The following is a 457,969-nucleotide window of genomic DNA, read 5'->3' as shown; positions in this document are numbered from 1 at the left end:
TCCGGGCGCGGTGCCGGTTCGGGTTCCGGCGTCGGTCCGCACCGGTGCGGTGGCGGTCGCGGGCGCGGTGGCGGGGGCGTCGAGTGCTGAGCGCGAAGCGGGCGGTGTGAGCGTGTGCGTGCTGCCCATGCCGACCTCCTGCCGTGGTGGTTGTGCGGACCGCGCGACTTCTTCCTGCGCATCGGCCCGACAGGCGCGGGGAGCGCGTGTTGGGTGATGCAGCATACGTGTTGTTACTCGGAAGTAGATAGTGGCGCGCCGTGTCGATCTCGGGCGCGGGCGTGGCCGGCGAGCGGGTTCCGGGTGATTCTTCGCACGTGGTGGGCATGATCACGGTCCGGGCGGGCGCTACCGTGGGCGGAAGAAATTTTCACTTCGGGAGGGTGGGTGCATGCCTCAGGTCAGCGTGCTCGTGCGCGAGCACTGCCCCGCGTGCGAGACCGCGGTCGCCGACGCCCGCGCGATCTGCGCCGAGCTCGACGTCGCCTGCGAAGTGCGCGACGTGGACGCCGACCGGGAGCTGCGCGCCGAGTACGGCGACCGCGTGCCCGTGGTGCTGATCGACGAAGTCGAGCACGGCTTCTGGAAGGTCGAGCCGGAGCGGTTCCGCGCCGCGCTGCACGCGGCCGGGGTGTGATTCGTGCCGGTTCGTCCGTCCGGTCGCCCTCCCGCCGGGCCGCGCCCGGGAGGGGCGCGCCGGGCCGCCCGCGTGCCGCATACCACGCGTTTTGGCACGTCGGGGGGCGATCAGCGATGATGTGCGCGGAGGTTCGCACGGCCGTCCGGGTGACCCTGTGACGGTGGTCCTGTGACTTTGTTCCCGCGTTCACAAGTTCGGTACCGTGGGGCAGGCGCGTCATCGGGACACCGAACGCGGAAGGGTCGAACGCGGAAGGCCAGTGCTCGCGACCGCCCCGGTGCGGAAGTCGTCCGGCGGGAGAACCTCACCACTGCCCGTGCGGATCGCGCAGGCCGCGGTGCGCACCGGGTACGGACAGGCGAACGAGCAGCAAGAGGAGAGCCAGCGTGACGGCGCACCCAAAGTCGGGGCACGCGGAATCCGGGCAGGGCCGGGACTCGCCGGACGGTGCCGAGCGAACCGCGGCCGACGTCCCGACTGGCCGGTCCGCCGCGCCGGAGGAGTCCGAGGCGCAGCGCGCCAAGGTCATCCCGGAGGCCGCCGTCGCGAGGCTCGCCGTGTACCTGCGCGTGCTCTCCGAGATGCGCGCCCAGGAGGTCAGCACGGTCTCCAGCGAGGCGCTCGCCTCCGCGGCCGGGGTCAACTCGGCGAAGCTGCGCAAGGACCTGTCCTACATCGGCTCCTACGGCACGCGCGGCGTCGGCTACGAGATCGCGGTGCTCATCGGGCAGATCGAACGCACCCTCGGCCTGACCCGCAGCCACAGCGTCGCCGTGGTCGGCATCGGCAACCTGGGCCACGCGCTGGCGAACTACCCCGGCTTCCCCGGGCGCGGGTTCCCCGTGTCGGCCCTGTTCGACCTCGACGAGGACCTCATCGGTGTGCCGGTCGGTGGCCTCGCCGTGCAGCACGTCGACGAGATCCCCGGGGCGTGCACCGAGCGCGGCATCACCATCGGCGTGATCGCCACTCCCGCGCAGGGGGCGCAGGAGGTGTGCGACCGTCTCGTGGCCGGTGGCGTGACCTGCATTCTGAACTTCGCCCCGGTCGTTCTCCAGGTCCCGGAGAACGTCGAGGTGCGCAAGGTCGACCTGGCGGTGGAGATGCAGATCCTGTCGTTCCACATGGCGCGGCGGCAGCAGGAGGGGGCCGAGGTCGCCGCGGTCGACGGTTCCCCCGCTTCTCCGGACGGCCCCGCCCCTGCGGAGGGGGCCGAGCCGTTCGCGGCGCCCGCTGCCGCGGGCGGGAGCGGTCCGGACGCCTCCGCCAACGGCGCCGCGGCAGGCGGGGCAGCCAGCGGCGCGGCAGGCGGCCCTGTCGATGCCAGCACGGCCGGCGGCGCGAGGGCACCGGGCCGTGATCCGTTCGCGTCCGATCCGGTTTCCGGGATGGTGGTCTAGTCATGAACCTGCTCGCCGTCGGTATCTCGCACAACAGTGCGGCCGTGCGCACGCTCGAGCGGGTCGCCATCGGCGCCGACGACCTCGGCAAGGTGCTCGACGAGCTGCTGAGCTGCCCGCAGCTGGGCGAGGTGTTCGTCGTGTCCACGTGCAACCGCGTGGAGGTCTACGCCGTGGCGGAGACCTTCCACGGCGGTCTGGACGAGATCAGCTCCGTGCTCGCGCGGCACGCGGGCGCCGAGGTCGCCGAGCTCGCCGACGAGCTGTACGTGCTCTACGCGGGCGCTGCCGTGGAGCACCTGTTCAACGTCGCCTCCGGGCTGGACTCGATGGTCGTCGGCGAGGCGCAGATCCTCGGCCAGCTGCGCCAGTCCTACGCCACCGCGGACGAGCTCGGCACCGTCGGCAAGACGCTGCACGAGCTGGCCCAGCGGGCGCTGCGCGTGGGCAAGCGCGTGCACGCGGAAACCGACATCGACACCGCCGGGGCCTCGGTCGTCTCCGAAGCCCTGGCCGATGCCGACCGCGCACTGGACGGGGTCGCGGGCCGCAGCGCCCTGCTCGTCGGTGCCGGCGCGATGGGCGGACTCGCCGCGGCGGCGCTGCGTCGCGCGGGCATCGGCGACGTGGTGATCGCCAACCGCACGGCGGAGAACGGCCGGCGCCTCGCCGAGTCGCTGGAGTCGGAGGGCGTGCCGGCGCGGGTCACCGGGCTCGACGAGCTCTCCGGCGCGATCGCCGGTGCCGACCTCGTGGTCACCTGCACCGGGGCGGTGGGCGCCGTGGTCACCGAGGACGTGGCCGCCTCGGCCGTGGCCGAGCGCGCGGTGGACGCGGCGGGCGGGCCCGCCCCGCTCGTCCTCTGCGACCTCGGACTGCCGCGGGACACCGCACCGGCCGCCGCCGAGCTGCCCGGTGTCTCGGTGGTGGACCTGGAGACCCTCCGCGAGCGCCTGGCCGGGGAGGGCGGCACCGGAACCGAGCGCGCCGAGGCCGTCGTCGCCGAGGAAGTGCGCAACTACTTGGCCGAGCAGCGCTCCGCCGAGGTCACACCGACGGTGACGGCGCTGCGCAAGCGAGCCGCCGAAGTCGTCGACTCCGAGCTCGTGCGGCTGGACTCGCGGCTGCCCGAGCTGGACGAGGACGTGCGCGGCGAGATCAGCCGCACCGTCCGCCGCGTGGTGGACAAGCTCCTGCACACGCCGACGGTGCGGGTCAAGCAGCTCGCCTCGTCCCCCGGCGGCAGCGGCTACGCCGACGCGTTGCGCGAACTGTTCGAACTCGACTCGCAGACCACCGCGGCGATCGCGTCCACCAAGGCCGCAGCCAGCCCGGAGACCGAGGGCCGGACCAGCGTGTCCCGGGCCGGTCGAGCGCGGGATCTGCCCCAGCAGGACGGTGAGGACCGTTGACGAACATCCTCCGGATCGGCACCCGCAGCAGTGCGCTGGCCATGGCGCAGACCGGCTGGGTGGCCGAGGCGCTGGAGCGGGCCGGCTACACGACCCAGCTCGTCACCGTCTCCACCGCGGGCGACCAGGACTCCCGCCCGGTCTCCGAGATCGGCGTCGGGGTGTTCACCTCCGCGTTGCGCGAGGCGCTGGCCGCCGGTGAGGTGGACGTGGCGGTGCACTCCTTCAAGGACCTGCCGACCGAACCGGACCCGCGGCTGTCCCTGGCAGCCGTGCCCGAGCGCGAGGACCCGCGGGACGCGTGGATCGGGCGGGACGGTTTGGCGCTCGGCGAACTGCCCCCGGGCTCCGTCGTGGGCACCGGATCGCCGCGCCGCGCCAGTCAGCTCCGGGCCCTGGGCCTGGGACTGGAAGTGCGGGACATCCGCGGCAATGTGGACACCCGGATGCGCAAGGTGGGCGACGGCCAGGTGGACGCCGTCGTGCTCGCCCGCGCCGGGCTGGCCCGAACGGGCCGCCTCGAGGTGATCACCGAAACGCTCGATCCGCAGCGGATGCTGCCGGCGCCCGCGCAGGGGGCGTTGGCGGTGGAGTGCCGCGTTGACGATGTGGATACCGAGCACCTTCTGCAGTCCGTGCTGGACGATGCGGCCAGTCGTGCCGCCGCGTCCGCCGAGCGCGCCCTGCTGGCCGCGCTCGAAGCGGGGTGCAGTGCGCCGGTGGGCGCGCTGGCCGAGGTGGTGGAGGACTTCGACGACGACGGCCGCGAGGTGCAGCGGCTGTTCGTGCGCGGAGTGGTGGCGACCGACGACGACGTGTTGGTCCGCGCCTCCGTCACCGGAGAGACGACCGCAGCCGAGCAGCTCGGCCGAGACCTGGCCGGCGAGCTGCTCGAAGCCAGGGACGCTCAGTTGAGCGGTCCCGGGCAGTAGTTGATGGAGAGTGCCTTGATGACGCGTGCAGGCAGTACGCCCGGGCGGATCGCCTTCGTGGGGTCCGGTCCCGGGGATGCGGGATTGCTCACGGTTCGGGCCCGGGACGCGATCAGCCGCGCTTCGCTGGTGGTCACGGACCCGGACGTGCCCGCTGACATCGTGGGATACGCCGCCGAGGGCGCGGAAGTGCGCCCGGCCGTGGGGGAATCGGCGGACGTGGCCAAGGACCTGGCCAACGAAGCGCTGACCGGACGACCCGTCGTCCGGCTCGTCGCGGGGGATCCGCTGACCGCCGACGCGGTGGTCCGCGAGGTCCGCGAGACCGCCAAGACCGAAGCGCCGTTCGACGTGATCCCGGGTGTGTCCACCGGCATCGCGGTGCCCGCCTACGCGGGTGTCGCGCTCGGCGCGGTGCACACCGAGGTCGAAGTGCGCGGTGACGTGGACTGGGCGGCGCTGGCCGGGGTTCCCGGCGCGCTCGTGCTGCACACCACCGGCAGCCACCTGGCCGAGGCGTCCTCGGCGCTGATCGAGCACGGCCGCCCCGCGCAGTCGCCGGTGGCCGTGACCTCCTCGGGCACGAGCGTGCAGCAGCGCACGATCGACACGACGCTGGCGTCGATGGCCGCCGACGCGGGCGAGCTGCAGGGCCAGCTGGTGGTGACGATCGGCGAGATGGCCGGCCAGCGCAGCGGTCTGTCCTGGTGGGAGTCCCGCGCGCTGTACGGCTGGAAGGTGCTCGTGCCGCGGACCAAGGAGCAGGCCGGCGCGATGAGCGAGCGGCTGTGGACGCACGGTGCCGTCTCGCACGAGGTGCCGACGATCTCGGTGGAGCCGCCGCGCAGCCCGGCGCAGATGGAGCGCGCCGTCAAGGGGCTGGTGGACGGCCGCTACCAGTGGGTGGTGTTCACCTCGGCCAACGCGGTGCGCGCCGTGCTGGAGAAGTTCGCCGAGTTCGGTCTGGACGCGCGCGCGTTCTCCGGTGTGAAGGTCGCCTGCGTCGGCGAGGCCACCGCGGAGAAGATCCGCTCGTTCGGCATCACCCCCGAGCTGCTGCCCTCCGGCGACCAGTCCAGCGAGGGGCTGCTGCAGGACTTCCCGCCGCACGACGACGTGCTCGACCCGGTCAACCGCGTGCTGCTGCCGCGGGCGGACATCGCCACGGAGACGCTCTCGGCCGGTCTGCAGGAGCAGGGCTGGGAGGTCGACGACGTCACCGCCTACCGCACGGTGCGGGCCGCGCCGCCGCCGGCGGAGACCCGCGAGATGATCAAGACCGGTGGCTTCGACGCGGTGTGCTTCACCTCCTCGTCCACGGTGCGCAACCTGGTCGGCATCGCCGGCAAGCCGCACGCGCGCACGCTCGTGGCGTGCATCGGGCCGCACACGGCGGAAACGGCCAAGGAGTTCGGGCTGCGCGTCGACGTGCGGCCGGAGTTGGCCCAGGTGGGCGCCCTGGTGGACGCGCTGGCCGAGCACACGGCCAAGCTCCGCGCGGAGGGGGCGCTCCCGCCGCCGCGCAAGACCAAGCGCACGCGCCGCAGCTGACGGTGCGGGCCCGCGCGCGGAACCGTCCACTGCGGGCGCTCCGCGCGCGGGCGGTGCGCGCACGGTGAGTTCCGCCGCCGGCGCGGGGACACCGCACCGGCGGGCCGCCCGCCCCGCCCCGCGGCGCGTCCGCGGAGCGGCGCGGCGGCACCGGCGTCGGCTGAACGAATGGAGACGCTTGATGTATCCCGCGCATCGTCCGCGGCGGTTGCGGCGCAACGCCGCGGTGCGCCGCCTCGTGTCCGAGACCACCGTCGAACCGCGGCAGCTGGTGCTGCCGATGTTCGTCCGCGAGGGCATCGACGCGCCCGTGGAGATCCCGTCGATGCCCGGCGTGCACCAGCACACCCGGGATTCGCTGCGGCGGGCCGCCGTCGACGCGGTCGACGCCGGGGTCGGCGGGCTGATGCTGTTCGGCGTGCCCGCCGAGCGCGACGCCGAGGGCTCGGCCGCCCTCGATCCGGACGGCGTGCTCAACGCGGCCCTGCGGGACCTGCGCTCCGAGGTCGGCGAGGACACGGTGCTCATGGCCGACCTGTGCCTGGACGAGTTCACCGACCACGGGCACTGCGGGGTGCTCGACGGGAGCGGTGCCGTGGACAACGACCGCACGCTGGAGCTCTACGCCGAGATGGGCGTGGTGCAGGCGCAGTCGGGTGCGCACGTGGTCAGCCCGAGCGGGATGATGGACGGCCAGGTGGGCGTGATCCGCGAAGCGCTGGACTCCCGCGGGTTCACCGACACCTCGGTGCTGGCCTACTCGGCGAAGTTCGCCTCCGCCTTCTACGGCCCGTTCCGCGACGCGGTGGACTCGCAGCTGTCCGGCGACCGCAAGACCTACCAGCAGGACCCCGGCAACGGCCGGGAGTCGCTGCGCGAGGCCGACCTGGACCTGGCCGAGGGGGCGGACATGGTCATGGTCAAGCCGATGCTGTCCTACTTGGACGTGCTGCGCGAGGTGGCGACCGTGGCCGATGTCCCGGTGGCCAGCTACCAGGTCTCCGGCGAGTACGCGATGGTCGAGGCCGCCGCGTCCCGCGGTTGGCTCGACCGGGAGCGCACCGCGCTCGAGTCGATCACCGCAGCGCGCCGCGCGGGCGCCGACATCGTGCTCACCTACTGGGCCGCCGAAGCGGCGCGCTGGCTGCGGCGGGACGGCGATCGCGGATGAGCGAGCCGAACGGCGGGTCCGCCGCCCCGACCGCGCCGCGGTGGCTGGTGCTGGCGTGGCGGCTGTGGGTCGCGGGGGCGTGCGTGGCGGTGCTGCGGTCCGCGGTGCAGTTCGCCGACCGGCACCGCCTGCTCGAGGACCTGGGCCGCATGCGCCCCGAGCTGCACCAGTCCCAGATCGACGAGCTCGCCACCAGCACGATCGTGTTCGGGCTGCTGTGGGCCGTGCTGGCCGCGCTGGTGTACGTGCTGCTGGCCACGCGCATGCTCCGCGGGCGCAACTGGGCGCGCGTGGTGCTGACCGTCTTCGGCGCGTTCACCGCGTTCAGCGCCGCGGTGCTGGTGCTGGTGGTGCCGGTGTTCCCGGAGGAGCTGCTGCGCGAGATCGCCGGCCGCGCCGTGTCGGGCTGGGAGGTGCTGCTGGCCGCGGTGGGCGCGGTGCTGCACGCGGCCGCGATCGTGCTCATGTACCTGCCGGAGTCGAACCGCTTCTTCCGGCAGGCGGCCCGGCACCGCCGCGCCGCCGGCTGACCGCCGCCGGCGCGTGCGCCGAGCGCGGAAACGTGCGCCACGTCGCCCGCCGCGATCGGTGACCTGAGTGGACAGGGGACGTGCCGGGTTCCTACTGTTTTGCCGTGACATCTCCACAGGACCCCTGGCAGCAGGGCGGTTCTCCGCAGCAGCCGCCGGGCGGGAATCCGCAGCACCCCGGCAACCAGCCCCCGCAGCACCCCGGCGGCCCGCCGTCCGGCGGCTTCCCCCAGTACCCCGGCGGCCCGCCGTCCGGCGGTTTCCCGCAGCACCCCGGTGCGCCGCAGGGGATGCCCGACCCGTACGCCGCGCCGCCGCCACCCGGGCAGCAGGGCGGTGCCCCGCGTCCGAGCACCGTCGAGACCGCGTTCTGGATCGCGGTGGTCGTGCCGATCCTCGCCACCGTGCTGACGGTGCTCGGGTTCGTGCTCGGCCAGCCCTTCGCCGAGGAGGTCATGGCGCGCCAGATCGGCGACACGACGCCGGAGGCCCTCGAGTTCGGCCGCGCGGTCATGATCGTGACCTTCGGGCTGCAGACGTTCTTCTACCTCGTCCTCACCGGACTGTGGATCCTGTTCGGCTTCAAGATGCGCGGCGGCCGCAACTGGGCGCGCGTGACGCTGACCGTCTTCGCCGCGCTCTGGGTCGTGCAGAGCCTCATCGGGCTGCTCACCGGCGGCACGGGGATGAACCCGCAGGCAGCGGGGCTCCCCGCGGGCGTGGAGGTCCCCACGTCGATGCTGGTGCTGAGCTATGTCACGAACGGCGTCGGCCTGGCGGGGATGGGCGCGTTCCTCGTGCTCGTCTACCTCAAGCGGTCCAACTGGTACTTCCAAGCGGCGCGGTTCCGGGGGTAGGCGGTGGCGGACGCTGATCACGGCCCCGCCCGGAGCGGCCCGCCGCGCACGGTGCGCGTGGCCGTCGTGCTCTGGTGGATCATCGCGCTGCTGCTGCTCGCCCAGCTGGCCGTGATGTGGGCCGGCCACGACCAGCTGGGCCGGACGCTCGTCGACCAGGGCGCGGTCGCGCCGCAGGAGGCGGGCAGCCGGGCGGCGCGGCTGCTGTGGGTCAACACCGGCTTCGCCGTCGTGCTCGCGGTCGCCTACCTCGTGCTGGGCTCGCTGATGTACGGCAGGCGGCCGTGGGCGCGGCTGGTGCTGACCGTGTTCGCGATCGTGCACCTGGTCATGGTGCTGGGCACGGGGGCCGTGTTCGGCCCGCAGATCGTGCTCGTGCTGCTGGGCGTGCCGGCCACGGTGCTGCTGTGGGGACCCTCGGGCGCGGCGTGGGTGACCGGTGAGCACGACTGAACCGGTGCTGCACGCCGAATCCGGCAGCGGGTGGGCGCCCGTGCTGTGGGGCCCGGCCTTCGCCGCGGTGGGGCTGCTCGTCGAAGTGCTCTCCCCCGGTCCGGTGCACCTCGTGGCGTGGGCGTTCGTGGCGGCGGTGCTCGCGGTCGCCGCGGCCGTGTGGGTGCACGGCCGGCGCCGCGTGTGCTCGCTGCGGTTGACGCCGACCGAGCTGGTGCAGGGCCGGGAGCGGTTGGAGCTCGCGCGGGTGCGCGCGGTCACCGAGGTCGGGGCGCCCGTGGGGGCGCGCGTGCTCGGCGGCACGCTCACCGCGCCGCGCGGCACGCACGAGGTGCCGCTGCGGCTGGAGGACGACCGCGTGGTGCTGGCGTGGGCGCGGGACCCGGAGGCGTTGCGCGCGGCGCTGGCGCGGCTGGTCGAGTGATCGCGGGCGCGGATACGCCCGCGCGCCGGGCTGTGAGATGCTGCGGTCGTGCCCGAAGCCTCGTCGCAGCGTGCTGACGATCGCTCCGCCGGTGTGCACCGCCCCGCGCGCGCCGCTGTCGCCGGTGTCGAGCTGGTCCTCGCGGTCGCGTGCGCCCTCGCCGCGTGGTGGGCGTGGCAGCACGGCACCACCGCGGTCCCGGTGGGCGAGTCGGTCTCCGTGCCGCGCGTGCTCGGTGACCGGGTGGCATTGTCGGTCGGCGCGGCGGCCGCGGGCGGGCTGCTGCTGCTGGACGTGCCCCGGCAGCTCGCGCTGGCCTGGCGCGTGCGGAGCTGATCGGGCGGCGGGTGGACCGGGTCCGCCGCGGTGCCGGACTGCCGCGGTGTCAGACTGGGGACGTGACAGCTCCTGCGAATGAGAACAACGATCCCGCCCCCCGTTCCCGGCAGCTGTTCGCCCGCGCCGAGGCGGTCACGCCCGGCGGCGTGAACTCCCCGGTGCGCGCTTTCCGCTCGGTCGGGGGCACGCCCCGGTTCATGGTCCGCGGCGAGGGCCCGTTCCTGTGGGACGCCGACGACCACCGCTACGTCGACCTCGTGTCCTCCTGGGGGCCGATGGTCAACGGCCACGCCCACCCGGACGTGGTGCAGGCGGTGCGGGACGCCGCCGTGCACGGCCTGTCCTTCGGCACCCCGGCCGCGGGGGAGGTCGATCTCGCGCAGGAGATCATCGACCGGGTCGAGCCGGTCGAGCAGGTGCGGCTGGTCAACTCCGGCACCGAGGCCACCATGACCGCGGTGCGGCTGGCCCGGGCGCACACCGGTCGCCGCAAGATCGTCAAGTTCGCCGGGTGCTACCACGGCCACGTGGACGCGCTGCTGGCCAGCGCCGGTTCCGGGGTGGCCACGCTGGGACTGCCCAGCACCCCCGGTGTGACCGGGGCGCAGGCCACGGACACGATCGTGCTGCCGTACAACGACCTGGAGGCGGTGCGGCAGGCCTTCGCCGAGCAGGGCGGCGAGATCGCCGGTGTGATCACCGAGGCCGCCGCGGGCAACATGGGCGCGATCGCCCCGGTCGACGGCTTCAACGCCGGGCTGCGGGAGATCACCCGCGAGAACGGCTCGCTGCTCGTCATGGACGAGGTGATGACCGGCTTCCGCGTCTCCGCGGCCGGCTGGTACGGCGTGGACGGCGTCGCCGGCGACCTCTACACGTTCGGCAAGGTGATGTCCGGCGGGCTGCCCGCCGCCGCGTTCGGCGGCCGCTCCGACGTGATGGCCCACCTCGCCCCCTCCGGGCCCGTGTACCAGGCGGGCACGCTGGCGGGGAACCCGGTGGCGGTGGCCGCGGGGCTGGCGAACCTGCGCGCCGCGACGGCCGACGTCTACGCCGCGCTCGACGCCAACGCCAAGCGCGTCAGCGACCTGGTCACCGCGGCGCTGACGGCCGAGGGCGTGCCGCACCGGATCTCCTTCGCCGGCAACATGTTCAGCATCTTCTTCACCGACGACCCGGTGCACGGCTACGAGCAGGCGCAGGACCAGCAGGTGTGGCGCTACCCGCCGTTCTTCCACGAACTGCTCGCCCGCGGCGTGTACCCGCCGCCGAGCTCGTTCGAGTGCTGGTTCGTCAACGCCGCCATGAACGACGAGTCGTTCGAGGTGCTCGCCGACGCGCTGCCGCACGCGGCCCGGGCCGCGGCGGGCGCGACCGCGCCGGAGCAGGCATGAGCGCCACCCGCACCGTGGTGCACCTGCTGCGGCACGGTGAGGTGCACAACCCGGAGGGCGTGCTCTACGGCAGGCTGCCCGGCTACGCCCTGTCCGACCGCGGGCAGTGGCAGGCGAAGGTCGTGGCCGAGTTCCTCGCCGAGCGGGAGGTGGCCCACGTGGTCGCCTCGCCGCTGCTGCGCGCGCAGCAGACCGCGGCCCCGCTCGGCGAGGCGTTCCGGTTGGACGTGGCCTCCGACGAGCGGCTGCTCGAGGCCGAGAACCGCTTCGAGGGGCTGAAGGTCTCCGTCGGCGACGGGGCGCTGCGCTCCCCGCAGCACTGGCCCAAGCTGTGGAACCCGCTGCGCCCGTCGTGGGGCGAGCCGTACAAGGAGATCGCCTGGCGGATGCTCGGCGCGGTGTACCGGGCGCGCGCCGCGGCGGAGGGCGCCGAGGCCGTGTGCGTGTCGCACCAGTTGCCGGTCTGGACGCTGCGGCGGTTCCTGCAGGCCCGGCCGCTGTGGCACGACCCGCGCCGCCGGCAGTGCTCGCTGGCCTCGCTGACCAGCCTCGTCTTCGACGACGAGCAGCTGGTGGGCGTGGCCTACGCCGAGCCCTCGGGTGGTAGCGATCCCCAGGTCACCGGGGCCTGATGAGTCGAAGGGGAGTGGACATGGCACGGCTGCTGCGGCGACTGGCCGCCTTCGGGATCGCGCTCGCGCTCGTCGGCGGCTGCGCGACCCAGGGCGACGACGCGGTCGACGAGAACGGCGAGTTCACGTTCGTCTCCCCGGGAGGGCAGACGCGCCTGTTCTACTCCCCGCAGGAGCGCGGCCGGGTGTCCGGGCTCGAGGGCGAGAGCCTGATGCGGCCGGGCGAGCAGGTCTCCCTGGGCGACTTCCGCAACCAGGTCGTGGTGCTCAACATCTGGGGCTCGTGGTGCGGCCCGTGCCGCGCGGAGGCCGATGACCTGCAGCGGGTGCAGGACCGGACCCGCGAGCAGGGGGTGCGGTTCCTCGGCATCGACGTGCGCGACGAGCGCAGCGCGGCGCAGGACTTCCACGACAGCCACGACATCAGCTACCCGTCGCTGTTCGACCCGTCCGGCCGTTCGCTGCTGGCGCTGGACAACTTCCCGCGCAGCACGGTTCCGGCGACGATCGTGCTGGACCGGCAGCACCGGGTCGCGGCGATCTTCCTGACGCAGGTGCGCGACGACGAGCTGCTGCCGCACGTGCAGCGCGTGGCGCAGGAGCGGCCGCAGGCCTGACGCGAGCGGGGCACGAACGTCCCCGACTGCGCGGGACCTTGGTCCCGCGCCGCGGGCGCGCGTCCGGTGAACCCGCTTTGTCCAGGGCAAAGAGTGCGCCGAGTCACCAAGCCCGGTGGCGGGCCGCGTTTTCGCCTTGCCTACCCTCGAACGCGTGGATCCCACCGAGCTCGCGAAGACCGGCCCGCTGCTGCTCGCGGCCGTCGTGTCGGTGCTCGCCGGCGGGGTCAGCTTCGCCTCGCCCTGCGTCGTCCCGCTCGTGCCCGGTTACCTCGCGTACCTGGCCGGCCTCGTCGGAGCCGAATCCCCGCCGGTGACCAGCGCAGAAACGCGGGATGCGCGGCGCGGCCGGTGGCGGGTCGCGGGCGCGGCGCTGCTGTTCGTGCTCGGCTTCAGCGCGGTGTTCGTCTCGGCGACGTGGATGCTGCTCGGGCTCTCCGACGCGCTGCTGGCGAACGAGCTGCTGCTGCAGCGCATCGGCGGGGTCGTCACCGTGGCCATGGGTCTGGTCTTCCTCGGCCTGGTTCCCGCGCTGCAGCGGGACGTGCGGATCCACCGCGTGCCGAAGGCCGGGGTGTGGGGCGCTCCGCTGCTCGGCGCCGTGTTCGGTCTCGGGTGGACGCCGTGCCTCGGCCCGACGCTGGCCGGTGTCATGTCGCTGACCGTCGCCACGCAGCCGGACTCGCCCGCGGCCGTGCGCGGACTGGTGCTGATCCTCGCGTACTGCCTCGGCCTGGGCCTGCCGTTCGTCCTGCTGGCGCTGGGCGCGCGGTGGGCCGTGCGCAGCACCGAGTGGGTGCGCCGCAGGAGCCGCGCCATCCAGGTCACCGGCGGTGCGCTGCTGGTGGTCGTGGGCCTGGCGCTCGTCACGGGATTGTGGGGAGAACTGATCGCGATGCTCCGGAGCCCGATCAACGCGACCGAGCTGCCGATCTGATGCGCGAGCACCTGAGAACCGGCTGGGCCTTCCTGCGCAACACCTGGCGCGGGCTGACGTCGATGCGCACCGCTCTGGTGCTGCTGTTCCTGCTGGCGGTGGCCGCGCTGCCCGGGGCGCTGATCCCGCAGCGCTCGCTGAACCCGAGCGAGGTGGACCGGTACTTCCAGGACTACCCGACGCTGGCGCCGATCCTCGACAAGCTCGGCGTGTTCGAGGTCTTCAGCTCGGTGTGGTTCGCCGCGATCTACGTGCTGCTGTTCATCTCCCTGGTCGGGTGCCTGGTGCCGCGGTGCTGGGAGTACTACAAGCAGGCCCGCGGCAAGCCCGTGCGCACGCCCCGCAACCTCGGCCGCATGCCGCACTACGCCCACATCACCACCGATTCCGGTGTGGACGACGTGCTGGCGGACTCGCGGCGGCGGCTGAAGCGCTGGCGCCGCACCGAGTTCACCGAGTCCGCGGGCGCCGAGTCGCTCAGCGCCGAGCGCGGCTACCTGCGCGAGGCCGGCAACCTCGTGTTCCACTTCGCCCTGCTCGGCCTGCTCATCGCGGTCGCGGGCGGCAAGCTGTACTCCTACGAGGGCCAGGTCATCGTCCAGGCCGACGGCTCCGCCTTCTGCAATTCGGGCACGTACAACTACGACTCGTTCAACGCGGGGTTGAACGTGGACGGCACGGACCTGAGCGAGTTCTGCGTGCGCGTCAACGGCTTCCACGTGAACTACCTGCACAACGGGCAGGCGGTGGACTACCGGGTGGACATGGACTACCAGTCCGGCGAGGCGCTCGAGCGCGGCGAGTGGAAGCCGCACGAGCTGCGGGTCAACCACCCGCTGCGCACGGCCGGCGACCGCGTGTACCTCACCGGCAACGGCTACACGCCGCAGTTCACGGTCATCTTCCCGAACGGCGAGCGGCGCACGAAGACGACCCAGTGGCAGCCGGTGGACACGGTGACGATGCTCTCGCAGGGGGCGACGAAGTTCGACCCGCCGGGCATCGAGGACCCGTTCGAGCGGCGGCAGAAGCAGCTGGCGGTCACCGGGCTGTTCGCCCCCACCGCCTCGATGCAGGGCAAGGTGCTCAGCTCCGGGTTCCCCGCTCTCAACGACCCGGCCGCGGCGGTGGACATCATGCGCGGCGACCTGGGGTTGGACTCCGGCCGCGGCCAGTCGATCTTCAACGTCGACCAGAAGATGGTCGAGCAGGGCCGGCTGCAGCGCGTCGCCCGGGAGAACCTGCGGCCCGGCGAGGAGATCCGGCTCGACGACGGCACCCGCGTGCGCTTCGACGGCGTCCAGCGGTGGGTGAACCTGCAGGTCTCGCACGACCCGTTCCAGCCGTTCGCGCTGGGCTTCGCGGTGGCGATCATCTTCAGCCTGGGCGCCTCGCTGATGATCAAGCGGCGGCGCATCTGGGTGCGCGCCACGCCCCGGGCCGACGGGTCGACGCTCGTGGAACTCGGCGGGCTCGCCCGCACCGACCAGGCCGGGTACGGCGAGGAGTTCACCCGGCTGGCGCGTGATCTGCTGGGTGAGGACCGCGCGGAACCGACGGATCCGCGCGCGGCGGCGCCCGCTCCGGAAAGGAAGAACTGATGCAGGTCAATGAGATGCTGGCCGAGTTCAGCGACTGGGCCTACGCCACTTCGGTGGTCGTCTACATCCTCGCGATGCTGCTGTACTTCGCGGAGTTCTCCGCGGGGCGGCGCGCGAGCCGGGCGCAGCGGACCGAGGCCGAGCTCGTCGGTGCGGGCGGCCCGCGCACCGTGGCCCCGGGCGATGCCGGCGCCGTCGGCCGCGTGCCCGAGCAGCCGAAGCGCCCGTTCAGCGAGCGGCTCGGCGGCATGGCCGTGTCGATGACCGTGCTCGGCGCGCTCGTGCACGGGCTCTCGCTGCTCCTGCGCGGGGTTTCCGTGGGCCGCGCCCCGTGGGGCAACATGTACGAGTTCGGCTCGGCGATCACCCTGGCCGCCGTCATCGCCTGGCTGATCGTGCTGGTGCGGCAGATGCGGGCGCGCCGCGCGGACGCCCAGCCGGCGCAGCTGCGGGCGCTCGGCGGCTTCCTCATGCTGCCGGTGGTCGTGCTGCTGTTCCTGTCCGGCACGCTGCTGTACGCCCAGGCCCAGCCGCTGCAGCCGGCGCTGCAGTCGTACTGGATCGTCATCCACGTGACCGCGGCGATCATCTCGACCGGTTCGTTCATGTTCGCCGGTGTGGCCAGCATCCTGTTCCTGCTGCGCAAGCGCTACGAGAACTCCGGGGGGCTGGCGGCTTTCGCCGCGCGCCTGCCGAGCGGCGAGGCGCTGGACCGGATGGCCTACCGCGCCACCGTGATCATCTTCCCGGTGTGGACGTTCGCGATCGTGGCCGGTGCGATCTGGGCCGAGGCCGCCTGGGGCCGCTTCTGGGGCTGGGACCCGAAGGAGACCTGCTCGTTCATCGCCTGGATCGTGTACGCGGCCTACCTGCACGCCCGGGCCACGGCGGGCTGGCGCGGCAGCCGCGCGGCCTGGGTGAACATCATCGGGCTGGCCGTGATGATCTTCAACCTGTTCTTCGTGAACATCGTCATCTCCGGACTGCACTCCTACGCGGGCCTGTGATCGCCCCGCCGCGATGATCCCCCGAACGGGGGCAGCATCGCCCGCGGAGCCGAGCCCCGGTGCCTCCCACGCGCCTGACGCGCTGTGCCCTGCGCGTTCGTGCGGCCTGGTGCGGTGGTGCGGCCCATCCCCGCGTGACGGGACCGGGCGGACCCGACTACCGTGCACGATCGGGGTTGCTCCCGCGGAGACCGCTCCTCCGCGGGCTCGACGTGAACTGGGAGGGAAGGCAACGGTGACCGGACGGTACGAGGAGCCCGAGACGCGGCCGGATTCCGGCACGGCGCAGGACGACGTTCCCGCCGCGGACGTCGCGAATCCCGGTGGCGGCAACGACGGGTACGCGGAACCGGCCACCAAACCGGCCCACCCGACTCCGTCCTACGTGGACCCGAACGCGCACCGGGACGCCGCGCCGCAGCCGGACTCCGCTCCCTCCGGCGCGCAGCCCGCGGCACCGGCCCCGCAGGCGGGGAACGGTGCGCAGTCCGGCCCCTTCCCGGCGCAGCAGCCGGGCAGCGGGCCGCCGGGCAGCGGGGAGGGCTCCGGCGGCTTTCCGGTCGCACCCGCCTGGTACCAGCAGCCGCCAGCCCCGGGGCAGCCGCCAGCAGCGCCCGGGCAGCAGGCACCGGGCCAACCTGCGCCGGGCCAGCCCGTGCAACCCGGACCGCCCCCGCCGCCGGGCCAGGCCGGACCGCCCGGCCCGGTCGGGGGCTACGCCCCCGGCCAGCCGTCCGGCACCCCCGTGCCGCAGGGACAGCCCCCTGCACCGCAGGGGCAGGGCGGTGCTTCCGCCGATCCGGCGCAGGACCTGTCCTCGGCGCAGCTGCTCCGGCAGGCCAAGCGCCCGCCCCGCTCCGGGTGGCGCAAGGCCGTGTACGTGGCCAGCGGCAAGACCATCAACCTCGGGGAGAGCCCCGCCGACAAGCAGCGCCGCGAGCTCGTCAACCGGATCAACCAGCCGCTGCACGGCTGCTACAAGATCGCGATGCTGAGCCTGAAGGGCGGCGTCGGCAAGACCACGGCCACGGCGGGGCTCGGCTCCACGTTCGCCTCGCTGCGCGGCGACCGCGTCGTCGCCGTCGACGCGAACCCGGACCGGGGGACGCTGAGCCAGAAGATCCCGCAGGAGACGGCGGCCACCGTGCGGCACCTGCTGCGGGACTCCCAGCGCATCCGCAAGTACAGCGACGTGCGCGCCTACACCTCGCAGGGCCCGAGCCGCCTCGAGGTCCTCGCCAGCGAGCAGGACCCGGCCGTGTCCGAGGCGTTCAGCGAGGACGACTACCGGCGCACCGCCACCGTGCTCGAGCACTTCTACAACCTCGTGCTCACCGACTGCGGCACGGGGCTGATGCACTCGGCGATGAAGGGCGTGCTCGACCTCGCCGACTCGCTGGTCATCGTCTCGTCCAGCTCGATCGACGGGGCGCGCAGCGCCTCGGCCACCGTCGACTGGCTCGACGCGCACGGCTACGGCGACCTCGTCTCCCGCTCGATCGCGATCATCAACGGGGTGCGGCCGTCCTCCGGGAAGGTCGACGTGTCCAAGCTCGCCCAGCACTTCGAGGCGCGCTGCCGCGCCGTCATCAAGATCCCCTTCGACGCGCACCTCGAGGAGGGCGCCGAAGTGGACCTGGACCGGTTGGCGGGGCCGACGCGGCTGGCGATGCTCCAGCTGGCCGCGCTGGTGGCCGACGACTTCCCCTACGCGCCGGGGCGGCAGGCGCAGGGCTGACAGCGCCGCGGACGCGGGGCGTCCGCGGCGCTCGGTGGCGTAGCGGGCCGGCGGCCGCCGGTCACTCGCCCTCGTCGCTGTTGTTGGACTTGCGCTGCTGCTCGTCGATGCGTCGGAGGAACTCGGGGTCGTCGTCGGGGGCGAGGGGGGCCTGGCGCGGCGTGTCGTCCGACGCCTGGTCCGGCGTCGGTCCGAACGCCTTCCACACCAGCACGATGAGCGCCACCGCACCGATCGCTGCCAGGACATAGATCATCGGTCCACCTCCAACGCGTCCACTTCCGAGAGTAGCCAATCGTGGCGGGGATGTCGCTGACTCGAGCGGGTTCCGCCACCGGCAGGCCGGCGTCGCGGCCCGCGCGAAGGGGACCGGTGCTCCGGAGCCACGTCCGCCGTCGTCGGGGGCGGAGGAAGACCTCCTGCAGGACGGGCGTGGCCCCGGGCCGCGCGTCAGAAGTTCTGGCCGGCACCCGCGTCGTTGGTGAGCTCGGCGAGCAGGGTCCGCACCTCGGATTCGCGGAAGCGGCGGTGCCCGCCCGGGGTGCGGATGGAACCGATCCGGCCGGCCGTGGCCCAGCGGGTCACGGTCTTGGGGTCCACGCGGAACATCGCGGCGACCTCGCCGGGAGTCAGCAACTGCTCCTGACCGCTCTGGTTCTGCTGCGGCGTCGTCGCTTGGGTTGTCACGGTCACGAGCGACCTCCTCAATGCGGGCATTCGGGCATTCCGGTCGCATGTTGGCATCGGTGCGGCCAGGTACTCGAACCTTTGGGTCCAGGTAAAGGGAAAGTAAGGGATGAAGCGCCGGATCAGGATCATTCCGGGCGCGACGAGCCGTCGACCGCTGCCGCCGGCGCCCTGCGTATGCTGGTTGACGTGCGAGAACAGGAATCTGCGGAGCAGCCCGGCACGACCGGGCGGTCCGACCCGGTGGAGCAGCCCGACGCGGCCGAGCGGTCCGCGCCGGACAGTCGGCAGTCCGCTGAGCAGGAGTGGCCCGCGGCGCGGCTCGCCGGTGACATCGCGCTGTACACGCTCGCGCGCCTGGGCATGCTCGTGGTCGTCGCGGCCGTGCTCACCCTGCTCGGTGTGCCGTTCCTGGTGGCCGCGGCGGTGTCCGTGGTCGTGGTGATGCCGGTGTCGATGCTGGTCTTCGGCGCGCTGCGGCGGCGCGTCGCCACCGGGATCGCGGTGCGCAAGCAGGCGCGGCAGGCCCGGCGCGAGGCCCTGCGCGCGGAGCTGCGCGGCGAGGGCGGCGGTTCGGCGGGCGCCTGAGCGGCCGGCGGCTGCTCCGGGCGGGCGGCCCCGGTGGTCGTCCGCGGCGGGTCCGTGTCTCCTTTACCCGGGCCGTGCCTGTTTTACCTCTTCGGTAAACGGTCGTTGGTCCGCGGGTCCGCAGCGGGCCCGCGAGCCGCCCGCGCACCACCCTCCTGTGATGTAAATCTCCCCGATCGGTGCTCGAGGGGACGCAGGAGGGCGCCTGCTGCTGTCCCCCCGCCGCGGGGGACACTGGTGCCGCCACGAGGAGGGGGCCACCACGAGGAGGAGGTGCGTGTGCGGTCAGCAGGACGCGCGGGCGCGGCTGTCGGCGCGGTGGCGCTGGGACTCGCCGCGTGGGGACTCGCCGCGTGCTCCCCTGGGGAACCGGAGGGCCCGCAGGAGCAGCAGCCGTCCACCTCCAGCGCCCCGCCGACCTCGACGGCCCCGAGCGCTCCCCGCCACGTGCCGCCGCAGCAGCGCGTCCGGCTCTCCGACCTCACCGCCGAGGACATCTGCGGGCTCGTCTCCCCGGGCAAGCTCGCGGGGCTCGCGTTCCCGGTCGACAGGGGGACGCCGCGCAGCGCGGGGACCGGGCCGCGCGTGCCCGGCTGCGAGTTCCCCGCTCCCGACGGGCCCCGCTCGGTCCTGCTCGGGGCCCAGCCCGCCGGCTTCGCCGATCTCGGGCGCGAGGAGGTCGAACTCGACGAGCTGAGCGCGGAGACGTCCACCTCGGCGGACCCGACCTCCTCGGCGCAGGAGGAGCCGCCGCAGGCCACGCGCACCCTGCGGGCGAACAGCTGCACCGTTTACACCCCCGTCGCGGACGCGACGCTGCAGGTCACCCTGGTCCAGCCCGAGTCGGGCACCGACCAGTGCGAGCTCGCCGAGGACGTCACCACCTACCTCAGGCCCGCGCTCGTCGAGTAGTTCGCGCTGCACGACATCGCGGAAACGACCGGCCAGGCCGGCGTCCGCGCGACCGCCCTCCAACGTTCCGTCCGAATCGGACCCGAGCGTCCGCCCGGACTCCCCGCGGACCTCGTCCCGGAGCGGCTCGTTCCCCGGGTCCGCAGGTGTCCGAAGAGGACACAGCGCGGATCGGGCGGCGCGCCCGCGCTCAGCCGATGGCGAGCGCGGCGCCGGTGACCACCGACCACACGAGCATCGCGATGCCCGTGTCCCGCACCGCGGGGATCAGGGCGCGGCCCTGGGCGCCGCGGATCACCACGCGCAGCGGGAGGAACAGCAGCGGCAGCGCCACCAGGCCCAGCAGCGCCCACGTGTTGCGCACGCCGGTGAGCACGCTCAGCAGGAACGGGATCAGCGCCAGCGCTACGTAGAGCGTGCGCGTGTCCCGGTCGCCGAGCAGCACGGCCAGCGTGCGCTTGCCCGTCTCGCGGTCCGAGGGGATGTCGCGGAGGTTGTTGGACACCAGCACCGCGCTGGACAGCGCGCCCACACCGACGGCTCCGCCGATGCCGAACCCGCTGATCTCACCGGCCTGGGCGTACTGGGTGCCGAGCACGGCGATGATCCCGAAGAAGAGGAACACGGCGATCTCGCCCCAGCCCCGGTAGCCGTACGGGCGGGGCCCGCCGGTGTAGAACCACGCCCCGGCGATGCACACCGCTCCGATGAGGACCAGCCACCAGTGCCCGCTGAGCAGGCTCACGCCGATCCCCGCCAGCGCGGCCACGCCGAAGCACGTCCACGCCGCGGCCCGCACCGCCCCGGGCCGGGCCGCTTCGGAACCGACCAGCCGGAACGGCCCCACCCGGTCCGCGTCGGTGCCGCGGATCCCGTCCGAGTAGTCGTTGGCGAAGTTCACGCCGATGATGAACCCGAGCGCGACGACCAGCGCCAGCGCAGCGATCACCGGCCGGAAGCCGTCGACGCCGGCGGCGGCGCCGGTGCCCACGAGCACCGGGGCGATCGCGTTCGGAAACGTGCGGATGCGGGCGCCTTCCACCCACTGCGCGACTGTTGCCATGCCCGCCATCTTCGCGCACGGGCTCGATCACCCGGAGCGGTGCCCGTCCGGTGTGATCTGCCGCTCGAGGGCCCGGCGGTCCGGTTTGCCCGGTCCCCGCAGCGGCAGCTCCGCGCGGAACACCCAGCGCTTCGGCACCGCGGCCGGCCGCGCCCGCGTCCGCGCGGCCGCGCGCAGCCGCGCGACCAGCGGGTGCTGCTCCGCGTCGGCATCGGCCGGCAGCGGCTCGCCGCCGGCCGGCACGACCGCCGCGGCCACCGCCCGCCCCCACTCGGCATCGTCGACGCCGAACACGCACACCTCCTGCACGCCCTCCTCGGCGGCGAGCACGCGTTCCACCTCGGCGGGGGCGATGTTCACCCCGCCGGTGACGATCACGTCGTCGGCCCGGCCGAGGACGCGCAGCAGTCCGCCCTGCCACCGGCCCAGGTCGCCGGTGCGGAACCAGCCGCCGGCGAAGGCCGGGTGCTCCGGCCGGTCCCGGTAGCCGCGGGCGAGCATCGGCCCGCCCAGCCGCACCGGACCGGGCCCGGCGGGCTCGTCCGCGTCGACCGCGACCTGCGCGACGTCCAGCGGGGAGCCGCCGTAGACGCAGCCGCCGGCGGTCTCGCTCATGCCGTAGGTGGTGACCACGTGCACGCCCGCCTGCGCGGCCCGCTGGAGCAGGTGCGCCGGGGTGGCGGCCCCGCCGAGCAGCACCGCGTCGAAACCGCGCAGCGCCGCGCACCCCGCGTCGTCGTCGAGCAGGCGGCCGAGCTGCGTGGGCACGAGCGCGGTGTAGCGGGGGGCGTCGTCCGGCACCGCGCGCGCCGCGGCGGTGAACCGCTCGGTGCGGAAGCCGTCCGCGGTGTCCACCGCGTGCGGCGCGGTCCCGGCCCGGAGCGCGCGCACGAGCACCTGGATGCCGGCGATGTGCTGCGCGGGCATCGCCAGCAGCCAGTGCCCCGGGCCGCCGAGCGCCCGGTGCGTCGCGTCGGCGGAGGCGCGCAGCGCCGAGGCCGGCAGCAGCACGCCCTTCGGCGTGCCCGTGGAGCCGGAGGTGGGCACGACCAGCGCCGTCGGGTCGTCCGCGGCGTCCTCGCCGGGCCCCAGCGGTTCCCCGGCGCGCAGCGCCGCGCGCACGGTGCGGGCGTGCTCCCCGCCGTCCTGGCCGACCGGCAGCAGCGCTGGTCCCCCGCCGTGCAGCGCGCGGCGCAGGGCGGGGAGGACGCTGAGCGCCCCGACCCCCGCGGGCACGGGCAGCGGCTGCAGGGGGCGGGCGGGGGGCGTGGAGGTCATCGAGCATCCAATCGGCGGAGGCCCCGGCGTTCACGCCGGGGAGGAGCCGATCCCGAGTGGTTCCGAGTGACCAACTGGGAACGATCTCTCACGTACAAAGTTGCTACCATGCAAGGATGAGCCGGACGCGGGTGAAGCGGGCGTACAAGTACCGCTTCTATCCGACCGATGCGCAGCGGCAGGAGTTGCTGCGCACGTTCGGTTGTGTGCGCACGGTCTACAACCTCGCCCTTCAAGAGCGGACTCGCGCGTGGTTCACCGAGCAACGTCGGGTGAACTACGCGCAGACCTCGGCGATGCTGACCGAGTGGAAACGCTCCGCGGAGTTGTCCTACCTCGGCGAGGTCTCCAGCGTGCCGCTTCAGCAGACGTTGCGGCACCTGCAAGGCGCGTTCGCGTCGTTCTTCGACAAGCGTGCGCAGTACCCCCGATTCAAGTCGCGGAAGAAGTCGCGCCAGTCGGTCGAGTACACCAAGTCCGGATTCACGTGGCGCAACGGCCAGCTCACGTTGGCGAAGATGCGTGCACCGCTCGACATCGTGTGGTCCCGCCCACTGCCGGAAGGTGCCGAGCCGTCCACGGTGACCGTGTCGCGTGACGCGGCCGACCGGTGGTTCGTGTCGATCCTGGTCGAAACCAGCACCGAGCGCTACGCGCCGAACGGGCAGACCGTCGGAGTGGATGCCGGGCTGGACTCGCTGGCGACCCTGTCGACCGGCGAGAAGATCACCAACCCCCAGCACGAACGCCGGGACCGGAAACGTCTGGCGAAGGCCCAGCGGGAGCTGTCCCGCAAGGACACCGGCAGCAACAACCGGGCCAGGGCCCGGCGGAAGGTGGCCCGCGTGCACGCGCGCATCACCGACCGCAGGCGGGACCACTTGCACAAGGTCACCACTCGACTCGTCCGTGAGAACCAAACGGTCGTGATCGAAGACCTTCAGGTGCGCACCATGCTCGGCAACCACAGTCTCGCGCGCGCGATCTCCGACGCGTCGTGGTCGGAGTTCCGCACGATGCTGGAGTACAAGGCCGCGTGGTACGGCCGTGAGGTGGTCGCGATCGACCGGTGGTTCCCCTCCAGCAAGACGTGCTCCGCGTGCGGACGACGTGCTGGGAGGATGCCGTTGCACATCCGCACCTGGACCTGTGCCGGGTGCGGCGCCACGCACGACCGCGACGTGAACGCCGCGTCGAACATCAAGGCCGCCGGGCTGGCGGTGTCGGCCTGTGGAGCCGGTGCGCGTCCTCAACGGGAGCCCTCCCGGACGGGGCAATCGGTGCCGAAGCAGGAACTTTCCGGCGCGAGCCGGAAGGGAATCCCCGCCCTTCAGGGCAGGGAGTAGTCAAGCGTTCATTCTCCCGCCGCGCGGTGCGCGGTGCAGCCGCGCCGGTTGCGGACTTCCCGGTGCGGTCGTCCCCGGAGCGCGGAACCGGGACGTGATCCGCGGTCCTGCGGAGCGGTTGCTCGGGGAACCCCGCATCCGGGGGCGCCCTCCCGGTTCTCGCGCCTCGCCTGGCCGCGCCCGAGGGCGCGGCCAGGCCTCGCGGGGCGTCAACTGGCGTCGAAAGTTACCTCCTGGGTCGCGCCGCGGGTGCACGTGTAGTGGTGCCCGGGGAGTTCACCCGGACTCCTCCGGGGCTGGCAGGAGAACCCGCCGGGGGTCGTGTAGGGCTCGCCCAAGTTCGGATCAGCCAGCGCGGCGGCGTCCCGGGCCGGGCCGCAGCCGATACCGCTGGCACTGATGCCGAACGCGCCGTGGTCGCTCTGGGGCGCGAACGCGACGTCACCGCACGCGCCGGGGTGGGCGACGTCGATGACGAGACGGTCGGGGTCGCGCAGCGTGAACACGTTGAGCGGTGCCCTGTCCGGGCCGTTGATGCCCAGTCCGACCTCGGCGGCGCCTTCGAAGAAGGTGTGGTAGTTCACCTCGGCCAGCTGGGGCAGGTCCGGCAGCAGCCTTTCCGGCGGCTTCTGCGAGTTCCGCGCCACGTGCTGCATGGAGACCGCCAACGAGCGCTCACCCGCCAGGTCGACCGGGTGTCCCGAGCCGCCTCGCCTGACCTCGCCGTACTCCACGTCCGCGTCGGGCACGCCGCCGCGGTAGTCGAACACCACGCGGTCGAAGGTGGGATGCGTCCCGACGCGGATGTCGACCAGCTGCGGCTGACCGGCGTCCGGTGAGTCCGCGGTTCGCAGCTGCGGGGCGGCGTGGGCCGTTCCCGCCAATGCCGTGACCGCGGCGATGAGCACGGACGTGCTCAGGATTCGCGTTCGGAAGAACACGGGGCCTCCTCGCGGGCCGCCGGTCGGGATGGCCGACGCGGGTGAGTTCGTTCTTGCCGCCCGGTGGACGCGGAGCCGGTCGGTGGGGTTGCGGGCGGCAGATCGTCCTGATCGTCCGGATCGTCCAGCACCCCCGCCCGGGCGGCAGCCCGGTGCCGGGTCCGTTCGACTGCTGGGACGTGGCCGACGCGGTGCTGGAGCACCTCGACGCGCTCGGCCTGCACCGCGTGATCGTCGGCGGTCTCCCGCAAGGCGGGTTCGTTCGACACCGCCCCCGACGACCGCTCCCGGCTGGCCTGCACCGAGACCCCGGCCGATGAGAAGGCCGCGACCTGCGCCGAGTTCCTGTGCCGAACCCGTGCCTGGTTCGCCTGCCACGACATCACCGTTGAACGCGTGCTCACCGGCAACACCAACGCCCGGAGCGCCTCATGACCCTCCACGAGTTCACGTTCGTGCTCGATCGTGACCCCACCGACGACGAGGTGGACACCCTGTTCGACGCGACGCAGGGCGACGCAACGCCGGAACTGCGCAGGGGCGCGTCGCTGCTGCGTTTCGATCGGGAGGCCGACACCCCGGCCGCGGCACTCGTGTCCGCACGAGCACGTGCGAACGCGAGATTGCTGCTGCTGACCATCTGGTGCGGGCGCGCCAGCTGCTGTCCGCGGACGTCGACAAGAAGACCGTCACTGAACTGCTCAGCACTCGACCGGCCGCGCCCGCCGGGAGAACGGAGAAAGCCGGGCTGCGCCTGCCTCCCGGCGAACGTGGCGAGCGGTCCCCGGCCGGCCCGGAATCGCTGCGCTGCAGCGCGCAATCCAGCAGCGGGTGTGACGGCGCGCGGTGCGGGGTAGTCAGCGGAAAGCCGTCGATCTCGTTCTGCTGAAAGGAGCACCATGAGCATTTCCTACACCGCAGTGGCCACCTCGACCGGCGGCGGCCGGGACGGCCAGGTGCACACGTCGGACGGTCAGATCAAGCAGCCGGTGCGGACGCCGAAGGCGATGGGCGGCGACGGCGAGGGCACCAATCCCGAGCAGCTGTTCGCGGCGGCCTACGCCGCGTGCTTCCACGGCGCGATGCGGCTGGCGGCCAAGAACAGCGGTGCCACGGTCCCCGACGGGACGACGATCGACGCGGAGGTCGGCATCGGGCCGGACGAGACCAGCTTCGGCCTCGCCGTGACCCTGATCGGCCACTTCCCGGGGCTGGAGCAGGAGGCCGCCGACAACCTCATGCACCAGGCCCACCAGGTCTGCCCGTACTCGAAGGCGACGAGCGGCAACATCGAGGTCGCGCTCCGAGCGACCGTGTAACCCGGGATCGCCTCGCCCCGACCGCCTCACCCCCGGACCTGCCGGGCGCGCACCGGCAACGCGCCCGCGGTCCGCGGGGTCCGCGCCCGGAGGTCGCTCCGGGCGCCCGTGAAAGACGCCGAGGATCGAGGAGCAGCGACGATGCGAGCCGTGCAGGTCGCCGAAGCGGGTGCCCCGCTGGAACTGGTCGAACGCGAGGTCCCCGAGGTCCGCGGGGACCAAGTGCGGGTGCGCGTGGAGGCGTGCGGGGTCTGCCACAGCGACATGTGGGCCAAGGAGGGAGTGCTGCCCAGCACCCCTTATCCGATCGTGCCCGGGCACGAGGTCGTGGGGGTGATCGACGAGCTCGGCCCAGCGGTGACCGGACCGTGGCAGCGGGGAGAACGAGTGGGGGTCGGCTGGTTCGGCGGGTCCTGCCACCACTGCGAGTCCTGCCGGCGGGGCGACTTCATCACCTGCCCGAACGGCGTGGTCCCCGGCATCACCTTCGACGGCGGGTACGCCGAGCACGTCGTGGTCCCGGCCGATGCTCTGGCCCGCACGCCCGACGAGCTGTCCTCGGTCGAAGCCGCGCCACTGCTGTGCGCCGGGGTCACCACCTACCACGCGCTGCGGGAGAGCACCGCCCGTCCCGGGGACCGCGTCGCCGTGCTCGGCGTCGGCGGGCTGGGGCACCTGGGCATCCAGTTCGCCGCGCGGATGGGCATGGAGGTCGTCGCGATCTCCCGCGGTCCCGGCAAGGCCGACCTCGCCCGCCAGCTGGGCGCGCACCACCACATCGACAGCCAGGCCGACGATCCCGGTCAGGCCCTGGCCGATCTCGGCGGCGCGCAGGTGGTGCTGGCGACGGCGTCCAGCGGGGCGGCGGCGAGTCGAACCGTGCCCGGACTCGCGGCCCGCGGACAACTGCTGGTGCTCGGTGCGGCCGACGATCCGCTGCAGGTGACCGCTCCCGCGCTGATCATGCCGGGTGCCTCGCTCGTGGGCCACCCCTCCGGGACCTCGAAGGACTCCGAGGACACGCTCCGGTTCAGCCGGCTGACCGGGGTCCGGCCGATGATCGAGACCGCGCAGCTGGAAAAGGCGCCCGAGGCCTACGAGAGGATGATCAACAACGAGGCGCGGTTCCGGATGGTGCTCACCCCCTGACCGGTACCACCGCGGACATGCCGGCGGGCGGCGCGCACCGCCGCTGACCCGGCCCGACGAGGTCGCCGCGCTGATCGGCGACTGGCTCGCCGAACTCGGCTGGGCCGGGACGAGCGCGCACGTCGAAGTGCCGGCGGTGCTCCCGCCGCCGAACGCCGCCGCACGGCGCCCAGCGGCGGGGCCCGCGGCGCTCAGCCGATGTCGCGCTGCCGGTCGGACCAGTACGGCTCGCGGAGCTTGAACTTCTGCAGCTTGCCCGTGGCGGTGCGGACCAACCCCTCGCGGAACTCGACCGTGGTGGGCGCCTTGTACCGGGCCAACCGGGCCTTGCAGTGCTCGATCAGCTCGGCCTCCGCGGCGTGCGAGTCCGGCTCCAGCACGACGAGCGCCTTGACCGTCTCGCCCCACTTCTCGTGCGGCACCCCGATCACGGCGACCTCGGCCACCGCGGGGTGGCTGAACAGCGCGTCCTCGACCTCGACGGAGGACACGTTCTCGCCGCCGGTGATGATGACGTCCTTCTTGCGGTCGCTGATGGTGAGGTAGCCGTCGTCGTCGAGGAACCCGCCGTCGCCGGTGTGGAACCAACCGCCGGCGAGCTTCTCCTCCGTCTCCTCCGGCTGGCGCCAGTAGCTCTTGAGCACCACGTTGGACTGCGCCAGCACTTCGCCGTCGCTGGAGATGCGCATCCTCGTGCCCAGCCCGGGCGCGCCGGCGCGGACGAGCTTGCCGGCGCGCTGCTCGGCGTCGAGCTCGTCCCACTCGGAGCGGGTGCGGTTGATGGTGAGCAGGGGCGAGGTCTCGGTCAGCCCGTAGATCTGGACGAACTCCCAGCCCAGCTCGGTCTCCACGCGCGCGGCGGTGCGGGTGGGCGGGGGAGCGCCCGCGACGATGATCCGCACCCCGTCGCGGCCGGGGATCTCGCCGTCCCACTCGGCGGCCGCGGCCAGCACGGCGTTGACCACGGCCGGGGCCGCGCACATGACGGTGACCCCGTGCTCGGCGACGCGCCGCAGGATCTCCGCCCCGTCGACCTTGCGCAGCACGACGTGCTTGGCGCCGACGCCGGTCATGCCGAACGGCATGCCCCAGCCGTTGGCGTGGAACATCGGCAGCGTGTGCAGGTACACGTCGCGGTCGGTGGCGCCGGCGTGCAGGGCGAAGGTGGTGGCGTTGACCCAGATGTTGCGGTGGGTGATCTCCACGCCCTTGGGGCGGGCGGTGGTCCCGCTGGTGTAGTTGATCGTCGCCGTCGCGTTCTCGTCCGGCTGCCACGGCCGCGGCTCGACGCCGAACCGGTACATCGCGGCGTCGCCGTCGGCGCCCAGCACGATCGTGCGCTCGCACGGCACGTCGGCGAGGTGCTCGGCCAGGTCGGGGTCGACCAGCAGCACGCGGGCACCGGAGTGCTCGACGATGTAGGCGACCTCGTCGCGGGAGAGGCGGTAGTTGATCGGCACGAGGACCCTGCCGTACCCGCACACGCCGAAGAACGAGGCCAGCAGGCGCGCGCTGTTGTGCGAGACGACGGCGACGCGTTCGCCGGGTTCGACGCCGAGCGCGTCCAGCCCGGCCGCTTGGGCGCGCGCCAGCTCCTCGAGGCGCGCGTAGGTCAGGTCGCCCAGCGGCTGCGCGGGCTGGTCGGGCTCGTCGACGACGCCGACGCGGTCGCCGTAGGCGGTCGCGGCGCGGTCGAGGAAATCGCGCGCGCCGAAGGGGATGAACATGCTCGCCTCCTCGGTGGTCCTGCCCTGGTCGGTGGTTCTGCGTCGGGGGCGGTGCCGGATCGCCGGCGCGGCGCCCGCACCCCTCCGCCGGCTCGGGTCGGGCGGGTACGCTGCAGCGCCACGTGAGGTGAGGGTGCGCGGTGGGTCACACTTCCGCCACCCCCGCGCGGGGGTGGGCGCACGCGCGCACTGCGAGGAGGTGCGATCCGTGGTGGTCCAGGCGTGCGGCGGCGCGGGCGAGGACGATCAGCTCCTGCGCAACGCGGTGCGCGCGCTGCAGCGCCAGGTGGGGCTCGGGGTCGTGTTCGGCGGACGCGTCGACGGCTCCGACGCGCTGGTGCTGAGCGCGCTGCGGGGCACCGAGACCGGGGCGCTGCAGGACCTGCGGGTGCTTCCCAGCGCGGGCCTCGGCGGGCGCGTGGTGGCCTGCCGCCGGCCGAGCGCGGTGGACGACTACCCGGCCTCCAGCGGGATCAGCCACGACTACGACCGGCCGGTGGCCCGCGAGCGGTTGCGGACGATGTTCGCCGTGCCGGTCACCGCGAACCGCTCCGTGCGGATGGTGCTCTACGGCGGGATCCGCCGGGTCGAGCCGTTCGGCGACCGCACGCTGCGCGCGGCGATGCGGGTGGCGGAGTCCGTCGGCAGGGAGGTGGCGGTCCGCGAGGAGGTCGACCGGCGGGTGGCGGCGTTGTCGCAGGGCGCTGAGCTGCGGTCGCGGCAGGTTCCGCCGGACAGCGCGGACTGGGACGCGGTCCGCGCGGCGCACGCGCAGCTCCGCCAGCTCGCCGCCGAGGTCGACGACCCGGAGTTGCGGGAGCGGATCACGTCGATCACCGACGGCCTCGCGGGCCGTTCGGCGCCCGCCGGCGGCTCGGCTCCGCGGCTGTCGGAGCGCGAGCTCGACGTGCTCGCCTGCGTCAGCTTGGGCTGCACCAACGCCGAGGCGGCGCAACGGCTGCAGATCCTGCCGGAGACCGTGAAGAGCTACCTGGGCGGTGCCATGCGCAAGCTCGGGGTGCACGACCGGCACAGCGCGGCGTTGGCGGCGCGCCGCCTCGGGCTGCTGCCCTGATGGGACGAGGACTGAGGAACGGGGACGTGGGGCGGATGCGGGATGAGCACCTGCAGGGCGGGAAGCGCGCCGAGGCGGACGCCGCCGGGGAGCAGATCACCGGGGAGCAGGACGCCGGTCAGCACGGGGGCGGCGATCCCGCGTGCTGGCTCGCGCTCCTGTGCCCCGAGTGCGGAGCGGTCGCCGAGCAGGAGCCGCCCACCCGGTGCGCGCGCTGCGGGGCCGAGCTCCCGGCGGGCTGAGCTCTCGAGCGCTCAACCGTCCTCGCCCGCCGGCTCCTCCAGCACGAGCCACGGCATGTTCTCCGGTTCCCTGCGCCCGGGCAGGTGGGCGTTGAGCAGCGCGGGCAGCCAGGTCGCCACCGGCACGCCGAGCTCGCCGGACAGCTCGTCCAGCACCGCCGCCTGGTCCGCGGAGGGGCGGACGCGGATCAGCACCGGTCCCGTTCCGAGGTGGTGCACCGTCTCCTGCGCCGCCGGCGACCTCAGGCGCGCCCGCGCGGTGCGCACCAGTTCCGGGAGCTCGCCGCGCCGCTGCTCGACGGCCTCGAACACCACCGACGTCGTGGTGCGGTCTGCGTGCTGCTCGCGGTAGGTGTCCAGCCGGGCTTGCAGGGCGTCCGAGACGTGCACCGCCAGGGGCTCGTCCGGGCGGGTCCTGCCCTCGGGGGTTCGAGTGGCCATGCGCTCAGTAGTACCAGGGGAACTGCGCCCAGTCGGGGTCGCGCTTGTCCAGGAACGCGTCGCGGCCCTCCTGGGCCTCGTCGGTCATGTAGGCCAGGCGGGTGGACTCGCCGGCGAACAGCTGCTGGCCGACGAGACCGTCGTCGAGCGCGTTGAAGGCGTACTTGAGCATCCGCTGCGCCGTGGGCTCGGTCGTTTCGAACTCCATCCCGGTGTTGCTGTGGCACTCGCGCGCCATGGTATGGGTATTACCCACAAGCCCCGGTGGGGTTAGGATGGGTGGTGCACGCGAACGCACGCGTCACGGGGAGGGCAGTCATGACCACATTGGCCGGGTTCGAACCCGTCACCGAGGTCGCCGTGGACGAGCGGGGTCGCGTGGCCGTCGGCCGCGCGCTGGGCGAGAGCTCCGCGAGCCGCTTCGCCGTCTCCCGCAACGAGGAAGGGCAGATCCTGCTGACCCCGCTGGTGAGCATCCCGCAGCGGGAGAAGGTCGTCTGGGAGGACGAACAGGTCAAGGCGTCGCTGCTCCGTGGCATGCACGACGCCGCCGAGGGCAACGTGTCCCAGCGGGACGATTTCATCGACCGCAACGCGACCGACGATGACGACGAGGACGCCCAGGCGTGAGCGCACCCCCCTACCACTTGTTGTTCACCGGTGAAGCCGAGAAGGTCCTCGAGGATCTGGAGAACTCGACCTCCTACCGCGCCAAACGCAAGAAGGTGGCCAAGGCCCTGCAGAAACTGCGCGATGCGGGGCCGGGGTATCCGGCCCTGCAGTCGCACAAGTACGAGTCGATGCGGGGGCTCGACGGCGAGGACGTGTGGGAGTCGTACGTCGAGAACCGCACGCCGGGCGCGTGGCGGATCTGGTGGTACTACGGCCCGCGGGCGGACGCGATCACGATCCTCACCATCGGCCCGCACCCCGACTGACCGCCCAGCGACTGGTGGACTGCGCCGCGTCAGCCGCCCGACCCGCGGCCGGGTCTCTGGCGCGGCACGTGCTCGTGGCGGTGCTCAGCGGGCCCCGCGGCCGCGCTCAGCAGTCGGAGCGAATCGCGGTGACCCGGCTGATCCGACACCCCTCGGCAGCGCAGCGGCGCGGGAGCGGGCAATGCTGCTGGTCGATCAGTAGTACCAGGGGAACTGCGCCCAGTCGGGGTCGCGCTTGTCCAGGAACGCGTCGCGGCCCTCCTGGGCCTCGTCGGTCATGTAGGCCAGGCGGGTGGACTCGCCGGCGAACAGCTGCTGGCCGACGAGACCGTCGTCGAGCGCGTTGAAGGCGTACTTGAGCATCCGCTGCGCCGTCGGCGACTTGCCGTTGACCTCGCGGGACCACTGCAGCGCGGTGCGTTCCAGCTCCTCGTGCGCGACGACCTCGTTGACCATGCCCATCTCGTGGGCCTGCTCGGCGTCGTACGGGCGGCCGAGGAAGAAGATCTCGCGGGCGAACTTCTGCCCCACCTGCCGCGCCAGGTAGGCCGAGCCGAAACCGCCGTCGAAGCTGGCCACGTCCGCGTCGGTCTGCTTGAACCGGGCGTGCTCGGCGCTGGCCAGCGTCATGTCGCAGACCACGTGCAGGCTGTGCCCGCCGCCGGCGGCCCAGCCGGGCACCACCGCGATGACGGGCTTGGGCATGAACCGGATGAGCCGCTGCACCTCGAGGATGTGCAGCCGGCCGGCCTGCGCCGGGTCGGCCGTCTCCGCCGTCTCCCCCTCGGCGTAGCGGTAGCCGGAGCGCCCGCGGATGCGCTGGTCCCCGCCGGAGCAGAACGACCAGCCGCCGTCCTTGCCGGAAGGGCCGTTGCCGGTGAGCAGCACGCAGCCGACGTCGCTGCTCATGCGGGCGTGGTCGAGCGCGCGGAACAGCTCGTCGACCGTGTTCGGGCGGAAGGCGTTGCGCACGTCGGGCCGGTCGAAGGCGATGCGCACCGTGCCCCGGCCGGGGCCGTCCTCGGTGCAGCGGTGGTAGGTGATGTCGGTGAACTCGAACCCGGCGACGGGGTCCCACACGTCCGGGTCGAACAGCTCGGAAACGTTCGCGTTCTGCACGCCTGGGACCATAGTCGGCGCGCGGTTCCGGGGTGACCGCGGCCGCGAGCTCCCGAGTGGGCGGGCCCACCCTCGGCCAGGGGCGGTGCGCCCCGGGTGCGCGGCGGGGAGACGATGGCGGGTGCGGAGCCCACCGGCGGGCCGCCCCGGTCGGGGCTTCCACCGATTGGAGGCTAGGTGAATCCGTCCACGGCGCAGGCCGAGGTCCTGGTCGACGAGCTGGTCCGGAACGGTGCGGAGCACGTCGTCCTCGCTCCCGGCTCCCGCAACGCTCCGCTGTCCTTCGCGCTGCACCGCGCCGAGCAGGCCGGCCGGCTGCGGCTGCACGTGCGCATCGACGAGCGCAGCGGCGGGTTCCTCGCCCTGGGGCTGGCCGCGCGCACCGGCGTTCCGGTGGCCGTGGTGTGCACCTCCGGCACCGCGGCGGCGAACCTGCACCCCGCGGTCGCCGAAGCCGACCACTCCGGGGTGCCGCTGCTCGTGCTCACCGCCGACCGCCCGCCGGAGCTGCGGGCCGCGGGCGCGAACCAGGCCATCGACCAGCACGGGCTGTTCGGCACCGCGGTGCGGATGTTCGACGAGCTCGCCGTGGCCGAGCACCGCGCCGGGCAGAACGCCTACTGGCGCAGCCAGGTCTGCCGCGCGCGCGCCGCCGCGCTCGGGCCGGGCAGGCCCGGTCCGGTGCAGCTGAACCTGCCGCTGCGGGAACCGCTGGTGCCCGACGGCGAGCAGGACTGGTGCGAGCCGCTGACCGGCCGCGCCGACGGCGGGCCTTGGACGGACGTGCGCAGCGCCGAAACGGCCCCGAGCGCGCTCACGCGGATCACCGCGCGCCGCGGCGTCGTGCTCGTCGCCGAGGCCGACCTGCGCGGTGAGGCCGCCGAGCTGGGGCGGCGTCTCGGCTGGCCCGTGCTGGCCGAGACCGGTGGTGTCGGCGCGGGCGGCGACGGCGCGTTGAGCACCGGGATGTGGCTGCTGAACCTGCCGGAGTTCCTCGCCGAGCACCAGCCGGAGCAGGTGGTCTGCTTCGGGCGCCCCACCGTGTTCCGCCAGGTGCAGCGGCTGCTCGCCCAGGACGGGGTGGAGGTGCTGCTGGTGCGGTCCGGTGCGGACTGGCCAGCGCCCGCGCACAACGTCCGCCAGGTCGCCGACGCGGCCGGCCTGCCCGAGGCCGGCACGGCTGATGCGGAGTGGACCACCGCGTGGCAGCAGGCCGACCAGAAGGCCGCCGCGGCGCTGCACCACGCGCTCGACCTGGAGCGCTGGCCCAGCGGTGTGGCCGTGGCGCGGGACGTGGTGGACGCCCTGCCGCCGGAGTCGCTGCTCGTGCTCGGCTCGTCGAACCCGACGCGGGACGTCGCGCTGGCCGCGCGGCAGCGGCCGGACGTCGCGGTGCACCGCAACCGGGGCGTGGCCGGCATCGACGGCACGGTGTCCACGGCCGCGGGGGCGGCGCTCGCGCACGAGGGCCCCGCGTACGCGCTGCTGGGGGACCTGACGTTCCTGCACGACAGCAACGGCCTGCTGGCCGGGTCGGGCGAGGCGCCACCGGACCTGACGGTCGTCGTGGTCAACGACGACGGCGGCGGGATCTTCGCGCTGCTGGAGCAAGCGCGACCGGAGCACGCGGCGGCGTTCGAGCGCGTCTTCGGCACCCCGCACGGCACGGACCTGGCCGCGCTGTGCGCCGCGCACGGGGTGGAGCACGTCGTCGCCGCGGAGCGGGCCGAGCTGGTCGAGGCGTTGCAACCCCGACCGGGGCTGCGCGTGGTGGAGGTGCGCACCGAGCGCGCCGGGCTCGCCGGGGTGCACGAGCGGTTGCGCGAGGCCGTGCGCTCGGCCGTGCTGGGTTGAGCGCTCGGGCTCGGGGATCGCTCGGGCTCGGGGATCGCTCGGCCCGGAGCCAGATTGGATTCGTTCCAGAGAGGGCAATTTTCATGAAAATTGCGCTCTCTGGAATCATTCAAGAGAGGGGGTCGCAGGTCAGCGCGGGTAGTGCGGGCGTGCACGTGATACAGCGCCGGCGTGTCGTGCTCATCCTGAAGAGTGGTTGGCGGCGGGTGGTGGGGTCGACTGCGCTCGCTGCCTGCCCGCTCGAACGTCCTGGCCCGCAGCTGGCCGCTGATCCGCCCACCGGGGGAGGGGATCACGGGGGCGGGGGCCTCCGGGGCGCCTCGTGCCTGGCGCGCGTTGCACCCGGCCGTGGTGCGCAGCGGCCTGATCGGCCGGCCAGCGACGAGGACGTCGTGCGGCACGCGGCCGCGCGGTGCGGCAGCTCCCACGTCCCTCGCGCGCCGCGAAAGTTCGGGCACGTCCCGCCGCGTCGGTGCACGCCTCCGCCGTGCGGTCCCGGGCGCCCGGCTGGGACCGCGCATCGACGTCAGCGCGGCCGGTGCTTCGTCGTGACGTGCGTTGGGGAGGTCGAATTCGCCGGTTCGGGCGCCTGCGGTGAAGACGTCCCATTCGGCGGGGTGCCTCAGCCCGCTCGGTTCGAGGCTTCCGCCCCGCAAGACGCGGTCGACCCCGCCCAGCGGGGCCGGAGCGCAGCGGGGCCGGGGCGAAAAAGGGCGCCGCCCGTCTGGCGGCGCCCTTCGAAGCCGAAACCTCAGCGGTTTGGCCTGTCACCGGAGGTGACTACCAGGGACCGTTCTGAGGTCTTCGTCAACTACAGTGCCCGAGCGTGCTGTTCGCTCACAACTCGCGCGACGACGAGCACGCGGGAAGCACCGTGCTGCTGTTCGGGCGGCCCCGGATGCAGGGGTACCTCGACGTTTGCGGTGGTGACCCGGCTATGGCGCTCGAGTTGTACCGGTGGAATACCCGGATCAGCGGCGCGTTCTGGGAGACCCTGAGCCATCGGAAGTGGTGCTCCGGAACGTGCTGGCCAGCCGTCTGAGCGAACGGCACGCTGCTGCTGGCCGCACGGGCTCCTGGCTGGAGGACACGGCCCGTGAACTGGACGGGCGTGCGCGGGAGGACATCGCCAAGGCTCGGCAGCGTGTCTGCACCAAGGGCAAGCCGGAGAGCGACGGGCAGGTGCTCAGCGAACTCGGATTCGGTTTCTGGCGGTTCTTGCTGGCCAAGCGCTACACCGCCTTGTGGCCCGACCTCGCCGGCGGCTTCCCCCACGCCCCCGACCGGGCACGCACCACCATCGAACGGCCGGTCATCAACCTGCACGAATTCCGGAACCGGCTCGCTCACCACGAGAGGATCTGGAACCACCCCCTCAAAGAGCGCCACGACGAAATCACGGCGCTGCTGAGCTACATCGACGAAGCACTCGTCGGCTGGGTCGCAGCAGGCTGCCGGGTTCCGAGCGTGCTGGCTGCTTGCCCGCTCGAACGGCCTCACCCGTAGCGTGCGCTGGCCGGGACACCAGCTGGCAGGAAGTTCTCGCGTTCTGGGCCTCGCTGCATTCCGCTGCTCGCCACGAAAGGTCGGGCAAGTTCCCCTGGTCGTCGGTGCCGCGGAGCCCGGTCGGCTCCTAGCCGGGGCGTCAGCGCGTGGCCGGTGCTTCGGCGTGACGTGCGTTGGGGAGGTCGAATTCGCCGGTTCGGGCGCCTGCGGTGAAGGCGTCCCATTCGGCGGGGGTGAAGGTCAGGGCGGTGCCGCCGTCGGGTGCGCGCAGTTGCGTGCCGCCGTCGCTGGTCTGCTGGATGCGCAGGGCGCGGTTGCTGCCGGCTTCGGCGTGGCCGAGCGCTTCGGCGAGGAAGCCGGGCCAGTGCCGGGCGGCGAGGGTGAGGACCGGTCCGGTGCCCTGGCCCTTGCTGTCGCGGACGTGGACGTGCTCGGTGTCGAAGAGGACCTCGACGCAGTCCTGCGACGGGTTGCTGAACGTGCTCTTGAACCAGCCCGTGGCAGGTTCGGGGGACCGGGTGTCGGTGTTCATCGCCTCTCCATCTCCTCGCGGACCTCGTGGATGATCTCAAGCGAGTCGTCGAGGTCCAGCGCGCGGTCGGTCGCCTCGTCGAGGCTGGCGCTCAACTCCCTGACCACGTGGGGCTTGTCGATCAGGGAGCCCGTGGTGACGGTTTCCTGCCAGGCCATGTCGGGCAGCAGGCGGGATTCGAAGGAGAGGATTTTGAGCGCTCCACCGATCACGGGGTGCGCGCCGGCCGCGTAGGGCATGACGTGGATCTTGATCTGGTCGCGGCGCTCCTCGCTGAGCTTGGCCAAGCGGGCGAGCTGGTAGGCCATGACTTCGCGGTTGCCGACCTCCTGCCGCAGGGCTGTCTGTCCGATGACGACCGTGAGGTCGATCGGTTCGGGATCGTCCAGTCGCACCTGCCGGGCGAGACGCGATTCGACGCGGGGGCCGACGTCGACGGGCTTGATGTAGGGCGATCCGCCTCGAATCATCGCCCGCGCGTAGTCCGCTGTCTGCAACAGGCCGGGGACGGTCTCGGCCGCGTACTCGCGGACGGTCGAGGCGCCCGCTTCCAAGCCGATGAACCGCAGGAACTCCTCCGAGTACAGCCGGGCTTAGTCGTCCCACCACTCCCGCTGCTCGGCCCGGCTGCGCAGCGCCTCGAGCTCGCCGAGCTGCTGCTCGGACAGCTCGTAGACCTTCGCCAGCTCGGTGAGCTTCGTCGCGGTGAGCTTGCGCTTGGCGATCTCGATCGAGGACAGGTTGTTGCCGCCGACACCCGTTTCCTTGCCGACCGCGTTCAAGGTCAATCCCAGCTGCTCACGGCGCTCGCGCAGACGCAGGCCCAGCTCCAGTGCCTGCACCGTGCTCGATTCCGGCGCGTGTCCCATCAGTGCCGCTCCCACCTGTCCTGAATCAGCAGTGCACTGATCTCAGTACCACAGCCTGACATCAGCAAGTGCACACGATCAGGCTATTCCATCATGAGTACTCTCGAAATAACTTGATAGTACTCATGAAGTGATCGAAAACTAGTCGAGTAGTCGCGGTGATGGCTCAGGTCATGTCGTTCGTCTCGGCACGTCTTGGCCGTTCCTGCTGGTGCTCGTCCGAAACCAGCCGCGTGCGAGGAGCTGGAGGGAACATGCCTCATCCGTTCTCGTGGGTGCCGGCCCAGGGGGCCAGGCACGCCACGACCGATCCGCGCCCTCCGGGGGCTGCGTGCGCCTACCCGCCGAACATGGCGGTGTCCGCGTTGTGCGGAGCCGAGGTGACCACGGCGACCGGTGAGGTGCCGTGGCTGTGGGGGACGTGCCCGGACTGCGACGAGCGGGCCCGCGCGATGGTGGGCGCGCCCTCCCGCGCGGTCATCCGGGCCCACCGGACCGCGGAGGAGCGCGCATGAGCCAGCAGGCGCGGCCGCACATGGCGAAGCGGCCGGGTGAGACCGACGAGCAGCACCGGGAGCGGCTCTCCCGCTCGTGCTACCGCTGCGGCTGGTACAGCACCGATCTCGCGGAACTGGACGCGCACGAGGACGACTGCGGAGGTGGGCTGTGAGCGTGCTCTTCCTCTCCACCGCGCCGTTCTGCACCGCGCTGGCCGCGCTCGCGCTCGCGGTGTGGTGCGCGGAGCGGCGGTCGCTGCGCGCGGCCTGTGCCGGTGTGTCCACCGCGGACCAGCTCCGCGCGCGTGCGGCGGCCCTCGCGCAGCTGCGCGCGCTCCCCGCGCGGTGCAGCTCCCCCGGGCAGTGCGGTCCAGGGCAGTGCGGTCCAGGGCAGTGCGGTCCTGGGCGGGCCGGTTCACCCGAGCAGTCCGGGCCCGGTCGGCCCGGTTTCCCCGTGCGGAGCGGCCTCCCCGCGCGGCCGGGTTTCCCCGCGCGACCGGGCCTGCCCGAACATCCCCTCCTCACCGAGCAGCGCGCCCTCCGCCCGCCGGTGGTGTGGCCGGCCGCCGACCCCGACGGGTACTGACCAGCCCCGACGGGCTGCCCCGGTAGCAGCAACCCGCCGGGACCGCACGCGAAGTACGCAATCCGCAGGAATTGCTCCTGTCAGCGGAGGAGCGCGCGCCGCACCGGGACTACGGTCCGGCACGGGCACCAGTCCGAGGTGTGCGCCGGTGCGGCGCTGGGCGCGTGCGCGCCCGGGCCGCGGCGCACGCGACGAGCGTGGAGGTGAGGCGTGACCAGGAAGGTGCTTCGCACCGGCGGAACCGGAGGAGAACTGCGCACCGGCGCGACGGGCAGGGGGCTCCGCTCCGGCGTGGCCCGGAACGTCGTGCGCACCGGCGTGGCGTGCTGCGCGACCGCGCTGCTCGCCGCCCCGGCCGCTGCGACGGGGGCGCAACCGGGTTCCCCGGGGATCGGCGATCCGTACTTCCCGAACTACGGCAACGGCGGCTACGACGTCGAGCACTACGACATCGACGTGAACTACCAGCCGAAGACGGACCACCTCAGCGGCACCACGCGGATCACCGCCCGTGCCACGCAGGAGCTGTCCTCGTTCAACCTGGACTTCGCGCTGCAGCCGGAGTCGGTGGCGGTCAACGGCCAACCGGCGCAGTTCTCCCAGCAGGGCAGCGAAGTCACCGTCACGCCGGGATCCGAGGTGTCCACGGGGGACACCCTGTCCGTGGTCGTGGACTACTCGGGCGTTCCGTCCGAAGTGGAAGCCGACGGGGTGTCGCCGTGGATCCGCACGCAGGACGGCGCGATGGCCGTGGGGCAGCCGGAGATCTCCGCGTGGTGGTTCCCCGGCAACGACCACCCGCGGGACAAGGCCCGCTACGACGTCGCGGTCACCGTGCCGCAGGGGACTCAGGTGCTGTCCAACGGACTGCCCGCGGGCCACCGGTCCGGAGCCGGGAGCACGACGTGGAACTGGCACAACGCCACCGAGACGGCGACGTACCTGCAGTTCCTGGCGATCGGCAAGTACGACGTGGAGAACAAGAGCGGCGCGTTCGGGCAGCCGTTCATCACCGGCTACTCCCGCGGGCTGGGCGAGCTGCGGGAACCGGCGCGGGCGAGCATCGAGCGCACACCGGAAGTGCTGCGGTTCCTGTCCGGACTGGTCGGTGACTACCCGTTCCCCGCGCAGGGCGGTGTCGTGGCGTCCACGAAGGACATGGGCTTCGCGCTGGAGAACCAGACCCGCCCCACCTACAGCCCGCTGTTCTTCACCGACGGCCAGAACACCTCGGTCGTGGTGCACGAGCTCGCGCACCAGTGGTTCGGCGACTCGGTGTCGGTGGACACCTGGCGCGACATCTGGGTCAACGAGGGCTTCGCCAGCTACGCCGAGTGGCTCTGGTCGGAGCACCAGGGCGAGGGCACCGCGCAGGAGCTGTTCGACCACTACTACTCCCAGTACCCGGCCGACGACCCGTTCTGGCAGGTCACCCCGGGTGATCCGGGCAAGGACAACGTGTTCGCGAGCGCGGTCTACGACCGGGGCGCCATGACGCTGCAGGCGCTGCGCAACCGCATCGGCGGCGAGGCGCTGAACGCGGCCGCCCGGGAGTGGGTCAAGGACAAGGCCGACAGCACCGGCACGGTCGAGGAGTTCATCGCGCTCGCCGAGAAGCACTCCGGGCAGGACCTGGGCGGGTTCTTCGACACCTGGCTGTTCACACCCGGCAAGCCCGAGCCCACCCCGGAGAACGGCTTCCCGCAGGGGCGTGCGCGCACGAGCGCGCACGCGCCCGCCTCGGTCGCCGAGCTCGACCGGACGCACCGGCTGCTCGCGCAGCAGCACGCGCACGAGTAGCCGACCGCGGCGCCGGGTTCCGCGCGTTTCCCGAAGGAGGCGCGGAACCCGGCGCCGGGGAGCGCGGGCGGCCGGGCGAATCGCCCGGTGACCAGGAGTGGCCCGGTGACCAGGAGCGGTGCTGCCGCCGCACCTACAATCGGGGCTCGTGGCCAGCGAAACGCGGGAAGCGACGACCGGTGAGCAGCTCCGGGAGACGGCCGAGGCCCCCGAGGACTCCGGGGGCGAGGCCGCGGAGGCCGCCATGCCCCCGGCATCCGCGGAGAGCGGCGCGGGCGCCGACAGCGGGCGAGCGCGGGCGGCCGCGGGCTCCGACCGGGCCGGCGCCTCCGGGGACCCCGACCTCGGGGGAACCGGTGCTGGGCGCTCCGGCGCCGGAGGCTCCGAGGCCGGGGACGCCGAGGTGTCGGCCGAGCCCGCCCCGGCCGGTGCGGGCGGCGCGCGGCACCGGACCGGCCGCGCCCGGCGCTTCGTGGCGCGCACCGCGCTCGTGCTCGGCGCCCTGGCCGCGGTGATGGCGGGCGCGCTGCTGGGGGCGTGCGCCATCAACGACCGCACCATCGCCGAATCGCAGGGCAGCGCCGTCGCCGAGGTGGTGGACACCTCCCCGGTGCGCGCGGCGGTGCGGTTCACCACCGATGACGGCCGCGTCTACATCCCGGCCGCCGGTGTGCTCTACCCCAGCGGGCTGAAACCGGGGCAGCAGGTCTACGTGGAGTACGACACGCGCAATCCCGACCTGGTCCGCGTGGCCGACCGCACCGTGGCCGTGGCGCTGTTGCCGGTGGGCACCGCGCTGGGCGGAACGTGGCTCGTGCTGGGGACCGTCTACCTGGCGGCGCGCCGCAGGTGAGCCCCCGCACCGCGCGTATGCGCGATCGCAACCTCGAGATGAGTACTTTCCCGGAGGTGTCCGACCGCTCCGACCGGGCAGAGTAGCGCGAGCGGATCTCACGCAGGCGCCGGACCCCGCGGGCGCGCTGCGGTCGCGCATCGTGCCCGCACCGCAGGTCAGCGGTGCCACGGAACAGCGGAGGATACGACTCGACATGGAGAGCTTCTGGCCAGCGCTGGCGGTCGTCCTCGTCGGTCTCGCCGTCGCGGCGGTCGTCTGGCGTCGGCGGCAGCGCGCCCAGCACCCGCCGGTGTCCGCGGGTGCGCAGTGCGGCGAAACGGCTGCTGCGGCGGGCCACTCGGCAGCCTCGGGCGGCCCGGCCGCTTCGGGTGCCCCGGCCGCTTCGAGCGCCCCGGCAGCCTCGGGCGGCCCGGCAGTGCCCAGTGACCATGCCGCTCCGGGCGACCAGGACGCGTCCTGCGGTGCGGAGATGTCCGGTGGGTCGGACACCTCCGAGTGCGCGGGCGCGGTCGAGGTCGCTGGTGCGGTCGGGCGGCGGCGCTGCGAGCGGCACTGCGAGCAGGCGGTGCAACGCTGCCTGCGCGCGGTGGAGGCGGTGACCGCCGAATCGGCGCGGTCCGAGCTGGCGGCGCTGGTGCGCCGGATGGACGCGGAGCTGCCGACCGTGCGCGCGCTGGTCGCGCTGGCCGACGAGCTGGCCGCGGGCTCGGACGGGCGCACCGCGGTGGCGCACGTGGACGCGGGCTTGGCCGAGGCCGCCCGCGGCTTCGACGCGCTGGCCGCCGAGGTGCTCGCCCTCATCGACGAGCTGCCGCGCCTGCCGGGCCGGCAGCGGACGTCCGAGCGGACCGCGCGGCTGCGCAGCCGGTTCCCGCTGGCCCCGCCGATGTCCGCGGTCACCCGGGTCGGCGAGGCCGGTGCCGCGGGCGAACGCGGTGGTCAGCCGCTCCGAGCCGGGTGACGGCCGCGCCGCGCGGCGGCGTAGGCTGCCGGTGTGCCACGGGCCGAGCTGGACAAGGACCCGCGCGAGGTCGCCGCGATGTTCGACGACGTCGCGCGCCGCTACGACCTGACCAACACCGTGCTGTCCTTCGGGCAGGACCACGTCTGGCGGCGCGCCACGCGGCGCGCCCTGCGGCTGCAGCCCGGTGAGCGCGCGCTCGACCTCGCCGCGGGCAGCGGTGTGTCCACCGCGGAGCTGGCGCGTTCCGGGGCGTGGTGCGTGGCGGCGGACTTCTCGATGGGCATGCTCTCGGTCGGGCGCGGCCGGGGCGTGCCGATGGCCGCTGCGGACGCGCTGGCGCTGCCGTTCGCGGACGCGTCGTTCGATGCGGTGACGATCTCGTTCGGCCTGCGCAACCTGGTCTCGCCCGTGGACGGGCTGCGGGAGATGCTGCGCGTGGTGCGGCCCGGCGGGCGCCTCGTCGTCTGCGAGTTCTCCACGCCCACCTGGGCGCCGTTCCGCGCCGCGTACATGAACTACCTGATGCGCGCGCTGCCGGGGATCGCGCGCGCCGTCTCCTCGAACCCGGAGGCGTACGTCTACCTGGCCGAGTCGATCCGCGCCTGGCCGGACCAGCGGGGGCTCGCCCGCGTCCTCGCCGAGGCGGGCTGGAGCCGGGTGGCCTGGCGCGACCTCACCGGCGGGATCGTCGCCCTGCACCACGCGGTCAAACCGGGCTGAACCCTCCCCGCCCTCCTTCCGCGGCGCTGTCTGGAACCATTCCAGATAATCCAATTTTCATGAAAATTGTCTTTACCGGTTCAGTGAAAATTGGAGCCGTGCGCTGGGAAGACGCGGAGGGGCGGCGGGACTGGTGGTCACCCGTTCGGGATTCGCTGGGCTGTTCGGGCGACGAATTCCGAATCGTTCAAGCCCGTGCCGCGGACGCCGCTCGGAGGGTGAACACCCGGTGACGCGTGCCGGATGAGCGGGCTTTCGGGCTCGATCGTGCTGTTCATCCGACTTAGACTCGAATTAGTGAACTCGTTCACAAGCGGGATCACCGCGGCAGGGGGAAGCAGACCCCGTCGCGCAGTGCGAGCACCGAGTCGAGGAGAGCCATGACGAGCGCCCCCAGCCGCCGCCGCGCCCACGACGACGCCGAGGTCATCGTCGTCGGAGCCGGACCGGCCGGAGCCACCGCGGCGACCTGCCTGGCCCGCGCCGGCCTGGACGTGCTGCTGCTGGAGAAGAGCAGCTTCCCGCGCGAGAAGGTCTGCGGCGACGGCATCACGCCGCGCGGCGTGAAGCAGCTGATCGATCTGGGCATCGACACCCGGCAGGAAGCGGGGTGGCTGCACAACCGCGGCCTGCGCGTCGTCGGCGGCGGGGTGAGCCTCGAGCTGGACTGGCCGGACCTGGCCGACTTCCCGCCGTACGGGGTGGTCCGGCCGCGCGACGACTTCGACGAGCTGCTCGCCCGCACCGCGCAGCGCGCCGGGGCGCGGCTGCTCGAGCGCACCTCGGTGACCGGGGCGGTCGTCGACGAGCGCAGCGGACGCGTCACCGGCGTCGAGGCCAAGGCGGGCGCGGAGCGCCGCCCGGTCACCTACCGGGCGCCGCTGGTCGTCGGGTGCGACGGCGTGTCCGCGCGGCTGGCCCTGTCGGTGGGCCTGGAGAAGCGCGACGACCGCCCGATGGGCGTGGCCGTGCGCCGCTACTACACCAGCCCCCGGGACAAGGACGACTACCTGGAGTCGCACCTGGAGCTGTGGGACCGCTCCACGCCCGGCGAGCCCCGGCTGCTGCCGGGCTACGGGTGGCTGTTCGGCATGGGCGACGGCACGGTCAACGCCGGTCTGGGGATCCTGTCCACCTCCAGCGCCTACGGGAAGACGAACTACCGCGACCTGCTGCGCACGTGGCTGGACGGCACGCCGGAGGAGTGGGGCTTCCGCGAGGGGAACGCGCTCGGGCGCGTCGGCGGGGCGGCCCTGCCCATGGGCTTCAACCGGACGCCGCACTACCGCGACGGACTGCTCCTGGTGGGGGACGCGGGCGGCATGGTCAGCCCGTTCAACGGCGAGGGCATCGCCTACGCCATGGAGTCGGCGCGGCTGGCGGCCGACTGCGTGGTGCAGGCGATGGCGCGGACGAGCGGCGTCTCGCGGGAGCAGGCGCTGCGCCGCTACCCCTCGGCGGTGTCGGACGCGCTCGGCGGCTACTTCCGCATGGGCAACATCTTCAGCAAGTTGATTGGTCATCCGACGGTGATGCGGATGGCGACCAAGCACGGTCTACCTCGGACAACGCTGATGCGCTTCGTGCTGAAACTGCTCGCGAACCTCTACGACTCGAAGGAGGGCGACATGACCGACCGTGTGATCAGCGCCACTACTCGGCTCACCCCTAGCGCGTGACGGACGGTGTCTGGTCAGATATTCGCCGCGTTGTGCTGGAAGTCATAGAGTTAGGTTCGCCTCACAGCGGAGGCGGGTCGGACGACCGCATAGAGTGCGCATGAACGCGGCTTCCGCCACGGTCAGCTGAAGGAGGGCAGCGCGATGCTCGATGCGTACATCCCGCTGGTGCTCATGTTCGCGTTGGCGTTCGGCTTCGCGCTGTTCTCCGTGGTGGTCGCGCGCCTGGTCGGCCCGCGGCGCTACAACAGGGCGAAGCTCGACGGCTACGAGTGCGGGATCGAACCGTCCCCGGCGCCCGTGGTGGGCGGCGGCCGCGTGCCGGTCGGCTACTACCTCGTCGCGATGATGTTCATCCTCTTCGACATCGAGATGGTGTTCCTCTTCCCGTACGCCGTCTCCGCCGATGTGCTCGGGCTCTGGGGCGCGTTCGCGGTGGTGCTGTTCATCGTCACGTTCGGTTTCGCCGACGTCTACGCGTGGCGGCGAGGTGGTTTCGACTGGAACTGAACCGGAACTGACGCCGCCGGCGGCCTTCCGGCGGGCCGTGCGGTGGCAGTGGCACAGGAGTGATGCGGTCGACTCGTGGAAGGAGCGCCGGGATGGGGCTCGAACAGCAGCTGCCGAACGGCATCCTGTTGGCCAACGTCGAGAAGCTCGTCAACTGGACCCGGAAGACCTCGGTGTGGCCCGCGACGTTCGGGCTCGCCTGCTGCGCGATGGAGATGATGACCATCGGCGGCTCCCGCTACGACGTCGCGCGCTTCGGCATGGAGCGGTTCTCCGCGACGCCGCGGCAGGCCGACCTGATGATCGTCGCCGGCCGGGTGACGAACAAGATGGCCCCGGTGCTGCGGCAGATCTACGACCAGATGCCGGAGCCCCGCTGGGTGCTCGCCATGGGCGTCTGCGCCTCCACCGGCGGGATGTTCAACAACTACGCGGTCGTGCAGGGCGTGGACCACGTCGTCCCCGTGGACATGTACCTGCCGGGATGCCCGCCGCGTCCGGAGATGCTGCTGGACGCGATCCTCAAGCTGCACGCCAAGATCATGAACGAGCCGCTGAACTCGGCGCGCGCGGCGGAGAAGCTCGAGCAGGGGGAGACCACCCCGATGCTCCCGTCCTCGGAGCGCTACGCCCCGCGCAACCGCACGCAGCGCAAGCGCGCCGAGCGCCAGCAGGCCGCGCAGGTGCGCGAGATGGGCAGCGGGCAGCGCTCCGTCAGGGACGACACGGCTGACCGGAGGAGCTCCGGCGAGATCGGCGCGGGCAGGTGAGAACCGGTGACGCAGAACGAATCCGAGCAGCAGCGGACTGACGGGTCCCCCTCCGGGGCGGTGCGCCCGTCCGAGGGCGCCGCGGACCGGGGCGCCCCGGTGGCCGGCCGCGAGCGCCGCGGCATGTTCGGCGTCGGTGACGCGGGGGACACCTCCGGCTACGGCGGGCTGCGCCTGCCCGCCCACGTGCCGCCGCCGGCGCCGCGGCCCTTCGGCGGCTGGTTCGACGAGGTCGCCGACGCGCTGATCGCGGCGCTGGAGGACGACGGCGTCCCGGTCGGCGAGGCGATCCGGCAGATCACTGTGGACAGAGGGGAGATCACCTTCTACGTCGGACGCGACCGCCTGGCCGCGGTGTGCCGGAAGTTCCGCGACGACCCGGCGCTGCGCTTCGAGCTGTGCAGCTCGATGTCCGCTGTGGACTACGGCGAGGAGGTGCCCGAGCGGTTCCACTCGGTGTACCACCTGACCTCGATGACCTACCGGCGCCGGGTGCGCGTCGAGGTCGCCGTCGATGCGGAGGACCCGCACGTGCCGTCGGTGGTGGAGGTGTACCCGACCGCGGACTTCCAGGAGCGCGAGGCCTGGGACATGTTCGGCATCGTCTACGACGGGCACCCCGGCCTGACGCGCATCCTCATGCCGGACGACTGGGACGGCCACCCACAGCGCAAGGACTACCCGCTGGGCGGCATCCCCGTCGAGTACAAGGGCGCCGAGGTGCCGCCGCCCGATGAACGCCGTGCCTACACGTAGGTCGCCGCGCCCACCACGGCGCGGGCCGGTGCCGCCCCCGGTGCGGCACATCGCGGAGAGGTGCTCGAGATGACTACCGAACCACTGGCCGACAACTCCACAAGCGGCCGCGGCCGCGGTGACCCGTACGCCGACGCGCGGGAGACCACCGAAGGCCGCGTCTACACCGTGACCGGCGGCGACTGGGACGAGTTCCTCGACGAGGCCGCCGGGGACGACCGCGTCGTCATCAACCTCGGCCCGCAGCACCCGTCCACGCACGGCGTGCTGCGCATCGTGCTGGAGCTCGAGGGCGAGATCGTCACCAAGGCCCGCACGGTCATCGGATACCTGCACACGGGCATCGAGAAGAACTGCGAGGTCCGGAACTGGACCCAGGGCGTCACCTTCGTGACGCGCATGGACTACCTCGCGCCGCTGCACAACGAGGCCGCCTACTGCCTGGCCACGGAGAAGCTGCTCGGCATCGAGGCACCGAAGCGGGCCCAGACGTTCCGGGTCATGCTGCTGGAGCTCAACCGCATCTCCTCGCACCTGGTCTTCCTGGCCACCGGGGCGATGGAGCTCGGTTCGACCACGGGCATGACCTTCGGGTTCCGGGACCGCGAGGAGGTGCTGCACCTGCTCGAGTACCTCACCGGGCTGCGGATGAACCACGCCTTCATCCGGCCCGGCGGGGTGGCGCAGGACCTGCCGGAGGACTTCCGGGAGCGCGTGCTGCAGTTCATCAAGGTGATGGAAAAGCGCATGCCCGACTACGAGAAGCTCTTCAGCGGGCAGCCCATCTGGAAGCAGCGCCTGCGCGACGTCGGCTACCTGCCGCTGGACGGGTGCCTGCAGCTCGGCGTCACCGGCCCGATCCTGCGCTCGGCCGGTGTGGCGTGGGACCTGCGCAAGGTGCAGCCGTACTGCGGCTACGAGGAGTTCGACTTCGAGGTGCCCACCAGCACCGACGCCGACTGCTACGCGCGGTTCCTGCTGCGCGTGGAGGAGGTCTACCAGTCGCTGCGCATCATCCGGCAGTGCCTGGACAAGATGGAGTCCGGTCCGGTCATGGTGGACGACCCGAAGGTCGCCTGGCCGGCCCAGCTGAGCATCGGTCCCGACGGCATGGGCACCTCGCTGGAGCACGTGCGGGAGATCATGGGCCAGTCGATGGAGTCGCTGATCCACCACTTCAAGCTGGTCACCGAGGGCTTCTCCGTCCCGCCGGGGCAGGCGTACCAGGCGATCGAGTCCCCGCGCGGCGAACTCGGCTACCACCTGGTCTCCGACGGCGGCACCCGTCCGCTGCGCGTGCACGTGCGCGATCCCAGCTTCATCAACCTGCAGGCACTGCCGGCGATGGCCGAAGGCGGCCTCGTCGCGGACGTCATCGCCGCGGTGGCGTCCCTCGACCCGGTGATGGGCGGGGTGGATCGATGACCGACGGAACCGGCGAACGACCCGCGGAGGCGGCCGTGGAGGACCAGCAGCACCCGGAACCGGACACGTCCGCGTTCGGCGCGGACGTGCGCGCCGACGCGGACCGCATCATCGCGCGCTACCCGCAGTCCCGGTCGGCGCTGCTGCCGCTGCTGCACCTGGTGCAGTCGGTGCAGGGCCACGTCAGCGAGGCCGGCGTGGCCTTCTGCGCCGAGCGCCTCGGGCTGGGCACGGCCGAGGTGAGCGCCGTGGCCACCTTCTACACGATGTACAAGCGCCGCCCGTGCGGGCAGCACCTGGTCAGCGTGTGCACCAACACGCTGTGCGCCGCGCTCGGCGGCGACGAGATCTACCGGCGGGTGAGCGCGGAGCTCGGCGCCGGCCACGAGGAGACGGCCGGCGAGCCGGGCGAAGTCGGCTCGCTGACCGTGGAGCACGCCGAGTGCCTCGCCGCCTGCGACCTGGCACCGGTGCTGCAGGTCAACTACGAGTACTACGACAAGCAGACCCCCGAGTCGGCGCTGGAGCTCGTGCGGGCGCTGCAGCGCGGGGAGAAACCCGCCCCGTCCCGCGGCGCCCCGCTCTCCGACTTCCGCACCGTCGAGCGCGAGCTCGCCGGGTTCTACGCGGACCTGGAGTCCGAGGCCGCCGGCGGCACCGGCTCGGCGGAGACCCTGCGCGGCGCGGAGCTGGCGCGCGAACGGGGTTGGAGCGCACCGGCCAAGCCCGACCCGGACAGCGCGGAGGCGGCGCTGCCACCGCTACCGGAGAAGAACTGAGAGGTCGCCATGACTGAGTCGCCCGGTACGCAGACGTCCGGCACGCACCCGCTCACCCCGGTGCTGACCCGGCGGTGGTCCACGCCCGACGCGTGGCGGCTGCCCACCTACGAGCAGCTCGGCGGTTACACCGCGCTGCGCAAGGCGCTGGCCGCCGAACCCGACCGGATCACCGAGGCGGTCAAGGCAGCGGGGCTGCGCGGACGCGGAGGTGCGGGCTTCCCCTCCGGGGTGAAGTGGGGCTTCATGCCGAAGGACCCGGTGAAACCGCACTACCTGGTGATCAACGCCGACGAGGGCGAGCCGGGCACGTGCAAGGACGTGCCGCTGATGATGGCCGACCCGCACTCGCTGATCGAGGGCTGCGTCATCGCCGCCTACGCGATGCGCGCGAACACGTGCCTGATCTACGTGCGCGGCGAGGCGCTGCAGTGCCAGCGGCGGCTCGCGCACGCGGTCAACGAGGCCCGCAACGCCGGCTACCTCGGCGAGGACATCCTCGGCTCCGGGTTCGACCTGGACGTCGTGGTGCACCCCGGCGCGGGCGCCTACATCTGCGGCGAGGAGACAGCGCTGCTGGACTCGCTGGAGGGCAAGCGCGGCCAGCCGCGGCTGAAACCGCCGTTCCCCGCGCAGGCCGGGCTCTACTCGTGCCCCACCACGGTGAACAACGTGGAGACGATCTGCTCGGTGCCCGACATCGTGGGCGGCGGCGTCGACTGGTTCCGCTCCATGGGGCGGGAGAAGAGCCCCGGCCCGAAGATCTACTCGATCTCCGGCCACGTCGAGCACCCCGGGCAGTACGAGGCGCCGCTCGGCACGACCCTGCGGGAGCTGCTGGAGCTGGCCGGCGGGATGAAGGACGGCGTCCCGCTGAAGTTCTGGACGCCCGGCGGGTCGTCCACCCCGCTGCTCACCGCCGACCACCTGGACGTGCCGCTGGACTTCGAGGGCGCTGGCGAGGCCGGGTCGATGCTCGGCACGACGGCGCTGATGGTGTTCAACGAGACCGTCTCCGTGCCGTGGGCGGTGATGAAGTGGACCCAGTTCTACGAGCACGAGTCCTGCGGCAAGTGCACCCCCTGCCGCGAGGGGACGTTCTGGCTGTCCCGCGTGCTGGAGCGCATGCTCGCCGGCAACGGCACGCACGAGGACATCGACACGTTGCTCGACGTCTGCGACAACGTGTTCGGCAGGTCGTTCTGCGCGCTCGGCGACGGCGCGGTCAGCCCCATCACCAGCGGCATCCACTACTTCCGCGAGGAGTTTCTGGCCCTGTGCCGGGCCAACGAGCACCCCGGGCAGGAGCAGTCCGGCGAATCCGCACTGGTAGGAGCGGCGCGATGACGGTGGCACCCGAAACCGAGACGCACCCGGTACCCGAGGGCCATGTTCGGCTCACCATCGACGGTGTCGAGGTCGACGCCCCCGAGGGGGAACTGATCATCCGCGCCGCCGAGCGCATCGGCGCGGTGATCCCGCGGTTCTGCGACCACCCGCTGCTCGACCCGGCGGGAGCGTGCCGCCAGTGCCTGGTCGAGGTCGAGGTGAACGGCAAGCCGATGCCGAAACCCGCCGCCTCGTGCACCATTCGGGTTTCCTCGGGCATGGTGGTGCGCACGCAGCAGAGCTCGGCCGTGGCGGACAAGGCGCAGCAGGGCGTGATGGAGCTGCTGCTGATCAACCACCCGCTCGACTGCCCCATCTGCGACAAGGGCGGGGAGTGCCCGCTGCAGAACCAGGCGCTCAAGCACGGCCGCGCCGTGTCCCGGTTCCGGGACGAGAAGCGCACCTTCCCCAAGCCGATCTCGATCAACTCGCAGATCCTGCTGGACCGCGAGCGCTGCGTGCTGTGCCAGCGGTGCACCCGCTTCGCCCAGCAGATCGCCGGCGATCCGTTCATCGAGATGCTGGAACGCGGCCCGCAGCAGCAGATCGGCACCGCCGAGGGGCACCCGGGCACGTCCTACTTCTCCGGCAACACCATCCAGATCTGCCCGGTCGGTGCGCTGACCAGCGAGCAGTACCGGTTCCGCTCCCGCCCGTTCGACCTGGTGTCCACCCCGGGGCAGTGCGAGCACTGCGCCTCCGGCTGCGAGATCCGCAACGACTGGCGCCGCGGCTCGGTGATGCGCCGGCTGGCCGGCAACGACCCGGAGGTCAACGAGGAGTGGATCTGCGACAAGGGCCGGTTCGCCTTCCGCTACGCCGACGCCGACGACCGCATCAGGCGGCCGCTGGTGCGCGAGAACGGCGCGCTGCGCCAGAGCTCGTGGACCGAGGCGCTGCGGCTGGCCGCGGACGGGCTCGCGCGGGCGCGCGCCGACCGCGGTGTCGGCGTGCTCCCCGGCGGGCGGCTCACCCGCGAGGACGCCTACGCCTACGCGAAGTTCGCGCGCGCGGTGCTCGGCACGAACGACGTGGACTGCCGCGCCCGCCCGCACTCGGCGGAGGAGCTGCGCTTCCTCGAGTCCACCGTCGCGGGCGCCACGCCCGGCACCGGCGGGGTGACCTACCGGGACCTGGAGTCCGCCCCCGCGGTGGTGTCGGTGGCGTTCGAGCCGGAGGAGGAGTCGCCGATCGTCTTCCTCCGCCTGCGCAAGGCCGCGCGCGACCACGGGACCCGGATGTACCACGTCGCCCCGTGGCGCTCGCCCGGCGTGGACAAGACCACGACGATCGCGCTGGCCGGCGGTCCGCTGCGCGCGGGAGACCTCGTGCCCTGCGCACCCGGCGGTGAGGCGGCGGTGCTGGCCGATCCGCCGGCGGAGCTGGCCGAAGCGCTCGCCTCGCCGGGCTCGGTGCTGCTCGTCGGGGAGCGCGCCGCCGAAGTGCCCGGGCTGTACTCGGAGGTGCTGCGCACCGCGCACCGCACGGGAGCGCGGGTGGCCTGGGTCCCGCGGCGCGCCGGGGAGCGCGGCGCGATCGACGCCGGAGCGCTGCCCTCGCTGCTGCCCGGCGGGCACCCGGTGGGCGACGCGGCGGTCCGCGAGGAGCTGGAACGGGCCTGGGGCCTGGCTGCGGGCGCGGTGCCGTCCGCGCCGGGCCGCGATGCGGCGGCCATGCTGCGCGCCGCGGCCGAGGGGGCGTTGTCCGGCCTGCTGTGCGGGGGGTTCGAGGTCGACGACCTGCCCGATCCGCAGCTGGGCGGGCAGGCGCTGGCGAGCGCGGGGTTCGTCGTCAGCTGCGAGATCCGCCCGAGCGCGGTGACCGAGCACGCCGACGTGGTGCTGCCGGTGGCGCCGGCCGTGGAGAAGTCCGGGACGTACCTGGACTGGGAAGGCCGCGAGCGCCCGTTCAGCACGACCATCGACGGCACCGGAGCCGTCGCCGACTGCCGCGTGCTGGACACGCTCGCCGTGGAGATGGACGTCGACATCTACACCCAGACGCCGGCGGTGTCCGGCCGCGAGCTGGCCCGGCTGTCCGAGCAGCTGGGCCCGCCGGCCCGCCCGCGCGAGCCCGACGACCCGCTGGTGGCCGCGCCGCCGGCGGGACCGGGGCAGGCGCTGCTGGCGACGTGGCAGCAGCTGCTGGACAACGGTTCGATGCAGGTGGACGAACCCGCGCTGGCGGGAACGGCCCGCGAGGTGCGGGCGGTGCTCTCGCCGGGCACGGCCCGCGGCCACGGGCTCGCCGAGGGGCAGTCGGTGTCCCTGCGCACCGCGCGGGGTGCGATCACGCTGCCGGTGACCACGGCGGAGATGCCCGACGGCGTCGTCTGGGTCCCCGGCAACTCCGGGCACGCGCGGGTGCGCCGCGAGCTCGGGGGCGGGCACGGGACGCGGGTGGACCTCGTCCCCGTCGGCGCCGCGGACCCGGGGGCCGAACCGGCCGGGGCGCGCCGCAACGGGCACCACGCCGCACGCGCGGGGGCGGCGCACGACGGGACGGCGCACGACGGGGGTGGTGAGGCATGACCGAGAACGCGCGCCTGATCGCCGACGACCCGCTCTGGCTGATCCTGCTCAAGGTCGTGGCGATCTTCGCGTTCCTCGTCGTGATGACGCTGCTGACGATCTGGGGCGAGCGGCGGGTCCTCGGCAGGATGCAGCACCGCCCCGGTCCGAACCGGGCCGGCCCGTTCGGCATCCTCCAGTCGCTGGCCGACGGCATCAAGCTCGCGTTCAAGGAGGACATCCGGCCGGTCCTGGCGGACAAGTGGGTGTACTTCCTCGCGCCGGTGATGTCGGCGACCCCTGCGCTGGTGGCGTTCTCGGTGATCCCGGTCGGCGGCGAGGTGACGATCTTCGGCGAGCGCACCGCGCTGCAGCTGGCCGACCTGCCGGTGGGGCTGCTGGTGGTGCTGGCGGCCACCGCCGTCGGCGTGTACGGCATCGTGCTCGGCGGCTGGGCCTCCGGCTCGCCCTACCCGCTGCTGGGGTCGCTGCGCTCGGCGGCGCAGGTGATCTCCTACGAGATCGCCATGGGGCTGTCGCTGATCGGGGTCATCCTCTACTCGGGCACGCTGTCCACGTCCGGCATCGTCGAGGCCCAGTCCGGCGGGTGGTTCGCGTTCATCCTGCCGATCAGCTTCGTCGTCTTCGCCGTGTCGATGGTCGGCGAGACCAACCGCGCCCCGTTCGACCTGCCCGAGGCGGAGTCCGAACTGGTCGGCGGCTTCCACACGGAGTACTCGTCGCTGAAGTTCGCGCTGTTCTTCCTCGCCGAGTACATCAACATGGTCAACGTCTCCGCGCTGGCGACGACCCTGTTCCTCGGCGGGTGGCACGCCCCCTGGCCGCTGTCGGTGATCGGTGGCGGCGTGCTCAACGAGGGCTGGTGGCCCGTCCTGTGGTTCCTGGGCAAGACGCTGGTGCTGCTGTTCGTCTTCATCTGGCTGCGCGGCACGCTGCCGCGGATGCGCTACGACCAGTTCATGGACCTCGGTTGGAAGGTCCTCGTCCCGCTCAGCCTGCTGTGGATCGTGGCGCTCACGCTGATCCGCGCCGTGCGCGCCGAGGGCGTGCTGACCACGCCGCAGTTCCTCGCCGTCGGCGGTGTGGTGGTCGCGCTCGCGGTGCTCGCGGCCGTCGCGCTGCCCAGGCGCGAACCCCCGCAGCGCAGCGCGGAACCGCCGGTCGGCGACAGCGGTTTCCCCGTGCCGCCCGCGGATCTGCAGGTGCCGCCCGCGCCGCGGCGTCCGGAGCCGGGCTCGGGGCCGCCCGCGGAGCCGGTGGGCGCCGGTGAGCGGTCCGCAGCGGACGGCACCGCTGATGACAACTCGGGCAAGGAGGCGCCCTGATGGGAATGTTCGATTCGGTCAAAGGCTTCGGCGTCACCTTCTCGACCATGTTCAAGAAGGTGGTCACCGAGGAGTACCCGGAGGTCAAGAAGATCCCGGCGCCCCGCTTCCACGGGCGGCACCAGCTCAACCGGCACCCGGACGGGCTGGAGAAGTGCGTCGGCTGCGAGCTGTGCGCCTGGGCCTGCCCCGCCGACGCGATCTTCGTCGAGGGCGGGACGAACACCGAGGAGGAGCGCTACTCGCCCGGGGAGCGGTACGGCAAGGACTACCAGATCAACTACCTGCGCTGCATCGGCTGCGGCCTGTGCATCGAGGCGTGCCCGACGCGCGCGCTGACGATGACCAACGAGTACGAGACGGCCGATGACGACCGGCAGAACCTGATCTACACCAAGGAGGACATGCTCGCCCCGCTGCTGCCGGGTATGGAGTCCCCGCCGCACCCGATGCGACTGGGTTCGGACGAGCAGGACTACTACGTGCGCGGGCCGGAGATCGCGCGGGAGAGCGGGGTCCCGGAAGGCGCCACGGTCGAGTCCGGAAACGAGGAGGCCCGGTGATGGACGTCGCCGGCACGATTTCCCCGCACGCCCACGTGCTCGCCCAGGCCGGCAGCCCCATCGGCCTGGGCGAGGCGGTGGTCTTCTGGGTCGTCGGGCCGCTGGCCCTGCTCGGGGCGCTGGGCATGGTGTTCGCGCGCAACGCGGTGCACTCGGCGCTGTGGCTGGTGCTGACGATGCTCGGGCTCGGGGTGCTGTACATGGCCCAGAGCGCGCAGTTCCTGGGGTTCACCCAGATCATCGTCTACACCGGCGCGATCATGATGCTGTTCCTGTTCGTGCTCATGATGGTCGGCCGCGACGCCTCCGACTCGGTGGTGGAGGTGCTGCGCGGGCAGCGCGTCTGGGCCGGCATCGGCGGCATCGCGCTGGCCGCGCTGCTGGCCACCGGCCTGGCCCGCGCGGTGGCCGACGTCCCGGTGGCCGCGCCGCTGAACCCGTGGGACCCGGCCGGCGGCGGTGCCGGCGGTCTGGGGCGCGTGATCTTCACCGACTACCTGCTGCCGTTCGAGCTCACCTCGGCGCTGCTGATCACCGCCGCGGTGGGCGCGATGGTGCTGGCCTACGGCGGCAAGGGCAAGCGCCCGCGCACGAGCCAGAAGCACTGGGTGCAGGAGCGGCTGCGCAGCGGGCGGCCGTCGCCGCTGCCCGGCCCCGGCGTGTACGCCACGGCGAACTCGGTGGCCACGCCCGCGCTGCTGCCGGACGGTTCGGTCGCGCCGGATTCGCTGTCGGAGATCCTGCGGAGCGTCCCCACCGAGGAGCTGCTGGCCGAGCGCGAGGTGGTGGCCGGCTCCGGTGCCGAGCCGAGCCCGCACGCGCTCACCGGCGAGGAGAGCGGGCAGGCCGAGGCCGCCGCGGAGTCGCGCGCGGAGGAACCGCGGTGGCGCGGCAAGAACGGTGGTGCGCCCGCGGGCGGTGCGCAGCACGCCGGGCAGGCCGGTCCCGCCGGCGGGGACGACGCTGCAGCGCCGCGGCAGCGGGACGCGTCCGCCGACGACCCGGTGGATCCGGATTCGGGGCCCGTCTCGTCCGAGGAGGTCCGCCAGTGACGCCGACGCACTACCTGCTGCTGTCCGCGCTGCTGTTCACCATCGGTGTCGTCGGCGTGCTCGTGCGCCGCAACGCGATCGTCGTGTTCATGTGCATCGAGCTGATGCTCAACGCGGTGAACCTGTCGCTGGTGACGTTCGCGCGCATCGAGGGAACGATCCACGGCCAGGTGATGGCGTTCTTCGTGATGGTGGTCGCCGCCGCCGAGGTCGTCGTGGGTCTGGCGATCATCATGTCCATCTTCCGCACGCGTCGGTCGGCTTCGATCGATGACTCCAACCTGCTGAAGTACTGAGGGGGCGCGTGGTGACGGGAATCCGCAGTACCGGGCCGATGCTCGCCGAGCCCGCGGAGGTCCTGCAGGCGACCGGCGGTGTGCAGCAGAACGCGTGGCTGCTCGTCGCCCTGCCCGCGTTGGGCGCGCTGGTCCTGCTCCTGGCGGGACGGCGCGCCGACGGGTGGGGCCACCTGCTGGGCTGCGCCACCGTTGTCGCGTCGTTCGCGTACGGGCTCGCCCTGTTCGGGTCGGTGGCCGGGACGCCGCAGTCCGGGCAGGTGCGCGAGCTGCACCTGCTCTCGTGGATCCCGGTGGGCAGCCTGCAGGTCGACTTCGGCATGCGGCTCGACCCGCTGTCGCTGGTGTTCGTGCTGCTGATCACCGGCGTGGGCGCGCTGATCCACATCTACTCGGTCGGCTACATGGCCAGCGACCAGCAGGGCCGCACCGGGCGGGACAACGCCGAGCGCCGCCGGTTCTTCGGCTACATGAACCTGTTCGTCGCCGCGATGCTCGTGCTGGTGCTCGGCAACGGGTTCGTGACGCTCTACCTCGGCTGGGAGGGCGTCGGACTCGCCTCGTACCTGCTCATCGGGTTCTGGCAGCACCGGGCCTCGGCGGCGGGCGCGGCGACGAAGGCGTTCGTGATGAACCGCGTCGGCGACGTGGGACTGGCGCTGGCGATCTTCCTGCTGTTCGCGCACCTCGGCACCACGCAGTACACCGAGGTGTTCGCCCGCGCCGGGGAACTGCCCTCGGGCGTGCTGCTGGCGATCACGCTGCTGCTGCTGCTGGGCGCGTGCGGCAAGTCGGGCCAGGTGCCGCTGCAGGCGTGGCTGCCGGACGCGATGGCCGGTCCCACCCCGGTCTCCGCGCTGATCCACGCCGCGACGATGGTCACCGCCGGGGTGTACCTCATCGCCCGGGCGAACCCGCTGTACTCGCTCTCGCCGGGCGGGCAGCTGGCCGTGGCGCTCGTCGGTGCGGTGACGCTGCTGGTCGGCTGCGTCATCGGCTGCGCCTACGACGACATCAAGAAGGTGCTGGCCTACTCCACGGTCAGCCAGATCGGGTACATGATGCTGGCGGTCGGCCTCGGACCCGCCGGCTACGCGCTGGGCATCATGCACCTGCTCACGCACGGCTTCTTCAAGGCCGGGCTGTTCCTCGGCGCCGGTTCGATCATGCACGCCATGTCCGACGAGGTGAACATGCGCCGCTTCGGCGGGCTCTGGCGCTACCTGCCGGTCACGTTCGCCACCTTCGGCCTCGGTTACCTGGCCATCATCGGGTTCCCGTTCCTGTCCGGGTTCTACTCCAAGGACGCGATCATCGAGGCCGCGTTCGCCCAGGAGGGCTGGCGCGCCTGGGCGTTCGGCGGTGCGGCGTTGCTCGGCGCGGGGCTGACCGCGTTCTACATGACGCGGCTGGTGCTGCTGACGTTCTTCGGCGAGCGGCGCTGGGCGCGGTTGCGCACCGAGACGGACGCCGAGTACCACCCGCACGAGTCCCCGGCGGTGATGACGGTGCCGATGGTGCTGCTGGCGGTCGGTTCGGCGGGGGCGGGCCTGTTCTTCGCCTCCGGTGACCGGCTGGTCGGCTTCCTGCAGCCGGCGCTCGGGGCGTTGGAGGAGGGGCACACCGCGCTGCCGCACGCGGCGATCCCGGTGCTGACGGTGGGCGTGTCCGCGCTCGGCGTGCTCGTGGCGTGGTTGGCGGTCGGCCGCGACGAGGTGCCGGTGCGGCGTCCGCAGCGGGTCTCGCTGCTGGTGCGCGCGGCCCGCGCCGACCTCGGCGGCAACGCGCTCAACGACGTGCTGGCGGTGCGGCCGGCGTTCGCGCTCACCCGAGGTCTGGTGACAGTGGACCAGTCCGCTGTGGACGGGACGGTGCGCGGCGTGGGCGGCGTGCTCGGCGTGGGATCCAGCTACGCGCGCAGGCTGCAGACCGGGTTCGTCCGCTCGTACGCGTTGTCCATGCTCGTCGGCGGGATCGTGCTGATCGCCGCCCTGATGGCGGTGGGAGTGCCGGTATGACCTGGGCCGGAGAGCGTTTCAGATGTGAGTTGCGTACGGGCTTCCGCAGCGGAACCTCGGCGCTCCCCCGGAGTGCGGGTGCCCCTCCTCATGCAGCCCCCTGCACCGCTCCAGGAAGAGCGCTGAGAACCCGCGGCGGTGCACGTTGCTTGGGCAGTGGCGGGACAAGCGGCTGCGCCGTCGATGGAACAGGCCGTAGCGGTGTGCGGGAGCCCAGCCCGGTTTGCGCGCTTCGGGAGGAGAGCCGATGACCCTGTTGCCCGTCCTGATCCTGCTGCCGCTGGCCGGATCGGTGGTCGTCGCGCTGCTGCGGGCAGCTCCGTCGGCGGCGAAGTGGACCGCCCTGGCCGTGTCGCTGGCCGAGCTCGTCGTGGCCGCGGTCGCCTGGGGCGCCTACGACCCGGTGGGCGAGCGGCTGCAGCTGGCCGCCTCGGCGCCGTGGATCCCCGCGTTCGACGTGCGCTTCGCCTTCGCCGTGGACGGCATCGCGCTGGTGATGATCGCGGTCATCGCGCTGCTCGTGCCGCTGGTGCTGGCCTACAGCTGGGGGGAGCGGTTGCCCGCGGGGCGCACCCACGGCGGGTTCTTCGCGCTGCTGCTGGTGCAGCAGGCCGTGCTCGTTGGCGTCTTCGCGACCACCGACCTGTTCCTGTTCTACGTGCTGTTCGAGCTGATGCTCATCCCGATGTACTTCCTCATCGGCGGCTACGGCCGGGGTGAGCGCCGCCAGTACGCCGCGGTGAAGTTCTTCCTGTACTCGTTCTTCGGCGGGCTGCTCATGCTCGGCTCGGCGATCGGCGCGTACGTCTACAGCGGGCAGGTCACCGGCCGCGGGACGTTCGACTGGGAACGGCTCGTCCCGGTGCTGGCGGACGCGCCGCTGTCGGTACAGGTGTGGCTGTTCCTCGGCTTCTTCGCCGCCTTCGCCATCAAGGCGCCGCTGGTGCCGTTCCACACGTGGCTGCCGGACGCGGCGCAGGCGAGCCCGATCGGGGTGACCGTGCTCGTCGTCGGCGTGCTCGACAAGGTCGGCACGTTCGGCTTCCTGCGCTACGGGCTGCCGCTGGCCCCGGACGCGGCGCGGACCCTGGCGCCGCTGGGGCTGGTGCTGGCCGTGGTCGGCGTGCTCTACGGCTCGCTGCAGGCGTTCGGGCAGCGCGACCTGACCCGGCTGGTCGCCTACGTCTCCATCGCGCACTTCGGGTTCATCGCGCTGGGGATCTTCGCCTTCACCGCGCAGGCGCAGGTGGGCGCGGCCTCGTACATGGTCAACCACAGCATCGCCACCGGCATGCTCATCCTCGTCATCGGCATGATGATCACCCGCGGCGGGTCCACCCGGATCGCCGACTACCGCGGCATGGCGCAGGTGACCCCGGTGCTGGCGGGCATGCTGCTCGTCGGCGGGTTGAGCACGCTGTCGCTGCCCGGGACGAACTCCTTCGTCAGCGAGTTCCTCGTGCTGCTCGGCGCCTTCCGCAGCGAACCGGTGTACGCGGTGCTGGCCTCGGTGGGCATGGTGCTGGCCGCGGTGTACGTGCTGTGGTTCTACCAGCGCACGATGCAGGGTCCCCTCGGCGGTGACGCGCTGCTCGCCGCCGCGCCCGGTCCCGGCGCGGTCGGCGATCCGGAGCGCACGGCCCCGCGCGGCATCCGCGACCTGGGCGGGCGCGAACTCGCGGTGCTCGCCCCGCTGGTGGTGCTCGTGATCGGGCTGGGGCTGTACCCGAAGCCGGTGCTGGACGTGATCAACCCGTCGGTCGCGGCGACCATGCAGGAAGTCGGCGTCAGCGACCCCGCCGCCGTACAGGGAGGTAACTGACGTGGTCACGGGGCTCTTGACGGGCAACGCGGTGCTCGCGCAGCCGCAGCCGCCGCCGTCGATCGACTGGGCCGCGGTCGCCCCGCTGCTGGTGGTCTTCGGCGCGGCCTGCGTCGGCGTGCTCATCGAGTCGTTCGCGCCGCGGCGGCAGCGCTGGTCGTGGCAGGTGGTCACGACACTGGCGGCGCTCGTCGCCGGCGTGGTCGCGGTCGTCGCCCGGGCGGGCGCGCCGGGGACGGTGACCTTGGCCGACCGCCTCGCCGTGGACGGCCCGGCGCTGTTCCTGTGGGGAACGCTGCTGGTGCTGGGCCTGGCCGCGGTGCTGCTGCTCGCGGACCGCTCGGTCGAACCGGGCGGGGCGTTCGTCGCCGAGTCCGGCCTGGAGCAGGCGGAGCCGGCCGGGGTCGGCGGGCCCGGGGCGATGAGCCGCGCCGAGGCCGCGGCGGTGGACATGCGCACCGAGGTCTTCCCGCTGGCCCTGTTCTCCCTCGGCGGGATGATGGTCTTCGTCGCGGCCAACGACCTGCTGACGATGTTCGTCGCCCTGGAGGTGCTGAGCCTGCCGCTGTACCTGCTGTGCGGGCTGGCCAAGCGGCGCCGGCTGCTGTCGCAGGAAGCCTCGGTGAAGTACTTCCTGCTCGGCGCGTTCGCCTCGGCGTTCTTCCTGTACGGCCTGTCGCTGCTGTACGGCTACGCGGGCTCGGTGCACCTCTCGGCGATCGCGGAGGCCACCGCCGGCACGGACCGCTCGGACACGCTGCTGTTCGCCGGGCTGGGACTGCTCGTCGTGGGGCTGCTGTTCAAGGCCTCGGTCGGCCCGTTCCACACCTGGACGCCCGACGTGTACCAGGGCGCGCCGACCTCGGTGACCGCGTTCATGGCCGCCTGCACGAAGGTGGCCGCGTTCGGCGGGATCCTGCGCGTGCTGCACGTGGCGTTCGAGGCCTCCAGCTGGGAGTGGAACGGCGTGCTGCAGGTCGTGGCGGTGGCGTCGATGCTCATCGGCGCGGTGCTCGCGCTGACCCAGCAGGACGTCAAGCGGATGATCGCCTACTCCTCGGTGGCGCACGCGGGCTTCCTGCTCATCGGCGCGATCGCGCTGACCGGGCGGGGCCTGTCGGCCACGTTGTTCTACCTGCTCGCCTACGGGTTCACCACGATCGCCGTGTTCGGTGTGACGAGTCTGGTGCGCTCCGGACGCGGTGAGGCTGGTCACCTTTCGGACTGGAACGGTTTGGCGAAACGTTCCCCGCTGCTCGCCTGGGTGTTCACCTTCCTGCTGCTCTCGCTCGCCGGCATTCCGCTGACCAGCGGTTTCATCGGGAAGTTCGTCGTGTTCGAGGCCGCGTGGTCGGCCGGCATGGCGCCGCTGGTGGTGGTGGCCCTGGTGGCGAGCGCGGTCGCGGCCTACTTCTACCTTCAGGTGGTCGTGCGGATGCACTTGCGCGAACCCGCCGAGGACGGTCCGACGGTCAGCGTGCCGGGCGCGTTCACGACAGCGGCGATCACGCTCGGTGTCGTGGTGACCCTGCTGCTGGGCGTCTGGCCCACTCCGGTCCTGGACTGGGCGAACGTCGGTGGCTTCGTGTCGTAGAGTGCTCGCCGGCAGGCGAGGATCCGGGGAGCGAAGGCGACGGTGACGTGAGCACGCCAGCGGGTGATCCGATCAGTGAGCTGACCAGGGGTGTGGCCGATGCTCCGGGACGAGCGGTCGACGAGGCGTTGGCCGACTCCGTGCGGGAGGGCATGCTCCGCGTGGAGCAGCTCCTGCACGAGTCGGTGCGCAGCGATCTCGAGTTCGCGACCCGCACTTCGCTGCACCTGGTGGAGGCGGGCGGCAAGCGGTTCCGCCCCCTGTTCGCGTTGTTGGCCGGCCACTTCGGCGACCCGCGGGCCGAGGGCGTGATCAAGTCCGCCGCCACCGTCGAGATGGTGCACCTGGCCACGCTCTACCACGACGACGTGATGGACGAGGCCACGATGCGGCGCGGGGCGACCAGCGCCAACGCCCGCTGGGACAACTCGGTGGCCATCCTCACCGGCGACCTCCTGTTCGCCCAGGCCTCGCGGCTCATGTCCGAGCTGGGCAGCGAGGCCTCCCGGCAGATGGCGGAGACGTTCGAGTCGCTGGTCACCGGGCAGATCCGCGAGACGACCGGGCCGGGCAACGACACCGATCCGGTCGACTACTACCTGCGGGTGATCTACGAGAAGACCGGTTCGCTCATCGCGGCCGCCGGCCGGTTCGGCGCGTGGTTCTCCGGCTCCTCGGCGGAGCACGTGCGGGCGCTCGAGCGGATCGGGCAGGCCGTGGGCGCGGCGTTCCAGATCTCCGACGACATCATCGACATCGCCTCCCCGGCCGCGGAGTCCGGCAAGACGCCGGGCACCGATCTCCGCGAGGGGGTGCGGACGCTGCCGATGCTCTACGCGCTGAGCGAGCCCGACGCCGACCCGCGGTTGCAGGACCTGCTGGGGTCCCCGCTGACCGAGGACGCCGACGTCGCGGAGGCGTTGCGGTTGCTGCGCGCGTCGAACGGGCTGGAGCGGACCCGGGCGAAGCTGGACGAGTTCGCGGGCGACGCGCGCAAGGAGCTGGCGCAGCTGCCGGAGTGCGCGGCGCGGGACGCGTTGGCCGCGGTCGTCGACTACGTGGTGGACCGGACGCGGTAGTGCTCGCGGATGGGAGCCGTGCGCTGCGACGAGGCGGCCGGGCCGCGCTCGCCGGGGCGGGCCGCGGCGTTTCCGCGCGGGTGCCGCGCATGCACGACGATCCTCGGATGTCGGTGAGGAGGCAGCGGACGTGACGTCCTGGTTGTTCACCCAGGTCTGGCTGTGGAGCTTCGCGGCGTTCGTGCTCGGCGTGCTCGTGAACTTCGTGCTGTTCGTGCGGCCGCTGCAGAAACGCCTGCGCGCCCGCGAGGAGGACCTCGCCCGGCTCGAGGAGGAGCTGGCGGCCGGGCCGCTGCGCGAGGCGGAACCGCCGACTGAACCGCCGCGCGAGGCGGAGCTGCTGGACATCCTCGACGAGCGCGGCGAGGACGACGAGCGCGGTTGGCAGGCCTGGACCGCGCCGGCCGAGCGGGGCGAGCCGGCTGCGCCCGCGGAATCGAGCGATATGGCCGCGCCGGCCGAGTCGAGTGCGCCGGCCGAGCGGGGCGCGCCGGCCAAGTGGGCCGGGGAGCAGCCGGCGGACGAGAGCCGCACGCGTCCGCAGCTGCGAGCTCCGCACCCCGCGCGGAGCCCCGCCGTGCAGGACCCGGCTGCGCAGGCTCCCGGGGCCGCCGACACCCCGGCCGCGCAGGACACCGGTGCAGTGCGGAGCCCGGTAGCGCAGAACGAGGGGGCCGATCCGCACGCGCCCACCGCGGGGGCCGCTCCGGTCGAGCAGCCCGGCGCCGAGCCGGCGCGGCGCGCGCCGCACCCGTTCGAGCAGGGGGAGCACGAGGTCTCGGCCGGACCGCTCGCCCCGCGCCCGTACACCTTCGACGAGCCCGCGACCCGGCCGCCGCGGCCCGACATCCCCGGCCCGGACACCCCCGGCCCCGAGACCCCCGGTGGAGCCACGCGCGAGGTCCCGGTGGAGCCGGAACTGCCGATCCGGTTCAGCGCGACCCCTCCGGGGGCCGTGCCGTTCGAGGCGGCGGAGCAGGACGCGAGCGGGAACACCTGGTTCCAGAAGCCCGCGCTCGAGGAGCCGGCGGGCGCGGACACCGCGGCGGAGCAACCCGCGCCGCCACGGCCCGCCCAGCAGGAACCGGAGCAGCGAGAACCCGCCGAGCAAGAACCCGCCCAGCAAGAACCCGCCGAGCAGGAGCCCGGGACCCGCGCCGACGAGGGGACGTCGGAGGCGGCGGCGCGCGCCGCCGCGGCGACGGCTGCGCGCTGGCGCAGGCGGGGGGAGGTGTCCGTGCGCGGCAGCCTCACCGGGGTGGCCCCGGACGGCGCCGAGCGGCCCGAGCACGACAGCGGCGCGCCGGAGGGTGCGCGGGACGAGGGCGCTGCCCAGCCCGCAGCGGCCCCCGAGGAGCCGGAGGAGGCCGAGCGGGGCTCGGCCGCACCGGAGACCGGGAGCGCCGAGGCGGCGCCGGGGGAGTCCGACGCGGGCCTGCCGCGCCGCACCCCCGGAGCGGCGGAGCGCCCCGGGCCGGACGGGGAGATCCTCGCCGGTTCGGTGGGGCCGCTGATCAAGGGGCACGCCGCCTCGCGCCAGTACCACACGCCGGACTCGCCGCAGTACGACGGGATCGTGGCCGACGTGTGGTTCCGCACCACCGAGGACGCGGAAACGGCCGGATTCCGGAGCTGGGACGGGTAATGCGGTCGGCGTCCTTCTGAGCACGAGCTCTCGTGGCGGAACCTCCTGCGCTCCCAGCCGCCTCCGACCTCCCAGCTGCCCCGACCTCCCAGCTGCCCCCGACCTCCCGCCCCGGACAGCGGAAACTGCCCTCAGGTGTCCCAGCCGGGGCTCGGCGATCGCTCCAGCAGCCGCGAGAGCACGACGGTGGAGACGGTGCGCTCGATGAAGCGCACGGCGCGCAGCCGTTCCATCGCCTGCTCCAGGTGGTGGATGTCGGCCGCGCGGAGGTGCACGATGGCGTCCGCCTGCCCGGAGACGGTGTAGGCCGCGACGACTTCGGGCAGCGGTTCGAGGCCCTGGCGGAGGTTGCCCGCGGGGACGTTGCCGTTGCAGTGCACCTCGACGAACGCCTCGATGCCCCAGCCGAGGGCTTCGGGGTCGACGACCGCGGTGAACCCGCGCAACGTTCCTTCGTCGAGCAGTCGGTCCACCCGCCGCTTCACGGCAGGCGCGGACAGGCCCACCGCGGCCCCGATCTCCGCGTAGCTGGCGCGCGCATTCGCCACCAGGTGCGAAACGATTAGCTGATCCAGCGCATCCATGTGCAACATTCTGCCGCAGTCGGTGCAACAAACGCCGATTGAAGCTCGTCGCGAGCGTCATTAGATTTCGATTCATGACGGTACTCGCTGGCCCTGACGCGGTGACGGCGGGCACGCCCGCGGCCCGAACGCGGCGGTACGTGATGTGCCCGCCGCGGTACTTCGCGGTCGAGTACTCGATCAACCCGTGGATGGACCCGGACACCCCGGTGGACGCGGAGCTGGCCATGCGCCAGTGGGAAGCGCTGCGGGACTGCTACACCGCGCTGGGGCACGAGGTGCGCACGGCGCCGCCGGTGCCGGGCCTGGTCGACATGGTCTTCGCGGCGAACTCCGGCACCGTGGTCGGCTCGCGCGTGCTGGGCGCGCGGTTCCGCTCGCACGAGCGCGCCCCGGAGGCCGAGCACTTCCGCCGGTGGTTCCTCGAGTCCGGTTTCCGCGACGTGGTGATGCCCGAGCACGTCAACGAGGCCGAGGGGGACTTCGCGTGGACGGGGCGCCTGCTGCTGGCGGGCAGCGGTTTCCGCACCGATCCGCGGGCGCACGGAGAAGCGCAGGAAGTGCTCGGCGTGCCGGTGGTGTCGCTGCGCCTGATCGATCCGCGCTTCTACCACCTGGACACGGCGCTGTTCGTGCTCGCCCAGGGCGAGCGGGCGCGGATCGCCTACTACCCGGGGGCGTTCTCGGCCGGCTCGGTCGCGGTGCTGCGCCGGTTGTTCCCGGACGCGGTGGAGGCCTCGGCGGCCGACGCGGCCTGCCTGGGGTTGAACGGCATCTCGGACGGACGCCACGTGGTCCTGCCGCAGGAGGCCACGGGGCTGGCCGAGCAGCTCTCCCGGCGCGGGTACGAACCGCTGCTGGTGGACGTCTCCGAGCTGCGGAAGTCCGGCGGCGGGCCCAAGTGCTGCACGATGGAGCTGCACGCCGAGCACCCGGCCGACGCGTCCGCCTGAGCCGCCGCCCCCGCAGGGCGGTCGGCGGGGTGCGCCGGACCGCCCGCGGGGTCGCCCGGACGTCAGCTCTCCTTGACCGCCTGGACGCCCAGTTCGACCTCGATGGTCGGGCCGACCACGGCGATGCCCTTGGCGAGGGTGGCCTGCCAGTTCACCGCGTAGTCCTCGCGACGCAGCGTGGTCGTCGCGTGCGCGCCGACCCGCAGGTCGTTGTCGAAACCGGGACCCGGGAAGCGCCGCTGGCCGAGGTAGACGGCGTTGAGATCGACCGGGCTGGAGTGGCCGCGCAGCGTGAGCTGGCCGTGCACCGACCACTGGTTGCCGCGCAGCGGGGTGAGCCGATCGCTGGAGAAGTACAGCCGGGGGTGGTTCTCCACGTCGAAGAAGTCGGCCGACCGCAGGTGGTCGTCGCGCATGGACACGCCGGTGTCGACGCTGGCCGCGTCGATGACGACCTCCACGCGCGAGTCCTCGACCCGCGGGCCGACGATGATCCGCCCGTCGAAGCTGCTGAACATCCCGTGGATCTGGGACATGCCGATGTGCTGGGCGGTGAACCGGATCTCGGTGTGGTACGGGTCGAACTTCCACACGCCGGGTTCGGGCAGCTCCAGCGCGGGGTCCTGCTCCAGCTGCACACCGCCGAGGGTGGTGTGCTGGTTGACGCGGATCTCGCAGCGCTTGGCGAGCCGCTGGTAGCCGCCCGCGGAGATCGCGACCCGGTGCTCGCCGGGCGGCAGGGCGGTGACGAAGTACCCGTAGGTGTCGGTGGTGCACTGCGCGACCTGCTGGTTGAGCCGGTTGGCCACGGTCACCGTCACTCCGGGCAGCAGCTTCTCCTCGTCGTCGTGCACCTGCCCGCTGAGGATGCCGCTGTCCAGCGGTGTCGGCGGGAGGATGGACCCGGCGCGTTCCGCGCGACCGCTTCCGCCCGAGCGCTTCGAGCGGCGGCGCAGCAGCCTACCCAGTGCCATGCAGACCCCTTTCGTAGTGTCTTCGCGCGGACGATCGCTTCCTGCTCGCTCGCCTGGCCTTCCGGCATGATCGTCGATTACTGAAAGTGATCCGCATTCGGGTTCGTGCGGCTCGCCACAGTACCCCCGCGAGGAGGAGGTCCGAGGGAACCTGAGCCCCTCGCGGAGCGTTCTTGTTACCAGAGGTGGAAAACACGCGGGAGGGCCCGGAGGGCGGGAACCCGCCCCCGTTCGGGTACGGAACGTGAAAGGCAGGCACGGTGCACGGTCGGTTCAACGGTCTGAAGACCGCGCTGCTGCTGGGCGGCATGAGCGCGCTCGTGCTGCTCGTGGGGCGCATGTTCGGCTCGTTCGGTCTGGTCGTCGCGCTGGTCGTCGCGCTCGGCATGAACGGCTACGCCTACTTCAACTCCGCCAACCTGGCGCTGCGCGCGATGCGCGCACGGCCTGTCTCCGAGGCCGAGCAGCCGAAACTGCACCGGATCGTGCGGGAGCTGTCCACCTCGGCGCGGCAGCCGATGCCCGCGCTGTACATCAGCCCGACGCAGGCGCCGAACGCCTTCGCCACCGGCCGCAACCCGCGCAACGCGGCGGTGTGCTGCACCGCCGGCATCCTGGAGCTGCTCGACGAGCGGGAGATCCGCGCGGTGCTCGGGCACGAGCTCTCGCACGTGTACAACCGCGACATCCTCATCTCCAGCGTGGCCGGGGCGCTGGCCAGCGTGATCACCTTCCTGGCGAACTTCGGGCTGCTGTTCGGCATGTTCGGCGGCTCCCGCGAGGAGGGCGGCAACCCGTTCGGGATGCTGCTCGTCGCGCTGCTCGGCCCGATCGCCGCCGCCGTGGTGCAGATGGCCGTGAGCCGCTCGCGCGAGTACCAGGCCGACACCTCCGGCGCGGAGCTCACCGGCGACCCGCTCGGCCTGGCCTCGGCGCTGCGCAAGCTGGAGCGCGGCACCCAGCGGGCGCCGCTGCCGCCGGAGCCGAAGCTGGCCTCGCAGTCGCACCTGATGATCGCCAACCCGTTCCGGCCGGGCGAGCGGATGGCGCGGCTGTTCTCCACGCACCCGCCGATCAGCGAGCGCGTGCAGCGGCTCGAGGGCATGGCGGGGCGCGAGCTCCCGCGGATGTGATCCGCCCGCCGGGCGCCCGCGGGCACCCGGCGGGCGGTGCGCTCAGCCCTGCGCGCCGGCGTCGCGCGCGAGCGCCATGACGTACTCGCCGTAGCCCGACTTGGCCAGCAGTCGGCCGCGTTCGAGGCACTCCTCGGCGGTGATGTAGCCCATGCGCAGGGCGATCTCCTCCAGGCAGGCGATGCGCACGCCCTGGCGGTGCTCCAGCACCTGCACGAACTGGCCCGCCTCCAGCAGGGAGTCGTGCGTGCCGGTGTCCAGCCAGGCGAAACCGCGCCCCAGCCGGGCCAGGTGCGCGCGCCCGCGCCGCACGTAGGCGAGGTTGACGTCGGTGATCTCCAGCTCGCCCCGCTGCGAGGGCCGCAACCCCGCCGCGATGTCCACGACCTCGTTGTCGTAGAAGTACAACCCGGTGATCGCCGTGTTCGACCGCGGAGCGCTGGGCTTCTCCTCCAGGGAGACCAGCTTGCCGGCGGCGTCCACCTCGCCGACGCCGTAGCGCTCCGGGTCGCGCACGGCGTAGCCGAACAGCGTGCAGCCGTCCAGCTCCGCCGCGCAGCGCTGCAGCATGCCGGAGAAGCCCTGCCCGTAGAAGATGTTGTCGCCGAGCACGAGGGCCACCGAGTCGTCGCCGATGAAGTCGGCGCCGATGCGGAAGGCCTCTGCGAGTCCGTTCGGCTCGGGCTGCTCGGCGTACTGCAGGTGCAGGCCGAACTGCGAGCCGTCGCCCAGCAGGCGGCGGAACAGCGGGACGTCCTGCGGAGTCGAGATGATCATGATCTCGCGGATGCCCGCGAGCATCAGCACCGACAGCGGGTAGTACACCATCGGCTTGTCGTACACCGGGAGCAGCTGCTTGGACACCGCCTGCGTCAGCGGGTGCAGGCGCGTGCCGCTGCCCCCCGCGAGGACGATTCCCCTCACCGAATCACCCGGTCACCGGTAGTTCTCGAACTGCAGCGCCACCTCGAAGTCCGCCTCCTTGAGCAGCTGGATCACGGCCTGCAGCTCGTCCTTCTTCTTTGCGGTCACGCGCAGCTGCTCGCCCTGGATCTGCGCCTGCACCCCCTTGGGCCCCTCGTCGCGGATCTTCTTGCTGATCTTCTTGGCCACCTCCTGCGAGATGCCCTGCACGATCGAACCGGCGATGCGGTAGGTCTGCCCGGACGAGCGGGGTTCGCCGAGGTCGAGCGCCTTCAACGAGACGCCGCGCTTGACGAGCTTCTCCTTGAACACGTCGACGGCGGCGCGGCAGCGCTCCTCGGTCTCGGCCTCGACGGTGACCGCGTCCTGGCCGGCCCAGGAGATCTTCGTGCCCGTGCCGCGGAAGTCGAAGCGGTTCGCCAGCTCCTTCGCCGTCTGGTTCAGGGCGTTGTCGACTTCCTGCGTGTCGGTCTTGCTGACCACGTCGAACGACGAGGTTGATGCCACCGAAGTCACCTCCAGCTGTGTCGGGTCAACGGTTTCACGCTACCCGGGTCCCCACCCCCTTCGGAGATGGCTGAGAGCGGCGGGTAGGGTATGTCCCCGACAGCGATGAAGAGCTGCCAGCCGGGTTGCCCGAGCGGCCAAAGGGAGCTGACTGTAAATCAGCCGGCACTGCCTTCAGAGGTTCGAATCCTCTACCCGGCACCCAGCACCGACGACCCCGTGACCTGCGAAGGCAGGGCACGGGGTTTCGTCTGTCTGGTCCGGGTGTCTCCGGCGGAGCCCGGCCGTGTACGGCTGTCCTGTCCCAATACGGTCCCGCGGGACTGGCCTCGAGCCGGAGGGCGGTCATCACCCTCACTGGCTTGAAGCGCCACACGTGAGAGAGAGCCGGTGTGATCGTGGCCCCGTGCGGGATGCGCTTGTGCGAAAGGCGGTGGCCTGGCTGAGGCTGGCCCGGGGCTCGACGTGGCTCGTGCTGGCCGCGGTGGCGCTCGTAGCCAGCGGGCTCCTGCTCTCGGTGCCTGGCGAGCGGTGGCTGCCTGGGGCGCGCACGTCCTTGAGTCCTGGGGCGCTGCGGGGACGGTGACGCTGGCCGGGGTGCTGCTGCTCTTGGCTGTCGGGCTCCCGCGGATGGTGAGGCGTGCTCGCAGCGGAAACCGTGCTGCTGGTCGGCAGGCGTCGGTGCGGCCGATTCCGATGTGGGGGATCTGGCTGGGCGCGGTCGTGGTGGTGCTCGTGGGGGTGCTCGCGGCCGCGGTGCTGATGGTGATCTTCGGCAGCGGCACAGCCGAGGACAAGATCCGGCTGGAGGCCATCAAGCTGGCCGGCACCATCGCCCTGGGCACCGGTGGAGGGGCCGCGCTGTTGTTGACCGCGCGTCGGCAGCGCACCACCGAGGTCGACCTGCTGCAAAAGGGGCACGATGCCGACGAGCGGCGCATCACCGAGCTGTACACGGCTGCGGCCCAGCAGCTGGCCTCCGACAAGGCTGAGCTTCCCCCGGTGGACCGGACACTTTGGTGTGCCCCGGGTTTGGCGGAGCTGGATTTCTGGATTTCATGCCACGGCGAGCTGTCTGCGTTCGTACTCGATCGGGGTGTGCATGTCGAGTCGGCTGTGGCACCGTTGGCGGTGGTGCCAGATCTCGAGGTACTCGAAGATGGCGTTGGCCAGTTCCAGGCGAGTGCGCCAGCGTTGCCGGTCGAGCAACTCGGCCTGCATGCGGGACCAGAAGGACTCCATCATCGCGTTGTCATAGCAGTCGCCGATGCTGCCCATCGAGGGAACGAGCCCGGAATCCCTGGCACGCTGGGTGAAAGCCCAGGACGCGAACTGCACTCCCTGGTCGGAATGGATGATGCCACCGCCGGTGGGCTGACGGTTGTCGATGGCCATGCCCAGCGCGTTCGTGACGAGTGCTGAGGTGGGCGAGGAGTCGATGGACCACCCCACAACACGGCGAGAATATGCGTCGAGCACGACTGCGCAGTACACCTTGCCCTCCCGGGTGCGGTGTTCGGTGATGTCGGTCAGCCACAGCTGATCGGGCTCGGCGCGGGTGAAGTCGCGATCGACCAGGTCGGTGGCGATCTGATCCGGTTTGGGTCGGCGCCATCCTCGCCGGCCGGACACACCGGCCAGTCCGGCTCGGCGCATGAGCATTTCCACCGCCCCGTGTCCCACCTCGACGCCACGGCCCAGCCGCAGCTCAGCATGGATCCGTCGGGAACACTTCAACCGTAGGTGCCGCGGGAATGCTGATGCACTTCAGTGATGAGGTCAGTCAGCCAGGCATGCCGCACGGATCGTGCCGAGGGCCTTCGAGTAAGCCACTCGTAGTAACCCGACACGGAGATGTCGAGCACCCGGCAGGACACCTCAACGGGGATGTTTTCGGTGGCCATCACTTTGACGGCCTCGTACTTCCTTTTGGGGACACCACCTCTCGCGTGAGCTCGATCGCCCGCTGGGTCGCTCGCAGCTCCGTCTCCAGCTCCGCGATCCGGCGCTTGGCCTGCGTCAGCTCTGCCTTCTCGCTGCTGGTCAGCCCGGGTTCCAGGCCACGGTCGATGCGGTCTTGTCGCCGCCAGGTGTAGATCGTCTGGTCACTGATCCCCAGGTCATGTGCGACCTCGGCGACCGGTCGACCGGCCTCGACCAGGTCCAGGACCTTGCGCCGGAACTCCGGCGGGTATCTACGTCGTCCCATGCCACTCTCCATCCAAGATCGAGTGGCATGAAATCCAACAACTCACCTCCGGACAACCCGGGGCACACCAGTAGCGATGAAGGATGGATGCGAACGGATCATCGGTTGGCTGATCAAGCTGGCCACCTCCGGCCAGGGCTCTGCTGAGGGGTGCCCGCTTCGACGACTCAGCGCCGGTGAGGTTGCCGGGGCCCCAGATGCGCTGCATCAGAGTCTGGTCCCGGCCGGCATGCTCCTTGCGGATCAGTGAGGTGAAGGCTTGCTGCACAGCGGATTCGTGGCTGAACCAGCCAGTGTCCACCCCTCGTTGCCCGATGCCGAGTATCTCTCCGATTCGCGCCCCCGAGCGGTTGATGGCCGATAGGGTCACCACGCATGCCATATGTACCCGTACGGCCGTTAGACCCGCCCTGTCTAGGTTGACGGGTTGACAACGATCTCGACCTTCGGTTTCCTTGCCCACAGGAATCTACTTCCGCTAGTTGCTAGGACACTTGAGACGTTATCTTCTTATGGTAAGGGGCATGGGGTGGCTACGACAGCGCAGGCGGCCGCGTCTGGCAGGCACAGGTGGATCATGTCGGCGTTCCTGCTGCTGTCCATCGCGATGATCCTGATCGACACCACGGTCGTGAACGTCGCTCTACCCACGCTTGAGCGTGACCTCGGTGCCTCGGAGTCCCAGCTGCAATGGATCGTGGCGACCTTCACGTTGACGTTTGCCCTGTCGCAGGTCCTAGCTGGACGGCTGGGTGACATCTACGGTCACCGTCGGCTGGTGCTCATCGGTGTCGCGGGGTTCGTGGCTGCGTCGACGATCTGTGCGCTCGCCTCGACGGCTGGTGTGCTCCTGACGGGCCGGATCCTGCAGGGTGCGGCCGGGGCCCTGGTGGTGACGCAGAGCCTGTCGATCTTCCAGATCAGCTTCCCACCGGGTGAGCGGGCTACGATCTTCAGCTTGTTCGGCGCGGTGTCAGGAGTCTCCGCGGCGATCGGTCCGCCGTTGGGCGGACTACTGCTGGCCGCAGACCTCGGTGGGCTGACGTGGCGGCCGATTTTCCTGATCAACTTGCCGATCGGGCTGATCACCCTCGTCGGAGCCTGGATTTACGTCCGCGAGTCGCGTGCGGCCCGTCCGGCGGGCGGGCTGGATCTGGTCGGAGGACTGGTGCTGACCGCGGCGTTGCTGGCCCTGCTTTTCCCGCTGATCCAGGGCGAGGGCCTCGGCTGGCCGTGGTGGATCGCGGCACTTATGGTCGCCTCTCTGCCCCTGGGATGGTTGTTCTGGCGGACCCAGCGCGCTACCGAAGCCGCAGGTGGGTCGCCGTTGGTGCCCCCGGCTCTGTTCCGTCAGCGCGCCTTCGTTATCGGTCTGACGGTGTGCCTGGTGTTTTTCGGAGCGGCTTTCAGCTTGTACTTCGTGTTCACGCTGTACCTGCAGCAGGGGCTGGGTTATTCCGCGCTGGCGGCGGGGCTGACGACCATGGCCGCGCCACTGGCGACCATGGTCGGCGCGACGATCTCGTCGTCGCTGGTCGCCCGGTTCGGCGTGTATGTGCTGACTGTCGGTACCGCCGTGGCCGCGGTCGGCCAGCTGGTGCTACTGACCACGGCGTCCGCTGGCGCGACGGGTCCGTGGCAGCAGGCGCCCGGTCTGGTCCTGGCGGGTTTCGGCGTCGGGCTGGTTGTTGGGCCGGTGGTGGATATCGTTCTTGAACGTGTCCCGCTGCGCGATGCGGGATCGGCATCGGGTGTGCTCAACACGGCCGACCAGCTCGGAGTAGCCATGGGGATCGCCCTGGCTGGTTCGATCTTCTTCGTCCGGTCCGGTGCACTCGCCGAGTCCGGGGTTGATCAGGCGGCGGCACTGGCAGGCGGTCTCCAAGGCGCCCTCACAGTCAATGCAGCCCTACTCCTGGTCAGCAGCGTGCTGACACTCTGGCTGCCGCGCGAGCGCCGGTGGGCCGACACAGCCACAGTCGATGCTTCGGACCCAGGATCCGAGCAGGAAACTTCGACTGCCCACTAATGGTGATCCGTGCTCGTGGCAGGTCTCAGTCCGCTCTCCACATCGCTCACGGACCGGTACCCGGTCCTTGTCCGCAGCAAGGTTGGACCAGAACTCTTCACAGGGGGAATGATGAAGTTCAAGATCCTTGGATCACTCGAGGTCGCCACCGAGACGAATACCTTCCGTCCCAGCAGTCCGAAGGTATGCCAGGTTCTCGCACTGCTTCTGGGAAACCCGAACCAGGTCGTCAGCACCGACAACATCATTGAGGAGCTGTGGGGTGAGAATCCTCCGCGGAGCGTCGCCACCACGGTGCAGACCTACATCTACCAGCTGCGACGGGCGCTGGGCCAAAAGTTCCCCGATGCCGACCTAGCGCGCTGCCTGGTGACCCAATCACCGGGTTACCGGCTCGACGTCTGCATCGACGACGTCGACGCCGCTGTGTTCGAACGGCTAGTAATCGAGGGAAGGAGGTTAACCACGACGGGCGAGATCGTGGAGGCGCGAGAGCGGTTCGAGCGGGCCCTCGCGTTATGGGCAGGCAACGCGCTGGCGAACGTTCCGCAAGAGCGCCGCCTGAGTAGCCTGGCCGTACGACTCGAGGAACGCCGCATCGAAGCGATACAGCTCAAGATCTCCGCCGAGATGCAGCTGGGCATGCACGCCGAACTGATCTCTGAACTGCGCACCTGCACCGAGTACTACCCACTGAACGAATGGTTCGTTGGGCAGCTGATGTGTGCGCTCTCCCGGTCTGGCCGGCGCGCGGAGGCGCTGGAGGCGTTCCAGTGGATGCGCCAGACGCTGGACAGCGAGCTTGGTATGGAGCCGTCTGCGGAACTCAGTCGACTGCAAGTGGCGGTCCTGCGTGGCGACGAGTCGTTCGGCGGAGGCCAAACGACGCCCGCGGGAGTAGATGACAGCCCAGCGTTCGCGGGCGACGCTCGATCCCCTGAGCGTTCGGGCGTCCTCCATTAGTGATATAGGGCGATTCGAGACCGGGCCCAGAGACTTCCCTCGAGCCGGACGCGGCCGTGTACGGCCGCCGTCACTGACCGCAGGCGAGGGAGAAGCCCATGACCGATTCCGCCATAGCACCACGAGATCCGGGCCGCTCCCGCTCGGCACCGGGGGAGGGCACCGGTACGAGCTGGTGGATGTGCCGAAAATGCCGGATACCGATCTACGAAAAGCGGATGGTGCGCCACCACGGCGTGTGCCCGGAGTGCGGTCACCACCGTCGGCTCGGTGCCCGAGACCGTCTCGACCAACTGCTCGACGAGGGGACCGCGGTCGCTATCGAGCCAGAGCTCGGTAACGACGACGTTCTGGACTTCGTCGACGCCCAGCCTTACCAAGACCGACTCGACCGCGCTCGACGGTCGACAGGCTTGCACGATGCGGCTTTGGCGGCCCAGGGCTTGTTGGCCGGTGCGCCGGCTGTGGTCCTCGCTATGGATTTCGACTTCCTTGGCGGCAGCCTGGGCAGCGCAGTCGGCGAGATGATCGCCGCAACCGCCGATGTGGCGATCGAGCAGCACTGCGGTCTGATCATGGTAGCGGCCTCGGGCGGGGCGCGCATGCAAGAGGGTGCGCTGTCGCTGATGCAGATGGCTAAGGTCAGCCAATCCCTACGGTTGCTGGCTGACGCCGGCCTGCCGGCGATTTCGGTCATCACGGACCCGACTTACGGCGGCGTAGCGGCCTCATTCGCGACGCTCGGTGACGTGATCGTGGCCGAGCCCGAGGCGCGAATGGGGTTCGCCGGTCCGCGAGTCATCGAGCGGACGATCGCAGAGCAGCTCCCCGAGGGGTTCCAAACCGCGGAGTTCCTACTCGCCCACGGTCAGATCGACATGATCGTGCCGCGCGGCGAGCTCAAAGCGACCCTCGGCCGGCTCCTAGATGGACTCGGCGCCGCCACACCGCAACGGTCACTCACACACCAGCGTCCCGCTGCCGGAGACGGTGCCAAGCTCGTCACCGATCACCAGGAACTGCCCGAGGCCGATTGCTGGGAGGCGGTGCGCAACGGGCGTGATCTGGACCGGCCCACTGCACTGGATCTGATCACAGCGATCTTCGAGCAGTTCGACGAATTGCACGGCGACCGCTTGTCTGGCGACTGCCCGGCCATGGTTGGAGGCCTGGCACGCTTCGGCAACCGTCCCGTGATGGTCATCGGCCAGCAGAAGGGACGCACGGCCGAGGAACTTCGGTCCCGGAACTTCGGTATGGCAGTACCGTCGGGATACCGCAAGGCAGCCAGGTTGATGCGTCTGGCGGAGAAGGCCCGCATCCCGGTGATCACTCTCGTCGACACCGGCGGCGCCTATCCCGGCGTAGAGGCGGAAAAGGCTGGCCAAGCGGCCGCCATCGCCGACAACCTCAGACTAATGTCGGGGTTGTGTACGCCCATTATCTCCGTGATTGTCTCCGAGGGCGGGAGCGGAGGCGCGCTGGGAATTGCGGTGGCCGATCGGGTATTGGCCCTGCAGAACGCCGTGTACTCGGTGATCTCGCCGGAGGGCTGCGCGGCGATCCTGTGGCGGGACGCCAACGCCGCGCCTCAAGCGGCCCGTGCACTGGGCGTCGGTGCACAGCATCTGCTGCGCCACGGCGTGGTCGACGGAGTGGTGCTCGAACCCACCGACGGCGCCTCGCACGACCACACGAACATGGCGCAGCGGCTCGCCACAGTTCTCGACACGGAGCTGTCCCGGTTGTGTGAACGCCCGACCTCCCACCTGCTGGCCGACCGCTACGACCGCTTCCGCCAGTTCGGCCGCCCTATCCGCAACACCCTCTCCACAGGAGATGCCTGATGACGACTGACGATCAGCCCCATACTGGAGCAACACTGTCTTCCGCGCCGTCGGTGGAGGCGAACTCTGCCGCCCACAGCACCGGGCGGGACGGATCCGACGAAGCGCTCCCCCACGGTGCAACTGGGGGCTCGACGAGCGAAGTGCAAGCGATGCTCGACGCAACCCGCACAAGCGTGGTGGAACTGCTGGAGCGCTCCCGTGTCCACCCGGCGGCAGTGCGGGTCGCCGTGGGTGAGATCAGTGTCGAGATGGAGTGGACGCGTGGAGACGCATCAATATCCAGCGGGGCCGCTCCCACCCCGCTCACCACGGGATCGACGGATCCCGCGCCGACGCCCGACGCTCACACCACCGGGGCATCACTAGGGACAACGGCAGTGCCACTGGTGGCGCCGGCCGTCGGAGTGTTCTACCGCGCGCCCGAGCCGGGTGCGGCACCGTTCGTCGAGGCAGGCGACACGGTGGTGCTCGGGCAGAAGGTGGCGCTGATCGAGGTGATGAAACTGCTCATCCCGGTCGAAGCAGATCGGCACGGCACGATCGCCGAGATCGTCTGCGAGAACGCGACCGCGGTCGAGTACGGCCAGACCGTGCTGACCGTCGTCCCATTGGCGGGAGGCGAGTGAGCGATGTTTTCCACCGTCCTCGTCGCCAACCGGGGCGAGATCGCCCTACGGGTCGTGCGTGCGTGCAAGGAGTTGGGCATCCGGGTCGCGGTGGCCCACTCCACCGCTGATCGAGAAACTGCGGCGGTACGTAACGCCGACGCAGCGGTGTGCATCGGCCCAGGTCCCACGAAGCTGAGCTACCTCAACATACCGGCCATGATCGAGGCTGCCCGCGTGGTCGGCGCCGACGCGATCCATCCCGGTTACGGGTTCCTGTCGGAGAACCCGGACTTCTCCGAGGTGTGCGCTGCAGAAAACATCACCTTCGTCGGGCCTTCAGCGCCGATCATGGCCACCCTCGGAGACAAGGCGGCGTGCCGGTCGCTGATGGCGGAGGCGGGACTGCCCCTGCTGCCGGGCTCACTCGAACCGGTGGCCTCGCCGCAGGAAGCGCAGGCGGTGGCTGCCGAGGCGGGATGGCCGGTTGTGCTCAAAGCCGTCGCCGGCGGCGGTGGGCGGGGTATCCGCGTGGTCGAACGGCCGGCCGACCTCATCGCGGCCTACGAACAGACCCGCCAGACCGCCCTTTCGCTGTTCGGGGATTCCCGCGTCTACATCGAGCGATACCTGAGCGCGCCCCGCCACGTCGAGGTCCAGATCCTAGCCGACCACCACGGGACCGTGGTGGCCCTGGGCGAGAGGGACTGCTCTGTGCAGCGTCGTCACCAGAAGCTGGTGGAGGAGGCACCAGCACCAGGACTATGTCAGGAACTAACCGAGGAGCTGGTCCAGCACGCGGTCCGGGGCGCCAAGGCCGCTGGTTACGTCGGCGCCGGCACATTCGAGTTCCTTGTTGACGATCAGCAGCGCGGTCACTTCATGGAGGTCAACTGCCGCATACAGGTGGAACACCCGGTAACCGAGATGGTCACGGGAATCGACATCATCGCCGAGCAGTTGTCGGTGGCATCCGGGAATCCACTCTCCGATTCGGCACTGACGGCGCGGCCAAATGGGTGCGCGATTGAGTGCCGCATCAATGCGGAAGATCCGGCACGTGACTTCACGCCCGCACCAGGAAGGCTGGAGTCGGTCGCGATGCCCGCCGGTCCGTTCGTCCGCGTCGACACTCATGTTGACGCTGGTGCGCAGATCCCGCCCTTCTACGACTCGATGCTGGCGAAAGTGCTGGCTTGGGGGCCAAACAGGAGGACGGCGATCTCCCGCATGCGCCGCGCCTTGACCGAAGTCGACGTGGAGGGACGCGGTGTGGAGACCACCACCCAGTTCCTGAACACGGTCATGGCTCATCCCGAATTCGCCGAGGCCCGTCACGACATCGGGACGGCTGACCGCGTCATGCAGTCGTGGGAATCTGACTAAATTACCAGCGACTACGAACAAGCCCATGTGACATTCGGGACCGTTTTGCGAAAAAACCGGATGCTGGACCGGCAATCACTGCTCGCGATGATGCAGACTTGATTCCACCCGCAGCGCAGGGAATAGCCGGCGGTGCGCTGCACGAGCCGGGTCTGCTCGCCGTTCCGCCCGGCCTCGATCGGGCCTTGAGCGCATCGCCGCAGCGTGAACCCCGACATCCCGACTACGAGGAGCCCCTGTGACCGCAACTGAACCGCATCGCACCCCGCAGCCGAAGACTGTGGACTATCGGACCATCGCCGGCTGCCGGGCATGCGGAAACCGCGAGCTGCTCTCGATCCTCGACCTCGGAGTGCAGGCTCTGACCGGGGTATTCCCCAGCCACGCCGGGGAGGCCGACTTGGTCGCACCGCTGGAGCTGGTCAAGTGCTCCCCGGCGGGTTGCGGCCTAGTGCAGCTGCGCCACGACGCCGACCTTGCATTGATGTATGGCCAGCAGTACGGCTACCGGTCCGGCATCCGTCCGTTCATGGTGGAACACCTGGCATCGAAGGTCGCGACGATCAACGAGCTCGTCGAGCTCGGTCCCGACGACGTCGTGCTCGACATCGGCAGTAACGACGGAACCCTGCTGCAGGCATACGACCGCCCCGGACCGCATCTAGTTGGCTGCGATCCGTCGGCGGCGAAGTTCTCTGACTGCTACCCGGAGGGGTCCGACCTGATCGTCGACTTCTTCTCAGCCGAGGCTTACCGCTCCACGGTAGGCGACCGCAGGGCCACGGCTATCACCTCGATGGCGATGTTCTACGACCTGCCCGACCCGATCGCGTTCATGCGTGAGGTCCACGACGTCCTTGCCGACGACGGTATCTGGATGATCGAGCACAGCTACCTGCCGGCGATGCTGGAGACCAACTGCTACGACAACATCTGCCACGAGCACCTCGAGTTCTACGCCCTAGCACAGCTGGAGTACATGGCGGCGCGAGCCGGACTGAAGGTCATCTCGGCCGAGGTCACCGATGTCTACGGAGGCAGCCTCTGTTCGGTACTCGCCCGCGAGTCCAGTTCCCGCTCCGTCGACACCACGAGACTGGACCGGCTGCGGGCGGCAGAGGAAGCGGCCGCGCTGTCGACCATGGCGCCGTTCGAGCAGTTTGCCGCCCACATCCGGCGCCACCGTGACCAGTTGCGGGAGTTCCTTGACACTTCGCGGTCGGCAGGGTTGTCGACCCTCGGCTACGGCGCCTCAACCAAGGGCAACGTCGTCTTGCAGTACTGCGGCATCACGCGCGAGGACTTGTCGTGCATCGGCGAAGTCAACGCGGAGAAGGGCGGCTGCCTGACTCCTGGCACACGGATTCCGATCGTGTCGGAAGAGGAGGCCAAGGCGCAACGTCCCGATCAGCTCCTGGTGCTGCCGTGGGTCTACCGCGACGGCTTCATCGAGCGCGAGCAGGACTTCCTCGCCGCGGGCGGCAGGCTCGTGTTCCCGCTACCCGAACTCGAGATCGTCAAAGGCTGAAACCACCCCGCCTGCGGGGGCGGAACAAGCACCGACCTGACACCGGGCACGACCATAGACAGCGAAGGATTGGGCAAGATGTACTCAAATCGCCAGCTCCACGATGACTACGACGCCATCGTGATCGGCGGCGGCCCCGGCGGAAGCGCGTACGCGATGACCCTGGCGCGTCGCGGCCACTCGGTGCTGCTGCTCGAGAAGGCGCAGTTTCCCCGTTTCCACATCGGCGAGTCCATGCTGACCGGCACTGCCGACACTCTGGAGCACCTCGGCGTTCTCGACGAGATGCAAAAGCGGGACTACGTCGTCAAGCGGGGCGTCGAACTCACCGGGGAGACCGGCTGGGTTCGCCGGATCGGCTTCGACACGATCGGCGACGGCCACCGGGAGTGGACCAACCAAGTCGAGCGTGCCGATCTCGACAAGCTCCTGCTCGACACCGCCGCTGAGAGCGGTGTCGAAGTGCTGGAGGACGCACAGGTGACCGAACCGATTGTTAACGACGGACGCGTGAGCGGGGTCCGCTACCGCCGCGACGGCGAACTGTTCGAGGCGTCGGCATCGTTCGTCATCGACGCTAGCGGGCGTGCTGGGGTCCTGGCGAAAAAGTTCGGCCTGCGCAAGAGCGAAAACATGGTGCGGATGGCCGCGCTATTCAAGCACTTCACCGGCCTCGACGAGCAGTTCAATCCGGCAGAGGAAGGAGACATCCAGTTGTGCAATCACGCCGACGGCTGGGTGTGGGCCATTCCGATCCGCAAGGACACCATCAGTATCGGTGCGGTGACCCCACGGTCGCTGCTGCGGAAGGGCACGAATCCCGAGCAGCTCTACAACGACCAAGTCAACCGGATCCCCCGAGTGGTCGAGCGGCTCCAAGGTACGCAGCCCAGCCGAGAGCTGGCGGTCGAGACCGACTACTGCTACTACGCCGACCAGCTCACTGGAGCCGGTTACTTCATCATCGGCGACGCGGCGTGCTTCACCGACCCCATCTTCTCCGGAGGAGTTTTTCTCGCCCTGATCGGAGGGATTCGGGCGGCTGAGCAAACCTCGAAGATCCTGATGGGCAAGGTCGAGGAATCTGAGGGACAGCGGTACTACGAGAACTACTACAAGACCGGATTCGAGACCTACCACCGGCTGGTCCGGGCTTTCTACGACACCAACTATCTGATCAGCGACTACCTCGGACCGCTCTACGAGCAGGGAATGGAACAGAAGTGGGTGACTCGCACGCTCAATGGTGACTTCTGGAACCCCGACAACTTCATGGCCCAGCACATGCGCGCCCAGACCCAGTGGGACCTGTTCGAGTACTTCGAGCCCACTTACCGGCCGCTGTTTTTGGCCGACGACTGAAGGGATGGCAATGCGTGTACTCATGAGCGCGGTACTACAGCCGTCGCACTTCTACCCGCTGGTACCGCTGGCGTGGGCACTGCGCGGTGCCGGCCATGATGTCCGAATCGCTCACCAGCCCTGCCTCAGCCAGGCGGTGCGGGAGAGCGGGCTGAATTCGGTGGTCGTGGGGTCCGACATGCAGATCGACCCAGACAAGCGTGCCCGCGCGGCGGAGGAGCGGCGAAGACAGGCAACGTCGACCCGGCCTACAGCCGAGGAGCAGATGCGCCACACCCGCACCACACTGGGAATCTTCGCCGACGCCGCGGAGCGGATGGTCGAAGACACCCTAACGTTCGCACGGTCCTGGCAGCCCGATCTCATCGTCTACGATTGGGTAAGCTACTCGGCGCACCTGGTGGCGAGCCTGCTGGACATCCCGGCGGTGCGCCACCAGTTCCCCGGTCCCGACTACGCGGTCGGGATCCCAGGCTGGCGCGATACCGAACGGGAGCTGTTGGCCGGGCTCTACGGCCACTATGGGCTGTCCAACGTCGAACCCGACGGTCTGTTCACTATCGACCCGTGCCCACCGAGCCTGCAGTTCGCGCTCCCTGCAGGAAACCGGCACCAGCCCACCCGCTACGTGCCCTACAACGGGGCCGGACAGGTCGAGCCCTGGATGGCCCGCCAGGATCCCGACCGCCCGCGGATCCTGCTGACTCTGGGCGGCACCTACCTGTGGATGATGGGTGATCTCGACCCGCTCAGGGCGTTCACCGAAACGCTCGACGGACTCGACGTCGAGCTCGTGATCGCAGTCCCGGAACGCGGAACGGCGATCCTGGGGTCGAGTGGACCGTCGCTGCGGGTGGTGGAAAACGTGCCGCTCGAACTGATCCTGCCGACCTGTGAGGCCGTGATCAGCCACGGTGGTACCGGTACCTTCGCCACCGCGTTGGCTCACGGGGTCCCGCAGATCATCAGCCCTCCGTCGTCGATGGGCGAGCCTCCGTTTCACTCGGCCGAGTGCATCACCCGCGTCGGAGCCGGCCTCCAAGTGGACGTGCACGCTGACGACCCGCGGTCGCTCCGTGAAGCGGTCCGCTCGGTGATCGAGGACTCGCAGTACCGTGCCAGGGCCGAGCGGCTCGCCGCCGAGGTCCGGGAGCTGCCGCGGCCATCCGATCTGGTCGCCGACCTGGAGCGGTCAGCCGCCCACTCGACGGAGCCCGTCACCATAGGACCCCGACAGTGAGCACGGCGCTGGCCGCAGGGCCGGCCCCCCAACCGTCGATTCCCGGGATCTTCGGTGCCCTGCTGGCCGTTCTGGTCGCGACCCTGCTTTGCGGGTCGTTCGCCCAGCGTCTCGGCCAGCCCCGGGTCGCCGGCGAGATGCTGGCAGGCATTCTGCTCGGTCCGTCGCTGTTCGGGTGGCTCGCCCCCGGGGCCTTCGAGTGGCTGTTCCCGGCCGAGGTACAGACCGCGATCTATCTGCTAAGTCAGCTGGGCCTCGTACTGTTCATGTTCCTGGTCGGAGCCGGACTTCGCAGCGAGACCAATGGCCGGTCCACCGTCCAAGGGGCAGTGGCCGTCGGGATCGCGGGCGTGGTTATCCCATTCGCGCTCAGCTTCACCATCGCGTGGGTCGTAGCGGAAGCGATCGCGCCACCCCAGACCCCCCGCCTGCAACTCGCACTGCTGCTGGGTGCAGCGTTGTCGGTCACGGCTTTCCCAGTGCTGGCACGCATGGTCGTGGAACGGGGCATGGAGCGCAGCTCGCTGGGGGCGACCGCGATGCTGGCAGCGTCGGTCGACGACGCTGCCGCCTGGATACTGCTGGCCGTGACCGCCGCTGCGGCCGGCCGAAACAGCGGGGCCGAGATCGGCGTCAGTCTCATCGGCGGAGCCCTGTTCGTCCTCGTCATGCTGGGGGGCGTCCGGCGGGCCTTGGCCCCGCTGGCGCGCTACGCCGAGCGCCGCGGAGAGGTGACGATTGGGGTTCTCGCCGTCCTACTGATCGTCGTGCTCGCCGCGGCCTCGATCACCGACCTGCTCGGTCTGCACGTCGCCTTCGGCGCGTTCGTCGCCGGCATCGCGCTGCCCGAATCAGGACTGGTACGTGAACGGGTCCAAACCGGGCTCAGCGACATCAACGTCGGGTTGCTACTGCCGTTGTTCTTCGTACACACCGGCTTGCAGACCCGGATGCAGGAACTCACCGATCCCACGGTCCTGGTTCCGGTGGTGCTCGTCCTGCTCACCGCGTTCGCCGGGAAGTACCTCGGGTGCACGCTCACCCTGCGTGCTCAGGGACATCCCTGGCGGCGGGCGTCGGCGATCGGAGGATTGATGGACGCCCGCGGGCTGATGGTTCTGATCTTCGCCCAGATCGCGGCGGACCTCGGGTTGGTCTCGCAGGACCTGTTCACCATCCTCGTGCTGCTCGCGCTGATCACCAGTGCGGTCGCGATGCCGATCTACCGCCTGTCCCTACCAGCACGATTCGAGGTGGAGCGCGCTCGGGGGCCCGCACCGCCCGGCGCATCCGTGACATCGCTGGAACACCCGGTGACGGACCGTCCGGCCACTGTTTGCTGACCGGCCAGAGCGCCCGTTGCATCGACACTACGGAAGGCGACAGTGATGAAAGGAATCGTCCTCGCAGGCGGGAGCGGGTCACGCCTGTTCCCGATCACACTCGCGGTATCCAAGCAAATGCTGCCCGTCGGCGATAAGCCGATGGTGTACTACCCGATCTCGGTACTGATGCTCGCGGGCGTGCGCGACATCCTCCTGATCTCCTCTCCCACAGACCTGCCGCAGTTCCGCCTGTTGCTCGGTGACGGGAGCGATCTGGGGCTACGTATCAACTACGCGGTGCAAGACAACCCCAACGGGCTCGCCGAAGCCCTGACCATCGGCGCCGATCACATCGGTGACGACAACGTGGCCCTGGTCCTCGGGGACAACATTTTCCACGGTCACCGCTTCAGCGAAACCCTGATCGACGCGGGCGACCAGGTCAACGCCGGTGCGGGGTGTGTGGTCTTCGGATACCCGGTGACTGACCCCGAACGGTACGCGGTGGGCGAGGCCGGACCGAATGGAGAACTGGTGTCGCTGGAGGAGAAGCCCCAACGACCGCGGTCGAACCGGGCCATCACCGGGCTGTACTTCTTCGACAACGACGTCGTCAACGTGGCCAAGAACGTTGAGCCCTCGGCGCGGGGCGAGCTGGAGATCACTGACGTCAACCGCTGGTATCTCGAACACGGCCGGGCCCGGTTAATGGACTTGGGCCGCGGGTTCGCCTGGCTGGATACCGGCACGTCGGACTCATTGCTGCAGGCCAGCCACTACGTCAAGGCGATCGAAGAACGCCAGGGCATCCGGATCGCATGCCTCGAAGAAGTGGCGCTTCGAATGGAGTTCATCGACCACGAACAGTGTCTGGAGCTCGGTCGCCGGATCAGCTCATCTCCCTACGGCCGCTACGTGATGGACATCGCACGCGAACACGCGACGTGAACCACCGTCCCCCCGTGCGAGGTGCACGGGGGCCCAGACAGAGCGATAGCGGCCCTGGCCGAGTTTCGTCACCTACTCCTGCCGTGAGCGATTGCGGTTCTCCTGCAGCTCGGAGGTCGCGGTACGCAGGGTGCTCGTGGCGTGCGAGAAGAAATCGAAGATGGTAGCGCGCTGCTCGGGCGGGTAGCTCTGGATCAGCTCGTCCATCCGCTGCGACATCGGCCCGAACACATCCGCCTGGCTGCCGATCGCCTCGTTGGCACCGCTGTCGATGACCGTCAGCCGCACCTTTCGTCGATCGGCGGGGTCGGGTTCGCGCCGGACGAGGTCCATGCGCTCGAGGCGGTCGAGCAATTTGGTGATCGCCCCGTTGGTCAGGGCAGTGCGCCGTGCCAGCTCGCCCGGGCTGGCCGCAGCGTCAAGGTCCAGCAGGTTGAGCACGTAGAGGTCGGTCGCGTACAGACCGGCGGCCTCCGCCGTCACCTGCCCGTTCAGGACGACGGCGGTGACGAACTCGCGTAAGGCCCGCGCCTCGTGCTCGTGCAACGAGCCGTGGTTGGCCTGTGTGGCGTGGTTTGACATCACCGGCTCCTCACTTAGTATCTTACCGGAAGAAGCGTCGTCCAAGAAGAAAGATGGCTCTAGAAGTGAATGTACCATCAGGAGCCGAGTCCTCGGTCCCGTCACCCCGGCCCGGACAGGAGGCTCAAGTCTCCGTCGAGGCCGCGCACAGGATGTGCCAACAACAATTCGAAGGCATGCGGGTCGGCGATCTCGCGCTGTTCGAGGCCCACGTCCACCCGGAAGCGACCAATCGCGAGGCCAAAGACGAGCCGCTTGACTGTCGTACTGAGGGGCCGCCCGCCTTCCTCGCGACCGGGAACATGCTGCGCGGTGCCTTCGCCGACCTGTCCTGGACCGTGCATGACGTGGCCGTCGACGGTGATCTCGTCGTCGCACACACCACAATGAGCGGCCGCCAGGCGACGACGTTCCATCACTACGGTCCGGACGGCAAAGTCGAGTCGGCCTTCCCGTCGCGGGGACGTCACTTCTCGGTCACACAGACTCACTGGTGGCGTATGCGCGACGGCCTCATGATTGAGCACTGGGCCAACCGCGACGACATGGGGATGGCGCTCCAGCTCGGGTGGGTCCCGCCTACCCCGTGGTACGCCCTTCAGATACTGCTGGCACTCCGACGGGCGCGTCGCTCCGAGGCACGCCGCGGCGGTCCCGTGCCTGAAGGACTCGAGACACCCTCCCGCGCACCGCGGTCATGAGGTTCGCGACCACGGGTGCAGCAAGGCAAAACCCTGACCCCGACTTGCCAGTGTCGACGGCGGTCACAACGACACCGCACTCGTAACGGTGAGCCAACGCTCCCAAGACCCCACGAAAGGAACCTGATCATGACCACACTGGTGACCGGAGCGACCGGAACCGTCGGCGGGGCGCTGACCCGAGCTCTGCTCGCAGCAGGGGTGACGGTACGTGCGATGAGCCGCGATGCAGGCTCGGCCACGAGCCGGCTGCCCGTGGAGGTCGAGGTCCGCCAAGGCAGCTTCGACAACCCGGACTCACTGGATCACGCCCTCGACGGCGTGGACCAGATGTACCTATTCGCCGACGCCAGCACTGTCGATACCGTCATCGAGGCCGCACAGCGATCCCGACTGCGTCGCATCGTAGTCCTGACCTCGGCCAAAGACGAGCGAAACGGCAGCAACATCGTCGCCGAGGCGGTGAAGAACTCAGGGCTGGAGTGGACGGTCATCGAGCCCGGACCGTTCGCGATGAACGCTCGCGATTGGTGGGCGGAGTCGATCCGCCACGCCGGCCATGTGCAGTGGGTATACCCGGAGGCCGCGCTCAACCCCATCCACGAGGCCGACGTCGCAGACGCCGCGACCGCCGCGTTGACCACCGACGATCACATCGGTCGCGAGTACTACCTGACCGGACCGGAAAGCCTGACCCAGGCCGAGCAAGTCCGCTCTATCGGCAAGCAGCTCGGACAGGAGATCGCCTTCCACGAGGTCGCGCCGGAGGACGGTCACCGGGTCCTCACCACCAACGGTGTTCCCGACCACATCGCCAGCTGGGTGATCTGGATCCTCGGTATCGCCGCTGAACACGGCGGCCAGGATGTCAGTCGCACAGTCACCCAGGTCACCGGGCAGCCGGCACGGACGTTCGACCAGTGGGTCGATGACCACATCGACGAGTTCCGCGCCTGATCTGAGGGCGACACGAATGTTCCTTCAGCAACGGTCCAGCCGATGTCGAGGGCCCCGCCGCAGGCTCGGAGCATGCGCCCCGCGCTGACGGTGGGGCCCTCGATTCGATTTCAGGAGGATGCATGACTAGCAGGATGCTCATGGTGAGTCGGATGGACCCTGCCAGCGCCGACACGGTCGCGCAGTTGTTCGCCGAGCACGACCGCACGCCCCTGCCCGTCGAGCTGGGCTTGCAAAGTCGGACCTTGCTGCACTACCAAGGCCTGACGATGCATCTCATCCAGGCCCGGGAGGACTTCTTCCACGACCTCCGTAGGCTGCACGACGACACATCGTTCCAGCAGCTCAACCAAGCCCTGGCCCCGCACATGAGCCCGATCGTGGAGGACTGGCGGGGACCTCAGGACTCACGGGCCTGGGAGTTCTACCACCGCAGCTGGGGCTGAACCGCCATGCTCGATCTGATCGTGCCGGTCTCGGCACTGTCGAGCGCGATGGCCGCCGGAGCGCTACTCGTCGCACTGCTCGTGATCCTTCCGCTGCTGCTGCGCGAACCGATTACCCGCTACCCGGCGACCAATGCCTTCGTGTTGTCCCGCATGGACAAGCTCATGCCGGTGTGCACCGGAATCGCGGTGCTGAGCGGAACCACGCTGGCCGTGCTGCTCGACGAAAGCGCTGTGCGTGTCTTCTACGGCGCCGGTGCGGCGCTGCTTGCCGGGGTGTTCGCGGTCTCCGTGTTCGCACACGGGCGCCTCAACATCTCGATCGCCGCCATCGATCCAGACGCTCCGCCCCCAGACTGGGCACGGCTGCGGCAGCGCTGGAAGCGCTGGCACCTGTGCCGGGTTGGACTCGGACAGGCCGGGGCCCTCGCCTACGCGATCGCGCTGGGAGTGAGCGTGTGAGCACCATCGTCACAGTTCTAGGGGCGTCCGGCTTTATCGGCAGCGCGGTCACCGCGGCGCTGGCCGAATGTGGCTACCTGGTACGTGCGGTCTCCCGCGGTCACCGCGGACGACTCTCACCACATCACGATCTTGTGGAGCCAGTCGTCGCCGACGTCACCGACCGAGGCCGGATGGCCGAGATCCTGGATGGAACCGACGCGGTGATCAACCTCGTGCTCCAGGACGGCGGATGGCGAACCTCCGATACCGATCCAGATGCGAGCGAGGCGCTCAACGTTACAGCAGTCCGTCATCTGGTGAGCATCCTATCTGCGGGCACAGGCCGATCCGCTGTGGACAGACTCCCGGTGGTAGTGCACGCTGGCGCGGTCTCCCAGGTCGGATTGCCGTCCGCGACACCGATCGACGGGTCCGAACCAGACCGGCCTGTTACCGCCTATGACCGCCACAAACTGGCGGCGGAGCAGGTGCTGCTCGACGCCGCGGCCGCCGGCCGGATTCGGGCGACGGTGCTCCGCCTGCCGACCGTCTACGGGACAGGCCGGGGCGCCGATGCCACCGACAACGGTGTGATCACTGCGATGATTCGGCGGGCGCTGAACGGTCAGCCACTGACGATGTGGAATGACGGCTCAGTGCGCCGCGACGCGATCCATGTCGACGACGTCGCCGCCGCTTTCGTGACCGCCCTGGCGCAGATCGACCGACTCAGCGGGCGACACTGGCTCATCGGTTCGGGGCGCACCCGCACGTTGGGCGAGATCTTCGCACTCATAGCCGACACTGTCGGCGCCGTAACCGACAGTCCCGCTGTGCCGGTTCGCGCGGTCGATGCCCCGTCGACGGCACTGGTCACCGACTTCCACAGCCTCGACATCGATATCCGCCCCTTCGCCGCACGCACTGGTTGGGCCCCGGGCGTGCGGCTGCAGAACGGGATCACCCGGATCGTGGACCAGCTGTGGCCCCTGCATCCGCCGGGCCAGCAGCACACCCCGGCCGGCCACTGATCGCGGCGTCACCAGTGGCCCCGGCCCGGCACCCCTGTTCGACGACAGACCAGACCGACCACCAGCGGCGCCGGTAGGCGCCGACAGGAGGCACCCATGACCACCCGCGTGTGGGCCTATCTCGACGAGTATCACCAGGAGCGTGAGGATATCCTCGCCGCCGTCGACCGCGTGTTTAGCTCGGGACAGCTCGTGCTGGGCTCCAGCGTCGCCGGGTTTGAGAGCGAATTCGCCGACTTCCACGGTCTCTCGCACTGCGTTGGGGTCGATAACGGCACGAACGCGATCAAGCTAGGACTAGAGGCGCTGGGGGTCGGCCCGGGGGACGAGGTCATCACCGTGGCGAACACGGCCGCACCGACCGTCGTCGCCATCCATTCAACCGGGGCGACCCCAGTGTTCGTCGATGTCCGAGACGAGGACTTCCTCATCGACCCCGGCCTGATCGAGAACGCCATCACCCCCCGAACCCGCGCGATCGTGCCGGTACACCTCTACGGGCAGTGCGCAGACATGACCCACATCGGACGCATCGCAGCCGAGCACGGGTGTGTCGTGCTTGAAGACTGCGCCCAGGCCCACGGCGCGCGCCAAATGGGCCAGCTCGCCGGCACGTTCGGCGACGCTGCAGCGTTCTCTTTCTACCCGACCAAAGTGCTCGGGGCCTACGGTGACGGCGGCGCGACGATCACCGCGTCGCCCACGATCGACACCGCGCTGCGCCGTCTGCGATTCTACGGCATGGAAGACCGCTACTACACCGTCCGAACGCCGGCGCACAACAGCCGCCTCGACGAGGTCCAGGCAGAGATCCTCCGCGGGAAGCTGACACGCCTGGACGGTTACCTAGATGCCAGGCGGGTGGCCGCCGCCCGCTACGAACGAGCCCTTGCTGACACCACCCTGCGGCTGCCCCGCACGGTGCCCGGCAACGAGCATGTCTACTACGTCTACGTCGTACGCCACCCGGACCGAGACGCGATCCTGGCCGGTCTACGTGAACACGACATCAACCTCAACATCAGCTACCCGTGGCCCGTGCACACCATGTCAGGGTTCGCCCACCTTGGCTACTCCGAGGGATCACTGCCGGTGACCGAGAAAGTCGCGGGTGAGATCTTCTCGCTGCCGATGTACGCCAGCCTGCAACCTTCCGAACAGGACCGAGTGATCGACGCCTTGCGCCAGGTCCTGGACGAACTCTGACGTGTCCCTAGGTAGGAGGTTCGATCATGACCACCATGACCAGTCGGCCGCTCCGCGTCGAAGGAGCGGTCGAGTTCACCCCACTCGTGTTCTCCGACCACCGTGGTCATTTCGTCTCCCCGTTCCAGGGATCCATCTTCGAGCAGGCTACCGGGTTCCCAGGGCTGTTCCCGATCGCCCAGGCGAGCACGAACGTCTCCCATCGCGGTGTGCTCCGGGGACTGCACTTCACCGCAGCGCCACCCGGAATGGCCAAGTATGCCTTCTGCACGCACGGTGCGGCGCTCGACATCGTGGTTGATCTCCGTGTGGGATCGCCCACGTTCGGTTTGTGGGATTCCGTCCGACTCAACGCCCGCGACGCCCGGGCGATGTACTTCCCTGTTGGGGTAGGCCATGCCTTCGTTGCGCTTGAAGACGTTACGGTGATGACCTACATCCTGTCGACGGAGTACATCGCGAACAACGAGCGGGCGGTCTCGCCCTACGACTCCGACCTCGCGCTGCCGATTCCGGAAGACCTGCCAATCATCCTGTCAGAACGCGACCAGGTCGCCGCCGGATTTGCCGAGGCCCAGGAGGCTGGTCTCTTGCCCGACTACGAGCTGTGCCGGGCACTGGACGAGGAGCTACAGCGGGCGTTTACAGTACCCAGCTGGTCAGGCTGATCTGCGGCACCGCTCCTGAAACACGGTGCACGTCGCGAGCACGGTGGACCGGTGCTCGCGACGCGTTCTACGGCTCATCGGACCGGCGAGGATTGTTCGGAGACCGGCCGTGACGCATTCAGGTTCGCGGTTTGAGCTGCTCCAGGCCGCGAACGGCATCACCGAACAGCAGGTGCAGGACAGCCTCGCTGCTGATCGTTTGCACTGCCGGATATCCGCAGAGGCCTACCTCGGTCGGCCGTCCCGCGGAGATGAGGGTGTAGACCTCGTGTATCGGGTAGGTGTGGATGGCCTTGTCCTGGTTGGCGAAGTCGTCGGCGGCCGTGTCCGCCAGGAGATCGCCGACGACGCCCTCGTTGCGCACGCGCTTGAGCTCAACAGTCCGTGTTTCACCGGTGACGGAGTTGGCGTCATCCAATCGAACACGGCCGTCCTTTCCCGTGGTCAGCGCGGATGCGACGTGTCACTGGCCCGCTACTGGATCGCCACGGGCCGACAGATCTGTCGCTTCCCGAGCGTCTCATCCCGAGTAGGCCCACGTAGAAGCGTTCGGTCATGGAAACGAGTACAGCGCAGCGCAATCGCGTCGGAGCGTCGTCGAGTGCGACATCGAGCGCCGTTCCAGAAGCCGTCGAGCCGTGCTGCGCAGAGTCGGTGGCACGTGAACGGAGACCGCGCCCCGAACCCGCGCCCCGAACCGGAGCCACCGATCACAGATACTGAGTTGGGGATGCCATGCAAAGCCGCTTGCAGCCGAGCTCACGCCACGAACCGGCGTCGTCGAGCCGTGCCGAGCCGATTGTTGCGTCGGCGCTGGAATGGCTGACCGAGCGTGACGCCGATCAGCAGATGTCGGTGACGCGCGTACCCCTGGATGAACTCGACCGGTGGGTCACCGACCGGGCGACAGGCACGATCCATCACTCTACTGGCCGCTTCTTCTCGGTGGAGGGTCTCGACGTGGCGGTCGACGACCGCGAAGTCCACCGCTGGAGTCAGCCGATCATCCGACAGCCGGAGACCGGGATACTTGGGATTCTTGCGACAGTCCGGGACGGACGCACGCACCTGCTGATGCAGGCGAAGGTCGAGCCCGGGAATCCAGCGGGCCACGAGCTGTCTCCGACTGTGCAGGCAACCCGAAGCAACTACACCCGCGTGCACCAGGGCCGGGCCACGCCGTACCTCGAGTACTTCCTCGACCCCGCACTCGGCTCGGTGCTGGCCGACGTCCGTCAGTCCGAGCAGGGAGCTTGGTTCCTGGGCAAGCGCAACCGCAACGTCGTCGTGCAGGTGGGCGACGCTCCGGAGGCCATTGAGGGCTTCCGATGGTTCACACTGGACGAGATCGATCGGCTGCTCGCGATCGATCACACGGTCAACATGGACGCGCGAACCGTTCTAGCGTGCCTACCGCGGTCCGATGACGAGGCTTCCGGCAGGCGATCGCTGCTGAGCACCCGTGACGTGCTGAGCGCGATCACCCGGCGGCGATCCCAGATCGAAGTTACTGCCGTCCCGACGGCGGTCGAAGGCCTTCCAGGATGGCACCGGGCCCCGGACGCGATCAGCCACGAGACCGGTGCGTTCTTCCAAATCGTCGGCGTCGACGTGGCCTCTGAGGGCCGAGAGGTGGCCAACTGGTCGCAGCCGATGCTTCGAGCCTGCGGGACGGGACTGGCGGTTCTGTTCGTAGCGTGGATCGAGGGGACGCTGCACGCGTTGCTGCAGATGCGCCACGAGCCCGGGTTCATCGACACGATCGAGCTGGGACCCACAGTGCAGTGCATCCCGGACACCTACCGACACTTCCCGGTCGACGCCCGCCCGGCTCTGCTGGACACGGCGCTGGCCACCGGACCAGCCGTGTGGTTCGACGCTCTCCTCTCAGAGGAAGGCGGGCGATTCCTGGACACGTCTACCCGCTACCGGGTCATCGAGCTTTCCGAGCCGATCGATCCACCCGGGTTCCTATGGCTGTCGATCCCGCAGGTGGAGGCGCTGGTGCAGCACAGCCACTACCTCAACGTCCAGGCACGCAGCCTCGTGGCATGCGTGCGTAGTGCGCGATCCCCGATGGAGGTCCCAGCATGACCCGGCGCGTGATCGTCAGCGGTATTGGAGTTTTAGCCCCAGGGCTACCCGGTCGCGATGGGTTCTGGAACACGATCTCCGCTGGCCGCACGGCGACGCGGCGGATAACAACATTCGATCCGTCGCCATTCCGGTCCCAGATTGCCGCAGAATGCAATTTCGATCCGCTCGCGCACGGCTTCACCGCCGAAGAGGCCAGCCGGCTAGATCGTGCGACCCAATTCGCCGTCGCCGCTACGAACGAGGCACTAGACGACAGCGGAGCCTCTCCGGTCGCTGCCCCCCACCGGTGGGGCGCGGCCCTGGGCAGCGCAGTTGGAGCGACGATCGGCCTGGACCGCGAGTACGCCACGGTCAGCGGACACGGTGCGCAGTGGACCGTCGACCACCACCGCGCAGTGGATCACCTCTACGACTACTTCGTACCCAGCTCAATCTGCGCCGAGGTAGCGCGCCGCGCCGGGATCGGCGGTCCGGTCACCATGGTGTCCACCGGATGCACATCCGGCATCGACGCGGTCGGACACGCGGCCGAGCTGATCAGTGACGGCGCCACCGACGTGATGATCACCGGCGCAACCGACGCGCCGATCTCACCGATCACCGTGGCATGCTTCGACGCGATCAAGGCAACGACGGTGCGCAACGATGAGGCGGCGACTGCCTCGCGCCCGTTCGATCGAACCCGCGATGGCTTCGTTCTTGGTGAAGGCGCGGCATGCTTCGTACTGGAAGAACTCGATCACGCACGCCGCCGCGGGGCTCCTATCTACGGTGAGGTTCGCGGATACGCGACACGCTGCAACGCCTACCACATGACCGGATTGCGTCCAGACGGACGTGAGTTGGCGGAGGCGAGTACGACAGCTTTGGAATCGGCCGGTGTCGATCCAGCTGGCGTGGGTTACGTCAATGCCCACGGCTCGGGAACCCAGCAGAACGACCGGCACGAGACCGCAGCCGTGAAGAAAGCGCTCGGCCCGCACGCACACCGAGTGCCGATGAGCTCGATCAAATCGATGGTCGGACACTCGCTGGGCGCGATCGGTTCCATCGAGATTGCGGCCTGCCTGCTTGGTTTAACCGAGGGGCTCATCCCACCGACCGCAAACCTGCACGAACCCGATCCCGACCTTGACCTCGACTACGTGCCGGTGGCGGCCAGAAATTCGGACTTCGACACCGCGCTCACCGTGGGCAGCGGATTCGGGGGGTTCCAGAGCGCGATGGTGCTCAGTACCACGGAGGTGGCGACCCGATGACCACGACCGAATCGGCGCTCGACAGTCGCCGCCAACCCGGCGACCTCGGCTCCGCAGACCGATCAGGCGCGACGGGATGCCGTCGGACCCTGGTCACAGGGATCGGCGTGATCGCTCCGACCGGTGTGGGCTCCGAGGCACACTGGAAGAGCCTGATGGAGGCCCGCAGCGCCGTAGGACCGCTGACGCGATTCGAAGTCGGAGATTACCCGGTGCGGCTCGCCGGCGAGGTCCGCGGGTTCGATGCCGACGAGCACGTACCTCCGCGGCTGCATCCTCAAACCGACCACATGACCCGGATGTCGCTGGCAGCCGCGCAATGGTCGCTGGCCGACGCCGGAATCGACCCCCAGGGCATGGCCGAGTACGAGATGAGTGTCTGTACCGCCAGCTCAGCCGGCGGTTTCGAGTTTGGGCAGCGGGAGCTGCAAAAGCTCTGGGGCAGCGGCCCCCACCACGTCAGCGCGTACCAGTCTTTCGCTTGGTTTTACGCCGTAAACTCCGGACAGATCTCGATCCGCCACGGCATGCGTGGCCCCTCGGGCGTTCTCGTCGCTGACCAGGCCGGCAGCCTGGACTCGCTGGCCATGGCGAGACGGCGGTTGTACCTGCACGGCAGCCGGATCGCCGTTGCCGGGGCGGTGGACTCCACGCTATGCCCGTGGGGGTGGACCGCACACCTGGCCCGGGGCGGGATGTCAAACACCGCGGACCCAGCCGCCGCCTACCTGCCCTTCGATCAGGGCGCGAACGGCCACGTGGTCGGCGAGGGTGGTGCGATCTTGGTGCTCGAGCATCCCGAAAACCGTCACGGTGACGCCGAACCGTACTGCATGATCGCCGGTCACGCCGCCACGTTCGACGCCGTACCCGATGGAAACGGGCTCCGCAGGGCTGCCCTGCTCGCGCTGGAGGACGCTGACGTGGCAGCGGACGAGGTAGACGTGGTGTTCGCCGACGCCGCTGGAGACCGCGCTCGCGACGCAGTAGAGGCCCACACTCTCAGAGAGCTGTTCGGCGCCCGAGGAGTGGCGGTCACGGCACCGAAGACCATGACCGGCCGGCTGATGTCCGGCGGCGCAGCACTGGACGTCGCCACAGCCGCGCTCGCCCTTCGGCACGAGATCATCCCCCCGACCGTCTTTGTCCACCGTCCCGATCCAGGCCACAGTCTCGACCTGGTCCGCGACCAACCCCGACGGTGCAAGTTGTCGGTGGCTCTGGTCCTCGCCCGTGGTGAGGACGGCTTCTGCTCGGCAGTCGTGCTCACGGCTCCCAGCCCGCGCCCGTCGCCCTACCCGGAGCCAGCGCCACCCGTGGCCTGATCCGTACATGTTGTCCGACGGCCACGGCTCGTACGCCAGGCCATCAACGAATCGGAGGAGCATCCCATGAGCAACGCCCACTCCCTGACCAGCCCTGATCTGATCGAGCTGCTCACCGCTGCAGCCGGCCCGCCCGAGACCTCAACCACGGATTTCCTGGACACCGACTTCGAGTCCCTCGGCTACGACTCGCTGGCCCGGCTCGAGACGGGAGCACTCATGCAGGCCCGCTACGGCGTTCGTTTATCCGACGCGGCGGTCACCGCCGCTCAGACACCGCGGGAGCTGTTGACACTGGTCAACGACACGCTCACCGCACAGACGACCTGACCCGCCGACAGACCCCCTACCCCATGACCACGGGCGGCGCAGCCGGCCCCGACCCAAGGAGCATTCGTATGACCGGGCACGTCGACAACTCCATCCTGATCGCCGCGCCAATGGACCTTGTTTGGGACATGACCAACGACGTCGAGTCCTGGCCGAACCTGTTCACCGAGTACGCCGACACAGAGATCCTCTCCCGCGACGGGGACACGATCCGATTCCGACTCACCCTCAAGCCCGATCCCGACGGACGTATCTGGAGCTGGGTGTCGGACCGCACCCCGGACGCACGGACACGCACCGTGCGCGCCCACCGCGTGGAGACTGGACCGTTCACCTACATGAACCTGTACTGGAGCTACCATCAGGAGGGCGACGCGGTACGGATGCGGTGGCAGCAAGACTTCGCCGTAAAGCCAGATGCGCCGTTCACCGAGGAGCAAGTGACCGAACGAATCGATCGCAACAGCCCCATCCAGATGGCCGCGATCCGCGACAACATCGAGCGCGCCCACCGCGGCGCGTCGACCCAGGGAGCCGACTGATGTCTCGTCGTCCGTTCACTGTCGTCGCCGTTGACGAGATCACACCACTCCCCGACCGCGGTGGGAGCCTGCGCATCGTGCTCAGCCCTCGCAACGGCGGTACAGGGGACGGGCTCATGGTCGTGGCCGAGATCGAACCGGGCGAGCGGATCCGGGAGCACTACCACCCGTACTCGGAGGAGATGGTCCTGGTTGAGGCGGGTCGCATGGAAGTGACCGTCGACGAGGAGAAACATGTCGTCGAGGCAGGGCACGCCTTCGCTATCCCACGTGGCGCTCGCCACCGGATGACCAATATTGGGGAGCAGCGCCTGCGTGCGGTACTCGCGCTGGGCCCGCTGGCTCCCGAGCCCGAGCTCGGGCACGTGGACACCGAGTAGGTGGGCGACATGCTGATCCTCGTCACAGGCGGGGCCGGCTTCATCGGCTCGCATCTGGTCCGAAGCATTCTCACCGATGTCCATCCCGGCCTGGCAGGGGCACGGGTTCGTGTTCTGGACCTGATGACCTACACAGGCCGGGAGGAGAATCTCGCCCCCGTGGCTGGGTCGGAGCGGTTCGAGCTGCACCGCGGCGATATCCGGGACCCTGTCACGGTGGCCGAGGCGATGCACGGGGTCGATCTGGTCGTGCACTGTGCCGCCGAGTCGCACGTCGACCGTTCCATCACCGACGCCACCGATTTCGTTTCCACCAACGTCACCGGCACCCAAACGCTGCTTGCTGCCGCCGTCGAGCAGCGCGTGGCGAAGTTCGTGCACGTGTCGACCGACGAGGTGTATGGCTCTGTGCCCAACGGCTCCAGCGTGGAGGACGACCCGCTGCAGCCCAACTCGCCCTACGCCGCTTCCAAGGCGGCGAGTGACCTGCTGGTCCGGGCTTGCCACCGGACGTTCGGCCTGGACGTGTCGATCACCCGCTGTTCGAACAACTACGGCCCGCACCAGTATCCGGAGAAGTTGATTCCGTTGTTCGTGACGCGCCTGCTTCGGGGAGAGACGGTTCCGCTCTACGGCGACGGCAACAACACCCGCGACTGGCTGCACGTCGTAGACCACTGCCGAGCACTGGTCGCAGTCGCACTGCGCGGACGTGCGGGGCGGATCTATAATATCGGAGGTGGTACCGAGCTCACCAACCGCGAGCTCACCGCGATGCTGCTGAGCGCCACAGGCCGTGACTGGGATGCCGTGCAGCTAGTCACTGACCGTCCTGGTCACGATCTACGCTACTCGGTCGACTGGACAAGGGCCCACAAGGAACTGGGTTTCCATCCCGTAGTCGCGTTTGACGAGGGCATTGCGGCTACGGTCGACTGGTACCGGCATCGTGAGGTCACCCGGCCGCCTACTGAAGTCGCATTGTGATGGGAAGAGATTGCGCAGGTCAGGTGATCGGGAGGAATGAATGGGTCCTCGAGTGCTCGGCCACCGAGCCGACCGAGGACATCATTCCTCGTGCAGGCGGCGTTTCGCCGAATTCCAATGCAGAGACCGCAGCGCCACTGTTTGACCCTGACTCTGCCCGCATCCCGGCGACAGCCTCCCTTAATAGGCACCACCCTCTGCGACATCACCGAATCCGGGTCGCTGCTCCGAGGAGGTTAGCAGTGGAATCCTCATCTTTCCCAACCGGTGGACACGTTGAGCCCGTGCTCGTCGAGCTCACTGATGCCGCCGACGTATGGCGCAATACTGAGCCTGCCGAGACCGACGAGCCGCACATCATCCGTGGTTACGACTGATTCTTGACCGCGCCACGGGGCTGTCAGGAGAACGGTGTAACCGCGGTGCGGGTGGTTACTGTTCCGTGGTGGGGATGATACGGCCTTCGAAGGCGATGGCGAACGCGTTCGGTGCCGGTTTCCAGCGGATCATCCACTTGCGACGGCCACTGCCAGTGGGGTCCAGCGACCGGATCGCCAAGTACAGGCACTTGAGAGCGGCCTGCTCGGTCGGAAAGTGGCCACGGGCTTTGACCGACCGACGTAGCCGGGCGTTGAGCGACTCGATGGCGTTGGTGCTATACAGCACCCGCCGGATCTCCGGGCTGTAGTCCAAAAACGGTACGAACTCCGACCAGCTGTTCTCCCAAAGCCGGACAATCGCCGGATAGCGCTCGCCCCACTCATCGGCGAACTCGCCGAAGCGGTCCTTGGCAGCGGCTTCGGTCGCGGTCGTGTAGACCGGCCGAAGGTCCCTGGCCATCGCGTCGGAGTACTTGCAGCTGGCCAGCCGGAAGGTGTTGCGGATCAGATGGATCACGCAGGTCTGCACGGTCGCCAACGGCCACGTCTGCTCGATGGCCTGTGGCAAGCCTTTGAGCCCGTCGCAGACCACGAAGCACACATCCTCGACCCCGCGGTTTTTGATCTCGGTGAGCACTTGGAGCCAGAACTTCGCGCCTTCACCGCCTTGCCCGATCCAGAGCCCGAGGATGTCGCGTTCACCGTCGACGGTCACGCCCACGGCGGTGTAAACGGGCCGGTTGGTGACCTGACCGTCCCGAACCTTGACCACGAGGGCATCGATGAAGATGACCGGGTAGACGCGGTCCAATGGTCGGTCCTGCCAGGTACTCATCTCCTCGACGACACGATCGGTGATGGTCGAGATCGTGTCTTTGGAGACGTCGGCGCCGTAGACGTCGGCCAGGTGTGCTGAGATCTCTCCGGTGGTCAGGCCCTTGGCGGCCAGTGACAGCACCATCTCATCGACGCCGTGGAGCCGGCGTTGCCGTTTGCGCACGGTCTTCGGTGCGAACGAGCCCTCGCGGTCACGCGGTACCGCGAGCTCGACCGGGCCGACCTCGGTCGTGACCGTTTTCGCCCGGGTGCCGTTGCGGGAGTTCTCGCCGTTGCGGCCGGCCGGTTCGTGCTTGTCATAGCCGAGATGTTCGCTCATCTCGACCTCGAGACCCGTCTCGAGGACCTGCTTGGTCAGTTGCTGCAGCAGGCCGCCTGGCCCGGCCAGTTCCACGCCCTCATCGGCAGCTCGCTGGGCCAGCTGGCGCACCAACTCCGGATCCACCCGCGGTTGCGACTCCGCCGACTGCTGCGGCTCCTGCGGTGGGTGTTCGGTTGTACTCATCAACGGGCCCTTCCTGGCCCGGCCCGACCGGGCCGAGCCTTGCAGGCACCGTAGTTACACCGTTAGATCGACACTCCCCTGCGGAGGTGATGAGCTCTCCGGTCAGACCGCGACTCGGGGTCGTGCTGGGGTGAGGTGGTCCACTGCGGTCCGCTCCGCGTGCGGGGACAGCAGCGCGCGGAGTTCCTCGGCTGCGGTTCCGAGGAGCTCGCCGTCGCGAGTGGACTGGAGGGTCTCGAGGACGAAGACCACGTGCGCGGAGTCTTCGGTGACGCGGGTGCGGTGGGCGTCGCGGTGGTTCCAGTGGCGGGTCAGGACGCCGGTGGTGTCGGTGTAGATGATCTCGCCGTGCCCGGGGTTCTCGAGGGTGTCGGGTTCGCCGAGCGGGGTGAAGGACTCGGTGCCGTCGGCGTGGCCGATGACGACGTCGCCGGTGACGTGGTCGAGGTCGAAGGCGCCGGCGGGCAGTCCGTGGTGGACGGAGACGGCGTTGTAGGAGTCGACGGCCGGGTTGATGCGCGGCAGGGCTCCCTTCTTGGCCAGGCGGCGGCCGAGCGCGTCGACGCTGGGACGGGTGCGGCGCGGGTTGGTGCCGAAGGAGCGGTAGGCGGTGTGCCAGGCCGCGATGCGGGGGTCGGTCTCGTCGGCGGGCTGCCAGGTGCCCTCGGCGAGCTGCTGTTCCAGCCGTTCGAGGGCGGCGGTGGTCCCCGGCCAGGGTTCGCGGCCGCGCAGGCCGGTGGCGGTGACCAGGGCGATGCGGGCGTCGCCGAAGGCGTCCGCGATGGCGGGAGTGAGGGAGAAGGCGGGCATGGGGCTCTTCCGTTTCCGGTGTGCGGGGCGGGCGGTGGTCAGGAGTTCCAGGGACCGATGCGGTCCAGCCGGCGGCGCAGCAGTTCGGCCTTGGTCTCGGGGTCGTCGACGATGCTGGCGCGGCAGGTGAACTGCACGGCCGCGTAGTAGCTGGTGGGCACCCCCTCGGACGGTGGGGTGCCGGCCTTGGCGCGCCAGGCGCCGGGGACGAAGGCGTAGTCGCCGATGACCGCGACGGCGACGTTCGGATCGCGCTCGATCGCCGTCCACACCGGATTGGGGCGGGCGAGGTGGACGAGCAGGTGCTCGCCGTCGCAGGTGAAGTGGGTCGGCACGACGGTGGGCGGCTGTCCCGGCGGGCCGTTGACGCGCAGCTGCCCGAAGTCGTGGCCCTCGGCGATCCAGTCCTGCCGTTCGGCGTCGTCGAGGCCGGCGTCCCAGGGATGCACCAACATGCTGTCCTCCTCGATTCGGTGAGCGGGCGCACGCGCGTTCAGGTCACGGCCAGCAGGCTCACGGCGACGGCGGCGGTGCCCAGGCCGACGAGCTGGCCGCGGTGGACCCGCTCGGCGGTCACGCCGCAGGCGAGCAGGACCGTGCCGGCGGGGTAGAGGGCGACGACCACGGCGACGACGGCGAGGTTGCCGCTGCGGGCGGCGAGCAGGAACAGCAGGTTCGCCACCGAGTCCAGCACGCCCGCACCTGCCGAGATCGCGTACGCGGGGCGTTCGGGTCCCAGCTTGCGGTGCACCAGTCCCGCCGCGGCCAGGGTGACGCCCGAGGAGACCGCCCGGCCGACGATCAGCGGAGCCACCCCGCTGTCGGACGGAGCCTGGTGCAGGCAGATCAGCTGGCCGGCGATGGCCGCGCCCGCGCCGAAGGCCAGCAGCAGCGCGGTCCGCGAGGGCCGCGCCGAGCCCGCGCCGGGGCCGGCGCTGACCAGCACCACCGCCACCAGCGCGAGCGGCAGGCCCACCGCTCCGGCCGTGGTCAGGTGCTCGCCCTGCAGCAGGCCCGCACCGACGGGCAGCGCCGCGGAGACCAGCGCGGTCACGGGGGAGAGCACGTTCATCGGCCCGATCGCCAGGGTGCGGTAGAGCAGGACGAACGCGGCGGCCGAGGCGACCCCCGACGCGGCACCCCAGACCAGCGTCGCGGGGCCGAACGACGCGCCGAGCACCGGCCACAGCAGCAGTTCGACCGCGAGGCTGGCCGGAGCCGCGACCACCACGGTCCGCAACGCGTGCGCCTTGCGGGCACCGAGACCGCCGAAGAAGTCGGCGCACCCGTAGGCCAGCGAGCTGCCCAGGGCCAGCAGCAGAGCGAACACGGCACATCCTTACTTTCAATGGAACGACCAGACTGTACATTGAACCGACCGAAGGGTGTCAACAAAACGACCGCGCGGTGCAGTAAACTGTCCAGCAGCGAGGAGGGGGCTCCGATGATCGAGACGGCCGCGGCCCTGCGGGCGGTCGCGCACAACGTCCGCGCGGCCCGGCTCCGCGCGGGCCTGTCGCTGGATGAGCTCGGCCGTCGCGCCGAGGTCAGCAAGGGCGCCCTGGTGGGGCTGGAGAAGGCCGAGGGCAACCCCAACCTGGCCACCCTGGTGCGCCTGGCCGACACCCTCGGCATCTCCGTGTCCGCCCTGATGCAGGGGCCGGCCGAGGACCGCGTGCGCGTGGTGACCACCGACGAGGTGGCCCCCCTCTGGAGCGGTGCGCGGGGCGGTCAGGCCCGGCTGGTGCTGACGACCTCCGGCGCGGCTCCGACCGAGCTCTGGCGCTGGCAGCTCGAACCCGGCGAGGAGTACCCCAGCCACCCCCACCAGGCCGGCGTGGTGGAAACCGTCAGCGTCATCGCCGGCCGGATGACACTGCTCGTCGACGGCACCGAGTACGCCGTCGAGGCCGGGCAGACCGCCACGTTCGACGGCGACGCCCCGCACGCCTACCGCGGCGCGGGCGCCGGGACCTGCCACTTGATCATGACCGTCCACCTGCCGCCCGGACCCGCCTCCCCCGCCTGATCCGGCGCGGCGGAGGGTGCGCGCTCACCCGAGCCGGCCGGGCACTTCGCGATCGGAGCGGCGCAGCGCGCCTCCGCGGCACCAGGCCGGTCGGGGCGGCCGACCGGCCGGGGGTAGCGGGTTCGCAGCCGCTCCGCGCTACCCCGCTCGGCGGAGTCCCGCGGGCGGGAGCGGGCCGCGGTGGTCCTCCGCGTCCCCGGCGGGTGCGCGGCGGCGCTCGGTGCTGCCGACGTCGTCGGGGGAGTCGCTCCTCCGGGGCTCCTCGGCGGCCGGCTGCGATCGCCGGTGCGTGGTGCTGCGGTGCACCAGCAGCAGGCAGACGAGGCCGAGGACCAGCAGTCCGTGCGCGGCCAGGCGGGAGACGGACACCGCGGAGTTGGCGAAGTCGACCGCGCAGAACCCCGTGAGCACGGCCAGGAACGCGGAGAGCACGGGGATGAGCCCCGCGCTCGCGCGCACGCGGTAGGCGCACCAGAGCAGCCCGAGGCCGAGCGCGAGGTTCCACGAGGTGCTCTCGTTGAACAGGTGCCCGGCGGTCAGCGCGCGTTCCGCGTGGTCCCCGCCGGACCCGGGCAGGCCCGTCAGCTGCGAGGCGCCGAGCGCGATCTGGCACACGGCCACGCAGGCGAGCAGCACGCGCGGCCAGCGCGCCGGTCGGCGCGGCCGGCTCGCCGCCGCCTCCACCACGGACCGGGACACGTCCGGGACGGGGTGCACCGGGCGGAGGCGCAGCGAGCGGGACAGGTCGCGTGCGCGCTGCTCCCACGACCGGCAGGCCGAGCACTCCGCGAGGTGCTGCTCCACGTGCTCGGCCGGGACGGGCGGGGCTTCCCCGTCGAGCCGGGCCGAGAGCGCTTCGCGGCAGGTGTCGCAGTCCACGTCCATACTGTCGTGCGGCAGGTGGGCGCAGTTCCCGCGCGGCCCGCGCGAGCGGGCGGAGCGGTGGGGCAGGTGTCGCATCGGTGCTTCCTCGTCCTACCCGGTTCCTTCGGAGGGCTGGTGCTCGGAGGCGAGCAGGTCCTCGCGGGCGCGCGCCACGCGGGAGCGGATGGTGCCGACGGCGCAGCCGCACACGCCTGCCGCTTCCTGGTACGACAGGCCCAGGACCTGGGTGAGCAGGAGCGCTTCGCGGCGCTCCTCGTCGAGCCCGCTGAGCACCAGGTTCACCTCGACGAGGTCTTCGAACCCGGCCGCGACCCGATCGCGGTCCGCGGCGGACGTCCAGTCGAGCCCGGTGTCGGTCCGGGGGCGGGACCGCTCGTAGCGGATGTTGTCCACGACGACGCGGCGGGCGATGGACAGCAACCAGACCCGGACCGAGGAGCGCCCGGAGAAGCGGCGGAGCGCTTTCAGCGCCCGCAGGTAGGTCTCCTGCGCCAGGTCGTCCGCCGCGCGGACCCCGGCGCGGTGGGCGATGAAGCGCCACACGTCGCGCTGCGTTCCGGCAACGAGCTCCTCCAGCGACGCGTGGTCACCGGCACGGGCGGCGAGCGCCAGTGCGGTGAGGCGATCGTCCTCGGACTGGGAGCGCATGGGGGTACCCTAGCCATCCGGTCGGGGGAGCGACGACGTCCGGCCGCGGGGTGTGCACGGCGTCATACCGCCGGGCAGGCGCCGGATTCCGCGGGACCTCGCCCGGCGGGCTCAGACGAGGGAGGCCGCCAGCATGTGCCCCATGCCGGCCGCCATCAGCGCGAGGCTGACCCGCACGGCGGGGGTGCTGTCGGCGACCAGTCCGACGCCCGCGCCCCGCTCCACCGGTGCGGTCGCGGGACCGCCCGCCGGCACGGTGGCCGCCGTTCCGACGGTGGCCGGGCGCACGACCGCGACGCGGCTCCACAGGTCGAAGGACCAGGCGATGACCTGCAGGGCGAGGTAGACGACCAGGACGGCCGTCACCGCGGCGGGTCCCCGCATGGGCAGGGCCAGCATGTAGACCATGACGAGCTTGTCGACCGCCGCGCCCGCCCACAGCGGGTTGAGCACCCCCTCGCGGCGGCGCAGCACGACCGCGGTCGCGGCCTCCGCGGCGGCCAGCAGCACGAAGACCGCGAGCCCGAGGCGGAACGTCGCCGAATGCCCCATGTGCGGCATCGCGTACATCAGCAGCATGCCGACGGCCATGATCGTGTGCCCGACGTGCCACCAGCGCGGCTGACTCCGCATCGATGCCGCGTGCCAGACGTGCACCGCGGTGATCGCGAGGAAGACCGCGGACCAGGCCCAGCGGGCCCACTCGGGCAACAGCGGCGTGCTCATGGCCATGTGGTCCACGGGCGCGACTCCTTCTGCTTCGACTCCGCCTCCGGTCACGGAGTCGGGTGACGATCGCGGGAAGTTCCCGGCCGAGGCGATCCGGTGGTCAGTGCTCTTCGTCACCCGAGCTGCGCGATCCGCGGTGCAGCCGGGCGAGCATCGCGTTGTAGGCCGCGAGCGCTTCCTCGGAGTCCGCGTCGTCGCCCAGCGACGAGGAGGGGGAGTCCCCGGTCTCGGCGAGGGTGTTGCGGCGGGCCGCCTCCAGCCAGCTGCCCAGCCCGGCCTCGGAGCTGCGCGAGCGCGACCACATGCCGAGGATCACCGCGGCCACCGCCGCCATGCCGGCGTCGCCGAAGAACCACATGATCGCACCGGACAGCTGCTGGTCGGCCAGCAGGCTCGGCCCCCAGCCCGGGTGCGCGGCGGCGAAGGCGGGCGCCACCGGGTGCGGGACGATCATGAGCACCACGCCGACGAGCGTGTCCGGCAGCATGCCCGCCATGAGCAGCACGATCCGCAGCAGGTAGGGCACCCGGCGCCAGCGGACCGGTTCCCCGCCGATGACGGACAGGAACACCAGGTAGCCGCTGAGCACGTAGGCCGCGATCTCGACGTGCTCCAGCCCCGGGTTCTCCAACCGGACCTGCAGGAACGGCGTGAGGTGCGTGCCGATGAGCACGGCGCTGTAGAGGGCGAACCCCACGGCGGGGTGGGTCAGCACCCCCGCGGGCCGCGAGCCCAGCAGCGCTTCCCGGCGGCGCTCCTTCTCCGGCGTCGCCGCTGCGGAGACCCACAGCGACAGCGGGCGTCCCAGGGCCAGCAGGACCGGCACGAGCATGATCAGGATCAGGTGCTGGGCCATGTGCACCGCGAACAGCACGTCGCTGTAGACGCCGACGGCGCTGTTGACGGCGAGCGCCCACGCCACCAGGCCGCCGAGGAAGCAGCACACCCACGACACCGGCCACCGCTGCCCCTTCCGGCGGCAGCTGAGCACGCCTGCCGCGTAGGCGGCGGCCAGGGCCAGCACGACGCCGTCCCAGAGTGACCACTCCCAGCTCGTGAACGCCGAGACCCAGGTCAACGGCTGTTCGGTTCGCATATCGATCGGTGCTCTCCCACGAAAACCGGCCGCACTCGCTCGGTCGCCACGCTACTGCGCCGCTCCGGTGGCGGTTCGAGCCCCGAGGGGCGGGCGCGCCGTCGTGGCGCGCGTCACTGATCCCCGGGGCGGGGAACTCACCGGTGGCTCCGGGCGACTCGGTGGTCAGCAGGATCACCGCCGAGCCCGGAGGCGAACCGTGACCGCCCGGCAGGACAACGCCGCCGCCGAGACCCCCTCGGGGCGCGACGAGGACCCGAGTGCGCAGCGGCGGAGCGGGCGCTCCGCGCTGCGGCCGCTGCTGTGGCGGCTGCACTTCTTCGGCGGGCTGCTGGCCGCGCCGATCGTGCTGTCGCTGGCGGTCACCGGAATCCTCTACGCCTGGAACCCGCAGATCGAGCAGCTGCTGCACCGCGATGCGCTCACCGCCGTCTCCGACGGGCCGCCCCGACCGCTGGGCGAACAGGTGCGGGCCGCACGCGCCCAGCACCCGGGCTGGGACGTGTCCACCGTGACCCCGCCGGCTCCGGACGCCCCCCAGGGGGAGGAGACCACCGGCGTCGCGCTCGCACCGCCCGAGGCCGGGTCCGACAGGTTCGGCCAGCCCGCGGGGGCCACCACGGTCTACGTCGATCCGGCCTCGGCGAGGGTCACCGGCGAGATCGTCGAAGCGGAGCGCCCGGACGAGTGGCTGCGCAACCTGCACTCCAGCTGGCGCCTGGGCCCGGTGGCCGAGCCGCTGACCGAGCTGGCCGCCAGCTGGGTGCTCGTCTCCCTGCTCACGGGGCTGTACCTGTGGTGGCCCCGCGACCGCCGCGCGCTGCGGCGGGCCTTCCGGTTCTCCCGCCCCGGCCGGGCGCGCTGGCGCTCGCTGCACGGCACGCTCGGCGTCGGGCTCCTCCTCGGCTTGGCGCTCCTCGTCGGCACCGGGTTGACCTGGACGAACTACGCCGGCGGCTGGATCGACCTGGCCCGCTCGCAGCTGCACTCCGACACGCCCGCGGTGTCCACCCAGCTCGCAGGCACGGCCGCGGCCGGAGACCACGCGCCCGGACGCGGTTCCGACCCGGCGGCCGAGCAGCGCTCCGCGGACGTCGACCGGGACGTCGAGCGGGTCGCCGCCGCCGCGCGGAACGCCGGGCTCGGCGGGGTGGTGGAGCTCGAACCGGCGCAGCAGCCCGGGCAGGCGTGGACGGCCACCGTCGAGGACGACCGCTGGCCGATCACCGCCACGAGCGTGGCCGTCGACCCCGACACCGGCCGGATCGCCGATCGCGTCGAGTGGAGCGACTACCCGCTGCTGGCCAAGGCCACGACGCTGGGCATCGCCTTCCACCAGGCCCAGCTGTTCGGGCTGGTCAACCAGGTCGGGTTGACGCTGCTAGCCCTCGGCACCACCGCGCTGGTCCTCGCCGGCTGCCGCACGTGGTGGCTGCGCCGCCCCGCCGGGGGCCTCGGCGCACCACCGCGCGCGGGCCCGCTGCTGCGCACCGTCCCGGTACCGCTGCTGCTGGGCTTCGCGGTGCTCGCGGTTCTGCTGCCCGTGCTCGGCGCGTCCTTCGCGGCCTACCTGGTCGTCGAGCGGGCCGTCCGCGCGGTGCGCGCTCGGGCGCGGGCGTAGCCCCCGCGCCACCGGCAGCGCGGCGGCCTCGCCGGAGCGCGTGCACCCGTCAGGCGCTGCCGCCCTGGGCGGGCTGGTGCTCGGCGCTCCAGGAGGCGAGGATGCGCAACCGCTCGTCGGTGGCGCTGCCCGCCTCGGCGGTCCCGCGCCACCGCCGCGTCGCCGGCCAGCACGCACCCGCGCACCACTGGCCGGACCGCGCGGTGGAACGCGCCCAGTGCCCACCGGCTCGTCGCGACCAGGTCGGCTTCGGCCAGCACGGCGCGCACCTCAGCGGAGGGCAGGGCCGTGCGGCGCAGCCGCGCGCCGGGGGTGCGCCAGCCGGCGAGTTCCGCGGCGATCGCGAGTCGCAGACCGTCCGCAGGGCAGGCGCTAACCGCACCGGCGCCGAGGCGCAGCCGCCACCGGCCCCACCGCGGTCCCAGCCACTTTCCGTCGCAGCGCGCCACCGCCGCGACGTCATCGCTGACCAGCAGCTCGGACACCGTTGCGACGTCGGCCATCGCGGCGGCCTCGTCGACCAACCGCCACAGCCAGGGGAACTCGGCTCGATCCATCGCCACACCCGGCCGCTCGGGCGGCGCGTGCAGCAGCGCCCGCCAGAACGGCCACAGCAGCGCGATCAGCACCGCGATCGTGACCAGCGGGACAGCGCGCCGAACCGCTTCTGCTCGACCAGCCGCAGGGCAAACTCGAACCCGGCCAGCAGCACCAGGAGCGGACCGGCCACCAGCACGGCCGCGAGCAGGAGGTAGCAGATTCCGCGTCGCCGCACCCCGCCGAGTCTGCACCATCCGCCCGTGCGCACGGGGGCTCGTGGAAGAACCGCTGTGCGGGCGATTCCGGTGCGGTAGCCGTCTCGCGGTCGTTCAGCGCTGCCCGCGCCGCCGGTTGTCGCCCCTGGTCCGGGCAACACTCATGTGGTAACCCGTACGGGTGTTTCATCCTCGGAGGGTGAAACAATTCGGTGGGGCAAGCCCTCAACGGTCGATGCGACTCGCACGTTCCCCCGGCTTGCGCCTCCGCGGGGCGTAGCAGGACCGGAGGGAACCGCACCATGCCTGAACGGGCGCAGCGCGCCGACGCAGCGAACTGCCTCCCGCGTTCGGGCCGGCGCGGCCCGCGCACGGCCGCGGTGATCGTGCTCGCCCTCGCCTGCGCGGGCCTCACCGGCGGCAGCACGGGGCCGTTCCGCGAAGCCGGGCACCGCTACGTCACCCGCCCCGACCTCCACCCGCCGCGCACCGAGGTGACCGTGCCGCCGCGCGGGACCGAAGACGGCTACATCCTCCGCTCGCCGGTGAACTCCGACGAGGCGGCCATCCCCACCACCCGCGAATCCCCCGGGCAGTCCGGCGCCCTGATCACGGACGAGCGGGGCGAACCCGTGTGGTTCCACCCGGCCGAGCCGGGCGAGGCGATCTTCGACCTGCAGAAGCAGCAGTACCGCGGGCAGCCGGTGCTCACCTACTGGGAGGGCGACCTGATCGCTCCGCCCGGATACGGCGAGGGGACCGCCGTGATCCGCGACCGCTCCTACCGCGAGATCGCCCGCGTGCAGGCGGGCAACGGGTTCGACGCGGACATCCACGAGTTCCGGATCACCCCGCGGGGCACGGCGCTGCTGCTCGGCTACCGGGCCGTCCCCGCGGACTTGCGCCCGGTCGGGGGGCCGGCGGACGGGCGGCTGCTGGAGAACGCGGTGCAGGAGGTGGACATCGAAACGGGAGAAGTGCTGCTGGACTGGCGCGCCACCGAGCACATCGGACTCGACGAGTCCTACTTGGAACTGCCGGAGGACACGAAGGCCGTTCCGTGGGACTACTTCCACGTCAACTCGGTCAATCTGGACCACGACGGCAACCTCCTGCTCTCGGCGCGCAACACGCACGCCGTGTACAAGATCGACCGGAACACCGGGCGGGTGCAGTGGCGGCTCAACGGCACGGAGACCGACTACTCCCTGCCGCCCGAAGCGCAGTTCCAGTGGCAGCACGACGCGCAGCGGCGGCCGGACGGGACGATCAGCCTGTTCGACAACGGCGTTCCGGAGAAGGAGCGCTCCCGCGGGCTCGTCCTGCGCCTCGACGAGGAGGCGGGCACGGCCGAGGCCGTCCGGGAGGACTGGCGGCCCGCGCCGGAGCTGAGCCCGAACATGGGCAACTACCAGCTGCTCGGCAGCGGCAACGCCTTCACCGGCTGGGGCGGCGGCTCCGGCTACACCGAGTTCGGCCCGGACCGGTCCGTGCGCCACGAGGCCGAGCTGTCCGGCGGCTTGAAGTCCTACCGCGCCTACCGGGAACCCTGGGTGGGACGCCCCGCGACGGACCCGGACGTGGCCACCCGCCCGGACGGGGACGGCACCGCGGTGCACGCCAGCTGGAACGGCGCCACCGAGGTCGCCCGGTGGCGCGTGCGCAGCGGCCCCGCGCCGGACCGGCTGACCCCGGAGCAGGAGGTTCCCCGCCGGGGGTTCGAGACCGGAGCCAGGATTTCGACCACCGAGGGGTACGTCGCGGTGGAAGCCCTCGACGAGCACGGCGAGGTCCTCGGGCGCTCCGAGCCGACCCGCATCGCGTAGGGACGAGAGCTCACTCCGCGGGCCGCAGGCCGACGACGGTGCACAGGTCCCGGCCGAACGCGGTCAGCTCGATCCGGTAGCGGCGGGTGGACGCGCGGCCGGCTTCGTGCAGGGCCTCGGTGACGGCCGGCTGGATCTCGAGGACGTCGTAGGCGCTCTGCTCGGGCAGCGGTTCGCGGGAGAACGCGATGAGCCCGAGCCGGAGGAGGTTGTCCAGGTAGGCCGGGACGCGCTCGCAGCGGCGGCATCCCGCGTGCTGGCCGATCATCGTGATCCCGCCCGCGACCAGCCGCCCGCCGGAGCCGAACGCGCGCTTCGCGCGCACGTCCACCACCGCCTGCGGCCCCTCGCGCGCGAACAGCCGCAGGATCCGCGCCTCGTCCGGGGAGAGCTCGCTGACCAGCCGCACGTAGGCGGGGTGCTCGCCGTCCACTCCGCGCACCTCGCTGGACGCGTCGAGCAGCGCGGCGAACCGCTCGGACACGCTCAGCTGCCTGGTGGAGGTGGCGCTCCCGCTCGCCTCCACCCGCTCGCGCAGGACCCTGGACAGCGGATCCGGCAGGTCGCTCATGCCCAGTGCGCTGCGCACCGACTCGCGGGCCTCGTCGGCGACCTGCTCGAGCACAGCGTTCGCGGGCTCCCCGGAGAGCGTGCCCTGGAGGACGCGGTGGCCGATGCGCAGCGAGGTGCCCGTGGCCCAGAGGCTCGTGCGCAACGCCCCGTGCGCGAAGACCGTGGCCACACCGGGGAGGGCGCGCAGCACCACGGTGGACGCGTCCTCGTCTCCCGGATCCCGGCCGCGCCCCGGTGCCGGGGCACCGGAGCCGCTCCCGTCGGGGCCGCCCACGCCGTCGTCGCTCACCTCGGGGTCGCTCACGTCAGGCTCCGAAGACCACGACGTGCAGCGCTCCGGCGAGGAGCCCCAGCGCGGCGCCGTGCAGGATCAGCAGCCACTCGTCCTCCTTGATCGCCGACCGGAGGGATTCGGCGAAGTCCGCCGGGCCCATGCTCCGCATGCGCTCGGCGACGAGCCGGTAGATGTTCTCGCTCTGCTTGCGGCTGAAGGCGGCGTCCCGCAGCGACACGTCGCTGAACTGCCCCGCCTTCCGCGCCATCGTCCCGGTCATGCTGCGGTACTGCCGCTGCCCGAGCGTGAACCGCAGGGGGATGTGCACCGAGTCGACCGCGCGGGTCACGGCGGGGCGGAGGTGCCGTTCGATCACCCTGCTCGTGCGGTCCCCGCTCGGCCCGTGGAAGAGCTCCCGGCTGATGTTGTCGAGCGTGATGACCTCGTCGGCGATGATGCGCGCGTAGATGTCGGCGACCTCCCGCTGGCGCCGCAGGAACAGCCCCTGGATCCGCAGCGGTCCGATCCTCCGCGGCTGCACCGGTTCGAAGATCGCGGCGATGGCCAGCCAGTTCGTGACGTGGCCGATCACCACTCCCGCCACGGGCAGGACCCACCAGTGCGGGAACACCGCCGTGACGAAGACCAGAGGGACGCCCAGGAGCAGGCCGAACAGGAAGCCGAAGTGCACGATCATGCGCAGCTCGCGCTTGCCCACCTCGTAGAAGACCTTGTTCGCCAGCGCCGGGTCCTGCTCCATGTGCCGGATGACCATGATCTTCACGTCGAGGATCTGGTCGATGTCCGAGCCGATGCCGCGGGTCACCGACCGGGCGATCTCCGGCAGCTGCCCGGCGAGCCGGTCGTGGATGGCGTCGCGCACGCGGCCGGGCGCCGTGGCCCACAAGGTCGGGTACCAGGTCTTGACGAGGTTGTCGATCAGCGCGTCGATCTCCTTGTCGGAGGTGTGCAGGATGTGCCGCGCGATGACGTCCGGGTCGAGCTGCTCGTAGAACTCCGCCTGGGTGCCGAGCTTGGACAGTCCCTTGTCGACGGCGACGCTGCCCATCTTCGCCGCGCGGGACGGGATGATCCCCTGCCAGCCGAGGTGCCCGTTGCGGATCCCGAGGGGGACCTGGAGGACCTTGCGGGGCAGGAGCTGCGCCAGGGCGGCGAGCCCGGGAACCCGGACGCCGCGGAAGCGCACCGGGTAGAACAGCATCCACACGCCGGTGGCGTTGGTGATCCACCCGATCACGGCGGTGAACAGGGGGATCGACGCGTAGTGGACGGCACCGCTGGTCTCCACGAGCGGAAGAGGCGATGCCAGGTCCATCGTTCACCCCGTCGACGTGCGGTGCCGGATCGGCCGCGAAGCACGGGGTGCGGGCTCGTGCGGACCGATCCCGCGCCGCCGGCCCGGTGCCCCCGCGGACGCGGCCGTGCGCCCCTGTCCGCCTGCCGTTGCGCGCTCGGCAGTGTAGATCAGGGCGCACCCGCGTGGCCATGCTCGCCCGCGCAACCGTCCCGCGGTGCCCGAGCTGCGCCGGGCCCTCGCTGCGCTGCTACTGCGCCGCTGCGCCCGGTTCGCGCGAGTCCGCGGGGCTCAGGCGCACCACCCCGGAATCGAGGTCCAGCGGTCCGCCGCCCGCGCTCGCGGAGCGGTCGTCCTCGGTGACCAGCTCGACGCGCCGCAGGTGCTCCTGCTGGTGCTGGGCGCCCGGGTTGAACAGGCCGTCCACGCCGAGCACCGCGCCGGCGGCGGGCCGGTGCTCGCGGGCGGGGCGGTGCTCGCGCCCCGCCCCGGACGTCCGGTCGGTGGCACGCCGCCGCCACCGCCGCCGTGCCCGTCCCGCCCGGTCGATCGCCATGCCCTCCACCATACGGCTCCGGGCGCGGTCACCGCCGCCACCGCGCGGGCCAGTACGGTGGGACCGTGTCGGACCCGCGCGAGATTCAGGTCGCCACCGCCGAGCTCGGTGAGCTGTCCGCGGCGCTGGACGTGGTCGACGAGCGCGCCGTGCTCAACCACCGCTACCGCAAGCTCATCCACACCTCCCGCGAGGAGCTCGCCGCCGAGCACGTGCGGCTGTCGCAGGCCCGCGGCATCGCGAAGCGCCTCATGGTGCTCGCCCGGGCCGGCGGCGAGGGGTTCGCCGAGTCGCTGCCGGCGGAGGAGCGCCGCGCCCTCGACGACGGGTTGGCGAAGGCCGACGAGCTGGTCTTCCACACCGAACCCGGGTGAGCCCCGCCCCTCACGCGCCGCCGGACCAGCCGCTCCAGGTCTCGACGGTGACGACGATCAGCTCACCGGAGGGCGGCTGCCGGCGGTACTGCTCGTAGCGCTCGCACAGCGCCCGCACCAGCTCCGGGTGCTCGGCGGCGGTGGAGATCGCCGCCGTCCCGTCGGCGCGCACCCACCACAGCCGGCTCCAGTCCGCGTCCTCGTAGTGGTCGGCGAGCAGCGACACGCGGGGGTTGGCCTCGATGATCCGCAGCCGGCGCAGCCGCCGGCCGCTCTTCGGCTTGTGGTCGACCGCGGTGACGACCTGGTCGCCGCGGGCGGCGAAGGTCACCGGGACCAGGTGCGGACGCGTCCCGTCGGAAGTGGCCAACCGCGCCACGCGCGCCCCGCCGAACCAGCAGCGGGCCTGCTCCGCGGACAGCCGCACCGGTCATCCCTCCTGCTTCGCCGCACCGCAGCAGCACCCCGTTCCCGGGACACCGGGCCCGGGAGGATCCAGGTGCATGGTGCCACCGCGCTCGGGGGCCGCGCCCGCGCTGCGGACGTGCCGGGCAGGCTGCGGGCGCGCGGGGATCGCCGCCGGGCGCAGCGGGCTGCTCCGAACGTCCGAAGGCCCCTGCGCCACCCGGAGGCCGCGGTTGCGCGAACTTCGCGTTCCGCCCCGATGTCCTATGTTCGGGGTGTGCCTTCGTGCGCTTCGACCGCCGGCGACATGGCCGGCCCCACCTACCGCGACAGCGGTCACTGGCGGCGGTACCAGGAGTTCTTCCCGACAGCGCTGCGCATGCCCGAGGGCGGCGCGCCGGACGAGGAGTGGTGGCGCGGGTGCGCCGGGCGGATCCACCTCGACCGCGTCGCGCGCCCGGAGGCCCGGGCGAAACTGCTCGTGCTGCACGGGGTCGGCACCTACGGCCGGATGCTCGCACCCTTCGGCCGCCTGCCGGGGCTCTCCGAGTACGAGTTCCTCGCACCGGACCTGCCCGGTTTCGGGCTCAGCCGCGAGAACCGCGACCGGTGCTGCCCGGCCAGCTACACCCGGTGGGTGGAGTGCCTGCGGCTGCTCGTGCGGGCCGAGCGCGCCCGCGACCCGCGCCCGGTCGTGCTGTTCGGGCTGAGCACCGGCGGTCGTCTGGCCTACGACGTGGCCGCCGCGGGCGCCGACGTGGCGGCGGTGATCGCCACCTGCCTGGCCGACGCGCGGCACCCGGCGGTGCGCCGGAGGCTGGCCGCGCACCCCGGCTACGCCCGGTGGGCGCGGGCGCTGCCGTTCGTCCCCCCGCCGCTGGACGCGGTGCGCGTGCCGATGACGTGGGTGGCGAACCTCGCCGCGGTCAGCAACAACAGCCGGTTCGCGCAGCTGGTGCTGGCCGACCCGCTCGGCGGGGCGAGCGGGCTGCCGCTGCGCCTCGCGCGCACCTGCCTGGGCAGCGCGCCGGTGGTGCCGCCGGAGGTGTACACCGGCCCGCCGCTGCTGCTGGCCTGCCCGGACGAGGACCGGTGGTTGCCGCCCGCGGTCTCCCGCGCGTTCCTCGCGCGGATGGACGTGGCCCCGGGCGGGCCGACCCGGTACGCGCCGCTGCGGGGCGCGGGGCACGTGCCGGTGGAGGAGTCCGGACTGGCCGACCTCGACCGGGCCGCGCGGGACTTCCTCGACGAGTTCGAGCCGGGCTGAGCCCCCGCGGCCACCCGCCTGCTACGGAACGCGTCCGCGGGAACGCGAAGCGTGCCCTTCCGGCTGCGTTGTGCTGATGATTGTCACACCGCCCGGGTTTCCCCTCCGGCGGGCGTTCGGAGCAGGTCATCGCGGGGTCCCGGACGCGGTGCGCGTTGCGCGCCCCCCTCCCGCGGGTGCGGGCAGCGCGCAGTCTGGCCTCATCCGCTGTTCGTGGGGGAGGATCAGCCCGTCGGACGCTGTTCGTGCGGTGGGACCCGGCTCGACGAGCCGGGTCCCACCGCACCGGTGGGCCCGGACCAGCGGGCGGGGAGGTGCGCTGATGATCCAACGTCACCGCCCGCCGCATTCCGACGCGGAGGTGCGCCCCCCGGTGCGCTCCGATGCGGACCCGGTCCGCCGCAGGCGGTTCCGGAAGTTCTCCGGGGCGGTGCTCGGCTGCGGGCTCGTCGTCGCGGCGCTCGTCTCCTGGTGGCTGCCGTTCCGCTACGACGGGGACCTCTTCCTGGCCGCCCCGGCGCTGTTCTTCGGGTTCCTGCTCGCCGAGCGGTTCACGATCGACGTGGACGTGCGGCGCGTCGGCTGGACGATCTCGTTCACCGAGATCCCCCTGCTGATGGGGATGCTGGTCGCGCCGTTCGAAGTGGTGCTGATCGCGAACGTCGGCGCGGGGCTGGCGGCGAACCTGGGCAGGCGCGCGGCGACCCACGCGGTGTACAACTCCGGCGTCCTCCTGCTGGAGACGGCGCTGCCGTTCGCCGCGGCCCACGCGCTCAACCGGGCGCTGCTCGGCCTCGCCCCGCAGTGGTTCGGTCCCGTGGTCGGCACGCTGATGTCCTCGCTGATCAGCTGCGGCTGCGCGCTCGCCGCGGTGTACGTGCTGGGCGGGCCGATGCGCATCTCCGGTGGCGTGCGCCTGGCCGTGCGCACGTTGGCGGTCGGGCTGTTCAACACCGCCGTCGGCCTCGTCGGCTACGAGGTGACCCGCAGCACGGCCTGGGGGTGGCTGCTGGTGGTGCTCGTCGCCACCGGGGTGGCGGTGCTCTACTGGGCCTACTCCGGCCTGCTGCGGGAGCAGCGGGACCTGGAAACGCTCAGCGACGTGAGCCTGCGCGTGGCCCGCTCCGGCCAGACGGCGCGCTTCTCCCGCGACGCGCGCAGCGGGGGTGACGAGGGCTGGGCCGCGGAGTGGGATCCGATGGCCGAGCGCATCCGCGAGCAGCTCAACGCCAAGCGCGTCGTGCTGCGGCTGCTCACCGACCCGAACCGGGCGGAGGAGGGGACGGCCACCGGCGCGGAGCAGCACCGGAAGCGCGCGCACCCGCCCGCCGGCGGCTCCGCGCCCGCCCCGGCCGAGCACCGCCGGAACGGGCACCGGCGGAGCGAGCACCGCACCGTCGTCGCCGGTGAGGAGCTGCCACCGGAGGCCGCGGAGCTGCCCGCCGGCGATCCGCTCTCGCTGCTGCCGGGGGAGCACGTCCGCTCGTACCGCGTGGGCGACGCGCCCGAGGAGGTGCGCGGGGCGCTGGCCCGGCGCGGCGCCTACGAGACGCTCGCCGCGCCGCTGCGCGGGGCGAACCAGCTGCTCGGCACGATCGAGGTGCACGACCGGTTGAGCCGCTGGCGCGGTTTCGGGCGCGCCGACGTGCGCCTGCTGCACACGCTGACCAGCCACCTGGCGACCGCGCTGGACAACCGGCGGCTGCTGGCGCGGCTGCGGCACGACGCCTACCACGATCCGTTGACCGGGCTGCTGAACCGCACCGGGTTCTGCGAGGTCGCGGCGGGGCACATCGCCGACCTGATCTCCGGGCGGTGGGCGGACCGGGGGCGCGGGGCCGTGGTGCTGCGGGTGGACCTGGAGGTGCACACCACGGTCAGCGAAGCCCTCGGCCACATGTGGGGCGACCGCCTCGTGATCGCGGTGGGCGAGCGGCTGCGCGAGCAGCTCGGCGCGGTGCCGCTGGCCCGCCTGGAGGGGGACTCGTTCGCCGTGCTGCTCCTCGACCACACCGAGCAGGAGGCGCACGCGGCCGCCGAGCGCCTGCACGGCGCGCTGAGCGAGCCGTACCCGCTGGACCGCATCGTGATCGAGGCCACGGCGGTGGTCGGGTACGTGTCGACCCACCCCGGCGACGGCGAGCCGGAGACCGACGTGGACACGCTGCTGCAGCGCGCGGACATGGCGCTGCGGGCCGCGCGCAGCGGCGAGGACGGGGTGCGCGGCTACGCGCCCGCGATGGGCCAGGTGTTCCTGCGCCGGTTCCAGCTGGTGACGCAGTTCCGCCACGCCTTGGACTCGGGGCAGGTGGAGGTGCACTACCAGCCGAAGGTCTCGCTGCCGCGGTCCCGCGTGATCGGCGCCGAGGCCCTGGTGCGCTGGTCGCACCCCGAGTACGGGCGGCTCGATCCGGACGAGTTCGTGCCGGTGGTGGAGGCGACCGGCCTGGTGGACGCGCTGACGGCGTTCGTCCTGGAGTGCGCCCTGCGCAAGGTGCGTGAGTGGCTCGACCGGGGCATGCGGATGTCGGTGGCGGTGAACCTGTCGGTGCGCAACCTCGGCGACGCCGAGTTCCCGGACCGGGTCGCCGAGGGGCTGCACCGGTACGGGGTGCCGCCGGAGCTGGTGACCTTCGAGCTGACCGAGTCGAGCGTGATGGCGGATCCGGAGCGCTCGTTGCCGGTGCTGCGGCGGCTGCACGCCCTCGGGGTGGTGCTGGCGGTCGACGACTTCGGCACCGGGTACTCCTCGCTGGCCTACCTGCGGCGGCTGCCGGTGGACGAGGTCAAGATCGACAAGAGCTTCGTGCTCGGCATGGGCACCGACCTGTCGGACATGGCGGTGGTGCGCTCGATCGTGGAGCTCGGGCACTCGCTGCACCTGGCCGTGGTGGCCGAGGGCGTGGAGGACGACGCCGCCCGGGAGCAGCTGGTGGAGATGGGCTGCGACGTGGGGCAGGGCTACCTGATCTCGCGACCGCTGTCGGAGCAGCGGTTCGAGGCGTGGCTGGACGCGCGCACCGCCCGGGACGCGGTCCCCGGCGGCGAGGAGGTCCTCACGCTGCTGCCGCGGGCGTGAGCCGCTGCCGGGGCGGTGCCGGAGTGAGCTGCGCGCCGGGCGGCCCGGCGGGAGTGCCCAGCGGAATCGCGGGAAACCCACCCCGCTGCACGTCCGCGAGCGCGGGGTGTGTAAAGTATGAATCGCTCCGCACGGAGCACGCCCCAATAGCTCAGTCGGTAGAGCGTCGCCATGGTAAGGCGAAGGTCTGCGGTTCGAGTCCGCATTGGGGCTCGACAAGCGACTGCGGTGCTCCAGGGTCGAGTGCCGTGGTCGCTGGGCATGGGATATCCTGTGTTGGCCGGGATTCCCAGGCATGGCGGTGTAGCTCAGTCGGTAGAGCAAGCGGCTCATAATCGCTGTGTCGTCGGTTCGAGTCCGGCCACCGCTACCATGAGTTGGGTCCCCGGCGTGTCCGCCAGGACCGTCCAGGAATCAGACCGAGCAGAGAAAGGCACCTCCCGTGGCCGCCACTGACATTCGCCCCAAGATCACGCTGGCGTGCGAGGAGTGCAAGAACCGCAACTACATCACCAACAAGAACCGCCGGAAGACTCCGGACCGGTTGAACTTGAAGAAGTTCTGCAACACCTGCGGTCGGCACCAAGTGCACAAGGAAACCCGCTGAGCCAGCGGTAACCAGCCATCGAGAACCCGCCCCCGGAATGCCCGGGCGGCGGGTTCTTCGCGTGTGCGCTGGGTCTCCCGCGGCGCGGGATCTCCCAGCAGCACCGGGTTGCCCGCGGCGCGGGCTGCCGGCAGGACTGGTTCTCCCGCGGGGCGGGGTTTCCGCAGCGCCGGGCCGCGCGGGCTTCCCCGGTGGTGGAACCGGCCGGAACGCGCGCGGGTAACCTTCCGGACGTGCCGCTCGACCAGTCATTCACAGGACGTGAGTACCCCGCCGGCGACGCCTACGAGGTGGGGCGGGAGAAGATCCGCGAGTTCGCCGCGGCGATCGGCGATCCCTCGCCGCTGCACCGGGACTCCGAGGCCGCGCGCGCGGCCGGGTACGCCGATGTGATCGCACCGCCGACCTTCGCCGTGCTGCTGTCCATGCGGGCGCAGGAGGCGCTCGTCGCGGACGAGGAGCTCGGCCTGGACTACAGCCGCGTGGTGCACGGTCAGCAGGAGTTCCTGCACCACCGGCCGATCCGCGCGGGAGACCGGCTGGTCAGCACGGTGCACGTGGACGATGTGAAATCCCGCGCCGGCAACGATTTCCTGACCGTGCGCGCCGAGATCGGCACGGAGTCGGGGGAACCGGTGTGCACGGCCACGTCGACGCTCGTGGTGCGCGGGACGGCAGCGGAAGGGGACGCATGATGCCGCGGATGTCCGAGGTTGCGGTGGGCGAGGAGCTGCCCGCGCTGCACGTCCCGGTGACCCGGGCCGACCTGGTGCGGTACGCGGGGGCCTCGGGGGACTTCAACCCGATCCACTGGAACGAGCGCTTCGCCACCGAGGTGGGCCTGCCGGACGTGATCGCCCACGGCATGCTGAGCATGGCCCTGGCGGGCCGGGTCGTCACCGACTGGACGGGCGATCCCGGCGCGGTCGTGCGCTACGCCGTCCGGTTCACCCGGCCGGTCGTCGTCCCGGACGACGACACCGGAGCGGTGCTCGACGTCGGGGCCAAGGTCGCCGCCAAGGACGAGGAGGCTGGCACGGTGCGGATCACCATCACCGCCCGCAGCGGCGGGCAGGGCGTGCTCGGGGGTGCCAGCGCCACCGTGCGCCTGCCCGCCTAGGGAGTCCGCGGACTCCCTCGCGGCTACCCGATGCCGGGGATCCCGCAGCGAGGCCTCGCCGGAGGCTCCCTCCCACCCGACCCGCTGCACCGGCCGATCCGAGGACTCCCTTACTCCGCCTCGCGGAGGAGGTCGCCCATCCGGCGGACGCCGGTGGCGAGGTCCTCGTCACCGAGCGCGTAGGACATGCGGAAGTAGCCCGGGGTGCCGAAGGCCTCGCCGGGCACCACGGCCACCCCAGCCTGCTCGAGCACGAGCTCGGCGAGCTCGACGCTCGTGGCCGGGCGCCGTCCGCGGATCGAACGCCCGAGCAGGTCCTTGACCGAGGGGTAGGCGTAGAAGGCGCCCTCCGGCTCCGGGCACTGCACGCCGGGGATCTCCGAGAGCATCTGCACGATCGTGCGGCGCCGCCGGTCGAAGGCGGTGCGCATCTCGGCCACCGCGTCCAGCGGTCCGCTGACGGCCTCGAGCGCCGCCCGCTGCGCGACGTTGGTGACGTTCGAGCTCAGGTGCGACTGCAGGTTCGCGGCGGCCCCGACCACGTCGTCCGGGCCGATCATCCAGCCGACCCGCCAGCCGGTCATGGCGTAGGTCTTGGCCACGCCGTTGAGCACCACGCAGGTGTCGGCCAGCTCGGGCACGAGCACGGGCATCGAGGCGTTCTCGGCCGAGCCGTAGACGAGGTGCTCGTAGATCTCGTCGGTGACCACCCAGATGCCGTGCTCGAGGGCCCAGCGGCCGATCCGCTCGATCTCCGCGGGCGGGTAGACGGCACCGGTGGGGTTGGACGGCGAGTTGAACAGCAGGACCTTGGTGCGCGGGGTCCGCGCGGCCTCGAGCTGCTCGACGGTCACGCGGTAGCCGGTGGACTCGTCGGCGTCGACCACGACCGGCGTCCCGTCGGCGAGCTTGATCGCCTCCGGGTAGGTGGTCCAGTACGGCGCGGGCAGCAGGACCTCGTCGCCGGGGTCGAGCAGGGTCTGGAACGTCTGGTACACGGCCTGCTTGCCGCCGTTGGTCACCAGCACCTGCGAGGCGTCGACGCGGTAACCGGTGTCCCGCGCGGTCTTGGCGGCGACGGCCTCGCGCAGCTCCGGCAGCCCGGAGGCGGGGCTGTAGCGGTGGTTGCGGGGATCGGCGCACGCGGCCGCGGCGGCCTCGACGATCGGCTGCGGGGTGGGGAAGTCGGGTTCGCCGGCGCCGAAGCCGATCACCGGACGCCCCTCGGCCTTGAGGGCCTTGGCCTTGGCGTCGACGGCGAGCGTGGCGGACTCGGTGATGCCTCCGATGCGCGCGGAGACCCGTGCTGCGTTCCGGGTTGCTGGTTCAGGTGCGGCCATGGCTGCATACTGGCAGACGGGCCCGTCCGCCGGATCTCCGGCTCGGCGTGCCCGGCGCGGGCGTGTCGGGGAGTGCACCGCTGTCCGCTCGGGAAACGCGGCCGCCGGCGCGGGTGAGGGGGTGCCGTGTCAGCCCGCGCGTGGTGTGCCGTACACTTTTGGATCCGGGAGACCTTCACCCGCGATCCCGCCGCACGCAGTCCGCTGCGCGCGGGCGAGGCGATGTGGGCGGGGTGGTGGTTTCCCGATGTCGTGGCCCGCGGGCTGCGAAGGGGTGTAGCTCAATTGGCAGAGCACCGGTCTCCAAAACCGGCGGTTGCGGGTTCGAGTCCTGTCACCCCTGCGTCGATGCGACGGTGAGCGGAGGAGTTCCGTGAGCGAGGACCGCGAGCAGGACCGGAACGGGGAGTCCGAGGGGACTTCCCGCCCGTCCAGCGCCGCGGCGCGGCGCCAGCGCCGCGCCTCCGCCCGCTCGGCCGGTCGGAAGGGCCGTACCGGTGAGTCGGTGCCGGGTGGCTCCGACTCGGCGCGCACAACAGAGTCGAAGGGTCGGCCCACTCCTCCGCGGGAGGGCCGGCAGGGCCGGGTTTCGCCGTTCCACAAGATCGGGCGCTTCCTGCGTGAGGTCGTCGGCGAGCTGCGTAAGGTCATCTGGCCCACGCGGAAGTCGCTGGTGACCTACACTCTCGTGGTGCTGGTGTTCGTCAGCGTCATGGTGGCGTTCATCGCTGGGGTCGACCTGCTCATCGGGAAGGGCGTGCTCTGGTTGTTCGGCTGAGCACCTCGGCTCCGCGCGGCGGGACGGCGGATGCCCTTCGACCCGGCACGCAACGCACGAGAGGAAGCGAGACCGACAGTGACCTCCGACGAGGGCCAGGAACTGACCGGCCGTAGCGAGCAGGCCGAGGCCGAACAGGTCGGCGAGGCGTCGGCTGCTGACTCGGTTGTTGCCGAATCGGCCGACACCGCCGCCGAGCCGGCCGTCCCGGAGGCGGCCGAGGAGGACTCCGCGGGCGACCGGACCAGCGCGGACGAGGCGGCTGCGGACGAGGCCGCCGGGGACTCCCCCGCGGAGGAGGGCGAGGCCGACCCGGTCCAGGAGCTGCGCGATGCCCTGCGCCGCGCACCCGGCGACTGGTTCGTCGTGCACTCGTACGCCGGCTACGAGAACAAGGTCAAGAACAACCTCGAGATGCGGGCGCAGACCCTCGACGTCGAGGACTACATCTTCCAGGTCGAGGTGCCGACCGAGGAGGTCGCGGAGGTCAAGAACGGGCAGCGCAAGATGGTGAACCGCAAGGTGCTGCCCGGTTACATCCTGGTGCGGATGGAGCTCAACGACGCCTCCTGGGCCGCGGTGCGGAACACGCCCGGCGTCACCGGATTCGTGGGGGCGACCTCGAAGCCGTCCCCGCTCAGCCTGGAAGAGGTGCTGAAGTTCCTCGCGCCGCAGGCGGAACAGCCCGCCAAGGGCTCCGAGACGGCGAAGAAGGCCGCGCCGCAGCAGCAGGCCGCCGCGCAGCAGCCGGCCGTGGAGGTCGACTTCGCCGTCGGCGAGTCGGTCACCGTCATGGACGGGCCGTTCGCGACGCTGCCGGCGACGATCAGCGAGGTCAACGCCGACGCCCAGAAGCTCAAGGTGCTGGTGTCGATCTTCGGCCGGGAGACGCCGGTCGAGCTGTCGTTCAACCAGGTTTCCAAGATCTGACCGGCTCCGCAGCAGGAGCACGGCCAACGACGCGCGGCACGGCAGTGCGCGCGGTGGCGGGTGGCCACCGGGTGGCCCCGCCAGATTCGGTTCCGGGGCAGGCCGGGACCGGGTGATCGGATAGCGAGGAAGCGAAATGCCGCCCAAGAAGAAGAAGCTTGCAGGAATCGTCAAGCTGCAGATCCAGGCCGGCCAGGCCAACCCGGCTCCGCCGGTCGGCCCGGCGCTGGGTCAGCACGGCGTGAACATCATGGAGTTCTGCAAGGCCTACAACGCCGCCACCGAGGACCAGCGCGGCGATGTGGTTCCTGTTGAGATCTCCGTGTTCGAGGACCGGTCCTTCGACTTCAAGTTGAAGACGCCGCCGGCCGCGAAGCTGCTGCTCAAGGCAGCCGGCGTGCAGAAGGGCAGCGGGACGCCGCACAACAACAAGGTCGGGAAGGTCACCCAGGACCAGATCCGCGAGATCGCCGAGCGGAAGATGGTCGACCTCAACGCCAGCAGCATGGAGCAGGCGGAGAAGATCATCTCCGGTACTGCCCGGTCGATGGGTCTGACCATCGACGCGTGACCCCGCGGCTCGACCCGGTCGAGCCGGACGCCCCGCCGGTCGGAAGGCGGGGGCGTGGGAGGGCCGGCGCTGGCCCGACCAACCACATCTGACTCAGCAGCGAGGACAGTCATGGCGAAGCGCAGCAAGACCTACAACCAGGCCGCCGAGCTGGTGGACCGCGACCGGCTCTACACCCCGCACGAGGCGGTGGAGCTGGCGAAGAAGACCTCGAAGGCGAAGATGGACGCCACCGTCGAGGTGGCGCTGCGGCTGGGAGTTGACCCCCGGAAGGCGGACCAGATGGTCCGCGGCACCGTGAACCTGCCGCACGGAACGGGCAAGACGGCCCGCGTCATCGTGTTCACGTCCGGCGACAAGGCCAACGAGGCCGAGCAGGCCGGCGCGGACGCGGTGGGCTCGGACGACCTGATCGAGCGGATCCAGGGCGGCTGGCTCGAGTTCGACGCGGCGATCGCCACACCGGACCAGATGGCCAAGGTGGGCAAGATCGCGCGCGTGCTGGGCCCGCGCGGGCTGATGCCGAACCCGAAGACCGGCACCGTGACGCCGAACGTGGCCAAGGCGGTGGCCGACGTCAAGGGCGGCAAGATCAACTTCAAGGTCGACAAGCAGTCGAACCTGCACTTCATCATCGGCAAGACGTCGTTCGACGCGAACCAGCTGGTGGAGAACTACGAGGCCGCGCTGGACGAGATCCTGCGGGCCAAGCCGACCGCGGCCAAGGGGCGGTACCTGAAGAAGGTCAACTTCACGACCACGATGGGCCCCGGCATCCCGGTCGACCCGAACATGACCCGGAAGCTGGCGGAGGCCTGACCCGGCCCCCGCACCCCGGTTCTGGAAGTCCCCCGGCCCGACGGGCCGGGGGACTTCGTGTCTCGGCGGGCGGTGCTCCGCTCGTGAACGAACCCTGCTCTGATCGTGTGGGGACGGTTCGCAATTTTCAGGAAAATTGGAAATCATCCCCACGCGATCGGGGGTGAGTGCACTCCGGGGAGCACTCGATGGTGGTGTGCCTGCACCGGGCCGTGCGCCCGGCCTCGCTCACGGGCGGGCGCGCGGGTCCACGCGCTCCACCTGGGCGCGGTGGAGGACTTCGCGTCCCACCGCGGCCGCGTGCCGGACGAAACCGGGCCCGTCCCAGTCCGGCGGCCAGCCGTGCCACAACCGCAGCTGTCCGTCCACGACCACCGCGGTGATCTGGTCCCGGTTGGCCAGGCGCACGAGCTCCCACGGCAGATCCCACGACGGCGTGAGCTCCGGGACGCCGAGGTCGACGAGGAGGAAGTCCGCGGCGCGCCCGACCGCGATCTCACCGGTGGTCCCGCCGAGACCGACCGCTTCGGCGCTGAGCGCCGTCGCGTGCTTCAACCACCGCTCGCCCGCACCGGCAACGGTGTCCCCGTTGCGCAGGCCGGCGGTGAGCAGCTGCGCCGTCTCGGCCGCGTCGACCATGCGGAAGCCGTCACCGCGGGTGCCGTCGGTGCCCATCCCGAAGCGCACGTCCAGCGCTGCCATCGTGTTCGCCGGTGCCACCGAGTTGCCCTTCCACGCGCTGGCGACCGGGTTGTAGCTGATCGCCGTGCCGGTGTCGGAGAGCAGCCGCAGCTCCTCCGCGGACAGCAGCGTGGTGTGCGCGCCGAGCGTCTGCGGCCCGAGCGCGTCGATGCTGTGCAGGTACTCCAGGGGGCGCAGGTCGTGGCTCCGCAGCGAGCGCTCGACGGCCGCGAGGTGCTCGTTGAGGTGGATCTGGAACACCGCTCCCGCCTCGGCGCACAGCTTCGCCGTCCGGGTGATCACCTCGGCGGTGGCATCCCCGGGGACGGGGATGGCCAGGGACGGGTGCACCAGCCGGTCGGACTCCCAGCGGGCCAGGTGCTCCGGCCCGCCGGAGCCGTCCGAGCACACCTTCCCGAGCACGCAGCGCACGCCCGCCTCGTGCGCGGCCTCGGCCAGCACGCCCACGTCCACCGGCGCGCGCGTCCCGGCGTCGGCGACGGTGGTGAAGCCGCCGCGCAGCGCTTCGAGGGCCGCGAGCTTCGCGGCCGTGCGGGCGGTGTCCTCGTCGAGGGCCTGCTCCAGCGGTTCCCAGATCTGCTTGAACACCTCGGAGGGCTGGCCGAACGACTGCGCCTTGCCGAAGCTCTGCGTGAGGTGGTGGTGCGCGTCGACGAAGCCGGGCATGAGCAGCTGCCCGGGCAGGTGCACCGGCTCGGTGCCGTGCCTCGCGGAGAGCCGCTGCGCAGGTCCGATGTCGCGGAACTCGCCGCCGGCGACGAGGACGGCCTGCTCGCGGGCCGGTCCGTCCGGCAGCAGGACGAGTTCGGGCGCGAGCAGCAGCGGGTCGGCGCGGAACCGCTCGGGGCCGGGGGGATCGCCGGGGCTCCCGGAGGCCTGCGCCTCGGCCGTGGTGTGCAGCCCGAAGCCCGCGGCGGTCGCGCCCACCCCGGCGAGGAACCGGCGGCGGGCCACCCCGCCACCGGCGCTGGACTCCCCGGATGCCCGGTCACCTGTCCCGGAGCCCCGATCCGCAGCTCCCCGCGCGGGGAGGTCGTCCCCGCAGGGGCCGCGTTCCGCGGGCCCGGGCGCGGTCGCCCCGGGGAGCTCGGGACGGGGCTCGGAGTCCCCCGTGCGCTCGGGCGGCTGCTGCGCGGTGGAGTCGTCGGCCAACCTGTCCTCCTCGGTTCGGCGGTGACCGGATCGGCTCGCAACCTAGGGCCGCGCGATCACGGGGCACAATCGGCGCGGACGACGAACGAGCGCCGCGACACGCCGCAGGTCGTTGTGCGTTCCTCCGAAAAAGCCCGCGTCCGCGGGAAGCCGATCGCCCGGGGGCAGGAGAGGCGAGCGGCTTCGCCGCTCGCCCGGCGGGGCGGTGCGGCCGAGCGCACGACCAGCCGATCCGCGCGGTCGCTGCGCACGGGCTACTGGCATGCGGGGGCGCTGCGGTCGTACGAGGAGATCAGCCAGCCGCCGTCGTCCTGGCGGGTGAGGCCGAAGCTGCCCAGCTCGGGGCCGCCGCCGGTGCGCACGCGGCAGCCGTACACGACCGCTTCCGGCTCGGCGACCTCCACCGCGTTCTCCGCGAACGAGGGGTTGGCGTACTGCCCACCGCTGGTGATCCTCTCGTGCAGCCGGCGTGCGGCGCTCGCGCAGTCCTGCGCTCCGTGCTCGCTGGCGAAGGCGGCCTTGCCGGAGGGGCTGAACAGCAGGCAGGTGCGTTCCGGGTCGTCCCCGCGGAGGTAGTTGTACACGCCCGCGACCGCCCGCTGCGGGTTGGTGGAGGTGATGGGCACCGAGTTCGGCGGCACGCCCCCGCCGGTGCCGCCGCCTCCGCCGGAGCCGCTCGACCCGGTGAGGACGTGCTGCAGCACCGGCGGCACGAGCAGGATCAGCAGGACCAGGTACACCAGGCGCCGGACGAATGTGAACCGGAACAGCCGCAGGATCCGTTTCCACCACGGGGTGCGCGGTGGTGCGGCCGGTGGTGGTGCGGCCGGAGGCGGTGCGGCCAGGTCGCCGGGCTGGCCGCCCTGCTCGCGCTGCCAGCGCTTGAACCGCTGGAACTCGAGGAACTCCTGGTACTGGCGGTACTCCTCGTCGTCGGTCGCCGCGGGATCGGTGGTGCCGCCGTCCGGCTGGTCCGCGCCGGTCGGCGGTGCGGGGGGTGCGCTCGCGGAGTCGCGCGGAGGTTCGACGAGTTCGGCCTCGAGGGGCTCGGCGGGTTCGATCTCGCCGCTGCCCGGGGAGTGCTGCGCGGAGCGGTGTTCGTTCGGATCGGCCACGCCGATCATGATGCCGCCCACCGGGCGCGCGGTCACCAGTGCCCGAGCGGCCCGGCGCGGAGCTGCTCGCGGGTGCGCACCGGTGCTGACCGGCGGTGACCCCGGTGCGGACCAGCCTGCGCGGTTGACGTACCCTGGGACGCGATTCCAGCCGATGACCGCTGGTCTTTCCCCGCCGCGCCGGATGCCGGCCGCAGGGGAAACGAAGGTCCCGTGAGAGGCGGGCGGCCCGCGCAGGAGGAACGTGGCCATCAGTGCCCGCATGTGCTGATACGCCCCGTGCTCTCGCTGCGCCGGGGCGTTTTGTCGTCTCCGGGCCCGACTGACGGACGACAGTCGGAAAGGGAGAAAGGAGGCGACATGGCGAAGCCCGAGAAGGTCGCGGCGGTCAACGAGATCGCCGAGCACTTCAACGAGTCGACCGCCGCGCTCATCACCGAGTACCGCGGGTTGACCACGGCGCAGCTGGCGCAGCTGCGGAACAACCTCGGCGAGGAGACGACCTACCGCGTCAGCAAGAACACGCTGACGAAGCGTGCCGCCGCGCAGTCCGGTGTCGAGGGTCTGGACGAGCTGTTCACCGGTCCGACCGCGATCGCCTTCATCCGGGGCGAGCCGGTGGACGCGGCGAAGGCGCTGCGCGAGTTCGCCAAGGCCAACCAGGCGTTGGTGATCAAGGGCGGTTACATGGACGGCCGCCCGCTGTCGGTGTCCGAGGTCGAGCGGATCGCCGACCTGGATTCGCGCGAAGCCACCCTGGGCAAGCTGGCCGGTGCGATGAAGGCCAAGCTCAACCAGGCGGCGACCATGTTCTCCGAGCCCGCCGCGCAGGTCGCGCGCCTGTCCGGTGCGCTCAAGGACAAGAAGGAATCCTGAGTCCGCTTCGGCGAACTCGACCGTCGCGGACCCCGGCGGACGCCGGTTCCGCCATCCGCACACCCGGCTACTGCCCGTGCGCGGGCACTGATCGAAAGGAACGCCACCATGGCCAAGATGAGCAACGAGGAACTGCTCGACGTCTTCAAGGAAATGACCCTCCTTGAGCTCTCCGAGTTCGTCAAGCAGTTCGAGGAGACCTTCGACGTCAGCGCTCAGGCTCCGGTCGCGGCGGTGGCCGCCCCGGCCGCCGGTGCCGGCGAGGCCGAGGAAGAGGAAGAGCAGGACGAGTTCGACGTCATCCTCGAGGGCGCCGGCGACAAGAAGATCCAGGTCATCAAGATCGTGCGCGAGATCGTCTCCGGCCTGGGCCTGAAGGAGGCCAAGGAGATGGTCGAGGAGGCGCCGAAGCCGGTGCTGGAGAAGGTCGACAAGGAGAAGGCCGACGACGCCAAGGCCAAGCTGGAAGAGGCCGGCGGTCAGGTCACCCTGAAGTGAGTCGACTCGTTCCGCGCTGACGCATTCGCCGGCGCAGAACGCGAAGTGGGCACCTCCTGGAAGGGAGGTGTCCACTTTTTTGCGTCGGATCCCGCCCTCCTCCGCCGGGGCCGCCGCGGGGTGTTTCCGGTGCGCACCGAGGCCATTCCCGGGATTCGGGAAAACGTCCGGTTACCGCCGGCCCGACTTCGGTGAACTCGCCAGTAACCTCCGTGCGCCGCACTCGTTGCACAGGTGTGACGCGATAGACCTTCGGTTAACCGGGTCACATTTGGCAGGCTGCGGATTCCGGGGGCGCTCCCGGTTGCCGCGAAGCGAGGGAAGTGGAGGTCCGGATGGGCGTCGAGGTGGCCGTCGACGGGCTGTCCAAGTCTTTCGGGTCGCAGACCATCTGGCGGGGTGTCTCCCTGGATCTCCCTCCCGGTGAGATCAGCGTGCTGCTCGGCCCTTCGGGCACGGGGAAATCGGTGTTCCTCAAGGCCCTGGTGGGACTGCTCAAGCCCGAGGAGGGGCAGGTGCTCATCAACGGGGTCGATGTCTGCACCTGCTCGGAGCGCGAGCTCTACGAGATCCGGAAGCTTTTCGGCGTCCTGTTCCAGGACGGCGCGCTGTTCGGGTCGATGAACCTCTTCGACAACATCGCTTTCCCGCTGCGCGAGCACACCAAGAAGGGCGAAGGCGAAATCCGGAACATCGTCGGCGAGAAGATGGACATGGTCGGTCTCGTCGGTTCCGAGGACAAACTGCCGGGCGAGATTTCCGGCGGAATGAAGAAGCGCGCCGGGCTGGCGCGCGCCCTGGTGCTGGACCCCGAGATCATTCTCTTCGACGAGCCGGACTCGGGGCTGGACCCGGTGCGGACGGCCTACCTCAACCAGCTGATCGTCGATCTGAACGCGCAGACCGACTCCACGTTCCTGATCGTCACGCACGACATCAACACCGCCCGGACGGTTCCGGACAACATCGGCATGCTGTTCCGGCGCAACCTCGTCATGTTCGGCCCGCGGGAGCTCCTGCTGACCTCGACCGAACCGGTGGTCGAGCAGTTCCTCAACGGCCGGCGGGCGGGCCCGATCGGGATGAGCGAGGAGAAGGACACCGGGCAGATGGCCGCGGAGATGGCCGAGCTCGGGGAGCAGCACGAGGGACTGCCGCAGATCATCCCGCAGCTGAGCGTCTCGCCGGGGGTGCCCGACCGCGCAGCCGTGGTGCGGCGCAAGGACCGCGTGATGCAGGAGCTCGGCGGGCTGGACCCGGCCGCGCAGCAGGAGATCCTCAACACGCTCACCCCCGAGGAGCGCGCCCGCTACGGCGTCGACGGCCGGCAGCATCCCGCGCCGCAGGGGGCGCAACCGCCCCGGCCGGACGGCGGGCAACCGGCGCAGCAGGTCCCGCAGAGCGAACCGCAGGGCAGGCACGCGCAGGGGCAGTGGCTGCAGCCGGAAGCGCCGACCGCTCCGGTCCGGCCCGCCGCTTCGCACGAGGCGTGGTCGGGATCGCTGGACGCCGGGGCGGTGGCCCGGGTCCCGCAGCAGGACGCCGACCCGTCCGCCGGCGGCCCGGAGCCGAACCCGCGCGGCGAGGGCCAGTCCGGCCCGGCAGCCGGTGGTGAACCGGCGCCGCCACCGTGGACGGTCGGCTACGAACCCGAGGACGAGCAGCCGTCGCGGCGTCGCTGGTTCGGCCGGAAGCGGGGGGATGCCCGGTGAGTCAGCCCGCCGGAACGCGCATGCCGGGGGCGGGGGCCGTCCGGGAGACCGGGCGGCTGTTCGCGCTCGCGCTCGAAGTGGGGCGGAACCTGCCCAAACGTCCGTTCCAGCTGCGCGAGTTCATCCAGCAGTGCTGGTTCATCGCGAGCGTGACGATCCTGCCGACCGCGCTGGTGTCGATCCCGTTCGGCGCGGTCATCGCGATGCAGCTCGGATCGCTGACCCGGCAGATCGGCGCCCAGTCGTTCACCGGTGCGGCCAGCGTCCTGGCGATCATCCAGCAGGCCAGTCCGATCGTCACCGCGCTGCTCATCGCCGGCGCGGGCGGATCCGCGGTCTGCGCGGACCTGGGTTCGCGCAAGATCCGCGAGGAGATCGACGCGATGGAGGTGCTGGGCGTCTCGGCGATCCAGCGCCTCGTGGTGCCGCGGGTGCTGGCGGCGATGCTCGTCGCCGTGCTGCTCAACGGCATGGTCTCGGTGGTCGGCGTGCTCGGCGGCTACTTCTTCAACGTGATCATGCAGGACGGCACGCCCGGCGCCTACATGGCGAGCTTCAACGCGCTAGCGCAGCTGCCGGACCTGTGGATCGGTGAGGTGAAGGCCTTGGCGTTCGGGTTCCTGGCGGGTGTCGTCGCCGCCTACCGGGGGTTGAACCCGCCGCCCGGTCCGAAGGGCGTGGGAGATGCGGTGAACCAGTCGGTGGTGATCACCTTCCTGCTGCTGTTCGCGGTGAACTTCATTCTGACGACGGTCTATTTGCAGCTCGTGCCGCCGAAGGGCATGTGACGGCGAGGGAACGCAGACATGGTGACGATCTCCCAACGCGCACGACGCGTGTTACGGCGACCGCTGGAGACGTTGGACGACCTGGGCGACCAGATGTCGTTCTACGTCCGCGCTCTGGTGTGGGTGCCGAAGGCGGTCGCGCGCTACCTCAAGGAGACGCTGCGGCTGCTGGCCGAGGTGAGCTTCGGCAGCGGGGCGCTCGCCGTCATCGGCGGCACGGTCGGTGTGATGGTCGGCATGACCGTGTTCACCGGCACGGTCGTCGGCATGCAGGGCTACGCGGCCCTGGACCAGCTGGGCACCTCGGCCTTCTCCGGGTTCGTCTCGGCGTACTTCAACACGCGTGAGATCGCCCCGCTGGTGGCCGGTCTGGCCCTGTCGGCCACCGTCGGGTCCGGGTTCACCGCGCAGCTGGGCGCGATGCGCATCTCCGACGAGATCGACGCGTTGGAAGTCATGGGCGTGCCGAGCCTGCCGTACCTGGTGACCACGCGCGTGATCGCCGGATTCGTCGCGGTGATCCCGCTGTACGTGCTGGGACTGCTCACCTCGTACGTGGCCGCGCGCGCGATCACGGTGTTCGGCTACGGCCAGTCGGCGGGCACCTACGACCACTACTTCAACCTGTTCCTCCCGCCCGAGGACGTCCTCTGGTCGTTCGGGAAGGTGCTGATCTTCAGCGTGGTGGTGATCATGACGCACTGCTACTACGGCTACCGCGCGAGCGGCGGTCCGGCCGGCGTCGGTGTCGCGGTCGGGCGCGCGGTCCGCACGGCGATCGTGACGACCGCACTGCTGGACTTCTTCCTCAGCCTCGCGATCTGGGGCACCACGACGACGGTTCGGATTACGGGATGAGCAGGCAGACGGTGGGGACCACGGTGCGGCGCCGGTTGCTCGGCGTGGCCTTCCTGATGTGCGTGGTGCTGTTCGTGACGCTGACGCTCGCGTTCTACAACCGCACCTTCGAGTCCACCGTGGATGTCGTGATGAAGGCGCAGCGGACGGCGAACCAGTTGCTGCCGCGCGCGGACGTCAAGGTGCGCGGGATGATCGTCGGTCGCGTCGAGCGGATCGAACCGACCAGCGGCGGCGCGGACGTGCACCTGTCCATCGAGCCGGAGCACGCCGGCAAGGTGCCCAGCAACGTCTCGGGGCTGCTGCTGCCGCAGACGCTGTTCGGCGAGCGCTACGTCTCCCTGCAGCTGCCGGAGCAGGCCTCCACCGAGGAGCTGCACAGCGGCCAGACCATCCAGCAGGACCGCAGCCCCGCCTCGATCGAGCTGGAGCGGGTGCTGTCCAACACGATGCCGCTGCTGCAGGCGGTCCAGCCCGACGACCTGGCGGCCACGCTGAACGCGGTGGACCAGGCGCTCAACGGGCGCGGCGAGCAGATCGGGCGGACGATCACGCAGCTCAACGACTACCTGTCCGGGTTGAACCCCGCGGTGCCGGAACTGCAGCAGAACCTCCGCGAACTCGTCGGCGTGGCCCGCACGTACGAGCAGGCAGCGCCGGACGTGGTGCGGGCGCTGGACAACTTCAGCACCACGGCGCGGACGGTCGTGGAGCAGAAGAGGAACCTGCGGGACATGACCGGTCAGCTGACCACCACCTCGCAGGACACCACGGAGTTCCTGGAGAAGAACGGCGACACGATGGTCCGCCTCGGCGAGCGGACGCGGCCGACGCTGGACGTGCTGGCCAAGTACTCGCCGCAGTTCCCGTGCTTCCTCGAGGAGATGGCGCAGTACGTGCCGCGGATCCGCAAGGCGTTCGGCGAGGGAACCGACGAGCCCGGGCTGCACGTCAAGCTGGAGGTCGTCCCGCACCGCGGCAAGTACGAGCCGAACCAGGACGAACCCGAGTTCAACGACAAGCGTGGTCCGCGCTGCTACAACCTCGTGCCGATGCCGGAACCGATGCCCGAGTACCCGCCGGACGGCCCGTTCAAGGACGGGTCGAAACCGCCGGCCCCGTCCAAGCCGATCCAGGACGGCGTGTACCCGCCGGGCGGTGCGGAACCGTTCATCCCGCCGGGTGCGCAGGGCCAGGACCGGGGGCAGGACGGGGGCGCGTCCACGGCACCGGCCAGCACCCAGCCCAGTTCCGCCGGGCTGGGCACGCAGAACTCGCCGCGGGAGGCCGCGTGGGTGTCCACACTGGTCGCCCCGAACCTCGGCCGGCCGTCCGGTGACGTGCCCGGGTGGAGCTCGCTGCTGGTCGGCCCGGTGCTGCGGGGAACGGAGGTGAGCTACGAATGAACGGCCGCTCGATCGCAGCCCCGCTGACCAAGTTCCTCGTGTTCGTGCTGGTCACCGTGCTCGCCATGGGCGTGCTCGTGATGACCATCGCGAACGAGACCTTCGGCAGCTCGCGCAGCTACAGCGCGCGGTTCACCGATGTCACGGGCCTCAACGAGGGCGACGACATCCGCATCAGCGGGGTGAAGGTCGGCCAGGTGGACAGCATCGAAGTCGTCGACCGCCGCCACGCCGAAGTGGACTTCAGCGTGACCGACCGCCGGCTGCCCTCCTCGGTGACCGCGACGATGAAGTACCGGAACCTGGTGGGGCAGCGCTACATCGCGCTGGAGCAGGGCGCGGGCGACCCCAACCAGTACCTGCCGGAGGGGGCGACCATCCCGCTGGAGCGCACCAAGCCGGCGCTGGACCTGACGGTGATGCTCGGCGGGTTCAAGCCGCTGTTCCGGGCGCTGTCGCCGGAGGACGTCAACAAGCTCTCGCACCAGATCATCCAGGTGCTGCAGGGCGAGGGCGGCACCGTGGAGAGCCTGCTCACCCACATCGCCTCGCTGACCACCGCCATCGCGGAGAAGGACCAGGTGATCGGGCAGGTGATCAACAACCTCAACGGGGTGCTGGGCACGGTCAACCGCCGCGACGAGGAGCTGTCCGCGACGATCGGCCAGCTGCAGGAGCTCACCTCGGGACTGGCGGACGACCGGCGGGCCATCGGGGAGGCGGTCACCGCCATGGACGGCCTCACGCACACCACCGCCGACCTGGCCGAGCGCTCCCGCCCGGGTCTGAAGCGGAGCATCGCCGGGCTCGAGGACACCGCGGCCAACCTCAACGAGCACGAGAAGACCACGGAGCGCGTGCTGCAGAACATGCCGGACAAGCTCAACACCCTCGGCAGGACGGCCTCCTACGGATCGTGGTTCAACTTCTACCTGTGCCAGGCGGAAGGAACCGTCGGCGTGGGCGAGGCCGAGCTCCCGCTGCCCGTGATGCCGCAGACCCAGCCGAGGTGCCAGCGATGAAGCCGTTCACGCAGCGCAATCCCTTCACCATCGGCTTGGCCGGGATGGTCGTGCTGGTGCTGGCGTTCCTGCTGGCCATGAACTTCGAGCGGCTGCCGCTGGTCGGCGGGAAGGCGTACTCCGCCGAGTTCAGCGAGGCCGCCGGCCTGGCCTCGGGCAACGAGGTCCGCGTCGCGGGCGTGCGCGTCGGCGAGGTCACCGGCGTGGAGCTCGCCGGCGACCGGGTGCGGGTCGACTTCCGCGTCAGCGACACCTGGCTCGGTGACCGCACCGCCGCGGCGATCAAGGTCAAAACCCTGCTCGGGCAGAAGTTCCTGGCGCTCGACCCGAAGGGCTCGCAGGAGCTGAACTCCTCGAAGCCGATCCCGCTGCAGCGCACCATGGCCCCCTACGACGTCATGGAGGCGTTCAGCGACCTGTCCACCACAGTGGACAAGGTCGACACGGACCAGTTGGCGCGCAGCTTCCGCACCATGTCCGAGACGTTCGCCGGAACCCCGGACGACGTCCGCGGGGCGCTGGACGGGCTCTCACAGCTGTCGCAGACCATCGCCAAGCGCGACGCGAAGCTCAAGGAACTGCTCAGCAACACCGAGAAGCTGTCGAAGACCGTCTCCGACCGCAACGCGGAGTTCGAACGGCTGCTGCAGGACGGCAACCTGCTGCTGCAGGAGATCCGCAGCCGGCGCGACTCCGTGCACTCCCTGCTGCAGGGCACGCGCGAGCTCTCGCAGCAGTTGACCGCGCTGATCGACGAGAACAACCAGCAGATCGGACCGGCGCTGGAGCAGCTGGACCGCGTGACGAAGATGCTGCAGCGCAACCAGGACAACCTGGATCGCAGCCTGGAGAAGTTCGCGCCCTTCACGCGCCTGTTCGCGAACGTGCTGGGCAACGGCCGGTGGTTCGACACCTACATCTGCGGCTTGCTGCCGCCCGCCGTCGGTCCGATCAACCAGAAGGGCTGTCAACCATGAGCAGCGTGTCTCCGCGGCTGTCCAGGCCGGCGTGGGTGAGCCTGCTGGCGGTCGCCCTCGTCGTGCTGCTGGCGGCGACGGTGGCCGGGTGGTGGCTGTTCTTCGGCGCCACGCAGCGCAAGGTCACCGCCTACTTCGACTCGGCGGTCGGCGTCTACCCGCGCGGCGACGTGCGCGTGCTCGGCGTTCCGGTCGGATCCATCTCGGACGTGACGCCGCAGGGCGAACGCGTGCGGGTGGAGATGGACGTCGACCGGGACGTGGCGCTGCCGGCGGACGCCAGCGCGGTCGTCGTGGCGCCCACCGTCGTCAGCGACCGGTACGTGCAGCTCGCGCCGACCTACTCGGGCGGGCCGGAGCTCTCGGACGGCGCGATGATCCCGCCGGAGCGCACGGCCACACCGGTGGAGCTGGACCAGGTCTACAGCAGCCTCAACGAGATCACGAAGACGCTCGGGCCCGGCGGTGCGAACTCGCGGGGCGACCTGAGCAAGCTGCTCGACACCGCCGCGGAGAACCTCGACGGCAACGGTCGGAAGCTGGCCACGACGCTGCGGCACCTCGGCGAGCTCGGCGGGACGATGCAGGGCAGCAGCGAGGAGCTGTTCGCCACCGTCGACAACCTGCAGAAGTTCAGCTCCATGCTGCGCACCAACGACGACCAGGTGCGGCGGTTCAACTCGCAGCTGCAGGAGGTCAGCTCGCTGATGGCCGACGAGCGGCACAACCTCACGGCCGCGATGGCGGAGCTGACGGTCGCGCTGGAGAAGGTCGACTCCTTCCTCAAGAACAACCGCGAGGAGCTCAAGTCCAACGTGGACCAGCTGAACACGGTCGCGAAGACGCTGGTCGAGCAGCGCGCCGCGCTGGACGAGTCGCTGAGCAACGCCCCGCTGGCGCTGAGCAACCTGGCGAACTCCTACAACGGCGCCTCCGGCACGCTGGACACGCGCGCGGTGATCAACGAGCTCAACCAGCCCCCGCTGGCCGCGGTGTGCAAGCTGCTCAGCAAGCGTTCCCCGGACGACGTGCCGGGCCAGGTCTCGCGGCAGTGCGACGCCCTGGCGGAGCGGGGCGGCACCCGCAAGCCCGGCGGCACGCCGGCCGAGATCATCAACTCCGCGCAGAACGGTGACCTGCCGCCGCTGCCGCTGCTCGGCGGGCAGCAGAACGGGCAGAACTCCGGAGGTGGCCGATGAGCGCACACCCGCGAACCGGAACGCGCACGAGCGCCGGTGGCGGACACCGCCTCCGGGTGATCGGTGCCCTGCTGCTGGCCGTGACCGTGTTCGGCGGCTGCGGATTCCGCGGTGTCTACGACATGCCGCTGCCCGGCGGCGCGGACGTGGGCAGCGACCCCTACCAGGTGCGGATCCACTTCCGGGACGTGCTCGACCTCGTGCCGAACTCGGGCGTGCGCGTGAACAACGTGCCCGTCGGGCGGGTGTCGGACATCCGGCTGACCGGCGAGTCGTGGCTGGCGGAGGTCACCGTGCAGCTCAACGGCGACGTGGAGCTCCCGGCCAACGCCGTCGCCCGGCTGCGGCAGTCCAGCCTGCTCGGGGAGAAGTACGTGGACCTGAGCGCACCGGCGAAACCGGAGGCCCCGCGGGGCGAGCTCCGCGACGGCGCGCTCGTCCCGGTCGAGCGCACCAACCGCAGCCCCGAGGTGGAGGAAGTGCTCGGCGCGCTGTCCATGCTGCTCAACGGCGGCGGTGTGGCGCAGCTGCAGAGCATCACCTCCGAGCTCAACACCGCGCTGGACGGGCGGGAGTCCGACGCGCGGGAACTGCTGCACAACATCGACGAGCTGGTGACCCGGCTGGACGCGCAGCGCGACGACATCACGCGGGCGCTGGACAGCGTCAACCGGCTCAGCGCCAAGCTCAACGCCCAGCGGCAGAGCATCGACAAGGCGCTCACCGAGATCGAGCCCGGGCTGCGCGTGCTCAACCAGCAGCGCGAGGACCTGGTCACGATGCTGCGCTCGCTCGACGAACTGTCCGGAGTGGCCACCGACGTGGTCGAGCGGGGCGGTGACGACGTGGTGCACAACCTCAACCAGCTCGCTCCGACGGTGCGCAAGCTCGCCGAGGCCGGCAGCGCCCTGCCGAAGTCCTTCGAGGTGCTGGCGACCTTCCCGTTCCCGGACAACGCGGTCGAGGGGATCAAGGGCAGCGACTACGTGAACCTGTACGCGGACGTGGACCTCAACCTCACCCGCATCATCGGCAACCTGGGGCGCTCGCAGCAGCCGCTGCTGCGCGCGCCCGACCTGCCCCTGCCGCTGGGGCAGGAACCCGGGGACCCGCCGGTGGGGCAACCCGAGCGGGACGACGGGCGGCAGACCCCGACGCAGCCCGTTCCCACGCCGAGCGAGCAGCCGCAGCCCTCGGAGCAGCCCGACGACGGCGGTGGTGACGGCGGGGGCGGCGACGGCCTCCTCGGTGGGCTCTTCGGAGGTAACTGATGCTGACGCGCAAAGTCCGCCTGCGAGTGCTCGCGTTCGTGGTCATCGCGCTGCTCGGCGTGGGGTACACCGGCGCCACCTACGCCGGCCTGGACAAGGTGCTGTGGGCGCGCGGTTACGACGTGACCGTGAAACTCGCCAGCACCGGCGGGATCTTCGCCAACGCCGAGGTGACCTACCGCGGTGTGCCCGTCGGGCGGGTCGGCGAACTGCGGTTGACCGAGGACGGCATCGCCGTGCCGCTGAACATCGAATCGGACGCGCCGCCCATCCCGCGCGACGTGCGGGCCGTGGTGGCCAACCGCTCGGCCGTCGGCGAGCAGTACGTCGACCTGCGGCCGCAGAACGACCGGGGGCCGTACCTCGCGGACGGGGCGGTGATCGAGGAGGAGCGCACCAGCACGCCGCTCCCGGTGCAGAACCTCATGATGAACCTGAACTCGTTCGCCGAGTCGGTCCCGAAGGACTCGCTGCGCACGGTGGTGTCCGAACTCGGCACCGCCTTCCGCGGCAACGGGCGGCACCTGCAGACCGTGCTGGACACCACCAGCGAGTTCACCGCCGAGGCGCAGCGGCACCTGCCGCAGACCAAGCGGTTGATCGAGGACAGCCGCGCCGTGCTGGCCACGCAGAACGAGCAGTCCTCGGCGATCAAGTCGTTCAGCGGTGACCTCCGCGCGCTGTCGGCGGAGCTGGAGGAGTCCGATCCGGACCTGCGGGGGCTCGTGCAGCAGTCGCCCGAAACCGCCCGCCAGGTCAGCGGATTCCTCGACGAGCAGGACCAACTCGGCCCGCTGCTGCGGAACCTGACCGGAACGTCCGAAGTGCTGGCGGACCACAACGACGGCATCGAGCAGCTCATGACGCTGTACCCGGGGGTCGTGGCCAACTCCAACAGCGTCGTGCCGGGTGACGGCAAGGCGCACTTCGGGCTCGCGCTCAACGCCTTCGACCCGTTGCCATGCACGGCCGGGTACGAGGAGACTCCGAAGCGCGCCGGCAACGAGATGGCACCGCTACCGCTGAACTCCGAGGCGCACTGCGCCGAACCGCCGGGAAGTGAGACATCGGTGCGCGGGGCGCAGAACGCGCCGTGACGCGCAGCGCGAGACACGACGCCAGGTCGTTGATGGGAGTGGTTATGTCCGGCGAGAACTCAGCGCCGCGCCGGCGAACCGGGGTGCTGGTGGCGACGTCGCTGTGCGGGCTCAGCCTGGTGGCCTGCGCGGGCACCGGAATCGCGTGGGCGGTCAGCGCCCACGACGCCGACGTGCAGCGCGCGCAGGTGCGCGACGAGGCGCTGCAGGCCGGGCAGGCAGCGGTGGCCAACTTCAACAGCCTCGACCACCGCAACGTCCAGCAGGGCCTGGACCGCTGGGCGCGGAGCTCCACCGGCGCGCTGCACCAGGAGGTCCAGCAGGGGCGGCAGAAGTACGCCGAGCAGATCAAGAAGCGCAAGAGCGCCACCGAGGCGAAGGTCCTCGACGCGGGGCTGACCGAGCTCGACGAGCAGTCCGGAAAGGCCCGGATGATCGCGGTGGTGCAGGTGACGGTGCGCGCGGAGGGGCAGCAGCCGAGCACGCAGCGGCACCGCTACGCGGCGCAGCTCAGCCGCGACGGGGAGGACTGGAAACTCGCCCGGATCTCCCAGGTCCCCAACGGGGGCCAGCAGCCGAACGGGAACGGGGGCGGGCAGCAGAGCGGCTCCGCGGGCCGGCCCGGCGAAGACCCGTCCGCGTCCGGGCAGTGACGCCACCGCACCTCGACCAACCTCGCGCAAGGAGCGAACGCAGTGTCCACGAACCGCCACAACCGTCCGCGCGGCTCCGCCGCCCGCCGCGTCGCCGGTGCGCGGAACCGGCGCGCGGGCGACAACGCGCCCACCGGCGCGAGCACGGCTGAGCACACGACCGCGGGCGGTTCCGGCCCCGCGACCGAGGGGTCCGCCGAGGAGCAGTCGGCCCCGGGCGGGTCGGAAGCGGAGGGGACGCAGGCCCCGGCGGGGGCGGAGAGCGCCGCCGCCGGCACCGGCGCGGCTGCCGGCGACACCGCCGCGACCTCCGGGACCGGGTCCGCGGAGCACGACGAGGGGGCCGCGGCCGCGGAGGGCGCGGCGGGGGAGGACAGCACCCCGGAGGAGGCGGCCGAGGACGGCGCCGGTGCTGCGGCAGCGGAAGCCGGTCCGGACGCCGCGGCGGAGGGCACCGGTGCGGCGCAGGACGGCACGGACGGAGCCCCCGGCGGGGACGCCGGGACCGGGAGCGCCCGAACGCTCCGATCCCCCTCGGCCAAGCGGCGCAGCGTCCGCGCTGCGCGCCGCGGAACCGCGGGCCAGCACCGCGCACCGGAGCAGGAACCCGCCGGTGCGGACACCGCGGGGGAACCCGCCCGCGCGGGTCGGCTCGCGCGGGTGCGCTCGCGCCCCGTTCCCGTGCTCACCGTGGTGACGGTGCTCGCCCTCGCCTTCGCCGGGTGGTTCGGCTACGAGACCTACGCGCTGCGCTACACCGGTGCCGCGGCCAACGCGGCGCTCACGGACGGCGCGGGCACCAGCGAGGCCAAGGGGCAGATCACCAGCGCCGTGGAGAAGGTCTTCTCCTACGACCACAACAACGTGCAGGCCTCCGAGAAGGCCGCCGACCGGCTGCTCACGGGGTCCGCTGTGGACACCTACGAGCAGCTGTTCGGCGTGGTCAAGGAGCAGGCCCCGAAGCAGCAGCTGGTGGTGACCGCGAGCGTGCGGGAGAGCGCGGTGACGCGCCTGGAAGGCGACCGGGCCGAGGTGCTCGTGTTCGTGGACCAGCGGTCGATGCGCGCGGGGACCGGTCAGAGCAACTCGGCTCCGGCCCAGCTCAGCATCGGCGCGCACCGCGAAGGCGACACCTGGAAGATCAACAACATCACGCTGCGCTGATCCGGCGCGCCCGGTCGGTCCGCGCAGCGGCTCGGTTTCCGGGCCGGTGCGGCACGCGCGCCGGACGGGGCCCGCCGCCGGCCCCGCTTCGGCGGTGCGCTCGCCTCACGTGCGTGCCAGCCGGTCGCTGATGAGCCGGTTCGGGCCGATGCCGGACCGTCCCTACGGTCCCGCGTGGACGAAGGGCGCCCACTGGCTGGGCGCGTCCGGCTGCTCGTCGCGCAGCCGGCGGGCCGCGTCGTGCAGGGCGTACCCCGCGTGGTCCAGCTCGCCGCCGATGACCTCGCCGTACACGCCCTCCAGCACGGCGCACGCGTTGCGCTCCTCGACCTCCCACAGCGACCCGAGCACGTGCGCGTACCCGGCGAAGCCGAGGACGCCCGGCAGGCACGCGGCGGCCGGGGACGGGGCCTCCGCGGCCGTGGCGCAGTGGCTGAGCACGCACAGCTCGGCGGTGTCCAGCCGCGTCTGCCCGATCTCGACGACGCCGAGCGAGGGGTCCGGTTCGCGGGAGAGCACCGACGCGGCGGCGGGCCGGCTCGGGTACGCCGCGCTCCGCTCGCACACGTGCACCCAGCTGGCGCGCGGCAGCCGGCGCAGCACCTCGCCGGTGGAGGCCTCCGCGCCGAGCACCTCGGCCCCGGGGCAGTGCCGCGCGGCGAGCTGGTTGCGCGGCGGCAGCTCGCGCGCGAGGCCGTCCACCGAGCCGGCCGCGACCAGCGCCGAGCCCGCCGCGGGCTGCTGCCCTCCGCGCGGGCGCCGCAACGCGCCCAGCGTCGGGACGTACGAGGACACCACGCACTCCAGCGCGCTCGTGCCGTCCGCCGCGGTCGCCGCGTGCAGCGGCAGGTACGCGGCGGGCCCGTGGGCGCACCACCACACGCGCGGCCAGCGCTTCCCGGCACCGGGGCTGCGGAGGTAGCCCATGCGCTCCAGCACGGGCAGCACCAGGTGGTCCCAGCTCCAGTGCAGGCAGCCGTTCAGCCGCTGCTCGTCGCGGCGCAGGGCCGCGGTGAGCGCGGTGTGCGCCTGCTCGGTGACCGCCTCCGGGGAAGCTCCGGGCAGCGGGAGGGTCACCACCCGCCCGCCGAACACGACCAGCGCATCCGAGCGGTATCGGCTGATGTTCGGCAGCACGATCGCGCCGTAGTCGGCCCCGGCCCGCGCGGCGGCGGTGGCCAGGTCGTCGAACCGGACCGGGCGCAGGTGCCCGCCGTCGACGGTGCGGATGCGCTCGAGCAGCTCGTCCCAGGCACCCGCGCTGCGCGTGCGGTCGTCGACCGGGGCGAGCACCGGTTCGGTGGTGGGCCGGTCGAGCAGGCGGCGCAGCCGCACCGCCTCGTCGGCCAGCTCGGGGCGCTCGCGGTGCAGCGCGCCGAGCTCGCCGCCGGTCGGCAGGAAGTCCGAGAGCACCGCGGTGCGCCCGTGCTCGAGCAGCTCGACCGCGCGGTGCGGCAGGCCCGCCTCGAGCGTGCACGCCACGGCGTCGGCGGTGAGCACGCCCCAGTCCTGCTGCACCTCGGGGGAGGCGACGACCCGCTTGCCGCGCGGCACCAGCGGGAGCAGCTCCACGGCCTGGGCGAACGACTCGGCGGCCTCGGACCAGCGCTGGGCCTCCGCTGCCGCGCGGGCCGCGGCCTCGGCCGCGCGCAGCCGCCGGTCGGCCGGGGCGGTGGGTTGCCCGGCGGCTTCGGTGAGGACCTTGCGCGCCCACCGGTAGTTCCGCCGCCGACCGGAGCGCCGGTGCAGCTCGCGGAGGGCTTCGCCGAGCAGGAGGGCGACGTCGGCGCGCGCGGGCATGCCCTCGGGGATCCCGCCGAGGCCCTGGGCGAGGCGCTGGATCGCCGCGTCGAGGTCGCGCTCGCTGCGGGTCAGCCGGTAGCGGTGCAGGGAGAGCTCACCGCGCACCGCGGTGTTCTGCGCGGTGAGCGGGCCCGCGCTGCGCTCGTCGGTCGCCGCGTCCTCCGCGAGGTCCGCGGCGACCGCGGCGGCGCGGTCCAGGTCGGCCGTGCCGCCGGCGTGCTCGTGCCGGGCGAGGAGGCTGCGGATGAGCGACAGCCGCACCGGGTCGGCTCCCTCGTCCGCGGCCTGCCGGAGCGCCTCCTCCCCGGCGGTCACGGCGGTGTCCAGCGCGGTTTCGTCGGAGTGCTGCGCGTGCTGGCGGCGCAGCAGCGCGCCGTGGAGCGCGAGCACCGCCACCCGGTACGGGTCGTCGCCGCGCATGGCGTGGGCGGCGGAGGCGAGCGGGCGCAGCACCTGCTGCAGGAGCTGCGGCTCGCCGGTGGCGTCGACGTGGTCGAGGGCGCACTCGGCGAGGTGGCGCGCGGCCCTGCCGAGCAGGGGGCTTCCCTCCGGGAGGGCGGCCACCGCCCCGAGGAGTTCCGCGACGGCCGAGTGCAGGTCGGCCACGTCGCCGCTGACGTGGAAGCGCAACCGCAGCGCGCTGGCGAGGTAGCACTGCGCCCGGTGCCGCGCCGGTCCCTCGGGCAGCGCGCTCGCCCCGGTGCGCAGGTGGTGCACGCTCTCGTCGAGCGCGGCGGGGTCGCCGCTGCGCTGGGCGCGCCGGGTGAGCGCGGCGCCGAGGTTGACCTGCAGTTCCGGCGCTTCCTCGTCCGGGGCGCTGCCCGCGGCTTCCCGGAAGGCGTCGATGGACTCCTCGTCGGCCTCGTTGTCGCTGGCCACGCGGGCGTGGGTGCGCAGGCTGGTGGCCAGGCGCACCGCGGCCACGTGCCGGCGCGGGTCGCCGCGCGGGGTCAGCCGGGCGGTCTCGCGCGCGTGGGCGGCGGCCTGCCCGCTCGACTCCGCGCTGCGGGTGCGCCCGGCGTGCTCGACCAGCGCGAGCACCAGGTTGTTGCGGTAGAGCAGCAGGTCCTCGTCGGTTTCCGGGGCCGACGTGACGGCCGAGCGGTAGTAGGCGATCGCGTCTTCCAGGTCGGCGACGTCCGCGCTGGTGACGAAGGTGAGCTGGGCGGCGGTGCCGAGGTTGTTGAGCACCGAGGCGCGGGCGGGGTCGTCCTCGGCGAGCACGCCGGCGGTCGCGCGGAAGACCTCGGTGATCCAGGGCAGCGCGCTGAAGTCCCGGCTGGTGACGACCCGGTTCATCGCCGCGACGGCGTCGGCGTAGCGCTGCTCGGGGGTGCGCTGCGGGTGCTCGCCGGTCGTGGCCACCGGCGGTCGGCCGCGGGGCTGCCCCGGCCCGGGCGAGGCGGTGTCCTCCGCCGCTGGTGGGGTCGGGCCGTCCGGGGGAGCCGGGGCGGGCGGGGGCGTGTCCTCGAGGTGCTCGCGGGAGAACCAACTGGACGCGGAACGCGTCCGGTCGGTGCGGGACCCCTGCCGCTCGCCGGACGAGCTCGCCGATCTGGCGTCGTCGCTCATGAGTCGGTACTCCTGTGCACTGCGGTCACCGGCTGTTTCGCTCCCCCGACTGAAGGACGCGTACACGTTACCGGGATGCGCCTCCTTCGTGGTGCGCTGTGCAACAACCCGCACCGCGCCGCGCCGGCGAGCGCGGGCGTCGTGCCGCGAATGCGGTGGTACGCCGGTGATCCGCACTGACGACCGATCCGCTCGTGGTGACCGATATCACGCAGTGCGGGCGGGAATTCCCGGAACGCGGGAGCCGTTGGACGAGTGCCTTCCGCCGGCGCGCGGGCCGCGGGAGGAGGGTTGCGCTCACCCCGCTTCGAGCGGGCGGACCCGCGGGCCGCCGCGCGGGCGCCGGGTCGTCCGGTGCTCCGCCGGCTGCCCCGGTGGTGTGTTCTTCGGTGTGGGGCACGACACATCTCGCCCGTTCTGTCCGGTTCTCCGTCGCGCCGCCACCGCGCCGCGCCGCGGCGGCGAGGTCGCTCGCGGCGGGCGCCCGCACCCCCCGCGGCGCTCGGGTGACCAGCTGGTTCACCGTCGCGATCGGGGAGGTGGGCCGATCGTGTCGTGCGCCACGAGGGTGATCAACGCGCCTTCCCTTGACTGTGGGCGGTCGCGGGTTCACTCTGGATCCGAAGCGAGCACCCCCGCCGCTCCTTGCCGGGGGCCTCGACAGCTGCCGTCGTTCCGGCTAGACTGCTACGTTGCGCTGCCCTCTTTCCGCGTGCCCTCGAAGGGGCCCTAGGATCGTGGGCGCCATTGCACCCTTGACAGCCGTGTTAGCGATCAGGCCCTGTGTATCGGTCTCGGTGCATCGGCCTCGATGCCGCACCGTCCCCCGGTGCCGGGCACCGACCGCCGGTGCTGCGCATCGTCGATGCACCGTGCGTCGCTGACGCGGTTGCAGCCAGTTCAGAGTCCCGGAAGGACGCATCTTGGCAGTCTCCCGCGCGACCAAGGTCTCTGCAGCTTCCAACTTCACGTCGGAGATCCCTGGGGCACCCAAGCGGGTCTCGTTCGCGAACATTCACGAGCCGTTGAGCGTGCCGAATCTGCTCGACCTGCAGGTCCAGTCCTTCGAATGGCTCGTCGGCGACGAGACCTGGTTCCAGCGCCGGGTCGACGCCGGCGAGGAGAACCCCCAGGGCGGACTCGAAGAGGTCCTCAACGAGATCTCCCCGGTCGAGGACTTCTCCGGCTCGATGTCGCTGTCCTTCTCCGATCCGCGCTTCGACGAGGTCAAGTCGACCGTCGAGGAGTGCAAGGACAAGGACATGACGTACTCGGCGCCGCTGTTCGTCACCGCCGAGTTCACCAACCACTCCACTGGCGAGATCAAGAGCCAGACGGTCTTCATGGGCGACTTCCCCGTGATGACCGACAAGGGGACCTTCATCATCAACGGCACCGAGCGGGTGGTCGTCTCCCAGCTCGTGCGGTCCCCCGGCGTGTACTTCGACCAGTCGGTGGACAAGTCCACGGACAAGGACATCCACGGCGTCAAGATCATCCCGAGCCGCGGTGCGTGGCTCGAGTTCGACGTGGACAAGCGCGACACCGTCGGTGTCCGCATCGACCGCAAGCGCCGCCAGCCGGTCACCGTGCTGCTGAAGGCGCTGGGGTGGAGCGACGAGGCCATCCGCGAGCGGTTCAGCTTCTCCGAAACGCTGCTGGCGACGCTGGAGAAGGACCACACGGCCGGCCAGGACGAGGCGCTGCTGGACATCTACCGCAAGCTGCGCCCCGGTGAACCGCCGACGAAGGAGAGCGCGCAGACCCTCCTGGAGAACCTCTTCTTCAAGGAGAAGCGCTACGACCTGGCCCGGGTCGGCCGCTACAAGCTCAACAAGAAGATGGGGCTCGACCTTCCCTACCAGACCGGTGTCCTGACGGAGGAGGACCTCGTCACCGCCATCGAGTACCTGGTGCGGCTGCACGCGGGCGAGACCTCGATGCCCGCGCGCGGTGCGGTCGAGGAGGGCTCCGAGGACCCGTCCACCGTCCCGGTCGAGGTGGACGACATCGACCACTTCGGCAACCGCCGGCTGCGCACCGTCGGCGAGCTCATCCAGAACCAGGTGCGCGTGGGGCTCTCGCGGATGGAGCGGGTCGTCCGCGAGCGGATGACCACGCAGGACGTCGAGGCGATCACGCCGCAGACGCTCATCAACATCCGCCCGGTCTCCGCGGCGATCCGGGAGTTCTTCGGGACCTCCCAGCTCTCCCAGTTCATGGACCAGACCAACCCGATCGCGGGGTTGACGCACAAGCGGCGGCTCTCCGCGCTCGGCCCCGGCGGTCTCTCCCGCGAGCGCGCGGGCATGGAGGTCCGCGACGTCCACCCCTCGCACTACGGCCGGATGTGCCCGATCGAGACGCCGGAAGGCCCGAACATCGGCCTCATCGGTTCGCTGGCCACCTTCGGCCGGGTGAACCCGTTCGGCTTCATCGAGTCGCCCTACCGCAAGGTCGTCGAGGGCCGGGTCACCGAGGAGATCGTCTACCTCACCGCCGACGAGGAGGACCGGCACGTCAAGGCGCAGGCCAACGCGCCGATCGACGCCGACGGCAACTTCCTCGAGGAGCGGGTGCTGGGTCGGCGCAAGGGCGGCGAGGTCGAGCTGCTCGCGCCGACAGAGATCGACTACATGGACGTCTCCCCGCGGCAGATGGTCTCGGCCGCCACGGCGATGATCCCGTTCCTCGAGAACGACGACGCCAACCGCGCGCTCATGGGCGCGAACATGCAGCGCCAGGCCGTGCCGCTGCTGAAGTCCGACTCGCCGCTGGTGGGCACGGGCATGGAGCTGCGCGCCGCCTACGACGCCGGTGAGGTCATCCACGCGGAGAAGGCCGGCGTCGTCGAGGAGCTCAGTGCCGACTACATCACCGTGATGGCCGACGACGGCACGCGCCGGACCTACGGGATGTCCAAGTTCAACCGGTCCAACGCCGGCACCTGCTTCAACCAGAAGCCGGTGATCGACGAGGGCGACCGCGTCGAGGACGGGCACATCCTCGCGGACGGCCCGTGCACCGAGCAGGGCGAGATGGCGCTGGGCAAGAACCTGCTCACCGCGATCATGCCCTGGGAGGGGCACAACTACGAGGACGCCATGGTCATCTCCCAGCGCCTCGTGCAGGACGACGACCTCACCTCGGTGCACATCGAGGAGCACGAGGTCGACGCCCGCGACACCAAGCTCGGCGCCGAGGAGATCACCCGGGACATCCCGAACGTCTCCGATGACGTGCTGGCCGACCTCGACGAGCGCGGCATCATCCGCATCGGTGCCGAGGTGCAGGGCGGCGACATCCTCGTCGGCAAGGTCACGCCGAAGGGCGAGACCGAGCTGACCCCGGAGGAGCGGCTGCTGCGCGCGATCTTCGGCGAGAAGGCCCGGGAGGTCCGCGACACCTCGCTGAAGGTGCCGCACGGCGAGACCGGCAAGGTCATCGGCGTCCGCGTGTTCAACCGCGAGGACGAGGACGAGCTGCCCGCGGGCGTGAACCAGCTCGTGCGGGTCTACGTCGCGCAGAAGCGCAAGATCCAGGACGGCGACAAGCTCGCCGGCCGGCACGGCAACAAGGGCGTCATCGGCAAGATCCTGCCGGTCGAGGACATGCCGTTCATGGAGGACGGCACCCCGGTCGACATCGTGCTGAACACGCACGGCGTGCCGCGGCGCATGAACATCGGCCAGGTCCTGGAGAGCCACCTCGGCTGGATCGCCTCGCAGGGCTGGTCCATCGAGGGCGAACCGGACTGGGCGAAGCGGCTGCCGGAGGACCTCTACGACGTGGACCCCGGCACGAACACCGCGAGCCCGGTGTTCGACGGCGCCCGGGAGGAGGAGATCACCGGTCTGCTCGGCTCCACCAAGCCGAACCGCGACGGGCAGCGGCTCGTCGGCGGCGACGGCAAGGCGGCGCTGTTCGACGGCCGCAGCGGGGAGCCGTACCCGCACCCCGTGTCGGTCGGGTACATGTACATGCTCAAGCTGACGCACATGGTGGACGACAAGATCCACGCGCGGTCCACCGGCCCGTACTCGATGATCACGCAGCAGCCGCTGGGCGGTAAGGCCCAGTTCGGCGGCCAGCGCTTCGGTGAGATGGAGTGCTGGGCGATGCAGGCCTACGGCGCCGCCTACACCCTGCAGGAGCTGCTGACGATCAAGTCCGACGACGTGGTCGGCCGGGTGAAGGTCTACGAGGCCGTCGTCAAGGGCGAGAACATCCCCGAACCCGGTATCCCGGAGTCGTTCAAGGTGCTTCTCAAGGAGCTCCAGTCGCTGTGCCTGAACGTCGAGGTGCTCTCCAGCGACGGTGCTGCCATCGAGATGCGCGAGGGCGAGGACGAGGACTTGGAGCGTGCCGCCGCGAACCTCGGCATCAACCTGTCCAAGAACGAGTCGCTGTCTGTCGACGACGTCGCGCACTGACGACCTCGCCGCCGGCCCGCGGTGACGCCGCGGGCCGGCGCCCGACCCAACCTGGCAGGACTGCCGCTGCGGCGGCAGAACTTTCGATCAAGGGAGAAGACCCGACGTGCTGGACGTCAACTTCTTCGACGAACTCCGCATCGGCCTCGCCACGGCCGACGACATCCGCCAGTGGTCGTATGGCGAGGTGAAAAAGCCCGAAACGATCAACTACCGCACGCTCAAGCCGGAGAAGGACGGCTTGTTCTGCGAGAAGATCTTCGGTCCCACCCGCGACTGGGAGTGCTACTGCGGCAAGTACAAGCGGGTCCGCTTCAAGGGCATCATCTGCGAGCGGTGCGGCGTCGAAGTCACGCGCGCCAAGGTGCGGCGTGAGCGGATGGGGCACATCGAGCTGGCCGCCGCCGTGACGCACATCTGGTACTTCAAGGGCGTGCCGAGCCGGCTGGGCTACTTGCTCGACCTGGCCCCGAAGGATCTCGAGAAGATCATCTACTTCGCCTCCTACGTGATCACCTCCGTGAACACGGAGATGCGGCACAACGACCTGCCGACGCTGGAGAGCGAGATCGGCGTCGAGCGCAAGCGCATCGCCGACGACCGGGACTCCGAGCTGGAGCAGCGCGCGCAGAAGCTCGAGAGCGACCTGGCCCAGCTGGAGCAGGAGGGAGCCAAGAGCGACGCCCGCCGCAAGGTCAAGGAGGCCGGCGAGCGGGAGATGAAGCAGATCCGCGAGCGCGCCCAGCGCGAGCTGGACAAGCTCGAGGAGCTGTGGGAGACCTTCACCAAGCTGGAGCCGCGGCAGCTGATCTCGGACGAGACGCTGTTCCGCGAGCTGTACGACCGCTACGGCGAGTACTTCACCGGCGGCATGGGTGCCGAGGCGATCCAGGCGCTGCTGCAGAACTTCGACATCAACGCCGAGGCCGAGGGCCTGCGCGAGACCATCCGCACGGGCAAGGGGCAGAAGAAGCTCCGCGCCCTCAAGCGCCTCAAGGTCGTCGCCGCGTTCCAGAACACCGGCAACGACCCGGCCGGCATGGTGCTCGGCGCGATCCCGGTGATCCCGCCGGACCTGCGCCCGATGGTCCAGCTGGACGGCGGCCGCTTCGCGACCTCCGACCTCAACGACCTGTACCGCCGGGTGATCAACCGGAACAACCGGCTCAAGCGGCTGATCGACCTCGGTGCGCCCGAGATCATCGTCAACAACGAGAAGCGGATGCTGCAGGAGTCCGTGGACGCGCTGTTCGACAACGGCCGTCGCGGGCGCCCGGTCACCGGTCCCGGCAACCGCCCGCTCAAGTCGCTGTCCGACCTGCTCAAGGGCAAGCAGGGCCGGTTCCGGCAGAACCTGCTCGGCAAGCGCGTCGACTACTCCGGTCGTTCGGTCATCGTCGTCGGTCCGCAGCTGAAGCTGCACCAGTGCGGCCTGCCGAAGGAGATGGCGGTCGAGCTGTTCAAGCCGTTCGTCATGAAGCGGTTGGTCGACCTCAACCACGCGCAGAACATCAAGTCCGCCAAGCGGATGGTGGAGCGGCAGCGGCCGCAGGTCTGGGACGTGCTGGAAGAGGTCATCTCCGAGCACCCGGTGCTGCTCAACCGCGCTCCGACGCTGCACCGCCTGGGCATCCAGGCCTTCGAGCCGCAGCTGGTGGAGGGCAAGGCCATCCAGCTGCACCCGCTGGTCTGCGAGGCGTTCAACGCCGACTTCGACGGCGACCAGATGGCCGTGCACCTGCCGCTGTCGGCGGAGGCGCAGGCCGAGGCCCGCGTGCTGATGCTGTCGAGCAACAACATCCTCTCGCCGGCCTCCGGTCGCCCGCTGGCCATGCCGCGGCTCGACATGGTCACCGGCCTGTACCACCTGACCAAGGAGAAGGAAGGCGCCACCGGCGAGGGCAAGGCCTTCTCCTCGGTGGGCGAGGCCATCATGGCCTACGACCGCAAGGAACTGGACCTGCAGGCCAGGGCCACCATCCGGCTGCACGACATCGTCCCGCCGCAGGGCGAGGTGCCGGAGGACTGGGAGCCCGGCCAGCCGTGGAGCGCCACGACGACGCTGGGTCGCGTGTGGTTCAACGAGCTGCTGCCGGAGGACTACCCGTACGTCAACGAGCTGCTGCAGAAGAAGAAGCAGGGCGGGATCGTCAACGACCTCGCCGAGCGGTACCCGATGGTGACCGTGTCGCAGACCCTGGACAAGCTCAAGGACGCGGGCTTCTACTGGGCCACTCGCTCCGGTGTCACCATCGCGATCTCCGACGTGGTGGTGCCGCCGAACAAGGAGGAGCTGCTCGACAACTACGAGTCCAAGGCCGACCAGGTGGAGAAGCGGTACCGACGCGGTGCCCTGTCCCACCAGGAGCGCAACGACGAGCTGGTCAAGGTCTGGAACGCCGCCCGCGATGACGTCGCGGAGGCCATGGAGAACAACTTCCCGGACGACAACTCGATCAGCATGATCGTGAAGTCCGGTGCCGCCGGCAACATGACGCAGGTCGTGCAGCTGGCGGGCATGCGTGGCCTGGTGTCCAACCCGAAGGGCGAGTACATCCCGCGGCCGATCAAGGCGAACTACCGCGAGGGCCTGTCGGTGCTGGAGTACTTCATCTCCAACCACGGTGCGCGCAAGGGTCTCGCCGACACCGCGCTGCGGACCGCCGACTCCGGTTACCTCACCCGGCGCCTGGTGGACGTCTCGCAGGACGTCATCGTCCGCGAGCACGACTGCCACACCGACCGGGGCATCCGGATGCCGATCGCGCAGCGGCAGTACGACGGCACGCTGCTGCGGCACCCGAACGTGGAGACCAGCATCTACGCGCGGACCACGGCCGCGGACATCACCGACGCCGACGGCAACGTGGTCATCGCCGAGGGCACCGACATCGGCGACCCGGCGATCGAGAAGCTCGTCAACGCCGGCGTCACCGAGGTGAAGATCCGCAGCGTGCTCAGCTGCGAGTCGGAGAACGGCGTCTGCGCGATCTGCTACGGCCGGTCGATGGCCACCGGCAAGCTGGTCGACGTGGGCGAGGCCGTCGGCATCGTCGCGGCGCAGTCCATCGGTGAGCCGGGTACGCAGCTGACGATGCGCACCTTCCACCAGGGCGGTGTCGCCGGTGACGACATCACCACCGGTCTGCCGCGCGTGCAGGAGCTGTTCGAGGCCCGGGTGCCGCGGGGCAAGGCGCCGATCGCCGACGCGCCGGGACGCGTCCGGATCGAGGACAACGAGCGCAGCTGGAAGATCACCATCACGCCGGACGACGGCGGCGAGGAGATCGTCTACGACAAGCTGTCCAAGCGGCAGCGCCTGGCGACGATCTCGGTGGACGGCACCGAGCGGCAGCTGCAGGACGGCGACCACATCGAGGTCGGCAAGAAGCTGATGGAAGGCGCGGTCGACCCGCACGAGGTGCTGCGCGTGATGGGCCCGCGGGAGGCGCAGCTGCACCTGGTCGACCAGGTGCAGGAGGTGTACCGCTCGCAGGGCGTGGGCATCCACGACAAGCACGTCGAGGTGATCGTCCGGCAGATGCTGCGGCGGGTCATCATCATCGACTCGGGCGCCACCGAGTTCCTCCCCGGTTCGCCGGTGGAGCGCTCGCAGTTCGAGTCGGAGAACCGCCGCGTGGTCTCCGAGGGCGGGGACCCGGCCTCCGGTCGCCCGGTGCTCATGGGCATCACGAAGGCCTCGCTGGCCACCGAGTCGTGGCTGTCGGCGGCCTCCTTCCAGGAGACGACCCGCATCCTCACCAACGCCGCGATCGAGCGGTCCAGTGACAAGCTGGTCGGCCTGAAGGAGAACGTGATCATCGGCAAGTTGATCCCGGCGGGCACGGGCATCAACCGGTACCGCAACATCCAGGTGCAGCCGACGGAGGAGGCCCGGGCCGCGGCCTACGCGATCCCCTCCTACGACGACAGCTACTACACCCCGGACGTGTTCGGTGCCGGCACCGGTGCCGCGGTTCCGCTGGACGACTACGACTTCGGCCGCGACTACCGCTGAGTCCGCGGGCGCGAGTCCGAGCGTCACACCGGCCCCCATCCGCCTCGCGCGGGTGGGGGCCGGTTCGCGTTCGGCGGGGACCGGTGGTGCGCAGTGCGGTCCCGTTGGTCCGGCGCCGCTGGTCCGATCGCGGTCCGGCCGCGCCGCTGGTCCGGCTGGGCCGATCGCGGTCCGGCTGCACCGCTGGTCCGTGCCGGGTCCCGGTGGCGATTGCTGCCGATGTGGGCGATCCGCCCCGGCGACGTGCGACCGGGCAGTACCCTCGATCCCTGATCGTGCGAACGTCAGGGTGCATCGCGCAGCGGTGCCCGGTTGTGGAGATCGAGCTATGACTCAGCCTTCGGGGCAGGCGCAGCAGGCCGCGGCAGCGGGGACGGCCGCCATCTCGCCCGTTGCGCGGCGCCCCCGCGCGCTCTACGCGCTGCTGGCCTTGTTCGCGGTGGACATGGCGCTGAACACGGCGGCAGTGGCGATCAGCGTGCCCGGGGAGTACTGGGACACAGTGCTGCTCATCGGCGCCGGGGTGATCGCGGTCGCGCGCCTCGCTGCCTTCACCGGCCTGTGGCGGGGCAACGGCAGCGCCCGGGAACTGCTCGTGGTCGGGCAGACGTTTCTCGCCGGGGCGCTCGCCCTGGTCGCGTTCATCTTCTACTCGGGATTTCTGCACTCCGGCTCCGCCTTCGTCCTCGGACTGCGCAGCGCGGCGGTCGTGTGCATGCTCCTCGGAAGCTTGCTGGCGGTCTCGGGGGTCGTCCGCGAGTGGTGCTCGCACGGGCGGTTCCGGGTGATCCGCCGTCCCGGGCAGGGCGCGCCGGCGACGGAGGAGGATCCCGACGGGGGAACCGGCCTGGGGGAGTGGACCGGTGTCGTCGGCTGGGGCTGGGCCGCCGACGTCCCGATCGTCCGGATCGGTGGGTTCGACTCGGAACCGTTCGTGGAGGCCAAAGCCCGCAGATGCCGCACACTCGTCTGGGGGACGTACCAGGGGTTCCCGGCGATGGTGGCGCAGATGCGGTTCATCAAGCGCGTCCCGAGCGGGACGGCGGGGCCGGACATGCAGACGGTGCACGAGGCGAAGTACTACGACGTGGTGTGCGCGGTGCTGGAGACGGACACCGCGCTGCCCGAGCTCACCGTGCGGCAGCGGAAGGACGCGACCGGGGTGGTGGCGGACGTGCTGAAGGGGGACAACGCGCGTGCCGCGCTCCAGCGGAGCAATGTGAGCCTGCCGGAACACCGGGTGGGCAGCCTGTTCTCCGCCCGTTCCAGCAGCGAGGAGTTCGCCCGGCAACTGGTCACCCCGGAGCTGATGGAGGCCGTGGCGCCCGCTCCGGGGATGGACGTGTTCCGGTTCAACTTCCGGTTCACCGGGACCAAGGTCGTGGTCTGGTCGATGATGACCGCCGACATGCGCCCGGAGTCCATCAAGCAGCAGCTCGGCCGTGCCCACGACTTGTACCGGCGGGCGGCCCCGCTCGCGCGGACCGCGCCCGCGTCGAAACCGGCCTTCGCCCCGCTGCAGGAGCTCACCGAGCAGTTGCGGTAGTCGTGCGTCGGCCCGTTCAGCGCGGCCTCGGCCGATCGGTCCCTGCGATGGCCGAGGCCGCGGGACAGGTGGTGCGGAACCTCTGCGTGCCGCTCAGACGTCCAGCTGCCCTTCGATCGTCTCGTTCGACGGGACGTCGCTGAAACCGCCCTTGTCCGCCTGCTGTTCGAGATCGTCGGCGGCCTTGTCCGCGGCGTTCCCGTAGTGTCCGGCAGCCTTGCTCGCGCCGCTGCTGAGCGTTTGCGCGTCGACGGCGGGTTTGTTTATTCCTGTGTTCGTGCCTGCGTTCTCCTGCTGCGCTTCGCGCATCAGGTTGTCGTGGTGTTCCCCCGGGGCTCTGTCGTACTCGTACTTTTTCTTGGCCGTGTCGGCTGAGCTCTTGAGGTCTTTCAGGTCGTCGCTGTGCTCCTTGGCGGAGCTGCCATCCCCGTCCTTCCCCTCCTTGATGTCGTTCATGGCATCGGCCACGCGGGTCGTGTCGATCGCCGCCTTGATCAGGGTGATGGCGTTGACGACCAGGTCGAGGATGTCGACGATCTGTTTGACTTTTTTCGTCGCTTTGGTGGTTGCGACGCTGGCTTCGACGGCGGTCGCGGCGCTGGCCGCGCCGTAGGATGAGCCGAATGTTACGGGAGCTGACGCTGATGCCGAAACCCACGTCATGATCAGCCAGGTGACGAAGTCCGCGATGATGCCTCGAATGACGCCTTCAGCGGCCTCCGCCAGCGTCGAACTTATCTGCAGGAGCTCGGAAACGTTGTGCGCCTGTTTTCCGGTGTTTTCGACGCCCGCGGCGAATGCGGCCAGTTTCGTGCGCGCTGCGTCGGCGGCCTCGCCGTTCCAGTCTTTGAGTCCGCTCTCGGCCTTGTCGATTATTTCCTGCGACAGGTCGCTGAGCTTTTCCTTGACCTTGCCGAAATCCTCGCTTCCCTTTTGCAGGGACTCCTTGTCCCCGCTGACCAGCTGCAGGGCTTCCTCGAGGGGCTGGATCCACTCGAGGAGGAAGCCGAGGCCTTTGTTGATGAGCCAGCTGGCGGGGTTGCTCGCGAAGCTCAGGGCCTCCGAGGCGAGCCCTTCGACGCTTTGCTTGATTCCGGACAGGTCGACTTCGTCGCCTTCAGCGGCCTTCTGGAATTGGTCCCACTGCTTCTTTACGGGAAGGGAATCTTTGGCGCTGTCGTCGAGCATGCCCTCTTGGGTGAGGTCTTTGTCGATCATGCCTTGCCGCCCATTGTGAACTTGTCCTCGACCTGCTGGATGGCGTCCTGGTGGGCCTTGTCGACCTCGTCGTAGTCCTTGGCGGTTTCGGTGAGCTTGTCCCCGATGTCCGCGATCCCCTGCTTGATCTGGTCGAGGTGGTCGTTGACCTGCTGCAGCAGGTCGTCGTAATCGCTCTTCACGAAGAGGCCGACCACGCCCCAGGCGGTGTCGGCGACCTCGGCCTCGGAGCTCTTGTCCTTGATGGTCCCGGCCTTGTCCTCCAGCCCCTTGATCTCCTGGCCGGTGTTGTCGATCGCCTCGGTGGGCGCGTTGAAGCCGTTGCCCTTGCCCATCGGTCACCTCCGCCCGTAGAACGTGCCGTCCTCGAAGCCGTCGTCGTCCTCGTCCTCGTCCGGGGCCGGGCGGGGGCGTTCCGCCTCACCGGGGTCGATGCTCACGCCGAGCATCTCCTCCTGGGTCCGCCGAACCCGTTCGGCGACGTCGCCCTCCGGGGCGAACTCCTGCACGATCCCGGCCTGTTCCCGCGCGGCCTGCGCGACGGCCTGGCGCAACGTGCCCATCACGGTGCTCGACAGCTGGATGGGCGAGAGCTTGGTGGCGTCCTTGGTGAACTCGATGTTCGTCACCGAACCACCGGGACCGGCCGTGACCGTGACGGCCTTGTCCGCGGAGGTCACCTTGGCCTCGATGGCGCTGATCTGCTCGCGCATCCGGTCGGCGTCGGCCAACCGCTGCTCCGCCTGGTCGCCCATCTCGCGCAGGCGGTCCAGCTTCCGCTGGAGGTCTTCGATGTCCGGCACGTCCTCTCCCGTTGGTCGTGGTGGCCTGCTGCTGGGACGGAAGTATCGACGATCAGGTTCCGCGATGGGGGCGAAATGCGTGAATCGGGGTGCCGAACACGAGGACGCCGCCCGGTGCGCGACCGGACGGCGTCGTCGGCGACCCCGGTGACGACATCGCTGCCGGGGAGGTGGGGCTTCTCGGAAGGTGCGGCTGCCGGGGAGGTCAGCCCTCGAGGTCGGCCAGCTGCCGGCGGACCCGCTCGACCTCGGCCTCCAGCTCGGCCAGCTTCGCCTCGTGCTGCTCGCGGGCCTGCTGCAGCACGTTTTCGATCGTGTCGGAGATGTCCTCGTGCAGCTCCTTGGCCGCCTTCGACACGGCGGCGGCGGGGACCTGGATGCCCTGCACGACGCGCTTGCCGCCGTGCATGAGCTCGGCCTGCCACTCGCCCTCGGCCGTGCCGGTCACGGTCAGCGTCAGCTCGACGGTCCGGGTCTTGCGGGCGGTGCTCTTGGTGCGCTTCTTCTTCGACTGGGTGCTTTCGCCGCTGTTCTCGTCGCTCGTCGCGGTGCCCGCGTCGCCCTCCGGGGTCGCGGCCCGTTCGGCGCTCCGGTCCTGCGCCTGCTCTTCGGCCGCCTGCGCCGGGGCCTGCTCGGTCGTCTCGGCGTTCGCGGCGGAAGCGGCCTGCGGGTCCTGCTCCTCGGTCACGATGTCACTCCTTCGGCTGGTCGGACTCGGTCGTGCGTGTGATGCGCGCCCTGCTCGCGAACGGTCCCGCTCGCGAACTCCCGGGGAAGGGGCGGCCGCAACAGCACACCCCACGATAGAACAGGAGTTCGCCGCGGGGAGGTGGTGCGGCGGGCCCGCGGGTGGGCAGCGCGGTGGTCGCGGGCGGTGGGCAGCGCCGGAGACGGGGTCACCGGCACGCCACTCGTCCGCTCCCGAGCCAGCCCGCGCGGACGCGGCGGCCGCCGCACGGCCCCGGGCGCCCGGCACCCTGGACACGTTCCGGCGAGATCGCATGCGGCACCATTGCAGACAGCCGCGCGCGCCACGTAAACCGCCAGCGAACATCACGGTGACACGGGACGGAGATGCCCACCATGACCACACCCGGCTCGTCTGCCAGCCCGCTGAACTGGGCAGACAGATTCCGCGCCGCGATGCTCGGTGGCGCGGTCGGTGACGCGTTCGGCGCCGCCGTCCGCAATTCGTCCACTGCGGACGTCCAGCGGTGGTACGGCCCGCGCGGGTTGACCGACTACGCGCCCGCCTTCGGGCGCAGGGGCCAGGCCAGCGACCTGACGCAGCTGTCCGCCTTCACATTGGAGGCGGTGCTGCGCACCCGGGCCAACGCCGGTGCCGACGGGCAGGTGCTGTCGTACGTGTTCCGCAACCAGCTGCGCTGGCTGCACACGCAGGGGGTGCCGTGGCCGTTCGCGATGCGCCGCTACCTGCACGAGGAACCGGCGCCGACCGGCTGGCTGCTCGGTCGTCCCGAGCTGTACTCGACGCGCAATCCCGGCGGTCCCGCGCTGGCGGCCCTGGGCGGGATGGCGCAGCAGTCACCTGTGGACGCGCGGGGCGGGGTCCGGCCGGCGAGCGCGGCGGAAGGCCCGGTGGACTGTCTCGTGTGGACGGCGCCGCTGGCGGTGTGCGCCGCGCGCCCGGACACGGCCTTCGAGTTGGCCTCCGCGCTGGCCAACGTGTTCACCAGCGCGAGCAACACGCGGGCGGCCGCGGGCACGCACGGTTGCGTGCTCGCCCGGGTGCTGCGCGGCAGCTCCCTGTGGGAGGCGGTGGCCCAGGCCGACGAGCAGCTCGCCGTCACTTCGGTGGGCGAGGAGACCGGGCGGTTCCCCGCCGCGGTGCGGCAGCTGCTGCACGGCGCCATGTTCGTCTCCCGGCGGGAGCGCCCGGTCGGCCCCGGTGAGCTCGACGTGGAATTCGACCTGGCCAGCGGGTTCGGCGAGCTCGGCGTGGCGTTGACCGCCGTGGGCCGCACCCCCTCGTTCGCGGACGCGGTGCGCGCCGCGGTGAACCACTCCGCCGACAGCGCGGTGGCCGGGTCGCTCGCCGGGCAGCTCGCCGGCGCGCTGTACGGGCCGGGGGCGATCCCCGCAGGCTGGCTGGACGAGCTCGAACTGCGGGAGGTCCTCGAAACGCTGTCCCAGGACGCGGTGGACGCCTTCGGCGTTCCGCGCTGGGCCCGGCGCTACGCCGAGCAGCAGACGCCGGTGCTGGCGCACCAGCCCGGTGGGCCGGAGCGGAGCGAGCGCGCGGACCGGACGATGGTGCTGCCCGCGATTCCCGCCTCCGACGAGGCCGACGAGCCGGGCGCGGCGGAGGGGAGCACGGAGCCGCTGCCGGTGGCCGCGGTGCGCACCTCCGCCGCGGAGACCGGCGTCTCCGGCGGTGCGGGCGCGCTCGGGGGCGGAGCGGTGACGTGGGAGTTCGCGGGCGGCGGCGCCGACACCGGGCCGGACACCGCGTTCGAATCGGGGAGCGCGTTCGGGCCGGACACCGCGTTCAGCGCGCCGCACCGGGGGCGCGGCGGGACCGAGGACCCGCCGACCGCGGTGTTCCCCGCGGCCGAGGCCGCGTCGTTGCCCGCCCGCGATGTCGCGGACACCTCCGCGCGCTCGGAGGAACCCGCTGCTGCGGAACCCGCTGTTGAGGCCCCGGCGCGGGAGACCCCTCCTCGGGAGGAAGGAGCCCAGGGGGGAGCGGGTTCCGCGCTCGGCAGCACCGCGGAGGAGGCCCGCTCGGAACCGGGTGCCGCCCCCGCGGCGGAGCAGCTCGCTCCCGAGGCGGAGACGGGGGCAGATGCGGCCCGCGGGGCGGAGGCGCGCGAGACCCCGAGCGGCGCGCCGGAAGCCGAGGTCTCCCGGAGCGGCGCTGCCGGGCTCGGCCCGGATCCGGAGCCGGCGGACGGTCCGCGGCACGCCGAGGTGCGGGGGTGGAGCTGGCAGGACTGGCGCCACGAGTCGTTCCACGACACCGCCGCGGCGGGTGGACCCCGGGACAGCGCGTTCTCCGCAGCCGAGCACGCGGTGCGCGAGTTCTGGTTGCGCTCCGCGGAGTCCCAGCGGGACACCCCGGTGGAGGAGGGCCCTGTGGAGGGGTCCGTGGAGGCTCCGGCGGGGAACGGTTCCGCCGCGGACACCGGTTCGGCGGTCCATGAGGGGACATCGGCCGGCCCCGCGCAGGAGCCTCTCGAACGCCCCGGGGCGGCGTCCGCTGCGGAGGAGTCGCTCGCCGAGGGGTGGGAGCGCTCCGCGGAGGCCGCACCCCCCGCGGAGGCCGCACCCCCCGCGGCGGAGGGCGCGCGCGGCAGGCACGAGTCCGCCGGGCCCGCACCGGTGCACGCGGTGCCCGAGGGGCAACAGGGCGCGGCGCGCACCGCAGAAGCGGGACGGGCCGAGGCCGGGCGCGGCGGGGAGCACGCCCGCGGCGGTGCTCCCGTGGCGGACGCCCCGTCGCTGGCCGAGCGGGTTCTGGGCGGGTTCCTCGGCAGCGCCCTCGGGGACGCGTGCGGCTACGGGCCCGCCGACGCGCCGGCGGGGTTCGGCGCCGCGGGGGCCGCGAGCGTCACCGAGGTCACGCGGTCGACCCTGTTCACCGCGGAAGGCCTGATCCGCGCCAGCGTCGCCCGGCGCGCGCTCGGCGAGAGCGATCCGCTGCCGGAGCTGCGCCTGGCCCACCAGCGCTGGCTGCACGCGTGCGGGGTGGAGTGGTCCGTGGCGGCCGGCCCGTTCCGCGAAGCGGTCCCGCAGCCCGACGGGTGGTTGGTCGACGTCGCCGGGATGCACGTCGACGGCGGCGCGAGCGGCACCGTGCTGGAAGCGCTCATCGGCTTCGGCGCGGGCGGCACCGGAACGCCGGACAACCGGGCCGACGATGCCGGCGCGGTGCCCAGGGGTGCTCCGATCGCGCTGCTGTCCGCCGACCCGGCCGAGGTCTTCGACCTGGCCGCGCGCACGGCGGCGTTCACCCACGCGCACCCGGACGGCCACCTGCCCGCCGGGGCGTTCGCCGTGGTCGTGCAGCAGGGGCTGCTGGGACGCGAGCTCGACGACGGCGTGTGGCTCGCCCTGCAGGTCCTGGAGACCTGCGAGGACTCCGCGCTGACCAGCGGGCTGCTGAGGAGTGCCGTCGAGCTCGCGCGTGCGGACATCCCCGCCGAGGAGGTCCGCGAGCGCCTCGGCGCGGGCAGCACGGGTGCGGAAGCGCTGGCGATCGCGGTGTACGCCGCGCTCACCGGTGGTGCGGACGTGGCGCACGCCGCGGTGCGGGCCGCGCGGCACTCGGGCGAGCCCTGCGTGGTCGGCGCGCTGTGCGGCTGCGTCCTCGGTGCGCTGCGGGGGGTCGGACGGCTCCCCGTGGACAGCCTGGCCGGGCTGGAGCTGCGCGCGGTGGTTCAGCGCATGGCGCTGGACTGCGTCGCGGAGTTCGCCGATGACGAGGCCGAGGTCGAGGACGGAGCGGTCGAGGGCGAGACGAGCACCACCCGCCCGGACGACGAGGAGTGGTACGAGCGGTACCCGGTGCGCGCGCTCGGCTCCGAGGCCTCGGCCGGCGGTGCTCCGCTCGGTGCGGTCGGCGGGGCTCCGCTCGAGGAGGGGGCCACCGGGTGGCCCGCCGAGTTCGGCGCACCGCTGCCCGCGCCGGCCGAACCGCCGATCCCGGAGTCCGCGAGCGCGCCGGAGGGCGCGGCGCCGGTGAGCGAGCCCGCGCACGTGCGGGCGGCCTGGGAGGGCGGATCCGAGCGCGCCGACTGCGAGGACTCCTCCGAGGAGGGCTGCGCGGAGGTCGCGGCCGAGGACGTCGCGGAGGAGCTCGACCCGGTGGCCGAGACCTCGCCGGAACCGCCCGCGGTGGAGTTCGACGCACCCGATGACGACGTGCCGACCGCTGATTCCGGCAGCGCACGGTTCCGCGAGGAGCCGGGACCGCGTGCGGAGCCGGGGCCGCGCGTCGTGCTGCCGGACGAACCTCCGCTGGGAGCGGACGAGGTGGCCGAGGGCGACTCCGCCGCGGACGAGCAGGCGGAATTGCCGCACCGGGTCGGGCCGGTGGACACCGCGCCCCCCGCGGAGCGGCCCGAACCCCCTGCGGGAGGTCCCGACGGCGCCGCGGCCGAGGCGTCGGACGGCGGCGCGCCGGAACCCGCCGGGGTCGAAGAGGACGCCGGGGAGGTCGCGGGTGTCGAGCTCGCCGACGAGTTCCCCGCGGGTGCCGCGGGGCCTGCGGCGACCTCCCCGAACGGAGCGGAGGTCTTCTCGAGCGGAGCGTCCGATGCCTCGCGCGCACGCGCGGAGGATGCGGAGGATGGTGCCCGGCACGCACGCGCGGAGGTTGCGGAGGCGGGGACTCCGCAAGTGGAGGCGTCGCAGGCGGCGGAGTTCTCGTGGGAAGTCGGGACCTCGGAGGAGGCGGCCGAGGGCCGCAGCACCGCGGCGGTGTGGGTGGAGCCCCGCGCCGCGGAGGAGGCGCCGCAGGCGCGCTCCGGTGCGCACGAGGTTGATCCGGCCCCGGAGGCGGGGTTCCCCGGGACGGGGCCGCAGGCTCCCCGGCTTCCGGACGACGGTGCGCGCGAGGCCGAAGTGGACAGCGGGCCCGACGGGACTGCTGGGGCCGATGGGACTGCTGGGGCCGAGGCGGACGCCGGCGGTGACCGGGCCGACCCCCTTCCGGTGCGATCCTCCGCGATGTCACTCGATCGGGCATTTCCCGGTGCGGACGGGGAGGCCGGGTCGGTCCGCGAGCACGAGCAATTCCGCTCCGCCGGTTCTCCGGCCGAACCCGCCGAGCCGCTGACCGGCACCACCGGGTCGCCGCCCGGCCTCGCCGATCCGGCTGCCGGAGCGGCCGATCCGCTGGCGGGGACCGCAGGGGCGGGTGACGTCTCGGACAGGACCGAGCGGTTGCACGTCGGTGCTGGCCTGCCTGCAGGGGCCGGCCGCTCCGCGGACGGGACCTCCGGTGCCGGGGCGGACGCCGAGGAGCGCGCGACGGGATCGGACGGCGCGCGGGCTCCGGAGGACGCGGCGCGCACCGGGGAGCAGTTCCCCACGCCGAAGCCGGCCCCCCGGCGCATCAACGGAGTGGTGGACACCACGCCCCCGGCTCCCGAGGGATCGCAGGAACCAGAGGGGCCTCCGGAGCCGGAGGCCTCCCCGGCCCCGAGGAGTGACCCGGCCCCCGAGGAGTGACCCGGAGCGACCCCGGCCCGGAACCCCCGGCCCGGAACCCCCGGCCCGGAACCCCCGGCCCGGAACCCGGGGCGCTCTCCGGGCGGACCCGAACGGCGGCCCGGACGCGCGGACGGATTCCCCCGTTTCGCGCATGTCCGGGCTTGTCCGGGCGAGTACGCTGGCGGCACAAGCCAAAGCGCTCACCGGTGCCGCGTTCCGCCACCGGTTCGGCCGGGTCAGCCTGGGGGAGCTCCGCGGGCAGTCGGAGCCGCCGCGACCTCGCCGGGACCGGGAATCGGCGGGAAACAGCACCGCAAGAGCGAGCGGTCAAACCGACCCCCGTTTTGACCCCCTGTGAACGGGGCAGGTATCTTTGATTCCTGGACCCGAGCTCATCGGGTCGGTCCGTGTGCTGTTCGCGCGGTGCGCCTCGGGTGGCCCACGCATGCGTCATACGGACAGTGCGGAACTCCTCCCGCAGGCACTGGGCATCCGCGCTGGGCATCCCAGGGTGGCTGCAGTGTCCACACCGAGGAGTGGGCAACACGCCCGACTTCGGGGGTCGGAGGGTTTCCGGAACCAGGACGGTGCCCGGCCGGCGATCGACGGGTGTTCGACGCCGGGGCACCCCGAGGCTCGAACGAGCGCGGCTTGGTCGAGCACCCGAAGAAGACGCGAACGCTGACAGAAAGCCGGTCCATGCCCACCATCCAGCAGCTGGTCCGAAAGGGCCGCCAGGACAAGCCCGCGAAGCTGACGACTGCCGGGCTCAAGGGGAGCCCGCAGCGGCGCGGTGTGTGCACCCGCGTGTACACCACCACCCCGAAGAAGCCGAACTCGGCACTGCGTAAGGTCGCCCGTGTCAGGCTGACCAGTGGCGTCGAGGTGACGGCGTACATCCCGGGCGAAGGCCACAACCTGCAGGAGCACTCGATCGTGCTCGTTCGCGGTGGTCGTGTGAAGGACCTCCCCGGCGTCCGTTACAAGATCGTCCGCGGTGCCGCTGACACGCAGGGTGTGAAGAACCGCAAGCAGTCTCGCAGCCAGTACGGCGCGAAGAAGGAGAAGAGCTGATGCCCCGTAAGGGTCCGGCCCCGAAGCGGTCGTTGTACGCTGATCCGGTCTATGGTTCCCCGCTGGTCACCCAGCTCGTGAACAAGGTGCTGGTGGACGGGAAGCGGTCCTTGGCCGAGCGGATCGTCTACGGTGCGTTGGAAGGCTGCCGGGAGAAGACCGGCACCGACCCGGTGGTCACGCTCAAGCGCGCGCTGGACAACGTCAAACCCACCCTGGAGGTCCGCAGCCGCCGCGTCGGTGGCGCGACGTACCAGGTCCCGGTGGAGGTGCGCCAGGGTCGCTCCACGACGCTGGCCCTGCGCTGGATCGTCATCTACTCCCGGCAGCGGCGCGAGAAGTCCATGGTCGAACGCCTGACCAACGAGCTGCTGGACGCGAGCAACGGTCTCGGCGCGAGTGTGAAGAAGCGCGAAGACACGCACAAGATGGCGGAGTCCAACAAGGCTTTCGCGCACTACCGCTGGTGACGTCGGGTCGGCCCACTGCCCGCTCGGCGCACCGCTTCGACAGCTTGCACCTGCTGTAGGAACGGGGAAGATCTCGTGGCACGCGACGTGCTTACGGACCTCACCAAGGTCCGCAACATCGGCATCATGGCCCACATCGACGCGGGCAAGACCACTGCGACCGAGCGGATCCTCTTCTACACGGGGATCAACTACAAGCTCGGGGAGACGCACGACGGTGCGTCTACGATGGACTGGATGCAGGAGGAGCAGAAGCGGGGGATCACCATCACCTCGGCTGCTACCACCACCTTCTGGAACAACTACCAGATCAACATCATCGACACCCCCGGGCACGTCGATTTCACCGCCGAGGTGGAGCGCTCGCTGCGCGTGCTGGACGGCGCCGTCGCGGTCTTCGACGGCAAGGAAGGCGTCGAACCGCAGTCCGAGCAGGTCTGGCGCCAGGCGGACAAGTACGACGTCCCGCGCATCTGCTTCATCAACAAGATGGACAAGCTGGGCGCGGACTTCGACTACAGCGTCGGCACCATCCGCGAGCGCCTGAACGCCAAGCCGCTGGTGCTGCAGCTGCCGATCGGGCGGGAGTCCGACTTCGAGGGCATCGTCGACGTGGTCAACATGCAGGCGCTGACCTGGCGCGGTGATGTTGAGAAGGGCGCCAAGTACGCCGTCGAGGACATCCCGGAGGAGCTGCGCGAGAAGGCGGAGCGCGCTCGGGAGGAGCTCGTCGAGTCGGTGGCCGAGAGCTCCGAGGAGCTCATGGAGGCCTACTTCGGCGGCGAGGAGCTCACCGTCGACCAGATCAAGGCCGGCATCCGCAAGCTCACCATCGACCGCGAGGCGTTCCCGGTGCTGTGCGGCTCCGCCTTCAAGAACAAGGGCGTGCAGCCGATGCTGGACGCGGTGGTCGACTTCCTGCCGTCGCCGCTGGACCTGCCGCCGGTGCAGGGCACGCTGACCGACGGGGAGACCGCCGACGAGCGCAAGCCGGACACGAAGGCGCCCTTCTCCGCGCTGGCGTTCAAGGTCGCGGTGCACCCGTTCTACGGCAAGCTCACCTACGTCCGCGTGTACTCCGGGACGATCCAGCAGGGTCAGCAGATCATCAACGCGACCCGCGGGCGCAAGGAGCGCATCGGCAAGCTGTTCCAGATGCACTCCAACAAGGAGAACCCGGTCGATGAGGCGCAGGCCGGGCACATCTACGCCGTGGTCGGCCTCAAGGAGACCGGCACCGGTGACACGCTCTCCGACTCGAACAGCCCGATCGTGCTGGAGTCGATGAGCTTCCCCGCCTCGGTCATCGACGTGGCCATCGAGCCGAAGAGCAAGGCGGACCAGGAGAAGCTGTCCACCGCCATCCAGAAGCTGGCCGAGGAGGACCCCACGTTCCGGGTGCACCGGGACGAGGAGACCGGCCAGACCATCATCGGCGGCATGGGCGAGCTCCACCTGGAGGTCCTCGTCAACCGGATGAAGACGGACTTCAAGGTCGAGGCCAACATCGGCAAGCCGCAGGTCTCCTACCGCGAGACCATCCGCAAGCCGGTGGAGAAGTTCGAGTACACGCACAAGAAGCAGACCGGTGGCTCGGGTCAGTTCGCGCGCGTGATCATCAACCTCGAACCGATCGAGCAGACCAACGACAGCGCGACCTACGAGTTCGAGAACAAGGTCGTCGGCGGGCGGGTTCCGAAGGAGTTCATCCCGTCGGTGGACGAGGGCGCGCAGGACGCCATGCAGTACGGGGTGCTCGCGGGCTACCCGCTGGTCGGCGTGAAGGTGACCTTGGTCGACGGCCAGTACCACGAGGTCGACTCCTCGGAGATGGCCTTCAAGGTCGCGGGTTCCATGGCGATGAAGGAGGCCACCGCCAAGGCCAGCCCCTGCCTGCTGGAACCCATGATGGCGGTCGAGGTGACCACGCCCGAGGAGTACATGGGCGACGTCATCGGCGACCTGAACTCCCGCCGTGGTCAGGTCCAGGCCATGGAGGAGCGCAACGGCACGCGGGTCGTGAAGGGCCTCGCTCCGTTGTCCGAGATGTTCGGGTACGTCGGCGAGCTCCGGTCCAAGACGCAGGGGCGCGCCAACTACACGATGCACTTCGACTCCTATGCCGAGGTTCCCGCGAACGTGGCGAAGGAGATCATCGCGAAGGCGACCGGGGAGTGACTCCCCCGTAGAAACCGGTGCGGCGGAGCACCGGTCCCGCACCCGGCGGTGGTGCCGCCGGGCGGTGGTTCCGGTGGTCCGCCTCCCACCACCCGACAGGACTCCGCCTGGCGCACCAAGGTCGTACGGCGGAAAGGTAACAAGTCCAGGAGGACATTCCAGTGGCGAAGGCGAAGTTCGAGAGGGACAAGCCGCACGTCAACATCGGGACCATCGGTCACGTTGACCACGGCAAGACCACCCTGACGGCAGCCATCACCAAGGTGCTGCACGACAAGCACCCGGAGCTCAACCCCTTCACGCCCTTCGATGACATCGACAAGGCGCCGGAGGAAAAAGAGCGCGGCATCACGATCCAGATCGCGCACGTCGAGTACCAGACCGAGGCGCGCCACTACGCGCACGTTGACGCCCCCGGTCACGCCGACTACGTGAAGAACATGATCACCGGTGCCGCCCAGATGGACGGTGCGATCCTGGTGGTCGCCGCGACCGACGGCCCGATGCCGCAGACCCGCGAGCACGTGCTGCTGGCCCGGCAGGTCGGCGTCCCCTACATCGTGGTGGCGCTGAACAAGGCCGACATGGTCGAGGACGACGAGATCAGCGAGCTCGTCGAGATGGAGGTTCGGGAGCTGCTCTCCGAGCAGGAGTTCCCGGGCGACGACATCCCGGTCGTGAAGGTCTCCGCGCTCAAGGCCCTGGAGGGCGACGAGCAGTGGGGCGACCGGATCATGGACCTGCTCAACGCCTGCGACGAGAAGATCCCGGACCCGGTCCGCGCGACCGACCAGTCCTTCCTGATGCCGGTCGAGGACATCTTCTCGATCACCGGTCGCGGCACCGTGGTCACCGGCCGTGTCGAGCGCGGCATGATCAAGGTGAACGAAGAGGTCGAGATGGTCGGCATCAAGGACAAGCCGATCAAGACCACCGTCACCGGCGTCGAGATGTTCCGCAAGCTGCTCGACCAGGGCGAGGCCGGCGACAACGTCGGTCTGCTGGTCCGCGGTGTGAAGCGCGAGGACGTCGAGCGCGGCATGGTCGTCGTGAAGCCCGGCAGCACCACTCCGCACACCGAGTTCGAGGCGCAGGTGTACGTCCTGTCCAAGGACGAGGGTGGTCGCCACACGCCGTTCTTCAACAACTACCGGCCGCAGTTCTACTTCCGCACCACGGACGTGACCGGTGTCGTGACCTTGCCCGAGGGCACCGAGATGGTCATGCCCGGTGACAACACCGAGATGTCGGTGCAGCTCATCCAGCCCATCGCGATGGAGGAGGGGCTGCGCTTCGCGATCCGCGAGGGCGGCCGCACCGTCGGCGCCGGTCGCGTCACGAAGATCACCAAGTGAGTTGACGGGGGCCTGCCCTTCCGCGCGGAGGGCAGGCCTTCTGCGGTTTGCGGGCGTTCCACGCCAACAAACCACCCCGATGAGCAGCGGCGTACTCCGGTATGTCATGCTGTTCGGGTTGCTCGTGTGGGGCGGTTGCGAGCACCGCACTCCGGTGCTCGCGGTCGCTCCGTTGCGAGGGCCTCGCGGCCCTGTCTCGGGCCGGGCCCACCCACCGGACCTCCTCGGTCCGCGGCGGTGGTGCGGCGATCCGGACCGGACTGGCAAGCAGGTGTACGGGTTTTCCCATCCTCTGCGGCGACGTTCGCGGGGGACCGGTGCGCGGCAGTGGGCCGACACGCCCGACCGCGTGTTCCGGGCACCAACAAGCTGAACAGGGTGAACCGAGGGCTGTGCGATCCGGGATCCGGCTCGCCGGCCGCGTCCTGTGCCGCACCGCGCAGCGGTGGCCCGGTACCGCCCGGGCGGGCACGGACGCGCCGGAGCCGGACGACGGTCGGGCTTCCCGGAGATCGGGGTCTGGCGGGCATCGGGGGCGACACCCGGCCGCCACGGCCAGGTGACCGCGCGGTGGGCGAACCGCCGCGGCCGGCGCACCCGGTCCCACAACGAAACCGCGGCACGAGACCAGAAGGAACGGCAAGCCACTATGGCGGGACAGAAGATCCGCATCCGGCTCAAGGCCTACGACCACGAGGCGATCGACGCGTCCGCGCGCAAGATCGTCGAGACCGTGACGCGCACCGGCGCTCGGGTCGTTGGGCCGGTGCCGCTGCCCACGGAGAAGAACGTCTACTGCGTCATCCGCTCCCCGCACAAGTACAAGGACTCGCGGGAGCACTTCGAGATGCGTACGCACAAGCGAATGATCGACATCCTCGAACCGACGCCGAAGACGGTGGACGCGCTCATGCGCATCGACCTGCCAGCCAGCGTCGACGTGAACATCCAGTAAGGCACGGCGACCAGAGGTAGCTGGAGAGAACGAGACCCATGTCTGAGAAGCAGATCAAGGGGATTCTGGGCACCAAGCTCGGCATGACCCAGGTCTTCGACGAGAACAACCGGGTGGTGCCGGTGACCGTCGTGGAGGCCGGGCCGAACGTGGTCACTCAGATTCGCACCCCTGACAAGGACGGCTACTCGGCCGTGCAGCTGGCGTTCGGCGGGGTGAAGCCGCGCAAGGTGAACAAGCCCCGCGCCGGCCACTTCGCCAAGGCCGGTGTCACCCCGCGCCGGCACCTGATCGAGCTGCGCACGGCCGATGCGGGCGACTACGAAGTCGGCCAGGAGATCACCGCCGAGCTCTTCGACAGCGGCGCGGTCGTCGACGTGGTCGGCACCAGCAAGGGCAAGGGCTTCGCGGGCACCATCAAGCGGCACGGGTTCCACCGGCAGCCGATGAGCCACGGTACGCAGGCCGTGCACCGCAAGCCCGGTTCGATCGGCGGCTGCGCGTACCCCGGCCGCGTGTTCAAGGGCATGAAGATGGCGGGCCGGATGGGCTCGAACCGGGTCACCACGCAGAACCTGAAGGTGCACCAGGTCGAGCAGGACTCCGGTCTGCTGCTGATCAAGGGCGCCATCCCGGGTCCCAAGGGCGGCCTGGTGCTGGTGAAGAGTCCTGCGAAGGGTGGTGCGTGATGGGCGCGACGCTCGACGTCCGTACCCCGGACGGCAAGACCGACGGCACGGTCGAACTGCCCGCCGCGATCTTCGACGTGCAGGCGAGCATTCCGCTGATGCACCAGGTCGTCGTGGCGCAGCTGGCCGCCGGCCGGCAGGGTACTCACGCGACCAAGACTCGCGGCATGCGCGCCGGCGGCGGCAAGAAGCCGTACCGGCAGAAGGGGACCGGCAACGCCCGGCAGGGCTCGACCCGCGCCCCGCAGTTCAAGGGCGGCGGCGTCGTGCACGGCCCGCAGCCGCGCGACTACGACCAGCGCACGCCGAAGAAGATGAAGGCCAAGGCGCTGTTCGGCGCGCTGTCCGACCGGGTGCGCGCCGACCAGCTGCACGTGGTCACGCACGTGGTCGGTCCGGAGAAGCCGTCCACGAAGCAGGGCAAGGCGGCGCTGCGCAACTGGACCGATGCCCGCAAGGTGCTGGTCGTGTTGGACCGCCAGGACGAGGAGAACTCCTGGCTGAGCCTGCGGAACCTGCAGGGCGTGCACCTGCTCGACGCGAGCCAGGTCAACACCTACGACGTGCTGAACAACGACGACGTGGTGTTCACCAAGTCCGCGTTCGAGCGGTTCGTCAGCCGCGCGTCGCAGCAGGGTCGTCCGGCCACGACCGCCGCGTCTTCCACAGAGGAGGCTGAGCAGTGAGTGCCGACCCGCGTGACGTGATCATCAAGCCGGTGATCTCCGAGAAGAGCTACGGCTTGATGGAGGAGAACCAGTACACGTTCTTGGTGGACCCGCGGTCGAACAAGACCGAGATCAAGATCGCCGTCGAGAAGATCTTCGACGTTCGGGTTTCCAAGGTAAACACGATCAACCGCGAGGGGAAGCGCAAGCGCACCCGCACCGGGTGGGGCAAGCGCAAGGACACCAAGCGGGCGATCGTCACGTTGTCCCCGGACAGCAAGCCGATCGAGATCTTCGGCGGTACGGCTAGCTGACCGCGTTGACGAGGACGAGGTTGCATTAGGAATGGGCGTTCGCAAGCACAAGCCGACGACGGCGGGCCGTCGCGGCTCCAGCGTGTCCGACTTCGCCGAGCTCACGCGGTCGAAGCCGGAGAAGTCGTTGGTCCGTCCGCTGAACAAGAAGGCGGGCCGGAACAACAAGGGCAAGATCACCACACGCCACCAGGGCGGCGGGCACAAGCGGATGTACCGCATCATCGACTTCCGCCGTCATGACAAGGACGGTGTGCCGGCCAAGGTCGCGCACATCGAGTACGACCCGAACCGCAGCGCTCGGATCGCCCTGCTCAACTACAAGGACGGCGAGAAGCGCTACATCATCGCGCCGAACGGCGTCCGCCAGGGCGACTGGCTCGAGAACGGGGCCAAGGCCGACATCAAGTCCGGGAACAACCTCCCGCTGCGGAACATCCCGCTGGGCACCGTGATCCACGCGATCGAGCTCGCCCCGGGCGGCGGCGCCAAGATCGCGCGGGCCGCGGGCACCCGGGTGCAGCTGGTGGCCAAGGAGGGCCGCTTCGCGCAGCTGCGGATGCCCTCCGGCGAGATCCGCAACGTGGACGCGCGCTGCCGCGCCACCATCGGCGAGGTCGGCAACTCCGAGCACTCCAACATCAATTGGGGCAAGGCCGGCCGGATGCGCTGGAAGGGTCGTCGACCCACGGTCCGCGGTGTCGTCATGAACCCGATCGACCACCCGCACGGCGGTGGTGAGGGTCGCACCTCGGGTGGTCGCCACCCGGTCAACCCGAACGGCAAGCCGGAAGGCCGCACCCGTCGGAAGAAGCCCAGCGACAAGCTGATCGTCCGGCGTCGTCGGACCGGCAAGAAGAAGCGCTGAGCAGGGAGGTAACAACGCATGCCACGTAGCCTGAAGAAGGGCCCGTTCGTGGACGACCACCTGCTCAAGAAGGTGGACGCGCTGAACGAGTCCGGCAAGAAGACGGTGATCAAGACCTGGTCCCGCCGGTCGACGGTCATCCCGGACATGATCGGTCACACCATCGCGGTGCACGACGGGCGCAAGCACGTCCCGGTGTTCGTGACCGAGGCCATGGTCGGGCACAAGCTCGGCGAGTTCGCTCCGACCCGGACTTTCAAGGGTCACGTCAAAGAAGACCGGAAGTCGCGCCGCCGCTGAGCGGGTCTGTGACACGAACGAGGAACAGCAAGGGGTAGCAGGATGACAGCCCGTACTGAGGACACCGCCGCGGCGAACCCGCGCGCGGTGGCGCGGGCCCGCTACGTCCGCGTGTCGCCGCGCAAGGCGCGCCGCGTGGTCGAGCTCATCAAGGGCCGGAGCGCCAGCGATGCCCAGGTCGTGCTCCAGTTCGCGCCGCAGACCGCCAGCGGTCCGGTGTCGAAGGCGCTCGCCAGCGCGGTCGCCAACGCGGAGAACAACCAGTCCCTCGACCCCGACACCCTGTGGGTGCACCGGGCGTATGTGGATGAGGGCCCGACTCTGAAGCGGTTCCGGCCGCGGGCGCAGGGGCGCGCATTCCGCATCCGCAAGCGCACCTCGCACATCACGATCGAGGTCGAGTCGCGGTCGAAGGCGGCGAAGGCCGGCAAGTCCCGCAAGAGCCAGAAGGGGAGGGCCCGGTAGTGGGTCAGAAGATCAACCCGCACGGCTTCCGACTCGGCATCACCACGGACTTCAAGTCCCGCTGGTACGCCGAAAAGCAGTACTCGGATTACGTGGCGGAGGACGTCAAGATCCGCCGTCAGCTCTCTCGCGGCATGGAGCGCGCCGGGATCTCCAAGGTCGAGATCGAGCGCACCCGCGAGCGGGTCCGGGTGGACATCCACACCGCGCGGCCGGGCATCGTCATCGGCCGCCGGGGTGCGGAAGCGGACCGGATCCGCGGCCAGCTGGAGAAGCTGACCGGCAAGCAGGTTCAACTGAACATCCTCGAGGTGAAGAACCCCGAGGCGGACGCGCAGCTGGTGGCCCAGGGCATCGCCGAGCAGCTGTCCAACCGCGTGTCCTTCCGGCGCGCGATGCGCAAGGCCATCCAGTCGGCCATGCGTTCGCCGCAGGTCAAGGGCATCCGCGTGCAGTGCGCCGGCCGTCTGGGCGGTGCGGAGATGTCCCGCTCGGAGGTCTACCGCGAGGGCCGCGTGCCGCTGCACACGCTGCGCGCCGACATCGACTACGGCTTCTTCGAGGCCCGCACGACCTTCGGCCGCATCGGCGTGAAGGTCTGGGTCTACAAGGGCGAGCTGCTCGGTGGGCTGAAGCAGAAGCAGCAGGAGTCCGAGGTTCGTCCGCCGCGCAGCGGCGAACGCGGTGAGCGCGGCGAGCGCGGCGAGCGCGGCGGCCGTTCGGAGCGCGGTGGCCGTCGGCGCGGCGACCGTTCCAAGGGCTCGGCGCAGAGCCCGCAGCAGGCGCGAACCGCAGGGGATGCGGCCACTGCCAGCGCTCCGGAGGTCGCTGAGCCGAAGGCCGATGAGAAGACGGAGGGCTGACACGTGCTCGTCCCACGCAAGGTGAAGTGGCGGAAGAGCCACGCGCCGAAGCGGAAGGGCTTCGCCAAGGGCGGCACCCGGATCAACTTCGGCGAGTACGGGATTCAGGCGCTGGAGCACGGTTACGTGACCAACCGCCAGATCGAATCCGCCCGTATCGCGATCAACCGGCACGTCAAGCGTGGCGGCAAGGTCTGGATCAACATCTTCCCGGACCGCCCGCTGACGAAGAAGCCGGCGGAGACCCGGATGGGTGCCGGCAAGGGCTCCCCCGAGTACTGGATCGCGAACGTGAAACCGGGCCGGGTCATGTTCGAGTTGACCTTCCCGAACGAGAAGACCGCTCTCGAGGCGCTTCGGCGCGCGGCCCACAAGCTCCCGATGAAGTGCAAGATCGTGTCCCGCGAGGGTGGTGACTTCTGATGGCTGCTGGTGTCACCGCGGCGGAGCTGCGTGAACTGAACGACGAGGAGCTCGTGCAGCGGCTGAGGGAAGCCAAGGAGGAGCTGTTCAACCTCCGCTTCCAGATGGCCACTGGACAGCTGCAGAACAACCGTCGGCTGCGCACGGTCCGCAAGGACATCGCCCGGATCTACACGATCATGCGCGAGCGCGAGCTGGGCTTGGTCGACTCGCCCGAGAGCGCTGAGGAGGGCGCTGCATGAGTGAAACGACGCAGGGCGCAACCCGCAATCAGCGGAAGGTCCGGGAAGGCTACGTCGTCTCGGACAAGATGAACAAGACGGTCGTCGTCACGCTCGAGGACCGCAAGCAGCACGCCCTCTACGGCAAGATCATGCGCATGAACAAGAAGGTCAAGGCGCATGACGAGGAGAACTCCGCGGGCGTGGGTGACCGGGTGCTGCTGATGGAGACCCGGCCGCTGTCGGCGACGAAGCACTGGCGGATCGTCGAGATCGTGGAGAAGGCCAAGTAGTGACAGGCGCCCAAGCATGAGGGGCACGCGGTCGGCCGGCCGCCGGACGGTCACCTGCGGTCGGCCGGAGTGCGTGTTGGCATGACCGCGCGTGTCAGGTCGGAAATTTGGCGCGCCAGAGTGTGCTCGGGCATTCCCCGGGCACTTAGGGTCAGGAGTCGGACGTGATCCAACAGGAATCGCGACTGCGTGTCGCCGACAACACCGGGGCTCGGGAGATCCTCACCATCCGAGTGCTCGGTGGTTCCGGTCGGCGGTACGCGGGAATCGGGGACATCGTGGTCGGCACGGTGAAGGAAGCGATCCCCGCCGCAAACGTGAAACGGGGCGATGTCGTCAAGGCCGTCATCGTCCGGCAGAAGAAGGAGAAGCGTCGTCCGGACGGTTCCTACATCCGGTTCGACGAGAACGCCGCCGTGCTGGTGAAGCCGGGCGGCGAGCCGCGGGGTACCCGCATCTTCGGCCCCGTGGCGCGGGAGCTGCGTGACAAGAAGTTCATGAAGATCATCTCGCTCGCTCCGGAGGTGCTGTGATGAAGATCAAGAAGGGCGACGAGGTCGTCATCATCTCCGGCAAGGACAAGGGCGCCAAGGGCAAGGTCATCCAGGCCTTCCCGCAGGACGAGCGCGTCCTCGTCGAGGGTGTGAACCGGATCAAGAAGCACACCCGGGTCTCCCGGAACGAGCGGGGTGCGGAGTCCGGCGGCATCGTCACGCAGGAGGCGCCGATCCACGCCAGCAACGTGCAGGTGCTGGACTCCGACGGCAAGCCGGCCCGGGTCGGCTACCGGTTCGATGAGAACGGCAAGAAGGTTCGGATCTCGCGTCGCAACGGTAAGGACATCTGATCATGACGACAGCAGAGAAGATCGTCCCGCGGCTGAAAACCCGCTACCGCGATGAGATCCGGCAGGGCCTGACCGAGGAATTCGGCTACGACAACCCGATGAAGGTCCCCGGCCTGGTCAAGGTCGTGGTGAACATGGGCGTCGGGGACGCCGCTCGGGACAGCAAGATCATCGAGGGCGCGGTCCGCGACCTCTCCGCCATCACCGGCCAGAAGCCGGAGGTGCGCCGGGCGCGCAAGTCCGTGGCCCAGTTCAAGCTCCGCGAGGGCATGCCGATCGGTGCGCGCACCACGCTGCGCGGCGACCGGATGTGGGAGTTCCTCGACCGGTTGAACAACATCTCGCTGCCGCGCATCCGCGACTTCCGCGGGTTGTCGCCCAACCAGTTCGACGGGCACGGCAACTACACCTTCGGCGTGAGCGACCAGTCGATGTTCCACGAGATCGACCCGGACGAGATCGACCGTCCGCGGGGCATGGACATCACCGTCGTCACGACGGCCAACACAGATGAGGAAGGTCGGTCGCTGCTGCGGCGGCTGGGCTTCCCGTTCAAGGAGAGCTGAGCCGATGGCGAAGAAGGCGCTGATCGAGAAGGCCAAGCGCAAGCCGAAGTTCGCCGTTCGTGCGTACACCCGTTGTGGCCGGTGTGGACGTTCGCGCGCGGTGTTCCAGAAGTTCGGCCTGTGCCGGATCTGCTTCCGCGAGATGGCGCACGCGGGCGAGCTGCCCGGCGTGAGCAAGTCGTCCTGGTGAGTCCCTCCTGCCGGGGGCCGGTGCAACGCCGGTACCCTCGGCGGGCGTGACCAGCGCGTTCGCTCGCGCTCCGCGTCGCGGGAGTCGTGTCGCACACGGCGTGCCAGAAGGGCCTGCCCTCCGGTAGGCGAACATCCACTGTTTCGTCCAGGCCAGGGTCCAGACCTCAGGGCGCCGGGCCGGCCCGCCGCCGGCCGGCGGCCGCGCGTTGGGGCCCGTCGGAACCAGACGAGAAAGGTTGTACAGGTCACCATGACGATGACCGATCCGATCGCAGACATGCTGACGCGTCTGCGCAATGCCAACTCGGCATTCCACGACGAGGTCGTGATGCCGCACTCGAAGATCAAGGCGAACGTCGCCGACGTTCTGCAGCGGGAGGGCTACCTGGCCGGCTCCCGCGTCGAGGACGGTCCGAAGAGCAAGCAGCTCGTCTGCGAGCTCAAGTTCGGCCCGAACCGCGAGCGGAGCATCGCGGGCCTGCGCCGGGTGTCCAAGCCGGGTCTGCGGGTGTACGCGAAGTCCACGAACCTGCCGAAGGTGCTGGGGGGTCTCGGGATCGCCGTGATCTCTACGTCCCAGGGCCTGATGACCGACCGGCAGGCCATGCGCAAGCGAGTGGGCGGGGAAGTCCTCGCCTACGTCTGGTGAGGGAGGAGGAACGGACATGTCGCGCATCGGAAAGCTGCCGATCACCGTCCCCTCCGGTGTCGAGGTCACCATCGATGGCCAGCAGGTCACGGTCAATGGCCCCAAGGGCACGCTGGAGCAGGTGATCCCCGAGCCGATCAACGTCGAACGCGACGAGGACGGCGCGCTTCTGGTCAACCGCCCGGACGACGAGCGCCGCAGCCGCTCGATGCACGGGCTGGCTCGGACCTTGGTCAACAACATGGTCGTGGGCGTCAGCCAGGGTTTCCAGAAGGACCTGGAGATCCAGGGCGTCGGTTACCGCGTCCAGCAGAAGGGCTCGAACCTCGAGTTCGCGCTCGGCTACAGCCACCCCATCGTGATCGAGCCGCCGCAGGGCATCGAGTTCTCGACTGAGGGCCCGGGCAAGTTGTCCGTCAAGGGCATCGACAAGCAGCTGGTCGGCGAGGTCGCCGCGCGGATCCGCAAGTTGCGTCGCCCGGACCCGTACAAGGGCAAGGGTGTTCGCTACGCGGGCGAGAACATCCGCCGCAAGGTCGGAAAGACGGGTAAGTGACGATGAGCGAGAACACCACGACGAAGCGCAGGCCGGTGGGCAAGAGCATCGCGAAGCAGCGTCAACTTGCCCGTCAGAAGCGGCACGTGCGCATCCGCAAGAAGGTCAGCGGTACCGCCGGGCGGCCGCGGCTGGTCGTGAGCAGGTCCCTGCGGAACATCAACGCCCAGGTGATCGACGACCAGCGGGGGCACACCCTGGCCTCGGCCACCTCGCTGGAGCACGACCTGCGCTCCTTCGAGGGGGACAAGACGGCGATGGCCACCAAGGTCGGCGAGCTCGTCGCGGCTCGGGCGAAGCACGCCGGCGTCGAGCAGGTCGTGTTCGACCGCGGTGGTCACGCCTACCACGGCCGTGTCGCAGCGTTGGCCGACGCCGCGCGAGACGGTGGTCTGGAGTTCTGACAAGTGCGTAAGACAGAGAACGGAAGGGACGCCTGATGCCTGGACGCACTCGGCGTGAGGGCGGGGAGTCCGGCGGCAAGGACCGTCGGGACCGCCGCGACGGTGGCCGTGGCGGGGCGGCCCAAGAGAAGACCCCGCAGTTCGAGCGTGTCGTGACCATCAACCGCGTCGCGAAGGTCGTCAGCGGCGGCCGGCGGTTCGCGTTCACGGCGCTGGTCGTGGTCGGCGACGGCGACGGCATGGTCGGTGTCGGTCACGGCAAGGCCAAGGAGGTCCCCTCGGCGATCGCCAAGGGCGTCGAGGAGGCGAAGAAGAACTTCTTCCGCGTCCCGCGCCTGGAGGGCACGATCACGCACCCGGTCCAGGGCGAGGACGCGGCCGGCAAGGTCCTGCTCCGCCCGGCCAGCCCCGGTACCGGTGTCATCGCCGGCGGGCCGGTCCGCGCGGTGCTGGAGTGCGCGGGCGTGCACGACGTGCTGAGCAAGTCGCTGGGCAGCGGTAACCCGATCAACATCGTCAAGGCGACGGTGCACGCGCTCAAGCATCTGCAGCGTCCGGAGGCGGTGGCGGCGCGGCGCGGTCTGCCGCTCGAGGACGTCGCCCCGGCATCCATGCTGCGTGCGCGTGCCGGTCAGGGAGCGTGATCGCGATGGCACAGCTGAAGATCACCCAGGTGCGCGGCCTCGTCGGAACGCGCCAGGCCCAGCGGGACACCATGCGTACCCTCGGCCTGCGCAAGATCCGCCAGTCGGTCGTGCGCCCGGACACCCCGGAAACCCGCGGCCAGATCAAGGCCGTCCACCAGTTGGTGGCGGTTGAGGAGGTCGACTGACATGGTCATCAAGATCCACGACCTGAAGCCGGCGCCGGGCGCGAAGCGCAAGCCGCTGCGCGTCGGCCGCGGCGAGGGCTCGAAGGGCAAGACCGCCGGCCGCGGTACGAAGGGCACCACGGCCCGGAAGACGGTGCCGCCGATGTTCGAGGGTGGGCAGATGCCCATCCAGATGCGCCTGCCGAAGCTGCGCGGCTTCCGCAACCCGTCGCGCATCGAGTACAAGGGCGTGAACGTCGGCCGGATCGCCGAGGTCTTCCCGCAGGGCGGTCAGGTCGGCCTGGCCGACCTGGTCGACGCGGGCCTGGTGAAGAAGAACGAGCTCGTGAAGGTGCTCGGTGACGGCGACGTCGACGGCGTCAAGCTGGACGTCTCCGCGCACGCCTTCACCGGCAGCGCCCAGGAGAAGATCACCAACGCCGGTGGTTCGGCGAACAAGGTGAAGATCACGCGCAAGCCCAACAAGTGATCTGCCGGTGACCACGCCGCGTAGGCGTGGCACTCGACCTGCGGGCCGGCCGTCAGCACCGACGGCCGGCCCGTTCGCGTGCGGCGGCCCCGAGCTCCGGGACGTCCTCGTGCGCTGCGGTGCTTCCCGCCGTTCGAGCCAGGGCGGCCACGGGTGCGCTGCCCGCGGCAGCGCGTCCGGGCAGCGCGTCCGGGGCTTGCGCAAGGTGCCGTGCTGGTCGCTGACGGTGGTCAATTCCCCGGCTGCTAGAGTGCCGAACGCAGTGTCGTGTCCGGACGCCCGTACCAGTGCGGCCGTACCAGTGCGCCCGTACGAGTGCGGCTCTACCGGTACGGGCCGCGTGCGGCCGCCCGCGTGTCGGCCTCGCGGTGCACCGGTTCCCGCGCAGCGGTCGTGCCGGTCTTCCCGCGCAGCGGTCGTGCCGGTCTTCCCGCGCAGCGGTCGTGTCGGTGCGGGCGTGGCGGGGCGGTACTGTGCACCTGTGCCCGGTGAAGCGGGCGTCCCAACCATCGCGCCGGCTGACGCCAAGCCGGCCACCGTCCCAGCCGGTTGCGACCGGTGTAGGAGGAGGTTCGCGTGCTCGGCGCCTTCCGCTCGGCTCTGACGACGCCGGACCTGCGCCGCAAGATCCTGTTCACGCTGGGCATGCTCGTGCTGTATCGGCTCGGCGCGCTGATCCCGTCGCCCGGGGTGTCGTACCCCAACGTCCAGCAGTGCATCGAACAGGTCCAAGGCGGCGACAACCAGAGCGTCTACTCGCTGCTCAACCTCTTCAGCGGCGGCGCCCTGCTGCAGTTGTCGGTGTTGTCGCTGGGCATCATGCCCTACATCACCGCCAGCATCATCGTGCAGCTGCTGCAGGTGGTGATTCCGCGCTTCGAGCAGCTGAAGAAGGAAGGCCAGTCCGGGCAGGCGAAGCTGACCCAGTACACGCGCTACCTCACGGTGGCGCTGTCGATGCTGCAGGCCACCGGCATCGTGGCGCTGGCGGTGCGCGGGCAGCTGTTCCCCGGCTGCACCGTCCCGCTCGTCCCGGACAACTCGGTGCTCAACCTCGTGACGATCGTGGTCGTGATGACCGCGGGCGCCATCCTGCTGATGTGGATGGGCGAGCTCATCACCGAGCGCGGCATCGGCAACGGCATGTCGCTGCTCATCTTCACCTCGATCGCCGCGCAGATCCCGAGCCAGGGCGGCCGCATCCTGAACTCGCACGGCGGGCTGGTCTTCGCCGTGGTGCTCTGCTTCGCCGTGGCGATCATCGCGACGGTCGTGTTCATCGAGCAGGCGCAGCGCCGCATCCCGGTGCAGTACGCCAAGCGCATGATCGGCCGCCGGATGTACGGCGGCACGTCGACCTACCTGCCGCTGAAGGTCAACCAGGCGGGTGTCATCCCGGTCATCTTCGGGTCCTCGCTGCTGTACCTCCCGCAGCTGCTCGGGCAGCTCGCCGGCGGGCAGGAGACCTGGTGGGCGACGTTCATCCAGACCTACATCGTCGACCCGTCCAGCTGGGTGCACATCCTGCTGTACATGGCGTTGATCGTGTTCTTCGCCTACTTCTACGTGTCCATCACGTTCAACCCGGAGGAACGTGCCGAGGACATGAAGAAGTTCGGCGGGTTCATCCCGGGGATCCGCCCCGGGCGGCCGACGGCCGAGTACCTGAGCTTCGTGCTCTCCCGAATCACGCTGCCGGGCGCCCTCTACCTCGGCATCATCGCGATCCTGCCGAACTTCTTCCTCGGCATCACCGGCGATGGCGGCGGAGGAGCGCAGAGCGCGCAGAACTTCCCGTTCGGCGGCACGGCCGTGCTGATCATGGTCAACGTCGGCTTGGACACGGTCAAGCAGATCGAGAGCCAGTTGACGCAGCGCAAGTACGAGGGTTTCCTGCGCTGAGCCCGGACGGGAGGCATCGGGCCGGTCCAGTCAATGGGATCGGACTATGAGATGTCGGGTGCGCACCTGTATACCTCGGTCCGGTGCGCGCCACGTAAAGTCGGCGCGACGCCGGCGGCGCCGGCGTGGTGAGGGCAGCGGGCGCGCGCCGCGATGCGCGCGTCAGCGATTGGATTCGGAGGCAAACCCTTGGTGCGATTGGTTCTCTTCGGCCCCCCGGGGGCGGGTAAGGGCACGCAGGCCGAGGTGCTCAGCGAGCGGTTGTCGGTTCCGCACATCTCCACGGGCGACCTGTTCCGCTCCAACATCGGGAACCAGACCCCGCTCGGGGTGAAGGCGAAGTCCTACCTGGATGCCGGTGAGCTCGTGCCGGATGAAGTGACCAACGAGATGGTGCGCGTGCGCCTGGCGGAGCCGGACGCGCGCGAGGGCTTCCTCCTGGACGGGTACCCGCGTACCACGCCGCAGGCGGACGTGCTCGGTGAGATCCTGGCCGAGCTCGGCGTCGAGCTCAGCGCGGTGCTCCAGTTCGAGGTCGGCGAGGACGAGTTGGTGCGGCGCATGCTCGAGCGCGGCCGGGAGGACGACAACGAGGACGTGATCCGGCGCAGGCTCGCGGTCTACCGGGAGGAGACCGAGCCGCTGCTGGACTACTACGGCGACAAGGTCGTCACGATCGACGCGGTCGGGACGATCGAGGAGATCTCCGAGCGCGCGCTGCAGGCGGTGCGCGCGCGCAGCTGAGGCAGCGGGCCGGACCGGGGGACTCCGCCGGTCCGGCCGTTCCGCCGGCGCCCGGGGTTCGGCGGCGCCCGGCGGGTACGAACGGGAGGGGAGCGCGACGTGTTGCGACGTGGTCGGGGCATCGAGTTGAAGTCCGCCGGCGAGATCGAGGCGATGCGCGCGGCGGGCCTGATCGTGTCCCGCACGCTGGCCGAGGTGACGCGGCAGGCGCAGCCGGGTGCGAGCACGGCGGAGCTGGACGAGGTCGCCGAGCAGCTCATCCGCGACGCCGGCGCGGTCCCCTCGTTCAAGGGCTACCACGGGTTCCCCGGGTCGATCTGCACGTCGATCAACGAGAAGATCGTGCACGGCATCCCGTCGGGCGGGGACGTCCTCGCCGACGGTGATCTGCTCTCGGTGGACTGCGGTGCGATCCTCGACGGGTGGCACGGCGACTCGGCCGTGACGATCGAGGTGGGCGAGGTCGCCGAGGGCGACAGGGCGCTCTCCGCCGCGACGCGCAAGGCCATGTGGGCGGGCATCGAGAAGATCCGCCCCGGCAACCGGCTGACCGACATCTCGCACGCGGTGGAGACGGCGGCGCGGGACGCTGCGGCGGTCGACGGCCTCGACTACGGCATCATCGCCGAGTACGGCGGGCACGGCATCGGTACGCAGATGCACATGGAGCCGTTCCTGCCGAACCTGGGCAAGCCGGGGCGGGGTCCGAAGTTGCGCGTCGGCATGGCCATCGCGGTGGAGCCGATGCTCACCGGGGGGACGGCGGAGAGCGAGGAGCTCGACGACGAGTGGACGGTGGTCACGCTCGACGGTTCCCGCGCGGCGCACTGGGAGCACACCGTCGCCGTGACCGAGAACGGGCCCTGGGTGCTCACCGCTCCCGAGGAGTGATCCGGCCGGCTCCTGAGGAGTGATCCGACCGGCCGACTGAGCTCCTCCTGGCAGCGAGGCCGCACCCGGGGTGACCGCTTGATGCACGCCCGATGGTGTGGTGATCGTTCGTCCCCCGGTCAGGTGGGGATGATTCACAATTTTCATGAAAATTGCGCTCTCTGGAACGAGTCCAGTTCGGCGGGGCCGGGGAGGACCGGTGAGCTGCGGCTGATCCCCGCCTCGCGGCATCAGCGCGGTCGGACCTTGGGGCGGCGGCAGACGTAGATCTTCGCCGGCGGGACGTTCCGCATCACCACGCTCCGCGGCAGCACTTCGTCGAAGGTCGCGCCGAGCAGCGCGAGGAAGTCGCGGGTGGAGCGGCGCCACAGCGTGGTGACGTAGGTGACGGTGGTGAACGGCGCCGAGGGTTCGAGCACGCGTGCGCAGACATCGAGCAGGCGGCGCTGGCGGTCCGCGTCGAGCAGCGTCCAGGGGATGCTCGTGACGAGCGCGTCGACGGTTCCGATGCCGCGCTCGGCGAGGTGCTCGGGCAGATCGGCGAGGTCCCCGTGGATGACGTCGAGCCAGGGCTTGTGCCGGCGCAGGTAGGCGACGAGCTCGGGGTCGACTTCGATGGCGAGTTGTCGGGTGGCCGGGCTGACGCGCTGCGCGATGCGCTCGCTGAGCGCTCCGGTTCCGGGGCCGGCTTCGACGACGACCGGGGCGCGTCCGTCGTCGGGGGCGGCGACGGCGGAGCTGGGGACCACGCCGGCCACGGCCGCGCCGACCCGGCCGCTGGTGGGCAGCACCGCGCCCACGGTGGCCGGTGCGCGCAGCGCCCGGCGGGCGAACGTCCAGTACTCGCGTGCTGTCTCCGCGGGGTGGTGCGATGCGGTGTTCACCGGGCCTCCCTGCCGGTCGGGAACGGGCTGCCCACCAGGAGCGTCCCGCCGCGGTCCTCGCGGGGCAATTCCGCGGTCGCCCCGCGGTCTCTCCGGGGCCGACCTCTCCGGGCCGCTTCTGCGGAGGCTCGGACGCCCGGAGGTCCGGTGCCCCGAGTCCTGGGACTTCCGAGCCCCGGGAGTTGCGCGTTCCGGGACCGCCGCGGTCCGGCGGTGCGCCCGGAGCGCTCGCGCGGCCGGGTGGCGCCGCCCCCGGCTCAGCGCAGGGCTGACTCGCCGGGCCCGGCCCAGTGCAGGAGCGCAGGCCCGGCTCAGCGCAAGGCCGGCTCGCCGGCCCGGCTCAGCGCAGGGGGCGGCGGCACAGGTAGTGCAGGATCGGCGGGAGGTTGCGCCACGTGGTGTGCGTGAGGACCTCGTCGAACGTGCGGTCGATCCGCTGGCGGAAGCGCCGGCCGCTGGAGCTCCGCGCCACCGGCAGGTAGGTGACGGCGGTGAACGCGCCGGCGCCGCCGAGGACCCCGGCGGCCTGGTCGAGGATGCGCTGCTGCTGCTCCTCGTCGAGCAGGGACCACGGGATGCTGCTGATCACCGCGTCGGCCCGCTCGACGCCGAGTCCGGCCAGCAGCGAGCCGAGCTCGCGGGCGTCGCCGTGCACGACCTCCATCCAGGGCTTGTGCGTGCGGAGGTGGTCGGCGAGCTCCGCGCCGAGCTCGATGCCGATGTGGCGGGCGCCGCCGGGCAGGCGCCGGTGGATGCCCTCGCTGAGCGAGCCGGTTCCCGGGCCGAGTTCGACGACCACGGGTTCCCCGGTGGTCGGCACCACCTGCGCGACCGTGGCGGCGACGGCGGACGAGGTCGGCGTGGCGGCCCCCATCATGCGGGGTTTCCGCACCGCGTTGTCCAGGAAGGTGCGGTACTCGCTGACCTTGTTCCCGAGCCCGGTGCTGCCGGGACGCGCGGTTGCGGCTCGGCGCGGGAGGGCGAGCGGGCGGGAGCGCTGCGGGCTGGCTGTCACTTTTCTCCTCGGTGTGTGCCGTGCGGACCGACGGTGGGGCGATCCTGGCGGGCGCGGCGGTGCGGGCACGGCCGCGCCCAGCGGGCGGTGGCGACCGCCCGCGAACCGGGCTCGGGCGGGGGCCGCCCTCCGCAGGTCACGACGCCGTGCCCGGCAGGAGCGGACCTTCGGCGCGGGTGCCCGGATGCGGGGCGTTGCGGACCCGATGCGCGGGACCCCGAGGCGCCGGGCCAGCGGTGCGGGCCGAGGGCGTCGGAACCGGTGTCGCGGACCGCGCGGCGAGTCCTGCATCGAACGTGATCGAACTTAGTGAGGGGGAGTGGCCGGGTGCAACCTGCGCGCCGCGCTGGTGATGCGTGCGATTCCCGGCCTGTACACTGTGTGGCGGTACGCGAGATGAGCAGCCCCGATGGCGGGGGCCGGAGCTCCGAGGCGTACGATGGAGCATCGGCGCACTCGTAGTGTCGGGAATGCATGTCCGACGCCTGCGTACGCCAGAATCTCAGTTGATCCGGTGTTGTTCCGGTCACGCCCGCTCGGGCTGCCCGGATGCGGCACCGGGCCGTGAGCGGCCCGCCCCGCGCGGGCCGCGGCGGTCACCGGCTCCATGATCGTAGTGGTTCCGCGCGGCGGGGCGCTGGGGTCATCGGGCAACCGCGGTCGCAGGGGCGTTTCGGCGGCAGCGGGGCGCGGACTGGGAACGGCGTGCGGGGTCCGGTCGGGACTTGCGTTCGGGTTGCGACCGCGTTCGCACCGGTGCTGCGCAGGGCGCTGTCGTGAGGTCGGCCCCGACCCCGCGGCGCGGACGACCGTCCGATCAACCGTCACCGTCACGAAACGCGGAGGACATGGGCAAGAAAGACGGGGCCATTGAGGTCGAGGGTCGGGTCATCGAACCGCTCCCCAACGCGATGTTCCGCATCGAGTTGGAGAACGGCCACCAGGTCCTCGCACACATCAGTGGCAAGATGCGACAGCACTACATCCGCATCCTGCCCGAGGACCGGGTCGTCGTGGAGCTTTCCCCGTACGACCTTTCCCGTGGGCGCATTGTCTACCGCTACAAGTAGTGACCTCCACGGTGTCCGGGAGCACCGGGCACGTGTCCGAGCAGGAGAGCAGCGGCCGTGAAGGTCAAACCCAGTGTGAAGAAGGTCTGCGACAGCTGCCAGATCATCAAGCGGCACGGCAACGTGCTGGTGATCTGCACCAACCCGCGCCACAAGCAGAAGCAGGGCTGACGCAGCTTCGCTCGCAGCGACAGCGAGAGAAGGCCTCCTCCGGCCTGCCGGCCCACGAGTCGGGCCGGCTGACCCCCGGGCCAGGCCGGGGCTCCGCGGATGCGGAGGCGGCGGAGGAGCAGACCTGGCCGAGATGAAGGGGACCCCGATGGCAGCACGGGTCGTCGGAGTCGATCTCCCCATGGACAAGCGTGCGGAGATCGCTCTTACGTACATCTTCGGGATCGGTCGCACTCGGTCCCGCGAGATCCTGAACGCGACGGGCATCGCGCTCGACGTCCGCGCGCGGGATCTCGACGACGAGCAGCTCGCCAAGTTGCGCGAGCACATCGAGAACAACTACCGGGTCGAGGGTGACCTCCGCCGCGAGGTCCAGGCCGACATCCGCCGGAAGATCGAGATCGGCAGCTACCAGGGGCAGCGGCACCGTCGTCACCTGCCGCTGCGCGGGCAGCGGACCAAGACCAACGCCCGCACCCGGAAGGGGCCGAAGAAGACGGTCGCCGGCAAGAAGAAGGCCGGGAAGAAGTAAGCCTCGCTAGGAGATCACGACACTTATGCCACCCAAGGGGCGCGCCGGCACCGTCAAGAAGGTGCGGCGCAAGGAGAAGAAGAACGTAGCGGCTGGGCAAGCCCACATCAAGAGCACGTTCAACAACACGATCGTGTCGATCACCGACCCGACCGGTGCGGTGATCAGCTGGGCCTCCGCCGGCCACGTCGGGTTCAAGGGCTCGAAGAAGTCCACCCCGTTCGCCGCGCAGATGGCCGCGGAGAACGCCGCCCGCAAGGCCGCCGAGCACGGCATGAAGAAGGTCGACGTCTTCGTCAAGGGACCGGGTTCCGGGCGTGAGACGGCGATCCGCTCCCTGCAGGGCGCCGGGCTCGAGGTCGGCACCATTCAGGACGTGACCCCGCAGCCGCACAACGGCTGCCGCCCGCCGAAGCGTCGCCGGGTCTGACGCGGGAAGGGAGAGTAGAGAACCATGGCTCGTTACACCGGTCCCGTGACCCGCAAGTCCCGCCGGTTGAAGGTCGACCTCGTCGGCGGTGATCAGTCGTTCGAGCGTCGTCCGTACCCGCCGGGGCAGCACGGGCGCGGTCGGATCAAGGAAACCGAGTACCTGCAGCAGCTGCAGGAGAAGCAGAAGGCGCGTTTCACCTACGGCGTGCTGGAGAAGCAGCTCCTCGCCTACTACAAGGAGGCGCACCGGCTTCAGGGCAAGACCGGTGAGAACCTGCTGCAGCTGCTCGAGACGCGGCTGGACAACGTGGTCTACCGGGCTGGCCTGGCGCGCACGCGCCGCATGGCCCGCCAGCTGGTCAGCCACGGCCACTTCCTGGTCAACGGCCAGAAGGTGGACGTCCCCAGCTACCGGGTCACCAAGTGGGACATCATCGACGTGCGGCCGAAGTCGCTGAGCATGACGCCGTTCGTCATCGCCAAGGAGACCCTCGGCGAGCGTCCCGCCCCGGCCTGGCTGCAGGTCGTTCCGTCGAACCTGCGGATCCTGGTGCACCAGGCACCGGAGCGCGCGCAGATCGACACGCCGGTCACCGAGCAGCTCATCGTCGAGTTCTACTCGAAGAAGTGACGCGCGGCGCCGGCGGTCCGCGGACCGCCGGCGGGCGCCTCGGTGGTGGAGAAGGAGGCCACCACCGGCCCGCTGCGGCGGGCGTGCCATCCCATCGGCGTCAAATGGCGGGCGCCGTGAGGAAAGGAAAAGACCAGTGCTCATCTCCCAGCGACCCGCGCTGTCCGAAGAGACAGTGTCGGAGACCCGGTCGCGGTTCTCCATCGAACCGCTCGAGCCGGGCTTCGGATACACCCTCGGCAACTCGCTGCGCCGCACCCTGCTCTCGTCGATTCCGGGGGCGGCCGTCACCAGCCTGCGCATCGATGGTGTGCTGCACGAGTTCACCACGATCCCGGGCGTGAAGGAGGACGTCACCGACGTCATCCTGAACATCAAGGAGCTGGTGGTCAGTTCCGAAGAGGACGAGCCGGTGACGATGTACCTGCGCAAGCAGGGGCCCGGGGAGGTCACCGCGGCGGACATCGTGCCGCCGGCGGGTGTCACCGTGCACAACCCGGATCTGCACATCGCCACGCTCAACCAGAAGGGCAAGCTGGAGATCGAGCTCGTAGTCGAGCGTGGTCGTGGCTATGTCCCCGCGATGCAGAACAAGCAGGCGGGTGCGGAGATCGGCCGGATCCCGGTCGACTCGATCTACTCGCCGGTGCTGAAGGTGAGCTACAAGGTCGAGGCCACCCGTGTGGAGCAGCGCACGGACTTCGACAAGCTGATCCTCGACGTCGAGACGAAGCCGTCGATCACCCCGCGGGACGCGGTGGCGTCGGCCGGCCGGACCCTCGTCGAGCTGTTCGGGCTCGCCCGGGAGCTCAACGTGGACGCCGAGGGCGTCGAGATCGGCCCCTCGCCGGCGGAGGCGGACACGATCGCCGCCTACGCGATGCCGATCGAGGACCTCGACCTGACGGTGCGCTCCTACAACTGCTTGAAGCGGGAGGGCATTCACACCGTCGGCGAGCTGGTCTCGCGCAGCGAGGCCGACCTGCTGGACATCCGCAACTTCGGTGCGAAGTCCATCGACGAGGTCAAGATGAAGCTCGCCGGTCTGAGCCTGTCGCTGAAGGACAGCCCGCCCGGATTCGACCCCTCGGCCGCTGCCGCGGAGTACCCGGCGGAGGGCTTCTCCGACGAGGGCGAGCAGCTGGGTCCGGTCGGTGGTGTCGGGGCCGAGGCCGCCGACTACATGCCGAGCTACGAAGCGTCGTACGAGACGGGCTACGACACCGGTTTCGAGAGCTACGACGACGGCCAGGACTACGCGGAGACTGAGCAGCTGTAGCTGTGCGTGCCCGGTTTCCGGGCCGCAGTGAGAGGAGCAAGCGATGCCCACCCCGACGAAGGGACCGCGTCTCGGCGCGTCCCCGTCGCACGAGCGGCTGATCCTGGCCAACCTGGCCACCTCGCTGTTCGAGCACGGGAAGATCACCACCACCGAGGCGAAGGCCAAGCGGCTGCGCCCGCTGGCCGAGCGGCTGATCACCAAGGCCACGAAGGGCGACCTGCACAACCGTCGCCAGGTCATGAAGACCATCCGCGACAAGGACGTGGTGGCCAAGCTCTTCGAGGAGATCGGTCCGTTCTACGCCGACCGCCCCGGTGGTTACACGCGGATCATCAAGACCGCCCCGCGCAAGGGCGACAACGCCCAGATGGCGATCATCGCCCTGGTGCAGGAGAAGACCGCGACGTCCGAGGCGGAGGCCGCCCGCGGCACCAAGTTCGCCAAGGACCAGCAGGCCGAGGCCGCGCCGGACACGGCGGAGTCCGCCGAGGCTCAGGTCGAGGGGACTGCGGAGGCCGCGGAGGCCGCCGAGTCCACTGACGAGTCCGCGGGCGAGAAGAAGGATGAGTCCTGACATCGCGCGTGACAACGGTGCGAACGAGCCCGCTGCCCCGACCGGGGGTGGCGGGCTCGTTCGTCTGCGCCTGACCGTCGCCTACGACGGGACGGACTTCGCCGGCTGGGCCCGGCAGCCGGGGCTGCGCACGGTGCAGGGGCTGCTGGAGGACGCGCTGGCGAAGCAGCCGCCGGGCCGCGAGGTGCCGCGGTCGGTGGTGGTGGCCGGGCGGACCGACTCCGGGGTGCACGCCACCGAGCAGGTGGTGCACCTCGACGCGGTGCCGCTGACCCAGGAGGAGACCCGGTTGCCGGTGGACGAGCGCGGGCTGCCGGATCTGGACCGGATGCGGCACCGGTGGAACCGCATCCTGCCGGCCGATGTGCGCGTGCTGTCCGCCGAACCCGCACCTCCCGGGTTCGACGCCCGGTTCTCGGCGTTGCGGCGCCACTACCGCTACCGCGTGTCGGACGCCCCGTGGGGCGCGGATCCGCTGCGCCGCCGGGACACGTTGGCGTGGCAGCACCCCCTGGACGTGGACGCGCTCAACGCCGCCTCGGCCGGTCTGGTGGGGTTGCACGACTTCGCGGCCTACTGCAAGGCGCGGGAGGGCGCGACGACGGTGCGCGAACTGCTCGAGTTCACCTGGGAGCGGGTGGAGCAGCACCTGCTGGTGGCGAAGCTCTCCGCGGACGCGTTCTGCCACTCGATGGTGCGCGGTCTGGTCGGCACGGTGCTGTTCGCGGGGGACGGGCGCCGCGGTGCGGACTGGCCGGCGCAGCTGCTCGAGTCCGAGCAGCGCACCAGCGCTGTGGCCCCGGCCCGCGGGCTCGTGCTCGTCGGTGTCGACTACCCGCCGGCCGCGGAGCTCGCCGCGCGCGCGGAGCACACCCGCGCCCGCCGCAGCCTGGGCTGAACCGGCCGCTGGCAGGCGGGACCGCTGGGAGGCGGGGCCGCTGGGAGCGGCACCACTGCTGGAAGCGACCCGAGCTTTCGGGCCTGCAGCGGGCCCGGGGTGGGAACATTTTCGAGGAATGCTCCCACCCCGAGCGTGTCGGGCCCCCGCGTGTCGGGTGCGGGCGTCGCGTGCTGTGCCGAGCACGATGAGGCGTCGAGCACGACGGGGCGCCGAGCACGACGGGGCGCCGAGCACGACGGGGGCCGAGCCGGAGGTTCCCCCACCCGGTCCGCTACGCCAGCCAATCCGCGGAGTCCCTTGGTCGCCGTGTCGCCCGGACCGCGCCGACCGGACCGCGCCGACCGGGGCGCGCCGGCGCGCCTCAGTCGCCGCGGCGGATCGGACCGAGGACTTCCTGCTCCTTCGTGTTCGTCACCAGGCGGATCGGCGACCACATCATGTTGCCCAGGGCGATGACGCCGTCGTCCTGCAGCTGGGTCAACTGCTGCACCTGCTGCGGGTGCAGGCTCCAGATGCGCTGGGCCAGCTGCGCCTGGTTCAGCGGCAGCCGCTGCATCAGCACCAGGTCCGCGGTGTTCGCGACGGCACCGCTGCTGATCTGCGGGTGCAGGTACGGCAGCACGTACATCGTCGTCTGCCACGGCGCGCGCGGCGGGAACAGCTCCTGCGGAACCGCACCGCCGTCGTGGATGAGCAGCAGCGGCGTGTCCTCCGAGGCGCCGGGCAGGTCGAACGGCGTGAGCCGCCGGATCTGCATCAGCGGGACCGGTTTGCCCTCGGGGGTCTGGCCGGCGGCGCGTTCCAGCACCTTCCACGCGGCGGGGCGCCCGGTGGCGATGATGACCCAAGCGCCCGTGGCGATGGCGCGCAGCGCCAGCTGCCGCGCGAAGTACAGCCCGCCCACGGTGACCATCCGCGTGGGGTGCGGCCGGAGGATGGAAGCGGCGATCGCCTCGCCCTGCGGGCCGGAGCCGATGAGCATGCCGCCCCGGTCGCCGGAGGGGCTCACCGCCTCCAGGGTTTCCGGCGGCACGAGGAACTCCGGCGCACTGCCCTGGTTGCCGGGGACGTCGATCGTCCTGCTGCGACTCATACGGCACCTCCCAGCGGCAACGTCGCCGCATATCCGGACAGCTGGTTGCCGCGCAGCGGCGTCAGCGTCATCCCCAGCCTGTTGCTGATGGTGCGCAGCCTGTCGTCGGCGGCGTCGAGCTCCTCGGGCGTGCGGGCGCTGACCCGGACGACGCCCCGCAGGGCCACCTCGTCCTCCTCGCCGGACGGCGCGATGGACAGCGTGATGGATGTGGACAGTGCCCGGATCCCGGTGAGCGCGTTGAGGCTGTGGGTGGTCTGCGCGGGCCAGCCGGTGATCGCGTAGCTGGAGTGTCCGACGCCACCCGCGGTGACGCCGCTCCAGCGCTCCTTGAGCCCGACGGAACGCTGCGAGCCGAGCACGCTGTGCAGCTCCGCCGAGGAGATCCCCGCCTGCAGCAGCTCGTCCGGGGAGAGCGGGCGCGCGGGCACGCCCTCGCCCTCGAGCGCGTTGCGCACGCGGGAGAGCGCACCGATGAGCGCGCGGTGCGCGCCGACGACGCCGCCGCCGCGTTCGCCCACGGCCTTGGGGCAGCGCTGCGGGTCGAGCCGCAGCGCCACCCACGTGGTGCGGCGCGCGGCGGCCGGCAGCGGGCCGAGCAGTTCCAGGTACGAGTCCAGCGCGGGGGAGTTCGACGGCAGCGCGGCGCTCCCCGGGTAGCAGTGCCAGATGACCTGGATCGCGTCGAGCACCACGCCGCGGTCCTCCAGGCACGGCGAGAGCACGCCGAGCGGCAGGTTGGGCGCGTTGTTCACCGAGTTCAGCAGCGACGGCGTCGGCTCCACCATGAGCACCGCGGTCCACTTGCCGTTGTGGAAGGCCATTCCCACGGGGTTGCGGTCGTGGTCCTGGCTGCGCGCGACGACGAGGTCGGGCAGCGCGAGCCGCAGCAGCGCGACGCGGTGGTTCTCGTCCGGGCCGATGATGCCGTCGCCGTCGAGGTCCTCGGCGGGCTCCGCGGCGTCGACGTTCGGCGGTTCGGCCACCCTGGTGTGGTCGCGCCCGCGGTAGTCGAGCAGGAGCGCGAACCACTGGGTGAACCAGCGGCCGCGGCGGCGCAGCACCGCCAGGATCAGGGCGAGCGCTGCCACCCCGATCGACACCGGCCACAGCACCGGGTCGATGAGCACGAGGACCAGGCCGATGGCGAGGCCGACCTCGATGAGCACGATGTTGGCCGCCGGCATGCCCCCCAGGGTCACGCCGTTCAACCGGCGCCGGCGCGCGCGGATGCGCGCACGCGGCGGGTTCGCGGACCCCTGCGCACTCGGTTGGGGCGCATTCGGTTGGGCCGGATGTTGTGTCGTCACGGACATCCGTTCGGTCTTCCCCCTCGCTGTTACGCGGCGCACGGCACGCGAGTAGGTGGTCGGATCGTTGGCGCGTGCAGAGAATACTGACGGACTTGGTCGAACCGCACCCATTCGGCATCCCCTGAGGACTATCCTGCGGAACCGTACCTCGGACGGGAGAGCTGTAGGCGAAGAATGGCAACAACACCCACGACGAAGTCGCAAGTTCAGGCGTACCGGTTCGTGCTGCGCCGCATGGAGTCCGCGCTGGTGCGCAAGGACGCGGTGATGCTGCACGATCCGATGGGCTCGCACAAGCGGGCCACGGTGGTCGGCGCGATCGTCGCCTGCGTCGGCATGATCGGGTTCCTCGTGTGGGGCCTGTTCGGCGGGAAGGGCAACGTGCCGGAACCGGGCAACGTCGTCATCGCGAAGGAGAGCGGCAGCGTTTTCGTCGTCACCTCCGATGACCGGGCGGACAAGCGGCTGATCCCGATGCTCAACATGACCTCGGCGAAGCTGCTGGTGATGGCCCAGGGCGGTGCGCAGGGCAGCGGGCCGGTCGAACCGACGACCGTCAAGGAGGCCGCGCTCTCGGAGATCCCGCGCGGTTCGCTGACGGGCATGGTCAACGCGCCCCAGTACCTGCCGGAAGGCGGCAACCAGGCCGCGCCGACCTGGGCCATCTGCGACGAGGGGCAGGTCCGCGACACCTTCAACGACGCGCGGGTGGAGTCCGCCACCGACGTGCGCACCACCGTCGTCGGCGGTCAGCGCGACCACGGCGCGGAACTGCGCCCGGACCAGGCGCTGTACGTGCAGGACCAGTCCTCCGGGGACCGCTACCTCGTGTACCGCGTCGGGGACGGGATCGCGGGCCACCCGCACGCGCGGACGGTCAAGGCGCTGGTCGACGAGGACGACAGCGCGGTGATGGACATGTACGGCCTCAACGGCACCACGCCGCGCACGATCAGCACGAACATGCTCAACGCGATCCCCAGGGTCTCCGAGCTGTCGGTCCCGCAGCTGCCGACCGGCCAGGTCGACTACATGACCGGGCAGTACGCGGCGGGCGACGTGGTCCGCCGCAGCGTCGCAGGCAACCCGGACGAGTTCTTCCTGCTGCTGCCGAGCGGCAAGCAGGAGATCTCCCAGGGTGCGGCCGCTGCGGTGCACGCGGCGAAGTACAGCAACGAGGAGCTGCCGAACGCGACCGGGGAGATCACCGAGGCGCCGGAGGCCGACGAGGCCGCCAAGCTGACCGCGCTGGACTCCTTCCCGGACGCGGTGCCCTCCCCGGTGAACTTCCAGCAGTCCGACACCTCGTGCTTGAGCTGGAAGAACGACCGCGGTGACCACGACATCACGGTGACGCTGAACAAGGGGTCGATCAGCCGGAGCCCGGTCAAGCTGGCGCAAGCCGACGGTTCCGGGCCCAATGTGGACAGGTTCCACCTGCCGGCGGGCCAGGCGGCGGTCGTGCGGGGCACGTCGAACGAGTCGGGCTCCGATTCCGGCCCGATCTTCCTCGTCACCGATCAGGGCGTGCAGTACGGCATCAAGGACGTCGCCACGGCGCGCGGACTGGGTGTGATCAACAGCGCGGCCGACATCAAGTCCGGCCCGTCCTGGTTGATGCGCAGCCTGCCGCAGGGCGACTTCCTCGACCCGGCGCAGGCGAGCTTCACCTACGACGCGGTGGAACCGGGCGAAGGCGTGAACCGCCCGCCGGAGAAGGAGGGGCAGGGACAGGGCTCGCAGCAGCAGGCCGGCTGAGCCGGTCCCTCCGACCGGGTTTCCGCCGCTGTGCGCGGCGGGACCCCGGCTGGTCGGGTGCGGAACGTTCTCGAGCACGTCCGAGGAACGCGGTCCCGCCGTCCCGAGTGGACGGCGGGACCGCGTGCTGTCCGCGGTACCGCCGGCGGAGCGGCGGGCCTCCGGGGCCTGCGGGTGCGGTGCACCGCAGCGCAGGTGAAGCGCTGCGGGGGTGCGCTGCCGGGGTGCGCTCCGGGATCGGGCCGGTGCGGGGCGCGGTCCGGTCGCACCGAGCTGGGGCGGAGGTCGCGGACGCGGTCGCCGCGCCCCGCCCCCGGACGAAGAGGGCACCGGGCGAAGACGGCCCCGCACAGCTGGCCCAGCACGACAGCAGCCCCGGGGACGACGGCGGGCCCGGGACGACAGGTGCCCCGCACGACAGCGGGTCCCGGACCGAGCCGGTCCGGGACCCGCAGTGCTCCTCGCGGTCCGCAGCGGGCGGTGCCGCTCCTGCCCGCGCTACTCCTGCGCGTTGGTGCGCTGCGCGTTCAGCCGCGAGCGGAGGTTGCGGCGCGCGTTGATGAGGAACGCGGTGAACAGGATGGCGGCGATGCCCGCCCCCGTTCCGCCGAGCGCGGTCAGCAGCGCCGGCCAGTCGCGCGGCGGCAGCACGTCGGCGTCCAGCCGCGCCGGCTGGCTGGTGTTCGTGGACACCCCGTGCTCGGCGGGCACGACGTCGTTGAGCGCCGCCATCGGGTCGATGACGCCGGCACCGACGATGTCGTTGCGCCCGTCCGTGCCGCCCGGGTGCAGCGCGGTCTTCTCGATGCGCTCCATGATCTGGCCGGGACCGAGCTCCGGGTGCTCCTGCTTGATCAGCGCGACCAGCCCGGACACGTACGGCGCGGCGAAGCTCGTGCCCATGATGGGTTCGGGCTGGCCCTGGCTGCTCTGCAGCTGGTTGGCCAGTCCGACGCCTCCCACCCCCGGGTCGAGGGTGGTGAGGTTCTCCCCGGGCGCGGCGACGTCGACCCACGGCCCGGGCACGGTGAACTCCGAGGGCGCGCCCTGCTGGTTCACCGAGCCGACGGTGAGCACGTAGTCGTCGAACCAGGCGGGCAGCACCGCGGTGGTGGGCGCGCCCGAGGGGTTCTTCTGGCACTGGTCGGTCGTGTTGCCCGCGGCGGCCACGACGACCGCGCCCCTGTCGTGGGCGTTCTTGACCGCCTGGTGCAGCTGGTTGTTGAAGCCGTACTGCGCCGAGGAGGGGTCGGTGGCCTCGGCGATGGCCTGGCAGGACGACTGCGAGATGTTGATGACGCTGGCACCGGCCTCGGCGGCGTGCTGCACGGCCTGCGCCATCGTCGCCGTGTTGCCGACCGTCTGGTCGTTGCCCTGGTTGACGAACTTCTGCGAGGACTGCCGGATGGACAGGATCGTGCTGTCCGGGGCCACGCCGACGAACCCGGTCTGCGGGTCGGGGTGCGCGGCGATGATGCCGGCCACGGCGGTGCCGTGGCCGTCGCAGTCGTCGTTCGCGCCCCCGCGGGGCACGGCGCTGCCGCCGCTGCCGTCCACGGCCAGGCGCGGGTGCGGGTTCACACCGGTGTCGATGACCGCGATCGTCTGGCCCCGCCCGGTCAGTCCCTGCTCGTGCGCCTGCTCGAAGCCGAGGAACCGCTGGCTCCAGGGCTTCTCCTCGATGGTCTGTCCACCCCGGGTGCCCTGCAGGCAGCCCTCCTGCTGCTGGAAGTCGCCGGGCTGCGGGGTGAGCGGACCGCCGGGGACCGTGGTCGGCGTCAGCTCCGGCGGTTCGAAGGAGGAGTCGGCGACCGCGGGTGCCGTCGGACCGCCGAGCACGAGCACGCCCAGGGCGGTGGACAGCGCGAGGGTCCGCCGGGGACCGCGGGCGCGGAGGAGTCGTTCGCGCATCGGCTGCCCCTTTAGAACAGGTTCAGGTTCAGGTCGCGGATCATCATGTACACGTCCATCACGGCCAGTGCCAACGGCAGCACCGCCGCGATGAGCACGGCTTCCAGGATGTCCACGGTGCGCCGCTGCACCGGCGAGAACCGGCGGTCGGGGAAGACCACGCCGAAGACGAGCGCGAGCACGGCCAGCACCAGCAGCGGCGGGAAGGACCACGCCACGGCCGTCGGCCAGAGCGCCACCTGCACCAGCAGGCCCGCGGTCACACCGGCGGCGGCGAGCAGCCCGTTGAGCAGCAGCGCCATCGCCTGGCTGCCGTTGGCGTAGTTGCGCCCGCGCAGCAGCAGCACCGCGGCGACCACGACCGCGTAGACGGTGCCCCAGACACCGCCGAACCCGGCCGAGATGACCGCGCCGAGCGCGGCGGTGAGACCGCAGCCGATGATGAGACCGGTCATGTACTGGTGCGCGACACCGGTCTGCCGCTCGATCGCCCGGTAATCGGGGAAGGTGGTGTCCTCCTTGAGGTCCTCGGCGGTGCCGGGGACCTGCGGCAGCGGCAGGCGCGCCAGCTGGATGGTCAGTCGGGGCAGCAGCGAGATGCCCGCGAGGCCGACGGCGGCGGCACCGGCGGCGATCCCGGGTGCCGGGGCCTGGCCGATGAGGGTGGCCACGAGGAACGACGCGGTGGCGAACGTGCCCACGACGGCCGCCGCGATGAACGTGATGATCCCGGTTCCGAGCAGCATCAGCGCCACCGCGGCGAAGATGAGCACCAGCGCGCTGGCCAGTAGCAGCCGGGGTTCGAGGGTGTTGCCGGGCACGATGTTGAACCCGGCGACGAAGGCCATGGACAACCCGCCTGCTGCGGCGATCACCGTGCCCGTGGTCGACGCCCCGTAGGCCTTGGTGACGATCGTTCCGACGCCGGTGGCGAAGATCGCCACGACGGTGGCGACCACGGCGGCCACGATCTGGAACACCAGCGGCTGCACACCGCCGACACCGGGGTGCAGCAGCACCACGGGCCCCGCCAGTCCGAGCGCGACGGCCGCGGCGAGGAACGCGAGCGCGCCCGCGACCTGGCCGATCAGCGCCGCCGTTTCCTTCGTCCACGGCCGGTAGCTACCGGGTTCGGCGTCCGCGAGCGCGTCCACCACGTCGTCGTACAGCGGTGGCGGCGGGTTGTCGGAACGTTTGCGCAGCTGCAACATGTCGCCGTCGACGATCCCCTGGGACGCCAGCGTCTGACTGGGGTCGAGCGGCTGGCTGTCGCCGAGTTTTGCCAGGCACCATCCGCCGTGTCGCGAGCCGCCGTCCTGGGTGACCTCGCGGGCCATCTCCAGAACCATCGGCAGCAGGTCCGCCACCGACACGTCCGCGGGCAGCGCCAGGTCGATGCGCGTGCTCGGCGCCACCACCGTCACGCGACTGAACACCGTGGTTCCGGTCGCCACTTGGGCCCCCTACTCCCTTGGTCGCCTTGCTGTCTGCGTGCGCGCGCCCGTGCCCGCGTGTCCGGACGCGGCGGCGCGCACTCTGTCCGTTCGATCCAACCAAGCGCGGTCTTTTCTTGCGAAACCGACCCACCCGGTCGGACAGCGCCCCTAGTATGGGCACACCAACCGCCATCGGGTGACGGGTTTGGTGCAACTCGTGGCAATCGGTTCGCACGCGGTCGAGCACGGCACGACGTGAGCGCGGTGCGCACGCGGTCGCAGGGGCCTGTTCGGCGATGGCGCGAGGACGGGACAGAATGCCGCGAGCCAAGCGTGCAGGCTCGTAGAGGACGGAAAGGTTGCTGCGTCGGTGAGTACGCTGCAGTTCAAACGCATGGCGCGCCTGGCGCCGCCGCGTCCGCCGGGTGGTGAGGTGCATCTCGAACCACCGCCGGAGATCCCCCGCGCGGTCCCCGGGAACATCGTGCAGAAGATCCTTCCGGCGGTCATGATCGTCGCCTCGCTGGGAATGATGGTCTTCATGCTCCAGCGGGCCAAGGACAACCCGATGATGATGATGATGCCGATGATGATGCTGGTCAGCACCGTCGGCATGATGGCCGGAGGGGGCCAGGGCGGCGGGCAGAAGAAGTCCGAGATGAACGAGGACCGCAAGGACTACCTGCGGTACCTCGGCCAGATGCGCGACCGCGCGCGCGAGGCCGCCGATGAGCAGCGGCAGGCCCGCGAGTGGGTGCACCCGGATCCGCAGACGCTGTGGTCGGTGGCGGGAACGCGCCGCATGTGGGAGCGCCGCCCCGGAGACAACGACTTCTGCCAGTTGCGCGTGGGCCGCGGTTCCCAGCGGTTGGAGACCCGGCTCGTGCCACCGCAGACCGGGCCTGTCGACGAGCTGGAGCCGATCACCACGCTCGCGCTGCGCCGTTTCGTGCGCGCGCACTCGCTGGTGCCGGACCTGCCGATCGCGATGTCGCTGCGCGGGTTCGCCGCGATCGGCCTGCAGGGCGAGCGGGAGCTCACGCGGTCCGTCGCCCGCGCGATGGTGGCCCAGCTGGCCACCTTCCACGCTCCGGAGGACGTGCGCATCGCCGTGGCCAGCGCCGGACGCGCGCGCGGCGAGTGGGACTGGGTGAAGTGGCTGCCGCACGCCCAGCACCCGACGGAGACCGACGGGATCGGTCCGCGCCGCCTGATGTCCGGTTCGCTGGGCTCGATCGAGGAGATGCTGTCCGAGCAGCTGGCCGACCGGCAGCGCTTCCAGCGCAACGCGGCGGCGCCGGAGGGCGAGCCGCACATCGTCATCGTCATCGACGACGCGGAGATCAGCCGCGAGGAGCACCTCGTGCTGGAGGGCGGCCTGGCGGGCGTGACGATGATCGACCTGTCCGAGTCGCTCGGCCGCGTCACCCAGCGCCGCGGCATGCGCATGGTGGTCGATCCCGACCGGATCGGTGCGCGCGGGGCCAGCGGCGTGGAGTGGTTCGGGGCGCCGGACACGCTCACCATGTCCGAGGCCTCCGCGATGTCGCGCCGCCTCTCGCCGTACCGGTTGGCCGGCGGTCCCCAGGCGGCCGAATCGGACAGCGGCGGGTACGAGCCGCTGACGACGCCGCTGAACTACGTCGAGCAGCTCGGCCTGGCCGGCGACGTGGTGACGTTCGACCTCAACGAGGCGTGGCGGCCGCGTTCGGTGCAGGACCTCTACCGCGTGGCGATGGGGCCGGGCGAGACCGGCGAGATCGTCCACCTGGACATCAAGGAGACCGCTTCCGGCGGCATGGGCCCGCACGGCCTGTGCATCGGCGCGACCGGCTCCGGCAAGTCCGAGTTCCTGCGCACGATCGTGCTGGGCATGATGGCCACGCACTCCTCGGACATGCTCAACTTCGTCCTCGTCGACTTCAAGGGCGGTGCGACGTTCAACGGTTTCGAGCCGGCGCCGCACGTCTCGGCGAGCATCTCCAACCTGGAGGACAACTCCACCCTGATCGACCGGATGTACGACGCGCTGTCCGGTGAGATGAACCGCCGCCAGGAGGTGCTCAACAAGGCGGGCGCGAAGAACGTCTGGGACTACCGGAAGATGCGCGAGGCCGGCGACGAGTACGCGCAGGAGCCGTTGCCCGCGCTGTTCGTCGTCATCGACGAGTTCTCCGAGCTGCTGGCCCAGCAGCCGGAGTTCGCCGAGCTGTTCGTGATGATCGGCCGCCTGGGGCGTTCGCTGCAGGTGCACCTGCTGCTGGCCTCGCAGCGGTTGGAGGAGGGCAAGCTGCGCGGCCTGGACGCGCACCTGTCCTACCGGATCGGGTTGAAGACGTTCAACGCCGCTGAGTCCCGCGCCGCGATCGGCGTTCCGGACGCGGCCGACCTGCCGGCGACGGGTGGTCACGGTTACCTGAAGCACCCCAACGGGGTCGAGCGGTTCCGCGCCGCCTACGTCTCCGGGCACCTGCACCAGACCAGCGGGCGCAAACCGTCCACGCAGGCCGCTTCGCCGGTGACCGGCGACAAGATGCCGCGCGTGTTCATCCCGGACTACGTCGAGAAGCCGCCGGAACCGGAGCAGCCCGAGGTCGTCGAGGAGGAGCCGGAGCAGGAGGAGCCCGACGCGCTGGCCCCGACCGACTTCCAGATCGTCATCGACAAGATCTGGCGCTCCGGCGGACCGCAGGCGCACCAGGTGTGGCTGCCGCCGCTGGACACGCCGCCCACTTTGGACACCCTGCTGCCGCCGCTGCAGCAGACCGACGACCGCGGTTACACCGCCGCCGGGTACGCGGGCAGCGGGCGCCTGCAGGTGCCGGTGGGGCTCATCGACGTGCCCTACCACCAGCGGCAGGACCTGCTCATGCTGGACCTGAGCGGTGCTTCCGGGCACGGCGCGATCGCCGGTGCGCCGCAGGCGGGCAAGTCCAACGCGATGCGGACGATGATCACCTCCACGGCGCTGACGCACACGCCGCAGGAGGTGCAGTTCTACTGCGTTGACCTGGGCGGCGGTTCGCTGGTGGCGCTGCGGGACCTGCCGCACGTCGGCAGTTTCGGCGGCCGCCGGGACCAGGACACGGTGCGCCGCACGATCGCCGAGATCAAGAGCCTCGTGGCGGAGCGGGAGGCGCGGTTCCAGCAGTTGGGCATCGACTCGATGGCCGACTTCCGCACCCGCAAGCGCCGGGGCGAGATCGAGGACGACCCCTACGGCGACGTGTTCCTGATGATCGACGGCTGGCGCACGTTCCGCGAGGACTACGAGTCGCTCGAGCAGGACGTCATGAACATCACCGCGCAGGGGTTGACGTTCGGCGTGCACGTGTTCATCACCGTCAACCGCTGGGGCGAGATCCGCCCGGCGATGAAGGACCTGCTCGGCACCCGGCTGGAACTGCGCCTCGGTGACACCTCCGAGTCGGAGATGGGCCGCAAGGTCGCGGACAACGTGCCGCAGGGGCGACCCGGGCGCGGTCTGCACTCCTCGCAGCTGCACTTCCTGACCGCGCTGCCGCGCGTGGACAGCGAGAACATCGGTGACCGCGAAGGTGCCGAGCGGGAGCGCGCCGAGCAGGAGCGGGACGCGCAGCGGCCGACATGGGAGCTGTACAACGACGACCTGGCCGACGGCGTGTCCGATCTGGTCAACCGGGTCCGCAGCTCCTGGAAGGGCGCACCCGCCCCCCAGGTCAAGCTGCTGCCGGACGAGCTGCCGTACGACCAGCTGCCGCGGCCGGAGCAGCAGCCGAAGAAGCGGCTGGTGCCGATCGGTGTCAACGAGGACGGGTTGAATCCGGTCTACCTGGACTTCGACGCCGATCCGCACTTCTACGCCTTCGGCGAGCGGGAGTCGGGCAAGACCTCGCTGCTGCGCGGGATCGTGCGCGGGATCACCGAGCGGTACACGCCGCAGGAGGCGCTGATCCTGCTGGTGGACTACCGGCGCACGATGCTCGGCTTCCTCAACACCGGGCACCTGCTGGAGTACTCGGTCTCGGCCGACCAGCTCAAGAACAACGTGGGCGACGTGACCAACGCGTTGAAGAAGCGGTTGCCGGGGCCGGACGTGACCCAGGAGCAGTTGAAGAACCGGTCCTGGTGGAGCGGTCCGGAGCTGTTCGTCGTCGCCGACGACTACGAGCTGGTGGCGCCGCAGGGCAGCAACCCGTTGGCTCCGCTGGCCGAGTTCGTCGCCCAGGCCCAGGACGTGGGGCTGCACATGGTGCTGGTGCGCAACTCCGGTGGTGCCAGCAGGGCGCTGTTCGAGCCGATCATCGGCAAGATGCGCGAGGTCTCGGCGCCGGGGCTGGCGATGTCGGCGAACAAGGACGACGGCCAGCTGATCGGCAACATCCGTTCGCAGACCCTGCCCGCCGGGCGGGGGACGCTGGCCAGCCGCTCCCTGCGCGGGGGTCCGCAGCTGATCCAGACGGCTCACCTGCCGCAGGAGTAGTCGCCCGCGCGTCGGGTGTGCGCAGGGGCCTTCCCCGCTCCGCCGGGAGCGGGGAAGGCCCCTTTCCGTCTACCGGGGCACCTCGCGGGAACTCGCCGGTCCGCTCGGCGCGGCGCGAGCTGTCAAGGACTCCGATCTCGGACCACTCGATCAGGTGTCATCTGTTCGGAGCGGGGAAGCGGGGCCTCTAAGGTGCTCCGGGGGACCGGCGCGGCGCGCCGGAAGCGGCGCCGGAAGACCGCTCCGGCGACGGTGAAGGAGTTTGCTGCGTGTCGCTGCACGTGTCCATCGACTTCGGAACCTCGAGCACCTGCACGGTGGCTTCCGTCGACGGCGGGGAACCGCAGGTCGTGATGATCGACGGGCAGCCGCTGGTTCCCTCGGCCGTGTTCTGCGCGCCGGAAGGCACCCTGTTCGTCGGCCCCGAGGCGGAACGGCAGGCGGCCGTCGACCCGGCGCGCTTCGAACCGCACCCGAAGCGGCGCATCGACGAGGGCGAACTGCTGCTGGGGGACAGCGTGGTCGGCGTGCCCGACGTGGTGCGCGCGGTGCTCGGCCGCGTCGTCGCCGAAGCGCGCCGCAACGCGGGCGGAGCGGCCGTCGACCTGCTCGTGGTGACGCACCCCGCGGACTGGGGCGCGGTGCGCACCGGCGCCCTCCGGCAGGCCGCGGACGGACTCGCGCGCGAGGTCGTGCTCGTCCCCGAGCCCGTCGCGGCCGCGGTGTTCCACTCGGCCGGGCACGGCATGCCCGACTGCGCGGCGCTGGCCGTGCTCGACCTCGGCGGCGGCACCATCGACGCCAGCGTGGTGCACAAGCAGAGCGGCGCCTTCCGGGTGCTGGCCACGCGCGGCGATCCGAACTTCGGCGGGTCCGACATCGACCAGCTGCTGCTCGAGCACATCGGCGGGCTCGTCGGCGGCGCCGATGCCGCGGGCTGGCGCAAGCTCGTGTCCGGCCGCGACATGGCCGACCGGCGCCGCCGCCGCGTGCTGCGCCAGGACGTCCGCGGTGCCAAGGAAACCCTCTCCCGGCACGCCTACACCGACGTGCCGCTGCCGCCGCCGTTCACCGACGCCCACGTCACGCGCGGCGACCTGGAAGGGCTCATCCACGACCCGCTGGCGGCCGCGGCGCGGTTGCTGACCGACACGCTGCGCGCCGGGGGCGTGCCGCACGACCGGCTCGCCGGGGTGTTCCTCGTCGGCGGTTCGAGCCGGATCCCGCTGGTGTCGCGGCTGGTGCACGAGCGCACCGGCACCGTTCCGACCACTTTGGACCAACCGGAGACGGTGGTGGCGCGCGGTGCGCTGCGCGCCGTGCGGCTGGATCCGGCCCGCGGCGCCGGGCTCGCGCCCACCGGCGACTGGGTCGGGCAGCGGGCCGCACCCGTCCAGCACGCCCCGGGCGCGCAGGGCCGCGCCGCGCAGCAGCCGCAGCCGTGGGCGGCGCGCCCACAGCACCCCGCCCCGCAGCGATCCGCCCCGCAGCACGCCGCTCCCGGAGGAGCGGCGCCGCGGCGCACCGCTGGGCCCGAGCCGCCGCCGGAGCGCCTCAGCGATGTGCGCACGATCGTCATCGGCGGTTCGGACCGCACGCGTCCGGTGGCACCGACCGGGCGCTCGCGCGGGGGCGCCCGGAAGCTCCGGCGCGGGCGGGCGCTCGCGGTCGGCGCGGCGTGCGCCGTGCTCGTCGTGGGGTTCGCCGCCGTGTTCGCCGGAGTGCTGCTCACCGGCGGCGCAGCCGAGGCCGGGCGGTACGGCTACGGCTTCCGGCAACCGGACCGGTGGGTGGTGGCCGACGAGGTGCCGGACGCGCGGCGGACGGTGCTCACCCCGGCCGTCCGGGAGGACGGGGTCGATCGGCTCTTCGTCGAGGCGGAACAGCTCACCTACGACAGCACCGCCGCGCGCGACCGGGCGGTGCGCGGCGTGCGCGCGCAGTACGACAGGCGTCGCGCCGCGGGGGAGGACCTCTCCGGCTTCAGCGCGCCGGCCAGTTTCGCCGGGCGGGACGTGGTGTACTTCCGCGAGCGGCGCGGCGGTCCGGTCGTCGAGTGGTACCAGCTGCACGAGGGCGGCACGCGGCTGCGCGTGGGCTGCCAGTACACCGCATCCGGCCGGGACGCGGTGCAGGCAGCCTGCGAGCGGGTCGTCGGATCCCTGCACGTGCGGTAGTTCCGCCACCTCTTCCCATTCGCGAATTGCCGGTGAGCGGCTGTTCCCGCGATCTTCGTTCACAAGCGCAATCACTTTCGGCGAAACGCGGGACAAGCGGGAACCGGGCATGGCAATGTCTGCGTCGCAGGAAGCGCGATCACGACCGAGACAGGAGGTCGACCCGCGATGGGTGGCGGATTCGGTACCGATACCGAGGTGATGGAGAAGGCCGTCAGCGAGGTGCAGCAGGTGCGCCAGGCCGTGGACTCGGCCGTGCAGACGCTGAACGGCGAGGTCGAGCCGGCGCTGGGGGGCTGGCAGGGCCAGGCCGCGCAGGTCTTCCGCAAGTTGATGGACCAGTTCAACCAGGAAGCCAAGACCATCACGCAGAAGCTGGACGAGATCGGCGAGAACATCCAGGGCTCCAGCCGCGACTACGCCCAGCAGCAGGAGGAGAGCGCCCAGGAGATCTCCAAGATCGAGGGCATGCTCAACGGCTGACGCGCGGGCGACCGCGGTGCGGCCACTGGGGTCCGGACGGCCACTGGGGGTCCGGGCGAGAACTGGCGAGTATTGAGGGGAGTACCACATGAGTGAGATCAAGGTCGATTTCGCGCAGCTTCAGCAGGCCGCGGACAGCCTGAGCCAGGCGTCGAACAAGATCGACCAGGAGCTGAACCAGCTCGAGTCGGCGCTGAAGCCGCTGATCAGTTCCTGGGAAGGTGCCGCGCAGGAGTCCTACTACGCCGCGCAGCGCGAGTGGGACCAGGCCGCGCAGAACATGAAGGAGATCGCGGCCAAGATGGGGATGGCCGTCAACGCCGCCAACGAGTCCTTCCAGTCCGGTGAGAAGCGCAACGCCGGTCGGTTCGGCGGCTGAGAGCGCCTGCCCGGCCGGTGCGGGTCACTCCGCGCCGGTGGTCCCGGTGCTCGGGGTACCGCGGACCAGCGCTCGAACGGCCCCGGTGCCCGCGCGGGCACCGGGGCCGTTGTGCTGGGGCGGGTGCGGGCCGGCGACCGCGCCGGGTTCCGCATCGCGGCCCCGCGCGGCGCCCCGGGCGGGGCCGCTGCCGCGCTGCGTCCGTGCGCAGCGGAGGATCGAGCGGACTCGGAAAGGCGCCGCCCTGAGGGGAAGCTGCTGCCGGTGAAGCTGCTGTGACCTCGGGAAGGGGCCGCCCTGCCGGGAAAGGCGCCGCGATCACGGGGAAAACGCCCCCGCGGGGCCAACCCCGGGTGCGGGCCGCCGAGCACCCCCGGGTACGCTGGTCGAGTCGATGACATGGTGAAGACGGGTCTCGGCGCTCGAGGGCGCTCCTTCCCGGTGCTTCTTCCGGGGTGCTGCCTTCCACGGCACCGCCTCGGGGCGTCCCGCTGCCGACGGGCCCCGTTTTGACCCTGTTATCGGCCACCGAGTACCCTCATTTTTTGTTGTGCGGTGCGCGCCGTGCGCAGCCGCGGCTGGGACGGACACGCCGAGGGCGTGCGCCCGGCCCGGCGCCACGTCTGCGGCGTACCGGTCTCGGGGGACGATCAGTCCCGAACGGCCGGTCAGCTCCAGCGGGCCCCGCACTCCGGATTCCGACGCGAACGACGACGAGGTAGACCCGTGCGCACGTACAGCCCGAAGCCCGGCGACGTGACCCGTGCCTGGCATGTGATCGATGCCGAGGACGTCGTCCTCGGCCGGTTGGCAACCGAGGCCGCGAGGCTGCTGCGCGGCAAGCACAAGCCGATCTATGCTCCGCACATGGACACCGGCGACTTCGTCGTCGTCATCAACGCCGACAAGGTTCGCCTGACCGGCAACAAGCGTCAGCAAGCGCTCCAGTACCGGCACACCGGTTACCCCGGTGGTCTGCGCAAGCAGTCCTTCGGCGAGGTGCTGAACTCGCAGCACCCCGAGCGGCTGCTGGAGAAGACGATCAAGGGCATGCTGCCGAAGAACAAGCTCGGCCGGGCCATGGCGAAGAAGCTCAAGGTCTACGCCGGGCCGAACCACCCGCACCAGGCCCAGGACCCGCAGCCGTTCGAGATCAACGCGAAGGGCAAGAAGTGACCGACGAACTTCACGAAGAGCAGGTGGGCGTCATCGCCCCTGAGGAGTCCGAGCCTCAGGACATCGCGCCCGTCCCCGCCGGACGTCCGGTGCAGACCGTGGGACGCCGGAAGGAGGCCGTGGCCCGGGTTCGCCTGGTTCCCGGTTCCGGCAACTTCGTCCTCAACGGCAAGTCGCTGGAGCAGTACTTCCCGAACAAGGTGCACCAGCAGGTCGTGCAGGAGCCGTTCCAGGCGACCGACCGTGTCGGCAGCTTCGACATCAAGGTCACCCTGAACGGCGGCGGCCCGTCCGGGCAGGCCGGTGCGCTGCGCATGGCGATCGCCCGCGCGCTCTCGACCTACGAGCCGGAGGACCGTCCCACGCTGAAGAAGGCCGGCATGCTCACCCGCGACTCGCGGGAGAAGGAGCGCAAGAAGTACGGCCTCAAGAAGGCGCGGAAGTCGCCGCAGTACAGCAAGCGCTGACGAGTCCCGACGATTCGCGGGAGCAGCCGTCCTACGGCACGGCTGCTCCCGCTGTCGTATGTGCGGCCCCTTCTCGCGGGGGCGTGGCGTTGACGGACTGGGGGATCGGCTTTCGCCGGGCGGAACGGGATCGATCAGACCACCGGGTGACCCGGCGTCGTGTGCGGCGGACGCCGTGCGGTCATGCTGTCCGCGGGTCCGCCGGTGGCGGAGCCGTGCGGCGAAGGAGGATCTACGGTCGATGTCCCGGTTGTTCGGCACCGATGGCGTGCGGGGGTTGGCCAACGCCGACCTGACTCCGGAACTGGCCCTGGCCGTGTCGGCCACCGCGGCCCGCGTGCTGTACGAGCACGACGACTCGCACCGCCGCGTGGCCCTGGTCGGGCGTGATCCGCGGGCCAGCGGGGAGATGTTGGAAGCGGCGGTGACGGCCGGGCTGACCGCGGCCGGGGCCGACGTGGTCCGCATCGGCGTCCTGCCCACGCCCGCTGTGGCGCAGCTGGTGGCGGCGACGGGGGCCGATCTCGGCGTCATGATCTCCGCCTCGCACAACCCGATGCCAGACAACGGCATCAAGCTGTTCGCCGCGGGCGGGCACAAGCTGCCGGACGCGGTCGAGGACGAGATCGCCGCCCGCTTGGGCGAGGACGTGCAGCGGCCGACGGGCGAGCACATCGGCCGCGTCCGGGACGACGCGGACGCGCTGCACCGGTACGTGGACCTGCTGCTGCAGGCCGCGCCGCAACCGCTGCACGGTTTGACGGTCGTCGTCGACTGCGCGCACGGCGCCGCGTCCTGGGCGGCTCCCGAGGCGTACCGCCGCGCGGGAGCTGAGGTGATCCCGCTGCACGCGGCGCCGGACGGGCTCAACATCAACGAGGCCGTCGGCTCGACGCACATCGACGGCCTCTGCTCCGCGGTGGTGGAGCACGGCGCGGACCTGGGCATCGCCCACGACGGCGATGCCGACCGGTGCCTGGCCGTGGACGCCGCGGGACGGGTCGTCGACGGCGACCAGATCATGGCGGTGCTCGCGCTCGCCATGCGCGAGGCGGGCGAGCTGACCGAGGACACCGTGGTCGCCACGGTGATGAGCAACCTCGGGCTGCGGCTGGCGCTCGGCGAGTGCGGTGTCGACATGCGCACCACGAAGGTGGGTGACCGCTACGTCCTGGAGGAGCTGCACTCCGGCGGTTGGTCGCTCGGCGGTGAGCAGTCCGGGCACATCGTGCTGCCGGACCACGCCACCACGGGTGACGGGCTGCTGACCGCGCTGCGGCTGATGGGGCGGGTCGCGCAGACCGGCAAACCGCTGGCCGAGCTCGCCGCGGTGATGCGGCGGCTGCCGCAGGTGCTGGTGAACGTGCGGGTGGCGGACAAGGCGACCGCCGTGTCCGCACCCGAGGTCACCGAGGCCGTGGCCGCGGTCGAGACCGAGCTGGGCGGGCACGGGCGCGTGCTGCTGCGCCCCTCCGGGACGGAGGAGCTGGTCCGGGTGATGGTCGAGGCGCCGAGCGAGGACGGAGCGCAGCGCGTCGCCGACCACCTGGCCGGCATCGTTGCCGCGATCCAGTGATCGTGTGATCTAGATCTCGTGATCGGCGGGGTTGTGTGCGACCCTCGTCACATGAGTGCCATAGTCACCGCTCTCACCGTGGGCGCGATCGCGCTCGGCCTCGTGGCGAGCATCGTCGTGTTCGCGGTGCTCGCGCTGGCCGGGTTGAAGGCGGTCAACGCGGCGCACGAGGGACGCACCTGGTTCGTCGATCACATCAGGCACCGCGGGGCCTCCTAGGAGGAGTTTCCACCTGGGCGCGACGTGGTAACCGGTGCCCGCGGCCGCCCGGCGCACCGGCGGGCGGCGCAGGCCCGAGCAGCCGGTCTCCGCGGGGCGGGGTCGTCGGTGTGGCCGCAGCCGGTTCGCGGGAAGTTCCGGGCAGGCCGCGGACTGCTGCGCGTTCGACGGAGGAGGGGTCATGCGGGCTCTCGGCGATCTGCTCTGGGGTCTTGTGCTCCCCTTGGTGCTGCTGTTCGTCACCGCGGTCCTCGCGGTCGTGCTGTCGCAGGGCTGGGGCCTGCCCGTTGTGCTGGGGTGAGCTCTACCGGTTCGGGTGCCGGTGCGGCTGCGCGCGGCCGCCGGCGCGGGGGTGAGCCGCGGGAGCGTGCGCTGGGGCGGTGCGACTGGGGGGTGTGCGCTGGAGCTGGGGGCAGTGCGCCGGGTTCTGTGTGCTGAACCTCTCTGTGTGCTGGAGCTGCCGGGACGCGCGGCGGGGGACGTGCCGGAGTGCCCTGCTGCCAGCAGTCTGGCAGGACTCCGGCCGGCCGGTAGGGCTTTGTGCGAGTGACGGGGATCGGCAACCGGATCCGAGTCTTGTCCGCGGCCTGGCGCTGATCTGTGGAAACGCGTGCGGCGCCCGACGCGCGGCGGCGTGTCGGGCCGGTGCGCACCGGTACCGTCGCGCCGTGGTGATTCTCCTCAACGTTCTGCTGGCCGTGCTCCTCGGCGCTCTTGGCGGCGTCCTCGGCGCGTTCATCACCGCCAAGCTGCTGGTGAAGCGCTTCGAGCGGCGGCTGGAGCAGACGCTGCAGCCCTCCGCGACGTGGTCCCCCTCGTGGGGTGCGGTTCAGCAGTCCGCGCAGCCGGGGCAGCCAGCCCGTCGTCGGCGGATACGGTTCGGCCCAGCCGGGCAGGCCGGGCACCCGCAGCAGGCGTGCCCCCAGCAGCCGTGCGGACCGCGGGACTGACCACCGGATCTTTCGCTTTTGCAAGCGGATCGCCCGGATCGCCCCGCGATGTCGATCAGAACTGCCAAGATGGAGCAGTTGATCGCACGCACGTCCGCGTCGCGCCCGCGGGTGCGAACCTCGTGATGGTGGCGCGGCGGACTGAGCGGAGAGGAGGGCGCGTTGTCGGGATTCGGGGCGAATGCCGGTGAGTTGAGTGCCACCGCGGGCAGCGTTCGCAGTGCGGCTGACCCCCTGCGCGACAAGCACAGCAAGGACGTCGCCGACATCGAGGTCGCCAAGGCCGACTTCGGGGAAGCGCACCAGGACCACTTCCAGGGCTTCGAGGAAGGCGTGCAGAAGCTTTCCAAGAGTCTCCGGAGCATGGCCGATGCGATGGATGATTTCGCGACGAACTTGGAACAGGCCAGTTCCGACTACGAGGCGACGGACGAGAGTGCGTCCGAGGACGTCGGCCAGTCCGGGGAGAAGTGATGAGTGGGGACGAAAAGCCGAGTTGGGAGGAAGTCGAGAAGCTACTCAACAACCCGGACGTCTCGGACGAGAAGAAGTATGAACTCGTCCGAGGGTACGAGCACCACGGCGAGGGTGGCGATACGAAGGAGTTGGTGGCGTATCGCGATCGTTACCGGGACGAGGACGAGTACACCACCTACGCCGGTGCCCCGCACAATCAGAACTACCAGGCGCACCGTTACGACCTGGACGAGGCGTACAAGGACGCGAAGGAGCAGGCGGACTCGGCGGCAGAGGAAAGGGAAAGGGAGGTCGAGAACGCCCGCGGGGCTCTGGAGGACAGCGAGCGGGCCGCGCAGAGCGGCGAAAACGGCGGTGCGGGGGTGAAGACCGCCGACGAGTTGCTGGAATCCGGGAAGCCTGGTTTGAAGTTTTTCGAGAACTGGGTTCCGCTGTATCACGATATCAAGAACGCCGTCAACGACAAGGAAAAAGTTAAGAAGCTTGAGAAGATAAAAGAGGAGTACCAGCAGCAGAGCGGTCTGGACTTTGCCAAGTTCGCTGGCTGCGCCGATGACCTGGAGGCTGCCGACAAGGGCGCCAGGGAGGCGCACCAGAAGATGGCCGGGAAGCTCGGCCAGTTGTGGGGGGCGTGGAGCGGACAGGCGGCTCAGGCTTCGGAGGGCTTCTTTCAGGAAAAGCTCACTCCCACGGCGCAGGAGAGGGTGGCAGCGCGGGCGAAGGACGGTGCTGAGTCGATCCGCGAGGCGAACAAGAGCGTTGCCGAGTTCGTGCGGAACAAGGTGAAAACCGTTCTTGGGTTCGCCGAACATGCGAGTCAGATCGACGGGAAGGGGAAGTCCGACTGGAAGATCACCATCGAGGTCGCCAACAACAGCCAGGACGACGACACGCTCAAAAGGGCGTGCGCGATCTGGAATGTCCAGATTGATAACGAGTGCTGGGGCAATGATCTGACGGACGAGCAGAGGCGGAAGATTCAGACGGACTGCCAGAGCGTGGTCCGCGATACCTTTGCTTCGATCGTCGAGAGTTCCTGCGCCGAGTTGCACGAGGCCTGCAAGGATGCGAAGGAGAAGATCGACGAGGCCTTCGGTGAGCTGAACAAGGTGCTCGGTGAGGCGGAGGAGGACCCGTTCAAGAACCCGGGGCCTGCGCCGGATTCGGAGGGCGACAAGGGCGGCGGTCCGCAGCAGCCGGACCAGGCGCCCGGTGGTGGCACGCCCGCGGGCGGTGGCGCTCCGCCCGGTGGAGGCGGTGCCCCCGGTGACGGTGGCGCGCCTGGCGGCGGTGGTGCACCTGGCGGTGGTCCGCCTGGGGGTGGTGCGCCCGGCGGGCAGGACGTTCCGAAGCCGTCGGACCCGCAGGAGGCGATGCCCGGAACTCCCGCCGGTCCCGGTGGGCCGGGGATGCCCGGAACGCCGGAGGGGCCGGGAAGTTCCACCGGCCCCGGTGCACCCGGCGGGACCAGGGAGGAGGTGACGCTCGGCCAGGGCGAACAGGCCGTGAGCCTGAGGGAGCCGGCACCGGACGGAACGGTGGAGGTCGAGGTCACCAGCGCGGACGGGGAGCCCAAGACCTACGCCCTCGCGCTCGGCCAGGAAGGGGACGCCCCGGCCGGGCCGGGGCAGATGCCGGTCCAGCAAACCGCAGGACAGCCCCTCCCGGGCCAGCAGGCTCCGGGCGAGCAGATGTCCGTACCCGGAGACCCCGGCCAGTCGGACGCTCCTGGCGGCCCCGGCAGCGTGTCCGGCCCCGGCGCCCCGGGGGAACCTGGTGCTCCGAGTGACGGCCCGATCCCGGTCCAGCCCGGTGAGGACGGCAAGGCCGTGATCGAAGAGGGCGACCGCACGATCACCGTCGAGCGGACACCGGAAGGCCGCCTCGCCGTCAGCGTGGACAACGGCGGGGATCAGCCGCCGCTGCACCAGACCGTCGGTTTCGGTGGCGACGACGGGGTCCCGGCGCCCGGCATGCCGGACGGCCCTGCGCAGTCCGCGGATCCGGGTACCGGCCCGGGTGGCCAGACGCCTCCCGCCCCTCCAGAGCCCGAGGCGCCTTCGCCGGAACCCCCGGGCGCGAGCAGCCAGGTGCCGACCGCGCCGCAGACCGCGGAGGCTCCCGCGGCAGCGCAGCAGGGGCCTGTCGGCGACCCCGCCGCGACTTCCGGCGGGCCCGAGGCCGCTCTCGGTCCGGCCGCGGCGACAGGTGCCCCCGAGGGGCAGTCCGGTGCTGCTCCGCAGAACGCGCCGGCCTCGACGACGCCGCAGTCCACGCTCGGCTCGGTGTTCAGCGCGAGCGTCGGGGGCTCGGTCGGCAGCATCGCCGGTGATCTGTTCGGCGGCTCCGGGCCTGACAGCGCGGCCGGACCGACGGAGCCGGGCTTCGGCGGCGATTCCAACCGCGGGGCCTCCGCGGTGAACGAGGGCGCCTCCGGGCCGCCGGGGGGTGCCCAGTCCGGCGGACCGGGCGGTGGTTCCTCCGGCAGCGCCCAGGGCTCCGGGGCTGCCGGAGGCGGAATGATGGGCGGCGGCATGGGAATGATGGGCGGCGGCATGGGCCAGCAGGGCGGTGACCAGGAACGCTCCAATGACAGCCCGTGGCGCACGGAGGGGCAGCTGTTCGACGACGGCATTCCGCAGTCGAACGTGCGGTACCGGTCCGTGATCGGTGAGGACGACAAGCAATCCGATCAACGCAAGAACACGTGACGGTGCAGCGGGAGGCGAACGTGAGCGGGGACAGCGAACGGGTGAAAGCGTTCCGCGAGCGGATGCGGACGCTGGTCGCCGAGAGCACGAGCAACCGGGAAGCCGCTGGCCAGCGGTGGCAGGAAACGCTCGACCAGGCCGGGAGGAAGGCCGACGAGCAGGTCGAGAAGGCGCAGAAGCTCGTCGAGCGCGTACGCGAGCGCGCCGCGTACCTCCGCCGCCAGGAGGAGTCGAACGAGATCTCCGTCGGCGAGGGGATCGACGAGGAGGACCGGGACCCGGAGGTCGAGCACTTCGCCCAGTCGCTGCGGGAGCAGCAGCGCGCGCAGGAGCAGGCTGCTGCTCCCGCAGCTGCGACCTCCGCTGCTGCGGAGTCCCCGGCTCCGGGTACCGCGTCGTCGGCGGGAGGTTCCGCTCCCTCCGGTACCTCCGGCCCCGGGGCCGGAGGTACCGCGCCGCAGGACACCTGGCAGGTGCAGGCGGGCCGGTTCGGTCGCCAGCGCACCGAGGACTCCGAGCAGTCCGCGTCGAAGCAGAAGCCGGCGTCACCGGCGAACCGCCCCGGGCAGCAGCCCGCGCCGGAACCGCCGCGCAAACCGGCACCTCCTCGGGAGCCGGTGTTCGACGAGGACGACGACGACTTCAGCAACCAGACCTGGCTGCGCTGAAGGTCGCCGCGGGCTCAGGGGCGGTGCGGCGGTCCGTGGTCCCGGCCTGCCGCCCGCGGTGGTCCGCTCGGCCACGTCGGGCCGGGCGCGGGCGGCTGGTCCTGCATCGCCCCGTGCTGTTGCGCCCCGCCGTGTACCGGTGGGCCGCGGCAGGACCAGCCGCTCCGCGCGGCATGTGCGGTGCAGCCCCTCCGAACTGACCGTCCTGCGGCCGGGCCGGGCGCGTGAGCGTGCGGCGCACGATCGGGAGGAACACCAGCCCCGCGAGGAGGATCGGGGTGAAGGCCAGCAACAGCCAGATCGGGCTCCGCAGCCACGCCGTCCAGAACGACGCTCCCACGCGGAGGAACTCCAGGACGGCCTGGTGCACGACGCTTTCGACCTGGACGAGCCCGTAGACGAGGTAGGCCCACAGCGCGAGGCGCCGACGGCGCAGCAGCAGGACCACGCCGGCGACGGCGGACGCCACGGACACCGCGAGTTCGAGGTAGGCGAGGGCCAGCTGCACGTTCGGTTCGGGCGGGCCGTAGAGGGCGAGGAGCCGCACGTTGATGATGACGGAGTAGGCCGGGAACAACAGCGCGAGCGCGCCCAGCACGATCGCGACGACGCGTCCGGCCTCCGGACCGCCCGGTGCGTTCGGGGGAGGAGCTGGCGCCCCGGGTGGCAGCTGCGCGCCCGGGGCCGGCTGCGCCCCGGGCGGCAGCTGGGCCCCGGCCTGCTGAGGTCCGGCTTGTGGAGGGCCGGGTTGCGTGCCGGGTGGGGGTGGTGGTCCTGGTGGGCCGAACGGTTGCGCGGGGCCCGGTTGTGCGGGCTGGCCCGGGCCCGGTTGGCCGTGCGGAGCAGGCTGCCCCGGTGACATCCCGGGGTAGCCGGGCTGTCCCGGTTGGCCCGGCTGCCCCGGTGACATCCCGGGGTAGCCCGGGTGCCCCTGCTGACCCTGCGGTGGTTGCGGCGTGTTCATCGCCGGGGAGTATGACCGAGATGATCGCTCCTGCGGGCGAGAACCGGCCTTCAGCCCGGCACATCGATCACGGGGCAGCTCCGGCCGATCAGTGCGGTTGCTGCGGTGGGTGCTGCCAGGGGAGTGCCTGAGGTGGTGGAGCCCGGTGCCCGGCTGGCGCCTGCTGCGCGGGCGCATCGGGCTGCACCGGGAATCCTCGCTGCCCGGCTGGTTGCCCTGCACCGAACGGTGCGCCGGGCCCTCCGGGTGCTGTCGGGAACCCGGCAGCTGGCGGCCCGTACGACGGGGCCGGATGCTTCTTCGCCTCTCCGCGGAGGGCGCCGCGCACCTGCGGCAGGAACACCAACCCCGCGAGAAGTGCGGGCGGAAGCAGCAGGAACAACGTCGGGCGGAGCAGTTCGCGCCCCACGGCGATGGCGGAGAACACGACGAATCCGCAGTAGGCGAGGTTGAGCGCTGCGGCCGTTGAAGCAGCCACGGGCGCCCAGTTCTTCCTGAGCAGGAGCAGCACCCCCGCTGCGCTGAGGGGAGCTGCGAGGACCAGGGCTTCGATCGTCAGCCACCACATCTGCTCGCCGTGGAAGAAGCCCGGGGACATCAGGGGCGAGATCGGCGGTAAGCCGAACTCGTAGACGGCGATCGCCAGGAGGTACCCCACGACGCGGTACGCCCCGAGGGCGAGCGCGATGGCACCGAGCGTGAGCGCGAAACCGCGGGAACCGTTCTGTGTTCCTCCCGGTCCGGTCTGCGGAGGGCCAGGTTGCGTGCCGGGTGGGGGTGGTGGTCCTGGTGGGCCGAACGGTTGCGCGGGGCCCGGTTGTGCGGGCTGGCCCGGGTCCGGTTGGCCGTGCGGAGCAGGCTGCCCCGGTGACATCCCGGGGTAGCCGGGCTGTCCCGGTTGGCCCGGCTGCCCCGGTGACATCCCGGGGTAGCCCGGGTGCCCCTGCTGACCCTGCGGTGGTTGCGGCGTGTTCATCGCCGGGGAGTATGACCGAGATGATCGCTCCTGCGGGCGAGAACCGGGCACGTGCCCGCTGCAGCCGCTGCCGCGGCCCCGGCTGACGCCCCTGAACACCGGCGGACGTCCCTGCGCACCCGGCGCCGCGGGGGAGCCGGCGCCGTCCCGCCTACGCCGCCGCGAGCTCCCCGCGGGTGTGCTCGGAGTCGAGCTCGGTGCCCTTGAGCTTCTCCGCCAGCAGCACCGCCCCGCGCTTGTCCCCGGCCAGCGTGCGCAGGAAGAACGCGGTGAACAGCGCTTTGGTGATCCGCTGCGTGCGGTGCTCCGGGCGTCCGTGCAGCAGCAGTTCCGACCAGTGCCGCCCCTCGGCGTAGCCGAGGTGGCTGGCCTTCGGCAGCGTGCGCAGCTGCACCGACCCTCCCCAGGCGCGCGCCAGCGGCATCGCGTGCGCGTTCGCGGGCGCGAGCAGGTCGTTTCCCCCGGCCAGGAACAGGCCGGGCGCGCTGACGTGCGGTGCTACGTCGAGCATCGACGGCAGCGTCTGCGCCGGAGCTGCTGCGGCGACCGCGCGCACCCGGCTGTCCGAGCCCGCGGCGAGCACGGAGCAGCCGCCGCCCATGGCGTGCCCGGAGAGCCCGAGCCGGCGCTCGTCGACGCTGATGCCGCCGTCGCCGAGCCGCACGTGCACGCAGATGTCCAGCGCGGTGCGCAGGTCGCCGGCGAACGACCGGTGCGAGGCGAACACGCCCCCCTGGGTGGCCGGTGCGGCGACGACGAAGCCCCACGAGGCCAGGTGCCGCAGCAGTCCGAGGTAACGCCGCGGCGGCTGCAGCCAACCGTGCCCGAAGGCGATCGCCGGCAGTCCGAGTCCGCTGCGCGGCGTGCACAGCACCCCGGGCAGGCCCACCAGCGACAGGTCGCCGTGCAGCACCTCGTGCGGCCCGCGGCGGGAGAGTTCGTCGAACGCGTTCGTCACACTGCGCCCCATGGGTCGCAACCGTAGCCCACTGCGCCGCGTGCGTGCGGGAGCCACGCCTCCGCGGAGGTGCGGCGCGCGAGCGGTAGCTACGCTGGGGCGAGTGTGCGGCATCGTTGGTTACGCAGGACATCGCCAGGCCCTGGACGTGGTGCTCGGAGGTTTGCGCCGCCTCGAGTACCGGGGTTACGACTCGGCGGGAGTGGCGCTGCTGGACGGGGGTGGTGAGCTCGCCGTGGAGCGCGCCGCCGGAGCGCTGTCGAACTTGGAAGAGCGGCTGGCCGGGTCGGACGGCTCGCGCTTCGCCGGCAGCAGCGGGATGGGGCACACCCGCTGGGCGACGCACGGCGCACCGACCGACCGGAACGCCCACCCGCACTGCGACAGCAGCGGCAAGGTCGGGGTGGTGCACAACGGCATCATCGAGAACTTCTCCGCGCTGCGGGCCGAGCTGGAGGCCGCGGGTGTGGAGATGGCCAGCGAGACGGATACCGAGACCGCTGCCCACCTCATCGCCGCCGCGTTCGACCGCGGTCCCACCGCCGGTGATCTCACGGCGAGCGTGAACTCCGTGGCCCGCCGGCTGGGGGGCGCGTTCACGCTGGTGGTCACGCACGCCGACGTGCCCGACACGATCGTGGCGGCGCGGCGCTCCTCGCCGCTGGTCGTCGGCGTGGGCGAGGGCGAGCACTTCGTGGCCTCGGACGTGGCGGCGTTCATCGAGCACACCCGCGACGCCGTCGAGCTGGGCCAGGACCAGGCGGTGACGATCACCGCGGACGGCTACCGGGTGACCGACTTCGACGGGGCGGAGGTCGCGGCGAAGCCGTTCACCGTGGACTGGGACCTGTCGGCCGCCGAGAAGGGCGGGCACGACTACTTCATGCTCAAGGAGATCGAGGAGCAGCCGGAGGCCCTGCGCAACACGCTGCGCGGGCACTTCCGGAACGGTTCGGTCGTCCTCGACGAGCAGCGCATGAGCGACCAGGACCTGCGGGACGTGGACAAGGTCTTCGTCGTGGCCTGCGGCACGGCCTACCACTCGGGGCTGCTGGCCAAGCACGCCATCGAGCACTGGTGCCGCATCCCCGTCGAGGTGGAGCTGGCCAGCGAGTTCCGCTACCGGGACCCGGTGCTGGGGCGCGACACGCTGGTGGTGGCGATCTCCCAGTCCGGCGAGACGATGGACACGCTGGAGGCGGTGCGGCACGCGCGCACCCAGCGGGCCCGCGTGCTGGCGATCTGCAACACGAACGGGGCGCAGATCCCGCGCGAGTCGGACGCGGTGCTCTACACGCACGCCGGTCCGGAGATCGGGGTGGCGGCGACGAAGACGTTCCTGGCGCAGATCGCCGCGAACTACCTCGTGGGTCTCGCGCTGGCGCAGGCCCGCGGCACGAAGTACCCGGACGAGGTGGCCCGCGAGTTCGCCGACCTGGCGGCCACGCCGGAGGCGGTGCAGCAGGCGCTGACCACGGTCGAGCAGACCCGGCAGCTGGCGCAGGACCTGGTCGGGTCGAAGGCGGTGCTGTTCCTCGGCCGGCACGTGGGCTACCCGATCGCCCTGGAGGGCGCGCTCAAGCTCAAGGAGCTCGCCTACATGCACGCGGAGGGCTTCGCGGCGGGCGAGCTCAAGCACGGCCCGATCGCGCTGATCGAGGAGGGCCTGCCGGTGGTGGTCGTGATGCCTTCGGCGAAGGGCCGGGCCCAGCTGCACGCCAAGATGGTGTCGAACATCCGGGAGATCCAGGCCCGCGGCGCGCGGACCGTCGTCATCACCGAGGAGGGCGATGACGCGGTGCGCCCGTTCGCCGACGAGCTGGTCGAGGTGCCCGCGGTGTCGACGCTGCTGCAGCCGCTGGTCTCCAGCGTGCCGCTGCAGGTGCTGGCCGCGGAGATCGCGCGCGGCCGCGGCTTCGACGTGGACAAGCCGCGCAACCTCGCCAAGTCGGTCACGGTCGAGTGACACCGCGGGGGCGGCCGTGATCATCGGCGTGGGCACGGACCTGGTCGGGGTGCGGCGGTTCGCCGAGTCGCTGCGCCGCACCCCGGAGCTGGTCGACCGCCTGTTCACCGCGGAGGAGCGGGTCACGTGGGAGGGGCGGGCGCGTTCGGTGCGCTCGCTGGCCTCCCGGTTCGCCGCGAAGGAGGCGGCGGCGAAGGCGCTCGGGGTGCCCGGGGGCACCGAGTTCACCGACTGCGCCGTGCACAGCGCCTCCGACGGGCGGCCGGTGCTGCACGTCACCGGCGGGTTGGCGGCGGCCGCCGCGCACCGGTCGGTGAACCGGTGGCACGTGTCGCTGACGCACGACGCCGAGCTGGCCTCCGCCGTGGTCATCGCCGAGCACGTCACCGAGGGCACCGCCGAGCGCGGCTCCGGGTACGCGGGCCGGCCGCCGTGAGCGGCGCGCGGCGGCCGCGGCGACAGCTCCGCCGCGGTCCCGGGGCCGCTCCGGGCGGAGGACGCTGCGCACCCGGGAACGCTGCGCACCCGGGGACGCTGTGCGCTCGGGAACGCTGCGCACCCGGGGGCGCCCGACGCGCCGCGGGCGCGTCGTGGTGATCGGTCGCTGCGGGCGGGTACGTATCGTGTCCGCCGACGGATTCGTGTCCGCCAACGGACGCCGGCGACGAGGAGGCCCCATGCGGGGAGCGTGGACACCGGAGCAGATTCGCGCTGCTGAGCAGAGCCTGTTCACCACCGTTCCGGAGCCCGCCGTGATGCGCCGCGCCGCCCACGCGGTGGCGGTGGCCGTCACGCGGGTCCTGACCGAGCGGACCGGGGGCGTTGCGGGCCGTCACGTGACGTTGCTGGTCGGCGCCGGGAACAACGGCGGCGACGCGCTGTGGGCCGGGGCCGAGCTGCGCCGCCGCGGCGCCGGGGTGACGGCGGTGCTGCTCGCGCCGGACCGCACGCACGCGGAGGGCCTGGCCGGGCTGCGGGCGCGCGGCGGCCGGGCCGTGCCGGCCGCGGGCGCGCACCCGGACACGGAGGGCATCGGCGCGTCCGCGGTCGATGCGGTGGGGCGTGCCGACGCGGTCGTCGACGGGATCGTCGGCCTGTCCGCGCGTGGCGGGCTGCGGCCGAGCGCGGCGCGGTTGGTGGAGCGCGTCACCGCCCCGATCGTCGCGGTGGACCTGCCCAGCGGTGTGGACCCGGTCACCGGTGAGGCCGCGGACGACGCGGTGCGCGCGGAGCGCACTGTGACCTTCGGCGGGAGCAAGCCCGGGCTGGTCGTCGGTCCCGGCGCGGTGCACGCCGGGACGGTCGAGGTCGCCCCGATCGGGGTGGACGAGCACCTGCCCGAGCCGGAGCTGTTCATGCTCGACGGCGTCGACGTCGGTGCGCACTGGCCGGTTCCGGGGCCGGAGGACGACAAGTACACCCAGGGCGTGGTGGGCATCGCCGCCGGTTCGGCCACCTTCCCCGGTGCGGCGGTGCTCGCCGCGGGCGCGGCGGTGCAGGCCACCTCGGGCATGGTCCGCTACGCCGGTCCCGCCGCGGACACGGTGCGCAACCACTGGCCCGAGGTCGTCACCACTGGAGCGGTGGCCGATGCGGGCCGGGTGCAGTCCTGGGCGATGGGCCCGGGCATCGGCACCGGTTCCAGCGGGCGGGACGTGGTGCGGCACGTGCTCGAGTCGGGCCGCCCGGTCTGCGGGGACGCGGACACGATCACGCTGCTGGCCGAGGACGCGTCGCTGTGGGACGCGCGGGACCCGGACGTGCCCGTGGTGCTCACCCCGCACGCGGGCGAGTTCGCCCGCCTGGCGGGCGAGGAGCTCGGGGCGGACCGCGTCGGCGCGGCCCGCGAGGTCGCCGCGCGGTTCGACGTGGTGCTGCTGCTCAAGGGCAACACCACGGTGATCGCCGCCCCGGACGGGCGCGTGATCGTCAACGACGCCCGCCACGCGTGGCCGGCCACCGCCGGTTCCGGGGACGTGCTCACTGGGTTGATCGGCGCGCTGCTGGCCAGCGGGATGGACCCGCTGTGGGCGTGCGGCTGCGCCGCGCGGGTGCACGCCATGGCGGCCGCGGGCGCAGCGCTCGGGCGGGGGACGGGCGGGGGCGTCCCGGTGGGGGCGCCGATCGGCGCGTCAGCGTTGCTGGCGGCGGTGCCGGAGGCCGTGCGCGAGGTGCGCGCCCGGGCGCTGCGCAGCCGGTGCGCGACGCTTGGTGCAGCTCGATGACCGGCGGTGATGCTGCGGCGCCGGACGCCCGGCGGCCGGTCTCGTGTGCGAGGATGATGCTGCGATGAGCGAGTTGACCGCCCTCCGCGCCGATCTCCGCGTGGACCTCGACGCCGTGCGGGGCAACGTGCGCCTCCTGACGGGGGCGGCGCGCGGGTCCGGTGCGGCGACGATGGTCGTGGTCAAGGCCGACGGGTACGGCCACGGGGCGGTGCCGGTGGCGCGGGCGGCGCTGGACGCGGGGGCCGAGTGGATCGGGACCGCCGCGCCGGGCGAGGCGCTGCAGCTGCGCGCGGCGGGCATCGCGGCACCGGTGCTGTGCTGGCTCTACACCGAGGGCGAGGAGTTCGCGCCCGCGCTGCGCGCCGGGGTGGACCTGTCGGTGTCCTCGTTGGACGAGCTGCGCGCGATCGCCGCTGCGGCCCGCGAGGTGGGTGTCACCGGCAGGGTGCACCTGAAGATCGACACCGGGCTGAGCCGCAACGGCTGCACGGAGGAGGAGTGGCCCGCGCTGGTGGACGCGGCGGCGAAGGCCGAGGTCGACGGGGACCTCGCGGTGCACGCGGTGTGGTCGCACCTGGCCTGCGCCGACGAGCCCGGTGATCCGTCGGTGGACGCCCAGGCGGAGCGGTTCCACCGGGCGTGGACGCGGGCGCGGGAGGCGGGGCTGCGGCCGATCCGGCACCTGGCGAACTCGGCGGCGGCGCTGACCCGGCCGGATCTGCGGTTCGAGCTGGTGCGCCCGGGCATCGCCGTGTACGGGCTGGACCCGGTGTCGGGGGGTTGCGAGCGCGGTCTGCGCCCGGCGATGACGTTCCGCTCCTCCGTGGCGCGGACCAAGCGGGTCGCCGCGGGGGAGAGCGTGTCCTACGGGTGGACGTGGACGGCGCAGCGCCCGACGACGCTGGCGCTCGTCCCGGTCGGCTACGCCGACGGGGTGCCGCGCGGGCTGTCCGGGAGCCTCTCGGTGTGGCTGGCGGGTCGGCGGCGCCCGGTGGTGGGGACCGTGTGCATGGACCAGGTGGTCGTCGACTGCGGTGACGCGGAGGTTCCCGCCGGTTCCGAGGTCGTGCTGTTCGGCCCCGGGGACCGGGGCGAGCCCACTGCCGCGGAGTGGGCCGAGGAGCTCGGCACGATCCACTACGAGGTCGTCACGGGCATGTACCGGCCGCGGGTGACGCGGACGGTGGTGGGCGGATGAGGCCGCTGTGGCAGACGCTGGCGTGGGCCGGCGGCCTCGCCGGCGCGGCGGGCGTGGTGCTCGGCGTGGTCGGTTCGCGCCGTCGCGGCGGGGGTGCCGCCGAATCCGAGGACCTCGACCAGCAGGAGCTCGGGGAGGAGGAGCTGCCGGGGAGGTCGCAGGCCTCGCGCAGCTCCACGGTCTCCACCGATGACGGCATCCCGCTGTGGACCTGGGAGTACGAACCGCCCGGTGGGGGAGCGGACGTGACCGCGGTGTTCGTCCACGGGTTCGCCCTGGACAGCCGGTCGTGGACGTTCCAGCTGCGCACGTTGGCCTCCGCGGAGGAGCCGCGGGTGCGGGCGGTGGCCTACGACCACCGCGGGCACGGCGAGTCCGGTTACGCGGGTGCCACCGGCAGCACGATCGACCAGCTCGCCGCGGACCTGGACGCGGTGCTGCGCGCGGTCGTGCCGCGTGGGCCGATCGCGCTCGTGGGGCACTCGATGGGCGGCATGGTGCTCATGGCGCTGGCCGAGCGGCGTCCGGAGCTGTTCCGCGAGCGGGTGCGCGCGGTCGCGTTCATGGGCACCGCCGCGGGCGCGCTCGAGGAGACGCGGGTGGTGCGTCCGTGGTTGTCCCGCTACAACCCGGTCTCGCGCGGTCTGACGGTGCTCGCCGACGTGCAGCCGGACCTGGTGGAATGGGTGCGTCACCGGGGTGATGCGGTGGCGCGGCGGATCACCCGCTCGCTGGCGTTCGGCGGGCGGGAGGTCGCCGCGGCCGTGGTCGACCTGGCGGCGGAGATGATCGGTTCGACCCGGGTGGAGGTCGTCACCGACTTCCTGCCGACGTTCGCCGCGCACGAGCGCACCGCCGCGCTGGCCGCGCTGGAGAGCTGCGAGGTGCTGGTGCTCAGCGGTGACGCGGACCGGCTCACGCCGTTCTCCTCCGCCGAGGCGATCGCCGGGGCCGTGCCGCACGCTCGGTTGGTGGCTGCGGAGGGCGCCGGGCACTTGGTGATGCTGGAGAGGCCCGAGCTGGTCAACGAGGAGTTGCGCCGCTTGCTGCGGCTCGCGCCCCCGCTCCGCGGGAGCGGCGCGGCGAGCGGAGCGGTCCGAGCTGAGAAGGTGACGTGCACGATGGAATCCGAGGCGAACGCGGCCGCCGCGGCGCTGGAACTGTCCACTGAGGACGCCACGTGGGAGTTCGGCCGGGAGCTCGGCGCGCGGCTGCGCGCCGGTGACCTCGTGCTGCTGGAGGGTCCGCTCGGCGCGGGCAAGACCGTGCTCACCCGCGGCATCGCGGCGGGCATGGAGGTGCGGGGGCCGATCACCTCGCCGACGTTCGTCATCGCCCGGGTGCACGATCCGGAGTCCGGTGCGGGCTCGTCGCTGGTGCACGTGGACGCCTATCGTCTGTCCTCGTTGGACGAGGTCGACGATCTGGACCTGGACACGGACCTGACCGAGGCCGCCGTGGTCGTCGAGTGGGGCGAGGGCGTGGCCGAGCGGCTCGCGGACTCGCACCTGCTGGTGCGGATCCGGCGCCGCCCGGACGACGTCCGCGAGGTGGGCCTGCACCCGCGGGGCCCCGGCTGGCAGGGCCGCGAGCTGCCCACCGCGGTGGAGGGGTGATCCCCGCCGCTCGGCGCTCCGCCGGGCGCACCGCCGCAGGGGTTCCCGCTCGCCGCGGCCGCTGTCACTCCTCGGCCTCCTCCGCCCCGATCTCCTCGGCCAGGTCCCGCGCCAGCCGCTGCATCAGCGGGATCACCTCGTCGGTGGCGATGCGGGCGATGCGTCCCTCCGGACCGCTGATGGAGATGGCCGCGCGCGCCGGGGTGTTCGGCAGCGCCACCGCGTAGCAGCGCACGCCCACTTCCTGCTCGCCGTCGTCGACGGCGTAGCCCTGTTGCTGGATGCGCTCGATCTCGCTCCACATGCCGTCGACGGTGGTGACGGTGCGTTCGGTGTGCGGGCGCATGTGCGTGCGCGTGAGCAGCTGGTGCACCGGGTCGGTGGGGAGCGTGGCGAGCACGGCCTTGCCGACGGCGGTGGCGTGCGCGTCGACGCGGCGTCCGACCTCGGTGAACATGCGCATGGAGTGCTGCGAGGGCACCTGCGCGACGTAGACGATCTGGTCGCCGTCGAGCACCGCCATGTTCGAGGTCTCGCCGGTGGCCTCGGTGAGCTCGGCGAGGTAGGGGCGCGCCCACGTGCCGAGGGCGCGACTGGCGGTTTCCCCCAGTCTGATGAGCCCCGGTCCGAGGACGTAGTGGCGGGAGGGCTGCTGCCGCACGTAACCGCGGGCGACGAGCGTGCGCATGATCCGGTGGATCGTCGGCAGCGGCAGCCCGGACTTGTCGGCCAGCTCGGAGAGCGTGACCTCCCCGCCCGCGTCGGCCATGAGCTCCAGCAGTTCGAAGGTGCGCTCGACCGACTGCACTCCTCCGCCCTGCTGTGCGCGGCGCGGGTCGGTGGTCATGAGCGTCGTCCTTTCGACCGGGGGTTCGTGCTGAAGTCTATCCCGTGTTCTTCGCGACCTCGTCTGTTGCTTCGAACGCGATGTGGAAACTAACATCCACGATGCAGAAAACAAGACAGCCGTACCGCTAGAAAGTGACGGCCGCCGGCGAGGGCCGCCGGCCCGCGTGGATGCGCACGAGCGCTCCGCGCGGCACTGTGAACGCTCACCACCATCTGGCGACCCGGCAGCGAAGAGAGGTGGACATCTCATGTCTCAAGGACAGGGCGTGCGCGTGCTCGGCGCACCTGTCGAACGCGGTGACGAGATCCTGACGGCCGAGGCCCTGGAGTTCGTCGCCGGATTGCAACGGGCCTTCGGCCGGCGCCGCGCGGAGCTGCTCGAGCGGCGGGCCGAGCGGCGCGCCCAGGCCGTGCGCGACGGCCGCCTGGACTTCCTCGAGGAGACCAGGCACATCCGCGAAGGTGACTGGCAGGTCGCCGAACCGCCGGCGGACATCCGCGACCGCCGCGTGGAGATCACCGGCCCCACCGACCGCAAGATGGGCGTCAACGCGCTCAACTCCGGTGCGCGCGTGTGGTTGGCCGACCTCGAGGACGCCAACACCCCGCACTGGGACAACGTCGTCTCCGGCCAGGTCACCCTCCACGACGTGGTCCGCAAGCAGATCGAGCTGACCACGCCGGAGGGCAAGCACTACGCGCTGCGGGACGACGTGCAGCACGCGGTCCCGCTGGTGCGGCCCCGCGGCTGGCACCTGGACGAGAAGCACGTGCTCGTCGACGGCGAACCCGTCGTCGGCGCGCTGCTCGACTTCGGGCTGTACTTCTTCCACAACGCCCACGAGCTGATCAGGCGGGGCAGCGGGCCGTACTTCTACCTGCCCAAGATGGAGAGCCACCTGGAAGCGCGGCTGTGGAACGACGTGTTCACGCACGCGCAGTCCGAGCTGGGCATCCCCCACGGCACGATCCGCGGGACCGTGCTCATCGAGACCTACCCGGCGGCGTTCGAGATGGAGGAGATCCTCTACGAGCTGCGCGACCACTCGGCCGGGCTGAACGCGGGGCGCTGGGACTACCTGTTCAGCGTCATCAAGACGTTCCGCGAGACCGGGCAGTACATCCTACCGGACCGCAACAGCGTCACGATGACCGCGCCGTTCATGCGCGCCTACACCGAACTGCTCGTGCGCACCTGCCACAAGCGCGGCGCGTTCGCCATCGGCGGCATGGCCGCGTTCATCCCCACCAAGGACCCGGCGACCAACGAGAAGGCACTGGGCAAGGTGCACGATGACAAGAAGCGCGAGGCGGGCGACGGCTTCGACGGCTCCTGGGTGGCCCACCCGGGTCTGATCGGGCCGTGCTACGAGGAGTTCGACGCGGTGCTGGGCGACAAACCCAACCAGATCGACCGCAAGCGCGAGGACGTGGCGATCACCGCCGAGGACCTGCTCAACGTCGCCGCCACGCCGGGCGGCAGGACCCGCGAGGGGCTGCGCGGCGCGGTCGACGTCGGCGTCCGCTACCTCACCTCGTGGCTCGGCGGCAACGGCGCCGCGGCGATCCACAACCTCATGGAGGACGCCGCGACCGCCGAGATCTCCCGCTCCCAGGTGTGGCAGTGGCTGCACAACGGTCTCGAACTCGACAGCGGAGAGAAGGTCACCAAGGAGCTCGTCCGCGAGATCCTCGGTGAGGTGCACGAGGAGCTGCGGCAGGAGTTCGGCGAGGACGAGAACCTCGCCCAGGCCGTGGAGCTGTTCGAGCAGGTCGCCGTGGCCGACGAGTTCGCCGACTTCCTGACCCTGCCCGCCTACGAGCGCATCGACTGACGGTTTCCGGTGCGTCCCCTCCCGGTGCCGCCTCGAGCGCGGTCGGCAGCCGGGAGGGGCGCACACCCCGATGAGAAAGAGGAGAGTGCTCCCGTGGTCCGGACCTCGTTGGACCCCGCCGCCGTGGACGACCGACTCCGGCTCCTGTCCTCCGTGGACGAATCGCTCGCCCAGGCCTACCCCGGTTCCGGTGCGGCGCGGCAACCCGTGCACACCTGCTACGTGCCGGCGGAGCAGGTCGACGGCGACACCGTGCGTTCGTGGGGACGACGGGCCCTCGAGGCGATGGACGGGCACGCTCCGCGACCGGCGGAGCTGGCCGAGGTCCTCGGCATGCCGGCCGAGCTCGCCGAAGCGGTGCACCCGCGGGTGCGGCAGCGCCTGGTGGACGCGCCGCTGGAGGACCTGCGCATCGACTTCGAGGACGGCTACGGGCAGCCGGGCGACGAGGCGGAGGACGCCGACGCCGCCCGCACCGCAGGAGTGGTCGCCGACTGGCTGGCCGCCGGCGCGGCACCGGCGACGTTCGGCCTGCGGGTGAAGTCCTTCGACACACCGGAGCTGCGGGCGCGTTCGCTGCGCACGCTCGACGTGTTCCTCACCGAACTGCTGGACGGGCACGGGCGGCTGCCGGACGGGTTCGTGCTCACGTTCCCGAAGATCATGGACATCTCCCAGGTGGAGGTGTTCGTCGACCTGCTGGCGCTGACCGAGCGCACCCTCGGGCTCGAGGAGGGCGCGCTGCGGTTCGAGCTGCAGGTGGAAACACCGCAGTCCATCGTGGACTCCGAAGGCCGGTTCGCGCTGCCGCGGCTGATCCGCGCCGGTGCCGGACGGGTCAGCGGGCTGCACTTCGGCACCTACGACTACACCGCCGCCTGCGGTCTGACCGCGGAGAACCAGCACATGGCGCACCGCGCCTGCGACTTCGCGCGGCACGCGATGCAGGTCTCCGCCGCGGGTACCGGGGTGTTCCTCTCCGACGGCTCCACCAACGTGCTGCCGGTCGGCGAACAGGTGCGGCACGGCTGGCGCACCCACTACGACCTGGTCCGCCGGTCCCTGCGGCACGGTTTCTACCAGAGCTGGGACCTGCACCCGGCGCAGTTGGTCACCCGCTACGCCGCGGTGTTCGCCGCGTTCCGGGAGATCGCCCCGCAGCAGGCGCAGCGGCTGGCCGACTACGTCTCCGCCGCCGACTCGGCCGTGCTCGACGAACCGGCGACCGCCCGTGCGCTCGCGGTGTCGTTCGCGCGCGCCCTGGACAACGGGGCCATCGACGCCGCCGAGGCCGAGCGGATGACCACGCTGCCCGAGCAGCGCCTCCGCGCGTTCGCTCGGTGACCCGTGTCCCCGGCGCTCCACGGAGGCTGCGAGAGCAGAGGAGGAGCACCGATGGAGCGGCGACCCGGTAGCGGTGGCCCGGAGCGGTGGCCCGGTAGCGGTGGCCCGGAGCGGCGACCTGGTAGCGGTGGTCGTCGCCCGGCGGTGGTGCTTCAGCGCTTTCTGGAACGCTTCCAGGAAGCGCAATTTTCATGAAAATTGTAAGTTATCCCCACGCGGATAGAGCACAATCTGTCCCCAAGGGGGCGAGTTGTCCACAGGGTGCCGGCGCGTCGGGGGGCCCGTTGTCGGGAGGACCCGGCGTGTCGGGCGGGGTCCGCGCCCCTTCCCCGCGCACCGCGAGTGGTGCGGGGCGAAGCCAGTACCCGGGCGGATCCGGCACCTGGGCGGATCCGGCACCTGGGCGGATCCGGCACCTGGGCGGATCCGGCACCTGGGCGGACCCGGCACCTGGGCGGACCCGGCACCCGGGCGGATCCGGCACCCGGGCGGATCCGGCACCCGGGCGGATCCGGCACCCGGGCGGACCCGGCACCCGGGCGGACCCGGTAGCCGGGTGGCTCAGGATCGGGGGAGCCCAGGACCCGGATGGGATCAGGACCCGGACGGGATCAGGACTCGACGGTGGCCGGGTCCACGCCGCACCACTCGGTCAGCATCGCCGAGACCTCGAGCACGTCCGGCCGCTGCTCCGCGTCGGCTTCCAGGCACGCGTCCACGACGCGGGCCAGCGGCCGCGGCCACGCCCGCTGCCCGGTCAGCGGTTCCGGCGACTCGTGCAGCTGGGGGTAGTAGCGATCGCCGCTGGCGGTGCGCTCGCGGTGCGGCACGTGCGCCCACGGCGGTGCGCCGGACAGCGCCTCGTACAGCGTGACGCCGAGCCCCCACGTGTCCGCGGTGGCCGCCATCTGGTCGCCGCGGGCCTGCTCCGGTGAGAGGTAGTCGAACGTCCCCGCCGAGCTGTGCTCGCCGATGCGGCAGGCCAGGCTCAGGTCGAGCAGCACAGCGCGGCCGCCGCTGGCGACGATGTTGGACGGCTTCACGTCGAGGTGCACCCAACCGCGCTGGTGCAGGTAGGCCAGCACCGAGCACAGCTGGATGCCCAGCACGGCCACGTCCAGCGGGGCGATGTGCTCCTCGTTCGCGATGAGGTACCCCAGCGTGTTGCCGCCGAGCGTTTCGGTGATCACCACCGGCCGAGCCGGGGCGGCGTGCGTCGCGGTGATCTCGTAGCCGCGCACCAGGTGCGGGTGGGTGAGCTGGGTGAGCATGACGCCCTCGTTGCGCAGGCACCCCGCCGCCTGGTGGTCACCGGCGCGTTCCGGGCGGAGCGTCTTGCCGACGCAGCGGCAGGCGCGCTCCGCGCTCCACAGGTCGTAGACGTCGAGCCGCGTGCCGCGGCGCAGGTGCGCGACCACGCGGTAGTTCGGCGCGAGTTCCGCGCCGGGTTCGACGACGGCGCCGGCCGGTTCGGCCGGCGCGTCCTGGTCGCGCGCGTGGGAGCTGAACGAGTCGAGGAGCACCACTGGTCACCGGGAGAGCACGTCAGCGGGTGTTCTGCGGCGTGTCGTGCGGGGCCCGCTTCTCCGGGGTTTCGAGCGCGCGGTGCGGAGCGCTGCTGGAGCGGCGGCGGCGCGCGTCATCGACCGGCCGGTGCCCGTGCCTGGCCGGGAACAGCGGTGTGAACAGCCTCGTCATGCGCGTTCACTCCTCGCCCGTCGCCGATGTTTCCCCGGTGGTTCCGCTACGATCATTGTCCGCACGAGAGGCGCCGAGGTCGAGGCCGGTGGGCATTTCCGGTGGAATCTCCGCATTCCGGAGGTCGGGTTTTCCGGAGGTTTGCCCCCGGCGTGGTGAGCAGTATCACGAGCTCGAGTCCGCGGTGAGCCGCGCGGGTGTTGCGAACCGGAATGGTCCCGATCGCCGTGACGGGGGCTGTGGTGGCGCACCGAAGTGTTGACGTTTTCAGCGCGAATCCGGCGTTGCGCCGTCAGTGATCGGTTCGCGAGCACGCGGCACCGGTCGATGGTGCCGATGCGGAAGAAAATGTTCCGGAATCCGCGAGCCTTTTCCGCCGCCGTTCTTGGAGTTCGAGGGTGCGGGTGGCGGTGCCGCAGTTGACGCCCTGGTAGCTCTTGTCACCGAGCTCGAGTTCCGGTGGTCCGCCCCGCAGCGGAGCCGGTCTCCTCGGGCAGGTCGGCGCAGCGTTCGCGGAGGAACGCGGCCAGGCCTTCGAGCGCGGCGGCGGTCCTGCTGCGGCAGCCGCCCGCTGCCGACGGAGTGGGCGGCGTCGTCGAGCATCCACTCGCCTCGGCGCGTGAGCACGGCCAGCGCGCGCTCGTCCACTGCGGACGGCTCCGGGTCAAGCACCTCATCCCACCGGTGGTTTTGCACATTTCGCGGGAAATGTGCAAAACCACCGCCCCGACGGGACAGCAGCCGAATCCGCCCGGACGGCAACCGCGCCCGGAAGGCCGCGCAGCCGGGTCCGGCGGGAGCACCGGACCCGAGAGCGCGAGGGCCTTGCTGCGCAGGGTGTTCCTCGTGCGCGTCCGCGTGCGGAACACCCGGCGAGCGGAGGAGCTCAGCGGAGGCCGTCGGTGGACGTCGCGTCCGTGGCGCCCTCCTGCAGCTGCTGCGGGACCGCGGTCGTGGTCCTCGCTCCTTCCGCCGGTGCCTGCGGTGAGCCGGCGTCCCCGGCAGCGGGGTTCCCGGCAGCGGCCCCCTCGGCAGCGGCGCGCGGGGACGGGGCTTCCACCTCCGCGCCCGGGGAGTCGTCACCGGAGGCAGCCGCAGTGGCCGGGCCCTCGGGGGAGGTCCCACCGTCCTGCCCGGTTCCGGAGCGACCGCGGAAGCTGTTGAACAGTAGGTTCAGCAGGATCGCGACGAGGCATCCGGTGCTGATGCCCGAGTCGAGGATGGTGCGCATCCCCGACGGGAAGTTCTCGTAGAACTCGGGCGCCGCCACGGGGATCATGCCGATCCCGATCGAGCCGGAGACCACCAGCGCGTTGAACGGATCGCCGACGTCCGCCTTGCTCAGGGTCTTGATACCGCTGGCCGCCACCGAGCCGAACAGCACCAGCGCCGCACCGCCCAGCACCGGCTGCGGCACCAGCGAGATGACCGCGCCGACGACGGGGAACAGCCCCAGCAGGATGAGCACCCCACCGGCTGTTGCGACGACGAAACGGCTGCGCACGCGGGTCAACGCGACCAGTCCGATGTTCTGCGCGAACGCGCTGCAGGTGAACCCGCCGAACACCGCGCTCAGCGCGCTGCCCGCACCGTCGGCGCGCAGCCCGGCGGCGATGGTCTTCTCGTCGGCGGGTTTGTCGACGATCTCGCCCAGCGCGATCATGTCCGCGGTGCTCTCGGTCATCGCCACGAGCATGACGATGCAGATGGACAGCGTCGCGGTGAAGCTGAACGCGGGCGTGGCCAGCTCGAACGGCACCGGTAGGTTGAACACGGGGGAGTTGTCGAACGTGGTGCTGTCCACCGCGCCGAGCGGCCAGGCCACGAGCGTGCCGGCGACGAGGCCGATGAGCAGCGAGATGCGGTTCCAGAACCCCTTGAGCACGCGGTTGAGGACGACGACGAGGGTGAACGTGGCCGCGCCGAGCGCGATCTTCTGGCCCGTGGCGTAGTTCGGGGCCTCCGGGTCGTCGCCGGCGATCCAGTTGATCGCCACCGGCATCAGCGACAACCCGATCAGCGTGATCACCGTGCCGTTGACCAGCGGCGGGAAGAACCGCAGCAACCGCGAGAAGTAGGGCGCGGCGAAGAACGCGAGCACACCGGCGATGAGCACCGAGCCGTAGAGCACGGGCAGCGGGTTCCCGGACTGCTGGTCCACGATCGCCAGCATCGGTGCGACGGAGGCGAACGTGACGCCGTTGACGAACGGCAGCCGCGCTCCGATCCGCCACACGCCGATGGACTGGAGCACGGTGGCGAGACCAGCGGTGAACAGGCTCGCGGCGATGAGCAGGGCCATCTGCAGCGGCGGCAGCCCGATCGCTTCACCGACGATGAGCGGGGGTGCGACCACGCCCGCGTACATCGCCGTGATGTGCTGCACGCCGAGCGCGGTCATCCGCCACCAGGGCAGGGTCTGGTCTACCGGGTGCAGGTCGGATCTTCCGTTGCGCGAACCGCGGTTCCGCCGTGTGGTGAACAGGGCCATGGTGCCCTCCTAGACGGGTGAGGAGCAGGTGAACCGAACCGTCGACGAGTCCCGGGCCGTGGAGGGGATTTTCGCGGAATCGTCGGCAGTGCTCGTGCGAATGCGCGCGGGGCCACCGGGAAATCCCGATGGCCCCGTGGCGTGCCGCGTGCGCGCACCGATTCCCGTTCGGGAAACACCGCGGTGAGCATCCGAACCACTCCCGACAGGACCAGTGAGGAATGTGCGGATCGCAGGAGACGAGCAGGTGTTCGTCAGAAATGGTGCGCGGGGGAAGCAGCACGCTGGCCCCGAACATCCCGGCATTCCGGTGCGTTCGCCCGGGGTGCGGAGTTCGGGACGGAAATCGCGGAAAACGGTGCGCGAGGAATGTTCTCGCGCCGAATCAGAACTCGGGCAGGCTGAACCAGGCTTCCGGGGCTTCCGGAACGTCGTCGCGGGTCACCGTGCCCTCGATCAACCCGTACGGGCGGTCGGCGGCGAAGAAGACCTCGTTGTCGTTCTCCAGGTCGCAGTAGGACAGATCCACGAGGAAGTGGTGCTTGTTCGGCAGCGACAGGCGCACTTCGGCGAGCTCGGAGTGCGCCTCCAGCGCCGACCGGCCCATCTCGTAGAGCGTCTGCTGCAGCGCGAGGCTGTGCGTGGTGGCGAAGGCCTCCAGCATCGTCGCGCGGATCGAGGAGAAGCTCTTGTCCCAGTCCACGTCGTTGTGCCGGTAGCGCCACCGCGCGGTGACCGCCGTGGCCAGCACGCGGTCGCTCGTCTCGGCCAGCGTGGTGTAGCGGTCCTTGGGGTAGCCCCAGAACTCGGAGCCGGTGGACTTGAGCACGACGAGGTCGGACAGGCCGGAGATCACGTGCGCCCGCCCCTGGTGCAGGGTGACCGCCGTGGTGCGCTTCTCCTCGGCGCTGCGCAGGAACGAGTGGTCGTGCCCCGTGCCGCCGACGGAGATCCGCTCCCAGGGGTGCTCCTCGGCGAGGATGCGCGCGCCGGTGACGGGTTCCTGCGTGTCCACGAAGTGGTGGCCGAGGCGCAGCGCGAAGTCCTCGAGCGCACCGACCGGCTGTTCCTTGGCGAAGGCGTAGACGGTGTTCTTCTGCGTGTCGGTGGGCAGCACGTTCGTGTTGTCACCGTCGGTGTGGGCGCTGGTGAAATCGCCGCGCAGCGATGTGCTCACGGTGAGGTCGCGCATGCGGTGGCGCGGTGTGGAGCGGTCCACCGCCACCATGCGCACCTCGGCCTTGCCGTATTGGTTGTGCCCGAGTACGACACCCATCGTCGGTCAGCTCCCTCGGTAGGTGGAAAATGCGAACGGACTGAGCAGCAGGGGAACGTGGTAGTGCTGTTCGGGGTCGGTGATCCGGAAGGTGATCTGCGCCTGGGGGTAGAAGGTCGCTGTTCCCTGCCGGTCGAAGTAGTCGCCGGTGGCGAAGGTGAGCCGGTAGTCGCCGGCGTCGAGGCGGTCCGGTCCGAGGTTCCGGATCCGACCGTCGGCATCGGTTTCCCCTTCGGCGAGGAGTTTCCACTCCGAGTCCACGAGGGATTCGAGGTGGATCGCGACGCCGGCTGCGGGTTGTCCGCGCGCGGCGTCGAGGACGTGCGTGGTCACGGCGCTCATTGTTCGATCACCTTGGCCAATCGGAGTCGTGCGATCTTGCGCAGTTCTGCGGCGACCACGTCGATTTCGGTCTCCGGGTCGTTGTCCAGCCGGGAGCGCAGGATCTCGAGCAGTTCCCGCCCGCCGCGCCCGCTGGCGCACACCAGGTAGACGTGGCCGAAGCGGCGCTCGTACTCCTCGTTGCCCTCGCGCAGCGCCCGCGTCAGCTCGTCGTCGGATGTGTCCACACCGGACTGCTCGGAACTGGAGAAGGAGCCCGCGCCCTCGGTGCGCTCCCCGATGCGGGGGTGGGCCGCGAGAGCGCCGTGGATTTCCTCGTTCGACAGAGGATCTGCCGCCTCGTCGGCGGCGGCGTAGAGCTCCCTCGTGCTACTGAACGGTCGCTGGTCGGCGATGTCGGTCGCCCAGCGGGGGACGTCCAGGCAGGCTTGCAATTGCTTGACGAGTTCCGGCCGGGGCAGACCGTTGAGTTTGGTCAGCCCCGATCCGGTGTCGGTGACAGGTGTCGACATCGCGCTCTCTCCGTTGTGCGCGGCTGCGCCGGGCGTTGTTCTCCTGTTCGAGAATTGCGCCGAGTGGCCGCGTGAAGGTTCTCCGTGCCGGTGCGGGTCAAGCTACGACCGGATTCATCCGGGTGTCAACACTTTGTTGAATCTCGTGGGCACGATGTTGTGCGCGGAGCACATCGCGTGTTGCCGCGGCGTTGCCCGCTCGTTGCCGGAGGTTGCGCGAGGCGGTGCGACGAGCCGGGAGATCCGGCGAACGTGACCGGCGCGCCGTGCGCGGGCCCCGCGGAGCGCCTCGCGCGGGCGAGCGCTCACCGCGGAAGGGGCGCGGGGCGCGGCTCAGTCCGCCCGGTTGAGGTAGTTGTAGACGGTGAAGCGGCTGACGCCGAGCGACCGGGCCACGGTCTCGACCGACTTGCGCAGCGTGAACGCACCGCGCTCTTCGAGCAGCCGCACGGCCCGCTGCTTGTCGGCGCGCGGCAGGTCGGGGAGCGCACCGCCGAGTTCGCGTTCGACCTGGCGGATGAGCCGGTCCAGCGCGGTGGTGATCTCCTCGCTGGGCAGCCGCACGGCGACGGCCGGGGCGCCGTCCCAGTAGAGCACGACGTCATCGGGTTCGCGCTGCTCGACGGGTACCGAGACGGCGCCGATCCGGTCGAGCAGCGGGGCGATCGCGGCGGCCAGGGGGTGCACGGCCCTCAGCTTACTGAGTCGGCTCACCGGTGTGTCCCGCGTGTCGAACACGTCGGGTGGTGACCCGGCTGTGCTGCGCGAGCGTCCGCTGCGGCGGGCATCGGTGACGTGCCGACGTGCTACTGGGGGGTGCCGGATGCGGGGTCGCCGGTCGCCGGCTCCGCCTCGTCCACGGTGATCTGCAGGGTCACCCGGTTCGCGCCGGAGGTGAGCGCCGCGTGCAGCACCTCGGCCAGCGCGGGCAGCACCGTCGAGTGGTCGCCGTGGACGGCCGTGCCCAGCGGGCCGAAATCCGGGTCGAGACCCGCCGCGAGCAGGACGTCGCGGGCGTTGACGGCGTGCGCGGGCGGTTCGCCCTCGCCCTGGAAGGGCTCGGTGGTGAACTCGGCGTTCAGGATCATCGACGACCTCCTGCGGCAACCGTAACCGGCGGTTCGCGGGCGCGCCGAGGCAGGCCGCACCGCGACCGGGCCGCCGCGGAATCTCCGCGATTCGGCGGAACGGGCGAAGCGCGCGGCGTTGACCGCTCCGCGCCCGCTCGCTTATTCTATCGCTGTACGAAATTTAGTTTCCGTAATACGAAAAGAGGCGTTGTCGGTGGACCCCACCCGTTTCGACGTCAACCTCTCGGTGCTCTTCACCGAGCTCGACCTGCTCGATCGTCCCGCCGCGGCCAAGGCCGCCGGTTTCGACGCGATCGAGTTCTGGTGGCCCTTCCCGGACCCGGTCCCCTCCGACCGGGAGGTGGACCGCTTCGTCCGCGCCGTCGAGGATGCCGGGGTTTCCCTGGTCGGGTTGAACTTCTTCGCCGGGGACATGCCGGGAGGCGACCGCGGCGTGCTCTCGCAGCCCGCCCGCGCGCAGGAGTTCCGCGACAACATCGACGTCACCGTCGACATCGGCAAGCGGCTGGGCTGCCGCGCGTTCAACGCGCTGTACGGCAACCGCGTGGAGGGCGTCGACCCGGCCGAGCAGGACGCGGTGGCGACCGAGAGCCTCGTGCGCGCAGCCGAGTCCGTGGGCGAGATCGACGGGACCGTGCTCGTCGAGCCCGTGAGCGGGACCCCGTCCTACCCGCTGCACACCGCGGGCGACGCCGTGGCCGCCATCGAGCGCGCGCGTGCCCGGGGCGTGCACAACGTGCGCCTGCTGCTGGACATCTACCACCTGGTGGTCAACGGCGACGACCCGTCGCGCGCGGTGCGCGACCACGGCCGCCACATCGGCCACGTGCAGATCGCCGACGCGCCCGGGCGCAACGAACCGGGCACCGGGTCGATCGATTTCGCCCGGCACTTCCGGGAGCTCGACGACCTCGGCTACACCGGCCACATCGGACTCGAGTACAAGCCGAGCGGGGCCAGCACCGACAGCTTCACCTGGATCAAGTGAGCGACCGCCGGGTCCTGTTGCGCAGGGCCAGGCTTTGCCGGACCAGCGGTCGTGAACCGCTCCGTTCGCCACCGCTGCGGAAGCAGCCTCCGCAGCAACGGCACATCCCGCGCGCACAACAGCGTTGAGGAACATCAGGAGGAATCGAATTGAGCCGCATCGGATTCATCGGGCTGGGCATCATGGGTGGCCCCATGGCGGCGAACCTCGTCGCCGCCGGCCACGAGGTCGTCGGCCACAACCGCAGCCGGGCCAAGGTCGACCGGTTGGTGGAGCAGGGCGGCACGGCCGCCTCCAGCATCGCGGAGGCGGTGCGCGGGGCCGACGTGGTGATCACCATGCTGCCCGACTCGCCGGACGTGGAAGAGGCGGTGACCGGTGAGGACGGCGTGCTCGCGCACGCCCGGCCGGGCACGCTGCTCATCGACTGCAGCACCATCCGGCCCGACGTGGCGCGCCGGGTCGACGAGGCCGCCGCTGACAAGGGCGTGCGCGTTCTCGACGCGCCCGTCAGCGGCGGAGAGCCGAAGGCCATCGACGGAACCCTGTCCATCATGGCCGGTGGCAGCGAGGAGGCCTTCGCCGCCGCGCGGGAGCTGCTCGACGTGGTCGGCTCGACCATCGTGCACGTCGGCCCCGCCGGTGCCGGGCAGACCGTGAAGGCCGCCAACCAGCTCATCGTCGCGGGCAACATCGGCCTGCTCGCCGAGGCGCTGGTCTTCCTCGAGTCCTACGGGGTCGACACCAAGGCGGGCCTGGAGGTCCTCGGCGGCGGACTGGCCGGCAGCACGGTGCTCGACGCCAAGGGCACCAAGATGCGCGATCGCGAGTTCGGCCCGGGGTTCCGGCTGGAGCTGCACCACAAGGACATGGGCATCGTGCAGGCCGCGGCCCGCGAGGCCGGGTTGACGATCCCGCTGGGTTCGCTGGTCAGCCAGCTCGTCGCGGCGGCGAACGCGCAGGGCGACGGGGCGCTGGACCACTCCGGCCTGCTGCGGCAGGTCACCCGCCTGAACGGCCGGGAGTGACCGCCCCGCGCACGCCTCCGGCCGGACCGCGGCCGGCGAGACCAACCGCAAGGTCGCGGGTGGCGGCCGAGTAGCCGCCAAGCGTTCCACCGCCACCCGCTCCCACCGGTGCGGGCCGAAGCGCCGCACCCGAGAGGAAGTCTCACATGATCCCAACAGTCCCCGCCATGCGGGCCGTCGTGGACGTGCTGGAGTCCGAGGGCGCGAGCACGGTGTTCGGCTGCCCGGGAGCGGCGATCCTGCCCCTGTACGCGGAGCTGGAGCACAGCCCGATCCGCCACCTCGTGGTGCGGCACGAGGAGGGCGCCACGCACATGGCCGACGGGTGGTCGCGCACCACCGGTGGAGTGGGCGTGGCGATCGGGACCTCCGGCCCGGCCGGGACGAACATGATCACGGGTCTGTACACGGCGCAGGCCGACTCGATCCCGATCGTGTGCATCACCGGGCAGGCGGTCTCCTCGAAACTGCACCAGGAGGCCTTCCAGGCCGTGGACATCGTCGAGGTCGCCCGCCCCGTCACGAAGTGGGCGGTGCGGGTCAACGAGGCCGCGCAGGCGCCGTGGGCCTTCCGCGAGGCCTTCCGCATCGCGCGGTCCGGCAGGCCCGGCCCGGTGCTGATCGACCTGCCGCTGGACGTGCAGAAGCAGCACATCCCGTGGGACTCCGGTGTGGACGCTCCGCTGCCGGTCCCCGCGGTGCCCCCGCACCCGCCGCGGGTGGGCAGGGCGCTGGACATGCTGCTCGAGTCGGAACGCCCGCTGCTGCTGGCCGGCGGCGGCGTCGTCGGTGCGGAAGCGTGGGGGGAACTGCGCGAACTCGCCGAACTGCTCGGCATCCCGGTGCAGGTGACGCTCATGGGCAAGGGATCCTTCCCCGAGGACCACGAGCTGTTCGCCGGCATGGCCGGGATCCAGACGGCGCACCGCTACGGCAACGAATCGATGCTGGAGTCCGACCTCGTGCTGGCGCTCGGCGCGCGGTTCGGCGACCGGCACACCGGTGATGTCGACGTCTACCGCGGTGAGCGGCGGTTCATCCACGTCGACATCGAACCCACCCAGCTCGGCAAGGTCTTCGGACCGGACCTGGGCGTCGTGTCGGACACCCGGCTGTTCCTGCAGGAGATGCTGCGGCAGGCGCGGGAGCGCGCGGCAGCGCCCGACTTCCGCGGGTGGAGCGCCCGCGTCGGCGAGCTCAAGCAGGCGCTGATCCGACCGGACGACTACGACGACGTGCCGATCAAGGCCCCGCGCGTGTTCCGCGAGCTCAACGACCTGTTCGGCCCGGAGACGTACTTCGTGACCGCGATCGGGCTGTACCAGATCTGGTCCGGGCAGTTCCAGCGCACGCAGCTGCCGCGGCGCTACCAGGTGTGCGGGCAGGCGGGCCCGCTGGGCTGGGAGGTGCCCGCGGCGATCGGGGTGAAGTCGGCCGAGCCGGACGCCGAGGTGGTGGCCGTGGTGGGCGACTACTCCTTCCAGTTCCTCGTGGAGGAGCTGGCGGTCAGCGCCCAGTACGACGTCCCGTTCGTCATCGTCATGCTCAACAACGAGTACCTGGGCCTCATCCGGCAGGCCGAGGGCGACGGCTACGCGATGAACACCGAGGTCGACCTGCACTACGACGAGTACGGCACCGACAACGTGGCGATCATGGAGGCCTACGGCTGCACCGGCCGCCGCGTGCGCGACCCCGGTGAGCTGACCGAGTCGATCGAGTGGGCCCGCAAGGCGGCCCGCGAGACGAGCCGTCCGGTGCTCGTCGAGGTGATGATCGAGCGGGAGGCCGACACGGCCCGCGGTGGCCGCATCGACGGGCTCATCGAGCCGGAGCCCGTCCCGTTCCCCGAGGGGGTCCCCGAGTCCGGCGGCACCGGCCAGGCGGGGCAGGAGGTCGGCGCGTAACGCGCGGCACCTGCAGCCACCCCTTCCGCAGGCCGGGGGTATCGGGTGGAATGGGCCCGGAACCCCCAGTGTTGCCCGTCGAGCGAGCCGGGCGTCTCGGCGGGCAACACACCCCATCGTCGTGATGACGGGAGCTGCTCCGTGGCAGTGCTGATCGCACCGGACAAGTTCAAGGGCTCGCTGCCCGCGCCGGAGGTGGCCGAAGCGGTCGCGGCGGGCCTGCGCCGGGTGCGCCCGGAACTGGGGGTGCGCATCGCACCGGTCGCCGACGGCGGTGACGGCACGGTGCGCGCGGCGGTCGCCGCCGGGTACCGGCCCGTTCCGGTGCGGGTCACCGGCCCGGTCGGCGAGCCGGTGGACACCGAGATCGCCGTGCACGGGTCGACCGCGGTGGTGGAGATGGCCACGGCCTCCGGACTGGCCATGCTCGACCCGGCCGAGCTGGCGCCGATGGCCGCGCACAGCACCGGCACGGGCGAGGCGGTCCGAGCGGCGCTGGACGCGGGCGCGCGCACCGTGGTGCTCGGCGTGGGTGGTTCGGCCAGCACCGACGGGGGAGCCGGCGTGCTCGCCGCGCTCGGCGCGCGGATCACCGATGCCGAGGGGAGGGACGTGCCGCCCGGCGGGGCGGGACTGCGCGAGGTCGCGGCGGTTGATCTGTCCACGCTGGATTCCCGTCTGCCCGGGACGGACATCGTGCTGGCCTCCGACGTGAACAACCCGCTGCTCGGCGAACGCGGCGCGGCGCACGTCTACGGCCCGCAGAAGGGCGCCGACGACGAGCAGGTCGACCGGTTGGACGCGGCGCTCGGCCGCTGGGCGAGCGCGCTGCGGCGGGCGGGCGGACGCGACGTGGCCGCCGAGCCCGGGGCGGGCGCGGCCGGTGGCGTCGGCTTCGCGGCGCTGTCGGCGCTCGGTGCGCGCATGCGCCCGGGAGTGGACGTGGTCCTGGAACTGGTCGACTTCGCCGGGGGCCTGCGGGACGCCCGGCTCGTCATCACCGGTGAGGGCTCGCTGGACGAGCAGACGCTGCACGGCAAGGGGCCCGCCGGCGTGGCGCAGCAGGCGCGCGCCACCGGTGTCCCGGTCGTCGCTGTCGCGGGCATGTGCTCGCTGCCGCCCGAGCGGTTGCGCGCGGCCGGGTTCGCCGGTGCGTACGCGTTGGCCGACATCGAACCCGAGGAGCAGCGGTGCCTGGAGCACGCGGCGGAGCTGCTGACCGAGCTCGGGGAGAAGCTGGCCCGCGACCACGGCCTGTGAGGGCCCGCTGCGCCGGGGTTTTGCCGTCCGCCGCGAGGGCGGAGCTTGACCGGCGCGCGAACAAGCATCAACATTCTGTTGAAACCGAGGAAGGAGTTCCAGTGGCGACGTCGACCCCCGGCACCCCGGACACCGTGTTCCGCGCCCCGCGGATGATCACCCCGGACGGCGAAGCAGCGGGCAGCGTGGCGGTGCGCGACGGCACCATCACCGCTGTCGACGCGCTCGACGCCCGGTGGGGCGGCGGGCACGAGATCGCCCTCGGGGCGGACGAGGTGCTGCTGCCCGGGCTCGTCGACGCCCACGTGCACGTCAACGACCCCGGACGCGCCGAGTGGGAGGGGTTCCCCACCGCCACCCGCGCCGCCGCGGCCGGTGGCATCACGACCGTCCTCGACATGCCGCTGAACAGCATCCCGCCGACCACGAGCGGCGAGGGGCTCGCCACCAAGCAGCGGTCGGCCACCGGCGCGGTGCACGTCGACGTCGGCTTCTGGGGCGGTGTCGTGCCCGGCAACGTCGCCGAACTGCGCGGTCTGCACGAGGCGGGCGTGTTCGGCTTCAAGGGCTTCCTGCTGCACTCCGGCGTGGACGAGTTCCCCGGGCTGACCGAGGACGACCTGGAGAAGGCCATGCAGGAGCTGGCCCGGCACGACGCCCTGCTGATCGTGCACGCCGAGGACGCCCACACCGTCGAGCACGCACCGCAGGCCTCCGGCAGGGGCTACCGGTCGTTCCTCGACTCGCGCCCGGAATCCGCGGAAGTCACCGCGATCTCCCGCGTCCTCGAGCTCTCCCGGTGCACCGGGTGCCGCGTGCACATCGTCCACCTCGCCGCGGCCGGCGCGCTCGACGAGCTGGCGCGGGCGCGGGCCGAGGGCGTGCCGGTCACCGTGGAGACCTGCCCGCACTACCTGTCGTTCTGCGCCGAGGAGGTCCCCGACGGCGCCACCGCGTTCAAGTGCTGCCCGCCGATCCGCGACGCGGCCAACCGCGAACGGCTCTGGCAGGGGCTGCACGAGGGGGTCGTCGACTACGTCGTCACCGACCACTCGCCCTGCGTGCCCGAGCTGAAACTGCTGGACACCGGCGACTTCGGCGGCGCGTGGGGCGGGATCGCCAGCCTGCAGGTGAGCCTGCCGGCCGTGTGGACCCAGGCCCGCGCCCGCGGGCACGACCTGTCGCGGGTGGTGCGCTGGATGGCCACCGAGCCCGCCCGGGTGCTCGGCGTGCCGCGCAAGGGCGCGATCGCACCGGGCAACGACGCCGACCTGTGCGTGTTCGCCCCCGAGGAGGCCTTCGTCGTCGACGCGCGGGAGTTGAACCACCGCAACCCGGTCACCGCCTACGACGGGCGTCCGCTGGCCGGGAGGGTGCACCAGACGTGGCTGCGCGGCCGGCGCGTCCACGGCGACCGCGAGCGCACCGCCCCCGAACCGAGCGGGCGGCTGCTGCGCCGCGACGGGTGAGCCGCGCCGAGCGGTCCGACCTCCCCTCGGCCGGGCCGCACCGGGGACCGCTCGCGCGCCGGGTGAGCGGAGCGGGTGGCGGGCCGAGGACCTCATCGCGCGGTGGCCGCTGGCCGGCACCGCGGAGCTCACCCGGCGCCGGGCGGGTGAGCAGGCGGGTCGCCCGGGGCGGGGAGCCGTCCCGGGCGACCCGTGTACCCGTGGTGACCAGCACTGAAGTACGCTGAGTAGCCGTGCTCGTCATCGCGTTGGACACAGCGACCCCCGCGGTCACCGCCGGGCTCGTCGAGCTCGGTGACACCCCGCGCCGCCTCGCCGCGCGGATCACGGCGAACCCCCGTGCGCACGGCGAACTGCTCGTGCCGCACCTGGTCGACGCCGCCGCCGAGGCCGGCTGCGAGCTGTCCGCGGCCGACGCGGTGGTCGTCGGCTCCGGGCCGGGCCCGTTCACCGGGCTGCGCGTGGGCATGGCCACCGCCGCCTCCCTCGGCGAAGCGCTGGGCGTGCCCGTGCACCCGGTGTGCAGCCTCGACGCGATCGCCCGCAGCTCCTCCGGCGCGTGCCTGGTCGCGACGGACGCGCGGCGCAAGGAGGTGTACTGGGCGGCCTACGACACCGCGCACGCCCGGGTCGACGGCCCGCACGTGCAGCGGCCCGCGGACGTCCCCGTCGCCGCCCGCGCGGCCGAGCACGCCGTCGGCGAGCTCCTCGGGGAGAAGGCCGCCGAGCTGGCGGCCCCCGCGGGGGTCCGCCTCCTCGAGGGCTCCGGCCCCGCCCCGGAGGGGCTGGTGGCGGCCGCGACGAGCCTGCGCAGCGGTGCCGAACCGGATCCGCTGGTGCCGCTGTACCTGCGGCGCCCGGACGCGGCCGAACCCGGGGCGCGCAAGCGCGTCGCGCCCGGGAGGGCCGCCCGGTGACCGGCGCGGACGTGACGGTGCTGCGGCTGCGGCGCAGCGATCTGCGCCGCTGCGCCGTGCTGGAGCAGGAGCTGTTCCCCGGGGACGACCCCTGGGCGAAGGAGATGTTCGAGTCCGAGCTCAACCAGGGGCACTACTACCTCGGCGCCTACGACGCCGACGACCGGCTCCTCGGCTACGCCGGCCTCGCCCTGCTCGGCTCCGGTGACGGCGCGGAGGCCGAGGTGCACACCATCGGTGTCGACCCGCACGAGCAGGGGCGCGGGGTGGGGGCGGCCCTGCTGCGGGCCCTGCTGGAGCGGGCGGACGAGCGGGGCGCCGCCACGTTCCTGGAAGTCCGCACCGACAACGAGGCGGCGATCGGCATGTACCGGGCGCACGGCTTCGAGATCGTCGGCACGCGGCGGCACTACTACCAGCCGTCCGGTGCGCACGCCTACACCATGCGGCGCGAGCGGGTCGCCGGTGCGCAGGACGCGAGGGAGGAAGCGGGATGACGGATCGGATCGTGCTCGGGATCGAGACCTCGTGCGACGAGACCGGCGCGGGGCTCGTCCGCCTCGGCGCGGACGGTTCGGTGGAGCTGCTCGCCGACGCGGTCGCGTCCAGTGTGGACGAACATGCCCGTTACGGCGGTGTCGTCCCGGAGATCGCCAGCCGCGCCCACCTGCAGGCGATGACGCCGATGGTGCGCCGCTGCCTGGAGCAGTCCGGGCACCGGCTCTCCGATGTGGACGCGATCGCGGTGACCTCCGGGCCGGGGCTGGCCGGTGCGCTGATGGTCGGCGTGGCCTCGGCGAAGGCCTACGCCGCGGCGCTCGGCGTCCCGCTGTACGGGGTGAACCACCTCGCCGGGCACGTGGCCGTCGACGCGCTCGAGCACGGCGCCCTGCCGGAGCGGTGCCTGGCCCTGCTCGTCTCCGGCGGGCACACGCAGCTGCTGCTCGTGGAGGGCATCGCGCACAAGATCACCGAGATCGGCTCCACGATCGACGACGCCGCCGGCGAGGCCTACGACAAGGTGGCCCGGGTGCTGGACCTGCCGTACCCGGGCGGGCCGCCGATCGACCGGTGCGCCCGGGAGGGCGATCCGCGCGCGATCGACTTCCCGCGCGGGCTGACCGGCCCGCGCGACGCGCGGTTCGACTTCTCGTTCTCCGGTGTGAAGACCTCCGTGGCCCGCTGGGTGGAGGGCGAGCAGGCCGCGGGCCGCGAGGTCCCGCTGGCCGACGTCTGCGCCTCGTTCCAGGAGGCGGTGGCCGACGTGCTCACGAGCAAGGCGGTGCGCGCCGCCGCGGAGCACGACGTGGACACGCTGGTGATCTCCGGTGGTGTCGCGGCGAACTCGCGCATCGCCGGGCTCGCCCGGGAGCGCTGCGAGCGGGCCGGACTGCGGCTGCGCGTGCCCCGGCCGCGGCTGTGCACCGACAACGGCGCGATGATCGCGGCGCTGGGCGCGCACGTGCTCGCCGCGGACGCCGAGCCGTCCCCGCGGGGGCTGTCGGCCGATCCGGGCCTGCCCGTGGAGACCATCGTCGCGCGCTGAGGGAAGGATTTCTCCAGTGATGCGCTGGAGCCGCCCGTCAGCGTGGCCTGCGGTGGACCGCCGCTACATGCGGAACGTACGTGCAGACTGCCGCCCTCGCCTCCGGTGGTCCGGCGCGGCCTGCACACTGAGCACGTGCGAACGATCAGCGTGGTGCTCGCCGGCCTCGTGCTGGCCGCGGCGGTCGTGTGCCTCCTCCCGTGCGCCTGGGTGCTGCTGCGGGTCCGCGGGCGGCTGCGCAGCCCCGGCGACGTCCCGCCCACGACGCACGCCCTCGTGCTCGGCGCGGGAGTGCGCAGCGACGGCCGGCCCAGCCTCATCCTGCGCGGGAGGCTGGAGACCGCGCTGGACCTGTGGAACCGGGGCGCGGTGCGCCGCGTCGTGGTCAGCGGAAGCCCGGTCTCGCGCGGGCACAGCGAACCCCTCGTGATGCGCGATCACCTCGTCGCGCGCGGTGTGCCGCCCGCGGCGATCATCCCCGACGAGTCCGGTGTGGACACGTGGCGCTCGTGCCTGCACGCGGCGCGGGAGCTGGGGCTGGACTCGGTGACCGTCGTCACCACGGGGTTCCACCTGCCGCGCTCGGTGGCGCTGTGCCGCCGAGCGGGCATCGAGGCCTGGGGGGTGGGGCACGACGCCGCGGCCGCGGGGCTGCGGCGCGTCGCGGCCCGCGGTGCCCGCCGGGAGGTGTTCGCCCTGATCAAGGCCTTCTGGTGGCGGCGCCGAGCGCGGTGAGCGCCGGAGCCGGTGGCCGTGCGGATCGGTGGCCGCTGCCCGGCCGCACCGGTCCGTCAGGTCAGCGGCGAAACCGCTTCCTCGGCATGTGCGCAGGCCGGCCGCGGTGCGAGCCCGTCCGCGGCCCCCTCAGTAGCGCGGCCGGGGACCGGAGCGGGTCGGGGGTCCGGTCGGCCCCGGCGGGCGGGACGGACGGGGGCGGCGTTCCCACGGGCGACTCGCGGGTTTGGTGCGGGCAGCCATGTGGGTGAACCTAGGGGACCGGGACGGCTCGGGGGAAATCCGCAGGGGCTGCGGTGACATTTCACGCATGCCGATCTGCCTGCGAAGATCACGCAACGTGGATCACCTGTTACCGCTCTCGACGGCTGTGCGCACGGGCTTCACCGCGCCGGGTGGGCGAGTGGGGGTCGCGCGGGCGGCGGCGCGGTAGCGTTGCGGCATGCGCGGCCCCGCCGTCGCCGAGGGCGCCGGCGCGGGGGAGCGCGGGCCGGGAGCGGGGTCGGCCGCTGCGCCGGGCCCGCCCGGCCACCGCTTCGAGCGAAAACGCGGGGTTCGTCGGCGGCGGTAGTTGAGTACTGGCACTCGTGTCGGTAGAGTGCTAGACGAACGGCGCCGGAGCGCCCCGGCACCCGCGACGGCGGGGAGCCACGGTAGCCGTCGTGAATCCAGCCAATGCTTTGAAGGCCCCAGAAGGTGGAGGTCACACCGTGGCGAGCATCAAGCCGCTTGAGGACAAGATCGTTGTCCAGGCGAGCGAGGCCGAGACGACGACCGCGTCCGGCATCGTGATCCCGGACACCGCCAAGGAAAAGCCCCAGGAGGGCAAGGTACTGGCTGTCGGTCCGGGGCGGATCGACGAGAAGGGCAACCGCATCCCGCTGGATGTCAACGAGGGTGACGTCGTCATCTACTCGAAGTACGGCGGCACCGAGGTCAAGTACAACGGGGAGGAGTACCTGATCCTCTCCGCCCGCGACGTGCTGGCCGTCGTCAACTGAAGCCGAGCACCGTGCGAGTGATGCCGCCCCGGAGGTCCCCGAGCGGGATCACCGGGGCGGTTCGCGTGCGTCAATCCGCAACCGCTCTTCCACGCGAAAAGGCTGAGAAACATGGCTAAGCAGATCAGCTTCGACGAGCACGCCCGCCGGGCGCTCGAAAGCGGAGTCAACCAGCTCGCCGACGCCGTCAAGGTGACCCTCGGTCCCCGCGGTCGGCACGTCGTGCTGGACAAGCAGTTCGGCGGGCCGCAGGTCACCAACGACGGCGTGACCATCGCTCGGGAGATCGAGCTCGAGGACCCGTACGAGAACCTTGGTGCGCAGCTGGTCAAGAGCGTCGCCACCAAGACCAACGACGTGGCCGGTGACGGCACCACGACGGCCACCGTCGTCGCCCAGGGCATGGTCCGCGAGGGCCTGCGCAACCTGGCCGCCGGTGCCAACCCGGCTTCCCTGAACGCCGGCATCGAGGCGGCCGCCGACGCGGTCGTCGAGGAGCTCAAGGCCAAGGCCACCCCGGTCAAGGGCCGCGACAACATCGCGCAGATCGCCACCGTGTCCTCGCGGGACGAGAACATCGGCGCGCTGGTCGGCGAGGCGATGGAGCGCGTCGGCGAGGACGGCGTGGTGACCATCGAGGAGTCCTCCTCGCTGGCCACCGAGCTCGAGGTCACCGAGGGCCTGGAGTTCGACAAGGGCTACGTCTCGCCGCACTTCGTCACCGACGCCGAGCGGCAGGAAGCGGTGCTGGAGGACGCGCAGATCCTGCTGCACCAGGAGAAGATCTCCAACATCCAGGAGATGCTCCCGCTGCTCGAGCAGATCGCGCAGGACAACAAGCCGCTGCTGATCATCGCCGAGGACGTCGAGGGCGAGGCGCTGTCGACCCTGGTCGTCAACGCCGCGCGCAAGACGTTCCGCGTGGTCGCGGTGAAGGCCCCGTACTTCGGTGACCGCCGGAAGAACTTCCTGGCGGACCTGGCCGTGTCCACCGGTGCGCAGGTCGTCTCCCCGGACGTCGGCATGAAGCTCTCCGAGGTCGGCCGCGAGGTGCTGGGCAGCGCCCGCCGCGTCACCGTGACCAAGGACAGCACCACCATTGTGGACGGTCGCGGCAACGCCGACGACGTGCGCGGCCGCACCGAGCAGATCCGCAAGGAGGTCGAGGCCAGCGACTCCGACTGGGACCGCGAGAAGCTGCAGGAGCGGCTGGCGAAGCTGGCCGGCGGCGTGGCGGTCCTCAAGGTCGGCGCGGCCACCGAGACCGAGCTCAAGGAGCGCAAGTCCCGCATCGAGGACGCCGTTTCCGCGGCCAAGGCCGCCGCGGAGGAGGGCAGCGTCCCCGGCGGTGGTTCCTCGCTGATCCACGGCGCCAAGGTGCTGGAAGGCGACCTGGGCAAGACCGGCGACGAGGCCACCGGCGTCCGCCTGGTGCGCTCCGCGCTGGAGTCCCCGCTGTTCTGGATCGCGCACAACGCCGGCCACGAGGGCGCCGTCGTGGTCTCCCGCGTGCGCGACATGGAGTGGGGCTCCGGCTTCAACGCGGCCGAGGAGACCTTCGGTGACCTGGTCAAGCCGGGCGTGGTGGACCCGCTGAAGGTGACCCGTTCGGCCGTGTCCAACGCCGCCTCGGTGGCGCGGATGCTGCTGACCACCGAGAGCGCGGTCGTGGACAAGCCCGAGGAGGAGGACAACGAGGGCGGCGGTCACGGCCACGGCCACTGATCACGCCTCGTTCCCGCTCGACTTCGAGCGCTCCCCGATCCCGGCGGCCCCGGTGGGCCGCCGGGATCTTTTTTCGCCCGCGGCGCGCGAGCGCGCCGCGGGCGTCCAGCTGCCGCGGCAACTGCACGTGCACCGGCGCGCTCGGACGGCGCTCGGCGCGGTGCGTCCCGCGGGGTCGCGCACCGGTGTCCGCGGGAGCACCGCACCTGCCGCGCGGCCATTGAGCAGGGCCCCGGTACGCAGGTCCCCGCCTGTCAGGCCCCCGGGGGAGCACCTCGGGCGGCGGGCCCCGCGCAGAAGGACCCCGCGCAGAAGGACTCCGCGCAGAAGGACTCCGGGCAGCCCGTGCCTGCCCGGAGTCCTTTCCGTCCGGTGTGGAGTTGTCGTGCGCGTGCGGTGGATGGCGCCCCTCGTCTGCGCGCGCTGTGCGCACTGCCATTCACCGCTGCCCGCGGGCGCGCGTGGTGGCGAACACCAGCGTCAACTCACCAACTGGGTCACGTCGTGCTCGGGCGCCGCCTGCTGGGGCACCTCGGGCGCCGCCTGCTGGGGCACCTCGGGAATCTCCTGCTGCTGACCTCCCTGCTGGGGGATCTCGTGCTGGGTCATCTGGTGCTGGCGCTTGCGGGCCTTGATGATCATCTCGCGTTCCGATTCGGACAAACCACCCCAGATGCCGTACGGCTCCTGCACCCTCAGGGCGTGGTTTCGGCACTGCGCGATCACTGGGCAGCGTTGGCACACTTCTTTGGCCTTGGCCTCGCGGCGCGCGCGTGCCGGGCCGCGCTCGCCGTCCGGGTGGAAGAAGTACGCGCTGTCCATTCCGCGGCAGGAACCCCGTATCTGCCAGTCCCAGATATCAGCATTGGGTCCTGGAAGACGTCGAGTGTCCGCCATTGCGACAACCACCTCCTACTGGTGGGTTCCCCTCCCTGTCGGGCACTGCCCGACCTCGCGAGATCCACCGTAAAACCGCGTCAAAGGTTGTTCAAGCATAATCGAGCCAAATATTGGTCAATCAAGCGAGTGGTGTCCGTTCGTGGGTGCTTGTCGCGGTTGCCTCGACTGAGTTGCTCTCGGCGTGCTAGAGCCGGAGCATGTCCCGCGTGATGACACGGCCGGAACGTGAGTACGACTCCGACGCCTCCCCGTCCCAGCCGGCCGAGCGCGAAGCGGCGCAGGTCGGCGAATCCGATTCGCCGGAAGGGGCGGACACCGCGCGGCGGCGTTCAGCGCAGGGCGGCGAGCCGGAGGGCGAGCGGTCGCGTTCCGATGCGGACGAGTCGGCGGGGAAGCCCCCGCAGCAGCCCCGCCTGACGGTCGCCGCCGTCGCGCGCCGGCTCGGCGTCGCGCCGGCCACGCTGCGCACGTGGGACCGCCGCTACGGGCTCGGGCCCAGCGAGCACGCGAGCGGGCGGCACCGCCGCTACGCACCCGAGGACGTCGCGCGGCTGGAGCAGATGCAGCGCGCGCTGCTGCGCGGCGCCTCCCCGGCCGAAGCCGCGCGGTTCGCGCGCAGCGTCGACATCGACCCGAGCGATCCCGCCGACGCGGTCCGCGCGGAGCCGAGGTCGGGTGGCCGCGAACCGGTGCTGCACTCCGGGGTGCTCGACGACGGGCCCGTGGAGCAGCTCGACACCACCAGCACCGGCGGGCAGGGGCTGCGCCTGGCGGGGGCGGGTCCGCGCGCCCGCGGCCTGGGGCGCGCCGCGCTGGCGCTGGACGCCTGGGCGGCGCAGGGGCTGCTCCGCGAGGCGATCGACGCCGACGGCGTGGTGTCCACGTGGGAGGGGGCGCTGCGCCCGGTGCTGCGCGCGATCGTGGAGCGGCGGCAGCGCACCGGAAGCGGCATCGAGGCGCAGCAGCTGCTGGTGGACTGCGCCTCGACGGCGCTGCGCGCGGTCATCGCCGCTGCGCCGGAACCGGTCACCCCCCGTCCCGTCGTGCTGGCTCCCGTGCCCGGCGAACCGCAGGGGCTGGAGTTAGTTGCGCTGGCCGCGGCGCTGTCGTCCGGGGGCGTGGGGCAGCTGCTGTTCGGCGCGGGAGTGCCGCGCGAGGGGCTGTGGGCGGCTGTGCGCCGGGCGGCTCCGGCGGCGGTGGTCCTGTGGGCCGACCAGCCGCACTACGCCTCGTCCCGGTTGCTCGCCGAGGTCCCCGCCACCCGGCAGAAGGCGCGGCTGTTCGCCGCCGGGGCCGGGTGGTCCACCGCTGAGCTCGCGGGTGGCACCGAGCACGTGGAGTCGCTGCGGGCCGCTGCCGACCGGGTCGCCGAGACGGTTCTCGCTTGATGTGACACAAATCACAATAACCGCTCTCATGTCGTACGAACGAGCGACAACAGGCCCCGAAAATACGTGCGAACGAGTGAGGATCGCAGGTAATCGGCTTGTGGGCGATCATGCGCCGGCGACGGGCGGCGCGATCGCGGGGGCGCGCTCTCCCGCGGCGGAGGGCCTCGAGGCGCGCGATGGACGAATTCGCCACCGGATCGGGTCAAGGTTTCCCGACCTCCCGCCGATAAGGGGAGGTGGAACGTCACTCGCCTGCAGGAAGGAGTTCCCGTGACGACGGTCCTGATCTGCGATGACCGACGGAGCGTCCGGGAAGGACTCACCCGCGTCATGTCCGCGGTGCCCGGGGTCAGCCGTATCGACTGCGTCGCTCACGGCGACGAGCTGCTCGCGCGCTACTCCCGGCAAGCTGTGGACGTGGTGCTCGTGGGGACTCAGCGCGCGGTGCCCAACGGCGTGGAAGCCACGCGGCGGCTCGTCTCGGCGCACCCCCAGGCCAATGTGATCGTGTTCGGTGCGCCGGACGACGCGGCGAGCATCGCCGCGGCGATCGCGGGAGGTGCGCGGGGCTACCTGCGTTGGGACGCCTCCCGTCCGGAACTGGTCGCGGCGCTCGCGCACACGCTCGCGAGCACCTCGGTGCCCACGCCGCGGCAGCCTTCCGACCCGGGCGTGCAGCTGACCGAGCGCGAGCTCCAGGTGCTGCGCGGCATGAGCCAGGGCAAGAGCAACGGCCAGATCGGCCGCGAGCTCTACTTGTCCGAGGACACGGTGAAAACGCACGCGCGGCGCTTGTTCCGCAAGCTCGGCGTGCGTGATCGCGCGCAGGCGGTGGCGCACGGCTTCCGGCGCGGTCTGGTGGCCTGAGAGCCCGCTCCTCGCCCTCGCGCACTTGCGGAGGAGGTCGAGGAGCAGGCTCTGACGTGCCAGTGACCCGGCCGGGCGAAGCAGGTCCCACCAGACCGGCCGGAGCCGCGCTCCTCGTGCGGCGACGGGCGTCCCCGAACCGCGAGGGGGCGCGGGCTCGGGAGTGGTTCCCGGCTGCCGCTTCGCGGTCCGCGCCGCTGTTGCCGGTGGTGCTGCCGCTGTTGCGGGTGGTGCTGGCGCCCGCTCGAAGCGTTCGCACCGGAGGTGGTTGCTGCGTCGGGGGCAGCGGCCGCTCCGGGAGGGCAGTGCCGGCGAGCGCCGTTTCCGAGGGTGCCGTGTCCGAGGGCGCCGGGTCGGGGAGCGCCTGTCCGCGGGCGCTGGTTCGGCCTGCCGCGAGCCCGGTGCGGCGCGAGCGGCCGGCGCAGTGCCGGAGGTCTCGTCGCGCACCGTGCGCGGGCACCGGAGCGACCACCGGGCGGCCGGAGATCACCGGCCTGCCGGTGCTTGCGGTGGTGTGACGCATGTCTCGGCCCGCGGTGGTGCGGGCGCTACGTCCGGAAAGCGGGATCTGCACGGCGCCGCTCGGGTGCGCGAAGCGGGAGGAATCGTGTGGCAACGCGGCGCGCCGCCGTCCGGGAACGAGGCGGCCGAGCGCGCGTGCCGCCGCCGTCCCGCGCCGCGCCCGGAGCTGGTGAGCTGCGGGAGATCGCAGCGCCGACCGGCGGGGCGCGTTCTCTGGTAAGTGTGAACAGGTGGTGGCGGCGGCTGCGCGCCCCGAGTCCCTGTTCAGTGGCCACTCGTGGCCCGGTACGGTGAATTCGGTGCGGCGTGCTGGAGACGACGTCCGCCGGAAATTCGAGTCGCTTAACGCGTAACACCAGGGCTGCTGTCTGCGATGACCAATGTGGGGGACGGGCTGGACGCTCTAGTAGGCGCCGCCGTCGACGGCGATCGTCAGGCGATCGAGCGCTTGCTGGCCGAAATCCGTCCTTTGGTGGTGCGGTACTGCCGCGCCAGAGTCGGACGCAACGAGCGGTCGTTCGCCTCGGCGGACGATGTCGCGCAGGAGGTGTGCCTCGCGGTGATCACCGCGCTGCCCACCTATCGCGACCAGGGGCGTCCGTTCCTGGCGTTCGTGTACGGCATCGCCGCGCACAAGGTGGCAGATGCGCATCGTGCATCCGCCCGCAATCGTTCGGAGCCCGTCGCGGACGTGCCGGAGACCCCGGAGTCGGAGGCGGGGCCCGAACAGCGAGCGATGCAGGATGAGCTCTCCGGCAGGATGGCGCAGCTGTTGCGTGTCCTCCCGGACAAGCAGCGGGAGATCCTGCTGCTCCGGGTGGTCGTCGGCTTGTCCGCTGAGGAAACCGCCGAGGCGGTCGGGTCGACGCCGGGAGCCGTGCGTGTTGCGCAGCACCGCGCATTGGCCCGGCTGCGCAAGACGCTGTCCGCGGAGGAGGTGGTCTGAATGGCTGAGCGGAAAGGGCCCGAAGGTGAGCGACCAGGGCACGAGCCCGTCGAATCCGGCCAGCAGGATGACCGCTCGCGCAGCGTGGGCGAGCGGAACGACGAACCGAACACCGAACCGAAGGGGACCGGCAGCACCGACCACGGTGACGGTGCCGCGGCGCGGGCAGTGACTTCCGAAGAGAACCCAGAACCCACGGGCCCAGACCCCGCGGGCGAGGACACCGCGGACGACTCGGCGACGGAGTCGTCCGACAACGTGCTGTCCTTCCGCCCGCCCGAAAGGACCCGGTCGGCCGAGGAGACCCGGTCGGCCGCGGACGCGGAGGAGGCCGCCTCGGAGAGCGGTGCGGCCTCGGAGCGCCCCGGGACGAGCGGCGAGACCGACGACGATCCCGAACTGCTCGAGCAGGACGAGATCGGAGAGTCCGTCGACCTCACCGCGCTGCGGGCCGATGACGCGTTACTGGACGCGCTCGGCGGCACGAACCCCGAGGTGCCCGAGCGCGCCGGCAGCGCACCGAACGTGGAGGAGCTCCTCGTCTCCTGGCGGCGGGACATCGATTCCGCCCCGGTCGAGGAGCTCGTCGATGCGGACCAGGCCGCGGAGGCGCTCGAGCAGGCCAAGAAGCCCCAGCGTCGCGGCTGGTTCCGCAGGCGCCACCTGGTGCCGGTGGCCACGGCCGCGGCCGTGCTCATGATCGGCTGCACCGGCGTGGGCGTGGCCGCGCGGGACGCGCTGCCCGGCGACATGCTCTGGGGCGTTGCCCAGGTGTTCTACTCCGACCACACGAAGGCCGTGCAGGCGGCCACGTCGGCCCGGGAGGACCTGCGCACCGCCGAGGACGCGCTGGACGGGGGGCGGACGAGCACGGCGGAGTCGGCGCTGCGCTCGGCGCAGGAGCAGATGGGCGCGGTGGACGACGAGCACGGGTTGTCGGACTTGCGGGCCGCGCACCGCTCGCTGAGCGCGCGCGTGGACGAGGGCGTCGGTGAGCAGGATCCGACGGCACCGCCGGCGACCTCCTCGCAGGAACCGCCGTCCAGTTCGGTGACGGCCCCGCCGTCGAGCAGGCCGGAGCACCCGCCGACCGAGCACCCGACCACGACACCGCCGACGACCTCGGAGGGGTCGACGACCCCGCCGACGAGTTCGAGCGAGCCGAGCGGGACGTCGACGTCGGAGTCGTCCACGTCGGAGCCGGCGTGGGACCCGAGCAACCCGTTCTTCTCCGGCTCCTCGGAGGGTGATCAGCCTTCGAGCTGACAGCCCGGCAGCTGGCGGGAACCACCTCCGCCGCCCCGGTCCGACCCGCTTCGGGCCGGGGCGGTGTCGTGCGCGGGTGTCCGTGCGGAAGGCGGCCGCGCGCCGGGGTTCGCGTGCCCGGGGTTGGTCGCGCGTCCGGAGTCCGTGAGCGGCGGGCTGGGCAGCGGGCGGGTCCGCCCGGTGGCCGCCGGAGGAGAGGAGCGGGGCACCGCGCGCGGCGCGGAGGATCGGGCACGCGGCGGGTGGTCAGCAACCGCGGAGGCGCGGCGATCGGTGGTTGCGACCGCCCGGAGGCGCGGTGTCAGGCCTTGGGGTAGTGGGTCAGGCCTTGGGGTAGTGGCTCTCGGACTGGCTGACGCCGTCGACGAAGCCGCGGCAGTACTCCCAGGTGACGTACTGGTTCGGGCTCGGGTCGTACGCCGGTTCGTGCGGGCGCATCTTGCCGTTGTGCAGCAGCTGCTCGAGGCTGGCGCGCAGCAGGTCCCAGTCGTGGTAGTGCGCCTCGCCGCAATCGACGCAGTCCACGACGATGCCGCGGACGCCGCGGGGCTCCAGCAGCGCCTGGTACACGGCGAGGTCGGCCAGATCCGCGAGCAGCTCTGTCTGCTCCTCGGCGCCGAGCGGCGGGTCGGTCGGGTCCGGGTCGTTCTCGCCGAGGGCCATGCTCGGGTCGTCCGGATCCCCCGCGAACGGGTCGGGTGGCATCTGGTCGTGCGGCACGCACCGCACGGTACCCACCCGCGCAACGCGGTTCGGCGCGCGGGGGCCCTTCGCCGTGCGGTGTTTTGCGCCCGTCACATCAGGCGCTCCGGGCGGCGGGCCGCAGCTGCGGGTCACTATCATGGAAGGAATCCCGTTTTCCGCAGGTCGTGGTGCACTCGCGCCCCGCACGGTGCTCGTCCGTCCGCCAGTCGCGTGTGGCCGGCCTGCCCGCACTCCTTCGACCCGATCGGTAGGAAAGGCACACCGCCGCCATGACCAGTGAACTGAGCGCATCCAGCCTCCCGTCGAAGTTCGCCGCGCTGGGGCTGACCTTCGACGACGTCCTGCTGCTGCCGGACGAAACCAACGTCATTCCCAGCGAGGTCGACACGACGACCCGGCTGTCGCGCAACGTGGCGCTGCGCGTGCCGCTGGTCTCCGCGGCGATGGACACGGTGACCGAGGCCCGCATGGGCATCGCCATGGCGCGGCAGGGCGGTGTCGGGATCCTCCAGCGCAACCTGTCGGTCGAGGAGCAGGCGGCGCAGGTCGAGGTCGTCAAGCGTTCCGAGTCCGGCATGGTCACCGACCCGGTGACGTGCTCGCCGGAGGACACGCTCGCCGAGGTCGACGCGCTGTGCGCCCGCTTCCGCATCTCGGGCGTGCCGGTCGCCGACGCCTCCGGCCAGCTGGTGGGCATCATCACCAACCGCGACATGCGGTTCGAGATGGACCACACGAAGAAGGTCCGCGACGTGATGACCACCTCGCCGCTGATCACCGCGCAGGTCGGCGTCACCGCCGACGTCGCGCTCGGCCTGCTGCGGCGGCACAAGGTCGAGAAGCTGCCGATCGTGGACAACGCGGGCAAGCTGCGCGGGCTGATCACGGTCAAGGACTTCGTCAAGACCGAGCAGTACCCGAACGCCACCAAGGACGCCGACGGCCGGCTGCTGTCCGGCGCCGCCGTCGGTGTCGGCACCGACTCGCACGAGCGCGCGATGGCGCTGGTCGACGCCGGGGCCGACGTGCTCATCGTGGACACCGCCCACGGGCACTCGCAGGCGGTGCTCGACACGGTGGCCACGTTGAAGAAGGAACTGGGCCAGTCGGTGGACATCATCGGCGGCAACGTCGCCACCCGCGCCGGTGCGCAGGCGCTGGTGGACGCGGGGGCCGATGCGGTCAAGGTCGGCGTCGGACCGGGGTCGATCTGCACCACCCGCGTGGTGGCCGGTGTGGGCGTTCCGCAGATCACCGCGGTCTACGAGGCGAGCCTGGCCTGCCGCCCTGCCGGGGTCCCGATGATCGCCGACGGCGGTGTGCAGCACTCCGGCGACATCCCCAAGGCCATCGCCGCGGGCGCGAGCAGCGTCATGCTCGGCAGCCTGCTCGCCGGCACGGCCGAGGCGCCCGGCGACCTCGTGCTCGTCAACGGCAAGCAGTTCAAGGTCTACCGCGGCATGGGCTCGCTGGGTGCGATGCAGACCCGCGGGGAGCAGAAGTCCTACTCCAAGGACCGCTACTTCCAGGACGACGTGCTCAGCGAGGACAAGCTCGTGCCGGAGGGCATCGAGGGGCGCGTGCCGTTCCGCGGTCCGCTGGAGCAGGTGATGGACCAGCTGGCGGGCGGTGTGCGCTCCGGCATGGGCTACACCGGCGCGCGCACGATCCCGGAGCTGCAGGAGGCGCACCTGGTGCGCATCACCGCGGCCGGGCTCAAGGAGAGCCACCCGCACGACGTCACGATGACCGCGGAGGCGCCGAACTACACCACGCGGTGAGACCGCGGTGCGGTGCCGGTGGCGCGGCCGACCGGGCTCCGGTGCCGCACCCGGGCTTCACCCCGGTGCTGCTCATCCGGGGGAGGCAGAGAGAATGTCCCGTCGGACATCTGGGTCGTTGAGAAGGGGACTGACGGTGCGGGATCAGGTTGAGATCGGCATGGGCCGCACGGCCATGCGCGGCTACGACTTGGACGACGTGGAGATCGTTCCGTCCCGGCGTACCCGCTCGTCGAAGGACGTCTCGCTGAGCTGGCAGATCGACGCCTACCGCTTCGACATCCCCCTCGTCACCCACCCGACGGACGCGATCGTCTCGCCCGCCACGGCGGTGCGGATCGGCGAGCTCGGCGGTCTGGGCGTGCTCAACGCCGAGGGGCTGTGGGCGCGGCACGACGACGTGGAGGACAAGCTCGCCGAGGTCGTCGGGATCGCCGAGGAGAACGGTGACCCCGAGGCGGCGATCCGGCGCCTCCAGCAGCTGCACGCCGCGCCGATCCGGCCCGAGCGGCTGGCCGAGTCGATCAAGCAGGTCAAGGACTCGGGCGTGACCGTCGCGGCGCGGGTGAGCCCGCAGCACGCGGAGGAGCTCACCCCCGACCTGATCGCCGCGGGCGTCGAGGTGCTCGTCGTGCAGGGCACCATCGTCTCGGCCGAGCACGTGGCGGAGGGCCGCGAACCGCTCAACCTCAAGCGGTTCATCGGCGACCTGGACATCCCGGTGATCGCCGGGGGCGTGGGCGACTACCGCACCGCGATGCACCTGATGCGCACCGGCGCGGCCGGTGTGATCGTCGGTTTCGGGCAGTCCCGCGCGGCCACGACGACGCAGGTGCTGGGCATCGGTGTTCCGATGGCCACGGCGATCTCGGACGCCGCGGCGGCGCGGCGCGACTACCTGGACGAGACCGGCGGCCGCTACGTGCACGTGATCGCCGACGGCGCGCTCGGCTACTCCGGGGACATCGCGAAGGCGATCGCCTGCGGCGCCGACGCGGTCATGCTGGGCGAGGCGCTGACCGAGACGCACGAGGCGCCGGCGCGCGGCTACTACTGGACGCCCGCGGCCGCGCACCCGAACCTGCCGCGCAGCGAGGTCATCGGCTTCGAGGGTTCGGGCGTGGACCTGGAGACGCTGCTGTACGGCCCGAGCAGCGACCCGTACGGCACGCTGAACCTGTTCGGCGCGCTGCGGCGCGCGATGGCCAAGACCGGCTACTCCGAGCTGAAGGAGTTCCAGAAGGTCGGCCTGATGCTCGGCCGCTGAGCCCCGCTCGCCCGCCGGGCACCCCGCGGTGGGGAACGTTTCCCGGGAAATGCCCCCACCCTCGCTCGGGCGGGTGGGGGGGTGTCCGCGGGGAGCTCGGAGCGCGGCGGGTGCTGTCCGCGCGCGGATGCCGCGGGTGGATCGATCAACCCGTGCTGTTCGGCGGTGATGTATGGCTACTCGCCAGTAACGACGTCTAGTCTGTCGCGCATGGCTGGCTCCCGCGACCGCGACACGGATTTCGATGTGGTCGTCGTCGGCTCCGGGTTCGGCGGCAGCGTGGCCGCCCTTCGCCTCACGGAGAAGGGCTACCGCGTCGCCGTCCTGGAGTCCGGCAGGCGGTTCACCGACGACGAACTGCCCAAGACCTCCTGGGACCTGCGCACGTTCCTCTGGGCCCCCGACCTGGGCTGCTACGGCGTGCAGCGCATCCACGTGCTGCGCGACTGCCTCATCCTCGCCGGGGCGGGCGTCGGCGGTGGTTCGCTGAACTACGCCAACACGCTCTACCGCCCGATGGACGCGTTCTACCGGGACGCCCAGTGGTCGCACATCACCGACTGGAAGACCGAGCTCGCGCCCTACTACGACCAGGCCAGCCGGATGCTCGGCGTGGTCACCAACCCGACCGAGACCCCCTCGGACACGGTCATCCGCCGCGTCGCCGAGGACATGGGATGCGCGGACTCGTACCACCACACCCCGGTGGGCGTGTACTTCGGCGAGCCCGGCGAGCAGGCGGAGGACCCGTACTTCGGCGGCGCCGGACCGGCGCGCACGGGGTGCACCGAGTGCGGCGCGTGCATGACCGGCTGCCGGGTCGGGGCGAAGAACACGCTCGTGAAGAACTACCTCTACCTGGCCGAGCAGAACGGCGCGCAGGTCTTCCCGATGACCACGGTCTCCCGGCTGGGGCAGGCGGCCGACGGCACGTGGCGGCTGGCCACGCACCGCACCGGCTCCAAGCTGCGCCGGGACTTCCGGATCTTCCGCGCCGACCAGGTGGTGCTGGCGGCCGGCACCTGGGGCACGCAGAACCTGCTGCACCGCTCGCGCGAGGCCGGCGACCTGCCGCACCTGTCCGACCGGCTCGGCGAGCTCACCCGCACCAACTCCGAGGCGATCCTGGGTGCGCAGGTCAGCCGGGTCGACCCCGACCGGAACTTCTCCGAGGGGGTGGCGATCACCTCGTCGTTCTACCCGGACCCGGACACGCACGTCGAGCCGGTCCGCTACGGCCGGGGGTCCAACGCGATGGGGATGTTGCAGACCCTGCCGACCAGGGGCGACGATCCGCGTCCGCGGTGGCGGCAGTGGTTGGGCTTCCTCGGCAGGCATCCGCTGAAGTCGCTGCGCCTGCTGCGGGTGCACCGGTGGAGCGAGCGCACCGTGATCCTGCTCGTGATGCAGAGCCTGGACAATTCGCTGCGCACGGGGCTGCGCAAGCGCTTCGGACGGCGCTGGCTGACCTCGCGGCAGGGGCACGGCGCACCGAATCCGACCTACATCCCGGTCGGTGAGGAGGCCAACGAGCGCGCGGCGGAGAAGATCGGCGGCATGGCCGGCGGCGTGTGGTCGCAGCTGTTCGACATGCCGATGACCGCGCACTTCATCGGCGGCTGCCCGATCGGGGACACGCCCGGCAGCGGTGTGATCGACCCGTACCACCGGGCCCACGGCCACCCGGGGCTGTCCGTCGTGGATGGTTCGGCGATCACCGCGAACCTGGGGGTGAACCCCTCGCTGACGATCACCGCGCAGGCCGAGCGCGCGCTGTCCATGTGGCCGAACAAGGGCGAGACCGATCCGCGCCCGGAGCAGTCCGCCGGCTACGTCCCCGTGCCCGCGGTGCCGCCGCGGAACCCCGCGGTTCCGGAGGAGGCCCCCGCGGCGCTGCGACTGCCTGTGGTCGCGGTCGGACCGGGAGCCGGGGCCGCAGGAGCGGAGGTCGAGCGGGGCGAGTGAAGCCCGGGCGGCCGCCGGGCGGGCGCGGTCGCGGCGTGACCGAGTTCGCCCGGGGTCGCTGCCCCCGCGTCGGCGAGACCTGGGAGAATGAGGGGCGGCAAGGCGCTGCGCGGGCATCGGCGGGACCTCACCGCGGGGCTCGGCGCCCCCGCTGGTGCGTTGCCGCCACGACATGTTCTGCAGGGGAGGTTGCCGCTCCGTGTCCGGTTCCGCCGGCCCCGGCCAGGGGCCCGTTCTGGTGCTCGACTACGGCGCCCAGTACGCGCAGCTCATCGCGCGCCGGGTGCGCGAGGCCCAGGTGTATTCCGAGGTGATCCCGCACGAGACCCCGGTCGACGAGATCGTGCGCCGCGATCCGGCCGCCGTGGTGCTCTCCGGCGGTCCGGCGAGCGTCTACGCCGCGGACGCGCCGCAGGTCGACCCCGCGCTGTTCGACGCGGGCATCCCCGTGTTCGGCATCTGCTACGGCTTCCAGGCGATGACCTCCGCGCTGGGCGGTTCCGTGGAGCACTCCGGGGTGCGCGAGTACGGCCGCACGGACCTGGGGGTCTCCGGCGACGGCGGCACGCTGCACGAGGACCTGCCGGCGCGCCACCCCGTGTGGATGAGCCACGGGGACTCGGTGAGCAAGGCGCCGGAGGGCTTCCGCGTGACCGCGGCGACCCAGGACACCCCGGTGGCCGCCTACGAGAACGTGCAGCGCCGGCTCGCCGGCGTGCAGTACCACCCCGAGGTGGCGCACTCGCCGCACGGGCAGGAGGTGCTGCGCCGCTTCCTGCACGACATCGCCGGCATCCGGCCGCAGTGGACGGTTTCCTCCATCGTGGACGAGACGGTGCGCGGGATCCGCGAGCAGATCGGCGACCGGCGCGCGCTGTGCGCCCTGTCCGGCGGCGTGGACTCCGCCGTGGCCGCGGCCCTCGTGCAGCGCGCCATCGGCGATCAGCTCACCTGCGTGTTCGTCGACCACGGGTTGCTGCGCTCCGGTGAGCGCGCCCAGGTCGAGCGGGACTTCGTCGCCGCGACCGGGGTGCGTTTGGTGACCGTGGACGCGGTCGACCAGTTCCTCGGCGCGCTGGAGGGCGTGAGCGATCCCGAAGAGAAGCGCCGCATCATCGGCCACGAGTTCATCCGCACCTTCGAGCGGACCGCGCGGGACCTGCAGAGCGGCGACGGCGCCGGCGGTCCGATCGACTTCCTCGTGCAGGGCACGCTGTACCCGGACGTCGTCGAGTCCGGCGGCGGCTCCGGCGCGGCCAACATCAAGAGCCACCACAACGTGGGCGGGCTGCCCGAGGACCTGCAGTTCGACCTCGTCGAACCGCTGCGCGCGCTGTTCAAGGACGAGGTGCGCCGCGTGGGCACCGAGCTGGGGCTGCCGGAGACGATCGTGCACCGGCACCCGTTCCCCGGGCCCGGCCTCGCCATCCGCGTCATCGGCGAGGTGACCGCCGACCGGCTGAGCACGCTGCGGGCGGCGGACTCCATCGCGCGCGAGGAGGTCACCGCGTCCGGTTTGGACAACGACATCTGGCAGTGCCCCGTGGTGCTGCTCGCCGATGTGCGCTCCGTCGGCGTGCAGGGCGACGGCCGCACCTACGGCCACCCGGTCGTGCTGCGTCCGGTGTCCAGTGAGGACGCGATGACGGCGGACTGGACGCGGCTGCCCTACGAGGCCCTGGAGCGCATCTCCACGCGCATCACCAACGAGGTCTCCGGTGTGAACCGGGTCGCGCTCGACGTGACCTCGAAGCCGCCGGGCACGATCGAGTGGGAGTGAGCGGCTGACCGGGCCCCCGAGCCCCGGTCAGCCGCGGCGCGGCCGCAGCGAGAGCACCAGCAGCAGCACTCCGACGGCCACGATCGTGGCCCCCAGCAGCCACACCAGGTGTTCGACGAGCCCGAGCAGCACGAACGCCGACAGCGCCAGGGCCAGGCAGCCACCGGCCAGCGCCACCGGGTCCACGTCCCGCCAGGGGGGCTCGCCACCGCGGTTCGACGGTTCAGTCACGGACGACCTCCACATGTCCCGTTTCCGTGCGCGCGGTGATCGTGACCAGGCGGCCGTTGCGCGCACCCCCTCCGGACTCGGTCACCGTCTCCCGGGCCGGCGCGCCCGAACGTTCGGTGCCGAGGCAGTCCACCGTTCCGGCCCGGCTGGTGCAGTGCGCGGTGACGTCCCACGCGGGCGGCACGTGCACGGTCACGCTGCCCGCCCCGGTGCGGGCCTGCACGTGCCCGACCCGGGAGGCCTCCTGCGGAGGCATGCCGCGCAGGTCGACCGTCAGGTTCCCCGCGTCGATGCTGTGCGCGCGGTTCGCCTCGGCGGCGGTGGTCAGCTCGAGGTGCCGGTTCGCCGCGACCGGCGGGGCGGTGTGCACGGACCCGCTGTGCGGTGCTGCGCCCGCGGCGAGCACGGTCAGCACCGCGACCGGGATGGCGAGCACCACGAGTGCGCGTCCGCGGTGCAGCACCGCGCCGCCGAGCATCCCGAGCCCGAGCACGCCCAGCACGGCGGCCAGGATCTGCGCCGGGGGCAGGGAGAGGTACAGCCCGCCCGCCGCGGTCAGCGCGGTCAGCAGCAGCGCGATCGGGGTGAGCATCCGGTCGAACCGGGGGCGCTCCGGCACGGGCTCGGCCGGGGGTGGTGGTTGTGGGAGTTGCGGTTCCGCGGAGCTCGCGGTGGCGGGGGGCGCGTTCCACGGGTCCACCGCGGGCGGTTGCCACGCGGTGAACCGGTCGGTCTCCGCCTCGGCACCGCCCGGCTCGGCGGTCCCCGCGCCGAGGCGGTCCGGTTCGGCGCGGGTGCCTTCCGCGGTCTCCGGTGCGGCAGCCCCCTCCTGCGGCGCGTCCGGCCGCGCGGTCCCCGGCTGCGGGCTGTCGCTCTCGGGGCCGGGGGCTGCCCGCGCCTCGTCGCCGGAGGCGCTGCCCACCTCGGCCTCGGCGCGCGCGGTCTCCACCGGGGCAGGTTCGGCGCGGGTGCCTTCCGCGGAGGGGGCGGTCGCGTCCGGTCGCGTCCCCGCGGCCGTGTCCCCGGAGGCAGCCGTGCCGCCGGAAGACCCCTCCCCGGGCGGCGGGGCCTCGGGTGCCGGCGCCCCCGAGGCGGGTTCCGCGGAGCCGGCCGCGCCGCCCGGGCCGCTGCCACCCCCGCCGGCGCCGTGCTCGGCGCGGTTGCGGTGCAGCAGGTACAGCGCCACGCAGCCGACCACCGCGCCGATCACGCCGGGCAGGTTGCGCAGCGCGTACAGCGCCGGGATCAGCAGCACCGCCAGCACCACGAGCACCGGCGTCGAGGTGGTCCGGGTGCTCACCTGCCCGGAGCCGTCCCGCTCTTCGCGCGGGAAGAGCATCCACCCCAGCAGGTACAGCAGCACCCCGGCCCCGCCGTAGAGCGCGGCGACCACGAAGGCGACGCGCAGCAGCACCGGGTCGACCGCGTAGCGGTTGCCGATCGCGGCGGCCACCCCGCCCAGCTTGCCGCCCGTCGCGGGGCGCACGGGTCGGGTCGCCCAGAAGTCCCGCACGGTGGTCTCGACGCTGCCCACCGCGCTCCGCGTCTCGCTCATGCCACCACTCTCCGCGCACCGCGGGGGCGGTGACATCGGGGACGACCCTGAGGCGGTCCCCGGTCCCCGGCCCGCACGCCCCGATGTGCCGGAGGGCGCCCGCGTGCAAGCATCGATGGTGTGAGACCCCGGTTCCGGGGGCGCCGGGGGCGCACAGCCTCCCGGGCCCAGCAGGCTCCCCAGCAGCAGGCGCCTCCTCCGGTCTCGGCGCAGCGGCCGGCGGCGGACGGCCCGCGGAGCGGTCAGCAGGCCGCTGCGCGCGGTGCACCGGAGGTGCCGCGGCTGCACCGGTCCCGCGAGGGGCGGCTCGTGGCGGGCGTGTCCGCGGGCGTGGCCGACCACCTCGGCGTCCCGGTGATGTGGGTGCGCGCCGCGTTCGCCGTGCTGGCGGGGTTCTGGGGCGCGGGCATCCTCGCCTACGCGCTGCTGTGGGTGTTCGTGCCGCAGGACGCCACCACCCCGCGCGGGCCCGCCAGCTCCCGCGAGCGGCAGCAGGGCGCGGCGCTCATCCTGCTCGGCCTGGGGCTGGTGGTCCTGTTCGGTTCGCTGGCCGCCCTGCCGATGTGGTTCACCGTGCCGCTGCTGGTCATGCTCATCGGCGCCGCCGTCGTGTGGCGGGAGGCCGACGAGCCGCGGCGGCGCCGGTGGTTCGAGGGGCGGGCCGGTCTGCTGCGTCTCCTCGTCGGCGCCGCGCTCGTCTTCGTCGGGATCTCCGCGTTCCTCGTCGGCAGCTCCTCGCTGAGCATGATCCCGTTCCTGCTGCTGGCGGTGCTCACCACGCTCGGCGGGGCTGTCGTGCTGACCGTGCCGTGGTGGATGCGCCTGGCCCGCGACCTCGACCAGGAGCGCGCCGGGCGCATCCGCTCCCAGGAGCGCGCGGAGATCGCCGCGCACCTGCACGACTCGGTGCTGCAGACGCTCGCGCTGATCCAGAAGCAGGCCGAGGAACCCCGCGAGGTGCGCCGGCTCGCGCGGGGGCAGGAGCGGGAGCTGCGGAGCTGGTTGTACGGGCCGGGCGGCTACCGCGGGGCGCGCTCCCGCGCGGAGGAGGCCACCGGTCCCGCCCCGGAGGGGGCGCAGCAGCCGGTGGTGCTCACCGCGGAGCTCGCGAGGATCTGCGGGGAGGTCGAGGACCGGTTCGCGGTGAGCGTGCAGCACGTCGAGGTCTCCGACTGCCCGCTCGACGAGCGCGTGCGAGCGCAGCTGGCGGCGGCGCGGGAGGCGGTGACGAACGCGGCCAAGCACTCCGGCGAGCGCGAGATCAGCGTCTACGCCGAGGTGGAGCCGGAGCGGGTGTCGGTGTTCGTCCGCGACCGCGGTGCGGGCTTCGACCCGGATGCCGTGTCGGCCGATCGGCACGGGCTCTCCGACTCGATCCGCGGGAGGATGGAGCGGTTCGGCGGGTCGGTGCGGCTGCGCACGGCCCCCGGTGCGGGAACCGAGGTGCAGTTGGAGATGCCGCGGGAGGCGGACGAGCAGACCCCGTCGCAGCGGTCCGAGCCGTCGGGGGGATCCGACCCGGCGGCCGATGAACGAGGAGGGCGAGCGGTATGAGCGAATCGACCGCCGGCGAGCAGGCGGCGCGTCCGGTGCGGGTGTACATCGTGGACGACCACGCCCTGTTCCGCTCCGGCGTGCGGGCGGAGCTGGCTTCCGCACCGGAGGAGGTCGACGTGGTCGGCGAGGCCGGTTCCGTCGGCGAGGCGGTCGCCGGGGTCGGCCACTACCGGCCCGCGGTGGTGCTGCTGGACGTGCACATGCCGGACGGCGGGGGAGCGGAGGTGCTGCGCCGCACCCGCGGCGAGTTCCCGGACGTGGTGTTCCTGGCGCTGTCGGTCTCGGACGCGGCCGAGGACGTGATCACGGTCATCCGCGGCGGGGCGCGGGGCTACGTCACCAAGACGATCTCCGGGCGCGAGCTCGTCGACGCGATCCTGCGCGTCGCCGGGGGCGACGCGGTGTTCTCGCCGCGGTTGGCGGGTTTCGTGCTGGACGCCTTCGCCGAGGGGCCGAACGCCGCGCCGGTGGGGGATCCGGAGCTGGACCTGCTGACGCGGCGGGAGCGGGACGTGCTGCGGCTGCTCGCGCGGGGCTACGCGTACAAGGAGATCGCTTCCGAGCTGTTCATCTCGGTGAAGACGGTCGAGACGCACGTCTCCAGCGTGCTGCGCAAGACGCAGCTGTCGAACCGCTACGAGCTGTCCCGCTGGGCCTCGGACCGCCGTCTCGTGTGACGGCGCGCTGCGGGGCACCGGTGCCGCGCGGGGCACCGGTGCCGCGCGGGGCACCGGTGCCGCGCGGGGCACCGGTGCCCGACCTCACTTCATCGGGTGGTTGCGGGCCAGCGAGGCGTAGGCCGCGGAGGTCCGCAGCAGGACACCGGCGATGCGGCGCAGCGCACCACGCGCTCCGGCTGCTCCGCCGGCGGGAGCGGGACCGGGGTCCGCCCCCCGCCGGGGCGGAGGTGGCTGCTGCGGCGGTGACGACTGCTGGGGTGCGGGGTGCTCGCGGCACGGGGTGCTGTTCATGGCATCGCTCCGGATGTGTCGGTCCGCAGGAACGGGTCGGTGAGTTCCGCGACCGGTGGCGCCATCCGATCCACCCCGAGACTGCCCGCCCCGTCGCACAACCACAAGCGAATTGTTGTGGACCGACGTTTAAGCAGTGCTATAAAGAAGGATGCTCGACGCTCGCCGCATGCAGATCCTGCGCTCGGTCGTCACCAGCGGCTCCGTGAGCGCGGCCGCGGCCAACCTGGGCTACACGCCCTCGGCGATCAGCCAGCAGGTCGCCGTGCTCGAGAAGGAGGCCGGAACCGCGCTGCTGGAGAAGCACGGACGCGGGCTGCGGCCCACCCCGGCCGGTTCCTACCTCGCAGAGCAGGCCGCGCGGATGACCGCGCTGCTCAACGACACCGAGGCCGAGCTCGCCGACATCCGCGCCGGGCGCACCGGGAGGTTGCGGTTGCGGTTCTTCCACACCGCCAGCACCGGGTTGGTACCGCGCGCCGTGGCGAAGTTCCGCGCCGACCACCCCGACGTGCACCTGGACCTGGAGATGTTCGAGCACGGGGTGCTCGACGCGCTCGCGGAGGGGGAGGCCGACGTCGCGGTCATCGTCCTCGGCCGTCAGACGCCCGCGCGGGAAGGCGTGCGGATCGTCCCGCTCGCCGAGGACCCGTACCGGGTGGTGCTGCCGCGCGGGCACCGGCTCGCCGGCGCGGAAGCGGTCGACCTGGCTTGGCTCGCCGAGGAACCGTGGATCGACAGCAACCCCAGCACCACCGACACCTGCGCGGAGTCCCTGCAGGACGCCTACGCCAGCGCGGGGTTCACGCCGCGGACGGTGATGCGGGTCGACGGCAGCTACACCGCGCAGGGCTTCGTCGCCGCCGAGCTCGGCGTGTCGCTCGTGCCCGCCCTCGGCATGGAGATGACGCACCCGGACGTCGTCGTGCGTCCGCTGCGCAAACCCGCCGCGGTCCGGCCGCTGCACATCGCCGTGCGGGAAACGGTGGCCGACCGGCCGGCGACCGAGGCGCTGCTGCGGACGCTGCGCGAGACCGCGCGGGCCGCGCTGGAGGCCGGGCAGGGGTGGTGAGCCGCTGAGAGCCCGTTCCTCGACAGACTCCTAAACGACGGAGTCGGTGTTGATGCGCAGGTCGCCGTTCTTCTCGACCAGGCCCAGCCGGTGCTTCTCGGTGCTGGTCTCCCCGTCGGTGGTGGTGAACTTCAGCTTCACCGCGACCGTCTTGCCGGAGGCCTTCGGCTTGCCCTTGACCTCGACCGACTCGATGGACTTCCAGAACTCGCGGTAGCTGTCCTCGCCTTGCGAGCGCAGCTGGGGACCGAGCATGGACCAGCCCTCGTCCACGTCGCCCGGCACCGCGTCGTAGTACTCCTCGACGAGCTCGACCGCGTCCTCGGTGGCGACCTCCGAGCTGGAGGTGGTGCTCCTCGGCGACGAGGACGTCGTGGTGCTCGTGGTCGTCGTGCTGGTGCTCGTCGGAGCGGTCGTGGACGCGGCGGTGGTCGTGGGTGCGGCCGCCGTGGTCGAGGTCGCCGCGGGGCCTGCGGGCTGCTCGGACGGGGAGGCAGCGGAGTCGGAGGGCCCGCCCCCGCCGCCGAGGGCGTTGGCGCCGAGGACACCGAGCAGCACGGCCGCGATCAGGGCGAGGGCCCAGAGCCCCGCCCGCACCGGCCGGGGCAGGCCCCTGCGCGACGGTGCGGAGGCGGCGGCTGGGGCGGAGGCGGGGGCGCCCGCTCCTGTCCGCGTGGGCGGGGGAGCCTTCGTCGCGGCCGGGCCGCCGACCCGGGTGGGAGGCGGGGCCGGGGCCGCCGCGGCAGCGGCGGGGCGTTGCCAGCCGGCCGTCGGGGTGGCGTTCGGGATCGGGCGGCCGTCCACCACCGCCTGCAGCAGGTCGCGCGCCTGCGCCATCGTGGGCCGTTCCACCGGGTCGGCGCGCAGCATCTGCATCAGCGCGGGTGCCAGCGACCCCGCCTGGCGCGGTGGTTCGACGTTGCCCTGCGCGACGCGGTGCAGCAGGCTGATGGCGTTCTCGTCCGTGCCGAACGGCGGGGCCCCTTCCACCGCCGCGTAGAGCGTCGAACCCAGGGAGAACACGTCCGAGGCCGGTGCCGGGTCGCGGCCGGTGGCGACCTCCGGTGCCAGGTAGGCCGGGGTGCCCGCGAGGATCCCGCTCTTGGTGACGGCGACGTCACCGATGGCGCGGGAGATGCCGAAGTCGGTGATCTTGGCCTGGCCGTTCTCGCCGAGCAGGATGTTGCCCGGTTTGAGGTCGCGGTGCACGATCCCCGCCATGTGCGCCGCTGCCAGCGCACCGGCAACCTGCACGCCGATGTGCGTCACGTGCATGGGGGGCAGCACGCCCTGGTCGGCGACCACCGACGCCAGGCTCTGCGAGGGCAGGTACTCCATGACGAGGACGGGCTGGCCCTCGTCCTCGGCCACGTCGAACACGAGGATCGCGTTCTGGTGCTGCAGCCGGGCGGCGATGCGGCCCTCCCGCATCGTGCGCTGGCGGGCCTCTTCGGTCTCCTCCCGCGTGTACCCGGGCTGCAGCAGCAGGAGTTTGACGGCGACGGTCCGGTGCAGCCGTTCGTCGACGGCTTGCCAGACCACGCCCATGGCGCCGCTGCCGATCCGCTCGACCAAGCGGTATCGGCCCGCGATGACCCGATCCTCGGCGCTCACCGGTGTCTCTCCCCTGGTGGCTGCTCCGACACGACTGACCGGACCCCCGTGGCCAGCTCTTCCGACTCACCGACACGTCGGTCCGAGGTTTCCGGACCGGCGACTCGTTTCACGGCATGCAACGTTACTGGGCGTTCCCAGGGGCACGACACACCGGGGTGCGCCCGCACCAGACCCGTTCACGCGCCGTGCACGGGGTGATGCCGTCACCGCGCCGGATCCCCGCGCCGTGCGCACGACGATTGCTGTGCAGCAGCGCTCCGCGGCGATCACGCGCACGACGCGTGTGAATACTCACACTACCGAGTGATATTGCGGTCCCGGCGAATCCGGCTGCGGTGCGGGACATTTCCCGCGAAAAGTTCAAAGCGCTCGAAGTGGTGAGGTGCTTGCCGAACCGGGCGAAGGGGCGGTAACGCGTTGCCTCCTGCGGAAGGCGCGCAGACCCCGCGCCCGTGAACGCGGAGCGGGGCCGGGACCCGCAGGTCCCGACCCCGCTCGAGCGTGCGACCGCGCGGGCCCGCGAGGGCTACGGCCCCGACGTCGAGGCCGCCTGCGACTCGGTGGAACCGCCGTCCGTGGTGGTCGGTTGCTCCTCGGTGGTCGTGGTCGGCTGTTCCTCGGTGGTCGTGGTCGGTTGCTCCTGGGTCGTGGTGGTCGGCTCCTCCTCGGTCGTCGTGGTCGGAGCCTCCTCCTCGGTCGTCGTGGTCGGAGCCTCCTCCGACGTCGTCGGCGCCGGCGGCGGCACGTTGTTCCGCGTCGGCGACGGCCGGTTGTTGGCGGGATCCGCGGGACCGTCGCCGTTGTTGCCGAGGAAGGCCGAGGTCAGCAGCACGCTGGCGACCGCGACCGCGAGCAGCGCCAACCCCGAGATCAGTACCGGGCGCTTGCGCTTGCGCGGCTCCTCGTACAGCGCGTCATCGCCCCGGGTGTCCGCACCCATGTAGGAGGTCGCGTTCTCGTACGCCTGCTCGGAGTACGGGTCCTCCTCGTAGGCGCCGCCCTCCGCCGCGACCGCCGTGGGTGCCGGGTCCTGCTGGCCGGCCGACTCGGGGGCGAGCGCGGAGGGGATCGGGGCCGCGGCCGTCGGCACCGACGTCACCGAGTGCCCGTCCGCGACCGTCTGCAGCATCTCCACGACCTGCGCCATCGTCGGCCGGTCCTCGACCCGGGCGTTGAGCATGGCCATGAGCGGTTCGGCCATCGGCCCGGCCTGCTGCGGCGGTTCCACGCGGCCGGCGGCCACGGCGTGCAGCAGCGCCAGCGTGTTCTCGTTCAGGCCGAACGGCGGCCGGCCCTCGATCGCCGCGTACAGCGTGGCGCCCAGCGAGAACACGTCGGAGGCGGGCGTGGGCTCCTGGCCCATGGCCACGTCCGGCGACAGGTACGCGGGCGTGCCCGCGAGCATCCCCGTCTTCGTGACCTGCACGTCGCCCTGCGCCCGGGAGATCCCGAAGTCCGTGATCTTCACCGTGCCGTCGTCGCCGAGCAGGATGTTGCCGGGCTTGATGTCGCGGTGGATCACGCCGGCGGAGTGCGCCGCCCCGAGCGCCGAGGCGACCTGCGACCCGATCCGGGCCACCTCGCGCGGAGGCAGCGGCCCGTGCTCGGACATCATCTTGGCCAAGCTGGTGGAGGGCAGGAACTCCATGACGAGGACGGGCTGGCCCTCGTCCTCGGCCACGTCGTAGACCGAGATCGCGTTCGGATGCTGGAGGCGCGCGGCGATGCGCCCTTCCCGCATGGCGCGTTGCCGTGCTTCGTCAGCCTCGCCGGGATCCAGCCCGGGTTCGAGCAGCAGCTGCTTTACCGCGACAGTGCGGTGCAGGCGCTCGTCCACACACTCCCACACCACGCCCATCGCGCCGCTACCGATGCTGCGCTGCACCCGGTAGCGTCCGGCGACCAGGCGACCTTCGTCGCTCACCGACGTCTCCCCGTACTGCTATCGATGCCCGGTGGGCCGGGGTCGAGCGGGCGGCCACGCCACCCGGACCCCGGTGCCACCGGCCAAACGGCGGTCTGCACGAACCGGCCGCACCGGTCCGCGATGTACACGTTGCTGGCGAGCCCTGCGGCGACCGCACAGCCTGTCACTGGGTCGTTGGTCGCGGTCGTCCGGGGCCGCGGTACGGCAGCCTAGCCGACGCGCGTGTCGCGTAGGTCCGAAGTCCGCAGATCCCGCACACTGATTTCGCCGCGATCCGTCACGGTGCGGATTCCCGCCGGAGCACACCGCCCGGTGCGCCCGTTTGTCCAGGTAGTGCTCGGAATCACCGGGTGCGCGCCCGCGCGTGGCCGACGGCGTTCGCACCGCGCGTCCACCAGCCTACGCGCCGGAGCGGGTCGAACGGAGAGTTCGGATCCGCGGTGCAGGTTGTTGCCGCATCGTTGTCTCGCCCCGGGCGGAGGGCCCTGACCGGCTCCGCGCCGCGCGGCTCACCGCTGTTGCGTGCGGCTGGCCGACAGCAGGCGCGCGTCGGTGATCCGCGGTGCGCCCGGCTCGTTGCTGACCGCGAACGACTGCCGGAGCGTGACGCGCGAGCCGTCCGCGCAGCGCACGACCGCACTGGCGACCACGCGGCCGTCCCGGTGCGCCCGCGCACCGGTGAGCCGGACCGCCTCGGCCCCGGACCACGCCGGCACGAGCTCGTGCTGCGCACCGGCCCGCAGCCGCGGGTGCAGCCACGGCAGGGCCGCTGCCGGCTCCGCCGCCAGGGCCCGGTAGAAGCTGCGCACGGTGCGGACCGCGGAGGCCGCGCTGCCCGCGGCCGGATCGGCCACCTGCCCGGGATCGCCGGGGGAGGCGGGCAGCGGTCGTTCCGCAGTTCCCCGTCCGGGTCCCGTGCACGACGCGCCCTCGGGGTGCAGCACGTCCGGCAGCAGTGCGGGCGCACCGGTGACCGGCGCGGCCTGCGCGGGCTCCGCCTGCGCGGGCGAGGTGGCGCTCGTGCCCAGGCGGAGGATCAGGGCCATCGCCGTCGTCGCCGTGCACAGCAGCGTGACGCCGACGATCGCGATGGTCGTGCGCGCGGGTCCGGGGGAGTGCGCGGAGCCGCCGTGCTCACCGCTGAGCACGGCGCGGGCGAGCCGTTCGTAGCGACCGCTGCGGCGCAGGAGGTCGGTCACGCGCACGCCGCCGGGGCGGTTGTGGCGGGGTGTCGAGTCGGAGTCCGGCACGGTGGCCTCATTTCCCCGGATCGCGCTGTTTCGCCGGATCGCGCGTCACGCCGCGGCGTCCCCGGCCGCGGTGGCCCCCGGTGCGGCGGTGTTCGCCGGTGACCAGCCGGGGCCGAGGCCGGGCTCCGGGAGCAGGGACGCCGGCAGGACTCCCCGCTGCGGCGGGAAGAGGGGCCGTGGAACGACGTCGACCACCGGGGGTTCGGGCACCGCGGGCGGTTCCGGTGCGATGGAGGGCGGTGGCGCGGGCTCGGGCCGGGGAGCCGGATCCGGTGCCGGGGTTCCGGGAGTTGGGGGCTCGGGCGCCGGGGGGCCGGGTGCGGCGCCGGGTGGCGCGGTGGGCGCCCCGATGCCGACCGGTGGGGTCGTGCCGGGGGCCTCCGCCGCGGGCTCGGCGGTGGCGGGGCTGTTCGCGGCAGGCGCGGGCGGGGCCTGCGCGGTGGCCGGGTGCTCGGGTTCCCCCTCGCGCACGACGGTGTGCGGTGGGCGCGGCCGGCCCGCCCGCTCTCCTGCCGGCGCGTCGTCCTGCGGTGCGGCGAGCCCGAGCTGCGGGTCGCCGTGCGGGAGGCTCGGGGGCGGCAGGTGCTCGGGGGAGGGCGTCCGGTTGTGCGCGGCGGTCGCCATGACCGACATGGCGCTGAGCACGACTGCTGAGGTGGTCACGGCGAACCAGGCGGCGCGGCGGGAACTGCGCGGCGGGGTCACCGAAGCGGGCACCGTGCCGAGGTCGAAGGCGCGGAGCCCGGCGGCTTCGGCCTCCGGGCGCCCGGAGGCCGGGGGCGGTGCTCCCGCCCGGAGCGGGGCGCTCCCCGCGGGCGGGGCGTGGGGCCCTGCCGGCGCGACCAGCGCGCGTCGCGCCGCTCCGGAGTGGCCCCCGGATCCGGAGTGACCTCCGGCTCCGCTGCAGCGGGATCGCCCGTCGGCCATCGGTACCGCCTTCCACCTCGGGACGGTCGCTACCCGGTGTTGACGACCTGGAACGACTCGGCCAGCCGTCCCGGCATGCCGTGCTGCTCGGCGATGCGCGCCAACCCCGGCCGCAGCATCCCGGCCAGGTCGGTCAGGTGCGACGTCTGCGACGTGTGCGCGGCCAGTGCTGCGACCTTCGTACGGAAGTGATCGGTGATGTCGACGGCGCGGTTGATCCGACATTCAGGTGAAGCGACCAGCCACAGCTCAGGCACGCTCCACGGCTGCAGGCCCTCGGACACCAGCTCGGGGTGGGCGAAGGCGTTGCGGGCGTCCGGGTAGACCGCCGCCAGCGCCGCTTCCCCGACGGCGCGGTGGTCGGGGTGCGAGGCGGGGATGTGCTCCCAGTTGATCTCCGGCGAGTGGGTGAGCACCCGGTGCGGCCGCACCTGGCGGATCACGCGGCTGACGTCCAACCGCAGCGCCATGTCCGGCTGCAGCGAACCGTCCCGGTGGCCGAGGAAGCGCACGTCGCGCACTCCGACGGCGGCCGCGGCCGCGCGCTGCTCCGACTCGCGCAGGTGCGGCACCGCCTCGCGCGGGGTGTCGTCGAAACCTCCGGCGTCGCCGGAGGTGCACACGCAGTAGGTGACGAGCTCCCCGGCCGCCACCCAGGAGGCGAGGGTCCCGGCGGCGGCGAAGTCGGCGTCATCCGGGTGCGCGGTCACCACCAGCACGCGATCTTGGTCCACGGCGCCCATGGTTCCCGGCACGCACCACCCGGGCAACTTGCGTCTCTACCCGGACCACCAGCGGAGCTCGCAAGTGCCGCTGGAGCACTGGCAGTGCTTTTTGCGCGACTGTCGGTCGCCGCCAGGGGGCTGCAAACGCTTCGCCATCTCGGCGCGACAGCTCGCAGCTCGCGGCTGCCTCGACCGCCGACCCCGCATCGCAGCCGGGCCCACTGCGGGTTCTCCTGTGCGGCTCTCGCGCGGAAGGCGAGAGTGGCTACTCGAGGTCGAGCACCCGGAGCGAGAGCCGTGCGGGAGGTTCCGCCCGGAAGTCCGCACGCAAAACGGTTTGACGATGCCCTCCTAGTTGAGCTCGCCGCGGCGGAACTTCGCCTGGCTGCTCTGCAGCGCCTTGAGCGAACCGAAGCCGGCCCCGCCGCCGAGCAGGATCGCGAAGATGTCCGCGCCGGCCCCGCCGCCGAGCGCGATCAGCAGCGCCACCGCCGTCACACCGAGGCCGAGCCCGGCCATCGGATAGCGCTTGCGCGCGAACTCGGCCGCGGGCTGACCGCCCGCGCGCTTCTTCGCCGCGGCGTTCAGCATCGCGAGGTAGCCCATGTGCCCGGCCGCGACGCCGAGCGCGGCCAGCGTGATCAACAACGCGACAACACCGATAACTGCACCCATGACTCCAGTCTGCCTCGCCCGCTGCGCTTCCGGTATGGGGACTTCTCCTGAGTTCGGGGGCGAGGGGTGGGAGCGCCGCGCCGAACCGGCAACGGGTACCACGTCCGGTGGGCGGGGGACGGGGTCGTCACCGCGGAGCGGAAAAGACGCCGCCCACGTCTGGATCACCGCGGCGATCGCGCATAGTTTCCCGGTCATGACCGATCGTCGGGACCCCGGCCCCGAACCCGCGGCACCGCCCGCCGCCGCGAGCCCCGCACCCGGCAGCGGGATCGCCGGGAAGCGCGTCGTCATCACCGGTGCGGCAGGCGGGATCGGCGCGGCTCTCGCCCGCCGCTTCGCCGCCGAGGCCGACGTGCTCGTGGTCGACCGCGACGCCGAGCCGCTGCACCGGCTCGCCGCCGAGCTCGGCGCGCAGGCGCGGGTGGTCGACCTGTCCGACCCGGACAACGCGAGCGGTCTCGGCGAGGGCGCCGACATCGTCGTCAACAACGCGGGTTTCCAGCACGTCGCCCCGATCCAGGAGTTCTCCCCGGACGTGTTCGACACGCTGCTGCGCGTGGTGGTCTCCGCCGCCTTCCGGGTCGTGCGCTCCGCGCTGCCCGCGATGTACGAGCGCGGCTGGGGGCGCGTGATCAACATCTCCTCGGTGCACGGACTGCGCGCCTCCCCGTTCAAGAGCGCCTACGTGGCGGCCAAGCACGGGTTGGAGGGGCTGTCCAAGACGATCGCCGTCGAAGGAGCGCGCCACGGCGTCACCGCCAACTGCATCTGCCCCGGGTTCGTCCGCACCCCGCTGGTGGAACGCCAGATCGCCGAGCAGGCGGTGCTGCACCGCGTTCCCGAGGAGGAGGTCCTCGAGGACGTGCTGCTGGACCGGACCCCCACCAAGCGCCTCGTCGAACCGGACGAGGTCGCCGATCTCGCCCTGTGGCTGTGCGCCCCGGCCGCGAAATCCGTGACCGGGGCCTCGCTGTCCGTGGACGGGGCGTGGTCGGCCAACTGACCGACGCGGGCGGCCGCCGAGGAGCAGCCGGTCGCCGAGGAGAGGTGTGAGTGATGGGTGTTTCGACGCGGAGCGCCGTCGGCACGGGGCGGTTCCGGATCGTCCTGGCGAGCCTGGTCGGCACCACCGTCGAGTGGTACGACTTCTTCCTCTACGGGTCGGCCGCGGCGCTGGTGTTCAACCAGCTGTTCTTCCCCGCGGGCGACGCGCTCACCGGCACCCTGCTGGCGTTCGTGACCTACGCGGTCGGGTTCGTCGCGCGGCCGCTCGGCGGCCTCGTCTTCGGCCACTACGGCGACCGCCTCGGCCGCAAGAGGCTGCTCGTGCTCAGCCTGACGCTCATGGGGTTGTCCAGCTGCCTCATCGGCCTCGTGCCGACGTACCAGGCGATCGGCGTGGCCGCCCCGATCGCGCTGACCGTGCTCCGGCTGGTGCAGGGCTTCGCCATCGGCGGCGAGTGGGGCGGTGCCGTGCTCATCGTCTCCGAGCACGAGGGCGCGAAGCACCGCGGGTTCTGGGCGTCCTGGCCGCAGTGCGGCGTGCCGCTGGGGAACCTGCTCGCCGTGGCGGTGCTGGCGGTGCTGGCCGCGGTGCAGAGCGAGGAGGCCTTCCTCGCCTGGGGGTGGCGCGTGGCGTTCCTGCTGTCCGGGGCGCTGGTGCTCATCGGGCTGTGGGTGCGGTTGTCCGTCTCCGAGTCGCCCGTGTTCCAGCAGGCCCAGGAGGAGGCGCGCGCCACCGGGGCGGAGGACAAGCCGCCGGTGCTGGAGGTGCTGCGGCGCTACCGCGGCGCCGTGCTCACCGCGATGGGGGCGCGCTTCGCCGAGAACGTCGTGTACTACGTGCTGACCTCGTTCGTGCTCACCTACGTGGTCACGCACCTCGAGCTGCCGCGGGCGATGGCGCTGAACGCCTCGCTGATCGCAGCGGTGATCCACTTCGCCACGATCCCCGCCTGGGGCGCGCTGTCCGACCGGGTGGGGCGCCGCCCGGTGTACCTGTTCGGCGCGCTCGGCACCGGGGCGTGGGCCTTCGCCTTCTTCGGCCTGCTGGACACGGGGTCGTTCGTGCTGATGACCCTGGCGATCACCGTGGGGCTGGTGCTGCACGGCGCGATGTACGGACCGCAGGCGGCGTTCTTCTCCGAGCTGTTCGGCACGCGGGTGCGCTACTCGGGCGCGTCGATCGGCTACCAGCTGGCCTCGATCGCGGCCGGCTCGCTGGCACCGGTCATCGCCACCGCGCTGCTGCGCGAGTTCGGCTCGTCCGCGCCGATCGTCGCCTACCTCGTCGTGTGCGCCCTGGTCACCGCGGTGACCGTGCTGCTGTCCGCCGAGACGCGGGAGCGCGACCTGACCGCGGACCACGGCGTGTGACAGGAGCGGCCGGGAGCGCACCGGCCGCTCCCGGCCGCCCGGCTGCTCGATGTCCGCCCTCCGGGGAGGGGCAACCGGAGCGCAGGAGGTTCCGCCGCAGGAACTCCGCACGCAGAACGACTCGGCGAGTTCCGCTGCTCGGCGGCCGGAACGCCCGCACCGGCCGCCGCGGCCGGTGCGGGCCGGCGGCGTCAGCCCTCGGACTCAGCGCCCTCGTGCCCGAGCCGGCCCCGACCCAGCCGCAGCAGGATCATCGCCAGCTCTCGGCCCTCCGGCCCGAGCTCGCGGTAGCGGGCGAGCACGTCCATCTCCCGGTTGTAGACGATGCGGGGGCCGCCCGCGGCCATGCGCTGCTCGCCGACCTGCCGGGAGATCTCGGCGCGGCGCTTGACGAGCCGGAGGATCTCCGCGTCGATGTGGTCGATCTCCTCGCGGAAGTCGGAGATCGCGGTGGCGGCCTGCTCCGGGGCGTCCGGTGCGGCGGGTGCGTTCTGCGCGGACTGCGGCGCCGAGCTCTCCGGCCGCCCCCAGTCACCGTCCACAGTGGTGTTCATGGCACGTCCTCCGGTTCATCGGGCCCGGAGCGAGCGGCCCGGATGCGCGAAAGCCCCGGGTCCGCGGACTCCGGGGCGTCGTAGGTGGTGAGTGCTCACGCGTCCACGGGCGCCGGAGCCTTCCGGTGCCCGTAGAAAAAGTAGTAGCGCGCCAGCACGGCGACCAGTGTGCCACACCTCCGCGCGGCCGGAACAGCGAGCACGCCTGTACGCCTCGCCACGAGCACCTGTTCGACTCCGCCGCGCCCCTGCCTGCCCGGCCCGCGGCGGCACCCGCGATCATCGGGGCGCACCAGCGGGCCGTCTGCGCGTGGACCGTCCGCCGCGCCCGGTAACGTGGAGGCACGATGAGCACCCTGTTCGACCTTCCGCACGAGTCCGAGGGTCCGGAGTCCGCCGGTCCGGCGCCGCGCGCGGAGCGGCCCGGGGCCGACACCGACGCCCTGCTGGCGGGGATGAACCCGCAGCAGCAGGAGGCCGTGACGCACCGCGGCTCCCCGCTGCTGGTCGTCGCCGGCGCCGGATCGGGCAAGACCCGGGTGCTCACCCACCGGATCGCGCACCTGCTGGCCACCGGGGCGCACCCCGGGCAGGTCATGGCGATCACGTTCACCAACAAGGCGGCCGCGGAGATGAAGGAGCGCGTCGCCGAGCTCGTCGGACGCCGCGCCGGCGCCATGTGGGTGTCCACGTTCCACTCGATGTGCGTGCGCGTGCTGCGCCGCGAGGCGAAGACCCTCGGGCTCTCGTCGAACTTCTCCATCTACGACGCCGACGACTCCAAGCGGCTGATCACCCTCATCACCCGCGACCTGGAGCTGGACTCGAAGCGCTACCCGGCGCGCACCCTCGCGGGGCAGATCTCGAACCTGAAGAACGAGCTCATCGGGCCCGAGCAGGCGGCCGAGCAGGTCGGCAGCGACCTGGAGCGCGTCGTCGCCCGGGTCTACGCCACCTACCAGCAGCGCCTGCGCGAGGCGAACGCGCTGGACTTCGACGACCTGATCATGCGCGCGGTCGAGCTGCTGCAGGACCACCCGGGCATCGCCGAGTACTACCGGCGCCGGTTCCGCCACGTGCTCGTGGACGAGTACCAGGACACCAACCACGCGCAGTACGTGCTCGTGCGCGAGCTCGTCGGCACGGAGCCGACGGACAGCGGCGTGGAGCCGTCCGAGCTGTGCGTCGTCGGCGACGCCGACCAGTCGATCTACGCCTTCCGCGGCGCGACGATCCGCAACATCGAGGAGTTCGAGCGCGACTACCCGCAGGCGCGCACGATCCTGCTGGAGCAGAACTACCGCTCCACGCAGACGATCCTGTCGGCGGCCAACGCGGTCATCCGCAGGAACCCGAACCGCTGGGACAAGCGCCTGTGGAGCGACGCGGGCGAGGGCGAGCCGGTGGTCGGCTACGTCGCCGACAACGAGCACGACGAGGCCGCGTTCGTGGCCTCCGAGATCGACCGGCTCGTCGACGAGGGGTCGGTCACGTTCAACGACATCGCGGTGTTCTACCGGACGAACAACCAGTCGCGGGTGTTCGAGGAGGTGTTCATCCGCCTCGGCCTGCCCTACCGCGTGATCGGCGGGGTCCGCTTCTACGAGCGGCGCGAGGTGCGCGACGCGCTGGCCTACCTGCGCGTGATCGACAACCCGGAGGACGCGGTCAGCCTGCGGCGGGTGCTCAACGTGCCCAAGCGGGGGATCGGCGACCGCGCCGAATCCCTCGTCGCCGCCCACGCCGAGCGCGAGCGCCTGTCCTTCGCGCAGGCGCTGCGCGCCGCCGCGGCCGGTGACATCGCCGAGCTGAACACGCGCGCCGCCCGCGCGATCAACGGGTTCGTCGCGCTGCTGGACGAGTTGCGCGAGCTGGCGGCCGAGGCCGATGTCGGCGAGGTCCTCGAGACCGCGCTGGAGCGGACCGGCTACCGCGCCGGGCTCGACGCCAGCGACGATCCGCAGGACGCCACCCGCGTGGAGAACCTCGACGAGCTGCTCACCGTTGCCCGCGAGTTCACCGAGGCGCGCTCCGGCGGCGGAACCGATGCGGAGGCGGCCGGGGGCGCGGTGGAAGCCCCCGCCGATGGGGAGCCCGCCGCCGGGCCGGTCGGCACCGAGGCCGCCGCGGCCGCGGAGGACGCGGCCGGTGACGACGGGCTGCCGCCGGAGGACTCGCTGGCCGCGTTCCTGGAGCGGATCTCGCTCGTGGCCGACGCGGACGCGCTGCCCGAGTCCGGCGACGGCGTGGTCACGCTGATGACGCTGCACACCGCCAAGGGGCTGGAGTTCCCGGTGGTGTTCAACACCGGTTGGGAGGAGGGCGTCTTCCCGCACAACCGGGCGCTGGGCGACGAGAAGGAGCTCTCGGAGGAGCGCAGGCTGGCCTACGTGGGCATCACGCGGGCCCGGCGGCGGCTGTACGTCTCGCGGGCGCTGACCCGGTCGGCCTGGGGGCAGCCGATGACGAACCCCGCGTCGCGCTTCCTCGACGAGCTGCCCGCGGAGCTCGTCGAGTGGCGGCGGGTGGAGCCGGAGCGCTCCGCTCCGCAGGCCCGGAGCACGTGGGGCGGGCGGGCCGCCGACCGCACCGGCGCGGACTCCGCCCAGGCGCGGCTCAGCGCGGGCGGCATGCGCTCGACCGGTGCGCAGGGCTGGAAGAACGAGGTGGCGATCAAGCTCGCCGCCGGCGACCGGGTCAACCACGACAAGTACGGCCTGGGCACCGTCCTGTCCACGGAGGGCGAGGGGCCGCGGGCGACGGCGACGATCGACTTCGGGGCGAACGGCACCGTGCGGCTGATGCTCATCGGCAGCGTGCCGCTGACCAAGCTGTGAGGGGCTCCGCGGAGGGCCTACACCGGGGAGATGCCGTGCTCCTGCATCCACGGGATCGGGTTGACCTTCGCGCCGCTCGGGTTCCAGACCTCGAAGTGCAGGTGCGTGCCGGTGGACAACCCGCGGTTGCCCATGGTCGCGATCTGGTCGCCGGCCTGCACCTGCTGGCCCTCCTCGGCGGTGATCGTGTCCACGTGGCCGTAGACGGTGATGGTGCCGTCGTCGTGCTGCACGCGGACCCACATGCCGAACCCGCTGGCCGAGCCGGCTTCGATGACCTCGCCGTCGGCGGCGGCGACGATCGGCGTGCCCGTGGAGTTGGCGATGTCGATGCCGTAGTGGGTGGTGCCCCACCGGCCGCCGAACCCGGAGGTGAAGTAGCCCTGCGCGGGCTGCGCGAACTTGGGCCGCGCGGCCTCGGCGGCCGCGGCGGCGCGCTCCTCGGCGATGCGCTCGCTCTTGGCGAGCTTCTCGACCTCGGAGCCGGAGTCGGTGGTCTGCTGCGCGGCCGGCAGCACCTCCGCGGCCGGAGCGGCGCTGCGCTCCGAGCGCTGCTGCGACTTCTGCGCCGGCCCCGCACCGTCCGAGGCCTCGTCGTTCGAGGCCTCCTCGGAGGTGGCGGTTCCGAACGAGGCGGCGATCCCGCCGGGGTCGAAGCCCTCGCGCTCGGCGGCGTGGCCCTCCTCGCTCGCGAGGGACTGCCCGGCGGCGGCGAAGGCGCCCGCGGCGACGGCGGCGACGACGATGCGTCCGCGCCAGACCGTGGCGGGCGTGCGCGCGGCCGTGCTCGTGCGGGTGTCCACGGCCTCGCCGGGATCACCGAACGGCTCGGCGGGGCCGCTGCGTGCTGCCGGGGACGCGGCCTCCGCGGTTGCCGGGGAAGATTGTTCGCCGCTGGGGGAGCGGTATCGCGACAATGCCTGCCCTTCCGTCTCGGGGAGTCCGAACACGTCGCCGGACGGGGGTTCCGGCTCGCCGGTCGGGGAACCGGCGCGGGGTGTTGTCGTGATCGGACTGTGACAACGGACCGGAGGAAGGTAACGAAGGTGATCGTCCGGGGGCAAGTCTCCATTCGTGTGCACGTGGCCGCGTTCGGTGATCGCCAGCTCTTCCGCCGGGGTGGGCGCGGTTTCGATTCAGCAGCGGTGCGCGCCCGGAAGGTGCCTCTTCCTGCGACTTCACGTGCGGGCGGGAGCCGAGCGGTGGTCCGGTGCGTGTCACTCCTCCGAGGTGCTGCACGTGCCAGCTCCCCGAAAAATGATGTAGATCACCCCGAAGGAGTGGGCGTGTCGGGTGGTGCGGTCGTACCCGGCCGCACCGGCCCGTGAGGCAAGCGGAAGACCGACAACGATGCGGCCGAAAGCGACACGCCGGCCCTGGGCGCGGCCCGGCGGAGCGGCGCTACTAGCGTTTGCGCGGTGACTGAGCGGTCTGCTTCCCCCGCCCGCGGTTCCGCCCAGGCGGAACGGAACGAGCCCCTCGGCCGCACGGCCTTCACCGCCGCGGTGGTGCTCGCCCTGAGCGGTGCGCTGCTGCGCGGACTCGGCCCGCTCGCGGGGCTGGTGGTCCCCGATCCCGCACCCGCCTATCCCTCGTGGCCGCTGCTGCTCGTGCTCGCACTGCTCGCCCCGGCCGCCTCGCTGTGGCTGCGGGCGCGCGGGCGGGACGTCGTCGCCGCCGCCGTGCTCGTCGGGCCCGCGGCGCTCGCCCCGGGGCGCGCCGTCCACGACGCGCAGCTGGCCCTCGACGCGAGCGCGCTCGCGCGCCCGGAGCTGCTGCGGCCGGAGCGCCTCGCCGCCTTCACCCCGGGAACCGGGATGTGGCTGCTGCTGGCCGGGCACGTCGCGGTGCTCGCCGCCGGTGTCCTCGCCGCGCGGTCGATCACGCGGGACACCGCCGGTGACGGACCGCAGCGCCAGGGCCTGCTCGCCGTCGGGCTCGTCGCCGGGGCGCTCGCCGCGGTGGCCGCGCTGATGGCCTCCTACAGCTCCGATGATCCGTACGTCGTGCCCACCTCGGCCGTCGACGGCCCGCCGGCCGTGCTCGCCGGGAGCCTGCTCCTGGCGCTCGCGGTGCCGGTCGCCGCGGGGCTCGCCGTCGGATCCACCGATCCCGACGTCGCGCGCGGCGGGCTGCTCGGGCTGGCGCTGGGGCTGGTCGGCGTGTTCGCGCCCGCGCCGGTGACGGCCGCGGTGCTCGCCGACTTCCAGGTGGGCTGGGGGCCGGTGCTCGGTTCGCTCGCCGCCCTCGCGCTGGCCGCGCTCGCGGTCCCGGCCGGGCGCCGGCTGCGCGCGGCGGGGGAGCGGCGCCGGGAACTGCAACTGCCCGCGCACGGCCGGCTCCTCGCGCTGACCGCGGTGCTCGCCTGCCTGTCCGGGGTGAGCTGCCTGGTCGCGGCCGCCACGAGCCAGCTGCGGCTGCCCGGCGGCATGGAGGACCCCGCGGAGTACCCGGCGCGCCTGCTCTGGGTCGCGGGCGGGTTGCTGCTCGTGCTCGGCGCGGCCGTGCTCGTGCGCGGCTGGGCCGAACGGATCCGGCCGGTCCTGGCGGTCGCCTGGGCGGTGGTGCCGCTGTCCTGCGCCGCCGTGCTCGACTCGGTGTTCACCGCCGTGCAGGTCGCCGACGCCGCGGCCGGTCCCGGCGCGTGGGCGTGCGGGGCCGCGCTGGTGCTGGCCGTGCTCGCGGCGGTGGCCGCGGCGCTGGCCGGGGCGGTGGAACGCGACGAGGTCGACCTCACCGAGATCGCGATGCGTCGGGACGTGCTGCCGCCGTGCCTGGTGGCGCTGGTGCTCGGCGCGGGCGCGTTCAGCTTCCCGGTGGTCGACGCCCCCGACTACACCCCGCCGGGGGTGTTCAGCGCGTTCGGGACGACCTCCTGGGGGCTGCTCGTCGCGGTGATCGCGGTCGTGGGGGCGAGCGTGGTGGCCCCGCTGTCGCGGCCCGCTCGGGCCGCGTCGCTGCTGACCGGAGCGGCCTCGGTGGTGGCGGTGCGCGTTGCCCAGTACCCGCTGACCGTCGGCCGGCTCGAGGGTTCCTGGGCCGGTCCCGGACTGTGGCTCGGCCTGGCGGCGCTCGTGGTGCTGCTGGTCGCCGCGGGGCTCGCCGGGCGGGCGCAGCGCCCCGCGGCCGCGCGCCCGCCGGGGAGCTGATCGCCGGGGCGTGAGCGCGGGGCCTGGTCGCAGGCCGTGGGAGCGGGTTTCCGGCGCCGCCGCGGTGCGGGCGCGCCCGCCGGTGGGACACTGGCCCCGAAGGGGAGTGACCAGCACGGGGACCGGGGCGGTCCCGGTCGACCGGAGCAGGACCCGGGCGCGCCGCCCGATCGGGCGGCGCGCGGCTGTTCCGTTCGTCACGGACCAACCGCGGCGCGGCGCGTTCCGCTGCGGACTGCGCCCGCGCTGCATTGATTCACCCCCGGTAGCGGGGGCCTGCGGGTGAGGCAGTTCACCGGGTGCGCTGCCCCGTTCGTCGTCGCAGGTCGATATGGTCTTCACCGTCCGACACCGACGTCGCAGGAGACTCGAGTGGACCTGTACGAGTACCAGGCGAAGGAGCTCTTCGCCGACCACGGAGTTCCCACGCTGCCTGGCTCCGTGGCCACCGATCCGCAAGGGGCAAGGGCAGCCGCTGCAGAATTGGGCGGGCCGGTCGTCGTCAAGGCCCAGGTCAAGGCCGGAGGCCGGGGCAAGGCCGGCGGCGTGAAGCTGGCCGAGAGCCCGGACGAGGCCGAGCAGAAGGCCGAGGCCATCCTCGGGCTCGACATCAAGGGCCACACGACCCGCCAGGTGCTGGTGACCAGCGCTTCCGACATCGCCGACGAGTACTACTTCTCCTTCCTGCTCGACCGCGCCAACCGGAACTTCCTGGCCATGGCATCGGTCGAGGGCGGGATGGAGATCGAGGAAGTCGCCGCGACGAAGCCGGAGGCCCTGGCCCAGGTGCCGATCGACCCGATCGAGGGCGTGGACAAGACCAAGGCGCGGGAGATCGTCGACGCCGCGAACTTCCCCTCCGACGTCGCCGACCAGGTCGCCGACGCGGTCGTCCAGCTCTGGGAGACGTTCGTCGCCGAGGACGCCACGCTGGTCGAGATCAACCCGCTGATCAAGGACCCGCAGGGCGAGGTCATCGCGCTCGACGGCAAGGTCAGCGTCGACGACAACGCCTCCTTCCGGCACCCGCAGCACGCCGAGATGGCCGACTCCGCCGCGGAGAACGCGCTGGAGGCCAAGGCCAAGGAGAAGGACCTGAACTACGTCAAGCTGGACGGTCAGGTCGGCATCATCGGCAACGGCGCCGGTCTGGTCATGTCCACCCTGGACGTCGTCGCCTACGCCGGTGAGCAGCACAACAACGTCAAGCCGGCGAACTTCCTGGACATCGGCGGCGGCGCCTCGGCCGAGGTGATGGCCGCGGGGCTGGACGTCGTCCTGGGCGACCCGGACGTCGAGTCCGTGTTCGTCAACGTCTTCGGCGGGATCACCGCCTGCGACGCGGTCGCCAACGGCATCGTGCAGGCGCTGGAGATGCTCGGCGGCGAGGCCACCAAGCCGCTGGTGGTCCGCCTCGACGGCAACAACGTCGAGGAAGGCCGTCGCATCCTGGCCGAGGCCAACCACCCGGCCGTGACGATGGTGGACACCATGGACGGTGCGGCCGACAAGGCCGCCGAGTTGGCTGCGGGGGCGTGACGCGCGATGGCGATCTTCCTCAACGAGAACAGCAAGGTCATCGTTCAGGGCATCACCGGCTCTGAGGGGACCAAGCACACCGCCCGGATGCTGCGTTCCGGCACCAACATCGTCGGTGGCGTGAACGCCCGCAAGGCGGGGCAGACCGTGGAGATCGAGGGCCAGGAGCTCAACGTCTACGGTTCGGTCAAGGAAGCGATGGCCGAGACCGGCGCGAACGTCTCCGTCGTCTTCGTCCCGCCGAAGTTCGCCAAGGACGCCGTGATCGAGGCCATCGACGCCGAGATCGGCCTGGCCGTGGTGATCACCGAGGGCATCCCGGTCCACGACGCGGCCACGTTCTGGGCGCACGCGCGGGCCACGGGCAACAAGACCCGCCTGGTCGGGCCGAACTGCCCCGGTGTCATCTCCCCGGGCAAGTCCAACGCGGGCATCATCCCGGCCGACATCACCGGGTCCGGCAAGATCGGCCTGGTCTCCAAGTCCGGCACGCTGACGTACCAGATGATGTACGAGCTGCGGGACATCGGCTTCTCCACCTGCGTGGGCATCGGCGGTGACCCGGTCATCGGCACCACGCACATCGACGCGCTGCAGGCCTTCGAGGACGACCCGGAGACCGAGGCGATCGTGATGATCGGCGAGATCGGCGGGGACGCCGAGGAGCGCGCAGCGGACTACATCGAGGCGAACATCAGCAAGCCGGTCGCCGGCTACGTCGCCGGTTTCACCGCGCCGGAGGGCAAGACGATGGGTCACGCGGGCGCCATCGTCTCCGGCTCCTCCGGCACGGCGCAGGCGAAGAAGGAGGCCATGGAGGCCTCCGGGGTCAAGGTCGGCAAGACGCCGAGCGAGACCGCTCGCCTGATGCGCGAGATCGTGCAGGGCTGACGGCTCCGCCGTCCGGTTCTCACCGGGCCGGGTGCTCCGCGGGAGCGCCCGGCCCGGTTTCGTTCGGGGCGCCGGTTCGCGCCGCTGCCCGGTGTTCTGCCCGGCGCCCGGGTCGGGTCGAGATTTCTCACGGTGCTGTGCCGTGGTGCGCTCGCCGCCGAGCGGACTACTCTTTCGTTAGGCAACCAAACTAACGGGAGGTCTGCATGGCACCCACGGCTGATCTCGTGTTCACCGGCGGCACCGTGCGCACCATGTCCGCGGGAACCCCGGTGGCCACGGCGCTGGCCGTCGCGGACGGACGCGTCCTCGCCGTCGGCGACGACGCCGAAATCGCCCGGTGCGCGGGCCCGGGCACCGAGCGGGTGGACCTGGCCGGCCGCACCCTGCTCCCCGGCTTCGTCGAAGCGCACGGGCACCCGACCATGGAAATGGTCATCACCGGGCCCGACATCATCGACATCCGACCGGTCGTCCGCCCCACCGCCGGAGAAGCCCTCGCCGAACTGCGCCGGGCCATCGCCGAGGCCGAACCCGGCCGCTGGCTCGGCGCCTTCGGCTGGGACCCGCTGCTGCAGGAGGAGCTGCCCGCGATCAACCGCGCCCTGCTCGACGAGCTCGCCCCGGACAACCCGCTCACCGTCATGCACAACAGCGGGCACAGCGCCTGGGCCAACTCCGCGGTCGTCGAACGCGTCGGCCTGACCGAGCAGACCCCGGACCCGGTGGGCGCGCACTTCGAGCGGGACGCCGACGGGCGCCCCACCGGCGCCGCGTTCGAGAGCCCCGCCACGCTGCTGCTCATGAGCGGGGCGCTGCGCCGCCCCGAGGGCGAGGACTTCACCGAGCTGATGTCCGGCGAGCAGGACCGCCTCGCCCGGGTCGGCGTGACCACCACCTCCGACATGGCCTTCGACCCGGACACCCGGCGACCGCTGCGGAACTTCTACCGCACCGCCACCCCCAAGGTGCGCATGCGGGTGTACGAGAAGAGCACCGCCGAGATGCGCACCGGCGCCACGCCGGGCCAGGACGCCGGCGACCCGCTGCTGCAGCAGGTCGGCATCAAGATCTGGGCCGACGGCTCGCCGTGGGTCGGCAACATCGCCACCAGCTTCCCCTACCTGGACACCCCGCAGACCCGCGCGCTCGGGCTGCCCACCGGCCACCGCGGCTGCGCCAACTACACCCGCGAACAGCTGGAGGAGATCGTCGCCGCCTACTTCCCGCAGGGCTGGCAGATCGCCTGCCACGTGCACGGCGACGACGTCGTCGACACCGTGCTCGACGTCTACGAGAACGCGCTGCGCGCCCACCCGGAGCGCACCGACGCCCGGCTGCGGCTGGAGCACTGCGGCACGATGACGTCCGAGCAGTACCGGCGCGCCGCGCGGCTGGGCGTGACCTGCAGCCTGTTCGTCGACCACATCTACTACTGGGGCGACGTGCTCGTGGACGGCCTCTTCGGCGAGCGCGGCGAGTCCTGGACCGCCGCCGGCGCAGCCGTCGACGCGGGCGTGCCGATCTCGCTGCACAACGACCCGCCGGTCACCCCGGAGGAGCCGCTGCGCAACATCCAGGTGGCCGTCACCCGGCAGAGCCGCAGCGGGCGCGTCCTCGGTGAGCAGTACCGGATCTCGGTGGAGCAGGCGCTGCGCGCGCAGACCATCGACGCAGCCTGGCAGCTGTTCGCCGAGGAGGAGATCGGTTCGCTGGAAGCGGGCAAGCACGCCGACCTCGTGGTGCTCGACGCCGACCCGCACGCGGTCGACCCCGCCGCGATCGGCGACATCCCGGTGCACGCCACCTACCTCGACGGCGTCGCCACCCACCGGGCGGGGAAGTGATCGCCATGACCGCCACGGGCACCGGGAGCCCGGTGCCCCAGCGCTGGCCGCGCGCGGTGGTCGGGTTGCCGCACCGCCGCGGCCTCGCGCTGGTGGCGCTGTCGCTGCTGTCAGCGCTGCAGGTGCTCGACCCCAGCGTCAACTCGCTGGCCCTGCCCGCCGTGTCCGCCGAGCTGGACATGGACCCGGGCACCACGTCGTTCGCCTCCAGCATCGGCACGCTGCTGCTGGCCGCGGCCATGCTCGGTGTGGGCATCCTCGGTGACCTGCACGGCCGCCGCCGAGTGCTGCTGCTGGGCACGTGGGGCATGGTGCTCGGCGGGGTGCTGTGCGCGGCCGCCCCGCACGGGGCCGTGTTCGTCGCCGGGCGGATGGTGATGGGGGTGAGCACCGCGGCCAGCTTCGGCATGAGCCTGGCCATCCTGCCCGCGCTGTTCGGCCCCGGGGAACTGCCCCGCACCTTCGGCGCCTGGCTGGGGGTGCAGTCGGTGGTCAGCCTGCTCGGCACGCTCGGTGGCGGACTGCTGCAGTCCGCGCTGAGCTGGCGGGCGTGCTGCCTGATCATCCCCGTGCTCGGGGTGGTGTTCCTCGCGTTCGGAACGGCCACCGTGCCGGAGAGCCGCGCGGCGCACCACCGGCGGTTCGACACCGTCGGCGTCGCCACCTCCGCGGGCGGCCTGCTGTGCCTGATGGGTGGGCTCACCTTCGCCGGCGATGCGGGCTGGTCCAACCCGTTCGTGCTCGGTGCGCTGGGGCTGGCCGCGGTGCTGCTGGTGTTCTTCGGCGCGTGGGAGGCGCGCCGCCGCGACCCGGGATTCCCCGTGCGCCTGTTCGCCGTGCCCGCGTTCACCGCCGCCTGCGTGGTCGGGGTGGCGTTCAACTTCGGCAACGGGGTGGTCGCGGTGCAGCTGCCGCACGTCCTCGAGTCCGCGCTCGGGCGCTCCGCCTTCGTCGGATCGCTGGTCATGGCCGCGATGTCGGTGGGCATGCTGCTGGGCACGCTCTCCGCCGGGGAGGCGCAGAAGCGGTGGCGGGTCGGGGCGCGCGCCGTGTTCACCAGCGGCCTGCTGGTCATCGCGCTCGGCATCGGACTGCTCGCCGCGATCGGCAGCACGACCGGCTCGTGGTACTTCGGCCTCGCCGCCTTCCTCGTGGGATTCGGCATCATGTGGGCGCAGAACTCCGAGTCGGCCGTGATCATGTCGGCCTCGCCCGAGGAGATGCTCGGCTCCGTGGGGGCCGTCAAACCGGCCGTCGGGCAGCTCGGGATGGGATTGGGCATGGGGGCCGTCGGACCGGTCATCCTCGCCGTCACCCGCGCGACCTCGGACGGCGCTCCCACCACTGCGGACGCGGTGGACGGTTTCGCGCTCGTGATGGGCGGGGTGGCCGCGTTCATCGCGCTGTGCGCGCTCGCCGTGCACGTGCTGCTGGGGTGGGGCGAACGGCTGCAGAGCTCCGCCCCGCCGTCCGCCGACCCAACCCCGCCGTCCGCCGACCCCGCCCCGAGCCGGCCCGGGGTGCCAGCGGGAAATCTGGACTCGTTCCAGTGAGCGCAATTTTCCTGAAAATTGGAAGTTGTCCCCACACGAGTGGAGCACAAATCCTCCCCAGCCGATCGGGGGTGTGCCCGGTGCATCCGGGTTCCCGACTGCGTCCTCGGCTGCGTTCCCGACTGCGCTGGACGCGGAGCGCGCCACCCGCAGCGCGCGGTGGTCGTCCGGGAAGACCGGCAACGGCACCAGCGGCGGGGCGCGGTTGCTGGCGCGTCGCCGGCATCACCCGATCCGGTACCGTCGCGGTGGTCCCGACAATCGAACGCTCTCCGAGGAGACAGTCGACACCATGCCCGAGCCGTACCCGCCGCCCCCGAAGGCCACCGCGTCCGGACGGTTCCAGCTCGGAACCCCCGAGATCCTGCTCCTCGTGGCGTTCGGAGGAGGAGTCCTCGGCTACCTGATCGGCTTTTTCAACGACGCTGCGCGCGCCCACTTCGCCGGCCCCGCCGGCGCGGCGTCGCTCCTCGCGGCGCTGCTGTCCGGATTGCGACTGGCGGCGACCACGTTCGGCGGCGGCAAGAGCGCCCCGAACGTGCTGCAGGCCGCGGCGCCGCTGTCGGTGTACGCCTCGCTGGCCCTGGTGCACGCGCTGTTCGACAGCGGATCGGTGGGCATCACGCTCGTCGTGCTCGTGCTGAGCGCGGTGCAGAGCGCCGCCCTGGTCGTCCTGCTGCTCGATGAGCTGGGGGTCACCGCGGCCAGCGGGGCGGGCTCGGACAGCTCCCAGCCGCCGCCACCCCCGTTCGCCCCGCCCGGCCAGTTCCAGCAGGGATCCGGATGGGGACCGCAGGGCAAGCCCGTGCCCGGGCACTTCGGGCAACCGCCTGCCGCGTCGCAGGGCGGGTGGGGCTCCGGCGGTCAACCGCAGGGCGCACCCGGCCAGGGCGGGCCGGCCCCGTCGGCGTCACCGCAGCAGGCACCGGGCCAGCAGCAACCCGGCCAGCAGCAACCCGGCCAGGCACCGGCTCCGGGTGCGGGGCAGGGCGGCAACAGCGGCCCGCAGGGCACGCAGCAGATGCCGCATCCCGGGCAGTGATCCAGTAGTCCCGGCCTGATCTCCGCGGCCCGGGGTGGTTCCGCAGCGCGGCGCCACCCCGGGCCGCTGCGTGCGGGGCCGGCACCTCCATCTCCCGCATCGCCCGATCAGGAGACATGATCGACGGAGTGGCGTGTTGCCGCCCGCCCGGAGCGCGCGCGGTGCGAGATTCACGCCGTGTCCGAAGCCGATGCACTCGCGGAACCAGCCCGGCGCACCACGGATGCGGACCCGTCGGCCGAAACCGGAGCAACCGGGACCGGGGCAGCGGGGACCGGAGCAGCTCCGGCGCGCCGGCGCGGGACGCGCGGGTGGCTGCTCGTGGCCGTGTGCCTGGCGACCCTGCTGCTGAGCTACCTGCTCGTCGCCGCACTGCTCGCCTGCGTCGTGGGCGCGGCGGAGGGGGTGCAGTTCGAACCCCCGATGATCCTGCTCGGCGCCGTGGTGGCGTGGTTGTCCTGCTTCCAGGTCCCGCTCACCCTCGACGGCCTCGCCCTGGGCGTGCTGCCGCTGCTGCCCACCGCGCTCGTCGCGGTGCTCATCGCCACCGCCGCTTCCGCGTACGCGCGCCGGTGCCGCCTGCGCCGCCCCGACCAGGCAGGACCCGTGGTGCTGACCTTCGGCGTCGGGTACGCGATCCCGGCGGGGCTGGCGGCCTTCCTCATCGGCCCCCACGCCGCGCCTGCTCCGGCGTTCGCGTGCGCGGGCCTGCTGGCCACCGCCGCGGCCGCCGCCGGCGTCGCCCCCCGCTGCGGCCTCCTCTACCAGCTGTGGGCGCACGTCCCGGAGGACGTGTGGGCGGGCGTGCGCGCCGGGCTGCTCGGGCTCGGCGCGGTCCTCGCGGCCGGTGCGGGGGTCGTGCTCGTCGCCCTCGGCGCAGCGCTGCCCGAACTGGCCGAGCTCTACGGTTCGGGCACGTGGGGCGCCGGCTTCGGGATGACCGCGCTGTCGCTGGTCTACCTGCCCAACGCGGTCGTGGCCGGCTGGTCCTTCGCCGCGGGAACGGGATTCGAGATCGGCCGCGCCTCGGTGGGCCCGTGGCACCTGGCTACCGGGGACGTGCCGCGCTTCCCGCTGACGGACCTGCTGCCCGCCGGCGGGCCGCACGCGTGGTGGTCGGCGATGGTGCTGCTCGCGGCCGCTGCCGGAGTGCTCGTGGGCGTGCTCTGCCGCCGCGCGCTGCTGGACGTGGTCGAGCGGCTGCGCGCGGCGGGGGTCGCGGCGGTGGTGATCGCGCTCGGCGTGCTGCTGCTGGCCTGGCTCGCGGGCGGGACCGTGGCGGACGGTCCGCTCAGCCCCGTCGACCTCGGTCCGGTGGTGCTGGCGCTGGCGACGTTCGGCTGGACTGCGGTGCCCGCGGCGGTACTGGCGTTCCTGCCCCCGGCGCCGGAGCTCGCCGACCCCGAGCTCGTCGGGGAACCGGAGGGCACCGGCGAGGATCTGCTCGACGAGGACGCCGTTGCGGAGGGGCCCGGCTCCGGGGACTCCCCGGCGGAGGAACTGCGCGAGGCACCGCCCGAGGAGCTCGCCCCCGAGCTCGTCGCCGAGATCCCCGCGGACTCCGCGGAGGAGGTCGCCGCAGGACCGGGCACCGCGGACGAGCCGGCCGAGGGGCCGGGAGGTGCCGCGTCCCTGCGCGGTGAGAGGTTGACCACCCCGTCCGCCGCGGTCGAGCCGGAACCGGACGAACTCGATGCCGATCCGACCGATCGGCGCCTGAGCTGAGGCTTTCCGCCCCGGCGGGACCGCGACCGGTGAGACCCCTGCGCGTTCGCCCGGCGGTCGGCACCTACGCTGCATGCGGAGAACGCGTCGTGGAACGTCGTCAGGTCGCCGAAGAGGTCGGGAGTCCACGCTGAGCACCACGGTTGAACCGGGGCAGGGGAACGAGCCGCGGCGGTTGAGCACCGGAGCACCCGCGCGCGTGGTCGTGCTGGTGTCGGGATCGGGCAGCCTGCTGCAGGCGCTGCTCGACGCCGGGTCGGACCGCTTCCGCGTCGTCGCCGTCGGAGCCGACCGCCCCGGGGTCGAAGGGCTCGCGCGGGCGGAGCGCGCGGGGATCCCCACGTTCGTGCGACGCGTGTCCGATCACGGTGCGCGCCAGGAGTGGGATCGGGCGCTGACCGAGGTCTGCGCGGAGCACGAGCCCGACCTGGTGGTGTCGGCCGGTTTCATGAAGCTGGTCGGCGAGGCGTTCCTCGCCCGTTTCGGCGGGCGGTACCTGAACAGTCATCCGGCGCTGTTGCCGTCCTTCCCCGGCATGCACGGAGTGCGGGACGCGCTGGAATATGGGGTGCGGGTGACCGGCTGCACGCTGTTCGTCGTGGATTCCGGTGTGGACACCGGCCCGATCCTCGCCCAGGAGGCCGTCGAGGTGGCCACCGGTGACGACGAGTCGAGTCTGCATGAGCGGATCAAGGCCGCGGAACGGCGACTGCTGGTGGACACCCTGGATCAGCTGGCGGAGCACGGGTGGACCGTGCAGGGACGGAAGGTGAGTATCCCGTGAGTACGAACTCCGCGCATCGTCCGGTGCGGCGTGCGCTGATCGGCGTGTCGGACAAGTCCGGCCTGTTGGAGCTGGCGACCGGGTTGCACGGCGCCGGGGTGGAGATCGTGTCCACCGGGGGCACGGCCCGGGCGCTGTCCGATGCGGGGGTTCCGGTCACTCCGGTCGAAGAGCTCACCGGTTTCCCCGAGGTCCTCGACGGCCGGGTGAAGACGCTGCACCCGCGGGTGCACGCGGGGCTGCTCGCCGACACGCGCCGGCAGACCCACGCGCAGCAGCTGCAGGACCTGGACATCGCAGCGTTCGACCTGCTCGTGGTGAACCTCTACCCGTTCGTGCGCGCGGTCGACTCGGGCGCCGATGACGAGGAGGTCGTCGAGAACATCGACATCGGCGGCCCGGCGATGGTCCGCGCCTCCGCGAAGAACCACGCCAACGTCGCGGTCGTGGTCGACCCGAGCAACTACGACTGGGTGCTGGAGCAGGTGCGCGGCGGCGGTTTCACGTTCCAGCAGCGCGCCGAGCTGGCCGCGGCCGCCTTCCGGCACACCGCCTCGTACGACGTGGCCGTGGCCTCGTGGATGAGCCAGCGGCAGGACGCCGAGGCCGAGCAGTCCGCGGAGGGGAGCCCGTTCCCCGGCTGGATGGGGCAGACCTGGCAGCGCCGGTCGCTGCTGCGCTACGGCGAGAACCCGCACCAGCCCGCGGCGCTGTACGTCTCCGGTGGGGAGGCCACGGGCCTGGCGGCCGCGGCGCAGCTGCACGGCAAGGAGATGTCCTACAACAACTACGTGGACGCGGACGCGGCGTGGCGGTCCGCGCACGACCACGACGACCCCTGCGTGGCGATCATCAAGCACGCCAACCCGTGCGGCATCGCCGTGGCCGAGGACATCGCCGAGGCGCACCGCAAGGCGCACGAGTGCGATCCGGTGAGCGCGTTCGGCGGGGTGATCGCGACGAACCGCGAGGTCTCGGTGACCATGGCCGAGCAGATCGCGGAGGTGTTCACCGAGGTCGTGGTCGCCCCGGGGTATGCGGAGGGCGCCCAGGACGTGCTCATGCGCAAGAAGAACATCCGGCTGCTCACCGCGCAGCCGCCGAAGAGCGGCCGGGTGGAGATGCGGGCCATCTCGGGCGGTCTGCTCACCCAGGGCGCGGACGCGGTCGACGCCCCGGGCGACGACCCGGCGAACTGGGAACTGGCCGCCGGCGCAGCGGTGGACGCGGCCACCTTCGCCGATCTCGCCTTCGCGTGGCGGACGTGCCGCGCGGTGAAGTCGAACGCGATCCTGCTGGCGGCGGACCGGGCGACGGTCGGCGTGGGCATGGGCCAGGTCAACCGCGTCGACTCGGCGCGGCTGGCGGTCTCCCGCGCCGGTGACCGGGTGCGCGGGTCGGTGGCGGCCTCGGACGCCTTCTTCCCGTTCGCGGACGGGCCGCAGGTGCTCATCGACGCCGGGGTGCGGGCGATCGTGCAGCCGGGAGGTTCGGTGCGGGACACCGAGACGATCGAGGTCTGCGCGGCGGCGGGCGTGGCGCTGTACCACACCGGCACCCGCCACTTCGCGCACTGAACCGGCGGAGCCCTCCCGCACCGAACCGGCCCCTCCCGCCCCGAACCGGCGGAGCGCAGCAACGGCCCCGGCCCCGCGGCCGGGGCCGTTCGCGTGTCCGGGGCGGGGTGGCAGCGGGCGCGGTGGATCCCCGCGGGGACCCCGGCGCAGCCCGGAACCCCTCCGCCGGCCTCGCGGTTCACCGCTGGAGCGGCGCGGTGCGCACCGGAGATTGCGAATGCGTCGCAGGCGTCGGACCCGGTGACCGCGGGCCATACCATCTTGGCGTGGCCGAACGCGACATGACCGGTTTCGAGATCGGCAAGGACGGGCTGGGCGGCATCGTCGTCGGGATGGACGGCAGCCCGGCGAGCTTTCACGCCGCGGCGTGGGCTGCGGGGCTGGCGCGGCGGGAGCGGGCGCGACTCGTGCTCGTCTACGTCGAGGCCGTGGGCGGGGTGGCCTACTGGTCGCCCATGGGCGTGGCCGTCGCCAGCGAGGCGGCGGAGAGCCTCGTGGCCGAGTTGAAGGACGAGGTGGTCGAGCACCTGCGGGACATCGACATCAACTGGGACTTCGTGCACCACCGCGGCGATCCCGCGGTGGGACTGGAGCAGGTCGCCGAGCAGTACCGGGCGGATCTCATCGTGGTCGGCCGCTCCCGCCGCCGCGGCGGGTTGCTGGGGACCGTGCCGGCCACGCTCGTCGTCGAAGCGGTGCGGCCCGTCGTCGTCGTGCCCTGACGTCCTCGCCCCGGGTTCCTGGCGGTCGAAACGCCGCCGCCCGGCCGAGAAGAGGAGCACACCGCGGAGGTCCCGCGGTGTGCTCCGGAGGTGCTCGCGTGCTCGTCACTCCATCGGCGGGCGCGGAACCTCGGTGGGGGGCATTTCCACCAGCACGCCCTCCGCCAGCAGCTCCTCGACGGAGGCGGGCAGCACGTACGCCGTGCCCCCGCCGGGCTGCTCGAACCACGGCACAGCCGAACCGCGCAGCACCTGCAGCGGCCGCTGCACGCGGTAGGCGTAGTAGTTGCGGCTCGACCACTGCGGCGGCAGCGACCGGTTGCCGTACGGCGTGCGGAACGCGTAAGTCACGTTGCCGCCCGGTTCGCCGAAGCGGTCCAGCTCGGTGCCCGGCTGCAGCATGACCTGCCGGCGGTCCCGGTACAGCGTCAGCGGCGGTTCCCCGTTCAACGGCTGGATGTTCACCTGCGCGGCCGGGTTCTGCACCGGCTGTTCGCCCGACGAGGGGTTCACCGGCGGCTGGCCCGGTGCCTGCGGCGGCTGCTGCCCCGCCGGTTGGGCCCCCGGCTGCTGCGGACGCGGCGGCACCGGTGCCTGCCCCTGCTGCGGCGGAGCTCCCATCCCCGGCGCGCCGCCGGCGTGCGCCCCGTTCGGTTGAGCCCCGTTCTGTTGAGCACCGTTCGGTTGGACCCCGTTGAGCTGGGCCCCGTTCGGCTGCTGCGGAGCGGGAGGCACACCGCCGCCGTCCTGCCGCGGTTGCCGCTTCGGCAGCGGTGGAACCGGTGCACCGTTGTTCGCGGCCGGCGGCTGGCCCGGTGCCTGCGGCGGTTGCTGCCCGCTCTGCGGGGAGTGCGGCGCGGGAGGCTGGCCGCCGTGCGCGGCGGGCGCCTGCGGCGCAGGAGGCATCCCCGGGGCCTGCCCGGCAGCGGGCGGCTGCGGTGCGGGAGCTGGCGGCTGCTGGCCCTCCTGCACTCCCGGCGGGACCGGAGGACCGTCCGGGCGCGGCGGTTGCGCCGGGGCGTCGGTTTCCAGGGCTTCGGCGACGTTCCCGACCGGCTCCGGTGGTTCGCTCGGCTGGTTGGCGGTGAACAGCGGATTGCCGCCGGGGTGCTTCGGCAGTTCCGCACCGGTACCGCCGTCGACCGCCCCCGCCGGGTCCGCGGCCCCCGGCTCCGGACCGCCAGCCGGTTCCACCGGTGCGGACGCGGCCTCCGGGCCGTCCGGGCCCCCGGCGGTCCGGAGGAGGTCCGGTTCGCCGGTCCCGGCGGCGGGGGACTCACCCGGCTGCGGCGAGTCGTGCTGGAGCAGCAGGGTACCGAGCAGGAACGCGGCGGCGTGGTCGACGCGGGTGAACCGCACCTCGGCGTCCTCGTCGGTGACGACCCACGCCGGACCGTCGGCGAACAAGCAGCGCGCCGTGTCCACGCGGTTGCCGATCCGGTACTCCTCGCTCCCCGCGCCGTGGGCGTTCAGCTTGTCGTGCAGCTGCGCGAACACCGCCTCGGGGTCGAGGTCCGGCTCGTCCGGCTCCTCTTCCGCGGCGGTCGCGCCACCAGCGGCACCGTCGAACGGGGCTCCGTCCGCGGCTTCGCCGAGCTCCGCCGCTTCGCCGAGCTCCGCCGCTTCGCCGAGCTCCGCGGTTCCGCCGAAGGCCTCGTGGGCCGGTTCCTCGCGTCCGAGGATTCCCGGTTCCGCGAGCTCGCCGGTTCCCGCCTGCGGCGTTGCGGAGGAGTCCGCGGCGGTCGGGGCGCTTTCCGCGGTCTCGCCCGCGAGCGACGCGGCGGTCTCCGCGAGGTCGCCCTCCTCGGGGTGCCCCGCGCCGAGTTCCTCCGCGCCGAGTTCTCCCGCGCCGAGTTCTCCCGCTGCCGGGGGCTCCTGCACCTGCGCGCCCGCGTGCGCAGCCGGGGCCGGCTCGCCGTGCGCCCAGTCCTCCGATGCGGCCCAGCCCTCCGGCGCGGTCCCGTCCTGCTCCTCCGCGGCGGGATCCCCGGCGTGCGCGGTGGCGACCTCCTCGGCGGTTTCCCCGGCGGGGCCCGCAGCACCGTCGAGGAACCCGCGCACCGCGTCGAGCCGCTCCGGCGGCACCGCGGGCACGGTGAAACCGCGTTCGCGGATGTGCGCCAGCAGCTCCGGCTGCGGGGGGACGCCGTACTGGGCGAGGTAGTAGGGCACCGCGCCCGGCCAGAGCCAGACGCCGTCGGTGTGCCACGTGCCGGGCACGCTCAGCGAGCGCTCGGAGTCCAGTTCGTCGTGGTGCTCGTCCGTGCGCTGGACCAGCGGTGCGGTCTCCAGGTACTGCCGCAGCGAGGCGACCTCTTCCAGCGGCACCGGTGGGCGGCCGGAGAGCAGGGGGAGTCCCCGGTCGTCGATGTCGGCGAAGACCTCCGCGACGGCGGGTGCCCGCTCCGCGTCCGAGGAGCCCCGGTCCGCGGCGGGGGCGAACCCGGAGCCCTGCCCTGGTGCGACCGCGCCGGGTGGACCGGGGCCGTCCGCGACCGCGGCGGCGCCGTCCTGCCCCGGCTCGTCCGAGTCGGCCAGTTCCGCGGGCGATGCCGGAACGGCGAGCTGCTCGGCCTCCTCGCCGCCGGGCGCCTCGGTGCCCGCGGCTCCGTCACCAGCGCGCTCGGCGGGCTGCGGGGCGGTGGGAGCGGGCTCCGCGGAGTCCGAGCGCTCCGGGGCGTCCTCCTCCGCGGAGGCGTCGGAGCCGTCGAGCTTCGCCCACATCCACTCCGGGATGTTCTCCTCGGCGCGCGGGTAGCGGCGCAGTTCGTCCGCGTACGCCCCGCGCGGCAGCGGCTGGCGCCAGCTCGGCTCGGAGTCGAAGTTGATGTCGATGCGGTAGGACGACGGGCGCTCGACCACGTACAGCGCGCTCAGCCAGGTCCCCACGTCCGGGCGGTACATGCCGTCCCGCAGGTTCTCGAAGATCCCCGGCAGCTCGGTCGGCGGTTCCCACTCCTCGGAGGTGCCGTCCTGCTTGATGATCTCGCCGAGCAGGTCGTGGTACTCACCGGTGGCGCGGTACTCCACGGTGATCTGCTGCCAGTCGTCGGGCACGGCCTGTAACAGCAGGACCCCGATCTGACGGGCGACCTGTTCCTGCTCTTCCGGGCTGATCGCTGTCGGACGCGACATGGGTGACATCCTCCCCCTCTGGGCCAAGCACAGCGTCCCCACCCCGCACTAGACGCTACTCGACACGAGTGAAGCAGTGTGCCGCGTGTGCCGTTCCGATCGTCGGTGCAGGGCACGCGCGCCTCTTGTCGGGGATGGGCGCCCGTCGGGCCGGTCCGCGGCGCACAGCTTCCCCCGTGACCGGGGTGGAACAACATCACACCACCAGGTGGGATTCGATCACAAACCCCGTCGGCCGATGTGCACCGTCTCGCACGCGGCGCGCCGCGGAAAACCGCTGGCGGCGCGCGTTCGCCGCACGCCATGGTGGAGGTCGTGTCGCAACCCCGGCTGCTCCGCCCGTACCGCATCCTGACCGGCGTTCCGCACGCTCCGGGCCTCATGGCGTTCAGCCTGCTCGGCCGCCTGCAGATGCCCGCCGTGCCGATGGTGCTCACCTTCCTGGTCGCGGAGTGGACCGGTTCCTACGCCTCCGCCGGTGTCGTGGTCGGAGCCGTCACGGTCGGCCAGGCCGCGGCGGGGCCGGTGCGGGGGCGTGCCGCCGACCGCCGATCCGTCCCGCTGCTCCTGACCGTCCTGGGCGCGCTGTACGCGGCGGGGCTGGTCGCGATCGTGCTCGTCGCCGCCGCGGTGCCCGCGCAGCACTGGTGGGCGGTGATCCCGCTCGCCGGGGTGACCGGGATGGCGCTGCCGCCGGTGGGGCAGGTGGGCAAGGCCATCTGGCCGCGGATCGCCTCGGGGGCGGCCCTGGAGGCCGCCTACGCGGTGGAGGCCACGCTGCAGGAGCTGATCTACGTGGTCGCCCCGGTCTTCGCCGCGTTCGCCGTGACCCACCTCGGTGCGGACGTGGGCACGCTCGCGGTCGCGGCCGTGTCCGTCCTCGGGCCCGCGTCGTTCGCGCTGGCCCTGCGGCACGCGGGGCTGCAGCGCGCCCCCGCCCGCGCGGCGGGGGAGGCCGGGGAGGGGCGCAGCCTCCTGCGGACCCCGGGGATGCTGCGGCTGCCCGCGTTCGGCGCGGCCCTGATCGCCGGGCTCGTCGCGGGCGACCTGCTGCTCGTCGGCTGGTCCCAGGAACGCGGCACGCCGCAGCTGGCCGGGGTCCTCGCCGCGGTGTGGGCGCTGGGGTCGCTGACCGGCGGGCTCCTCGCGGGCGGGCTGCCCGGCCGGCCGGTGCTGTGGCGGCGCGGGATCGCGGCGGCGGTCGGGCTCGCCGTGCTCGTGCCCGCGCTCCCCCCGGTGACGGCGGGGTCGCCGCTGGTCGTGGCCGTGCTGCTGGGGCTGGGCGGGATGGCGATCGCGCCGAGCCTGGCCGCGGCGAACAGCGCTGTGGCCGAGATCGCCCCGCCCGAGCGGCGCAACGAGGCCTTCGGGTGGTTCTTCAGCGCCACCACCGCCGGTGCCGCGGTGGCCTCCCCGCTGTCCGGCGCGATGATGGATCTCGTCGGGCCCGCAGCTGCGGCCGGGGCCGCCGCGCTGCTCGTCGCCGGCGGGGTCGCGCTTGTCGCACATCACAGCCTGCACGGCTCGCGTTCCACGCGTGCGGCGGAGGAGACTGCCCGCACGTGACCGTGTCCTCAGAACGCTCCACCACCCCCGCCGGACGGACCGGCCGGCGCGCGATCGCCGGGGTCGCGGCCGCCGGCGTGGGCGTGCTGCTGGCGGTGCAGGCCCGGATCAACGGAACGCTCGGCGATCGGCTGGGCGACGGCGTGACCGCCGGTGTGATCTCGTTCGGCGTGGGGTTCGCCGTGCTGCTCGTCGCCGCCGCGGCCACGCCCGCGGCGCGGAGCGGAGCGCGCCGGGTCGCCGGGAGCGTGCGGGCCGCGGGAGGGCTGCGCCCCTGGGAGTGCCTCGGCGGCGTGTGCGGCGGCTACCTCGTCTTCGCGCAGGGCACCGCAGCCGCCCTGATCGGCGTCGCGTTGTTCACCATCGCGGTCGTCGCCGGGCAGGTGGTCAGCGGCATGGTCGTGGACCGGATGGGGCTGGGGCCGGCGGGCAAGCAGCCGGTCACCCCGCCGCGCCTGCTCGGCGCCGCGATCGCCGTGGTGGCCGTGGTGATCGCCATGTCCTCCGAGCTGGGGAGCAGCCACGGGAGCTGGCTCGTGCTGCTGCCCGCCCTCGCGGGGATCGGCCTCGGCTGGCAGGCCGCCGTCAACGGGCTGGTCAAGCAGACCGCGGAGTCCAACGTGGCGGCGACGACGCTGAACTTCGGGGTGGGCACGGTGGCGCTGCTGCTGGCGCTCGCGGCCACCGCCGCCGTGCGCGGCCTGCCCGGCGAGTTCCCGCCGGAACCGTGGCTGTACGTCGGGGGGTTGCTGGGGATCTTCGTCATCGGCGGTTCGGTGGCGCTGGTGCGGCACACCGGCGTGCTGCTGCTGAGCCTCGGCATGATCTCCGGGCAGCTCATCGGCGCGCTGCTGCTGGACCTGCTCGTGCCGGCCCCCGGCACGCACGTCGGGGCGTCCACAGTGGCGGGTGTGCTGCTGACACTGGTCGCGGTCGGGGTGGCTTCGCTGCCCACTCCCCGTCTGCCGCGGTGACCGGCGCTCTGCCAGGATGTCACTGTGAGCGCGACGATTCTCGACGGCAAGGCCACGAAGGACGCGATCTACGGGGAACTGGGTGCCCGCGTCGCCCGGCTCGCCGAGCACGGGCACACCCCGGGCCTGGCGACGGTGCTGGTGGGTGACGATCCGGCGTCCCACTCCTACGTGCGCGGCAAGCACAACGACTGCGCCAAGGTCGGCATCACCTCGATCCGCAAGGACCTGCCCGCCGATGCGAGCCAGGCCGATGTCGAGGCGGTGCTCGACGAGCTCAACGACGATCCGGCGTGCACCGGCTACATCGTCCAACTGCCCGTGCCCGACCACCTCGACTCGGGGGCGCTGCTGGAGCGGATCGCCCCGGAGAAGGACGCCGACGGGCTGCACCCGATCAGCCTCGGGCGCCTCGTGCTCAACGAACCGGGGCCGCTGCCGTGCACGCCGCGCGGCATCATCGAGCTGCTGCACCGCTACGACGTGCCGCTGAAGGGCTCGCGGGTGACCGTCGTGGGCCGCGGCATCACCGTCGGCCGGTCGATCGGCCTGCTGCTCACCCGGCGCAGCGAGAACGCCACCGTGACGCTGTGCCACACCGGCACCACCGACCTCGCCGCCGAGGTGGGGCGCGCGGACGTGGTGATCGCCGCCGCCGGCAAGCCCGGTCTGATCACGCCCGACATGGTGCGCCCCGGCGCGGCCGTGCTGGACGTCGGCGTGACGCGCACCGAGTCCGGGCCGGCCGGTGACGTGCACCCGGACGTGGCCGAGGTCGCCGGTCACCTCTCGCCGAACCCGGGCGGTGTCGGGCCGATGACCCGGACGATGCTGCTGACGAACGTCGTGGAGGAAGCGGAGCGCCGCCTGGGCCTGTGAGCGCGCCCGGTCGGCGCGTCGGCGCGGAAGGGGAGGTATGAGCGACCGGTTGTGGGACGACCCGCGGTTCCGCGAGCACCTCCCGTTCGCGTTCGTCGCGCTGATCGCGCTGCTCGGCTTCCTCCGCGTTGCGCTGCAGCACTGGCGGGAGGGCGCCGCGCTCGTGAGCGCGGCGCTGCTCGTGGCCGCCGTGCTGCGCGTGACCGTGCCCGAACACCGCGCCGGGTTGCTGGCGCTGCGCACCCGGGCGGTCGATGTCGCGCTGTACGGCGGGTTCGGCGTGGCGATCGGGTACGTCGCGCTGACCATCGAGGGCGGCCCGTTCGGGTGAGGCGCGGCCGGTGACCGCGCCGGTCATCCCGACCGCGCCGGTCACTCACACCCGCTCCGATCACTCACACCCGCGCCGGTCAATCCCACCAGAACGACCAGGTCCGCCGCCCGCGGATCTCGCGCGCGTACTCGGCGATGCTGCCGGATTCCTGCACGATGCGGTCCGGGCAGAACGTCCAGTGCTCGGCGGCGACGGCCGCTGCGTGCTCGGCGTCCTGCGGCGGGGCGGACACGCTCAGGTCCAGCCGGTCCGGGCCGAGCCGCAGCACGCGGGCGCCGAACCGCTGCTCCCAGCTGCGGGCCATGGCGGACAACCCGGCCGTGCGGGACACGTGGTTGGACGCGCCCGACCACCCCAGGGCGGTGAGCACGTCCGAGCCGTGCCGCACGGGGACGAGAGCGAGCTGGGACTGCTCGTCGACGAACCGGGCGAGCTGCTGGTTGGCCAGGATGTCGGGGTCGGCCAGCAGGTTGCCGGGGACGGCCGGCCCCGGGCAGGAGTGGTCGAACGGGGCGAGCGTGTCCAGGTCGTAGGCCGGCCCGAGCTCACCGTCGGCCTGCACGAGCCCGTCCCAGATGCGGGCCATGACGTCCTCGATGGTCCACCGGTCGATGTGCTCGAGGGGTTCCGGCGGGACGACGCCGATGGTGCAGCGGTCGCCGTAGGTCTCGGTGCTGTCGCAGACCAGCAGCGGCCACAGCCCGGTCCGGCGGTGCTCGCCGCGCAGGGCGGCCACGAGCTGGGGTGCGGGCGGTTCGTCGCTGAGCCAGCACAGGGCGTTGCGGGAGTCCGCGTAGGCGGCCTGCTCGGTCATCAGGCCGCCCGCGGGCAGTTCCGCCGACGGGGCCGCCCCGGCACCGAGGGCGGCGAACGGCCCGTCCGCCGCGTCGCCGTCGCCGTCGGGGAACTCGCCGACCCGCGGGTCGGCCGGCGTTGCCGACGCCCAGTTGTCTCGCACCTCTTCACCGCCTCCTCGCCAAGCGCCCCTCATCGCGACCTACTCTAGGAAGTCGATCGCGGTCACGCGCGTGGGTGGTGCCTTCCGTTCGCGCCGTTGCCCGCGCTGGCGTTGCGCGTCCTGCCGGCGCGATGCGGCGGCCCGGCGGGAAGCGGTCGGACGGACGACGGCACCGGGACGATACCGCCCGGTGCCGCATCTGTGGAGTCGGATCAGTCGGCCGTGCGGCGTCGTGCCGCACCGGGTCGGTCGCGCGGGAGGCACCGGCGCTCCGCCGGTGCTGCCGGGACGTGCCTCGCTCCCGGGTCTCCAGGGCGGGTCAGTCCCCTTGACGGGGGCGGGGTGGTTCGACGACGCAGTCCCCGCCGGGGAAGACCAGCCGTTCGTGGCCGTCGTCGAAGCGCACGAGGTACGGCGGCCCGCCGTCCTCGCCGCGGACCTCGATGATGACGCCCATGCGGTCCATCTCCGAGATGGTCCGGCTGTGCACGTGGAGTTGGTCGCCCACCGTCGCTTGCATGCCCATCACCTCCGCTGCCCAGAGTAGGTGACCGGCGCCACATTCCGCAGGGGGTGCGGGTGCCACTCGTTCGGGTGCGCCGGGCGGGGGCGTCCGCTGCTCGGGGTCTCCGCTGTTCCGCGGGGTTGCGGCCGGACGGGAACGCGGGCGGGCTCACCCCTCCTGCACGCGCGAGCAGGTGGTGCTGACCTCCTCGTAGTTCTCCGACTGCTGGTTCGCCCACTGCCCGCTGCTGTCGAGCGAGACCTCGCCGTCGGCGACCCGCTGCACCGAGGACCGCACGTCCTCCAAGTTCTTGCGCAGTTGTTCGTCGCTGGTCCGGGCCAGCAGACCGTTGATCTCGAAGAGCTTGTCGTGCGCGTCCGCGCGCGCCTGGCGCGGGTCGACGAAGTTGGGCATGAAGTTGGCGACGTTGATCGCGCGGGCGCACGCCGACATGTCCGCGGGGTCGACGCGCGGCGCGCCGTTCTGGCCCTGCTGCGTCCCGTGCAGCCCGCCGCAGGCCGCGAGAACCGTCAGCACCAGGGCGAACGGTGCGCTCGCGCGCGTGATCAGTTTCCGTGTCCGGTCGCGTGTACCGGCTCGCATGGTTCCTCCGAGCCTGTCCCAGCCAGTGCTGCCTGCCCGCCTTCTTCTTACCTTATCGGCCAGGCCGGACCGGATGGGTGGTTTGCCCGGACTCAATGCGGGGATTGTGGCGGGAGCCAAGCCGCGATCTGCGGCGGCAGGTCCAGCTCGGCCAGCCAGGGGGCCGCGCCGATGCGGTAGAGCGCGATCGCGCCGAACACGACCGCGCCGAACGTGAGCGCCGGGCCGACCAGGACCATCTCCACCTTGCCCCCGGTCGTCATGCGCAGCGGTTTCGGCGGTGCCACCGGGTACCAGGTCTGGCCCTTGAGCGGCAACGGCCACAGCATGGGGCAGCCCTTCTCGGTGATCGCGTCGCCGAGGAAGTGCGCGGTGCAACCGATCATCACGGCCACGCCGAACGCCGCCGCGTCGGTGGGCTGGTCACCGGTCCACGCCCAGCAAGCCACCGTGAGCAGCACGGACGTGGCCGCGATGAGCAGGGCGTCCTGCCGCGGGTTCCACTTGTGCATGATGCCGCGCACCGTCAGGCCGGCGAAGACGAACATGAGCACGGCCAGGGCCGCACCGTTGCTGGACTGCACGATCGCCGTGGTGACGAGCCCGGCGAGAATGGCGAACACGACGGTGTGGGTAAACCCGCGGTGGGTGCCCTCCCGGTCGCTGTCGTGCTTGGTGCGGGTGAGCCGGTACATGAAGCCGCTCAGCCCGCTCAGCGCGGCGGAGGCTCCCCGGGAGATGCCGCCGAAGGTGCTGGCCACCGTCGACTTGGGGTGGTCGATGTCCGGCAGCAGTGCGGCACCTGCGGACAGCGTCGCCCCGACCACCCACGTCTTCGGGCTGAGCTGTCCGATGGTGTGGCTGCCCGCCAGGGCGGTGACCGCCGCCCACGCGGTCACACCGCTCATTGCGTGCGTCGGTCCGGTAGACATGCCACTCCCAAGATCATGCGTTCGACGACTCAGCCTAGTAGGGCGTTCGCGGCGCGAGCGGGCGCGTCGGAGGATCGCCGCGTTGCTCGCGAGCCGGGCGGACCGCCGCTGCCCCGCGCTCGCGCGGGCTCCGGGGGTGGATTCCGGGAAGTGGCGTATCGCGCTGCCGACGGGGTGGTGGTCATCGTGGGCGGGCAGGCACAATCGAAAACTGATAGCAGTACGCTCGTACCGCTTGCGTTCTCGCGAGAGGAGCACCCCGCCACATGAGCAAAATCAAAGTACAGGGCACCGTGGCCGAGCTCGACGGCGACGAGATGACGCGGATCATCTGGTCCTTCATCAAGGACAAGCTGATCCACCCCTACCTGGACATCGACCTCGACTACTACGACCTGGGCATCGAGCACCGCGACGCCACCGACGACCAGGTCACCGTCGACGCCGCCCACGCGATCGCCAAGCACGGCGTGGGCGTCAAGTGCGCCACCATCACGCCGGACGAGGCCCGCGTCGAGGAGTTCGGGCTGAAGAAGATGTGGCGCAGCCCGAACGGCACGATCCGCAACATCCTCGGCGGCGTGATCTTCCGGGAGCCGATCGTCATCTCCAACATCCCGCGCTACGTGCCGGGCTGGACCAAGCCCATCGTGATCGGCCGCCACGCGCACGCCGACCAGTACAAGGCGCAGGACTTCAAGGTCCCCGGCCCGGGCACGGTCACCGTGACCTACACGCCGGACGACGGCAGCGAGCCGGTCCAGCTCGAGGTCGCGAAGTTCCCCGAGGACGGCGGCGTCGCCATGGGCATGTACAACTACCGCCGCTCCATCGAGGAGTTCGCCCGCGCCTCCATGCGCTACGGCCTGCAGCGCGGCTACCCGGTGTACATGTCCACCAAGAACACGATCCTCAAGTCCTACGACGGCATGTTCAAGGAGGTGTTCGAGGAGGTCTACGAGAACGAGTTCAAGGCCGACTTCGAGGCCGCCGGGATCGAGTACGAGCACCGGCTCATCGACGACATGGTCGCCTCCGCGCTCAAGTGGGAAGGCGGCTACGTGTGGGCCTGCAAGAACTACGACGGTGACGTGCAGTCCGACACGGTCGCCCAGGGCTTCGGCTCGCTCGGGCTGATGACCTCGGTGCTGATGACCGAGAACGGCACGGTCGAGGCGGAGGCCGCCCACGGCACGGTCACCCGCCACTACCGGCGGCACCAGAAGGGCGAGGAGACCTCCACCAACCCGATCGCGTCGATCTTCGCCTGGACCCGCGGCCTGCAGCAGCGCGGCCAGCTGGACTCCACGCCGGAGGTCGTGTCCTTCGCGCAGACGCTGGAGCAGGTCGTCATCGAGACCGTCGAGAGCGGCAAGATGACCAAGGACCTGGCCCTGCTGGTCGGCGGCGACCAGGGCTACCTGAACACGCAGGACTTCCTGAACACGCTGGACGAGAACCTGCAGAAGAAGATGGCCGAGCGCTGAGGCCTCCCGCGCGCTCAGCGGCGCGACCGGACGCACCCCCGCTGCGGGGTGCGCACCGCGCGCCGCTCCCGGCGCCGCGCTCCCCGTTCCGGGGAGCGGCGGTCGCCGACGGTCGAGCCGGTGTGCCCCGGGCACACCGGCTTTCGCCGTTCCGGGCGGGTTCTGCTGCGGCGGCAGGCGCGTGCGGCGGGCACGCGTGACGGGCAGCGCGGGCAGCTCCGGGTGCCGACGGCTCCGCGGGAACCGCCTGGAGCGGGCGGCCCTCCGCCTGCTTCGCACCCGGAGGGCCGCCCGGCGCGGCGAGTCCGTTCCGCGCACCCCGGTGCCGCACCGCGCGCGGGCGTGGGATAGGCTTTCCGTGCCGAGCCGGCGGCGGTCCCGCACCGGGATCGCGGGCATCCGGCACGCGCGATTAGCTCAGCGGGAGAGCGCTACCTTGACACGGTAGAGGTCGCTGGTTCGATCCCAGCATCGCGCACTGGTTCCCGGACTGCGCGAACCACCTGTTCCGAGGCCGCAGCCGCTGCGTGAGCGGCTGCGGCCTCGTCGTTCGTCGGGGCGCTGGTCGGGGCGTGGTCGCCGGTGGGGCCGCTCCGGATCCGGGTGCTCGCCGGCACCGGATCGTTCGCGACGTCGGGTCGCCCGCGACGCTCGGGCCGGCGGAACTCCGCGGTGCTCCGCTCGGCGCGCGGCAGCGACCGCGGCCGCGACCGAACACCCGCTCCTGCGCCCGATTCGTTTTTTCCCCGGGAACGGCGAGTGAATTCCCCGGTTCCGATATCGGAATCGTCAGTCCACTGCGGACTCCCAACGGAAATGATCGCGCCGGGGCCGCCCCGGAACGCGTGGTGGGCGCCGACGCCGGTACCGGGAGCCGACCTGCGGTGACTCCGGTGCCCGCACTGCCTGGTGGCGTGGGTAACACGCGCTGCCGAGCGGTGTGCGCCACATCGCACGCGCCTTCGCGGAATCGGTCGTTCGCGCCCGCTGCGGTTTTCCGTCGACTCCTGTGAAACGCGCCGAGACCGGTCGTTATGCTGTCCCGGCTTCTGCTTCGCGCGAGTCGCGAGCACCATCCGATCCACTTCCGAGGCCGGTACTGAGGGACACCTATGGCACCTGAATCCGGGCGGCTGACCGCGCGCGAGATCTACGACCGCGTGCTCGTCGACGCTCGTTCCGAGCTGAACCGCACGACCAGCGCGCTGGCCTTCTCCGGCGTGGCCGCCGGGCTGTTCATGGGACTCACCGGCCTGGGGGTGTCGGGCGCGCTGGCGGCGTTACCCGGGGACGGGGGCGCGTTCATCGCCGAGCTGTTCTACCCGCTGGGGTTCATCGCGGTGGTCATCGGGCGTGCGCAGCTGTTCACCGAGAACACGCTGTTCCCGGTCGTGCTGATCTTCGAGGAGCGGCAGCACGTGCTGGCCACGTTGCGGTTGTGGGTCGTGGTGCTGTGCGCCAACGTGCTCGGCGCGCTGGTGTTCGCGACGCTGGCGACGGTCACCGGTGCGCTGCAGCCCGAGGTGCTCACGGAGCTGGTGCAGCTGGGGACCGCGGCGACGCACCAGCCGGTGCTGCGCGTGTTCACCAGCGGCATCCTCGGGGGCTTCCTGATCGCGTTGATGTCGTGGTTGGTCACCAGCGCCCAGAGCACGATCGGGCAGATCGCGGTGATCTGGCTGATCACCTTCCCGGTGGGCCTGCTGGGCTTCGCCCACTGCATCGCCTCCAGCGGCTACATCCTGGCGTCCGTGCTCGCCGGGGAGGCCTCGGTGGGGGCGTACGTGGTGTGGCTGGGCGCGGCCACCGCGGGCAACATCATCGGTGGGGTCCTGCTGGTCTCGCTGCTCAACTACGGGCAGGTCCGCGCCGGGGTGCAGATGAGCCGCATGCGCGAGCGCCGCATCCTGACCAACGAGGAGGCCTACCACCGCTTCAGCGAACGGCTCTGGCAGCGCATGTCGGACAACGACGAGATCGAGGGCACGGAGCGGTTCACGTGCGAGTGCGCCAACTCCCACTGCTCCACGGAGATCACGATGAGCATCGGCGCCTACCGGCACCTGCGCAGCCACCCCCGCTGGTTCGCCGTGGTCAGCGGGCACCAGACCCCGGAGCTCGAACCCGTGGTGGGCGAGCGCGAGGACTACCTGATCGTGGAACGCGGGAACAAGGCCGGGAACCAGATCCTGCGCCCCCTGTCCCGGTGGGGGGCTCCTCGGGCGTCCCGCCGCAGCGCGGTGTGAGGCCGAACGAGCTCAGTCGTCGTCCTCGTCGAGACCGCCGGCGGCGCGCTCCTGCGGGGTGACGATCTCGACGCTGCCGAAGGCACCGCGGGTGTTCACGGGCACGGTGTTCGCACCGGAGCCGCCGGTGCAGGCCGCCGCGCACTCGGTGCTGCCGAACACCATCAGGCCGGACGTGTCCGCGTTGACGCCCTCGGGCACGACCACCTCCACCGAGCCGAACAGCGCGCCGACCTCGACGCGGTCGGCGCTCTCGGAGACCCGCACGGTCCGCTCGCCGAAGACGACCGCGCCGTCGGAGGCGGTGGCGACGTAGCCCACGCCGAACACCCCGGCGGCGACCGCGAGCGCACCGACCGCGAGGTCGAACACCCGGCTCGCGCGGCTCTTCTCCGCCGGAGCGGTCTCGGCGTCCTCCGCCTCGCCCGCTCGCGCGGGAACGGCCTCCTCGGCGGTTTCCGCGGGCAGGTCCTGGGTGAGGGGGTCGAGGTCGCGCTGGACGCGCGCCGCCCAGCAGCGACCGGAGCGCTCCTCGTACTCCGAGACGGTCAGCCGACCCTCGGCCAGGGCCTGCTGCAACCGCCGGTCCACCCGCCTGCGGTCCTCGTCGCTGATGCGCATCGCGCCGGGCTCGTCTGCCACGGGAACATTGTGCACGCGAACGGGAGGATTCGGTCGCGCGGTCGCGAAAACGGCTCGCGGTGACCGCGGGCGGGTTGTCCGCGCCCCCGCGGTCGTGTTCGCTGGACGGCACGGCCGACGCGGACGGAAGGGACGGGACATCGTGCTCGACGCACCGGAAACCCGGGAGAAGGTGGCGGCGCTGCGCGCGGACACCGCCGGGTGCGAGGCGGTCACCCACTTCAACAACGCGGGCTCGGCGCTACCGCCGAAACCGGTGGTCGACCGGGTCGTGCAGCACCTGCGCTCGGAGGAGGCCATCGGCGGCTACGAGGCGGCCGAGCAGGTGGACGAGGAGCTGGACGGCGCCTACCGGGAGCTGGCCGCGCTGGTGAACGCCGAGCCCGACGAGATCGCGATCACCGACAGCGCCACCCGCTCCTGGCTGGCGGTGTTCACGGCCGTGCCGTTCCGCTCCGGCGACCGCGTCCTGACCACGACCCCGGAGTACTCCAGCAACATCATCGCCATGCGCGCCGCAGCCGAAAGCCGCGGCGTGCGGGTGGAAACCGTGCCGAGCGCCCCGGAAGGGCAGCTCTCGACCGACGCGCTGCGCCGGGCCCTCGACGACGACGTGCGCGTGGTCGCGGTGACGCACGCGCCGACGAACGGCGGGCTGCTGCAACCGCTGGCGGAGATCGGCGAGCTCGTGCGCGACTCACCGGCGGTGTTCCTCGTGGACGCCTGCCAGAGCATCGGCCAGGTGCCGATCGACGTGCCCGCCGTCGGCGCCGACGCGGTGGCGGTCACCGGGCGGAAGTACCTGCGCGGGCCGCGCGGAACGGGGTTCCTCGCGGTGCGGCGCCACCTGCTGCCCGAGCTCACGCCCCAGCACCTGGACCTGCACTCGGCGGCGCTCGACGACGGGGGGTTCCGGTTGCGCGAGGACGCGCGGCGGTTCGAGCTCTGGGAGCGCAACGTGGCCGGTGTGCTGGGGCTGGGGACGGCGGCGCGCTACTACCGCGACACGGGCGTCGCGTGGGTGCACCGGTACGTGACCGGGCTGGCGGAGCGGCTGCGGGGGCTGCTCGCCGAACTGCCCGGCGTGCGGGTGGCCGACATCGGGGCGGAGCGCTCCGGCATCGTGACCTTCCGGCACGAGCGGATGCCCGCACCGGACCTGGTGGGGAAGCTGCGCGAGGAGGGCTTCAACCTGACGGTGTCGCGCGCCCCGTCCACGCCGTGGGACATGGGCGAACGCGGGTTGGACGCGCTCGTGCGCGCCTCGGTGCACGGCTACAACACCACCGCCGAGATCGAGCGGCTCTGCCGGAGCGTGCGCTCGATCGCGGCGTGAGAGTCCGGGCGTCGCACGGGAAGCGCGCAGGGGCGGGCGCGTTCAGGAGCGCACGAGGCGCGCGATCGCGTCGCTGGCCTCCTTGATCTTCTCCTCGGCGACCTCGCCGCCTTCGGTCATGGCCTCACCGACGCAGTGCCGCAGGTGTTCCTCGAGCAGGCCGAGCGAGACGGACTGCAGCGCCTTCGAGGCGGCGGCGGACTGGGTCAGCACGTCGATGCAGTACTGGTCCTCCTCGACCATGCGCTGCAACCCGCGGATCTGGCCTTCGATGCGGCGCAGCCGTTTGAGGTAGTTCTCCTTGTTCGCCGTATAGCCGTGCATCACCGCTCCCGTGTCGCGCTCGCGTACTGGAGGCATCGTACCCGCCGGGGCTGCTCATCCGACCCGATCGCGTGATGATCGGACCGGACGGAGCAGCCCCGCGGGGAGGTGGGCCCGTCGGCGTGCGGAGCCGCCCCCGGGGGGCGGGCTGCCCCGCGGCGGAGCGGACGCTGGCCCGACGGCGGTGCGGCACGGGCCGCGGATGCGACCGCGCGGCGCGGTGCCCGCCCGCCGGGCGTGCTCACTCCGCGCCGACCACGTCGTAGCCCGCTTCGGCGATGGCCTCGCGGACGGTGTCCTCCGCGGCGTCGCCGGTAACCGTGACGCGGCCGGTGGACAGGTCGACGTCGACGTCGCTGACGGCGGAGAGCTCGCCGAGCTCGCTGCGCACGGCCTGGACGCAGTGGTCGCAGCTCATGCCTTCGACGACGTAGGTGGTGCTCACGGTGCCTCCTGCTCGGTTCCGTTCCTGGATGCTTCCTCCGCCCGGGACGCCCGCCCGAGGGCGGTGGCCGCGCCGGACCGCCTCGGCGGCGATCCCACCAGGGACCCTCCCGGGATTCCGCTCGGGGGTGCCACCGGCGACCTCGCCGGGCTCCGCTCCGGGGGGCCAGGCGAGGTTCCGCCGGATCCCCTCGCACCGCATACACTACCCCCGTGGGGTATAAGCTTCAACGTGCCGCCTCGGCGGCATCCAGGATCAGCTCAGAGGTGCTCCGTCGCCTCGGGTGTCCCGTCGACCCGGGGCGGGCGCGGCGGGCTCGGCCGGCGCGGGCGGAATGCGGCGTCCGCGCCGTTCGGGGGTGCCGAGCCCGCCGCTCGGGGGCGCCGCGGGGCGCCGTCGGGGGCGGAGCGCAAGGGCGTCACCCGGGCCGGGAGGTCGGGGTTCCCGGTGGGGGTGCGCAGGAGGCGGCGCCGGCTCAGACCGATGCGGGCACCGGGCTCGTCGGGTGCGCCGGGGCGGGCGGCCAGTACCCGGTCGGCTGCATGTGGTGCCGGGCCGAGGCGCCGTCCAGGGCGAGGACCTCCTCGACCACCTCGTCCGCGGTGCCCGCGGCCCGCCACAGCACGCGGCCGGGGAACAGGATGTCGGCCTCGTCGCTGGGAACGCGCAGCGCTTCCGCGTCGTCCTCGCCGAACAGCTTGATCACGTCGATGGCTTCGTCGAGCACGCGCAGTCCGACGACGGCGACGAGGGCGCCACCGGCGTCCCGGGGGTGCGCGAACTCGAAGCCGCAGGCGGTCAGGCCCTGCAGGTCGCAGGTGATCTCGTTCATGGCGCCACCGTTTCCTCGGGCGGGGAGGGGCACGATCGGATGTCAGAGGACGAGGTCGTCGAACTCGCCGTCCTTGGCTCCGTGCAGGAATGCGGCCATCTCGGCGCGGGTGTAGACCAGAGCCGGGCCGTTGGGGTGCCGGGAGTTGCGCACGGCGACGCCTCCGTCGGTCAGTTCCGCCACTTCGACGCAATTGCCCACCGCACCGCTGTATCGGCTGCGTCGCCAGCTCGTGGGCAACAGCTCGGCCGACATGCCGTTGTGGATCTCTGCCATCGAGGTGCCTGTTCCTTTCCCGAACTCCCTCTGCACGCTCATCTGCACGTGCACGCGACGTACGCGACAGTAGCAGGGGGCAGTGCACGCGTGAATGCACGTGCACGCGGTTGAGATCGTGATCACTGACCGGGCCTAGTGGTGCTCCGCGCGGTGTGTGCGCTTGGTCAGCACGACCGCCGCGGTCTCAGCCGAACGGCCGCGTTGACGTGGGCGGATGCCGTTGTTCTCGGATCCGGGTACCCCGCGGGGGCATGGCGGAGCGGGTCAAAGCTCCCGCAGCCGCTGCGCGAGCAGTTCGCGGGTCTGCTCGGGCGTGCGCGCGTCGACGGCGAGGCGGTGGCTGGCCTTGCTGTACTCCTCCACCTCGTCCGGCTTGTCCAGGTAGAGCGCGCCGCACATGTGCTCGAGGTAGACGATGTCCGGCAGTTCGGGCTCGGCGAACCGCAGGATCGTGAAGGCCCCCTCGGCGCCCGAGCGGCCCAGGTCGAACGGCAGCACCTGCAGCGAGATGTGCGGGCTGCGCGTGACCTCGAGGAGGTGCTCGAGCTGTTCGCGCAGCACGGAGCGCCCGCCGATGGGCCGGTGCAGCACCGACTCGTCGATCACCGCCCACAGGTGCGGGCCGTCCTCCTCGGCGAGCAGCGCCTGCCGCTGCAGGCGCAGGCGCACGCGCCGGTCGATGTCGTCCGGGGGCGCGTCGGGGCGGCCGCCGAGCGTGACCGCGCGGGCGTAGTTCGCGGTCTGCAGCAGGCCGGGGACGAACTGCAGCTCGTAGGTGTGGATCCGCGAGGTCGACTCCTCCAGGCCCACGAAGTCCTGGAACCAGGAGGGCATCAGGTCGTTGTAGCGGTTCCACCACCCCGGCTCGTTGGACAGCCGCACCATGTCCACGAAGGACTTGTGCTCCTCCGCGGAGTCGACGCCGTAGAGGCGGAGCAGATCGGTGATGTCGCGTTCCTTGAACCCGACGCGCCCCAGTTCCATCCGGCTGATCTTCGAGCCGGACCCGCGGATGGCCTCGCCGGCCTCTTCGCGCGAGATGCCGCTGGCTTCGCGGAGCCGTCGCAGCTGGCTGCCCAGGACCAGCCGCCGCGCCGTCGAGCCGCCGCCCGCCTGGCCGGCGATGCCGCCCGTGGCCACGTCGTAACCTCCCGCGAAAAGACTGCCGGTGCGGATGTCGTGCGCCGACAACCGCGCGTTACCCGCGGGAATCCTAGTGCACGCCCGGCCGGATTCGAATCCCTTCTGCGGAGGACGAATTCCTTACTCGCAAGTAGGTCTTTTTCGCGCAGCGGCGGAATCCGCGTTGCACGCGCCGTGCTGAGGCGTGTTCGCGCGGTTGGCGCCGCCGTCCGCGCCGCACCGGCGCGACCAGAAAGTGAATGCAGCTCGCTTATGCCGGTAGCGTCCGGACGTATGGCAGTGGTTCTGGTAGTCGAGGACGACCCGGTCGTGCGGGCGGCGCTCATCCGCGACCTCAGCGCCCGCGACCTGGTGGTGCGCAGCGTCGGCACGGCGCTGGACTCGCTGCGCGAGATCGCGGAGCACGCCCCCGACCTGGTAATCCTGGACCTCGGACTGCCCGACCTGGACGGTGCCGAAACGCTGAAGATGATCCGCGGAGTCTCCGACGTGGCCGTCGTCGTCGCCACCGCGCGCGACGACGAGGGCGAGATCGTGCGGTTGCTGCACGCCGGAGCGGACGACTACGTCGTCAAACCCTTCTCCAGCGAGCACCTCAACGCGCGCATCGAGGCCGTGCTGCGCAGGACCCGCGGAGCCCGGCCCGCCCGAGTCCTCGGCGTCGGCGGCATCGAAGTGGACCTGGACAGCCGCACGGCGCACGCGGACGGTGCGGACCTCGACCTCACCCGCCGCGAGTTCGACCTGCTCGCCTACCTCGCCGCCCGGCCCGGCCGCGTCGTTCCCCGGCGCGAACTGCTGGCCCAGGTGTGGCACCAGTCCTACGGGGACGACCAGACCATCGACGTGCACCTGTCCTGGCTGCGCCGCAAGCTCGGCGAGAGCGCCGCCGAGCCCCGCTACGTGCACACGGTGCGCGGGGTGGGCGTGAAGTTGGTGGCCCCGGAATGAGGCGCGCCCTCGCGCTCGTCGCCTGCGCGGTGAGCTCGCTGATCGTGCTCGCCTTCCTCGTCCCGCTCGTCCTGCTGATCGGCGAGGTGGCCCGCGAGCGCGCCGTCTCCGAAGCCGAGCAGCAGGCCGCGGCGCTCGCACCGGTGCTGGCGGCCGGTCCCGACCGGGCCGCGGTGGAGCGCGCCGTGGCGCGCACGCGGGCGGGCGAGCAGGGGCGGTTGGCGCTGCACCTGCCGGACGGGGCGCTGATCGGCCCGAGCCGCGCCCCCGCCGGTGCGCTGCGTGCCGCCCGGGCGCGGAACCGGACCGAGCGGGTGGCCGTGCGCGGCGGTACCGCGGTCGTGGAACCGCTCGTGCTGGGCGGGCGCAACCCGGGCGGGGACGACGCGGCGCTGGCCGAGGTCTTCGTCCCGCGCGAGCAGCAGCGCGGCGCGCTGTGGGCGTGGCTCGTCCTCGGCGGGGTCGGCTGCCTGCTCGTCGGAGGGTCCGTGCTGCTCACCGACCGGCTGGCCGCCCGGGTGGTCCGCCCGGCCCGCCGGTTGGCGGAAGCCTCCGCCGCGCTCGGCGCCGGCGACCTCACCGCGCGGGTGCACCCCAGCGGGCCCGCCGAGCTGCGCGAGGCGGGGCACGCGTTCAACACCATGGCGACCCGGGTGGACCAGCTGCTCACCCAGGAGCGGGAACTGGCCGCCGACCTGTCGCACCGGCTGCGCACCCCGCTGACCGCGCTGCGGCTCAACGCGGGCGAGCTCGGTGACGACGCCGCGGCCGAGCAGACCCGTCAGGCCATCGACCAGTTGGAGCGCGAGGTCGACGCGGTCATCTCCGGTGCGCGGCGGGCAGAACCGGGCGAGGACTGCGACTGCGACGCGGCCGCGGTGCTGCGCGCGCGGCTCGAGTTCTGGTCCGCGCTGGCCGAGGACCAGCGGCGCTCGTGGTGCCTGCGCGGCGCCGACGCCGAGGTGCGGGTGCCCGTGCCGTGGGCCGAGCTCGGCGCCGCCGTCGACTCGGTCGTCGGCAACGTGTTCCGGCACACCCCGCAGGGCACCGAGTTCGTCGTGTCCCTGCAGCGCAACGATGGTGTTGTCGGCGTGGTCGTGGAGGACGCCGGACCGGGCGTGCCGGAGCAGGACGAGGCGCTGCGGCGCGGCCGCAGCAGCGCCGGGTCCACCGGGCTCGGGCTGGACATCGCGCGCCGCGTCGCCGAGTCCACCGGCGGGCGCATCGTCCTGGACCGGTCCAGCCTCGGCGGGGCCCGGGTGTGCCTGTGGTTGTGGCAACGCCCCGCGGCGCCGAAGCGGCGCTCCCGCCGCCGGTGGGGCAGGGGGTGGCACCGCGTGCGCGCCGACTCCGAGCGGTCGCCGCACCGCCCCTGAGCGCGTGGTCGGCGGGCGCGGCTGACTTCCCCGGTCGCACCAACCCCCTCGAGTGATCATCGTTGTCCCCTGCGCGAGTGCATTCCGCACCGCGGTGCATCTCGCGTGAAATGTGGAATCACCTGCGAAAACGTATCCACGTGCCTCGGTTTTCGGGGTGCTCGCCGGGGTCGTGGCGCCCAATTTTCATGAAAATTGCGCACACTGGAACCGTTCCAGTCAACTGGGGTGTCGCCCTCCGGGCTCGGAGCGCGGCACGCTACCGTGGGCGGCGTGCTGACTGTGTCGACCGTGAACGTCAATGGCCTGCGCGCGGCGGCGCGCAAGGGCTTCGTCGAGTGGCTGGCCGGGACCGGGGCCGACGTCGTGTGCCTGCAGGAGACGCGGGCGGAGCACGAGCAGCTGTCGAAGAAGGTCATCGAGCCCACCGGCTGGCACACCGTGCTCGCGCCGAGCTCGGACAAGGGCCGCTCCGGGGTGGCGCTGTACACCCGCGCCGAACCGGACGAGGTGCGCGTGGGCTTCGGCTCGGCCGAGTTCGACAGCAGCGGCCGGTACGTGGAGGCGGACTTCCCGGGGTTGACGGTCGCCAGCTTGTACCTGCCCAGCGGCGAGGTGGGCACCTCGCGGCAGGACGAGAAGGAACGGTTCATGAAGGAGTTCTTCAACCACCTCTCGGGCCTGCGCGAGCGCGCCGCCGCGGAGGAGCGGGAAGTGCTGGTGTGCGGCGACTGGAACATCGCGCACCAGGAGATCGACCTGAAGAACTGGAAGGCCAACCAGAAGGAGGCCGGGTTCCTGCCCGAGGAGCGGGCCTGGATGACGCGGGTGTTCGACGAGCTCGGCTACGTCGACGTGCTGCGCCGGTTGCGCCCCGAGGGGCCGGGCCCGTACTCGTGGTGGACCTACCGCGGCAAGGCCTTCGACAACGACTCCGGCTGGCGGATCGACTACGTCGCCGCCACTCCGGGGATCGCGGAGGCGGCCACCGACGTCACCGTCGAGAAGGCTCCCAGCTACGACCAGCGCTGGTCCGACCACGCGCCGGTGACAGCGACGTTCGATCTGTAGCGGAACTGCTCGCGGGTGGGCCTTCCGGCCGGGCAGAATCCCGGGTGGAAGGTGGAGGTCGTGCACGAGGTGATCGAGGAGAAGCGGCACGAGATCGAAGAGCTGTGCCGGGAGCTGTCTGTACGCCGGCTCGCTCTCTTCGGCTCCGCCGCTGAGGGCGCGTTCGACGCCTCCTGCAGCGACGTCGATGTACTCGTCGAGTTCGACGGTGGTCCGGGGTTCGACTACTTCGGCACCTACTTCGACCTGGAGGAGGGACTCGAGCGGATCCTCGGCAGTCGGTCGGTGCGGTGAGTGCTCCCAGCATCCGCAACCCGTACTTCAGGAAACGCGTTCTCGAGACGCGGGGACTCCTGTGCGCGGCCTGACCCCCGCAAGTACCCCGGGGCGCCGCGCGAGCCGCGGAACTGCTTCGTGATCCCGCCAGCGGGAGGATTTTCGCGGACTCCGCGGCCGAACGCACGAACGCCGATCCGCGCCTGCAACTGCGTCGCCGCCACTCCCGGAATCGCGGAAAGGCCGCCACCATCACCGCGGCGAAGGCACCGCACCGCCGAGTGTCGCCCCGCACCGGCAGCTGCTCCGGTCCCGCCACGTGGCGGGACCGGAGCACGCCGGGGTCAGGCGTTCGCCTTGGTCGTCTCCCCGTCGTCCGCCTCCCTGCCGTTCGAGCCGCTGCCGTTCGAGCTCTCGCCGGCCGGGGGCTCCTCGATGTCGTTGCCCCACTCGGCGCGTTCCGGCGTGTCCGGCTCCAGCGCCGCCATCGGCACGGGAGCCGCGACGCGTCGCGTCAGCGCGGAGACGAGCACGATCGTGGCCAGGGCGGCCAGCATGGACACCGTGCGGAAGGGGAACTGCACGGTGCCGTCCTCGATCCACGGCCAGGGCAGGAACGGGTCCAGCCCGAAGGTCGCCTCACCGCCGGAGAGCCGCAGCACCGCGGCCACGACGAACCCGCTCAGCGCGCCGATGCGGTTGGCGAACGGCACGAACAGCGCGCACACCAGCAGCGGGAACAGCAGCACGTAGATGAGGTCGCTGGCCAGGTACCACAGGTCGTAGACGCTGGCGACGTTGAGCGCGAGGAGCGTCGCCGCGGCGCCGATCACCACGATCAGCCTGCGGATCGTCTTCTGCACCCGGTCCGGGCCCGCGTCCGGGCGAATCAGGCGCCGGTACACGTTCCAGCCGGTCAGCGAGGAGGCCGACAGCACCGAGGAGTCCACCGACGACATCACGGCCGCGGCCAGCGCACCGAGCCCGAGCGCGGCCGCGCCGGTGGGCAGCAGGTAGCGCAGCACGTACGGCAGCGCCAGCGAGGGGTTCTCCAGCGGCGGAGCGCCCTCGGCCTGGAAGTCGGCCGCCGTGGCGATGATGCCGATCAGCACCGGCGGGATGGCCGCGAGCACGCACATCACGCTCGCGCCGAGCGACAGGCGCCGCGCGTTGGCCGGGCTGCTGGAGGACAGCACCCGCTGGAAGTAGACCTGCCACGGGATGCCGCCGAAGACCAGCAGCAGTCCGGAGTCCCACCACTCCCAGTAGGTGTGCCCCCACTCGGGGTCGTCCCAGCCGGTCAGCGGCGGGAACAGCGAGGAGTAGGAGCCGAAGTCGGCGGTGTAGCCCGTCCACGCCTCGCCGAGGCCGCCGACGGTGCTCGCCGCCAGCGGGACCGCCACGACGAGTCCGATGAAGATGACGATGATCTGGACGACGTCGGTGATCGCCACCGACCACATGCCGCCGACCACCGTGTAGGCGATCGCGATCACGGCCGAGAGGATGATGGAAACGTTGAAGTCCAGGCCGATGATCGTGCCGAACGTGGTTCCCAGGGCGGTGAGGATGGCTCCGGTCCAGAAGATCTCGCCGAGCACGGCGGGAATGGCTCCCAGGCCCGCCGCCTGCTTGCCGAACCGGATGTCGATCGGGTCCAGCATCGTGGTGAAGCGCCCGCGGCGCATTTTCCTGGCGAAGAACAATCCGCCGATCAGCAGGCTGGCCGCGTAACCCCACGGTGCTTGTGCCCAGGCCATGCCATCGTTGAAAGTGGATTCCGCGGTTCCGCTCACGTATCCGCCGCCGACCCAGGTGGCGGTCATGGTGAACACGCCGATCCACAGCGGCATGTTCCGACCCGCGACCATCGTGTTCGCCAGTCCGCCGCCGCGCCGGGCGGCGACGAAAGCGCCCAGCCAGTAGAACAGGGCGTAGAAAACCAGCATCGCGATCAGGCCGGGCCAGGAAACATCCGGTTCGGCGACCGCGACGTAGATCAGAGCCGCCGCCAGTACGACTGTGAAGACTCCGATCTTGACCATGCTCCGCGTGCCCGTTCGGGCGCTCGGTGGTCGGGGGTTCTCGTCGCCGTTCGTACGTGTTTCGGCAGGCACGTTCTTCCCTTCCGTGTCGCTGTCAGAACAGGTTCGGAACCATAGCCAGAAAGAGCGTCGATGTACAGATGTACATGTCACGTGCCGATAACGTCTCGACGTGGTCGGAACCCCTTCTGGGGTCGCCTCGCCCGAGCGGTTCCGCGGGGTTGAATTTCACCGAATGCGCAGCGCACCAACGTTTTCCCGACGGGTGGGCGAGGCAGGTTCCGCGGGCGGGGGCGCCGGTGGAGCGGCTGTGCGCGGTGTCACGCGGCACCTCGGGGGCGTTCCGCCGCGATGCGGGTGCCGCTCGGCGCCCCGATCGGTGACCGGTGCCCCGGCCCCGGGTCCGGGGTTCGGGCGGCGCCTGCTCGGCGCGCGGGGAAGCCCCGGCGAAACCCGGAATGCCGGCCGCGAGTCCACATTCCAGGAAGATCGTTGCGCATCCTGGGAGAGCGTTCCTACGGTCGGATCCGTGGCGGCGGAGCGGGAGTACGGGCAGGGGCACGCCGAGAGCGTGGTCCGCTCGCAGCAGTGGCGGACCGCGGCGAACTCCGCCGCCTACCTGGAGCCCGAGCTGCGCCCCGGCCGCAGCGTGCTCGACGTCGGCTGCGGCCCCGGCACGATCACCGCGGACCTGGCAGCTCGGGTCTCCCCCGGGCGGGTCCTCGGCATCGATCCGGCGGCCGCCGTGCTCGAGCAGGCCCGCGAGCACGCGGCGGGCCTGGACAACGTGGCCTTCGCGCGGGGCGATGCGACCGCGCTGGAGGTCGGGGCGGACGCGTTCGACATCGTGCACGCCCACCAGGTGCTGCTGCACCTGCCCGACCCGGTCGCGGCGCTGCGCGAGATGCTGCGGGTGGCGAAGCCGGGCGGGGTCGTCGCGGTGCGCGACACCGACTACGCGGCCGCGTTCTGGTACCCGGCGGATCCGCGCCTCGACCGGTGGCAGGCCGTCTACCGCGCCGTGTCGCGGGCCAACGGCGCCGAGCCCGACGGCGGCCGCCACCTGCTCGCCTGGGCGCACGAGGCGGGAGCGGTGGACGTGCGTCCCAGCGCCTCCATCTGGTGCCACTCCACCCCGGAGGAACGCGCGTGGTGGGGCGGCATGTGGGCGCAGCGCATCCTCGACTCGCGCATCGCGGAGCAAGCCGTGGCCGGCGGGCACGCCACCCGCGAGGAGCTCGCGGAGATCTCGGCGGCGTGGCGGGAGTGGGCCGCCCACCCCGACGGCTGGTTCGCCATCCCGCACGGCGAGGTCCGCTGCCGCCCGCCCGGGTGAGCCGCGGGACACCGGGGCCGTCCCGCAGGTGTCCGTGCCCGACGGCCCGGCTGCCCGGCTCCCTTGCCGGTGGTCCGCTGCGCAGGGACCGGGCTGTCGAGCAGCGGACCGGGCCGGCGCGTTCCGCGGACGTGCGGCCCACCCGCGCCGACCGGCCTCCGGTGGGGCGCTCGGCGGCCGGTCGGTCTCCGCTACGCCTGCTCCGCGGGCGGCTTGACCGCGAGGACGGGGACGGGCGAGTGCAGCAGCAGACGCTGGCTGATGCTGCCGAGCAGCGCCTTCCCGACCGGTGAGCGGCGGCGCAGCCCGATCACCAACCGCTCGGCGGCGCGGTCCTCGAGCTCGTCGAGCACCCGATCGGCGGGGTCGCGGTCGTCACGTCCCTCGCGGTTGACCACGTCGACGCGCAGCTCCGGCGGGAAAGCGGGCGTCTCGAGCTCGGTGAGCGCGAGGTTCACCACCACGAGGTCCGTCGCCCGGTCCCGGGCCTCGCTGATCGCGGCGTCGAGGGCTGAACGCCCCTCTTCGCTGTCCGGGACGGCGACCAGGATCGTCATCGCGAAAACCTCCCTGCGGAGTCGGTGCGCCCGTCACCCGTGCCGGGCGCGGAACTCGTCCTCGAACTGCTCGAGGGTCTTGCCGCGGGTTTCCGGCACGACGGCGAGGACGAACAGGACGCCCATCGCGGAGATCGCGGCGAAGATGAAGAACGTCGGCGTGATCCCGAGGGAAGCGACGACCGGCGGGAAGCCGAAGGTGACGCACGCGTTGGCCATCCACAGCACGAACACGCACACGCCGACGGCGAAGCTGCGGAGCTTCAGCGGGAAGATCTCCGAGAGCACGAGCCACACCAGCGGCCCCAGCGTGCCCTGCATGGAGAACACGAACCCGACGAGGCAGGCCAGGATGAGGTAGGGCTTGGCCGGGCTCTCCGGCAGCAGCGCCGCGGCCCCGGCCAGCACGTGGAACAGGGTGATCAGCCCGAAACCGCCGAGGAACATGGTGCGCCGGTTGAGCTTGTTGATCAGCATGATGCCGACGGTGATGCCGAGGAGGCTGAACAGCCCGTTGGCGGTGTTGGCGACGATCGCCCCGTCGCCGGAGAACCCGGCGGTCTGCAGCAGCTGCGTGCCGTAGTACATGATCGAGTTGATGCCGGTGAACTGCTGGAAGATCCCGAGCACCGCGCCGATGATCACCAGTCGTCGCACCCACGGCACCGCGAGGTCGGCCCATCCGCCGGTCTGCGCCTGCTGCTCCTCGCGGACGAGCTCGTGGACCTCGTCCATCTCGGCCTGCGCGCGCTCCGGGGAGCGGACCTGCTCGAGCACGGCCAGCGCGTCGTCGTCGCGGTTCTGCGCGGACAGCCAGCGCGGGCTCTCCGGCATCCGCAGCATGCCGATCAGCAGGGCGAACGCCGGGATCACGGCGACGACGAGCATGTACCGCCAGACCGAAGCGTGCTCGCCCCAGACGGTCATGATGATCGCGTTGATGACGAACGCCGCGAACTGCCCGCAGATGATCATGACCTCGTTGCGGGTGACCAGGCTGCCGCGGCGTTCCACCGGGGCGACTTCGGCGAGGTAGACGGGAACGGTGGCGGAGGCGCCGCCGACGGCGAACCCGAGGACGAAGCGGAACGCGGCGAGCACCTGCCACGTGGGGGACAGGGCGCAGCCGATCGTGCCGACGACGAAGATCCCGGCGAGCATGAGGATGTTGGTCCGACGGCCCTGCCGGTCGGCGAGCCGCCCGCCCACCGCCGCGCCGAAGGCGGCCGCGAAGATGAGGATGCTGACCACGAAGCCCTCGGTCACGGGGGTGAGTCCGAGGTCGGTGGTCATGGGCTCCACCGCACCGTTGATCACACCCGTGTCGTAGCCGAACAGCAGCCCGCCGATGGTCGCGACGAAGGCGACCATGCCCAGACGTTTCGTGTGCGGGCCCGGGCGGTCGGCGGGCAGGGTTCTGTGCGGGGGGCTCGTCGGGGCGCCACTCATGAGCGCTACCTCCACTCGGTCGGGCACCGCGGGGGCGACGCGTCGCGGTGCCGTCATCGGGCTTCGCTGCCGGCGCGGTTCGCGGGGAGTGCTCGGTGCCGGGCGCTGCGCACCGTCGATGCTGGTCCGGGCGAATCGCGGTTGCACGGACTGTGTCCCATGCCACGGTGCATGTCAAGACATAATGATGACTATGTTTTCCCTCCGGGCGGGACGGACCGGAGCGAGGGGTGCCCGCCGGGCGGAACATCTCCCGACCGGATGCGGGGTCCGGGAGGCAGTGGCTCCGGGTGCGGAGGAGGGCCGGGAACGTGGATGTTCCGAAACGCGGGGGCGGAGGTCGCCGGTGCGCACGCGCGCGCCGCGGCGGGCCGGAGTTCCCGGCGTGCCGCGGCGCGCGCGTGCTGCGAGTGCGGTGTTGGTGCGCGGTCCGCGGTGGTGCGATCGCGGACCGCGGGTGGTGCGGTTCGCGGTCAGCGCAGGTGGAGGACCTCGCCGGACCGGCTGCCGAGCCACTGCAGCCCGTCACCGTCCAGGACCTCGCGACGGTAGGCCTCGTCCTGGTTCACCGTGTGCACCGTGATCTCGGCGCGTTCGACGCACCACTCGTCGGACTGGTCGGAGAACCGGTGGAAGCGGAGGTACATCGGGTAGTTGTGGATGTCCTCGAGTTCCATCTCCCCGGGATCGTTGATGTCGGGATTGATGACGTTCGCGTCGCCCCCGAAAACGAAGAGATCGGTCGCTCCGGCGCGGAAGTCGTCGTTCTCCGTGGAGCAGGTGAACTCGCGTCCGCCCATGCCGAGGAAAACGCGGTTCTCCGCGTGATCGACGCCGGGTGCGGCGTCGAACGTGTCGGAGGCGCGGTCCTCCGTGGCCGTCTGGATCTCGAACTCGATCTTCGTGATGCGTCCCGACATCGTGGCTCCCTGGCGCGTCGCGGAATTCTGGACTGGCGGGAATCGCCGCGCCGGTGGGAATCGCCGCACCGGTGCGGATCATCGAAACGGGTGCTCCGCCGGGCCCGGTCGAAGCCGTGCGGTGATCATCACAAAACCCGCGCGCCGTGATCCAGAGCGGTGCCACGAAGGTGTTCTCCGGTTGCTCTTTCGGAGTTGCCGCTGCTCTTTCGGGGTCGCCGCGATCGGGAGACCGTGCGGGAATATTCCCGGAAGGCGCCGGACGCGGTGCGCATTCCGGAATTGTCGGCGCATCAGGCCCCCGCGATCTCCGCCAGCGGAACGTCCGGATCGGCCAACCGGTCCGGGCTGGCGTGCGTCCCGGAGCGCACCAGCGCCTCGATCTGCTCGCCGACGTCCCAGACGTTGACGTTCATCCCCGCCTGCACGCGCCCCTCCCGCAGCCAGAACGCGACGTACTCGCGGGCGGAGACGTCCCCGCGGAACACCACCCGGTCGTACTCGCGCGGCGTCACGTGCCCGGTGAACTCCATGCCCAGGTCGTACTGGTCGGTGAAGAAGTAGGGCAGCGCGTCGTAGCGGGCCTGCCGCCCCAGCATGCCCGCCGCGGCGACGGCCGGCTGCCTCCCCGCGTTCGCCCAGTGCTCCACGCGCAGCGAACGCCCCAGCAGCGGGTGGTGGGCGTTGGCCACGTCGCCCGCGGCGAAGACGTTCGGATCGCTGGTGCGCAGCGACTCGTCCACCGCGATCCCGTCGTCCACCCGGAGCTCCGCGCTCGCGGCGACCTCGGTGTTCGGTTCCACCCCGGTCGCCAGCAGCACCGCGTCGGCGGCGAGCACGTCGCCGTCGGACAGGCGCACCCCGGTGACCCGGTGCTCCCCGGTGGGGCCGTTCCCGCTGGTGCGCAGCTCCACCGCCGAGGTGCCGAAGCGGAACGCGACGCCGTGCTGCCGGTGCAGGTCGGCGAAGACCTCCCCGTTCTCCGGGCCGAGCGCCCCGGACAGCGGCAGGGAGGCCTGCTCCACCACGGTCACCGGGACGTCGTGCTGCCGCGCGGCCGCGGCGACCTCCAGACCGATCCACCCCGCGCCGAGCACCACGAGGTGCTCCGCACCGGTCACGGCCGGGCGCAACCGCTCGGCGTCCGCGGTCGAGCGCAGGGTGTGCACCCCGGCGGCCGCGCCGCCGCCCAGCGGAGGCACCCGGGGCCGCGCACCGGTGGTCAGCAGCAGGCGGTCGTAGTCGAGCAGCTCCCCGCCGGGCAGGTGCAGCGTCCGCGCGTGCCGGTCCAACCGGCCGACGGTGACGCCGCGGCGCAGCTCCACGTCGTGCTGCTCGTACCAGTCCCGCTCGAACACGCGGGCCGATTCGAGCGGGGCCGAGCCGAGCAGGTAGTCCTTCGACAGCGGGGGCCGCTCGTACGGCAGCTCCGGTTCGTCGCCGAGCAGCACCAGCCGCCCCTCGAACCCCTGCTCGCGCAGCGCCTCCGCCCCCATCGCCCCGGCCATGCCGGCACCGACGATCACGAACGTCCCCGAGCTCGCCATGCGTGCCTCCCGTCCGCGGAGTCGTGAGCTCCCTGGCCGTTCCCGAGCGTCGCGGCCCGCCCGGGCGGGGGCAACTCGGTACCGCCTCGCGGTGAGCTCGGGCGAGGACCGCGGACGGCGGTGCCGCGGAGCGGGCCGACCCGGGTGGTGCAACCGCTCTTCGGATGAGGTCGAGGGCACTTTTCAGGTGATGCCCGCGGGGCCGCCCAGACGCATACAGTCGGCGACATGTCAGCACACGAACAAGCCCCGGAGGATCCGGCTCCCACTGCCTCGGCGATGCGCCGCGCACTGCGTCGGGCCACCGACGGGGCCGCGCTCGACAGCACCGAAGCCGCGACGCTGATGCACGCCCGCGGCGACGACCTGGAGACGTTGCTCGGCGCGGCCTCCCGTGCGCGGGACGCGCACCTGCTCGCCGAAGGCCGCGCCGGGACCGTCACCTACAGCCGCAAGGTGTTCATCCCGCTGACCAAGCTGTGCCGGGACCGGTGCCACTACTGCACGTTCGTCACCGTTCCGGGCAAAGTGGACTCCCCGTACCTGGAGCGCGAGGAGGTCGTGGAGATCGCCCGCGAGGGCGCGCGGCAGGGCTGCAAGGAGGCCCTGTTCACCCTGGGCGACCGACCCGAGGACCGGTGGCAGGAGGCCGCCGACTGGCTCGAGGCCCGCGGCTACTCCTCCACTGTGGACTACCTGCGGTCGTGCGCGATCGCCGTGCTCGAGGAGACCGGCCTGCTGCCGCACCTCAACCCCGGCGTGCTCAGCTGGTCGGAGCTGACGCGGCTGAAACCCGTGGCCCCCAGCATGGGCATGATGCTGGAGACCACGGCCGAGCGGCTGTACAGCGAGAAGGGCGGCCCGCACTACGGCAGCCCGGACAAGAAGCCCGAAGTGCGCCTGCGCACCCTCACCGACGCCGGGCGCGTGGCCGTGCCCTTCACCAGCGGCATCCTGCTCGGCATCGGCGAGACCACGACCGAGCGCGCCGAGTCGCTGCTGGCCCTGCGCAGCAGCGCCCGCCAGTACGGGCACCTGCAGGAGATCATCGTGCAGAACTTCCGGTCCAAACCGGACACCGCGATGCGCGGCATGCCCGATGCCGACCTGCACGAGCTCGCTGCCACGATCGCCGTGGCGCGGCTGCTCATGCCCTCCGGCGTGAGCGTGCAGGCACCGCCGAACCTCATCGGCGAGGAGCAGCAGCTCGTGCTGCGCGCGGGCATCGACGACTGGGGCGGTGTCTCCCCGGTGACGCCCGACCACGTCAACCCGGAGCGCCCCTGGCCGGAGATCGACGACCTCGCCGCCGAGACCGCGCGCGGCGGCTACGAGCTGCGCGAACGCCTCACCGCCTACCCGCGCTACGTGCGGCGGGGCCTGGCCGGGGACAGCACGCAGTGGCTGGACCTGCGCGTGGCCGCGCACGTCGACGCGCTCGCCGCCGCGGACGGGCTGGCGGACGCGGACGCGGAGGCCACCGGCCGCGAGTGGCAGGAACCGGACGGCGGTTTCGAGTCCATCGGCCGCACCGACCTGCACGCCGCCATCGACACGGTCGGCCGCAGCGAGGAGAAGCGCAGCGACTTCGACACGGTCTACGGCGACTGGGAGGAGCTGCGGGCGCAGGTGCCGACCGCGCGCGCACCGGAGCACCTCGACGCCGACGTGCGCGCCGCGCTGGACCGCGCCGAGGCGGACCCGGCCAGCCTGCTGGAGCACGAGCACGCCGATGCGGCCATGGCCCTGATGACCTGCGACGGACCGGCGCTCGACGCGCTGGCGGGCATCGCCGACCGGTTGCGCGCGGACACGGCCGGCGAGGACGTGACCTACGTGGTCAACCGCAACATCAACTTCTCGAACATCTGCTACGTGGGCTGCCGGTTCTGCGCCTTCGCGCAGCGGGAGCGCGACGCCGACGGATACCGCCTCTCGCCCGAGGACGTGGCCGACCGCGCGGAGGAGGCCTGGCGGCTCGGGGCGACCGAGGTGTGCATGCAGGGCGGCATCGACCCGCGGCTGCCGGTGACCGCCTACGCCGACCTGGTGCGCGCGGTCAAGCGGCGCGTCCCGGAGATGCACGTGCACGCGTTCAGCCCGATGGAGGTGGTCAGCGCCGCGGCCAAGGCCGGGGTGAGCATCGAGGAGTGGCTCTCCGAGCTCGCCGGGGCCGGGCTGGACAGCATCCCGGGCACCGCCGCCGAGATCCTCGACGACGACGTGCGCTGGGTGCTCACGAAGGGCAAGCTGCCCGCGGCCGAGTGGATCGAGGTGGTCAGCACCGCGCACCGGCTGGGCATCCCGTCGTCGTCGACGATGATGTACGGCCACGTCGACCACCCCGAGCACTGGCTCGGTCACTTCCGCACGTTGGCGCGGGTGCAGGACACCGCGGCCGAGCACGGTGGCGCGGGCTTCACCGAGTTCGTGCCGCTGCCGTTCGTGCACCGCAACGCGCCGATCTACCTGGCGGGCATCGCCCGTCCCGGCCCGAGCGCGCGGGACAACCGCGCGGTGCACGCCATGGCGCGGGTGCTGCTGCACGGCCGCGTGCCGAACGTGCAGTGCTCCTGGGTCAAGCTCGGCGACGAGGGCACGCTGCAGGTGCTGCGCGGCGGGGCCAACGACCTCGGCGGCACGCTCATGGAGGAGACGATCAGCCGCATGGCCGGATCGGAGCACGGTTCGCAGCGCACCATCGAGCAGCTGCACGAGCTGGCCGGGCGCATCGACCGCCCGGCGCGGCAGCGCGGCACGACGTACCAGCCGCTGCCCGCGGCCGCGTCCTGAGCACCCGCGCCCCAGCGCGGTGGGGCGGCGGGAACCGAACCGCGCGGGGTGCGCCGACGTGCCGGTCGGCGCACCCCGGGCTCCGCGGTTTCCGGCGGCGCGGTGGCGCGGTGCGCGGTGGCGTCACGTCGATCGCGGGGAGGAACACGGCGTCCACCGCGCTGAGCACGAGGGGTGCCGGCACCAGCAGTCCCGGCGCGAGCAGCCCCGGAACCGGCGGTCCGGTTCGCCGGCCGCGCCGGCCCGAGGCGGCGACACGCCGGGGAGGCCGGTGAACATCTGTGGAACATGTGGTGAACGGGGGGAGTCCGCGACGCGGTGCCGCGCTGACCGCGCTCGCCGGCGGGACCGCTGGAACGCGGCGGTGACCTGGAGCTCGCCGATCAGCGCGGCCCCCGGCAGCGGCGGCTGCCGGCGTCAATATCATCCGCGTGGCTGCGCAGTGGTGACCTCGCAGTGGTGACCTCGCAGCGGCGGCCTCACCCAACGGGGTCATTTCTTTAGCCCAGAAGAGTGTTCATCGAGTTCTGGTAGACACGACCAGTGTGCGAAGACTCGTCGAGGAGGCGTGCTCGTGCGAAGCCGCATCGCTCATCGGAGCATCCGGCTGTCCGTCGTGAGCGCCGGTGCGGCGAGCGTGCCCGTGGTCACCGCCACCACGGCCGCCGCCGCCCCCGTGCACGCGGCGCTGGCGCAGCAGCCCAGCCCGCTGGAGTCGCTGAGCACCCCGGTCGGCCTGGGCGCCGTCGGGCTCGGCGTCGCCGGCATGGTCGCCGGCGCCTTCCGGAAGAAGAAGGTCCACCCGGAGAACCAGCGCAAGCACTGATGCGGGCCGAACCCGGTGCCGCGGTCGGAACCTGCCTTGCGAGAATCGCTCCGTGAGCAGCGTCAGTTCAGTTCCGGCCGAACGAGCCGGCGCCCGGCCCCGGGTGTTCTCCGGCATCCAGCCCACCGCCGAGTCCTTCCACCTCGGCAACTACCTCGGCGCCCTGCGCGAGTGGATCCGGATGCAGGAGGAGTACGACGCGTTCTACTGCGTCGTCGACCTGCACGCGATCACCGTGCCGCAGGACCCGGCGGAACTGCGCGACCGCACCCGGCGCTCCGCGGCGCAGCTGCTCGCGCTCGGCATCGACCCGGAGCGCTCCACGCTGTTCGTGCAGAGCCAGGTGCCGGAGCACACGCAGCTGAGCTGGGTGCTGGAATGCCTCACCGGCTTCGGCGAAGCCGGCCGGATGACCCAGTTCAAGGACAAGTCGGCGCGCCAGGGCGAGGACCACGTCGGCGTCGGCCTGTTCACCTACCCGGCGCTCATGGCCGCCGACATCCTGCTCTACCGGACCGACGCGGTCCCGGTCGGCGAGGACCAGCGCCAGCACCTGGAACTCACCCGGACCCTGGCGCAGCGGTTCAACTCCCGGTTCGGCGAGGCCCTCACCGTGCCGGAGGCGCACATCCCCAGCGACACCGCGCGCGTCTACGACCTGCAGGACCCCACCTCGAAGATGAGCAAGTCCGTGCCGGGCGGGCTCATCGAGCTGCTCGAGGAGCCCAAGCGGCTGTCGAAGAAGATCCGCTCCGCGGTCACCGACAACGAGCGCGAGATCCGCTACGACCCGGAGGACAAGCCGGGCGTGAGCAACCTGCTGGCCATCCACTCCGCGCTGAGCGGGCGCGGGATCGCCGATCTCGAGGCGGCCTACGAGGGCAGCGGCTACGGTGACCTGAAGAAGGACCTCGGCGCGGTCGTGGCCGACTTCGTCACCCCGTTCCAGGAGAAGGTGCGCGGTTACCTCGACGACCCGGCGGAGCTGGACAAGGTGCTCAACAGGGGTGCGGAACGGGCCCGCGAAGTCGCTGCGCGCACCCTCGGCCCCGTCTTCGATCGGGTGGGCTTCCTCGTGTCGAGCAGCTGATCTGATCATCCCGCGGTAGCCTGCTGCGGCGAAGATGCCGCCGTGGGGAAGGGTGCTGCCGTGGCGACGAAGGACGGCCAGCAGGACGAGCCGGGGCGGCTGGCCGTCTGGCGCGCGCGGTACCCGTGGCTCGATCGCCTGGTCAACGCCTGGAACCGCTACCAGGAGCAGTACGGCGACTACTACGCCGCGGCACTGACGTACTTCAGCGTGCTCGCCCTCGTGCCGCTGCTGATGATCGTCTTCGCCGCGGCGGGGTTCGCGCTGCGCGGCGATCCCGAACTGCTGCGCCAGCTGCAGGAGGGGATCGCCACGGCCGTGCCGGACCCGGCGATCCGCACCATGCTCGAACGGGTCGTCGACGAGGCGGTGCGAAGTGCCGGTGCCGTCGGTCTGATCGGCCTGCTCGCCGCGCTGTACTCCGGGCTCGGCTGGATGACCAACCTGCGCGCGGCGCTGACCGCGCAGTGGACCCAGACTCCCACCCCGCTGCCCTTCCTCACCCGGATCGGCGCGGACCTGCTCGCGCTGGTCGGGCTCGGCCTGGCACTGGGCATCAGCTTCGGCATCAGCGCGCTCGGCGGGCTCAGCGGTGAGCTGTTCGCCCTGCTCGGCATCGGCGGCACGGCCGCGGCGAGCATCGGGGCGTGGGTGCTGGCGCTGCTCGTGTCGCTGGCGGCCAGCTGGCTGGTGTTCCTCTGGGTGCTGACGCGGTTGCCGCGGAAACCGGTGACCCTGCGCAGCGCCGTGTGGGGCGCTCTGTTCGCCGCCATCGGCTTCGAGATCCTCAAGCAGGTCGGCGTGTTCTACCTGGGCAGGATCACCAGCTCGCCCTCCGGCGCCGCGTTCGGCCCGATCCTCGGACTGCTCGTCTTCGCCAACCTCACCTCGCGGTTCGTCCTGTTCGTGACCGCGTGGACCGCCAGCGCGCGGGAGAACCTGGCACTGCTGCCGCCCGAACCACCGGGGCCGACGGTGATCCGCCCGGTGGTGTCCGCGCGCTCGGGAGCGCGGTGGACCGCGGGCGCGTTCGGGCTCGGCGTGCTCGCCGGCTGGGTCGTGCGCCGGCGCCGCCGCTGAGCCCTCCGCGGGCAACGGGACGACGGGTTCGGGGCGGAACGGCGCGGGACCGCTCCGCGTCGAGCACGCACCGACGCGCCCCCGGCCGGCCGCGCCCCGATGGCCCCGGAGGGGCGTCCCGGAGCGGGCGGGCTCCGCCGGCCCGGCCCGCGGAGTCGTGCTCCGGCGCTCACCGCGCGCGCCGGGACCGGCGCGCGCGGTGCTGGCGCACCCCCACCGCGGCGGCGACGGCGGCCGCCGCGACCGCGATCAACCCCAGCGGCCATGCCCAGCGCGGCGCCCCCGCGGATGCCGCATCGTGCGCCCTGGCGGTCGCGGCGGGGTCGTCCCCCGCCGGGGTCCGGCCGGTCGTCGTGGGCTTCGGCGTCGGGGTGGCCAGGGCACCCACCGGCTGCGTCCCGGTCATCCCGAAGCCGTAGTCCAGCAGCCGCTCCCCCTGCGTGGACAGCCGCACCGGGGTGTGCTCCCCGCGCATGAGCACGGTGACCAGCCGCCGCTCGCCGCGCTCGGCCGCGCCGATGAACGTGTGCCGCGCGTCGTTGGTGAAACCGGTCTTGCCGCCGATCCCGCCGGGGTAGTTCAGCAGCACCTGGTTGTTGCTCCACACCTCGATCGGCGGCTGGTCGGGCGCGCCGGGGATCCGGGTGTGCTCCGTGCCGATGATGCGGGCGAACTCCGGCTCCTCCATCGCCTTCCGGTACAGCAGCGCCAGGTCGTAGGCCGAGGTGCTCATCCCCGGTCCGTCGAGCCCGGACGGGGTGGCCGCGCGCGTGTCCCGCGCGCCCAGCTGCTGGGCCAGCCGGGTCATCTTCTCCGCGGCGGTGTCCTGGCCGCCGAGCAGCCGCCCCAGCAGGTGCGCAGCGTCGTTGCCGGACTGCAGCAGCAGCCCGGCGAGCACGTCCTCCACGGTGTAGGACACGCCCGGTTCCAGCCCGACGCGGCTGCCCTCCATGTTCGCGTCCTCCTGCGTGGCCACGACCGTCCGCGACAGGTCCAGCTCCCGCACCGCGAGCAGGGCCGTGAGCACCTTGATCGTGGAGGCCGGGCGGTGCCGCGCGTGCGGGGCGTGCGCCGCGAGCACGTCACCGCTGTCCAGGTCGGCGAGGACCCAGCTCCCCGCGGTCACCTGTTCCGGTGGTGCCGGGGCGCCCCGGGGAAGCACGGTGCCGCACCCCCCGAGGCGTTCGCCGCCGAGCGGCCGTTCGGGTACGGGGAGAGGTGCGGGGGACGCCTGCCCGGGCGGTGGTACTTCCGAGGAGTCCACCGCCGGCGGCGGGGCCGGTGCGGGGCACGGCGCTTCCTGCGCGGCCGCCGCGGTGCCGGGCAGCACGAGTGCGGTGGTCAGCGCGGCCGCCCCGAGAGCGCGCAGCACCGGGCGCGGTGCGCCGGCAGCAGGATGATCATGTGTGGAAGCGAGCACGGACCGAAGCGTAATCGGACGGGCGCGGACATCACCGGGCCGATCGGGCACTGCCACCCGAAACGGCGCGGAGTGCCACGCGTTCGCCCCACGGCCCGCCACCACGGCGGTGCGGAGGACACTGGGGAGCGTGAAAATCTCTCGTGGTGCAGCGCTGTTCCTGCTGGCGTTCGGGGTGTGGAGCTACCTGCTGTGGCCCACCTTCATCCGCAACATCTGGGCGAGCGACCGTTCGTGGGACCTCGCCGGGGCGCCGACGCCCTACCTGATCGTGCACCTCGTGATCGCGGTCGTCTCGCTGGTGCTGGGCACGATCATCGGTGTGCTCGGCTGGCGCGGGCTGCGCGCCGTCCGCACCGCCGCGCAGCGCGGCACCGGCCCCGCCGGCGGCAGTACCGGCGAGGACGGGCCCAGCGGTGAGGGCGGGTCCAGCGGGGACAGCACCGGCAGGCGGGCCAGAACAGCTGAGGCCGGTCGGTCCGGCGCCGCCGGCAGTGCGCCCGCGGCCGAGACCGCCGCCGACTCGTCCCCGCAGTAGGGAGCGCGCCCCGGGGAAGGCGCCCGGAGCTGGGAACATTTCTCGGGCGGGTGTGGGAATGCGAACGGCCCGGGGACGCGGAGCGGACCGCGGCCACCGGGCCTGCGCGTGTCGTGCGTGGAACCGGCCTCAGCGGTGCCGGACCCGGGACTCAGCGGCGGAACATCAGCGCCCGCTTGACCTCCTGGATGGCCTTGGTGACCTGGATGCCGCGCGGGCACGCGTCCGTGCAGTTGAACGTGGTGCGGCAGCGCCACACGCCGTCCATGTCGTTGAGGATGTCGAGCCGCTCCTCGGCGGCCTCGTCCCGGCTGTCGAAGATGAACCGGTGCGCGTTGACGATCGCCGCCGGGCCGAAGTACTGGTTGTTCGACCAGTACACCGGGCAGGACGAGGTGCACGCGGCGCAGAGGATGCACTTGGTGGTGTCGTCGAAGCGCTCCCGCTCGGCGACCGACTGGATGCGCTCGTGCGTCGGGTCGTTGCCCGAGGTCACCAGGTACGGCTTGATCGCCTTGTACGCCTCGAAGAACGGCTCCATGTCGACCACGAGGTCCTTCTCCACCGGAAGGCCCTTGATCGGCTCGATCGTCAGGGTGGTCTCGCCCTTCTTGGCGAACATGTCGCGCATGAGGACCTTGCAGGCCAGCCGGTTGTGGCCGTTGATCCGCACGGCGTCGGAGCCGCACACGCCGTGGGCGCAGGAGCGCCGGAAGGTCAGCGTCCCGTCCAGGTACCACTTGATGTAGTGCAGCAGGTTCAGCACCCGGTCCGTGGGCAGCGCCGGGACGCGGAAGGTGTCCCAGCGCATGTCCTCGTCGACCTCGGGGTTGTACCGCTCGATCTTGACGGTGACGATGGTCGCGCCCTCCGGCACCGGCGGCGCGTCCTCCGGCAGATCCACGGTGCCGTTGTTGGCTGTAGTGGTGGCGGCGGTCATCAGTACTTACGCTCCATTGGCTGGTACCGGGTCATGACGACGGGCTTGTAGTCCAACCGCAGGTCGGACTGGAAACCGGTCAACCCGAGCGGGGCGTTCGGGTCCTCCTCCTCGGGCAGCAGCTTGTACTGCATGCTGTGCCGCATGAAGTTCACGTCGTCCCGGTCGGGGTAGTCCTCGCGCGCGTGCCCACCGCGCGATTCCTTGCGGGCGAGCGCGGCGTTGACCAGCGATTCGGCGAGGTCGAGCAGGAAGCCGAGCTCGACCGCCTCCAGCAGGTCGGAGTTGTACCGGTATCCCTTGTCGTGCACCGAGACGCGGCCGTAGCGCTCCTTGAGCGACTGCACGTCGCGCAGCGCCGTCTTCAGCGTCTCCTCGGTGCGGTAGACCGACGCGTTGGCGTCCATGGTCTGCTGCAACTCGGTGCGGATGTTGGCCACGCGCTCGCCGCCGTGGGCGGTCCGCAGGTGGTTGACCATGCCCTCGACGAGCTGGGCGGGGTTCTCCGGCAGTTCCGCGTGCTCGCGCTGGAGGGCGTGCTGGGCGGCGGCGATGCCGGAGCGGCGGCCGAACACGTTGATGTCCAGCAGCGAGTTCGTGCCCAGCCGGTTCGACCCGTGCACGGACACGCAGGCGCACTCGCCGGCCGCGTACAGGCCGGGAACCACGTTCTCGTTGTCGCGCAGCACCTCGCCCTCGATGTTCGTGGGGATGCCGCCCATGGCGTAGTGCGCCGTCGGGTAGACCGGCACGAGCTCCTTGGTCGGCTCCACGCCCAGGTAGGTGCGGGAGAACTCCATGATGTCCGGGAGCTTCTCCTCGAGCAGCTCCTCGCCGAGGTGCGTCACGTCGAGGTAGACGTAGTCCTTCTCCGGACCCGCCCCGCGGCCCTCCAGGACCTCCAGGGCCATGGCCCGGGCCACGATGTCGCGCGGCGCGAGGTCCTTGATGGTCGGGGCGTAGCGCTCCATGAACCGCTCGCCGTCGACGTTGCGGAGGATTCCGCCCTCACCCCGCACGCCTTCGGTGATGAGGATCCCCAGGCCGGCCAACCCGGTCGGGTGGAACTGGTAGAACTCCATGTCCTCCAGCGGCAGCCCCTTGCGGTAGATGATGCCCATCCCGTCGCCGGTGAGGGTGTGCGCGTTGGAGGTGGTCTTGAAGACCTTGCCGAAGCCGCCCGTGGCGAACACGACGGACTTCGCCTTGAACACGTGGATCTCGCCGGTGGCGAGCTCGTAGGCGATGGCGCCGGAGGCCACCTGGTTGCCGTCCGCGTCCTCGCCGAGGGTGATGTCGAGGACGTAGAACTCGTTGAAGAACTCGACGCCGTGCTTGACGCAGTTCTGGTACAGCGTCTGCAGGATCATGTGGCCGGTGCGGTCGGCCGCGTAGCAGGACCGGCGCACCGGGGACTTGCCGTGGTCGCGCGTGTGCCCGCCGAAGCGGCGCTGGTCGATGCGCCCCTCCGGGGTGCGGTTGAACGGCAGGCCCATCTTCTCCAGGTCGAGGACCGAGTCGATGGCCTCCTTCGCCATGATCTCGGCGGCGTCCTGGTCGACCAGGTAGTCACCGCCCTTGATGGTGTCGAAGGTGTGCCACTCCCAGTTGTCCTCCTCGACGTTGGCCAGGGCCGCGCACATCCCGCCCTGGGCCGCGCCGGTGTGCGAGCGGGTGGGGTAGATCTTGGTCAGCACGGCGGTGCGCGCGCGCTGGCCGGACTCGATCGCGGCGCGCATGCCGGCGCCGCCGGCGCCGACGATGACCACGTCGTAGGTGTGGAATTGCATGGTCGTCTCCTCGGGCTGGTGGTGGCGCCGCCGCGGGGCGCCCGCCACGCTGCGGTTCGCGGTCAGCCGATGTTCGGGTCGAAGGTGAAGATCACGTACGTGCCCAGGACCACGATCAACAGCACTGCCACGTTGAGCAGCGTCTGCAGCCAGAAACGGGTTGTGTCCTTGCGAGCGTAGTCGTTGATGACGGTGCGCAAGCCGTTTCCGCCGTGCAGGGCTGCCAGCCACAGCATGACCAGGTCCCAGACCTGCCAGAACGGGGAGGCCCAGCGGCCCGCGACGAAGGCGAAGTTGATCCGCTGCACGCCTCCGTCCAGGAACAGCATGATCAGCAGGTGCCCCAGGACGAGGAACAGCAGCACGACGCCGGACATCCGCATGAACAACCAGCTGTAGAGCTCGAAGTTGCTGCGGCGGGCGGCGCGCCGGTGCGGCGAGCGCGGCTTGTCGACGGACAGCGGTGCATCGGTGACGGTCATCGCTCACAGCCCCCCGAGGAATTCCGTGACGGCCCGGCTCAGCAAGCTGATCGCCGCCGGGATGATCAACACCAGCCACAGCACCAGCACCGTCCACAGCATGGGGCGCTGGTACTTCGCCCCCCGGGACCAGAAGTCGACCAGCATGACCCGGATGCCGTTGAACGCGTGGAAGAGCACGGCCGCGAGCAACCCGAGTTCGAACAGGATCATGAGCGGGTGCTTGTAGGTCTCGATGACCGTGTCGTACGCGTTCGGCGACATGCGGACCAGCGCGGTGTCCAACACGTGCACGAACAGGAAGAAGAATGTGAGCACGCCCGTGATGCGGTGCGCTACCCACGACCACATGCCCGGATCGCCGCGGTAGAACGTCCCCTTGGCGCGCGGCCTGGAGACCGCGCGCGGAGGCGCTCCCGCGGAGGCGGTGGTGCTGGCCATGGTGAAAGGCCCTCCAACCTCGCTGGTGGACGAACGGCCCAGTTCGGTCACGGCGTGGTCCGGGTGGTCCGGGCCGCGTTCGCGCGCGGCGAGTGCGGCTGCCTGCTCGTCACCGGCCACGGAACTGGGGCCTTGACTTTCTGGGATGCTAGTCCCACGACATGTTCTCGGCCTACTCGCCTGTGCCGTCTGTGATCGAGCAGACAAAGCGTTCCGGCCTGTGGATCGGTTCGGAAAACCGATTCGGAACCCGCGAAACGTCCGCGCCGCTCCGTCAAGATAGCGGGCGGAGAGGCATGTCACCAACGAGCGCCGGTTCCGCGTTTCGCGAGTGCGCTGCCCACCGCCTCCGCGCGGTCCGACCCCGCGCGATCCGCCCCCGGGCGATGCCGGAAAGGATTGCCTTGCCTCACCGACCGTGCCGGGGCGGTCGTGCGCACCCGAGCGCGGAGTCCGCAGCCGCTCGGAACACCCCGCTGCGTTTCCGCGGAATCCTCCGCGATGCCGTGGAAAAGAGCTACATCACTCGATCGGGGTGTATCGAATCGGCGGCCGCGGCTCTCTTTATTGGGTGAGCGCAAAGGGAGGTCGAGATGACGCAACTGGAAGGCACCGCAACCCGCACCGAGGAGTTCACCGCCGTCGACGTCGTCCGCGCGAAACGCGACGGGGAAGAGCTCGACGACGCCCGCATCGCGTGGGTGATCCGCGGGTACCTCGACGGCCGGGTCACCGAGGGGCAGATGGCCGCGCTGCTCATGGCCGTGGTGTTCCGCGGCATGACCGAGCGCGAGACCGCGAGCTGGACCGCGGCGATGCTCGACTCGGGTCAGCGGCTGGACTGGAGCGATCTGGACGTCGTCACCGCGGACAAGCACTCCACGGGCGGGGTGGGGGACACGACCACGCTGGTGCTCACCCCGCTGCTGGCCGCGTGCGGTGCCGCCGTTCCCCAGCTGTCCGGCCGCGGGCTCGGCAGCACCGGCGGGACCCTGGACAAGTTCGAGGCGATCCCGGGCTGGCGCGCGGAGCTGTCCACCGCGGCCGTGCGCGAGCGCATGGCCGACCCGGGCGCGGTCGTGTGCGCGGCGAGCGAGCAGTTGGCGCCCGCCGACCGCGCGCTCTACGCGCTGCGCGATGTCACCGGCACCGTGGAGTCCGTTCCGCTCATCGCGAGCTCGATCATGAGCAAGAAGCTCGCCGAGGGCACCGGTGCTCTCGTGCTCGACGTGAAGTGCGGCTCGGGGGCGTTCGTGCGCGACCGGGAGCAGGCCGCGGAGCTCGCCCGCGCCGCGATCGCGATCGGACGGGCCCACGGGGTGCGCACGAGCGCGCTCATCACCGACATGTCGCGGCCGCTGGGCACCGATGTCGGCAACGCCCTGGAGGTCGCCGAAGCCGTGCGGACCCTGCGCGGGCAGGGGGCGGACGACCTCGTCGAACTCACCCTCGCCCTCGCGCGGGAACTGCTCGCGCACGCCGGGATCACCGACGCGGACCCGGAACACGTCCTCGCCAGCGGTCAGGCCCACGAGCGCTGGCGACGTCTCGTCCGCGCGCAGGGCGGCGACCCGGACGCCCCGCTGCCGGAGGCCGAGCACGTGGAAGCGGTCAGCGCACCGCGCGCGGGAACGCTCGCGCGCCTGGACGCGGCCGCGGTGGGCGAGGCGGCGTGGCGGCTCGGCGCGGGCCGGGCGCGGCAGGACGACGCCGTCGACCCCGCCGCCGGGGTGCGGTGCCTGGTGAAACCAGGAGAGCCGGTCGAAGCGGGGCAGGTGGTGTGCGAGCTGCACACGAACCGGCCGGAGCTCCTGCCAGCGGCGCGCCGCTGCGTGGCCGCCGGGATCGACGTCTCCGCGGAGGAGGTGGCACCGGGGCCGCTGGTCCTCGCCCGGGAACCGGCGTGAGGGCGAACCGCCGCCCGGCCCGTGCTCGGGCGCCCCACCCGGACGGCACCGCGTGGTCGGCCTCTCCGCGGATCACCGCGGACGCGGGCGAGCGGCTGCGGCGCCGCCCCGGAGCGGATCCGGTGCGGCGCCTCCGCGGAATCGGTCCCGGCGAGCGGTGCGTTCGCGGTTCAGGCGGTCTCGGCGACGTCGTCGCTGCTCTCCGCGGGCAGCGCCTTGTCCCCGGAGTCGCGCTTGGCGCTCTTGGAACGCCCGCGCCGCTGCTGGTTGTTCTGCCGCGGCAGCGCGGTGGGCGCGGACGCGGACTGCTGGGGCATCTGGCCGCCCCCGCCGAGGATGAGTTCGGCGAACGTGGCCATGGCCTCGTCCAGCTGGCCCGCGTGCCGCTGCTCGCTCTCCTCGTTGGCCTTCCGCACGAGGGAGTCCAGCGCCTCCGCGTCGGGGCGCGCGGAAACCGTGCCGCCGATCTCGGTGAGGTTCTGGTTCACCGAGGTGCCGAGCTCGTCCAACCCCGACTTGACGCCCTGCTCGGCGGTCTCGATGCGGCTGTGGACGTTGCTCTCCACGGTGTCGAGTCGGCCGGAGACCTGGTTGAGGCGCTCGGTGAGCTGGTCCAACCGCTCCGCCAGGGAGTCCAGCCGCTCGGTCGGATCGACCGCGGGGCGCTCGGCGAGCTCGTCGAGCTTGCCGGTGATCTGCTCGCGGGTTCCGGAGACCGTCTCGGACAGCGAAGCGCGCACGCCGTCGGTGCTCTCGGTGACCGAGCGCTGCAGCGATTCGCGCGTGCCGTCGAGGTGCTCGTGCAGGCCCTCGTCAACCTCGGCGACCCGGCCGCGCAGATTCGTCTCCAGCGAGTCGAGGCGGTCGCGCACCGGATCCTGGATCGCGGTCGGCAGCGACTCGAGCCGGTTGTCCTGCTTGTCCAGGTGCCCGCCCAGCTCGTCGAGCCGCTTGTGGATGTGGGCGAGTTTGTCCTCGAGCCCGTCCATGCGCCCGACCACGCCGTCCATGTTCCCGGCCATGCCGTCGAGCCGCCCGTTCAGCTGCGCGAACGGCGTGGCGAGCTTGTCGACCAGTCCCTCGACGGCGGTTTTCAGCTCGGACAGGGCGTTGTCCTGGCCCTCGAGCTTGGACAGCGTTTCGTCGAGCCGTTCGGCGAGCACGCCGACCTCTGTGCGGTCCGGCAGCTCCGACAGCCGCTTCCGCACCGGGCCCAAGGATTCCAGCGGAGTCAGCCTCGCGTGGATCTCGTCGAGCGCGTCGAAGATCTGCTGCTGTTCGCTCTCACGGATTTCAGCCGCACGCGTCAACATGGTGCGCATGCGATCGAACGACATGTTCTCGGTCACGGCTTCCGGAGTCCTTCGTCGTGGGGAGCTGAGGACTACGGAAGCCTAGCTACTCCGGCAGGTCGTGATCAGCCGCCCCCCAGGGCAAGATCACCCGATTGTTGCGCCGTGCGTGGCGCGGCCGCGTGAACCGCGTTCGTCACAGGGCGTGCATGAACACTGCTTCACATGAAGGGCCTCCGCGAGGCGATCTCGCGTTCGACAGGAGGACGGTCGACGCAGCGTGGTCGCACCGCGCCCTCGCGCACGAGGAGCGCGAGCGCGTGCCCGGTGGGTCGGCCGCGCCGGCGCACGCGCGGACTACGCCGCGTTGCCGACGGGCGAGCTCCGTCCTCGCCGGTCGGCGAGCTCGCCCCGTCACGGACCGGAGCGGGATGGTGACGGGGGAGGGCGCGGCCGGTCCGAGCCGGACGCGGCCGCGGTTCTTCCCGCCGCCGGGGAATCGTGCTCGAATCGATATCGGACTCGCCGCGATCGCGCTGGTCGAAGTGTCCGATCGGGGACGAAACGGGCCCCGTGCCGGGTATCGAGCGCGCCACCGCCGCGACCGCTCAGCGGCTGCGGAGCTTCTGCTCGAACTTCTCGACGAGCTCTCGCCACACGCGGACCTCGTCGTCGAACGGCGCGCTCGGCGGCAGGCGGTTCGGCGTGGGCTCCAGGATGAACGACACGAGCCAGCCGAGGCGCTGCGAGGGCCCCAGTTCCTCGGAGACCGTGTCGTCCCCGGTCCAAGCGGCGGCGTCGAGGAGCAGCTCCTCGGCGAGCTCCAGCTGTGCGGCGTCCACGTCGGACGGACCCGCTTCCAGGTCGGCATCGAGGCCGTTGAGCACGTAGGTGTTCGCCGGCTCGACCTCGATCTCCAGCTCCCCCGCCGTCGCCTTCTCGGTGACCTGCGGCCAGGTGGACACGCGGGCGAGGTCGGTGCCGTCGACTTCCTCGGCCTGGGCGAGGAACCGGGCCAGCGCCCGCGGGGAGCGGAACACGTCGATCAGCCCGTCGCGGCCGAGGAACACCGGCTCGTCGTCGAGGTAGCAGCGCAGCGTGTAGTACTCGGCTCCGGCCGTGACGATGCGGACCGGGTCGATGCCGATCTCGTTCCACCAGGTCGGCTCGGCTTCCTCGCCTTCCTCGTCCGCATCGGACTCCGCGGTGGCGGCCGCGGCCTCCGCGGAGTCGTCCGAGGTCTCGGCGAGCTCGGCTTCTGCGGTGGCCACCGCGCCCTCGTCCACCTCCGGAGCGGTCACCACGGCGTCGATCGCGTCGAGCAGCTCGTCCCAGCGGTCCGCCACGACGCGGCAGATCTCGTCCCAGCGGCGCTGCCCGTCGCGGCCGTTGAACGCCATCGGCCCCTGCTGCAGCGCGGAGAAGCCCGCGGCGGCGTCGAGCACCTCGTGCACCGCGTCCAGATCGCACACGTCGGCCAGCGAGCGGGCGATCTCGACGATCCCGGCGAGTTCGCTGACGGTCCACGTGTCCAGCGGCTCGGTCAGCAGTTCCGGCACGCCCACCAGGTCGTACTGGTGGTCCTCGTCCGGGTTCAGATCGGCCGCGGGCAGGTTCGGCACCACGTGCCACGCCGGGTGGTCGCCCAGGTCGTGCTCCTGCGCGGTGCGCGTGAACGCTGCCAGCCGCGCGGCGTCCGGGAAGGCGTACAGGTCCTCGTCGTGGCCGAGGAACGCCTCCCACTCCTCGCCGTCCTCCCGCCACTGCGGAGCCCAGAGCGTGACGACGTCGCCCTGCGGCAACCCCAGCTCGATGGGAACGATGTCGTGCGCCATCTCTTCCACCTCCGGTCACCGAACCAGACGTCGCGGAAGCCTACGGGGTCGGTACCCGCGCTCCGCTCGCCGGGCCGTGCCTCGCCGGCACCGCGCCGGTGGCGCGGCCGGGGCCTCCGGCGCGCGGTGCTCCCTCGTGCCCAACAGCGGCGTGCGCGCCGCGCTCCGCCGCTGTTGGGCCACCCGGTGCCGAACGGAGCTCACCTTTGGCGGTACCGGTGGAGGCCTCGGGTGCCGATCATGAGCGGCGATGAGCGTCACCGACTTGTGGACGAGAATTGTGCGCTGGTTAACCGACCACGCGCCGGTGACCGGGGGCGCGCTCCGCTCCCCGCTGTCCCCTCCGGTGTTCGGCTCGCTGGAGGCCGAGCTCGGGACCCAGCTGCCCGCGGAACTGCGGGAGTGGTGGAAGTGCTGCGACGGGACCAGCGGCGATGTGCTGGCCGACGTGCTGCCGCCGTTCTACACGCCCTACGGCGCCGCGAAGGCGATGGACTCCTGGCGGGCGCACCGGTACAAGCGCGGCGCCGAACGGGAGACCGGCGACTCCTGCGCGGGCGCGGCGTGCACCGGCTTCCACCCCGCGTGGATCCCCATCGCCGGGGACGGCTTCTCCGACGAGCTGCTCGTGGACCTGCGCCCCGGCCGGTTGCACGGGTGCGTGGTGGAGTGGGAGCACGAAGCCGGGCAGGTGCACCGCCCCGAGTGGTCCGGGGTGGGTGCCATGCTCACCGACGTGCACCGCTCACTGAGCGAGGGCACGCCCGCCGGGCACGCCTACCCGACGGTCACCGAGGACGGGCGGCTCGACTGGCAGATCCGGTGATGAAGGACCGCTGTTGCGGCTGGACCGGGGCTTCCGCAGCGGAACCTCCTGCGCGCCTCACGCGCCCACCGGGTGCCACGAGGTCGTCGTGCGCGTGCACGCGCGCAGCCGCGCCGGCCCGGCAGGGGCGGTGAAGTCCGGCTCCGCACCGGTGCGCAGGTCCGCGGCGGCCGCGGCCGCGACGTCCCGCAGCTGCGCGGCCAGCTCCGCGTCCGCCCCGGGGGCGTCCACGAGCGCCACGTCGTCGTGCCCGACGAGCCACGGCGCCAGCTCCGCCGGCGAACCGCTCAGCACGTTCACGAGCCCGTCGGGGACGTCCGAGGTCGCCAGGACCTCGGCCAGGGTGCTCGCCGGGATCGGGTCCGGCTCGCTGGCCAGCACCACGCACGCGTTGCCCGCGGCCAGCGCCGGGGCGAGCAGGCTGACCGCGGCGAGCAGCGGCGATGCGGCGGGGCAGACGACGCCGACCACGCCGACCGGTCGCGGCGCGCTCACCGACAGCAGCGGCCCGGCGACCGGGTTGGGCGAGCCCAGCACCGTCCCGATCTTGTCCGTCCAGCCCGCGTACCAGACCAGCCGGTCCACCGCCAGGTCCACGACCGCCGAGGTGTCCGGCGCGGCGAGCTCGGCGCCGGAGGCGTCGAGCAGGGCGGTGAACTCGGCGCGGCGGGACTCGAGCATCTCGGCCACCCGGTAGAGCACCTGCCCCCGGTTGTGCGGGCTCGTCGCCGCCCAGCCGCCCGCGGCCTTCACCGCCGCGGCGACCGCGTCCCGCACGTCCTTGCGCGAGGCCTGGGCCGCGTTCGCGCGGAACGCCCCGCCGGAGGAGTGCACCGGGTACACGCGGCCGGACTCGGAGCGCGGGAACCGCCCGCCGATCGCGAGCTTGTACGTCTTGGCCACGGTGAGTCGCTCCCGGGTGTCAGACATCGAGGTACGTCTCCAAACCGGAACGGCCACCGGTGCTGCCGGCCGCAGCGGCCGGGTCATACCGGTGGGTGGTGTTCGCCCAGGTCACCTCGGCGCGCATCCGCTCCGCGGCCCACAGGGCGCGCGAGCCCTTCTCCGTCCAGACGCCGGCGGCACCGCAGGCCGCGTCGCCCGCCCCGGCCACGGCCTCCTCCGGCGTGCGGAACGTGCGCACCGCCAGCACGGGCCCGCCCGGTGCCTCCCGCGCCACCGGCAGCGTCCCGTCGACCCCGGTGCACACTGCCGGCCGGACGAACCACCCGCGCTCCGGCAGCTCCGCGGCGGCCGCGTGCACCAGCGCGCCCGCGGCCGCCGCCTCGTCCACCAGCGCAGCGAACCGCTCCCGCCGCCGCTCGGTCACGAGCGGTCCGACCTCGGTGTTGCGGTCCAGCGGGTCGGCGACCCGCACCGCGTCCAACCGGGCCCGCAGGTGCTCGGTGAACCGCTCGGCCAGCGGCTCCTGCACGAACACCCTGGAGCCGATCAGCCCGGACTGCCCGCAGCCCCGCAGCACACCGTCCACGGCCTGGTCGAGCGCGGCGTCGTCGAAGATCACGTGCGCGGCCGGGGCGGTCGCGTCCACCCGCAGCGGCACCGCACCGGCCGCGCTGCGCACCGCCGCCGCGGCCGACGCCGAGCCGGACAGGAACAGCTGGTCCACCGCGGAGCCCGCCAGCGCCGCGCCGAGCTCGGCGTCGCCGGGCAGCACGTTGACCACGCCCGCGGGCAACCCGGCCTGCCGGCACACCTCGGCGAAGACCAGCGCGCTCAGCGGGGTGTGCGGCGACGGCTTGACCACCACGGTGTTGCCGCAGGCCAGCGCCGGCGCGGCCGCGCGCACCAGCGAGAGCAGCGGCGCGTCGGCGGACAGCAGCTGCGCGACGACGCCGAGCGGCCGCGGCCGCTCCCCGAACCCGGCGAACTCCAGCTTGTCGGCCCACCCGGCGTAGTGGAACAGCCACGCGGCCGCGCTCGGCAGGTCGCCCTCCCGCGTGTGCGCCACAGGACGCCCGGTGTCCAGCGTTTCCAGCACGGCCAGTTCCCGCGCGCGCTCCTGCAGCAGCCGTGCGAGGCGGAACAGGTGCTTGGCGCGCCGCGCGCCCGGCACCTCCGCCCACTCCGCGAGCGCGGTGCGCGCGGCCTCCACCGCCTCGGCCGCCTCCGCGGGTGCGGCGGTGGCGACCTCGGCGAGCGCTGCCTCCGTGGCCGGGTTCCGGTCGGGGCGCGCGGGTCCGCGGCCGCCGCGGAACTCGCCGGCGACGAACGGCCGGTAGCGCGCGGCGAGCTGCGCCGCTCCCGCCGACTCCGGCGCCGGGGCGTACTCCCAGGGGATCTCCGTCATTCACTCCACCGCCAGGTCGCGTTTCGTGCCGTAGTGGGACCGCACCCGCGCGCGTCCCGCACGGGTGCGCCGCTGCAGCAGCAGATCGTCCAGCAGGCTCGACGCGCCGAACCGGAACAGCTCCGGCGTGAGCCACGCAGCTCCGGCGACCTCCCGCACGGCGACCAGGTAGCGCAGCGCGTCCTTCGTGCTGCGGATCCCGCCGGCCGGTTTCACCCCGCACCGGCGGCCGGTGGCCGCGTGCCAGTCGCGGACCGCCTGCAGCAGCACGTGCGTGACCGGCAGGGTGGCCGCCGGGGAGGTCTTGCCGGTGGAGGTCTTCACGAAGTCCGCCCCCGCCAGCAGGGCCAGCCAGCAGGCCCGGCGCACCGCGTCGTACGTGCCGAGCTCACCGGTCTCCAGGATCACCTTCAGGTGCGCGCCGCCGCAGGCCTGCTTGACCGCGCGGATCTCCTCGTGCGCCCGGCCGCAGCGTCCGGCCAGGAACGCTCCCCGGTCGAGCACCATGTCGACCTCCTCGGCGCCGGCCTCGACCGCCTGCCGCACGTCGGCGAGCTTGACCTCCTGCGACGCCCGGCCGGCGGGGAAGGCCGTGGCCACCGAGGCGACCCGCACCGGAGACCCCCGGGTCGCGGCGACGGCGGTCGCGGCCAGGTCCGGGTAGACGCACACCGCCGCCACCGGCGGTGCCGCCGCGGGCGGGTCCGGGTGCCGCGCCCGCCCGCAGAGCCGCCGCACCGCCTCGGGCGTGTCGGCGCCTTCCAAGGTGGTCAGGTCGAGCATGCCGATGGCCGCGTCGATGGCCCGGTCCTTGGTGCCGTCCTTGAGCGCTCGGCCGGCGAGCTCGTCAGCGCGCTGCTGCAACCCCACCGCGTCGACGGCGGGCAGGCCGTGCAGGAAACGGCGCAGGGCGGATTCGCTCGCCGTGACCTCGGGCAGCGGTTCGTCCGGGGCGTGGACCATGCGGCGCAGTCTACGACCGCTTCCAACACCACGGCTCCGCCAGGAGGGCAGCGTCAGCGGTCGCGCGGTTCGGTGGCCGTGTGCTTGGCCGCAGCGGTCCGTCAAGGCAAGCGGTGCAGCCGCTTCCTCCCCACGCGCGCGGACCGACCCGACGGGGATTCCCCGCACGACCCGCTACACCAGCCAATCCGCGGACTCCCCCGGCCGGTCACCGCCAGGAGGGCAGCCACAGCTCCGCGTCCCAGTGGCCCTGGGTGATGGGCTCGGCGTTGAGCACCGGCCACAGCCACAGGAAGTTCGCCACGACCAGCCCGATGTACAACGACACCGCCAGCAGACCCGTGCGCCGGCGTTCCGCGGTGTCGGTGGCCCTGCCGAGCACCTCCCCGAGCACCAGCGTGATCCCCAGCACCAGGAACGGCGCCAGCGGAGTGGCGTAGAAGTAGTACATGGTGCGGTCGAGGTTGAGGAACCAGGGCAGGTACCCGCCGGAGTAGGCGACGAGCACCGCCGCGTACCGCCAGTCGAAGCGGGCCGCCGCGCGCCAGACCGCCCAGCCCGCCACGGGCAGCGCCGCCCACCACAGGGCCGGCGTGCCCAGCAGCATCGTGGCCTCGACGCACTCCGGGCGGCCGCAGCCGCTGGCGGTCTCGTCGATCGCGTAGGCCATCGGCCGCAGACCCATCGGCCACGACCACGGTTTCGACTCCCACGGGTGCGACGAGGTCAGTCCTTCGTGGAACTCCAGCACGTTGAAGTGGTAGTGCAGCAGCGAGCGGAACATGTCGGGCAGGAAGCCGAACCCGACCTGGTCGAGGTCCACCGCGTGCCGGTCCGTGGCCGTCTCGCTGGCGTACCAGCCGGCCCAGGTGCCGAAGTACACCACCAGCGGCAGCACGAGCAGCGCCCACAGCGCGGCGGGGGTGTCCCGCAGCAGCGCGCCCGCCCACGGTCGGCGCACCCCGGCGGTGCGCCGCGCCAGGGCGTCCCAGAGCACCGAGAGCAGACCGAACGCGGCGAGCCAGTAGACGCCGTTCCACTTCACCCCGCAGGCCAGGCCCAGCGACACCCCGGTGGCCAGCCGCCACCAGCGGAAACCGAGCCGCGGTCCCCAGTCGGAGGCGGTCGCGCGGCCTTCGGCGACGACCCGCTCCAGGCGCTGGCGGACCTGGTCGCGGTCGACGAGCAGGCAGCCGAAGGCGGCGAGGACGAACACCGCCTGGAAGACGTCGAGCATGCCCACCCGCGACTGCACGTGGCTGAGCCCCTCGCAGATCAGCAGCACCCCGGCGACCGCCCCGAGCAGGGTCGAGCGGGTCAGCCTGCGGCCGATGCGGACGATCAGCACGATCATCAGCGTCCCGGCCAGCGCCGCCGTGATCCGCCAGCCCCACGGGCCGTAGCCGAGCAGCCACTCGCCCACGGCGATGAGCTGCTTGCCCACCGGCGGGTGCGCGACCAGCTCGTAGCCCGGGTTGTCCTCGTAACCGCCGTTGCGCAGCATCTGCCACGCCTGCGGCACGTAGTGCTTCTCGTCGAAGATCGGCGTGCCGTCGTCGGTGGGGTGCCCCAGGTTCCACAGCCGCACCAGCCCGCCGAGCACCCCCAGCACGAGCGCGACGAGCCACCCCCGGAGGCGGTCGGGGGGCATGGCCACGCGCAGCGGCCCGCGCGGGTCGCGCTGCCCGGGAGCTCCGGGCGGCGGAGTCCGCCCGGCGGGAACCAGCTCGTCGGAACGGCCGGTGGATTCGGGCACGAGGACGCTCACACCCCCGGGATCGTAGGGGTGGGCGGTGACCGCCGGTGCACGGCCACCTCGGCCGACCGGGCGATCGCGCGCGGTCTAGGCTCGAAGGCGATGCCGGCACCTGACGCTTCGGGAACCCTGCTGCTCGCGGCGACCCCGCTGGGGGACGCGCGGGACGCCTCGCCGCGGCTGCGCGAAGCGCTGCGCACCGCCGACGTCGTCGCGGCCGAGGACACGCGCCGGGTGCGCGCCCTCGCCTCCAGCATCGAGGCGCTGCCCACCGGCCGGGTCGTCAGCTACTACGACGCGGTGGAGGCCGCCCGGACGGACGCGCTGCTGGCGGACCTGCGCGGCGGCAGCACCGTGCTGCTCGTCACCGACGCGGGCATGCCCAGCGTCTCCGACCCGGGCTACCGCCTGGTCGCCGCGTGCGCGGCCGAGGGGATCGCGGTGACCTGCCTGCCCGGGCCGTCGGCGGTGACCACGGCGCTGGCGCTGTCCGGCCTGCCCTCGGACCGGTTCTGCTTCGAAGGCTTCCCGCCGCGCAAGTCGGGCGAGCGGCGGCGGTGGTTCGACGTGCTGCGCACCGAGCGGCGCACCGCCGTGTTCTTCGAGGCCCCGCACCGGCTGGCCGACACGCTGGCCGACGCGGTGGACGTGCTGGGCGGGTCCCGCCCGGCCGCGGTGTGCCGGGAGCTGACCAAGACCTACGAGGAGGTCCGGCGGGGCTCGCTGGCCGAGCTCGCCGAGTGGGCCGCCGCGGGTGTGCGCGGGGAGCTGACCGTGGTGCTCGGCGGCGCCGAGGTGGCGCCGAGCGATCCGCGCGCGCTCGTGCCGCAGGTGGAGCAGCGGGCCTCCGCGGGCGTGCGGCTCAAGGACGCGGTCGCCGAGGTGGCCGAGCTGTCCGGTGTCCGCAAGAAGGAGCTCTACGACGCGGTGCTGGCCGCCCGCGAGCAGGAGTGAGCGAGTCCGCGGCGGAGATCCGGGCGCGGAACGCGCTGCGCGCGGCCTACCGTTCCGCGGCGCCGAGCACGGCCAGCTGGGGCGCGGCCTTGGTGAGGCTCTCCTGCCACTCGGCGTCCGGGTCGGAGTCGGCGGTGATGCCGCCGCCCACGCCGAACTCGTACTCACCGTCGCGGTGCTCCAGCGTGCGGATGGCCACGTTGAGCTCCATGCCGGCCGCGGGGGAGGCCATGCCGATCGCACCGCAGTAGAGGCCGCGCGGCTGCGCCTCCAGCTCGTCGATGATCTGCACCGCCCGGGGCTTCGGCGCGCCGGTCACCGAGGCGGGCGGGAACGTCGCCCGCAGCAGCCGCCCGTGGGGCAGGTCGGCGGGGACCTCGGCGCGCACCTCGGAGACGAGGTGCCACACGCCGGGGTGCGGTTCCACCTCGAGCAGCCGCGGCACGGTGACCGTGCCGACCTCGGCGACGCGGCCGAGGTCGTTGCGCGCCATGTCCACGATCATCACGTTCTCGGCGGTGTCCTTGGCCGAGGAGCGCAGCGCTTCCGCGTTGGCGTCGTCGGCGGGTCCGCGGCGCGGCAGCGTGCCCTTGATCGGCCGGGAGCGGACCTCGCGCCCGGTGCGCCGCAGGAACAGCTCGGGTGACAGGGACGCGACCGCTCCCCACGGGCCGGCCAGGTACGCCGCGCGGGCCGGGGAGAACCGGGCGCTGCCGTGGGCGAAGACCTCCCACGGTTCGGCGTCGGAGCGCACGCCGAACCGGCAGCAGATGTTGGCCTGGAAGATCTCCCCGGCGGCGATCTCGGCGACGCAGCGCCGCACCGCTTTGCGGTGCTGCTCGCCGTCCGGGTGCGCGGCCGTTCCGGTCCACCCGGCCGGGGCGGTCCGGTGGGCCGTCGCCGGTGCGGACGCGGTGCGCACGAGCCCGGCGAGCTCGGTGATCAGTTCCGCGGGCGGCGGTTCGGCGCCCAGCGCTTCGAACCACCACCGGCCGTCGCGGTCGCGGCGCAGCACGTGGTCGGCCCAACCCCACGCGGTGCGGGGCAGGCGCCGCGGCTGGGCGTGGCGGTCGGGGTAGCCGAGGTAGCCGATCCACCCGCCGCCGACCGCCCCCGGCCGGTCGCCGGACACCGGGGGGTCGGCCGCGTCGAGCGGGCCGAACTCGGACTCCCGCGGGGTGATCGCCACGGAGGGGGCCAGCACCGCGCTCGAGCCGAACCACTCGCCGGTCAGCGCGGCCGGGCCGGGCAGGTGGCGGCGCCGGGCGCGGGCGACGAGCGCCCGCAGCACCGCCGAGGGGTGGGCGTCGGCGTCCAGCGGCCGCGTGTACAGCTGCATCCCGCCGAGTATGCCGGGTGCGCACCACCGCTCCCGCCGCCGGAGGTGGCGGGGTGACCTGGCTCGCGTTCCCGCTGCTGCGCGTCGGGGCCGCCGGCGCGGGGCGCCGCCGCGCCCGCCGGTCTACGGTGGGCTCCATGGTGCGCGTGCTCACCAGCGTCCGGATCGGACGCGTGACCGGCGAGGAGTCGCGGAACCGGACCGCGAGCCGCTTCGGGGTCACCGCCACGGACCTCGGCATCCCCTGGCGCAGCGCCGACGGGGGGATGCTCGTCGCGTTCGGCGACACCTACGGCAGCGGTTGGGGCGGCTACGGGGCCGGGCCCCGCACGGCCGACTGGCGCTGCAACGTGCTCGCCCGCAGCGGCGCCGCCGACCCGGGGGCGGGGTTGCGGCTGGACTGGATGCTCCCCCGCGGGGACGGCGCGGCCGGCCAGGTGCTGGCACCGGACCGGGAGGTGCGCGCGGCGACGATCATCCCGACCTCGGGGATCTCCGTCGACGGGCGGGAGTACCTGCACTACATGTCCGTCCGGTGCTGGGGAGTGCCGGGCGTGTGGCACACGAACTACGCCGGTCTGGCCTTCTCCGAGGACGGCGGCCGGACGTGGACGAAGTCGCGCACGGCCGTGTGGCCGAACCGCAAGCAGCGGACGCTCGACCGGCTGCGCCGCCGCGACCAGGGCGGGCACCCGTTCCAGATGGTCGGGTTCGCCGGGGTCGTGGACGGCTGGGTGTACCTGCTCGGCACGCCCAGCGGGCGGTTCGGGGCGGCGCACCTGGCCGCGGTGCCGGCGGAGGACCTGCTGCAGGCGCGCGCCTACCGGTACTGGACCGGCGACGGCTGGGGCGAGGACCCGTACCGCGCCGCGGCGCTGCTGCCCGCGCCGGTCGGGGAGGTCTCGGTGGGGTTCCACGACTACCTGGGGGTGTGGCTGGCCACGCACCTGGACGAGCACCGCGCGGCGATCGTGCTGCGCAGCGCTCCGGAGCTGACCGGGCCGTGGAGCGCGGGGGAGGTCGCGGTGGCCGGCTTCGACTACCCGGCGCTGTACGGCGGGTTCCAGTGCCCGTGGCCGCGGGACCGGCCGGCGCTGTACTTCACGCTCACCCAGTGGGGCCCGTACAACGTGGACCTGTTCCGCGCCGACCTGGTCGGGTGAGGGGCGCTCGGCGGACGGGCCGCTGCCGCGCTCCACCCCCGCTCGAGTGACGGGAGGGACGCATTTCCCGGGAAAAAGTCCACCGCCCCGCCCTCCTCGGGACCCGGCGGCGCGCGGGGCGGGCGGTTCGAGCGGTTCCGGTGGTGCGCCGTAGGCTGGAAACATGAGCACCTCCGTGTTGACTGCCGTGGCCTGGCCCTATGCCAATGGTCCGCGGCACATCGGCCACGTGTCGGGTTTCGGTGTGCCGTCGGACGTGTTCACGCGTTACCAGCGAATGGCGGGCAACCGGGTGCTCATGGTGTCCGGCACGGACGAGCACGGCACGCCGATCCTGGTGCAGGCCGAGAAGGAGGGCCTGAGCCCGCGGGAGGTCGCCGACAAGTACAACCGCGTCATCGCCGAGGACCTGCAGGGCCTCGGGCTGTCCTACGACCTGTTCACCCGCACCACGACGAGCAACCACTACGCCGTGGTGCAGGAGATCTTCAAGGCGATGTACCGCAACGGCTACATCCAGCCGAAGACGACCACCGGGGCGATCAGCCCGTCGACCGGTCGCACGCTGCCGGACCGCTACATCGAGGGCACCTGCCCGCTCTGCGGGGCCGACAGCGCGCGCGGCGACCAGTGCGACAACTGCGGGAACCAGCTCGACGCGGCCGACCTGATCAACCCGGTCTCGCGGATCAACGGAGAGCGCCCGGCGTTCCAGGAGACCGAGCACCTGTTCCTGGACCTGCCCGCGTTCACCGAATCGCTCGGCAAGTGGCTGTCCACGCGCACCGACTGGCGGCCGAACGTGCTGCGGTTCGTGCGCAACCTCGTCGAGGACATGCGCCCCCGGGCGATCAGCCGCGACCTCGACTGGGGCGTGCCGATCCCGCTGGAGGGCTGGCGGGACCAGTCGATGAAGCGGCTGTACGTCTGGTTCGACGCGGTGATCGGCTACTTCTCCGCCAGCGTCGAGTGGGCCCAGCGCATCGGCCGCCCCGACGCGTGGCAGGCGTGGTGGACCGACCCGTCCGCGCAGGCCTACTACTTCATGGGCAAGGACAACATCACCTTCCACGCCCAGATCTGGCCGGCGCTGCTCATGGGCCACAACGGCCAGGGCGACAGGGGCGGTGAGACCGGCCCGTACGGCGAGCTGAAGCTGCCGGACGAGATCGTCTCCAGCGAGTTCCTCACGATGAGCGGCTCGAAGTTCTCCACCTCGCGGGGCACGGTCATCTACGTCCGCGACTTCCTCCGCGAGTTCGGCCCGGACGCGCTGCGGTACTACATCTCCGTGGCCGGGCCCGAGAACCAGGACACCGACTTCACCTGGGACGAGTTCGTCCGCAGGACGAACTTCGAGCTGGCCAACGAGTGGGGCAACCTGGTCAACCGGGCGATCTCGCTGGCCGCGAAGAACAACGGCGGCGTGCCCGCGCCGAACGCTCCGCGCGAGGAGGACGAGCAGCTGCGCCGGCAGGCCCGCGAGGCCTTCGACACCGTGGGCGCGAACCTGCGCGGTTCGCGGTTCAAGAACGCCGCGCAGGAGGCGATGCGCGTGGTCAGCGCGGCGAACAAGTACCTGTCCGACCAGGAGCCGTGGAAGCTCGGCGACGACCCGGACCGCCGCGATTCGGTGCTGCACACCGCGCTGCAGGTGGTGGCGGACGCCAACGCCCTGCTGACGCCGTTCCTGCCGCACTCGGGGCAGAAGGTGCACGAACTGCTCGGCGGGACCGGCGTGTGGTCGGCCCAGCCGGAGTTGCACGAGGTCTCCGACGCCGGTGACGGGTCGCAGTACCCCGTGCTCATGGGCGAGTACGAGCAGGAGCAGGCGAGCTGGGGCCCGCAGGAGGTGCCGGTGGGCCGTCCGCTGGCGAAGCCGAAGCCCCTGTTCGGCAAGGTCGACCAGGAGCTGGCCGACACCGGCCCGGAATGGGCGCCGATCCCGGAGTGACGCCGGCGGAGTGATCGGCGGCGCGTTCGAGGAGGCACCCCGCCCGGTCGCGGACCGGCGGCGGTGCCTCCGTCGTGTGTGGACGGTGGTGTTCCCGCACCACCGCTGATGTGGAGGGATGATGAGCAGCAAGCGGGAGCTGCCGCCGGTGCCCGAGTCGTTACCGGCGGCGGCGGTGGACGCGCACACCCACCTGGACGCCATCGGTGCGACGACGCCGGAGGGCGTGCGCGCGGCGGCCGACCGCGCCGCGCGGGCCGGGGTGGGCCGGCTGGTGACGGTCGCCGACGACATCGAGTCGGCGCAGTGGACGGTGCGCGCGGCCGAGTGGGACGAGCGCGTCGTCGCCGCCGTGGCGCTGCACCCGACGCGCACGGAGAAGTTCGACGACTCCGACCGCGAGGTGCTCACCGGGCTCGTCGACCACCCGCGGGTCGTCGCGGTCGGGGAGACGGGGCTGGACTACTACTGGGACTACGCCTCGCCCGCGGCGCAGCAGGAGGCCTTCCGCTGGCACATCGACCTCGCCAAGCGCTGCGGCAAGCCGCTGATGATCCACGACCGCGAGGCGCACGAGGACATCCTGCGCATCCTCGACGAGGAGGGTGCTCCGGAAACCGTCGTGTTCCACTGCTTCTCGGGTGACGCCGACGTCGCCCGGCGGTGCCTGGACGCGGGCTACGTGCTGTCCTTCGCGGGCACGGCGACGTTCCGCAACGCCAAGGGGGTGCGCGCGGCGGCGGAGATCGCGCCCGCGGAGCAGATGCTGGTGGAGACCGACGCCCCGTTCCTGGCCCCGCACCCCTACCGCGGGCGTCCGAACGAGCCGTACTGCGTGAATTACACTCTTCGGGATCTCGCCGAGCTGCGCGGCCAGCCGCTGGAGGAACTCACCGTGGCGACCACGCGCACCGCCGAGCGGACGTTTTCACTCGATCCCGTGGCCTGACACCTGGATCCGGACTCGTCGCGTGATGTGGTAAGAGCGGCGCGTCGTCGTCCGGCTTGCGGGGGAGTGCGCACTTCGTACCGTCCGAAGTGGAAGCCGGGATGAGGAGCCCCCGAACCGGGAGCCGCCGCGGCGCACCGAGCACCCGCGGTTCCCGCGTCCTCTGCCCGGACCCGCGAGAGTCAGGACGGTTATGCGCAACGACGGCGGTACGGCCGGTTCCTCCCAGCACGCCGATCTCCCCGAGCACCGCGCCCCCGTTCCCGAGCGCCGCGGCCCCGTTCCCCGGCACCGCGGTCGCGCTGCCCGCGCTTCCGGGCGCTTCGCCCTCGCGGCGGTGTTCGCGCTCGGCGCCGCGGCCGGTCCCGCGCTGGCCGCGCAGGCGGCCCCCGCGGGCGCCGAGGGCCGGCTCGTGTGGGACAGGCTCGCCGAGTGCGAGGCGGGCGGCAACTGGCAGGCGAACACCGGCAACGGCTACTACGGCGGGCTGCAGTTCGACGCGCGGACCTGGCGAGCCTACGAGGGCGACCGGTTCGCCGGATATGCCCACAACGCTTCGCGGGAGCAGCAGATTTCAGTCGGTGAAGCGGTCCGCGCCGATCGCGGCGGCTACGGGGCGTGGCCCGCGTGCTCCCGGAAGCTGGGGCTGCCGCGGTGACGCGAGCGCCGCTGCCGTCCTCCTGCGCGGTCGTCACCAGCGAATTCCGTTCGCGTTGAGCGCGCGGGCCGCGCCGGGGAGCACTGTGCGCGCTCGCCGGCCGTCGAGCGCGGGAGTACCGCTGAACGAGTGACGAACGGGAGCGCAGCTGCGGCGAAATGTCACCGCGCGTGACGGTCAGGTCCGCGATGTTGGGTAATACGAGTCACATAGCGATGTTGGTTCCTTGGTTCGGCAGCGGAGATCACGCTAAAGTCTCAGCGCCATAACCCACGTCAACGAGTGCCGTGGGAACGGATGCCCGCTAGTCGCCGCCGGAGCACGTCGGGGAGCCAATCCGCCGGATTGGCTGGGACGGCGCTCGGCTACGGGAGTCGAGTACACACGCGAAGCACGAAAGCACCGTGCTGACCCGGGACAGGAGTGTCCGGCATGCGCCCCACGGGGGAGAGTGCGGCTCGCCGAGTCCCGCAGGTACGGCTTTTGCGCCTTCGGGAGGTAGCGACCCGGTGAACGAAAGCGACGACCCCGGCAATCCCGCGCGCAGCGGTGTCGACCAGGCGACATCCGGGATACCGGCGAACACGATTCCGCGGGGCGGCAGGCGCGGTCCCGGCGGGGGCGCCGACCAGTGGCGGACCGGCCGGTTGGCCGGAGTGATCGAGGACACCGCCGCGTGGCACCAGCCGCGCAGCGCGGAGCGGACCTGGATCGACCCGAGCGAGGCGCAGTCCCGCCCCGCGGCGCGGGCGAGCGCCGTGGGCGTGCTGGACCGCCCGCGCACGGCCGAGGCCCCGGACCCGGTGCTGTCCACGCAGGACATCCCGGCGATCGGGAGCTTCCCGGACACGATGGAGCGCGCGCTCCGCGGTTTCCCGTCCGATGACTACCCGAGCATTCCGCCGGGCACCCTGGAGATCACCCCGCAGGACGTCTACGAGGCGCTCGGCTCGGACGCCGAGGACCTGCTGGCCACGGCGGACATCGACGTCCACGAGGTCATCCGGCTGATCAACGCCGAGACCACGGTGCTGCCCGCGGTGCCGCTGCCGGTGGTCCCGGACGAGCCGGCGGAGGCCGAGGCGCAGCCGGAAGCGCAGTCCGAAGCCGACCGGGAGGAGGGCGAGGAAGCGCTCACCGCCTGGAAGCGGCGCTTCGTCAAGGGCGCCGTGGCCGCGGTCGTGCTGTCGCTGACCGGTGGCGGCGCTGCCGCGGCTGCGATGGACAAGTCCGTCACGGTCGAGGTGGACGGCAAGGAGCTGTCCGTCAACACCTACGACTCCACGGTCGGCGAGGTCCTCGAGGACGAGGGCATCAACGTGGGGCCGCACGACGCGCTGAGCCCCTCCCCGCAGGCCGAGGTCAACCACGGCGACACCATCACGCTCGACCGCGGCCGCCTGATGAAGGTGTCCGTGGACGGGCAGCAGCGCGAGGAGTGGGTCCGCTCGGCCACCGTCGGCCAGGCGCTGCGGCAGATGGGCGTGTCCGTGCAGGACGCCCAGGTCTCCGCGGACCTCAACCGGGCCGTTCCGCGCGACGGCATGACCGTCAGCGTGCAGACGAGCAAGGACATCACGGTCGTCGACGGCTCCGGCCAGCCGCGTCCGATCACCACGCACGCGGTCACCGTCCAGGACCTGCTCCGCGAGCAGAACCTCGAGCTGGGGCCGCAGGACGAGGTCACGCCCGGCGGCGGCCAGAAGATCACCGACGGCACCGAGGTGCGCATCGACCGCACCGACCGCTCGGTGATCAACGTGCGCCAGCCGATCGAACCGCCGGTGCAGGAGATCGTCGACAACTCCATGCTCAAGGGCGAGGAGCACGTCGAGAACCCCGGCAAGGCCGGGGAGAAGATCCTGGTCACCCGCGTGACCGAGCACAACGGCGACGAGGTCTCCCGGGAGACCATCAACGAGAAGGTCGTCCAGCAGGCCGAGCCCCGCGTGATCCGCGTCGGCGGCAAGGAACCGCCGAACAGCGGTGTGTGGGACAAGCTCGTGCAGTGCGAGGCCGGCGGCAACTGGCAGATCAACAGCGGCAACGGCTACTACGGCGGGCTGCAGTTCGACAAGTCCACGTGGGACGCCTTCGGCGGCGACCAGTACGCCGAGTACCCGCACCAGGCCAGCCGCGAGCAGCAGATCTCCGTCGCCGAGAAGGTGCGCGACTCGCGCGGGGGCTACGGCGCCTGGCCGGCGTGCTCGAGCGAGCTCGGCCTGAGCTGAGTGGCTGCGCGGAATTGGCCGTTGAGGGCGGGTGGATGGGGGTAGCTGGGAGAACCCCCGGCGGGTCGGTCCGCGCACGCGGGCAGGAAGCGGCTTCGCCGCTCGCCTGACGGACCGGTGCGGCGGTGGTGTCTCCGGCCGCGACCGCGGTCTCGGCCGGAAACGCGGGAGAGCGGGTCGGATCCGTCGCGGACGCGTCCGATCGCCGCCGCCCCCGGCCGGTACATTGGTGCGCGTGGACCAGCAGGCGACACTGCTCGGCCCGGCCGATGTGCGCAGGCTGGCCGAGGAGCTCGGGATCCGCCCGACCAAGAAGCTCGGGCAGAACTTCGTGCACGACGCCAACACGGTGCGGCGCATCGTGTCCACCGCCGGTGTGGACGCCGGCGACGTGGTGCTCGAGGTGGGACCGGGACTGGGGTCGCTGACCCTGGGGCTGCTGGACCGGGTCCGCGCGGTCACCGCGGTCGAGGTCGACGCGGCGCTGGCGGGGCGGCTGCCGCGCACGGTCGCCGAGCGCGCCCCGGAGCGCAGCGAGCACCTGCGCACCGTGCAGGCGGACGCGTTGCGCGTGCGCGCGGAGGACTTCCCGGAGAACCCGAGCGCGCTGGTGGCGAACCTGCCGTACAACGTGGCCGTGCCGGTGGTGCTGCACCTGCTCGCGGAACTGCCGAGCGTGCGCAGTGGACTCGTGATGGTGCAGGCCGAGGTCGCCGACCGGCTCGCCGCCAGCCCGGGCGGGCGCGACTACGGCGTGCCGAGCGTGAAAGCCGCGTGGTTCGCCGAAGTGCGGCGCGCCGGTTCCGTTCCGCGCGGCGTGTTCTGGCCGGTGCCGAACGTGGGATCCGGGCTGGTGGCGTTCGAGCGCGTCGATCCGCCCTCGGCGGTGCCGCGCGAGGAGGTGTTCCGCCTCGTCGACCAGGCCTTCGCGCAGCGCCGGAAGACGCTGCGCGCGGCGCTGTCGCCGTGGGCGGGTTCGGCCGGGCGCGCCGAGGAGCTGCTGCGGGCGGCGGGCATCGACCCCGCGGCCCGCGGGGAGCGGCTGCGCGTGGCCGATTTCGCGCGCATCGTGGAGCGCGCCCGCGGCTGACCCCGTTCGGCGGTGCCCGTTCCGAGGTACCCGTTCCGCGGGATCAGCGCGAGGGTGCGAGCACCTCGCGCCCCGGGCCGAACGCGTCCGGAACGGGACTCCGCGGACGAACGCCTCCGGGTTGAACGCGAGCTGTGGCCACCCGAACGCGCGTCGTCGCCACTCGAACGCGTGGGCGCGACATGTCCGATCCGTTTCGTTACGTGGGCCATAACAGCTTGCGCGGGAGCGTGCCAGTAGGGTCTACTATTCGGGAAATCGCGAAGAACCCATCCTGAGCGGCCGAGAGACCTGGCTCGACGACGCCGCAGCAACCACCCCCGGGCAGGTGCTAACGCCAGGAACGATGGAGTTGTGGTGTCCATTTCCCTGCCTGCCAGTCAGCCCGGCCCGACCGGCGGAAGCGCACTCGCCGGACTCGACGCGGCGGAGCGCTCGGAGCGCTGCGTTCCCTCCCCGAGGCTGCTGACGCAACGGCGCGTCATCGATCACGGGCGGCGCACCACGACCGGCTGTCGAACTGGGATGTGATCCCCCAGCCGTCCTCCTTCCCACTCCGCCCCGGGCATTCGTGTGTCCAGGGCCGGTGCGAGCTGATCTGGAGCCGATCGTGATCACTGTTGAGAACCTGACGAAAACCTTCCCGCACAACGGGGAAACCGTGCGTGCCCTGGACAACGTGTCGCTCGAGGTGCCTGCGGGCAGCGTCTGCGGCGTGGTCGGGTCGAGCGGTGCCGGCAAGTCCACGCTCGCCCGGTGCCTCGCGCTGCTGGAGCGCCCCGAGAGCGGCGCCATCCGCGTCGACGGGACCGACCTGCTCTCGCTGCAGGGGCGCGACCTGCGCGCCGCCCGTCGGCAGATCGGCGTTGTGCCGCAAGGGGATTCGCTGCTGCGGCAGCGCACCGCGGCCGGCAACGTCGCCCTGCCGCTGGAGGCGGCGAAGGTGGGCGCACCGCAGCGGCGCAGCCGCGTCGCCGAGCTGCTCGACCTCGTCGGCCTGTCGGACAAGGCCTCGATCTACCCGGACCAGCTCTCCGGCGGGCAGCGGCAGCGCGTGTCGATCGCCCGCGCGCTGGCGGCGAAGCCCTCGGTGCTGCTGGCCGACGAGCCGACCTCCGCGCTGGACCCGGGCACGACCGACTCGGTGCTGACCGTGCTCGACCGCGTCCGCTCCGAACTGGGCGTCACCGTGCTCGTGGTCACCCACGACATGGCGGTGGTGCGCCGCGTCGCCGATGACGTCGCCGTGCTGGAGCAGGGCAGCGTGGTCGAGAACGGCAGGGTGCTGGACCTCGTCACCGAACCGGGCAGCCGGATCGGCACGACCCTGCTGCCGGAGACCGACCAGGCCGACCGCGTCGTCGGCGCCGTCGGCGGGCAGCACGACGTCGTCGCCGAGGTCGTGCTGGTCGGGTTCGCCGCGGTGGGGGCGCTGCTGCCGGAGGCCTCGAGCCGGTTCGACGTGGGATTGGACATCCTCGGCGGCGGACTGACCCGCCTGGGCGACACCCCGGTGGCGAAGTTCCGGATCGGGATCACCGGTGAGCGGTCCGAGTCCGCCCTGAAGTGGATGGTCGAGCGCGACGCGCACGTGCGTCGCAGCCCAGTGAGTGTTGACGGAGTTGCCGCGTGACTGATGTGACCCCCTGGGCCGAGGTGTTCGAACTCCTCGGCCCAGCGACGGTCGAAACCCTGTACATGGTGCTGGTGGCGACCCTGCTCGCAGTGCTCGGCGGGCTACCGCTCGGCGTGCTGCTGCACATGACTTCGCCGGTCGGGCTGAACCCGCGGCCGACGTTGTACAGGGTCCTCGGCGTGATCGTCGACGTGGTCCGCTCGGTGCCGTTCGTGGTGCTGCTGGTCGTGCTGGCGGCGTTCACGCGGCTGCTGGTGGGCACCTCCATCGGCAGCACCGCGGTGATCGTGCCGCTGACCGTGGGAGCCGTGCCGTTCTTCGCGCGGTTGACGCAGAACGCGCTGCGCGAGGTGAACTTCACCGTGGTGGAGGCCGCGGTGACGACCGGGTCGAGCCGGCTGCGCATCGTGTGGACGGTGCTGCTCGGCGAGGCCCGGGCCGCGCTGGTCGGCGCGGTGGGCGTCACCGCCGTGGCGCTGATCGGCTACGCCGCCATGGCCGGCGCGATCGGCGGCGGCGGGCTCGGCACCACCGCGATCCAGGACGGCTACCAGGGCTACGACGACCGGGTGCTCTACAGCTCGGTCGTGGTGCTCGGGGCCCTGGCCTTCGCCATGCAGCTGACCACCGACGCGGTCGCCAAGCTCGTGGACCGGCGCCGCGCCGCCAGCGGGTGACCGCGGGCGGCCGCCGGGGCCCGGTACCGGCCGCTGAGTTGTTTTCCGCAATCCCCTGACGCCTCCCGTCGGGGGCGGGCACCCCGCACGTCCGCGCGACGCGGGGACGGGTGTGCCCTTTTCTGTCCAGAAAGGACTGTTCATGCGTACGCGTTTCGCTGCGTTGCTGGGATCCGCCGTGTTCGCGCTGGCGGCCTGCGGCGGGGGCGGCACCCCCGCGCAGGAGGACCCGCAGGCGCCGCTGAAGATCGGCGCGAGCCCCACCCCGCACGCCGAGGTCCTCGAGTTCGTCAAGGACAACCTCGCCGAGGACGCCGGCCTCGACTTCGAGATCGAGCAGTTCGACGACTACAACCGCCCGAACGACGCGCTGCAGCACGGCGAGCTCGACGCGAACTACTACCAGCACAAGCCGTTCCTGGAGAAGTACGAGTCCGAGCGCGGCGGCGAGTTCTCCTGGGTCACCGACGTGCACAGCGAGCCGCTCGGCGTGCACTCGAAGAAGGTCGACGACCTGCAGGACCTCCAACAGGGCGCGACCGTCACCGTTCCGAACGACCCGGCCAACCAGGCCCGCGCGCTGAAGCTGCTGCAGGCCGAGGGAGTGCTGAAGCTCGAGCCGGGCGCCGGGCAGAACGCCGGCGTCCGCGACGTCGCGGAGAACCCGAAGAACCTCGAGCTGAAGCCGCTGGCCGCCGACCAGCTGCCGCGCACGGTGCAGGACGCCGCCGCGGCCGTGGTCAACGGCAACTACGCGATCAAGGCCGGCCTCGAGGACCCGATCGCGGTGGAGGACGTCAAGAACGACCCGTACGTCAACGGTCTGGTCAGCACCCCGCAGATGAAGGACGACCCGCGGGTGCGCAAGCTCGCCGAGCTGCTGACCTCGCAGCAGGTCAAGGACTTCATCAACGAGAAGTGGGGCGCGGCGGTCGAACCGGCCGCGTGATCGCGGCAGCACACCGCTGCGGGGCCGGGCGCACGCGCCCGGCCCCTCCTCGTGCTCCGCGCGCCGCGCCCTGCCCAGGCGAGTCGACCCTAACCCGGGGGCGGCACGTACGCTTTGAGTGTGCTCTCCGTGGTTCCAACGCCGATCACCGTCCGCGTGCCAGCGAAAGTGAACCTGCACCTGGCCGCGGGAGACGCGCGCCCGGACGGGTACCACGAGCTGGTCACCGTCTTCCAGGCGCTCTCCCTGGTCGACCAGGTCACCGTGGTGACCTCCGAGCAGTCCGGCATCGAGGTGTACGGGGAGGGCGCCGACGTGGTGCCCGCGGACGCGGACAACCTCGCCTGGCGGGCGGTGCGGGTCATGGCCGAGCGCGCCGAGCGGGACCCGGACGAGCCGGGCGTGCGGCTGTCCATCCACAAGGGCATCCCGGTCGCCGGGGGCATGGCCGGCGGCAGCGCCGACGCGGCGGCGACGCTGCTGGCGCTGAACCAGCTGTGGCGGCTCGAACTGGGCCGCGACGAGCTCTCCGATCTCGCCGCCCCGCTCGGCAGCGACGTGCCGTTCGCCCTGCACGGCGGCACCGCGCTCGGCACCGGACGCGGTGAGCGGCTCGTGCCCGTGCTGGCGCGGCACCCGTTCCACTGGGTCATCGCCCTGGACGACGAGGGCATGAGCACCCCCCAGGTGTACGCCGAACTGGACCGGCTGCGGGCGGAGAGCAAACCGCACCGGGTCGGCGACGTGGAACCGCTGCTGGAGGCCCTGGCCTCGGGCGACCCGCGGCAGCTCGCGCTGCTGCTGGGCAACGACCTGCAGTCGGCTGCGGTGTCGCTGCGCCCCGGCCTGCGCCGCACGCTGCGCGCCGGGGTGCAGGCCGGCGCCCTCGCGGGGATCGTGTCCGGCTCCGGCCCGACTTGCGCGTTCCTCTGCCTGGACGGGGACGAGGCGGTCCGCGTGGCCGCCGAGCTCTCCGGGGCCGGCGTGTGCCGCACGGTGCGCGTGGCGCAGGGCCCGGTGCCCGGGGCGCGGATCGTCACCGAGGAGCACACCGACCGGCCGACACCCCCGCAAGTGCACGCGTGAGCCGCCCCACCCCGCGGGATGCCGCGGCGGGGCGGGCAGTGTTGTGCCGGGCGGGCCCGACCGGAAGCCCCGGGGGTGCCCGGAAGTACCGAGGTTCCCGGAAGTCCAGGGGTGCACCGGAGCGCGGGCGCACCCACGAGAACGCGAAGTCGATGGAGCGGTTGAACCCCCGATGGTGAATATCGTCAATCTGGAGGCGGTGCACAAGAGCTACGGCGTGCGCCCGTTGCTCGACGGCGTCTCGCTCGGCGTGAGCTCCGGCGACCGCATCGGGGTCGTGGGGCTCAACGGCGGCGGCAAGACGACGCTGCTCGAGGTGCTGTCCCGGCTCGAGGAGCCCGACGAAGGGCGCGTCAGCCACGCCCGCGACCTGCGCACGGCCGTGGTCACGCAGCGCACCGAACTGCCCGCCGGGTCGACGGTGCGGGACGTGGTCCTCGAACCGCAGGGCTACACGGCCGAGCACGAGTGGGCCGCGGACGCCAACGTCCGCTCCGTGCTCGGCGGTCTCGGCATCACCCGCCTCGGGTTGGAAACCGCCGTGGACAACCTGTCCGGCGGCGAGCGGCGGCGCGTGGCGCTCGCCGCCGCGCTCGTGGCCGACCTCGACCTGATCGTGCTCGACGAGCCCACCAACCACCTCGACGTGGAAGGGGTGCGGTGGCTCGCCGAACACCTGCTCGGCCGGCGCACGTCGCTGATCGTCGTCACCCACGACCGCTGGTTCCTGGACACCGTCTGCAACCGCACGTGGGAGGTCGTCGACGGCCGCGTCGAGCAGTACGAGGGCGGTTACGCCGACTGGGTCTACGCGCGCGCGGAGCGCGCCCGGCTGGCCCAGCAGGCCGAGGAGAAGCGCCGCAACCTCGCCCGCAAGGAGCTGGCCTGGCTGCAGCGCGGCGCCAAGGCCCGCACCTCGAAGCCGAAGTTCCGCGTCGAGGCGGCCGAGGCGCTCATCGCCGACGTCCCCGAGCCGCGGGACACGGTGGAGTTGACCGCTTTCGCCAAGCAGCGGCTCGGCAAGACCGTGGTGGAACTGGAGAACGCCGACCTGCGGGTGGACGACCGCGCGCTGCTGAACGACGTCACCTGGCGGCTCGGCCCGGGCGAGCGGATCGGCCTCGTCGGCGTCAACGGCTCCGGCAAGACCACGCTGCTCAACCTGCTCGCCGGGGAGCGCGAACCGGACGCGGGTCGGCGCGTCCAGGGCAAGACGGTGCGGCTGGCCCACCTGACCCAGGAGCTGCACGACTTGCCGGAGCAGTGGCGCGTGCTCGAGGCGATCGAGAAGGTGGCGACCAGCGTCAAGCTCGGCAAGTACGAGCTGTCCGCCTCGCAGCTGGCCGAGCGGTTCGGCTTCGGCAAGGGGCGGCAGTGGACCCGGGTGCAGGACCTCTCCGGCGGGGAGCGGCGCCGGCTGCAGCTGGCGCGGCTGCTCATGGGCGAACCGAACGTGCTCGTGCTCGACGAGCCGACCAACGACCTGGACATCGACACGCTGCAGCAGCTCGAGGACCTGCTGGACGGCTGGGCCGGCACGCTCGTCGTCGTCTCGCACGATCGCTACCTGGTCGAGCGGGTCTGCGACAGCGTCCACGCGCTGTTCGGCGACGGCGCGATCACCCACCTGCCCGGCGGCATCGACGAGTACATCCAGCGGCGGGAGTCGCTGCTGTCCGAGGACAACAGCATCGGGCGCCAGGCCCGCGACGGCGCGGACGAGGACGGCGGTGGCCGGGAAACCACCGGTGGGCTGAGCGGCGCCGAGGAGCACGCCGCGCGCAAGGAGCTCGGCCGCCTGGAGCGGCAGCTGGACAAGCTCACCGAGCAGCAGAAGCAGCTGCACGAGGAGCTCGCCGAGGCCGCCACCGACCCGGAGCGGTTGCCGGAGCTGGAGGCCAAGCGCCGCGACCTGCAGGAGCGCAAGGACGAGGTCGAGGGGCGCTGGCTCGAACTGGCCGACCAGCTCGACTAGGAGCAGGTTCTTGGATTGCTTTACGTGCGGCCTCCCGTAGCGGAACCTCCGGGGCCGCTCATGTTCCGGGTGCTCGACATCGAGTAGCGACCTACACAACGTCTCGCCGTCCTCACATGAGCAGCCCTGGAGAACCCGCGAGGGCCCGGTTGCGCCGCGCTGATCGCGGACTTCGCGAGCGGAATGCACCGGGGGAGCTGGTACTGGCGCGTTGAAGTACGTGATCGGGAAGGGGGCTGGTGTGTTGGACCGGGAAAGCGGGGATCCGGTCGGCCCGCGAGTTGCCCCGGTCTGTGAGTTGCTTCTTCGGTGATCACCGCTGCGTGTGAACTCGTTCCAACGCCCGGTTCGAAGAGGCGCCGGTGCGCCGCCCGGAATCCGCCGACGCGGTGATCCGCGGGGCTGTGCAGAGCATCACAGCGGCCGTAAGCTGCCGGACATGAGCAGGTTCGTGGACACGTTGGTCGCCGCGGCGCGGGAGAACACGGCGGACGGGAGCACGGCAGGTGCTGGCACCGCCCGCGGGTTGGTCACGGGGGAGCCGGACGAGCCGGTCCGCCGCAGCTGGGGCGAGGTGCACGCCCGCGCCCGCGGCGCGGCCACCGCGCTGCGCGGCACCGTCGGCCCCGGCGACGCGGTCGCGGTGCTCGCCGCCGATCCCGGTCTGATCGCCTGCGCTGTGCAGGGGGTGTGGCTCAGCGGCGGCAGCGCCACCATGCTGCACCAGCCCACCGCGCGCACCGACCTCGGCCAGTGGGCCGAGGACACGCTGCGCGTGCTGCGCATGATCGGTGCCCGCGTGGTGCTGCTCGGCCCGCCGTTCGACGAGCTCGGCGACGTGCTCACCGACAACGGCATCGCCTTCCAGCGGCTCGGCGAGCTCGTGGACACGCCCCAGGACCCGGAGTTCACCCCGGTCGACGCGGCGGAGGAGTCCGTCGCGCTGCTGCAGCTGACCAGCGGTTCCACCGCCGAGCCGAAGGCGGTGCGCATCACCCACGGCAACCTCGGCGCGAACCTGCGCGCGATCACCGAAGCCGGCCGGCTCGACCCCGAGCACGACGTGGTCGTCTCCTGGCTGCCGCTGTTCCACGACATGGGCATGGTCGGCTGCCTGGCGGTGCCGATGGCGCTGGGCATGGAGGCCGTCAAGGTCACCCCGGCCGACTTCGTCACCCGGCCGCTGCTGTGGCCCGACCTGATCACGCGCTACCGCGGCACCGTCACCGCCGCGCCGAACTTCGCCTACGCGATCACCGGGCGCCGCATGGCGCGGGCCGAGGAGGGCGACTTCGACCTGTCCTCGGTCCGGTTCACGCTCAACGGCGCCGAACCGATCGACCCGTCCGCGGTGCGCATGTTCACCGCTGCGGGTGCGCCGTTCGGGCTGCGCCAGGACTGCATGGTGGCCGCGTTCGGCATGGCGGAGGCGACGCTGGCCGTGTCCTTCGCCCCGCTGCACCGGGGGCTGGAGGTGGATGCGGTGGACGCGGACGCGCTGGAACGCGAGGGGCGCGCCGTGCCCGCCACCTCCGGGGGCGCCGGAGTGCGGCACTTCGCGCTGCTCGGCGAAGCGCTGCCCGGGCTGGAGGTGGAGGTCGTCGACGACGCGGGCGCGCGGCTGGACGACCGCGAGGTCGGACGCCTGCGCGTGCGCGGCGGGGCGGTCAGCCCCGGGTACGTGACCGTCGACGGTTTCGCGCCCACGCAGGACGCCGACGGCTGGCTGGACACCGGCGACGAGGGCTACCTGGTGGGTGGGCAGGTGGTCATCTGCGGGCGCCGCAAGGACGTGATCATCATGGGCGGCCGCAACATCTACCCGGTGGACATCGAACGCGCCGCCTGCGAGGTGGACGGGGTGCGCGCGGGCAACGCGGCCGCGGTGCGGCTGGACGCGGGCAGCAGGCGGGAGCGCTTCGCCGTCGTCGTCGAATCGGCCTCGGCCGGGGACGCGGAGGCCGAGCGCGAGCTGCGCAAGCAGGTCACGGCCCGCGTGGTGGACGCGGTCGGGCTGCGGCCCTCGGCCGTGGTGGTGCTCGCCGCCGGTGGTCTGCCGAAGACCCCGTCCGGCAAGCTCAAGCGCTCCGCGACGGTGTCGCTGGTGCCGCAGGACGTGGCGGCCCAGCAGTCGTGAGCGGCCACGTCGCCGTGCCCGCGGCGACTACGCGCAGTCCGCGGAGCGGTCGACCCCACTCGTGGACACCGTGACGTCGTGGTCCTCGAAGTCCGCGACGAGCTTCAGCGTGGCCCCCAGGGCGGTGATGTCGCGCCGGACGGTGCCGAGCCCGAGGTGGGCGAGATCGCCGCTCCCGGGGTTCAGTGGAAGCGGTTCTGGGCGGCCTCGAGCCCGTCGTTGACGAGCGCCTCCACGGCGTCGGCGCAGTGGTCGACGAAGTAGCCGAGCTCCTTGCGCTCGGCGGCGGAGAAGTCGCGCAGCACGTAGTCCGCCGGGTCCGTGCGACCGCTCGGCCGGTCCACACCGAACCGCACGCGCAGGTAGTCGCGGGTGCCGAGGGACTTGCTCACCGACCGCAGGCCGTTGTGCCCGTTCTCGCCGCCGCCCTGCTTGAGGCGGACGGTGCCGAACGGCAGGTCCAGCTCGTCGTGGATCACCGCGATCGACGTCGGCTCGATCTTGAAGAACTTCGCCACGGCCGAGACGGGACCACCGGAGAGGTTCATCAGCGAGCGCGACTTGGCCACCAGCGTGCGGGTGGAGCCCAGGTGCCCTTCGGCGAGCTCGGCACCGCTGCGGTGCGCCCGGAACTTCTCGCGCATGCGCTCGGCCAGCTCGTCGGCGACGAGGAACCCGATGTTGTGCCGATTGCCGGCGTAGCGCGGGCCAGGGTTGCCCAGTCCGACGACCAGGCGGGGGGAACCGGTCACGGGGTGCACTCCACGGGCTGCTGCGAGGAACGGCGGGCGGACGCGGCGCCACCCGGGCGGGCGGCGCCGCACCGGCCGATCAGGACTCGGAGGACTCGCCCTCCTCGGAGCTCTCCTCGGCGGACTCCTCGGTGCTCTCCTCAGCGGCCATCTCGGCCTCGCTCGGGGCCTCGGTGACGTTGACGACCAGCGCCTCCGGTGCGCTCTGCAGCTCGACGCCGCCCGGCAGCGGCACGTCGGCGGCGGTGATCTGCGTGCCGCCCTCGGCCCCGTCGACGGAGATCTCGAGCTGCTCGGGGATGTGCAGCGCCTCGGCGGAGACCTCGATCGCGGTGATCTCCTGGTTCACCAGGGTTCCCGCGTTGGCCTCGCCGGTGACCGAGACCGGGACCTCGACGGTGACCTTCTCGCCGCGCTTGACCACGAGCAGGTCGACGTGCTCGATGTAGGCCTTGATCGGGTGGGTGGTGACCGTCTTGGTCAGCGCCAGCTCGGTGCTGCCGCCGGTGACGTCCAGGCGCAGGACGGCGTTCTGGCCGTTCTCGCGGAGCGCGCGGGCGAACTCGACGGACGGCAGCGACAGGTGCTTCGGGTCGGTGCCGTGCCCGTAGAGCACGGCGGGGATCTTGCCGGCGCGGCGGGTGCGGCGGGCAGCGCCCTTGCCGAACTCGGTGCGCTGTTCGACGGGCAGGCGGACCTCGGACACGGTGGTGTACTCCTCAGGACGTCGGTGAACGTTGGGGCGGCCTGCGGCGGCGGGGCGCGCAACGAGCGAGTACGACGCGGGACCACCGGGGTCCGTGCCGGAGCCGCGGTCGGCGCCGCGGCACGGGGGAACGAGGGCGACGTGGCGACCGACCGGGACGACCGGTGCGGACGTCGCCCGCGTCACCGCGCCGATCACGCCAGGCACAGCGCCCGACCTCGCCGAGGCAACCAGCCCAGTGTAAGGGCCCCCGCCCGCGACCCCCGCGCGCGGGGGTGGGCAGCGGAGCGCGCCGCGGGCGGGCGGTGGAGCTCACGCTCGGATCAAGGTTTGGTCGCGTGCCCGATGCGGGGGCTCGCGCGTGTTACTGCCGGGGGGCCGCGTGTATTACGTTGCCCGCTATGGCGGCTGATGCGAAGGCTGAACAGAACTCCGCCCCCGGCGGAGCGGAACCGCCCGCGGGAGGAATCGCGCGGTTGAAGCAGATCGGTCCGGGGCTCGTGGCCGCGGCCACCGGTGTGGGAGCCGGTGACCTGGTCGCGAACATGATCGCCGGGTCCCGCTTCGGCTACGAGCTGCTGTGGGCGGTGGTGCTCGGCGCGGTGTTCAAGCTCGCGCTGGCCGAGGCGGTCGCGCGCTGGCACATGGGCTCCGGCCGGACGATGCTGTCCGGGTGGCGCACCCTCGGCCGGTGGGCGGTGACGTTCTTCGGCGTCTACATCGTCATCTGGGGCGTGATCTACGGGGCCACGGCCATGTCCGCCTCCGGGTTGCCGCTCAACGCGCTGATGCCGGGGCTGCCGGTGTCCGCGTGGGCAGCGCTGTGCGGGCTGGTCGGGCTGGTGCTCGTGTGGTTCGGCCGGTACCGCTTCGTCGAGCGCGTGATCACCGTGCTCGTCGGCGTGATGTTCGTGGCCGTGGTCGGCACGGCCGTGCTCACCGCGCCGCAGCTGTCCGGCCTGGGTGCCGGGCTCGTGCCGCGGATCCCGGAGGGCTCGGTGGCCTACGTGCTCGGCCTCATGGGCGGGGTCGGCGGCACGATCACCATGGCGGCCTACGGGTACTGGACGCTGGCCAAGGGGTGGGCCGCGCCCAAGTGGATCCCGTTCATGCGGCTGGACAACGCCGTCGGCTACGTCACCACCGGCATCTTCTCCGTGGCGATGCTCGTCGTCGGTGCCGAGCTGATGCTCGGCCAGGACATCACCGACAGCGACGAGGGGCTGCTCGTGCTGGGCGACACGCTCGGCGCGGAGTACGGGCAGTGGGCGCGCGTGGTCTTCCTCGTCGGGTTCTTCGCCGTGTCCTTCAGCTCGCTGATCGGCGTGTGGAACGGCGTGAGCATGCTGTTCGCCGACTGGTGGCGGACGTGGCGGATGCCGCGGGAGGCGCCGCAGGAAACGGCGCAGGAGTACAGCGCCAAGGCCGGGCTGCGCAGCTGGCCGTTCCGGCTGTACGTGCTGTGGCTGACCTTCCCGCCGATGCTGCTGCTGCTGTGGGGCAAGCCGTTCCAGCTGGTCATCATCTACGGCGTGCTCGGCGCGCTGTTCATGCCGTTCCTGGCGGGAACGCTGCTGTGGCTGCTGAACAAGCCGGCGCACATGCCCGCTGCGCACCGCTCGCGGTGGCTGTCCAACGCGCTGCTGGCGCTGTGCCTGGTGCTGTTCGTGATCGTCGGCGTCATAAAGATCATCGGTGAGCTCGTCTGATCAGCCGTGCAGGGCGAGGTAGGGCGCCACGGCGAGCAGGGCCACGACGAGGGCGTGCTTGAGCACCCGGGTGGGCAGCGACCGCGCCACGACCCAGCCGATGAGCACGCCCGCGAGCTCGGGCACCCCGACGAGGGCGGCCAGGCCCCAGTCGACCCCGCCGTGCGCCAGGTAGCCGAGCGAACCGACCCCGGCGATCACGACGGACTGGGCCTGGGCCGCGGCGAGCGCGGGCAGCACCGGCAGGCCGATCGCGATGAGCAGCGGCACCGCCAGCATGGGGCCGCCGAGGCCGAGGACGCCGCTGGCCACGGCCACGCCGCACCCCAGCGCCAGCACGGTCGGTGCCGACGGTGCGGCCGCGGCCTCCTGCCCGGGTTGCCGGCGTTCGCGGTACCACACCAGCCCGGCCACCAGCACGACGAGCACCGCCAGCAGCACGCCGAACACGCGCGCGGAGACGAGCGTGTTCAGCCGCACCCCCACCGGCGTGCCCACCAGGGCCGCCGCCGCGAGCAGGGCCGCGATCCGCGGCGCCGCCGGTGCGCGCAGCTGACCGGAACGCGCGTAGGCGCCCGTGGCCAGCAGGCCCGTGGCGACGTGCGTGACGATCGCGGTGCCGGCGATCACGGTCGGGGACAGTCCGGTCAGGGCGAACAGCCCGATCGTGGGCAGTACCCCGCCCGGGCCGAGCGCGGTGATGCCGACGCCGCCCGCCAGTCCGAACAGCGCCAGCGTCACGAGTACGGGCAGGTCCAGCCCAGCCATGTCCGCTCCGCAACGGTTCCTCGGTTCGCTACCGAGCGGACAGGTTACCGCCCGCGCACGCCGGGGCCGCGGTGCGCGCAGCACCGGGCCGCGGTGGCGCCTGGGCGCGGCGCCCACGGCCCCACCGCGACCGGCGCACGGCCGCTCGGAGCGGTGCCGGTCCCGCCGCTCACGCTGCCGCGAGCGCCGGTTGTTGCTGGACGCCGATGCCGGGGATGCCCTTGAGCTCTCCGAACAGTTCCCGGGTGAGGTCCACGGAGTGGTGGGGCAAGTACATCGTGATCTTGCCGACCTGCACGTACACCGGTGTTTGCCCGGCATGCGCGGCCAGCGTCGACTTCAGCTCGGCCACGGCGTCCTCGGTGACCCGCTGGGGATCGGCCCGCAGCAGGAACGGCTGCTCGCCCGCCGCGTCGGTGGGGTTGTGCTCCGCCTCGGAGATGTCGAGCCCCACCAGGCCGGAGGCGAAGACCGACATCGTGTCGTCGCGCCAGTTCACGCGCCCTTTCACCGCCACGGCGGTGTCGGTGACCAGCTCCTCGCCGAGGGTGGAGTAGGCCTTGGCGAAGAACAGCGTTTCGATCGTGTCGTCGTGGTCTTCGATCGTGACGATGGCCCAGGGCTGCCCGTTCTTGTTCACGCGGCGCTCGATGCCGGTGATCAACCCGGCGATCGTCACTTCACCCTCGCCGGGGGCGTCGGCCTTGAGCTGCGCGATCGAGCGGTGGGCGTGGGAGCGCAGGATGCCCTCGGCACCGTCGAGCGGGTGGGCGGAGACGTAGAGCCCGAGCATCTCGCGTTCGTAGGACAACCGCTGCTTGCGCGGCCACTCCTCCTCGGTGAACGCCAGGTGCGCCAGCGGCGAGGTCGTCTCGTCCGGTTCGGCGTCACCACCGCCGAAGAGGTCGAACTGGCCGGCGGCCTCGTGCTTCTTCAAGCTCGACATGGCTTCGACGGCCTCTTCGTGCACCGCGTTGAGCGCCATGCGGGTCACCCCGGACGAGTCGAACGCACCGGCCTTGACCAGCGACTCGACGACCTTCTTCGAGCACACCGTCGCCGGCACCTTCGTGAGGAAGTCGGCGAAGCCGGTGCAGGCGCCCTTCTCGGCGCGGACCTGGATGATCGTCTCGGCGACCCCGGTGCCGACGTTGCGGATCGCGCCGAGGCCGAAGCGGATGTTGCCGTCGACGGCGGAGAACCAGACCGCGGACTCGTTGACGTCGGGCGGCAGGACCTTCACGTTCATCCGCCGGCATTCGGAGAGGTAGACCGCGGTCTTGTCCTTGTTGTTCGAGAACGCCGTGAGCAGCGCGGCCATGTACTCGGCCGGGTAGTGGGTCTTGAAGTAGGCGGACCAGTAGGTGACGATGCCGTACGCCGCGGCGTGCGACTTGTTGAAGGCGTAGCCGGCGAACGGCAGCACCGTCTGCCACAGCGTGCTGATCGCTTCCTCGGAGTAGCCGTTCTCCCGCATGCCGGCGTGGAAGTGCTCGTACTCCTGGTCCAGCACCTCCTTCTTCTTCTTGCCCATGGCGCGACGCAGCAGGTCGGCTCGTCCGAGGCTGTAGCCGGCCACGCGCTGGGCGATGGCCATGATCTGCTCCTGGTAGACGATCAGGCCGTAGGTCTCGTCGAGGATGTCCGACAGCGCGTCCGACAGCTCCGGGTGGATCGGCGTGACCGGCTTCTTGCCGTTCTTGCGGTCGGCGTAGTCCAGGTGCGCGTTGACCTCCATCGGACCGGGGCGGTACAGCGCGTTGCAGGCGACGATGTCGGCGAACGCGGTCGGCTGCATGCGCTTGAGCAGCTCGCGCATGCCGCCGCCTTCGATCTGGAACAGGCCCAGGCTCTCGCCGCGCGCCAACGTCTCGTACGTGGCGGGGTCGTCCAGCGCCAGCTCCAGCGGTTCGATCGCCACACCGTGGTTGGCCTGCACGGCCTTGGCCGCGTCGTCGATGATCGTCATGAAGTTCAGCCCGAGGATGTCGATCTTCAGCAGACCGACCGCCTCGCACTGCGGACCGTCCCAGCCGGTGATGATCTCGCCGTCGTCGCGCTTCCACAGCGGCAGCACGTCCAGCAGCGGCTGGCGGCTGATGATGTGCGCGCACGCGTGCACGCCCGCGTTGCGCACCAGCCCCTCGAGCCCGCGGGCGGTTTCGAAGATCTGCGCCGTCGTGGGATCGTTCTCGATCATCGCGCGGGCCTCGGCCGCTTCCGCGTAGCGCTCGTGCTCCGGGTCGACGATGCCCGACAGCGGGATGTCCTCGGCTTCGGACGGCGGCGGCAGCGCCTTCGAGAACTGGTCGGCCAGCGCGAAACCGGGCTGGCCGAGGTGGACCCGCGCGGCGTCCTTGAAGGCCGCCTTCGTCTTGATCGTGCCGTAGGTGATGACCTTCGCGAAGGACTCCTCGCCGTACTTCTCCTTGGCGTAGGCGATGACCTCCTCGCGCCGGCGTTCGTCGAAGTCGATGTCGATGTCCGGCGGGGAGTTCCGCTCCGGGTTGAGGAACCGCTCGAACAGCAGCCCGTGCGCGATCGGGTCGATGTCGATGATGCGCAGCAGGTACGACAGCAGCGCTCCGGCTGCGGAGCCGCGGCCCGGGCCGACCCGGATGCCCTGCGACTTCGCCCAGCGCACCATGTCGCCGACGACGAGGAAGTAGGAGCAGTAGCCCTTCTCGGTGATGACCTCCAGCTCCCAGTTCAGCTGGTCCCGGTACTGCTGGGACAGCCCCTCGGGGAACCGGGTCGGGATGAACTGCTCGATCTCCTCGCGCAGGACCTCCTCTTCGGTCTTGCCGGCCTGGATCTTCGCCTGCGGCATCCGGTTGACCTCGGCGAAGGCCTCGTCGTACTCCTCGACCATCTCGGCGATGGCCAGCGTGTTGTCGCACGCGCCCGGGACCTCGGAGTCCCAGTACTCGCGCATCTCCTGGGCGGACTTGATGTTGTACCCCCCGCCCTCGAAGCGGAAGCGGTTGGTGTCCGCCAGCGTCGAGCGGGTCTGCAGGCACAGCAGCGCGTCGTGGTGATCGGCCTGGTCGGCGGTGACGTAGTGGCTGTCGTTCGTGGCGACCACGCCCAGGTCGAGCTGGCGGGCCACGTCCAGCAGCTCGGGCCGGATGTCGCGCTCCATCTGGATGCCGTGGTCCATGACCTCGATGAAGAACCGGTCCGGACCGAAGATGTCCTTGTAGTCGGACGCGGCCTGCAGCGCTTCCTGCTTCTGCCCCAGGCGCAACCGCGTGAGCACCTCGCCGGCCAGGCACCCGCTCGTGGCGATGACGCCCTCGGAGTGCTCCGCGATGAGCTCGCGGTCGCAGTTGTGCAGGGCGAAGTCGCTGACGTACGAGTGGTCGTCCTCCACCTCGATGTTGTAGACCGGGCCGTCGTAAGGCTCCTGCAGAACCTCTCGCACCGGCCGGTACACGTACTCGGCATCACTGGCGATCTGGCGGTTTCCGGCGTAGCCGTGCTTGGTGAACGAGCACCAGTAGGCTTGCGAATGGCGCTCCGAGTGCTTGGGTTGCTGGTACACGCCGGGGAAGTCGCCGCGCAGACAGGAACCGAGGGTGCGCATCTGCCAGATGAGGTTCTCCGAGACAAGGCTCAGGCGGACGATGTTCTCAGCGCTCTTCGACCCGTCGCCTGCCAGAACCCCGTCGTAGGCGCCGCGCATGAACTCGACGGGGGCTTCGAAGGTGAACTCCGGCAGGTGCTTGTTCGCCGCGCCTTTGCCGCACAGGGCTTCCACGAACTCCGCCAACAGCTGTGCGGACACGGTCGTGGTGATTCCTCGGTAGCCGTGTCGGTCCGGGCGGTGCCGCGTCGTCGCTTCCTTCCCGACGAGCTTCTGCGTCATCTTGGAGCAGAAGTCGGCCAGGTCGGTCTCGTCTTCGTGGAAGTGCCAGAGCACGCTGTTGCCTCGATCAATGCTGCCTTCCGAGGCGTACAGCCCGAGGAGGAAACCGAAGTCGTAGTCCAGGTCGACTGCTTCGGCGAGCTCCCCGTAGTGCCGTGTCGGGCCCATACCGGTGCGCTCGATTTCCTTGTGGAACTTGTCGCCCCCCTCGTGGGTCCAGGTGACGTAGTCCGCCGGGTTGACCACGGTCACCTGTGGCGCATCTGACTGGGCTCGGGGCAAGCAAACCCAGCTGTTCCAGCAGTCTGAGGCTTCTCGTGTACCGGTCCCGGGGCGGCCCGCAACGAGGTCACGCGCCTTCACCCAGTCCCGGTTTCCGTTCCGGAACCGAGTCAGCACCGGGTGCTCGTCGGTCATCCACGTGGTGCGCGTGTAGCGCCCGCTCAGTTGAACGCCGTAAATGGTTCCGGAGTAGTGGTTCTGCATGGTTTCCGTGACGCGGCGGAACCGACCGCGGTGAGTCAGGACCTCGTCGCCGACGCGGACGTCTTCGATGGGCTTGACTCCGTCGCGTGTGATGATTTCCTGCCCGGGGAGCAGACAGCGGGGCTTGCGGAAAAAGCCCTCGAAACTGGCGATGCTGGAGAGCTTGAACAGGTTCCGCAGGCCGGTGGAGTTCTGCGCGAGCAGCGTCATGTGGGTGTAGGCGCCGCCGCCGGAGACATCGCCGCCGACCTCCTTGTCACCGGAGTCGGACTTGCCCTTGCCGCGGCTTCCCCAGAACACCGGCTTCTTGTGGTGGCGACTGGCGGGTGCGACGTACGCCTCGATGCCGATGATCGGCTTGATGCCGGCCTTCTTCGCGTGGTCGTGGAACGACCACGCACCGAACATGTTCCCGTGGTCGGTCATCGCCACGGCCGGCTGCTCGAGCCGGGCGACCTCGCTGAACAGCTTCGAGTGCTTCGCCGCCCCGTCCAGCATCGAGAACTCGGTGTGCACGTGTAGATGCACGAAGTTGCTGCTCATCGCACCTCATCCCAGAACGGCCAGCTCGTCGGCGCCTTGATTCTCCCTCCGCGGGCCCCGTCCCCGCCCACCGGGGACGAGGCCCCTCGCTGCTGCGGGGGAGGCGGCGCCGGCGTGCTGCGGCAGCACGCCGAACGGGCGCACGCCCGCTACCAGCGGCGCGGACGACCCGGCTGGGAACGGCTCCCGACGGGGGTCCGCCGACATGCGCGAGGGCCCCGGTCCGGGGGGCGGATTCCAGGGATCGTCGCAACACGACTGATCAGTTGGTTGCTGCGAGGAGCTTAGCGAAGCGCTCGGCTGGGGTGTCCCAGCCGAGCGCTTCGCGTGCTCGGGGTCGGTCAGCGCTTGGACTGCATCGCTTGGGCCTGCATCGCGGTCTGCGCGACGAGCGCCATCGTCTGCGCCGCCTCGTGCCACTCCTCCGAGCCATCCTCGGCGGCGTCCCACTGCTTGTAGGTGTCGCGGTAGATCCGCCACATCCGGTGCTCCAGCTCGTCCGGGGAGACCCGCTGGGACGGCATGGTGATTCCTCCTTCTCCGTCGGGCCGGGGCTACAGGTCGAGCATGTGCGCCAAGGCGCGGCGCACCTCGGCGTACTCCTCCGCATCCGGGTCGAGCTCGGCCGCGCGACGGCGCAGTCGCCGGGTGGCGAGAGTTCGGACCTGCTCGGTGATCACCCAACTGGCCTGGCCGAGGCGGACGCGGTGCACCCACCCGGGCCGGCGGGTGGTGGTCAGCGGCAGCACGGTGGCCATGTCCCCGCCGGTCAGCTCGAGGTGGAACGAGCTGCTCACGATGAGCACGGGCCGGTCGCCGGCTTGCTCGTGACCGCGGGTGGGGTCGAGGTCGGCGAACCACACGGTCCCGGGCGCGAGGTCGCGTTGGCTCACGGGTTCCACCCGTCGGCGATGGCGGCGTCGGCTTGCGCGTCCGTGTCGACCTGGTCGACGTGGGCCTGCCAGTCGTCCGGGTCGCGGTCGCGGTCGCGGCGCACCGCGGCCAGGGCGGTGGCCTTCCAGTGCTCGTCGAGCAGCCGCTGGATCGTCTCGTCGGCAGAGGCACCGCCGAACTCCTCACGGCCGACACGCTGCACCCGGCGGCGGGTGTCGTCACTGACGCGGATCATGCGCGCTCACCTCCGTTCACACCTTCAGCATACACGTGTGTCTACGTGCTGCGTTCTCCTACGGCGTTTCCTTCGGTGAGTGTTGGTCACGGTGTGTCGACTTCCGCAGGGGTTCCGTGGACCTTCCGCAGGGGTTCCGACCGGGGTTCCGCACCCCTGCGGAACCCCGGCCCTCGCGCGCGGGCGACGCGCGTCGCGCCGCGTATCACCTCGGCCGGGGGCAGGTCATCGTGCAGCAGCTGGTGGGCGAGTTGGAGCCGAGCCTGCGGGGGGCTGATGCGCGACGACCGCCCATAACCGGCTTATGCGCGGTGCCGAGCACGACATTCCGGGCGCCCGTGTGAGGGGTCCCCGCCCGGCCACCCGGGGCGCACCCCGGCGCCATGGCGCTCGGGTGTCGGATCTCCGCCCCTGCCGCGAACGCGCGCCGACCAACCAGCCGGTTCGCGCTGGCCCCGGCGTCGCCGGCGGCGGGTCGATCCGTGATGACCGCGGAATCGTCCCAGTGCACAAGCCCTGCCGCGGGAGGCGTCGTCGCCGCGTGCTGAGCCGCTGCGCAGGGGGAGTACTCGGCATCGCCGCAGGGCTGTCCCAGTTCTCCGTGGTGCGGATGGTGTCGTGCGCCCTTGCTAAGTCGTGTCCGACACATCCCCGGTGGATACTGCGAGGAGTACTGGTGCACGTCCGGTACCCAGTCGGCGCGCCGGCACCGCATCGGCCGCGCCCGCGCCACGGAGGTGCTGGCCGCGCCGGTGGCGGTGCTTGCTGTGGCCGGCCCGTCCGGACGGGAGATGCGGATGGTCCTCGACGACGATCACACCGGCCGGGCCCTGGAGGTGGGCGTGCTCGACGGCGCCGACGGGGTGCTCGTGGTCGTGCACGTTATGGACCTGCGGGCCAAGTACCGGGGTTACTGCGAGCGCGGCAAGGAGGGGGAGGACGCATGAGCCGCACCGACGGCGAGTTCATCGACCTGGAGGCCGAGGTCGTCTACGACACGCACGGCCGGCGGATCACTGAAGCCGACGCCGAGGCCGCTGCCGACGCCTTCGAGGCTGATGACCTTGAAGCGCTGGAGGTGACCTACCCCCGTGGCGGGCGCCCGTCGCTGTCGAGTCCGGGTGCTCACTCGCCGCGGGTGGACGTGCGCGTGCCCCGCGGGCTCAAAGTGGCGCTCGACCGGCTCGCGCACACCCAAGGTCGACGGGAATCCGAGCTCGTCCGCGAAGCACTCGAGGAATACCTCGCCCGCCACTGACCGGATCACACCCGGTCAGCCGTGGGGTCGCACTCGCCCGTCGGTACCCGGAGGATGATCAGTTGCGGTGTGCTGGCCGGCGAGGTGATCGCATGTCCCGCATCGACCGGCACCATCGCTACGACGACCTCACCTTCGTGGCCCACGTCCTGGCCCGGCACCACGGGCGCCAGGCCGTGGCCGTGCCCGACATCGACGCGTGGCTGGGGGAGAACAAGCACCGCCGCACCCGCGCCCTGCTCGTGGTCTGGGACCGCACCGACGCGGCCATCCTCGCCCGCGAGCGCGACGACGTGGCGGTCCTCGCCGCCGCCCCGCGGCTCGACTGGGCCCGCCGGTGGGCGGCCGCGGTCGACGACATCCCCGACCAAGATTCCCGCTCGGACGGATAAACGGACCTCCCGCCCTCGTTTGGATAGCACGCTATCCAACAGGGAAGTATCGTCGCAGCGCAGCGGGCGTGGATCGCACATTTGCCGCGTGTCGGGCCGGTGCGCTCCGGCCGGAGTGAATGGCCGGGGACTGCGCGGCGGGAACCGGCCTCGGTGGCCGGTGCGGGCCCCGCGTGGGGTAGTGAGGGGTGCGTAGTCTGCCGGGCATGTGCCCGGGCCGCATGCGGTCGATACATCGTTCGCGGTCGCACTCCACCGACCGATGTGGCATTACGGCGAAGCTCGCGACTGATCGTCGAGGGGTATCGGCCCAGCTCCCGCGCGATCGTGCGGACCCCGGCCTTCTCCCGTCGCCGGTCGGCGATGTGGAGGCGCTCATCCTCGCTCAAGTAGCGGCCCGAGCCAGAAGCCGATCCCTGCCGGGTGATCGGCGAGATCGGCTTCTGGCCCTGGCCAGGCGAATGGTGCCCGTTGCGCCACTTCTTGCCCGTCCGCACGTTCACACCAACGATGCGGCAGGCTTCACAGCTGCTATAGCCCTGCTGCATGAGCTGGAAGTATTCCTCCCGCTCCCGGGAGAGCTTCTTCCGTCCCTGCGGCGACCGGTCCTTGCGGATCTCGAAGTCCATCGCACCCCTTCGGCCGGGGTGTTGCGACGACCACTAGAACCCAAGGGGTCGGACCGGGGCCCTCGCGCATCGGTGCGCAGCGCGCCCGCGCGAGCCGGCCGGGGCGCAGGCCCGCCCGCGCCCGTCGTCACGCGTCGCCGTCGAAGAGGCTCGTCACCGAGCCGTCCTCGAAGACCTCCTGGATGGTGCGGGCCAGCAGCGGAGCGATCGACAGCACCGTCAGCGTGTCGAACTTCTTCTCCTCCGGGATCGGCAGCGTGTTCGTCACGACGACCTCGCGCGCGCCGCAGTTCGCCAGGCGCTCGGAGGCCGGCCCGGACAGCACGGGGTGCGTGGAGGCGATGATGACGTCCTTGGCGCCCGTCTCCAGCAGCTGCTTGGTGGCCTTGGTGATGGTGCCGCCGGTGTCGATCATGTCGTCGACCACGACGCACAGCCGGTTCTCCACGTCGCCGACCACGCGGTTGGCCACGACCTCGTTCGGCTTGAGCGGGTCGCGCGTCTTGTGGATGAACGCCAGCGGCGTGCCGCCGAGGTCGTCGGCCCACTTCTCCGCGACGCGCACGCGGCCGGAGTCGGGGGAGACGACGGTGATCTGCTCGTCCGGGTAGGTCTCGCGGATGTAGTTCGCCAGCAGCTTCTGCGCGAACATGTGGTCCACCGGGCCGTCGAAGAAGCCCTGCACCTGGTCGGTGTGCAGGTCGACGGTGACCAGGCGGTCGGCGCCCGCGGTCTTGAACAGGTCCGCCATCAGGCGCGCCGAGATCGGCTCGCGGCCCTTGTGCTTCTTGTCCTGGCGGGCGTAGCCGTAGAACGGCATGACCACGGTGATGCGCTTGGCGCTGCCGCGCTTGAGCGCGTCCACCATGATCAGCTGTTCCATGATGGCGTCGTTGAGCGGGTGCGTGTGCGACTGGATCACGAACGCGTCGCAGCCGCGCACGGACTCGTCGTAGCGGACGAAGAGCTCACCGTTGGCGAACTGGTAGGCAGCCTGGGGCGTGACCGTCACGTCGAGCTGCTTGGCCACCTCCTCGGCCAGCTCCGGGTGGGTGCTCCCGGAGAAGAGCTTGAGGCTCTTCTTGGGTGTCGCGGACATGGCACTCACGGTCATCGTCCCTCCCCGTTGACGTGCGTCATTGCCGTCACTCGTCGGATTGGTGGATGGTTTCTGCATTGCCCAGGGCCCGTTGTGCGGCCTGGTCGGCGGCGGTACCCGGGCGGCGCTTGGCCACCCAGCCTTCGATGTTGCGCTGCCTCCCGCGCGCCACCGCCATGGCGCCCGGGGGGACATCTTCTGTGATCACCGAGCCGGCGGCGGTGTAGGAACCGTCGCCGACCTCGACCGGTGCGACGAACATGTTGTCGGCGCCGGTCCGGGCGTGGGAGCCGATCACGGTGTGGTGCTTGTCCACCCCGTCGTAGTTGACGAAGACCGTGGCAGCCCCGATGTTGCTGTGCTCCCCGATGGTTGCATCACCGACGTAGGTGAGGTGCGGGACCTTCGTACCGGTGCCGATGTCCGCGTTCTTCGCCTCGACGAACGAGCCCGCCTTCGACCGCGCGCGCAGCTGCGTGCCCGAGCGCAGGAAGGCGAAGGGGCCGACCTGGGCCTCCGGGCCGACCTCGGCGCGCTCGCCGTGCGAGCGCACGACCGACGCGCCCGCGTGCACGGTGCAGGCGGTGAGCGTGGTGTCCGGGCCGATGGTGGCGCCCTCGCCGACGGTGGTGCCCGCGCGCAGCTGCACGCCCGGTTCGAGCAGCACGTCGCGGTCGAGCACGACGTCGCAGTCCAGCCACGCGCTGGAGGGGTCGGTGACGGTGACGCCGCTGCGCATCCACGACTCGACGAGGCGGCGGTTCAGCTCCGCGCCGAGGTTCGCCAGCTGGACGCGGTCGTTGACGCCCTCCACCAGCCACGGGTCGGAGCAGACCAGCGCACCGACGCGGCGGCCCGCGCCGCGGGCGATGGCCAGCACGTCGGTGAGGTACCACTCGCCCTGGGCGTTGTCCGCGGAGAGCCGGGCCAGCGCCTCGCGCAGGACGAACGCGTCGAAGGCGTACACCCCGGAGTTGATCTCGGTGATCTCCGCCTGCGCGTCGGTGGCGTCCTTCTGCTCGACGATCCCGGTGACGACGCCGTGCGCATCGCGCAGCAGGCGGCCGTAGCCGGTGGGGTCGGCGACGGCGGCCGAGAGGACGGTGACCGCGTTGCCGGAGTCGTGGTGCTCCTCGAGCAGGGCGCGCATGGTCGCGCTGTCCAGCAGCGGCACGTCGCCGCAGGTCACCAGCACCGTCCCCGCGGACGTCCCGTCGAGGGCCTCGAGGCCGCGGGCCACGGCGTGCCCGGTGCCGAGCTGCTGCTCCTGCACGGCGGTGGCGATCGGGCGGTCGAGGGAGGTGGACAGCTCGTCCAGGTGCGGAGTCACCGCGGTGCGGCCGTGGCCGACGACCACGGCGAGCTCGCCCGGGTCGACACCGGCGACGGCGCGCACGGAGTGCTCCAGGAGGGGGCGTCCGGCGAGGCGGTGCAGCACTTTCGGCGTCGCGGAGCGCATCCGCGTGCCTTCCCCCGCTGCGAGGACGATGGCCTGCACGGAATCCGGCGAATCGGACCCGGCGGAGCTGTCGGGGGAAGCGGGCTGGGCGGCTTCGCCCTGGAGCATCGGCGCTCTCCCTTGGTCTCTCGACGCTGCCTTCGCGGCACCAGGCTTGAGTTCGTCGCGCTCGTCGGGGCTCCGGCGAGCGCGATTCGAGAAGTGCTCCCCGCACGCGTGTCAACGCTCGCACAGCGGTAGCGCCGTCCCTCCGCCGGAGCAGCCGATCGGCGCGGCCACTGCCACCGAGCGGGTGAAGGGTAACCGGAACGAACGGCCCCGGCGCGCACGGCCCCTCCGTGGTGCGAACCGGTCGGAGTTGTCGTGGTGCCCGCCCGATAATACCTGCTCAGCCTCTTCGGGCGGGGATGCGCGAGCGGTGCGAGCTGCGATTTCCGGGGTGCGGGCGCGAGCGGCACCCGCACTGCCGGTGCCGCCTGTCCCGCGGCGGTGCCGCTGCGGTGTCGCCGCGCGTGCCCGCCGGTCGGGTCGCGCGACGGGTGGTTGTCGCGAATCCCACTGCCCGCACCCGGCGGGCGCGCCCGAAGGGCCCGGAAGCGGCCGGAGCGCCGGAATAGTACGAAGTGACGGAATCCCGCCGGTCGTACGACCTCTCGCGCACCACCCCGTCGCGAACCGACCCGTCCTGAACCGACCGGATCAGGTGAGCGGTTCCGGCGGGGTCCAGAGCCGCCGCCCGCCCGGATCCTCGACCTCCGCGGCGGGTGCGGCGGCGTGCACGCCGCCGCCGCCCGCGCGCTTGGCCCGGTACATGGCCTCGTCGGCGCGCGCGAGCGTGCGCTCCGGTGATTCCTCGGCGCGGGTGGCCACCACCCCGATGGACAGCGTCACCCCGCGCGCGACGCCCGCGGGCAGCCGGCTCACCGCGCGGACGCTGCGCCGCAGCGCGGACTCGGCCGCCTCGAGCGCGACGCCGGGCAGCAGCACGACGAACTCGTCCCCGCCGTAGCGCGCGACGAAGTCGTCCGCGCGCAGCGTGTCCCGCAGCGAGTCGGCGATGGCGCGCAGCACGTCGTCGCCCTCGGCGTGCGAGGAGTGGTCGTTGACCTCCTTGAACCCGTCCAGGTCCACCAGCGCCACCGCCAGCGGTTGCGCCTCGGGGGAGGAGTGCAGCTGCTCGAGGCGTTCGTCGAGCGCGCGCCGGTTGTGCAGCCCGGTCAGCGAGTCCTGCAGGGCCTGGCGCGTGATCGCGTCGTGCTCGTTGCTCAGCCGCGAGTTCTCCAGCCGGGTCAGCAGCGTGGACACCCGGGTCTGCCGCATCGCCCACAGCTCGTTCTCCAGCTCGGCGGCGTAGCTGCGCAGCGCGGCGTCCCTCTCCTCGGCTCCCAGCGCGGTCATCCGCGTGCACTCGCGGGCGAGCGCGATGCGCAGCGTGGGGTCGGAGGTCTCCGCGGTCAGTTCCGCGCGCACCCGGGCCAGCAGCGCGCCCGCTTCCGGTTCGCGGTCGGCGCGCACGAGGCAGCGGGACAGCGCGACCGCGGTGAGGATCTTCTCCCGGGGGTGGATCGCGCGATCCAGCTCGAGCAGTCCGCGCAGCCGGGAGACGTGCTCCGGGCCGGGACGGGCCAGGGCGTGCGCGGTGCCCAGCACCGGCATCTGCTCCGCCGCGGGTTGTTCGGCCAGGCGGGGGAACAGCGACTCGTGCCACGGACCTTCGGCGGCCTCCGCGATGGCCGCGGCGGTGCTGTAGCGGCGCTCGGCCTCCTCGGCGTGCCCGACCCGCTCGAGCCGCATCCCCCAGCCGAGCAGCATGCGGCAGCGGTTGATCAGGTGCACCGCGATCTCGTGCGGACCGCCGCCTTCGCGGATGCGCTGGTGCGCCCGCGACATGACCTCGTCGGCCATCTCGTAGACGCCGAGCTGGGTGAGCACCAGGCCGAGGTCCACCAGGGCGGTGGCCAGCACCCGCTCCCAGGAGCGCAGTCCGAGGGCGTGGTCCGGGGCGGGGTCCTCGTCGAGCAGGGCCAGCCCGTGGGCGACCTCGGTCAGCGCGCTGTCCTCGGCACCGCTCAGCAGCGCGCGCTGGCCGCGCAGGGCGTGGCTGTCGGCCTGGAAGACCACGAGCCCGTGCCGCCGCGAGTGCGTGAGCAGCTCGTCGAGCAGCGGTTCGGCGCTGGCCGGGTACCCGGCGGTGGCCAGCCGGAGGGAGGTGCAGTGGCGCAGGACCTGCGCGATCACGCGGGGTTCGCCGCGGCGGCGGGCCTCCGCGAGCAGCCGGTCGGCTTCCCCGATCGCCTCGGACTGCCCCTGCGTGTCGCTGTACTGGCCGACGGCGTTGAGCTCGCGCGCCCGGGCCAGGAGCCAGGCCTCGGAGACCTCGCCCAGCGCGGCCGCGTCCTCCTGCGGTGCCTCCGTGTCCTCGTGCAGCGGCGCACACCCCCTGGTCGTGTGGCGGAGCCGGCGGAGTTCGCCGTCGTCCGGTTCGGGGGTCAGCACGGCAGGTCCGGGAAGGTCGCTCGCTCCGCCGCCAGGATTCGAACCTGGACCATCGGAACCAAAATCCGAGGTGCTGCCGTTACACCACGGCGGATCGGGCACTGCCGTGGATGTCCCTCGACAGTCGGAGCCGGGGTCCGGGACCGGAACCGGTTCCGATATCGCCCACGGCACATCCTGGCACGGCCGCGGCCGCCGGGGGGCAGTGGGGCCGCGCTCGCGCGGCGGCCGGGGAGTTCGGGTGCTGCGTCGGTCACGTCGGATCCGACGGTGCGCGCCGACTCGCGGTTGCGTGCTCCTCCTCGGTCGAACGGGTGAAGTTGGCTGGCGAGCCGGACCGCACCGAGGCCTCATGGGGGCGAGCGGCGACACGCCTGAGAGCGGCGACACGCCGTGATTTACCGAATCGGGATGACGTGTTCGCGGGGGAGAACTTACGCTGTCGTAGGTTACGGTTCCGTAGGTTGGACTCCTTCGCAGCACAACGGCACGCGCGAGTCTCGGAACTGCCACGGACAGTGAGGAAGAGAGCATGACCGCAACAACCGGGTACGCGACCCCTTCCGCCGCTTCCGCGGACTCAGGAACCCCGAACGGCCAGTCCGGGCGCAAGCCCCTCGTGGCCGAGACCCGGAACTGGGTGTCGCAGCTGTCGGTGTACATCTTCGTTCTCGTGCCCCTGATGGCACTGATCACGGCCGTCCCCTTCGCCTGGGGGTGGGGCCTCGGGTGGGCCGACATCGGCCTCGCCGTCGCCTTCTACGCCATCACCGGGCTCGGCGTCACCGTCGGGTTCCACCGGCACTTCACGCACGGCTCGTTCAAGACCAAGCGGCCGGTCCGCGCGGTCCTCGCGGTCGCGGGCATGATGTCCGTGCAGGGACCGCTCATCAACTGGGTCGCCGACCACCGGCGCCACCACGCCTACTCGGACCGCGAGGGCGATCCGCACTCGCCGTGGCGCTTCGGCGGTTCGCCCGTGGCCCTGGCCAAGGGCTTCTGGTACGCGCACATGGGGTGGCTGTTCGAGCGCGACGTCACCAACTCGCAGCGCTTCGCCCCGGACCTGCACAAGGACCGCACGATGTTCGGGCTCAACCGGCTGTTCGTGCTGTGGACCGTGCTGAGCCTGCTGCTGCCCGCCGTGCTGGGCGGCCTGCTCACCTGGTCCTGGTGGGGCGCGTTCACCGGGTTCTTCTGGGCCGGCCTGGTGCGGGTCTCGCTGCTGCACCACATCACGTGGTCGGTGAACTCGATCTGCCACATGATCGGCGAGCGGCCGTTCAAGAGCCGCGACAAGGCCGCCAACTTCTGGCCGCTGGCCCTGGTGTCCTTCGGCGAATCCTGGCACAACTCGCACCACGCCGACCCGACCTGCGCGCGGCACGGCGTGAAGCGGGGCCAGCTGGACATCTCCGCGCGCGTGATCTGGGCGCTGGAGAAGCTCGGCTGGGCCTGGAAGGTGCGGTGGCCGAACGCCAAGCGCCTCGCCCGCATCTCGGTCACCGAGTCGGGGAGCTGATCGACCGGCCCCGGCGAGGACCGGTGAGCGGTTTAGGGTTGTCCGAGTGGCACGGCGACGCGCACGTTCCAGCGAATCCAACAAGCGGGCCTCCCGCTCGGCCCGCCGCGCCGCGCGCGTGCGGATGAGCGGGGAGGAGCGGCGGCACCAGCTGCTCGACGTGGCGCGCGCCCTCTTCGCCGAGAAGGGCTTCGACGGGACCTCGATCGAGGAGATCGCCCACCGGGCCGAGGTGTCCAAACCCGTCGTCTACGAGCACTTCGGCGGCAAGGAGGGCATCTACGCCGTCGTGGTGGACCGGGAGATGCGGCACCTGCTCGACGAGATCGTCTCCGCCCTCTCGGCCGGGCACCCCCGCGAGCTCCTGGAGCAGGCCGCACGAGCACTGCTGGACTACGTCGACAACTCCACGGACGGGTTCCGCGTGCTCGTGCGGGACTCCCCGGTGGCCAGCACCACCGGGACCTTCTCCAGCCTGCTCAACGACATCGCCAGCCAGGTCGAGGACATCCTCGGCGTGCAGTTCTCCGCCCGCGGCTACGACCCGAAGCTCGCGCCGCTGTACAGCCAGGCGCTCGTCGGCATGGTGGCGCTGGTCGGGCAGTGGTGGCTGGAGGTGCGCAAGCCGAAGAAGGACGAGGTCGTCGCCCACCTGGTCAACCTGGCCTGGAACGGCCTGTCGCACCTCGAGGCCAAGCCCGAGCTGCGCACCACCCGAGGCCGCGCCGGCTCCCGCCCGTGAGGCCGCGCCGGCTCCCGCCGGGCGGGGACGGCAGCGGCGGTGCTCACCGCGCGGGGCGCCGGGAGATCGCCACACCGACCAGGCAGATCGCTCCGCCCGCGAAGCCGTACACCGAGGGCGTCTCGGACAGCAGCAGCCACGACAGCAGCACCGACAGCGCGGGAACGGCGTAGGAGGAGGTGCTGAGCTTGCCGGCGTCGGTGCGGCGCAGGGCGTAGGCCCAGGTGCTGAAGCCGAGAGCGGTCGGGGCCACGCCCAGGTACACCGCGGCGAGGACGTCGCTCGCCGACGCCGGGCCCAGCTCGGTGATCAGCTCCGGCAGCCACGGCAGCAGCGCCACCGCGGCGATCACGCATCCGAGCCAGGTGATGGTGAACCCGTCCGCGTGGCGCATGGTGCGCTTCTGGATCAGCACGCCCGCCGCGTAGAGGACCGCGGCCAGCAGGCACAGCACGACGCCGATCCCGTCGCTCCGCCCCGAGCTCCCGGCGGCGATGAGCGCGACCCCGCCGAACGAGACCCCCGCCCCCGCCAGCAGCGGCCGGGGGAAGCCCTCGCCCAGGAGGAGGCCCGCGCCGAACGCGACGAGCAGCGGGGCGACGTTCACCAGCAGCGCCGCCGTCCCCGCGTCGACGTGCAGCTCACCGGCGTTGAGCGCGACGCTGTAGGCGCCCAGCCAGAGCACCCCGTAGGCGGCGATCAACCCGAGCCCCCTGCCGGACAACCGCACGCGCAGTGCGCGCCCGGGGCGGGCGAGCGCGAACACCGACAGCGCCGTCGCCGCGACCGCGAGCCGGAGCAGCGCGAGCGGCGCGGGCGACAGCGCCTCGCCCGCCTCGCGGATGGCCACGAACGAGGAGGACCACAGCAGCATCGTGAAGGCCGCCGCCGCAGCGGCCTTCCGCGGTTCGGTGAGCAGCGTGGAGCGGGCGTCGGTGCGCGAGATCACGAGGCCATCCTCGAAGGGCCCTCGCGTCAGCACAAGCGAATAGTTCTGCAATGACCGTTAAGCTCCACTGCACACTGCCGTGTCCCGCCGGGACCCGACCGCCGGGGTCCGATCACCGGGGGCGGTCCCGTCGCGGACGCGCTCCGCGCGAGCGCGTGCGGGCCGCACCGGCGGGGCGCGGACCAGGTCGGTCGGAGCCCTCGCACGGCGCGCGGCGGCTCGTCAGAGCTCGCTCGGCGTCACCCGCAGCACCCGGTCGTTGGAGCCGTTCGAGGTCGTCACGTACAGCGCGCCGTCCGGTCCCTGCTCGGCGGCCCGGAGGCGGCCGAACGTGCCGTCCAGCGGCCGCGGCACGTGCACGCCCCGCACGTCCCCGGACCCGGTCACGTCGAACAGCAGCAGTTTGCTGCCCTTCAGCGCGGCCACCGCCAGCCGCCCGTCCAACGGGCCCCACTGCGCGCCGGACAGGAACGTCGCGCCGCAGATCGCCTCGGTCCGCCCGCCGGAGGACCACGCGGCCGGGACCGCGTTCGGGAACCGCTCCCGGTCGGTCATCGGGACCGACTCGTCGTAGCCGGTCGGACCACCGCGCGGAGCCCACCCGTAGTTGCGGCCGGGCCGGACCCGGTTGATCTCGTCGTCCGCGTCCGGGCCGTGCTCGGAGAGGAACACGCCCCCGTCGGCGCGCGTGGCGATGCCCTGCGCGTTGCGGTGCCCGAAGGTGAGCACGAGGCGCTGGCGCGGATCGGCCGCGCCGGCGAACGGGTTGCCGCGCGCCGGGCCGCCGGAGTCCGGGTCGACGCGCAGGAGCTTGCCGCCGAGGGAGGTCCGGTCCTGCGACACCCGCGGCGCGGCGCTGTCGCCGGTGGTGACCAGCAGGGCACCGGTGCGGTCCAGCTCCAGCCGGCAGCCGGCGTGCCGCCCGTTCGACCGCAGCGGGATGCCGGTGACCAGCGGATCACCGACCCGCCGCGCCTCCGCGCGGTCCGCGGACAGCCGCCAGCGCAGCACGCGGACGTCGTGCGCCCGCCCGCCGCGCTCCGCGGCCTGGCAGGTGAAGAAGGTCCGGTTCCGCGCGAAGTCCGGGTGCAGCTGCAGTCCCATCAGCCCCGCCTCGTTGCGGGCGAAGACGTCGCCGAAATCCGCGCGCACCGGACGCGGCCGCGTGCGGGAGCGCGGATCGGGCAGCAGCACCAGCTCCCCCGAGCGCTGGGTGACCAGGGCCGCGCCGTCCGGCAGGAACCCGATGTCCCACGGGTGCTCCAGCCCCTCGGCCACGACCTCCGCGGCGAGCTCGCCCGTCGGCGCGGAGGGGGTCGGGCCCGCGTCCTGCCGCACCGGTTGCCCGCCGCAGGCGGCCAGCGCCGCGGCGACCGCGAGGAGCACCAGGAACCGAACGCGCACGGGCTCAGTGTGCCAGCGCACCCGGTTCGGCGGGGGTCGCCGACACACCCGGCCGCGGACCGCGCCCCCGCGGGCACCGCGGCCGCACGTCGTAGGCTGGGTGGTGGTCTCCTGCTCCCGGTCGACCGCGTCGTCGATCCTCCGGCCGGTGGCGCGCCCGCCGCCCCGCGGTCCCGGGCAGGAACGTGTGCGCATGTCGTGACGTCGCTGCGAGGTACACCCATGACTCAGGCCGGTCCCCTGCGCGGGCTGCTGGACACGATGCTGGCCGACCCGGCCGTGGCGCGCGTGCTGCGCTCCACCGACCGCCCGCGCCTGGTGCTGGAGGGGCCGGCCGCCGCGCGCCCCCTCACCGCGGCCGCGCTGGCGGCCGGCGGGGGCAGCGGTGGCGCGGAGCGGCCGGTGCTGCTGGTCACCGCCACCGGCCGCGAGGCCGAGGAGGCCGCTGCGGCGGTCGGCGACCTCATCGGTGAGGACGCGGTGGCCGTGTTCCCGTCGTGGGAGACCCTCCCGCACGAGCGGCTCTCCCCCCGCGCGGACACGGTGGGCCGCCGGCTGGCCGTGCTGCGGCGGCTGGCCCACCCCGAGGAGCACGCCGAGGGGCCGGTCCGCGTGCTCGTCAGCACGGTGCGCAGCCTGATCCAGCCGATCGCCCCGGGCCTGGGCGAGCTGCGCCCCGTGCGGCTGGGCGTCGCCGACGAGCACGACTTCGAGCAGCTCACCGCCCGTCTCGCGCACCTGGCCTACGAACGCGTGGACATGGTCGAGAAGCGCGGCGAGTTCGCCGTGCGCGGCGGGATCGTCGACGTCTTCCCGCCCACCTCGGAGCACCCGCTGCGGCTGGAGTTCTGGGGCGACGAGGTCACCGAGATCCGCCCCTTCTCGGTGACCGACCAGCGCTCCCTGCCGGAGGCGGAGTCGGCCGAGCTGTACGCACCGCCGTGCCGGGAGCTGCTCATCACCGACCAGGTGGCCGAGCGGGCGGCGAAGCTCGCCGAGCAGCACCAGCAGGACCCGCAGCTGGCCGAGATGCTCGGCAAGATCGCCGCGGGCTCGGCCGTCGACGGGATGGAGGCGCTCATCCCCGCCCTGTGCGAGGGCGAGATGCACCTGCTGACCGAGCTGGTCCCGGAGGGCACGCACGTGCTGCTGGCCGATCCGGAGAAGATCCAGGCCCGCGCGGCCGACCTGGTGCGCACCGGCGAGGAGTTCCTGCAGGCCTCGTGGATGGTCGCCGCCGAGGGCGGGCAGGCCCCGATCGACCTGGGCGCGGCCGCCTACCGCGGCCTCGGCGACGTCGCCGAGCAGACCCGGCAGCGCGGCCTGCCCTGGTGGAGCCTGACGCAGCTGTCCAGCGAGCACGACGAGGCCGACGACGAGACCCTGCGGCTGGGGCTGCACCCGGTCGAGCGCTACCGGGGCGAGATCAGCAAGGCCTTCGCCGACCTGCGCGCGCACGTCACCGCTGGCGGCGCGGCCGTGCTCGTCGTCGCCGGGAGCGGTACCGCGCAGCGGGTGGCCGCGCAGCTCGGCGAGGAGGAGCTGCCCGTCAAGCTGGCCACCGAGGAGCTGGGCAGCGCCCCGGAGGGCGGTGTGGTCACCGTGGTGCGCGGCGGTCTGGAGGACGGCTTCGCCGCTCCCGAGGTGCGCCTGACCGTGCTCACCGAGACCGACGTCACCGGCGGCCGCGGCGGCACCTCCACCCGCGACATGCGGCGCATGCCCTCGCGCCGCCGCAACGCGGTCGACCCGCTGGCGCTGAAGCCCGGCGACTACGTGGTGCACGACCAGCACGGCGTCGGCAAGTTCGTCGAGATGGTGCAGCGCACCGTCGGCGGCGCCACCCGCGAGTACCTCGTGCTCGAGTACGCCTCGAGCAAGCGCGGTCAGCCGGGCGACCGGCTCTTCGTGCCCACCGACCAGCTCGACGAGGTCTCCCGCTACGTCGGCGGGGAGACGCCCTCGCTGAACAAGCTCGGCGGCGCGGACTGGAAGAACACCAAGGCCAAGGCGCGCAAGGCGGTCAAGGAGATCGCCGCCGAGCTCGTCCAGCTCTACGCGGCGCGCCAGTCCTCGCCGGGGCACGCGTTCGGCCAGGACACCCCGTGGCAGCGCGAGCTGGAGGACGCTTTCCAGCACATCGAGACCGGCGACCAGCTCGCGGCCATCGACGAGGTCAAGCGCGACATGGAGAGCCAGGTGCCGATGGACCGGGTGATCTGCGGCGACGTCGGCTACGGCAAGACCGAGATCGCCGTGCGCGCGGCGTTCAAGGCGGTGCAGGACGGCAAGCAGGTGGCGGTGCTCGTGCCGACGACGCTGCTGGCGCAGCAGCACCTGAACACCTTCACCGAGCGGATGCGGTCCTTCCCCGTGCGCGTCGAGGGGCTGTCCCGGTTCACCACGTCCGAGGAGGCCGAGCGCACGCTGACCGGGCTCGCCGAGGGCGAGGTCGACGTCGTCATCGGCACGCACCGGTTGCTGCAGACCGGGGTGCGCTACCGCGACCTCGGGCTGGTCATCGTCGACGAGGAGCAGCGCTTCGGCGTCGAGCACAAGGAGCACATCAAGTCGCTGCGCACGCACGTGGACGTGCTGACGATGTCGGCCACGCCGATCCCGCGGACGCTGGAGATGAGCACCGCGGGCATCCGCGAGATGTCCACCATCCTCACCCCGCCGGAGGAGCGGCACCCGGTGCTCACCTACGTCGGGGCCTACGACGAGAAGCAGGTGGCCGCCGCGATCCGCCGCGAGCTGCTGCGCGACGGCCAGGTGTTCTTCGTGCACAACCGGGTCTCGGACATCGAGAAGACCGCCCGGCACCTGCGCGAGCTCGTCCCCGAGGCGCGGGTGGTCACCGCGCACGGGCAGATGAACGAGGACCGCCTGGAGAAGATCATCCAGGGCTTCTGGGAGCGCGAGCACGACGTGCTCGTGTGCACCACGATCATCGAGACGGGCCTGGACATCGCCAACTCGAACACGCTCGTCGTGGACCGGGCCGACCGGCTCGGCCTCGCCCAGCTGCACCAGCTGCGCGGCCGCGTCGGGCGCGCCCGGGAGCGCGCCTACGCGTACTTCCTGTACCCGGGGGAGACGCCGCTGAAGGACACCGCCTACGACCGGCTGTCCACGATCGCGCAGAACTCGGAGCTGGGCGCCGGCATGGCCGTGGCGATGAAGGACCTGGAGATCCGCGGCGCGGGCAACATCCTCGGCGCGGAGCAGTCCGGGCACATCGCCGGGGTCGGGTTCGACCTGTACGTGCGGCTCGTCGGCGAGGCGGTCGAGGCCTACCGGCAGCAGGCCGACGGCGGGTCCGGTGACGTCGAGGAGACCGAGCCCACCGAGGTCCGCGTCGACCTGCCGGTGGACGCGCACATCCCGCACGACTACGTCTCCGGTGAGCGGCTGCGGCTCGAGGCCTACCGCAAGATCGCGGCCGCGCGGACCGAGGAGGACCTGGACTCGGTGCGCACCGAGCTGGTCGACCGCTACGGGCCGGTGCCGGATCCGGTGACGCGGCTGCTGCACGTCGCGCGCTTCCGCCAGGTCTGCCGCGAGCACGGGGTCACCGAGGTGACGGTGCAGGGCTCCTCGCTGCGGTTCGCCCCGGTGGAGCTGCGCGATTCGCAGGCGGTGCGGCTCAAGCGGCTCCACCCGAAGGCGGTGCACAAGCCGGCCGTGCGCACCCTGTCCGTGCCGCGCCCCACCGAGGGCGCCGCCGGCGGGCGCATCGGCGCGCCCCAGCTGCGCGACGAGGCGCTGCTGGACTGGTGCACCGAACTGCTGAACTCGGTGGTGGCCGCCCCGGCGCCGGCGTGGTGATCTTCACCACGCGAGCGAGCCGTGCGAAGCTGTGCAGCTGTGAGCTTCGTCCTGTCCCGCCGCGTTCGCCCGGTCCTCGCCGCACTGCTCGTCACCGGAGTGCTCGCCGGCTGCGGCACGGCCGACCGCGCCGGCGCGGCCGCGTTCGTCGGCGGCACGCGCGTCCCGGTGGGCGAGGTGCGCGGCTGGCTGCACGAGACCCTGCGCGAGGAGCCGGGGCTGAAGCGGAGGTTGCAGCAGCGCGACGAGGTCGACGACCTCGGCCGGGAACTCGCCGCGCAGCTCGTCCGCGAGGAGCTCACCCGGCGCGCGGCGCAGGAGGAGGACCTCGCGGTCTCGGCGGCCCAGGTGCGCGAGCTCATCAGCGGCGCAGGGGGTGCGGCCGCGCTGACCGAGGGCACCCCGTACCAGCGGGACCAGCTGCCGCGGGCGGCGCGCTCGGAGCTGACGCTGGTGGAGCTCGGCCGCGAGTACTACGACCGCCTCGCGGTGAGCTTCGTGATGACCCGGGCCGACAGCCGCGAGGACGCCCGGCGCAAGGCCCGGCGGATGGCCGCGGGGCCGCAGCAGGCCCGCGACCTGCTCGCCGCGGACCGCCGATCCGGGCTGCCGGCGCAGCGCATCGACGGGCTGCGCGCGTCCGCCGCGCCGAGCACGGCCGCGGGGACCCCGCTGTTCGGCGCGCGGGCGGGGACCGTGCTCGCCTACGAGCCCCGCCCCGGCTCCGGGCAGTGGCTCGTTGCGCGGATCACCCGGCGCGACGAGCACGCCGAACCCGACCGCCGGGCCCGGCCCGCCGGCGAGCAGGTGCTCAGCCGGTTCGGCGAGCAGCTGCTCGGGTTGACCGCCGCGCGCGAGGGCGTGCGGCTCAGCCCCCGCTACGGCGTCTGGGACCCGATCGCGCTGACCACCCGCAGCAGCGAGGACGAGCTCCGCGGGTTCCGGATCGAGCCGTGACCCGGGGCGCCGAGCCCGCTGCTCGCCCCTCCGCGCCCACCCCGGAACGGGGGAAGTGCGCGCTCCGGGCAGAATCGAAGCGTGGTTGCTGAGTCGAAGCCCGCATCGGGCACTGCCGTGGTCGTGGTGGACGCGCGGCTCGGCGAGGTCCTCCCCGCGGCCGCCTTCCCGCTCCTGCGCGACGCCGCGGACGTGTTCGCGGCGGAATCGGTGCCGGAGGCCGCCCGCGCTGCGCTGGCCCCGCGCGGGGCCGACCGGGCACCCGCGCCACCGGCGGCCGCGGAGCTCGTGCGGCGCGCGACCGAAGCCCCGGTCGTGCTCGTGACCACCGACGCCGCCGAACCACCCGCGGCCGAGCTGCGCGCCGCGGGCGCGGACGTCGTGGGCGCGCCCCGGCCGGCGGGTGCCGAGCTGCTGGCGGCCGTGTCGGTGATGGACCGGCTGCGCTCCCCGGGCGGCTGCCCGTGGGACGGGCAGCAGGACCACGACTCGCTGCGGCGCTACCTGGTCGAGGAGACCTACGAGCTGCTCGACGCGATCGCCCAGCGGGACCGCGCCGCGCTGCGCGAGGAGCTCGGGGACGTGCTGCTGCAGGTGCTCTTCCACGCCCGGGTGGCCGCGGAGGACGCGGGTGATCCGTTCGACATCGACGAGGTCGCCGCGGACCTCGTCGCCAAGCTCGTCTCCCGTCATCCGAACGTGTTCGCCCGGGACGGCGAGGTGCTCGACCCCGAGGCGCAGCACGCCCGGTGGGAGGAGCTCAAGCAGAGCGAGAAGCAGCGCGAATCGATCGTGGACGGCGTGGCGCTGGGCCAGCCGGCCGCCGCGCTGGCCGCGAAGATCGCGCAGCGCGCCCATCGCGCCGGGGTGCCGGTGGAGGACCTGCCCGCGGGTGACGGCGCCGGCGGGCGGATGTTCGCGCTCGCGGCGCGCGCCCGCGTCGAGGGGCACGACCCCGAGGACGAACTGCGCGAGGTGGCCCTGCGGGCGGACCGGGCGATCCGCCGGGCCGAGCAGCGGTTGCGCGAGGAGGGGCGCGAACCCGCGCAGGCCGGCGGAGCGGAATGGCGCGCGGCGCTGTCCGGTTCGCCCGAGCGCACCGCCGCGTCCCGCGAGCGGTGAGGGAGACTGCAGGAGCACCGGCCGCGGACGGCGTTCCCGCGAACCGGCCACCAGCGGGACCGGGGCGACGGCGGCCCGGGACACGGGTCGCGAAAGGCGCGTGAACGCGCGGACGGAGGGGTGCTGTGCCGCGAGCAGGTGCGCGGAGGATGCTGGTGTGCGTCCCGGCGCTGGTCGTGCTGACCTCGTGCTCCGCCCTGCTGCCCCGGGAACCGTCCGCTCCGGAGCCGTTCGAACCGCCGCCGGCGTCCGCGCCGCCCGACCCCGGGGTGGCGCCGCCCGAGGTGCGGCTGCACGACCCGGCCGACGGGACCCTGCCGCCCGGCTCCCGGCCGCAGGCCCAGCTGGGGCAGTGGTCGGAGGAACTGGCCGATGAGCTGAACATCCCGCGCGCGGCCCTGCAGGCCTACGGCTACGCGGCGCGGGAGCTGGAGCGCGACCGGCCCGGGTGCCACCTCAGCTGGACCGCGCTCGCGGGCATCGGCGCGGTCGAGTCCGGCCACGGGCGGTACGGGGGTGCGCAGCTGGACGCCACCGGCCGGCCCGACCCGGAGATCCGCGGGGTCCCGCTGGACGGCAGCGACGGGGTCCGGCGGATCCCGGACACCGACGACGGCGTGTGGGACGGCGATCGCGTGTGGGACCGGGCGGTGGGTCCGCTGCAGTTCATCCCGGACACGTGGCGCGACTGGGGCGTCGACGCGGACGCCGACGGGCGCGCCGATCCGCACGACATCGACGACGCCGCGATGGCCGCCGGCCGCTACCTGTGCTCGGAGGGCGTGGACCTGGCCGATCGCGGGGACTTCTGGACGGCGCTGCTGCGGTACAACGCCAGCCGCGACTACGTCGACGACGTCGTGGCCTGGGCCGACCACTACGGCCGCACCAGCCGCGCGCAGCCGGGCGAGCAGCGCTGACCGCTCCTGCCGCGCACCGGTGGGAGCGTGGTGTTGGTCACGAGGGGCTACTGGCGCGTAGCCTGTCGCCGTGCTTCGGTCGATCCACCGGGGAACCGCCCGCTGCGTCCGCGCGTGCGGCGCCGCGGCGCGGTCCCTCCAGCGGCGCCTCGCCGCGCTCGCAGTGCGCGGACCCGGCGCGCGGGGACTCGGTGCGCGGGGACTCGGCGTGCGCGGGCGGGCCGTTGTGGCCGTGGGACTCGTCGCGCTCGTCTCCGGCGGGATCGGGCTGCTCGACGTGCTCACCCGGCCGCCCGAGGCTCCCCGCGCGGGCCCGCTGCCGCGCGCGCCCGTGCGGCCGGCCGAAGTGGAACCGGGTTCCGAAGCGCCGGCGCCGGAGGAGGCCGCAGGTCCGGAAGCGATGCCGCCCCCGCCGGAGGAGGGCGCGTGGCAGCGGCACGACGACCCGGTGCGCGCGCTGGCCGACACCATCGCGTCCGATGTGGACGTACCGGCGCGCGCCGCGGAGGCCTACATCAACGCCGAGCTGGGGATGCGCCGGTACCAGCCGGAGTGCGGCCTGTCCTGGGTGACCGTCGCCGGGATCGGTCGGGTCGAGTCCGACCACGGCCGGTACGGCGGCCGGGTGCTCGGCGAGGACGGCACCTCGTCCCGCCCCGTCGTCGGGGTGCCGCTGGACGGCGGTCCCGGCGTGCGCCACCTGCCGGACAGCGACGGCGGCGCCCTCGACGGCGACTCCCGGTTCGACCGGGCGGTGGGTCCGCTGCAGTTCATCCCGGACACGTGGCGCCGGTGGGGCACCGACGGCAACGGGGACGGGGCGGCCGACCCGTTCGACATCGACGACGCGGCGATGTCGGCCGCCCGCTACCTGTGCTCCGGCGGCCGCGACCTGACCACCGGCGAGGGCTGGTGGTCGGCGGTGCTGACCTACAACAACTCCGCGGACTACGGTCGCACCGTCTTCGGCCTGGCCGAGAGCTACGCAGCGGCCGGCAACCGGCGCGACTGAGCCCCGTTGCGGCTGTTGGCGCTGATCGCGTGCAGCGCCCGACAGGGGTGACATCCTCTGGTGCCGGGAGGTGCCTCCCGCCGTTTCGTCTCCGAGCACGGGTGGCCAGCTGCTGGGAGAGCTCCTCACCGGCCGCGGAGGGCGATGTGCGCGTTGATCTCGCCGAGCGCTTCCTGGTAGGTGGGCGTCGGCGACATCGTCGCCGCGAGCCGCAGCTGCGCCCGGGCCTCGGCGAGCCGCCCCTGGCGCTGCAGCGTCCGGCCGAGCGCGAGGCGGGCGTAGTGGTCGGACGGGTCGAGCTCCAGCACCCGCGAGAACGCCGATTCGGCGCGGCCGAGCTGCGCGGCGAAGTAGTACGCCCGCCCGAGCAGCAGCTGCACGCTCGGCTTGTCCGCGCCGATGTGCAGCACCGGTTCCAGCGCGGTGAGCGCCTCCCGCGGGCGCCGCTGGGTGACGAGGTCCTCCGCGCGCCGGAAGGCCGCAACGGCCTCGCCGCCGAGCCCCGACGTGTCCGGCCCCTCGCCGGCTGGACCGGTTCCGATGTCGTCGCGCCCGCCGTTGTCCGCAGGGGGCGGCTGCTCGGGGCCACCCCGGTTCGCCTGGTGTTCCTCGCTCATAGCGACCTCACCATAGGACGATTCGCCGTCGGAAACGACGTCCAAGCAGATGGTAGGTGGGCGGGCCGGCGGTGCGCCGCCTTCCCGCGCGGTGCCGCGGCGGCCAGGCTGGGCGGGCGGCACCGCGACGTGTCGAAGGTGACGGGAGTGCCCACGGACCCGACCCGAGCGCATAGGCTCGGGAGTGGCCGGGGCCGCCAGGGCGGGCGCAGCGCGCGCACCCGGGGTCACCGCCGCGAGGTCAGATCGTTGGAACGCTGGTAAGGAGCACACGTGGCGATCATCGAGCAGGTCGGCGCCCGCGAGATCCTCGATTCCCGGGGCAACCCGACGGTCGAGGTCGAAGTGGCGTTGGAGGACGACACGCTTACCCGCGCCGCGGTACCTTCGGGCGCCTCGACCGGTGAGCACGAAGCGGTCGAGCTGCGCGACGGGGACGCCGGGCGCTACGGCGGGAAGGGCGTGCAGAACGCGGTCACCGCCGTCCTCGACGAGATCGGTCCGGAACTGCAGGGGCTGGAAGCCACCGAGCAGCGCGTCGTCGACCAGAAGCTGCTGGACCTCGACGGCACGGCCACCAAGTCCCGCCTCGGGGCGAACGCGCTGCTGGGCGTGTCGCTGGCCGTGGCCAAGGCCGCCGCCGAGTCCTCCGGGCTGGACCTCTTCCGCTACCTGGGAGGGCCGAACGCGCACGTGCTGCCCGTGCCGATGATGAACATCCTCAACGGCGGTGCCCACGCGGACACCGGTGTGGACATCCAGGAGTTCATGATCGCGCCGATCGGCGCGGACAGCTTCGCCGAGTCGCTGCGCTGGGGCGCGGAGACCTACCACGCGCTGAAATCGGTGCTCAAGTCCAAGGGCCTGGCCACCGGCCTCGGCGACGAGGGCGGATTCGCCCCGTCGCTGAGCAGCAACCGGGAGGCGCTGGACCTGATCACCACGGCGATCGAGAAGGCCGGTTACAAGCCGGGCCGGGACATCGTGCTCGCGCTGGACGTGGCGGCCACCGAGTTCTGCTCCGAGGGCGTGTACACCTTCGAGGGCAAGCAGTGGACCGCCGAGCAGCTGTCCGAGTACTACGGCGAGCTCGCCGACACCTACCCGCTGGTGTCCATCGAGGACCCGCTGTCCGAGGACGACTGGGCCGGCTGGGAGCAGCTGACCCGGCAGATCGGCGGGAAGGTGCAGCTGGTCGGCGACGACCTGTTCGTCACCAACCCGGAGCGCCTCGAGGAGGGCATCAACCGGGGCGTGGCCAACGCGCTGCTGGTGAAGGTCAACCAGATCGGCACCCTGTCCGAGACCCTGGACGCGGTGCAGCTGTCCACCTCCTCCGGGTACAAGAGCATGCTCAGCCACCGCTCCGGGGAGACCGAGGACACCACGATCGCCGACCTCGCCGTGGCCACCGGCTGCGGCCAGATCAAGACCGGTGCGCCCGCGCGCAGCGAGCGGGTGGCCAAGTACAACCAGCTCGTGCGGATCGAGGAGCTGCTCGGCGACGCCGCGCGGTTCGCGGGCGAGCTGGCCTTCCCGCGGTTCACCCCGGTGGAGGACTGACGCATGCCGGTCGGGCGCGTTTCGCGCAGCACGGGCCGCCGCGGTCGGGACGACTCGCGGCGGCCGGCCCGCGCCCGTCGCGGCACGTTCCCGCGGCCGACCGGGGCCAAGCGGTCCCGGTCGGCCGCGAGCAGCACCGGCGGCGCGTTCAAGCTCTCCTCCACGCCCCGCGCCGCGGTGCTGGCGCTGGTCGTGTGCGCGATGGCGCTGAGCGTCGCGGTGCCGCTGCGCACCTACTGGAGCCAGCGCGCCGAGCTCGCCGCGCAGCAGGAGCGCCGCGCGCAGCTGGAGCGCGAGGTGCAGTCGCTGCAGCAGCGCAAGGAGGAGCTGTCCGACCCGGCGCACGTGGAGGCCGAAGCGCGCGAGCGGCTCGGCTACGTGCGCCCGGGGGAGACGCCGTACATGGTGCACGTGCCGTCCCCGGAGAAGGGGCCGGGCGGGGAGCGGCCCGCGGAGGCGGACGAGGACGCGCCCTGGTACGAGCAGCTGTGGACGTCGATTCGAGGAGAGGACGGAGCGTGACCGGCAGCCACGAGGCGGCGCGGCCGATCGACGAGCACGACCGGGAGACCGTCGAGCGGCAGCTGGGGCGCCGGCCGCGCGGGTTGCGCTCCGTCGCCGCCCGCGACACCGCGGGCGAACCCACCGTCGTGTGCACCAACCCGCGCCTGGAGGACGGCACCCCGTTCCCCACGCTGTACTACCTGACCGCGCCCGCACTGGTCAGCGCGGCCGCCACGCTCGAATCCGAAGGCCTCATGCGGGAGATGACCGAGCGGCTCGAGCGGGACGCGGAGCTGGCCGAGCGCTACCGCCGCGCGCACGAGGCCTACCTGGCCGAGCGGGACGCGCTGGAGTCGCTCGGCACCCGCGTCAGCGCCGGGGGCATGCCCGAGCGCGTCAAGTGCCTGCACGTCCACCTGGCGCACGCGCTCGCCGCCGGTCGCGGCACCAACCCGGTCGGGGACGAGCTGGTCGACCTCATCGCGCAGCGCTGGCCCCACCTGCGCGGCGCGCTCGGGCTCGAAGCGTGAGCCGGTCCGTTCACGACTCGTCCGGGTGACGCCGCGCTGCGGCCATCCGGCGATCTCCTCCGCCGTCCTGTAAGGAAGGAAATCGTGCGCGGGCTTTGCGCCCCTGGGGCACCGACCGCGGCGCCGACTCGCAGGCGGGGAGAGGCCAGTGGCGTTGGACGAGGACAGCCGAGCGCGACGCGGTCGCGGCGGCCACAACCCGTGGCGCCGTCGCAGGCGCGTCGAAACCGTGGTGGCCGCGCCGCTCGTGGCCGCTTCGGCGGCCGTGCTCGTGGTCACCGGGATGCTCGCGCAGCGGGCCGAGGACGTGCCGGAGGAGGCCGACGTGCCGCCGCGCACGCTCGGCGTCGCCGGCACGCTGCCGGAGCGGAGCGATCCGCGGTCGCTCGGCGGGGCGGGCGAGCAGCGGACCTCCCCGAACCCCGCGGCCCCGGGTGCGGCGGCTTCCGACCCCGCGCTCCCGGACGACGCGGCGCAGGCGGGGCTGCTGGACATCCCCGAGCCCGTGCTGCGCGCCTACCGGTCCTCGGCGCGGACCGTCTCGGACGAGCACCCCGGCTGCGGGCTGCACTGGTCGATGCTGGCGGCGCTGGGGCGCGTCGAGTCCGGGCACGCGCGCGGCGGCGCGATCGACGCGAACGGCACGACGACCGAACCGGTCCGCGGACCGGTGCTCGACGGCGACGGCGTGGCGGCGATCCCCGACACCGACGGCGGGCGGCTCGACGGCGACGCGCGCTGGGACCGCGCGGTCGGTCCGATGCAGTTCATCCCGCGGACGTGGCGCGCGGTCGCCGAACCGGGCATGGACCCGAACAACCTGCACGACGCCACCACCGCAGCGGGGGAGTACCTCTGCGCCGGCGGGCGGGACCTGAGCCGCACGCAGGAGCTGGCCCGCGCCGTGTTCGGCTACAACCGCTCCGCCGAGTACGTGCGCGCAGTCCTCGTCTGGGCGAACGCCTACGAGCGCGGCGTGCCGCCGAGCCCCGGTGCGCTGAAGCCCCCGGAGACCGCGGGCACGGACGTGGAGGGGCCGTACTTCCCGCGGATCGAGCCGGTGCCGCCGGCGCCCGCCGTCCCGCAGCCGCGGTTCACCCCCCGAGCCGGCAGCGCGCAGCCGGGCAGCTCCGCCGCGCCGGAGGGCACCGCCTCCGCACCCGCGCAGCCGCCGGCGGGCGAGCAGTTCCCGGAGGACTCCCCGCCGCCGGAGGGACCCGCCCGGCCGTCCGAGGAGACCCCGTCGCAGCCGCCGGAGTCGCAGCCGCCGGAGGCGGGATCATCGGGGGAGCAGGCGCCCCGGGAGGCCCAGACGTCCGCTGCCGAGGACCCCGCGCCGGGCGACATCGAGGTGCCGCTGCCGCCCGCGCACCCGGTCGGCGAGTCCTGAGCAACCCCGACCCGGCGGCCACGGACGCCCGTCACCCCGCGGCGGGCGGAGCGGGGCGGACGGTGAGGATCTGCTGCGCCTGCCCGACGGGTCCGTTGACGTCGTGCAGGCAGGTGCTGGTGAGGCCTTGGCCGGCGGGTCCGAAGGTCACCGCGGTGTCGAGCCCGGTCCAGCGGCCTTCGGGCTGGCGGTGGAGGTGGACGGTCAGGTCGACGTTGGGGAACATCCACTCGGCGGGCGACTGGCGCACGGCGATGCCGTTGGCGGTGTCGACGAGCGCGATGTAGGACGCGAGCGGGCTGGTGGTCTGCCCGGCGACGAGGTCGAGGTCGGTGGCGACCCAGGCTGCGGTGCGGCCCGGCTGCGGCGGTGCGAGCGGGCGGAAGTCCAGGGAGGCGATGTAGCCGCCGGGCCACACCGAGGTCATCGACCGGGACTCGAGCTGCTCCGGGGGAGTGAGCGGGTCGGCGCCGCCGCCGGCCACGGAGCCGGTGTCGGAGGGGTTGAGCAGCCAGGCCCGGGCCCGCACCGCGGTGCGGGCACCGATGAGCACCTCGGCTTCGAGCAGTTCGATGGTGCGGCCGGGGCGGATCGTCTCCACCCGGATCTCGCATTCGTCGAGGGCGAGGCGCCCGAGGATGTCGAAGCTGACCCTGGACAGGACCAGGTCGTTGGCCGGCCGCGCGGCCAGGTGGCGCTCGATGGCGTGGACGATGAGCCCCCCGAGCGGGCTGAAGTGCTGCTCGTCGGGGTCCCACGCCCCGCCCGCGTGGGGCGTGGGCTTGTAGCGGTGCTCGTCGATGGGCTCGTAGTAGCTGCCGGTGTGCAACGGGGCTCTCCTCCCGGGTGGGCGAACGGGCAACGGCGTGGCGACCGGTGGGGCGGGGAGGCGCGGCGCGCAGCGACCGCCCTCACCGCGCGGCCGGTGCGCTCCACGTGCGGCACGGGTGCTCAACTCGTGGAGACTGCTGCCGGGCCCGCTGGCGCGGACGTGCCGTCGAGGATGCTCAACGGCCGCGCTGCGGCGCCACCCCTGCGGGCCGGGGTGGCACGTGACCCGGCGCACCTCCCGGCCTCCCCTCAGCTGCCCCGGCCTCCCAGCGGCACACGAGCGCCGATCCGCGGATTCCCTTACTAGTGTGGTGACCGCACCCCTCACCGGGAGTGGTGCGCACCGACACCGCGAGGAGGAACGCCGATGGCACGGGTCGCCGCGATCGACTGCGGGACGAACTCGATCCGCCTGCTGATCGCCGACGTGACGGCGAGCGGGGACGGGCGGCGCGAGCTGCGGGACGTGCAGCGGGACATGCGCATCGTCCGGCTGGGCCAGGGGGTGGACGCGTCGGGGCGGCTCGCCGACGAGGCGATCGAGCGCACCCGGCTGGCCCTGGTGGACTACGCCGAGGCCGCGCGGCAGGCCGGTGCCGAGCGCGTCCGCATGGTGGCCACCTCGGCCACCCGCGACGCGGCGAACCGGGAGGACTTCTTCGGCATGGTCCGCGGCACGCTCGGCGTCGACGCCGAGGTGATCACCGGCGAGGAGGAGGCCCGGTTGTCGTTCACCGGTGCGGTGAGCGCCTTCGACCCCTCCGGCAGCCCGTTCGCGGTCACCGACGTCGGCGGCGGCTCGACCGAGCTGGTGCTGGGCACCTGGGACGGCGCGCAGGCGCGGGTGCAGGCCTCCTACTCGGCCGACATCGGCTGCGTGCGGCTGACCGAGCGGTGCCTGCCGTCCGACCCGGCGACGGCCGACGAGATCGCCGAGGCGGAGAAGCTCGCGCGGTCCGTGCTCGACGAGGCCTTCGCCGCGGTGGACGCCTCGGGCGCGCGCACGTGGATCGGCGTGGCGGGCACGGTGACGACGCTGTCGGCGCTGGCCCTGGGGCTGGAGGAGTACGACTCGACCCGCATCCATCGCTCGTCGGTGCCGCGGGACGGCATCGAGCGGCTGACCGGCGACCTGCTGCGCATGGGGCACTCCGAGCGCGCCGCGCTGGGGCCGATGCACCCCGGGCGGGTGGACGTGATCGGCGGCGGCGCGCTGGTGGTGAAGGCGCTCGCCGACGAGTTCGCCGAACGCGCGGGCATCGCCGAGATGGAGGTCAGCGAGCAGGACATCCTCGACGGCATCGCGCTGTCGATCGCGTGAACGGGCGGGCCGCATCTCACGGAGTGGGCAATTCGTCCGCCATTTAGGTGAATTGTCCGCTGCATCGAGAAAGTCGGCTACGTCTTTATGACATCCGAGCGGTGCAGACCACTTCTCGCCTAAATTGTTCGCACCACGCGGTGGAGCGCGCCGACCGCGGCCCGTGGCGCCGCGTGGATGCGCGTTAGCGGGAGGTGCACATGCGAAAGCGACGCTTGGCCGCCTGGATCGCGGCCCCGCTCGTCGTGGGGCTGGTCGCCAGCGGCTGCGGCGGCGGTGGTGCCGGCTCGGAGGACGACTACATCTCGGTCAACTCGACCGAGCCGGAGAACCCGCTGGTGCCCGCGGACACCACGGAAACCGGCGGGGGGCGCCCGGTCGACGCGATGTTCACGGGGCTGGTCGGCTACGACGGGGAGAGCAGCGAGCCCTACAACGAGCACGCCGAGTCGATCGAGACCGACGACAACCGCGTTTACACGATCACGCTCAAGCCCGGCTGGACGTTCCACGACGGCACGCCGGTGACCGCGGAGAGCTACGTGCGGGCGTGGAACTACGCCGCCTACGCCCCGAACGGGCAGTCCGCCGCGTCGTTCTTCTCGCACATCGAGGGCTTCGACGAGGTCAACCCGGGCGGCGGGGAGAGCGGGGGCCCGCAGCCCGAGCCGACGGCGGAGAAGATGTCCGGACTCGAGGTGCTCGACGAGCGCACCTTCCGGGTCACCCTGGACCAGCCCTTCGCCACGTTCCCCACGATGCTCGGCTACCCCGCCTTCTCCCCGATGCCGGAGAAGTTCTTCAACGACCCCGAGGGCTTCGAGAAGCACCCCGTCGGCAACGGGCCGTTCACGTTCGAGGAGCGGCGCCCGAACGCCTACATCAAGCTGGGCCGCTACGAGGACTACGCGGGCGAGCACAAGCCGAGCATCCGCGGTGTCGAGTTCCGCGTCTACAACGAGCAGGAAACCGCCTACCAGGACGTGCGCTCCGGCAACCTCGACTTCATCGACGCGGTGCCGCCCTCGGCCCTGGTCGACGACAAGTGGCGCACCGACCTGCAGGACCGCGTGGTGGAGAAGGAGATCCTGCGCAACACCGCGCTGCAGCTCCCGCTGTACCAGGAGAAGTACCAGGACCCGCGCGTGCGCAAGGCCCTGTCCATGGGCATCGACCGCGAACGCGTCACCGGCGTCGTGTTCAACGGCGCCTACACCCCGGCGAAGGGATGGGTGCCCGAGGGGGCCGTCCCCGGCTACGAGTCCGGCGCCTGCGGTGAGAACTGCGAGTTCAACCCGGACCGCGCCAAGCAGCTGCTCGAGGAGTCCGGCTTCCGCGGTCCCGTCACCATCACGTCCAACGCCGACGGCGGGCACAAGGAGTGGATCGAGGCCGTCTGCGGGCAGTGGAAGAACAACCTCGGCGTGGGCTGCACCTTCAACGCGGTGCCCACCTTCTCCGAGTTCATGACGATGCACGAGAACCGGTCCCACGATGGGCCGTTCCGGTTCGGCTGGGTCGGTGACTACCCCTCGGCGGAGACCTTCCTCGGCAAGATCTACCGCACCGGCGCCTCCTCGAACTACATGGACTACTCCAGCCCCGAGTTCGACAAGGCGATGGACGCCGCCGACCAAGCGCCCAGCGTCGAGGAGAGCAACAAGGGGTACCAGCAGGCCGAAGAGGTCCTCGCCCAGGACATGCCCTCCATCCCGCTGTGGGACCAGAAGGCCGTCTCCGGCTACTCCGACCGGTTGGAGAACGTGCACGTCCAGTTCGACATGAGCCTCGACCTGGAAACGGTGCGCCTCAAGGAGTGACGCGCGAACCCGCGGGTCCGGTCGCCACCCCGACCGGGCCCGCGGTGCGCGCTCACATCGCGCCCCGGCAGCTGCCGGGGCACCGTTGGCACACCACCGTTGTCGAGGAGGTTCGGCGTGGGGCGTTACATCCTGAGGCGCCTGCTCCAGTTCATCCCGGTGTTCATCGGGACCACGTTCATCATCTACGCGCTCGTGTGGGCGCTGCCGGGTGACCCGTTCGCCGGCCGCTGCGGCGAGCGAGCCTGCCCGCCCGCCTACGTCGCCGAGATGACCGAGAAGTACAACCTGGACGATCCGCTCGTCATCCAGTACGTCAAGTACCTCGGCCAGCTGCTCCAGGGCGACTTCGGCGAAACCTACTCCGGGCTGTCCGTCGGACAGCTCGTCGGCGACGCCTACCCGGTCACGATCCGCCTGGCCGTCGTCGGCCTCGCCTTCGCCGCCGTCATCGGCGTCGCCGCCGGTGTCCTCACCGGACTGCGCGGTCGCGGCCTCGTGGACAACCTCGTGCTCGTGTCCACGCTCTTCCTCATCTCGCTGCCGGTGTTCGTCACCGGCTTCGTGCTGCAGGTGCTGCTCGGAACCGAATGGGGGATCATCAACCCCAGCGTGAGTTCCCAGGCCAGGTGGGGAGAGCTCATCGTGCCCGGATTCGTGCTGGGCAGCCTGTCCATGGCCTACGTGGCGCGGCTGACCCGCACCAGCATCATGGAGAACAAGCGCGCCGACTACGTCCGCACCGCGCACGCGAAGGGCCTGGCGCCGCGCCGCGTGGTCGGGGTGCACCTGCTGCGGAACTCGCTCATCCCCGTGATCACGTTCATGGGCACCGAACTCGGGGCGCTCATGGGCGGCGCGATCGTCACCGAGGGCGTGTTCAACATCAACGGCATCGGCGGCCTCGTCTTCGACGCCATCCAGACGAAGGAAGGCGTCACCGTCACCGGCGTGGTGACGCTGCTGGTGCTCGTGTACCTGCTGATGAACCTGCTCGTAGACGTGCTCTACGCGGTTCTCGATCCGAGGATTCGCTATGACTGAGATGCGCTCGTCCTCCACCGAGCAGACGACGGAAACCGCGCAGCGCGCGGATCCGGCGGCACCGGCCCCGGGGCGGCCGGCCGGCGGGAGCGGGGAGAAACCGCGCGGGCTGTGGGGCGACGCGTGGCGCGACCTGCGGCGCAGACCGCTGTTCCTCATCGGCAGCGTCCTGCTGGTGCTGCTGCTGGTCATGGCGGCGTTCCCGCAGCTGTTCACCTCCGTCGACCCGACGCACCAGGACCTGCTCCGAGCCCGGGAAGGCCCGTCGGGCGAGGCGTGGTTCGGCTACGACTCCCAGGGGCGCGACATCTTCGCGCGCTGCATCTACGGGGCCCGCACCTCGATCATCGTCGGCATCCTGGCGACGACGCTGACCGTCCTCATCGGATCGGTCGTCGGGCTGGTCACCGGCTACTTCGGCGGTTGGCTGGACAGCCTGCTGTCCCGGTTCGCCGAGATCTTCCTGGGGCTGCCGTTCGTGCTCGGCGCGATCGTCATCCTGACCACGCTCAACCCGGCCGCCCAGCAACCCAGCGCGACGCGGATCATCACGCAGGTGATCGTGTCGATCTCGGTGCTGTCCTGGCCGATCTCGATGCGCATCATGCGCTCCGCGGCGATCTCGGCCAAGCAGCAGGACTACGTCAAGGCCGCTCGCGCGCTCGGCGCCGGGCCGCTGCGGATCATCCGCCACCACCTGCTGCCGAACACGATCTCGCCGGTGCTCGTCTACGCCACGATCGCGCTCGGCGGATTCATCGGCGCCGAGGCCACGCTGTCCTTCCTCGGCGTCGGGCTGCAGTCACCGGTCGTGTCCTGGGGCGTGATGATCGCCGACTCGCGGGACTACATCTCCGTGGCACCGCACCTGCTGTTCTTCCCGGCAGCGTTCCTGGTCGCCACCGTGCTGGCGTTCGTCATGCTCGGCGACGCGGTGCGCGACGCCCTCGACCCGAAGCAGAAGTAGGAGAAGATCGTGTCTACACAGGACAGCAACGCGCCAGGCGCGGATCCCCTGCTCGCGGTCGACGACCTGCACGTCGAGTTCCGCATGCGCGAGAGCACCGCCCACGTGCTCAACGGCGTGAGCTACCGCGTCCGGCCCGGCGAGACCCTGGCCGTGCTCGGCGAGTCCGGCTCCGGCAAGAGCGTCACCGCGCAGACCGTCATGGGCATCCTGGACATGCCGCCCGGCGTGGTCACCGGTGGTTCCATCCACTACCGCGGGGAGGACCTGCTCGCCGCGGGCGAGCAGCGGCGCCGGCAGCTGCGCGGCGAGTCCGTGGCGATGATCTTCCAGGACGCGCTGTCGGCGCTGAACCCCGTCTACACCGTGGGGTTCCAGATCGGCGAGCAGCTGCGCCTGCGGCGCGGCATGTCGCGGCGCGACGCGACCAAGCGGGCCGCGGAACTGCTCGACATGGTGCGCATCCCCAACGCGAGGCAGCGCGTGCGGGAGTACCCGCACCAGTTCTCCGGCGGGATGCGGCAGCGCGCCATGATCGCCATGTCGCTGGCGCTCGACCCGGAGCTGCTCATCGCCGACGAACCCACCACGGCGCTGGACGTCACGGTGCAGGCCCAGATCATGGACATGCTCGACGACCTCCGCCGCGAGCACGGCATGGGGATGATCCTCATCACCCACGACCTCGGCGTCGTCGCCGAGATCGCCGACCGCATCGCGGTGATGTACGCCGGGCGCGTCGTCGAATCGGCCGACGCGAAGGAGCTGTACCGGCGTCCCGCCCACCCCTACACCGAAGGGCTCATGCGCTCCATCCCGCGGGTGGACACCAAGGAGTCCGAACTGGACAGCATCCGCGGGATGCCGCCGAGCCTGTCCGCGATCCCCGCCGGGTGCCCGTTCCACCCGCGGTGCCCCCGCGCGGAGCAGCGGTGCTCGGTGGAGGTCCCCGCGTACCACGAACCCGAGCCCGGCCGGATCAGTGCCTGCCACTTCGCCGAGGAGTTGATGAGCCGTGCCTGAACCGATCCTCGAAGTGCGCGACCTCGTCAAGCACTTCCCGATCACCCGCGGGGTGCTGTTCCGCAGGACGATCGGCCACGTGCGCGCGGTCGACGGGGTGTCGTTCGACCTCAACCGCGGCGAAACGCTCGGCATCGTCGGCGAGACCGGTTGCGGCAAGTCGACCCTCGCGCAGGTGCTGATGCACCTGGAACGCCCGACGAGCGGGCAGGCCCTCTTCGAGGGCCGCGACATGTTCCGGATGAGAACCAGCGAGCTGCGCAGGCTGCGCCGCGACATCCAGATCGTGCTGCAGGACCCGTACACCTCGCTGAACCCGCGGCGCACCGTCGGCGACATCGTCGGCGAGCCCTTCGAGATCCACCCGGAGGTCGCGCCGAAGGGCGACCGGCAGCGGCGGGTGCAGGAACTGCTCGAGGTCGTCGGGCTCAACCCGGAGCACATCCAGCGCTACCCGCACCAGTTCTCCGGCGGCCAGCGGCAGCGCATCGGGATCGCGCGGGCGCTGGCGCTGCGGCCGAAGGTCATCATCTGCGACGAGCCGGTGTCCGCACTGGACGTGTCCATCCAGGCGCAGGTGATGAACCTGCTGGCGCAGCTGCAGTCCGAGTTCGGCCTGTCGTACATCTTCATCGCGCACGACCTCGGCGTCGTCCGGCACCTGTCCGACCGGATCGGGGTGATGTACCTCGGGCGCATCGTGGAAACCGGCACCGAGCAGGAGATCTACGAGCACCCGCAGCACCCGTACACGCAGGCGCTGCTGTCGGCCGTGCCCGTGCCCGACCCGTCGGTGCGCGAGCAGCGGGAGACGATCCGGCTCGTCGGCGACGTGCCGAGCCCGGCCGACCCGCCGTCCGGGTGCCGGTTCCGCACGCGGTGCTGGAAAGCGCAGGAGGTGTGCGCCGAGCAGGACCCCGCTCTCGAGCGGCAGGGCGGTCAGCACGACGTGGCCTGCCACTTCGCCGAGGAGCGGCCCGCGGTCGTGTCCTGACCGGCCGATCCGTCCTGCCCCGCGGTGCGCGGCCGCGGGGCAGGGCTGCGCGCGCCGGTCGGCTCGGGTGGCTCTCCTCGCCGCGCGGCTATCCTGACCGCGGGGAAACGACGGCGAGGGAGGCTGCGGCCGTGTCCGACCGAGCAGCGCGCGACGGCGAACCCGACGCGTCCGACACCGGGCCGATCGCGATGCCCGGGAACTCACCGGCCGCCGACACGGGACCGGTGCCGCCGGCCGCTCCCGGTGCGGAACCGCGGACCGCTCCCGGGCGGGCGCTGCCCCCGGCCGGCGAGCCCGCCGGTGCCGCGGGTCCTGGTGCCGCGGCGAGCCGCGCACCGCACCGCGGAGCGGGGCAGGTGCGTCCGCGCGCCGCGCTGCGTCCCGCCGCACCCGGCATCCCGCCCGTGCCGCAGCGCCCCGTGCCGCAGCGTTCGGGGCGCGCCCCGCGCACGCCGCGCAGCGCGGAGGCGACCGCGTTCGTGCTGCACCAGTTCCCGCTCGGGCACATGCCCGTCTCCGCCAGCGCCCCGGCGCGTCAGCACGCGGTGGACGAGGGGGCCGGGCAGCGGGGCGTGCCGCCCGCGGCGCCGGAGCAGGAGCCCGCGGTGCGCGCGGCAGGAGGGGGCCTCGGCCCGGAAGCCGCTGGGCGCCTCGGCCCGGGAATCGCGCTCCCGGCGGAGCTGTCCGCGGACGATCCCGGTGGCGGGCTCGAGCCGTCGGAGTGGGACCGCACCTACCGCGACAGCGCGGGCGGGTACGTCTGGCCCGAGCCCGGACAGCCGGGCTCGGCGGAGTCGCTGCCCGAGGGGGCCGAGGTGGACCTGCTCGGCACACCGGTGCGGCGCCTCGTGTTCGCCGCGGGCACGCCGTTCGCCGAGCGGGCGCAGCCGCCCGAGTACCGCGGGCGCTCCTACCGCCGGTTCCGCGTGCGGCTCGCGGTGCCGGTGGTGCGGGAGGAGGCGCAGGCGTGGTTCGGCCAGCCCGGTGGCGGGACCCGCTACGTGCTGCCCCGCTCGGTGGTCGAGCTCGTGGCTTCGGGGCATCTGGTCGAGGTCGCGGGGGACTGCGGCGCCGGGTCCTCCTCCGGGGAGGCACCCGGAGGGTCCGGTGCTTCGGCGCGGGCGGATACTCGGGGACAGGTGGCCGGTGCGAACGACCCGCTGGACCCCCTGACCGCGTCGACCGGAGTGCGGTTCGGCCCGGAGGGGGAGTCGGGTAGTCAGGAGGTTCGGTGAACGCCGAATCGGTGCTCGGGTGGCTGCGTGCCATGAACGTTCCGGCGGAGCTCGTGTCGGTCGGAGCGGAGGCCGATGACGCGTGGTGCCTGCTGCGTTCCGAGGCCGAAGGTGCGTCCACGTGGGACGTGTTCTGGCGGGAGCACGGAAACCGCTACGACTGGGCGCGTTTCGACGACGAGCAGGTGGCGTGCTTCTACCTGTTCGGCCGGTTGACCTGGACCCAGGCCCTGCGCGGTGTGGTCGGTCCGCTCGACACCACCCCCACTCCCGCCGGTGGTACCGAGCTCCCCCCGCCCGAGTAGCCCTCGTTCGGCCGCGGCTCCCGCCCTGCCCCTGTGCTCTGCCCCCGCTTTGTGCTGCCTGCCCCTGTGCGGCGACCGGCACTTCGTTCCCCGGGCGCCCCGCAATCTGGACTCGTTCCAGAGAGCGCAATTTTCATGAAAATTGTGAGTTGTCCCCACGCGGATGGAGCACAATCCATCCACAGGGGGTCGAGTTGTCCACAACTTTCCGCAGCAGTGAAGATTTTCGGCCGGTGCAGGCAGCAAGCTGGCGTCATGACGCCGTTGTCCCTGCCGAAGGTGAACGAGTCGGGGCTGTTCACTCGGGCTGAAGCTCTCGCCGCCGGATACACCGACCACGATCTGCGCGACCCGAAATACCGCCGGGTCATCCACGGGGTGTACGCGCTTCGCGAGGTGCCGCCCTCGCATGCGCTGACGTGTCGCGCCGCGAGCATGGTGCTCCCACCGGGCGCCGTGTTCATCAGCCGCTCCGCAGCCACGCTGCACGGCGTCGAACTCGCCCACGCCGGGGAGAACGTCGAAGTGCTCGGCGGCCGCCGCTACCGTCACCAGGGCGTCTACCCCCGGGATCTGCAAACTGCGCCGGATGAGCACGAACCGTGGTACGCCATGCGCCTAGCCACCCCGGTGCGCGCGGCTTTCGACCTGCTGGCCCGGTTTCCGCTGGAACGGGCGGTCGCGTACACCGATGCGCTGGTGCACAACCGCGTGGTGCGGGTGGACGAGATCGCGCGCTTCATCGCCGAGAGGCGGTACTACGGGGTGCGGTACGCGGAACGCGCCTTCCCCTGCCTGGACGGGCGCGCCGAGTCGATCCCCGAGTCCGTTCTGCGGCTCGTCCTGGTCCGCGAGGGGTTCGCCCCGGTCCCGCAGCATCCGGTGTTCGTGGGCGGGGAGTTCCTGGCTCGTCTGGATCTCGCTTTCCCGAAGCGGAAAGTGGCCGTCGAATACGACGGCATGTGGCACTCCGACGTGGTGCAGGCCCGTCACGACCGCGAGCGGCGCGCACGGCTCGCGGTGTACGGGTGGACTGTCATCGTGGTGAACGGGCACCGGCTCGCAACGGACCGCAAGGGCATCATCGCCGAGGTGCGCCACGCGCTCGGGGCGTAGGTGCGGGCGCACGAACGCTCGGAGGTGCGCAAAGCGAAATCTGGACTCGTTCCAGAGAGCGCAATTTTCATGAAAATTGTGAGTTGTCCCCACGCGGATGGAGCACAATCCTTCCACAGGGGGTCGAGTTCTCCCCAGGTGTGCTCATCGGATGGGGTGGTCGTGGGGCGCGACTGCATCGCGGGGCTCGCATCGGGTGGCGGGCATCGCGTGGGGCGCGACTGCATCGCGGGGCTCGCATCGCGGGGCGGGCTCGTGCGGTGGTCAGTCCGGGCGGAGCTCCGCGAGCGCCGCGTCGTGCAGGAGGCCGTTGGTGGACAGCGCGTTCCCGCCGTCGATCCGCGCGAGACCGTCGAGGTCGGTGAACCGCCCGCCCGCCTCCTCCACGAGCAGCCGCACCGCCGCGACGTCCCAGGTGTTCACGACGGGTTCCGCGGCGATGTCGAGGACGCCCTCGGCGACGAGGCAGTGGTGCCAGAAGTCGCCGAACGCCCGCGACTCCCAGCAGGCGTCGAGCAGCCGCAGGTACGACGCGCGGGTGCGGTGGTTGTCCCACTCGGCCAGGTTCGTGGTGGACAGGTAGGCGTCCGACAGCTCGCCCACGGCCGAGACCCCGAGGCGCTCGGCCCCGCCCGCCGGGGAGTTCGCCCACGCGCCCGCACCGGCACCGGCCCACCAGCGCCTGCCGAGGGCGGGAGCGCTGATCACCGCGACCCGCGGGATCCCGTCCTCGAGCAGCGCGAGCAGGCTGGCCCACGCGGGTACGCCGCGCAGGAAGTTCTTCGTCCCGTCGATCGGGTCCAGGATCCACGCGCGGCCGGCGCCGATCTCCCCGCCGCGCTCCTCGCCGACCACTCCGTCCGCCGGGCGCTGCTCGGCGAGCACGCCGCGCACCGCGTCCTCCACGGCCAGGTCGGCGTCGGTGACCGGCGTCCTGTCGGGCTTGCTGTCGACGGTGAGGTCGCGCGAGCGGAAGCGCTCCAGCGTGATCCGGTCCGCCCGGTCGGCGAGTTCCAGGGCCAGGTCGAGGTCGCGCTCGTCACCACTCACACGGATCACCCTACCGGGGTGCCGGCCGACCCGTGCCGCGGAGACCGCTCGGAGGTGCCCGAATGCGCTGCGCTTCCACCTCGCCACTCTCCGCGTGCGGGAACCCGCGGAACTTCCGGGCGAACGGAGCGTTGCGGCAGGAAGAACGCGCTGCGCAACACCGCGTGGTCAGCGCACCACCGACGCGGTCCGCAGTGGCCACTAGGCTGGAATCGTGAGTGTGGTCCTACTGGCGGAAGACGACCCGGCGATCGCTGAGCCGCTGTCGCGCGCCCTGCAACGCGAGGGTTACTCGGTGCAGGTGATCGAGGACGGGCCCGGGACGCTCGAAGCAACTTCCGCGGGAGGCGTCGACCTCCTCGTGCTCGACCTGGGTCTGCCCGACATGGACGGGCTCGAGGTGTGCCGGCGGTTGCGCGCCCAGGGGCGCGGCCTGCCCGTGCTGATGCTCACCGCGCGCACCGACGAGGTGGACTTCGTCGTCGGGCTCGACGCGGGCGCCGACGACTACGTGGCCAAACCGTTCCGGCTCGCCGAGCTCATGGCCCGCATCCGCGCGCTGCTGCGCCGGGGCGCCCCGGACACGCTCGAGGCGTGCGGCGTGCGGCTCGACCTCACCGCCCGCCGCGTCCTCGTGGAGCAGCAGGAGGTGCAGTTGGCCAACAAGGAGTTCGAGCTGCTGCGGGTGCTGATGCAGCGCGCCGGGCAGGTCGTCAGCAGGGAGGAGATCCTGGAGCAGGTCTGGCCCGAATCGGACCGCAAGGGGAGCAAGACGCTCGACATGCACATCTCCTGGCTGCGCCGCAAGCTCGGCGACGGCAACGGGCGCATGGACGAAACGCACATCGCCACCGTCCGCGGTGTCGGATTCCGCTTCAACACGGACTGAGCCATGCGCCGCCGGATCCTCCGCGCCACCCTGCTGGCGGTCGCCGTGACCGCCATCGTGCTGGGCCTGCCGCTCGGGTTCAGCGCGTTGAAGCTCGTGCAGGACATCACCAGCGCCGGCCTGGCCACCCGCGCCCAGCAGATCGCGACGCTGCTGGACGAGCAGATCGCCGCGCACCGGCCCATCAACCTGGACGCGGCGCGGTTGGCCGTTCCGGACGGGGCCCGGCTCGTCGTGCGCACGCAGCAGCACGACTACACCTACGGCCCCGACCCGGGGGAGAACCCGATCGTGGAGAGCGTGCCGATGGTGCAGAGCGGCACGGTGACGATCGCCGCGCCGAGCCAGCCCGTGCGCATGCAGCAGCTGCAGGTCGCCGGCCTGTTGTTGCTGCTGGTGGTGTTCTCGGCCGCGACCGGGATGATCGTGGCCACGGTGACCGCGCGACGGTTGGCCGACCCGCTCAGCCACGTCGCCGCCCGCGCCGCGCGCCTCGGCGCGGGGGACTTCCGCGCCGACCCCACCCGGCACCAGGTGCCGGAGCTCGACAGGGTCGCCGATGCCCTGGACGCCTCGGGGGCGGCGCTGTCGCAGCTCGTCCAGCGCGAGCGGGAACTCGTCGGGGACGTCTCGCACCAGCTGCGCAGCAGGCTGACCGCGTTGCAGCTGCGGCTCGAGGCGCTGAGCACGATGGAGGACCAGGAGGTCGCCGAGGAGGCGGGTGAGGCGCTGGAGCAGGCCGAGCGGCTCTCCGCGGTGCTGGACGACCTGCTGGCCGCGGCCACGGAAGCGCGGGCGCGGGAGGCGGAGCCGCTGGACGTCACGGCGCTGCTCGAGGAGGTCGCCACCGAGTGGCGCGAACCGCTGCACGCGGAGAACCGCTCGCTGCGCACGCGGGTCTCGGACGGGTTGCTCGCCCGCGCCACGCCGGAACGGCTCCGCGAGGCCATCGGCGTGCTGCTGGACAACGCGCGGCGGCACGGCAGGGGGACCGTGACGCTCACCGGGAGGCAGGGCAGCGGCACCGTGGTGATCGATGTCAGCGACCACGGTCAGGGCGTGCCCGATGATCTCGTGTCCCACGTGTTCGAGCGCGGATTCTCGGGAGCGGGCTCCACGGGCGTGGGGCTGGCGCTGGCGCGGGCACTGGTGGAGGCCGACGGCGGCCGGATGGAACTGAGCCAGTCGCGTCCGGCCGTGTTCACCATCTTCCTGCCGCTGGCCAGGGCCGACGACGTGCTCGGCGTGCCGTGGAACGCGGACCGGTCCACACCGCGGTGACGCCGCGCCGGCGAACGCGCTCGCCGGCGGCTCCGCCCGCCCGGGGCGCGGCGCGGATCAGCGGGTGAGCTCGTGCACCGGGGCGACCCCGCCCGCGGGGTGCGGCGCGGCGGTGCTGCGCGGGAAGACCCAGCGGCGGAACGCCCACCAGCGGAACAGCATGCCGAGCAGGATGCCGATGATCTGCCCGGAGGTGAAGTCGGCGAGCTCCTCGACCAGTCGCGTGGTGTACGGGGTGTGCAGGTGCAGCAGGTGCCGCGAGATCCACAGCGGGGCCGAGTACATCCCGACGGCGAGCCCGCTGACCACGAAGTACAGCAGCGCCTCGTGCGGGGTGCGGCGGCCGCCGCGCGTGCGGAACGACCACTCGCGGTTGAGCACGTAGGAAGCGAGCGTCGCGACCGTCACCGCGAGGACCTTCGCGGTGACGGGCTGCGCGGCCAGCACCGTGAGTTTCAGCAGGTAGAACAGCGCGGTGTCGAGCACGAACGTGGCCGCGCCGACGGTGCCGAACTTGAGGAACTCGCGGTGCCGGATCGCCAGGTCGCGCACGCGGCGGGGAAGTCGTCCCAGCGCCAACTCCACGGTGGACACGCCCCGAGTCTAGGAACCGGCCGGTGGGCCGGTGTCCTCGCCCGGAGCGGGCGAGGACGTGTGCCCTCCGTCACCCGCCATCCTCGGGCTCCTCGCCGTTCGTCGTGCTCTCCGGCGGGGCGTTCCCGCGCGACGGCCCGTCGGAGCTCGGCGGCTCGCCGGAGGTCTCCTGCGTCCCGCTGGTCGGGGTTCCGCTCTCCGGGTTTCCGCTGGTCGGGGTTTCGCCGGCCGAGGGTTGCGACGGCGTCCCCTCCGGATGTTCCGAGCTCGGCGTCTCCGAGGGGGACGGCCTCGGCTCGGAGGTCGTCGGTTCCGGGGGTGGCGTCGTCGGCTCGGGTTCCGCGTTGGGCGGTGTGCCCGACGGCGCCGAGGGCCGCGGCTCCGCCGGCGTCGACGGGGACGGTTCCGCCGGGCGGCTCGGTGTACCCGGGGTCGACGTGCCAGGGGTCGGCGGTGCCGGCCGCGCGGGCGTCGCCGGCGCGGGTGTGGTCACCAGCGGGCTGGAGGACGGAGTGCCAGGCGGAGTCGTCGGCTCCGGCGGGTGCGGCGGCATCGGAGGCCACGGCGACCACGCGTGCAGCGTGGCCGCGTCCTGGTCCTCGGCCGTGCCGAGCTGCGCCCGCGCGTGCACCGCCACCTCCCGGCCGGGCGGGGCCCAGTCGTGCGGCCACGACGCCGGATCCGCCGACGGCCGGTGCGGGAGGACCGCTTCGGTGCGCAGCCAGGCGTGAGCGCGGAACGACTCACCGGGGGTGAGCTCGTCCGAACAGCGCAGGCGGTGCTCGGCGATGCGGTCGCAGCGCGCCGACCACCCCGCGAGCTCGACTTCCTCCGGCAGCCGCACGAACACCTCGGCGCGGTCGGTGCGTTGGCCGGTGTTGTGCACCTGCAGGCTCGCGCGGCTGCTGCGCAACCAGGGGACCTCGTCCCAGGCGGTGATGCGCACGGCGACGCCGTCGCGCGGCGGGTCCGGTGCCACCACGACGGGCACGCTCGGGAGGGTGACGTGCACCTCGTCGCCGGAGCCGATGCGCGCCCGGATCTGCCCGCCCGCGGCCCCCTCCGCGGCCCGGACGCGGAAGTCGAAGCGCACCGACTCGCCGGGGTCGAGGCCGCGCGCGGTCGAGCACCGCAGTTCCGAGGCGGTCTCCGTGCAGGACACGTCCGAGCCCGCGCCCCGCGCGGGCACCGCGGCGGGGGAGGTGCTCGCCGGTGCGGTGGCGGCGGGCGTCACCGAGGCGGGGGCCGTCCCGGCGGGCGCGGTGCTGCCCGGGGACTGCGCGCCGGGCAGCTCGGCCGACACGCCGTCCGGCAGGGCGAGGGTCACGGTGACCGGTTCCGAGGTGCCGTCGCCGTCGTTGCGCACGGTGATCGGCAGGTCGGCCGGATCACCGCCCGCCACGAGCCGCACCGGCTCGGCCGGCCCGGTGGCCGCGAGGTCCTCCTCCGGCGGCGCCGGTTGCGGCGCGGGCGGTTCCGGCTGCGGTTGCGGTGGCGGCGGCTGCTCGGCCGGCGGCTGCGGTGCCGGCGGCTGCGGTGCCGGCGGCGGGTCCTGCGGTTCGGGCTCCGGCGGCGGAGGAGGCTCGGGCGCCTGCGGCCGCTCCACCGGTGGTTGCGGCGGTGGAGCGGCAGCGGGCCGGGGCATCTCACCGCCCCCCGCGGCCAGCGCCAGGCCGATCGCGGCGAGGAACCCGCCGGCGGAGAGCGCTGCCGTGGCCGTCTGCCGCGGCCCCGAGGTGACCGCCCCGCCGGCCCCTCCCGCGCCGGCCGCGGCGCCCGCGGTGACGCCACCCGCGGTGCCTCCGGCCGCCCACGACAGGTAGCCGGTCGTGGCGGCGAGGCCGAGCAGCGCCGGCGGCAGGGTCCCGCGCAGCGTGTCGTTGATCGCGACGAGCTCCCCGGCCCGCGCGTGGCAGCGCTCGCACTCGTCGAGGTGGGTCTCCACCTGGGTGGTCTCGCGGCGGGCGAGCTTGCCGCGGGCCCAGGCGCCGAGACGTTTGGCCGTGGAGCGGCAGCGCACCGGGGCCCCCTCGGTGTCCAGCTGGCCGAGGTGGACCTGGAGGTACTCCTGCCGCAGCCCCTCGCGGGCCCGGTAGACCAGGGCGGACACGCCGTTCGGGGTGAGCCCGAACTGCGCGGCGACGTCGGCGGGCGTCTGCTGCTCGATGACGACGTGCCACAGCACCGCCTGCCAGCGCTCCGGTAACCGCTGGAAGGCCTGGGTGATGAGCGTGCGCTCCAACCCGGCCACCGCGGTGTCGGTGAACGGCACGCTGATGTCCGCACCGGGCACCGCGCCGACGTCCTCGGCCGGGTGCTCCCGCGACTTGCGCGTCCGGTCGTAGGCGGTGTGCCGGATGGTGGTCAGCAGGTAGGCGCGGAACGCGTCGGTCGGCCCCCGGCCGGAGCGCAGCACGTCGAGCACGCGCGCGAAGGCCTCGGCGACGAGGTCGTCGGCATCGGTGGAGCTGCGCGCCACGGTCCGGGCCATGTTGTGCGCCGCTTCGACGTGGCGCTCGTAGAGCTGCGCGTACGCCTCGGTGGACCCGCTGCGCACGTCTTCGATCAACGTCGCGTCGCTGCGGTCCTGCACCTTCGTCGGGGGGCTCGCCACGCCGCACCTCCCTCGCCGCCGCTCACTTCGCCAGCGGGCAGTGTCCCCCGGGCCGCTCGGCGATCTCCGGGCCCCGCCTGCTTGCCGGGGCGCCATCTCGGGGCCGCCCGCTTCCGCCGACGCCGCCCTGCGCCCGGTCCGCGCACATTGTGATCGACAGTGTGCCGTGCGCACCATCCCGCCCGCCGAACCGGGTGCGTGTCGGCGGGTGCGTTCGGGTGAACACGGCTCGGCGTGAGGCATGTCGCGATGTGCGCTCCCCCATCCGGGCAGCGGCGCCGGGCCGCCTACGCTGGTCGCCGTGGACCAGCGCACCGGAACCCCCGTTGTCGGCATGATCGGTGGCGGCCAGTTGGCCCGCATGACCCACCAGGCGGCGATCCCGCTCGGCCAGTCGCTGCGCGTGCTGGCCGCGTCGCCGGACGAGTCGGCCGCGTCGGTGGCCTCCGACGTGCGGATCGGCACGCACACCGACCTGGACGCGCTGCGCGCCTTCGCCGCCGAGTGCGACGTCGTCACCTTCGACCACGAGCACGTCCCCGGCGAGCACCTGCGCGCGCTCATCGCCGAGGGGCACGCGGTGCACCCGGGTCCGGACGCGCTGGAGCACGCGCAGGACAAGCTGGTGATGCGCCGCCGGCTGGCGGACATGGGCGTGCCGGTGCCCGCGTTCGCGGAGATCACCGAGGTCGAGCAGCTCGTCGCGTTCGGGCAGGAGCACGGCTGGCCCTGCGTGCTCAAGGCCGCCCGCGGCGGGTACGACGGTCGCGGCGTGTGGGTGCTCGACGACGCCGACGAGGCGCGCCGCACCGCGGAGGAGCTGCTGGGCGAGGGCGTGCCGCTGCTGGCCGAGCAGCGCGTGGAGCTGCGCCGGGAGGTGGCGGCCGTGGTGGCGCGCTCCCCGTTCGGGCAGGGCGCGGCGTGGCCGCTGGTGGAAACCGTGCAGCGCGACGGCATCTGCGTGCAGGTCGTGGCGCCGGCACCGGACGTTCCCGCGGAGCTCGGCAACGAGGCCCAGGACCTGGCGCTGCGCATCGCCGAGGAGCTCGGCGTCACCGGGGTGCTCGCGGTCGAGCTGTTCGTCACCGGCGACGGGATCGTGGTCAACGAGCTGGCCATGCGCCCGCACAACTCGGGGCACTGGAGCATCGAGGGGGCCCGCACCTCGCAGTTCGAGCAGCACCTGCGCGCCGTGCTGGACTACCCGCTGGGCAGCACCGATCTGACGGCGCCGGTCGTGGTGATGGGCAACGTGCTGGGGGCGCCGGAGGCGCCGCGGATGAAGCTCGACGAGCGGCTGCACCACCTGTTCGCGCGGTTCCCGCACGCGAAGGTGCACTTCTACGGCAAGGCCGAGCGCCCCGGCCGCAAGATCGGGCACGTGACCGTGCTGGGGTCGGAACCGGATGCGGTGCGCCGCGAGGCGGACCTCGCGGCGCACTGGCTGTCGCGGGCGGAGTGGCCCGACGGGTTCAGCATCCACTGAGCGGGCCCATCCACCGAAGGGACGCGGAGAATGGGCCGCGACCGCGCGCGGCGCGGGAGCGGTGCGATCGACGGGAGCGGAACGTGGCGGACAACCCCCAGGTCGGCGTGATCATGGGCAGCGACTCGGACTGGACGGTCATGTCCGAGGCGGGAGCGGCGCTGCGCGAGTTCGACGTGGACTACGAGGTCGGCGTCTACTCGGCGCACCGCACGCCGCAGCGGATGCTGGAGTACGCGCAGGGCGCGGCCGACCGCGGGCTCCGCGTGCTCATCGCCGGGGCGGGCGGCGCCGCCCACCTGCCGGGCATGGTGGCCGCGGCCACCGTGCTGCCGGTGATCGGCGTCCCCGTGCCGCTGAAGTACCTGGACGGCATGGATTCGCTGCTGTCGATCGTGCAGATGCCCGCCGGGGTGCCCGTGGCCACCGTCTCGGTCGGCGGAGCGCGCAACGCGGGGCTGCTCGCGGTGCGGATGCTCGCCGCCGACGCGGGTGAGCGCGGTGCCCGGCTGCGCGGGGCGATGGCGCGGTTCCAGTCCGAGCTCGGCGACGCGGTGCTGCACAAGGACGCGGCGCTGCGCGAGCGCGCCGCCGAGCAGTGAGGACTTCGGGCCCTGCTGCCGCTTCCGCGGACGTGCGCGCTGGAGTGCTCGCTCAGCCGAGCACGGCGGTGACCTTCTCGGACTCCCGGCGGCGCTGCCACTGCGCGGAGTCGAGCTGTTCGGCGTGCGCGCATTGCACCAGTGATGCGCCGCCGGTGGCCAGCACGGACAGCAGCCCGTCGAGCACCCCGCCCGGCACCGACCAGTCGCGTGTGGACAGGACCCGGTCGGTGGCGCTCAAGCCGTGCTCGGCGGCCTTCTCCCGCGCTTCGGCCAGCACCTGCGCCACCGTGCGCCCGGCCAGCGCCGGGGCGTCGTCGCCGACGGGCGCCAGCGGCAGGAACTCGTCGCCGTGCGCCCGGATGTCGCCGATGTAGTCCACCGCGTCCGCGCGCAGGTCGCGCAGCGGCGCGCCCAGCGCGTCCAGCCCGACGGCCGCGATCGTGCGCGCGCCGACGCCGCGCTGCACCGCCTCGGCGGGGACGAACGCCACGTCCGCGTCCTGCACCTCCGGCACGACGTGCGCTCCGCACCACCAGGCGCCGAGGAACACGCCGACCGTCTGCCAGTGCGCGGGCAGGTCCACGGCGACGGGGGCTCCCGGTTCGACGTCCCACTCGTCGACCAACCAGTTCGCCGTTTTCGCCGCCCAGTTCGCCGTGGTCGCGCGGGAGAGCTCCACCCGCGCTCCGGTGGCGTCGTCGTAGAAGGTGATCAGCGGTTTCGGTGAGCTCGCGCGCACGAGCGGTTGCAGCAGGGCGTCGGTGATCGTGGCCATGCGGCCAGGTTAGGGAGTCCGCGGACCGGTCGGCGTCGCGGGGCGGGTGGGGAACCGGGCAGCTCCGCCGCTCGCCCGGCTGGGCTGGTGCGGCGGCGCGGAGGCCGCGCCGCTCGCCCAGCAGGGGCGGTGCGCCGCACCGCGTTGATGCGGCGCACCGCTGTCCGCGGACGCAGCGGAGGACCGGGGCGGGAGCTCAGTCCACGCAGGGGATCTGCCCCGCGCTGATCTCCTGGTCCGGGCTGTCCGATCCGCCCGTCACCGGCTGCTGGGCGGAGCCGTTCTGCTGCGCGGCCGGGCCGCCCTGCTGCCCGTCGAGCTGGACGGTGCCCGCGCCGCCGATGCCGCTGGCGCCCGGACCGGAGTAGTCCGAGGCCAGGTAGACCTCCGTGCTGCCGGGGGAGAGGTTCTCGCTCACCTGCACGTCGATGCCGCCGAGCTGCTCGGACATCCGCTGGCCCGTCTGCTGCTCGCCGGGGGCGACGTAGATGACCGAGGAGTCCATGGACTCGGCGTTCGCGGTGCCGTTGACGGTGTAGCCGGCCTGCTCGAGCGTGTCGCCCACGCTGCCGGCCAGGCCGTCGATGCCGGCGGCGTTGTACACGCTGACCTGGACGTCGGCGTTGGCCTGCTGCTTCTTCTCGCGCTCGGCCCGCTCCTGCTCGCGCTTCGCCGGCGGCAGCATCATGTCCTCGGCGAACTGCTGCACCTCGGAGGGGTTGACCTCGACGTCCTCCTCGCCCGCCTCGCCGACCATGTGCACCGGGACGGTGTGGAACTCGATCTTGTTCGGGTTGATGCCCTGCAGCTTCTGGGCGAAGCCGAGCACGTCGGAGGCGAGCTGGTCGTCCAGGACGACCGACTTCTGCACCGATTCGATGAGGTCCGAGAGCTTGGCCGGGTTGGCCAGGGTGCCGCTGGAGATGACCTTGTTCGCCAGCGCCGACATGAACACCTGCTGGCGGATGCCCCGGTCGAGCTCGTTGGTCAGGCCGTGGCGCTGCCGGACGAAGGCCAGCGCGTCCGAACCCTGGATCGTCTGGCGCCCGGCCCGGAAGTGCGCTCCCGAGTAGGGGTCGTTGACGGGGTTGTTCAGGCACACCTCGACGCCGCCGATGGCCTTGGTGACCTCGTAGAAGCCGAACAGGTTCACCTCGGCGTAGTTGTCGACGGACACGCCGGTGAGTTCGCTGACCGTCTTGATGAGGAACCGCTGCCCGGCCAGGGTGGATTCGCGCTCGATCCTCTTCTGGTCGGTCACGCCCTGCTGCCGGAGCTCGTCGGCCTTGGCCGCCTTGGCGTTGGCCAGCGCCGAATTGATCTTGTTCTCGCCGAACGGGCCCTGGTCGACGAGCGTGTCGCGGGGGAAGCTCATGACCACGGCGCGCTGGCCGTTGTTCGGGATCCGCACGAGCATGATGGTGTCCATCAGGTCACCACCCTCGTCGTCGGTGGTGCGCAGCTTCTCCAGGACTTCCGGCGGGAGCGGGTTGCCCTCCGCGTCCGTGCGCGAGTCGTTGCCGGTCAGCAGGATGTCGGTGGAGCCGTCGGGGGAGTTGAACCCCGCTCCGGTCACGTTGCCTCCCGTCGAGCTGCCCATGAAGCTGCGGAAGTGCGCCCAGGCGAACCCGGTGGTGGTCAAGATCACGATGGACATCACCGCGACGATCGTGCGCACCGCGTAGCGCCACCGGCGGCCCCCGCCGGAACCCCCGCGGCCCCCGCCGGAGCCCCGGGGGCGCTGCCACGTGTCGTCCGGCGGAGCGCCGTCACGCGCGGCCTGCCGGCGGCGGCCCGACTCCCCCGGGCGCGCGGCTTCCGGCCGTTCCCGCGGCGCCCGGTCCTGGGGCGGCCGGTCCTGCGGCGGGCGTTCCCGGGGCGGCCCAGGGGGTTTTCCCGGGGCTTCGCGGCCGGGAGGAGGCTGGTCGCCGGCGCGCTGCCCGCTCGGCCGGTTCTGCGGGCGGCCGGCGGGGCGGCCGCCTCCCGGAGGCGGAGCACCCCCGCCGCGCGGGGGAGGGGCACCGCGCTGGTCGCCTGCGGGACGGGCGGAGCGCCCCGGGGGGCGCTGCGGATCGCCCTGTCCGTGCGGTCCGGCCTGCCCGTGGGGGCCGCCTGGCCGCCGAGGCCCGTCCTGCACGCATCCTCCTTGGCCTGGACGCCAGCAAATCGGAAAAAAGCCTGAAAGCATTACAGCTTTCAGGTGTGATTCGTGTCCTGGTCGAGTGCAGGCTAGCGGTGATCGGCCTCCCGCCGCCGCCCTCCCCGAGAGCCAGTGACGTCACTCATACTGATGAAAACCGGTGCCATGTGTCGACGGGGAGGCGGCCCGCGGGGAGTTCCGCCTCCGTGGCACACTGCCCGTGCTCGGGGTGCGCCAGCCGAATTCCCGGGGCACGCGAATCTTGTGAGGTGTCATGCGCATTCTGGTGACGGGCGGAGCGGGTTTCATCGGATCGCACTACGTGCGCGAACTGCTGAACGGTTCCTACCCGGCGTTCGCCGGGGCCGAGGTCGTCGTGCTGGACAAACTCACCTACGCCGGCAACGAGCAGAATCTGGGCGCGGTTTCCGGTCATCCGCGATTCGAATTCGTCACCGGGGACATCTGCGACCGCCCGCTCGTGGACGACATCATGCGCAGCGCGGACGTCGTGGTGCACTTCGCCGCGGAGAGCCACGTGGACCGGTCCATCGCGGGTTCCGACTCGTTCGTGCGCACCAACGTCCTGGGCACCAACACGCTGCTGGACAGCGCCGCCCACGCCGGGGTCTCCCGGTTCGTGCACGTCTCCACCGACGAGGTGTACGGGTCCACCGACACCGGCTCCTGGCCCGAGGACCAGCTGCTCGAGCCGAACTCGCCCTACTCGGCGGCGAAGGCCGGCTCCGACCTGCTCGCGCGGGCCTACCACCGCACCCACGGCCTGCCGGTGTGCGTCACCCGGTGTTCGAACAACTACGGGCCGCACCAGTTCCCCGAGAAGATGCTGCCGCTGTTCATCACGAACCTCCTCGACGGCGCGGCCGTCCCGCTCTACGGCGACGGGGAGCACACGCGGGACTGGCTGCACGTCGCCGACCACTGCCGCGCCGTCCAGCTCGTCGCCGAGTCCGGCCGGCCCGGCGAGATCTACAACATCGGCGGCGGCACCGAGCTCACCAACCGGGCGCTGACCGAGCGGCTGCTGGAGCTGTTCGGCAAGGACTGGTCGCACGTGCGCCACGTGCCCGACCGCAAGGGCCACGACCGGCGGTACTCTGTGGACGACGACAAGATCGCCCGCGAGCTCGGCTACGCGCCGAGCGTGGACTTCGACACCGGGCTGCGCGCAACGGTGCAGTGGTACGCCGACAACCGGGCGTGGTGGGAGCCGCTGAAGCGCCGCGCGGAGCTCGCGGAGGCACCGTGACCGCACGACTCGCCGTGCTCGTGCCGGGAGGGCGCGGGCAGCTGGGCAGCGAACTGCGCCGCGTCCTCGGCCCGCAGCAGCACTCCCTCGTGCACGCACCGGGCTCCGCGGAGCTGGACCTGACCGACGCCGAAGCCGTCGGCGACGCGGTCGACGCGTTCGCCGAAGCGGCCCGGGACGCCGCGCTGCGGCCCGTGGTCGTCAACACCGCCGCCGACACCGCCGTCGATCGGGCCGAGAGCGACCCCGAGCACTCCTGGGCCGTCAACGCCCGCGGCGCGGGCCTGCTCGCCGAGCGCTGCCGCGCGCGCGGCCTGCCGATGGTGCACGTCTCCACCGACTACGTCTTCTCCGGGGACGGCGAGCGCCCCTACGAGCCCGACGACGAGACCGGCCCGCGCACCGCCTACGGCCGCGCCAAGCTCGCCGGGGAGCGCGCCGTGCTGGCCTCCGGGGCCCGCGCCTGGGTGGTGCGCACCGCGTGGGTCTACGGCGCGCGGGGCGGCAACTTCGTCAAGACCATGGGCAGGCTCGCCGCCGAGCGCGAGACCGTCTCCGTCGTCGACGACCAGGTCGGCTCGCCCACCTGGGCCGCGGACCTCGCGGCGGGGCTGCTCGACCTGGCCGGGCGCATCGCCGGCGGGCGGGCGCCCGGCCGGAACGTGCTGCACTGCACGAACACCGGTCAGGTGAGCTGGTACGAGTTCGCGCGGGCCGTGTTCGGCGAGCTCGGCGAGGACCCCGCCCGCGTGCACCCCTGCAGCAGCGCCGAGCACATCCGGCCGGCGCCCCGCCCGGCGTACTCGGTGCTGTCCCCGCACGCCTGGCAGCAGGCCGGACTGGCGCCGCTGCGGGACTGGCGGGAGGCGCTGGCCGCGGCGTTCCAGCAGGACGGCGACGCCTTCACCACCGCGGGGTGACCAGAGCGGTTTCGCGGCTCGCCAGGTCGTCCCCTCCGTCGCGGGCGGCCGCCCGCGCGCCGCGACCTCGCCGTTCACCTCCGGAGCACCCGGAAGCAGCACCCGCGTGACCTCCTCGTCGCGCGCCTCGGGAAAGATCCCGGAGCGCACGCACCGGACCCGGTCGCCGCCCGCCGGCGACCGAACCCAGGAGGGCACATGACGATCCGGGGACGCCTGGCAGCGCTCGTCCTCGCCGGTACCGCGACGTTGGGGCTGGTCCACGTCCCCGCCGCAGCGGCGCCCGCCACCGGCTCGGCGGCCGGGGCGGAGGGAACAGCCGAGGTGTTCGGGCACCGCGGCGCGTCCGGGTACCGGCCGGAGCACACCCTGGTCTCCTACGCGCTGGCCGCGCGCACGGGCGCCGACTACATCGAGGTGGACCTGGTGTCCACGAAGGACGGCGTGCTCGTCGCGCGGCACGAGAACGAGATCAGCGGCACCACCGACGTCGCCGAACACCCGGAGTTCGCCGACCGCAGGACCACCAAGACCATCGACGGCGAGGAAGTCACCGGGTGGTTCACCGAGGACTTCACGCTCGCCGAGCTCAAGACCCTGCGCGCCCAGGAGCGCCTGCCCGGTTTGCGGCCGCGCAACACCGTCTACGACGGGCAGTTCGAGGTCCCCACGTTCGCCGAGGTCCTCGACCTGCGGGAGCGGTTGTCGCGCGAGCTCGGCAGGGAGGTTGGGATCGCGCCCGAGACCAAGCACCCCAGCTACTTCGGGAGCATCGGCCGGCCCCTGGAGCCGGGGCTGGTCACCGCGCTGACCCGGCGCGGGTTGAACACGCCGCGCGCCAAGGTCGCGGTGCAGTCCTTCGAGGTCGGCAACCTCGAGCGGTTGGACGAGGTGCTGCGCACCGACCTCGTGCAGCTCGTCCACCACGAGGGCGCGCCGCAGGACTTCGTCGAGTCCGGCGACCCGCGCAGCTACCGCGACATGGTCACCCCGGAGGGGTTGCGGGACGTGGCAGCGTACGCGGACTGGGTGTCCCCCTCGCAGCAGATGATCCTGCCCACCGACGAGGGCGGCCGGCTGACCGGTCCGACCGCGCTCGTCGACGACGCGCACGCCGCCGGGCTCGATGTCGCGCCCTACACGCTGCGCGCGGAGAACCACTACCTGCCCGCGGACTTCCGCTCCTCGGACGATCCGGCCGAATGGGGCGATGTGCGCGGCTACGGCGCGCTGCTGCTCGAGCAGGGCGTCGACGCGCTGTTCGCCGACCAGCCCGACGTGGCCGACCGGATCCGCGAGGGGGCCACCGCCGCGGCGGGGGCCTGATCCCGTCGCGGCCCCCGGGGCCACCGCGAGGAGCGGTCGCTGCGGTGCGCCTGCCGCGCGCAGGCGCGCGGTACTGCCGGCGCGCGGTTCCGCCGGCGCGACCGGGCGGGGACGCGCGCGCGGCGTTCGGCAGAATGTTGCGGGTGAGCGCGCGCGAAACCCGGAGCTACGGCGAGGACCTCGCCGTCGTCGTCGTGACCTACTCGCCCGGCGAGACCCTCGAGCGCATGCTGGACACGCTGCACGGGTCCGCCGAACACCAGGGGGCCACCGAATGCCGGGTGCGCGTGGTCCTCGCCGACAACGGATCCACCGACGGCGCCCCCGAGCGGGCTGCGCAGCGACCGGACGTGCAGCTCGTGCGCACCGGCGCCAACCTCGGCTACGGCGGCGGCGTCAACCGCGGCGTCGCCGAGCTCGGGGAGGAGTTCGGCTGGGTGGTGTTCGCCAACGCCGATCTCGAGTGGGCGCCGGGCTCGCTGGACGAACTGCTCGCCGCGGCCAAGCGCTGGCCGCGGGGCGGGGCGTTCGGACCGCTCATCCGCGAACCCGACGGCAGCGTCTACCCCTCGGCGCGGCTGCTGCCCTCGCTCGGCCGCGGTGCCGGCCACGCCGTGCTCGGCCGCGTGTGGCCGGGCAACCCGTGGACCCGGGCCTACCGCCAGGTCGCCGCGGGACGCACCGAGCGCACCGCCGAGTGGCTGTCCGGCTCGTGCCAGCTCGTGCGCCGCGAGGCCTTCGATTCGGTCGACGGGTTCGACCCGCGGTACTTCATGTACTTCGAGGACGTCGACCTCGGCGACAGGCTCGGCCGCGCCGGGTGGTTGAACGTCCACGTGCCCAGTGCGGAGATCACGCACATCGGCGGGCACGCCACCTCGCGGGTCTCCGCGCGGATGCTGGCCGAACACCACCGCAGCGCCTACCGCTACCTGGCCGACCGCTACCGCGGGCCGCTGCACGCCCCGCTGCGGGCGGCGCTGCGCGCGGGACTGGCGCTGCGCAACGAGGTCCAGGCCCGCGCTGCGCGCAGGTGATCCGGCCCGTCCCGGCAGACCCGGCACGGCGAGGGCGCGACGCCGGCCCGCCGCAGCGCGCCCGCAGCTGCAGATCCGCGGAGCGGGGCCCGCCGCAGCGGGGCGTGCCCGCCGGCGTGCGTCACCACCGGGGCGTGCGCTGCTCCGATGCCGGCGGGCCGAACTCGCCGGGCTCCCGCTGCACCCCGTGCGGGTTCTGCGGCAGCACGGTGCTCTCCTCCTCGGGCCAGTCCGGTGCGGCGTACGGGTCCTGCTCGGCCGCGCGGGGATCCGGGTGCGCGGCGTAGGGGTCCGGCCGGTCGTGCGGATCCTGGCCGTGCGGGGGCCGGTCGGAGGCGTCCCGCTGCGGGGAGGGGTGCTGCGGCGGCTGCGGGGGAGGCCAGGGCGCGGTGGCGGACTGCGGGGAGAACGGCTGCGTCCCGGGTGCCTGCGGTTGCCCGGCGGCCGGCCGTTCCGGCCCGGTCCGACCGCGCTGCTCGTGCTCCTGCCCGACCTGCCCCGCGCCGGGCTGTCCCGGTTCGGGTGGGGGCGCCTCGGGCTGGGTCGGCAGCTGCGGCGCCGTGGGAGGCTCCTCGTACAGGTGCAACCGGACCGTGGCCTCGGCGTCCATCGGGGAGGTCGCGTTGTCCGGGGTCACCACGCCGCCGTCCCGCGCCCGCGCGCGGGCGAGGGCCTCGTCGGCCCGATCGTGCGGGTCCATCGGGGTCCCACTCCGTCCTGCGCCGGGTTCCGCGTCACCGGTCCCGCCGCGCTCAGGCGGGCCCTGTGCTCATTATGACGCCGCAACTGTCAGAGTGTTCCCCCCAACGGGTTTTCGGGCGCGTCGCACGCGCGCGGTGCGGGCGCGAAGCCGCGTCCCGCCAGGTCGAAGGAGGAGAGTACCTGACATGTCCGCCGATGCGCAGGAGCTCACCGGCCGCGCCGGAGCGGGGGGACGCCGGCCGGAGGCGGCCGGAGCGGACGCCGTCGTGCTCGTGGGCGGTCAGGGCATGCGGCTGCGCCCGCTGACGCTGTCCGCGCCGAAGCCGATGCTGCCGCTGGCCGGTGTCCCGTTCCTTCGCCACCTGCTCGCCCGCATCCGCGACGCGGGCATCGAGCACGTGATCCTCGGCACCTCGTACCAGGCGGAGGTCTTCGCCGACCACTTCGGGGACGGCTCCGCGTTCGGCCTCGAGCTGGACATCGTCGTCGAGGACGAACCGCTGGACACCGCCGGGGCGATCCGCAACGTGTCCGACCGGTTGCGGCACGACGACGTGCTCGTGTTCAACGGCGACGTGCTGTCCGGGGTGGACCTGCCGGGGCTGCTGCGCAGCCACCGCGAAGCCGCGGCCGACGCCACGCTGCACCTGGTCCGCGTGGCCGACCCCAGCCACTTCGGCTGCGTGCCCACCGACGCGGACGGGCGCGTGACCGCGTTCCTGGAGAAGACCTCCGAGCCTCCGGTGGACCAGGTCAACGCCGGGTGCTACGTGTTCCGCCGCGAGGTGGTCGAGGCGATCCCGGCCGGCCGCCCGGTCTCGGTGGAGCGCGAGACGTTCCCGCAGCTGCTGGCCGCGGACGCGCACCTGCACGGCCACGTCGACTCCGCCTACTGGCTCGACATGGGCACGCCGGAGGCGTTCGTGCGGGCCGGTGCCGACCTGGTGCGCGGGGTGGCCCCCTCGCCGGAGCTGCCCGGGCCGCCGGGCGAGGCGCTCCTCCTCGACGGTGCGCAGGTGGACGCCGGGGCGGTCGTCGACGGCGGGAGCACCGCGGGGCGGTGCAGCCGCGTCGACGCGGGCGCGCGCGTGTCCGGCTCGACCCTGTTCGACGGGGCGCACGTGGCGCGCGACGCGGTCGTCCAGCGCTGCATCATCGGGGCGGGCGCGCGGGTCGGCACCGGTGCGGTGGTGCGCGACGCGGTCATCGGCGACCGTGCGAGCATCGGTGCCGGATGCGAACTCCTCGGCGGAGTGCGGGTGTGGCCGGACGTGGAGCTGCCCGCCGGCGGCGTCCGCTTCTCCGCGGCGTGAATCGAGCGCGATGACCCGACGAACCCGGCACCTCGACCAGGGGTGCGAACCGGTGCGCGTCCTCGCGCCGCTGCGGCGCGGCACCGGCGATCCGGCGATGCGCGCGGACGGCGGCGAGCTGTGGTGGGCCTGCACCACCGCCGCCGGCCCGGCGAGCCTGCGCATCGCCCGCGACGCGGACGGCACCGTGCGCGGCAGCGCCTGGGGCGAGGGCGCGGAAGCGGTGCTCGACGGTCTGCCGCGGCTGCTCGGGCGGCACGACGACGTCAGCGGTTTCCGCCCGCGGCACGAGGTCGTCCGCCGCGGCTGGCGCGCCGGGCGCGGCGTGCGGATGTGCGCCACCGGCCGCGTGTGGGACGTGCTGCTGGCCGCCGTGCTGGAGCAGAAGGTCACCACCCGCGAGGCGTGGCGGTCGTGGCGGGAGCTGTGCCGCCGGTTCGGCACGCCCGCGCCGGGGCCGGTGCCGGACGGCCTGCGCGTTCCGCCGACTCCGCGGCAGCTGCGGGACCTGCACGACTGGGAGTGGCACCGCGCCGGGGTGGACGGGATGCGGCGGCGCACGCTCATCGCCGCGGCCGCGGTGGCCGACCGGGTGGAACGCGCCGCGGAGCTCGGCGGCGGCGCCGGGCGCGACCTGCTGCGCCACGTGCCCGGCATCGGGCCGTGGACGGCGGCGGAGGTCGCGCAGCGCGCCTGGGGCGATGCCGACGCGGTCAGCCTCGGCGACTACCACCTGCCCGCGATCGTCGGCGCGGCGCTCCTCGGTGAACCCGTGGACGACGACGGCATGCTCGAAGTGCTCGCCCCGTACGCGGGGCATCGCCACCGCGCGGTGCGGTGCCTGCTCGAAGCCGGTGCGCGGCGACCGCGCTCCGCGCCGCGCGCGCCCGTGCGCGACTACCGCGCGATGTGACGAGTCCCGCCGCGTGCCCGCTCGGCTGCGCGTGCGTTTCGCGGGAAATCACGCACCCCCGGTCGGGTGGGGTGCGACTGGAAGGCGGCGGGGGAAGCGGAAGCAACCGCCCCGCGAGCTGTCCCCGCGGGGCGTCGCTCGACGACACGGCCGGGGGCGGCGGGGAGGCCCTCAGCCGGCTGCCGCGGTGCGCGCGGTGGCCGCGGCGACGGGCTCGGCGACGTCGGACTCCGCGGGCAGCGCGCGCACCGGCCACCAGCGCAGGTCCAGCGACTCGGCGCTGCGCGCGGGCCGGGCGCCCGCCGGCGCGCGCACCGCGAAGCGCACGTCGAAATGCCGCGTCGGCGCCCCCAGCGAGCAGGTGATCGGGTGCAGGTCCAGGTGCACCGGCCGCGGGTCGATCACCAGCCCGTCCATCCCGGACTCCTCGGTGGCCTCGCGCAGCGCCGCGCCGCGCAGCGTCGCGTCCCCGGGCTCGCAGTGCCCGCCGAGCTGCAGCCACCGGCCCACCCGCGGGTGCAGCGTGAGCAGCACGTGCTCCCCCGCGGCGTCGAACACCACGGCCGAGGCCGTGACGTGCCCCGGCGCGCACTCCCGCCGGCAGGCGTCCGCGCGCGCCTCCAGCAGCGCCAGGAAGGCCTGCCGCAGCGTCTCCTGCTGCGGCTGCTCGGGGCGCCACGCCCCGAGCACGTCCAGCGCGTCGCCGTGCGGTCCGCTCACTTCTCGACCAACCCCCCGTCGTCCGGGTCGCGGGGAGGTCGGGGTTCCGGAGCGGGTTCGGCCGGATGGCCGAGGGCCACGCTGCCCAGCGGTTCCCAACCGGGCGGCAGGTCGAGCGCGGCGCGCACCGTTTCCGGGCAGAACAGCGTCGAGGACACCCAGCACGAACCGAGGTCCTCGGCCGCGAGCGCCACCATGAGCCCCTGCACCGCAGCACCGGCAGCCACGGTGAACATGGACCGCTCGGCATCGGCGCGCCGCTCGTCCGGGTAGTCGTGCGCACCGTCGCGGACGAGGAACGGCACCACGATCTCCGGGGCCTCGTAGAGCAGGTTGCCGCGGTTCACCCGGCGCTGCGCGGCCTCCTCGCCGAGCCCGTCGGCGCGCAGGTCGGCCAGCCAGGCCTGGCGCATCGCGTCCAGCAGTTTGGTCCGCAGTGGACGCTCGCGCAGCCACACGAAGCGCACCGGCCGCGTGTGGTGCGGTGCCGGCGCGGTCAGCGCCGCCCCCACGGCGCGGCGCACCGCTTCCGGGTCGACCTCCGCGTCGGAGAACGACCGCACCGAGCGGCGCAGCAGCACGGCCTCCCTGCGCCCCTGGCGCAGCGCTTCCTGCGTGCCGAGGCGGAAGAGGTCGTGCTCGACCGGCCGCACCAGGTCGCGCGCGCTGGCCCGCTCGTCGGTCATCGACAGCCCGCGCACCACCGCCACGGGGGTGCCGCCGAGCTTGCCCTTGACCAGGTCGCCGGCGGCGGCGGCCTCGTCGGCCACGGCGACCTCGGTGACGCTGAGCGTGTTGCCCTGGGCGTCGACGCTGCCGGCGTACTGGTGCAGCGCCTCCACCCCGGCCGCGCCGATCGCCACGTCGGTCTGCCCGTTGCGCCAGGTGCGGCCCATCGTGTCGGTGATGAGGACGCCGACGCGCACGCCGAGCCGCTCGGCCAGCCCCTCCCGGATGCGGCGGGCGGAGGCGTCCGGGTCGGCGGGCAGCAGCGCGATCTGGTCGTCGGCCACGTTCGACGCGTCCACGCCCGAGGCGGCCTGCACGATCCCGAGCTGGTTGCGGGTGATCAGCGTGCGGCCATGGCGGGCGAGCACCGCGGTCGACTCGGAGAGCACGAGCTCCCGGCGGAGCGCGTCGCGCTGGTCGGGGTCGCGCGGGGCCTGCACGATCCGACCCTCGGCCTTGGACAGGATCTTGCTGGTGATGACGAGGACGTCGGCATCGGCCAGCCACGGCGCGGCGGCGGCGATCGCGGCCGCGACGTCGTCGCCCGGGGCGAACTCGGGCAGCCCCGGCACGGAGTGGACGGTGATCCCGCCCGGCGCTCCGTGGTCGCCGCTGGTGCCGTTCGCGGTCATCGCGGCACCTCCAATCCGGCGGCGTCGAACGCGGCGCGCACCATCTCCGCGGTGGCGTCCACATCGGACATCACCAGCGGGGTCTCGCGCACCCGCACCCCGCCGACCTCGCCGGCGTCGCCGGGGTGCACCAGCCACGTGTCCAGGATGCCCCCTTCTCCGCGCGCACCGTAGTGCGCGGCGACGGCGGTGGCCGTGGACTCCACCCCGATGGCGCGCAGGCAGGAATCGGCCATGCCGCGCAGCGGGCTGCCGCCGATGATCGGGGAGACGCCCACCACCGGAGCGGAGGTCTCCCGCAGCGCCTGGCCGAACCCGGGGACCGCGAGCAGCGTGCCGATGCTGACCACCGGGTTGGAGGGAGCGACGAGCACCAGGTCGGCCCCGCTGAGCGCCTCGCGCACGGCGGAGCTGGGGGCGGCCTCCTCGGCGCCGACCGGGACGATCGCGCGCGCCTCGGGGCGCGCGCCGTAGCGAATCCACCACTCCTGGAAGTGCACGGCGCGGGCCTCGCCGCTGTCCGGGTCCTCGATGGCCACGTGCGTCTCCACGCGGTCGTCCGTGGCGGGCAGCAGCTGCACTCCCGGCTGCCACCGGGTGCACAGCGCGCGCGTGACGTCGGTGAGCCCGTAGCCGGCGCGCAGCATGCGCGAACGCACCAGGTGCGTGGCGAGATCGCGATCGCCGAGCCCGAACCAGCTCGGTTCCGCGCCGTAGGCGGCGAGCTCCTCCTTGACCGACCAGGTCTCGTCGACGCGGCCCCACCCCTTCTCCGGGTCGATGCCGGAGCCGAGGGTGTACATGCAGGTGTCGAGGTCGGGGCACACGCGCAGGCCGTGCAGCCACAGGTCGTCGCCGACGTTGACCACGGCGGTGACCTCGTGGGCGCTGCTGCCGGCGTCCTCCGGTCGCCCGTAGGCGGGTAGTCCGAGCGCGGACTTCACTCCCAGCAGGAAGCGGGCGCCTCCGACTCCGCCGACCAGTACTACGACGTTCACGAGCGCGATCCTCGCACGAGTTCCACCCGGGCGGACCGCGAACCCGGCACGGGTCACAGTCCGGGCGGCGGGCCTACAGCCAGAAGCGGAACAGCTCCATGCCGGTGATCGCCAGGGTGGCCTCGCCGCCGACGAGGGAGTACAGCGCGAACGCGCCCCGGAAGAACAGGGTGCCCACGCCGGGGAGGAAGAAGATCGCCGCGACCAGGATCAGCGGTGCCCACGGGCGCGCCTGCGCGCCGAACCGCCGGGCCTGCGGGGACAGCCACGGCTCCCACAGGCCGTACCCGTCCAGCCCGGGGATCGGCAGGATGTTCAGCACGAACGCGATCACCTGGAGGAACGCCAGGTAGGACAACCCGGCCGCGGTGCCCCACGGCATCGGCGCGAAGATGACGATCAGCGACAGCGCGAGGCCGATCAGCAGGTTGGCCAGCGGCCCGGCCGCTGAGACCACCGATTCGGTGCGCCGGTCGCGCAGCGCGGCGTGGTTGATCCACACCGCCCCGCCGGGCAGCGGGATTCCGCCGAGCGCGACGAACAGCAGCGGCAGCACGATGCTCAGCACCGGGTCGGTGTAGCGGCGCGGGTCGAGGGTCAGGTAGCCCTTCAGCCGCACTTCGCGGTCGCCACCGCGGTAGGCGGTGATCGCGTGGCCGAACTCGTGCAGGCACAGCGAGCTCGCCCACCCGCCGATGACGATGAGGACGATGCCGGTGATGCGCACGGGCTGGTTGTCGACGGCGGCCAGCGCGCAGCCGAGACCGGTCAGCGCGAGCAGGCCGAGGAAGATGGGGCTGACTCGTACCGCGGGATTCATCACGCGGCCCAGTGTTGCTGTTCCCCCGCGACCGCGAGTGCGCGGGGCGGGTGTGCCGGCCTCGCCCCGCGGCGCGTGCGGCCGCTGAGTGCGCGCGGACCTCCCGTTGGGTCGGGTGGGCGAGTCCTCGGCCGTTGCGCGCGTGCGCGCGGGAAACTCCGCGGTCCGCCCGGACGAGTGGGAGAGGGCTGCGCGCGGGCGGGGCCGCGCGGAGCGCGCCGAGCCGATGCGCGAGCGCCGCTGAGGTGGACGTGCGCGGAAGCGGCGAGGCGCGGGTCGCGGAAGGCGGGCCGTGGTAAGGCGGGCCGTGGAAGACGGGGTGCGAACGGGCGGGGACCGACGCGCGCCGATGTGTCGGGATGCGGGCGCTCCGCGGGGGTCGGTGCTCGAAGTGCTGGGCACGGCACCGGTGGTGCGGCGGCGATGAGCGCTCGTCCCACCGGTCGTGGGTGCGGTGCTTTCTCAGACGGCATGCCGCGCCGAGCAATGATATGCCTTGATCATGCGGATCAGCGCTGCACGACCGAGCTGAGCTCTCGCCTCGCGCGAACCGCGGTGTGCGCCGCGGTGCTCGGCGGGTTCGGCGTTGTCCCCCTACGGAAGGTTGCCACTTGACCGCAAGGAGCTACCCGGGTGTAATCACAGCAATGTCATTCAACGTTCGGGCGACGTCCGCAGGGGTGACTCGGAACTAATCCGGGGCGGACGTGACGTCCACGACGGGCCGGATTGTGGGAGTAGTTCGGTCGCGCGTAGGTCGGTCGGATTTCGGAAACGGTCAAGCCGAACGGAGTGGCCGACGCGGCGTCATACGTGCCCGCTGCAGTCGTCGGTACCAGTGCCGCCGATGGGCGAGCGAGGAGAGAAGTCCAGGAGTGCGCCCGGGAACGCCCTCTGGGGAGAGGTGCGGGAACGGGAGAATGACGGGGGAGATAAGAATGGTGGAGTCGAGCGCGGACCGTTTGTTCGGTCAGGGGGATGCGCGCGTCGCTGAACTCGACGTCCTGTCCCAAATCGTGAACCTGCCCGGTGAGGAACCGCAGTGGCAGGAGCGCGCGCTGTGCGCGCAAACCGACCCGGAGGCGTTCTTCCCGGAAAAGGGCGGATCCACGCGGGAGGCGAAGCGAATTTGCCAGGGCTGCGAGGTCCGCGACGAATGCCTGGAGTACGCCCTGGAGCACGACGAGCGTTTCGGCATTTGGGGCGGATTGTCCGAACGGGAGCGCCGGAGGCTGAAGCGCCGGGCGAGCTGACCCCCTCCGGTCGGGCGGGGGTTCGCCGCGCGTCGAGCGGTCAGCCGCTGAACGGTCCACTGTGGAAACGCTGAGCCGGTTCGCAGCACTCGGTGCGGGTGGAGCTCGCCCGATGCGGCGCACTAGCCTGCGGCCGTGCCGTTCAGCCCGCGCCGCCGCGCACGCGAATTCCGCGCCGCCCCGCCCGTGGTGCTCACCGCCGTCCTCGTCGCGCTCGCCGTGCTCGCGCACGGCGTGCTCGCGGCCGAACCGCGGTGGGATCCCGCGCTGCACGGTGGACGCCTGTCCCCGGTGGCGGACTGGTCGACGACCTGGCGGGACTACCTGGCCTCCTGGCACGCGTGGTGGGGCGGAACCGCCGCCCCGGCCCCGGTCTCGCTGCTCGTGCTCGCACTGCTCGGCACGGTGCTGGCGGGGCCGGCCACCGTCGCGGCGGGGCTGCTGCTGCTCGGGATGCCGCTGGCCGGCCTGTCGGCCTACCTCGCCGCGCGGGCGATCACCGCGGACGGCCGGCGGCGGGCCGTGCTCGCCGGCGCCTACGCCGTGTTCCCGGCGGCCGCGGTGTCGGCCGGGCAGGGGCGGCTGGACGTGGTCGTGGCCCACGTGCTCGTCCCGCCGGTGCTCGCCGGGCTCGCCACCGTGCTCGGCGCGGTGCGCCCGCAGCGCTCGTGGCTGACCGCGGCGTGCCGGACCGCCCTGGCGGCGGCCGCCCTCGGTGCGTTCGCACCGCTGCTGCTGCTCGTGCTGCTGGCCCTGGCGGTGCTCGCCTTCGTCCTCGTGCCCGCGGGCGGGCCGGACGGCGCGCACGAGTCCGCAGCGGACGTTCCCGCGGCGCCGCGGGGACGCGCGGCCGGGCTGGTCGCGGTGGTGGTGCTCTCGCTGGCCTGCTTGCTGCCGTGGTTGGTGAGCCTGCCGCGGAACCCGGGGGTGCTGCTGCACGGGCTCGGCACGCGGGTGCGGGAGCCGGAACCGGGGGGCTGGCTGCTGCTGACGAGCCCGGACGGTTCGGTGGTGACGTGGTTCGGCGTGCTGCTGCCGCTGGCCGCCCTCGCCGCGGTGCTCGGCCGGTCAGGGCTGCTCGGGCGGTCAGGGCTGCTCGGGCGGCGCGAGTCGCACGAGCGGGCCGGCCGCGGTCTGCTGCCGCCGATCCTCCTGCTCGGGTGCGGCTGGGTGCTGGCCGCCGTGGTCGGCGCGGTGTCCGCCCCGCTGGTCGGCTCCGCGCAGAGCTCTCCCGGCTGGACCGGGGGGCCGCTCGTGCTCGTGGCCGCGGGCAGCTGCTGGGCGCTGCTGCGCGCGTGGACCGATGCGGAGGTCCGCGAGCCGGGATCCTGCGAACTGGGGTCCTGCGAGCCGGCGCGGTCCGGCGTGCGGAGCGGGCTGCGCGGCTTCCCCGGCCCGCGGAGCGCGCTGCGCCGGGTGAGTCTGCGGCGGGCCGCGGGGGCGGCGGGGGTGCTCCTCCTCGGCGCTGCCGGGGCGGTCGCCGCCTCCGCGGGGCCGTTGCGCGCCGTGGAACCGCTCCACCGCGAGCTCGCGTCCGAACTGGCCGGTCCGGGATCGGTGCTGCTGCTCGACGCCGGCGGCGGCCCGCGCCTGGTGCGGGAGGTGCCCGCGCGGTACGGCGTGGACGGCACGGCACCGGTTCCCTCGACCTCGGAGTGGGTCGAGCGGGTGGAGCGCCGGGTGGAGCGGGCGCGGCCGCAGGAGCTGCGGGAAGCGGTGGCCACCGCCCGCACGCACGGGGTGGGCCACCTCGCCGTGCGCGATCCCGCACCGCTGCTGCGCCACGCCGGCGATCTCGTCAGCGCCCGCGGGAAGCTGCCGGACGGGCGGAGCGTGCTGGGGCTGGAGGGGGAGGTGAGCCCGGTGCGGCTGCTCGGCCCCGATCTGTCCCGGCAGTCGCGGCTGACCGACCGGCTCGCCCCCCGGGCCCGTCCGCGCGAGGTGCCCGCCGAGCTGGACACCGCGCTCGCCCCGGGCGTCACCCTGCGCGTCTCGGACGGCGGCGCCGGGCGGCAGCTGGTCTTCGCCGCGGCGGACGAACCGGGCTGGTGGGCGCGTGTGGACGGTGAACCCGTCGGGCTCGCCGGGGCGTGGGGCGGACAGCTCGCGGTGCCGCTGCCGGAGCACGCCGCCCGGGTGGAGCTCGGCTTCGCGCACGGCCCCCGCGTGGCGCTGCTCGTGGCGCAGGCCGCGGCGATCGCGTTCACCGCGGCGGGGGCGCTGCCGGAACGGCGCTCCCGCCGGGGGCCTCAGCGGCCTTCGATCACGTCCGGGTCGAGCCCCAGGTAGTGCGCGATCTGCTCCACGAGCACGTCGTGCAGCAGGTCGGCCATGTCGGTGCCGTCGCGCGCCCGCGTCTCCAGCGGGCGGCGGTAGAGCACGATCCGCGCCCGGGTCGGCAGGCCCCGCCTGTCCACACCGGCGGGCACCAACCGCGCCAGCGGCACGTTGGAGTCGACCACCACGTCGTCGTCCCACACGAGCTTGTCCGGGGCGGTGGTGGTCAGCTCCGGGACCTCGTCGACGGCCACGTCGAGCTCGGTGAGCTCCGCGTGCCAGCGCTTCTCGATCGGCTCGAGCGCTTCCAGCACGAGCGCGTCGAAGATCTGCGAACGGCTGCGCGCGATGGGGACGGAGGAGGGGTACAGCGGCCCGCGCAGTCCCCGCCCCCTCCTGTCGCGGCGGGCCAGCCGGCGACGTCGAGATCCACGTGCTGTCACCACGGGACGAGGGTACGCCTCCACCCGCTGTCGGGGAGTGACCCATCCGGAGGGCAGCGGGCCGAGCGGCACCGGTGCGGGCGTTTTGCGCGTGGCCTCCGGCGGGGACTGGACGAAGGGCGCTATCGTGCGTGTCGTGCGGAGCGTGAGGCGGTGTTCGCGAGCCGGGTGTGCGAACCCGGCCGTAGCCACGCTCACCTATGCCTACGCCGATTCCACCGCGGTGGTCGGTCCGCTCGCCACCTACGCCGAGCCGCACAGCTACGACCTGTGCGAGGAGCACGCGACGCGGCTGACCGTGCCGAAGGGCTGGGAGGTAGTGCGGCATGAGGGTGAGTTCGCTGCGGTGGAACCCACGGACGACGACTTGACCGCGCTGGCCGAGGCCGTGCGGGAGTCGGGGTCGGCGGATGCGGAGGTGGCGACGGCCGAAGCGGACACGCGGGTCGCTTCCCGGGGAAATCGGCGGGGGCACCTGCGTGTGGTGCCCGACCCCGCCGAAGAGGGCCAGTGATGCTGCCCGTGCGCGTCGAGGCCCCGCCGACGAGGGGCGTGGCCGGGCCGGGAGGCCCGGGAGCCGGTGAGCCCCCTCGGCCGGGAGTTCGTCCGAGCGGGGGAACGGCGGTTGCTGTGCGCGGAGCCGCGACGGACCGATCCGAGTGACGAACGGCTCGTGCCGTCCGGCGCGGACCACAGGTGGCGAACGCGCCGGTAGGCTTTGCCCTGGTCGTGGTGAACAACGCGGGAGGGTGAAGCGTGCGGGACCTGTCGGAGATCGTCAAGGCCTACGATATCCGCGGTGTCGTGGATGAACAGCTGGACACCGGCGTGGCGGCCGAGATCGGCGCCGCGTTCACGCGAGTCGTCGGAGGTTCGGCGGTGGTCGTCGGGCACGACATGCGCGAGTCCTCGCCGCGGTTGGTGTCCGCGTTCGCCGACGGGGTGACCGCGCAGGGCCTCGACGTGATCAACATCGGCCTGGCCAGCACCGACATGCTCTACTTCGCCTCCGGGCAGCTGGACCTGCCGGGGGCGATGTTCACCGCCAGCCACAACCCGGCGCAGTACAACGGCATCAAGCTCTGCCGCTCCGGTGCCGCCCCCGTGGGGCAGGACAGCGGGCTCTCGGAGATCCAGGAGCTCGTCGGGCGGGGCGTGCCGGAGTTCCTCGGCCAGCGCGGTTCGGTCACCGAGCGCGACATGGTCGCCGACTACGCCGCGTTCCTGCGCGAGCGCGTGGACCTCAGCGGCAGCCGTCCGCTGCGGATCGTCGTCGACGCGGGCAACGGCATGGGCGGGCGCACCGTGCCCCCGGTGTTCGAGGGGCTGCCGATCGAGATCGAGCCGCTGTACTTCGAGCTCGACGGCACGTTCCCGAACCACGTGGCCAACCCCCTCGAGCCGGAGAACCTGGTGGACCTGCAGCGGCGGGTGCGCGAGGTCGGCGCCGACGCGGGGCTGGCCTTCGACGGGGACGCCGACCGCTGCTACGTCGTCGACGAGCGCGCCGAGCCCGTGCCGCCGAGCGCGATCACCGCGCTCGTCGCCGCGCGGGAGCTGGCCAAGGAACCCGGCGCCACCGTCATCCACAACTTGATCACCTCGCGGGCGGTGCCCGAGATCATCGCCGAGAACGGCGGGAAGCCCGTGCGCTCGCGGGTGGGGCACTCGTTCATCAAGCAGACCATGGCCGAGACCGGGGCGATCTTCGGCGGGGAGCACTCGGCGCACTACTACTTCCGGGACTTCTGGCGCGCCGACTCCGGGATGCTCGCCGCGCTGCACGTGCTGGCCGCGCTGGGCGAGCAGTCGGAGCCGCTGTCGCGGCTGATGGCCGACTACGCCCGCTACGCCGCCTCCGGGGAGATCAACTCCACCGTGACCGACCAGCACGAGCGCATGCGTGCCGTGGCCGAGGAGTTCGGCGGTCGCCCCGGCGCTCGGACGGACGAGCTCGACGGACTTACCGTGGAGTTGCCGGGCGGTGCGTGGTTCAACCTGCGCCCGTCCAACACCGAGCCGCTGCTGCGGTTGAACGTGGAAGCCGGCGACACCGGGAGCATGGCCGCGCTCCGGGACGAGGTCCTCGCGATGGTCCGCGCGTGACGCGCGCCCGCGCTCCGGGGTGCTCCGGCGAGGTTGGGAGGAAACGTGGCCGTTGAACTGGATCCGCAACTGCTGGAGATCCTGGCCTGCCCGGGTGACCGCGGCCCGCTGCGCACCGGGGCTGGGCCCGGGGGTGAGGCCGATGCTCTGACCTGCACCACCTGCGGCGCGGTGTTCCCGGTCCGGGACGGCATCCCCGTGCTGCTGTGGGACGAGGCGCAGCTGCCGCCCGCAGTGGCCGGAAGCGGCGGGGAGCAGGGGTGACCGCCGTGCTGGACGACACGCTCTTCGAGGACCCGACGCGGCTGCTCGACGTGGACCGGCGGGAGCTGCTGCGGACTGCGGCGCTCGCCGGGGCGCAGGTGCGCTCCGCCGCCGAACGCGCGGCGAGCGCGGGCGTGCCGGACTTCGGCGGGGAACGCCCCCGGGCCGTCGTGCTGCTGGCCCGCCCGGGCCTGGGCATGCGGGTGTGCGAGGTGCTGGCCGCGCTGGCCGGGCGGGCGTCCGTGCCGATCGTGGTCGCCGAAGCGCTGCCCGCCTGGGTCGGCGCGCTCGACGCGGTGTTCGTGCACGCGGCCGACCAGGGCGACGCGGATCTCGCCGAGGCCGTGGACACCGCCTCCCGCCGGGGTGCGCGGGTCGTCGTGGTCGCCGAGGAGGAAGGCCCCGTCGCGGCCTCCGGTGCGGGTCGGGCGCTGCTCGTGCCGCCGACGTTCCCCGTGCCGGAGGAGCTGTCGTTCGCCCACGTGTTCGCCGTCGGGCTGGTGGTCTTCGCCGAGCTGGGGCTGCTCACCGTCGACGTGGAGGCCCTGGCCGCGGAGCTCGACAGCATGGCCGAGCAGTCCCACCCGGCCAAGGAGTCCGTGGTCAACCCCGCCAAGACGCTGGCGCTGCGGCTGGCCGACCGGACCCCGGTGCTGTGGGGCGTGGATCCGGTGAGCACGGCCGTCGCCCGGCACGGCGCGTTCGTGCTCGGCTGCCACGTCGGCGTGCCGTGCGCGGTGGCCGACTACTCCGAGGCGGTGGCGCAGCGCACGCTGCACCGCATGGCCGGTGAGGCCGGATCGGCGACCGCGCTGTTCGCCGATCCGGAGGAGGACGAGGAGTACCCGCTGCGGGTGTTCCTCGTCAGCGCCCGCCCCGATGAGCGCGGTGTGCACGCGGAGCTGGGCGCCACGCGGGACCTGCCGGGGGCCGACCTGGTGACCCCGGACGAGTCCGTCGCGGCCGATCCGGTGCTGCGGGCTGCGGTGCTGGCGGTGCAGCTCGACTTCACCGCGGTCTACCTGGGGTTGGCCGCGGGAACGCTGGACGGCCCGAGCTGGAGCACGGTGGCCGCCTCGTAGCAGGCGCCTCCGGGGCGAGCCCGGGACCGCGGGCGGTGCATGATGCGATGGCCAGGTCGGGCGCGGCGCGCGACCGCCAGCAGGAGAGGACGAGGAAGCGAGAGCCACTGTGGAGTTATTGCGGAACGCGGTGCGCCCGTATGCCTGGGGCTCGCGTACCGCGATCGCGGAACTGCTCGGCCGCCCGGCGCCCGCGCCGCACCCCGAAGCGGAGCTGTGGATGGGCGCGCACCCGCAGGACCCCTCCCGCGTGGTGCGCGCCGACGGGTCCGAGGTCTCGTTGCTGTCGCTGCTGCAGGACGATCCCGATCACCACCTGGGCGAGCAGTGCGTGCGCCGGTGGGGCGAGCGGCTGCCGTTCCTGTTCAAGGTGCTGGCCGCCGACGAGCCGCTGAGCCTGCAGGCGCACCCCTCCGCGGAGCAGGCGGCCGCGGGGTTCGCGCGGGAGGAGGCGGCGGGGATCCCGCGCAACGCGCCGAACCGGAACTACCCGGATCCCACGGCCAAACCGGAACTGGTGTGCGCGCTGACCGAGTTCCACGCGCTGGCGGGTTTCCGGGACGCGCAGCGGACGGTGCGGCTGCTCGACGCGCTGGACGTGCCCGACCTGCGCCCGCACCGGGACCTGCTGGCCGCCCAGCCCGGACCGGCCGGGCTGCGGGCGCTGTTCACCACGTGGATCACACTGCCCGAGCACTTCCTGCGGCAGGTGCTGCCGCAGCTGCTGGACGCCTGCGTGGCGCACGTGCGCCAGCACGGCGAGTTCGCCGCGGAGTGCCGCACCGTGCTCGAACTCGGCGAGGCCTACCCGAACGACGCGGGCGTGCTGGCGAGCCTGCTGCTGAACCGGCTGGTGCTGCAGCCGGGCGAGGCGATCTTCCTGCCCGCGGGCAACCTGCACGCCTACCTGCGGGGCACCGCGCTGGAGATCCTGGCGAACTCGGACAACATCCTGCGGTGCGGGCTGACGCCGAAACACGTGGACGTCCCGGAACTGCTGCGGGTGCTGGACTTCGGCTGCGGCGACATGCGGGTGCTCAAGGGGGAGTCGCTGGACGCGAACCGCATGGTCTACCCGGTGGGGACGGACGAGTTCGAGCTGTGCCGCCTGGACTGGACGGAGGCCGAGTCGAGCGCTGTCGAACTGGGCGCGGCGAGCCCGCAGATCCTGCTGTGCACCAGGGGCGGTGTGCGCCTGCGGCGGGCGGGCGCGCGCGGCGGCCACCGGGTCGACCTCCCGCGCGGGCGGTCGGTGTGGCTGCCGGCCGGTGACCCCCCGGTGGAGGTCCTCCCGGCGGAGCTGGACGCGGACGGGCAGGCGCAGGTGTTCCGCGCGGCGGCCGGAGTCGCGCCGATGCGGTGAAACACCCCGCCGGGTGCACTGCTGCCGGGCACACCGCCGGACGTCCGCGCCCCCACCGGGGCGCTGCTCCGAACGGAGGCCCACGATGCGGGAAGCGGGGCATCCGCCGCACCCGGGTGCGCACCCCCGCTGGAGCTTCCGCCGGCGCCGCGGCGCGCCTCGGCGAACGCGATCACAAGTAGCTAACGAAACACGCGGGGGAACCGACCGCCCGCATTTCTCCCACGTCGTTCGGGGGATAAGGTTCCCATCTGACCACTTGGGACGACAAAGGGAGGCGGCAGTGCCAGGCACGGGCCTGTGGCGCACCAAGTCGGTTGAACAATCGATCTTGGAGACCGACGAACCGGATACGAAACTACGCAAGAATCTCGGCACCTGGGACCTGATCGTCTTCGGTGTCTCCGTCGTCATCGGTGCGGGCATCTTCACCGTGACCGCGCGCACCGCGGGCGACGTCTCCGGCCCTGCCGTATCACTGGCGTTCGTCATCGCGGCGATCGCGTGCGGACTGGCGGGCTTGTGCTACGCCGAGTTCGCTTCCACCGTGCCGGTAGCCGGGAGCGCCTACACCTACTCGTACGCGACGTTCGGCGAGTTCGTCGCGTGGATCATCGGGTGGGACCTGGTGCTCGAGTTCGCCGTCGCCTCCGCGGCGGTGAGCAAGGGGTGGTCGAGCTACGTCGCCGAGGCCTTCGGCCTCATCGGGCTGGAGGTGCCCAACGCGATCGACCTGGGCCCGGTGCAGTTCGACTGGGCCGCGGTGCTGCTGGCCGGCGTGCTGACCCTGCTGCTGGCGGTGGGGACGAAGCTGTCCGCGCGGGTCAGCCTCGTGATCACCTCGATCAAGGTCGGCGTGGTGCTGCTGGTGATCATCGCCGGCATCGCCTTCATCAACGCGGCCAACTACACCCCGTTCATCCCGCCGGCCCAGTCGGAGACCGAATCGGGGCCGGCGCTCGAGCAGTCGCTGTTCTCGCTGCTCGTCGGTGGCGAGACGAGCACCTACGGCGTCTTCGGCCTGCTGGCGGGCGCTTCGCTGCTGTTCTTCGCGTTCATCGGGTTCGACGTGGTCGCCACCACCGCCGAGGAGACGAAGAAACCGCAGCGCGACGCGCCGCGCGGCATCCTCGGCACGCTGCTGATCGTCACCGTGCTCTACGTCGCGGTCTCGCTGGTGCTCACCGGCATGGTCCCGTACACGGACCTGGCCACCCAGGACGGTGAGCAGTCCACACTGGCCACCGCGTTCCAGATCAACGGGGTGACCTGGGCGGCCTCGATCATCACGCTCGGCGCGCTCATCGGTCTGATCACCGTGGTCATGGTGCTGCTGCTGGGGCAGGTGCGCGTGCTGTTCGCGATGTCCCGCGACGGGCTGGTCAGCCGCAAGCTGGCCAGGACCAGCGAGCGCACCGGCACGCCGGTGCGGGCCACGGTGCTCGTCGGCGTCGTCGTCATGCTCGCGGCGGGCTTCTTCCCGGCCGAACGGCTCGAGGAGATGGTCAACGTCGGCACGCTGTTCGCGTTCGTGCTCGTCTCCGCCGGCGTGATCATGCTGCGCTACAAGCGTCCGGACCTGCCGCGCGGCTTCCGCGCGCCCGGGGTGCCGGTCGTGCCGATCCTGGCGATCATCGCCTGCCTGTGGCTGATGCTGAACCTGACCGCGCTGACCTGGGTCCGGTTCCTGGTGTGGATGGCGGCCGGCATCGTCATCTACTTCCTGTACGGGTACCGCAACTCGCGCCTCGGCCGCGGCGAGCTCCGCGAAACGAGCTCCGACGGGGGCGGTTCGGCCAGCGGCGACTGAGCCCCGGCGACTGGGCCCCGGCGACTGGGCCCCGGCGACTGGGCCCCGGCGACTGGGCCCCGGCGACTGGGCCGCAGCGGCTGAGCTGCTGCGGCCGGGCCGCGGGAATTGGGCGGCGGGAACTGGCTCGCGGCCGGCACGTGCGGACGGCGCCACCGCTTCGGCGGTGGCGCCGTCGTCGTTTCCGGGGTTCCCGCGGGGAGCCCGTCCCCCGAACGGATTCCCGGAGATCGCCCCGATCGCGGCGACGCCCTCCGCGGGCTCCGGCGCCGCGGGCTCCGGCGCCACGCGGGCGCCGCCCGCGTGGCGCGCCGTCGCACCTCTGCGGGGATCCCGCCGCCGCGCCCGTACCGGCGCTGCCGTGCTCTGCTCCAGCGGGCTCTGCTCCAGCGGGGGTCTACTCCAGCGGGTGCAGGCCCTGCGCGCGCTCCCACGGCGCGGTGCGCCCGGCGGGCTCGGACACCTCGGGCAGGGGGAGCGGTCCCTCGGCTGCCGTCGTTCCCGGCCGCGCGGAGGAGTCCTCGGCGGCCGGTTCCTCCGGCGCGGCGAGCTCCTGCACCGGTCGCTCGGCCGGTCGCTGCGCACCGACCTCCTCCGCGGCGCGCTCGCGCTGCGGCACCGCGTCGACCGCACCGCCGGTGCCGGCCCGCGCGGTCTCCGGAGCGGGTGCGGCATCCACCGCAGCAGCGGCGTCCTGCCCGGGCGCTGCCTCGGCCGGTTCCTCGGCGGGCTGGGCGGGGGCAGCGCCGTCCTGCGCCGCTCCGTCACCACCGCGGACGGTCACCGCGGAGCGCCGCTGCGGGCCGCGCCCGGTGTCACCCCGCGGTCCGGGACCGGTGGCGCCGAGCACCGACTCGTGGAACGCCGGCCCGGCCTCGGCGTCGCCCGGTTCCAACCCGGCCGCCATGGCCACCGCGCGGTCCCACTCCGGATCGCCCGCGTAGTCGGTGTGCCGCAACACGCCCGGCACCCAGCGCCGGTGCGAGACGGGACCGCGCTGCGGGTCGGGCAGCCAGTGGTCCCCGCCCAGCACGAGCGCTCCGGTCGGCCCGCGCGCGGCCGGCGGCAGGGGCCCGGAGGTGCCGTCCGGGCGGTGCCCCACGCCGAGCAGCGTGCCGGCGTAGACGTGCCTGCCCCACGTGGTCACCGCGCCGCCCATCGGGTCGGTGCCGCGGCACAGCGCGCGCCAGCGCCCGCCGAGCGAGCCGGCCAATTCGCCGAGGGCGTCGTGCGAGACCGCCGCCGGGAACGCCCGCGGATAGGCCCACTGCAGCTGCGAACCCGCGGTGACCAGGCCGACGCGGTCGCGGTCGGCGGGGGGCAGGTTCGCCAGCAGCCGCGAGGTCGCCACGGCGACGAGCAGGCTGCCCTGGCTGTGCCCGACGAGCACGACGCGCGTGTTCGGGTCGGACAGGTGCTCCTGGGCGCGGGCGACCAGCTCGGGGATCACCTTCAGCGAGTAGCACGGCGGCACCACCGGGTGCGACTCCCGCGGCCAGAACAGCGTGAGGTCGCACAGCACGCCCAAGTAGCGCGCGGCGTGCCGCTCGGTGGCGGCGACGAAGACCATGCGCAGCAGCCCGGCGGCCAGCCCGGCGAGGGTCACCACGCCGAGTCCCGCGAGCCAGCCCGTCCAGGCCGCGTGCGGGAGCCCGGCCAGCCGCAGCGCCGCCGTTGCGGCCGCGGCGACCAGCAGCACCCCGGCGAGCACGAGGAACAGCGCGTACCCGTGGCGCCGCTGCACCCGCGCCCACAGCCACGCGGACGCGGCCGCCTGGCGGTCGCGGTAGCGGCCCGCGTGCAGCAGCCCCACCTCGGGCGGCACCGAGTCGCCGGAGAGCACGCACCGCCAGCGCCGCAGCAGCAGCCAGGGGACCCCGACCAGCGCGGCCACGCCCAGCAGCACCGCAGCAGTGCCCCACAACGTGGTCACGTCCTGGTACGGGCGGGGCAGCACGAGCCCCTCCGAGCCGAGGACGTGCCGCAGGCTCAGGGCGAGTCCGGCCCCGAAACCGGTGCCCAGCATCGCGGCGAGGAACAGCACGGGGGCGGCGAACCACCCGCCGGCCCACGGCCGCATCCGCCGCGGCAGCGGCTTCCACAGCGGTGCGGCCAGCCGTGCCGCCGGGACCAGCACCAGCGCCGCGGCCAGGCACGTGGCGCCGAGCAGCGCCGTGAGCGCGTCGATCGTCGGACCGGACCCGGGCAGCGGTCCGCTCGTGCCGGCCGGAGCGACGGCCGCGACCAGCACCAGCGCCGCGGCCAGCGCTTGCAGCGCACGCCGCGGGACGCGTCCGAGGAGCACGCGGCGGCGCGGGCTCGCGGACCACATGTCCTCCGGGTCGTCCAGCGCCGCGGCCCCGAGCACGCAGCACACCAGCACCGCGGCGCTCGCGACCCACCGCGGGTCGCTCCGCACCTCGAACGGGCCGCCCAGCAGCAGCAGGGCCACCGCGGACAGCGCGGCGCTGATGTGCAGGGCCCGCAGCGCGGGGGCTTCCGGATCGGCGACCACGTTGCCCCCGGGCAGTACCGGCGCGCGGGCGGACGGGCGCGGCGCGCCGTGCCGCGCGCCGGCGGAGCTGCCCGTCGTGATCGTCCAGTTCTTGCCGGCCAGGCGCTGCATGAGCAGGATCACCAGGCCGACCGGAGCCAGTCCCAGCCAGAGCCGCAGCAGGTCGAACTCGCGTGCTGCGGGCGGGACCGCGGCCAGGCACCCCGATCCCGGCCGCAGGCACTGCGCGGCGAACAGGTCCGCGGTGACCACGGTCAGCTGGGCGACGAACAGCATCGTCAGCGCGAGCGCCGCCACGCGCACGAGGGCCCGGGCGCAGTGCCCGGCGACGCGGCCGGCGCGGCTCTCCGGGCGGACCGGCGGCAGCATCCAGTGCGCCAGGTTCGCCAGCGCGAACGGGAAGAGCAGCGCCCAGGTGGCCTTGCCGAGGCCCCCGGAGGTCATGCCGCCCCAGACGTAGCCCTCGAGGACCCGCGGCACGGTGCGGTTGCCGTCGCGCAGCGCGGGACCGGGCACGGGCCGGCGCAGCCGGTCGGCCGGGCGGACGACACGGCCCACGCCGTCGCCCGCGACATCGACCGCGTCGACCGAATCGGTCAGCTTCGGGCCGGTGGCGCCGAGCACGCCGTGTACCCGCAGCTCCACCACGCGGGTGTCCTGCTCGGGTGCGTGCACTGGAATCCTCCCGCGTGGCCGGGGACTGCTGGTTCGTGGGCGCTCTCGTCCGGCACCACCGCTGCGCAGCGGCGGCGCTCAACCGCGGCGCCGCCGGAGCGCAGTGACGGGCACGGTGGGTGCGTGATCACGTCCGCAGTGATTCTGCACCCGCGTGCGGAGAACCGGCGACCGCCGCGCATCGATTGTGATCGTCGTCCGGGGCGCGTGTCCCGCATTTCCGGCCGCTCGTGTCCGCCCGCGCCGGGAACGCCGCGCTCGCGCACCGCAACCGGCTGGCCACCCGGGGTAGCATCGGGGTGATGTGCGTGGACCGCGGGGGGAGAGCGGCGGTGCGATGACTTCGGAGAAGACCAGCGCGACCTCGGACGACACCGGCGCGGGGCCGAACGAGCACCGCACGGAGAACGGGGTCGAATTCGCGGTCGCGGACCTCTCGCTCGCGCCGCGGGGGCGCGAGCAGATCCGGCTGGCCGAGCACGAGATGCCGGGGCTGCGCGCGCTGCGCCGGGAGTACGCCGAGGTCCACCCGCTGCGCGGGGCGCGGATCACCGGATCGCTGCACATGACGGTGCAGACCGCGGTGCTCATCGAAACGCTGGTCGCGCTGGGGGCCGAGGTGCGCTGGGCCTCGTGCAACATCTTCTCCACCGACGACGCGGCGGCGGCAGCGGTCGTCGTCGGCAGGTACGGCACTCCGGACGAGCCCCGCGGTGCGCCCGTCTTCGCCTGGGAGGGCGAAACGCCCGAGGAGTACTGGTGGTGCCTCGACACCGCGTTGAGCTGGCCCGGCGGCGGGCCGAACATGATCCTCGACGACGGCGGTGACGCGACGGCGCTGGTGCACCAGGGCGTGCGCTACGAGCGGGCCGGGGCGATCCCCACCGCGGACGAGAACGACCCCGAGGAGTACAAGGTCGTGCTGGAGCGGCTGCGCGCCTCGCTGGCGGCCGACACCGACCGGTGGACCCGCCTCGCCGAGGAGGTCCGCGGCGTCACCGAGGAGACGACGACCGGGGTGAACCGGCTCTACCGGCTCGCCGCCCAGGGCGAGCTGCTGTTCCCGGCCATCAACGTGAACGACTCGGTGACCAAGTCGAAGTTCGACAACAAGTACGGCATCCGCCACTCCCTCGTCGACGGCCTCAACCGGGCCACCGACGTGCTCCTGGGCGGCAAGACCGCCGTGGTCTGCGGCTACGGCGACGTCGGCAAGGGAGCGGTGGAGGCGCTGCGCGGGCAGGGCGCGCGCGTGGTCGTCACCGAGATCGACCCGATCAACGCGCTGCAGGCCCAGCTCGAAGGCCTCCAGGTCGCCCGCCTGGAGACCGTGCTGCACGAGGCGGACGTCCTCATCACCGCCACCGGCAACACCGGCGTCATCACCGCCGATCACCTGCGCCGGCTCAAGCACCAGGCGATCGTCGGCAACATCGGCCACTTCGACGACGAGATCGACGTGGCCGGTCTGGCCAGCGCCTCCGACGTGCGGAAGGTGCGGATCAAGCCGCAGGTCGACGAGTGGGTCTTCGACGACGGCCACTCGGTGCTGGTGCTCTCCGAGGGGCGGCTGCTCAACCTGGGCAACGCGACGGGGCACCCCAGCTTCGTGATGTCGAACTCCTTCGCCAACCAGACCATCGCCCAGGTCGAGCTGTTCACCAACTGGCGCGAGTACGACCGCGAGGTCCACCGGCTGCCGAAGTCGCTGGACGAGAAGGTCGCGCGGATCCACGTGCAGGCCCTCGGCGGCGAGCTGACCCGGCTGAGCAAGGAGCAGGCCGAGTACATCGACGTGGAGGTGGAGGGGCCCTACAAGCCCGACCACTACCGGTATTGAAGTCCGCGCGCACCGCTCGGACCCGGCGCTACTAGTCTCGGGCGCGTGGGTCGTCTCATCGTGATCGAGGGCGTCGACGGCGCCGGCAAGCGCACCCTGGCCGAGGGGCTGGACGCGGAGCTGCGGCGCCGCGGGTGCTCCGTGAGCCGCTTGGCCTTCCCCCGCTACGAGGCCGACGTGCACGCCGCGCTCGTCGGCGAGGCCCTGCGGGGGGCGCACGGCGATCTCGCCGCGTCGGTGCACGGCGTTGCGGTGCTCAACGCGCTGGACCGCCGCGCCGCCGTCGAGGAGCTGCGCTCCCGGCTCGACGCGCACGACGTGCTGCTGCTCGACCGCTACGTCGCGTCGAACGCGGCCTACGGAGCCGCGCGGCTGCGCGAGGACGCCCGCGGCGACTTCGTCCACTGGGTGGAGGATCTCGAGGTGCGGCGCTTCGCCCTGCCGGCCCCCGACCACCAGCTGCTGCTGCGGGTTCCCGTGGACGTGGCGGCGCAGCGCGCCGAGCACCGCGAGCTGACCGAAGTGGACAGGCAGCGGGACGCGTTCGAGTCGGACGACGCGCTGCAGCGGCGCTGCTCCGCCGTGTACACGCAGCTCGCAGAGAGCTCCTGGTGGTCGCCCTGGACCGTCGTGGACGGCGTCGCCGAGGTCGATTTCGCCGCGCTGGCCCGGAACTGCCTCGGCGAGGGCTGAGGAGCGCTCAGCCCGCCACGGTGATCCGCGGTTCGTGCCGCACCGGGAAGTTCACCGAGTTCGCGATGAAGCACTTCCGGTGCGCCTGGGCGTGCAGCTCCTCCGCGGTGGCGAGCACGTCCTGTTCGGACACCTGCACCTGCGGCCGCAGGAGCACCTCCCGGAACCGCCCGGAGCCGTCCCGCTCCTCGACCATCGTCCCGGACGCCGCGTCCCGGTAGGCGGTGACCACGACGCCGCTGTGCGCGCACAGCCCCAGGTACCAGAGCATGTGGCACTGCGACAGCGCGGCGAGCAGCATCTCCTCCGGGTTCAGCAGCTCCGCGTCCCCCAGGAACGACGGATCGGCCGAGGCGCGCAGCGCCGGCTTGCCGACCACCTCCACCAGGTGCTCGCGGCCGTACTCGCGGTAGTTCGCGGTGCCGCCGCCGGGGTTGCCCGTCCACGTGGCGGTGGCGGTGTAGCGGTGTTCGGGCACTTCCCCTCCATGCCGTGGACGACGGCCGCACCGGTACGCATACGATCCGTTCGCGGAGGTGCGGTACGCGACCATTCTCGCCCGCGTGTCGTCCACAGTGGCGCCTCCGGGTGCGGGATGCGGGTCACGCGTGGCTTGCTCCGAACGGCGGTACCGCCGGTCCCGACCCGGCGCGGGGGCGAGCGACCAGCGAAGAACCGGCGGAACGATGTGCGGGGATTGCAACGGGAGGGGAGTGACGAGTGCGACCATGAACGACATGAAGGCGCGCGTGCTCGTGGTGGACGATGATCCGGCCCTGGCAGAGATGCTGACGATCGCGTTGCGCGGCGAGGGGTTCGACACGGCCGTCGTCAGCGACGGCACCAAGGTGATGCCGGCGCTCCGGGAGCTCAAGCCCGACCTCGTGCTGCTCGACCTGATGCTTCCCGGGATGAACGGCATCGACGTCTGCAAGGCCATCCGCACCGAGTCCGTCGTTCCCGTGGTGATGCTCACCGCCAAGAGCGACACCGTGGACGTGGTGCTCGGCCTGGAATCGGGCGCGGACGACTACGTCGTCAAGCCGTTCAAGCCGAAGGAGCTCGTGGCCCGGCTGCGCGCGCGGCTGCGGCGCACGGACGCGGAGCCCTCGGAGGTGCTGGCCATCGGCGACGTGTCCATCGACGTGCCCGGCCACGAGGTCACGCGCGACGGCGCGGCGATCTCGCTGACGCCGCTGGAGTTCGACCTGCTCGTGGCCCTGGCCCGCAAACCGCGGCAGGTGTTCACCCGCGAGGTGCTGCTGGAGCAGGTCTGGGGGTACCGGCACGCGGCCGACACGCGGCTGGTCAACGTGCACGTCCAGCGGCTGCGCTCGAAGGTCGAGCGCGACCCCGAGCGGCCCGAGATCGTGCTGACCGTGCGCGGCGTCGGGTACAAGGCCGGACCGCCGTGAGCACCGGGCACCGGCGTCCGCCGCGCGCCGGTGCCCGGTGCCGCCCGGCGGGGCGGTGCGGGACCGCGCGGCGCGCACGGCATCCTGGACGAGCCCGGCTGCGGGATGCCGTGGCGGACCGGTCCGGTGCAGGTTGCCGGGTCGACCGGTGCTCGTGCGTGAGCAGAAGGCGGAGCACGTGAGCGTGTGGGCGCGTAGACCTCGGACGGCGCGGCAGTGGGTCCTCCGCGTCCGGGAGGAGATCCGCGAGCGGTGGCACCGCTTCGAAGCGGTGTGGCGGCGCTCGCTGCAGCTCCGCGTGGTCGTCAGCACGCTCGCGCTGTCGCTGGTGGTGGTGCTCGTGCTCGGCATGGTGCTGCAGACCCAGATCACCACGCGGCTGCTCGACGCGAAGGAAGAGGCCGCGATCTCGCAGACCGAGTACAGCCTGCCGGTCCTGGAGCGCGAGCTCACCGCCGTCGACCCGAACTCGGACAACGTGCACGAGCAGCTCGAGGCCGCGCTCAACCGGCTGACCACGTCGAACACGGGGCGGTCCACCGAGTCCGCCGCGGGCGCGTTCGACCCGGTGCTGGTGGACGGGCACGCGCTGGCCGAGCGCGGGCGGCAGCCCTCCGCCGGCCCCGTGCAGAACGTTCCCGAGGGGCTGCGGCGCAACGTGGAGCGGGGCCAGCTGGCCACCCAGATCACCACCGTCCACAACGAGGGCGAACCGGTGACCATGCTCGCCGTGGGCAGCCCGGTGGGCACCGCGACGCGCCCGCTGCAGGTGTACCTCCTCTTCCCGCTGACCGCGGAGCGCTCCACGGCCAACGTCGTGCAGAGCACGCTGCTCGCCTCGGGCGCCGTGCTGCTGGTGCTGCTGGGGGCGATCACCAGCCTCGTCACCCGCCAAGTGGTGCGCCCCGTGCGGCAGGCGGCGCAGAACGCCGAGGAGCTCGCCGAGGGCGACCTGGACAAGCGCATGCGCGTGATCGGCGAGGACGACATGGCGCGCCTGGCCGAGTCGTTCAACGAGATGGCCGACAGCCTCAAGCAGCAGATCACCCAGCTCGAGGAGTTCGGCCAGCTGCAGCGCCGGTTCACCTCCGACGTCTCGCACGAGCTGCGCACCCCGCTGACGACCGTGCGCATGGCAGCGGACGTGCTCTACGCCTCGCGCGAGGAGCTCCCGCCCGGCCTCTCCCGGTCGACCGAACTGCTCACCGACGAGCTCGACCGGTTCGAAGCGCTGCTGGCCGACCTGCTGGAGATCTCCCGCCTGGACGCGGGCGTGGCCGACCTCTCCTCGGAGCCGCTCGACATGGGGGAGGTCGCCGACCGCGCCGTGAACTCCGTCCGCGGCATCGCCGAGACCAGCGGCGTGCCGCTGCGCCTCGTCGTGCCCGAGGCCGGCGGCGAGCAGCGCGAACACCTGCACGTGCTCGCCGACGTCCGGCGGGTGGAGCGCATCCTGCGCAACCTCGTCGCCAACGCCGTCGACCACGCCGAGGGCGAACCGGTCGAGATCGAGGTGGCGGGCAACGAGCAGGCCGTCGCCGTGACGGTGCGGGACTACGGCGTGGGCCTGCGCCCGGGGGAGGCCGAGCTCGTCTTCACCCGGTTCTGGCGGGCCGACCCGGCGCGGAACCGGCGCACCGGAGGAACCGGACTCGGCCTGTCGATCAGCCACGAGGACGCCCGGCTGCACGGCGGGACGCTCGACGCCTGGGGGGAGCCGGGCCACGGCTCGTGCTTCCGGCTCACCCTGCCGCTGCGCCCCGGGGAGGCGTTCGAGGCGAGCCCGCTGGGCATGCCGGACCGGCGCAGCATCGCCGCCCCGGATGCGCTGCTGGCCGCAGGCGTCGACGCCCCGCGGGAGGAAGACACGTCCGCCGAAACCGATGCGCTCGAGGCCGAGTACCGCGACGAGGGGCCGGCCCGGTTGTCCGAGCAGGAACGGGAGTCGTCATGACCCGGCGCGCACAGCCCCGGCGCTCCGCTGCGGCGGGAGCCCGGACCGGGCTCCGCGCCCTGGCCGCGGCGCTGGTGCTCGCGGTGTCCGGGTGCGCCACCATCCCGGAGCACTCCGAGCCGCGCGGCGTGCGGTGGATGGAGGAGGGCAACACCTCCGGCCACGTGCAGAAGCCGCGCGAGGGCGCGGACCCGCTGCAGCTGGTGCGCAGCTTCGTCGGCTCGGCCGCCCCGGAGAACGAGCACGAGGCCGCGCGGCTGCACCTCGCTCCGCAGGCGCGCGCGGACTGGTCGCCGAGCGCGGGGATGCTCATCGTCGACCAGGTGGACACCGTCCCGGTGCCGAACGAGCGGCCGCTTCCGGAAGGGGTGCAGCTCGTCGGGCTGCGCGCGGAGAAGGTCGGCCGGCTGTTACCCGACCGGTCGTTCACCCCCGAGCAGGGGGAGTTCCGCACCCGGATGCGCGTCGAGCGGCAGGACGACGGGCAGTGGCGGATCGCCACGCCGCCGCCGGAGCTGGTCGTCACCCGCGACTCGTTCGGCGCCACCTACCGCTCGGTCTCGGTGTACTTCCTCGACTCCGAGGGCACCGGGGTGGTCCCGGACGTGCGGTACGTGCCGTCGCAGCCGGCCAGCACGTTGCCGCGCCGGGTGGTCGACCTGCTCATGATGGGGCCGTCGGAGTCGATGCGCCCCGCGCTGCGCACCGGCCTGCCCAAGGGGGTGCGGCCGAAGACGAACGCCAGCGAGTCCGCCGACGGGGCGCTCGAGGTCAACTTCAGCGACCTGGGGGGCGTCCCGCCGGAGACCCGCCGGCTGATCGCGGCCCAGGTGGTCTATTCGCTGCAGAGCGTCAGCAGCGCCCGGGTGCGGCTGAAGGAGGAGGGCACGCCGCTGCTGCCGGACCGCCCCGAGCTGCGCCCGGCCGATGTGCGCTCGTACGTGCAGGAGCGTTCGGACGCGGTGAACCAGCCGGGGCTGGCCGTGGTCGACGAGAGCCTGGTGCACCTCGACGAGCAGGCGAAACCGGTCGCCGGCCCCGCGGGCAACGGGGAGTACGACGTGGTGCGGGCGGGTGTGTCGCCGGACGGCAGCAGGCTCGCCGCGGTGACCCGCCGCCCCGGCGGTGTGGTGCTGCGCGCTGGTGGCGAGGGCTCGGCGCAGGGCGGGTCGCAGCTGTCCGAGCTGCACGTGGCCGGTGCGTTCATGAGCAAGCCGGAGTGGCGGGGCAGCGGCGAGGTCTGGACCTCGGTGGACGGCCGCCGGGTCGTCCGCGCGGTCGCCACCGACTCCGGCTGGGACCTCGGGCGGGTGGACGTGAGCGCGCTGGGGGAGGACCCGAAGATCAGCGACCTGCGGCTCTCGCCCGGCGGCGCGCGCGCCGCGCTCGTCAGCGACGGGGAGCTCGTCGTGGCCGCGGTCGCCGAGGTCGACGGGCGGATGACGCTGTCGCGGCCCACTCGCCTGCCCGCGCCGGGGGGAACGCGCATCAGGGATGTCGAGTGGCGGAGCAACGACGGGCTCGTGGCCACGACCGACAGCAACCGCTCCCCGGTCTACAACGTGTCCGTCGACGGGCTGTACTGGACTCCGTACACCGCGTCGAACCTGGGGCAGCCGGTGAACGCGGTGACGGTCGCGCCCGGCGGCCGCGTGATCGTGGCCGACCGCAGCGGGTTGTGGGAGTCGCAGGACTCCGATGACGTCTGGGGGCTCATGCCGGTACCGATCGGCGGTGCGTCGATCCCGTTCTACCCGGGCTGAGCGCTTCCAGCAGGACTGCGCCGGGGTGTCCTGCCCGACGCGCGCCGGTGAGTCGGGCAGGGCGGGACCCGCACCCTCGGCGGCATGCGTGGGAACGAGAACTCCGCCGGCCGCGGCTCGGCGGGCCGCGGCTCGGCGGGCCGCGGTGCCGCGCGCTCCGCACGCGCCCGGCCGCGGCTGCTCGACCTCGTCCTGCCCGTGAACTGCGCCGGGTGCGGACGGCAGGGGACGCACTGGTGCCTCCCGTGCGCGGGGGAGCTGTCCCGGCCGCACCGCGTGCGGCTGCCCGTGCTCGGGCAGCGGCCACCCGTGTACGCGCTCGGGGTGTACCGCGGTGCCGCGCGGCGGGCCGTCCTCGCCTACAAGGAACGCGGGCGGCGGGTGCTCGCCGGTGTCTTCGCCGAACGGCTGGCCGCGGGTGTGCGCTTCGCGCACGCGGGGCCCGGGCCGTGGTGGATCGTCCCCGCGCCGTCCCGGTGGTGGGCGGCGCGTCGCCGCGGTGGTGCGCACATGCTCCGGGTCGCGCGGGAGCTGGCGCGGCGGCTGCGGGCGGACGGGTGCGCCGCCGAGGTGCTCGACTGCCTGCGGTTGGGCCCCGGTGCGGTGGACGCCGCGCGGCTCGCGCACGCCGACCGCCCCGCGAACCTGTCGGGGCGGCTGCGGGCGCGTCCGCCCCGACGTCCGCCGCCGGGCGGGGTGCTGCTCGTCGACGACGTGATCACGACCGGAGCGACGGTCGCGGAATCAGCGGCGGTGCTCGACGGGGTGGAGTGTGCTCCGGAGCTGGTGCTGTCCGTGACCGCGGTGGAGCCCCGTGCGGCTGGGCCCGGGCGACCGCTGCGTGCTCCGGGTGGTCCGCCGCGATGACGAGCGTTCACCTCAGCAGTAGGCCTATCGTGTGGTATGGGACGCGTCCGTTCGTCCGCTCGGAACCCGGTTGACCGGGGCGACGTTGGCCGGGAGAAGCGCGGGCGCGATCCGTGCGGTGGCCCGGAACTCCGGAGTCCGCGACCGGGGAACGGGGGAACGCCCAGCCGTCGGGGGCGGGTGCCGGCGTCCGCGCGGATCCGCCCCCGTTCGCACCACCGGGTTACCGCGGGCAGTGGTCTCGAGCGCGCTCGGTGGTCGCTTGACATCGCCCGACTCGGGGGGTGTCACAAACCGATAAACCGAGATAGCGTGCCATCCATCACACACCACCGGCGGCGGAAGGAGTGACAACCCCATGTCCGTGGCGCCGGTCGCGTAGTGGTCTTCCCGGGGAGTTCGCTCCGCTCGAACCTCCCCGCCGTCCTCGCCGGCGCCGACCGAGCACACGTCTCCTGTGCCAGTGATGAACGGAGGTCGTGAATGGACATCGTGGTCAAGGGGCGCAACGTCGAGGTCCCCGAGCACTACCGCGAGCAGGTCGCGGAGAAGCTCAGCAGGCTCGAGAGGTACACGCGCAAGGCGATTCGCACCGAGGTGGAGCTGTTCCACGAGCGCAACCCGCGCCAGGCGAAGAACTGCCAGCGGGTCGAGCTCACCCTCGTGGGCAAGGGGGGTCCGGTCCGCGCCGAAGCGGCGGCGGGCAACTTCTACGCCGCGCTCGACGCGGCCGCGGGCAAGCTGGAGAACCGCCTCCGCCGGATGCACGACCGCAGGAAAGTGCACTACGGCCAGCGCAACCCCACTTCGGTCGCCGAAGCGACGTCCGCCATGGCACATCGCCGAGTGGTCACGGAACGCACACCGGGGGCGCCCTCGCCGGACGGAAGCACCGTCCTGCTGGAGACCCCCGAACACGCCGCCGAGAACAACCCCGAAGCCGTGCTCACGGAGGAAGCCGGCACCAAGCCGGAGGAGCGCGCAGCGGAGCCCGAGCTCCTCAGCGAGAACACGCCGGAGGTGGCCGCAGAAGTGCCGGAGCAGCGCATGGAGGCGGGCAACGGGTACTCCGCCGGAGGGTACGCAGCAACGCAGGAGTACGAACCGGGCCGCATCGTTCGCGAGAAGGAGCACCCGGCGAAACCGATGACGGTGGACGAGGCGTTGTACCAGATGGAGCTGGTCGGCCACGACTTCTACCTGTTCTCGGACGCCGACAGCGGCAAACCGAGCGTCGTGTACCGCCGGAAGGGCTTCGACTACGGGGTCATCCGTCTGGCCGAGTCAGCGTGAACGCGACGGCTGCACCCTGAGCGGATCGCAGCCGAGCAGCTTGTCCCCCGCGTACGGTGGTGCGCGGGGGACAGTTGCGTTCCGCGTCAGCTCGGGGCCCGACGCGGCAACCCGGGTCCCCCGTTGCTGGTGAGTACGATGGCCGTAAAGCGTCCGTGACGGGCGCGTCACGATCAGCGAGTGAGGTCGACCGGATGGTCCTGTCCCGACTGCTCCGCGCCGGCGAGGGCAAGATGCTCAAGCGTCTGCGCGCCATAGCAGCGCACATCAACGAGCTCGAAGATGACACCGTCGCGCTGTCCGACGCCGAGCTGCGGGGCAAGACCGACGAGTTCAAGCGCCGCCACACCGATGGCGAGTCCCTGGACGCCCTGCTGCCCGAGGCCTTCGCCGTCGTCCGCGAGGGCGCGCGCCGCGTGCTGGGGCAGCGGCACTTCGACGTGCAGCTCATGGGTGGTGCCGCGCTGCACCTCGGGCAGATCGCGGAGATGAAGACCGGTGAGGGCAAGACCCTGACCTGCGTGCTGCCCGCGTACCTCAACGCCATCGCGGACAAGGGCGTGCACGTCATCACGGTCAACGACTACCTGGCCAAGCGCGACGCGGAGTGGATGGGCCGCGTCCACCGGTTCCTCGGGCTGACGGTCGCACCGCTGCTGGCGGACATGACCCCGGAGCAGCGCCGCGGCGCCTACGAGGCCGACGTCACCTACGGCACGAACAACGAGTTCGGCTTCGACTACCTGCGCGACAACATGGCGTGGAGCCTCGACGACTGCGTGCAGCGCGGGCACAACTTCGCCATCGTCGACGAGGTCGACTCGATCCTCATCGACGAAGCCCGCACCCCGCTGATCATCTCCGGCCCGGCCGACCAGTCCTCCCGCTGGTACCAGGAGTTCGCGCGGCTCGCACCGATGCTCGAACGCGACGTCCACTACGACGTCGACGAGCGCAAGCGCACCGTCGGCATCACCGAGGAGGGCGCCCAGCTCGTCGAGGACCAGCTGGGCATCGAGAACCTCTACGAGGCCGCGAACACCCCGCTGGTCGGGTTCCTGAACAACGCCATCAAGGTCAAGGAGCTGTACAAGCGGGACAAGGACTACATCGTCCGCAACGGCGAGATCCTCATCGTCGACGAGTTCACCGGCCGCGTGCTCGCCGGCCGCCGCTACAACGAGGGCATGCACCAGGCCATCGAGGCCAAGGAAGGCGTCGAGATCAAGGCCGAGAACCAGACGCTGGCCTCGATCACGCTGCAGAACTACTTCCGCCTCTACGACAAGCTCTCCGGCATGACCGGTACGGCGCAGACCGAGGCGGCGGAGTTCCAGTCCACCTACTCGCTCGGCGTCGTGACCGTGCCCACGAACGAGCCGATGATCCGCAAGGACCAGCCGGACGTCGTCTACAAGACCGAGGCCGCCAAGTTCGACGCGGTCGCCGAGGACATCGAGGAGTGCTACGGGCGCGGGCAGCCGGTGCTCGTCGGCACGACCAGCGTGGAGCACTCCGAGTACCTGTCGAAGCTGTTGACCAAGCGCGAAGTGCCGCACAGCGTGCTCAACGCCAAGCACCACGAGTCCGAAGCGCTGATCATCGCCGAGGCGGGGCGCAAGGGCGCGGTGACCGTGGCGACCAACATGGCCGGCCGCGGTACCGACATCGTGCTCGGCGGCAACGTCGACCACCTCGCCGACGCGGAGCTGCGGCAGCGCGGCCTGGACCCGGTGCACACCCCGGAGGACTACGAAGCGTCCTGGCCGGGCGCGGTCGAGGAGATCAAGAAGCAGGCCGAGGACGAGGCCGACGAGGTCCGCGAAGCCGGCGGGATGTACGTGCTCGGTACCGAGCGGCACGAGTCCCGGCGCATCGACAACCAGCTCCGCGGCCGGTCCGGCCGCCAGGGCGACCCGGGGCAGTCGCGGTTCTACCTCTCCCTCGGCGACGAGCTGATGCGCCGGTTCAACTCGAACATGGTCGAGACCATCATGACCCGGTTCAAGGTGCCGGACGACGTGCCGATCGAGGCCAAGATGGTCACGCGTGCCATCCGCAGCGCGCAGACCCAGGTCGAGCAGCAGAACATGGAGATCCGCAAGAACGTCCTCAAGTACGACGAGGTGATGAACCAGCAGCGCTCGGTCATCTACTCCGAGCGGCGCCGGGTCCTGGAGGGCGAGGACCTGCGCGAACAGGTGCGCCTCATGCTCTCGGACGTCATCACCGCCTACATCGACGCGGAGACCTCCAAGGGCTACGCCGAGGACTGGGACTTCGAGAAGCTCTGGAACGCGCTGAAAACGCTGTACCCGGTCTCGCTGGACTGGGAGGAGCTGCTGGACACCGAGTCGGACCTCAACCGGGATCGCCTGCTCGAGCTCCTCGTCGAGGACGCGCGCGAGGCCTACGACAAGCGCGAAGCGGAAGTCGAGGGCAAGGTCGGCCCCGGCGCGATGCGGGAGCTGGAGCGCCGGGTGGTGCTGAGCGTGCTGGACCGCAAGTGGCGCGAGCACCTCTACGAGATGGACTACCTCAAGGAGGGCATCGGCCTGCGGGCGATGGCCCAGCGCGATCCGCTCGTGGAGTACCGCCGCGAGGGCTTCGACATGTTCCACGCCATGCTCGAGGCGTTGAAGGAGGAGTCCGTCGGGTTCCTGTTCAACGTGCAGGTCGAAGCCGCTGAACCGGAGCAGCCCCAGCAGTCCTCCGGGGATTCGGCCGCGCAGGCCGACGGTGCCGGCAAGGCGGCCGCGACCGCCACGGCCGCGCCGCCGCAGACGCAGCAGGAGCAGCAGGGCGGTCGGCACCAGGCCCGCGAACCCCGTGCGAAGCGGGCGCAGCCGACTTCGGCGGGGCCGGCGCTGAGTCAGCTCAGCAACCCCGTCGGGGGTGACGGGCAGCAGCCGGCCCCCGCGCTGACCGGCAAGGGTCTGGAGTCCCCGCAGCAGCAGGGCCTGAGCTACTCCGGTCCGTCGGAGGACGGTGGCGTGCAGCGCAGCGGCGGTGAGAACGCCTCGGCCGAGAACGGGGAGTCCGGGCAGGGCGGAACGCGCCGCGAGCGCCGCGCTGCCGCCCGGGCGGAGGCGAAGAAGAACAAGTCCCGCAAGCAGTAGTCCGCAGGCAGTAGTCCGCAGGGAGTCCGCGCAGCGGCCGGTGTGCTCAGACGAGTGCGAACCGGCCGCACCGCCACTGCTCGCCCCGGCGCTCCGCGGTGGAGATCAGGGCGCGGGTGCGATCGGTGGTGTCGACGATCCAGCACATCTCGACGCGCTGGTCGGTGATCAGCGAGGTGTGCACCGAGCGCAGGCGGTAGTTCGGCGGTGGGGCGGAACTGGTCGGACGCCGGGCTGCGATCCAGGCGAGTCCCTCGTGGGTGAGCAGGTCCCCGAGC

The 457,969-nt window shown here is 72.2% G+C and carries 405 protein-coding genes, 6 tRNA genes, 9 pseudogenes and 1 riboswitch (2 of these 421 running past the window's edge); of the genes and pseudogenes, 289 read left to right on the top strand and 131 right to left on the bottom strand.

Annotated features, from left to right (window positions below):
• Positions 1-129 carry the beginning of a sigma-70 family RNA polymerase sigma factor gene (locus tag ACVGV0_RS21670; protein WP_459157529.1) on the bottom strand. The gene continues 582 nt to the left of window position 1, outside the view, so only the first 129 of its 711 coding nucleotides appear in the window; it begins with the start codon at positions 127-129; its stop codon lies beyond the left edge, outside the window.
• A 262-nt stretch (positions 130-391) separates the two neighbouring features.
• On the opposite strand from ACVGV0_RS21670, the gene ACVGV0_RS21665 reads away from it, so the two are divergent.
• From ACVGV0_RS21665 to ACVGV0_RS21580, 18 genes and pseudogenes are all read left to right on the top strand, one after another.
• Positions 392-637 (top strand): glutaredoxin family protein, encoded by a 246-nt coding sequence (locus tag ACVGV0_RS21665; RefSeq protein WP_459157528.1) that lies wholly within the window; start codon positions 392-394, stop codon positions 635-637.
• A gap of 389 nt (positions 638-1,026) precedes the next feature.
• Positions 1,027-1,842, top strand: a pseudogene (locus ACVGV0_RS21660) (redox-sensing transcriptional repressor Rex); the annotation flags it as partial.
• Positions 1,843-2,042: 200 nt separating this feature from the next.
• Positions 2,043-3,452: a glutamyl-tRNA reductase gene (locus tag ACVGV0_RS21655; protein WP_459157527.1), complete on the top strand. Its 1,410-nt coding sequence runs from the start codon at positions 2,043-2,045 to the stop codon at positions 3,450-3,452.
• Positions 3,449-4,384, top strand: coding sequence for a hydroxymethylbilane synthase (hemC, locus tag ACVGV0_RS21650; protein WP_459157526.1), 936 nt, complete (start codon positions 3,449-3,451; stop codon positions 4,382-4,384). Before ACVGV0_RS21655 ends, hemC begins: the two co-directional genes overlap by 4 nt.
• Before the next feature lie 18 nt (positions 4,385-4,402).
• Positions 4,403-5,935, top strand: coding sequence for a bifunctional uroporphyrinogen-III C-methyltransferase/uroporphyrinogen-III synthase (locus ACVGV0_RS21645; RefSeq protein WP_459160092.1), 1,533 nt, complete (start codon positions 4,403-4,405; stop codon positions 5,933-5,935).
• A gap of 181 nt (positions 5,936-6,116) precedes the next feature.
• Positions 6,117-7,106, top strand: a complete 990-nt coding sequence (hemB, locus tag ACVGV0_RS21640) for a porphobilinogen synthase (RefSeq protein WP_459157525.1) — start codon at positions 6,117-6,119, stop codon at positions 7,104-7,106.
• The gene (locus ACVGV0_RS21635; RefSeq protein ID WP_459157524.1) at positions 7,103-7,636 is read left to right on the top strand and encodes a hypothetical protein; all 534 of its coding nucleotides are present in this window, start codon (positions 7,103-7,105) and stop codon (positions 7,634-7,636) included. The genes hemB and ACVGV0_RS21635 overlap by 4 nt, the downstream gene beginning before the upstream one ends.
• A gap of 104 nt (positions 7,637-7,740) precedes the next feature.
• On the top strand, positions 7,741-8,493 hold the full coding sequence (locus tag ACVGV0_RS21630; protein ID WP_459157523.1) for a DUF485 domain-containing protein: 753 nt from the start codon (positions 7,741-7,743) through the stop codon (positions 8,491-8,493).
• A 3-nt stretch (positions 8,494-8,496) separates the two neighbouring features.
• The gene (locus tag ACVGV0_RS21625; protein ID WP_459157522.1) at positions 8,497-8,946 is read left to right on the top strand and encodes a hypothetical protein; all 450 of its coding nucleotides are present in this window, start codon (positions 8,497-8,499) and stop codon (positions 8,944-8,946) included.
• Positions 8,933-9,370 carry a hypothetical protein gene (locus ACVGV0_RS21620; protein ID WP_459157521.1) on the top strand — a complete coding sequence of 146 codons (438 nt, stop codon included), beginning with the start codon at positions 8,933-8,935 and terminating at the stop codon, positions 9,368-9,370. Before ACVGV0_RS21625 ends, ACVGV0_RS21620 begins: the two co-directional genes overlap by 14 nt.
• A gap of 48 nt (positions 9,371-9,418) precedes the next feature.
• On the top strand, positions 9,419-9,706 hold the full coding sequence (locus ACVGV0_RS21615; protein ID WP_459157520.1) for a hypothetical protein: 288 nt from the start codon (positions 9,419-9,421) through the stop codon (positions 9,704-9,706).
• Between the two features lie 62 nt (positions 9,707-9,768).
• A complete protein-coding gene (gene hemL, locus ACVGV0_RS21610) occupies positions 9,769-11,103 on the top strand; it encodes a glutamate-1-semialdehyde 2,1-aminomutase (protein ID WP_459157519.1) in 1,335 nt (444 codons plus the stop codon).
• Positions 11,100-11,735, top strand: a complete 636-nt coding sequence (locus ACVGV0_RS21605; protein WP_459157518.1) for a histidine phosphatase family protein — start codon at positions 11,100-11,102, stop codon at positions 11,733-11,735. Before hemL ends, ACVGV0_RS21605 begins: the two co-directional genes overlap by 4 nt.
• Positions 11,736-11,755: 20 nt before the next feature.
• The gene (locus tag ACVGV0_RS21600) at positions 11,756-12,352 is read left to right on the top strand and encodes a TlpA family protein disulfide reductase (RefSeq protein ID WP_459157517.1); all 597 of its coding nucleotides are present in this window, start codon (positions 11,756-11,758) and stop codon (positions 12,350-12,352) included.
• A 154-nt stretch (positions 12,353-12,506) separates the two neighbouring features.
• Positions 12,507-13,289, top strand: coding sequence for a cytochrome c biogenesis CcdA family protein (locus tag ACVGV0_RS21595; protein WP_459157516.1), 783 nt, complete (start codon positions 12,507-12,509; stop codon positions 13,287-13,289).
• Entirely contained in the window at positions 13,289-14,890 is a 1,602-nt protein-coding gene (gene resB / locus ACVGV0_RS21590; protein ID WP_459157515.1) for a cytochrome c biogenesis protein ResB, read from the top strand. Before ACVGV0_RS21595 ends, resB begins: the two co-directional genes overlap by 1 nt.
• On the top strand, positions 14,890-15,897 hold the full coding sequence (gene ccsB / locus ACVGV0_RS21585) for a c-type cytochrome biogenesis protein CcsB (RefSeq protein ID WP_459157514.1): 1,008 nt from the start codon (positions 14,890-14,892) through the stop codon (positions 15,895-15,897). The genes resB and ccsB overlap by 1 nt, the downstream gene beginning before the upstream one ends.
• Positions 15,898-16,132: 235 nt before the next feature.
• Positions 16,133-17,635 (top strand): MinD/ParA family ATP-binding protein, encoded by a 1,503-nt coding sequence (locus ACVGV0_RS21580; protein ID WP_459157513.1) that lies wholly within the window; start codon positions 16,133-16,135, stop codon positions 17,633-17,635.
• A 61-nt stretch (positions 17,636-17,696) separates the two neighbouring features.
• Here the strand turns inward: ACVGV0_RS21580 and ACVGV0_RS21575 are convergent, their stop codons facing one another.
• Positions 17,697-17,891 (bottom strand): hypothetical protein, encoded by a 195-nt coding sequence (locus tag ACVGV0_RS21575; RefSeq protein ID WP_459157512.1) that lies wholly within the window; start codon positions 17,889-17,891, stop codon positions 17,697-17,699.
• Positions 17,892-18,085: 194 nt separating this feature from the next.
• On the bottom strand, positions 18,086-18,322 hold the full coding sequence (locus ACVGV0_RS21570) for a BldC family transcriptional regulator (protein ID WP_459160091.1): 237 nt from the start codon (positions 18,320-18,322) through the stop codon (positions 18,086-18,088).
• 189 nt (positions 18,323-18,511) lie between these two features.
• Here ACVGV0_RS21570 and ACVGV0_RS21565 point away from each other — a divergent pair, with 189 nt between their 5' ends.
• Both ACVGV0_RS21565 and ACVGV0_RS21560 read left to right on the top strand, forming a co-directional pair.
• A complete protein-coding gene (locus tag ACVGV0_RS21565; protein WP_459157511.1) occupies positions 18,512-18,910 on the top strand; it encodes a DUF4229 domain-containing protein in 399 nt (132 codons plus the stop codon).
• Between the two features lie 279 nt (positions 18,911-19,189).
• On the top strand, positions 19,190-19,822 hold the full coding sequence (locus ACVGV0_RS21560) for a DUF3558 family protein (protein ID WP_459157510.1): 633 nt from the start codon (positions 19,190-19,192) through the stop codon (positions 19,820-19,822).
• Between the two features lie 190 nt (positions 19,823-20,012).
• Here ACVGV0_RS21560 and ACVGV0_RS21555 read toward each other — a convergent pair whose 3' ends face one another.
• Together ACVGV0_RS21555 and menE are read right to left on the bottom strand one after the other, a co-directional pair.
• On the bottom strand, positions 20,013-20,885 hold the full coding sequence (locus tag ACVGV0_RS21555; RefSeq protein ID WP_459157509.1) for a 1,4-dihydroxy-2-naphthoate polyprenyltransferase: 873 nt from the start codon (positions 20,883-20,885) through the stop codon (positions 20,013-20,015).
• 27 nt (positions 20,886-20,912) lie between these two features.
• On the bottom strand, positions 20,913-22,163 hold the full coding sequence (gene menE / locus ACVGV0_RS21550; RefSeq protein ID WP_459157508.1) for an o-succinylbenzoate--CoA ligase: 1,251 nt from the start codon (positions 22,161-22,163) through the stop codon (positions 20,913-20,915).
• Between the two features lie 56 nt (positions 22,164-22,219).
• Between menE and ACVGV0_RS21545 the strand changes: the two genes are divergently transcribed.
• Positions 22,220-23,509 carry an RNA-guided endonuclease InsQ/TnpB family protein gene (locus ACVGV0_RS21545; protein WP_459157507.1) on the top strand — a complete coding sequence of 430 codons (1,290 nt, stop codon included), beginning with the start codon at positions 22,220-22,222 and terminating at the stop codon, positions 23,507-23,509.
• A gap of 209 nt (positions 23,510-23,718) precedes the next feature.
• Here ACVGV0_RS21545 and ACVGV0_RS21540 read toward each other — a convergent pair whose 3' ends face one another.
• The gene (locus tag ACVGV0_RS21540) at positions 23,719-24,450 is read right to left on the bottom strand and encodes an AMIN-like domain-containing (lipo)protein (RefSeq protein WP_459157506.1); all 732 of its coding nucleotides are present in this window, start codon (positions 24,448-24,450) and stop codon (positions 23,719-23,721) included.
• Between the two features lie 431 nt (positions 24,451-24,881).
• Here ACVGV0_RS21540 and ACVGV0_RS21535 point away from each other — a divergent pair, with 431 nt between their 5' ends.
• The 3 genes from ACVGV0_RS21535 (at position 24,882) to ACVGV0_RS21525 (ending at position 26,918) form a co-directional block, all read left to right on the top strand.
• Positions 24,882-25,307: a hypothetical protein gene (locus ACVGV0_RS21535; protein WP_459157505.1), complete on the top strand. Its 426-nt coding sequence runs from the start codon at positions 24,882-24,884 to the stop codon at positions 25,305-25,307.
• Positions 25,308-25,349: 42 nt separating this feature from the next.
• Complete coding sequence (locus ACVGV0_RS21530; protein ID WP_459157504.1) at positions 25,350-25,769, top strand: organic hydroperoxide resistance protein; 420 nt, start codon at positions 25,350-25,352, stop codon at positions 25,767-25,769.
• Positions 25,770-25,910: 141 nt separating this feature from the next.
• The gene (locus ACVGV0_RS21525; protein ID WP_459157503.1) at positions 25,911-26,918 is read left to right on the top strand and encodes an alcohol dehydrogenase; all 1,008 of its coding nucleotides are present in this window, start codon (positions 25,911-25,913) and stop codon (positions 26,916-26,918) included.
• A 191-nt stretch (positions 26,919-27,109) separates the two neighbouring features.
• On the opposite strand, the gene ACVGV0_RS21520 is transcribed toward ACVGV0_RS21525, so the two are convergent.
• Complete coding sequence (locus tag ACVGV0_RS21520; protein ID WP_459157502.1) at positions 27,110-28,645, bottom strand: AMP-binding protein; 1,536 nt, start codon at positions 28,643-28,645, stop codon at positions 27,110-27,112.
• A gap of 208 nt (positions 28,646-28,853) precedes the next feature.
• Here ACVGV0_RS21520 and ACVGV0_RS21515 point away from each other — a divergent pair, with 208 nt between their 5' ends.
• Both ACVGV0_RS21515 and ACVGV0_RS21510 read left to right on the top strand, forming a co-directional pair.
• Positions 28,854-29,720, top strand: a complete 867-nt coding sequence (locus ACVGV0_RS21515) for a LuxR C-terminal-related transcriptional regulator (protein ID WP_459157501.1) — start codon at positions 28,854-28,856, stop codon at positions 29,718-29,720.
• Positions 29,721-29,746: 26 nt separating this feature from the next.
• A complete protein-coding gene (locus ACVGV0_RS21510; RefSeq protein ID WP_459157500.1) occupies positions 29,747-29,962 on the top strand; it encodes a hypothetical protein in 216 nt (71 codons plus the stop codon).
• Positions 29,963-29,974: 12 nt separating this feature from the next.
• Here ACVGV0_RS21510 and ACVGV0_RS21505 read toward each other — a convergent pair whose 3' ends face one another.
• Both ACVGV0_RS21505 and ACVGV0_RS21500 read right to left on the bottom strand, forming a co-directional pair.
• The gene (locus ACVGV0_RS21505; protein ID WP_459157499.1) at positions 29,975-30,403 is read right to left on the bottom strand and encodes a hypothetical protein; all 429 of its coding nucleotides are present in this window, start codon (positions 30,401-30,403) and stop codon (positions 29,975-29,977) included.
• 4 nt (positions 30,404-30,407) lie between these two features.
• Positions 30,408-30,593 (bottom strand): annotated as a pseudogene (locus ACVGV0_RS21500) (1,4-dihydroxy-2-naphthoyl-CoA synthase); the annotation flags it as partial.
• A gap of 128 nt (positions 30,594-30,721) precedes the next feature.
• Between ACVGV0_RS21500 and ACVGV0_RS21495 the strand changes: the two are divergent.
• Both ACVGV0_RS21495 and ACVGV0_RS21490 read left to right on the top strand, forming a co-directional pair.
• The gene (locus ACVGV0_RS21495; RefSeq protein ID WP_459157498.1) at positions 30,722-31,033 is read left to right on the top strand and encodes a hypothetical protein; all 312 of its coding nucleotides are present in this window, start codon (positions 30,722-30,724) and stop codon (positions 31,031-31,033) included.
• Complete coding sequence (locus ACVGV0_RS21490) at positions 31,030-31,341, top strand: hypothetical protein (protein WP_459157497.1); 312 nt, start codon at positions 31,030-31,032, stop codon at positions 31,339-31,341. The genes ACVGV0_RS21495 and ACVGV0_RS21490 overlap by 4 nt, the downstream gene beginning before the upstream one ends.
• A 195-nt stretch (positions 31,342-31,536) precedes the next feature.
• Here ACVGV0_RS21490 and ACVGV0_RS21485 read toward each other — a convergent pair whose 3' ends face one another.
• Positions 31,537-32,472, bottom strand: a complete 936-nt coding sequence (locus tag ACVGV0_RS21485) for a 1,4-dihydroxy-2-naphthoyl-CoA synthase (protein WP_459157496.1) — start codon at positions 32,470-32,472, stop codon at positions 31,537-31,539.
• A gap of 165 nt (positions 32,473-32,637) precedes the next feature.
• Here ACVGV0_RS21485 and menD point away from each other — a divergent pair, with 165 nt between their 5' ends.
• Together menD and ACVGV0_RS21475 are read left to right on the top strand one after the other, a co-directional pair.
• Complete coding sequence (gene menD / locus ACVGV0_RS21480; RefSeq protein ID WP_459157495.1) at positions 32,638-34,314, top strand: 2-succinyl-5-enolpyruvyl-6-hydroxy-3-cyclohexene-1-carboxylic-acid synthase; 1,677 nt, start codon at positions 32,638-32,640, stop codon at positions 34,312-34,314.
• A gap of 957 nt (positions 34,315-35,271) precedes the next feature.
• A complete protein-coding gene (locus ACVGV0_RS21475; protein ID WP_459157494.1) occupies positions 35,272-35,820 on the top strand; it encodes a hypothetical protein in 549 nt (182 codons plus the stop codon).
• Positions 35,821-35,959: 139 nt separating this feature from the next.
• Here the strand turns inward: ACVGV0_RS21475 and ACVGV0_RS21470 are convergent, their stop codons facing one another.
• From ACVGV0_RS21470 to ACVGV0_RS21460, 3 genes are read right to left on the bottom strand one after another with little or no spacing between them, the layout of a single operon-like run.
• Complete coding sequence (locus tag ACVGV0_RS21470) at positions 35,960-36,352, bottom strand: DUF397 domain-containing protein (protein ID WP_459157493.1); 393 nt, start codon at positions 36,350-36,352, stop codon at positions 35,960-35,962.
• A complete protein-coding gene (locus ACVGV0_RS21465) occupies positions 36,349-36,906 on the bottom strand; it encodes a DUF5753 domain-containing protein (RefSeq protein ID WP_459157492.1) in 558 nt (185 codons plus the stop codon). The genes ACVGV0_RS21470 and ACVGV0_RS21465 overlap by 4 nt, the downstream gene beginning before the upstream one ends.
• A 39-nt stretch (positions 36,907-36,945) precedes the next feature.
• The gene (locus ACVGV0_RS21460) at positions 36,946-37,221 is read right to left on the bottom strand and encodes a helix-turn-helix domain-containing protein (RefSeq protein ID WP_459157491.1); all 276 of its coding nucleotides are present in this window, start codon (positions 37,219-37,221) and stop codon (positions 36,946-36,948) included.
• A gap of 254 nt (positions 37,222-37,475) precedes the next feature.
• Between ACVGV0_RS21460 and ACVGV0_RS21455 the strand changes: the two genes are divergently transcribed.
• The 23 genes from ACVGV0_RS21455 (at position 37,476) to ACVGV0_RS21345 (ending at position 63,877) form a co-directional block, all read left to right on the top strand.
• Positions 37,476-37,736: a zinc finger protein gene (locus ACVGV0_RS21455; RefSeq protein WP_459157490.1), complete on the top strand. Its 261-nt coding sequence runs from the start codon at positions 37,476-37,478 to the stop codon at positions 37,734-37,736.
• Positions 37,733-37,891: a hypothetical protein gene (locus ACVGV0_RS21450; RefSeq protein ID WP_459157489.1), complete on the top strand. Its 159-nt coding sequence runs from the start codon at positions 37,733-37,735 to the stop codon at positions 37,889-37,891. The genes ACVGV0_RS21455 and ACVGV0_RS21450 overlap by 4 nt, the downstream gene beginning before the upstream one ends.
• Before the next feature lie 623 nt (positions 37,892-38,514).
• Positions 38,515-40,104 carry a M1 family metallopeptidase gene (locus ACVGV0_RS21445; protein WP_459157488.1) on the top strand — a complete coding sequence of 530 codons (1,590 nt, stop codon included), beginning with the start codon at positions 38,515-38,517 and terminating at the stop codon, positions 40,102-40,104.
• Between the two features lie 148 nt (positions 40,105-40,252).
• Positions 40,253-40,957 carry a DUF3592 domain-containing protein gene (locus ACVGV0_RS21440; protein WP_459157487.1) on the top strand — a complete coding sequence of 235 codons (705 nt, stop codon included), beginning with the start codon at positions 40,253-40,255 and terminating at the stop codon, positions 40,955-40,957.
• A 196-nt stretch (positions 40,958-41,153) separates the two neighbouring features.
• Positions 41,154-41,921 (top strand): hypothetical protein, encoded by a 768-nt coding sequence (locus ACVGV0_RS21435; protein ID WP_459157486.1) that lies wholly within the window; start codon positions 41,154-41,156, stop codon positions 41,919-41,921.
• A 33-nt stretch (positions 41,922-41,954) separates the two neighbouring features.
• Positions 41,955-42,644 (top strand): demethylmenaquinone methyltransferase, encoded by a 690-nt coding sequence (locus ACVGV0_RS21430; RefSeq protein WP_459157485.1) that lies wholly within the window; start codon positions 41,955-41,957, stop codon positions 42,642-42,644.
• 380 nt (positions 42,645-43,024) lie between these two features.
• Positions 43,025-44,323 (top strand): geranylgeranyl reductase family protein, encoded by a 1,299-nt coding sequence (locus tag ACVGV0_RS21425; RefSeq protein ID WP_459157484.1) that lies wholly within the window; start codon positions 43,025-43,027, stop codon positions 44,321-44,323.
• Positions 44,324-44,467: 144 nt separating this feature from the next.
• Complete coding sequence (locus ACVGV0_RS21420) at positions 44,468-44,833, top strand: NADH-quinone oxidoreductase subunit A (RefSeq protein WP_459157483.1); 366 nt, start codon at positions 44,468-44,470, stop codon at positions 44,831-44,833.
• A gap of 92 nt (positions 44,834-44,925) precedes the next feature.
• Positions 44,926-45,603, top strand: a complete 678-nt coding sequence (locus ACVGV0_RS21415) for a NuoB/complex I 20 kDa subunit family protein (protein ID WP_459157482.1) — start codon at positions 44,926-44,928, stop codon at positions 45,601-45,603.
• 6 nt (positions 45,604-45,609) lie between these two features.
• A complete protein-coding gene (locus tag ACVGV0_RS21410; protein ID WP_459157481.1) occupies positions 45,610-46,359 on the top strand; it encodes an NADH-quinone oxidoreductase subunit C in 750 nt (249 codons plus the stop codon).
• A 69-nt stretch (positions 46,360-46,428) separates the two neighbouring features.
• On the top strand, positions 46,429-47,784 hold the full coding sequence (locus tag ACVGV0_RS21405) for an NADH-quinone oxidoreductase subunit D (protein WP_459157480.1): 1,356 nt from the start codon (positions 46,429-46,431) through the stop codon (positions 47,782-47,784).
• Entirely contained in the window at positions 47,781-48,563 is a 783-nt protein-coding gene (gene nuoE / locus ACVGV0_RS21400) for an NADH-quinone oxidoreductase subunit NuoE (protein ID WP_459157479.1), read from the top strand. Before ACVGV0_RS21405 ends, nuoE begins: the two co-directional genes overlap by 4 nt.
• 9 nt (positions 48,564-48,572) lie before the next feature.
• On the top strand, positions 48,573-49,910 hold the full coding sequence (gene nuoF / locus ACVGV0_RS21395) for an NADH-quinone oxidoreductase subunit NuoF (protein ID WP_459157478.1): 1,338 nt from the start codon (positions 48,573-48,575) through the stop codon (positions 49,908-49,910).
• Positions 49,907-52,483 carry an NADH-quinone oxidoreductase subunit G gene (locus ACVGV0_RS21390; protein WP_459157477.1) on the top strand — a complete coding sequence of 859 codons (2,577 nt, stop codon included), beginning with the start codon at positions 49,907-49,909 and terminating at the stop codon, positions 52,481-52,483. The genes nuoF and ACVGV0_RS21390 overlap by 4 nt, the downstream gene beginning before the upstream one ends.
• On the top strand, positions 52,480-53,808 hold the full coding sequence (nuoH, locus tag ACVGV0_RS21385) for an NADH-quinone oxidoreductase subunit NuoH (RefSeq protein ID WP_459157476.1): 1,329 nt from the start codon (positions 52,480-52,482) through the stop codon (positions 53,806-53,808). The genes ACVGV0_RS21390 and nuoH overlap by 4 nt, the downstream gene beginning before the upstream one ends.
• A complete protein-coding gene (gene nuoI / locus ACVGV0_RS21380) occupies positions 53,808-54,371 on the top strand; it encodes an NADH-quinone oxidoreductase subunit NuoI (protein ID WP_459157475.1) in 564 nt (187 codons plus the stop codon). The genes nuoH and nuoI overlap by 1 nt, the downstream gene beginning before the upstream one ends.
• Positions 54,371-55,423: an NADH-quinone oxidoreductase subunit J gene (locus ACVGV0_RS21375; protein WP_459160090.1), complete on the top strand. Its 1,053-nt coding sequence runs from the start codon at positions 54,371-54,373 to the stop codon at positions 55,421-55,423. Before nuoI ends, ACVGV0_RS21375 begins: the two co-directional genes overlap by 1 nt.
• Entirely contained in the window at positions 55,420-55,719 is a 300-nt protein-coding gene (gene nuoK / locus ACVGV0_RS21370) for an NADH-quinone oxidoreductase subunit NuoK (RefSeq protein ID WP_459157474.1), read from the top strand. The genes ACVGV0_RS21375 and nuoK overlap by 4 nt, the downstream gene beginning before the upstream one ends.
• 38 nt (positions 55,720-55,757) lie before the next feature.
• On the top strand, positions 55,758-57,737 hold the full coding sequence (gene nuoL, locus ACVGV0_RS21365) for an NADH-quinone oxidoreductase subunit L (protein ID WP_459160089.1): 1,980 nt from the start codon (positions 55,758-55,760) through the stop codon (positions 57,735-57,737).
• A gap of 247 nt (positions 57,738-57,984) precedes the next feature.
• Positions 57,985-59,559 carry an NADH-quinone oxidoreductase subunit M gene (locus tag ACVGV0_RS21360; protein WP_459157473.1) on the top strand — a complete coding sequence of 525 codons (1,575 nt, stop codon included), beginning with the start codon at positions 57,985-57,987 and terminating at the stop codon, positions 59,557-59,559.
• A 31-nt stretch (positions 59,560-59,590) separates the two neighbouring features.
• Positions 59,591-61,153, top strand: coding sequence for an NADH-quinone oxidoreductase subunit NuoN (gene nuoN, locus ACVGV0_RS21355; protein ID WP_459160088.1), 1,563 nt, complete (start codon positions 59,591-59,593; stop codon positions 61,151-61,153).
• Positions 61,154-61,200: 47 nt separating this feature from the next.
• Entirely contained in the window at positions 61,201-62,232 is a 1,032-nt protein-coding gene (locus ACVGV0_RS21350; RefSeq protein WP_459157472.1) for a polyprenyl synthetase family protein, read from the top strand.
• 130 nt (positions 62,233-62,362) lie between these two features.
• On the top strand, positions 62,363-63,877 hold the full coding sequence (locus tag ACVGV0_RS21345; protein ID WP_459157471.1) for a sunset domain-containing protein: 1,515 nt from the start codon (positions 62,363-62,365) through the stop codon (positions 63,875-63,877).
• 131 nt (positions 63,878-64,008) lie between these two features.
• Here ACVGV0_RS21345 and ACVGV0_RS21340 read toward each other — a convergent pair whose 3' ends face one another.
• On the bottom strand, positions 64,009-64,461 hold the full coding sequence (locus tag ACVGV0_RS21340) for an Lrp/AsnC family transcriptional regulator (protein WP_459157470.1): 453 nt from the start codon (positions 64,459-64,461) through the stop codon (positions 64,009-64,011).
• A 74-nt stretch (positions 64,462-64,535) separates the two neighbouring features.
• Here ACVGV0_RS21340 and ddaH point away from each other — a divergent pair, with 74 nt between their 5' ends.
• Positions 64,536-65,414, top strand: coding sequence for a dimethylargininase (ddaH, locus tag ACVGV0_RS21335; RefSeq protein ID WP_459157469.1), 879 nt, complete (start codon positions 64,536-64,538; stop codon positions 65,412-65,414).
• Positions 65,415-65,476: 62 nt separating this feature from the next.
• Here the strand turns inward: ddaH and ACVGV0_RS21330 are convergent, their stop codons facing one another.
• Complete coding sequence (locus ACVGV0_RS21330) at positions 65,477-66,388, bottom strand: YceI family protein (RefSeq protein ID WP_459157468.1); 912 nt, start codon at positions 66,386-66,388, stop codon at positions 65,477-65,479.
• A 260-nt stretch (positions 66,389-66,648) separates the two neighbouring features.
• Here ACVGV0_RS21330 and htpX point away from each other — a divergent pair, with 260 nt between their 5' ends.
• Positions 66,649-67,521 carry a zinc metalloprotease HtpX gene (htpX, locus tag ACVGV0_RS21325; RefSeq protein ID WP_459157467.1) on the top strand — a complete coding sequence of 291 codons (873 nt, stop codon included), beginning with the start codon at positions 66,649-66,651 and terminating at the stop codon, positions 67,519-67,521.
• 42 nt (positions 67,522-67,563) lie between these two features.
• Here the strand turns inward: htpX and rfbA (ACVGV0_RS21320) are convergent, their stop codons facing one another.
• Positions 67,564-68,445, bottom strand: a complete 882-nt coding sequence (gene rfbA, locus ACVGV0_RS21320) for a glucose-1-phosphate thymidylyltransferase RfbA (RefSeq protein WP_459157466.1) — start codon at positions 68,443-68,445, stop codon at positions 67,564-67,566.
• Between the two features lie 12 nt (positions 68,446-68,457).
• On the bottom strand, positions 68,458-68,952 hold the full coding sequence (locus ACVGV0_RS21315; protein WP_459157465.1) for a YajQ family cyclic di-GMP-binding protein: 495 nt from the start codon (positions 68,950-68,952) through the stop codon (positions 68,458-68,460).
• A 119-nt stretch (positions 68,953-69,071) separates the two neighbouring features.
• Between ACVGV0_RS21315 and ACVGV0_RS21310 the strand changes: the two genes are divergently transcribed.
• Positions 69,072-69,153, top strand: a tRNA-Tyr gene (locus tag ACVGV0_RS21310).
• 855 nt (positions 69,154-70,008) lie between these two features.
• Here the strand turns inward: ACVGV0_RS21310 and ACVGV0_RS21305 are convergent.
• Positions 70,009-71,161: pseudogene (locus tag ACVGV0_RS21305) on the bottom strand (IS3 family transposase).
• Between the two features lie 577 nt (positions 71,162-71,738).
• On the opposite strand from ACVGV0_RS21305, the gene ACVGV0_RS21300 reads away from it, so the two are divergent.
• The 10 genes from ACVGV0_RS21300 (at position 71,739) to rfbA (ACVGV0_RS21255) (ending at position 84,397) form a co-directional block, all read left to right on the top strand.
• On the top strand, positions 71,739-73,190 hold the full coding sequence (locus ACVGV0_RS21300) for an MFS transporter (RefSeq protein WP_459157464.1): 1,452 nt from the start codon (positions 71,739-71,741) through the stop codon (positions 73,188-73,190).
• Positions 73,191-73,298: 108 nt separating this feature from the next.
• The gene (locus ACVGV0_RS21295; RefSeq protein ID WP_459157463.1) at positions 73,299-74,153 is read left to right on the top strand and encodes an AfsR/SARP family transcriptional regulator; all 855 of its coding nucleotides are present in this window, start codon (positions 73,299-73,301) and stop codon (positions 74,151-74,153) included.
• A 98-nt stretch (positions 74,154-74,251) separates the two neighbouring features.
• On the top strand, positions 74,252-76,000 hold the full coding sequence (gene accD, locus ACVGV0_RS21290; protein ID WP_459157462.1) for an acetyl-CoA carboxylase, carboxyltransferase subunit beta: 1,749 nt from the start codon (positions 74,252-74,254) through the stop codon (positions 75,998-76,000).
• On the top strand, positions 76,000-76,629 hold the full coding sequence (locus ACVGV0_RS21285; protein ID WP_459157461.1) for an acetyl-CoA carboxylase biotin carboxyl carrier protein: 630 nt from the start codon (positions 76,000-76,002) through the stop codon (positions 76,627-76,629). Before accD ends, ACVGV0_RS21285 begins: the two co-directional genes overlap by 1 nt.
• A gap of 3 nt (positions 76,630-76,632) precedes the next feature.
• Positions 76,633-77,994 (top strand): acetyl-CoA carboxylase biotin carboxylase subunit, encoded by a 1,362-nt coding sequence (locus ACVGV0_RS21280; protein WP_459157460.1) that lies wholly within the window; start codon positions 76,633-76,635, stop codon positions 77,992-77,994.
• 238 nt (positions 77,995-78,232) lie between these two features.
• On the top strand, positions 78,233-79,522 hold the full coding sequence (locus ACVGV0_RS21275; RefSeq protein ID WP_459157459.1) for a class I SAM-dependent methyltransferase: 1,290 nt from the start codon (positions 78,233-78,235) through the stop codon (positions 79,520-79,522).
• A gap of 78 nt (positions 79,523-79,600) precedes the next feature.
• On the top strand, positions 79,601-80,884 hold the full coding sequence (locus ACVGV0_RS21270; protein WP_459160087.1) for an NAD(P)/FAD-dependent oxidoreductase: 1,284 nt from the start codon (positions 79,601-79,603) through the stop codon (positions 80,882-80,884).
• A 10-nt stretch (positions 80,885-80,894) separates the two neighbouring features.
• Complete coding sequence (locus ACVGV0_RS21265) at positions 80,895-82,124, top strand: nucleotide disphospho-sugar-binding domain-containing protein (protein ID WP_459157458.1); 1,230 nt, start codon at positions 80,895-80,897, stop codon at positions 82,122-82,124.
• Complete coding sequence (locus ACVGV0_RS21260) at positions 82,121-83,467, top strand: cation:proton antiporter (protein WP_459157457.1); 1,347 nt, start codon at positions 82,121-82,123, stop codon at positions 83,465-83,467. The genes ACVGV0_RS21265 and ACVGV0_RS21260 overlap by 4 nt, the downstream gene beginning before the upstream one ends.
• Before the next feature lie 45 nt (positions 83,468-83,512).
• Positions 83,513-84,397 carry a glucose-1-phosphate thymidylyltransferase RfbA gene (rfbA, locus tag ACVGV0_RS21255; protein ID WP_459157456.1) on the top strand — a complete coding sequence of 295 codons (885 nt, stop codon included), beginning with the start codon at positions 83,513-83,515 and terminating at the stop codon, positions 84,395-84,397.
• Between the two features lie 72 nt (positions 84,398-84,469).
• On the opposite strand, the gene ACVGV0_RS21250 is transcribed toward rfbA (ACVGV0_RS21255), so the two are convergent.
• On the bottom strand, positions 84,470-84,979 hold the full coding sequence (locus ACVGV0_RS21250; RefSeq protein ID WP_459157455.1) for a MarR family winged helix-turn-helix transcriptional regulator: 510 nt from the start codon (positions 84,977-84,979) through the stop codon (positions 84,470-84,472).
• Positions 84,980-85,131: 152 nt separating this feature from the next.
• Here ACVGV0_RS21250 and ACVGV0_RS21245 point away from each other — a divergent pair, with 152 nt between their 5' ends.
• The 7 genes from ACVGV0_RS21245 (at position 85,132) to ACVGV0_RS21215 (ending at position 90,432) form a co-directional block, all read left to right on the top strand.
• Positions 85,132-85,680 (top strand): ester cyclase, encoded by a 549-nt coding sequence (locus ACVGV0_RS21245; RefSeq protein WP_459160086.1) that lies wholly within the window; start codon positions 85,132-85,134, stop codon positions 85,678-85,680.
• Positions 85,681-85,809: 129 nt separating this feature from the next.
• Complete coding sequence (locus ACVGV0_RS21240) at positions 85,810-86,637, top strand: NAD(P)H-binding protein (protein ID WP_459157454.1); 828 nt, start codon at positions 85,810-85,812, stop codon at positions 86,635-86,637.
• A 122-nt stretch (positions 86,638-86,759) separates the two neighbouring features.
• Entirely contained in the window at positions 86,760-87,083 is a 324-nt protein-coding gene (locus ACVGV0_RS21235) for a TcmI family type II polyketide cyclase (protein ID WP_459157453.1), read from the top strand.
• Positions 87,084-87,089: 6 nt separating this feature from the next.
• On the top strand, positions 87,090-87,545 hold the full coding sequence (locus ACVGV0_RS21230; RefSeq protein ID WP_459157452.1) for an anthrone oxygenase family protein: 456 nt from the start codon (positions 87,090-87,092) through the stop codon (positions 87,543-87,545).
• A complete protein-coding gene (locus ACVGV0_RS21225; RefSeq protein WP_459157451.1) occupies positions 87,542-88,558 on the top strand; it encodes an NAD-dependent epimerase/dehydratase family protein in 1,017 nt (338 codons plus the stop codon). The genes ACVGV0_RS21230 and ACVGV0_RS21225 overlap by 4 nt, the downstream gene beginning before the upstream one ends.
• A 96-nt stretch (positions 88,559-88,654) precedes the next feature.
• Positions 88,655-89,764 carry a DegT/DnrJ/EryC1/StrS family aminotransferase gene (locus tag ACVGV0_RS21220; protein ID WP_459157450.1) on the top strand — a complete coding sequence of 370 codons (1,110 nt, stop codon included), beginning with the start codon at positions 88,655-88,657 and terminating at the stop codon, positions 89,762-89,764.
• A 26-nt stretch (positions 89,765-89,790) separates the two neighbouring features.
• Entirely contained in the window at positions 89,791-90,432 is a 642-nt protein-coding gene (locus ACVGV0_RS21215; RefSeq protein ID WP_459157449.1) for a dTDP-4-dehydrorhamnose 3,5-epimerase family protein, read from the top strand.
• Positions 90,433-90,550: 118 nt separating this feature from the next.
• Here the strand turns inward: ACVGV0_RS21215 and ACVGV0_RS21210 are convergent, their stop codons facing one another.
• Positions 90,551-90,850, bottom strand: coding sequence for a hypothetical protein (locus tag ACVGV0_RS21210; protein ID WP_459157448.1), 300 nt, complete (start codon positions 90,848-90,850; stop codon positions 90,551-90,553).
• Between the two features lie 317 nt (positions 90,851-91,167).
• Here ACVGV0_RS21210 and ACVGV0_RS21205 point away from each other — a divergent pair, with 317 nt between their 5' ends.
• The 7 genes from ACVGV0_RS21205 to rfbB (ACVGV0_RS21175) all read left to right on the top strand — a co-directional run bounded on the left by ACVGV0_RS21205 (position 91,168) and on the right by rfbB (ACVGV0_RS21175) (position 97,352).
• Positions 91,168-92,526, top strand: coding sequence for an NDP-hexose 2,3-dehydratase family protein (locus ACVGV0_RS21205; protein ID WP_459157447.1), 1,359 nt, complete (start codon positions 91,168-91,170; stop codon positions 92,524-92,526).
• Positions 92,523-93,788, top strand: a complete 1,266-nt coding sequence (locus ACVGV0_RS21200) for a beta-ketoacyl-[acyl-carrier-protein] synthase family protein (protein ID WP_459157446.1) — start codon at positions 92,523-92,525, stop codon at positions 93,786-93,788. The genes ACVGV0_RS21205 and ACVGV0_RS21200 overlap by 4 nt, the downstream gene beginning before the upstream one ends.
• On the top strand, positions 93,785-95,113 hold the full coding sequence (locus tag ACVGV0_RS21195; RefSeq protein ID WP_459157445.1) for a ketosynthase chain-length factor: 1,329 nt from the start codon (positions 93,785-93,787) through the stop codon (positions 95,111-95,113). Before ACVGV0_RS21200 ends, ACVGV0_RS21195 begins: the two co-directional genes overlap by 4 nt.
• A 66-nt stretch (positions 95,114-95,179) precedes the next feature.
• Positions 95,180-95,443 (top strand): acyl carrier protein, encoded by a 264-nt coding sequence (locus ACVGV0_RS21190; protein WP_459157444.1) that lies wholly within the window; start codon positions 95,180-95,182, stop codon positions 95,441-95,443.
• Between the two features lie 68 nt (positions 95,444-95,511).
• On the top strand, positions 95,512-95,985 hold the full coding sequence (locus tag ACVGV0_RS21185) for an SRPBCC family protein (RefSeq protein ID WP_459157443.1): 474 nt from the start codon (positions 95,512-95,514) through the stop codon (positions 95,983-95,985).
• Positions 95,985-96,365, top strand: coding sequence for a cupin domain-containing protein (locus ACVGV0_RS21180; RefSeq protein WP_459157442.1), 381 nt, complete (start codon positions 95,985-95,987; stop codon positions 96,363-96,365). The genes ACVGV0_RS21185 and ACVGV0_RS21180 overlap by 1 nt, the downstream gene beginning before the upstream one ends.
• A gap of 9 nt (positions 96,366-96,374) precedes the next feature.
• Positions 96,375-97,352, top strand: coding sequence for a dTDP-glucose 4,6-dehydratase (gene rfbB, locus ACVGV0_RS21175; RefSeq protein WP_459157441.1), 978 nt, complete (start codon positions 96,375-96,377; stop codon positions 97,350-97,352).
• A 432-nt stretch (positions 97,353-97,784) separates the two neighbouring features.
• On the opposite strand, the gene ACVGV0_RS21170 is transcribed toward rfbB (ACVGV0_RS21175), so the two are convergent.
• From ACVGV0_RS21170 to ACVGV0_RS21155, 4 genes are all read right to left on the bottom strand, one after another.
• Positions 97,785-99,074: an IS256 family transposase gene (locus ACVGV0_RS21170; RefSeq protein WP_459157440.1), complete on the bottom strand. Its 1,290-nt coding sequence runs from the start codon at positions 99,072-99,074 to the stop codon at positions 97,785-97,787.
• 102 nt (positions 99,075-99,176) lie between these two features.
• Positions 99,177-99,884 carry a B3/B4 domain-containing protein gene (locus tag ACVGV0_RS21165; protein ID WP_459157439.1) on the bottom strand — a complete coding sequence of 236 codons (708 nt, stop codon included), beginning with the start codon at positions 99,882-99,884 and terminating at the stop codon, positions 99,177-99,179.
• Positions 99,885-99,922: 38 nt separating this feature from the next.
• Positions 99,923-100,339: an FMN-binding negative transcriptional regulator gene (locus ACVGV0_RS21160; protein ID WP_459157438.1), complete on the bottom strand. Its 417-nt coding sequence runs from the start codon at positions 100,337-100,339 to the stop codon at positions 99,923-99,925.
• A gap of 38 nt (positions 100,340-100,377) precedes the next feature.
• On the bottom strand, positions 100,378-101,214 hold the full coding sequence (locus ACVGV0_RS21155; protein WP_459157437.1) for an EamA family transporter: 837 nt from the start codon (positions 101,212-101,214) through the stop codon (positions 100,378-100,380).
• Positions 101,215-101,328: 114 nt separating this feature from the next.
• Here ACVGV0_RS21155 and ACVGV0_RS21150 point away from each other — a divergent pair, with 114 nt between their 5' ends.
• On the top strand, positions 101,329-101,913 hold the full coding sequence (locus ACVGV0_RS21150) for a helix-turn-helix domain-containing protein (protein ID WP_459157436.1): 585 nt from the start codon (positions 101,329-101,331) through the stop codon (positions 101,911-101,913).
• A 138-nt stretch (positions 101,914-102,051) separates the two neighbouring features.
• On the opposite strand, the gene ACVGV0_RS21145 is transcribed toward ACVGV0_RS21150, so the two are convergent.
• The 4 genes from ACVGV0_RS21145 to ACVGV0_RS21130 form a co-directional block, all read right to left on the bottom strand.
• Positions 102,052-102,792: a zf-HC2 domain-containing protein gene (locus ACVGV0_RS21145; protein WP_459157435.1), complete on the bottom strand. Its 741-nt coding sequence runs from the start codon at positions 102,790-102,792 to the stop codon at positions 102,052-102,054.
• A 96-nt stretch (positions 102,793-102,888) separates the two neighbouring features.
• Positions 102,889-103,446 carry an RNA polymerase sigma factor SigC gene (gene sigC, locus ACVGV0_RS21140; RefSeq protein ID WP_459157434.1) on the bottom strand — a complete coding sequence of 186 codons (558 nt, stop codon included), beginning with the start codon at positions 103,444-103,446 and terminating at the stop codon, positions 102,889-102,891.
• 111 nt (positions 103,447-103,557) lie between these two features.
• Positions 103,558-104,187: a hypothetical protein gene (locus ACVGV0_RS21135; protein ID WP_459157433.1), complete on the bottom strand. Its 630-nt coding sequence runs from the start codon at positions 104,185-104,187 to the stop codon at positions 103,558-103,560.
• Between the two features lie 88 nt (positions 104,188-104,275).
• Entirely contained in the window at positions 104,276-105,271 is a 996-nt protein-coding gene (locus ACVGV0_RS21130; protein ID WP_459157432.1) for a cytochrome c oxidase assembly protein, read from the bottom strand.
• 199 nt (positions 105,272-105,470) lie between these two features.
• Between ACVGV0_RS21130 and ACVGV0_RS21125 the strand changes: the two genes are divergently transcribed.
• Entirely contained in the window at positions 105,471-106,892 is a 1,422-nt protein-coding gene (locus ACVGV0_RS21125) for a PepSY-associated TM helix domain-containing protein (protein WP_459157431.1), read from the top strand.
• Here the strand turns inward: ACVGV0_RS21125 and ACVGV0_RS21120 are convergent.
• Positions 106,838-107,521 (bottom strand): M48 family metalloprotease, encoded by a 684-nt coding sequence (locus ACVGV0_RS21120; protein WP_459157430.1) that lies wholly within the window; start codon positions 107,519-107,521, stop codon positions 106,838-106,840. The genes ACVGV0_RS21125 and ACVGV0_RS21120 overlap by 55 nt on opposite strands.
• Positions 107,515-107,667 carry a hypothetical protein gene (locus tag ACVGV0_RS21115; RefSeq protein ID WP_459157429.1) on the bottom strand — a complete coding sequence of 51 codons (153 nt, stop codon included), beginning with the start codon at positions 107,665-107,667 and terminating at the stop codon, positions 107,515-107,517. The genes ACVGV0_RS21120 and ACVGV0_RS21115 overlap by 7 nt, the downstream gene beginning before the upstream one ends.
• Positions 107,668-107,949: 282 nt before the next feature.
• Here ACVGV0_RS21115 and ACVGV0_RS21110 point away from each other — a divergent pair, with 282 nt between their 5' ends.
• Complete coding sequence (locus ACVGV0_RS21110; RefSeq protein ID WP_459157428.1) at positions 107,950-109,473, top strand: arylsulfotransferase family protein; 1,524 nt, start codon at positions 107,950-107,952, stop codon at positions 109,471-109,473.
• 10 nt (positions 109,474-109,483) lie between these two features.
• Here ACVGV0_RS21110 and ACVGV0_RS21105 read toward each other — a convergent pair whose 3' ends face one another.
• From ACVGV0_RS21105 to ACVGV0_RS21095, 3 genes are all read right to left on the bottom strand, one after another.
• Positions 109,484-110,350, bottom strand: a complete 867-nt coding sequence (locus tag ACVGV0_RS21105; protein WP_459157427.1) for an Abi-alpha family protein — start codon at positions 110,348-110,350, stop codon at positions 109,484-109,486.
• Position 110,351: 1 nt separating this feature from the next.
• On the bottom strand, positions 110,352-111,656 hold the full coding sequence (locus ACVGV0_RS21100; protein WP_459157426.1) for a hypothetical protein: 1,305 nt from the start codon (positions 111,654-111,656) through the stop codon (positions 110,352-110,354).
• Between the two features lie 229 nt (positions 111,657-111,885).
• Positions 111,886-112,191: a DUF6191 domain-containing protein gene (locus ACVGV0_RS21095; protein WP_459157425.1), complete on the bottom strand. Its 306-nt coding sequence runs from the start codon at positions 112,189-112,191 to the stop codon at positions 111,886-111,888.
• A gap of 65 nt (positions 112,192-112,256) precedes the next feature.
• On the opposite strand from ACVGV0_RS21095, the gene ACVGV0_RS21090 reads away from it, so the two are divergent.
• Complete coding sequence (locus ACVGV0_RS21090; RefSeq protein ID WP_459157424.1) at positions 112,257-112,565, top strand: hypothetical protein; 309 nt, start codon at positions 112,257-112,259, stop codon at positions 112,563-112,565.
• 10 nt (positions 112,566-112,575) lie between these two features.
• On the opposite strand, the gene ACVGV0_RS21085 is transcribed toward ACVGV0_RS21090, so the two are convergent.
• Positions 112,576-112,992 (bottom strand): TIGR03668 family PPOX class F420-dependent oxidoreductase, encoded by a 417-nt coding sequence (locus tag ACVGV0_RS21085; protein WP_459157423.1) that lies wholly within the window; start codon positions 112,990-112,992, stop codon positions 112,576-112,578.
• A 255-nt stretch (positions 112,993-113,247) separates the two neighbouring features.
• Between ACVGV0_RS21085 and ACVGV0_RS21080 the strand changes: the two genes are divergently transcribed.
• The 7 genes from ACVGV0_RS21080 (at position 113,248) to ACVGV0_RS21050 (ending at position 119,043) form a co-directional block, all read left to right on the top strand.
• Complete coding sequence (locus ACVGV0_RS21080; RefSeq protein ID WP_459157422.1) at positions 113,248-114,237, top strand: alpha/beta hydrolase; 990 nt, start codon at positions 113,248-113,250, stop codon at positions 114,235-114,237.
• 322 nt (positions 114,238-114,559) lie between these two features.
• Positions 114,560-117,316 carry a putative bifunctional diguanylate cyclase/phosphodiesterase gene (locus ACVGV0_RS21075; RefSeq protein ID WP_459157421.1) on the top strand — a complete coding sequence of 919 codons (2,757 nt, stop codon included), beginning with the start codon at positions 114,560-114,562 and terminating at the stop codon, positions 117,314-117,316.
• A gap of 140 nt (positions 117,317-117,456) precedes the next feature.
• Positions 117,457-117,529 (top strand) — tRNA-Thr (locus tag ACVGV0_RS21070).
• 84 nt (positions 117,530-117,613) lie between these two features.
• Positions 117,614-117,689, top strand: a tRNA-Met gene (locus ACVGV0_RS21065).
• A gap of 69 nt (positions 117,690-117,758) precedes the next feature.
• Entirely contained in the window at positions 117,759-117,923 is a 165-nt protein-coding gene (gene rpmG / locus ACVGV0_RS21060; protein WP_459157420.1) for a 50S ribosomal protein L33, read from the top strand.
• 233 nt (positions 117,924-118,156) lie between these two features.
• On the top strand, positions 118,157-118,618 hold the full coding sequence (locus ACVGV0_RS21055; protein WP_459157419.1) for an FAS1-like dehydratase domain-containing protein: 462 nt from the start codon (positions 118,157-118,159) through the stop codon (positions 118,616-118,618).
• Complete coding sequence (locus ACVGV0_RS21050; RefSeq protein ID WP_459157418.1) at positions 118,615-119,043, top strand: MaoC family dehydratase; 429 nt, start codon at positions 118,615-118,617, stop codon at positions 119,041-119,043. Before ACVGV0_RS21055 ends, ACVGV0_RS21050 begins: the two co-directional genes overlap by 4 nt.
• Before the next feature lie 110 nt (positions 119,044-119,153).
• On the opposite strand, the gene ACVGV0_RS21045 is transcribed toward ACVGV0_RS21050, so the two are convergent.
• Positions 119,154-120,383: a pyridoxal phosphate-dependent aminotransferase gene (locus ACVGV0_RS21045; protein WP_459157417.1), complete on the bottom strand. Its 1,230-nt coding sequence runs from the start codon at positions 120,381-120,383 to the stop codon at positions 119,154-119,156.
• Between the two features lie 270 nt (positions 120,384-120,653).
• On the opposite strand from ACVGV0_RS21045, the gene ACVGV0_RS21040 reads away from it, so the two are divergent.
• The 5 genes from ACVGV0_RS21040 to rplA all read left to right on the top strand — a co-directional run bounded on the left by ACVGV0_RS21040 (position 120,654) and on the right by rplA (position 123,481).
• Positions 120,654-120,726: transfer RNA gene (locus tag ACVGV0_RS21040), tRNA-Trp, on the top strand.
• A 30-nt stretch (positions 120,727-120,756) separates the two neighbouring features.
• Positions 120,757-121,161, top strand: coding sequence for a preprotein translocase subunit SecE (gene secE / locus ACVGV0_RS21035; protein WP_459157416.1), 405 nt, complete (start codon positions 120,757-120,759; stop codon positions 121,159-121,161).
• 78 nt (positions 121,162-121,239) lie between these two features.
• A complete protein-coding gene (nusG, locus tag ACVGV0_RS21030) occupies positions 121,240-122,091 on the top strand; it encodes a transcription termination/antitermination protein NusG (RefSeq protein ID WP_459157415.1) in 852 nt (283 codons plus the stop codon).
• Positions 122,092-122,227: 136 nt separating this feature from the next.
• A complete protein-coding gene (gene rplK, locus ACVGV0_RS21025; protein ID WP_459157414.1) occupies positions 122,228-122,662 on the top strand; it encodes a 50S ribosomal protein L11 in 435 nt (144 codons plus the stop codon).
• 111 nt (positions 122,663-122,773) lie between these two features.
• Entirely contained in the window at positions 122,774-123,481 is a 708-nt protein-coding gene (gene rplA, locus ACVGV0_RS21020; protein ID WP_459157413.1) for a 50S ribosomal protein L1, read from the top strand.
• Between the two features lie 228 nt (positions 123,482-123,709).
• Here the strand turns inward: rplA and ACVGV0_RS21015 are convergent, their stop codons facing one another.
• Positions 123,710-125,335, bottom strand: a complete 1,626-nt coding sequence (locus ACVGV0_RS21015; protein ID WP_459157412.1) for an amidohydrolase family protein — start codon at positions 125,333-125,335, stop codon at positions 123,710-123,712.
• Between the two features lie 254 nt (positions 125,336-125,589).
• Complete coding sequence (locus ACVGV0_RS21010; RefSeq protein WP_459157411.1) at positions 125,590-126,450, bottom strand: hypothetical protein; 861 nt, start codon at positions 126,448-126,450, stop codon at positions 125,590-125,592.
• Positions 126,451-126,810: 360 nt separating this feature from the next.
• On the opposite strand from ACVGV0_RS21010, the gene rplJ reads away from it, so the two are divergent.
• The 13 genes from rplJ (at position 126,811) to ACVGV0_RS20945 (ending at position 139,971) form a co-directional block, all read left to right on the top strand.
• Positions 126,811-127,326 (top strand): 50S ribosomal protein L10, encoded by a 516-nt coding sequence (gene rplJ, locus ACVGV0_RS21005; protein ID WP_459157410.1) that lies wholly within the window; start codon positions 126,811-126,813, stop codon positions 127,324-127,326.
• A gap of 108 nt (positions 127,327-127,434) precedes the next feature.
• A complete protein-coding gene (gene rplL / locus ACVGV0_RS21000; protein ID WP_459157409.1) occupies positions 127,435-127,824 on the top strand; it encodes a 50S ribosomal protein L7/L12 in 390 nt (129 codons plus the stop codon).
• 335 nt (positions 127,825-128,159) lie between these two features.
• A complete protein-coding gene (locus tag ACVGV0_RS20995; RefSeq protein WP_459157408.1) occupies positions 128,160-129,536 on the top strand; it encodes an ABC transporter ATP-binding protein in 1,377 nt (458 codons plus the stop codon).
• A 20-nt stretch (positions 129,537-129,556) separates the two neighbouring features.
• Positions 129,557-130,324, top strand: coding sequence for an MlaE family ABC transporter permease (locus tag ACVGV0_RS20990; protein ID WP_459160085.1), 768 nt, complete (start codon positions 129,557-129,559; stop codon positions 130,322-130,324).
• Positions 130,325-130,342: 18 nt separating this feature from the next.
• On the top strand, positions 130,343-131,182 hold the full coding sequence (locus ACVGV0_RS20985) for an MlaE family ABC transporter permease (protein ID WP_459157407.1): 840 nt from the start codon (positions 130,343-130,345) through the stop codon (positions 131,180-131,182).
• A complete protein-coding gene (locus ACVGV0_RS20980) occupies positions 131,179-132,588 on the top strand; it encodes an MCE family protein (RefSeq protein ID WP_459157406.1) in 1,410 nt (469 codons plus the stop codon). The genes ACVGV0_RS20985 and ACVGV0_RS20980 overlap by 4 nt, the downstream gene beginning before the upstream one ends.
• Positions 132,585-133,610 (top strand): MCE family protein, encoded by a 1,026-nt coding sequence (locus ACVGV0_RS20975; RefSeq protein ID WP_459157405.1) that lies wholly within the window; start codon positions 132,585-132,587, stop codon positions 133,608-133,610. Before ACVGV0_RS20980 ends, ACVGV0_RS20975 begins: the two co-directional genes overlap by 4 nt.
• Positions 133,607-134,587, top strand: coding sequence for an MCE family protein (locus tag ACVGV0_RS20970; RefSeq protein WP_459157404.1), 981 nt, complete (start codon positions 133,607-133,609; stop codon positions 134,585-134,587). The genes ACVGV0_RS20975 and ACVGV0_RS20970 overlap by 4 nt, the downstream gene beginning before the upstream one ends.
• The gene (locus ACVGV0_RS20965; protein ID WP_459157403.1) at positions 134,584-135,786 is read left to right on the top strand and encodes an MCE family protein; all 1,203 of its coding nucleotides are present in this window, start codon (positions 134,584-134,586) and stop codon (positions 135,784-135,786) included. Before ACVGV0_RS20970 ends, ACVGV0_RS20965 begins: the two co-directional genes overlap by 4 nt.
• Positions 135,783-137,057, top strand: coding sequence for an MCE family protein (locus ACVGV0_RS20960; protein WP_459157402.1), 1,275 nt, complete (start codon positions 135,783-135,785; stop codon positions 137,055-137,057). Before ACVGV0_RS20965 ends, ACVGV0_RS20960 begins: the two co-directional genes overlap by 4 nt.
• Complete coding sequence (locus tag ACVGV0_RS20955) at positions 137,057-138,154, top strand: MlaD family protein (protein WP_459157401.1); 1,098 nt, start codon at positions 137,057-137,059, stop codon at positions 138,152-138,154. The genes ACVGV0_RS20960 and ACVGV0_RS20955 overlap by 1 nt, the downstream gene beginning before the upstream one ends.
• A 44-nt stretch (positions 138,155-138,198) precedes the next feature.
• On the top strand, positions 138,199-138,807 hold the full coding sequence (locus ACVGV0_RS20950) for a hypothetical protein (RefSeq protein WP_459157400.1): 609 nt from the start codon (positions 138,199-138,201) through the stop codon (positions 138,805-138,807).
• A 42-nt stretch (positions 138,808-138,849) separates the two neighbouring features.
• Positions 138,850-139,971, top strand: coding sequence for a hypothetical protein (locus ACVGV0_RS20945; RefSeq protein WP_459157399.1), 1,122 nt, complete (start codon positions 138,850-138,852; stop codon positions 139,969-139,971).
• A gap of 162 nt (positions 139,972-140,133) precedes the next feature.
• Here ACVGV0_RS20945 and ACVGV0_RS20940 read toward each other — a convergent pair whose 3' ends face one another.
• The gene (locus tag ACVGV0_RS20940) at positions 140,134-143,346 is read right to left on the bottom strand and encodes a CHAT domain-containing protein (RefSeq protein WP_459157398.1); all 3,213 of its coding nucleotides are present in this window, start codon (positions 143,344-143,346) and stop codon (positions 140,134-140,136) included.
• Positions 143,347-144,269: 923 nt separating this feature from the next.
• Between ACVGV0_RS20940 and rpoB the strand changes: the two genes are divergently transcribed.
• From rpoB to ACVGV0_RS20925, 3 genes are all read left to right on the top strand, one after another.
• Complete coding sequence (gene rpoB / locus ACVGV0_RS20935; RefSeq protein WP_459157397.1) at positions 144,270-147,779, top strand: DNA-directed RNA polymerase subunit beta; 3,510 nt, start codon at positions 144,270-144,272, stop codon at positions 147,777-147,779.
• Between the two features lie 106 nt (positions 147,780-147,885).
• Positions 147,886-151,797 (top strand): DNA-directed RNA polymerase subunit beta', encoded by a 3,912-nt coding sequence (locus ACVGV0_RS20930; RefSeq protein ID WP_459157396.1) that lies wholly within the window; start codon positions 147,886-147,888, stop codon positions 151,795-151,797.
• A 328-nt stretch (positions 151,798-152,125) separates the two neighbouring features.
• On the top strand, positions 152,126-153,343 hold the full coding sequence (locus tag ACVGV0_RS20925) for a hypothetical protein (protein WP_459157395.1): 1,218 nt from the start codon (positions 152,126-152,128) through the stop codon (positions 153,341-153,343).
• 93 nt (positions 153,344-153,436) lie between these two features.
• Here the strand turns inward: ACVGV0_RS20925 and ACVGV0_RS20920 are convergent, their stop codons facing one another.
• From ACVGV0_RS20920 to ACVGV0_RS20905, 4 genes are all read right to left on the bottom strand, one after another.
• Complete coding sequence (locus ACVGV0_RS20920; RefSeq protein ID WP_459157394.1) at positions 153,437-154,561, bottom strand: hypothetical protein; 1,125 nt, start codon at positions 154,559-154,561, stop codon at positions 153,437-153,439.
• On the bottom strand, positions 154,558-154,896 hold the full coding sequence (locus ACVGV0_RS20915; RefSeq protein WP_459157393.1) for a hypothetical protein: 339 nt from the start codon (positions 154,894-154,896) through the stop codon (positions 154,558-154,560). Before ACVGV0_RS20915 ends, ACVGV0_RS20920 begins: the two co-directional genes overlap by 4 nt.
• Positions 154,897-154,899: 3 nt before the next feature.
• Positions 154,900-155,364: a YbaB/EbfC family nucleoid-associated protein gene (locus tag ACVGV0_RS20910; protein ID WP_459157392.1), complete on the bottom strand. Its 465-nt coding sequence runs from the start codon at positions 155,362-155,364 to the stop codon at positions 154,900-154,902.
• Between the two features lie 205 nt (positions 155,365-155,569).
• Complete coding sequence (locus ACVGV0_RS20905; protein WP_459157391.1) at positions 155,570-156,052, bottom strand: DUF6319 family protein; 483 nt, start codon at positions 156,050-156,052, stop codon at positions 155,570-155,572.
• A gap of 395 nt (positions 156,053-156,447) precedes the next feature.
• Here ACVGV0_RS20905 and ACVGV0_RS20900 point away from each other — a divergent pair, with 395 nt between their 5' ends.
• From ACVGV0_RS20900 to map, 29 genes are all read left to right on the top strand, one after another.
• On the top strand, positions 156,448-161,559 hold the full coding sequence (locus ACVGV0_RS20900; RefSeq protein WP_459157390.1) for an ADP-ribosylglycohydrolase family protein: 5,112 nt from the start codon (positions 156,448-156,450) through the stop codon (positions 161,557-161,559).
• Between the two features lie 681 nt (positions 161,560-162,240).
• Positions 162,241-162,615, top strand: coding sequence for a 30S ribosomal protein S12 (gene rpsL / locus ACVGV0_RS20895; protein ID WP_459160084.1), 375 nt, complete (start codon positions 162,241-162,243; stop codon positions 162,613-162,615).
• The gene (gene rpsG, locus ACVGV0_RS20890) at positions 162,615-163,085 is read left to right on the top strand and encodes a 30S ribosomal protein S7 (protein ID WP_459157389.1); all 471 of its coding nucleotides are present in this window, start codon (positions 162,615-162,617) and stop codon (positions 163,083-163,085) included. The genes rpsL and rpsG overlap by 1 nt, the downstream gene beginning before the upstream one ends.
• A gap of 75 nt (positions 163,086-163,160) precedes the next feature.
• Positions 163,161-165,263, top strand: coding sequence for an elongation factor G (fusA, locus tag ACVGV0_RS20885; protein WP_459157388.1), 2,103 nt, complete (start codon positions 163,161-163,163; stop codon positions 165,261-165,263).
• A 161-nt stretch (positions 165,264-165,424) separates the two neighbouring features.
• Positions 165,425-166,618: an elongation factor Tu gene (gene tuf / locus ACVGV0_RS20880; RefSeq protein WP_459157387.1), complete on the top strand. Its 1,194-nt coding sequence runs from the start codon at positions 165,425-165,427 to the stop codon at positions 166,616-166,618.
• A 649-nt stretch (positions 166,619-167,267) separates the two neighbouring features.
• Positions 167,268-167,573: a 30S ribosomal protein S10 gene (rpsJ, locus tag ACVGV0_RS20875; RefSeq protein ID WP_459157386.1), complete on the top strand. Its 306-nt coding sequence runs from the start codon at positions 167,268-167,270 to the stop codon at positions 167,571-167,573.
• Between the two features lie 38 nt (positions 167,574-167,611).
• Entirely contained in the window at positions 167,612-168,262 is a 651-nt protein-coding gene (gene rplC, locus ACVGV0_RS20870; protein WP_459157385.1) for a 50S ribosomal protein L3, read from the top strand.
• On the top strand, positions 168,262-168,948 hold the full coding sequence (gene rplD / locus ACVGV0_RS20865; protein ID WP_459157384.1) for a 50S ribosomal protein L4: 687 nt from the start codon (positions 168,262-168,264) through the stop codon (positions 168,946-168,948). The genes rplC and rplD overlap by 1 nt, the downstream gene beginning before the upstream one ends.
• Positions 168,945-169,244 (top strand): 50S ribosomal protein L23, encoded by a 300-nt coding sequence (gene rplW, locus ACVGV0_RS20860; RefSeq protein WP_459157383.1) that lies wholly within the window; start codon positions 168,945-168,947, stop codon positions 169,242-169,244. Before rplD ends, rplW begins: the two co-directional genes overlap by 4 nt.
• A 31-nt stretch (positions 169,245-169,275) precedes the next feature.
• Positions 169,276-170,112, top strand: a complete 837-nt coding sequence (rplB, locus tag ACVGV0_RS20855; RefSeq protein ID WP_459157382.1) for a 50S ribosomal protein L2 — start codon at positions 169,276-169,278, stop codon at positions 170,110-170,112.
• Positions 170,113-170,130: 18 nt separating this feature from the next.
• Positions 170,131-170,412, top strand: coding sequence for a 30S ribosomal protein S19 (rpsS, locus tag ACVGV0_RS20850; protein ID WP_459157381.1), 282 nt, complete (start codon positions 170,131-170,133; stop codon positions 170,410-170,412).
• Between the two features lie 42 nt (positions 170,413-170,454).
• Positions 170,455-170,877 (top strand): 50S ribosomal protein L22, encoded by a 423-nt coding sequence (gene rplV / locus ACVGV0_RS20845; protein ID WP_459157380.1) that lies wholly within the window; start codon positions 170,455-170,457, stop codon positions 170,875-170,877.
• Positions 170,877-171,740, top strand: a complete 864-nt coding sequence (rpsC, locus tag ACVGV0_RS20840; RefSeq protein WP_459157379.1) for a 30S ribosomal protein S3 — start codon at positions 170,877-170,879, stop codon at positions 171,738-171,740. The genes rplV and rpsC overlap by 1 nt, the downstream gene beginning before the upstream one ends.
• A 3-nt stretch (positions 171,741-171,743) precedes the next feature.
• On the top strand, positions 171,744-172,163 hold the full coding sequence (gene rplP / locus ACVGV0_RS20835) for a 50S ribosomal protein L16 (protein WP_459157378.1): 420 nt from the start codon (positions 171,744-171,746) through the stop codon (positions 172,161-172,163).
• Complete coding sequence (rpmC, locus tag ACVGV0_RS20830) at positions 172,163-172,405, top strand: 50S ribosomal protein L29 (RefSeq protein WP_459157377.1); 243 nt, start codon at positions 172,163-172,165, stop codon at positions 172,403-172,405. The genes rplP and rpmC overlap by 1 nt, the downstream gene beginning before the upstream one ends.
• Positions 172,402-172,677, top strand: a complete 276-nt coding sequence (gene rpsQ, locus ACVGV0_RS20825) for a 30S ribosomal protein S17 (RefSeq protein WP_459157376.1) — start codon at positions 172,402-172,404, stop codon at positions 172,675-172,677. Before rpmC ends, rpsQ begins: the two co-directional genes overlap by 4 nt.
• 164 nt (positions 172,678-172,841) lie before the next feature.
• Entirely contained in the window at positions 172,842-173,210 is a 369-nt protein-coding gene (rplN, locus tag ACVGV0_RS20820) for a 50S ribosomal protein L14 (RefSeq protein ID WP_459157375.1), read from the top strand.
• Positions 173,210-173,524 (top strand): 50S ribosomal protein L24, encoded by a 315-nt coding sequence (gene rplX / locus ACVGV0_RS20815; protein WP_459157374.1) that lies wholly within the window; start codon positions 173,210-173,212, stop codon positions 173,522-173,524. The genes rplN and rplX overlap by 1 nt, the downstream gene beginning before the upstream one ends.
• A gap of 2 nt (positions 173,525-173,526) precedes the next feature.
• Positions 173,527-174,090 carry a 50S ribosomal protein L5 gene (gene rplE / locus ACVGV0_RS20810; protein WP_459157373.1) on the top strand — a complete coding sequence of 188 codons (564 nt, stop codon included), beginning with the start codon at positions 173,527-173,529 and terminating at the stop codon, positions 174,088-174,090.
• A gap of 4 nt (positions 174,091-174,094) precedes the next feature.
• Entirely contained in the window at positions 174,095-174,280 is a 186-nt protein-coding gene (locus ACVGV0_RS20805; protein WP_459157372.1) for a type Z 30S ribosomal protein S14, read from the top strand.
• A gap of 252 nt (positions 174,281-174,532) precedes the next feature.
• Positions 174,533-174,931 carry a 30S ribosomal protein S8 gene (gene rpsH, locus ACVGV0_RS20800; RefSeq protein WP_459157371.1) on the top strand — a complete coding sequence of 133 codons (399 nt, stop codon included), beginning with the start codon at positions 174,533-174,535 and terminating at the stop codon, positions 174,929-174,931.
• 16 nt (positions 174,932-174,947) lie between these two features.
• Positions 174,948-175,487: a 50S ribosomal protein L6 gene (rplF, locus tag ACVGV0_RS20795; protein ID WP_459157370.1), complete on the top strand. Its 540-nt coding sequence runs from the start codon at positions 174,948-174,950 to the stop codon at positions 175,485-175,487.
• Between the two features lie 2 nt (positions 175,488-175,489).
• Complete coding sequence (gene rplR, locus ACVGV0_RS20790; RefSeq protein ID WP_459157369.1) at positions 175,490-175,891, top strand: 50S ribosomal protein L18; 402 nt, start codon at positions 175,490-175,492, stop codon at positions 175,889-175,891.
• 35 nt (positions 175,892-175,926) lie between these two features.
• On the top strand, positions 175,927-176,535 hold the full coding sequence (gene rpsE, locus ACVGV0_RS20785) for a 30S ribosomal protein S5 (protein ID WP_459157368.1): 609 nt from the start codon (positions 175,927-175,929) through the stop codon (positions 176,533-176,535).
• 5 nt (positions 176,536-176,540) lie between these two features.
• Entirely contained in the window at positions 176,541-176,723 is a 183-nt protein-coding gene (gene rpmD / locus ACVGV0_RS20780; RefSeq protein WP_459157367.1) for a 50S ribosomal protein L30, read from the top strand.
• A gap of 1 nt (position 176,724) precedes the next feature.
• Positions 176,725-177,192 carry a 50S ribosomal protein L15 gene (rplO, locus tag ACVGV0_RS20775; protein ID WP_459157366.1) on the top strand — a complete coding sequence of 156 codons (468 nt, stop codon included), beginning with the start codon at positions 176,725-176,727 and terminating at the stop codon, positions 177,190-177,192.
• Between the two features lie 576 nt (positions 177,193-177,768).
• Entirely contained in the window at positions 177,769-179,094 is a 1,326-nt protein-coding gene (gene secY, locus ACVGV0_RS20770; protein ID WP_459157365.1) for a preprotein translocase subunit SecY, read from the top strand.
• A gap of 189 nt (positions 179,095-179,283) precedes the next feature.
• Positions 179,284-179,838: an adenylate kinase gene (locus tag ACVGV0_RS20765; protein ID WP_459157364.1), complete on the top strand. Its 555-nt coding sequence runs from the start codon at positions 179,284-179,286 to the stop codon at positions 179,836-179,838.
• A 99-nt stretch (positions 179,839-179,937) separates the two neighbouring features.
• Positions 179,938-180,729, top strand: a complete 792-nt coding sequence (gene map / locus ACVGV0_RS20760; protein ID WP_459157363.1) for a type I methionyl aminopeptidase — start codon at positions 179,938-179,940, stop codon at positions 180,727-180,729.
• 230 nt (positions 180,730-180,959) lie between these two features.
• Here map and ACVGV0_RS20755 read toward each other — a convergent pair whose 3' ends face one another.
• Positions 180,960-181,613 (bottom strand): class I SAM-dependent methyltransferase, encoded by a 654-nt coding sequence (locus tag ACVGV0_RS20755; RefSeq protein WP_459157362.1) that lies wholly within the window; start codon positions 181,611-181,613, stop codon positions 180,960-180,962.
• A gap of 340 nt (positions 181,614-181,953) precedes the next feature.
• Positions 181,954-182,628 (bottom strand): class I SAM-dependent methyltransferase, encoded by a 675-nt coding sequence (locus ACVGV0_RS20750; protein ID WP_459157361.1) that lies wholly within the window; start codon positions 182,626-182,628, stop codon positions 181,954-181,956.
• 848 nt (positions 182,629-183,476) lie between these two features.
• Here ACVGV0_RS20750 and infA point away from each other — a divergent pair.
• The 8 genes from infA (at position 183,477) to truA (ending at position 188,218) form a co-directional block, all read left to right on the top strand.
• Complete coding sequence (infA, locus tag ACVGV0_RS20745) at positions 183,477-183,698, top strand: translation initiation factor IF-1 (protein ID WP_114451020.1); 222 nt, start codon at positions 183,477-183,479, stop codon at positions 183,696-183,698.
• Between the two features lie 57 nt (positions 183,699-183,755).
• Positions 183,756-183,869 (top strand): 50S ribosomal protein L36, encoded by a 114-nt coding sequence (rpmJ, locus tag ACVGV0_RS20740; RefSeq protein WP_459157360.1) that lies wholly within the window; start codon positions 183,756-183,758, stop codon positions 183,867-183,869.
• 148 nt (positions 183,870-184,017) lie between these two features.
• A complete protein-coding gene (gene rpsM, locus ACVGV0_RS20735; RefSeq protein WP_459157359.1) occupies positions 184,018-184,401 on the top strand; it encodes a 30S ribosomal protein S13 in 384 nt (127 codons plus the stop codon).
• Positions 184,402-184,426: 25 nt separating this feature from the next.
• Positions 184,427-184,831, top strand: a complete 405-nt coding sequence (gene rpsK, locus ACVGV0_RS20730) for a 30S ribosomal protein S11 (protein ID WP_459157358.1) — start codon at positions 184,427-184,429, stop codon at positions 184,829-184,831.
• Positions 184,832-184,855: 24 nt separating this feature from the next.
• Positions 184,856-185,464 carry a 30S ribosomal protein S4 gene (gene rpsD, locus ACVGV0_RS20725; RefSeq protein WP_459157357.1) on the top strand — a complete coding sequence of 203 codons (609 nt, stop codon included), beginning with the start codon at positions 184,856-184,858 and terminating at the stop codon, positions 185,462-185,464.
• Positions 185,465-185,600: 136 nt separating this feature from the next.
• Positions 185,601-186,743, top strand: coding sequence for a DNA-directed RNA polymerase subunit alpha (locus ACVGV0_RS20720; protein WP_459157356.1), 1,143 nt, complete (start codon positions 185,601-185,603; stop codon positions 186,741-186,743).
• Positions 186,744-186,786: 43 nt separating this feature from the next.
• Entirely contained in the window at positions 186,787-187,320 is a 534-nt protein-coding gene (rplQ, locus tag ACVGV0_RS20715; RefSeq protein ID WP_459157355.1) for a 50S ribosomal protein L17, read from the top strand.
• On the top strand, positions 187,310-188,218 hold the full coding sequence (truA, locus tag ACVGV0_RS20710) for a tRNA pseudouridine(38-40) synthase TruA (protein ID WP_459157354.1): 909 nt from the start codon (positions 187,310-187,312) through the stop codon (positions 188,216-188,218). The genes rplQ and truA overlap by 11 nt, the downstream gene beginning before the upstream one ends.
• Before the next feature lie 364 nt (positions 188,219-188,582).
• Here the strand turns inward: truA and ACVGV0_RS20705 are convergent, their stop codons facing one another.
• Both ACVGV0_RS20705 and eccE read right to left on the bottom strand, forming a co-directional pair.
• Positions 188,583-189,314 (bottom strand): hypothetical protein, encoded by a 732-nt coding sequence (locus tag ACVGV0_RS20705; RefSeq protein ID WP_459157353.1) that lies wholly within the window; start codon positions 189,312-189,314, stop codon positions 188,583-188,585.
• Entirely contained in the window at positions 189,311-190,501 is a 1,191-nt protein-coding gene (gene eccE / locus ACVGV0_RS20700; RefSeq protein ID WP_459157352.1) for a type VII secretion protein EccE, read from the bottom strand. Before eccE ends, ACVGV0_RS20705 begins: the two co-directional genes overlap by 4 nt.
• Positions 190,502-190,801: 300 nt before the next feature.
• On the opposite strand from eccE, the gene eccB reads away from it, so the two are divergent.
• Positions 190,802-192,385 carry a type VII secretion protein EccB gene (gene eccB / locus ACVGV0_RS20695; RefSeq protein WP_459157351.1) on the top strand — a complete coding sequence of 528 codons (1,584 nt, stop codon included), beginning with the start codon at positions 190,802-190,804 and terminating at the stop codon, positions 192,383-192,385.
• Positions 192,386-192,883: 498 nt separating this feature from the next.
• Here eccB and mycP read toward each other — a convergent pair whose 3' ends face one another.
• Together mycP and eccD are read right to left on the bottom strand one after the other, a co-directional pair.
• A complete protein-coding gene (mycP, locus tag ACVGV0_RS20690) occupies positions 192,884-194,296 on the bottom strand; it encodes a type VII secretion-associated serine protease mycosin (protein ID WP_459157350.1) in 1,413 nt (470 codons plus the stop codon).
• Between the two features lie 11 nt (positions 194,297-194,307).
• Complete coding sequence (eccD, locus tag ACVGV0_RS20685) at positions 194,308-195,750, bottom strand: type VII secretion integral membrane protein EccD (protein WP_459157349.1); 1,443 nt, start codon at positions 195,748-195,750, stop codon at positions 194,308-194,310.
• 352 nt (positions 195,751-196,102) lie between these two features.
• On the opposite strand from eccD, the gene eccCa reads away from it, so the two are divergent.
• The 12 genes from eccCa (at position 196,103) to ACVGV0_RS20625 (ending at position 211,477) form a co-directional block, all read left to right on the top strand.
• The gene (gene eccCa / locus ACVGV0_RS20680; RefSeq protein ID WP_459157348.1) at positions 196,103-200,194 is read left to right on the top strand and encodes a type VII secretion protein EccCa; all 4,092 of its coding nucleotides are present in this window, start codon (positions 196,103-196,105) and stop codon (positions 200,192-200,194) included.
• A gap of 269 nt (positions 200,195-200,463) precedes the next feature.
• Positions 200,464-202,371: a type VII secretion-associated protein gene (locus tag ACVGV0_RS20675; protein ID WP_459157347.1), complete on the top strand. Its 1,908-nt coding sequence runs from the start codon at positions 200,464-200,466 to the stop codon at positions 202,369-202,371.
• A gap of 168 nt (positions 202,372-202,539) precedes the next feature.
• Positions 202,540-202,854, top strand: coding sequence for a WXG100 family type VII secretion target (locus ACVGV0_RS20670; RefSeq protein WP_459157346.1), 315 nt, complete (start codon positions 202,540-202,542; stop codon positions 202,852-202,854).
• Positions 202,855-202,942: 88 nt separating this feature from the next.
• Positions 202,943-203,233 (top strand): WXG100 family type VII secretion target, encoded by a 291-nt coding sequence (locus ACVGV0_RS20665; protein WP_459157345.1) that lies wholly within the window; start codon positions 202,943-202,945, stop codon positions 203,231-203,233.
• A 726-nt stretch (positions 203,234-203,959) separates the two neighbouring features.
• Positions 203,960-204,409 carry a 50S ribosomal protein L13 gene (gene rplM / locus ACVGV0_RS20660; RefSeq protein WP_459157344.1) on the top strand — a complete coding sequence of 150 codons (450 nt, stop codon included), beginning with the start codon at positions 203,960-203,962 and terminating at the stop codon, positions 204,407-204,409.
• The gene (gene rpsI / locus ACVGV0_RS20655; protein ID WP_459157343.1) at positions 204,406-204,876 is read left to right on the top strand and encodes a 30S ribosomal protein S9; all 471 of its coding nucleotides are present in this window, start codon (positions 204,406-204,408) and stop codon (positions 204,874-204,876) included. Before rplM ends, rpsI begins: the two co-directional genes overlap by 4 nt.
• 241 nt (positions 204,877-205,117) lie before the next feature.
• Positions 205,118-206,452 carry a phosphoglucosamine mutase gene (gene glmM / locus ACVGV0_RS20650; protein ID WP_459157342.1) on the top strand — a complete coding sequence of 445 codons (1,335 nt, stop codon included), beginning with the start codon at positions 205,118-205,120 and terminating at the stop codon, positions 206,450-206,452.
• Positions 206,453-206,503: 51 nt separating this feature from the next.
• A complete protein-coding gene (locus tag ACVGV0_RS20645) occupies positions 206,504-206,671 on the top strand; it encodes a hypothetical protein (RefSeq protein ID WP_459157341.1) in 168 nt (55 codons plus the stop codon).
• Positions 206,672-207,339: 668 nt separating this feature from the next.
• On the top strand, positions 207,340-207,621 hold the full coding sequence (locus ACVGV0_RS20640) for a hypothetical protein (RefSeq protein WP_459157340.1): 282 nt from the start codon (positions 207,340-207,342) through the stop codon (positions 207,619-207,621).
• 162 nt (positions 207,622-207,783) lie between these two features.
• Positions 207,784-208,095 (top strand): type VII secretion target, encoded by a 312-nt coding sequence (locus tag ACVGV0_RS20635; protein WP_459157339.1) that lies wholly within the window; start codon positions 207,784-207,786, stop codon positions 208,093-208,095.
• Positions 208,095-210,809: a hypothetical protein gene (locus tag ACVGV0_RS20630; protein WP_459157338.1), complete on the top strand. Its 2,715-nt coding sequence runs from the start codon at positions 208,095-208,097 to the stop codon at positions 210,807-210,809. Before ACVGV0_RS20635 ends, ACVGV0_RS20630 begins: the two co-directional genes overlap by 1 nt.
• Positions 210,806-211,477: a hypothetical protein gene (locus ACVGV0_RS20625; RefSeq protein ID WP_459157337.1), complete on the top strand. Its 672-nt coding sequence runs from the start codon at positions 210,806-210,808 to the stop codon at positions 211,475-211,477. Before ACVGV0_RS20630 ends, ACVGV0_RS20625 begins: the two co-directional genes overlap by 4 nt.
• Here ACVGV0_RS20625 and ACVGV0_RS20620 read toward each other — a convergent pair.
• The 3 genes from ACVGV0_RS20620 to ACVGV0_RS20610 form a co-directional block, all read right to left on the bottom strand.
• Positions 211,452-212,441 (bottom strand): hypothetical protein, encoded by a 990-nt coding sequence (locus ACVGV0_RS20620; RefSeq protein ID WP_459157336.1) that lies wholly within the window; start codon positions 212,439-212,441, stop codon positions 211,452-211,454. The genes ACVGV0_RS20625 and ACVGV0_RS20620 overlap by 26 nt on opposite strands.
• A gap of 88 nt (positions 212,442-212,529) precedes the next feature.
• Entirely contained in the window at positions 212,530-213,417 is an 888-nt protein-coding gene (locus ACVGV0_RS20615; RefSeq protein ID WP_459157335.1) for a hypothetical protein, read from the bottom strand.
• Positions 213,418-213,568: 151 nt separating this feature from the next.
• Positions 213,569-214,387, bottom strand: coding sequence for a dienelactone hydrolase family protein (locus ACVGV0_RS20610; RefSeq protein WP_459157334.1), 819 nt, complete (start codon positions 214,385-214,387; stop codon positions 213,569-213,571).
• 91 nt (positions 214,388-214,478) lie between these two features.
• Between ACVGV0_RS20610 and glmS the strand changes: the two genes are divergently transcribed.
• The 6 genes and pseudogenes from glmS (at position 214,479) to tsaE (ending at position 221,383) form a co-directional block, all read left to right on the top strand.
• The gene (gene glmS / locus ACVGV0_RS20605) at positions 214,479-216,341 is read left to right on the top strand and encodes a glutamine--fructose-6-phosphate transaminase (isomerizing) (RefSeq protein ID WP_459157333.1); all 1,863 of its coding nucleotides are present in this window, start codon (positions 214,479-214,481) and stop codon (positions 216,339-216,341) included.
• Between the two features lie 16 nt (positions 216,342-216,357).
• Entirely contained in the window at positions 216,358-216,777 is a 420-nt protein-coding gene (locus tag ACVGV0_RS20600; protein WP_459157332.1) for a holo-ACP synthase, read from the top strand.
• A 241-nt stretch (positions 216,778-217,018) separates the two neighbouring features.
• The gene (locus ACVGV0_RS20595) at positions 217,019-218,566 is read left to right on the top strand and encodes an NAD(P)H-hydrate dehydratase (protein WP_459157331.1); all 1,548 of its coding nucleotides are present in this window, start codon (positions 217,019-217,021) and stop codon (positions 218,564-218,566) included.
• A 64-nt stretch (positions 218,567-218,630) separates the two neighbouring features.
• Complete coding sequence (gene alr / locus ACVGV0_RS20590) at positions 218,631-219,767, top strand: alanine racemase (protein WP_459157330.1); 1,137 nt, start codon at positions 218,631-218,633, stop codon at positions 219,765-219,767.
• A pseudogene (locus tag ACVGV0_RS20585) lies at positions 219,764-220,807 on the top strand (alpha/beta fold hydrolase); the annotation flags it as partial. The gene alr and the pseudogene ACVGV0_RS20585, both read left to right, overlap by 4 nt.
• Positions 220,808-220,888: 81 nt before the next feature.
• Complete coding sequence (tsaE, locus tag ACVGV0_RS20580) at positions 220,889-221,383, top strand: tRNA (adenosine(37)-N6)-threonylcarbamoyltransferase complex ATPase subunit type 1 TsaE (RefSeq protein WP_459160083.1); 495 nt, start codon at positions 220,889-220,891, stop codon at positions 221,381-221,383.
• Positions 221,384-221,447: 64 nt separating this feature from the next.
• Here the strand turns inward: tsaE and ACVGV0_RS20575 are convergent, their stop codons facing one another.
• Positions 221,448-222,230: an IclR family transcriptional regulator gene (locus ACVGV0_RS20575; protein ID WP_459157329.1), complete on the bottom strand. Its 783-nt coding sequence runs from the start codon at positions 222,228-222,230 to the stop codon at positions 221,448-221,450.
• Between the two features lie 250 nt (positions 222,231-222,480).
• Here ACVGV0_RS20575 and aceB point away from each other — a divergent pair, with 250 nt between their 5' ends.
• Together aceB and ACVGV0_RS20565 are read left to right on the top strand one after the other, a co-directional pair.
• On the top strand, positions 222,481-224,067 hold the full coding sequence (aceB, locus tag ACVGV0_RS20570) for a malate synthase A (protein ID WP_459157328.1): 1,587 nt from the start codon (positions 222,481-222,483) through the stop codon (positions 224,065-224,067).
• Between the two features lie 93 nt (positions 224,068-224,160).
• Positions 224,161-225,411, top strand: coding sequence for a DUF6986 family protein (locus ACVGV0_RS20565; RefSeq protein WP_459157327.1), 1,251 nt, complete (start codon positions 224,161-224,163; stop codon positions 225,409-225,411).
• 611 nt (positions 225,412-226,022) lie between these two features.
• On the opposite strand, the gene ACVGV0_RS20560 is transcribed toward ACVGV0_RS20565, so the two are convergent.
• From ACVGV0_RS20560 to ACVGV0_RS20525, 8 genes are all read right to left on the bottom strand, one after another.
• Positions 226,023-226,934, bottom strand: coding sequence for a serine/threonine-protein kinase (locus ACVGV0_RS20560; RefSeq protein WP_459157326.1), 912 nt, complete (start codon positions 226,932-226,934; stop codon positions 226,023-226,025).
• Positions 226,935-226,956: 22 nt separating this feature from the next.
• Positions 226,957-227,109: a hypothetical protein gene (locus tag ACVGV0_RS20555; protein WP_459157325.1), complete on the bottom strand. Its 153-nt coding sequence runs from the start codon at positions 227,107-227,109 to the stop codon at positions 226,957-226,959.
• A gap of 886 nt (positions 227,110-227,995) precedes the next feature.
• Positions 227,996-229,510: a nucleobase:cation symporter-2 family protein gene (locus tag ACVGV0_RS20550; RefSeq protein WP_459157324.1), complete on the bottom strand. Its 1,515-nt coding sequence runs from the start codon at positions 229,508-229,510 to the stop codon at positions 227,996-227,998.
• 475 nt (positions 229,511-229,985) lie between these two features.
• Positions 229,986-230,876: a factor-independent urate hydroxylase gene (pucL, locus tag ACVGV0_RS20545; protein WP_459157323.1), complete on the bottom strand. Its 891-nt coding sequence runs from the start codon at positions 230,874-230,876 to the stop codon at positions 229,986-229,988.
• Positions 230,877-230,882: 6 nt separating this feature from the next.
• Positions 230,883-231,218: a hydroxyisourate hydrolase gene (uraH, locus tag ACVGV0_RS20540; protein ID WP_459157322.1), complete on the bottom strand. Its 336-nt coding sequence runs from the start codon at positions 231,216-231,218 to the stop codon at positions 230,883-230,885.
• Entirely contained in the window at positions 231,215-231,730 is a 516-nt protein-coding gene (gene uraD / locus ACVGV0_RS20535; protein WP_459157321.1) for a 2-oxo-4-hydroxy-4-carboxy-5-ureidoimidazoline decarboxylase, read from the bottom strand. The genes uraH and uraD overlap by 4 nt, the downstream gene beginning before the upstream one ends.
• Positions 231,731-232,063: 333 nt before the next feature.
• The gene (locus ACVGV0_RS20530; RefSeq protein ID WP_459157320.1) at positions 232,064-232,417 is read right to left on the bottom strand and encodes a helix-turn-helix domain-containing protein; all 354 of its coding nucleotides are present in this window, start codon (positions 232,415-232,417) and stop codon (positions 232,064-232,066) included.
• Positions 232,418-232,536: 119 nt separating this feature from the next.
• A complete protein-coding gene (locus ACVGV0_RS20525) occupies positions 232,537-232,818 on the bottom strand; it encodes a thiamine-binding protein (protein ID WP_459157319.1) in 282 nt (93 codons plus the stop codon).
• Between the two features lie 190 nt (positions 232,819-233,008).
• Between ACVGV0_RS20525 and ACVGV0_RS20520 the strand changes: the two genes are divergently transcribed.
• The 11 genes from ACVGV0_RS20520 (at position 233,009) to groL (ending at position 245,397) form a co-directional block, all read left to right on the top strand.
• Positions 233,009-233,809, top strand: coding sequence for a hydroxypyruvate isomerase family protein (locus ACVGV0_RS20520; protein ID WP_459157318.1), 801 nt, complete (start codon positions 233,009-233,011; stop codon positions 233,807-233,809).
• Positions 233,810-233,958: 149 nt separating this feature from the next.
• Positions 233,959-234,837: a 2-hydroxy-3-oxopropionate reductase gene (locus tag ACVGV0_RS20515; RefSeq protein ID WP_459157317.1), complete on the top strand. Its 879-nt coding sequence runs from the start codon at positions 233,959-233,961 to the stop codon at positions 234,835-234,837.
• 167 nt (positions 234,838-235,004) lie between these two features.
• Complete coding sequence (gcl, locus tag ACVGV0_RS20510) at positions 235,005-236,744, top strand: glyoxylate carboligase (RefSeq protein ID WP_459160082.1); 1,740 nt, start codon at positions 235,005-235,007, stop codon at positions 236,742-236,744.
• A 141-nt stretch (positions 236,745-236,885) separates the two neighbouring features.
• Positions 236,886-238,004 (top strand): glycerate kinase, encoded by a 1,119-nt coding sequence (locus ACVGV0_RS20505; protein WP_459157316.1) that lies wholly within the window; start codon positions 236,886-236,888, stop codon positions 238,002-238,004.
• A 101-nt stretch (positions 238,005-238,105) separates the two neighbouring features.
• The gene (gene allB, locus ACVGV0_RS20500; protein ID WP_459157315.1) at positions 238,106-239,473 is read left to right on the top strand and encodes an allantoinase AllB; all 1,368 of its coding nucleotides are present in this window, start codon (positions 238,106-238,108) and stop codon (positions 239,471-239,473) included.
• A 233-nt stretch (positions 239,474-239,706) separates the two neighbouring features.
• Positions 239,707-240,390: a tRNA (adenosine(37)-N6)-threonylcarbamoyltransferase complex dimerization subunit type 1 TsaB gene (tsaB, locus tag ACVGV0_RS20495; RefSeq protein WP_459157314.1), complete on the top strand. Its 684-nt coding sequence runs from the start codon at positions 239,707-239,709 to the stop codon at positions 240,388-240,390.
• A complete protein-coding gene (rimI, locus tag ACVGV0_RS20490; RefSeq protein WP_459157313.1) occupies positions 240,387-240,887 on the top strand; it encodes a ribosomal protein S18-alanine N-acetyltransferase in 501 nt (166 codons plus the stop codon). Before tsaB ends, rimI begins: the two co-directional genes overlap by 4 nt.
• Entirely contained in the window at positions 240,884-241,936 is a 1,053-nt protein-coding gene (tsaD, locus tag ACVGV0_RS20485) for a tRNA (adenosine(37)-N6)-threonylcarbamoyltransferase complex transferase subunit TsaD (RefSeq protein WP_459157312.1), read from the top strand. Before rimI ends, tsaD begins: the two co-directional genes overlap by 4 nt.
• Before the next feature lie 135 nt (positions 241,937-242,071).
• Entirely contained in the window at positions 242,072-242,671 is a 600-nt protein-coding gene (locus tag ACVGV0_RS20480; protein WP_459157311.1) for a SanA/YdcF family protein, read from the top strand.
• A 710-nt stretch (positions 242,672-243,381) separates the two neighbouring features.
• Positions 243,382-243,672, top strand: coding sequence for a co-chaperone GroES (gene groES, locus ACVGV0_RS20475; RefSeq protein ID WP_459157310.1), 291 nt, complete (start codon positions 243,382-243,384; stop codon positions 243,670-243,672).
• Positions 243,673-243,783: 111 nt separating this feature from the next.
• Positions 243,784-245,397: a chaperonin GroEL gene (gene groL / locus ACVGV0_RS20470; protein WP_459157309.1), complete on the top strand. Its 1,614-nt coding sequence runs from the start codon at positions 243,784-243,786 to the stop codon at positions 245,395-245,397.
• 603 nt (positions 245,398-246,000) lie between these two features.
• On the opposite strand, the pseudogene ACVGV0_RS20465 reads toward groL, so the two are convergent.
• Positions 246,001-246,294: pseudogene (locus tag ACVGV0_RS20465) on the bottom strand (WhiB family transcriptional regulator); the annotation flags it as partial.
• Between the two features lie 212 nt (positions 246,295-246,506).
• On the opposite strand from ACVGV0_RS20465, the gene ACVGV0_RS20460 reads away from it, so the two are divergent.
• From ACVGV0_RS20460 to ACVGV0_RS20445, 4 genes are all read left to right on the top strand, one after another.
• Positions 246,507-247,685, top strand: a complete 1,179-nt coding sequence (locus ACVGV0_RS20460; RefSeq protein ID WP_459160081.1) for a MerR family transcriptional regulator — start codon at positions 246,507-246,509, stop codon at positions 247,683-247,685.
• A 273-nt stretch (positions 247,686-247,958) separates the two neighbouring features.
• Positions 247,959-248,555 (top strand): response regulator transcription factor, encoded by a 597-nt coding sequence (locus ACVGV0_RS20455; protein ID WP_459157308.1) that lies wholly within the window; start codon positions 247,959-247,961, stop codon positions 248,553-248,555.
• 895 nt (positions 248,556-249,450) lie between these two features.
• Positions 249,451-250,023 carry a sigma-70 family RNA polymerase sigma factor gene (locus ACVGV0_RS20450; RefSeq protein ID WP_459157307.1) on the top strand — a complete coding sequence of 191 codons (573 nt, stop codon included), beginning with the start codon at positions 249,451-249,453 and terminating at the stop codon, positions 250,021-250,023.
• Positions 250,024-251,289: an anti-sigma-D factor RsdA gene (locus tag ACVGV0_RS20445; protein ID WP_459157306.1), complete on the top strand. Its 1,266-nt coding sequence runs from the start codon at positions 250,024-250,026 to the stop codon at positions 251,287-251,289.
• A 321-nt stretch (positions 251,290-251,610) separates the two neighbouring features.
• Here the strand turns inward: ACVGV0_RS20445 and ACVGV0_RS20440 are convergent, their stop codons facing one another.
• Positions 251,611-252,018 (bottom strand): DUF5319 domain-containing protein, encoded by a 408-nt coding sequence (locus tag ACVGV0_RS20440; protein ID WP_459160080.1) that lies wholly within the window; start codon positions 252,016-252,018, stop codon positions 251,611-251,613.
• Positions 252,019-252,263: 245 nt separating this feature from the next.
• Here ACVGV0_RS20440 and guaB point away from each other — a divergent pair, with 245 nt between their 5' ends.
• The 4 genes from guaB (at position 252,264) to guaA (ending at position 258,787) form a co-directional block, all read left to right on the top strand.
• Complete coding sequence (gene guaB / locus ACVGV0_RS20435) at positions 252,264-253,775, top strand: IMP dehydrogenase (protein WP_459157305.1); 1,512 nt, start codon at positions 252,264-252,266, stop codon at positions 253,773-253,775.
• Positions 253,776-253,911: 136 nt separating this feature from the next.
• A complete protein-coding gene (locus ACVGV0_RS20430; RefSeq protein WP_459157304.1) occupies positions 253,912-255,042 on the top strand; it encodes a GuaB3 family IMP dehydrogenase-related protein in 1,131 nt (376 codons plus the stop codon).
• Between the two features lie 210 nt (positions 255,043-255,252).
• The gene (locus ACVGV0_RS20425) at positions 255,253-257,007 is read left to right on the top strand and encodes a GMC family oxidoreductase N-terminal domain-containing protein (RefSeq protein ID WP_459157303.1); all 1,755 of its coding nucleotides are present in this window, start codon (positions 255,253-255,255) and stop codon (positions 257,005-257,007) included.
• A gap of 199 nt (positions 257,008-257,206) precedes the next feature.
• Positions 257,207-258,787 (top strand): glutamine-hydrolyzing GMP synthase, encoded by a 1,581-nt coding sequence (gene guaA, locus ACVGV0_RS20420; RefSeq protein ID WP_459157302.1) that lies wholly within the window; start codon positions 257,207-257,209, stop codon positions 258,785-258,787.
• Between the two features lie 27 nt (positions 258,788-258,814).
• Here the strand turns inward: guaA and ACVGV0_RS20415 are convergent, their stop codons facing one another.
• The gene (locus ACVGV0_RS20415; protein ID WP_459157301.1) at positions 258,815-259,018 is read right to left on the bottom strand and encodes a hypothetical protein; all 204 of its coding nucleotides are present in this window, start codon (positions 259,016-259,018) and stop codon (positions 258,815-258,817) included.
• Entirely contained in the window at positions 259,011-260,573 is a 1,563-nt protein-coding gene (locus tag ACVGV0_RS20410; RefSeq protein WP_459157300.1) for a PspC domain-containing protein, read from the bottom strand. Before ACVGV0_RS20410 ends, ACVGV0_RS20415 begins: the two co-directional genes overlap by 8 nt.
• Before the next feature lie 120 nt (positions 260,574-260,693).
• On the opposite strand from ACVGV0_RS20410, the gene ACVGV0_RS20405 reads away from it, so the two are divergent.
• Together ACVGV0_RS20405 and ACVGV0_RS20400 are read left to right on the top strand one after the other, a co-directional pair.
• The gene (locus tag ACVGV0_RS20405; protein WP_459157299.1) at positions 260,694-262,127 is read left to right on the top strand and encodes a PspC domain-containing protein; all 1,434 of its coding nucleotides are present in this window, start codon (positions 260,694-260,696) and stop codon (positions 262,125-262,127) included.
• Positions 262,124-262,807, top strand: a complete 684-nt coding sequence (locus tag ACVGV0_RS20400) for a response regulator (RefSeq protein ID WP_459157298.1) — start codon at positions 262,124-262,126, stop codon at positions 262,805-262,807. Before ACVGV0_RS20405 ends, ACVGV0_RS20400 begins: the two co-directional genes overlap by 4 nt.
• Positions 262,808-262,891: 84 nt before the next feature.
• Here ACVGV0_RS20400 and ACVGV0_RS20395 read toward each other — a convergent pair whose 3' ends face one another.
• Positions 262,892-263,101: a hypothetical protein gene (locus ACVGV0_RS20395; protein ID WP_459157297.1), complete on the bottom strand. Its 210-nt coding sequence runs from the start codon at positions 263,099-263,101 to the stop codon at positions 262,892-262,894.
• Between the two features lie 151 nt (positions 263,102-263,252).
• On the opposite strand from ACVGV0_RS20395, the gene ACVGV0_RS20390 reads away from it, so the two are divergent.
• A complete protein-coding gene (locus ACVGV0_RS20390) occupies positions 263,253-264,173 on the top strand; it encodes a LysR family transcriptional regulator (RefSeq protein ID WP_459157296.1) in 921 nt (306 codons plus the stop codon).
• A gap of 30 nt (positions 264,174-264,203) precedes the next feature.
• Here ACVGV0_RS20390 and ACVGV0_RS20385 read toward each other — a convergent pair whose 3' ends face one another.
• The 6 genes from ACVGV0_RS20385 to ACVGV0_RS20360 all read right to left on the bottom strand — a co-directional run bounded on the left by ACVGV0_RS20385 (position 264,204) and on the right by ACVGV0_RS20360 (position 271,294).
• Positions 264,204-265,787: a serine/threonine-protein kinase gene (locus ACVGV0_RS20385; RefSeq protein ID WP_459157295.1), complete on the bottom strand. Its 1,584-nt coding sequence runs from the start codon at positions 265,785-265,787 to the stop codon at positions 264,204-264,206.
• Positions 265,788-266,316: 529 nt separating this feature from the next.
• Positions 266,317-267,714: a serine/threonine-protein kinase gene (locus tag ACVGV0_RS20380; RefSeq protein WP_459157294.1), complete on the bottom strand. Its 1,398-nt coding sequence runs from the start codon at positions 267,712-267,714 to the stop codon at positions 266,317-266,319.
• A gap of 512 nt (positions 267,715-268,226) precedes the next feature.
• Complete coding sequence (locus ACVGV0_RS20375; protein WP_459157293.1) at positions 268,227-268,967, bottom strand: hypothetical protein; 741 nt, start codon at positions 268,965-268,967, stop codon at positions 268,227-268,229.
• Between the two features lie 45 nt (positions 268,968-269,012).
• Positions 269,013-269,630 carry a hypothetical protein gene (locus ACVGV0_RS20370; protein ID WP_459157292.1) on the bottom strand — a complete coding sequence of 206 codons (618 nt, stop codon included), beginning with the start codon at positions 269,628-269,630 and terminating at the stop codon, positions 269,013-269,015.
• A 293-nt stretch (positions 269,631-269,923) separates the two neighbouring features.
• Positions 269,924-270,628: a PIG-L deacetylase family protein gene (locus tag ACVGV0_RS20365; RefSeq protein ID WP_459157291.1), complete on the bottom strand. Its 705-nt coding sequence runs from the start codon at positions 270,626-270,628 to the stop codon at positions 269,924-269,926.
• 342 nt (positions 270,629-270,970) lie between these two features.
• A complete protein-coding gene (locus ACVGV0_RS20360) occupies positions 270,971-271,294 on the bottom strand; it encodes a hypothetical protein (protein ID WP_459157290.1) in 324 nt (107 codons plus the stop codon).
• 196 nt (positions 271,295-271,490) lie between these two features.
• Here ACVGV0_RS20360 and ACVGV0_RS20355 point away from each other — a divergent pair, with 196 nt between their 5' ends.
• Positions 271,491-272,300 carry a 3-hydroxybutyrate dehydrogenase gene (locus ACVGV0_RS20355; RefSeq protein ID WP_459157289.1) on the top strand — a complete coding sequence of 270 codons (810 nt, stop codon included), beginning with the start codon at positions 271,491-271,493 and terminating at the stop codon, positions 272,298-272,300.
• 53 nt (positions 272,301-272,353) lie between these two features.
• Positions 272,354-273,673 carry an MFS transporter gene (locus tag ACVGV0_RS20350; RefSeq protein WP_459157288.1) on the top strand — a complete coding sequence of 440 codons (1,320 nt, stop codon included), beginning with the start codon at positions 272,354-272,356 and terminating at the stop codon, positions 273,671-273,673.
• A 191-nt stretch (positions 273,674-273,864) separates the two neighbouring features.
• Here the strand turns inward: ACVGV0_RS20350 and ACVGV0_RS20345 are convergent, their stop codons facing one another.
• Positions 273,865-274,227 carry a chorismate mutase gene (locus ACVGV0_RS20345; protein ID WP_459157287.1) on the bottom strand — a complete coding sequence of 121 codons (363 nt, stop codon included), beginning with the start codon at positions 274,225-274,227 and terminating at the stop codon, positions 273,865-273,867.
• Between the two features lie 347 nt (positions 274,228-274,574).
• Here ACVGV0_RS20345 and ACVGV0_RS20340 point away from each other — a divergent pair, with 347 nt between their 5' ends.
• Positions 274,575-277,064 (top strand): UvrD-helicase domain-containing protein, encoded by a 2,490-nt coding sequence (locus ACVGV0_RS20340; protein WP_459157286.1) that lies wholly within the window; start codon positions 274,575-274,577, stop codon positions 277,062-277,064.
• Positions 277,065-277,081: 17 nt separating this feature from the next.
• Here the strand turns inward: ACVGV0_RS20340 and ACVGV0_RS20335 are convergent, their stop codons facing one another.
• A complete protein-coding gene (locus tag ACVGV0_RS20335) occupies positions 277,082-277,867 on the bottom strand; it encodes a M23 family metallopeptidase (RefSeq protein WP_459157285.1) in 786 nt (261 codons plus the stop codon).
• A gap of 615 nt (positions 277,868-278,482) precedes the next feature.
• Between ACVGV0_RS20335 and ACVGV0_RS20330 the strand changes: the two genes are divergently transcribed.
• The 10 genes from ACVGV0_RS20330 (at position 278,483) to ACVGV0_RS20285 (ending at position 291,893) form a co-directional block, all read left to right on the top strand.
• Positions 278,483-280,213 (top strand): hypothetical protein, encoded by a 1,731-nt coding sequence (locus ACVGV0_RS20330; RefSeq protein ID WP_459157284.1) that lies wholly within the window; start codon positions 278,483-278,485, stop codon positions 280,211-280,213.
• A 372-nt stretch (positions 280,214-280,585) separates the two neighbouring features.
• Complete coding sequence (sucC, locus tag ACVGV0_RS20325; protein WP_459157283.1) at positions 280,586-281,752, top strand: ADP-forming succinate--CoA ligase subunit beta; 1,167 nt, start codon at positions 280,586-280,588, stop codon at positions 281,750-281,752.
• A 6-nt stretch (positions 281,753-281,758) separates the two neighbouring features.
• Positions 281,759-282,643 (top strand): succinate--CoA ligase subunit alpha, encoded by an 885-nt coding sequence (gene sucD / locus ACVGV0_RS20320; protein ID WP_459157282.1) that lies wholly within the window; start codon positions 281,759-281,761, stop codon positions 282,641-282,643.
• A 206-nt stretch (positions 282,644-282,849) separates the two neighbouring features.
• Entirely contained in the window at positions 282,850-284,490 is a 1,641-nt protein-coding gene (locus ACVGV0_RS20315; RefSeq protein WP_459157281.1) for an amidohydrolase, read from the top strand.
• Positions 284,491-284,495: 5 nt separating this feature from the next.
• Positions 284,496-286,043 carry an MFS transporter gene (locus ACVGV0_RS20310; RefSeq protein ID WP_459157280.1) on the top strand — a complete coding sequence of 516 codons (1,548 nt, stop codon included), beginning with the start codon at positions 284,496-284,498 and terminating at the stop codon, positions 286,041-286,043.
• Positions 286,044-286,335: 292 nt separating this feature from the next.
• On the top strand, positions 286,336-287,085 hold the full coding sequence (locus tag ACVGV0_RS20305; protein ID WP_459157279.1) for a DUF5336 domain-containing protein: 750 nt from the start codon (positions 286,336-286,338) through the stop codon (positions 287,083-287,085).
• A 321-nt stretch (positions 287,086-287,406) separates the two neighbouring features.
• Positions 287,407-288,810 carry a cell division protein PerM gene (locus ACVGV0_RS20300; RefSeq protein ID WP_459157278.1) on the top strand — a complete coding sequence of 468 codons (1,404 nt, stop codon included), beginning with the start codon at positions 287,407-287,409 and terminating at the stop codon, positions 288,808-288,810.
• 175 nt (positions 288,811-288,985) lie between these two features.
• Complete coding sequence (purN, locus tag ACVGV0_RS20295) at positions 288,986-289,594, top strand: phosphoribosylglycinamide formyltransferase (RefSeq protein ID WP_459157277.1); 609 nt, start codon at positions 288,986-288,988, stop codon at positions 289,592-289,594.
• Positions 289,591-291,171, top strand: coding sequence for a bifunctional phosphoribosylaminoimidazolecarboxamide formyltransferase/IMP cyclohydrolase (gene purH, locus ACVGV0_RS20290; RefSeq protein ID WP_459157276.1), 1,581 nt, complete (start codon positions 289,591-289,593; stop codon positions 291,169-291,171). The genes purN and purH overlap by 4 nt, the downstream gene beginning before the upstream one ends.
• A gap of 266 nt (positions 291,172-291,437) precedes the next feature.
• Positions 291,438-291,893, top strand: coding sequence for a universal stress protein (locus ACVGV0_RS20285; RefSeq protein ID WP_459157275.1), 456 nt, complete (start codon positions 291,438-291,440; stop codon positions 291,891-291,893).
• A 105-nt stretch (positions 291,894-291,998) separates the two neighbouring features.
• Here ACVGV0_RS20285 and ACVGV0_RS20280 read toward each other — a convergent pair whose 3' ends face one another.
• Positions 291,999-295,028: a glycohydrolase toxin TNT-related protein gene (locus tag ACVGV0_RS20280; protein WP_459157274.1), complete on the bottom strand. Its 3,030-nt coding sequence runs from the start codon at positions 295,026-295,028 to the stop codon at positions 291,999-292,001.
• A gap of 315 nt (positions 295,029-295,343) precedes the next feature.
• Here ACVGV0_RS20280 and ACVGV0_RS20275 point away from each other — a divergent pair, with 315 nt between their 5' ends.
• From ACVGV0_RS20275 to ACVGV0_RS20260, 4 genes are read left to right on the top strand one after another with little or no spacing between them, the layout of a single operon-like run.
• Positions 295,344-296,594, top strand: a complete 1,251-nt coding sequence (locus tag ACVGV0_RS20275) for an MFS transporter (RefSeq protein WP_459157273.1) — start codon at positions 295,344-295,346, stop codon at positions 296,592-296,594.
• Complete coding sequence (locus ACVGV0_RS20270) at positions 296,591-297,568, top strand: DMT family transporter (RefSeq protein ID WP_459157272.1); 978 nt, start codon at positions 296,591-296,593, stop codon at positions 297,566-297,568. The genes ACVGV0_RS20275 and ACVGV0_RS20270 overlap by 4 nt, the downstream gene beginning before the upstream one ends.
• A 24-nt stretch (positions 297,569-297,592) precedes the next feature.
• Entirely contained in the window at positions 297,593-298,447 is an 855-nt protein-coding gene (locus ACVGV0_RS20265) for a bifunctional methylenetetrahydrofolate dehydrogenase/methenyltetrahydrofolate cyclohydrolase (protein ID WP_459157271.1), read from the top strand.
• A 37-nt stretch (positions 298,448-298,484) separates the two neighbouring features.
• Positions 298,485-298,778, top strand: coding sequence for a DUF3017 domain-containing protein (locus ACVGV0_RS20260; protein ID WP_459157270.1), 294 nt, complete (start codon positions 298,485-298,487; stop codon positions 298,776-298,778).
• Between the two features lie 79 nt (positions 298,779-298,857).
• On the opposite strand, the gene ACVGV0_RS20255 is transcribed toward ACVGV0_RS20260, so the two are convergent.
• The 4 genes from ACVGV0_RS20255 to ACVGV0_RS20240 form a co-directional block, all read right to left on the bottom strand.
• A complete protein-coding gene (locus ACVGV0_RS20255; protein WP_459157269.1) occupies positions 298,858-299,739 on the bottom strand; it encodes a DUF4253 domain-containing protein in 882 nt (293 codons plus the stop codon).
• A gap of 319 nt (positions 299,740-300,058) precedes the next feature.
• Positions 300,059-300,259 carry a DUF1918 domain-containing protein gene (locus ACVGV0_RS20250; RefSeq protein ID WP_459157268.1) on the bottom strand — a complete coding sequence of 67 codons (201 nt, stop codon included), beginning with the start codon at positions 300,257-300,259 and terminating at the stop codon, positions 300,059-300,061.
• 153 nt (positions 300,260-300,412) lie between these two features.
• The gene (locus ACVGV0_RS20245) at positions 300,413-300,781 is read right to left on the bottom strand and encodes a hypothetical protein (RefSeq protein ID WP_459157267.1); all 369 of its coding nucleotides are present in this window, start codon (positions 300,779-300,781) and stop codon (positions 300,413-300,415) included.
• A gap of 158 nt (positions 300,782-300,939) precedes the next feature.
• On the bottom strand, positions 300,940-301,779 hold the full coding sequence (locus tag ACVGV0_RS20240) for a metal-dependent hydrolase (RefSeq protein WP_459157266.1): 840 nt from the start codon (positions 301,777-301,779) through the stop codon (positions 300,940-300,942).
• 266 nt (positions 301,780-302,045) lie between these two features.
• Here ACVGV0_RS20240 and ACVGV0_RS20235 point away from each other — a divergent pair, with 266 nt between their 5' ends.
• From ACVGV0_RS20235 to ACVGV0_RS20225, 3 genes are all read left to right on the top strand, one after another.
• Positions 302,046-303,266, top strand: coding sequence for an NADP-dependent isocitrate dehydrogenase (locus ACVGV0_RS20235; RefSeq protein WP_459157265.1), 1,221 nt, complete (start codon positions 302,046-302,048; stop codon positions 303,264-303,266).
• A gap of 406 nt (positions 303,267-303,672) precedes the next feature.
• Positions 303,673-303,744, top strand: a tRNA-Val gene (locus tag ACVGV0_RS20230).
• 634 nt (positions 303,745-304,378) lie between these two features.
• Positions 304,379-305,512, top strand: coding sequence for a formate/nitrite transporter family protein (locus tag ACVGV0_RS20225; RefSeq protein WP_459157264.1), 1,134 nt, complete (start codon positions 304,379-304,381; stop codon positions 305,510-305,512).
• A 12-nt stretch (positions 305,513-305,524) separates the two neighbouring features.
• Here the strand turns inward: ACVGV0_RS20225 and ACVGV0_RS20220 are convergent, their stop codons facing one another.
• Positions 305,525-306,154, bottom strand: coding sequence for a DUF1707 SHOCT-like domain-containing protein (locus ACVGV0_RS20220; RefSeq protein ID WP_459157263.1), 630 nt, complete (start codon positions 306,152-306,154; stop codon positions 305,525-305,527).
• 142 nt (positions 306,155-306,296) lie between these two features.
• Here ACVGV0_RS20220 and ACVGV0_RS20215 point away from each other — a divergent pair, with 142 nt between their 5' ends.
• The gene (locus tag ACVGV0_RS20215; protein WP_459157262.1) at positions 306,297-307,490 is read left to right on the top strand and encodes an aminotransferase class V-fold PLP-dependent enzyme; all 1,194 of its coding nucleotides are present in this window, start codon (positions 306,297-306,299) and stop codon (positions 307,488-307,490) included.
• A gap of 42 nt (positions 307,491-307,532) precedes the next feature.
• Here the strand turns inward: ACVGV0_RS20215 and ACVGV0_RS20210 are convergent, their stop codons facing one another.
• The 5 genes from ACVGV0_RS20210 to ACVGV0_RS20190 form a co-directional block, all read right to left on the bottom strand.
• The gene (locus tag ACVGV0_RS20210) at positions 307,533-307,814 is read right to left on the bottom strand and encodes a metal-sensitive transcriptional regulator (protein WP_459157261.1); all 282 of its coding nucleotides are present in this window, start codon (positions 307,812-307,814) and stop codon (positions 307,533-307,535) included.
• Positions 307,815-308,055: 241 nt separating this feature from the next.
• Positions 308,056-308,259: a heavy-metal-associated domain-containing protein gene (locus ACVGV0_RS20205; RefSeq protein WP_459157260.1), complete on the bottom strand. Its 204-nt coding sequence runs from the start codon at positions 308,257-308,259 to the stop codon at positions 308,056-308,058.
• Between the two features lie 475 nt (positions 308,260-308,734).
• Complete coding sequence (locus ACVGV0_RS20200; protein WP_459157259.1) at positions 308,735-309,091, bottom strand: hypothetical protein; 357 nt, start codon at positions 309,089-309,091, stop codon at positions 308,735-308,737.
• A gap of 42 nt (positions 309,092-309,133) precedes the next feature.
• On the bottom strand, positions 309,134-309,367 hold the full coding sequence (locus ACVGV0_RS20195) for a DUF397 domain-containing protein (protein WP_459157258.1): 234 nt from the start codon (positions 309,365-309,367) through the stop codon (positions 309,134-309,136).
• A gap of 267 nt (positions 309,368-309,634) precedes the next feature.
• Positions 309,635-310,495, bottom strand: coding sequence for a helix-turn-helix domain-containing protein (locus ACVGV0_RS20190; RefSeq protein ID WP_459160079.1), 861 nt, complete (start codon positions 310,493-310,495; stop codon positions 309,635-309,637).
• Between the two features lie 291 nt (positions 310,496-310,786).
• Here ACVGV0_RS20190 and ACVGV0_RS20185 point away from each other — a divergent pair, with 291 nt between their 5' ends.
• The 4 genes from ACVGV0_RS20185 (at position 310,787) to ACVGV0_RS20170 (ending at position 314,205) form a co-directional block, all read left to right on the top strand.
• Entirely contained in the window at positions 310,787-311,464 is a 678-nt protein-coding gene (locus ACVGV0_RS20185) for a response regulator transcription factor (RefSeq protein ID WP_459157257.1), read from the top strand.
• Positions 311,461-312,840, top strand: a complete 1,380-nt coding sequence (locus tag ACVGV0_RS20180) for a HAMP domain-containing protein (RefSeq protein ID WP_459157256.1) — start codon at positions 311,461-311,463, stop codon at positions 312,838-312,840. The genes ACVGV0_RS20185 and ACVGV0_RS20180 overlap by 4 nt, the downstream gene beginning before the upstream one ends.
• Before the next feature lie 273 nt (positions 312,841-313,113).
• Complete coding sequence (locus tag ACVGV0_RS20175) at positions 313,114-313,911, top strand: exodeoxyribonuclease III (RefSeq protein ID WP_459157255.1); 798 nt, start codon at positions 313,114-313,116, stop codon at positions 313,909-313,911.
• 60 nt (positions 313,912-313,971) lie between these two features.
• The gene (locus ACVGV0_RS20170; RefSeq protein WP_459157254.1) at positions 313,972-314,205 is read left to right on the top strand and encodes a nucleotidyltransferase family protein; all 234 of its coding nucleotides are present in this window, start codon (positions 313,972-313,974) and stop codon (positions 314,203-314,205) included.
• 326 nt (positions 314,206-314,531) lie between these two features.
• Here the strand turns inward: ACVGV0_RS20170 and ACVGV0_RS20165 are convergent, their stop codons facing one another.
• Positions 314,532-316,232, bottom strand: a complete 1,701-nt coding sequence (locus tag ACVGV0_RS20165) for a high affinity choline transporter 1 (protein ID WP_459157253.1) — start codon at positions 316,230-316,232, stop codon at positions 314,532-314,534.
• 529 nt (positions 316,233-316,761) lie between these two features.
• Between ACVGV0_RS20165 and ACVGV0_RS20160 the strand changes: the two genes are divergently transcribed.
• Entirely contained in the window at positions 316,762-317,568 is an 807-nt protein-coding gene (locus ACVGV0_RS20160; RefSeq protein ID WP_459157252.1) for a methyltransferase domain-containing protein, read from the top strand.
• Positions 317,569-317,759: 191 nt separating this feature from the next.
• Here ACVGV0_RS20160 and ACVGV0_RS20155 read toward each other — a convergent pair whose 3' ends face one another.
• The 4 genes from ACVGV0_RS20155 to ACVGV0_RS20140 all read right to left on the bottom strand — a co-directional run bounded on the left by ACVGV0_RS20155 (position 317,760) and on the right by ACVGV0_RS20140 (position 322,041).
• On the bottom strand, positions 317,760-318,125 hold the full coding sequence (locus ACVGV0_RS20155) for a universal stress protein (RefSeq protein ID WP_459157251.1): 366 nt from the start codon (positions 318,123-318,125) through the stop codon (positions 317,760-317,762).
• 33 nt (positions 318,126-318,158) lie between these two features.
• On the bottom strand, positions 318,159-319,574 hold the full coding sequence (locus ACVGV0_RS20150; protein WP_459157250.1) for a sugar porter family MFS transporter: 1,416 nt from the start codon (positions 319,572-319,574) through the stop codon (positions 318,159-318,161).
• A gap of 473 nt (positions 319,575-320,047) precedes the next feature.
• Entirely contained in the window at positions 320,048-320,494 is a 447-nt protein-coding gene (locus ACVGV0_RS20145) for a hypothetical protein (protein ID WP_459157249.1), read from the bottom strand.
• A 293-nt stretch (positions 320,495-320,787) separates the two neighbouring features.
• On the bottom strand, positions 320,788-322,041 hold the full coding sequence (locus ACVGV0_RS20140; protein ID WP_459157248.1) for an NAD(P)/FAD-dependent oxidoreductase: 1,254 nt from the start codon (positions 322,039-322,041) through the stop codon (positions 320,788-320,790).
• A 228-nt stretch (positions 322,042-322,269) separates the two neighbouring features.
• Here ACVGV0_RS20140 and ACVGV0_RS20135 point away from each other — a divergent pair, with 228 nt between their 5' ends.
• The 4 genes from ACVGV0_RS20135 to ACVGV0_RS20120 all read left to right on the top strand — a co-directional run bounded on the left by ACVGV0_RS20135 (position 322,270) and on the right by ACVGV0_RS20120 (position 327,830).
• The gene (locus tag ACVGV0_RS20135) at positions 322,270-324,834 is read left to right on the top strand and encodes a bifunctional FO biosynthesis protein CofGH (RefSeq protein ID WP_459157247.1); all 2,565 of its coding nucleotides are present in this window, start codon (positions 322,270-322,272) and stop codon (positions 324,832-324,834) included.
• 568 nt (positions 324,835-325,402) lie between these two features.
• Positions 325,403-325,660: a hypothetical protein gene (locus tag ACVGV0_RS20130; protein ID WP_459157246.1), complete on the top strand. Its 258-nt coding sequence runs from the start codon at positions 325,403-325,405 to the stop codon at positions 325,658-325,660.
• A gap of 52 nt (positions 325,661-325,712) precedes the next feature.
• On the top strand, positions 325,713-326,750 hold the full coding sequence (gene trpS, locus ACVGV0_RS20125) for a tryptophan--tRNA ligase (RefSeq protein WP_459157245.1): 1,038 nt from the start codon (positions 325,713-325,715) through the stop codon (positions 326,748-326,750).
• A gap of 60 nt (positions 326,751-326,810) precedes the next feature.
• On the top strand, positions 326,811-327,830 hold the full coding sequence (locus ACVGV0_RS20120) for a YhjD/YihY/BrkB family envelope integrity protein (RefSeq protein ID WP_459157244.1): 1,020 nt from the start codon (positions 326,811-326,813) through the stop codon (positions 327,828-327,830).
• Between the two features lie 169 nt (positions 327,831-327,999).
• Here ACVGV0_RS20120 and ACVGV0_RS20115 read toward each other — a convergent pair whose 3' ends face one another.
• Complete coding sequence (locus ACVGV0_RS20115) at positions 328,000-329,250, bottom strand: D-alanyl-D-alanine carboxypeptidase family protein (RefSeq protein WP_459157243.1); 1,251 nt, start codon at positions 329,248-329,250, stop codon at positions 328,000-328,002.
• 130 nt (positions 329,251-329,380) lie between these two features.
• On the opposite strand from ACVGV0_RS20115, the pseudogene ACVGV0_RS20110 reads away from it, so the two are divergent.
• A pseudogene (locus ACVGV0_RS20110) lies at positions 329,381-329,605 on the top strand (SCO4848 family membrane protein); the annotation flags it as partial.
• Between the two features lie 334 nt (positions 329,606-329,939).
• Here the strand turns inward: ACVGV0_RS20110 and ACVGV0_RS20105 are convergent.
• The 4 genes from ACVGV0_RS20105 to sdhC all read right to left on the bottom strand — a co-directional run bounded on the left by ACVGV0_RS20105 (position 329,940) and on the right by sdhC (position 333,441).
• Positions 329,940-330,728, bottom strand: coding sequence for a succinate dehydrogenase iron-sulfur subunit (locus tag ACVGV0_RS20105; protein ID WP_459157242.1), 789 nt, complete (start codon positions 330,726-330,728; stop codon positions 329,940-329,942).
• Positions 330,728-332,518: a succinate dehydrogenase flavoprotein subunit gene (gene sdhA, locus ACVGV0_RS20100; RefSeq protein WP_459157241.1), complete on the bottom strand. Its 1,791-nt coding sequence runs from the start codon at positions 332,516-332,518 to the stop codon at positions 330,728-330,730. The genes ACVGV0_RS20105 and sdhA overlap by 1 nt, the downstream gene beginning before the upstream one ends.
• A 62-nt stretch (positions 332,519-332,580) precedes the next feature.
• Positions 332,581-333,000: a succinate dehydrogenase, hydrophobic membrane anchor protein gene (gene sdhD / locus ACVGV0_RS20095; protein ID WP_459157240.1), complete on the bottom strand. Its 420-nt coding sequence runs from the start codon at positions 332,998-333,000 to the stop codon at positions 332,581-332,583.
• 3 nt (positions 333,001-333,003) lie between these two features.
• Positions 333,004-333,441, bottom strand: a complete 438-nt coding sequence (gene sdhC, locus ACVGV0_RS20090) for a succinate dehydrogenase, cytochrome b556 subunit (RefSeq protein ID WP_459160078.1) — start codon at positions 333,439-333,441, stop codon at positions 333,004-333,006.
• 593 nt (positions 333,442-334,034) lie between these two features.
• Here sdhC and ACVGV0_RS20085 point away from each other — a divergent pair.
• Complete coding sequence (locus ACVGV0_RS20085) at positions 334,035-335,348, top strand: thymidine phosphorylase (protein WP_459157239.1); 1,314 nt, start codon at positions 334,035-334,037, stop codon at positions 335,346-335,348.
• Between the two features lie 170 nt (positions 335,349-335,518).
• On the opposite strand, the gene ACVGV0_RS20080 is transcribed toward ACVGV0_RS20085, so the two are convergent.
• Positions 335,519-336,697: a hypothetical protein gene (locus tag ACVGV0_RS20080; RefSeq protein ID WP_459157238.1), complete on the bottom strand. Its 1,179-nt coding sequence runs from the start codon at positions 336,695-336,697 to the stop codon at positions 335,519-335,521.
• A 551-nt stretch (positions 336,698-337,248) separates the two neighbouring features.
• A complete protein-coding gene (locus ACVGV0_RS20075) occupies positions 337,249-338,475 on the bottom strand; it encodes a primosomal protein (RefSeq protein ID WP_459157237.1) in 1,227 nt (408 codons plus the stop codon).
• A 250-nt stretch (positions 338,476-338,725) separates the two neighbouring features.
• Between ACVGV0_RS20075 and ACVGV0_RS20070 the strand changes: the two genes are divergently transcribed.
• Entirely contained in the window at positions 338,726-339,301 is a 576-nt protein-coding gene (locus tag ACVGV0_RS20070; protein ID WP_459157236.1) for an SMI1/KNR4 family protein, read from the top strand.
• Between the two features lie 57 nt (positions 339,302-339,358).
• Here ACVGV0_RS20070 and ACVGV0_RS20065 read toward each other — a convergent pair whose 3' ends face one another.
• The 4 genes from ACVGV0_RS20065 to ACVGV0_RS20050 all read right to left on the bottom strand — a co-directional run bounded on the left by ACVGV0_RS20065 (position 339,359) and on the right by ACVGV0_RS20050 (position 344,343).
• Positions 339,359-340,231, bottom strand: coding sequence for an aldehyde dehydrogenase family protein (locus ACVGV0_RS20065; RefSeq protein ID WP_459157235.1), 873 nt, complete (start codon positions 340,229-340,231; stop codon positions 339,359-339,361).
• Positions 340,224-341,612: an aldehyde dehydrogenase family protein gene (locus tag ACVGV0_RS20060; protein WP_459157234.1), complete on the bottom strand. Its 1,389-nt coding sequence runs from the start codon at positions 341,610-341,612 to the stop codon at positions 340,224-340,226. The genes ACVGV0_RS20065 and ACVGV0_RS20060 overlap by 8 nt, the downstream gene beginning before the upstream one ends.
• Positions 341,613-342,575: a deoxyribose-phosphate aldolase gene (gene deoC, locus ACVGV0_RS20055; protein ID WP_459157233.1), complete on the bottom strand. Its 963-nt coding sequence runs from the start codon at positions 342,573-342,575 to the stop codon at positions 341,613-341,615.
• Positions 342,576-342,783: 208 nt separating this feature from the next.
• Positions 342,784-344,343, bottom strand: a complete 1,560-nt coding sequence (locus ACVGV0_RS20050) for a dolichyl-phosphate-mannose--protein mannosyltransferase (RefSeq protein ID WP_459157232.1) — start codon at positions 344,341-344,343, stop codon at positions 342,784-342,786.
• Between the two features lie 90 nt (positions 344,344-344,433).
• Between ACVGV0_RS20050 and rsmI the strand changes: the two genes are divergently transcribed.
• A complete protein-coding gene (gene rsmI / locus ACVGV0_RS20045; protein WP_459157231.1) occupies positions 344,434-345,285 on the top strand; it encodes a 16S rRNA (cytidine(1402)-2'-O)-methyltransferase in 852 nt (283 codons plus the stop codon).
• 46 nt (positions 345,286-345,331) lie between these two features.
• On the opposite strand, the gene ACVGV0_RS20040 is transcribed toward rsmI, so the two are convergent.
• Entirely contained in the window at positions 345,332-346,624 is a 1,293-nt protein-coding gene (locus ACVGV0_RS20040; protein ID WP_459157230.1) for an aminodeoxychorismate synthase component I, read from the bottom strand.
• Between the two features lie 53 nt (positions 346,625-346,677).
• Here ACVGV0_RS20040 and ACVGV0_RS20035 point away from each other — a divergent pair, with 53 nt between their 5' ends.
• The 12 genes from ACVGV0_RS20035 to ACVGV0_RS19980 all read left to right on the top strand — a co-directional run bounded on the left by ACVGV0_RS20035 (position 346,678) and on the right by ACVGV0_RS19980 (position 363,129).
• The gene (locus ACVGV0_RS20035; RefSeq protein WP_459157229.1) at positions 346,678-347,787 is read left to right on the top strand and encodes a DUF4185 domain-containing protein; all 1,110 of its coding nucleotides are present in this window, start codon (positions 346,678-346,680) and stop codon (positions 347,785-347,787) included.
• Positions 347,788-347,950: 163 nt separating this feature from the next.
• Positions 347,951-349,741 (top strand): methionine--tRNA ligase, encoded by a 1,791-nt coding sequence (gene metG, locus ACVGV0_RS20030; RefSeq protein WP_459157228.1) that lies wholly within the window; start codon positions 347,951-347,953, stop codon positions 349,739-349,741.
• 121 nt (positions 349,742-349,862) lie between these two features.
• A complete protein-coding gene (locus ACVGV0_RS20025; RefSeq protein ID WP_459160077.1) occupies positions 349,863-350,690 on the top strand; it encodes a TatD family hydrolase in 828 nt (275 codons plus the stop codon).
• A gap of 193 nt (positions 350,691-350,883) precedes the next feature.
• The gene (locus tag ACVGV0_RS20020) at positions 350,884-351,348 is read left to right on the top strand and encodes a transglycosylase family protein (RefSeq protein WP_459157227.1); all 465 of its coding nucleotides are present in this window, start codon (positions 350,884-350,886) and stop codon (positions 351,346-351,348) included.
• Between the two features lie 509 nt (positions 351,349-351,857).
• Positions 351,858-353,579, top strand: a complete 1,722-nt coding sequence (locus tag ACVGV0_RS20015; RefSeq protein ID WP_459157226.1) for a transglycosylase family protein — start codon at positions 351,858-351,860, stop codon at positions 353,577-353,579.
• Between the two features lie 235 nt (positions 353,580-353,814).
• Positions 353,815-354,669: a 16S rRNA (adenine(1518)-N(6)/adenine(1519)-N(6))-dimethyltransferase RsmA gene (gene rsmA / locus ACVGV0_RS20010; RefSeq protein ID WP_459157225.1), complete on the top strand. Its 855-nt coding sequence runs from the start codon at positions 353,815-353,817 to the stop codon at positions 354,667-354,669.
• A 266-nt stretch (positions 354,670-354,935) separates the two neighbouring features.
• A riboswitch (SAM riboswitch) is annotated at positions 354,936-355,022 on the top strand.
• Between the two features lie 257 nt (positions 355,023-355,279).
• Positions 355,280-356,302 (top strand): methionine ABC transporter ATP-binding protein, encoded by a 1,023-nt coding sequence (locus tag ACVGV0_RS20005; RefSeq protein WP_459157224.1) that lies wholly within the window; start codon positions 355,280-355,282, stop codon positions 356,300-356,302.
• Positions 356,299-356,982, top strand: coding sequence for a methionine ABC transporter permease (locus ACVGV0_RS20000; RefSeq protein ID WP_459157223.1), 684 nt, complete (start codon positions 356,299-356,301; stop codon positions 356,980-356,982). The genes ACVGV0_RS20005 and ACVGV0_RS20000 overlap by 4 nt, the downstream gene beginning before the upstream one ends.
• 142 nt (positions 356,983-357,124) lie before the next feature.
• Positions 357,125-357,931 carry a MetQ/NlpA family ABC transporter substrate-binding protein gene (locus ACVGV0_RS19995; protein ID WP_459157222.1) on the top strand — a complete coding sequence of 269 codons (807 nt, stop codon included), beginning with the start codon at positions 357,125-357,127 and terminating at the stop codon, positions 357,929-357,931.
• A 129-nt stretch (positions 357,932-358,060) separates the two neighbouring features.
• Positions 358,061-359,017, top strand: a complete 957-nt coding sequence (locus ACVGV0_RS19990; protein WP_459160076.1) for a 4-(cytidine 5'-diphospho)-2-C-methyl-D-erythritol kinase — start codon at positions 358,061-358,063, stop codon at positions 359,015-359,017.
• 172 nt (positions 359,018-359,189) lie between these two features.
• The gene (locus tag ACVGV0_RS19985) at positions 359,190-360,992 is read left to right on the top strand and encodes an ABC-F family ATP-binding cassette domain-containing protein (protein ID WP_459157221.1); all 1,803 of its coding nucleotides are present in this window, start codon (positions 359,190-359,192) and stop codon (positions 360,990-360,992) included.
• A 439-nt stretch (positions 360,993-361,431) separates the two neighbouring features.
• Positions 361,432-363,129: a fatty acyl-AMP ligase gene (locus ACVGV0_RS19980; protein WP_459157220.1), complete on the top strand. Its 1,698-nt coding sequence runs from the start codon at positions 361,432-361,434 to the stop codon at positions 363,127-363,129.
• A 182-nt stretch (positions 363,130-363,311) separates the two neighbouring features.
• Here the strand turns inward: ACVGV0_RS19980 and pth are convergent, their stop codons facing one another.
• Positions 363,312-363,890, bottom strand: a complete 579-nt coding sequence (gene pth / locus ACVGV0_RS19975; protein ID WP_459157219.1) for an aminoacyl-tRNA hydrolase — start codon at positions 363,888-363,890, stop codon at positions 363,312-363,314.
• A gap of 70 nt (positions 363,891-363,960) precedes the next feature.
• A complete protein-coding gene (locus ACVGV0_RS19970; protein WP_459157218.1) occupies positions 363,961-364,587 on the bottom strand; it encodes a 50S ribosomal protein L25/general stress protein Ctc in 627 nt (208 codons plus the stop codon).
• Between the two features lie 401 nt (positions 364,588-364,988).
• Here ACVGV0_RS19970 and ACVGV0_RS19965 point away from each other — a divergent pair, with 401 nt between their 5' ends.
• Positions 364,989-366,296 (top strand): Nramp family divalent metal transporter, encoded by a 1,308-nt coding sequence (locus tag ACVGV0_RS19965; RefSeq protein WP_459157217.1) that lies wholly within the window; start codon positions 364,989-364,991, stop codon positions 366,294-366,296.
• Here the strand turns inward: ACVGV0_RS19965 and ACVGV0_RS19960 are convergent, their stop codons facing one another.
• The 5 genes from ACVGV0_RS19960 to ACVGV0_RS19940 all read right to left on the bottom strand — a co-directional run bounded on the left by ACVGV0_RS19960 (position 366,297) and on the right by ACVGV0_RS19940 (position 373,090).
• Positions 366,297-367,064: a sulfite exporter TauE/SafE family protein gene (locus tag ACVGV0_RS19960; RefSeq protein ID WP_459157216.1), complete on the bottom strand. Its 768-nt coding sequence runs from the start codon at positions 367,062-367,064 to the stop codon at positions 366,297-366,299. It lies immediately after the preceding gene.
• A 169-nt stretch (positions 367,065-367,233) separates the two neighbouring features.
• Positions 367,234-371,961 carry a DNA polymerase III subunit alpha gene (gene dnaE, locus ACVGV0_RS19955; protein WP_459157215.1) on the bottom strand — a complete coding sequence of 1,576 codons (4,728 nt, stop codon included), beginning with the start codon at positions 371,959-371,961 and terminating at the stop codon, positions 367,234-367,236.
• 341 nt (positions 371,962-372,302) lie between these two features.
• Positions 372,303-372,485, bottom strand: coding sequence for a hypothetical protein (locus tag ACVGV0_RS19950; RefSeq protein ID WP_459157214.1), 183 nt, complete (start codon positions 372,483-372,485; stop codon positions 372,303-372,305).
• Between the two features lie 30 nt (positions 372,486-372,515).
• A complete protein-coding gene (locus tag ACVGV0_RS19945; RefSeq protein WP_459157213.1) occupies positions 372,516-372,854 on the bottom strand; it encodes a type II toxin-antitoxin system PemK/MazF family toxin in 339 nt (112 codons plus the stop codon).
• Positions 372,851-373,090, bottom strand: a complete 240-nt coding sequence (locus ACVGV0_RS19940) for a hypothetical protein (RefSeq protein WP_459157212.1) — start codon at positions 373,088-373,090, stop codon at positions 372,851-372,853. The genes ACVGV0_RS19945 and ACVGV0_RS19940 overlap by 4 nt, the downstream gene beginning before the upstream one ends.
• A gap of 626 nt (positions 373,091-373,716) precedes the next feature.
• Between ACVGV0_RS19940 and ACVGV0_RS19935 the strand changes: the two genes are divergently transcribed.
• The 3 genes from ACVGV0_RS19935 to ACVGV0_RS19925 all read left to right on the top strand — a co-directional run bounded on the left by ACVGV0_RS19935 (position 373,717) and on the right by ACVGV0_RS19925 (position 374,740).
• Entirely contained in the window at positions 373,717-374,037 is a 321-nt protein-coding gene (locus ACVGV0_RS19935) for a hypothetical protein (RefSeq protein WP_459157211.1), read from the top strand.
• A complete protein-coding gene (locus tag ACVGV0_RS19930; protein ID WP_459157210.1) occupies positions 374,034-374,348 on the top strand; it encodes a ribbon-helix-helix domain-containing protein in 315 nt (104 codons plus the stop codon). The genes ACVGV0_RS19935 and ACVGV0_RS19930 overlap by 4 nt, the downstream gene beginning before the upstream one ends.
• A 92-nt stretch (positions 374,349-374,440) precedes the next feature.
• Positions 374,441-374,740 carry a hypothetical protein gene (locus ACVGV0_RS19925; RefSeq protein ID WP_459160125.1) on the top strand — a complete coding sequence of 100 codons (300 nt, stop codon included), beginning with the start codon at positions 374,441-374,443 and terminating at the stop codon, positions 374,738-374,740.
• 203 nt (positions 374,741-374,943) lie between these two features.
• On the opposite strand, the pseudogene ACVGV0_RS19920 reads toward ACVGV0_RS19925, so the two are convergent.
• The 5 genes and pseudogenes from ACVGV0_RS19920 to ACVGV0_RS19900 form a co-directional block, all read right to left on the bottom strand.
• A pseudogene (locus tag ACVGV0_RS19920) lies at positions 374,944-375,369 on the bottom strand (helix-turn-helix domain-containing protein); the annotation flags it as partial.
• Positions 375,370-375,496: 127 nt separating this feature from the next.
• Positions 375,497-376,468, bottom strand: coding sequence for a ribose-phosphate diphosphokinase (locus ACVGV0_RS19915; RefSeq protein ID WP_459160075.1), 972 nt, complete (start codon positions 376,466-376,468; stop codon positions 375,497-375,499).
• A gap of 46 nt (positions 376,469-376,514) precedes the next feature.
• On the bottom strand, positions 376,515-378,035 hold the full coding sequence (glmU, locus tag ACVGV0_RS19910; RefSeq protein WP_459157209.1) for a bifunctional UDP-N-acetylglucosamine diphosphorylase/glucosamine-1-phosphate N-acetyltransferase GlmU: 1,521 nt from the start codon (positions 378,033-378,035) through the stop codon (positions 376,515-376,517).
• 591 nt (positions 378,036-378,626) lie between these two features.
• Entirely contained in the window at positions 378,627-380,423 is a 1,797-nt protein-coding gene (locus ACVGV0_RS19905; RefSeq protein WP_459157208.1) for a GGDEF domain-containing protein, read from the bottom strand.
• Positions 380,424-380,446: 23 nt separating this feature from the next.
• Positions 380,447-380,517: transfer RNA gene (locus ACVGV0_RS19900), tRNA-Gln, on the bottom strand.
• A gap of 438 nt (positions 380,518-380,955) precedes the next feature.
• Between ACVGV0_RS19900 and ACVGV0_RS19895 the strand changes: the two genes are divergently transcribed.
• Together ACVGV0_RS19895 and ACVGV0_RS19890 are read left to right on the top strand one after the other, a co-directional pair.
• Entirely contained in the window at positions 380,956-381,945 is a 990-nt protein-coding gene (locus ACVGV0_RS19895; RefSeq protein ID WP_459157207.1) for an acyl-CoA desaturase, read from the top strand.
• A gap of 124 nt (positions 381,946-382,069) precedes the next feature.
• Entirely contained in the window at positions 382,070-382,687 is a 618-nt protein-coding gene (locus tag ACVGV0_RS19890) for a TetR family transcriptional regulator (RefSeq protein WP_459160074.1), read from the top strand.
• Between the two features lie 43 nt (positions 382,688-382,730).
• Here ACVGV0_RS19890 and ACVGV0_RS19885 read toward each other — a convergent pair whose 3' ends face one another.
• Together ACVGV0_RS19885 and ACVGV0_RS19880 are read right to left on the bottom strand one after the other, a co-directional pair.
• Positions 382,731-383,636: a DMT family transporter gene (locus tag ACVGV0_RS19885; RefSeq protein ID WP_459157206.1), complete on the bottom strand. Its 906-nt coding sequence runs from the start codon at positions 383,634-383,636 to the stop codon at positions 382,731-382,733.
• A 222-nt stretch (positions 383,637-383,858) separates the two neighbouring features.
• A complete protein-coding gene (locus ACVGV0_RS19880; RefSeq protein ID WP_459157205.1) occupies positions 383,859-385,040 on the bottom strand; it encodes a PQQ-dependent sugar dehydrogenase in 1,182 nt (393 codons plus the stop codon).
• Positions 385,041-385,262: 222 nt separating this feature from the next.
• On the opposite strand from ACVGV0_RS19880, the gene mfd reads away from it, so the two are divergent.
• The 5 genes from mfd (at position 385,263) to ACVGV0_RS19855 (ending at position 392,882) form a co-directional block, all read left to right on the top strand.
• Positions 385,263-388,871 carry a transcription-repair coupling factor gene (gene mfd, locus ACVGV0_RS19875; protein WP_459157204.1) on the top strand — a complete coding sequence of 1,203 codons (3,609 nt, stop codon included), beginning with the start codon at positions 385,263-385,265 and terminating at the stop codon, positions 388,869-388,871.
• A 39-nt stretch (positions 388,872-388,910) separates the two neighbouring features.
• Entirely contained in the window at positions 388,911-389,828 is a 918-nt protein-coding gene (locus ACVGV0_RS19870) for a SurA N-terminal domain-containing protein (protein WP_459157203.1), read from the top strand.
• A gap of 81 nt (positions 389,829-389,909) precedes the next feature.
• Positions 389,910-390,950, top strand: coding sequence for a MazG family protein (locus ACVGV0_RS19865; RefSeq protein ID WP_459157202.1), 1,041 nt, complete (start codon positions 389,910-389,912; stop codon positions 390,948-390,950).
• A 149-nt stretch (positions 390,951-391,099) separates the two neighbouring features.
• The gene (locus tag ACVGV0_RS19860) at positions 391,100-391,870 is read left to right on the top strand and encodes a lytic transglycosylase domain-containing protein (protein WP_459157201.1); all 771 of its coding nucleotides are present in this window, start codon (positions 391,100-391,102) and stop codon (positions 391,868-391,870) included.
• 70 nt (positions 391,871-391,940) lie between these two features.
• The gene (locus ACVGV0_RS19855) at positions 391,941-392,882 is read left to right on the top strand and encodes a lytic transglycosylase domain-containing protein (protein WP_459157200.1); all 942 of its coding nucleotides are present in this window, start codon (positions 391,941-391,943) and stop codon (positions 392,880-392,882) included.
• 125 nt (positions 392,883-393,007) lie between these two features.
• Here the strand turns inward: ACVGV0_RS19855 and ACVGV0_RS19850 are convergent, their stop codons facing one another.
• Entirely contained in the window at positions 393,008-393,424 is a 417-nt protein-coding gene (locus tag ACVGV0_RS19850) for a tetratricopeptide repeat protein (protein ID WP_459160073.1), read from the bottom strand.
• A gap of 348 nt (positions 393,425-393,772) precedes the next feature.
• Between ACVGV0_RS19850 and eno the strand changes: the two genes are divergently transcribed.
• From eno to ACVGV0_RS19830, 4 genes are all read left to right on the top strand, one after another.
• The gene (gene eno, locus ACVGV0_RS19845) at positions 393,773-395,062 is read left to right on the top strand and encodes a phosphopyruvate hydratase (RefSeq protein ID WP_459157199.1); all 1,290 of its coding nucleotides are present in this window, start codon (positions 393,773-393,775) and stop codon (positions 395,060-395,062) included.
• 3 nt (positions 395,063-395,065) lie between these two features.
• A complete protein-coding gene (locus ACVGV0_RS19840; RefSeq protein WP_459157198.1) occupies positions 395,066-395,584 on the top strand; it encodes an FtsB family cell division protein in 519 nt (172 codons plus the stop codon).
• The gene (locus ACVGV0_RS19835) at positions 395,581-396,096 is read left to right on the top strand and encodes a DUF501 domain-containing protein (RefSeq protein ID WP_459157197.1); all 516 of its coding nucleotides are present in this window, start codon (positions 395,581-395,583) and stop codon (positions 396,094-396,096) included. Before ACVGV0_RS19840 ends, ACVGV0_RS19835 begins: the two co-directional genes overlap by 4 nt.
• Positions 396,097-396,244: 148 nt before the next feature.
• Positions 396,245-397,486, top strand: coding sequence for a lytic transglycosylase domain-containing protein (locus ACVGV0_RS19830; protein ID WP_459157196.1), 1,242 nt, complete (start codon positions 396,245-396,247; stop codon positions 397,484-397,486).
• Positions 397,487-397,517: 31 nt separating this feature from the next.
• Here the strand turns inward: ACVGV0_RS19830 and ACVGV0_RS19825 are convergent, their stop codons facing one another.
• On the bottom strand, positions 397,518-398,315 hold the full coding sequence (locus tag ACVGV0_RS19825) for a thioesterase family protein (RefSeq protein WP_459157195.1): 798 nt from the start codon (positions 398,313-398,315) through the stop codon (positions 397,518-397,520).
• Between the two features lie 369 nt (positions 398,316-398,684).
• On the opposite strand from ACVGV0_RS19825, the gene ACVGV0_RS19820 reads away from it, so the two are divergent.
• From ACVGV0_RS19820 to ACVGV0_RS19780, 9 genes are all read left to right on the top strand, one after another.
• A complete protein-coding gene (locus tag ACVGV0_RS19820; protein WP_459157194.1) occupies positions 398,685-399,638 on the top strand; it encodes a Ppx/GppA phosphatase family protein in 954 nt (317 codons plus the stop codon).
• A gap of 200 nt (positions 399,639-399,838) precedes the next feature.
• On the top strand, positions 399,839-401,458 hold the full coding sequence (locus ACVGV0_RS19815) for a peptide ABC transporter substrate-binding protein (RefSeq protein WP_459157193.1): 1,620 nt from the start codon (positions 399,839-399,841) through the stop codon (positions 401,456-401,458).
• Between the two features lie 117 nt (positions 401,459-401,575).
• A complete protein-coding gene (locus ACVGV0_RS19810; protein WP_459157192.1) occupies positions 401,576-402,502 on the top strand; it encodes an ABC transporter permease in 927 nt (308 codons plus the stop codon).
• Entirely contained in the window at positions 402,495-403,469 is a 975-nt protein-coding gene (locus ACVGV0_RS19805) for an ABC transporter permease (protein ID WP_459157191.1), read from the top strand. The genes ACVGV0_RS19810 and ACVGV0_RS19805 overlap by 8 nt, the downstream gene beginning before the upstream one ends.
• 84 nt (positions 403,470-403,553) lie before the next feature.
• Positions 403,554-404,492: an ABC transporter ATP-binding protein gene (locus ACVGV0_RS19800; RefSeq protein WP_459160072.1), complete on the top strand. Its 939-nt coding sequence runs from the start codon at positions 403,554-403,556 to the stop codon at positions 404,490-404,492.
• A complete protein-coding gene (locus tag ACVGV0_RS19795; protein WP_459157190.1) occupies positions 404,485-405,486 on the top strand; it encodes an ABC transporter ATP-binding protein in 1,002 nt (333 codons plus the stop codon). The genes ACVGV0_RS19800 and ACVGV0_RS19795 overlap by 8 nt, the downstream gene beginning before the upstream one ends.
• A gap of 131 nt (positions 405,487-405,617) precedes the next feature.
• On the top strand, positions 405,618-406,724 hold the full coding sequence (locus ACVGV0_RS19790; RefSeq protein WP_459157189.1) for a TNT domain-containing protein: 1,107 nt from the start codon (positions 405,618-405,620) through the stop codon (positions 406,722-406,724).
• Positions 406,721-407,029, top strand: a complete 309-nt coding sequence (locus tag ACVGV0_RS19785) for a hypothetical protein (protein ID WP_459157188.1) — start codon at positions 406,721-406,723, stop codon at positions 407,027-407,029. The genes ACVGV0_RS19790 and ACVGV0_RS19785 overlap by 4 nt, the downstream gene beginning before the upstream one ends.
• A gap of 255 nt (positions 407,030-407,284) precedes the next feature.
• Positions 407,285-408,145 (top strand): endonuclease domain-containing protein, encoded by an 861-nt coding sequence (locus tag ACVGV0_RS19780; RefSeq protein ID WP_459157187.1) that lies wholly within the window; start codon positions 407,285-407,287, stop codon positions 408,143-408,145.
• 264 nt (positions 408,146-408,409) lie between these two features.
• Here the strand turns inward: ACVGV0_RS19780 and hisN are convergent, their stop codons facing one another.
• Entirely contained in the window at positions 408,410-409,201 is a 792-nt protein-coding gene (hisN, locus tag ACVGV0_RS19775; protein WP_459160071.1) for a histidinol-phosphatase, read from the bottom strand.
• Between the two features lie 208 nt (positions 409,202-409,409).
• On the opposite strand from hisN, the gene ACVGV0_RS19770 reads away from it, so the two are divergent.
• Both ACVGV0_RS19770 and ACVGV0_RS19765 read left to right on the top strand, forming a co-directional pair.
• The gene (locus ACVGV0_RS19770; RefSeq protein WP_459157186.1) at positions 409,410-410,084 is read left to right on the top strand and encodes a response regulator transcription factor; all 675 of its coding nucleotides are present in this window, start codon (positions 409,410-409,412) and stop codon (positions 410,082-410,084) included.
• Between the two features lie 3 nt (positions 410,085-410,087).
• Complete coding sequence (locus ACVGV0_RS19765) at positions 410,088-411,365, top strand: ATP-binding protein (protein ID WP_459157185.1); 1,278 nt, start codon at positions 410,088-410,090, stop codon at positions 411,363-411,365.
• A gap of 57 nt (positions 411,366-411,422) precedes the next feature.
• Here ACVGV0_RS19765 and ACVGV0_RS19760 read toward each other — a convergent pair whose 3' ends face one another.
• Both ACVGV0_RS19760 and ACVGV0_RS19755 read right to left on the bottom strand, forming a co-directional pair.
• Complete coding sequence (locus ACVGV0_RS19760; RefSeq protein WP_459157184.1) at positions 411,423-411,959, bottom strand: GtrA family protein; 537 nt, start codon at positions 411,957-411,959, stop codon at positions 411,423-411,425.
• A 70-nt stretch (positions 411,960-412,029) separates the two neighbouring features.
• Positions 412,030-414,573 (bottom strand): sigma-70 family RNA polymerase sigma factor, encoded by a 2,544-nt coding sequence (locus ACVGV0_RS19755; protein WP_459157183.1) that lies wholly within the window; start codon positions 414,571-414,573, stop codon positions 412,030-412,032.
• 301 nt (positions 414,574-414,874) lie between these two features.
• Between ACVGV0_RS19755 and ACVGV0_RS19750 the strand changes: the two genes are divergently transcribed.
• Together ACVGV0_RS19750 and purE are read left to right on the top strand one after the other, a co-directional pair.
• Positions 414,875-416,059, top strand: coding sequence for a 5-(carboxyamino)imidazole ribonucleotide synthase (locus ACVGV0_RS19750; RefSeq protein WP_459157182.1), 1,185 nt, complete (start codon positions 414,875-414,877; stop codon positions 416,057-416,059).
• An 83-nt stretch (positions 416,060-416,142) separates the two neighbouring features.
• Entirely contained in the window at positions 416,143-416,661 is a 519-nt protein-coding gene (gene purE / locus ACVGV0_RS19745) for a 5-(carboxyamino)imidazole ribonucleotide mutase (RefSeq protein WP_459157181.1), read from the top strand.
• Between the two features lie 52 nt (positions 416,662-416,713).
• On the opposite strand, the gene ACVGV0_RS19740 is transcribed toward purE, so the two are convergent.
• Together ACVGV0_RS19740 and ACVGV0_RS19735 are read right to left on the bottom strand one after the other, a co-directional pair.
• Positions 416,714-417,439 (bottom strand): TIGR03089 family protein, encoded by a 726-nt coding sequence (locus ACVGV0_RS19740; protein WP_459157180.1) that lies wholly within the window; start codon positions 417,437-417,439, stop codon positions 416,714-416,716.
• 196 nt (positions 417,440-417,635) lie between these two features.
• Entirely contained in the window at positions 417,636-419,096 is a 1,461-nt protein-coding gene (locus ACVGV0_RS19735) for an LCP family protein (protein ID WP_459157179.1), read from the bottom strand.
• A gap of 757 nt (positions 419,097-419,853) precedes the next feature.
• Between ACVGV0_RS19735 and rfbB (ACVGV0_RS19730) the strand changes: the two genes are divergently transcribed.
• From rfbB (ACVGV0_RS19730) to ACVGV0_RS19715, 4 genes are all read left to right on the top strand, one after another.
• Complete coding sequence (gene rfbB / locus ACVGV0_RS19730; protein WP_459157178.1) at positions 419,854-420,849, top strand: dTDP-glucose 4,6-dehydratase; 996 nt, start codon at positions 419,854-419,856, stop codon at positions 420,847-420,849.
• A complete protein-coding gene (gene rfbD, locus ACVGV0_RS19725) occupies positions 420,846-421,769 on the top strand; it encodes a dTDP-4-dehydrorhamnose reductase (RefSeq protein ID WP_459157177.1) in 924 nt (307 codons plus the stop codon). Before rfbB (ACVGV0_RS19730) ends, rfbD begins: the two co-directional genes overlap by 4 nt.
• A gap of 198 nt (positions 421,770-421,967) precedes the next feature.
• Positions 421,968-423,095: a glycerophosphodiester phosphodiesterase gene (locus tag ACVGV0_RS19720; RefSeq protein WP_459157176.1), complete on the top strand. Its 1,128-nt coding sequence runs from the start codon at positions 421,968-421,970 to the stop codon at positions 423,093-423,095.
• Between the two features lie 134 nt (positions 423,096-423,229).
• Complete coding sequence (locus tag ACVGV0_RS19715; RefSeq protein WP_459157175.1) at positions 423,230-424,132, top strand: glycosyltransferase family 2 protein; 903 nt, start codon at positions 423,230-423,232, stop codon at positions 424,130-424,132.
• Between the two features lie 121 nt (positions 424,133-424,253).
• On the opposite strand, the gene ACVGV0_RS19710 is transcribed toward ACVGV0_RS19715, so the two are convergent.
• Positions 424,254-424,832: a hypothetical protein gene (locus ACVGV0_RS19710; RefSeq protein ID WP_459157174.1), complete on the bottom strand. Its 579-nt coding sequence runs from the start codon at positions 424,830-424,832 to the stop codon at positions 424,254-424,256.
• Between the two features lie 187 nt (positions 424,833-425,019).
• Here ACVGV0_RS19710 and manB point away from each other — a divergent pair, with 187 nt between their 5' ends.
• The gene (gene manB, locus ACVGV0_RS19705) at positions 425,020-426,147 is read left to right on the top strand and encodes a mannose-1-phosphate guanylyltransferase (protein WP_459157173.1); all 1,128 of its coding nucleotides are present in this window, start codon (positions 425,020-425,022) and stop codon (positions 426,145-426,147) included.
• 10 nt (positions 426,148-426,157) lie between these two features.
• Positions 426,158-427,060 carry a DNA-3-methyladenine glycosylase family protein gene (locus tag ACVGV0_RS19700; protein WP_459157172.1) on the top strand — a complete coding sequence of 301 codons (903 nt, stop codon included), beginning with the start codon at positions 426,158-426,160 and terminating at the stop codon, positions 427,058-427,060.
• A 171-nt stretch (positions 427,061-427,231) separates the two neighbouring features.
• On the opposite strand, the gene ACVGV0_RS19695 is transcribed toward ACVGV0_RS19700, so the two are convergent.
• From ACVGV0_RS19695 to ACVGV0_RS19680, 4 genes are all read right to left on the bottom strand, one after another.
• Entirely contained in the window at positions 427,232-427,780 is a 549-nt protein-coding gene (locus tag ACVGV0_RS19695) for an NUDIX hydrolase (protein ID WP_459157171.1), read from the bottom strand.
• Positions 427,777-429,141 (bottom strand): coenzyme F420-0:L-glutamate ligase, encoded by a 1,365-nt coding sequence (locus ACVGV0_RS19690; RefSeq protein WP_459157170.1) that lies wholly within the window; start codon positions 429,139-429,141, stop codon positions 427,777-427,779. The genes ACVGV0_RS19695 and ACVGV0_RS19690 overlap by 4 nt, the downstream gene beginning before the upstream one ends.
• The gene (gene cofD / locus ACVGV0_RS19685; protein ID WP_459157169.1) at positions 429,138-430,139 is read right to left on the bottom strand and encodes a 2-phospho-L-lactate transferase; all 1,002 of its coding nucleotides are present in this window, start codon (positions 430,137-430,139) and stop codon (positions 429,138-429,140) included. Before cofD ends, ACVGV0_RS19690 begins: the two co-directional genes overlap by 4 nt.
• A 73-nt stretch (positions 430,140-430,212) precedes the next feature.
• Positions 430,213-430,959, bottom strand: coding sequence for a site-2 protease family protein (locus ACVGV0_RS19680; RefSeq protein ID WP_459160070.1), 747 nt, complete (start codon positions 430,957-430,959; stop codon positions 430,213-430,215).
• Positions 430,960-431,897: 938 nt separating this feature from the next.
• On the opposite strand from ACVGV0_RS19680, the gene ACVGV0_RS19675 reads away from it, so the two are divergent.
• Together ACVGV0_RS19675 and ACVGV0_RS19670 are read left to right on the top strand one after the other, a co-directional pair.
• A complete protein-coding gene (locus ACVGV0_RS19675; RefSeq protein ID WP_459157168.1) occupies positions 431,898-432,212 on the top strand; it encodes a WhiB family transcriptional regulator in 315 nt (104 codons plus the stop codon).
• 135 nt (positions 432,213-432,347) lie between these two features.
• Positions 432,348-434,501, top strand: coding sequence for a hypothetical protein (locus tag ACVGV0_RS19670; protein WP_459157167.1), 2,154 nt, complete (start codon positions 432,348-432,350; stop codon positions 434,499-434,501).
• On the opposite strand, the gene ACVGV0_RS19665 is transcribed toward ACVGV0_RS19670, so the two are convergent.
• On the bottom strand, positions 434,462-434,935 hold the full coding sequence (locus ACVGV0_RS19665; protein WP_459157166.1) for a metallopeptidase family protein: 474 nt from the start codon (positions 434,933-434,935) through the stop codon (positions 434,462-434,464). The two genes, ACVGV0_RS19670 and ACVGV0_RS19665, sit on opposite strands and share 40 nt — an antisense overlap.
• Before the next feature lie 133 nt (positions 434,936-435,068).
• On the opposite strand from ACVGV0_RS19665, the gene ACVGV0_RS19660 reads away from it, so the two are divergent.
• The 6 genes from ACVGV0_RS19660 to ACVGV0_RS19635 all read left to right on the top strand — a co-directional run bounded on the left by ACVGV0_RS19660 (position 435,069) and on the right by ACVGV0_RS19635 (position 441,557).
• On the top strand, positions 435,069-435,446 hold the full coding sequence (locus tag ACVGV0_RS19660; RefSeq protein ID WP_459157165.1) for a DUF3499 domain-containing protein: 378 nt from the start codon (positions 435,069-435,071) through the stop codon (positions 435,444-435,446).
• Positions 435,447-435,688: 242 nt separating this feature from the next.
• Complete coding sequence (locus ACVGV0_RS19655; protein WP_459157164.1) at positions 435,689-437,038, top strand: phosphomannomutase/phosphoglucomutase; 1,350 nt, start codon at positions 435,689-435,691, stop codon at positions 437,036-437,038.
• A gap of 45 nt (positions 437,039-437,083) precedes the next feature.
• Positions 437,084-437,302 (top strand): Trm112 family protein, encoded by a 219-nt coding sequence (locus ACVGV0_RS19650; RefSeq protein WP_459157163.1) that lies wholly within the window; start codon positions 437,084-437,086, stop codon positions 437,300-437,302.
• Positions 437,299-438,384, top strand: coding sequence for a hypothetical protein (locus ACVGV0_RS19645; RefSeq protein WP_459157162.1), 1,086 nt, complete (start codon positions 437,299-437,301; stop codon positions 438,382-438,384). Before ACVGV0_RS19650 ends, ACVGV0_RS19645 begins: the two co-directional genes overlap by 4 nt.
• Before the next feature lie 109 nt (positions 438,385-438,493).
• Positions 438,494-439,747: a mannose-6-phosphate isomerase, class I gene (manA, locus tag ACVGV0_RS19640; RefSeq protein WP_459157161.1), complete on the top strand. Its 1,254-nt coding sequence runs from the start codon at positions 438,494-438,496 to the stop codon at positions 439,745-439,747.
• A 283-nt stretch (positions 439,748-440,030) separates the two neighbouring features.
• A complete protein-coding gene (locus ACVGV0_RS19635) occupies positions 440,031-441,557 on the top strand; it encodes an amino acid permease (protein WP_459157160.1) in 1,527 nt (508 codons plus the stop codon).
• A 397-nt stretch (positions 441,558-441,954) separates the two neighbouring features.
• Here ACVGV0_RS19635 and ACVGV0_RS19630 read toward each other — a convergent pair whose 3' ends face one another.
• Positions 441,955-444,747, bottom strand: a complete 2,793-nt coding sequence (locus ACVGV0_RS19630) for a hypothetical protein (RefSeq protein WP_459157159.1) — start codon at positions 444,745-444,747, stop codon at positions 441,955-441,957.
• Positions 444,748-445,084: 337 nt separating this feature from the next.
• Between ACVGV0_RS19630 and ahcY the strand changes: the two genes are divergently transcribed.
• Together ahcY and ACVGV0_RS19620 are read left to right on the top strand one after the other, a co-directional pair.
• Entirely contained in the window at positions 445,085-446,587 is a 1,503-nt protein-coding gene (ahcY, locus tag ACVGV0_RS19625; RefSeq protein WP_459157158.1) for an adenosylhomocysteinase, read from the top strand.
• A gap of 45 nt (positions 446,588-446,632) precedes the next feature.
• Positions 446,633-447,280, top strand: a complete 648-nt coding sequence (locus ACVGV0_RS19620; protein WP_459157157.1) for a dTMP kinase — start codon at positions 446,633-446,635, stop codon at positions 447,278-447,280.
• 7 nt (positions 447,281-447,287) lie between these two features.
• Here the strand turns inward: ACVGV0_RS19620 and ACVGV0_RS19615 are convergent, their stop codons facing one another.
• Positions 447,288-447,758: an OsmC family protein gene (locus ACVGV0_RS19615; protein ID WP_459157156.1), complete on the bottom strand. Its 471-nt coding sequence runs from the start codon at positions 447,756-447,758 to the stop codon at positions 447,288-447,290.
• Positions 447,759-448,017: 259 nt separating this feature from the next.
• Here ACVGV0_RS19615 and mtrA point away from each other — a divergent pair, with 259 nt between their 5' ends.
• From mtrA to ACVGV0_RS19580, 7 genes and pseudogenes are all read left to right on the top strand, one after another.
• Positions 448,018-448,695 (top strand): MtrAB system response regulator MtrA, encoded by a 678-nt coding sequence (mtrA, locus tag ACVGV0_RS19610; protein WP_459160069.1) that lies wholly within the window; start codon positions 448,018-448,020, stop codon positions 448,693-448,695.
• A gap of 178 nt (positions 448,696-448,873) precedes the next feature.
• Positions 448,874-450,649, top strand: coding sequence for an MtrAB system histidine kinase MtrB (gene mtrB, locus ACVGV0_RS19605; protein WP_459157155.1), 1,776 nt, complete (start codon positions 448,874-448,876; stop codon positions 450,647-450,649).
• Positions 450,646-452,412 (top strand): LpqB family beta-propeller domain-containing protein, encoded by a 1,767-nt coding sequence (locus tag ACVGV0_RS19600; RefSeq protein ID WP_459157154.1) that lies wholly within the window; start codon positions 450,646-450,648, stop codon positions 452,410-452,412. The genes mtrB and ACVGV0_RS19600 overlap by 4 nt, the downstream gene beginning before the upstream one ends.
• A gap of 84 nt (positions 452,413-452,496) precedes the next feature.
• Positions 452,497-453,279 carry a ComF family protein gene (locus ACVGV0_RS19595; RefSeq protein ID WP_459157153.1) on the top strand — a complete coding sequence of 261 codons (783 nt, stop codon included), beginning with the start codon at positions 452,497-452,499 and terminating at the stop codon, positions 453,277-453,279.
• A 483-nt stretch (positions 453,280-453,762) separates the two neighbouring features.
• Positions 453,763-454,572, top strand: a complete 810-nt coding sequence (hpf, locus tag ACVGV0_RS19590) for a ribosome hibernation-promoting factor, HPF/YfiA family (RefSeq protein WP_459157152.1) — start codon at positions 453,763-453,765, stop codon at positions 454,570-454,572.
• Positions 454,573-454,766: 194 nt separating this feature from the next.
• Positions 454,767-457,286, top strand: a pseudogene (secA, locus tag ACVGV0_RS19585) (preprotein translocase subunit SecA); the annotation flags it as partial.
• Between the two features lie 123 nt (positions 457,287-457,409).
• Positions 457,410-457,691, top strand: a pseudogene (locus tag ACVGV0_RS19580) (hypothetical protein); the annotation flags it as partial.
• Between the two features lie 46 nt (positions 457,692-457,737).
• Here ACVGV0_RS19580 and ACVGV0_RS19575 read toward each other — a convergent pair.
• Positions 457,738-457,969, bottom strand: partial view of an Rv3235 family protein gene (locus tag ACVGV0_RS19575; protein WP_459157151.1) — the 3' portion only. Its footprint extends 218 nt past the window's final position; only the last 232 of its 450 coding nucleotides appear in the window; its start codon lies beyond the right edge, outside the window — the gene reads right to left on this strand; it ends in the stop codon at positions 457,738-457,740.

The sequence above is a fragment of the Salinifilum ghardaiensis genome (assembly GCF_054491345.1).
The sequence above is the reverse complement of the archived record's forward strand: the minus strand, read 5'-3'. Positions and strand labels throughout refer to the sequence as shown.

Coding starts and splice junctions, on each gene's coding strand:
- ACVGV0_RS21665 (WP_459157528.1), top strand. CDS start 392: ATGCCTCAGGTCAGCGTGCTCGTGCGCGAGCACTGCCCCGCGTGCGAG.
- ACVGV0_RS21655 (WP_459157527.1), top strand. CDS start 2,043: ATGAACCTGCTCGCCGTCGGTATCTCGCACAACAGTGCGGCCGTGCGC.
- ACVGV0_RS21645 (WP_459160092.1), top strand. CDS start 4,403: ATGACGCGTGCAGGCAGTACGCCCGGGCGGATCGCCTTCGTGGGGTCC.
- hemB (WP_459157525.1), top strand. CDS start 6,117: ATGTATCCCGCGCATCGTCCGCGGCGGTTGCGGCGCAACGCCGCGGTG.
- ACVGV0_RS21635 (WP_459157524.1), top strand. CDS start 7,103: ATGAGCGAGCCGAACGGCGGGTCCGCCGCCCCGACCGCGCCGCGGTGG.
- ACVGV0_RS21605 (WP_459157518.1), top strand. CDS start 11,100: ATGAGCGCCACCCGCACCGTGGTGCACCTGCTGCGGCACGGTGAGGTG.
- ACVGV0_RS21600 (WP_459157517.1), top strand. CDS start 11,756: ATGGCACGGCTGCTGCGGCGACTGGCCGCCTTCGGGATCGCGCTCGCG.
- resB (WP_459157515.1), top strand. CDS start 13,289: ATGCGCGAGCACCTGAGAACCGGCTGGGCCTTCCTGCGCAACACCTGG.
- ccsB (WP_459157514.1), top strand. CDS start 14,890: ATGCAGGTCAATGAGATGCTGGCCGAGTTCAGCGACTGGGCCTACGCC.
- ACVGV0_RS21575 (WP_459157512.1), bottom strand. CDS start 17,891: ATGATCTATGTCCTGGCAGCGATCGGTGCGGTGGCGCTCATCGTGCTG.
- ACVGV0_RS21555 (WP_459157509.1), bottom strand. CDS start 20,885: ATGGCAACAGTCGCGCAGTGGGTGGAAGGCGCCCGCATCCGCACGTTT.
- menE (WP_459157508.1), bottom strand. CDS start 22,163: ATGACCTCCACGCCCCCCGCCCGCCCCCTGCAGCCGCTGCCCGTGCCC.
- ACVGV0_RS21535 (WP_459157505.1), top strand. CDS start 24,882: ATGACCCTCCACGAGTTCACGTTCGTGCTCGATCGTGACCCCACCGAC.
- ACVGV0_RS21530 (WP_459157504.1), top strand. CDS start 25,350: ATGAGCATTTCCTACACCGCAGTGGCCACCTCGACCGGCGGCGGCCGG.
- ACVGV0_RS21525 (WP_459157503.1), top strand. CDS start 25,911: ATGCGAGCCGTGCAGGTCGCCGAAGCGGGTGCCCCGCTGGAACTGGTC.
- ACVGV0_RS21520 (WP_459157502.1), bottom strand. CDS start 28,645: ATGTTCATCCCCTTCGGCGCGCGCGATTTCCTCGACCGCGCCGCGACC.
- ACVGV0_RS21505 (WP_459157499.1), bottom strand. CDS start 30,403: ATGGCCACTCGAACCCCCGAGGGCAGGACCCGCCCGGACGAGCCCCTG.
- ACVGV0_RS21495 (WP_459157498.1), top strand. CDS start 30,722: ATGACCACATTGGCCGGGTTCGAACCCGTCACCGAGGTCGCCGTGGAC.
- ACVGV0_RS21485 (WP_459157496.1), bottom strand. CDS start 32,472: ATGGTCCCAGGCGTGCAGAACGCGAACGTTTCCGAGCTGTTCGACCCG.
- ACVGV0_RS21470 (WP_459157493.1), bottom strand. CDS start 36,352: ATGAACACCGACACCCGGTCCCCCGAACCTGCCACGGGCTGGTTCAAG.
- ACVGV0_RS21460 (WP_459157491.1), bottom strand. CDS start 37,221: ATGGGACACGCGCCGGAATCGAGCACGGTGCAGGCACTGGAGCTGGGC.
- ACVGV0_RS21455 (WP_459157490.1), top strand. CDS start 37,476: ATGCCTCATCCGTTCTCGTGGGTGCCGGCCCAGGGGGCCAGGCACGCC.
- ACVGV0_RS21450 (WP_459157489.1), top strand. CDS start 37,733: ATGAGCCAGCAGGCGCGGCCGCACATGGCGAAGCGGCCGGGTGAGACC.
- ACVGV0_RS21435 (WP_459157486.1), top strand. CDS start 41,154: ATGGAGAGCTTCTGGCCAGCGCTGGCGGTCGTCCTCGTCGGTCTCGCC.
- ACVGV0_RS21425 (WP_459157484.1), top strand. CDS start 43,025: ATGACGAGCGCCCCCAGCCGCCGCCGCGCCCACGACGACGCCGAGGTC.
- ACVGV0_RS21420 (WP_459157483.1), top strand. CDS start 44,468: ATGCTCGATGCGTACATCCCGCTGGTGCTCATGTTCGCGTTGGCGTTC.
- ACVGV0_RS21415 (WP_459157482.1), top strand. CDS start 44,926: ATGGGGCTCGAACAGCAGCTGCCGAACGGCATCCTGTTGGCCAACGTC.
- ACVGV0_RS21405 (WP_459157480.1), top strand. CDS start 46,429: ATGACTACCGAACCACTGGCCGACAACTCCACAAGCGGCCGCGGCCGC.
- nuoE (WP_459157479.1), top strand. CDS start 47,781: ATGACCGACGGAACCGGCGAACGACCCGCGGAGGCGGCCGTGGAGGAC.
- nuoF (WP_459157478.1), top strand. CDS start 48,573: ATGACTGAGTCGCCCGGTACGCAGACGTCCGGCACGCACCCGCTCACC.
- ACVGV0_RS21390 (WP_459157477.1), top strand. CDS start 49,907: ATGACGGTGGCACCCGAAACCGAGACGCACCCGGTACCCGAGGGCCAT.
- nuoH (WP_459157476.1), top strand. CDS start 52,480: ATGACCGAGAACGCGCGCCTGATCGCCGACGACCCGCTCTGGCTGATC.
- nuoI (WP_459157475.1), top strand. CDS start 53,808: ATGGGAATGTTCGATTCGGTCAAAGGCTTCGGCGTCACCTTCTCGACC.
- ACVGV0_RS21375 (WP_459160090.1), top strand. CDS start 54,371: ATGGACGTCGCCGGCACGATTTCCCCGCACGCCCACGTGCTCGCCCAG.
- nuoL (WP_459160089.1), top strand. CDS start 55,758: ATGCTCGCCGAGCCCGCGGAGGTCCTGCAGGCGACCGGCGGTGTGCAG.
- ACVGV0_RS21360 (WP_459157473.1), top strand. CDS start 57,985: ATGACCCTGTTGCCCGTCCTGATCCTGCTGCCGCTGGCCGGATCGGTG.
- ACVGV0_RS21340 (WP_459157470.1), bottom strand. CDS start 64,461: ATGGATGCGCTGGATCAGCTAATCGTTTCGCACCTGGTGGCGAATGCG.
- ddaH (WP_459157469.1), top strand. CDS start 64,536: ATGACGGTACTCGCTGGCCCTGACGCGGTGACGGCGGGCACGCCCGCG.
- ACVGV0_RS21330 (WP_459157468.1), bottom strand. CDS start 66,388: ATGGCACTGGGTAGGCTGCTGCGCCGCCGCTCGAAGCGCTCGGGCGGA.
- ACVGV0_RS21300 (WP_459157464.1), top strand. CDS start 71,739: ATGTCGGCGTTCCTGCTGCTGTCCATCGCGATGATCCTGATCGACACC.
- ACVGV0_RS21295 (WP_459157463.1), top strand. CDS start 73,299: ATGATGAAGTTCAAGATCCTTGGATCACTCGAGGTCGCCACCGAGACG.
- accD (WP_459157462.1), top strand. CDS start 74,252: ATGACCGATTCCGCCATAGCACCACGAGATCCGGGCCGCTCCCGCTCG.
- ACVGV0_RS21285 (WP_459157461.1), top strand. CDS start 76,000: ATGACGACTGACGATCAGCCCCATACTGGAGCAACACTGTCTTCCGCG.
- ACVGV0_RS21280 (WP_459157460.1), top strand. CDS start 76,633: ATGTTTTCCACCGTCCTCGTCGCCAACCGGGGCGAGATCGCCCTACGG.
- ACVGV0_RS21270 (WP_459160087.1), top strand. CDS start 79,601: ATGTACTCAAATCGCCAGCTCCACGATGACTACGACGCCATCGTGATC.
- ACVGV0_RS21265 (WP_459157458.1), top strand. CDS start 80,895: ATGCGTGTACTCATGAGCGCGGTACTACAGCCGTCGCACTTCTACCCG.
- rfbA (WP_459157456.1), top strand. CDS start 83,513: ATGAAAGGAATCGTCCTCGCAGGCGGGAGCGGGTCACGCCTGTTCCCG.
- ACVGV0_RS21250 (WP_459157455.1), bottom strand. CDS start 84,979: ATGTCAAACCACGCCACACAGGCCAACCACGGCTCGTTGCACGAGCAC.
- ACVGV0_RS21245 (WP_459160086.1), top strand. CDS start 85,132: ATGTGCCAACAACAATTCGAAGGCATGCGGGTCGGCGATCTCGCGCTG.
- ACVGV0_RS21240 (WP_459157454.1), top strand. CDS start 85,810: ATGACCACACTGGTGACCGGAGCGACCGGAACCGTCGGCGGGGCGCTG.
- ACVGV0_RS21235 (WP_459157453.1), top strand. CDS start 86,760: ATGACTAGCAGGATGCTCATGGTGAGTCGGATGGACCCTGCCAGCGCC.
- ACVGV0_RS21230 (WP_459157452.1), top strand. CDS start 87,090: ATGCTCGATCTGATCGTGCCGGTCTCGGCACTGTCGAGCGCGATGGCC.
- ACVGV0_RS21220 (WP_459157450.1), top strand. CDS start 88,655: ATGACCACCCGCGTGTGGGCCTATCTCGACGAGTATCACCAGGAGCGT.
- ACVGV0_RS21215 (WP_459157449.1), top strand. CDS start 89,791: ATGACCACCATGACCAGTCGGCCGCTCCGCGTCGAAGGAGCGGTCGAG.
- ACVGV0_RS21205 (WP_459157447.1), top strand. CDS start 91,168: ATGCAAAGCCGCTTGCAGCCGAGCTCACGCCACGAACCGGCGTCGTCG.
- ACVGV0_RS21200 (WP_459157446.1), top strand. CDS start 92,523: ATGACCCGGCGCGTGATCGTCAGCGGTATTGGAGTTTTAGCCCCAGGG.
- ACVGV0_RS21195 (WP_459157445.1), top strand. CDS start 93,785: ATGACCACGACCGAATCGGCGCTCGACAGTCGCCGCCAACCCGGCGAC.
- ACVGV0_RS21190 (WP_459157444.1), top strand. CDS start 95,180: ATGAGCAACGCCCACTCCCTGACCAGCCCTGATCTGATCGAGCTGCTC.
- ACVGV0_RS21185 (WP_459157443.1), top strand. CDS start 95,512: ATGACCGGGCACGTCGACAACTCCATCCTGATCGCCGCGCCAATGGAC.
- ACVGV0_RS21180 (WP_459157442.1), top strand. CDS start 95,985: ATGTCTCGTCGTCCGTTCACTGTCGTCGCCGTTGACGAGATCACACCA.
- rfbB (WP_459157441.1), top strand. CDS start 96,375: ATGCTGATCCTCGTCACAGGCGGGGCCGGCTTCATCGGCTCGCATCTG.
- ACVGV0_RS21170 (WP_459157440.1), bottom strand. CDS start 99,074: ATGAGTACAACCGAACACCCACCGCAGGAGCCGCAGCAGTCGGCGGAG.
- ACVGV0_RS21165 (WP_459157439.1), bottom strand. CDS start 99,884: ATGCCCGCCTTCTCCCTCACTCCCGCCATCGCGGACGCCTTCGGCGAC.
- ACVGV0_RS21160 (WP_459157438.1), bottom strand. CDS start 100,339: ATGTTGGTGCATCCCTGGGACGCCGGCCTCGACGACGCCGAACGGCAG.
- ACVGV0_RS21150 (WP_459157436.1), top strand. CDS start 101,329: ATGATCGAGACGGCCGCGGCCCTGCGGGCGGTCGCGCACAACGTCCGC.
- sigC (WP_459157434.1), bottom strand. CDS start 103,446: ATGCGCTCCCAGTCCGAGGACGATCGCCTCACCGCACTGGCGCTCGCC.
- ACVGV0_RS21130 (WP_459157432.1), bottom strand. CDS start 105,271: ATGCGAACCGAACAGCCGTTGACCTGGGTCTCGGCGTTCACGAGCTGG.
- ACVGV0_RS21110 (WP_459157428.1), top strand. CDS start 107,950: ATGCCTGAACGGGCGCAGCGCGCCGACGCAGCGAACTGCCTCCCGCGT.
- ACVGV0_RS21100 (WP_459157426.1), bottom strand. CDS start 111,656: ATGGACCTGGCATCGCCTCTTCCGCTCGTGGAGACCAGCGGTGCCGTC.
- ACVGV0_RS21095 (WP_459157425.1), bottom strand. CDS start 112,191: ATGGCGATCGACCGGGCGGGACGGGCACGGCGGCGGTGGCGGCGGCGT.
- ACVGV0_RS21075 (WP_459157421.1), top strand. CDS start 114,560: ATGATCCAACGTCACCGCCCGCCGCATTCCGACGCGGAGGTGCGCCCC.
- ACVGV0_RS21050 (WP_459157418.1), top strand. CDS start 118,615: ATGATGCCGCGGATGTCCGAGGTTGCGGTGGGCGAGGAGCTGCCCGCG.
- ACVGV0_RS21045 (WP_459157417.1), bottom strand. CDS start 120,383: ATGGCCGCACCTGAACCAGCAACCCGGAACGCAGCACGGGTCTCCGCG.
- rplK (WP_459157414.1), top strand. CDS start 122,228: ATGCCGCCCAAGAAGAAGAAGCTTGCAGGAATCGTCAAGCTGCAGATC.
- rplA (WP_459157413.1), top strand. CDS start 122,774: ATGGCGAAGCGCAGCAAGACCTACAACCAGGCCGCCGAGCTGGTGGAC.
- rplJ (WP_459157410.1), top strand. CDS start 126,811: ATGGCGAAGCCCGAGAAGGTCGCGGCGGTCAACGAGATCGCCGAGCAC.
- rplL (WP_459157409.1), top strand. CDS start 127,435: ATGGCCAAGATGAGCAACGAGGAACTGCTCGACGTCTTCAAGGAAATG.
- ACVGV0_RS20995 (WP_459157408.1), top strand. CDS start 128,160: ATGGGCGTCGAGGTGGCCGTCGACGGGCTGTCCAAGTCTTTCGGGTCG.
- ACVGV0_RS20990 (WP_459160085.1), top strand. CDS start 129,557: ATGCCGGGGGCGGGGGCCGTCCGGGAGACCGGGCGGCTGTTCGCGCTC.
- ACVGV0_RS20985 (WP_459157407.1), top strand. CDS start 130,343: ATGGTGACGATCTCCCAACGCGCACGACGCGTGTTACGGCGACCGCTG.
- ACVGV0_RS20980 (WP_459157406.1), top strand. CDS start 131,179: ATGAGCAGGCAGACGGTGGGGACCACGGTGCGGCGCCGGTTGCTCGGC.
- ACVGV0_RS20975 (WP_459157405.1), top strand. CDS start 132,585: ATGAACGGCCGCTCGATCGCAGCCCCGCTGACCAAGTTCCTCGTGTTC.
- ACVGV0_RS20970 (WP_459157404.1), top strand. CDS start 133,607: ATGAAGCCGTTCACGCAGCGCAATCCCTTCACCATCGGCTTGGCCGGG.
- ACVGV0_RS20965 (WP_459157403.1), top strand. CDS start 134,584: ATGAGCAGCGTGTCTCCGCGGCTGTCCAGGCCGGCGTGGGTGAGCCTG.
- ACVGV0_RS20960 (WP_459157402.1), top strand. CDS start 135,783: ATGAGCGCACACCCGCGAACCGGAACGCGCACGAGCGCCGGTGGCGGA.
- ACVGV0_RS20955 (WP_459157401.1), top strand. CDS start 137,057: ATGCTGACGCGCAAAGTCCGCCTGCGAGTGCTCGCGTTCGTGGTCATC.
- ACVGV0_RS20950 (WP_459157400.1), top strand. CDS start 138,199: ATGTCCGGCGAGAACTCAGCGCCGCGCCGGCGAACCGGGGTGCTGGTG.
- ACVGV0_RS20940 (WP_459157398.1), bottom strand. CDS start 143,346: ATGAGCGACGACGCCAGATCGGCGAGCTCGTCCGGCGAGCGGCAGGGG.
- ACVGV0_RS20925 (WP_459157395.1), top strand. CDS start 152,126: ATGACTCAGCCTTCGGGGCAGGCGCAGCAGGCCGCGGCAGCGGGGACG.
- ACVGV0_RS20920 (WP_459157394.1), bottom strand. CDS start 154,561: ATGATCGACAAAGACCTCACCCAAGAGGGCATGCTCGACGACAGCGCC.
- ACVGV0_RS20915 (WP_459157393.1), bottom strand. CDS start 154,896: ATGGGCAAGGGCAACGGCTTCAACGCGCCCACCGAGGCGATCGACAAC.
- ACVGV0_RS20900 (WP_459157390.1), top strand. CDS start 156,448: ATGACCACACCCGGCTCGTCTGCCAGCCCGCTGAACTGGGCAGACAGA.
- rpsL (WP_459160084.1), top strand. CDS start 162,241: ATGCCCACCATCCAGCAGCTGGTCCGAAAGGGCCGCCAGGACAAGCCC.
- rpsG (WP_459157389.1), top strand. CDS start 162,615: ATGCCCCGTAAGGGTCCGGCCCCGAAGCGGTCGTTGTACGCTGATCCG.
- rpsJ (WP_459157386.1), top strand. CDS start 167,268: ATGGCGGGACAGAAGATCCGCATCCGGCTCAAGGCCTACGACCACGAG.
- rplC (WP_459157385.1), top strand. CDS start 167,612: ATGTCTGAGAAGCAGATCAAGGGGATTCTGGGCACCAAGCTCGGCATG.
- rplD (WP_459157384.1), top strand. CDS start 168,262: ATGGGCGCGACGCTCGACGTCCGTACCCCGGACGGCAAGACCGACGGC.
- rplB (WP_459157382.1), top strand. CDS start 169,276: ATGGGCGTTCGCAAGCACAAGCCGACGACGGCGGGCCGTCGCGGCTCC.
- rpsS (WP_459157381.1), top strand. CDS start 170,131: ATGCCACGTAGCCTGAAGAAGGGCCCGTTCGTGGACGACCACCTGCTC.
- rplV (WP_459157380.1), top strand. CDS start 170,455: ATGACAGCCCGTACTGAGGACACCGCCGCGGCGAACCCGCGCGCGGTG.
- rpmC (WP_459157377.1), top strand. CDS start 172,163: ATGGCTGCTGGTGTCACCGCGGCGGAGCTGCGTGAACTGAACGACGAG.
- rpsQ (WP_459157376.1), top strand. CDS start 172,402: ATGAGTGAAACGACGCAGGGCGCAACCCGCAATCAGCGGAAGGTCCGG.
- rplX (WP_459157374.1), top strand. CDS start 173,210: ATGAAGATCAAGAAGGGCGACGAGGTCGTCATCATCTCCGGCAAGGAC.
- rplE (WP_459157373.1), top strand. CDS start 173,527: ATGACGACAGCAGAGAAGATCGTCCCGCGGCTGAAAACCCGCTACCGC.
- ACVGV0_RS20805 (WP_459157372.1), top strand. CDS start 174,095: ATGGCGAAGAAGGCGCTGATCGAGAAGGCCAAGCGCAAGCCGAAGTTC.
- rpsH (WP_459157371.1), top strand. CDS start 174,533: ATGACGATGACCGATCCGATCGCAGACATGCTGACGCGTCTGCGCAAT.
- rplF (WP_459157370.1), top strand. CDS start 174,948: ATGTCGCGCATCGGAAAGCTGCCGATCACCGTCCCCTCCGGTGTCGAG.
- rplR (WP_459157369.1), top strand. CDS start 175,490: ATGAGCGAGAACACCACGACGAAGCGCAGGCCGGTGGGCAAGAGCATC.
- rpsE (WP_459157368.1), top strand. CDS start 175,927: ATGCCTGGACGCACTCGGCGTGAGGGCGGGGAGTCCGGCGGCAAGGAC.
- rpmD (WP_459157367.1), top strand. CDS start 176,541: ATGGCACAGCTGAAGATCACCCAGGTGCGCGGCCTCGTCGGAACGCGC.
- rplO (WP_459157366.1), top strand. CDS start 176,725: ATGGTCATCAAGATCCACGACCTGAAGCCGGCGCCGGGCGCGAAGCGC.
- infA (WP_114451020.1), top strand. CDS start 183,477: ATGGGCAAGAAAGACGGGGCCATTGAGGTCGAGGGTCGGGTCATCGAA.
- rpsM (WP_459157359.1), top strand. CDS start 184,018: ATGGCAGCACGGGTCGTCGGAGTCGATCTCCCCATGGACAAGCGTGCG.
- rpsK (WP_459157358.1), top strand. CDS start 184,427: ATGCCACCCAAGGGGCGCGCCGGCACCGTCAAGAAGGTGCGGCGCAAG.
- rpsD (WP_459157357.1), top strand. CDS start 184,856: ATGGCTCGTTACACCGGTCCCGTGACCCGCAAGTCCCGCCGGTTGAAG.
- rplQ (WP_459157355.1), top strand. CDS start 186,787: ATGCCCACCCCGACGAAGGGACCGCGTCTCGGCGCGTCCCCGTCGCAC.
- truA (WP_459157354.1), top strand. CDS start 187,310: ATGAGTCCTGACATCGCGCGTGACAACGGTGCGAACGAGCCCGCTGCC.
- ACVGV0_RS20705 (WP_459157353.1), bottom strand. CDS start 189,314: ATGAGTCGCAGCAGGACGATCGACGTCCCCGGCAACCAGGGCAGTGCG.
- eccE (WP_459157352.1), bottom strand. CDS start 190,501: ATGCCGGCGGCCAACATCGTGCTCATCGAGGTCGGCCTCGCCATCGGC.
- eccB (WP_459157351.1), top strand. CDS start 190,802: ATGGCAACAACACCCACGACGAAGTCGCAAGTTCAGGCGTACCGGTTC.
- mycP (WP_459157350.1), bottom strand. CDS start 194,296: ATGCGCGAACGACTCCTCCGCGCCCGCGGTCCCCGGCGGACCCTCGCG.
- ACVGV0_RS20670 (WP_459157346.1), top strand. CDS start 202,540: ATGGGTGGCGGATTCGGTACCGATACCGAGGTGATGGAGAAGGCCGTC.
- ACVGV0_RS20665 (WP_459157345.1), top strand. CDS start 202,943: ATGAGTGAGATCAAGGTCGATTTCGCGCAGCTTCAGCAGGCCGCGGAC.
- glmM (WP_459157342.1), top strand. CDS start 205,118: ATGTCCCGGTTGTTCGGCACCGATGGCGTGCGGGGGTTGGCCAACGCC.
- ACVGV0_RS20645 (WP_459157341.1), top strand. CDS start 206,504: ATGAGTGCCATAGTCACCGCTCTCACCGTGGGCGCGATCGCGCTCGGC.
- ACVGV0_RS20630 (WP_459157338.1), top strand. CDS start 208,095: ATGAGTGGGGACGAAAAGCCGAGTTGGGAGGAAGTCGAGAAGCTACTC.
- ACVGV0_RS20620 (WP_459157336.1), bottom strand. CDS start 212,441: ATGAACACGCCGCAACCACCGCAGGGTCAGCAGGGGCACCCGGGCTAC.
- ACVGV0_RS20615 (WP_459157335.1), bottom strand. CDS start 213,417: ATGAACACGCCGCAACCACCGCAGGGTCAGCAGGGGCACCCGGGCTAC.
- ACVGV0_RS20610 (WP_459157334.1), bottom strand. CDS start 214,387: ATGGGGCGCAGTGTGACGAACGCGTTCGACGAACTCTCCCGCCGCGGG.
- ACVGV0_RS20595 (WP_459157331.1), top strand. CDS start 217,019: ATGCGGGGAGCGTGGACACCGGAGCAGATTCGCGCTGCTGAGCAGAGC.
- alr (WP_459157330.1), top strand. CDS start 218,631: ATGAGCGAGTTGACCGCCCTCCGCGCCGATCTCCGCGTGGACCTCGAC.
- tsaE (WP_459160083.1), top strand. CDS start 220,889: ATGGAATCCGAGGCGAACGCGGCCGCCGCGGCGCTGGAACTGTCCACT.
- ACVGV0_RS20575 (WP_459157329.1), bottom strand. CDS start 222,230: ATGACCACCGACCCGCGCCGCGCACAGCAGGGCGGAGGAGTGCAGTCG.
- aceB (WP_459157328.1), top strand. CDS start 222,481: ATGTCTCAAGGACAGGGCGTGCGCGTGCTCGGCGCACCTGTCGAACGC.
- ACVGV0_RS20555 (WP_459157325.1), bottom strand. CDS start 227,109: ATGACGAGGCTGTTCACACCGCTGTTCCCGGCCAGGCACGGGCACCGG.
- ACVGV0_RS20550 (WP_459157324.1), bottom strand. CDS start 229,510: ATGACCGCGCTCGGCGTGCAGCACATCACGGCGATGTACGCGGGCGTG.
- pucL (WP_459157323.1), bottom strand. CDS start 230,876: ATGGGTGTCGTACTCGGGCACAACCAATACGGCAAGGCCGAGGTGCGC.
- uraH (WP_459157322.1), bottom strand. CDS start 231,218: ATGAGCGCCGTGACCACGCACGTCCTCGACGCCGCGCGCGGACAACCC.
- uraD (WP_459157321.1), bottom strand. CDS start 231,730: ATGTCGACACCTGTCACCGACACCGGATCGGGGCTGACCAAACTCAAC.
- ACVGV0_RS20525 (WP_459157319.1), bottom strand. CDS start 232,818: ATGATCCTGAACGCCGAGTTCACCACCGAGCCCTTCCAGGGCGAGGGC.
- gcl (WP_459160082.1), top strand. CDS start 235,005: ATGCGGGCCGTCGTGGACGTGCTGGAGTCCGAGGGCGCGAGCACGGTG.
- tsaD (WP_459157312.1), top strand. CDS start 240,884: ATGACGGATCGGATCGTGCTCGGGATCGAGACCTCGTGCGACGAGACC.
- groL (WP_459157309.1), top strand. CDS start 243,784: ATGGCTAAGCAGATCAGCTTCGACGAGCACGCCCGCCGGGCGCTCGAA.
- ACVGV0_RS20460 (WP_459160081.1), top strand. CDS start 246,507: ATGACACGGCCGGAACGTGAGTACGACTCCGACGCCTCCCCGTCCCAG.
- ACVGV0_RS20450 (WP_459157307.1), top strand. CDS start 249,451: ATGACCAATGTGGGGGACGGGCTGGACGCTCTAGTAGGCGCCGCCGTC.
- ACVGV0_RS20445 (WP_459157306.1), top strand. CDS start 250,024: ATGGCTGAGCGGAAAGGGCCCGAAGGTGAGCGACCAGGGCACGAGCCC.
- guaB (WP_459157305.1), top strand. CDS start 252,264: ATGACCAGTGAACTGAGCGCATCCAGCCTCCCGTCGAAGTTCGCCGCG.
- ACVGV0_RS20425 (WP_459157303.1), top strand. CDS start 255,253: ATGGCTGGCTCCCGCGACCGCGACACGGATTTCGATGTGGTCGTCGTC.
- ACVGV0_RS20410 (WP_459157300.1), bottom strand. CDS start 260,573: ATGAGCGAGACGCGGAGCGCGGTGGGCAGCGTCGAGACCACCGTGCGG.
- ACVGV0_RS20400 (WP_459157298.1), top strand. CDS start 262,124: ATGAGCGAATCGACCGCCGGCGAGCAGGCGGCGCGTCCGGTGCGGGTG.
- ACVGV0_RS20395 (WP_459157297.1), bottom strand. CDS start 263,101: ATGAACAGCACCCCGTGCCGCGAGCACCCCGCACCCCAGCAGTCGTCA.
- ACVGV0_RS20390 (WP_459157296.1), top strand. CDS start 263,253: ATGCTCGACGCTCGCCGCATGCAGATCCTGCGCTCGGTCGTCACCAGC.
- ACVGV0_RS20360 (WP_459157290.1), bottom strand. CDS start 271,294: ATGGGTGCAGTTATCGGTGTTGTCGCGTTGTTGATCACGCTGGCCGCG.
- ACVGV0_RS20355 (WP_459157289.1), top strand. CDS start 271,491: ATGACCGATCGTCGGGACCCCGGCCCCGAACCCGCGGCACCGCCCGCC.
- ACVGV0_RS20350 (WP_459157288.1), top strand. CDS start 272,354: ATGGGTGTTTCGACGCGGAGCGCCGTCGGCACGGGGCGGTTCCGGATC.
- ACVGV0_RS20345 (WP_459157287.1), bottom strand. CDS start 274,227: ATGAACACCACTGTGGACGGTGACTGGGGGCGGCCGGAGAGCTCGGCG.
- ACVGV0_RS20340 (WP_459157286.1), top strand. CDS start 274,575: ATGAGCACCCTGTTCGACCTTCCGCACGAGTCCGAGGGTCCGGAGTCC.
- sucD (WP_459157282.1), top strand. CDS start 281,759: ATGGCGATCTTCCTCAACGAGAACAGCAAGGTCATCGTTCAGGGCATC.
- ACVGV0_RS20315 (WP_459157281.1), top strand. CDS start 282,850: ATGGCACCCACGGCTGATCTCGTGTTCACCGGCGGCACCGTGCGCACC.
- ACVGV0_RS20310 (WP_459157280.1), top strand. CDS start 284,496: ATGACCGCCACGGGCACCGGGAGCCCGGTGCCCCAGCGCTGGCCGCGC.
- ACVGV0_RS20305 (WP_459157279.1), top strand. CDS start 286,336: ATGCCCGAGCCGTACCCGCCGCCCCCGAAGGCCACCGCGTCCGGACGG.
- ACVGV0_RS20280 (WP_459157274.1), bottom strand. CDS start 295,028: ATGTCGCGTCCGACAGCGATCAGCCCGGAAGAGCAGGAACAGGTCGCC.
- ACVGV0_RS20260 (WP_459157270.1), top strand. CDS start 298,485: ATGAGCGACCGGTTGTGGGACGACCCGCGGTTCCGCGAGCACCTCCCG.
- ACVGV0_RS20250 (WP_459157268.1), bottom strand. CDS start 300,259: ATGCAAGCGACGGTGGGCGACCAACTCCACGTGCACAGCCGGACCATC.
- ACVGV0_RS20240 (WP_459157266.1), bottom strand. CDS start 301,779: ATGTCTACCGGACCGACGCACGCAATGAGCGGTGTGACCGCGTGGGCG.
- ACVGV0_RS20235 (WP_459157265.1), top strand. CDS start 302,046: ATGAGCAAAATCAAAGTACAGGGCACCGTGGCCGAGCTCGACGGCGAC.
- ACVGV0_RS20225 (WP_459157264.1), top strand. CDS start 304,379: ATGGCACCTGAATCCGGGCGGCTGACCGCGCGCGAGATCTACGACCGC.
- ACVGV0_RS20210 (WP_459157261.1), bottom strand. CDS start 307,814: ATGCACGGCTATACGGCGAACAAGGAGAACTACCTCAAACGGCTGCGC.
- ACVGV0_RS20200 (WP_459157259.1), bottom strand. CDS start 309,091: ATGAACGAGATCACCTGCGACCTGCAGGGCCTGACCGCCTGCGGCTTC.
- ACVGV0_RS20195 (WP_459157258.1), bottom strand. CDS start 309,367: ATGGCAGAGATCCACAACGGCATGTCGGCCGAGCTGTTGCCCACGAGC.
- ACVGV0_RS20185 (WP_459157257.1), top strand. CDS start 310,787: ATGGCAGTGGTTCTGGTAGTCGAGGACGACCCGGTCGTGCGGGCGGCG.
- ACVGV0_RS20180 (WP_459157256.1), top strand. CDS start 311,461: ATGAGGCGCGCCCTCGCGCTCGTCGCCTGCGCGGTGAGCTCGCTGATC.
- ACVGV0_RS20165 (WP_459157253.1), bottom strand. CDS start 316,232: ATGGTCAAGATCGGAGTCTTCACAGTCGTACTGGCGGCGGCTCTGATC.
- ACVGV0_RS20155 (WP_459157251.1), bottom strand. CDS start 318,125: ATGACGATCCTGGTCGCCGTCCCGGACAGCGAAGAGGGGCGTTCAGCC.
- ACVGV0_RS20150 (WP_459157250.1), bottom strand. CDS start 319,574: ATGAGTGGCGCCCCGACGAGCCCCCCGCACAGAACCCTGCCCGCCGAC.
- ACVGV0_RS20145 (WP_459157249.1), bottom strand. CDS start 320,494: ATGTCGGGACGCATCACGAAGATCGAGTTCGAGATCCAGACGGCCACG.
- ACVGV0_RS20140 (WP_459157248.1), bottom strand. CDS start 322,041: ATGGCGAGCTCGGGGACGTTCGTGATCGTCGGTGCCGGCATGGCCGGG.
- ACVGV0_RS20135 (WP_459157247.1), top strand. CDS start 322,270: ATGTCAGCACACGAACAAGCCCCGGAGGATCCGGCTCCCACTGCCTCG.
- ACVGV0_RS20105 (WP_459157242.1), bottom strand. CDS start 330,728: ATGACCGCCGCCACCACTACAGCCAACAACGGCACCGTGGATCTGCCG.
- sdhA (WP_459157241.1), bottom strand. CDS start 332,518: ATGCAATTCCACACCTACGACGTGGTCATCGTCGGCGCCGGCGGCGCC.
- sdhD (WP_459157240.1), bottom strand. CDS start 333,000: ATGACCGTCACCGATGCACCGCTGTCCGTCGACAAGCCGCGCTCGCCG.
- sdhC (WP_459160078.1), bottom strand. CDS start 333,441: ATGGCCAGCACCACCGCCTCCGCGGGAGCGCCTCCGCGCGCGGTCTCC.
- ACVGV0_RS20085 (WP_459157239.1), top strand. CDS start 334,035: ATGACGCAACTGGAAGGCACCGCAACCCGCACCGAGGAGTTCACCGCC.
- ACVGV0_RS20075 (WP_459157237.1), bottom strand. CDS start 338,475: ATGGCGCACGACATCGTTCCCATCGAGCTGGGGTTGCCGCAGGGCGAC.
- ACVGV0_RS20070 (WP_459157236.1), top strand. CDS start 338,726: ATGAGCGTCACCGACTTGTGGACGAGAATTGTGCGCTGGTTAACCGAC.
- ACVGV0_RS20065 (WP_459157235.1), bottom strand. CDS start 340,231: ATGTCTGACACCCGGGAGCGACTCACCGTGGCCAAGACGTACAAGCTC.
- ACVGV0_RS20060 (WP_459157234.1), bottom strand. CDS start 341,612: ATGACGGAGATCCCCTGGGAGTACGCCCCGGCGCCGGAGTCGGCGGGA.
- deoC (WP_459157233.1), bottom strand. CDS start 342,575: ATGGTCCACGCCCCGGACGAACCGCTGCCCGAGGTCACGGCGAGCGAA.
- rsmI (WP_459157231.1), top strand. CDS start 344,434: ATGCCGGCACCTGACGCTTCGGGAACCCTGCTGCTCGCGGCGACCCCG.
- ACVGV0_RS20040 (WP_459157230.1), bottom strand. CDS start 346,624: ATGCAGCTGTACACGCGGCCGCTGGACGCCGACGCCCACCCCTCGGCG.
- metG (WP_459157228.1), top strand. CDS start 347,951: ATGAGCACCTCCGTGTTGACTGCCGTGGCCTGGCCCTATGCCAATGGT.
- ACVGV0_RS20025 (WP_459160077.1), top strand. CDS start 349,863: ATGAGCAGCAAGCGGGAGCTGCCGCCGGTGCCCGAGTCGTTACCGGCG.
- ACVGV0_RS20020 (WP_459157227.1), top strand. CDS start 350,884: ATGCGCAACGACGGCGGTACGGCCGGTTCCTCCCAGCACGCCGATCTC.
- ACVGV0_RS19995 (WP_459157222.1), top strand. CDS start 357,125: ATGCGTACGCGTTTCGCTGCGTTGCTGGGATCCGCCGTGTTCGCGCTG.
- ACVGV0_RS19985 (WP_459157221.1), top strand. CDS start 359,190: ATGGTGAATATCGTCAATCTGGAGGCGGTGCACAAGAGCTACGGCGTG.
- ACVGV0_RS19980 (WP_459157220.1), top strand. CDS start 361,432: ATGAGCAGGTTCGTGGACACGTTGGTCGCCGCGGCGCGGGAGAACACG.
- ACVGV0_RS19965 (WP_459157217.1), top strand. CDS start 364,989: ATGGCGGCTGATGCGAAGGCTGAACAGAACTCCGCCCCCGGCGGAGCG.
- ACVGV0_RS19960 (WP_459157216.1), bottom strand. CDS start 367,064: ATGGCTGGGCTGGACCTGCCCGTACTCGTGACGCTGGCGCTGTTCGGA.
- dnaE (WP_459157215.1), bottom strand. CDS start 371,961: ATGAGCAGCAACTTCGTGCATCTACACGTGCACACCGAGTTCTCGATG.
- ACVGV0_RS19950 (WP_459157214.1), bottom strand. CDS start 372,485: ATGCCGTCCCAGCGGGTCTCCCCGGACGAGCTGGAGCACCGGATGTGG.
- ACVGV0_RS19940 (WP_459157212.1), bottom strand. CDS start 373,090: ATGATCCGCGTCAGTGACGACACCCGCCGCCGGGTGCAGCGTGTCGGC.
- ACVGV0_RS19930 (WP_459157210.1), top strand. CDS start 374,034: ATGAGCCGCACCGACGGCGAGTTCATCGACCTGGAGGCCGAGGTCGTC.
- ACVGV0_RS19925 (WP_459160125.1), top strand. CDS start 374,441: ATGTCCCGCATCGACCGGCACCATCGCTACGACGACCTCACCTTCGTG.
- ACVGV0_RS19915 (WP_459160075.1), bottom strand. CDS start 376,468: ATGTCCGCGACACCCAAGAAGAGCCTCAAGCTCTTCTCCGGGAGCACC.
- glmU (WP_459157209.1), bottom strand. CDS start 378,035: ATGCTCCAGGGCGAAGCCGCCCAGCCCGCTTCCCCCGACAGCTCCGCC.
- ACVGV0_RS19895 (WP_459157207.1), top strand. CDS start 380,956: ATGACCGCAACAACCGGGTACGCGACCCCTTCCGCCGCTTCCGCGGAC.
- ACVGV0_RS19890 (WP_459160074.1), top strand. CDS start 382,070: ATGAGCGGGGAGGAGCGGCGGCACCAGCTGCTCGACGTGGCGCGCGCC.
- mfd (WP_459157204.1), top strand. CDS start 385,263: ATGACTCAGGCCGGTCCCCTGCGCGGGCTGCTGGACACGATGCTGGCC.
- ACVGV0_RS19860 (WP_459157201.1), top strand. CDS start 391,100: ATGCTGGTGTGCGTCCCGGCGCTGGTCGTGCTGACCTCGTGCTCCGCC.
- ACVGV0_RS19840 (WP_459157198.1), top strand. CDS start 395,066: ATGCCGGTCGGGCGCGTTTCGCGCAGCACGGGCCGCCGCGGTCGGGAC.
- ACVGV0_RS19820 (WP_459157194.1), top strand. CDS start 398,685: ATGGCACGGGTCGCCGCGATCGACTGCGGGACGAACTCGATCCGCCTG.
- ACVGV0_RS19815 (WP_459157193.1), top strand. CDS start 399,839: ATGCGAAAGCGACGCTTGGCCGCCTGGATCGCGGCCCCGCTCGTCGTG.
- ACVGV0_RS19805 (WP_459157191.1), top strand. CDS start 402,495: ATGACTGAGATGCGCTCGTCCTCCACCGAGCAGACGACGGAAACCGCG.
- ACVGV0_RS19800 (WP_459160072.1), top strand. CDS start 403,554: ATGCGCGAGAGCACCGCCCACGTGCTCAACGGCGTGAGCTACCGCGTC.
- ACVGV0_RS19780 (WP_459157187.1), top strand. CDS start 407,285: ATGACGCCGTTGTCCCTGCCGAAGGTGAACGAGTCGGGGCTGTTCACT.
- ACVGV0_RS19765 (WP_459157185.1), top strand. CDS start 410,088: ATGCGCCGCCGGATCCTCCGCGCCACCCTGCTGGCGGTCGCCGTGACC.
- ACVGV0_RS19740 (WP_459157180.1), bottom strand. CDS start 417,439: ATGGCCACGATCACCGACGCCCTGCTGCAACCGCTCGTGCGCGCGAGC.
- ACVGV0_RS19735 (WP_459157179.1), bottom strand. CDS start 419,096: ATGTCCATCGTGATCTTGACCACCACCGGGTTCGCCTGGGCGCACTTC.
- rfbB (WP_459157178.1), top strand. CDS start 419,854: ATGCGCATTCTGGTGACGGGCGGAGCGGGTTTCATCGGATCGCACTAC.
- ACVGV0_RS19720 (WP_459157176.1), top strand. CDS start 421,968: ATGACGATCCGGGGACGCCTGGCAGCGCTCGTCCTCGCCGGTACCGCG.
- ACVGV0_RS19715 (WP_459157175.1), top strand. CDS start 423,230: ATGTTGCGGGTGAGCGCGCGCGAAACCCGGAGCTACGGCGAGGACCTC.
- ACVGV0_RS19710 (WP_459157174.1), bottom strand. CDS start 424,832: ATGGACCCGCACGATCGGGCCGACGAGGCCCTCGCCCGCGCGCGGGCG.
- manB (WP_459157173.1), top strand. CDS start 425,020: ATGTCCGCCGATGCGCAGGAGCTCACCGGCCGCGCCGGAGCGGGGGGA.
- ACVGV0_RS19700 (WP_459157172.1), top strand. CDS start 426,158: ATGACCCGACGAACCCGGCACCTCGACCAGGGGTGCGAACCGGTGCGC.
- ACVGV0_RS19690 (WP_459157170.1), bottom strand. CDS start 429,141: ATGACCGCGAACGGCACCAGCGGCGACCACGGAGCGCCGGGCGGGATC.
- ACVGV0_RS19680 (WP_459160070.1), bottom strand. CDS start 430,959: ATGAATCCCGCGGTACGAGTCAGCCCCATCTTCCTCGGCCTGCTCGCG.
- ACVGV0_RS19675 (WP_459157168.1), top strand. CDS start 431,898: ATGGTGGAGTCGAGCGCGGACCGTTTGTTCGGTCAGGGGGATGCGCGC.
- ahcY (WP_459157158.1), top strand. CDS start 445,085: ATGACTTCGGAGAAGACCAGCGCGACCTCGGACGACACCGGCGCGGGG.
- mtrA (WP_459160069.1), top strand. CDS start 448,018: ATGAAGGCGCGCGTGCTCGTGGTGGACGATGATCCGGCCCTGGCAGAG.
- ACVGV0_RS19600 (WP_459157154.1), top strand. CDS start 450,646: ATGACCCGGCGCGCACAGCCCCGGCGCTCCGCTGCGGCGGGAGCCCGG.
- ACVGV0_RS19595 (WP_459157153.1), top strand. CDS start 452,497: ATGCGTGGGAACGAGAACTCCGCCGGCCGCGGCTCGGCGGGCCGCGGC.
- hpf (WP_459157152.1), top strand. CDS start 453,763: ATGGACATCGTGGTCAAGGGGCGCAACGTCGAGGTCCCCGAGCACTAC.